Here is a 461,373-nt window from a genome sequence, read left to right on the forward strand (position 1 = left end):
TGCCACCAATGCGCTCTTCGGCATCTATACATACTACTTTTTTACCTAATTTAGCAGCTTCAATGCTTGCTGAGTAACCTCCCGCACCCCCTCCAAGGATTGCTAAGTCGTATTTAGTATGCATAAAAATAAAAAGTTAAAAAGTTATTTATAGTTATTTATATATTGGTGATAAAGCGTCACTTTTTTATCATTCGCATTTTCTTCAAGTATCGAATACTTATACCTGTTCTTAGTGGCAAATTTTATAGCTTTCTCTTTACTGCTAAACTTCAGCTGTACCTGAGAGCGAGGATCTATGCACATAGTCCAGCCTGTAGCTATGTTTGTTTCTAAATAGTCATCCGGCTCTATATCGAAGCGCATAATCCAGCGTGTTGTCACTACTCCCCTCTGTGGTACAGGTTCTACTTTCTTAGTTATTACCACATTCATGTTATTCATCATTTGCACCGTAAAAAGTAGGATCTTTGAAATGAAAATCGGATTTTCTTACACCGCGATTCAGTTTTACATCACTCAATGCTAGGAGAGAGTGAATCTTTCCAAATTTATAAACTACAATACGTCTGATAGAGAGTATTGTACTCTGTTCGGTACTCTGAAATTCAACTTTAATTTCAGTATGTTCATAATCTTCAATTTCTTTCCCCATAATGATGCCACTAAGCCATAGCGATGTGACATTTTTATCGACATTGCATCGTTTCATATGCAATTGCTTGCGTAGATCGACAACATTACCACTTATGATCTTAAGTAAAGCAGTATTACGTATTGGTACATAGCTAGCTTCTTTTAGTTCGAAATCATAGTGCAACATTACGTCTGCATCTTGCGACAATAGCAGTATTTTCTTAGGGCTGTGATATTCCATCTTTACGTTGGCAGGTTTAAGCCAAGTGATAACGCCTTTGCCTGTACTGTTGCCAATGTATTCTACAAAATCAGCCTTGATGCTATTGGTAGCGTTTATAGATTGCATAACAAACTGCATATCAGAAAGAGAACAATCTCTTGCAAAGCATGTGCTGCAGTGCAGTGATGCAAAGCTTAACAATAAAATATAAGAGTAACGAAAAATGTAAGAGAACATACGCAACTTAATAACGATTATACCTATTTTCAGTGGAGAAAACTATATCAAATCTATAGATTGCACTACTATCTTCTAGTTTATTTGATAGTGCTGCGGGTATATCGCTCATACTTAGAGGAGTTGTTAGTAAATGTCTAACGCTTAGTATTCCAAGTTCTCTACTATTGATACTCATATCTATGTATGGAGTTTTATGAATTGTCGCAGGCATTATAGTAAAGAAGATATACGTTCCATTTTCATCTGTAACAGAAGTGCCACTACCAGTAAAAAATCTATCGCATTCTTTAAACATGCGTGTATATTCTGCATTTGGATCTTCTTTAATTAAAGGCGCCTTCACGCTTTCACAATACTGTTGTGATTTACCATGGCAATCCACTTGCCACATTTCCACGATTGCATTTCGTACAGGCTGGCAATGATTATCTAATACGCGCCCTATGATTGCTATTTTATCTCCTGAAGCTTCTACCTCTGTGTTCTGATAGCGTCGCAAATTGTTTGACTTATATATATCTGTAGGCTTTCCATTTAGAACGCTCTTATTATCTACGGTATGTCGGCAATTTTTCACTATATTCAATAGCAATTCAGCTGAATCATTAACGGGTTTCGCTGCGAGACTCACATTTGATTGCAGTAGCATTATGATGGCTATACATAATGTTCTTATTTTCATACTTAGCTTTGCTCATACTAACAATTTCAGATCATATGCTAAAAAAAAAACGTGTTCAAGTGCTTTATGAAAAGCATTTCAATGCGCAAGGCAAGAGTAGTACTGTTTTCATTTAAGAAATCTGCCACACATGCAGTACGACCTCCGATTATTCCGCATGCGTTGATCTTCTCAAGATAGTAGTTACAGTCAGAAATATTGATGGCAATGCCGTGATGCGAGATCTTATTCGAAAATCGCATGCCTATTGATGCAATCTTCGCTTCTTCATTTATACTATTTTTCACCCATACTCCTCTAGCATCATTTTTTTGAAATGCCGTAATGCCTAGATCTCTTAAAGTAAGCACTACGGCATATTCTAACTTATCGATAAAATCTTTTAAGTTAATGTTCTCATATAAGTGAGGAAGAAAAAAAATAGGGTAGAAAATTTTTTGCTGAGGGCCATGATAAGTGATTTTTCCGCCGCGATCTGTAGAGTATAGCGGTAAAATCTCATTTTTTATCTCAATATCATCTATCTTTTTACCTGGAAGTTGCTGACTAGAGACGGTGTAACATGCTTCATGCTGAAGGACTAAGAGTAAGTGAGAGTTATTCTTTTTTACATAATCGCATGATTGTTTCATAAATCGTATTATTTCACCGTAAGGAATGCTGTAGTCCGTGGTAATTATGTCCATTTTTGATGATAGTCTACTCATAGAAACTATAATACTCATGATGACAGTACTACTTAATTGCGAAAAATTATGATTCAAGAGTTTTATCTAAATTTCTCACATATTGTATTAAAAGAATTAGTTATGTATGCTCATCGCGATGTGTATCTTTTAAAGAAAAGCAATGTTGGATTTGAAGCAAATTATCCAAGCGAAAATCAGTCAGCTTATTCATGAAAATTCTGAAGGTATTCACGAGTATGGAATCGTGGTAAAAGCTTTCGATGGAATTGCGATAGTATATGGATTACTAGATGTAGGAATGTCAGAGCATGTGACGTTTCAAGATGGAGGATCTGGTATTGTGTTGTCATTAGAGGATGATGTTGTAGGCATTGCGATGATAGATGTGCTTACAGTGCGTGAAGGTGCGAAAGTTTACAGAACGAAACAAGTGTTACAGATACCTGTAGGTATGGAATTACTTGGTAGAATAGTGGATCCACTTGGTAATGTTTTAGATGGTTTGGAGCCGTTTCCGCATGACATAAAACGTAGTAATATAGAACAAAGTGCGCCCGATATAATGTCAAGAAAGTCTGTTAGCGAGCCGCTACAGACTGGAATACAAGTTATAGATGGTCTAATACCTATAGGAAGAGGGCAGAGAGAGCTTATTATAGGCGATAAACAGACTGGCAAAACTACCATCGCGATTGATGCGATAATAAGACAAGCAAAGATTAACAGCGAGATCAAAAATAAAGCAGATAGAGTGTATTGCGTCTACGTTGCAATAGGACAGAAACGATCATCTATTGCGAAAATAGCACAATTACTAAAGAAACATGATGCGATGGATTATACAGTAATTGTTGCCGCTTCTGCATCAGAAAGTCCTACATTAAAGTTTCTCGCGCCATACTCTGGATCTTCAATAGGAGAGTTCTTCCGTGATAATAAGATGCATGCGCTAGTAGTATATGATGATCTAAGTAAGCATGCAGTGGCGTATAGAGAGTTATCACTACTTCTCAAAAAACCATCCGGTAGAGAAGCATATCCAGGTGATGTGTTTTACATACATTCGAGATTATTAGAAAGAGCTGCAAAACTTTCAGAACAGAAAGGAGGAGGATCTTTGACAGCACTACCTATTATCGAAACTCAAGGTGGAGATGTATCTGCTTACGTACCTACTAATGTGATATCAATTACTGATGGACAGATCTTTCTTGAGAGTGAGCTTTTTTATAATGGTGTTAGACCTGCTGTAAATGTCGGACTATCGGTAAGTAGAGTAGGTTCCGCTGCACAGCTTGATGTGATCAAGAAACTAACTGGTATAGTACGTTTAGAGCTTGCGCAATATAGAGAGATAGAGTCTTTTTCTCAATTTTCTATGGAATTGGATAAAGCTACGACTGCTTTATTAGAAAGAGGGAAGCGTACTGTAGAGATGCTGAAGCAGGATCAGCATCAGTTATATGGTACAGAAGAGCAAGCAATATTGATGTTTAGTATTGTAAGAGGGCATTGTGATGATATTCCGGTGCAGTATATTCAGCTTTTTAAAACGAAATTAGTTGAATATATTAGAGAAAATGGCGATTCTATTTCATCAGAATTTTCCGCAAATTCATATAAGCTTACTGCAGCTTTGGAAGAGTTCACTTCCGCTTTATTAGTAAAATTTAAGAGATCATTCTCTGATGTATTACGTGCTGCAAGAGAAGTTTAATCTTAATATCTTTCCTCATGTTGGATTTTTTTACGCAGCATAAGAGAACGACAGTAGTGTTGTTACTCTTTTCTATTTTTGTAGGATATCTATCGTATCTTAAGATACCTAAAGAGAATAATCCGGATGTGAAGATACCCGTGATATACATGCTTGTGATGCAGCAAGGAATATCTCCGGAAGATTCAGAGCAACTTATAGTCAAGCCTCTAGAAACTGCATTACGCAGTATTTCCGGTATTAAGCATATTACATCTCATGCGTATGAGGGCAGCGCTTCAATTATATTGGAATTTAATAGCAATGTAGATCAAGACAAAGCACTTGAAGATGTACGTAATAAAGTAGATGACACAAAGAATCAGCTTCCGAAAGATGCAGATACTCCAGTGATACAGCAGGTAGATCTTAGCTTATTTCCGGTATTGAATGTGATTTTATCCGGCGATCTCGATCAGAGAACTCTGATTTCTATAGGAAGAGAGATGAAGAATAGAATTAAAATGATTCCTGAAGTATTGGAAGTGGATATCAGTGGAGATAGAGTGCCTCTTGTGGAGATATTGGTTAAGCCGAGTAAATTAGGATTGTATAATCTCAATCCATCGATGGTAGGGGAGTTTATTAGTAAGAACAATATGCTTATCACGGCGGGAAAAATAGACAATGGAGGAGGTGCGTATCAAATTAAGATAAAGAATCTTATTGAGACATATGAAGAGCTTTTGGATTTTCCGATAGCGAATTATAATGGCGCGGTAGTAAAGATAAGAGATATAGGAGAAGTTAAATACTCGTTCAAAGATAGTACTACAATAGCTAGGATAAACGGAAAGCCGGTAATAGCATTAGCAGTTTCGAAGAGAAATGGTGCAAATATCATCAATACGCTAGAGAAGATAAAGAATCTTGTAGAATCTGCAAAACAAAATTTACCGAAGAACTTGCATATTACTTACTCAAATGATGAAGCTAATGAGATAAAAGAAACTCTTTCCGATCTAGAAAACGGAATATTATTAGCTGGTTTATTGGTATTGTTAATAGTGTTTTCCACTATGGGACTCGGCTCTTCTATTCTTGTGGCATTTTCTCTACCAGCTTCATTTTTCGCCACGATACTACTCTTATACATGTGTGGATATACCTTGAACATAATAGTTTTATTCAGTTTGATCTTATCAATAGGAATGGTGGTAGATGATGCAATTGTTGTTAGTGAATATGCAGATAGAAAAATTACTGAAGGTGAACTTCCTTCAAAAGCTTTTCTAAATGCCGCAAAGAGGATGTTATGGCCGATAGTAACTTCAACTTTAGTAAAGATAATAGTGTTTTTACCGCTTCTATTTTGGCCTGGCGTAGTAGGTAATTTCATGAAATACATGCCAATTACTGTCACTATGATACTTACTTGCTCGTTATTATTTGCATTATTCTTTCAACCATCCATTGGCGCAATTCTCATAAAGAAACCGACTAACATAGATAGTAAAAAAGTTAATGAAATATATGCTTCCGAAAATGGTGCATTATCTGATTTACAAGGAATATATAAGGCTTACTATAACGTACTTATAAAGCTTACTTCTAAACCAAAACGATCAATCATCTTATTATTTGCTGGTATAATAGGTATATATGTAGTTTTTGGCTTTTTTAGCAAAGGCTTTGAATTTTTCCCAGATATAGAGCCAAAAAATTCCTTACTTGTGATACGTTCTTCGGGTAATTTGTCAATGAAGCAAAGAGATCTAATAGCGGCAGAAGTAGAGTCTAAAATTGCACATTTTAAAGAGATTAAACATTTTTATACGAAAATAGTTGCAGATGCTCGTTCTCAAAATCTCAAGGATGATACAATTGCTACCATAGATATGGAGTTTGTAGACTGGAAAACGAGAAGAAAGGCACAAGTGATTCAAGAAGATGTCAAAAAAGCTGTGAAGACTGTAAAAGGTATAAAATTTGAAGTACTTTCCGGAGATTCAGGGCCAAAATCCGGAAAACCGATATGGTTCAGTATTAGAGGAGATGATTGGAATAGTATTAAGAAAGCTACAACTCACATAGTGACACTGATGAAGAAAGACGATAAATTTGTAGATGTGGAGACTTCTGAACCTTCTGAAGGGTTAGAATATAGAATAAATGTGAATAGAAGATTGGCGGCAAAATATAATATTACCGCGGCTAATGTTGGACAGATTGTGCAAATGGCCACTGGAGGATTGCTGGTATCTAAGTATATCACCAAGGATTATGACAATGAAATCGATATCGTAGTGAGATTTCCAGAGGAATACAGAAATATAGATTGGATTAAAAATGTCAGAATACCTTATGGAAGTGGTAGTGTGCCTCTAGAATGCTTAGCAGAAACTAAAGCTACTCAGAAGCGTTCTGAGATACTGCATGTGGATTGTGTTAGAGCAATCACAATTCAAAGTGATGTAAAACCTGGAGTAATTCCAGAAAAACAGATTGAGCTGATTCAGCAATGGTTTTCTGAATTAGGAGAACAGCAAATGTCGATAATTGTGCATGGAGATCTTGAAAGTCAAAAAGAAAGTGGCAGCTTTCTTGGAAGTGCTTTTTTATCTGCCATTATTATGATGTTTGTTGTAATGCTTACGCAATTCAATAGTTTCTATAATGCATTGGTAGTCATGAGTTCTGTTGTACTTTCTACAGGAGGAGTGCTTTTAGGACTTATGCTTTCTAATCAAGCTTTTGGCGTTGTAATGTGCGGCATTGGTATTATAGCGCTTTCTGGAATAGTATTGAATAATAATATTATATTAATTGATACTTATCAGCATTTACGTAAATTAGGACATACTATAGAAGATGCAGCAATTAGAGCAGCTGTACAGAGATTTAGGCCTATTACTTTGACTGCTTCTACTGCGATACTTGGTTTGCTGCCTTTAGTACTTGGATTAACGATAAATATTATAGATAGAGAAGTGCTATATGATGCGCCATCAAGTCAATGGTGGAAGCAGTTATCGGCTTCAATTGCTGGAGGATTAACGTTTGCAACCATTCTTACGCTATTTTTCACACCGTGTATGATTCTCTTAGGAAAAAGATTTGAAAAAGAGGATGAGCTACAACCACAAGACGAAGAAGTTCAGAAAGAAGGTATTACTTCATGATGCAATTTAGTTAAGCGCATTTTAGTACGATAAAGTGTATTCTGATAGTTGTTACGAATGGTGTGTTTTTCTCGCGTATTTAGGATGTTTACCTACTTAGATCGAGTAGCGTTTTGCATTTTGTGTGTATGATAAATATTTATATTAGTGCTTCGATATCTTGCCTTATACGATAAGTATGTCGTTTATAGTCGAGAAAAGATAAAAGGTATTGCAATATTTCTTCAAAGCACTCGATGCAGATGTAGGCGTTGTAGCAGAATATATAACGAGCACATAGTCTTCGTTTAAGTATTAAAAGTGCATTTTAGCGATGTTTATAAGGGGATTTTCACCATCTCTCTACATACTACCATCATAAGGTCATATGACTGCAAATACGGCCTTACTTACAAAATTTCCGATACAATCAACTCAACAAAATCCTGTTGCTTGCGTAATTCATTCAATATAATTTCATGAACTTCATGTTCAGCTTTTTTATGCCGTTCATCTCTTTTCTAAAACTTCCTCTTAATTGCTTTTCTTACACGTTAAGTCAACTTCATTACCAAAGCAACATTTCGAACTTTCTGGCACACATTTTACTTGAGATTGCCTTTCTTATTCGTATCACTACCAATAATGATATAGCTTGTAATTTCATTAACAGCCATACGCAACTCATCACTTAAATGAAAGGAGCTGATTAGCTTTGAAGATGTAGCGAGTACATTTTCACCATCATTGTGCGCAGTATATAGAGACATTTTCATCATGTCTTGCAGTATGTGATATACCGAGACGTTATGCGTTATCACAGTGTCGTCATTCTTTGCAATACCACTTCTCAAGCGTAATGAATACGCGAGAAATCTGTTATACTCTGTGATACCTTCATCAATTTTTAAGTCAGCAATTTTTTGACATTTTACAATTGCTTTTACCGGTTCATAATTTCTTAATATTAATCCTAATTTATAGTTTTCATACAGTCCAATGTATGCATCGGTCTTATATTGCATATTTTTCCGCTGTAAATCATCTTCGGATGGATTTTCATACAGCATATCAGTGAAGAGAACAGCGTCAGCTTTGGCGTCACGCGTCTTCTTATAATCATAGAATTGCTTTACACCTATGAAAACAGCAATACATATGAATCCTAATGAAATCACTATACTGGCAAGTTTCATCACTCTCTGCCACCTTTCTGATATTTCTTCTGCGAGAATATCATCGAATACATCCAGATTTTTGTTCACAAGCTTAAAAAATATTAATTCACCTGTTTCTTCACAGGATATAATAGATTTTCTCGATATTCTAGTTGCTTTTTAAAAGACTATATACGTATATTATTCTCAGTATTAGTGTTAGTTAATATAAAAAATGAGAAAATCTCTAGAGAAAAACTTATTGCTTACTGTGATGATAGTATTCACTGTCTTTCAGTATAGCATATTAAGGAGTATAAAAGATTCGTTTGTTGTAGATATAGCACCAGAGTTCTTGAGTGCGATAAAATCCTTTGTGGTGCTTCCAGTAGCAGCATTCGCTATGGTGTTTTACATGCAGATATCGAAAAAACTCAACAGAGTACATACGTATCACCTCTTCAATCTGATCTTTGGCGCCATCGTAATAGTGTATGGTTTCATAATAAATGATACATATACAGATTATTTCTTCGATGGCTTAGCAGAGTATCAAGAAAAATTTCCGTCTCTTTACTATCCAATAGGAGTTGTACGTTATTGGGTTGTGTCATTCTATTATCTCACAGCAGAATTGTACGGTACGTTCATGCTTTCGTTGTTATTTTGGCAAATCGCAAATCAAATTACAGGCACTGATGAAGCGCCTGGACTCTACCCTAAATTAGGTATTGCGGCACAAGTTGGATTGTTCGCTTCAGGACAGTTTTCTTCCATCATATCTGTAGCTTCGGTTGGAGAGAATGGAGAGAAAGTGATGAAAAGCTGGGATGTTGTATTAGCAAATGTAGGAATAGGATGTGTTGCTTCTACCGCTATCTTAGCATTTTGCATAGAAAGACTGAAAGGTGTGGTAGGTAGTAGCACAATTAATTTTACAAAAGGATTTAAAGGAGAAAAAATAAAAATGAGTTTTAAGGAAAGTATTTCCTTTATTATGAAAAGTCCAGAAATAGGGTTTTTGGTTCTTTTTGTTCTCGCATACGGGATAGCTTTTAACACTATAGAAGGAGTGTATAAAAAATACGCAGCTATGGCTTTTGCTGGTAAGACCGCTTACTTTATATTCAGTTCTCAGGTGCAAATGTGGACCGCAGGTTCTGCGATACTTTTCGGTTTATTCGGCTCTTATATCGGTAAGAAACTGAAATGGCGTACTATAGCATTGATGACACCTAGCATCATACTTGGTACTGCAATACTATTCTTTGCTTGTATAAAATTTTCTAGTAGCGTTGAGACGTGGATCGCGACGTATATCGGAATTAAAGCTGTACAGGTAATAGCGGTGTGTGGTGCAATACAAAACGTTGTAGGAAAAGGAGCTAAATACCCTCTCTTTGATTCATCTTTAGAAAGAGTATATACAGTATTAGGAGAAGAGTTGCGGACTAGAGGGAAGGCAGTAGTAAGTGTGCTTGGAGGTAGAACAGGGAAGGGTTTCGGTGGATTATGGCAGCAGTTTCTGCTTTGGTTATATGTAGTGGTGTATAGTCCAGCTACTGCGCCTAGTATAGTTAATATACAAGATGCGTTGCTATGGACGTCAATATTGATATGTATACCTTGGATTATCGCTATTTTCCCTATGTCTGAGAAATTTGAAGAAAGAAGAGCGCAAAAAATTAGCGAAACTGGAGAAGCTTAATTGCTTCAAGCACGAGATGTGTAGCATACAGTGAGTATGCTGCACTTCAGTGTAGTATCTTATTCTTTCCTCTTTCTTTGGAAGTACTGTAAAAGCGCATAGTAAGGTCTTTTCTATGTGATAATTTTCTTCTAAATCTTGCTATATTACTGTTTTCAATTTTTCTCCTTTAAATCCTTTTGTGAATCTAAGCATCTCAAAATAGTAGTCTCTTTGATAAATGTGCTGCACTGCAGTGTAGTATCTTATTCTTTCCTCTTTCTTGAGAAGTACTGTAAAAGCGCATAGTAAGGTCTTTTCTATGTGATAATTCTTCCTCTAAATCTCGCTATATTACCGTTTTTAATTTTCTCCTTTAAATCCTTTTGTGAATCTAAGCATCTCGAAATAGTAGTCTCTTTGATAAATGAAGTATTTTTGATAGTAGATGAAATGCTTTTAATAACGCTTCTGAGGTTAAAAGAAAGAGATAAAGCCTCCTCACATTCTAATAAGATGTTGATATGCGTGTTCCATAATACTCTTTAGCGATTCTCTTTTTTCTCAATTTCCCTAAATGCTGCGCGATCTAAAGTAGAATGTATATTGAGAAGTATTTGAAATGTTGCTTCGGTGATGAAGTTGATTTAACGTGTGATGAAACAATTAAGATGAAGTTTTAGAAAAGAGATGAATAGCATAAAAGAAGCCGATCGCGAAGTTTACGAAATTATATTGAATGAATTACACAGACAACAGGATTCTATTGAATTGATTGCATCGGAAAATTTTGTAAGTAAAGCCGTACTTGCGGCATGTGGTTCTGTGCTGACAAATAAGTATGCAGAAGGATATCCAAGAAAAAGATATTATGATGGATGCGAGTTCGTAGATGAAGTGGAAGCACTTGCAATTCATAGAGCGAAACTACTCTTTAATTGTACTTTTGCGAATGTTCAGCCTCACTCAGGTACTCAAGCAAATCAAGCAATTTTTACGGCTTTATTAAAGCCATACGATAAACTCATGAGTTTATCTTTAGATTGTGGTGGACATCTTACACATGGTAGCGATGTTAGTATGTCAGGAAAGTGGTTTAATGTAGTTCATTATAAGCTGAATGCAGAAACACATATGCTAGACTACGATCGTATATATGATATTGCGCAAAGAGAAAAACCAAAACTTATAATTGCTGGTTATTCGGCTTATCCTCGGATTATAGATTTCAAGAAATTCCGAGAAATAGCAGACTCTGTTGATGCTTATCTTATGGCTGACGTAGCGCATTATGCAGGATTGATAGCGGCGAAGTTATACCCTGATCCGTTTCCTTATGCGCATGTAGCGACGGCTACTACGCACAAAACATTGAGAGGACCGCGAGGCGGTATGATATTATGGAATGATGGTGCATTGAGCAAATCAATAAATAGTGCAGTTTTTCCTGGAATCCAAGGAGGACCTTTGATGCATATCATTGCTGCAAAAGCTATTGCGTTCAAAGAAGCAATGTCGCACGATTTTAAGCAGTATGCTGAAAATGTAGTGAAAAATGCCAAAGCTATGGCTGCACGTTTTGCAGAAGTTGGAGTGGATACAATTACTGGCGGTACTGATTCTCATATGGTGTTGCTAGATCTTAGAAAACATGGAGTACATGGAGTAACTTTATCAAGAGCATTGAGCGGTATAGGTATTACATGTAACAAGAATAGTATACCATTTGATGAATTGAAGCCTGCTTATGCATCCGGCGTGAGAATAGGTACTCCAGCTATTACGACGAGAGGTATGACAGCTGCTATATGTTGCGAAATAGCCTCTTCTATAGCAGATTGTATAAACGCGCTGAAAGATACAAATGATGTAGATGAATTCTTACAAACTTCTTGTGCGAAAGATGTTCATGAACGAGTGAAAGTTATATGCGCAAGATATCCGTTATATAAAGACTTATATGAAAGAGAATGAAGAAAAAATCTACTTTTCGATTTTGTTTATTGACGCTTATTGCTTGTGTATTCTGCATGCGAGTACATGTATCGTTTGCGTTGAAAAGTGTGTGTTTTTCTCCATCTAGTTGTTGCGAAAACAATATCGTTGAGCTTACTGATAAAGCGCGATACTCAATAGATATTGCTGTATATTCGCTAACTAATGTAAAAATATATAAAGCGCTTGTAAAAGCTAAAAAACGCGGTGTAGCAATTAGAGTTATTTCAGATAAATCACAGAGTAGTAGTAGATTTTCTCTTATTTCTGCATTACGCGCTCTCAATTTCAAAGTAAGAGTAAATAAGAAAGTGAAAATTGAGCATAATAAATTTGGTATATTCGATCGAACTATTATGCTGACTGGTAGCTATAACTGGACAGAATCTGCTACAAACGATAATTCAGAAAATTGTATTGTAGATAAAAGAAAAAGAATAATATCTCAGTATATGAGAAGATTCGAAGAACTATGGAAAATGTATGAATAAGATACATAAGCGATACTAATCCTCAGCTGCACTGCATAATTTCTTGTATTTTTGCAACGCTAGAGAGCGTTTCAGAGGAGAAAGACGATCTAAGAACACTGTACCGTTTGTATGATCTATTTCATGTTGCACACATACCGATAATATTGAATGCGATAACTGTAGTGTTTTGGTACGCATTTTCATATCTTCGTACTCGACTATTACTTCTGCTGGTCTTTTGACTTTTACAAATAATCCGGGAAAGGATAAACATCCTTCTTCAAATTCGGTATAGTGATCAGAATTTTGTATCACCCTAGGATTTAGCATAACGATAGGGTGCTTTTCTTCTAGTGCCATTATCTGTTCATACTGTAAGTCATGAGAGGCGCACTCTACGTCGAAATTTTCTTGATGTAAAATGATCAACTTGACTAGATACCCTACTTGAACAGCTGCTAATCCAATGCCGTTTTTTGTACTAATAAGGTATTGGTACATTTCTACAAAAAGCGTTCTTACTTCCTCGGTTACTTCATGTATGTATTTAGACTCTTGATATAATATCTCATTAGGTGCTTTTACAATTTCGAGATTTAGTTTAGGCATGGTTGATAGTAGCATTGCGTACTCCTCATAAAAAATTAACTTCGTATTCGATATTTAAATCATCGCATATTCTATTAATAACTGTAGTGATTAACAATTTCATTCGATCTGCAGTATTAATATCTTTTTTTTCGAAAAACGTATTGCATTTAAATAATGTTCTCTTACTTGTAGCTTCTGATATTGAGATTGGCAATTGTTCTTCAGTAATTATATCGATTGTATCTCTAAGTTCTGCGTTGAACCTTTCATGAAATCTTAAAACGGTATCTATAGAAGCGGTAGAGATATAGATATTGAAAGTAATATTTACTTTTGTGATCTTTGATGCATTTTCTACTGGAGTGGAGATAAAAAGAAGGTTAGGGATGCATATACTCTTGTTATCTATTCCTCTTAAGTGTGTAAATCTCCAATTAATTCTTTCTACTGTGCCTTCCGGCTGTAACAACCTATTATCCAATAGTTTGATTTTATGTCCTATTTTAAATTGTTGATCGGCATAAATACTTAATGTGCCAACCACGCCGCTAAGCCAGTCTCTTGAGGCTACTGCAATAATGATCCCACTTATTCCGCTAAACGCCATCAATCCCTCTATGCTGAGACCAAAGGTCTTCAATATTGCAAATGCGCCGAACAGTACTATTATTGCTGAAATGAACTTAGAAGCTACATCTATCGTTGGTTTATCAAGTACTATGTCGCTATTTGATAGAAATGCTGGAGTATGGTGAATTATGAATTTTTCCGTAATTTTTATTACTCTTATTACGAAATTTACTGTAAGCAAGATGCACGCTATATGTACTGTCTTATTTACAAATTCATACTTTGGCATAAGCATAGTGGCTACTTTCCCTATTGCAATTACCATTATTAATATACGTAGCGGAGTATAGCCGCTTAGAGCAATTCTATACCAATAACTCGATAATGGTGAGTGCTTTCTGCTTTTGTATAGAGGTAAGATCTTTCTCGCTAAGGATAATACATATAAAATAATCGCTGCCCATGAAATTGTAATAGCGATATGAAGTCCATTGGCAATAACCGTTCGATATTCTTCCAATATCGAGGTGTATAAGAAGGAAAAAATATCCAACATAAGCGTCATTAATGAATACGAATTGCTTCTTTGAATATCTCGTATATCAATCCAATGCCTAATAAGCTAACGAAGAATAATCCAATTTTGAATGCAAATGGTGTAATATGTCCAATGCCTATTGCCAAAGGAAAAAGCATGCAGATTTCCACGTCGAATATTATAAACAATGTCGCGACTGAGTAAAATCCTATATGTGTATCACGTCTATTTCTTCCAACAGGAGGTAATCCGCATTCATACTCTGAAATCTTTGCTTTATAGTAGTTCGTTTTCGTAAGTAAAAATGGAAGCGCATTCGCCACTGTGCTAATGAGTACCACTATCAAAAAAAATACCGCTACAGGCTGATAGCTGAGGATTATATCATGAGCAAGCATTGCTAACGTGAGATTAAAAACTTTATAGTGAATAATAGATGACTATGCGATAAATATCTATATTATTGCATAAAAAGCTCCTTGGTGTTCTCATTCGATGTTATTGGAATTCTTTCATAGTTCTGTACTCCTGGTAAAGGTTTTCTTTTATAATTTCATGCTGCTAATTAAAAGCTTAGGGTATGTAGGGATTTTTATTACTTCTGTAGTAGAAGGCACTTTAGTACCAATTCCAAACGAGATTACGATGATTCCTGCAGGATATTTGGCTGCGCAGGGCGTTTTTAGCTTGCCTTTAATTTTAATTTCCGGGATTTCTGGAAATTTTTGCGGTGCATTTATCAGTTATTACGTCTCTTATAAGTACGGTGCGAAATTTATAAAAAAATACGGTTCATACTTTTTTATATCCGAAAGCGCGATGAAAAAAGTAGAGTTTTTTTTCCAAGAATACGGAAGAGTGTCAGTTTTCATAGGGAGAATTATGCCAGGAGTAAAGCATTTTATTTCTATACCTGCAGGATTATCGAGAATGCCGATGAGTATATTTTGCCTGTATAGTAGTATAGGAGGCGGAATATGGGTAACTACTCTTGTGTTTATAGGATACTTAATGGGCGATAATGCTGCGCTAATTGCGAAGTATTTTGGATACTTGAATTACATAGTTGCTTTTATGACGATTGGTGTCACCTTCTATATCTTACGTAAGCCATTGAAGAGTGCTTTATGTGTAATGAAAGGAAGAATAGAGACGATATTTAAAAGAAAGTAATAACCGTATTACTACGTTGAATATTGCTGTATGAGTTGTTATCATCATTGTGTCGAGATGTGAGAGTTTTCAGACTCGTATTTTAAAATAGAAAGTCTGATGAAAAATAATCCGCAAGAATTGCGCAATAATGTGCCAGGTATACTGCTGATGTTATTGAATGCATTCTCTCTTTCTGTGTTGTATACGTGCAGCAAGAAACTGAGAGTTGTATTTGAAGCAGAGCAGTTAACGTTTCTGTACAAGTCTATTGTTTTTGTTTGCAGTATTCCTTGGATATTCTACAAGCATAGAAGTTTGAGTGTACTAAAAACGTCTAGAATAGGACTGCATTTCATGCGCGGCTTGAGTGCATTTTTAGGCTCTTTACTGTTCTATCATTCAATCTTATATGTGAATACGACTGAGGTAGCCGCTTTTACGTATCTTGAGCCGTTGATCGTTACAGTATTAAGCGTTGTTCTATTTAAGGAAAAGTATCATACTGGTACAATAGTTTTTATATTATGCGGTCTTATAGGTAATATTTTAGTTTTTTCAAGTAGTTATAGCAGTAAATACACTCCGCTAATAGGTTATGTATACTTGATATTTGCACTACTCTGCTGGGGTGCGAATAACATCTTTATAAAGATGCTTGGTAATACTGAAAGAACTGCAACTCAGTTATTTTATAATGTTTTTCTTGGTACTGCATTTTCTATTCCGTTAGCGTTTCGTCATGCTTGGAGTATAGATTTAAGCTATATACCATATATTTTATTGATGGGTGCTGCACACGTAGTGCATATTGTCTCATTTTTTAAAGCTTTTAAACTATCTCCAGTTTCTGTGGTATTTCCTTTCGATTACACTAGATTGATATTTACGGCTTTATTAGCATACTTTTTTCTCGGGCAGAATCTTACCGTAATGACAGTTGCTGGATGTATTATGATAATAGCAGGTGGTGTGTTTATGATATACAGTGAAGCAAGAACTAAATATGGACTTAAACAAATAAAGCATAGTATTGAAAGCGAAGTAGTTAATAAGTAATTCTATTGTATAGATAATATATATTGTCTTTATAATATTGAATTATAAAGAGAAAAATTTTATACTCTCTTTACCTACGATAGTGCTCCACTGTAATGCAGAATAGCTTCTATAAGGTAGTTGCATTGATTGCGTTGTGTAGTATGCTTTCGATACTGTATTTTGGCTTTTCTGTTGACTTTATTGTAGTAAGAGAATCGATATATGAATCAATTGAGAAACGAGGATACAAGATTGCGGCGAGTGATCTACAGCTGTTTATTTCATATTTTCCAGAAATAAGATTTTCAAATGCTCTACTATACGACAGTAAAAGTGAAAAAATTGTCACTGCTAAAGAAATACGTATTCAGTACAACATTTTTACTTTTCTTGCCTCTATCTTTAATGAGCAAAAATATAAAATTACCATAACAGATGGCGATTTATATCTTAATTCTATCGTTAAAGAATTGCCTTCTACTGAGAATGTAGAGTTGCATAATGTGAAATTGATATATAGTTCATCTGATAAATTTCCCGATATTACAGTGCTTGATGGATATCAAAATGCTCACGACTTTCAGTATGAAGGAGAGATTCGCATGAAATCCGATCATGGCAAGTATAGTTTTTCTCTGACATTTGCTGATCAGAACATAGATATAACTCTAGCGAGTATGAAAATTAGTTTTAAGAAGCATAATAAAAAGGATTTTGTGGAGATGATAATTTCCGATAAAGGTGAAGAAATAATGAAATATTTACTGAAATTTCAAAATAGTAATGATGAAGCGTATATCAATCTTATGAAGATAAACAGCAAATCGCACGAATATTTATACGAAGAATGGGAAAATTTCCTACATGTTGATTTTAAAGAGAATATGATATTATCAAACTTGTCATTGCCGATAGAATTTCCTAATAATATCGATCTTGAAGAGATCTATAAAAATAGAGAATGGATACAGTTACTGAATGATTTTATATCGAATGCAGTACTGACAATGGCTGTAAAAGCAAGTATGGATTTACAATTTGTAGATGAAAAAGATGGTGCTACTTTAAGTGTTAATGTACTTTCTGACGAGCGTGGTAGCGCTTATAGTGCATCTTTTGATTCTAAAGACATTGCTCTTCATTCCGGTGGTTACGGATTCGAAGATGTTGATGGCATTGGCATAGCATTCGTCAATTCTAATCTTACATATAAGCTTGATAACGCTACATCGAATTGTAATATTTCCATTTTTCCATCATTTTTGTATTTATCCAATATCATTATTGATGATAAGAATGCTAATACCTTTCGCACTCATATTGTAGCGCATCAAGGATGGAGAGGAGATGCAGAGTGGCTTATTGTGCATTCTACAGATAAGTTAATGCTTTCTTTGCAACACGATATTCTATCTGATTTTTTCTCATGCGCATATCTTACGGATTATGATACAACTGGTGAAACTTTCGCGCAGAAATGCCAATATCTGCAACTCTTAAGAGATGTAAAAGATCAGATACATTTTTATTTAATTGCAGATCATGTGACGTTACAGCAATCGGAAGATAACGGCATATTATTGCATGTGATTGCAGAAAAAGATGGCATTTCGGGAGAATTTTCACAATTAAGTGAAGAGCGTGAACTTTTAAGTACTATGAATTTTGCAATTTCTGTTGCTAAATATAGACCTAGTTTTGCTTTAAATGGAGATATTAAATATGTAAATCTCAATTTTATACCTTCTACTCTGTCGAAGTTTCTAGCTGATGCGAGTAGTTATAAAAAGCTTTCTCCGGAAGTAATTGCTTTATCCAAAGATATAGATGCTGATGACGTAATACATTTGATGAATGTCGGATTTTTCGATCATCAAATAGATATAAATTGCGATTCCGTCACTGGATGGTTTTTAGGTGATAACAGAATAAATAACGTAGTAATGCAATCTCAAAATGATGAGGGCATTATAACAATTCGTAATTTACGTGGTAACTTTGATAATGGCGATTTCGATCTACAGGCTAATATTAGTTTAGCGCGAGACTTACCTCGTTATGAAATAGCTTTCGGAATATCGAATATTGATCCGTCGATTATATCACGATTTTTATTAGATGATAATACGGTAGTAGATGGCTTTATCAGCATTAACGGACTTATTAAAACTGAAGGGTTATATAAGCCATCATTTTATCGTGGTTTATCTGGACAAGTAACGATGCAAGGAAAAGCGATATCGATATATAATTTGGATATATTATCTTTTATTAAATACGTTAATAGTATTACTGCTGCAAATTTTGATAAAGACAAAGCGATTCAGTTGCTAAATCGAAATAAGACGTATTTTGAAGACGCTAGTTGTACTATAGAGATTGACAACGGTATAGGTATTGTTACTGATGGCGCTGTGCACGCAAACGGTATTAGCGGCTCTTATGCTGTTACTTGGGCATTATGGGAGAAAATGCTTAAATTACAATGGCAATTCTCTTTTATTAATAACAAAGCAAAACCAGTATACTTACCGTTAGAAATTGAAGGTAAGATACCAGTCTTTAGTATATATTACGACTTTCGCCGTATCTTCATAGATAGCAGTCAATGAAAAGATAGTACAATTATTTAGCTTTTGTTGTGCTGAGATATTGTAAGTATGCTAGTGCACACGATGCTTTTCTAGATACTACATCTCCTTCTGCTCTGCTTGTTATGACGATGGGAATTTTAGCGCCAAGTACAATACCTATACTTTTTGCATCAGATAAGAAACTCATTTGTTTGAATAATATATTGCCGGATTCTATATCAGGTACTACGAATATATCTGCATCTCCCGCTACATCACTTTTTATGCCTTTTATAATTGCCGCTTCTTTAGAGATAGCATTATCAAAAGCTAATGGTCCGTCCACGATAGCATTTTTGATTTGTCCACGTTGCGACATTTTAGAGAGTATTGTCGCGTCTATTGTGGATTGCATTTTCATGTTTACAGTCTCTACTGCTGAGAGTATAGCAACTTTTGGCGTTCGAACGAATAATGTAATATACAGATCTACTGCATTTTGTACGATATCTACTTTTGCATTAAGATCAGGGGCGATGTTTACTACCGCATCTGTGATGAAAATAGGCTTCCGATAATTTGGAGTGCCCATAATAAATACGTGAGATACCTTTCTTGAAGTTCTGAGGTTATTTTCTTTTTCTAAAATTGCATGTAAAACATCATCGGTATGTATATTACCTTTTATGATGCAATTTATGCGCTGTTCTTTTGCTAAAAAAGCTCCTTTTGCAGCTGCTTCCTCATGTGTTTTTGCATCCATTATTTCTATGTCGCTTATATCAAGTTGCTTAGACTGTGCAACATCGAGAATCTTCTCTTTAGGGCCAATTAGTATAGGCTCTATAATACCATCTTTTTTCCCTTCATATGCTAATTCTAAGGATATATAATCCGTTGGAAAGATAATGGCTGAAGGCATTGGCTTTGTCGCTATTTTAGAAAGGCGTTCAAGCATTACTTCATATCCTTTTCCGAGTTTATCTTCTAACAATCTCAATTTAGGGAAATTATGGATATTTTTCTCTATTGGTCGTGGCGGCAACGTCACAACAAGAGTGCCGTTACAGATTGCTATGTTATTGACGTAACCTGCAGTTTCGATCTTTATTTCTCCAGTAGTATTATCAATGTCTTGTATAGTATATTCTACCTTGATTTTATCTCCTATTTTTATGCCGCAGACATTCTGTAGCCATTTAAAAGAAGTAGATTTATAGTTCAAACTTGCGCCAAAAATTTTTGTCTCAATATTTGAAAAAATGTATTGTAAGAATGTCAGATATACATATACAGAGGATATCTGTGAATCGTAGGAAGCTGTTACGGGAGATATAAACGTCCAGTCCTTAGCATCTCCAAAAAGATGTGTGAGTATATTGATATCATTTTCATCTACAAGTTTCTCTTCTATCTTTTGCATGCCAAGTTTGCACTTTTCTATGGATAGCAGTTTACTATCATGTGGCATTTTGAGTGTATATTCATACTTTCTACAAAAGTTATCTTATGTAATAAATTTTTACAAGATGTTATCGATTTACTATCGCATTATAGATCTTAGAACATACTGTTTCGATATTTAGTTTGAAAATTTTATTTAAGATTGCGCTCTGTAAATTTACATTCATAGTGAAAGATACAGTAGTTGTATTTTCATCTCTTTTTTTCAATTTCCAACTTCCATTCATAGTGTGAAATAGCGAATCGTCGGATTGAATTTTCATTTCTATGAAAGATAAATGATGAGAATAACGATCTTCCATCTCTCTTATTCTATGCAAATTACATGCAACTTCCTGTAGTTGGATATTGCACATATTAGCATCAGTATAAAAAAAACATGTTACGCGTGACGTAAAGCTTTTATGGAAGATTTTCCACTTAAAATATACTGTACCGATAAATTCACCATTCTTCGATTTATCAGATCTTTTATAGATTACTCTAGAGCAATACGGTATAAAATTTGAGTAATCCTCTATATTAGCGATTTTTTGAAAAATTGAGAAAATCTTATCTGATACATCTTTTTCCATAAATATAACATGCTTCATATGTGAGCTATAATCAATTTTCTGAATAATATGTCGATGTTTTATTTTTTCACGTACTCTTCATAATGAAGTTGAATTTTATAAGCGGTTACGATGCTTTACAATTCATAGAAGAGAAAATCGCTTCAAAAAAGACATACGTAATAAGCGGCATTGATAACGGCGCAAAGAAGATCGGACTTGCGCGATTCATAAGTGTCACTGGAAATGTGGTACCATATGGCGCATTGTATAACAACAATGAAGTATCGCAAAAAATTACACATTTCATCAAAGAATCTATGCCAATTTGTTGCGTTATTGGAGTATGGTGTCCTAATGATGATAATACCGATAATACTGTTCGCTTGCATTCAAAGATATCGTGGAAACAGCTTCCAGAGATGACAAAAAAGCTTTTATGCGATATGCAAAAATTATCATGCGATGCAGAAGAGTTGAATGCTTTATACAGTTCTACGGAGAATTTATACACAATGAATAAACAACATCATGATAGCATTAACGTGACTTTTTTTGATGAAAGTATGACTACCGTATTAGCTAATCATAAACTTAAAGACGTAGGATTATGTAGAAAAAAAAGAATACTATTGGACGATCAAATTGCTGCTATGGAGTTGTTAGAAAGGTTTGTATCGTTTTTCAAATTACGCTCAAAAGTATAAACTGCAGTGCAAACATATTTTGTAAATGTATTGATTGCTTATATTTTAGAAGTTATCCTAATACGGATATTAATTTTATTGTGGTGTGCATGGATATTATAGCGAGAAAAATTATAATGTTGTCCTTTTGTATTCTTTTAGGTGCAGTTCTTTGTGTTGGATGTAGTCAAGCTGGAGATCTAAGAAGTCCTTGCGCTGTAGGAGATACGATGTTTGGCATAGCTCATCATGTACCATGCATTAAAAGAGATGTAGAGATGAACGTTTACTTTATGTAAATGTAATACGCTTATTTATTGATGAAATTAAAAGCGCTAATAGAAGAAAGAAACTGCTTAGTGCTGTTGCTCGCAGTATGTGGATTCGTAATCGCTAATCTCTGTCATGATTTATACGAGAGAATCGTGAATGATATGCATATAGGACATGCTAGCGGTCATTTCTTGATGCCTGTGTACTTTATGCTAATTGGCATCGAGATGCGGAAAGAGATGGCTGTTGGTGGTATTCTTAGCTCTCGTCTCCGTATGGTATTTCCTCTTGTAATGGCTATCAGTGGCGTATTGCTTCCTGCTGTGATATATGCGACTGCAGCTTTCTTTATAAATATTAACGTGATCAACGGATGGGCAATACCTACTGCTACTGATATAGCATTTGCTACAACGATCTCCTTAGTACTGCAAGGGTTACGGAAAAATTCTAGAAAAATTCTTACAGCTATAGCGATATTTGACGATCTGATAGCTGTGCTTGTAGTTGCGATTTTTTACTCTAGTACGATAGAGGTGGGATATCTGCCATATATTATTATTTTAGCATGCTTTGCAAGTGTATTAAGTAAGTATATGAGTAATTTTACTGTATTATGGTTACTGTTATTCGGAGTACCTTTGTTTTGGCTAACATGGAAAAGTGGTATACACAGTACAGTTTGCGGATTTCTGATAGGTGTTTTAATGCCCTTTGACAAGAAAGCACATAGTATCGAGAGGTTTCTACAACTTTCTGTGACATATGTGATACTCCCGCTTTTTGCGCTATGTAATACTGGTATTACGGTAAGCGTTGGAGAGCATTATGATGTTTTATGTATTACTTTTATTGCATTAATCTTAGGAAAGAATATAGGTATTTCTGCATCCGGACTGTTGATGTTGAAGCGGTACGACATAGGGTATGCAATTAGTCGAAGTGATATTGTAATGATAGGAGCATTTTGCGGTATAGGATTTACCATGGGACTCTTTATTGCCACTCTTTCATTTGATGATATCAGCATACAAGACAGCGCGAAAGCAGGCGTAATACTTGGCTCTATTGCATCGGCTGCTGTATGCACTATAATATCGAAGTTAAAAAAGAAACATTAATCTTTCTATTCACTTTTACCATTATTGCTTGTATCAGCGCTTTCATCTGTCTTTGCGTTATCAATACCGAAGATGTATTTACCGACTAACGATTCGATATTAACAGGAGGTTGAGTCCATTCAAACTTACCATCATCAGCAAGGTACTGATTACTGCTTCCTATGTTTAGATTAACATACTTATTTCCTATCAGTGAATCGCTTATAATTTCAGCTACTGAATCTGACGGTACTCTGATATTGCCTATAATTTCTATTTTCAATAGAGCAAGATAGTCTTCGTTGATGGAGATTTCACTTACTTTGCCTACTTTTACTCCTGCAATCTTCACGTCGCTTCCTACTTTTATTCCATCCACTCTTTCGAATTCAGCACGTAACGTATACTTAGATGTTTCCAGCATGGTAGTGTCATGCTTAAATATCATGATGAGAGCGAATACGGTTAATGCCATTACTATAATTCCTATAGCAACATCAATAGACCTAGTATTATACATTTAAATGGTAAGATTATTATTTTTTTGCAATTCTTTTAATATTTCTACTGTCCTATTGTAATCCAAGTGTTCATAGTAATGATCGTTTATCATTATTACAGGAGCGTTGATGCAACTGCCAAGACATTCGACTTCTACGACGGTAAACAACTCATCTTCCGATGTTTCACCTACTCCTATGCTTATTGTATCACGTATAGCATCGTAGATCACCTGATTTCGACATAATGCACATACTACAGTTCTGCATATTTGTATAAGATACTTGCCAATCTTCTTAGAATGAAACATCGAATAAAATTCGGCAATCTCCTTCACATGAGAGACATTCATATGTAGTATTTCAGCGACTTGATCTAAAACTGCATCAGATATCCAATTATTATTTTGCTGTTGTCCAAGCCATAGCAAAGGCATTACTGCACTTCTTTGTTTTCCTTGAGGATATCTTGCTATTATTTTTCGAACAGCTTCCATATCGCTAAAGGAAAACTTTTCGCACTTGTCCTCCATAATACTGATTAAGATTTTGCTAGTTGTGCTTTTGCTGCAAGTATTTTACTTGCGATGCTTTTATCTATAAGTAGAAAGTTAGATTCAATTCTAAAACCGCCCATCATAGAATCATCTATAAGAAAAGTAGGTATGATTGAATTATTACATACCATTTGAGAAAAGTTTTTTATAAGGTGTGTTTTTACATCATCGCTTATTACTCTTGCTGTAAAGATCGTAGCCTTCCTAAGATTTGCAAGTTTATGGAAGCTATCTATCGTGAGTTGGATAAAATGAGACATAAAAGAAAGCATTTTCCTTGCTACGAGTAAAGCGATAAAATCCTTCATCTCTTTTAGAAACTGACGTTCTGCATCATTCAACTTACTCTCATTACTAGAAAGATGACGTATAACAAGTTCGCCGACATTTTTTTGCACTTCTTTAGGTGCATGAATCGCTAAAAATCCACCACTGAGATAAATGCTGGAATGCGTTACATCTAGGATATTGTGGAGGAAGTGCAGCGCATTCGTGATGTCATTTTTCTGCAAATCAAATGTATTATTGCAAAAAACGTCACTTAATTTCTTCACATATGAAGGAACGGAACAAAGCGAACTCATCGCAGTATTATTTAGCTGTAGAAATGCTAAAGTGAGAGTAAACTAAAATTACCCCTAAAACAATAGCTACATCAGCTAAATTGAAAGCGGGATAATGATACTGATCGACGTATATATCTATGAAGTCTAACACGTACCCTCTTACTACTCTATCGTACGTATTACCGATTGCGCCTCCTACTATTAAACCTATTCCAACGCGCGAAGCAATGTCATGCATCGAGATACTCCATGCGAATAACACGAAAGTTATCAGCAGTTGTAGTATGATAAATGGAGTTTGGTTATGAAAGAGAGAACTAAAGAAGCCGAACATTACTCCATGATTCTGAACGTTTACAATGTTGACGAAACAATCCATACCACGCACCTCAAGTGCGCCATGCGGTACAGCAACTTCGGATGCAGTCTTAGTAGTTGCGTCCAGCAAAAATGTAGAAAATGCTACAAACGCTACGAAACACGGTGCGATGCAATAACGTAACAGTACATTGCTAATCTTCTTGCTCGTCTTCATTTTCCGATGAAAGAAGTGCATCTTCAAACTTTTCATTAAATAAATCGTCTACCATTTCCTGTATCATGGTATCATTACGCTTCTTCGCTATTTCTCTTTTTACATCTACGGGATCTTTCTTCTTCAGAAACCAGCGTGATTCAACTAGCTCTTGTATCATACCTTCTCGTATTTTTTCGATATCCACAAGTCCACTCTGTATTTCTGCTATCGCTATTGCCGTAGTTTTCCGTCCTTCCATTCCTGAGATTGCTGCGGGAGCGCCTCGAGAGAGTTGAGAAGCGCGGTAAGCTGCATACAGCACTACTTCGAACTGAGATAAGCTTTTCTTTGGTGTAATGGAATCACTCATGCTGTATTGAATATCGAAAAATGTATCAGCACATCAGCAGCAACTTTAACATATACGGAGAGTAAATCAATAGATTTTTATCGTATGACATTTGAGGCGATTTCAGAAAATACCGAATGACGTAAGGTAAAGTGATTTTGTGATCAATTTTTGAAAGCTATATGATGATCTTAGTGTAGGAAATTCACGAATATATCATGAAGGAGCTTGAGAATTCTGAGACAGATATTTCATTTAATTGTTTTCTTATCATTATGTAGTGTCATGACGGTATCGAGGATATCATCTGTATCAGCATGTAAATATACGGATGTAGAGGCAATTGAAGAGTGTCCAAGCAATTCTTGTATTTTTCGTATATCTCCTCCGTGCTTTATCAGATGTGTTGCGAAGCTATGTCTTAAGGTGTGAGGAGATGTTGTAGCTTCGATGCCGAGAGATGCTAATATAAGCTTCATTTGCCTTCTAAATACATCAGGGTTCAACATATCGCCTTTCATACCGACAAATATTGGTTGCTGCTGTGCCGCTTGATATGGACATCTCTCGATATATTGCAACAGTGCATCCAGCACATAAGGTAAAAGCGGTACACTTCTATCTTTTTTCCCTTTTCCCTTTACCGTAAGGTTGACATCATTTCTATTGAAGTTTTGTTTAAGATCTTCCGCATTGAAGTCTATGTTTGGAAGATCACGCTTCGTAATCTTTAGTACTTCTCCTATTCTTAAGCCGCTTCCATATAGCAAAGCGATGATGCTTTTATCTCTGTAAAATAGCCATTCTTCCGGATATAAATTACTGTTGGAAAATTTACATAATGCAATACTACTACTTTCAGATATTGCCTTTGGTAGAGTGCTTCCCGTTGTTTTGATTTTTAATTTATCAATACTTATAAGCGTCGCGACCTCATAGCTTAACTCATTTCTCAAATGAAGCAAAAAATACCGTAATCCGCACAGTGCTCTGCTGTTTGTTTTGCTACTGACCTTATGTTCTGCTCTGAAAGCTAGCCATGCTCTCATAGTTTGCACAGTTGCTTCAGTGACATAAAGAAGAGTACATTTTGTGCCGTGATAATGAGATAAAAATACTATGAATGATGATACGTCTTGCGCGTACGCTCTCGACGTATTCTCACTGACGTACACTTCGATGTATGAATAGAACTTCTCTATTACCTTTGCTAAAACGTCGTCGCAGAAGCTTTGTAATGACTGTAACTTCATAAAACGCAAAAAGGTGGTCAGAGCCGGAATCGAACCGGCGACACAAGGATTTTCAGTCCTTTGCTCTACCGACTGAGCTATCTGACCTCAAAAATGGGCATACCATGTATCACTTGAGATGCTTTCTCTCGAATCTGACTCGTTGAGTGCTGAATGATACCCCACATATTAAGAAGTACATACGGTATTGCATGCTGTCAATACGGATCTTCTCATTCATGATTTAAAGTGAAAGATTTTATCGCATAAGTGCCGCTTACCGAAAGGCTGTAGCACTACTTCGTTTATGATTTATGTAAGTGATTGTATCGATTTGATAAACACGCTTGTAGTCCGAAAAATACTTGCACAATTTTCGTAATAGTGCTTATATTGTACGTAATTATTTCAAAATTATTTAATTTACAAGTTGTTTATGATGGACAATATGGATAATGGTACTTCAATGGAAGGAAAGGACCAAGTAAATGGCGTGAAGAGCGCGGAAGAGAAAGCGGCGGAAGCGGCTGAGGAAACGAAGGGGGCGAGCGTGGCGGAGAATCATGGCGTCGCTGAAGAAGAGAGCGGTGCGGATGAGTTGGCTGAGGAAGCGGAGGAAAGTGCGGAAGCAGTTGAGGAAGCGAAGGGGGCGAGCGTGACGGAGAGTCCTGGCGTCGCTGAAGAAGAGAGCGGTGCGGATGAGTTGGCTGAGGAAGCGGAGGGGGCGAGCGTGACGGAGAGTCCTGGCGTCGCTGAAGAAGAGAGCGGTGCGGATGAGTTGGCTGAGGAAGCGGAGGAAAGTGCGGAAGCGGCTGAGGAAGTGGAGGAAAGTGCGGAAGCGCAAGGAGAGGACGTTAAATCTGATTCATTTATAGTAAAAGCGGGGACTGGAATCTTTCAGAATGATGTAGAGCTAGTTATTAAAAGAAATAAGGAAAGCAAGAAAAGTGAGAAAAGCGGAAAAAAACATGGTGATTTAGTAGTGATTACGGGAGTCAATGGCGTGGGGAAAACACAGTTTTTGAAAGGTATTAGTGAGGGAAAAAATGACTTTCTCCTCACATCTCGTAGTGGTAGTAGTAAAGCAAATGCTGAAGAGGGAGTACATAGAGTTAGTACAGTTAGAGGCGCAGTGGAGTGTATGAATTTTTTCTTTGATAAGGATTGGAAAAAGAAAAATAGCGCTTTCTCAAATGGGGTACATACTTTAGAACGTAGTTTATTTAAGCGTACTTCTAGAGAATACAAAGAGAGAGTACATTGCATTTTATCGTATGTAATACCGCCATTGCTCTCGTTGCAAGATAATTTACATGAGACAACTAATGCTGCTCAAGCTGCTGCTTTTAAAGAAGGATATAACTTAATTGCGAAAAAATTCGCTCTCCCTGCTTATGAGGATTTAGAACACTTTTTTAAAGGGAAGAATTTAGATGCATCTGCCGTTAATGTAATTTTAATGCAGTATTTTTGTACTCAATATATGCGAAATAGAGAGAACCTTCCACATCCGCAACGAGATGAATACTGGAAAATTTTCTCCAATCATGCGTACCATATTCATATGACGCACTCTCATTTAGTAGAGATTTTTAAAAAAGAAAAGAAACAAGATGGCGAATTTATAGAATGGGCGCAATTGGAAGAGTATATAGAAGAGCTTGTCATACGAGAAAATCTCAAAGAGAGGTTGTCAAGTATGCAGAGCATTGTCGATGTAATACAGTGTACTATGCGAGCAGGTGCGTTGTGTGAGATCAAGAAAAAGATTGATAATATCAAAGATTCTAAGCTTCAAAATGTCGCTTTTGAATATAAATTGAGAGATGTTTCCGATTTATCTCATCCAGGAATAGAGTTTGACGATAAAAATAAGCAGTTGATAAAGTTTGAAGATCTGTCAAGTGGCGAGCAAGTCATGTTCGAACTGATATGTTATGCAGCTCTTTGTAAGATATTAAGTGTGAAGTATCTGCTATTTGATGAGTTTGATGCGAGTTTGAACCCTACATTAATGGAGTCATATATCAAAAATATAAGAGATATATTATTAGAGAATGGCATCACTGTTGTGCTTACTACTCATAATCCTTCTACTGTGGCAGTAGTATATCCATATGAATTATGGTGGATGGAGAGAAATTACAATACTGAAGATAAGAAATACGAAGTGACGTTGAAGAACGCTGAGAATGAAGAGGGAAGGAGGAAAGCTAAAAAGCAAAATAATAAGAGTCAAGATACATCGAAGAATGCTAATGATGAAATATTCGATAAGCGAGCAATTCTGCAAAAATTAGCGCCGAAATTTATTCCAAGCGGCGATGCTGCGCATCTAATATACAACGCATTGCCTGGAGATAGAAAGATAGTATTTGTAGAAGGAAGAGCGGACGTACAGTACTTATATAACAAGTCTTTAGTGCGCAAGTCTAATGAAAAGTATCATTTTAGCTATTTAAATGGCGCCGGCAACGTTAAAAATATTTGTGCGGTACTAACATCGTTAAACAGCGGAGAACAAGCCATTTTCGAAAGACAGTTCATCTTTATGTTGGATCATGATGAAGCAGGCTTTGATAGTATGAAAGGATTATTGTCTAGTGAAGATATAGAATTTAGCCAAATTATCCCTTCAGATACGAATGAAAATGAGGAAACAGATAGTGAAAAAGCAAAGTGGATAGAGCGTTGTAAGAAGAGAGAAGGAATTTTAATACTTAAGAAATTTTTTTGCGTAACGACGTTAGTGCCGCCTGATAACTACAATTTTAAAGAGCATAGATATAGAGAATTGCACTACAAAAATTGTGGATCGAAAACTACAGAGAAAAATAGTCGTGGATACATCTTAGAAGATCTTATGAGGGAGGATATCAAGAATAAGGAAGAGGGGAGAGAAGGAGAAGCTATAAAAAGGCAATTTGACTGGCTTGATAAAATCGTACAGAAGTACGAAGAAACTCATCCTAAGAGCGAGGACGATAAGGCGAATAATGTAGATGAAGCAACTAAGGATAAGTAAGGTAATCAAGGATAAGTGATGTGACCGAGGGTGATGCTGCCAAAAGCTGATACTTAAGGCTTGCTTCAAGAAATGATGCGTCATCTCACGTCAATCTTTACAAAGCATCGAGAGTCTCTATTTAACGGAGATTCGCGAGTGCTATATCTATGACAAAACATGCAATAAGCGCAAAGACTATCACAACGAAGTAGAAAAGATGATACAGAGAGTGAGGGAGAGATATGGAGCGGGTGATGGGAATCGAACCCACGCGGCTAGCTTGGAAGGCTAGAACTCTACCATTGAGCTACACCCGCAACGTACTTGTAACATATAAAATGAATGCTGAGACGTCAATATGAAAATCCCTAAGATTGTTAATGTTCGTTATTTTTGAAGGATGTATTTACTTTTTCGAAGCATGCGACATGTATTGAAGGTTACGTAAAATTATGCTACATAGTGTCATACAAATTTCTTGATGTGAGTTTTTTTACGCCGATGCAAAAGTATACCTTCTCTATCATAAAGCCAGATGCAGTGGCGAAGAAGAAAATAGGCGCAATAATAGCTGATATTGAGAATGCGGGATTTGCGATAGTTGCGCAAAGGATGATTCGTATGTCAAAAGATGATGCGCGCGAGTTTTATAAGATTCACTCAGCAAGACCATTTTTCGATTCACTGGTAGATTACATGTCTTCCGGTGCTGTAGTGGTGCAAGTTCTAAGCAAAGATGGAGATGATGTTGTCGCTGCTTATAGGAAGTTGATGGGTGCTACAAATCCTGCTGATGCGGAAGTCGGTACGTTGAGGAAGTCGTATGGTGCGAGTATAGAAGAGAATGCTGTACATGGTTCTGACTCGGAGGAAAATGCTAAGATCGAGATAGAGTTCTTCTTCAAGAGTGGTGATTTTTGCAATAAGTAATTAGAAAGTATTTTCGAAACTGGCGCTTTTTCATTAGTTTTGTGCGAAGATGAGTCGTATGTTACATGTAGGGAGTTACGAGGATAAATCTGTCTTAAAATTGCGTAGAAGATTCATTCTGAGATGTTTAAATGAAAGTTCGAGCGTTCTGTAACATATACTGAATCATCTGTATCATGAGTGATTTTCCATCACTATAGCGCCATAGAATGCGTAATCTTTTCAAAGATTTATTTCTTTAAGATGCATCTTCTTTTTGAATAACTCTAATACTTTTATTATTTTTTCCTTGTATCTTTCTGAATAAATTGGAGTGAAAGAATGAAATTGTGAAGCGGCTTTTAGCCACTCTGAAGTATTTTTGTAATTCTTCGCAATAAGATATGAAGCGTAAGCTATATTATTTGCTGGTTCCATCATTTGCTCTATACTGTCGAAATTATGCCCGTGATATCTGTAATTTATTTGAGAACATCCAACATCTATATTTGATATTCCTTCATTAATTTTGCTGTTGAAAAATTTCACCGCTTCGTTTTTAGTAGAAAATCTGTAAGATTCGCCGGCGATCCCTATTGTCCAAGGCCATGCTAGCGCCATTCTTGCTTCTGAGTTGTATACGCCAGATTCTACTACCGTAACAGCTAGTAATAAGTTTTCAGATATATTGTATTTTTTCTCATAAAAAATTGCTGGAATGATGCATTTTCTATGCTCAAGTATATTGAACTTGACGTTAGAAGCACTGTAGCTATTCTTATGAAAACAGAAAGAGAGTATCAGTAGTGTAACGAAAATACTGCGCGCTTTCCATGTTTTCATAGGTGACAAAAAGGAAGCCAATAATTAGATATTCTGACACACGTATTGCAAAAAGCAAGATATCTATGTATGCTTACGCTGAGTTGAACATACTTAATTAAGTGATCATGCACAGCATCTTAAATCTCCTTCATATTGCTCCATCTTTCTTTATTCTTGGCTTACTCTCAGTGCTTTGTGTCCGCTTTTTATGGCGTAGGTACGTCAATAACGGATTGAACTATGAAGTTGAGGCTTTTTCTTTGACGAGTTCTTTAGTGCTTTCAGCTATTGGAATCATAGCGGGTAGCTTTGTGCATCATAGCCATGAGAGTAGCTTAAGTCTTCTAGATCCTTGTTTCGTATATGCTATTGCATCCGTTGTTGTTGCTGTTGCTTATCGCAAGGTATTGGCGAGAAAAAACGCATAATTTTCTTGGTATAAAAAAGGCAGTACTATAGCGCTTTGCGATATATCATTCTTCAAGAGTGTCGCTATAGTCTGTCTTGAGTGCATGCAAATATAGTTCTCCGCTAAGAGATCTTCTACAAGGGTGCTGCATTTACATCTCTGCTTTTTTGCATCTCTGTTTATCGTAGCGCGCAACATCCGTTGCATTCGGTAGTTACTTCCTTGCTCTTCCAAGTGACTGTATTCCCGGTGCGTTCTCTTGGGATATCTCATGGTGTGTTTGCCTGATATGACGTGAGTCTTTAAGGTGACATTAGATCAGTTCTTGAGTTTATTTTGTGCTATTAAGAAATATCAGCGAATTTAATATTTTCTACGACTGATATCCGCTTATAGTGTGATTGCTGATTTCATGATAGAGCGTGTTGCCTGATATGACGCGAGTTTCTAAGGCAACATTAGATCAGTTCTTGATTTTACTTTGTGCTATTAAGAAATATCAGCGAATTTAATATTTTCTACGACTGATATCCGCTTATAGTGTGATTGCTGATTTCATGATAGAGCGTGTTGCCTGATATGACGCGAGTTTCTAAGGCAACATTAGATCAGTTCTTGATTTTACTTTGCGCTATTAGGAAATATCAGCGAATTTAATATTTTCTACGACCGATATCCGCTTATAGTGTGATTGCTGATTTCATGATAGAGCGTGTTGCCTGATATGACGTGAGTTCTTAAGGTAACATTAGATCAGTTCTTCAGTTTATTTTGCGCTATTAGGCAATATCAGCGAATTTAATATTTTCTACGGCTGATATCCGCTTATAGTGTGATTGCTGATTTCATGATAGATTTTAAGAAAGTATCAGTCTTGCGATGATCTTCCTGATTATTTTGAAAAATAGTGCTTTAAAGTATCACGTATAAGGAGAGTAGCGAAGTTACTATTGAAGCTAAAAATAGTTACCATAAAAAGAGACATCAAGTGCGACACATAGTTCTGTGTATAATCTCTATTCTACAGTTTCATATTTTATATTGTCAGTGATTAAGGAATGTTGTTAGTGCACTGATTACAGGTAAAGCATGTACAGCAGCATGTGTGTTACATTAATTGCATAGGATTTTTTATAGCTTGATGAAAATTCGAAGCATATGCTGATTGATATGATTGAAAAGGTAAAAATATGTATTTATTTCTCTTGTCTTTAAGCTATTTCTGAAGTGCGTTTTTACGCGGCAGTGTAATTTGAGAATATTCTTATTCGATAAGTATTTTGCGAGTATTTGCTCTTTGTATAACGAATAGTGAGATATATTATTTTGATATTTTATATCTTTCTGTAGCGATAGATTATAATCATGATCGTAATTTTATATACGAATCGTATATTTATCTGTAATTATCCAGAGCTATAGTGCTTAGCTTATTATGAAGTATTGTAAAGTACGCATAATTTTCTTACCATTATCTTCTTAATGAGAGTACATCTGTAGTCCAAATGCATTAATGAGAGCGAAATCGAAAAGCAATAACACTTTTGTAGTGGATGTAGGCACTTCCAAGATTGCTATGATACTCGCGAAGATAAGCGATATCAAAGATGGAATAGAGATTATAGATTCGTATTGCGCTTCAAGTGTTGGAGTAAAAGAGGGGATCATAGCGGATCCGCATGCATTACGTGATGTAGTAAGGCACTGCTATAGTCATTTTTTTCGTCATATGAATGACAGGAGAGCAGATGTTTATGTAACGCTGCCATCGAGTGTATTAACTTCAATTCCTACTGAAACGAGATTAAATATTGCAGGGCATGCTGTTACGTATAAGGAGATCAATAAGATGGCTATCGAAGCTGAGAATAATAATTGTAAAAAGAGAAATTTAAGCGCGATACATAGCTTTGTATACAACTACTCTATAGATGGTTACGATGGATTGATATCTCCAATAGGGATGCATGGAAACACGTTAGTTTGTGATACTCATTTTGTTGCATGCCAAGATTCTACGATATTAAATATTTCAGGTTTCTTTGAGAATTGTGGAATATCGGTGAATCAGTATATATGCGGACATTATGCTGGTACTTGCGCTACAATAACGGAAGACGAAACAAAATTAGGCGTATGTGTGATAGAATTCGGCGGTGGAGTGACATCTATTTCGATATTTCATGCGGCACACATGGTATATATTGGTTATGTACCGTATGGAGGTATGAATATCACGAATGATATAGCTAAAGTATTCGGCGTGAAGATCAAAGATGCGGAGAAAATAAAGAATTTGCACGCTAATCTGCATGATTATAAGCAGTCGGGGCAGGTGATAATTGAAAATTGCGAAACTCAGTATGATGAAGAAATTACAACATCGTTATTAGATGATATAGTGAGAGCGAGAATTGAAGAAATAACGATGATGCTATTTAAGAAATGTCCAGAAGAATGGATGAGAAAAGTAAGCGCATGCATAGTAATAGGAGGTTCTACGAAGATCGTAGGTATAGATGAGTTGATCAAAAAGATATCAGGCATTAAAACGAGAATTGGAAAACCATTGAAGAAATGTTCGCCGGATGACAGATTAGAGGTAGAATATGCTAATGCAATGGGAGTACTGAAATTCGTTAACGATCAGAAAGTTCGCCATAGAAAGCACGCAATGCTAAAAAGTTCTTCTGCTGAGAGTATTTTTCAGAAAATAAAGAAAATATTTTTAGAGTGATATTATGAGGCTTGAAACGCATAATCCTACCGATGTAACAAAGGAAGTAAAGGTATACTCAGTTACAGAAATATCCAATCATATAAAGGCGCTACTTGGTAAAAGTTATCCTTACGTAAAGATACGTGGAGAAATTTCTTCGATATTTCAAAAAAACGGACATACGTACATCAATCTAAAGGATGCTTCATCCATGATAAAAGTTGTCACTTTTGCTTATCAAAATATTAGACTAAGTGCAGAAATAAAAGATGGAGTAGAAGTAATATGTACAGGTGCACTTACATCTTATGGCGCTTCTTCCTGTTATCAGCTACATGCGAGTGCGATCGAAATTAGTGGTGAGGGCGAATTATTAGCGATACTTGAGAGACGTAAGAAAGAATACGAAATAAAGGGATATTTTTCACAAGATAGAAAAAAAGCATTACCTCTTTTTCCGCGAATAATAGGAATTATCACATCAATTCAGGGAGCAGTAATAAGAGATATAGTAAATACACTTTCTCAGCGTATACCTACGATCCTTTTTATATTTGATGTAAGCGTACAGGGGCAATTCGCCGCACTTGAAGTATGCAATGCTTTGCAGAAATTTCAATCTCTTCCGAAATACGCGGATCTTGAGCTAAATGATTTTATAAGCAAAACATCAGAAGAAGTAGCAGAGATGAATTTTCATGATCTTCCACAGCCTGATATATTGATAATAGCAAGAGGAGGAGGATCAGTTAGTGAATTATGGACGTTTAACGAAGAAGCTATAATAGAAGAGATATATCGTTGCACAATTCCAATTATATCAGGTATTGGTCATGAAACGGATAATACGCTTTCAGATTATGTTGCAGATAGAAGAGAGCATACACCGACTGCAGCGGCAGTTGCTGCAGTTAAGACTATCGATAGTCTGCAGTACGCTAGAACGACACAAGACGTTGTGTATACATTTGAGAAAAAGCTTGAAGAAGCTAGAGGCAAATTACAGGAAGCTAATAGCATTCTTGAGAGAAAATACAAAACTCTTGAACGTAATATAGAAAAGTTTTCCGATGGAGTATATTTCGACTTAAAGAAAGTGGTGGACGATATAAACTATCAACTCAACAGTAGTCGTTTAAAACTTGAGTCAAAATATGAAAGAATCAGATCTCGTATTGATAGTATGTATGCTAGTATGTGTCACATTATCGATTTCCAGTGTAGAAGCGCCGATAGCGCGATACAACAGCATAGAAATGCGATGCTTCAAGGATGTAAGCGTACCGAGGAGAGGTTACGTATGCATGAAACTACAATAACGAATATTTGGCTAAATGCTGTTCAAAATATGAATTTAGCTATGGTGCAAATCAAGCACTTGTTGGATATGCACAATCAAAAACTTTCGAAGTTCAATTATAAGGATACATTAAAGCGAGGCTTCGCTGTAGTAAGAGATAAAGATGGATATGCAGTGCAGGCAAAAGATGCTGTATCAGTCAATTCAATGATTGAAATAGAAGTGTCAGATGGATATATAAGTGCGCTAGTGAAAGATAACTCAAAAAGTAAGTAGAAAGTGATTTCGTAGAAGAGAAATTTTATCCGATCAAGTGCAGCGTAGAATAAAATATTACGAAAATGGCATTTACATATGATATGAAATCGATAATCATGTGCACGTGGAAGGGTGGCCGAGCGGCTGAAGGCGCACGCTTGGAAAGCGTGTTTACTCAAAAGGTAACAAGGGTTCGAATCCCTTTCCTTCCGCCACGTGATGACGCATTTCATATTTCTAGATGATATCAGTAATTCGTTTCGTTATTCATCTAGCTGTGCTTTATCCAAGTATTAAGAGTGTTGCGTTAGATAAAAGATCTACACATTCTTTATCATTCGTAGTATGAGTTGATGCAACTCGTTCAATTTTACTGTTAACTGCGTTCCTTCTTCCATATTCCTCAATATCGCTATCCCGTCCTGATATTCTTTTTTGTCAAATATAACCACAAATTTAAATTTTCTTTTAGATGCGTATTTTAATTGATTAGAAAGATTTTGCAACTCGGTGTACACGAATACATCTAGCGATGAAGCTCTCAACTGATTGGCAAATTTCATATAGACGATCATCATCGAATGATCTTGAGTGGCAATCATGATCGTGTTTTCATATTTTTCCGTATAAGCATCCGTAATTAATTTGAACAACCTGTATAATCCTATTGAAACTCCTACTCCTGCATATTGCTGCTTTGCTCCTAAGTTGCTAATAAGATTAGAATATGTACCGCCTCCACATATGCTGCCTAATTTTGGATCATCATCTGTAATTACTTCGCAAACGAATCCAGTATAATAGCTTAAGCCGCGCGCTAGTCGTGGTACGAGTACTATGTTATCTTGAGATTCGTTCAGATTCTTTACCGTAGTTATCAATTTTCTCATATATTCTAAGCTTTCATAAAATCTCTCCGATGACGTAAATTGTTCTAGTATCTTTGTTTGTACTTCCATTGATTCTTTACAAAAATCGATAGTGACCAATTCGCATATTTTATCAATTTGAGTTCTATTACAGCCATTTTCTTCTAGTAGTAGTGCTAGAGTTTCAATTTTAATTTTGTCCGATTTATCCAATAACCTTGCGATGTCAGTAAATTTTTCCTGAGAAATACCTATACTTTCAAAGATACCGCTTAAGATATCCTTGTGATTGACTAGTATTGTGAATTTCTCCAAACCAAGAATATGTAAGCACTTCGATATCAAACATATTACTTCAATCTCAGACCAAAATAATTCATCTCCCTTGTTTATTATGTCAATATCAAACTGGTAAAATTGTCTGTAGCGTCCATTTTGCGGTCTATCACCACGCCATACGTATCCTGTTTGATATCTTTTATAAGGAAAAGCAATATCATGACTGTATTGTGCAATATATCGTGCAAAAGAGAAAGTTAAGTCGAATCTTAGTCCAAGTTCCGGAGAAAAGTTATTACCTCTATCATTTGCTCTTTGTATTCCATATATCTCATTATCACCACTTTTAGATAGTAGCGTTTCAAGTTTTTCCACTGGCGATGTATCTAAATTCTCAAATCCGTATGAATGAAGTGCTTTTTGCATTTCCTGCATCATACGATGAAATAATTTTTGATACTTTATTACAACTTCAGGATATCCCGATATATGACTGATCATAATAATACGTACTTTTCATGAATTGTATAAAATGCTTCAAATTTTATAAATAGAATGTTGATAAAATCGGAAAATTTGCGATAATCGCTACGCGATATCCATTCTTATAACAGCATGAAAAGAAGAGTAGTTATCACAGGTGTTGGTGCTATTACTCCACTTGGTACTACGATAAACAAAAGTTGGGATTCTTTGATAAAAGGACGATCTGGTATAAGAGTGATACCGGAATCGCTTTTTGATACATCGGATCTTGTATCTAAGGTTGCAGGATATATTTCGGATAATAAGACAAATGACTGTAGTGATGAAGAAATGTGCTTCATACCAGAGAAGTACATAGAGCCTCAGAAAATTTCTTCCATGGATAGATTTATACAACTCGCTATACATGCTGCAGAGGAAGCAATAAGAGATTCAGGTTATTTATGCGATTCGGAGGAAAAAGCGATGAAAGCTGGTGTGATAGTAGGTTCTGGTATTGGCGGACTTCTTGCGATTGAAAAAAACATGAAGATATTAGAATCTGCAGGACCGAGAAGAATTAGCCCTTTCTTTATACCTTCTACTCTTATCAATTTAGCTAATGGCCATCTATCTATAAAATATGGATTCAAAGGGATGTCACATGGTATTGTTAGTGCATGTGCTACTGGCGCGCATGCTATAGGAGAAGCGGCAAGGATTATTTCTACTGGAGAGTTAGATGTTGCTTTATGCGGAGGTTCTGAAGCCGCTATATGCAGATTTGGATTAGCTGGCTTTCAAGCAGCAAGAGCATTATCAAAAAATCCTTCTCCTCAAGATGCTTCAAGACCTTTCGATGTAGGGAGAGATGGTTTTGTAATGGGGGAAGGCGCAGGGATCTTTGTATTAGAAGAGTATGAAAGTGCAAAAAAACGTGATGCAAAAATTTACTGTGAAGTTGCAGGTTATGGTAGTACGAGTGATGCGTACCATATTACGATGCCGGAAGCAGATGGTAAAGGTATCATATCAGCAATGGAGAAAGCGCTGAAAAATGCTGAAATCAATCATTCTGACATAGGGTATATCAATGCGCATGCGACATCTACTCCTGCAGGCGATTTGATTGAAATAGAAAGTATAAAAAAATTCTTAGGAAAAAATTATCAACATACTCCAATATCAGCGACAAAGTCTTATACAGGTCATCTTCTTGGTGCAGCTGGTGCAGTTGAAGCCGCATTCTGTATAATGGCGCTAAAACATAAAGTATTACCTCCTACAATAGGTGTGTCGAATTTGATGGAAGAAGCAAAAGATATGAATATTATATTAAATGAGCCGCTAGAGGCTGATGTATCATACGTTATGTCGAATTCTTTCGGTTTCGGTGGAACAAATTGCGTCCTAATTCTAAAAAGACTATAGTAGAATGTGGGAGATCTGCAGTGATCTGATGTATATGATGTTATATCTTGCCAGCATTCGTGTATGTTGTGGCAGAATTTGCATTCTTTCTAAAAAAATATAGTAATTTCCACATCTCTATCCATGCACAACATAAGAAATTGCATAGCATCGCTTTTCGTTTTTCTATTGCCTCTTGCGTTTTTCGCATACCAGTTCGTTCCTAAACTCTTGCCGATGCTTATTACGGAAAAGATGATGAACGCTGGACTTAGTGCGAATCAGTTTAATTTAATTGTTTCGGCATGGACATATGGTGTGCCTATTCTGCAAATACCGTTCGCAATCCTTGTAAGAAAGTATGAGATCAGAAAGTTATTATCCATATGTATTCTACTTTCTGGTATTTCCATAATACCGTTTTTGCTACCTGTGAATTTTTGGATGATGTTACTTGGTAGATTCGTTTTAGGATTAACTTCTGGTGTTGCATTCTTATCGACTGCTATTGTTACGTCTCAACTGTACTCTAAAAAAGCTTATTCAATAATGCTTTCGCTTGCGTTCAGCATTGGATTTTGCGGTGCTGTATATGCAGGTGAGCCTATTGGACGAATGATAAATGAGTTAGGGTTATATTCAGTCGTAATGTCGATGATTGCATTCTGTGTGATTAACTCAATATTAGTGTTCTTATTTCTACGTACCGATAAGAGTAATGAAGAGAAAAGTGTATTATCATTGCGTGGACTGTGGATGATTCTAAAAAATCCGATATTTCTTTCGCTTGGAATAAGCAATTTGCTGATGTCGGGAAGCTATGAAGCGTTTGCAAATGTATGGGGTGCATTATATTTTAGAAAAATGTATTTTCTTTCTGAAAGTGCAGCAGCAGGTATTATATCGTATGTGTTTATAGGTATGATAGTTGGAGGACCTATAGCTGCATTCTTAGGAATGAAATTTGGATATTATAGAGTAATTGGCTTATCGAGTACCTTTATCAGTTTACTAATACTATATGCGTGTTCTGGTATGCAGTATCATCCGATGATAATCAATACATGTCTTTTTTTCATTGGTGTCTTAAGCTGTTCACAAGTGTTAATATACTCTATAGGCAATCAGACTGCCGGTAAGTATGATTTAGCAGTAGTTGCTGCATTTTTGAACTGCGTAGGTACTATGGCGGGTATGTTTTTTCACACTCTGATAACAGTATCATTCTTTATTTTAGAACCATCTGCAACTACGCATGAAATGTATGATATTACCTCATGCAGAAATGTTCTGATGTGGATTCCTGCTGCAGGAATAATAGTAAGCGTGATAATGAATGCTTTGCAGAAACAAAGTAGCAAATCATCATAATGGTATTCTATCTTTCTTATAGCTTAATGCAGCTTTTGCATACGAATTAAATAGAGGATGTCCATTGCGTGGCGTTGATGTGAATTCTGGATGAAATTGACAAGCAAAAAACCAACGATGATGTGGTAGTTCTATCGTTTCTACGAGTTTTTTAGTACCTGCTGAATAGCCACTTATAACTAGTCCAGCTGCTTCGAGGCGTGGTATATAGTCATTATTGATCTCATAGCGATGCCGATGCCGTTCGTAAATGACATCATTGCCATAAATTGCAGAAGCAAGAGAATTTGGTAAAAGATTACACTGGTAGTTTCCTAGTCGCATTGTGCCGCCAAAACAGGAGCTATTATCACGCACTTCTACATTACCACTATGATTAATCCATTGATTAATTAAGGCAACAACAGGAAATTTAGTACTTAGATCAAATTCTGTCGAATTGGCGTCGCTCATGTTAGCGATATTTCTTGCATATTCGATAAGTGCTATTTGCATGCCAAGGCAAATACCGAGATATGGAATATTATTTTCTCGCGCGAAACGTATAGCTGCGATTTTTCCATCCATACCACGTTTGCCGAAACCACCAGGGATAAGGATTGCATCCATTTCGGCAAGTTGCGCCACTCCGTCGCGCTCAATATCTTCAGAATTTATATGTATAGCGTTTACATGAATTCCTGTATGAATCTCAATATGCTTAAATGCTTCTGATAGTGATTTGTAAGATTCTGTCAATGTTACATATTTACCAATTACAGCAATATCAATGCTGTCAGTTGATGCTTCCATTTTCTGTATTATGTCGTACCACGGAGATAAATCAGCTGTAGGTAAATCGAGATTCAATTTTTCGCAAATGATAGTGTCGATACCTTGATTATGTAGTATAGTCGGTATCTTATAGATGCAGTCGACATCATAGCATCCGATGATAGAGTTTTCTTCTATATTGCAAAAGAGAGAGAGTTTCTGTTTTTCTTCTCTCGGCAAGTCACGCTCCATGCGGCATAGCAAAATATCAGGTTGAATGCCAAGTTTTTGTAATTCTTTTACAGAGTGTTGAGTTGGTTTTGTTTTTATTTCGTGAGATGTAGAAATAAATGGGATATATGATAGATGAATAAATAAGGTGTTCTTACAGCCGTAAGTAAATCGCATTTGGCGAATAGCTTCGAGAAATGGTAAGGATTCAATATCACCTACCGTACCGCCAATTTCCACAATTGTAATATCTGCATTTTTTGCCTCTTCATCAATTCTACGTTTAATTTCATCAGTAATATGTGGAATGACTTGTACTGTATCACCTAAGTATTCGCCATTACGCTCCTTTGCAATTACAGCTTCATAGATCTGTCCAGCGGTGAAATTATTACCTTTTTTCATTTTCACATGAAGAAAACGTTCGTAATGCCCTAAGTCGAGATCTGTTTCAGCACCATCTTCTGTTACGAAGACCTCTCCATGTTGAGAAGGACTCATGGTACCAGAATCAACGTTGATATATGGATCCAATTTCAGAATTTTGATACTCATGCCACGTGATTCTAAGATAGCTGCAATCGAAGCTGCTGCAATTCCTTTTCCGATGGAAGATATCACGCCACCTGTTACAAAGATGTATTTACTCATAAATCTGCTACTAAAAAGTATACGGAATTCTACCATAAAATAGTGTCACTCTCATCCACTTTCAGCATTTTCACTGTTTTGTGGTATCACTACTGAAAGTTGACTTTTGTTTGTAAGCTGCAAAAGTTAATAAAATTCTCGTAGTATCTTTGAAAAGTATTCAATTTTTCTTTAAAGTAGCATATGTTTCTCTGATTACATGAGTAAAGTTTTTTTACGGACTACTTGACTGATTAAAAGCATTAATAATTACCATTTACGTTAATATCTATGAAGAAATTTGCAAAAGTTGTGATGATAGTGCTTTTTGTTTTATATGTGATATTCAAGATGTACGATACTCAGCTTATAAGATACAAAAGTGAAGCATACGCCAACTTTAATATGATGAAGTATCTTATTAAAAACTTATCTGCAAAATCGACACAATGGCCGGATTCCGTGCAAAATAAATTTGATCTTGTACCTGAAAGTAGTGTAAATGGAAAAGAATTAAAAGTATTTTGGGTAGGGCATTCTACGTTTCTGATACAATTGATGGGCGTTAACATACTTACCGATCCAATATGGAGTGATAGAGCTACTCCGTGGAAATGTTGCGGGCCAAAGAGAGTGCATAAGCCTGGTGTGCAATTTAGTAATTTACCGCGTATTGATGTAGTACTGATATCGCATAATCACTACGATCATATGGATTTGGATACTATAGAACTTTTGTGGAATAGAGATCATCCGAGAATTATTTCATTACCAGGAAATGATGCAGTAATTCATAGACGTAACGATAAGATAAAAGTAGAAATTTGTGAATTAGGAGAAGAATTACTTATTAAACGTGATTTAAGTATTGTTGCAGAAGAAGCATTACATTGGTCAAGTAGGTATATAATAGATGCAAATGTCGCTTTATGGGGCGCTTTTGTCATTAAGTCATCTATAGGCAATATTTATTTCGCAGGAGATACAGCATATGGCAGTCATTTTATAAGGATGTCGGAAAAATATACATCGTTTAGGCTTGCGTTACTTCCAATTGGTGCATCTCTCCCTCAAATGACGAATCATCCTGTGCATATGTCTCCATCTGAAGCGGTGCAAGCTTTCTTGGATTTAAGTGCTGAGTATGGATGTAGTATGCATCATATGACATTTAAGATGTCAAATGAGTGTTATTCGTGCGCTAAAGAGATTTTAGATCAAGCTATAGAGTATAATAATATACCGCCAAATAGATTAAGGAATTTAGAAATAGGAGAATCTTGGAGTATACCTTAATTGATATATGCTTTCTTTTTATATTTTTCAGTATACAATCAGCGGTAAGCCTTTCGATTATCAAGATGCATAAGATAGTAGAGCTTGTTTTTCTTGCTTTTGTTGCTTTCCTTATTGTGAGAAAGTTACTAAGCATGCTAGGAGAAGTGGATAAAGATAATGTGATGGAACGTGTGCTACGAAAGAAGCAATATGAAGACTCTCGTGAGATGAAAGCAGCAGTTCAAAAAGTGTCAAATGTGCTGGAAGGAGGAAATATTGCAAAAGCAGAGAGCGACATGTCTGTGGAAGAAGCGCGCGTATCGCCATCTTTGAGAAGTGTTATCAATGATATCAGAAAAGTGGAGCACAATTTTAGCGTAGAGAATTTTCTTCGTAGTGTAGAGAAAATGTACTGCATAGTGCAAAGTAGTATTACTTCCAGCAATATAGATGGATTAGATACTTTGATTGAGCATGACGGTTACGAGAAGTTGAAAAATGCGATGTCGAAAAGTAAGGAAAAAGGTTATAGAGTTGTGAGGAATGTCATTTCTGTTAGAGACATTGATATAGTAGATGCTGTTATTTCTGAAGATAATCGCGCAACTATTGCAGTTGAGATTCAATCAGAGGAAATAGATTATACAATGAATAGTAATGAAGTTATCATAAACGGATATAAAGGCACTACGTCGAAGATTATAACGTGGAAATTTACTAAAGATCTTGGTAATAAAAGTGTTATATGGTTATTAAAAGAACATGAGCTACACTTGTAAGATAATTTGGTACGGCAGTAGTTAAGCGCCTTATTAGATTGATTCAATTAGAAAGTGAGATTTTATTTTATTACGATACGACAATGATGAAAAGCTTTTCCGATACTGGCATTATACATGTTATGAATGAAGCTGCGCAGTATGGCTATTACAATGGAAATATAGAGTGGGCTAATTTAGGTCAAGGTTCTCCGGAGACGGGCGTATTATCGGAGATGAAAAGATTTGCTTTTTTAGAAAGTGACGACTCTACATCAGAATATGCTGCAGTAGCTGGTAGGAGTGATACACGTAGTTCAATTGCGAAGCTATATAATCAGAGATATAGATCTACCATGTCATCGCAATATGATTGTGACAATATTGCATTAGTATCAGGTGGAAGATTAGCTGTAACAAGAATTATCGCATGTCTTCAGCCGACGAATATCGGATACTTCGTACCTGATTATACTCCATATCAGAGTATAATAGGACTTTTCAACGGACATAATGCAATACCTATTGTACTGAATAAAGAGGATGGATATTCGATTTCTATTGAAAAACTGAGAGCTACTGTGAAGCTGCATAAAATAAGTGTTGTCGTGATGAGTAATCCTTCAAATCCTATAGGTAAGTTGACGAGTGAGCAGCAGATGATCGAGCTTATTAAGCTTGCAGAAGAAGAGCAATTTTTATTGTTAATAGATGAGGTGTATTCTCACTATATATATGATCGTCCAGAAGTAGATATTCCATATACCTTTTCTGCAGCAAGGTATGTAAGAGAGATAGATAGTAGTAATGTAATTATCGTAGATGGCTTAACAAAGAACTGGAGATATCCAGGCTTCCGCTTAGCATGGATTATCGCTTCTAAAGCGATAATAAAAATCGCTACGAATTGCGGTGCGTTTATGGATGGAGGAGCGTCGAATGTCGTTCAAAAAAATGCTCTGCATCTCTTGGATGAGAAGATCGTTTCTCTTGAAGTAAGAGAAATGCAAAAGCATTTTAGAGCAAAACGCGATTATGTTATTGGAGAATTAGTTGAGCATGGCATCACTGTAGATGTGATACCGCAAGGCGCTTTTTATGTTTGGGCTAATCTTTCAAATCTTCCTGAATCATTGCAAGATGGCGTAAGATTTGCTAAATCCTGTCTGCGAGAATGCGTCATAGTAGTGCCAGGAATGTATTTTGACGATCAAAGCGATCAAATACTTGCAAATGTAAGATTTAGAAATTATGTGCGTATCAGTTTTGGACAAGGAATGGATACTCTCAAAAGAGGTATGGAAGGGATAAAAAGAGTGATAAGACATGGATAAGATTACGAAAAATGCTTTTTCTGTGAAAGAAATTATTGATACATTTATTCGAGTAAATCATGCCGGAGAGTTAGGAGCAGTACATATGTATAGTGGTCATTTGCGTGTGTATAAAGCGTTTCACATGTGTGAGATAGATGAGATAGAGATGATGCTTGCAAATGAAAAGGAGCATATGGAGTATTTTATTTCCAAAATTTCCTCTCATTCTAGACCGAGTCTCATCAATTCAATATGGATGATGTGTAGTTGGAGTATTGGTGCGTTCAGTACGTTTTTGATGCAACATCAAGGCACAATGTCTTGTACTGATGGAGTAGAAACAGTAGTATCTCAGCATTATAAAGATCAGCTGTCTCGAATTGAAATCGTGATTGCTGATGAAATGGCCTTAATTCAAAGAGAAGAAAAAAGAAGTCTTACTCTTTTAGGCGCTGAGAAGATAGATGCATTGCGTTATATCACTTCTCTACAAGAAAGCTTGATTTTATTAAAAGATCTACAAGAGAAAATATCAAAATTTTTAGAAGATGAAGAAATGCATCGTGATTCCGCGAATATAAAGTGCACAGTAAATAGAGTGACGAAGATTCATAAGGAGTTTATAATGTACTTGACTAAATTAGCGATACATATCTCTGAACGTATATAGTTTTTAAGATGAAAGAATTTTTCCTCCTTGCTTTTTTTTGGAGTAGTTGCGCACTTGTTTTTACTATATTTCCTTCTTTGGATATCTATGTAAGCACTCTCTTCTATTCGTTTAATAGCTTCCATACAAATGATCTATTAAATGGCATAAGTGAATTTCTATTCATATTTCCTATGTTGACGTTTGGCTTACTCTCTTTGTCCTTTCTAATATCAAAAAGCGATCATTATAAAAAAGCGTTAAAATTAGTTCTTTCATGTGCGGCAGTATATGTTTTTTGCTGTTTGTTTGTTTCTCATATAGGGATGAAAGCGGTATTTCATCGTCCAAGACCGGAAAACATTTTGCAATTTGGTGGTAAAATGCATTTTATAAAAGCTTTTCAGATTAAAGGAGAATGCCTTAAAAAGTGCTCATTTGTTTCTACGCATGCAATGACAGGGTATGCTTTTTCGCTTATAAGTGCTTTTTACTACAATATTAGAAAATTAAGAAATAGAGTAATAATAGCTTCTTTTATAATAGGTACTGCTTGTGGTATCACCAGGATAATGCTAGGAAAGCACTTTTTAAGTGATGTGGTGGTAGCGGGTTTGATAGCATATACCGCTACTTTTATGTTTACTACTTTCACTGATAAGAAATTTATTACTCGTCTCTAAAAAAGTAATATGTATCTGAGAATATTTTACCAGTATTCTTGTTAAATATTGCATTTTTCGTACTGATATCTTATAAGTGTGGTGTAGTCTCGTGTGCTGCGAGGCTGGGATCTTAGTTCAGTGGTTAGAACGCACCGCTCATAACGGTGTTGTCGTAGGTTCGATCCCTACAGATCCCACCATTTCTTAAGAGGTGACTGTTTTTTCTTTCGTTAATTCTACGATCTCGCTAAGTATTTTATACTTCTTGTAGTCAATGTTGTGTTTCAACATTCTATTTAGCAGCCCTTGTATACTGAAGTAACCTTCTGCTAAATATGTTTCACCCTCGTAGTGATTATTTGCATTTGATTTAGACATTCCAGTACGATATCCGAGCTGAAAATTTCTCGACTTACTGCTAGAGCAACTTAATAGAAAATCTCCGATACCGCAGTAACTGAGAAGTGTATTTGTATCTTCGTTGCTACATAAAATTTTAAAAATCTCTGTAAATTCTCGAAAGCTATTAGTTAAGAATGCCGCAAGTGAATTTGAATAATCTATCAAGTTATATCGTATTGCATTGTCAGCTTGTGCGATATTTTCCTCACCATATTTGCTTTTGATATACTCAAAGTGCGTAAAGCCTGCACCAATGGCGTATATGTTTTTTAAAACGCTACATAACTGACTGCCAATTGGATCGTTATTTTCCTCTAATATGAATAAGTTGGAAGAAAGAGTTTTTATTACGTTACTTCTAAGATTTGAATCAGTGCTACTTATTGTAGCGCCGGTATGTACTCCACGTAATACATCTATGCTGAAATTTGGCCCTGCAAGTACTCCAAAAGGCATTGTAGAGTATATTTCTTCTGATATAACTTCACTCAAAAACAGTCCAGTACTCATCTCTATTCCTTTAGAACATATTATAATACCAACACTTTTACTGCATTCTTCTTTGTATTTTGAAATGAATTCTCTAGTAACTTGCGCAGGTAGAGCGATAAAACTCAAAGTACCTACAGTTTTGCCATTCAATTCGTTTAAGTGAAATAGTGAAAAGTTAGTATCGCTACAATGCTTATGTATTCTCGTATTCGTATTTTGTATCGAGTGACAAAAAAGTTGTACGTCAACATTATTACGTTGCATACTTGTGGCTAATGCTAGTCCCCACATACCTCCACCTATAACATTTACGCGGCTAATCTTTTTATCTTCCGTCATCTGAAAATCTTACATCACAACTTTACTATAGTAACTTACCAATCTTATAGTCATTTCGCCACTTGCAATTATTTTGTAACGCAACTTCAATCTGCCTTTCTAAATATTTTAAATTCATACCAGAGAACTCACATATATGAGTAAAACTATTATTTTGTATTTTTAACCATTTTAGAGCTTCTCTCTTGATGCGTGCGAAAGTTTTTTTTTAGATTGTGTACAGGCGTCGGTAAGTGCTTGTAGTACTACCGCTTTCCATATACTTTGTAATTTGTACTGTTGCTTGAATATATGATTTGAATTTTGTAGAGAGTTGTTTATTTCGTACATTTTCTTGAGTGATAATTTTATGTATATGGATTTTTATTATCGCAAGTATTTATTCGCAGGAAGTCATGTAAGTTTGTTGAGTTTAAAATTTGCAGGATTATGCTATTAATGTTTCTTGTGATGTTTTAGTGTCTGTGATGAAAATTCTTGTTGCGTTGTTGTGCGGTGGAAGAAGCACGAGAATGCGTTCTAAAAAACCGAAATTCATGCTAGAGCTAGCGGGAGTACCGATATTACATCATATACTACGTACTGTACAAGATGTTCAGATACGACTTATTTCTCATCAAGTGCATATGGATATATCGTTAGTGCTACACCATACTACTATCGATGAATCGGAGATTGATGCAGTGTTAGACGATTTCCCAACATTGCAAATACGTAAAATAGAACAAAAGATGGCGGGTACAGGAGGTGCTACATTAGCAGCGTTGAGCGATGCATCAGAATATGATGACGTTTTGGTATTATATGGCGATATGCCGCTTATAAAGGAAGATACACTTTATGAATTTATACAAAATTACAGAAGAAAACGATCATTAAAGCATAATTTTGCATCGCTTCATATGGCTTTTGCAACGAGTAATCCGATAGGGTATGGTGTTATGAAAACCGAATATGAGAACACTTCTCGTATAGTAGGAATAGTGGAGTTCGGCAGTGACGGAATGGAACGCCTACCAGTGAAAAAGGTACTATGTAATGCTGGTACGATGATGGCGCCTCTTCATATATTGCAAGAAGCTTTAACGTATATACAATCGATAAGGAAGGAATATGAGATTTTGCTAACAGAGGTAGTAAGCGTTTTTTTCGGAATGAATATGATAAGCGAGTGCGAAATATGTGACCAAAATGAATGTATTAATACGAATAACTTGTATGATCTTGCACGTGCTGAGGAAGAAATACAGGATAGAATACGTGAAGAGCTGATGATGAGTGGAGTCCATTTAATAGCGCCTCGTACAAATTTCTTTCACTATTATCACAATATTTGTGATAAGACTGTAATACATCCATATTCAATTATAGGAAAGAATGTTTTGATACATTCGGATGTAGTAATACTACCGTACTGTTATTTGGAAGGAGTTATAATTGAATCAGATGTTGTTGTTGGTCCTTTTTGCAGAATTAGAGGTGAGACAATTTTAAGGCGCGGTACAAAAGCTGGCAATTTTCTTGAACTCAAGAACTCAATTGTTGGTGAAGATACCAAAATTGGTCATTTTGGATATGTTGGAGATGCTATCATAGGTCATAAATGTAATATTGGCGCGGGAGCAGTATTTTGTAATTATGATGGCTATGACAAACATAAGACGACGATAAAAAATAATGCGTTTATAGGAGCGAATGTATCGCTTGTTGCACCTATTACAGTTGGAGATAGAGCTATGATAGGAGCAGGTAGTGTAGTTACACAGAATGTATCGGATAATGAGCTAGCAGTTGAGAGAAATACGCAAAAGAATACTAGAAGAAAAAGATTTATAAAATGAGATTGCACGTTTATGACTGTTATTGAAAGATAACGACAAGGTAGATGCGAATCCAATTAGATATACTTGAGATCGTATTTTTGCTTAGAATGGTGAAAATATGAAGAGTAGTACTGCATTCATTTTCTTCACAAAGACAATATAATTATTCATGAAGTGCGGAAAAATTAACAATGCTGCGCAGCTAATTTTCAAAAAACTTCTCGTCAAAATAATGTAGTCCAATGGCTTTTTTCACTTTATATAAAGTCATCTCCGCTTTCTTATTTGCTTTTTTACAACCGTCATACAGTATATTTTGCATTTCTATATGAGAAATATTACTTCTGCGTTCTCTATATGGTGCTATCAATTCTTGTAATGTATCGTTTAATATATTTTTCAGTGCTATATCACCTAAGCCACCTCTTGTATAATGCTCTTTTAGCGCGATAACTTCGTCTTTATTTTCATGAAATGCGTCAAGATATTCGAAAACAATATTTCCTTCTATGTTACCAGGATCGCTGACTTTTAGATGATTTGGATCTGTAAACATTGCTAGTACTTTTTGTTTAATAGTATCAGCTGAATCAGAGAGATATATTGCATTATTGAGAGATTTACTTGCTTTCGCCTTACCGTCTATACCGCTTAGCCTTTTAGTTGTACCTAGCATTGGTATAGCTTCTTTTAGAGTATCTCCATAGATAGAATTGAATTTTCTTACTATTTCATTAGTTTGCTCTATCATTGGTAGTTGATCTTCTCCTATTGGTATCAATTCTCCATCAAAGGCCGTAATATCAGCTGCTTGACTAACAGGATATATACAAAATCCTGCTAAGAGATTATTTTCATACTTTTTCTGCTGTATCTCTGCCTTAAGTGTAGGATTTCTTTGTAAGCGGGAAATTGTAACTAAGTTTAAGTAATAAATTGTTAATTCTGTTAACGACGGTATCTGAGATTGCAGAAAGATTGTTGTCTTACTCGGATCGATACCGACTGCAATGTAATCACGAAGCACTTCATACACATTCTGAGTAACTAGATTGGAATGATGAAAGTTATCAGTTAGTGCTTGTACATCAGCTATCATTACGTATTGCGTGTATTTTTTCTGTAACTCAATTCTTTGTTTTAAAGAGCCGACGTAATGTCCAAGGTGCAGTTTTCCAGTAGGACGATCTCCTGTGAGCACGATTTTTGCTGTGCCAGTGTGCATATGAATTGCTTTTCTTTCTTACGCACTATAACTAACAAATATATACATTAAAATCACTAATAATTATGAAATAGAATGAGATCGTTACCATCTTTACCAGCAACAATACATATAATTGGAATTGCAGGCATCGGTATGAGTGCGATAGCACAATTGTGCGTACGGCTTGGTTACGATGTACAGGGATCTGATTTAGACATATCGAAGTTTCCTACCGGTAAAATACAGCATGTTAGTATGTGTAACGGTCACGAAGAGGCAAATTTGTATCGTTGGAAAAAAGTACCTACATGTGTGATAGTATCGAGCATTATAAAAGATGATAATCCAGAATTGCTTGAAGCGATCAGAAATAATATACCAGTGATCAAAAGAGCAGAAGCGCTTTCATGGCTTTTGCGTGATACATTCAATATTGCAATTAGTGGTACAAGTGGTAAAACTACCACTACTTCCATAACTGGAGAATTGTTTTTGAAGCACAATATACCTTGTACTGTCATAAGCGGTGGAATAATGAAAGCTTATGGTACTAATTGCATTATTGGTGAATATCCATCAGTACGGTATCCAGTAGTTGTAGAAGCTGACGAATCGGATGGTACATTTACCGCAATCTCAAGAAATATAGCGATGTGCACTACGATTGTACCGGAGCATATGGAATTTTTTAAAAGCATAGAGGCGTTTGAGAAAGCTTATTGCGATTTTCTAAATAATGGAAAAGATGATATATGTGCAGTGGTATGCGGGGATATTGATGAAAATACATGTAGTAATCGTGTCATTAACAACAGCAAGAATATTATATTATATGGCTTAGACGAAAGTAGAAACCATGTCTATGCGAGTAACTTAGTAGTAGGAGAGTATACCGTATTCGATATATATATAAAGAAAACGCTACATCATTCTTTGAAATCAGATATAGAAATAAAAGGCGTAAAACTCTCGCTATTAGGTAAGCATAATGTGAAGAATTTTTTATGTGCTGTTTGTGGATTGATGATGTATCAAATTAAAACTGTTGGTTCAATCGATATCGCATATGATGTAATACGTGATTGTTTTCAAGATTTTCGAGGAGTTGAATCGCGGATGGATGCGCTTGGAAAGCTTTTCGATCGCTATGATAATGAGATCTACGTTTTTAGCGATTATGCGCATCACTATAAAGAAATAGAGTGTACGGCAAACAGTTTTATAGAGTACTGTCGTACATGCAGGCAAGATTGCAGTATAATTATTGTGATTGAGTTGCATAAATATTCGAGACTTACTGCTAATTTTGAACAATACCTTGATGTATTATCAGCTATGAAAGCAGATAAAGTGATATTAATGGAGATATATGAATGTTGGGAGAACGCGAAGGATTATCCAGTTACTTCCAGCAATGCACATGTAGCTAAAGTGGTAAATGAAAGAAGAGGAGAGGATTTTATAATAGTTCTGAAGAAAAACGAGTTGCTAAAAGACGTAATTCTAGAACAGGAGAAAGGTAAGAAGATGGTAATCTGCATGGGCGCAGGGAAGATGAGAAAGTGCGCAGAGGCGCTTATAAAGTAGTCTGCTTTAGAAGAATTGCTACTTCTCTGATTTTCTTTGTAATACTCGTACGAAATTTCCGAGAGGTGCGGACAATACTCGTACAAATTTGGAGTGTGGCGCAAGCATTACGCTAAGTAATTTTGCTCTCATACCGTTGATATCAGGCAATTTCGAGAGTGCAAGAACTTCTTCAGCGGAGTATGTTGTAGTGCCTAAGCATCCACCTACGACAGAGAGTACATTTTCGTTACTAGCAAAATCCACCACGAATTTTACTGCATCAATATTATTCTGATTTGCGAATATACCTATTGTAGTGCCAGAAAGAAAGTTTACGCATTCTGAGTATTTTCCATCTCCTAATGCTATCTTTGCTAAACTGTTTTTGAGAAATATGCAATCTGCGGACACTTTAGTGAGAGATCTGCGAAAATCCTTCATTTTTGGTACGGAAATCCCTTTATTCTTGAGAATTATAAGCATAGAATTTTGTGCTAAAGCAGAGGAAAGAGTCTCAACTCTTTCTATCTTCTTCATTCTTTTTACACTCTTCACGGCGTTCAGCAAACTATATTAACGTATAAAAACTCATTCCATAGCGATTAACCATGCGGAATGCTTACAATTACTTTATACGCTACATTCTTATAGCTTTGTATGTCAAGATGAAATTGACGTTATTTTACGTCTCTTTCCTCAAATTATGCCGTATATTGCCGTAAATTTACAGTAGACTTTTTGTGATAAAGCTACTATTCTACCGAAGGTATCTGCCTTAATAGAGTAATAAGATTCAGCAATGAAAGGCAATGTAGAGAAAACAGAACATAGCAGCGTCAATGTATCCATAGATTTGGAGATGCGGGAAGCGTACTTGAATTACGCAATGAGTGTGATAGTGAGTCGTTCTCTTCCAGATGCAAGGGATGGACTGAAACCTGTTCACAGAAGGATACTGTATTCTATGGGAGAGCAAAATAACAATTGGAATCGCCCGTATAGAAAATCTGCAAGAATAGTAGGTGAGGTATTAGGTAAATATCATCCACATGGTGATACCGCGATATACGATGCTTACGTTAGAATGGCACAGCCTTTTTCTTTGTATAAGACTCTCATAGATGGTCAAGGTAATTTTGGCTCTATAGATGGAGATAGTCCAGCACAGATGAGATATACCGAAGGAAGATTGCAAAAAATTTCCAACTTATATCTGCTAGCTGATATTGATAAAGATACTGTCGCTTTTAAGGATAACTACGATAATTCAGAAAGAGAGCCTACAGTGTTGCCTGCGCGTTTTCCTAATCTTCTTGTGAATGGCGCAAGTGGTATTGCAGTTGGTATGGCTACAAATATACCGCCGCATAACGTGGTAGAAGTGCTTAATGCGTGCCTTGCATATATAGAAAATCCGGATATTACGATACAAGAGGTAGTATCAAAGTATATACCTGCGCCAGATTTTCCTACAGGGTGTAAAATTATAGATTATGACAAATGCTATAATGCAATGCTTACCGGTAGAGGTAGTATTACGATAAGAGGAAAGACTCATATAGAAGAAAACAATAATAGAGCGTCGATAGTTATTACTGAGATTCCGTATCAAACTAATAAAGCGGAGTTTGTGAAATCCATGGAAGCGCTTGCGCGTGATAAAGTTATAGATGGTATCGCAGAGATCAGAGATGAATCAAATAAATTAGGTATAAGAGTAGTAGTAGAGTTGCGCAGAGAAGCTGCAGCAGAGGTAGTTCTTAATCATTTGTATAAGCATACAGTGCTAGAGACTTACTTCGCAATTAATATGCTAGCTCTCTATAATGGCAGACCTACTGTTTTGAATGTTTTGGATGTTGTAAAAATATTCGTAGAATTTAGGCAAGAAGTTATAACTAGAAGAAGTAGATTTCTCTTAAATAAAGCCTCCTCTCAAGCACATGTGATATTTGGATTATTAATGTGCATCGATAACATATCTCGCGTAATAGAGATTATAAGAGGCTCTAGAGATGTAGCTATTGCAAGAGAAAGACTATTGACTGAAAAGTGGTCATTCAATTATCTAGGTGATTTAGCTGCACTTACAAAAGTGTTGAATATACAAAGCTATGAAGACGGAGTTTATACTTTGAGTCAGCAGCAGTGTAAAGCTATCTTAGATATGAGATTACAAAGATTGACAGGGCTAGAAAAACAAAAGGTAGCAGAAGAATTTGAAGCGCTGCTTAGTGAAATTAAATTTCACCTTGAGATACTGAATTCTCGTACTGTTCTGATGGAAGAAATAAAAAATGAAATACTCGTAGTGAGAGATGATTTAAACGATTCGAGAAAAACAGAAGTCACTCAAATGCGTAGCAATATGAGCGAGGATGATTTTTTCTCTAAAGAAGATGTAGTGATACTGCTGACAAAAAGCGGATATATGAAGCGTACTTCACTTCAGCACTATAAAGATCAACGGAGAGGTGGAAAGGGAAAATCTGGAGTGAGTACATATGAAGATGATTCATTAGCAGAAATTTTAGTTACTACTACGCATCATAATTTGTTGTTTTTCTCTAATGCGGGGAACGTATACATGTTAAAGGTGTATAAAGTACCAGCAACGACGCTTCAGAGTACAGGAAGAGCTATAGTCAATTTTATACCATTACGTACTGATGAGAAGATCACTAATGTCATATCAGTAGATAGAGAAGTGTTCTTACATGGTACTCAAGAAATGTACGTATGTTTTTGCACATCACGTGGTAGTATAAAAAGAAATAGTTTATTGGACTTTAAAAATATTCCTAGTGGTGGCAAGATAGCGATTAAATTGGATAAAGATGATTATTTAATAGGTGTTTCGTTATGTACTGCAAATCAGTACGTTATGTTATCTACAAAAATGGGGAAATCTGTTTGTTTTCCTGTAGCGAATTTACGCGTTTTTAAAGGAAGAGCGTCTGAAGGAGTAAAAGGAGTGAGATTGGTGCGAAAGGATGATAGTGTCATTTCTATGTGTATGTTACCTGGAATAGATATTGATTACTCGATAAAGTCTTCATATCTAAAAATACCAAGTGACGTTCGGCTTCGGATGTCAGAAGAATTCGAGAATGGAAAAGATATAACTGAGTTGGCAAAGAGTGCGCTTGAGAAATACTGGAGTTACTCTGAATGTAGTGATGTGGAAGCTGTAAGCGAACTAGACGTAAGTGAACAAGAGAGTGTTGCAGAAGATATTAGTGAGTTGAATGATGATATCGAACATGTACTCGAAAAAAGCGTAATTGCTAGGATAGATGGCGATATTACTGTAGATAAATTAATAGAATTAGTGGTACATGAGAAGTTTTTGTTAAGTATATCGAGTAATGGATATGGCAAACGTACCTCATCATACGAATATAGAGTGACTGGAAGAAATGTTGGAGGAGTAGTAAATATGGATGTTGGTCGTGCTCATGTCATTGGAGTTTTACCGATTAAAGATACTGATAGCGTTATTTTAGCTTGTAATTCTGGTAAAGTGATTAGAGTATCTGCTGATTCTGTGCGTGTTACTGGAAGAAATACGAAAGGAGTACGCGTAGTATCTTTAGAGAAGAATGATCATGTAGTGTCGGCATGCAGTATATCAAGCTCTATCTTGGAAGAATCAGTAGATTGAATTAAAGGATTTTTGAAATAATCAGTTAGAGAAGTATTATGATAGCTTCGATTGAAAGAAATGAAGCGACTTTATTGTAAGACAGTAAGTGAAAAGATAAGCGAATTGACAGTTTCAGAGATGATTGCTTCAAGAGTGTATAAGATTGAATATCAAAAGAAGTGTTTATGTGAAGATACAGCTGTAAAAGCAATTCTTCATACCTTAAGAAAGCGACTTTATGATTTAAAAATTAAATGATAGTAAAAGATGAAAGTATCGATTTTATCCGAAGCTAAGTTATCGATTGAAGCTGAGTTATAATTATATCTCGAAGCTAAGATGTATGAAGAAAGGAGCGATGTGTAACACAAAGACACGCTAAAAGAAAGAAGATGATACGTAATGCAAAGACATACTAGGAGAAAAGGACGGTGATGTGTAATGCAAAGACAAATTAAGATGATGTGAAGAATGAATATTATGGATATATAGCGACGATGTTGACGAATTCATTGTAAGACCTTATATATCGAGGCTGATGATGAAGGTGTCGATTCTATGCGAGACTGAGTTATAAATTAAAGCTGAGTTATAATTATATCTCGAAGCCGATGGTGAAAGTATCGATTTTACTCGAAGCTAAGTTATAAATCGTAGTGGAATTATAATTATATCTCGAAGCCGATGGCGAAGATGTATGAAGAAAGGAGTGATGTTGACGAATTTATTATATAGCAAATAGAGATAAGAACTCATTATCACTCTAAAAGAGCCATAACTTTGAGAAAAAAGAAGATCGGAAGCGGAAAGAAATCCAGAGCAAGCCGACATAGAAGAAGCTAAGTATGATCGAGAACTCCACTAAAACGAACTGAGAACTTCTAGAGTATGATATGCTTTACGATGTTTAGATGCTTCGCGGGAAAATCATCTATAGAGAACTAAGCCTGCTTCGCTTTAAAACGAGGATTCTTCTTATTAATTACGTAAATCACGCCACGACGCTTCACGATTCTACAATCTTTATCGCGTTTCTTAGCACTTTTCAAAGATGAGAAGATTTTCATATCGCAAGAACATTGGTTGCGGGAGTTGGATTTGAACCAACGACCTTCAGGTTATGAGCCTGACGAGCTACCAGACTGCTCTATCCCGCGCCTTTCAAATGTAATTCCACAAAATTACAACACGTATACTGTATATTGAATCATGCACTATGTCAATTAATTTCATTTACCGTAGAGTACTCATTTGTATTTGCTTTAAAAAGAAACTTATTCGTAAGAGAAGTTGCGCCGTATAGCATTGGTACACTTAGCGCAACGAAAAACAGTTTAAAAGAATACGTACTAAGTATAAGAGGTAACAAATGTTCTTTTGGAAATATTTTCAGAAGTGACATTACCGACAGCATTATAGCAGTATCTATAAAGAGTGAAAACGCTGTACTACAGCTACTGCGTAGCCATAATAATTTCCCGTTTGTCAGTTTCTTAAAGTAAAGAAATATTCTCACATCGAGCATTTGAGAAGTATAGCACGCTATAAGAGATGCTATGAATACGGTATTATAGCATCCAAAGACCGTACTAAACGTCTCCGTACTCATTTTCGACCAAGAAGCTGCTGGCATTTGCATGAAGAGTAGCATAATGCATGCGACTCCTCCTCCTATTATGATGCCGAGGCGTAAGCAGAACCTTGCGGCATCTCTGCCATAGAATTCACTGATTATGTCACTAAGTAGAAAGGTGAAGGGATAAAGAATAGAGCCAGTTGGAATGGAGAAGGAAAGCAGCCCGAAGAGCATAAAGGTTACCTGCTTCTGATAGAGGAGGTTACTCAGAACGATTAGAACTGAGAACACCGCACACAATACAGTATATAACTTGTGTGATTGATATTTTTTCATTGCTTTGTGCTTCATAGTAAGAAAGCATTGCACAGTTGTCAAGACAATTTACGAGAATATTTTCTCTAATTTCGGATTAATACCTAGAGATACTGATATTATCACGATAGCAAGTAAAATATAAAATTCTGCTTTAGAAGAATCTCGAAGTTCAGAACTTATTTTTACTTGCGACAATCCAAGAGAAAAAAATATCCTTGAATACATCATCAGCATATAAATTGCTGAAAGAACTATATTTATCGATAGTAGAAAGCCGAATACTTTATCGAAATGATATACTCCGAATATTGTTGTAAATTCTCCTATAAATCCGGATGTAAGAGGTACTCCTATTGCACTTAACGTGAACACTGCAAAGGTACTTGCGAGCATTGGCATACGTTTTCCGAGTGTTTCCGGTATAAGATAAAGATTATATGTATGAACGCGTGTATGGAGAATACCAAGTCCAGCAAATAAGCCGCATGATACTACGCCATGACTAAGCATCTGAAAAATAGCACCTTTAAATCCATAGCTATTCAAGGAGAAGAGTCCAGCTATGACGAAACTCATGTGAGTAATTGAGGAGTATGCTACTATCTTTTTTGCTTCGAATTGCACTAACGTGATCAAAGACGCGTATATACCGCCAGCTATAACAATACTTACTAATATGGATTGCCATTCTTTGATAAAAGTTGGAAAGAAAGGAAGAAAGATCTTAATAAATCCAAAACAGCCTATTTTCAATAAAAGAGCTGCAAGTATCATAGAGCATGATGTTGGCGCTTCTACGTGAGCTTTTGGTAACCATGTATGAAAAGGAGGAATAGGAGTTTTGACTGCAAATGGTATGAAAAATGAGAGTGCGAGGTAATTGATATTTTGCGAAGGTATGGTTACTGATATCAAATTTGCAAGAGTATTAATATCTAAAGTACTATAAGATATCATGATATATGTGATACCCCATAGCATTATGACAGATGAAGCAATGGTGTACATCAAAAATTTAAAAGTCGCGTATACACGTCCTTCATCTCCCCATTTTCCTATGATGATGAAAGTTGGCACTAATACAAGTTCAAACATAGTGTAGAATACTAGCAGATCTTGAGTTGTGAATAAGTTTATCAGCATTCCCTGTATTATTAAGAATAATGAAGATTGCTGAATAGCGGCTGCTTCATCGCGATTTCCACTAAAGAAAGTGAATAGTATTGTGATGGACGATATTGATGTCGTAAGTAATACAAATACTGCAGATATATAATCTAATCTGACTGAATGATTTACAGCGATACTGCCGTTTGTACTAAAAAGATGCAGTCTGCATAAAGTGTGTAATTCTGAAAATAAAAATTTTCCATCCTGAGCATTATAGATACACACAAACATTACTATCGAAGAAAGAAATGTAATGAATGAGCAAGAGATAATTTGATATTTCAGAATATGATAAACTTTTTTTTCTTTCGTGATACTAATGACAAGAAATGAAAATACTGCACATAATATTGAAAGTAGTATCGAGAAGGATATCAGAGGAAACGATGTTATTGAAAGATGCATATTGTTATGTGATTAGTTTGAAAAATTTCATTATTGATTTCCTTTGGTTTATTGTCATCGATGACTAATTGTTCAACGCATAGCACGTTTGTTAAATCATCTATCAGCGATTTTGAAAATGCTATACTGGTATGCAGAATAATTTTTTGCATCATTTTATTCATTGCGATCTTACGTTCTGATCTAAATTTTCTCACAATGCTTATTACGTTTAGCGATTCGGAGATTGCAGTATTATCGTTTACTATTTCTTTCATCTCTGCAATGTGTTTAGGAAAAGCATCGTGAGAATGTACTGATGATAATGATAAATCATGATTTAATGTGTTACTCTTCTCTTTTGCTGTTCTCAGTATTATTTTTTGAAATATTTCTTCTGCGATATATGGTGTGATTGGCGCGATCAATTTCACTATAATAGATATCGCATAGTACATTGTGAGAGCTGCACTATTACCAGCTTTTGCGCTATGATGCAAATAAACGCGATTCTTGACGATTTCGATGTAATAATCACAAAATGTTTTCCAAAAGAAGTTTAATATCTCTCGCATTGCGTGACAGTAATCAAAATTATTATAGTGCTGAAAGACACTCTTTGTTAAAGAGAGTAATTCATTTAAAAGCCATATATCATATGTTTCTTCGATCTCACCAAGATGAAGTGAATTTTCGATAGTTGAAGGAGAAGCTGTCATACGTTCTAAGTGTTGAGCGCAAAATCTACTTGCATTAAAAAGCTTTGTAAGAAAGCGTTTTGCATCTTTGATAATATCATCAGAATACGCTATATCTGTACCGAGTGGCGCTGTAGCTGCCCAATATCGTATCGCATCTGCACCATGCGCTTTGAGTTCAGTCAATGGCTCTATAATATTTCCCTTTGATTTACTCATTTTCTCATGATTTTTACCAAGGCACCAGCCGCTGATCATGATGTTATGCCACGGTATGTTATCTTCATGAAAGAGAGATTGTGCTATCGTACCGAAAGCCCACGTTCTTATTATCTCATGTGCCTGCGTTCTAAGAGAAAATGGAAATATCGAAGAGTCTGTTTCTTTGAGAGATGCTACGTTAATTTGAGGAGATAACGTACTTGTAGCCCACGTATCCATTACGTCAGAATCCGATACTACATCATCTTTGGTATAGTCACGAGGCAGTATTTTAGCTGGATCAAGTGGTAATTGTGTTTCCTCTGCAACTATTACTTTACCTTCTTCACCGACTTTTTTGGAATACCATACAGGAAATGGTATACCAAAATATCTTTGTCTAGATATGCACCAGTCTTGATTAAGATTATCGATCCATTGTTCTACTCTTATTCTCATATAATCAGGATGCCAGTTTATCTTATGTACTTGCGCCATCAATTTATCTTTGTACCGCATTACATTAATATACCACTGTTGCGTTACTATGATTTCTAGTGGTGCGCCCGATCTTTCAGCGCATTTTACGTGTTGTACTACTTCCTTGCTATCTTTTAGTACACCTTCTTGCTCGAGTAATTCTACTATTTTTGTTCTCGCGGCTTTTATCTTCATACCATTTAGCAAGCCAGAATTTTCCATCAATCCATTTTTGGTGATAACATTGGTGCACGTAAATTTATGAATTCGCCACCACTCTACATCTTGCGCGTCTCCGAATGTGCAACACATCACAGCGCCTGTACCTTTTTGCATATCTACGCTTATATCTTCGATAATTGGCACTATATGATGAGAAATCGGAACGATACATGATGCGCCGATCAGTTTTCTATATCTTTGATCTTGTGGATGAATCAGTACTGCTTTGCATGCGTATAACATTTCCGGTCTTGTAGTGGCGATGATGATATCGTCTTGTTTATCACTAATCGAAAAAACGAGTTCATACATCCTCCCTATAAACTCTTTATCTTCTATTTCAGCTTGCGATATTGCAGTTTGATCTACATGATCCCAGAATACTGGCGCTTCTTTCCTATATATGATCCCCCTATGATATAGCTTCGTAAAAGATAATTGTGACAATCGTTGGACTTTTTCGGAAATTGTATTGTATTGAAGAGTCCAGTCATACGTAAAGCCTGCGATGCTTAATAAAGTTCGAAATTGCTCATGGAATTTCACTATTCTTTCCGAGCATTTTTGTATAAAGTCCGCTTTATCAATGCGGTGCGCTACGATATTGTACTCTTTTTCTATCAATCTTTCCGTTGGTAAACCGTTATCGTCGAAGCCTGGTGAGTAGAATACGTTGTATCCGCACATTCGCTTAAATCTTGCGATAAAATCGGTGTGAGAATAGCTAAATAAGTGTCCTATGTGCATATTGCCAGATACAGTAGGAGGTGGCGAATCTATCGAGAATACTTCTCTTTTGCATGCTGTTTGCCATTGATATAACTTGCTTGAATCCCAGAAGAGTCTGATTCTCGATTCAATGTCATCGTGATTATATTTTGTAAATTCGTACATTTTAAAGTGAAGAAAATGCTTGGAAACTTCAAATATTTACACTACCCTCCGTACTAGGTATGTGTGTATACGTGATCTTACTACGATGAAAAGATATTCTTTGCAATTACTTCCTTATCTTTACAATGCATTAGAGCCTAGCATTTCAAAGAGTACTTTGGAGTTTCACTATGATAAGCATCATCGTGGTTATCTTGATAATATAAATAAAATAGCTGAAGAATATAATTTAGAGCATGAAGGAGGGATAGAAAGTCTTTTTGTACATGCTGATTCAAAATTAAAAGGAGGGACTAAGGATCCAGCACTGTGGAATTCAGTATTTAACAATGCAGGACAAGTTTTAAATCATGACTTTTTTTGGAACTCAATATGCGCGCGAGAGGATTCTATTTCAAGCGCTGAAAATATTGATAATAAGCTGGTAACTGCAATTGAAACGGCATTTGGTTCAATCGATCAATTTAAACAGGATTTCGTCAAAGTTGGAGTAAGTCAGTTTGGTAGTGGATGGATATGGTTAGTATGGTTACCGCGTGAAAGAAAATTGCAAATAGTGAAAACAGCAAATGCAAATTCTCCATTGCTTGATGGTATGGTGCCTCTCATGGTATGCGACGTATGGGAGCATGCATATTATTTAGACTATCAAAATAGAAGAGCGGATTTTCTCAAAAAAGTTGTTGAAAATCATTTGAATTGGAAATTTGTATCAAGTCGTTTTAACTCGTTATAGTGATTGTCTGTGGTTTCTATATTGCATCTCTTCCTTCTTTCTTTCTTCGTTCTTACACTTGGTATCCTTTGTATGGTGCTAAAGAGAAGAAATGTGATGCACCTTTTTATAGGCATAGAAATAATGCTACTTGCGCTGAATATAATCTTTGTAAGTGTAGGTGTTTTTTTTAATGATATATTAGGGCAGATCATAGGTATCATCCTTATATGTGTTGGCGCTGCAGAAGTTGCTGTTGGATTGTCAATTTTAGTGGCTTATGTAAATGTGAAAAAGTCCACTCATTTAATGTCAGATGAGCTTGATAAATTACGTGATTAAAGATGAGAGTAGAGTTTATTATTGCTAGAAGATTTGCTTTTAGTAAGCAGAATAGAGCTTTTATGCATGTAATTAATGGCTTCGCTATTGCTGGTATAGCAATCGGTGTTGCTACTTTGATAATAGTAACGTCCGTGATGTATGGCTACAAATCATATATTGTGAAAAAGATGCTTGGAGTGCAAAGTCATCTCCTCATTTATCCATACGATGGTACTATGCTTCGTGATGAATGTGATGTGAAAAAAGTGAAGAGTATAAAGGGCGTAGAACATGTATCATGCGTCGTACAGGGACAAGCTATGGTGACTTATAATAAGAATATTGACGGAGTGTTGATAAAAGGCGTAGATAGTGAAGCGCTGGAGTATTGCTTTAAAGAAGGAAACTTTATTCGTGGCAGCATTGTAGAACGTAAAAATGATAATACTGGCGCCTTTTTTGTTGTTGGTGATGGTATTATGAGAAATGCATTACGTGATGGTACATTAAGAATAAAACTCACAATACCTCAATTTGTAGAAACGTTTTTAGGAATCATACCGAGAAGTAAAAGCTATCAGATAAACGATTATTTTGATTCAGGAATGATGGATTACAATAATAGTATGATCTTCATGAATATAGAGGATTGCAGGAAGCTATTTGGTTATTCAGAAAAAGTAATAACTGGCATTGAAATTATGGTACGAGATCCGCTTGATATATCAAATATTAAAGCTGAGTTAGAAGCGTTTTTTAAAGATAAATACGCTGTTCTCGACTGGAAAAAGAGGAATGGTCATTTGATAGTTGCTTTAGACGCTGAGAGAACAACTATGTATATAATACTGTCTATCATCGTTATTGTTGCGACTTTTAATATATTTTCCGGCCTCATGGTGATGGTGCAAGATAAAAGAAGAGAAATTGCTATATTAAGAACGATCGGAATGTCAAAATTTTCCGTGATGTCCATATTTCTTTTATGTAGCATTTACATAGGAATGAGTGGCACGGTGCTTGGTGTGATCTTCGGTTGCATATTTGCTAAAAATCTGCATTTTATCAGAGCTATTGTAGAAGAGTTATTTGACATGACTTTGTTTGATCCTAAAATTTATGTTTTAACGGAACTTCCAGTAGAGTTATCACTGTCAAGTATTGCGTCTATAGCTCTTTTTTCAATAGTCTGTTCTCTATTCGCATCTCTTTATCCTTCACTCAGTATTGCAAAAATATCTCCCTCTACTGTGCTGAAAGATGGATAAAATGCTTACTATAGTATCGTATAATTGACAAATTACCGCTATAAGTCTACTCTGAGAGTGATTATGACATTGCTGATTTTTTTACAATTTCTGAATGACGAAGAAATATGATGCCTCGTCCATCCAAGTTTTGGAAGGACTGGACGCCGTTAAAAAAAGACCAGGAATGTATATTGGAGATGTAAGCTCTTCATTAGGGCTACACAATATGTTAAATGAAGTTCTGGATAATGCAGTTGATGAGTGTATTGCTGGATACGCAAAAAATATCTCAATCTCTTTGAATAGTGATGGTTCAGCGAGTGTAGAGGATGATGGTAGAGGAATACCCGTAGATGTATACGAAGGAGAGGGAGTTTCTGCAGCTGAGGTTATAATGACAAAATTGCATGCTGGTGGAAAGTTTGACAGCGATGCATACAAAATGTCCGGTGGTCTTCATGGAGTTGGAGTATCTGTGGTAAATGCATTATCAGAGTGGCTTTTATTAACTGTATGGAGAGATAATGAGTATGAGATTCTCTTTGAAGAAGGTAGAACGGTAAGCCCTCTAAAAGTAAATGCTACAAATGTTAAGAAATGCGGTACTAGAGTGACTTTTCTTCCTTCTAGAGGAGTTTTCGCAGTAGTAGAATTTGATTATAATTATATAGAGCAAAGAATAAGAGAGCTTGCTTTCCTTAATCCAAGTGCTTCTTTTATAATAAGAGACTATAGAAAAGATGAGCCATTTGAGAAGACTTTCTGCTTTGCAGGAGGCGTGAAGGAATTTGTCGCTTATTTGGATAGAGCGAAAAATAAGCTACACGATATAATCGACATTCAGGGGCAAAGTGATGATGTAATAGTAAATGTAAGCCTCGCATGGAATGATGGCTATGCAGAAAATGTGATGTGCTTCACAAATAATATAAGGCAAAGAGATGGAGGAACTCATCTTGCAGGCTTTAGAAGTGCTATTACAAGAGCTGTAACTGCATATGTTAATACAGTGAAGCATAAAAAATACGAAAAATTGGAAGTATCACCGGATGATATAAGAGAAGGACTGACAGCTGTATTATCCATAAAAGTTCATGAGCCGATATTTTCATCTCAGACAAAGGAAAAATTAGCAAGCGGTAACGTAAAAAGCGCCGTAGAGCAGGTTGTGTTTTCTAATATTGAAAGATGGTTTGAGCAGAATCCGAATTCTGCAAAAGCTATTGCGAATAAGATATTAGATTCTGCTATAGCAAGAGAAGCAGCGAGAAAAGCACGAGATTTAAGTAGGAAAAAGCCTGGATTTGAAATATCTGTTCTTGCGGGGAGGTTGGCTAGCTGTCAAGAAAAGGATCCTTCGTTATGCGAGTTATTTATAGTTGAGGGAGAATCTGCAGGTGGTTCAGCGAAGCAAGGGCGCGATAGAGCTACACAAGCTGTACTGCCATTGAGAGGAAAAGTTCTTAATGTAGAGAGAGCGAGAATAGATAAAGTATTATCTCATTCGGAAATTGGTACTCTTGTAAGTGCGCTTGGTACCGGAATAGGGAGAGATATTTTAGATGTATCAAAATTAAGATATCATAAGATAATACTGATGACAGATGCTGATGTAGATGGCGCGCACATTAGAACTCTACTCATTACGTTCTTTTTCAGATATATGTACTCTATTATAGAAGAAGGGCATCTATACATCGCAGAGCCTCCGTTGTATAAAGTACGAAAAGGGCAAAGTGAGAAGTACATCAAAGATGAACGTGAGTTAAAAGTATTTTTGATGTCCATAGTATCAGATGATGTATTTGCAATTCTAAAAGGAGAAGTATCACGAGGATATATTTTAGAGAGATTGGAAGCTATTAGCAGTTTTTCAGAGTATATTAATCACAGAGAAAATGTTTTATATAAGAGATTAGCTGAAATTTGCATATTTACAGATGATTTCCTTAATGAAGATCATGAAATGTCTAGTGCGGATTTTAATATCTCAGTAGCGCAAAAAATAGTGAAATTATGGCCTCACGGATGGGGACTCCTTAAAGATACTGGTAAAGTGCAAGTTCAAAAATCCGAAAATACAAGAGAATCTGATGCTGCTGATGAGTCTGGTGAAGAGCACGAAAAAGTGGAAAGTTTTTTCTCAGATAGTGTCAGTGAAGGCACTAAAACAGTAATAAATTGGAGTATTTCTGAAGAATCTAAAAAGATAAAGTTTTCATTAGAAGAGGAGAATAGTACTTCAGTGTGTGAGATTGATTTCGCAGCTCTAAAAAAAGATATAAAAAGTTCCACAATACGGAGTGTTTTAGAATTTTATTCAGCTATAAATTTTAAAATAAGCAATACTCTTACGATAAAAGGCAATACGATTAAATTTATTTTACCATCAGCTTTATTTTCTTACCTCTTAGATACCGCGAGAAAAGGTATGTATATCCAGCGATTTAAAGGATTAGGAGAAATGAATCCAGAACAGTTATGGGAAACAACTCTTGATCCGAAAAATAGAATTTTGAAGCGGATTACTGTAGATGATTTTGTGCAGGCTGATCAAACATTTTCAATGCTTATGGGAGATGTAGTTGGTCCTAGAAGAGAGTTCATAGAGCAGGATGCATTAAATGTTAAAGAGTTGGATGTGTAGAAAATTATGAAATGCGATGAAATATGACTTTTCTACTCTAAATAAGCGCGTATCCGATATTGCTATTCAAGAATCACTACGTAGTGATGCGTCCGTGAGTATCACATATCGGAATTATGAAGGTGGTCGAAATATACTCATAATGCTTATATATCTTAGTCCTAATGTCAGCATTACAGAGCATGAAAAAGAAAGTTTGAAATTAAAATGTACTAATGTGCTGCGTAATTATGACGAATGCAGTGCAGATATGAGGCTTTTATTGCATTCTGTAGAAATAAAGTGCGTTGTGATTCAGCAATTTGAGAAAAATGTAGAATCACCGCGTATATTGCCGAATATGCAGCATAAAAAAGAGAAGAAGCGCATTGAGAATGTGAAAAATATCATAGTAGTAATGTCTGGAAAGGGAGGTGTAGGAAAATCATCTGTTACCGTCGGCATTGCTTTAAGTTTGAGAGCGCAGGGCTTTAAAGTAGGAATAGCGGATTTGGATGTATATGGATCATCGATTCCTAAATTTTTAGAAGTACGGGGATATACAATTATGGAAAATGGCATTTTCATACCTCCTATAGCGGAAGGAATACCGATAATGTCAGCAGATTTTCTCGTACCGGAAGATAGCGGTAAGGTATTTTCTTGGAGAGGGCCGATGATTACGAAGATGATGGATACTATCTTATCATTATCGAGATGGAAAAAAGAAAATGTCTTTACTGATAGCGATCTAGATTATCTTATAATAGATACTCCGCCAGGAACGGGAGATATACATCTTTCGCTTTTAGAGAAATACGATTTACTTGCGCATAACGTACGTATAGTGCTTGTCTCAAATGAAAGTATGATAGGATTATCAAATACTATAAAGTCATATGAATTATCAAAAAAGTTTGGATTAACTCTTTTCGGTATTATCTGTAACATGAAGTTAGAGAAGAAAGATATTGTTCATCAATATATAAAAAATTTTGACGATATTAATTACTTAGGTAGTATATCGTTCTATGTAGATCTTGTAAGTGATGCATGTTTGTTTTACAAAAACGCAATGCTTATCTCGAACAATGAAGAAAATAGTATCCATTTTAGAGGCGAATACGAAGTAATAGTACGTAATCTCTTGGCTTTACGATGCTTTTCATAGATACTACGTCCGGTACTACGTCCGTTGCAGTGATGACGGAGAATAGAGAGATCTTTTCTTATTATGATGGAGAAAAGAATATGCAGGTGGAAAGAATTGCAAAGATTACAATTACTGCTCTGGAAAAAGCGTCACTCTCTCTAAGTAAAGTGAAGTACATTGGATGTAACGTTGGCCCTGGTAGTTTTAATAGCGTAAGAATAGGCGTGTCATACGCTAATGGTATTTTGTGTACGGAAAGTCGTATTCTTCCAATACAGTTGAATAGCTATCAACTGTGCTTGTATTTCATATATAAAAGAGTGGTAAAAGATATCAAGCAGCCTCCTTTTTTTATTGGCATTCAGACAGAGAAAAATAAGGTTATTATGCTGCTAGAGCCGATAATGCCGTCGCAGTTAATAGCAAATTTGCATTATTATCTAAATGCTTTCGGTGCAATTACTGAGATTTCTATGGATGATTTTATTGCAGAAGATGTAATTTCATCATCTAGCGTAGCAGTACTTTCGAATGATGAGCTAGATACCTGTTTATGGAGACCATACTATCTATTTGGAGATAAATGTGCTAATATAACACCATCTTCTGCTACGGGGGTAGCACTAATGGAGCTTATGGTGTCACAGTATGGCAAAGAGCGTAATGGCAGGTTCTTTACACCTTTTTATGGCTCTCTTCCATCTTCGATGAAAATAAAAGACTCTTAGAAATTTTTGGTGTCTTGATATGTATAATATAGAATATGTTAAAAATTCTCCTGTAGAATTTGATAATGCAATGCGAAAGAGGAAGATGCCACCTCTTGCTGCAGAGATAATACGTATGTTCGATGAGTGGAAAAGAAAGAAAAACACTTTGCAAGATCTTAATACACAAAAGAATGAAATAGCCTCTCAGATTGCCATTATTAAGAGAACTAGTGCAGATTATAAGAAAGAGGAAATGCTTACAAAAAGTGCTGAAAGTATTAGAGCTTTGATAGTAGAAGCTTCGGCAGCAGTAACGGAAGAAGAGAGTAAATTTAAGGCGTTTCTTTCAAAGATTCCTAACATATTAGATAGTAGAGTGCCGGAGGGAAACGGAGAGGATGATAATGTTGTGATTAGGGAAGTAGGAGAGAAAAGGCATTTTTCTTTTAAGCCTATTCAGCATTTTGAGATAGGTGAAAATCTACATAGTATGAATTTTGAAAAAGCTGCAGAGATTTCAGGCTCTAGATTTGTTCATCTTTATGGTGATTTAGCTGTTCTTGAGAGAGCATTGGCTAATTTTATGTTAGATCATCATAGAAAAAATAGCTTTTTAGAAATATCAGTACCAGTGCTTGTGAAAGAAGAGGCTATGTTTAATGCGGGCCAGCTGCCGAAATTTGATAATGAGTCTTTTAAATGTGATTCTTCGTATAGGCTGATACCTACAGCTGAAGTACCGTTGGTAAATTTACTATCGAATTGCAATGTAGATATAACATCTTTGCCGAAACGCTTTATGAGTCATACTCAATGCTTTCGTTCAGAAGCAGGCAGTGCAGGAAAAGATACTAGAGGTATGATTAGAGTGCATCAGTTTTCGAAGGTAGAATTAGTTACCGTAACTACTGAAGATACGAGTGAATTTGAACATCAATATATGCTTAATAGCATAGAGACGTTGATGCAATCTTTAGGCTTTCACTATAGAGTAGTTTTGTTATGTAGTGGCGATATAGGCTTCACTTCAGCGCTGACATACGATATAGAAGTATGGCTTCCAGGGCAGCAAAAGTATAGAGAGATATCAAGCTGTTCTAATTGCATGGATTTTCAAGCAAGAAGGATGCTTGGAAGATACTTCGTCAAAGACAATAATCAGAAGAAAGTTTACACATTCTTGCATACTTTAAATGGTTCTGGTGTAGCTGTAGGGAGGGCTTTGGTAGCTGTACTTGAGAATTATCAAAATGAAGATGGCACAGTAGATGTACCGGAAGTGCTTATACCTTATTGCAATGGACTGAAAAAGATTGTTCCAAATAAAATTTTCTAAAAAAATACTCCCGCATTAGAGATATATGGCATAAATTTTGCATATCGATGCGATGTTGCTGCAAAATGCGAGGATATTGTAGTTGTATCTTGCTATTATGCGCGTGATAAATATTGCACTAAATTCATTATGAATTTCTAACTTCTTAGGATGGATAATAGTTGTATAGACTATAGATTACCGACTACATTAGTAACTAAAACGACTAAATGCGTCGAGTATATTAATGCTACACATCAGATGTTAAGAAGTGATATCAATGATACAACGTTTGTACACTCCAGAATGCGATACATCATAACGCCATTTTTAATAAATCGCGAAAGTGTCGAGCAGTTGTTATCTTTCTTCCGAGTATGTAAAGGTAGTTTATATGCATTTCGATTTAAAGATATTTCTGACTATAAAGTAGAGAGAGAAGTAATGACATGCTCTGATGAGAAGAGAAAAGAATACTATGCTAAGAAACGGTATCACGTCAATCGCACTTATTTTGAATTCAGACATATTAAAAAGATTGTACATGGTACGGTAGATGTGTTTATGAATCACGAGAAAGTAGATCCGAAAATGTATGAAGTAAATCACGATAATGGAATGATCTACTTTTATGATTCAGTAATGGATAATGTATCGATTACTTGCTCGTTTGAATTTGATGTCTTAGTAAGATTTGCACAAGATTCTTTGCATATAGAGATGCATAATCCTACGAAATTTCATTGTGATAATATTGAATTAATTGAAGTAAAATGAAATATATTGCCAACTTAAATACGTTATGCTTCAAGATAGTTTTACGTAATGAAGCAGTACTAGGCTTTACAAATTGCGATCAAGATATTGAGATTGACGATATTGTATATCAGAAAAATAGCGTAAGAAATATAAGCAAAATTGTAAAAACTTCAGATTTAGCAGATGAAGAAGTGAGTTTAGATATAAAATTACCACACCATTTACTGGATGTACTAGATGTAATGGATGAGGTATATGATGGAAGTACATGTTCTTTATTTTCCATACAGTTAGAAAGCACTAGTATAAAGTATAAAGTTAATAAAATATTATACTGTGGTACAGTACAGAATATAACGCTAAGTGAAGAATGGAGTACTGTAGAGATAGCAAGTCTCAAAGAATTTCTCAGAAAAGCATCTACAGATGCGTATTCTACAACATGTAGAGCGAGTTTTTGTGATAGTTTATGCGGAAAGGATAAAGATCTTTATACGGTAAAAGATATTCGTGTTGAAGGTATTGAGCGTAATAATAGAATACGTTGCACTAGTATAAGGAGGCGATTCGATGCTCTTTGCGAAGAAAACGCCAAAATTGATAGTATTCAATACCGCATATTATTACATTACGGAAATATTACATTCCGTCGTATGATACTGTCAAAAGAGATGCGCTTCACAGTGCAAATAATAGCTTTTCGAGAACCAACAGAAGGGTTATGTACTATAGAATTAGCACAGAGGATACCATCTTTTATTACACAATCTGATACTTTTGATTTAATGGTCGGTTGTAATAAAATAATACATATGTGCCAAACGATATATCAGAATAGGCTAAATTTTAGAGGAGAACCTCAACTGCCAAATTACTAACTAGTGCAATGCACATCACCATGAGAATGGAGATGTGCATTTTCTTTTCAGAGATGAGATTTACTTGTTGTTTACTACACCTCTTCTATTTTGTGCTCTGCCTTCAGGTGTGCTGTTATCAGCAACAGGTACAGAATTACCATAGCTTACTATAGTCAGTCTTTCGGAAGAAATACCTCCTTTTGAAGTGAGATATTGTTTTATACTATTAGCACGTCTTTCACCGAGACCGATGTTGTACTTCTCTGTGCCAATTGAATCGGTATGACCTTCTATTACTACAGAAGCTTTAGGATACTTCTTCAAGAGGTCAGATACTTGATCAAGTTTTTGTTTATCTGCAGCGTCTAAGCTATATTTGTCGAAATCGAAATATACGATATTCGCATGAGATTTTAACAGTGCTTGAGCGAGTTCTCCATCAGAAGATGTGAGAGCCGCAGCATCTTCTAAAGTTGGAACTTCCGTTTTACATCCTGCACAAGCGGTGAGCGATAAAGCTGCAACGCCGAAAATAAATAGTTTCTTTAACATGATAAGATAAAAGTTATTAAAAAGTTAATTATTCATTAATTATGTCTTGGAGAGCTTTTCCAGGAGCAAATTTTACGCGATGCATTGAAGGAATCTCCATTGCTTCGCCAGTTCTAGGATTGTTCACCATACGACTTTTGGAAAATTTTACGAAGAATGAACCAAATCCAAGCATTTTTACTTCTTCTTTCCGTTTTAAAGCATCCTTCCATATATCCAATAACGAATCCAAGAATGCGCTAGCTTGTACTTTCGTTATGTTGTTAGCAGAGGCTAATTCTGCAATAAGATCAGTCTTATTCACTATACGTATCTTACAAAAATTTTACATAGACAAGAGGTGAAGCAAAGCTTATTCTCGTCATACAACTATATGTTAAAATATATTTAAAGACAAAACAATAGGTAAATAGGGATATTCAGTAGAAAGAGTAAAAGATTTTGACGAATATCAGCATTACAGCTTAAATATATAGTTATAATAAAATGTTTAATGATAACTTATCTTAAATTTCTTCAATAAAGTAAATGCTAACACAATCAGTATTGTCCATATGCTATCTATAGCTTCATATGTAAAGAATCAATCGTTGAGATTCAAGATTTTATTGATGGTAATAGGTGGTGTTTTGACGACGATAGTACTTTCTAGTGTTTTAGGTAGTGCATATTACTATCTCGGAGTAGAGAAATATTTTGAAACTCAAATCAAGAATAGCATACGTAGAACAACGGAAGTATCGCAACTCTATTTGAATGAGCATGTCAAAACAATAAAAGTTGATGCTTTAATGGCTTCTGTAGAGATTGAGAAGTATTTTACGAAGCTGACGATAGATCGAGAATATGGCACTAAAGTGTTGGATTTTATAGCGAATATGCAGAATCTATCGGATATTATGATATTTAATGCGGAGCAGACGATATTACAAACTTCTTGGAGTATTTTTACTATCTTTTTAGATCCAGCATTGTTGCGAGAAGCTTTACCAACGGTGGATAAAGGAGAGATATTTGTATATAAGAGCAAAGTCGAGAATAAAGTTCATGCAATTGTCAAATTACATACTCAATATGATTTTTTACCACTGTACGTCATTATAAGCAGATATATAGATCCAGAGATTGTGAAGCATTTAGACGATACGAAGCTATCTACAGCAGTGTATGAGGAATCTATCGCGCATATGAGAAGTATAAGGATGAGAGTTCTATTTACATTCATCATAGGATCATTGCTGATATTATTTATCACTTTTTTTGTGGCAAGTAAGTTATCCTATCTCATCATAGATCCGCTATCTTCGTTAATAAAAGCGACTAGATCAATAAAGAAAGGAGATTATAATTTTATTCTGCCAAAAGTGAAATATGGTGGAGAATTATATGCTTTATCAAAAGCTTTTAGCAGTATGTCGGAGAAAATAGCGGCACAGCATAAAATACTTATTGATGTGAATAATGCTTTAGAAGCTAGGAAAAAATTTACGGAAACTATAATTGCAGAGATGTTATCTGGTATTATAGTACTCAATGATGAGAACGAGGTGCTAGTATGTAACAATGCTGCGCGTACTATTTTATGTATAGTAGATCTTGCTAAGTCGTGTAGTGATATATTTCCTGAAATATCTGAATTACTTTTAGCTGTACGTACTAGAGAAAAATCAGATAAAGAGCGTATGGACTCTCATTATATCAATATTATAAGAAATGGCGATACTAAAAATTTATTGGTGAAGCTATGCTATATCCGTGAAAATGAAAAATTGGAGAACATTATCATAGCTTTAGAAGATATTACGGAAGTGAATTTAGTGAATAAATTGAAGGCTTGGAGTGAAGTTGCTAAAAGAGTTGCACATGAAATAAAAAATCCTCTTACTCCTATACAACTTGCAATAGAGCATATTGAAGCAACTTTGATTGATAAACTACCTGAAGAAGAGCAGCGTACCCTTAAAAAATATGTCAATATTATATCGTCTAAGATTGAAGATATTAAGAAAATGCTTATGCAATTTCTCAGCGCAAGAGTATCGAAAGCCAAATTAATACCATGTAATATTTACGATATATGTAATGAAGTAATGATCTTAGAGCAGAAAGCGAATGCGGATGTGATATACGAATTACGAACTACTGATACGCAAATAAATGTGGATTGTGATAGAAATCAGATCCATCAAGTGATGATGAATCTCTTGCAAAATGCTGCAAATGCTATGTCTAGTGCGGAGAGTGGTAGAGTGCAAAAGCGTATTCATATTTCGATTACTCATGAGTACGAATATGCTGTAATATCGGTAGAAGATAATGGAAATGGTATTTTATTTGATGAGATTGGTAATCCAGCGGCAAAGAGTAAAAAAGGATTTGGACTTGGATTATCAATAGTTAGATCGATAATAGTAGAACATAATGGAGTATTTAATATTGCAAATAATAGTAATGGTTATGGTACTATAGCAATTTTTAAGCTACTCTGTAGTAAAGCTGATGCACTTGGTGCGTATGATAATCAGTAAATATGAAGCGAGAAATAGTAATATCCATAATACTGCATTGCATATGTATCATGGCGGTGAGTTTCTTTTCTTTACTAAGTATTAATGAAGAAAAGCGAATACAAAGTACTACGATGAAAATGAGCATTGCGCAGGTAATGGCAAAGCAGGAAGAGCCAAATAGTACTCCAATAGAGTTTGATAAAGTATATCAAAGCGTCGAAGAGCGCACCTTCAGTCAAAGTGTTGAAGAGCATACCTTTAGTAAGGTACAGGAACACATAGAAAATACGAAACCTCAAGAACCAGAAGTTATCGATGAAGTGAAGCAATTACCTGAGGAAAAAATAGTCAAGAAACGTGATGTAGATGCGGTAAAAAAGAGTGAGAAATCACAGAAAAAAGCAGAAAGTAAAAAGCCGTTAAAGAAAGAGCAGAAAAATGATCAAAACGTATCTAAGAAAAAGAAAACGGAAGACACAAAGAAAAGTATGAAGAAGGAAAGCATAAAGAAAGGCCAAAAGAAGGAAGATGCTAAGAAAAATATAAAGAAGGAGGATATTAAGAAAAGTGCGGCTAAAGGAAAGAGCGATGACAAGAAAGATGGTAGTAAAAAGGATACAAAAAATATCAAGAAAAATAACAGTAACGGAATAAATAATACGAGTGAGGAGCGTGGTTTTGCCAAAGAAGGAGTATCAGATGAAGAGAAAAAAGCCATTATAGATCAGATTAGTGAGTATTATTACTTAGATTATCATCACGCTACCGATGTAATGTATGTTAAAATCCGCTTCAAAGTCTCTAAAAGTGGCAATATATACGATATTAAAGTAATGGAACGTAAAGGAGTTGAGAATAACGCATATAAGAAATTTGTCACTAATGCTATTTTAACGCTTGAGAATGCATCTCCATTGCTGAAATTGCCTGCAGTTACTAAGTATGATGAGTGGAAGGAAATAGTAATTGAATTCGACTCTTCAGGTAAGATTGGCTAGCTTACACTATCTGACGTAACAAGTTATCATGCTTACCAATATACGGTAATTTTCTTAGCATGCGCATTATACATTAGTTAGCGTACGACGAAGATATTTCATCTTCATTTCTGCGCTTCTATTTCTACTTTATGCGACTGACCAAAACTCTATATAGCAGCTAGATGTAGCCAAAATGAAGCTAAAGAAGCTGTGCTTAACGTACATAATATAGCAGCTACCAGTGCTTTTAATATAAATCCTGTTACTTCATCCTTTCTGTTTGGAAGGTAGTTAGCGTATATAACGACCATCAAACTTGTACTGCCAATATTAGCGAAATTGGAACATGCATAAATGAGTGTGACTATTGTATTATGCGATATTACGTCTCGGTATAGAAGAATGTCATTAAGCGCTAAAAGTTCATTAAGCGCAATTTTTGTACCGATAATGCCAGCAGCTGTAGAGCACTCTGATGCAGGAATGCCAAGAAGAAATGCAATAGGCATGAAGACGAAGCCTAGTATTTTCTGAATAGTAAGACTATACCCTAAAGAGGTTGAAAGTGTATTTATGAGTTCATTTAATAAAGATATTAGCGCTACCATACCTATAATTATTGCAATGATTGCAACACAAGTTTTAGCGCCATCTATTATACCGTCCTGTACTACATTCATGATGTTAGTGCTGTCAGTACTTCTTATATGTTGAGGTTTAAAAGTCAGATCTGCGTGATATGGTATCATCATTCTTCCAATTGTGATTACTGCAGGAGATGATATCACTATAGAAGATAGTATATGCGTGATTGCGCTTTCTACTACAGCTGAAAGCATGCTATCGTATACCGCTATGATAGCTACCGATGAAAAAGCTAAGCCTGCAACGCACATTGTAAAAAGTTCACCTCTAGACAATGAAGCAAGGTACGGCCTGTTCATCATTGCGGAGAAATTTTTATCTGTAAGCAAAGTAGCCGCTACACCCATTGATAATACCGTCGGTATCCTCATAACGCTTTTGTAAAAGATAGATAAAAGCATCATGATCTTTTGCAATATACCTAAGTGAAGAAGAATGGAACAGAGAGTTGAGACGACGATCAAAGAAGGCAAGCCGTGTAAAGCAAGGACGAATCCAAAGTTATTCTTTTGCGGCTCAAGCGCTAATTCTCCAAATACTGTAGCCACACCGACATTAGTAGCTCTTGTAATTACTTCAAAGCTATCACTGAGAAATTTAAAGAACGATATTATAGATGGAACTTTCATCACTAAGAATGACAATCCTATTTGCACTGCCATGCCGAGTACAATGATATTCAATTTGACTGATTTTTTATCGGTACTAGAAAGAAATGCGCCGAGATATATCAGAATAAAGAGTATTAGCGGTAATAAAAGTTGATGCATGACTACGAAATGGAAGAATGTAATGCTGTTGTTTGTACATAGTTACTCTTAGAGAGAGTTAATATGCTTTTTATTTTTTCTTCTATGATATTTACTGCTACCTCATTTTTTCCTCCATGAGGGACTATGATATCCGCATACGTTTTAGATGGTTGTACATACTTCAAGAACATAGGTCTTGTACTTTCTTGGTATTGTTTTATTGTCCCCTCTGCAGTTCGTCCACGTTCCTGAATATCTCTTACTATTCTTCTTGAGAGACATATATCAAGAGGAGTATCTATGTATATGCTAATGTCCAGCATATTTCTTAACTCTTCGTCATACAATAGCAGAATGCCTTCTACTATCAGTACGGAACATGCGCAAATCAACTTAGTAGTCGTGGCACGAGTACTTCGTACGTAATCGTATGTAGGTGCTTCGATGGAAAATCCATCTCTAAGCTGCATTATGTGCTCGACGAGTAAATTATGTTCGAATGCGGCTGGATGATCATAATTTGTTCTCTTTCTTTCTTCCAACGAGAGATGATCTTGAGAACGGTAGTACATATCCTCCGATATTATACTTACGTCAGAGGAATGAAAATTTTTAATGATAGTAGAGGCGAAAAGGCTTTTTCCACTGCCTGATGCACCAGAAATTCCTATTACAACACATTTCTTCATAAGAGAGTAGAAGATTTTGGAGATCCTAACGAGTAGAAGGTTATATGTCAATAGTATTACTTCTATAAAGTATAGTTCATGGCATTTTACTCAAATATCTTTCCGCATCCAGTGCCGCTATACAGCCGCTTCCTGCAGAAGTGATAGCTTGTCTATAAATTTTATCCTGTACGTCGCCCGCTGCGAAAACACCGCTTATACTGGTAATAGAAGTACCTGCTTGTGTCTTAATGTATCCATCGCTATCAAGATCTATTTTTCCGTGAAAAAGATCTGTATTAGGCTTATGTCCAATTGCAATGAATACACCGTGAATTGGAAGAGTAGAGATAGCACCAGTAATGACATTTTTGATATTAAGCGCTGTTACAGATTTAGGATTATCATCTCCTATTACTTCATTTACAACATGATTCCAAATGATGTTTATTTTTGGATGAGTGAGTACTCGCTGCTGCATTGTCATATCGCCTCTAAACGTATCTCTTCTATGTATAATAGTCACTTTCGAAGCATGATTACATAAGTAGAGTGCTTCCTCAAGCGCCGTATTACCGCCTCCTACAACAGCTACTTCTCTACCTCTATAAAAGAAGCCGTCGCATGTCGCGCAACCTGAAACTCCATATCCTTTAAATTTATCTTCACTTGGTAGATGTAGCCATTTAGCAACTGCACCAGTAGCTATGATCAAGGTATCAGCGTGTATCTGTAATTTCTTTTCTGTGACAATTTCAAATGGAGATGTATGCAAATTTACTGACGTTGCCGTATCCTCTACTATTTTCACACCTACATTTTGTGCATGCTTTTCCATTTGTTCCATTAGCCATGTACCTTGTACAGGATTTGGAAAACCGGTGTAGTTCTCTACATCAGTAGTGGTAGTGAGTTGTCCTCCTTTGGCTGAACCAGTGAGTAGTATCGGATCTAAACATGCTCTTGCAGCATATATGCCTGCTGTATATCCTGCAGGGCCAGAACCTAGTATTAGTACTTTGCTTTTCATCATATTTATGAGTGCTTAAGAGTAGATTATACTTTAATATTAGCTGACTCTTGGAGAAAAAAATATGCAAATTACTTTTTACGAGAATTACACTTGCATGGTATACGTGAAAGCTTACAATTCACTATATTAATTCTACATCTTTCTATATCCGATAGCATGACAACGTCTGATAGCACAACAACGAATGACGCGATACTTTCTCTTAGTAAGATAATAGAAGAGAATTATAAAGCGAGAGAAGAAGAGGTGAAGGAACGCTTGTTGAAGTTGATCAAATGTGGCGTCTGTGATGATAAAGGTATTGTGATAATGGCGGTAGATCAGGGATTTGAGCATGGACCTGTAAAGTCTTTTGATGTAAATCCTGCTGCATATGATCCGTTGTACCATCTAGACTTAGCCGTGGAGTGTGGACTGAATGGCATTGCGGCACCGTTAGGATTTATGGAGACAATTTATGGAAGTGATAATTATGAAAAGATTTGTAAAATCTTGAAGTTGAATTCGAATTGTTCTGCTATTCACGAGGGTGAGCATAGTCAAGCGTTATTAAGTACTCCGGAAGATGCTGTGAGATTAGGATGTGATGGTATTGGAATGACGATATATCCTGGTACAGGTAAAAGCAACGTTCGAATGATGGAGCGCGCATCGCGGATGATCGCAGAAGCGAGGGAACGCGGATTGTTCTCAGTTATATGGTCTTATCCGCGTGGAGATGGTGTGAAGGGAGAAGAGCAGAGTGTTGATAATATATCGTATGCGGTGCATATCGCGTGTATGCTTGGCGCTGATATAGTGAAGGTGAAAATGCCTAAAATTCATGATATGGATAGTATAGCACGCGAAATTTCTAAGTATTTTACCGATGGTGAGCGATGGTATGATAATGAATACAGCAAGAAGATGCATGGCTTGGATGACTATAGTTGTATCGCTTTGGCGATTAATTATCTCGAGCAGCTTCGCAAGCATTCTGTTGCGTTGAACAGTACACAAGAGCAAAATAGAATAAAAGTGCTGCAGGATGGGCTATCTAATTATTTTGAGCAGTTGAAAAATAAGAAGATTATAAGCATAGAAAAAGTGATGCAAGCCGCTTTTGATAGTAGAAGGATTGTGATATTTTCAGGTGGTGAAACGAAAGCGATAGGAGAAGTTGAAAGAGATATTATGTATGCGATAGATGGAGGTGGTAATGGCTCTATAATAGGAAGAAATGTATTTCAAAGACCGAGAGAAGAAGCTATAACGCTACTTAATGATATTACAGGACTGTATCGTATGAGAGATGAGTCACTACTTACTTCCTTGCTGCGCCTGGAGAATGCAAAACTGAAAAATACTGCAGCTTAGCAATTTGAGATAGAAAGTGATGTAAGTATTATTGCATTTTGTTCTACGATAGCAGCGCGCGATACTGAGGCGTTACACCTGTCGCAGTGATGTATAGTTCGTTATATATAATGCGATAATAGTCTGATGAAACTGCTTCAAGATAAATGTGAGTAAAGCGGATGAATTTTATAATGATGTAGCTGTTATTTAAGTAGCACGATCAAAGGGCGTTGTGAATAGCGCTATTATTAAGCATTCTACCGATAGAGGATATCGTTATTTTTATGAAGACTAAAAAGCACTCTACAAGCAGGATGTGATGATGAAATCATTAAGCGACATGATAAAAAAGCTTGCACAGTAACAACGCGCCGAAAAAGCTTGCACAGTAATAATGTGCCGAAAAAGTTTGTGAGGTAGCTACGTGATGATGAAGTTGTTAGACGTGAAGTGGTGTAGAACAACGCGGCGAAAAGCAGATGAATTTTATAACATAGTCAATGCAAACAGCAACATGCCGAAAAAGTTTGTACAGTAACAACGCGCCGAAAAGGCTTGCGAAGCAGCGATGTGATGATGAAGTTTATGAAGTAGCTACGTGATGATGAAGTTGTTAGACGTGAAGCTGCGCAAAGCAACGCACTGAAAAATAATTGTGATTTTTAACAGTTCTATATTATTACCGTTTTTCTCATACTCTGATAATTATTAGTAAATAAATATCATATATGTCCAAAGCTTCTATTTAGAGAATTTAGCATTTTTCAAGATGAAAAATTACTCTCCATCTTTGAATATTCTTTGTTTTTTACATAATGCTTCGCTAAAAAAAACGCATAATATCGATTTCTTTCGCTTTGGTAAATTCTATGGTACGGAATGTAGTGCTTCTTCTAGTAACGAGTCATACTTCTTAATCCATTGGCATTTTGAAAGTCTCCTTAAGAAAGGCTTTTACCATCTTCTCGCGTGAACATTTTGAGAATTTTTCTAAGAAAAGCTCTCATCCATCTTCCTGCTAAGTAAGCAATTATTGGTTAGAAGAAGATATATTTAGAGTAAATCAAAAACATTCGTTTTCATTATCAAAAAAAAAGATTTTTTTACCGAGAAAATGCGACGAAGTAGCGAATATCTAAATGCTTAATTTACGAGAGAATTTATAAGATTACACCACTCGTTGAGGAAAAAATGTGGTGGAGAAGCTCTCTCCACCACTCTACAGGATAGTATACTAATACATATCATCTCCATAATGAGGAGCTGCACCTGCATTATTTTGTGCTTTTTTATCTTCTACTTTAGTAATAATGGCATTAGAAGCGAGCAACGTAGAAACTACAGAAACTACGTTTTTCAATACTTCTTCTGCAACACTTGCAGGATCTAATATACCATCTTTCCAAGCATCTACATATTGCTTTGTTAAAACGTTATACACCATATTCTTATCGCTAGATTCTAAGAGTTTATGAATGATAATAGCGGATTCTTCACCGCCATTTTCGATAATAATTCTAGCTGGTCTAGACAATGCGCGACTTAAAGCCTGTTTTCCTGCATTTTCTGCCTCTGTCAAGCCAGTCATCTTATCTAATTCCTTGCTTATCATCAGAAGAAGCTTACCTCCACCTGGTACAACTCCACCTTTAATTGCAGCTTTTACCGCATTTATAGCATCTTCAAATCTATCTTTACGTTCTCCAGCCTCTGCCTCACTTACTCCTCCGACTCTAATAATTGCTACACCGCCCTTAAGTTTAGCCAATCTTTCTCTAAGTTTTTCTTTATCATAGTCAGATTTTGAAAGAGAGATCTCTTCTTGAATGACATTAGCTCTTGCTTCGATTTTAGATTGAAACTTTCCTTTATTCGCTACAATTGTAGTATCATTTGCTGTTACGAGTATCTTTTCTGCAGAACCAAGATGATCTACGGTAGCTTCTTCTAGTTTCATACCTAATTCTTCTGTGATGACTGTAGCGCCAGTGATTACAGCTATATCTTCCATTACTGCCTTTCTTCTATCGCCAAAACCTGGCGCTTTGACAGGTACTACTTTAAGACTACCTCTCATTTTATTTACCAGCAACATCGTGATAACGTCATTATCAAAATCTTCTGCAATTAACATGAGTGGCTTCCCAGATTTAGCAACAACATTCAAAATATTCACGAGATCGGTAGCGTTACTAACTTTTTTATCAACGAGTAAGACAGATACATCAGAGTATTCTACTTCTCTTCCACTTGTGATGAAATAAGGAGAAACGTATCCTCTGTCAAATTGCATACCGTGTTTTACTTCGAGAGTGCTTTCCATACTTTTTGATTGTTCTACAATCACGACACCGTCTTCTCCGACCTCTTGGTACGCATCTCTCACTAATTTACCAGCATCTTGATCGTTATTTGCTGAGATTGTCGCTACATGTACTACTTCATCAGAATTAAATTTGATGTCTTTTTTCATTTTATGTACCACTTTTATAGCTTCTTCTTTAGCCTTTTGCATACCAGAGATGATTTCATTGAATGGTATACCGAAAGCTCTCATTCTGAAGCATTCTTTTAGCAATGCTCCTGCAACTGCTATAGTAGTTGTAGTACCATCTCCTACCTTGTCATTTGTTTGAGAAGCAGCTTCCTGTACTACTTTTACTGCCATGCTTTCTACCTTATCCTCTGGATCTACTTCTTTTGCTACTGTCACTCCATCCTTTGTAACTTTAGGAGCGCCGTATGAACGTTCAATTATTACCACATTACCCTTAGGGCCAAATGTAGTTTCGACTGCACTAACGAGTTTTTCCACTCCGTTTAGCACTTTAGTACCTATATCGAAAGATGTTTTAGTTGCCATCGTATGATAAAATTAGTGAATTAATAAAAAATATAACTGTAAAAGTGCGATTATTTCGAAATTTTAGCCAAAATATCGCTCTCTGATAAGATTACTAGACCTGAATCTTTTTCTATTTCTGTACCTGCCCACTTTGTATATATCACTATATCACCAGCTTTCAGATCTATAGGGGAAGAATGCTCATTTGCACTTTTATGTACAGGTTTTCCAACAGATATCACCTCACCCCTTGTAGGTTTTTCTTTCATGTTATCAGGAATGATGATGCCCTCTGATTTTTCCTCGGTTATTCTCTTAATGAGAATTTTACCGGAATAAGGCGTTATGTTCTCTTTCATATTCATTTAATAGAAAATAAATCAAATTAAATCGCGTAGATATTGAAAACAACAGTTCGCAATTATCCACAAGGATATATAGTGATGATTTTGCACCTTTCAAGAGAAAAGTGAAAAGATGTTAACTACTCATCTTTTTCTCTTTGAATAGCACGTGCTTTCTAAGGACAGGATCATATTTCTTGCAATCAAGGCTATATAGCGACTTTGAATTCTTTTTTCGTACATAGAAGAATCCAGTACTACCTGTGCTAACTAATCTACAAAGCATACTTTTTTTGCTTTTTTTACCTTTTTTTTTCGCTGCCATATTGACTGAAAAATAAATGAAACATGTACCGCAATATTACCAATTTATACTGATATATCTAGACGATTTTACAGTAGTTACAATCTTATTTGACTTTCTCTTACTTTTAGAAAGTGATGAAATGGATTAATGGTGCTACGGAGTAAAGTAGTAAATTATATTATTTACTATTTTTGAACAAGATGAAGGAAAAGTTTTTATTCTGTGGATTTTTCTCAGTATTACTGAGTACTTACTATTTAATTCGAGAAGATTTTGAAAGTAGTGATGTAGAGACCAGCGGATAACGATCTTTTGAAATGAGTAGTATAGAAATTGTCCAACTGTTGAGCGATTAGCTATATTTTACGATTTTATTTATGGATGTCCGAATCTTTTTATTTCTAAAGATGTATAGTAGCTTATTATATTGTATGATTTGGTATTATAGTTAAGCGCTTTACTAGATGGCAAATAATATACGGTACACAAAAGCAATGCTTGCTATCATATGCGTGCAGTTGCATAAAGCGATTAATAGTGCAATTCATGATAACTTTCAGTTCTTAGAAACAGAATCTATAGAAAGAATGAATGAAATCATTTTATTCTTTCAAAAGTTAGAAATTGAAAAAATTGAAAAAATTGAAAATCGTAAAGAAATGACGAACGCTTTTTCAAGTCAATCTCCGGATAACACGGTGATGGATAAAGTAAATGAGAAAATTGAAGAGAGTGCAATTTCTTCAGATAATAAGCGCACTACAAGCAACGAAATTACAGCATTGCTTGAGAAGATTACAACGGTTGAATCGTTAAGGGAAATAGTGATGAAATTTGATGGATGTCAGCTAAAAGCAGGAGCAAAGAATACAGTTTTTGCAGATGGTAGTCCGCAATCTTCAATCATGATTATTGGAGAAGCACCTGGAGAGAATGAAGATAAGCATGGTATACCATTTTGCGGAGAAAGTGGCGCTTTACTGGAGCATATTCTGAAAAGTGTTGCACTCAAGAGACAAGATGTATATATCACGAATGCTGTTTTTTATCGCCCTCCAAGTAATAGAAAGCCTACATTAGAAGAAATTGATACGTGTCGTCCTTTTGTGCAAAAGCATATAGCTTTAGTGAAGCCGCCATTAATACTGTTGATGGGCGCTACTGCCGTTGAATCGATCTTATATTATAAAGGAGCACTTACGCCGATACATGGCAAAGTGATACCATACGGCAAAAAATATAATGAGTATATTACAGATGATGAGGTGAAAATTAATGCGGTACCGTTATTTCATCCATCTTATATGCTTCGACAATCTCTATCAAAAAAAGTCGTTTGGAATGTATTGCGCAAAATAAAGCTTGAGATACTTAAATAATTAATAAAATATTTTTCGATATTGAAAAGATATCGATTTTTTGATGGTATAAATCAATGAAGACGATATTTATACAGTACTTATGATAAAAGAAAAAAATAAGATTTTTAAAAATATCGATCTAAAAGCATCTATTGACATAAAATCCTGCATGCGACGCGGAGATTGGAGCAATATACAGGATATTCTTACAACTTCAGAGCAAGTTATACAAACTGTGAAAGAATCAGAAATACGAGGTAGAGGCGGCGCGGGATTCAGTACTGGTATGAAATGGTCATTTATGCCACGTAATGATGCTACATCATACGTCATAGTAAATGCAGATGAAAGCGAACCAGGCGCATGTAAAGATAGGGCTATTATTCAATATGAGCCGCATAAAATTATAGAAGGCGCTTTAATTGCGGCATTTGCGGTAAAAGCGCGTACCGTATATATATATATTCGTGGAGAATATGTAAAAGAAGCCGTAATATTGGAAAATGCGATAAAAGAAGCAGAGGAGTATGGCTTATTAGGAAGTCACTCAAAGCATAAGTATGATGTAGATATCTTTGTGCATCGTGGCGCAGGTGCGTATATTTGCGGAGAAGAAAGCGCTTTACTGAATAGTATAGAAGGGCGAAAAGGCATGCCGCGTATAAAGCCTCCTGCTTTTCCCGCAGTTTGCGGACTGTATGGCTGTCCAACTATTGTTAATAACGTAGAAACTATTGCTTCTATTTCAACGATTATAAGGAGAGGTGCAAATTGGTATAAAAGTATGGGGCGACCAAATAATTATGGTAGCAAGATATTTTCTATATCTGGACATGTTAATAGTCCATGTAATGTAGAAGAAGAAATGTCAATACCTCTTAAAACGTTGATTAACGAGTACGCTGGAGGAGTAATAGGCGGATGGAATAATTTGCTAGCAGTAATACCAGGGGGCTCTTCTACGCCTCTTTTGCATTATAGTGTATGCGATGATGTATTGATGGATTTTGACAGTTTGAAAAATGCAGGAAGTGCACTTGGTACTGGCAGTATAATAGTGATGAACAAATCTACGGATGTAATAGAAGCAATAGCTAATATTTCGCGCTTTTATATGCATGAATCATGCGGGCAGTGTACTCCATGTAGAGAAGGTACAGGATGGATGTATAGAATTATGCGAAGATTTGTATCTGGAAAAGCGCAGTTGCATGAGATAGATGAATTATATGAGATTACAAAACAGATAGAGGGGCATACAATTTGCGCGCTTGGAGACGCGGCAGCATGGCCGATACAAGGCTTGATAAAGAATTTTAAAGATGTTATAGAGAGTAGGATTAGAGGTACTACTATTGTCGATAAGTAAAGATGCCACAGTTAAAAGCTTTAAAAAATAGACTAAGTGCAGTAATTTCGACACATAAGTTGACGAAAGCAATGCAGATTATTGCCGCTTCTAGATTTCAGAAATTGAAGAGCATGGTGTTTCATTCTGCAGATTATCTCTCTCATTTTCACGAAGTTATAGATAGTGTCATTGCATCAAATGATAGTAAGTACGCAAATCTTACAATTAGTGAATTATATAAAGGAAGTGAGCAAATAACTTCGAATATTGCGGTAATAGTACTCTTTTCAGCAGAGAAGGGATTATGTGGAAAGTTCGATAGTATCGTAATGAAGAAATTAAAATCTGCGTACAGCGATATATTACAGTCGACAGAGGTAGATACTATAAGAGTTGTATGTTTTGCTAAAAGAGTGATCGAGAATGCGAGACGTATAGGAGGGGAGAAGTTTAAGAATGTGAAAATTGAGTATGTTCTGCATCACGTTAATGTTGTGAAAGGCTTTGAAACCTTCAGAGATGATATAAGCAATTCTTGTGCTAAGTTTTGCAGCGATGCCAAATTCTTGTATGTAATGTACCCAGCTTTCATTACAACAGTTCTGCAATTGCCATGTTTGATAAAATTGTTTCCTTTAGTTGATCAGGATAAAGAAAAATTTAAACAGGGTATATTTAACTTTCTTGATGAGAATACAGATCGTAATTTATATGATAGAGTAAGGAAAAATAGTGGTATTGCGAAGAAGGTATTCGCATTAGAACCATCATCTAGTATTGAGATATTAAAGATGTTGATACCATCTTACTTTATAGCTTTATTTTATAATACTGCTTTAGAGGTATATGTAGGAGAGAATGCATCAAGGATGATTATGATGGACGCAGCTAATAGAAATGCTGAAAAAATTCAGAAGAATTTACGTATCCAATATAATAAACATCGCCAAGCTGCGATCACGCAGGAGTTGATAGAATTGGCTTCATCTAGGAGTGTGCTTAATTAAGCGTTTTTTTAGCGAGAGAACTTCTCTTATAAGGCGATGAAAGAAGCGGTAGTGCATCGAAGCCGCGATTACGCAGGAGTTGATAGAATTGGCTTCATCTAGGAGTGCGCTTAATTAAGCGTTTTTTTAGCGAGAAAACTCCTCTTATAAGGCGATGAAAGAAGCGGTAGTGCATCAAGCTGCGATTACGCAGGAGTTGATAGAGCTTGCTTTATCTAGGAATGCGCTTAATTAAGCGTTTTTTTGACGAGAGAACTTCTCTTATAAGGCAGCGAAAGAAGCGGTAGTGCATCGAAGCTGCGATCACGCAGGAGTTGATAGAATTGGCTTCATCTAGGAGTGTGCTTAATTAAGCGTTTTTTTTAGCGAGAAAACTCCTCTTACAAGGCGATGAAAGAAGCGGTAGTGCATCGAAGCTGCGATTACGCAGGAGTTGATAGAGCTTGCTTCATCTAAGAGTGTGCTTAATTAAGCGTTTTTTTGACGAGAAAACTCCTCTTATAAGGCAGCGAAAGAAGCGGTAGTGCATCAAGCTACGATTACGCAGGAGTTGATAGAGCTTGCTTCATCTAAGAGTGTGCTTAATTAAGCGTTTTTTTGACGAGAGAACTTCTCTTATAAGGCGATGAAAGAAGCAACGTAGCTATAAGAAACATAGTTGTGATGCCAAAAGATTCGATAAAGATTTTCACTCGTAGTCTACCTTTCATTTTGAGTAAGCTGTTTCATTCTCTAAGTTTTCAAAATGCATACTTTTTCAAGAAGCATAGCGATATATCACTTCTTTTCATATCGCTACTGGCGCTTTTAGATATCAATGATCTCAATCATTTTATGTGATATCTGCTTCTTGTCTCTCCTCTATCTACTACTGCCTTCTAGTGGCTTTTTTTATTCACAAGCTTAGACATAGATGCATTATACATTTCAGATCATGTATTTACTCGAAGGGTATAGCTTGCATAAGTGCTGCACTATCAGTACAGCAAGTTGTAGCTTACAATCGTGAAAAGTACTGTGAACGAATGCGTTTTTCATACGAACGTTATCCTTTCAGCTTTAATCCTACTGCAACAGCCCATCCTGAATCTCCAGTAATACCATTTTGCAGAGTAGGATTCTTTTGTTTTGACGATAAGCTAAAATGATCACATGATAAATAGCAGCTAACAATTGGTAAGAGCTTTCTGTCATACGCAAAAGAAACAAACTGACTTTTGTTGCCATCTTCAAAGTTTTCCTTCGGCATACCAGTTAATACTTGGTACATTTGCTGTTGTCTTAATCCATTTGCATTACCGTAAAGGTATGTGATGCTTACTCCGTTTTTATTGCCCGTATAAGAAGCACCAGCTGAAATGTAATAACCTGTAGTTGGTGAGATTGAAATCGCATTATTAGATATCACTTTTCCGTTTATTTTAGCAGCGGCAAAATTACCTGTAGAGCCATAATCACCGTATCCTAGCGCTAATGCGTACTTCTTTTTATACGTAAGTAATCCTCCAATTGCTATTGCATTACCTCCATTTCTCTCCAATTCTAAATCTTTGATTATGGTCTCACCTTCCTTTATATCGAATTTTATATCTTCGACTGTAACATTACCTTTCTGTAATTTTCTGACGTTACCTTCCTCATCTTCCTTTGGTTGCATTGTGATAGTATCCTTATCTTTCTTTAATCCTAAATCTTCTCTTATAATTTTCATTTTTTCTACACTGCATATAGTGTTGAATTTGCGACAAAATTCTCCAACTAAAGAGACTTCGAATTCGAGATCTGCATTAATTCGTCCTGCGATTTTGCCACCGTATCCGATAACGTTTTGAAAGCCGTTCAAACTACCATCCGGTATAGATGTTATGCTTGAAAGAGTTCCTTTTACCTGCGTATCAGGAGTGAAAGAAGCGCCTATAGTTGTAGAAATATCTGAAAATTCAAATATTTTTGTCACAGAGATTTTATTCGCCTTTGGTGCTATATTAGCTGGACCAGGAAGAGACGGAGAATCAACGAACGGCTGTAAGGTGAATAATGCTGTTATTGGTTTAGTGCTATCATATATACTACCATTTTTGTATTGTTGATTATACGGTGCTACAGCGGGGTACTGAATATAAAACGGCAGATCTCCACTCAGTCCCATTCCACCTTTTGCTAAGTTATTGGCAGATAATAGCAACTCATTTTGCACACCTACTGTACTTCCAGCTTTTACTTTTATCTTATGTTCTACTGATTCACAGTACACGCATGCTTCTCCTGCAGTCATAACACCACCGCCAGATGTAGGTCTTGATACGTTTGCATATAGCGAGAGATTACCGCCGTACTTTAACCCCTGATGCAAAACGCTTACGTCAACGACTACGTTATTGAAGTTTACCAAACCGCTAAAATCGCCCCATCTTGATGGATTGCCAGGACTCATTAAATTGTAAGGGTATACTTTCTTTTTGAAAAAGTCGCTTTTATCGGTAGTATCATACTCTTCTAGTAATGCATCGGCACTCTTAAAGATACCATCATTCATTACAGCGCCGTACTGCACGTTGAGAACAGGCTTAACAAGGATTTTTACCTCTTCTTTTCCTACTGTAATTTGTTGCGAGAGAGAGCCAGCTTTATCTTGAATAGACGTAGTATTAGATGAGTTATTCAAGTTAAGCATCTCATTGGAGATAAGTGCTTGTCCATTGCCATATTGCGGCTTTTCTGCTTTTGTGATCTCAATAACCTCGGTCGTTGTCTGTGGTTTATTCACTGAAGGATTGCTGTTTGTACCTGCGGCACTACTTAGTGTCGTGTAGAAGGATCCGCAAATAGCCACTGTTGCGAATCTAAAAAAGCCTTTTCTCATTGCAAAAATACATTTATGCGACTATTTATTCGCAATGCGAAATGAATGTCAATACTTTTCTTACAAAGTGTACATTAGATAACATTCAATCTATTTCTGAGATGCAACATAAAGCGATTGCTATAGCATCACTCTGATCCATCACAATTTTCGGAGAAATTTCCTCTATTTTGATGTCGAGATGTAAGCAAATATATTGCATGATCGTTTCTTTATCTGCATTACCATTTCCAGAAATACGTTTCTTAATCGTTTTAGCTTGGTATTCTTTTATGCTGATATCATGCTCGCGACATGCAAGCATTGCGGCAGTTCTAGTTTGTGCCAATCTTATAGAAGTTTTTGCATTCTTGTTTACATACGTATTTTCTATTGCTGCAAAATCTATTGAGAAATATTTTATAACTTCCTTGAGTTGAGCGAATATATGATATAATCTCTCTGCATCATCTTGGTAGTTGGTACTCTGTATGATGCCGGATGCAGCATGGTGGATGTTGCGATTTTGTTTGTCTTTTACGAGGATAGCCCATCCGGTAGTACGTAACCCTGGATCTATCCCAATAACGTGATATGTCATGATGAAGAAAAGAAGTAAGCGTAGTGCATACTGGATATATGGTAAGCATCCGGTAGTTGCTGCAATGCGTAATCCTGAACGTGAGAAGAAAATGCTTGTTATGACTGAATATGCAACGAGATTTTTACACGAAAGCGGTATTACCTTCAATAATATACCGCATACTATAGTAGAGACAGTACAGGAATTTCGTGCTGCTACTGGTATGAGTGGTGATGTAGTGCATCAAGGGATTGCATTACGCTCTGTGCCACTTAAGCAGATGTGTTTGGAGGAATTTTTAGAAATGAAGCTAAAAGAAGGTAGTGCGTTTTCTGTAGTGCTACTGGATAAAGTCACAGATCCTCACAATATTGGTGCTATCATCAGATCATGTGCTGCTTTTGGTATTTGTGCAGTAGTGACTACAAGAATCGATTCTCCTGATGAAATGCCGATAATGTTGAAAGTTTCATGCGGTGGATTTGAGCAAGTATCCTACATTAAAGTGACGAATTTAGTGCAGGCTATTAATACTTTGAAAATGTTTAACTTTATTATCATTGGATTAAGTGCTAACGGAGAAAAAGAAATCAGTGCTGTATACAATGAAATTCCTGGAGTGATAGAGAACGTAGCTTTAGTATTTGGAAATGAAGAAATAGGGATGAGAGTATCTACCGAAAAAAGTTGCAACTTCATAGCTAAAATAGGTATGAATGAAGGCAGTGATATGCCAAGCCTTAATGTGTCAAATGCTGGCGCTGTTGTGCTATACACATTATCACTGCATAGACATACAGCGAAGCACAATGTGATGGAGTGTAAATAGCGTTTCTTTAGCGATAGTGCATTATGTTATTCAAAAGTAACATATCATCTACTTACTCATAGCATTGATATAATCGTGAATAACATTAAGATTTCTAGATCTTTTGCATTTTTCAACGCTTAATATGTTCTTTACGGTATGTAGCGTCGTCTCCATATCATAGTTGAAGATTACATAATCATATTGATCATGATGAGAAATTTCTTCTTGAAACGCTTTGAATCTTGTAGCTATTTCAGTAGCAGTGCCACCTCTCTTAGAGAGTCTATCCAACACTTCTTCTTTACTTGGAGGTAATAAAAATACTCCAAATACGTTGTTTGGAAGAAGTGATTTTAACGCGATATAACCTTGTACATCAACATCAGATATTATATCTCTACCATTCATTATTTGCTCTTCTATCTGTACTTTTGAAGTGCCGTATAGATTACCAAATACTTCAGCGCATTCTAGCAATTCTCCCTTATCTCTCAATTGTTCCATATACTCTCTCGTAACGAAATGATAACTCTCTCCATCAATTTCGTTTACTCTCTTGTTTCTTGTAGTAAATGATATAGAGAATCTCAAGTTATCTACTAACTTAGCTAACATTGTAGATATCGTAGTTTTTCCTGTGCCAGAAGGGCCTGAAACCACCATTACGACTCCAGTTTTTTTATTTTGCTCTTTCATGCTTTTTACTGCTTAGAATATCAACTAATGCGTTTACTATATAACCTATTTTAATCATATCTCTCCCCTCTACCATTATTCTTACTACATTTTCTGTTCCGGAGCTACGTACGATTATCCTATAATCTTTATTTTGTGCTATAGTTTCTTGTACTGCTTGCCATACATCTTGAGTATTGAGAGGATTGACATCTTCATGGTACTCAAAATTAAAAGTAGACTGTGGATAAAGTGGAAATTTGACAAGCATTTCACTTGTAATTGCTTTTTGCTCTTGCATAGCGGAGAGGATGTACATTGATGCCGCCATTGCATCACTGCTTTGAGAAGAATTTTTAATCATTATATGCCCTGAAATCTCTCCTCCTACAAAAGCTTGATTTTCTACCATAGCTCTCATAACAGGAGTATCTCCAACGTCTGAGTATATGATATTAAAATTTCGAGACTTCATATAATCACTGAAAGCGGCGTTACATAATTTAGTGATTACTACATTACGTGGAATAGAAGGAATAGAGTCCTTATATACGTAATCTGCTATGCATGCTATCAGATATTCTCCGGATATAATGTTACCATTTTCATCACATACAGCTAATCGATCTCCATCTCCATCGAATGCAAAGCCTATATCAGCACCTACGTTCTTTACCGTTTCTTGCAATGATGTTGTGTATAATGCGCCACAGCCTTTGTTGATGTTCAATCCGTTTGGCTCAACTCCTATTGCAATTACTTCAGCACCGAGTTCTTTAAATACAGTAGGCGCAACTTTATATGTCGCACCATTTGCGCAATCTACTACAATTTTTCTTCCGTCCAAAGTTAATTGCTTGGAAAAGACGTTTTTTACATGTTCTATGTATCGTCCATGTACATCTTCTATCCTTGAGACTTTTCCTATGTTATGCGAGGTAGCAAGATTGCTAAGCATAACATCTTCATCAATTACAATGCTTTTCAATATTTCTTGTACTTCACGATAAATTTTTGCGCCATTTCTATCGAAGATTTTTACACCATTATCATCGTAATTGTTATGAGATGCCGTTATCATGATCCCTGCATCACATCTCATGGAGCGTACGAGGTATGAGATTGCTGGAGTAGGTATAGGACCAACAAGCTTTACATGTACTCCTACTGAAGCGAAGCCCGCTGTGATAGCACTTTCCAGCATATAGCATGAAAGGCGTGTATCCTTTCCTATGATGACTTTGTGAATGTGCTGACGTGGCACTTTCTCATACTGCTTTAAGTATATTCCTATAGCTTGTCCAAGTCTCAAAGCTACGTCTGAGTTCATTACTTTGCCATTAGCAAATCCTCTAATACCATCAGTGCCAAAACTGAAATTTTGAGAAAAAGGATGCATAAGCGAATGTGATGATAATGATAAAAGATACTATAAATTAGTGAAGAGTAAAAGAATCAGCATGCATTTATAATTCATATTTCTGCATAAACTTATCCAACAATAGAACACCGAATCCTGTTCCGCCACTTGTTGCGAAATGAGATGGATGCTTAGACATGGACACTCCTGCAATGTCTATGTGTGCCCAACTGTAGCTTTTATTTTTAATAAATCTATATAAAAATTGAGCAGCTGTCGTGCTACCTGCGCCTCTACCGCTTCCTACATTCTTTATGTCTGCTATTGTAGAATTAATTTGTGCATCATATTCGCTTGCAATAGGGAGTTGCCATAGCAATTCTCCGCTATCATATCCTGCGGTAATGAGATTTTTAGCTAATGTATCGCTATTGCAGAACAGGCCAGCATATACATCGCCAAGTGCAATTGTTATAGCGCCTGTTAAAGTTGCTAAATCGATAATTTTCGTTACATTATGATATTTTTCTTGGAGATACCATAGCGCGTCAGCCAGTATCAATCTGCCTTCTGCATCTGTATTATCGATTTCGATAGTTTGTTCGGACATCGATGATACTACATCGCCTGGTCTTTGTGCTGTTCCGGAAGGCATATTTTCCACAAGTGGTATGACGGCAACTACGTTAATATTGGCATTTCGTTTTGCGATGGCATACATAGTGCCTGCTACAGTTGCGGCACCTCCCATATCACCTTTCATATCGCCCATATTCTGAGAGGGCTTTATACTAATCCCTCCGCTATCAAAAGTTACACCTTTTCCTACTAGACCAACATGTTCATTACCGCCGCCTTTCCACTCCATTACAAGCAATTGCGGCTCTCTACTGCTGCCTTGTGCGACACCTAGTAGTGCATTCATTTTTAGTGCTTGCATTTCATTTCGTTTTAAAACTTTAATCGTCAATTTATCGATAGAAGAACATTTTTTCTGAATTACGCTGACGAATTCTTCTGGAGAAAGCGTATTTGCTGGCTCATTTACTAGATCGCGTGCCAAGAATACTCCATCTATTAGATAGCTATAGTGCGTATCGAAACGTTTTTGTATTGCGGCATGAAAGTTTGAATGTACTTCGCACTTTGTAAATGAATTGGTATGCTCTTGAAGTTTGCTTATGAAATATTTTGAGAAGGAGTAATTTCTTAACTGCATGCCAAGTACTATAGACGCGATATCATCTTCTTTGATGAAATTAGGTATATAAAGAGCAGCTTTTTCTTCTTTCAGTGCATTGATACAATCTGTAATCGTAGCACCGATCTGAGAATAAAAACAAAATTCTGATGATCTCGCAGCATCTTTTATGTTGTTGTTAATACCTATCAATAGTACTTTCTTACCATCGATAATGGAGAAAAAAGATTGTTTAATATTACCTGAAAAATGCTTTATCGTTTTTGCATTAGTAGAGATTTTTGATAATAAATTACTGTCAATATCGGAATAACTTTGGAGTGATATTGTGCTGTCCACAAGAAACACATTCACATTGTCATCTGATAAAGATGATGTATAAGAAGAGAATTGAATTTTCATTACACGAGAAAACGAAGCTTTGATAAGCGTAGTCTAGAATGTAATCAATACTGTTGCAAGATCAAGCTTTTTAGCTAAGGTATGCGTTAAATAAAAACTTATTTCTTCAGATCAATTTCTAATTCTTTTGCAAGCTCTAGTATTTCGAGCTTCGCTGCAATAGCAGAAGTAGAAAGTCTAGACTTTACCAATGGTACATCAGAGTCCAATACGCATAATCCCATGTTGAAAAGCTCTTTGAAGATGTTTCTATTGCCAAAGCCTGAAATATTCTTAAATCCTAGTTTCTTGGAGAGTTGATACAGTATCATTTCCGTATTCTTACTATTGATCGTATCTGCATTACCAACTCTATTACGCATCACATACCACCGAGAAGGATATCCACATTTTGCAGTTTTGCGTATTTTTTGCTCAAAAAGCATTACTGCATAAGGGCCAGGAGATACAGATTCATATGAATCTCCTATTTTAGACAGAAGCTCTATATCTATTATACTATCGTTAATAGGAGTTACTACTATGTCAGCAAGCGCGTGTGCCGCTCTGCTAAGCGAAACACTACCTCCTGGTGAATCTATTACCACGTAATCATAATCTTCATGTTCTTTCACCATATATTTTTCCAAGCATTCTTCAAGTTCTTCTCCATTTCCATTTTGATGTATTGCTATCTTCATGATGTCTTCACCTTCTGCTATCTCCGCATCTTTTCTGTACTTATCGAAAGACTTATCTATGAAACATATGTGCTTCGGTATCAGAATATTCAGACCAAGCTTATTTTTTTGCATTGTTCTGTTTTCTATGTAACCAGTGAAAGATTGCTGATAGCTATCTAAGTCGACGCTAACTACCTTAAATCCAACGCTGCAGAGTAAGATAGAAAGATGTATGGCTGCCGTCGTTTTTCCTGCACCGCCTTTTTCATTTCCAAATAGTATTATGCGAGGCACTATAGTGATAGATATTTTTCCACGTTAAATGTATCTGAAAAGATATACATCAGATTCATTAAAACGAAAAGTGCAATAATGCAAAAACGAAAATCGATAGTAAAATGCTTATGCCGTTTTGTACTTGAAACGTATATAGAAAGTTCTTTATCAACGGCATCTTCGAGCGATATTGATGATTTTTCTCCTGCTAATATTTTTTTCACTTCGGAAAAGAATAGAGATGAAATTATTCTAAACGGGTAAAATGCCGCCACTATCGTCGACAAAAATACCATGCACGTGGTGATATAGTAAGATTGCTGTATTAGTAATTCGAAAATATTAAGCTTAATAAAGAAGCCTGCAAGTGGCGGAATGCCGGCTACAGATAACATTAGTATACAGAATGGTAATTGATAATAAGGAGAAATGATTTTTACGTTATCAATAGTGAGAAAGCATTTATCATCATCGTTTGATAGCGAATCCAGTTTTGATAATAAGTACATTATCGGTATATGGATGAGTGTGATATAAGTACTGACGTATATTATCGAAGCATTTTCTCCGAAAGGAATTGCCATGGCCACTAGTATAAAGCCGGATTGATGTATTGCACTATATCCAAATACTCTTTTTATGTTTGACTGTTGGAGATTTACTATAGCTGGCCAAAGTGTTGTACATACTCCAAGTAATAGCATTGCTTGACATATATATTCTGAGTCTGGAAAAGCTTTGAGAATTCTAATCATCATCAAGCATATTGGCACCTTCAGAACGCCTAGTATATATAGAGAATGTTCTATCTTTGCACTCTGTAATGTATCAGGTATCCAAAAATGTAAAGGAGGTACTCCAAGCTTGAAACATCCGTATATCAGTAATATTGCAAATCCTGCACTTTCTAAAGTAGAAGTAGGTAAATCAAGAGCAGAAATGATCTTTATATGTTGCAAAGAATGAGAATATATATCGACGTTGCCGTGCGAGATGTATATCAAAGCTATACCAAGTAAAAATAATATCCCTATACAATTATCAAAAATAAAATATTTTATCGCCGCTTCTAATCCGAATTTATCTTTTGATTGAGATAAAAGTATTTGAGTCACTAAGGAAAATACCACAAGACAGAGATATATTATGATTAAATCCTGCGCTATTGCTATAATGAGCGATGCGAAGGCGCCAAAGATCATTAAGAGTGGAGTTTCCCAATGCGCATTTTTACTAAGTGGCGCTTTGAAATATGAATGTAATGATAACGCAATAGCACTAGAAGTAATTACAATACATGCTTTACGTGCCGTTTCAAACATTATAAGATCCTTTGTGATGAGCATTTTTTGCGCTACGAAAGTGTGAAGTTGATGGCAGATATCGAAGATATCGAAACCGCTTAGCGCGAGAAATGTCAATGCGAGTATGTGAGAGCTTATGATGCTAAAATCAGTCCAAAAGTGGCGTACTCTATGCTTGCTTGAATGTATCAAATCTTTGTACATCTTGATTGTATTGTTATGTGTATGTAGAATCCGACATTGAAACTTCAGGGTAATATCTGTTACGTTAAAAATCAAATCACCGACGTAATGTTAGTACTTTCTAAGGCAGAAAATGCCATATAAATAAATTTTGTTGTTATGTTTAATATGAAAATTCATGAGGAGGGCAGGTCGTTTATTGCTATATGTTTGGCATGCGTCCTTGTAAGTTTTTTCATATCACCGTTTGCAGTAATATTCTTCAGCCTTCTTGCTATTGCTGTTGCTACTTTTTTTCGTGATCCTGATAGAGTGCCACCTCTCGCCGATAATGTAATACTCAGTCCAGCAGACGGTTCTGTCTCGAATATAGAAAATGCAATGACTCTTCCGAAAGAAATTGCAGGTAATATAGAGGAATTAAAAGACTCGCAGTTTACTAGAGTGAGTATTTTTTTGAGCGTTTTCGATGTACACGTCAATAGAAACGCTGCAAGTGGCGTCGTTGTAGATACTTACTATAATGCGGGGAAGTTTTTTAATGCCTCGTTGGATAAAGCAAGTGAGTTTAATGAAAGACAACTTATTTTAGTACGTACCGATGAAGGGCAATATGTATGTTTTGTGCAAATTGCAGGGCTAATTGCGAGGAGAATAGTTTGTAATCTTGATAGAAATGCAATTGTGAAAGCAGGCGAAAGATTTGGCATTATAAGATTTGGAAGTAGAATGGATGTTTACGTACCTTCTGAATATGCGTTAAATGTGCGCTTAGGACAAATTATGGTAGGTGGAGAGACAGTGATAGCTACTCGAAAGTAATGGCAGTCTTTTTCATGTAAAAAGCCTTTTCCGTGCGATCGAGTTTTTCTATAGCGTACCTTAGCATTGTCCTTGGCATATAAGCTGCGTAAATGTTAAGAAATTTTAGTAGCGCTTCTTTCTCCTTTTTCCCCGCTTCGCGTAGCATCCAACCAGTTCCTTTATGCAGTAATTCGTGCGTATCTCGTAGTAACAGTTCTGCAATTTGAAAAGTGTATTTCAGATCGTTTTTTCTGATAAAATATAATGTTGATACAATAGCGATTCTGCGTTTCCACCAGTGATGTGAGTCTGCTAACGTAAATAGAATATCACGCTTCTTATCGTATAAGTGATGCCCGACTATGAGTGGAGCAGATAAATCTATGAGATTCCAATTGTTTATGTACTGTAAATTCTCCATATAAAAGCTGTATAACTCATCTTTCTTCGTAGATTTCTGATATCGATTTATCAAAACAAGTAAAGCGAATACTCTCTCTTCATTTATCTTAGATGAGAGAAAATAGTGTATCTCACTAATAGCGATCTGACTAAATGCAGTTGCAATTTTTCTTAGATTTGGCATTGACACTCCAATAAATTGATCGTGTTCTGCATAATCTCCAACTCCAGTCTTAAATGCAAATGCTGCAAATGTAGGACTTCTTGTTATGTGATCGTGAAAAGATTTTCTAATTTCTTGTATTATGTGCATCAGCGAATGAATATTGTTTTTATGCTACTTAATTAAGAAGAATATAGCACTAATAGATATAAAAGTACTATTTGTCAAAGATAGTATCAAAGAAATGAATATCACTCTAATTATTAGTGATTTCTGATATTTTCCGAGAGATAGTTTTACTTATATCGAGTACTTTAAAGTACTTTGGTAAATTTGTGTGAGCAATAGTCGATGTTGTGATAATTTCACATATTGTATGTATCTTATGCGATGCAAAAAGCATATTCTGAGAAAGTACTGCATGACTAATCATAGCTTTTATAGTTTTTGCGCCATACTTTATCAGAGTTTCTGCTGCGTTTATTACTGTCCATCCAGTATCTATAATATCATCTACAATGATGCAATTTTTATTTAATATTGCTTTTATATCAGATTGTTTGAGCGCTGTGCCGATGCTGCGATCTTTCTTCATGATAATATGTTCGCAATGCAATTTTTCCGCAATTTCTTTGCTTCTTTTTGCGCTTCCAAGATCTGGTGAAATTATTAAAGGATTATCGGCATTGCGAATATGTGAGGCGAATAGATCAGTAGTATCGATATTATAAAATCTCATATCAAATGCTTCTCTTGCTTTAGCAGAGTGAATATCTACCGTTAATAAGCATTCAATGGCGCTTGCCTTGATAATTTTTGCAATTGTATTAATTGGAGATGTTACTGCATATTCGCATTGCAATTGTTTATCCTGACGGCAATATGCAATGTAAGGAATAATAGCAATTATTTTAGATGCGCCGGCATTTTGAGCTGCATTCGCCAAAAGCAGTAATTCTATAATATCGTCGTTTACGTTGCGATGTATGGAGTGCACTATAATTGCTTTATTGCCATATAATGAGGTATGTAGTTGAATCGAAAATTCTCCATTGGAAAACCGTTGTACAGCAGCTTGAATGTATTCAGCATTTTGATAAAAGGCTATTTTCTGCGCTATTTTTTGCGAATTTGTACCTACTATAATTTTCAATTTCTGATATAATTTTTCGTGCATTGTATCATTGCGTGAAGAGAGCATCAATACGATTTATGCGCTTGCTTGAGATTGCGGTAACTCAATGTATTGGAGACTTACGTGTGTGTCTCATATTGCGAGATTTTGTATGAAAGACTCATCAAGCATTTCTTTCGCGATAATCTCGAAAGATTCTCTGTCAATTTCTAAAAATCCGTAGCGGAAAACTGCGCCCCACGCGTCCTTATTTTTTATGAATGATAGAGAGTTAATGAGAGGCTTAATATCTGTGTGCTTTCCCTCAAAATACTTCACATTACGTCTATATGGTTGAAATTCTCCACCCATATCGAATTTATACGGCATATCATCGGTAATTATGCCGATAGCGGTAAATTTTTGATAAACTTTACTCTCATGCATTTTTACTTTAGAAGAGTAGTATATTATAAAATCTCCTAACTTTGGTCGTTTCGCTGGCGCTAACTTACCATGGCAAAATTGGCATATGCCAAGTTTTACGCCATTTTCTACGTGTTCTTTTGAAGCGACTCCTATCCAAAACTTTGGCATATATTAGAGTATTAAGAAAACGGCAGTATAGTGAGTGAAAATCGTATTGTAAAATCTTTGCTTAACGCTTTTAGCAAAATATAAATTTTTCTCTTGAAAGATTTTTTAATTTACGAAGTTGTAGTGTGGCATAAGCGTACTTTATTAATTCTCTTGTAACATGGTAATATTTTCGATCCGTCAATTTGCTATACACATTGCAATGTCATTCATTTCGATGTAAATATAATGCAAAACAAAGTACGCAACGCTATGGAAAAGAGATGGGCTTTTGAAGAAGCGGAAGCACTCTTTGCACTTCCGTTTAATCAGCTTATTTATGATGCACAAACAGTGCATAGACAGTATTTTTCTCCAAATGTTATTCAAATTAGTACGCTTTTGAGTATAAAAACTGGTGGCTGCACTGAAGATTGTAAATATTGTCCGCAGTCGATGCATTATAATACTGGAGTAGAGAAGGGGCACTTGTTGAAGGTAAGCGATGTTGTAGAGGAAGCAAAAGAAGCAAAGAAGAAGGGTGCTAGTAGATTTTGTATGGGCGCTGCATGGAGAAGCTTACGAGATAAAGAAATGCCTGCAATCTGTGAGATGATAAGGGAAGTAAAAAAATTGGAGTTAGAAGTTTGTATGACATTAGGCCTGCTTAAGGAAGAGCAAGCGCTGCAATTGAAGGAAGCAGGGTTAGATTTCTATAATCACAATATTGATACATCTGAAGAATTTTACGATAAAATTATCACAACAAGAGATTTTCAGAGTAGATTGAATACAATTGAATGTGTACGTAAGGCTGGTATCAAGATTTGTTGCGGCGGCATTATAGGAATGGGCGAATCAAATGATGATCGCGTGAAGATGTTAGTTGTTTTAGCTAATTTTGATCAGCCACCTGAATCAGTGCCAATAAATAAATTAATCAGAATTCCAGGCACACCTTTGGAGAATCAAAAGGAAGTAGATCCTTTTGATTTCGTAAGAACAATCGCGCTTGCGAGGATTATGATGCCGAAGTCGTATGTTAGGCTATCTGCTGGTCGCGAGCAAATGTCGGATGAAATGCAAGCTTTATGCTTTCTTGCTGGTGCGAATTCTATTTTTTATGGTGAGAAGCTTTTGACTTCTGAGAATCCTACAATGCAGAGAGATGACGCTTTACTGCAGCGTTTAGGCCTTCGAAGCGCCGCAAGTAGTGTAATACATAACTAAGTCTTCTTCCATTTAATTGCAAAAGAAGTATCAGAGTGAATGAAACTCATACAACTGTTTTGTGTTGAGTTTTGTAAAACTATTCTCGAAGAGGCGATATAAATTATCTGAATGAGTTAAGTACCTCACCAATCTTATCATAGGCATTTTCCAATTCTTTTTTCGATATACAGTATGGAGGTAGCAAATAAATTGTATTTGAGAGTGGTCTTAGCAACAATCCTTCGCTGAGAAGTTTTGCGCTTATTGTAGGTACTAAATCTTTCGGTACTTTAACATCGAAAGCGGAAATTGTGCCTATGATTCGAGGTTTTTCTATCAATGCACATTGTTTTTTTAGAAATTTTATACCAGCATGATGTGTATCGTTGATATTTTGAATTGCTGCTTTGCATTCAGCTTTCATTAGTAAGTTGAACGATGCAATTGCTGCGCTACATGCTAGAGGATTAGCGGTATACGAATGACCATGCGCGAACGCTGTACTGAAATCATCTCCAAGAAATGCTTCGTATATGTTATCTCCAGTAATTGTCAAAGCAAGTGGAAGAAAACCTCCAGTAATCCCTTTTGAAAGGCATAGAAAATCCGGAGTGATATCAGAAAGTTTTTCGAATGCGAAATGTGTCCCAGTTCTACCAAAGCCTGTCATCACCTCATCGAAGATGATTAGTATTTCGTTCTCACGTACTAGCTTTATGATATTTTGTAAAAATTCTACTCTACATACTCTCATACCACCTGCGCCTTGAATAAGTGGCTCCAATACAATAGCTGCAATTTTTCCTTTATATTGCTTTAAGTACTTCTGTAGCACTTTGATAGCTTGCGTTTCTTTTGCTTCAATTTCTCGATCATCGTCCCACGTATCGGCGTATGGTATAGCCAAAACTTTGAAAAACAGATCTTTAAATTGATCGTGAAAGCCGGATTTTTTTCCTACTGACATTGCGCCGAATGTATCACCGTGATATCCACCTTCAAAGCTGAGAAATATACTTTTGTCTCTATATCCTAAATTACGCCAGTACTGATAAGCCATCTTAATCGCAACCTCAACGGAAGTAGAGCCGTTATCTGAGAAAAAGAATTTTGCTAGTTTTAAAGGTAGTATTGTACGTAAGGATTTGCATAAATTAATTGCAGTTTCATGAGTGAAGCCTGCAAAAATAACGTGTTCTAAAGTTTTTGCTTGCTTGTATATACTATTTGCTATTTCCGCATTTGCATGACCATGAATGTTAACCCACCAGCTTGAAATGAGATCTAAGTAAGCTTTATCGTTTTGATCATAGATATAAGCACCTAAAGCTTTCTTAGCGCAAATTATATTTTTCGCTGTTCTTTCTTGCGTAAACGGATGCCATATCATTTCTTTATCAAGGTTGGAAAATATCATTGTGTATCTCTCAAAATTTTTACTAATCTTTCCGGAAGTGGAATATCTTTTAAAGTATTATAGCTAATTTTACTCAAGTATGGAAATTGCGCTATCACTTGAGTCTTGCCATAAAATTCTATTGCTTCCATGTTTTCATTTTTATCTTCACCATTCATAATCACTCCAAGAATATCAATCTTTCTCGTTCTTAATGCCTCTATACAAAGTAAAGTATGATTGATAGTACCAAGTTTTGCACTTGTAACTATAATTACTGAGATATTTAGTTTTTTTATCAGATCGATCATGAGATACTCATCGTTGATTGGTACAAGTAATCCTCCTGCGCCTTCAACGATTAAATTCTCCTCTTGTGGTAAAATTATTTTATCAATATCAATGCGCTCATTTTCAAGTTTAGCAGCAAGATGTGGAGATAAAGCTTTTTTATACACAAATTTTTCTTGATGTATTTTACCTTGAGAGAGATTCTTTACAGTCATAGAATCTGTATTACCCTCGCTTATTCCTGTCTGTATAGGCTTGAAGTATGTAGCATCCATATGCAAAGTAAGCCAAGATGAAATTACCGTCTTTCCTATGTCGGTATCTGTGCCGCATATAAATACTTTCATGTTATATTTTTTTTAAAGATTCCGAAAAATATCTTATAAGAGATGATAAGAGGGCGCTTTTGTTCGCGTATTAATGTTCTTAGTATGCGAAACGGTATTTGCCTGTGTGATGCTGAAGCACCTAATGCTTTAAGGTATCTAATAAATGATAGTACAGTATCAAACTTTATAGTTCTATTCATGGTCCAGTATTGGAAACAGCAATGTCCTTTGATTGTATTGCAATATTCTGCAAGCGCTGTTTCTTTAGGGTAATTTTGAAGTACGGTATCGGTGTATATGTTAATAATATTCTGCCATTCTCGAAATGTACCATCTAGTAATGTGGAAAATGCAAATATTTGAGAACTATTCAAATACAATGTTTGGATAGTTTTTTGTAAATCTTCTACCCATTGCAAAGCGAAATTACTTACTATCAGATCGTGCATATCGATATCTAATTCTGCCATATCACCTTGTATAAAGGTGCAATTCGGATTTTTAATGAATTTTAGCCTGCATATATCAAGCATTCTTTCAGCGATGTCATTTAATGTGTAATGGCTTTGAGGATATACTTTCATTAATGATTCAGTCATATAGCCAGTACCAGTACCTAAATCTAAAACTGTTTTAGGAGTAAAATTCTGAATTTTTGATAATTTTTTTATTAGAAAATTTCCCGCTTTTCGCTGAATTATGGCAACTAAATCATATGTTTTATCTGCGCTGTTGAAGCGCTCTTGCACTTTACCAGAGATAGAAGCCATCTAGAAATTTCATAATTTTTTCATAAACAGCTAATGGACTAGCGAGTCCAAGTATGTGTTCACCGTTATCTATCACATCTAATTTTATATTTGTGTTACTGAAATTATCATGTATAACTTGCGGCGGTACCACCATATCATTATCCGATGCTAGAACAAGTGTAGGAACGGATGGTAGCACTATTGTACTGCGTAGTAAGTTTAGTTCAGTGCACATTAGATCGGAATTTAAATCTTCTTTATTAGGGCATTTGATCAATAATGAAGTGCTACATCTGCTATAAAAAAGATCTAATGCAATCATAGGATCAGTTCTAAATTTATTTTCCAACATCTTTAATTCTTTTTCCCTTTCTCTTCGTAATATAGGATGAAATCCTAGAAAATTTCTAAAACCGTTCAAAGCGATTAGGCGTTCAAAGTTTTTATGTAACTCAAGTAGTTTCAATAATCCTAGAGAATGTCCTATACCTATGATTTTTTCATCATGAGGTATGTTGAAATGTGAAGGCCTTCTAAAATATCCTAAATCTATAAAAGTGCATTTTTCTTTACTAAAACATGGTGCAATCTTATCCCAAAAACTTGCATCAAATCCGAAGCCATGACAGAAGACAAAATGGTAACTCATTGTATTATTTCTCTTAAGTAGTTTACTAACCTTTCTATATCTTGCAGTTGATGCTTCGATGTCAGTGCTATTCTTATACGAGAAGAATTATGCGGCACTGTAGGAGGTCTTATACAGGATACTGTAATTTCTCGTTTCATCAATGCATCTTTGATTTGTAAGCAGATTTTTTCTTCTTTGAAAATAATAGGAACAATGTGAGTGGCAGATGTGCCAATATCAAATCCAAATTCTTGAAGTTTTGTACGTAATATAGTGCCGAGAGTTTGCAAATGAGTGCGTTCATTTTGTAAAGACTTCACCATTGTCCAAGCTTTTGAAGCAGAACCAATAATGTGCGGTGAAGGCGCGGTAGAGTATACAAAACCAGTTGCTTTGTTTATGAGAAAATCAATGATCGTTTTATTACTTGCGATGTAGCCTCCGCTACTTCCTATTGCTTTACTCAATGTACCCATTATAACATGAGGAATATTATGTAATTGCACTGTAGTAGAGAGCCCATATCCATTTTTGCCGAATAAGCCAGTTGCATGCGCTTCGTCCAGATATAAGAATGCTTGATGCTTCGTCGCAAGTGCTGCTATTTCTTTTAAAGGCGCTATATCGCCGTCCATGCCGAAAAGCGTTTCTGTTACGATGAACTTCGGTCTTGAATCATTTTTGTAACTTTCCATAAGCGACTTTAAGTGTTCAACGTCGTTATGATGATATCTGCATAACTCTGCTTTACTAAGAAATACTGCTTGATAAAGACTTGAATGATTCAGTTTATCAAAGAAAACTATCGCTTTTCCTCGTAAAACTTTTTCGTCGAGTAAACATGATAATGTGCTTATATTCGCTTGAAAACCTGAACTAAAAAGCAAACAGGATTCTGTATTTTTATCTCTTGCGATGATTTTTTCAAATTCTTCGTATAACGGTAAGTTGCCAGATAATAACCTTGAACCAGTTGCGCCTACGCCGTATTTTCGAGCGCTGATTATAGCCGCTTCTATAACTTCACTGTTCTGACTTAGATTGAGATAGTCGTTTGTCGAGAAGTCCAGGAAATTAGTATGTTTCTCTTGTATATCTCGTGTATTTAAGATTCTGTAACGATTATCATTGCGTAAAGTTAGTAGATATTCTTCGTATGATTTATACATTTTTAAGATGTTCTTAACTGAGCGAGAATAATTTTATGTTGCGGATATTCAAATGAAGGGAACGATATGCGATTCTGAGGTATTTTGAATATAGGAACTACTGTAATGTATTAGAGAAAGAGATTATTACAAGCAATATAACCACATTTGAGAGAAGAAATGATATAAGTAGTGATTATTTTATGATGGATCCTTGAATTTTCTGTAAAGAAAAAAAATCGTACTAAGCTATTAGTATTAATGTACTAGCTTTTACATAAAGCACAAGTTATTTTGAGAGAGTTTTATAAGAGAAATTAGCATGCTGTTATGAGTAAAGAGAAGCAAGAAAAACATAAATTTACTGTGAAGTTACTTAAAGAAAAAAAGATAGCGAGAGATGCGGTAAAAGAAGCAAAATGCGAAGAATTGAAAGGCGAGACAAAAGAAAAATGTGAAAAATCTGAAGGGAGCTTCATATTCTATAAACGTAATTCAGATGAGAGCAACTTTGGTAAAAAACCTTGGTGGATTGACTATTTTGCTCTTGATAAAACGAAGTTTAAACGTAATTTTGTCGAATCTTTATTAGTATTTGTCACGGTAAAAGATAAAGAAAAAGAAAGAATTTTTGCATATACGTTCGGTGTAGCTCGTTATTGGTTAAGGGAAGAATGTATAGAAAGCGATTTTGGATATAAAGTTGCTTTAAATACGATAGATCCTACAAAGATAAAAAGTGTAGATGCTCGTAGCCTAGAAGGTAATGCAAAGGATAAAAGAGTAGTATTTAGCAAAGGTATGGATATAGAAGAGTATGATTGTAACAAATTTCTAGATTTTATTCATAGGATATCAGGAAAAGTTAAAGAGCAGTATAAGCATCTGTTCGATTCTGTGGCTGGATCAGAGAGCTTGATGATAACAGCTACAAAATCGAAAGATGAATTGATTGCACTTTCAAAAGAGCTTTTAGAGAGATTTGAGTCAGATGATTACAAAAATGATGATTCTTTGAAAGAAATAAATATGACTTACTCAGTTGCTGATATAGAAGTGACTGAAAGACTTGATGAAGAATTGGGGAAATTACTCAAAAAAAGAGACTATAGTACAATGTCTTTCTCTGATGTAAAAATTCTTGATCCTGATATTTTTGAGTACTACTTATTTAATGGAAAGAAATATTATGATATGGAGGAGATTTTTGATGCATGGCGTGACATGCACGGATCGGTAGATTTTAGCTCAGCAGACGTGCTCGGTAAAGAGTTGCGAAAAACAATAACAGTATATACGAATGATGATAAAGAGCTTGACTCATGGAAGGTAAAACAATGTCTGAATGCTGATAATATTAAATTTGATGACAATGAGTATATGTTCTTACGAAAGAAGTGGTATAAAGTAGATCGAGATTTTCTGTCGTATGTAGAAAAGGAAGTAAAAGAATATGAAATAAATGATGAGTGGATTAGAAACATTTTTGTAGATTATGACTCAGAAAAATATCAAAAGAAAGGTCAAGGACCTTTTGGAGAGCAGGAGTACAATATCGATTGCTGTAATGCTAATTCAGAGCAGTTAGTATTATTCGACCGCAAGATGGTGCAATCCGAAAATCATGGCAAGATAGAGATCTGTGATGTTTATTGTAAGAGTACTAAAACGTTTTTTCATATTAAGAAAGGAGAAAAAACAGCTCTAATGAGTCATTTATGGATTCAAGGACTTACATCTGCTTTCTGCTTGAATGCGGAAGATAAAAGGTATGTTAGTAAATTTAAGGAATGTACGAAGCTTTCTTCTTTTCCTTCACAATCTGAAATAAAGATATGTTATGCTATTATCAGTCATAAAAAAGCATTAGCTACACTCTCTAATTTTTCACTATATGCAGCAATTGGAAAATTTAAGGAGGCGGGTTTTAAAAAGGAGCAGGTAAAATATTTTTTCATTAATGAGATTAAAGCAAAAAAAAACTAAGCAATTGCCAGTGAATGTTTGAGAGGAAATATGTCAGAATGCTCAGATGCGCAAGAAGTGATGATGTAAATAGGTAGGTATCAGCGACACACCGGTGGATGCTGATGGACGGAGTTGATGAATCTAGAAAACAATTTTGATACTTTGTTGTTATGTTAGTTTTTTGAAATATCAAGATTTTCTCATCAAATATGTCAGGAAACATGTAAGGAAACATGTCAAAATGTCATACTGCACCTTTATAATTTGCCTCTTTTTTATTGAAGCGCACATCCTTTAGCATAGTGACGAAAGCCTGTTTTCTTGAGAAGAGTAAAGTGTTTTTAATTGTCTAGCATAGCCTATTATTTTACATCAATTGTATTAGTATGAAGTGTTTTACAGTAGTAAAAATATAGAAGTCGATTTTTTTACAGAATTGATACAAAAGCAGTTGCGTTTAAACTGTATGCAAGGTATTGTCGAGTAGTGATTTTGGCAACGGATTGAATAAAAGTGGAAATGACTGATGGAGAAATAAAGACATTTGATGAGGCTATAACAATGGCTGGTGACAAAAAACATCTATTGTTAGGAAATGGCTTTAGCATTGAGTATGATGCAGAAATATTTTCATATGATAAAATCTGTGAATGTATTAATAAAAATGAGAAATTATTAGAAATTACTAAGAAATTAAATACTACTAATATCGAGGAGATCATGAGAATCCTTGATAGATGTATTGATGTCATAACGATTATTAAACCTCAAGAAAAGGATAAGAAGGATGATCCAATCTGTGAAGAATTGAAGAAGATAAAAGATGAATTTAAGAGCGCTTTAGTTACTGCTATATTGAAACTTCATCCTCAAAATTATGATAAGAGATCAAGGCAATTGAAGTTAGATTGTGAAAGATTTCTTGCTAATTTCGATAGCATATATACTTTAAATTTTGATTTACTGTCATATTGGGCAATGCCTTTTCAAAAGTTTAAAGATGGTTTTGTTGGTAAAGGGGAGGAACGGCTTTACTTTGCTTATTGGTGCGGGTGCAACATGAGATTTTTACATGGAGCGCTGCATTTGTTTCACGATAAAGTCGGTACATATAAAATAAGACGTTCAAATGACACTCCAGACTATTTACTTATGCAGATTGCGCGGCAGATAGAAGATGGAAATTTTCCGATATGTGTTATAGATGGTTCTGCAGAGGGTAAAAGGAATGCGATTTATAAAAACGATTATCTAAGAACATCATATGAAAATTTAAGGAATCTTTCCGGCTCACTATTCATATACGGATGCTCTTTAAGCCCGAACGATGATCATATTCTAGAGGCAATTGGTCAGAGTAATGTAGATAAAATTTTTATCAGCTTATTCGGTACTGCTACAGCGGAAGGTTATGATGGAGCGATACGTAAAATCAAGGAAGTAAGGAAAGCAAAGCAAGAGCAGATGAAAGAGGAGAATAATCAGCAAAAAGAGCCGGAATTTTACTTCTTCTCTGCGAAAAGTGCTAACGTTTGGGGTAAAAAATAATGTAAATGCGTGATTATGAAGATAGAGATGATACCGGTAAGATCGAGCAATCTAAAAGAGATTGGATATGATCATAAGAATGAGCTTTTGATAATTATCTTTCACAAAGGCGATGCTTATCGTTATACCAATGTACCTTATGATACTTATACGCAATTAATGAAAGGTGATCCTGATAATAACTCCATTGGCAAGTATTTTTGTGCGCATATTAGAACAAATCCTCAGTATCGATATAGCAAATTAAGAGAGAAGAGTTTCAAGGATCATGATGGAAAAAAATTCTATGTAGAGTAAGAAGGCAAAGGTAATATAAAAGTTGAAAGAGTTTTTATTAATTTAAGTCTATACTGAATATTTATTAAATAAAATAGTACATGAAGCTCGATGTTACGCTAAAGCATTGTTATGGCATACAAAATTTGGAGAAAAAATTTGACTTTTCACAGTGCAGAACAGTTGTCATATACGCCTCCAACGCAGTTATGAAGACTTCTTTTGCTAGAACATTTTTGCAATTACAAGAAGAAAAAAGGCCTTCAGAAGAGATATATGGCTTAGAATCCGAATTTAATATTAAATTAAATGACAATGATATTAAAAGTAGCGATATCTTTGTTATTAAAACTTATAGAGAGAAATATGAATCTGAGAATATATCAAAATTACTTGTTGATGAAAAACGACAAAAAGAATACGAGGAAATATGGCAGAGCATTGCAAAAAATCAGACGTCACTAATGGTTGCTCTAAATAAATCTTCAGGCATAGAAAAGAGTAGATTAGAAAAAACGATACTATCTGATTTTAAAGATGATAGCGGTAATTTTCTTAAGTTCTTAGAGGGCATTAAGATTGACGAAATTACTGACAGCGACTGCAACTACGTTGATGTTAAATATTCTCTCATTTTCAATCAAAAAGTTGAGGAATTATTAAAAAATAAAGATGTTACTGATAATATAGAACGTTACACAAAGCAATACAATGAGCTATTAGACAAGTCACCATACTTTGATAGAACAAAGTTTAATCCATCGAAAGCAGATAGTGTACTTAAAACACTTGAAAAACAAAAATTCTTTGCTTCAGGGCATAAAGTAAAATTAAAGGGTAAAAAAATTCTGCTAGATAAAGTAGAGCTGCAGAAAGTGCTCGATGAAGCGAAAAAAGCAATTTTACAGGACTCAGAGTTAAAAAGAATACAAAATCTGATTACAGAAGGACAAGATGTAAAAGACTTCCAAGATTTATTGGAAGAAACGCCTGAGATAATTAATGAATTATCTGATTTATCTTCTTTTAGAGAGAAGCTTTGGAAATCATATTTCAAAAAGGACGAGGAAAAATTCAGAAAATTAGTGGAAGAGTATCAGCAAAATAGAGAGAACTTAACACATATTGAGGATGCTGCTTCAAAGCAACTAACAACATGGAGTAAGGTTGTGGATATTTTTCGAGAAAGATTTAAGGTGCCATTTGAATTAGAGATCAAAAATAAAAAGAGCGCAATCTTAGGAAGAGAGAAGCCGCATATTGCATTTATATTTAAAGATAAAAACGGACTGTCTAAGGAACTTAATAGAGATACACTTGAAGGTGCGAGTACTTTAAGTCAAGGTGAAAAAAGAGCGTTGTATTTATTGCAAATAATTTTTGAAATAGAAAATAGAAAGCAGAGTAATACAAGAACGTTATTCATCATCGATGATATTGCTGATTCTTTTGATTATCAAAATAAGTATGCCATTATAGAATACTTAAAAGAATTACATACAGAAGAGAATAATTTCTATCAAATCATTTTAACGCATAATTTTGATTTTTTTAGAACAGCTCAAGAAAGAATTTTAACAGATGAGAATAAAAGAACGCACTCTTTTATAGCGCAAAAGAATGATGATAGCATTTCACTTTTTGAAGCTGGTCACAGATATATTGTCAGTCCTTTTTCTTACTGGAAAACGCAGTTAAAAGGGGAAATAGGTGAGCGTGAGAGACATAAAATTCTAATAGCAATGATACCATTCATGCGAGAATTGCTGCATTATATCAGCGCAGAGAAAGAACGTAACAGCGCTTCAACCGATAAAAAAGAGGAACGTAACGGCACTTCAACTGGTGAAAAGAAAGATTGTAATAGCGCTTCAATCGATAAAAAAGAGGAACGTAACGACACTTCAACCGATAAAAAAGAAGAATATTGCCGCACTTTAACTGCTCTACTACATGTGAAGTCTGAGACAAAAAATCTTAAATTTTGCGATTTAAATGATATATATAAAGATCTGTTCGATATAGCTTTAACCAAAGAAGATAAAGATATTTGTATATTTGACGCATTGTGTGCTGCTGCTGATGATATTAGCGAGAGAGAAAATGATAGCGCTTTAAATCTTGAAAATAAAATTATACTCTCAATTGCTGCAAGATTGATGGCAGAATATTATATGGAATCTCGTGACATATCACTGAAAGATAAGATAGGACAGACGTTTAATCGTTTTAAGAAAAAGTATGAAAAAGATGAAGCGACTCCATTCCTTGAAAGGGTTGTAATTATGACGCCAGAAAACATACATTTAAACTCTTTTATGTATGAGCCAATTCTTGATATGTCTGAACAACATTTAAAAAAGTTGTATAAGGATGTACGCGAATTGTATAAATCAATTTCGAGTACACCTGCTACAACATTTTGAAAGAAATTGCCTTTTTAAAAAGTATCATCTAGTCTTTTACTGAGAGCTATAATATGCTCCGGTCTCCTATGATGTTCGCACATAAAAATATAAATATCCTTTAATAGATTTTCGCACATTTGAACGAGATCTTTTGTCCAAAGTGCTCGTTCGTATGGTGGTGCGCTCTTTTCCTGATTTTGAATGTGAATTCTATTACGAATTTCAGCAACTTTATAGATGCGCTCGTGTACTTCAGGTATGCTTAACAAGTCATACTTTTTACAGATATCACTGAAATTTTTTAATTTATTTGGAAGACTGATATCGCGTATTTTGCTGAGTGCTTTTGGCTCAAGAGTAATATTCATGAATTCGTGTCGGTGCTTTGCAACCCTACATAAAAAATCATATAAACAACATTCAATAATGCTACTTATAATCAAGAAGATTGGCTTATAATATAAGGGTTTCTTCTCATTTATCATCGAAGTTACTATTTGCAAGTTATGATTGACATTATTTTTTCTATTAAAGTCCCAGAAAAACGTACTTGAATGCTCTTTGAGTTCAGATATTTTCATAAAATCTTACAGTCGTGCTTTTTTATCAAATATGATCATGTATAATGACAATTCGAAAAGTATTCAATAGCGTCTAAGATACTCTTTTTATTAAAAATTCGTACTCTATACTTTAACTTTCTGTTTTTTATACAAATCTATAAAATATTCATCATAGAAAAAATCTATAATATATATCTTCACGTGAAGTATGCGCATCTCCGAAATTAAGGAGAAGACTTTAGACAATGAAATGATACTCTTAAAGATAGGCAGAGTATTAGATTGATGTTACGATAGAGTAAAAATTAGCGTCTCAAAGAACATTCACGACGCAAAAGACGAGAGAGATCGTATGCTGGCGGAGAAAGAGGGATTCGAACCCTCGATACGGTCACCCGTATACTTTCTTAGCAGGAAAGCGCCTTCGACCACTCGGCCATTTCTCCGTCACACCATATAATCGGCGATGAGCGACGAAAAAGCAATAACTTTAATGCTGAAAAGCGTATCGAGAAGAGGCGAGTTACACGTCACCACTTTTTATTACTTTTTCTGTTGAAATTATCATTTTGTCGCACATTGTATTTGCAGTACAAAGCGCTGATGCGTCACAGTGTAATTCTTCGCTTTATGTAAGATGGTGTCATTCTTCGTCGATACAGAGCAGTATAGTGCCGCTTATGCGGAAGATATTTGTGCGGCATTTGTGCGGTATTTATATCTTTTTCTTTCTTATACATCGCGATCTTTCTTCTTTCTTATATATCGAAATACTTACACATCGTAATCTTCTTTCTTACTTATATGCTATAATCTTTCTTTTTCTCGAAGCAAAGAGGTAGATGCAGAAGATCGAAATACTTACACATCGTAATCTTCTTTCTTACTTATATGCCATAATCTTTCTTTTTTCTCGAAGCAAAGAGGTAGATGCAGAAGATCGAAATACTTACACATCGTAATCTTCTTTCTTACTTATATGCTACAATCTTTCTTTTTCTCGAAGCAAAGAGGTAGATGCAGAAGATCGAAATACTTACACATCGTAATCTTCTTTCTTACTTATATGCTATAATCTTTCTTTTTCTCGAAGCAAAGAGGTAGATGCAGCAGAAGGTAGTTTCTTCATTAGAGAAGTATGCAAACGAGATACTAGCACTGATCTTTCTTCTGACTATATTTTTCAAAGCGAATGAAAGGATAGTTTGCAATGAATGCAAATCCTCGTACTTCATAGCCAAGACTACGACGATATTCAGCCGGCAGCAATGTCAAAATCTCACCAAGAAATGCCAAGTTATTGTATATAATACCGTTAAAGTTTCTCTTTTTTTGATTAGCTTCTTACTTTTTACTATCCTCAACAACTTTTCTCAGTATTTCAGCATTTGAGTTAATTGTACTCTCGAAAAGCCTAATCTCTTCAGCTAGAGCCATTTATTGAGCAATTTTTATCCTTCTCAGTATCTTTGTGTGAAACTCATCAACTTCTTTTGCTACTCTATTTTAATACCGTAATTTGCACTATTGACACTATTTCTTCATCTTTCAAGAAAGTACCAAAACCACTATAAGAGCGATTAACTTTTTATGTGTGAGCTATCATACAGCAAAAGACTCGCCACATCCGCATTTAGCCTTTGCATTTGGATTAAGAAACACAAAACCGCTTCTGATTTTTTCATCCTTATAATCGAGAGTTGTGCCTATAATATACAGTATTGCTTTTTTGTCTATTAATAGCTTGATATCTCCGAATTCGACAACTTCATATGTAGTGGATGAGTCAGAATATACATAATCGAAAGTATATGAAAGACCTGTACAGCCTCCTTTTTTTACTCCTATTGCGAGACCTATGGCATCCTGCTTGTTAGATAGTAAGGAGCGCACTCTACCAGCTGCGCTATCTGTGATATTGATGATAGATTTCCTTGTGCTTGATGGTAAATTGTCATTTTTCGCTACTTCAGAATTAGAAGTGACATTTTGAGAGCAGCAAGAAGTTTTCATATTACACTCTAAAAGTACGATGCGGACATGATATCAGATAACAAAACTGAAACAAGTAGTATCTCGTGTGCATAAGATATTTTGAACGCGCGTTTATCAAATATTGTAGAAGAGGGATGTACATAATGGAAGTGCATTTCATCGCTATTTTATTGAGTACTTCAATATGTTGTATAGTTCTTTATACCGTACTTCTGACGTAAATGCGCTAAATACTCATAGTATATGATTGAATCGTACATATGTTTTACTTTGCTATAAAATTCACTTGTTTGAATCAAATTGTATGATTGTATCGAGGGATATCGTATACTCTCTAAGCTTGCAAAGCATATTTCATTTTCTGCACATAAGACCAATTTTGTGACAGGTTCAGGTACGGATAAATGCTGTAAACTTTCAACTATTGTATTATCGATGTTAGTTTGATTATCTAATTTATCTATTATAATTTTCTGCTTTGTAATGCTACTCTTGATATCACTTTGCTGAAGACACTTTGAGTGAATTTCTTGTATTGTAGCACTACTGCTGTTTAGTCGTTTCTGATAGTACAGATTTGAGATATTTCCTTGTATACAAGCATGGAAGGGAGAAATTTTTTCAATGCCGAATGCGAGTCTTTTATATTTTCGTATTATCTTATCTGCAATCTTCTTAATTTCCTCAAATGAAAGGCGTTTTGCGCGCATGATATCGGAGACTCGAATAACATATATTGTTTTATGCGCATCGTCATTAACGATTTCTATAATATCGACAGCTTTATTGTTTTTCAGCTGAAATGCAGCATCTGCAACTTCTTGATCTGTGACTAATTGATATGTTTTTACAGCATTAAAGTTTTGAATTTCTGACAGCAACACCTCTTCTACGATTTTATTTGGTGTTTTTTGCGTTAAAACGTCAAATTTGATTTGCTTATTATATCTTTTAGAAATGGATGTTAGATCTGAAAGCTGCGAATTTTCTAATTCTTCAGATATTTTGTCAATTGCTATCAATTGTTTATTTTTGCGTATTGCCTCAGCTGCTTTTGTAATAACGGCAGGAGAATTAATATCTTCATATTGAGCTTGATATATTTTTTGAATAAGGAAAATATGCCATCCTATAGGCGTGGAGAATGGTCCTATATACTCATTAACGCTAGAAGAAAAAAGCTTTTCATTTAATATTTGATATTGTTCAAATGTCTCTTTATTGACCTTTTCAAGTAGAGGCGCTGCATCAAGTAATAGAGATGCAGTATATTTCTTCTTTAATTCAGCGATAGATATTGCAGGCTTGAGACGTATATCATCATATGCTTTGAGAGCGCTATCGTAATCTTTAAAAACTATCTGCGCGATATCTCTTTTTTCCGCGACGAAAAACATCTCTTTATTCTGATTATAAAACTCCTCTATTTCCGCATGTGTTATTTTATCAGTAGGTATCTCGGACGATTCTATCAAAATATACTCTACTTTTCTCCTTTCTGGTATATTGGTATCAACTTTCATCTCATTGATGAATTTCGCTATCTCTTCTTCTGTTATCTGAATTTCTGGAATCTTATATTTGTATAACTGTATCGTTTTTGTATTTACTAATGCAGGTGTCAACATATCAACAGTTTCCTGTGGCACTATCGTATATTCAAAGAAACGTAAAAGCTGCTTTTTCAATATTTCGTTCTTCATTTTATCAATGAATTTTTCTTCGGGAATATTGTACTGCTTTAAAGTTTCTTTGTATTTTAGTACGTTAAATTTACCCTCTTCGGTGAAATCTTTAATCTTGCTAAGCTCTTTTTTTAGCATTTTATCCGACACTACAAGTCCAATTTGATTTGCTTCTTCGGAAAGCATCGTTTCCTCTATCAGTGTTTTTATAGTCATTACTCTAATAGTTTCCGCAGGATATCCAAGCATTTTATCTGCAAGTTTATGCATTGCAATTTTGATATCTTGCTCAGTAATTACAGCGTTGCCTACTTTTATAGTGGTACTTTTACTACTTTTTAAGTGACTGATTATTAGATCTCCTGCACACATTGAGATTACTCCAAGTAAAAGAAAGATTTGTAATATCGATTTATTGGATATACGCTTAAACATTGTTTTACTGTTACCGTTATGCATGGTATTAGTTTTATATTCTCAATCTGATTTCGTCTAGCTTAGTCTTAAGTGAACTTTGGTATTGTATCTGTATGCAACTTTGGAAAAAATCGATTATCGGTATGCTTGGAGGAATACTATGCGGGGTATTTCTTCGTTACTATCATTGTGAATACGGTGTATTGATATTGAATTGTATGGAGGTACTTTCGACTCTTTACACCAATGCTTTAAAGATGATGATCATACCAGTAGTATTCTTCGCTGTGCTATTTGGTATTGTTAATACATCTGATATACAGCAATTTAAGAAAGTAGGGCTAAAAGCCATAGCAGTATGTGTTGTGAGTGCGATTATATCTTCTGGAATAGGATTGAGTCTCGGTATTGTGATGCAGCCAGGAAGTGGAGTGAGTATTCAGTTGAGTGAAGAAGGCAATACATCGCAAAATGAGTTAGGGCACTTTATAGGAAATATTATACCGTCTAATCCGTTTGAAGCAATGTGTGCAGGAAATACGCTACAGGTTGTAGTTTTTGCATTTATTATTGGAATTGGTATCTTACTTACCCCTCATAGAGATGAAGCGAAAAAATTCGTGATTGTTACATCACAGATTCTTTTTAAAGTGATGGAAATTGTGATGAATTTTGCACCATATGGAGTATTCGCGATCATTTTATGTATGACGGCAAAGCATGGATATGATGTACTGCATGGCCTTGGAAAGCTGTCAGGAGTGATCTTAGTAGGATTATGCGTCCAATATGTTGTCTTTCTATTAGCTGCGCGATTGATTAAGATTAAGCCGTTTCGTCTTCAACGCAAACTGTTTGAAACGCAAATGTTAGCATTTTCTACTTCATCATCTAAAGCTTGTATAGTGAAAGCGATAGACTTGCTACAGCATAAATTAGGAGTTTCGAGTAAGATTGCGAATTTCATATTACCACTAAGTACATCGGTAAATATGTCAGCGATTTCAATTAGTTTGAGTATTAGCGCTTTATTCTTTGCGCAAGCGCTTGGTATGACAATCTCTACGATGGATTATTGTATAATAGTTCTCACCTCTACTCTTGGTGCTATAGGTGGCGCTGGTATACCAAGCGGCACTATTGTAATGATGAGTTTAGTATTATCATCTGTAGGTATTTCAGCAAGTGTAATACCGCTTCTTATAGGATTTGATAGAGTACTTGATATGTGTAGAACTGTAATTAATATCACCGGAGATATCGTACTTACGTTGATAATGGCGAAGATTGAAGGTGAATTGGATCTATTTGAGTGCAATAAGAGTGAAAAAATATGAAAAAATCAACTGAGATTCCACATAGTGTGGAGTTAGAAATGGAAGTATTGGCGAAACTTTTTATTAATAACGATGAAATAGATACCGTATCTGAACTTATATCGGCGCGATATTTCTATATACCGATTCACAGTAGGATATATGAGATTATGATGCAGCTATACAGTAGAGGATTACCTGCGTCACTTTCTACCGTTAAAGGATATATTAGTAGAGAATTTACTGATATCGATGTCTCACAATATGTAAAAGAATTGATAGAATTAGCCTCTCCATTCAGTGGCATAGAGAAGCTATGCTTTGCACTTCGCGAGTTATATCTCAAAAGAGAATTGATAAAACTCAGCGAGAGATCGATCAGTAATTGTTATGATGATGAGTTGAAACTCACTGCTTCTGTCTGTATAGAGAAAATGGAAAGTGAACTTTTTAATGTTGCAATTAATTCCGGAGAACAAAGGACATTACAGCACCTTAGCGAGGTAACGAGAAAGAATATGAAGAACCTTGATGCTGCTATCGATAGCGGAAGGGCGATTAGTGGCACTACTACAGGATTTTACGATATGGATCATCTCACAGGAGGGTTACATCCATCAGATTTGATGATTATAGCGGCGCGTCCATCTATGGGGAAAACTGCTTTCGCATTAAAAATAGCATATAATGTTGCAAAGCATTACTATGATGAGAAAATAAATAAAGCCGTAGCTTTTTTCTCGCTTGAAATGTCTGCAGAGCAACTTGGTGCACGTCTTATATCAATGACTACAGGAATAGATGGACATAGATTACGCAATGGAATGATCGATAAAAGAAAAGAGCTTCCACAGATCAATGAGAAAATTCAAGAGATTAATGCTTTACCGATTCTTATTGATGATACCGCTGCGCTAACAATAGCATCGATCAAAGCGAAAGCGCGAAGAATTAAGAGAACTCATAACGTCGGTTTAATAGTTGTAGATTATCTCCAGCTAGCTAGAGCATCCAATATCAATAGTAATACAAATAGAGTGCAAGAAATCGGCGAAATATCTCAGGGATTAAAAGCTATAGCAAAAGAATTGTCTATTCCAGTAATAGCATTATCACAGCTATCAAGAGCGGTAGAGTCGCGAGATGATAGAAGACCGATGTTACAGGATTTACGTGATAGTGGAAATATAGAACAAGATGCAGATATAGTATGTTTCATATATAGAGAATCATACTATCTAAGCAGAGCTATAGAGCAAAATGACGGACTTAGCCCTGCAGAGAGAGGAGAATTAGTGAATAAACGTAATATGGTAGGCAATATTGCAGAAATACTGATAGCTAAGCAAAGAAATGGACCTATAGGAACGTTTTCCACTATTTTTGAAGGAAGTACAACGAATTTTCTCAATATGGAGAGAAAAGACTGACGTGCTGACGTCGGCAAATTTTTTTAATATGATTTTTCAAATTTGCCTTATAGAGAAAAGTGCAATTTTTTTTATATATGGTGTAATTCAATTCAAATAAATGAATTTTATAAAAAAGCAAAGATCGTGCTATTTAAGCTGAAAATAGAAAAATGCATTAATCGTATCGCTATACATTGGTGTTCTGCTTCTCTAAAAACTCTTCTGCAAGCATCATATATGAGATTGAGCCGGTACACTTAGAATCATATATAATTGCAGGCTTACCGTGAGATGGTGCTTCTGAAAGTTTTACATTTCTAGGTATTAGTGTGCGATATACTGTATCTCCTAATTCGTTTCTTACTTCTTGTACTATCTCATGACAGATGTTGTTTCTCTTATCAAACATTGTCACTACTATACCTTCTATTTTTATTTGTGCGTTAATGGTGTTTTGCACTAATTTTATAGTATTTAAAATGTATGCTAAACCTTCCATTGGAAGAAATTCGCACTGTAGAGGTATAATTACGCTGTTTGCACACGCAAAGGCATTTAATGTCAAAACACCAATTGATGGAGGGCAATCTATAAAAATGAAATCGTATCGTGGCAGCAATTCTTTTATTGCTGTCTTTAGAATAAGTTCAGGCATTGCTACTTTTAACAACTCCTTTTCCGCTATTGCTAATTGAATAGTAGACGTGATAATTTCCATATTATCTATATCAGCACTAACAGGTACTACAGAAGGGCTGACTTTATTCAATAGTACTTCGTATAGAGTATAAACTCTCTTTGCATTTTCTATACCAAAGCTTGTACTTAAGTTACCTTGTGGATCGCTATCTATGAGTAATACTCTATACCCAATTACAGAGAGTGCTGTTGCGAGATTGACAACTGTTGTTGTCTTTCCTACTCCTCCTTTTTGATTTGCAACGGCTATTACTTTAGCCATGATCAATACTGCACAAGTCTATGATGAAACGTCAAAACGATTGTAATGGTGAAATACATAAAAATCCATTCTTGCGAACTTATAGCATGATATTTGCGGTGAAATCGCTAAAAGTGCTGATAAAAATCAAGAGTGAAAGAACTTTTCCACTACTTCATTATTACTGTTATTGCACTCATCGAGTGTACCACTCCATCCAATTGTACGATCTTTTATTATTATTACGTTATCTGCGACTGTTTTTGTATAGTGCATGTCATGCGATACACTTACTACAGTGTACTTCATTTTATGATGTAGTTCGTGGATTAATGCAGAGATTTTTTCTGATGTCTCTCTATCCAAGCCTGAAGTAGGCTCATCTAGCATCAGAAGTGTAGATTGCGTTGCTATTGCGCGTGCGATGCCTATTCTTTTCTGCATTCCGCCAGAGGATTGTTTACTGTTGCTGAAAGCTAGTTCCGGGGAAAGTTCGACCATTTTTAGGAGTGTTTTGGCACTTTCTATTAGCTCTTCATCCGTTTTGACTTCATTTATGAACTCGTTGAACATAATATCCTGCCACACGAGTAATGAGTCAAATGATGCGTTTAATTGGAAAGAAAAGCCTATTTTAGAGATCGGAGCAGGGCGCTCTGATATATGTGAGGCGCCAACTTCATGTCCTCCTACTACTATAGATGTGCCTTTATCAGCTATCAGAAGACCACTCATGCACTTCAGAAGAACAGACTTTCCGCTACCTGATGCACCTAGTATAACGGTGGAAGTACCTGCCTTCAGATTGAAAGATATATCAGATAAAACAGTAGAACTATTGAAGCTTTTCGATAAATTCTTTACATGTATCGAGAGACTCATGCCAGATCTGATTAAGCAGAAAGTACGTGCCGTCCCTTCGCACGTCTGTTTCTTATCACCGCACGTCCTCCGACTGTTGCCATTCTTGCTCTAAATCCATGCCTTCTCTTTCTAACTATAGTACTTGGTTGGTAAGTTCTTTTAGTAGCCATTTTGAGAAAAAAATACTTAACATGCTCATGGTAAATGAAAAAAAAACGGTGCACAAGCAATTAAATTACTGTGATGCAAAAAACTTACTCAGTTATTAAAACGAAGTAGAAACGCAGCAATATAGTTTTATTTGAAGTGCACGGCATTTTGGATAGAAAAATGTACTCAATTCATGGTAAGAAGATTTTTTTAAAGCATCGCATTATCATGCAGAATGAGGAGTATCTTACGTTTGAGATAACTGATCATTTCTTCGCCGATACTGAAACATTCTCTTTCGGATACAGTGCGAGTATATGATATGAGTTCTTTAAGAACATTGCGCCATTTTGGAAAGTAGGAGTTTCATAAAATGAAGAAGGAATGCGCTCTACAGAGAGTAATTTTCCAGTTAGCATATCAAATGTAAGACATGAATTCTTAGTATTTTTAAGAACCACTCTATTTCCCGCGACTATCGGATGAGTATATATTACATCAGTGCTAAAAATAGCTTTTATTTTCGTTATGATAGATTCTTGTACCTCTACTGCGGATTTTAGCTGATACTTCCATTGAATTAAGCCATTACATAATTTTATCGCGAGTAGCGTATTGTTTGCATCGATAAAATACCCTAAATCTCCAGCGCCAGCAATTAATGTTGTAGGATGATAAAATTTTCTCCACAGTATTTTTGATTGTTCAAGGTCGTAATATTCGATAATGCCGTCTTTTTTAGCTATTATATATCCAGTTTTATACTGAAGGATGCTTTGCGTATATTCATTATATCTTGTAGAGATAATTGCAGAATCTTGAGAGAAAAATTCTACAAGTGGTGAGTATATAGTTGATATATTAAATCTTTTTCCTTGTGCTGTATGAACGATATTGATTTTGTATACCTTTATCGCGCCATTTGCGATAGTTTGTATTGCAATTAATGCACTATCTTGAGTTATTGGTGTGATAACGATGTTATTGTTATAAATCTCCTTTATAACTACGCCTTCTACTTTAGGGATAGCTAACAGCATTTTTCCATCATTTTTATCAAATAGTACGAGTTCACTATTAAGAGATGATGTAATTACGAAATCGTCAAAGAATTGAGGCGTAGTGATTAGCGGGTTACTATATGAAGAATACCAGAGAGTAGTACCTTTATTAGCATCTACTTTCATGAAGCTGCCAAATGTATCGGTGCAATATACAGCATTTTCGGATTGATTATACGATATAGATGCACCTATGTATGCACGATATCCAATTCGTAATATTTGCTTATTACTTTTTTGTTTATTGCTTCTCGAAAGAGTATCGTTACTCCATATTACATCTCCATTAGGTGAGTAGCATATTATTGTACCATGTGCGTCTATCACTACGACATTCTGAGAATTGGTAGTGATCGGATTACCGCTATTTGGATATGCAATATTTGAGAAGCATCGAAACTTTTTAGTAGTATAACCTTTGTTCCATCTGAATTTTGCATTTGCATTAATAGCAGATTGATAAGTTAGAACTTCTGTAGGATATTCGGAAGTATCGCAAGTACTGCTTGTATCGATAGTACCATGCGAAGAAAATACGGAAATTTTTTCTCCTACAATCGGTTTCTTAGAGCCCGCCATCAAATCTTCGATAGGGCCGCATCCTACTGTTGAAAGGATTGATAACAATAAAATACTAATTTTTCTCATTATATTGTATACTCAATGTGATGGTGTGCAAAAATAATACCAGCCAATGTTATTCATATAATAGTAGAAATCTAGTTATTGTGAGTATAAGTATCATAAGAAATGCGTTTATGCATCGTATTTACGTCATTTTAAAAAGTAAATTGATATTCGTTTTAGCTTGGAGTGTACCGATTGCCCTTGCCATCGGTGTAGAGCAATTCTTGCATATGGCGCCTTGTGCATTATGCCTAAAAGTGCGTAAGATGTATTATCTTGGCGCATGTATTGGAATTTTTAGCATTATTTTTGAAAATAAAATTAAAAAGTGGAAGGTTGCATATGGATTATTATCTTTTATTCAAGTAGCAGTAGCGGCACTGATTGTAGCAATAAGCTTTGTGCATTTCACAGTGGAGAACAATATACAAGCTTTTCATTTTTTAACGAAATATCAGTTATTTCAATGTTCTTTGGATAGTGGATATGATTTTCAAAATGAAGCTGAATGGATGAAATTTATACAAGGGCGTCATTTTGTCAGTTGTGCAGAAAAAAATATGATACTAGGTATATCATTCGTTACTTTAAGTCTCATATACTCTATATTTCTCGTTCTATATAGTGCTGCAAGAGTACTACTAGAATTGTCTAATAAGTGGAAAGGATGCAAGAAGACATTGGATTTGTAATAAGCACTTCTAACATTGATGAATATTCTGTACTATTAGATATTTTTCTCAGAAAAGGCGGGCGTATAGTTGGCGTATGTAATGCTGCTACTGCAGCTTTTTATAGAGCGTTAAAAGGCTCTCTTATAGAAGTGCAGTTGTACAGCGCTGCATCGAATAACAAATTGAGTAAATTTTATATTCAAAATTCAAAATCTATTCTTGGACGCAGTAAGTATTCTTGCTGTTTTCAGATAGTTCTTGAAATGCTAGATGTAGTGCTAGTGCAAAAGATTGAAGCCGTATCATTATGGATGTGCCTTCAATGGATACATAGATGTATCAATAGCGATAATCTTACTTTTAAGTATATGGTAAAGCTTCATATAATATTTGAAATTGAATTGATGAATTTCTTAGGAGAGACTGACGTCTTTCAGCATATAAGTGAAAAATTAGCGTTGGAATATCACAATGCTTCGTCTTATGACTGTGAATCGTTAAATTCACGTGCTATATATTCTGCCGCTTTATCAAGAGAGGATTATATCGCCGTTACGTCGTTCACTGATGCTGCACTGCAGCGGTATGATAAAAGTGTTAAAAATATCAGAAAAACCCTTATTTTCATGAGAGATTTCAACGAAAAAAATTGATTGATACTTGATGCGTTTTATAATACCATTTCCATGGAAACGCGAGTATGGCTTTTAGTAAATGATATCACAGATTCAGAAATTTTTTAGAGAAGTAAATAATGAACGCTTCAAAGTAAATTGGCCTAGTACACGAGATTCTTTTTTCGCACTTCTTGGAATCTTTGCTTTTGCTTTGATGATGGGGCTTTTCCTATTAACTCTAGATTTTGTATCATATAGTGCAATAAAAGCATTTTTAAATGTTTAATTCAGAGAAGTTATGAATGAAAATAGTATGTGGTATGTGGTATACGTGATACCTGGAAAAGAGCAGTACTTCATAGATGCTTTACAAAAAAAGAAGGAAAAAGTGGCATTTTCTGTGCTGGATATTCTTTCACCTATCGAAAAGGTGTTGGTGTCAAAGAATAACAGAAAAAAAGAGATGGTGAAAAGAGCACTTCCTGGATACGTTTTTCTCAAGATTTCTAAGATATCCGATGAATTGATAAAATTTCTCAGAGATACTAATCATGTTTCAGGCTTCTTAGGAGGTTCGTCGCCATCTCCAATTACAGAAGAGGAAGTACAAACGATGTTGAATTCAGTACAAAGTAAGAGAGAAATGCTTGATGCTATACCGGAGTTTTGTATTGGAGATAATGTTAGTATTGTAGAAGGAGCATTTGAGGGCTTTTTAGGGATAGTGCAATCTGTAGATAAAGAAAAATCTACACTTGGTGTAACACTATCAATATTTGGAAGAGAAAATTTAGTATCCGTAAGCTTTATGCAAGCTAAGAAAGGTAAGTAAGATCTGTGTAGAAATTTTGAGAAAGCAATTATATCTATCTCATTTTTGTTATGTATGTGAGAGTTGAGTAATCTAGATCTTTAGTAGTAGAAAAGAATCATATACAAGTACTGATGTCATTACCGACTACACTATTGTCAATTACTCATCGTTTATGGAAGAATATAAGTGCTTTCATGAAGATAAGATAAGTTTATACCAATCCGTTGTTAAGCATCAAAGTATCAGAAAGCACCTAATCAAATATACGTTAAGTAAAATACGATATTAAAAGAATATTTTCCATTAAACCTTATGTATGACAATTTGTATGTTTATAACATCTACTCTTCCATCAAGAGATGATATATCAATTTCAAATTTGTTACTTGTAACATCACTCATTATCGAAGAAACTTCAGCTTCGGTAGCGAGAGTTGTAGTAAGTATATATGTTTTAAAACGAGCCACTATATCACTGATTTGTTGGACATTCTCTCGCAGTAGTACATTAATTCTTATTTTCTGTGTGATTTCAAGATTTTCCTCTTTTCTAGATTGTTGTATAAAGCGGACTAAATCTCTCGCAATGCCTTCGTCAATTAATTCTTGAGAGAGCGATGTATCTAATATCACTACGCCATCGGATAGCACTTTTGCTACATTTTTATATTTTTCTTTAATTTCTAATGCTTTTTGAAATTCGCCTTCATTCAATGTCACTCCTCCAACAATTAAGCTATTTTTAGTATAGCTAAAGTCTTTCTTTTTGAAAGCGGATAATATTTGTTTCACATGTTGAGGTCTTGTTTTTCCGAGTGTTGGTAAATTTAGCTTAAAAACTAAGTCAGCATATTGAACGATTTCCGTTTTATCAGCGTTAATCCATTCTTTTACGTTAATTTCATCTAGTATAATTTCTCTCATCTCATTGCTAAATTCAAAATCTGATACTCCAATAAAAGTAACGCATTTCAATGGTTGTCTGATCCTAATTTTTTGTTCATTTCTTATAGCCAGTGCGTTATTACACGCTAATCTTACCCTTTCCATATTACTTATTAACGATTCTGATATCTCGAACTGCGATAATTCAGGATACTCTTCTAGATGTACGCTTTTTTGATAATTTCCATCAATTTCTGATAGTCCTAGATAAATTGCTTCCGACAAAGTAGGTGCGAGAGGTGCGAGTATTTTACAAAGAGTAAATAAGACAGTATACAACGTGTTAAATGCCTCTTCTTTCTGTGCATTGTATCCGCTTTGCCAAAATATATGCCTAGATCTTCTAACGTACCAGTTATTCAATACTTCTAAAAAAGATGCTACTTCCTGTATGCATATGGCGGTATCGTAATTTTCCATAGCATTTTTTATTATTATCCATGTTTTTAGCAATTTTTGCAGTATATAGCGATTCAGAAGCGAGTGAGCAGTATCGATATTGCGAGGTGTTACTTGATCAATCTTTAGGTAGAGCATTAGGAAATTGTACGTACTCCATAGTGGCTTTACTACACCTTTGATTATGTTAATTGCACCTGTTACATCAGAATCTATAACGATATCTTCACCTTTTATTGCTTGTGAAGATAACATAAAGAGCCTTACCGCATCGGAACCTAATTTTTCTAGAGTTTTAAGAGGATCAGGGAAATTTTGCAGTCTTTTAGATAATTTCTTTCCGTCTGTACCTAGTACTACGCCGTGCGCTATGCAGTTCTTAAAAGGAACTGTATTAAACAATGCTGTTGCTAAGACAAGCATTGTATAAAACCATCCTCGAGTTTGTGCTGCATACTCGACTACGAATTCTGCGGTAAAGTGAGACGCTGTATCGGTAAAAGGATGGCCGTATTGAGCAAATGGCATTGCGCCACTTTCAAACCAACAGTCAAAGACTTCTTTAACTCTTACAAGTCGTGATTTTCCCGTAGGATCTGATGGATTAATTTTTGTAAGACTGTCAATGAATGGTCTATGTAAGTTCGTTACTTTTATTCCAAAACTTTTTTCAATCTCTTCAATTGAGCCATATACTTCGACATGAGGATATCGAGGATCATCACTTTCCCATACTGGTATAGGGCAGCCCCAGTAACGAGTTCTTGAAATTGACCAATCTCGAGCATTTTCAAGCCATTTACCAAAAAGACCATTTTGTATATGAGAAGGATGCCACTTGATATGCTGATTTAATTTTAGCATTTTCTCTTTAATTTGAGTAACGGCAAGGTACCATGACGGTACAGCGCGGTATATCAATGGAGTATCTGTACGCCAGCAGTGAGGATAGCTGTGAAAATATTGTTCTGTTTTTAACCACGCATTTTTAATCTTTAACGCTTTTATAATATCGATCTCGGTATCAAATACTTGACGTCCTACGTAATCTGTTACTGGAAACGTAAATTTGCAACCATCATCTATCGGACATACAGGATTTACATTATATAATTTCGCAAGATTATGATCGTCTTCGCCGAATCCAGGTGCTATATGAACTATGCCTGTGCCATTCTCAATTGTAACGAAATCGCCATGTACAACTTTGAAAGCATTTTGTTCATTAGTAAAATACTGAAATAGAGGCTTATACTGAATGCCAATCAAATCTTTTCCTAGTACCGTGCATATTATGTCATTTCCTACTTCTTCCGCGTATTTTGGCAATAATACTTCTGATATAATGAAGATCGTGCTTTCATGTTCAACTATTGCGTATACGATATCTTGATTAACAGCTAGAAGAAGATTCGATGTAAGAGTCCATGGAGTAGTTGTCCAAGCGAGTAATGCTATTCTTTTATTTTTCCCTACTAAGGAAAATAAGTAATCAGATTCTACTACTTCAAAAAGTACCGTGACAGCTTTACTTTCTTTTTCCCTATATGAATTATCCAAACGCGTTTCGAAGTCGGAAATAGGAGTTTCGCACTTCCAAGAGTATGGCATTATTCTCGATGCTTTATATATAAGATCATCAGCATAAAGCTTCTTGAAGCACCAAATAACACTTTGCATATAGCTTATATCCATAGTCTTGTACTCTTCATTACTTCTTAGCCATCGTGCAGATTTAGAAAAGTATTGAAGCCATTCATCGGTGTATTTCAAAACGCTTTTACTACAATGATCGTTGAATTTTTGTATACCGAGATCTTCTATTTGAGCTTTTCCTATGATATTTAACTCTTTTTCCGCTTCAAGTTCTGCTGGTAAGCCATGGCAATCCCAACCGAGCTTAAATATGACTTTTTTACCTAGCATTGTATGATATCGTACGAAGCAATCTTTAATATACGATGTTAGTATGTGTCCCCAGTGAGGCATGCCATTCGCAAATGGAGGACCATCATGAAAAGCAATTTCATCACCGTCTTTATTTAGCACAAGAGAACTTATCTGATTTTCTTGCCAGTATTTTTGGATTTGTTTTTCAATTTCGGAAAAATTACTGTGTAACGATAAATCCGAAAATGCCGTAACGGTATCTAAGTGAACGATATCGATATTATTGTTTTTAGAAGTGGATTTTCTCATCTATATTTTAAGACGCATTCTATAGCGAACGACATTGTACTGTATAGACTGAAAATCATCAATAAAAGTGTGTTTTAAGCAGTATCATATGCGTTATATGATTTGCTGAGAAGTTTTAAATAAGCTACGTATCGCTTGCTGTTTCAAACCAGCAAGTGATACATATTGCGCGTGTTCGTAAGAATTATTCTCCGTGACACTGTTTACTGTTAAATTTGCAGTAGTATTGTTGTAATTTCTCCAATTCTTCTTTCCATTTTTTTAAGACATGTTCTGCACTTTCAGAATGTAAACCTGCAATTGTAGTAGCATTTGTATGAGCATTCTGTAGCATTTCTTGCACGATATTCACAAAATGATGATATGGCGCTGTAGCACAGTGTTCTTGAGCGCCGTTTGTTCCGCATTTATTCACGAAATTTTTAATATGTTCGCACATTGCTGACATTGCTTCATGATATTTTTTAGCAGTCTTCAATATGTGATGTGGAGTATCATGTTTTTCCATGGATTGAGCGAAATCGCTGTTTCCTTCGATTTTTTTGTAGAGATCATGAGCCGCATGAGGATGGTTATGCATGAAATGAGCCGCATGAGCCGCCAAGTGAGGATGTTGGTACATGAAATGTGCTGAGGTTCGGGAGAAGATTGAAAGAAGGCCTTGAGGCGCGAGGGTGATCCGAGATGGGGGAAGGAGTCGGGGAGAGGGGTGGTTGGGAGAGGAGGGGTTAATGGTGGGGCTAGGAACGGGGTTTGGTTGTTTGGGAAGAAATGGGAAGTGGAAGAGCGCTATGATTGTTTGAGGCAATGAGCCGCATCAGATGGTTATGGATAAATGAGCGCATGACCGCCAAGTTATGATGTTGGTACATGAATTTCGCTAAATGCGTATGACTGTGGCGAAGTGAGCCGCATGAGGATGGTTATGCATGAAGAGCGCATGAGCCGCCAAGTGAGGATGTTGTACATGAAGTTCGCCAAGTGCGGATGACTGTGGAGGAAATGAGCTAAATGAGGATGGTTATGCATGAAATGAGCTGCATGAGCCGCCAAGTGAGGATGTTGGTACATGAAGTGCGCCAAGTGCGGATGACTGTGGAGGAAATGAGCTAAATGAGGGTGATTATGCATGAAATGAGCTGCATGAGCCGCCAAGTGAGGATGTTGGTACATGAAGTGTGCTAAATGCGGATGACTGTGGAGGAAATGATGATGTGCTTCCATATCGTTATGTAAATATGACATATTAATGATATTGATTTGATTAATAATATACTACTATCTTAATATCATTTTTATATAAGAACAAGGTATAATAGTAAATTATTTATTTTCTTTTATAATTTAAGGGAGAAATTTTATTCTTATAAATGTATTGAATATTGAAGAATAGTGAATTTTCTCATATACGAGAGCAGTACTTCCATCAAAGTGAAAATGCAAAAGAAAAAAAATATACTTTTCTGTGTGATGCTATAGAGCATTAATTATTAAAAAAGCAATTATAAAATGCAGATTCTCTTAAAAAAGATAAAAACGGAAGCTAATGTATATTAGTATACTAAGAGTACGATATATTAAAATATTAAAGCGAAGCGGTAGAGATAGTTGTTTATCAATCATTTCCGATACGTTTTTTTTGATTCTCTTCAGTATTTTTCTTCAAAGTATAATGAATCTCTTTACTTAAACGTGATTCTAAGTCTTTCGGCTATTAGTACGAAGATAAAAATTTCAGCATAGTGGAAGAGTTTAAAGTTTCTCAGAAATATGATGCTTATAACTATTCAAAGAGCAATTTATGTTATAATTCTATTGTCTTTTATTGATGTAGAGTACTTGGCGCCCATCTTATATGCGATAAATATCCATAAAGCGCATGCGATAGAGATGAATATATCATTGCTTAGCAAGACTAAAAATGTACCGACTTTAGTTGCTATGTTCGAGCTGAAGTAGTTGAATATATTTGTAATTGCTTTAGCGCCTTTAATTGCGAATGCATCAAGAACAAACTTTGATTTTAGTTGTATATCGCGCGAAGTAATAATGTATAAACTCTCTCTAATAGGAGTATTTAAGCTATAGCTTAAAGCATGTAGTATGACATAAGCGTATATAATAAAATGTGCGTTGAATATGTAAAATCCTAGTAGTACTGCTGTTATCAGAGGCATTATCAACAAAGCCTTTGCTGTACCTAGCGTTCTCATCACACCATTTGTTAGAAATATGGAAAGTAAAAAGCCTACAAAATGCATGTATAAAATTTGAATATAAGAACCACTCGCTATTTGACTCACTGAATTGATAGAGCCAGTACTTTTAAGTTTTATGCTTGAGCTAACGAGTAATATGATTCTTTGGAAACTTACAAATTCTGTTATTAATTCCAAGCAGAAAATTAATCCAAATATTCCAAGTACATACCTATTGTGTAAGATGAGTCTTACTCCTAAAAAGATGCCTGTTTTAGAAATTTTTTCAGAAAGTATAGAAGTACCGAGATATCCCTCGAAAACATTTCTTTTGAAAAGTTTTGTTGCAATCAATAGAGTGATAAGTGCCGTAAAGAGCATCGTAATAGCATACGTTATGACGAGCTTTATTTTCTGTATATCAGTTGTGCATCCAAGCATTTGATCAAAAAACCCTTTCATGATGCAATGCGCTACGTATACTGATATCATTCCTCCAATTTTAGAGCAAGATACTATAAATCCGTATATTCTTTCCGAGCTTTTAGGATTATTAATAGAGTTTACGAAAGCCCAAAATGTACTCACCAAAAATACCATATATCCTTCAGAGAACATGAAAAATGTCCAAGATGCCGCCTTTTCTCTGAAAGTAAGAAATGGTAATGACTCAGCATTCATCTTATCGAACGGCACTACGAATAAAAGTAGCAGTCCAAGAGCGATCCACATGCATATGTATAACTTCAGAAGTGATATTCGTCTTACTCTATCAGCGAGGTAAGCATCTATAAAAATCCACGGAAATAGTAATCCTAATGTCGTGAGTTTTGCTAATGGTACGTTTTTTACTCCGACCAATGCAGAGAATACGATATTTTGCAATTCATGTACGACGGAGTATGAGCCTATCAGCATTGCAAAGAGAAAACCGCTTAAAAGAAGTTTTTTCCCCTCTATTGCGTTAAGAGAGAAGAATCGTACGAAGAGGTGTTTAAAGTTGAATCCACGCGTAGTTACATACAACTTCTTTGAGATATTTTTCAGAGTACTAGCGGATTCTCCTGCTATAGACGATAGTCGTTTTATTATTGGTACCTTCATGTGTTTTGACCGAAATGTATCATAATTTTACCATGAGTCAAGTATCTATTGTCATCCACAGTGAGTTTTATGATAGCCTTTATGAAATCGTTATATCAATTGAAGTAGAGTATCTTATCGTAAGTACAAGTGAAAACACGTAGCGAAATTACTCGTAAAAGATTGAAGCATTTTAAAATTACGTCAATTTTTCCCTATTACTTCCCTTTTACCAGAGTGACTAGGAGAGGTAACGATACCTTCTTTTTCCATTCTTTCCACTATACTTGCAGCTTTATTGTATCCTATTCTAAAAAATCTCTGAACATAGCTGATACTTACGCGATTTTCTTTGATAACCATTTGTACTGCATCGCGATATAGTTTCTCATCTTCATTTTGAATATGTTCGCCGTGAGAATGAGCATTGTAATTTTGAAAGTAATTACTTTGATTATGCGTGTTTTCTTTTGAATTACTTGTACTATAGCTTTCATTTTCCGTGTAGTAAGCAGGTCTTCCTATGCTACGAAGAAAGTCCGCAACTTTTTCAACATCTTTATCATTCACAAACGGTGCATGTATGCGAGTGGCCTTCTTTCCTGGTATAACGTATAGCATATCTCCTCTTCCTAGTAGTTGTTCAGCACCATTCTCTCCTATAATAGTTCTACTGTCTATTTTAGAAGCGACTTGAAAACTTATTCTAGTTGGAAAATTAGCTTTTATAATTCCCGTTACTACATCTACAGAAGGTCTCTGAGTTGCCATTATGATATGCATGCCAGATGCGCGTGCCATCTGTGCTAAGCGTTGTATACATTCTTCTACTTCCTTACCTGCAACTAGCATTAGATCTGCCATCTCATCTACTATGATGACGATATACGGAATTTTCTCTTTCTTGAATGATACTTTTTCAAAAATTGGATTTTTACTCTCTTCATCGAATCCGACTTGCATGTGTTTGACTATTTCGTCTGAAGTAGTGCGATCTATCATATCGTTATATGCCGTTATATTTCTTACGCCTAGAAGCGACATCATTCTATATCTTCTTTCCATCTCGTTAATTGCCCATCTTAAGGCTTCTACTGCGACTCTCGGATCTGTTACAACAGGCATTGCAAGATGAGGGATGTCTCTATAGACAGAGAGTTCAAGCATCTTAGGGTCTATCATGATAAACTTACACTCTTCCGGAGTATATTTATACAGAATTGAAAGTATCATATTGTTTACTGCTACCGATTTTCCGGAGCCTGTAGTACCTGCCATCAACAGATGCGGCATAGCAGCAAGATCGGCTACATGAGGTGCACCTGAGATTGTTTGACCGAGAATGAGTGGTATTTTCGCTTCCGTATGAGTATAACTGTAGTGCGCTAATAGCATTCTTAATGAGACGAGATCGCGTACTTTATTAGGTAGTTCTATACCTAGTGCATTATTTTCCGATATTATGGAAATTCTTGCAGATTCACATTTCATGGATCTTGCTATATCTTCGGCTAATCCTATAACTCTTGAAGCTTTTGTCCCTGCAGATGGTTCAAGTTCATATAATGTTACGAGAGGGCCTTTTGCTTTAGATACTATTTTTCCTTGAATACCGAAGTCATGAAGGATGTGCATCAAATCATCTGATCGATCTTCATCATCGAGGCTTTTATATGAATTATCCTCTAGAAGAATGAGAGGCGGTATCTTACTGAAATTCGTTTTATCCTTCTGTTTTTGAGAAAATTCGATTTTTCTATTGCTGAATGTTACCTTTTTCAGTTCACCTTTTTCAGGAGTGAAGTTTTCTTTCTTTTTGCCGCATAAGGATAATATGTATTTTAGTATTGCCAGAACTCTTATTCGTATGGAAAATGCTATAAATAGAACTACGATACTAAATAAAAGAAAGATAACACCTACTGCATGAAATGGAAAGGTACTACCTAAAAGATGCAATAAGTAGAATCCGAGATATCCTCCATAATAATACTTTATATTCATCTTATACGACGGCATTGTGTCTTCAATAGCAGGAAATAAAGCAATTTTTTCAAAGATATATGTAGTGCAGGTACAGGCTAGAGGTAATAAAATGAATAATGCTGAGAGATTGTAATCTCTAATCAGCGCATTACCATTCAATAGCCTTTTTATATTATGAAATAAGAAGAACAGTGGTATTGTGAACGATATGATACCAAACGCTTGAAAGGAAAATTCGAGTATTGATGTAGCTGCGAGATTGAGGTAAGTGACGGTAGCATGCGTATGCTGATTTTTTGACGATACATAGAGAAAAGATTCATGATCATGCATCCAGAAATCGATTCCGAATATTGTGATAGATACAGTTAGAAGTAGAAATCCGTATACTATGAGCTTGTCCGTAAAGTTCATGATTATTAACTTTTTGAATGCAGCTATTGCATGTACTGTTTACTTGATTAAATTATAAGTAGCAACAATACAATGGCTAAGATAAATCAAAAACTTATATGAATGACGCAAAGGAATTCGATATCATGATCGAAATTAAACGAGGAAGTAATGTAAAATATGAATTTGATGCTGATTACAGATGCTTGAGATTAGATAGAATACTTCCTACTAGTATGGTATTTCCTGTTTCTTATGGTTTTTTTACGGAAGTAAAAGGAGAGGATGGAGATCCATTGGATGCTTTACTGATGTCTTCTTCCGATATTTCTAACGGTATTGTAATAAAAGGGAGAGTAATAGGAGTAATGCGTATGGAAGATGAGAAAGGAATTGATGACAAGATATTATTAGTGCCATCAAAAAAAATAGATAAAATGATGTCTCATGTAGATTCTTATTTATCTCTCAATGCTGAATTACTGGAACAGATAGAACATTTCTTTACACATTACAAGGATATGGAGAAAAAAGACGGAAAATGGGTGAAGGTTCTAGGATGGAGAGATTCTAACGAAGCGTTTCGAATTATCGAAGATTGCTTACAAAAATACGGCCCTCAAAAATTTATGTAATTATTAATAATTTCGATGTCTTCAGAATTTATAAGCGCAAAAAGATTGCAGGAGTTAATAGCGGAATCGATAGGTGTAATTCAAAGATTTCTTTGAAGTCAATAATATCGCGAAAGAATTAGAAGAGCTTGATGAGAAGATACAATCTCAGGACTTATGGAGTGATACAAAGCTTGCCTCTTCATTATTGCGAAGACGTAGTGTACTTGTTGAATATGTGGATAACTACAAGAGCATAGTAGATGAGTTTGAGGTGATGACAGCGCTTGCTGCTGAATGCCGTGAAGATGAAGTTGATGAGGAAGTTTACAAAGAACTTTGCAGAATACAGAAATTTTCCCGTGACATAGAAGTAGCTACTCTTTTTAGAGATGAGCAGGATTATGGCAATTGTATATTAGAAATTCATTCTGGCGCAGGTGGCACGGAAAGCGATGACTGGGCGGAGATGTTGCTGAGAATGTATTCAAGATGGTCAGAGAGTAAACGTTATTCTTCTTCCATCTCTTATATGCTGCATGGAGAAGAAGCAGGAATAAAATCTGTAACTGTGAAAATAGAAGGGAAAATGGCGTATGGCTTACTTAAGACGGAAAATGGAGTACATAGGTTAGTTAGAATTTCACCTTTTAATAAGGAGAGGAAGAGACATACAAGTTTTGCAAGTGTTACTGTTGTGCCTTTGATTGATGACGATTTTAGTATAGATATTAATGAATCTGAGTTACGTATTGATACTTATAGATCATCAGGAGCAGGGGGGCAGCATGTCAATACTACCGATAGTGCGGTGAGGATTGTGCATCTTCCTAGTGGTATCACTGTGCAGTGTCAAAATAATAGATCTCAACATAAGAATAAAGAAGAATGCATGAGAGTCTTAAGATCTAAGTTATATGCATTAGAATTGAAACGGAGAAGTGAAGCTAAAAACAGTATGGAAGAAGATAAATTACAAATAGGATGGGGGTCTCAAATACGTTCATACGTTTTACATCCATATCAGATGGTGAAGGACTTAAGAACAGGTTATCATGAAGGAGATGCACAGAGTGTGCTTGATGGTAGTATAGACGATTTTATAAAGCATACTCTGCGTCATATGATCTCAAGTGAAGAGTGTGAAAAGAAAAAGTAAGGTTTAATGGAAAATATTCTTTTAATATCGCATTTTACTTAACGTATATTTGATTAGGTGCCTTCTGATACTTTGGTGCTTAACAACAGATTGGTATAAACTTATCTTATCTTCATGAAAGCACTTATATTCTTCCATAAACGATGAGTAATTGACAATAGTGTAGTCGGTAATGACATCAGTACTTGTATATGATTCTTTTCTACTACTAAAGATCTAGATTACTCAACTCTCACATACATAACAAAAATGAGATAGATATAATTGCTTTCTCAAAATTTCTACACAGATCTTACTTACCTTTCTTAGCTTGCATAAAGCTTACGGATACTAAATTTTCTCTTCCAAATATTGATAGTGTTACACCAAGTGTAGATTTTTCTTTATCTACAGATTGCACTATCCCTAAAAAGCCCTCAAATGCTCCTTCTACAATACTAACATTATCTCCAATACAAAACTCCGGTATAGCATCAAGCATTTCTCTCTTACTTTGTACTGAATTCAACATCGTTTGTACTTCCTCTTCTGTAATTGGAGATGGCGACGAACCTCCTAAGAAGCCTGAAACATGATTAGTATCTCTGAGAAATTTTATCAATTCATCGGATATCTTAGAAATCTTGAGAAAAACGTATCCAGGAAGTGCTCTTTTCACCATCTCTTTTTTTCTGATTTATCAGTATACGGTATTCTTAGTACTTCTGATTATTGATATCGACTATTAATTCTCGCATCTCATCTGCATTGTTCACTACTGTATAATGACACGAAGACATTCCTGAACTATCTAATTCGCATAGTCCTATCTCCTCTCCTTGTTCTACTATACCTTTCCAGAAATTTTTATGATTGAGTAAAAGAAGTGGTTTTGAGTGTAAGCCAAGTTTCTTCGCTACAACAATTTCGAAAAATTCGTCCAATGTACCATATCCTCCAGGTAGTGTAAGAAAAGCATCAGAACGTTCTATTATCATATGTTTTCTCGAGAAAAGGCAAGGAGTCAAGATTGTTTCCGAAATACCAGTATGTCTCTCAGATTCTATGAGAGATATTTCCGGAAAGATACCTACTACTCTACCACCTAAACTAAGTGCAGTATCAGCGATAACACCCATCAGACCTCTATTGCCTCCACCATAAACGATAGTAATATCGAGTTCACAAAGATATGTTGCCACTCTAACGGCAAGATCTACAAAATCTCCTGTTCCAGATCTTGCACCACAAAAGATCCCGATACTTTTTATCATATGAACTACAAAAAACTTTTGTAGATTGTATTACACATAACGTGAAAGCGCAATAAAATGTGTGATAGTGATAGATAATTGTAAGAATTTCGCGGAGTCGATTATAAAAAGCCCATTGTTTGTAGTTTCTGAAGTAGTTCATTTTCAGAGTGCACTATAGGAACGTTCATTTCTTTTATTTTTTCTAAGTACTCATTTCTTTTTGCGTGACACCCTCCGACGAATGCGAGTACTGGTACCTTAGCGGCAAGCGCTGCACTAATGCCAGGTACACTATCTTCTATAACAACGCAATATTGTGGCTCTGTATCATGCTGTTTTATAGCGTGTAAGAATAAATCCGGAAATGGTTTCGGTCTCGCTACGTCTTCTGCCGTGAAGATTTTACCTTTGTCAAAGAATTCGCTTTGTCCGGTATTTTCCAGTATTTTCTCGATCGTACTGAAATTATTATTAGAGGCGATGCATTTTAGAATATTACCATTATGCAATGCTTTTATCACGTTTAGTATAAGCGGTTGTGATTCTTCTGTTACGGCTTTACTCATTTCGCTTAGCCATTCTTTTGTGAAATGTTCTGGTAAAGACAATCCATGTTCTTCTAGTAGTGCTGTGATACTTTGAAAATGCTGACCGAAGAGACTTCCAAGTATCTGTTTTGCTTGAGCGTTTTGTATTTCATCAAATGGCAGATTGTCGAGCTTTTTTTGATTAATTTTCGCTACCACTATCTCGCTATTGACTATCACTCCATCAAAGTCAAATATTACAACTTTATTCATTCATCTTTGTAAATCATAATAACCCCTTATTGTGCTTATCAATTTCTATAATATCAAGATATAAAATACATTTACTTGAGATTTAGCGGATAATCAAATTGAGTATATGATTTCTAGTACATGTATGTTACGATCTACTAAAAATTAGTTTTTGCGCGTGAATCCGGTATATGTATTCGATTGCATAGCAGTATTCGTAATAGTAGTATCTGTATTTGCAGGGTGGAGTCGTGGTTTTATAGCCTCCGCATTGAGTTTTGCAGGATGGTTTTTGTCTGTATTCTTGACTTATGTAGGATATCCATTTGTTGAGCCTTTTTTAAGAGAAAGATTTCATTCTGATGTAGTAGTATTTGCTATAGGGTACATTGGTGTATTGTTCGGATTATTGATGATTATAGGGGTATTCAATCTATTTGTGGTTAGTGCGTTAAAGCCTATTTCAGGTAATATTTTGGATAAATCGCTAGGATTAGTGTTTGGTATTGGAAGAGGAGTGGTAATATGTACCGTCGGATTGATCGTAGTATATGCTATATATGCCGCTTATTCAAAGAAAGAGTATCATAAAGCGAAGGACGAGATGTCGGAATTTTTCATTGTAAGTAATGTGTTTTTTGTGATAGATAAATCACATGATGTAGTATTTTTGATGATGCCACATCAAATGGCAGATGATATCTTAAAAATTGGATCTCAAAAAGATGACATATAAACTTAATATATCAAAGAACAGAAAAGCATATCATAATTATACCGTAGATAGTACTTATGAAGCGGGTATAGCGCTGCGTGGTAGTGAAGTTAAGTCACTTCGTAAGAATAAGACATCATTAAGTGAATCATATGGAAGTTTAATAAAAGGAGAATTATTTTTGCTAAATTTGCATATACCTCAATATGAATGTACAACCGCATTTCTATTAGATTCGAGACGGCCGAAAAAATTATTGCTACATAAAAGAGAAATTAATCGAATCATAGGTAAAATGAAAAAAAATCACTTTACTATAATACCGTTGGAAATGTATTTGAACGAAAGAAGTTTGATAAAGGTAGCGATAGGAGTATGCAAAGGAAAAACAAACTATGATAAAAGAGAGTCTATAAAGAAAAGAGAGATTGAGAGAGAAATGAGAAGAGATGTGAGTAATCAAGAATAATCCGAATCTTTTGATGGTTAGTTTATCATATAGATATCTTTTTTGAGGCGGCGTACCTCTTAGATTGTATGTCGCGATCGAATGTCGTATTTGATGATTTTTTGCGATAGTGTTTTCTTTATATCGATGATGACTTCATTCTAGTTAATAGAGTATCTTTTTAAGATATAATCCATGTGGCGGCGCCATCACGTGACATTCTTTCCTTGATTTACTCTCTAAAACTGTGAGCAATTTTGTAATATCCCACTTTCCTGCACCTACACAGAACAATCCTCCTACTAGTAATCTGACTTGATTATGTAAAAAAGATTTTGCGCCAAATTCTATACTAATAGTTTTTTCTAGCGGAAAGTTAGATTCTGAGATGTTGATGTAATCGATAGTCCTTATAGGAGATTTTGCTTGGCATCTTGGAGAGCGAAAAGCGGTAAAGTCGTGAGTGCCTACAAGTATAGTGGCTGCTTCCATCATTGCAGATACATTTAACTCAAGGTTAAAAATATGCCATACTCTTCCGTAAAATAATGCGGTAGGTGCATCGCGATTCAATATATTATAGCAATATATGCGTTGTTTAGCAGAAAGTCTTGCATCAAAAGAAAGATCAACATTCTCTATACTGAGTACTATTATACCTGTGTTTTTTAAAAAATAGTTTAGAGTTGTGCAAATTTTTTTCAGCTTTAAAAGTATATCAGTATCAAAATGCGCCACTTGGTTGATAGCGTGTACTCCGCTATCAGTACGTCCAGCAACAAATAATGATATATTTTTCGAAAGAACAGCTAAAAGAGTATCTTCTAATTTTTGTTGCACACTTATACCATGAGAAGATGGTTGTTTTTGCCATCCTATAAATTTGGTGCCATCATATTCTAACTTCATCTTGTATCTATATAGCATGGTATATTGCGGTATGTTTTTTTTTAATCTGATTTTCGAAATAATCTATGTACTTTAGATTATAACAGATTTTGATCTTTTCTTGATAGTATGAAGCATATTGCTATTTGAAATAAGTTTTTCAGATTATTTTTACAATAAGGGTATAAATTGCAACATTACAATAAGATAGCAGGAGAAATATATGGATCTCGCATGAAGATACCGAAGTAGGTGAGAGTAGTGCTAATTGAAGAATTTTTGTTTTTTTAGAAGTATAATTGAATGGTATAATGAACAGTAAGGAATTAACCAAAATAAGAGAAATTTTCACAGTATTGCGTACAGTGATTTGATACATCTGAATAGCTTCGTTTCTACTTTTCATGAAGAGATTAAAGTAAGAATAGCGAAACTTTAGAGGCATCAGTAAAGCTTTATTTTCTTTGTACTGAAGGTAACGACATATATCTTGTTGTGATGAGAGCGCGTTAAAATCCGCATTACTTGTAGAGATATACTTCTGCTTCAGTGCGCAAAAAGTTAGTGATAACTTTACACTAGAATTCTAAAAATGCTTAACTTTAAAGCGATAGTAACTAGCCTAAGTCCGTAATAAATATCGTACTCTCAGGAAGAAGATCTTGATTGATCTTGAAAATTTTCATCTGTTTCTCGCTGATATATGAAGTATAATCTTTCATCTCCGGCTGTAATGGAGGAAAGTTACCATTCTTATTTTTTAAAATGCTTAAAGCAAGTTGCGCTGTTTTAAGTCCTATATTTCTGTAATTAATGCCAAAGCTAGCTAATGCGTATCCGTCTACTACTGCTTTATTATCAGAATTTATTATCGGTATACCTAACTTTTGACATTCTTGCGCAATTATTGGTATGGCAGGTTGTATCACTCCACTTGTGCCAACGTATAGGAAATCGATCTTATTTTTGAATTTTTGTAATTGCATTTGTATATCCTGTGCTGAATGTACAGGGTAAGACACTAATTCGAAATTGCTATTCATAGACGCACTCTTCATTTCATCCAGGAGATGAGAATCACTCGCTTCTCCGGTGCTATACAACATTCCGACTCTATGCGCATTTGGCATGATTTTTTTCACGAAATCTAACATGAAGCTAAGATTCTGTTTTTCAGAAACGCCAGTGACATTACGTAAAGGATGTTTAGCATCTGTCAATATACCAGCCTTTACCGGATCATTTACTGCTGTAAATATTACTGGTATATCTCTTACCATGCGCTTTGCACTTTGCGCCACCGGAGTAGTGATTGCAATCATCACTTCTGGTCTGAGTGAATGCAGATATGCTACTACTTGAGGAATTAGCAATTGATCAAAATTTGCATATTCTACTTTATATGTGATCTTCCTTTCTCCTTCTCTATTTTCTTTTGCAATTGCTTTAAAGATTTCATCTGTTATCTCATCTAAAGAGCTATGCATGCCATAACTAGCGATACCGATAACTGTACTACTTCTTGTATGGAGTAGAATGTACACTACTGAAATTAGTGTCGCACTGGCAAGAATAAAAAGAAAAGCTTTCTTAGCCACGGATTTGGCAAAACTTTAAAAAGAAGGCAATTATAGCCTTATATAAGATAGTTTCAAGTACTTATTCGATCTACTTTGTTATTTTTATCAATTTTGTTCTTGAAGTTATTCCTTTTATAATAGTTATATCACCTTTTGAAATATTGAAATAAGTCGCTAGTAATCTGATAAGTGCATCATTTGCTTTGCCATTTTGAGGGACTGCATTGACTTTAATTTTTAATGTTTTATTGCCAAAAAGATCTTGCTCAAATCCTACAACTTCATTCTTAGAAGCATTTACTATCACTTTTACCTCTATTATCACTTTACATATTTTTAAAATATGATACAGGCGTACTTTACGAGAATTATACCTCGCTTTCCAGTATGAAGCATGTAAAACCTTGTTTTTTGGAAGATGGAAGAAATTTTTGCAAAACACACTTGTTTTTATAAGTTAGTGCCAATACATCTGTTCTAATCTATTTATCGTATTTGAAATGGAGAGTAGATTTTTTTCTTATATTTTATCAGCTATCTTATACCTTACGCTTCTTTCGAATGTTGCGTACGCTAGATGGGAATCAGTTGAAGATGTGCACGTAAAATGTAAGTTATGGAATGTTGATATACATGTTGCTGCTGACGGTAAAGCAGAAGTGCAAACAACTGAAGAATATGAGATTGTAAATGAAAGGGCGCGGAAAGAATACGGAACATATACTTTGTTATATGGAGAAAATTCTAGCAAGATAGAGATTTTAGAGGCGAAAGTTATAAATGGTAAAGAATCTTATGAAGTGTCCAAAGATTCGATAGAAATTAAGCCATTGGCAAGTAGTACCATAGGATTTGATGATGTTATTCAAGTCATTGTGTCATTTCCTAATGTAAAGGTAGGGAGTAAGTTATTTTTGAAATATAAGAAAAGCATCTTCAAGCCTGTACACTTGAATCATTACATCAATTCGCTGTTTTTAGGTTCTGTTTATACTGAAAAATTCAAAATGAACTTGCATTCAGAAATTCCGTTAAGATTTTCTGTCAATGATCCGGATAATTACTTCGCGATAAAAAGCGATTTAGATGAGAAATCTAAGAGGGCGAAAAATATTACACTTACGCTTAAAAAGCCTGTTATCATACGTGTTACGGAAGAGAATGATTCTTATATTAGCATAGAAAATTATCCAGCAGCATTCTTTTCATCATTTGAAAATTCGCAAGAATTCGGTAATTCATTTACTCCAAGATTTGAAGGCGTTATATCGGAGGAGTTACCTCCATTGCTTCAGGAGATAAAAACACAAGCTATGAAATGCACCGATATTATCACGAAGCTTAACGTAATTACCTCGTTACTAAATGAAAAAGTGAGATATATGGGAGATTGGCGAGAAGTAGAAGGAAAAGTATTTCCTCGTAGCTTGAAAAAAGTTGCTGATACAGGGGTTGCAGATTGTAAAGAATTTTCTTCTTGTGTCGCAGCAATCTTAAGAAAGATGGGGATGGAAGTGAATGTGGCATTAGTGCATCGAGGAAAGATATATCAGAGTGGCAGTAGTAGCGGAGGAGAAGCACTGATGTATGAATGCAATCATGCGATAGTACGAGTAAAGGAGGGCGGTAAAGTATACTGGATAGATCCAACAAACTTTATCAGCATGGCAGATGGTATATTTAGTGATATCAGCGGAAGAGGAGCGATAGTATTGAAGGAAGGAGGTGCAATAGTAGATAATATACCGGAAGTAGATTATACACATGCAGTAACGAAGATAGAATCGAAAGTAGAGTTATTGAATAAGGAGAAGAGAGAGGTACATGAAGAGGGAAAGATAGAGGTGTGTGGAGAGAATGCAATACCATTTACAGGAGCAGAGCTACTATATCCTAGAAACGCTATAGAACGTGCATTGTTTTATATAATAGTAGAGGGTGTAGGTGAAACAACAGACTATTCTTCTCTTAAAAAGAAAGCTATCCATATTCCTTCCCTTACTTCTAGAAATGTGAAAACTATCCCTATTAAGTATAGTTATATCATTCCTAATGCTTACTCTATAACGAATATGGGCTTTGGTGCTTCTATACAGTGGTCAGAGTTCGAGCAATACATAAGTGTTTTTGATGATAGAGTGAGTAGCTTGTTTGTGCATTCACCTTATTCTATTTTTTCAAAAAAGCTGTTTCTCAATATGAGTGCAGAGAATCTGCAAATTTTGAATTTTCAGATCACTTCTCCGTGGTTAATAGCTAAACAATCGGTAAAATCAAATGGAAAAGATTTAGAAATACAGAGAGAGTTACACGTATTAAGAAAAATCATCACTCCGAAAGAAATGCACTCTAAAAGCTTTCGTGATATGCAAGAAGAGTTACGAAAACATGCAGAAGTGGTATTAATATTTAACGCTAAACAATAGAAATTGTTCTAAACGTCCTTTATTTCCTTGGTAAATTGAGAAAAGCTGAACATTATGTAAGGAAATAGTATCATCTTAAGAAGTGCCGTAATAAGTAGAATTCTCAAGAGAAAAATGTTATAAAGTTTGTTGAAATTTACTTACTCTTATATCAGGAAAATGACTACTACTTTCAAAAAGGACTCTAATAATCAAGAAGGGCGCGATATTGCATTGAAAACAGCAATATCTGCTATAAAAAAAGCGCATGGTTCAGGAGCAATAATGGTGCTTGGCGAAGAGAGACAAGAATTTGTAGAAACTTTTCCGAGTGGATCTATAGGATTAGATATAGCACTCGGAAATGGCGGCTTTCCAAAAGGTAGGATAATCGAAATTTACGGATTAGAAAGCTCTGGAAAAACTACCATTGCGCTGCAAGCTGTAGCTGAAGTGCAAAAAAGAAATGGTGTTGCAGCTTTTATAGACGCAGAACATGCTTTCGATAGATCTTACGCCTCAAGAATCGGAGTAGATGTTGAGAATTTAGTCGTTTCTCAGCCCGATTATGGAGAACAGGCATTGGAGATCGTAGATACGTTAACACGTTCTGGCTCTGTTGATATTATAGTAGTTGATAGTGTGGCGGCTTTGGTACCTAAAGCTGAGATAGAAGGTGAGATGGGAGATCAGCATATGGGATTACAAGCACGTTTAATGAGTCAAGCTTTGAGAAAACTTACAGGTGTAATATCAAAGAGTAAGTGCACTCTTATTTTTATCAATCAGATTAGAATGAAAATAGGAATCTCTTTTGGCAATCCTGAGACAACTACTGGTGGTAATGCGCTAAAATTTTATTCTTCGATTAGGTTGGAAGTGAGAAAATCTGAATCGATAAAAGATAAAGAAGAATTTGTCGGTAATAGAGTAAAAGTTAAAGTCGTGAAGAATAAACTTTCTTCTCCGTTTAGGATAGCAGAATTTGACATAATATATGGCGAAGGTATATCTAAAGTAGGTGAGTTAGTAGATATTGGCGCGGATATGAGTATCGTGGAAAAAGCTGGAACTTGGTATTCTTATAACGGAGTGAAGATAGGGCAAGGACGCGAAAATGCAAAAAGATATCTTAAAGAGAACAGCGCAGTAGCGGAAGAGATTACTGCTAAAATAATGGCAGCTACCTCTCAAAATCAAACAGTATCCTTACGTGAAGTAGAGGAGCATGCAGATGAGGCAAACTTAAGCGATCTCGAAGGATAATTTTTCTTTACTGTAGTGAGAGTTGATTATCAGTATTTCTTAGAAGCTACCGTCCGAGCTGCTATTGCTGCAGCTAAGAGTAGAGGAAAAGGCGACAGCAAGGCATCAGATGCCGCTGCTGTGGATGAAATGCGCGCATATCTAAACGGATTGAGTTTTAGATCGAGGGTGATAATAGGAGAGGGGGTAAGAGACAATGCACCAATGCTGTTTCGAGGAGAGGTGTTAGGTATTGATGAAGGAGAATTATGCTGCGATGTTGCTGTTGATCCATTAGAGTGTACTGATTGTTGTGCAGGCAATAAAAATGGCGCTATTTCAGTAGTCGCTGTTTCTGATATAGGCGGTCTTTTGGAAGCAGATGATGTGTATATGTATAAAATCGTGTATGCAGTAAATGATGCTATACCTCATGAAGTAGATGCCGATACCTCTTTAGAGGATATTTTATCTATCGTCGCTACTAGTAAAGGGAAAAAAATTTCCGAATTGTGCGTATGTATTCTGAATAGAAAGCGGCATCATGGTATTATAAAATTACTCAGAGAGATGGATGTTACAGTGTCTTTAATAGACGATGGAGATGTGCTTGCTTCGATTATGGCTGTTATGCCAGATTTTGATATTGATATATATGTTGGTGTAGGAGGTGCACCTGAAGGTGTAATATCTGCTGCTGCTATAAAAGGACTAGGTGGAGTGATGCACGCTAAAATGCTTCACGACATTTCATCTGAGACTGAAATCGATAAAGCGCTGTTAAAACAATATCGAAATATGACACTTAGTGATTTATCAAAAGATGAAAGTGCTGTGTTTATCGCTACTGGAATTACAGATAACGCAATGATGAAAGGTGTGATATTTGAAGGCGAGAACGTTATTACTGAATCAATTGTGATTGAAGTAGCTACCTCTAAAATGATGAAAATACAGATTAAAAAGCGCGCGAAGTAGAAATTCAAGATGCGAAGAGAGTTGAAAGATAATCCTGTTGAAACAGTACTTATCTGCTTCACATATAAGTTATAGAATACAAACTGAATGCACTTGTAATTTTCTGATCTTAGTAAAATAGCAAAAACTTGACTGATTATATTACTGATGAGTGCGATATCATAGAATAGTTCGTTAGTGATGTAATAGATGTCAGCGAATATATAGCCGATACTTATTGCATTATGAATCGCTATCTGAACAAGATTTCGAATTATTTGGCGCTAAAAAAAGAAGCGAAGAAGAAGAGAGGTAAGTACCGAAGTAAGAATTAAGCTTATACCACTTTCATAGATTATGCGTGAAAGAAAGTTATGCAATGGTGACGAAAAAACTAAAGAACGGTATCGAGAAAATTTTAGAAAATTCGCTATGAAATGCACGAGATTTTACTGATAAAGCATATAAAAAGACGTGAAGAGACAGAGTAAAGAAATGGATAGAACGGATTGTGTTGCAATTTCTTGAATACTTAAGCGCTTTCTTATATAAGAGAGTCGGTAAAAAGTTTCTCGTATCTCTATTTCTCGGTACTTCTCTGTAATGAAATATTATAACTGGATTCTGGTGACAGTCGTAGTTGCACTACTTCAACCGATTACTATAGCTTCAGCAAAGGGTAGAATACAATCTAATGTAGGGAGACAAGAGCCGCCACTTTTCAGTACTAAAGAGCTGCTGAAATTGAAAAAACAAATAGATGCTTATGAAACAGTGAATTATTATTTGTACCAACATGGTATAGATAATGTCACTAGGGAGAATGCTAAGGCGCTTATGATACTAGCAAGGAGGTGGGCCCCTTATTTAAAAATGGTAAGAAGAAAGGAGAGTATTCTATTTGCAGGACAAGCTAATTGGATAGGCTGTATTGCAGAGTTCGGTATGAGTAAAATAGAGATGAAGAAGTATTTACATAGAAATGGACTTGCAGAACACGAGGCTTGGGAGATGACTGCCCTTATGGAGATGACTGCCCTTATGGAGATGATTGGCCGTATGAATTTGAGCAGCCGCGAGATGATGGTGTATTTTTGCAATGGATTTACAAAACGCGACGCTTTCTGTATAGCGGCCTACATGAGTTTAGTACATCAGAATTTATTACAATATGTAAAAAAGCGCAAAATGCCTAAAGATCAGATATCGAATACAGAATCGATGGTGCTGATGTACCTTCTCTTCTTATCAAGTCCAGACACGTTAGAGAAAATAATAGATAATGAATTGAAAAATAGAGATGAGTATACCATAGAAGAACTAAAGACTACTCTTCTGCAAAATCCAATATTTACCGACGAAGAAAAAAAAGCATTCTTCGAAAAAAGTGCATTCTTCAAAAATGATGTACTAGAAGATTATGATGGCGATGATGAAGTTTATAAAGAGATATATAGGGAAGTATATAAGAAAGAGCCTAAAATAAAAGAGGAGCCTTCTACTACTGCAGCTAATACGGACAATATCTCTTCCGATTCTATGGAGAATACATAAAAGCCTTCTATTGGCCTTTTATAGCGAGTAAAGAGGTAAAACGTGACAGCTTTTCGGAGAGGATGCAGCCACTCTTTTAAGGAGAAGGCAGCGATTAAAGAAACATCAAGAAGATATTGCTAAAGCAACTTATAATATGCTTCCATATGGAGGGAAGACTGAATCTTTAATCGAATTGGCAGATAGTTATGGTGCGGATCTTGCTATTAAAGCTATATTACAAGCGGAAAAACTTAATGCTATAGATACAGCGTGCGAGTACTTCGGCAAATAAAAAAGCAAGCATTAGAGTTGATACTCTATCGAGAAAAAAAACATCTGAATAGTATCTGATCTGATAACATAGCGTCGTTCATGTAGTCTGAAACGGATACGTTATCATACCAGTATATGAATTACTCAACTAAATAATGCATTGCTTTTAAGATGACTTTACAAGTCGCTTGGTGTAGGTGTAATTTCTTCACTATATTCTGTGATGTTAGCTGTAGTGTTGCTATCATAAAACAGCCAATACCATAGTAATGAACTCTCCATTATAGCTGTCGCAATAGCAGACATAACTAGTACATCTCTCATATTTAAATTATCGAGCACTTGAGCGTTTATATTGACATCATCTAAATCGAAAGGATCAAATGCATCAGCGAACGCTTGAGCGTCTAAAGGGTCGAAATCGAAATCCATAATAAAAGAGTTATTACTATGATTTTTTTTCAAGAAGTAAATTACACGACTCACATTAAGAATATTTTAGCCAGTATGATAATTTAAATTATGGAAAATGAGATACGAAGAATAAAATGCAATACGAATGCGGAAATGCGATGCAATGTCACTTATACAGTTGTCACTTCTCTTTAAGAGTTTTTTAGTGCTATTTATATATTGGAATTTTTAGAATGACCATACGCCGCATATGTTCTAGCTTCGATATATCGTTTAATATTCTTATTATATATTCTTGAGATTATTTCAAGTTATACTCACGACGAGTCTAAGGACACTCTTCTTTGTACTGACAACTATCATAGCAATAGCTAAGAATATTAAGAATCGTGTTTTTGCAGAAGAATTTTTTTACGCACTCAATGATAAACTATACGTTCATTTTGATGGCATAAGTTTAATAGTTCTTATATCACATACGAAAAGGTAAAGTTTTTGTGACTATTTTCTTTACCTCTTCTTTTTCTCACTGACAATTATAAAGAGAACGTCTCTCAACTAAAATACTGCTGAAATCTTACAACCTCACAAATTACACCTACTGCTTATGCGTGGATATTTTGCCATAAGGTGCTGCTGATATCTTAAGAGAAATGTATATACCTCCTCTGTGCGACATTTTATCGTACTGAATTGCGACGACGATGCAGCAGAGGAAGCACTATCGTGTGAATAACGCTGTACTGCATCCGGATCAGCATATATATCGTCAATCATATCTATTGCTTCACCAGCTGTTTGCTTAATAGAAGATATTTCCTCAAGTGCTGCAAAATGTATATCAATTTCACAATTTCTTGCAAATTGCAATAAACCTCGCACAAATTGCAATTTTCGAAATTCTTTATTAAATGAGAGAGCTCTACTATGAAGAAAGTTCTTTATGTTTTTATTTTGAATATTTTTCTCTATTTCTGCTATCATTCTTCTACCTTGAATACTTTTCCTCATCTCTTCCACCATTTTGCTACTAGAAAACAAACGTTTTGCGCGCATTAACTTTCTATTACATATTTACTAATATTTATAATAATAGAAGTTATTTATTATATTAACAAGCATCTCACTCTTATTTTGTAATAAAATAAGAGAAGAAATATTAACAAAAGATGACATAAGTGTATCTGCCGCTTTTAATATAAACTACAATAGTATGATTTTCTTTTTCATATTATAGCTGTTACTCTTCTTATTACATGCAAATCTTTTAATGCTCTTATGATAGCTAAAAACGATACTCAAAATGGTACTCAAAATGATCTTGAGACGCTGATACATAATGAAATAAAAAAACGATGCGAATATATCTCCAAGAGAAGTATCGATATGCTGCTTTATCTTCTAGAAAAAAAAGAAGATGCAGATGCTTTTGAGATAGAAGATAAGTTCAAGCATGAGTTAGAAGATAATGATCTTCAGCATAATCTTTTTGCATTATGGAAAATAATGTACGGACATTCTCAGATAATTCCTGAAAATATTCGGTATTCTCCATTTTATAATAAGATAATTCACGGAATTAGCATGGAGTTATTTGTTATGGAGATGCAATTATTATTAACGACAGCAGCGCCGCTTGAAGTGTCTCGAGAGTGTGATGCAGATGCTCAATCTCAACAGCAGCAATGCAATGGTATAGATGAGAACGATGATGGTGGCTCAGATGCGGATTTTTACTAATATGTTTCTTTTGTTGTGTGTGATGTGCTACTATCTCGAGATGTAGTTCATTCGAAATATGTAGAAAATGTGCGGTATTGTAGGGATTTTTGATAAAAATATAAAAGCTCATTCAATTTCGGAAAGGCTTTGTACGGCTTTGCATTTTATAGAGTACAGAGGATATGATTCGTGTGGTGTTGCGATGTTTTCCTCTTTTGAAGATATTCAGCCACAGTTGATAAAGACAGTTGGAGAAGTTAAGAAATTAGAAATGAAATTAGCCTCCTCCTACTATAGTAGCAATGAGGTTTCGCGGTACAATATCGGTATTGCTCATACAAGATGGGCGACGCATGGTGTTGTTACTGAAAGTAATGCGCATCCAATCAATGTAAACGACATATACATGGTGCATAATGGCGTTTTAGAAAATTACCTCACTCTAAAATCCACACTTGCTTCCGATTATCAATTCAGTAGTGGTACAGATACCGAAGTCATCGCAGCATTACTCGATAAAGAGATGAAAGTAAGTGAAACTCCGGTAGCTGCTGCGATTGCGACTTTGAATTACTTAAAAGGCATAGGTAGTTATATTGCAGTTTCGCATCGCTATTCTGTTATGATCGTAGTGTGTATTGGTACTCCGATGATAATTGGCAAGACCGATGATGATGACTTTTACGTAGTATCTGATATTTTAGCATTTCCTCATACTGTGACTTCTACTTATCATATGAAAACGGATGAAGTTTTTTGCATCAGCAATAGTGAGCGAATTTTATATTCAAAACAACGTAATGGCTTTATATCTATGGATTTACTTCCTTTTAAAGCGGAAAATATTACGCAATCCGAACTTGGTACATATAGTACACATACAGAGAAAGAGATTTATGAGCAGGTAAAGATAGTACAGTCTATACATCTTGATATAAAGCAGAAGCTGCTAACTTTGAACATGGATATTACACAGTATGATGAAATAGTAATGATCGGATGTGGTAGTTCATTCAATGCCTGTAATATCATAAAAGAGCTAATTTTAGAAAGAGGCATTAGTTGTATTGTTAGTGCTGAAATTGCATCAGAATTTTCAATAAGAAAACGTCATCGCAGTAACAATACGCTTTACATTCTTGTGTCTCAATCCGGTGAGACCGCTGATACCATAAAATGCTTAGATATTATAGGAGAATGCGATACTTTAGGAATAGTGAATCGCCTGCATAGCAGATTGGCAAAAAGCACAAAATACTTGATACATGTAGATATAGGTGTGGAAGTAGGTGTTGCTTCTACGAAGAGTTTTACCTCTCATCTGATAATATTATCGATGCTGTTTGGTTTATATAATAACGAAGAAATAAGTAAAGAATGTAGTACAATTGCTAAGAATATAGCTAGTACGCTTGAGTTATGGCCTAGCATCAGAGAAGTTTTGTTGCGATATGCTACCGTAAGTAAAATACTTATCATAGGAAAAGGAGTGTCATACTATGCAGGTGTTGAATGCGCATTAAAAATCAAAGAGCTTACATATATTCCAACGGAAGCAATTCCATCAGGAGAGTTGAAGCACGGACACATCGCACTTGTTGATGAAAAAACCCTCGTGATTGCTTTCTTTGATGAATACAGAGACAAGATCAAAAACAATGTACAAGAGGTCTTAGCAAGAGGAGGTAATGTAGTAGCTTTTGATACTAATCGGCGAATTGATGATAATAGTACTGAATTCATCACTTTTCATACTGCAAATACCTCAAATCTACCCTTCTCTACTCCGCTGCTTAACGCAATTGTAGGGCAAATTCTAGCGGTAGCAATAGCACAAATGCTAGATCTTAATGTGGATAAACCGCGAAATTTAGCTAAATCCGTTACTGTCGAATAAAATTATGTGAGCCGAAATTTTGCCCTTTTATCTCTTGCAATTGTGCTTTCTGTGATATTTTTGGAGTTTCTTGTACTTTTTGTAGTATTTGTTGAGTTTGTTGTTGTGGTATTTTCTGAGTGTTTTCCTGTTTCTGTTGTTCCGCAGCTTTTTTACTGGCTTGCTCTATACTAAATTTCACAATTTCCTCAGAAAGCTTTTTCTCTGGTCTGTTTTCCTGCTTTCTTTCTTCTGCGCGTTTTAGAGCATTTTCTTTCAATTCATCTATTTTCGCCATTAGATCTTTTGGCACATGTTCTAACTTTTTCCAGTGCGCTTTTTCTACATCCATCACTTTCTGAAAGAATTGTATCGATTCCTCACAAGGTTGAGATGCTTTATAGAGGTTCTGTTGTTTCTTCCGTTGTCTAAGTTCACTATAAAGATTCGTAGATATTTCCCCTGTTATAGAATGAGCGAATTGAGATGGTGTACTATCTTTCTCTAGTACATCAGCATAAGCTGGATGAAGCACTCCTTCAGTCAAAATCATAAAGTCTCTCGTTAGCACTCCAAGCGCTGAAGCTTCATCAGCATGAGATATGGCTTGTTGTGCCAAAAACTCCTTAATCATTTTCTCTCGAGTTTTCTGTATCTCTCCGTTATTATGAAGGCAATCAAATTTATGCATAAATTCATGTACTATGGTGCCATAGTCATAGCCTTCTCTTTTATAGCTAAAGCCTTTTTTGTATAACAATGTAATTCTTCTTGCTATCAAATGCCCTTTCTATCGCCGTCAATGCTATAGTACCAAGATGGACAGCGTGAAATTCATCAGGTATTTTTTTCACATAGCTCTTGAAAAAATTTTCGATCTATAAATTCTTTTGTCGCATCTCGAAAGTTCGTTTTATTTCTCTCTAATTCAGCTGCAATATCTTTTGTCTCTGTTATCTTCAGCAGCTCAGTATAAACGAGTTTTGAGTCTACGATGGCATTTAATTGCGTCTCAGAGTAAGGCGCATCGAGTATTGATTTATATGATTCACGATCTAGTGCGAATACAAATTGAGCTTTTATTCCACTAAAAGTTTCATGTTTGGCGTTTAGCTGTTGCGCATCTATATTGTTAAGAATTTCTTCTTTCCTTCTATTATATAAATTCATCTCTGTTTGTTCTGCTGTAATTTGATCTTGCTTATCGTTACTTGGCTTCATATACTTATTTTATATACTTATTTTATTTATTATGTTAAATCAAAATAACGCCAAAAGCAATAAAAGCTTTTTTGATGCTGATGTAGCACGTGAAAATATTCATAAATGTTGTGAACAATTAGCCTCACGTGCACCGCATGTCTTGGAATTCATCTTCCAGAAAAAAGGTGTCGTTTCTCAGCAGGAATTAGTAGAAAATTTTCCCGAAATAACTGATTCATATATGGTGATGGATAACGTCACGATATTATGGCATGCCTTTGATGGTAAGCCTTACTACCTTCCTTACTATGTGCGTTATGATGAATATGTGAATCAAATAATGCAATCCATAACGAGACCTATTTTTATGGAGGAAGCACAGATGATGCTGCAGAATCAAGCAACTCAACAACCTATCACGCCAAATAATCTACAACAACAGCAAATTGCTGCACCAAGTACTGAGCAAAATCAGTGTACAGTACAAGAAAATGAAAATTATGACGTTGATGATGTGCACGATTCTGATTTTTAAAGTATAAAATGAAAAATAGTATTAAGATTTGGAAGAAGCGTCTTCCCGCTTATAGTACGTTGAAAGTAATTCTGCTTCACTATTCTGTATAAACTCTTCTTAATGATATCTTCCGTATTTCCACGATAACGCATGACGAGACTTCTGTTTTTTTTGAGAGGATTGCGCGTTTCTTTAGCACGATAAGATTTAGCTATATCATGCGAAGTGTATTTTTCGAAAGGAAAGTGCCGAATGATTTATTGGAGAATTCTAAAAAAAATGTAAAAAGCGTCTCGATATCGTTTTTATCGAAATTTGCCGTGTATTGATCTTATACTTTACTGCTTTGATTTACTTGCATATAGCTGTTGAGAGCGCACATCTAACGAGAGAAAAAAGTGCACGAAAAAGTCAAAAAGAAAGGAAGAAGGAGCGAAGTGAGATTTTCACATACCTCTGTTACAAATGGAGAGAGTTGATACTCTCTCCAAGAGCATCACAATACTTTGTACGTGATACTACGATGAAAGCTTAGTCAATACTATCAGAATCGGAGTAATGCATCGCACTGTTATCATGAATTTCGCTATGTGGAGCCGCGCACTGACTTTGTTCAGGACTTGGTGCAGCAACTTGCTGTTGTTGTAGATGATTCGATGTAACATGATGTGGAGTTGCTTGATTCTGCAGCATCATCTGCGCTTCCTCCATGAAAATTGGCACCGCTATAGAACGTATTGCATCATGCACATGTCGATTGAATAGCATATAATCAGGCAGATATGGTGCTTCACCAACAAGAGTATGTCGTAACTTCTCAACAACTCTATCTAAGTCGCGAGAAGAAGTGAGGGTAGGAAATTTTTTTATTAACTCCATTCGAGGTACATTTCCATTCTTGTGGAGGAAGAATTTTAATATATCAGGAGCAAGAGGTAAAATTATCTCGCAATATTCGTGAATAACTTCTCGTGTTATATCGCTATTGAAGAAATCTTCATTGCTTTTGAACCTATCTTTATTGCTTTTAGTATTATTTTTATTTAACATTATTAGTATAAATTAATGTATATTTATATAGTATATGCTTCAAGGAAATAATGATCAACTAATATTCCAACCTTCTAATATTACAGAAAAGGAATTTTATGAATCTCTTAGTAATGAACGAAGAGAATTTTATCAATCTCTTAGTAATGAACGAAGAGAATTTTATCAATCTCTTACTGAGGCTCAAAGAGAATTTTATCAACTTATTTATAAGAATGATGCGCAAAGAGAATTCTACCAAAGTCTCGATAATCCTACAAGAAAATTTTATCAACTTATTTATAAGAATGATGCGCAAAGAGAATTCTACCAAAGTCTCGATAATCCTACAAGAAAATTTTATCAACTTATTTATAAGAATGATGCGCAAAGGAACTTTTATCAAACAATTCTCGATCGTGAGCAAAGGAACTTTTATCAAACAGTTCTCAATGATAAACAAAGGAACTTTTATCAAATAGCTCTCGATGATGGACAAAGGAAGCTTTACGACTCTTTCGATGCGCAACAAAGAGTAGATTGTCAATCTTGTCTTTATCATAAAAGAGAAGGATTTTTTGATGATATAAGAAAGAAGTTTTATGAGTCTCTTGATCCTAAGGAGTTTTATGATTCTCTTAAGAATGGTGTGGAAAAGGACTTTTATCAATCTATTTATAAGTATAAGTCTCAAAGGGAATTTTATGAATCTCTTAGTGATGCGGGAAGGAAAGCTTATATATCTTTTGACGATAAGCTAAATTATAGAGATTTCTCTCCTGAGGTACGGAAAACTTATGAATCTCTTAATGATGTGCAAAGGAGAATTTATACATCTCTCTCTTCTCAACAAAGAGAAGAATCTATTGAATCTTTTGATAAGATAAGAGAGAGCTTCCATGAATCTCTTAAGAATGATGGAGAAAAGAAATTTTATGAATCTCTTCAGGATGATGCGAGAAAGGACTTTTATCAATCTATTTATAAGTATGAGTCTCAAAGGAGCTTTTATCAATCTATTTATAAGGATGAGTCTCAAAGGAACTTTTATGAATCTCTTCGAGATGCTGTGCAAAGAGATTTTTATCAATCTATTGATTCCTGGTCAAAGAGATTTTATGCTTCTCTTAAGAATGATGCGGAAAAGGACTTTTATCAATCTGTTTATAAGAATACCGAGGCAAGGAAAACGTATGAATCTTTTACTGGTACGGACAGGGGAGTTTTTGACTCTCTCAAGGATGACGATTACAGAGGATTTTATGGAATAGCGGTACAAATGCAGAAGAGCGAAGCACTTAAGCTTTTTGGTATAGAGCGCGGAAACTTCATATACCGTCCAGAGATAGTATCATATGTAAATGCTTTGAACAAGGGCTATTTTCATGGTGAAGATGGGATGAGGGAAAGATTCAAAGAAGAATACGAAAATTTTCAACGGCTCGAAAAAGAACGATCCACAACACCCTTATTACAAAAGATATTTAATGCGTTACCTCGTAGCGAGGCTGATAAGCCTCATATTATTTATCTTGGATTGGAATCGTACAATAATGCAGGAGGATACTATATTGCGGAAGATGATACAATCACTCTATTTCAAGAATACACGTTCGCGTCTCTTATATTAGGGAGAAGTTTTTATGATATCAATATGCTAGTACATGAATCGCTACATAAACTAGCACATACACATAACAATGGAAAATTGATAGAAGAGAAAAAGAAAATGCTTGATGAGTTTTTAGAGCAGTTTCCGCCTTCGTTACATTCTGCAATACTTGAGGAAACGACGAACGATTTTGCAATCCTTACCAGTGGTGCACTATCTGATGGTTATGTAGAAAGGCTACGAAATGCACCAGAGTCAGAGAAAAAAAGTGCTTTTCTTCATCATATTTTCGGTGAGGTAATTACACGAACATATGATTATAGTCAGAATTGTAAGATAGAAAGGACCTACTCTCGAGGAACTAAGATTTACAACGAATCGGCGAAGTTCTTTATAGAGATACTCGAGTATGAGACTGAAGCATTGAAAAAATGTGGGATATTCGAAGGGCAGTTGTGTGAGGCAGAAAAGGCACTATCAAAGACAATACAAAAATTTAAAGAAAACGCAAATAATAAGAAAAGGCGCTACTCGTTTACGGATATTTCTAGTGAAATTGTTAAGACAATTTCCTATGCAGAAGAAGCACCACTGCTAAGACTGCTAGGAGAAATAGTGCAGTGTGCTAAGAAAAGAGAAGCAGCAGGAAAGAGTACGGAAGTTCTAGAGAAGCTAAAACAAGCTCTTCTTGAACAGATAAAGGGGCATTGTTCGGAAATAGTTCAACAGCACTTGAATGAATGGGAGAAGCAGCAGATAGAGGGCAGTCAAATGCTATCACAACAAGATTCGCAACAAAAGCAGACGCAGCAATTCAATGAAGAGAAGCCATTCGACAAGCAGCAACAGTCACTTCGGTCGCAACAAAAGCAGACGCAGCAACAGCAGGACAATGTAGTATCAAAGGAAGACCTGAAAAAAGCCAGTAAAACACTATCGAAAAGTCAGGAAGTAGCGCAATCCGACAAGCCGCAACAGCTGGAGCAGTCACAACAGCTGCAGGGAGTAGTGCGAAATAACTACAACAAGAGTCCAGGAGGAAGGCCCCAATAGATCGTTTTGAACATGATCTTTTCACTTTCGTATTTACGATGATTGAAAATATCAACATCCCTACCCGTTTTTGTATCGCACTTATGAGATTCGAAGATGAAAGGAAAAAGTCAAAAAGAAAGGAAGAAGGAGCGAAATGAGATTTTCACATACCTCTGTTACAAATGGAGAGAGTTGATACTCTCTCCAAGAGCATCACAATACTTTGTACGTGATACTACGATGAAAGCTTAGTCAATACTATCAGAATCGGAGTAATGCATCGCACTGTTATCATGAATTTCGCTATGTGGAGCCGCGCACTGACTTTGTTCAGGACTTGGTGCAGCAACTTGCTGTTGTTGTAGATGATTCGATGTAACATGATGTGGAGTTGCTTGATTCTGCAGCATCATCTGCGCTTCCTCCATGAAAATTGGCACCGCTATAGAACGTATTGCTGCATTCAGATCTCCATGAGTTCGTAGCGCGTCAGGAAGGTAATATGGCTTACCATCAAGAGTGCATAACAGTTCTTCAACAGCTTCGCCAAGTATACTGAAAGGCCCCCATAGCTTTGGGAATTTTTGTGCTAACTCCTTCCGAGATATATCTCCGCTTTTATGAAGAAGAAGTTCTAATACCTCAGATGAGATAGGTAGAATTGTTTTACAGCATCTGTGAACAATTCCATGTACCGTCTCATATTCAGATGCGTTCTTCTTGTATTTAGTATTATCTTTATCTATCATTATAAATATCAATCTAATATGTTGTTATATAGTATATGCAAGGAAAAAATAATAGTCAATTGATGGAAGTATTGCTCAAGGATGAAGCTGCTTTTCGGCAGTTAGCTGAGCAGAATGATGACAATCTTGCAGGAATAGCAGGAAAATTCGTATACCAGCTAGATTATGAAGCGTATCATTCTTTGTTCTATCGTAGCCTTGTGCACTTTATATCGCATAATGAGACACTTAAGCACTATCGAGATATGGTATTGGAGGCGCAGAAGTATGGACTACCAATCGAGACAGTAGAGAGATTAAAAGCATCACATGAGGAAAAAAAAGGAGAATTCATAAAGCGATATAATGATCAATTAAACTACATCAGAGAAAAAGAAGTAAGTAATGTATTAAAGGAGAATAGAACACTTCTCGAAATAGCGCTAAAAGAAAATAATGAAGATAAAGATTTTTTAAAAGCGCTATTTACAGCATTATCAGCTAATAACCGCCCTCATGTTATTACTCTTGCTCCTCTCAGAATGAATATTCGTGGAGGTTTTTATAACTTACGAAATGATTCGATTACTCTATTTCAGGATGATTCGCGATATAGATCTCATTATACAGTGTCTACCCTTGTGCATGAACTTATGCATAGATTCGCTTACTGTTACAATGGGGCAGAATTGGTAATAAAGAGAGAGAAAATGGTTGAAGACTTTTTAAACCAATTTCCACCTTCGCTTCATTTTGTGATACTTAAGAAAATGGCGGATGACTTTGCAATATTGACTGATAAGATGATATCTCAACATTATGTTGATAAAGTAGAAGAACAGGATAACTTGAAAGATAGAAAAGAGCATTTTATTGGGCACATTATGGGCGAGGTAGCGACGAGAGTATATGACTTAGTTCGAGACAGAGCTCAAGGTATAGATCAGACTGGGTTTCCTGTTACAGTAGAGGTAAGAAAGTTCTTTCAAGAGGTAGTGAAGAGCGAAATATCAGCATTTGAGAAGTATGGTATAACAAAAGATTGGCAGGATCAAATGAAGAGTTTTGCGGCTCGAGGAGCGGCGATGGATGCCTCTATTACTGCTATAATAACTTCTAGTCAATATTGTACAATAAATGAGGCTGCTTTGATGCAAATGTTAGTGGATATCGATCAATACGGCAGCCAGATACACAAAAAAGATCCGAAATTCACAATTATGCTCGAGTTAGAGCACAATGCTGTAAAAGGGATACTCTCTATAAAAAAGAAAGAATTTCAGGAAAATATTAACAATTATGAGCAACTGATAAATTTGTCGCAAGGAATAAGAAAGCTTGAAAAAGCAGTATCTAAAATGATTTGTGCAAAAGAAGTAGGGAATTTTCGGAACTTAAAGGAGAAAATCGACAAAAGTATAATGACTGCTTTCGAAAAATTTTCTGATGAAAAAAATGATTTTGTAGCTCTGATAGATCTTTTAGGAGGAATAAAGAGCTTTGCAACGATCTCTCAAGATGATAGTCTGAAGAAAACACTCAACTCTTATGAGAGAAAAGTAACGACAAAGCTTCAAGGTAATAGTAACATTCCACAATTTCTTGGCGCAGATATAAAAGCGTATATTGAAAAAATAACACAGTCTTTGGAAAAAATGAATGCTAAGGAAGATTTGGAAAAAGCGGCAAAAGATCTGGAAGACAGGTACGTAAAGTGTTCGCACAGACTTGCTACACTTCTTTCGTGCAACAGCGAAATGTTTACTGACATAATAATGGAAGTGCAAGATAAAAGTCGTAATGCGTGCTATAATCTATTAGGCGAGATAGAGCGTAAAAAGAATACGTTTGTAGTACAGCAACAGCAATTCAATGAAGAGCAGCAACAGTCACCTCGGTCGCAACAACAGCAGACGCAGCAACAGCAGCAGATAGAGAGCGTACCAGAGGAAGTGCTATACCGAGTAGCAAATAGCTTCAGCACAATCCAACAAGCAGCAACAGAAGGAGCAATCACAACAGCCGCAGGGAGTCAGAAAGTAGTGCAAAATGACAGCAACAAGAGTCCAGGAGGAAGGCGCCAATAGATCGTTTTGAACATGATGATCTTTTCACTTTCGTATTTACGATGATTGAAAATATCAACATCCCTACCCGTTTTTGTATCGCACTTATGAGATTCGAAGATGAAAGAAAAAAGAAAGGAAGAAGGAGCGAAATGAGATTTTCGCATACCTCTGTTACAAATGGAGAGAGTTGATACTCTCTCCAAGAGCATCACAATACTTTGTACGTGATACTACGATGAAAGCTTAGTCAATACTATCAGAATCGGAGTAATGCATCGCACTGTTATCATGAATTTCGCTATGTGGAGCCGCGCACTGACTTTGTTCAGGACTTGGTGCAGCAACTTGCTGTTGTTGTAGATGATTCGATGTAACATGATGTGGAGTTGCTTGATTCTGCAGCATCATCTGCGCTTCCTCCATGAAAATTGGCACCGCTATAGAACGTATTGCATCATGCACATGTCGATTGAATAGCATATAATCAGGCAGATATGGTGCTTCACCAACAAGAGTATGTCGTAACTTCTCAACAACTCTATCTAAGTCGCGAGAAGAAGTGAGGGTAGGAAATTTTTTTATTAACTCCATTCGAGGTACATTTCCATTCTTGTGGAGGAAGAATTTTAATATATCAGGAGCAAGAGGTAAAATTATCTCGCAATATTCGTGAATAACTTCTCGCGTTATATCGCTATTGAAGAAATCTTCATTGCTTTTGAATTTATCTTCATTGCTTTTAGTATTATTTTTATTTAACATTATTAGTATAAATTAATGTATATTTATATAGTATATGCTTCAAGGAAATAATGATCAATGAGTGTCAAGAAAAAGAGAAAAAGGTATTAGTGCAATACATATAATCCGCTGTTTTGATAACGAATTACTAGATACATGGCAAGAAGTGAGATTTACCGCTGATAATTGTAGAATCAATGATTTAAAGCATTTATGCAGCGAAAACTCTTTCTAATGCGCAAAGCAATAGTCTTAATAATATGATAAAATGTTGATTATATAACCTTTAAGTTATAACATCATAAGCTACGTGTGTTTATAGATTCATGCTTTGTATATGCAAAGGTTCTTGATTACGCAAAAAGGTTATAATGCTTTAAAAGAAGAGCTTCATCGTCTTAAGACAATAGATAGAGTATCTATAGTTGCGGCAATTTCAGAAGCAAGATCTCATGGCGATCTTTCTGAAAATGCGGAATATCACGCCGCTATTGAAAAGCAGAGTATGATAGAAAGTAAGATAGCTGATCTAGAAAGTAAGTTTAGTCGCGCTGAAGTTATAATACCTAACACTGAGACTGACGTTATCAGATTTGGTGCTACAGTGGAGCTTGAAAGCGAAGATACACCTAAGGTAAAGATGAGATATACTATTGCTGGAAATTATGAAGCGGATCCGGAAAAAGGAGTAATATCCGCCTACTCACCTGTAGGTAGATCCATGATAGGTAGAGTAGTTGGAGATGATATTATGATAAATGAGCGCGTATATATTGTGACTAGTGTATTATATATTACGGATTAATTGCGTTGACTTAGTATCTGATTTTTTCAGTATAATTCTGCTAGGTTGTGCCGCTATCTGCTGCTGTCTCACGCGGAATTTATACATGCTTCTTATCTTGTTATAAGTAAGAGTAGCGATTGCGGCGGTAGCAACACCAGCAGCAGCTATTTTAGTAAATGTAGCGACAGCAACTAGTACAGCAGAAGCAGCAGCAGCTTTTACGGCAATTTTTCGTGATGCGCGATCGAAGATCTTTTCAGGATTTTCTTCTCCTTCCAACAATTTATCGTACATTTTAGTCTTTGCAGATTTCTCTGCTACTTCTTTGCTAACTGCTGTGATAGCAAGTAAGCTTCCTGTGAGTTCGGTATTACCTCCTAATGCCTTTTGCGCAAGGGATGATACTGCGCAGTACAATGCGAGTTTTGCTGTATAATGTCCGATATTGTTGGCTACTTCATTAGCTACAGCGGCAACAATAATTGCTTTTTCTTTGTCTCCTATTTCTTTAGAATTGTATCTCGCTTGGTATGCTTTTACCGCAAGTCCTGCAAGTATAGCTGTAGCTTTTCCTAATGTACCGATGCCAATTTTATTAGATGTTTCATGAATTACCCCTACTGTTGCGGCAGCATCTAATGTTTGAGAAGTTTTTTTAGCATAATCATATAATTTCACTAACTTCTTCCTTTTGTCTAAATCCTTATATTCTGAAATAATGCCTTTGTCCTTGATTGCACTCTTGAGTCTTTTGTGCAATTTAAGCGCGAGAGTATCTTGCTTTTTGAGCGATACAGTAGCCTTTTTATCGATAGTAGGAGCTAGAATCCCCATTCCCATATCGGTACTACCGATCTCTATCTTACTATCTATTCTGTTACTTTTATCTATGTTTACAAGTTGCATATTAGAATCTTGTGCTTGAAAAGCGCCAAAGGTACATTTTTGAAATTTTCCACACTGCATCTTAGTATCTTTGATCTGAATACTATCGGCCTTTACAGATATAAATGAAGAACTTGGTACAAGCGAGTCTAAGAATGTTATGTTTTTTGCCTTCACCTTATTGAATTTCATAGGAAGTGCAGAGTTCTTGAACTCAATTTTATTACCAATACAATTTGTAAACCGTAACCGTCCGCCCTCTTCCGGTAATTGACTGAAAAGCTCTTCTGTAAGCGAATCAACCTTTTCTTTTAGAAATGGCTTTTCTTGTGCATCCAAGAAAACATCATCACTTTGTACACTGAGAAATATGTCGCCATCCTTATTTATTGTCGCGTCTTCAATAGATGCGCTATGCTCAATTTTCCTTGTGATATCGTCTTTTATGCATTTCTTTGCTTCATGATCAATTGTATTTCTACAATCGATAAACTTTACAGCGCCGAATTTCTTCGTCACTTCAATATCATTTAAGAATATACAGTTTTCAAATACTGTTTCTTTATTATTTTCTGCATCAGCGCCAAGTATATGCGTATTTAGAAATATGCAATTCTTATAAGTTTTTCCCTGTTCTATTTCATCTTGAATTGAATATTGCGTTTTAGGCGCGATATCTTCTTGTTTCTCTTCTACGTATTGTAATTGCGCTTTCCTTATATCATTTTCAGCAAGCACAAGTTCAGTCTTTGCCGTATTATATGCTTGCATCACGTCTAATAATCGTTCTGATACTTTATTTGATGTATTAATGCTTTTTATAGTGCTTTGCGCATCAAACAATATTTTCATTTCTTCAGCAGACATATCTTTTTCTACGATCTTTTGAAAATGATGAGGATCAGTATTATTCTGTGAATTTGTTATACTCCATAATTCTTCTAGGCATTCTGCGACATTTTTCCTTTTTTCTTCTACAGCTTTATGATGTCTTTTTCGTAGATCTTCATCAAAAATCCATTCTGGTGAAGCTTTTTGTTTGGCATCGAATGTTGTAGCAGAGAATAATTCTTCTTTTGAAATTTTAACCCTTGCTTCTCCTACAATTAGATTTTTCACCCCTTCTCTGAAATTTTTGAACGCTCCTCTAAATCCTTGATTTTGCGCTACTACATTATTTTGATTATTTAATTCAGGCAAGGAGGGGAAAGATGCTTTTTCATGAATATTAAAGAGATGATGTTTATCGCTAGATGGTGAATCTATAATTGCGCCGGAAAAATCAGAATCTGGAAAAGCACAATTGGTAAAGTGAGAATTTCGAAAGCGAGTGCCATCGAATTGACAATTTCTAAATACAGAAGTCGCGCAATGTAGATTTTTTATTACACAACCAGAGAAATCTATGTCGCTCAATATTTCCTCTTTTATCTGTCTTCCACCATTAAATTTTTGAAAATCTATCTCTTTCTTACCACTTTGAAGCGCCTCTTCTATGAAGAGATGTAACTCGCTTTTTTTGATGTTATTCTTTTGCATTAGAGAGTGTTAATATTAACTTTAATTATATTAATTGTATTAAAATGCAATCGAATTGTAAAGTTAGAATTAATTTATACAATTGTATTATATCGTGAAATATGAACTAATGAAATATCTTAATGAATTTATTTATGTATTGTAATTTTTCGATAAAAAGAAGAGATATCAAGGAAATAAGACGAATTTAAGATATCTTTAATGATTTTTTGAAAATAGATGGATTTCATTCTAATCCTTAAGATGACAGTTATGCATTCTGAGTTCTTGTCTTATGAAATGATATAAGTACGACCTCTTATAGCTTTCCTATGGAGTGATTCGAATAGTGAGTGCGGTAAGAAATAAGTCAGATGGAAATTGATCTTTCTAAGAGAAATAAAAATACGTGCTTAGTACGATTAACGGAGAGAGAAATGAAGCATACGTAAGAAAGGAGCTTACCGCATGTTTAATCTACTACGAGCAAATTCTTCTGTTTCCGGTGTGTCATCCAATACCCAACCACTTGTGAGTAACCTCGTAATGTGTTGCTTGTTATATATGAATGATAGAATGAAATTAGGAGCAAAAAAGCCGCTAATAAAGTATAGTAGAACTATACTAAGCTTCTCTCCTCGAATTAGAGGTACCCAGAAAGAGAAGTAAAAGTACGTCCAGCACCAGCCTAATTGAGCAGTTTTTCGAATACCGCTATCCTTATGTCTGACAACGACTGGCCTTTGCTTGAAGACGAAGACACCGAGTACTAAAGGAAGCAATGAAAACAGAATGAGAGTGCCACTAGATTCATGACGAAGAGGGTAAAGAAGCTCTTTGATGAGAGTATTAGGAAGTAGCTGATCGAAAAGAAAAAAAGGAATTAATCCTGGTGAATAAAGAAAGAAGCAGAGCAAGCGGCAGAATTCGAAAAACATAGTATACGCAAAAAAATTAAATCAAATTAAGCGAGACAACATGTGCAATCATGAAAATAGCTATAGCATAGAAGCTGATTTGCGCACTCTATCTGTTTCGCAGCTATTCTTTGTATTGCCACTCTATAAGCAGAATAACCAGAAAAGGAAGAGAAACGGTGCTAAGCTAGGCGCAGCAGCAGCAAGCACGATCAAAAGTAGAATAGACATGTAATGTAAAACTTAATGTGACGTGATATACGCAACCATCAAGAAAAATGGCTATGGCATAAGCTTGTCTCCTCCCTACTCTATAAAAACTATCCTCGAAGTTATTTCGTATCTACTCAGATGCCTTTGTCTCTGCTTCTACTGCTTCAGAGGGCGCGCTATTATTATCATTCTCTTCTTGAGGAAGTCTTCCGTAATCAGTTCTATTTCTGAAGATGTAAGATGCAGATATCCCTCTAGCTGCTGCTATCGCTCTTGGAGATCTACTTTGTAATAATGCTTTCTTAGCTGCCAACAATACAGTGAAAGGATTAGTACTACCTATACATTTTGATACAACGTCTTTTACTCCTAATACTTCGAGAAAAGCGCGCAAAGAAGGCCCTGCTATTACGCCAGCACCGTGCTGTGCTGGTCTCATAAGCACTTTTGTTGCGCCACTTTTGGATTCTATTATATGATGTAATGTTCTGCCATCTCTAAGCTGTACTCTTACCATATTACTACGTGCTGAATGTGCAGCCTTTGCTTTAGCGTCGGACACCTCATTCGCTTTACCTAGACCAATGCCAACGCTACCTTTTCTATCTCCAACGACAACTAATGCGCGGAAGGAGAAGCGTCGTCCTCCCTTTACCACTTTCACCACTCTACTTACTGATACTACCTCTTCCTGTAAAGTATCGTGTCTTTGAGATTTAGCCTGCTTCATTACGTCTGTTTACGATTTAATACATATGCATGAGGTGAAGCATAGAGGAAAATATAATCTTATTCAACAGGTAGATGTAAAGTCATTGTCGCTATTTTACGGAGTAATAAGAAAAATTTCATCTAATGAAAGAAGTGATTGTATTGCATCGAATTGACAATTACCGCTTTCATCTATACTGATTTGTAGTAAAAAAGTTTATTGATATATGTCGTCATCTTATAAGAATGCGATTAGCCCTACTAGAGCTGAGGACTATTCACAGTGGTATCAAGAAGTGGTGAAAATGGCTGATTTAGCGGAAAGTTCACCAATAAGAGGATGTATGATCATAAAGCCATGGGGGTACGCTATCTGGGAAAATATACAAAAAGAACTTGATAAGAAGATAAAAGAAACTGGACATCAAAATTTTTATTTTCCGATGTTTATACCCCTTAGCTACATGGCTAAAGAAGCTGAGCATATAGATGGATTTGCAAAAGAATGTGCTGTTGTTACACATCACAGATTAGAGGTAGATTCTCAGAATAAGTTAGTACCAAGTGGAAAATTAGAAGAGCCTTTAGTAATAAGACCTACATCTGAGGTAGTAATAGGAGAAGCTTTTGCAAGATGGGTGAATTCATATAGAGATTTACCAATACTCGGTAACCAGTGGGCTAATATAGTCAGATGGGAAATGCGTCCTAGGATATTTCTCCGAACAAGTGAATTTTTATGGCAAGAAGGACATACTGTCCATGCTACTGCTGCAGAAGCGATAGAAGAGACGAATAAGATGCTTGACGTCTACAAGACATTTGTTGAGGAGTTTTTAGCAATGTCGGTAATAGTTGGAGAAAAGACGCGAGGAGAAAGATTTCCTGGTGCTGAGAATACGTATTGTATAGAAGCGATGATGCAAGATAAAAAGGCACTACAAGCCGGTACCTCTCATTTTCTCGGGCAGACTTTCTCGAAAGCATTTAAAATAAAATTTCTTTCATCCGCTGGAAAAGAAGAATTCGCCTGGACAACTTCATGGGGAGTATCTACGCGATTGATCGGAGGATTGATAATGTCACATAGTGATGATGATGGCTTGGTATTGCCGCCAAAAATTTCTCCACTCCATGTAGTAATTATTCCGATAATTCATGATGCGCAGCAAAGCAGCAACATTATGCAATATTGTGAATCAATTGCACTAGAATTAAAGGCGAGTAAATTTTGTAATGAGCCTATAAAAGTACTGATCGATACTTCTATGAAAAGTACTGGCAATAAGATTTGGAGTTGGATAAAGAAAGGCGTCCCTATCAGAATTGAGATTGGAGAAAGAGAAATGATGAGTAAAAACGTGTGCGTTGCAAGACGAGATCATATCCCCTCTTCTAAAGCAGTATCAAGCAAAGCTGAGTTTATTCAAAAAGCGGAGAAGATTTTGTCAGAGATTCAAAGCGGCATGTTGCATAAAACTCAAAAATTCATCGACAGCAATATAGTTACAGTAAATTCGAGAAGCGATTTTTTAGATATACTGAATAATGAAAAGCATGATATCGGTTTTCTTAGAGCGTTTTGGAAAGAAGATGAAGAGATAGAGAAAATGCTAAAAGAAAAATATCATATAACTCCGCGTTGTATACCTTTGATAGATAAAGATAAAAGAGGAAGATGTATTTTTAATGGTACAGAAGACGGGATTTTAACAGTGTTCGGCAAGGCATATTAGCTTTATCAAGAAAAAAGAGTTGATTATACTATTTACTTGAAAGCGTGGTAAATATATGCATATACGTGAAATGGCGTAGATTCACTTTTTACAAAATGTCGGTGGCAGGATTCTGTCGAGTTTTACTCATATTGAGCCTCTTTCTTTCAAAAGTGGCGTTCTCTGCAGAAATAGGAGAATCAGGGTTAGTCGGAATAATAAGAACAATAGAAGGTAGCTATATGACAACTCTTCCTAGAGAGAAGATCATCGAAGCCGCAGTCGCTGGTATTTTTAAATCTTTGGATCGAGATTCTAAATTTGTATCACATTCTGAATTAAAAGTATTTCGAGATAAATTACGTTCTGTCGTAGTAGGGCTTGGTATAGTATATTCTTTTAGCAAGGAGGATTTAGGCCGAGTAAGGTATGTGCTACACGATAGTCCTGCATACAAAGCTGGTATACAGAGAAACGATAAGATCTTGCAGATCGATAATTACGATTTAAACACCCTTTCTATATCTGCGATAAAAGAAAAGATGAGTACAGGACATAAAGTAGTCCTTCGTATTTTGAGAGGGAATGATATCAAAGAATTTGTGCCACAAAGTACAAAAATCAAGAGAGAACAATTTCATATAAAAAGAATAAGCGGTAAATTTCAGATTCTATACATAAAGATCCATACATTTGCCGATTCTTTGTCCACGCAATTGAAAGGGGCAATAGAAAAAGCATTTCGAGAAAGCGAAATAAAAGGTGTGATTTTAGACCTAAGATATAATAACGGTGGACTACTCAGCGAAGGAATAAATGTTGCAAATTTATTTTTAAAAGAAAATTTACCAATTATAAAAATATCAGAAGGAGATGGTATGGAAAACACAATATATTCGGATAATCTGATAGATGTTGCAGATGGATGTCCTATGATAGTATTGATGAACAGACTTTCGGCGTCGTCATCAGAAGTAGTGATCGCGGGGTTAAAGTATAATGATAGAGCTGTACTTCTTGGCGCAAGAACCTTCGGTAAGGGATCGATACAAGAGCTTTTTCCAATTCAAGATTTTGGTATTACTCTCACAATTTCTACATTTTCATCGCCATCCGGTAATCCTATAAATGGTGTAGGTATTGCTGCTGATATTGAAATTCCATTTGAAGTTGATACTTCAGATGTCTTATATAATAGAATGAAGAACGATCAATTAAATCGATCTGCTTTATTTCTGCTAGACTTAGATAATGATAAAACGGATGATATAGGCGAGCAAAGCAGTAGTGTGGAATTGGATTGCGCGCTGGATGCGATGTTAGGCGATACCAGTATTGACCCTACTATCATAAAATCTATATCGGTAATGCAAGAAATGATCGATAAAAAAATTAAAGATTAAAAAAATGGCAGGCCACTCCAAATTTAAGAACATAATGCATAGAAAAAATGCACAAGATCGAAAAAAAGCTCGTGTATTTACTAAAATTGTAAAACTTATAAAAGGTGCGCTTACTTTTGGCACAGATCCATCATCGAATCCTAGATTGAAAACTGCCCTTGCGTTAGGAAAGGAAGAAAATATACCTAAGGATGTAATATTAAATGCTATGGAAAGTAAAGAAGAAGCAACGAATAATGAAGAAGAAGTCAGATATGAAGGGTATGGTCCGTACGGTATACCAGTAATTGTCGAAACTGTTACTGATAATAGAAATAGAACAGCGGGAGAAGTGAGAGCAGTTTTTACTAAATTTGGTGGCAATTTAGGAGAACTTGGCAGTGTTTCTCATATGTTTCATAAAGTTGGAGTATTGCTATATGATAAATCGGTGTCATTTGATTCTTTTATCGAAAGCGCACTTGTTTCTCATGTTATAGATTGCACTGAATTAGAATCATTTTATGAGGTCACTACAAAATGGGATGCATTACACGATGTGATAGAAGCGCTGATTTCAGCTTTTGGTACGCCTAAAGAATGGGAAATAGAGTGGCGACCAATTTTTACCGTGACATTAGAGGATGAAAATATAGATATAATAAAGAAAATGCTAGCTACTCTCTATGATTTAGACGATGTAGAAAAGGTATTTCACAATGTAAATATGTGAGATATGTAAGTATTATGAGATTGTTTCGGCTATAGTACTTGAAATTTCCAGCTATTCGTGTAGGTTATCTCTTGCATAGGGCTTATAGCTCAGGTGGTTAGAGCGCACGCCTGATAAGCGTGAGGTCAGAGGTTCAACTCCTCTTAAGCCCACCATACTCTTTATTATTTGTATGGACGGTGTTTATGCAAAAATGTCTTCTTTTTTCATTTCACGGATACGGCGCGAATGGCGCTAACATGAGAAGTGTTGTTACTTCGTTTATGTATGGCCTATCTGATGTAGATACGATTTGTCCGGATGGTATTGCGCCATTTGAAGAAGCGCCTTGGAAGCGTGATGCGCGTATGTGGTTTTCATTACGAAATAGCACTCAGAGTATGATGCAAGAATTAGCATGCAATGCTGCTTCTGATGTGTTAGCATATGTGCTAGAAAAAGCAAAAGAACATAATGTGCGAGAACGCAATATCATTCTTACCGGATTTTCACAAGGTGCAATGCTAGCATGGGAGTTAGCTAAGATCTTACCGGAAGTACCGCGTGCTGTTATAGGAATGTCCGGTCTGATTGTAACTCCAGCTAGAACAATAGATTCAGTTAGAGCGGATAATATAAATAAAAAAACGTCAATTCTTTTTTGTCATGGAAGTTTGGATTCGGTAATACCACTACAACAGATGAAGCAATCCTTGAGCGCGCTAGATGAAAAAAATATAAAATATGAATTATTTATAGATAACGGCGCAGAGCATACTGTAACAGATAGTATGATAGAAAAAATTCATGCTTTCTTAAAAAGAATTATCGTAACATAGGGATGCTTTTACTTGATAAAGAAAGAGTGGTGTTATCGGTATATGGAGTAGATGCGGCTGCTTTTCTTCAAAATATACTTACAAACGATGTATATAAAGCTTCTTGTGATAATGCTGTATACGCTTTCCAGCTGAGTAATACTGGAAAGATATTATATGATAGTTTTGTATATAAAGAAGGAGAAGAGAGTATAAAGATGGATGTATCAAAAGAACAGGTACAAGAGATAAAAGATGTAATAAAAAAATATGTTTTAAGGAGTAAGGTAGAAATAAAGGAAGAAGAAAGCGTTGTAATAATAGGAAAAGAGAAAGTAAAACTGAATGATAAGTACGAGTGTATAGGACAAGATAATAAAGTAAGAAGATGTGTTGTGACGCAGTATTCAGAAGATCCAAGAGGAAAAGGATTAGGATTTAGAGGTATAGGATTGTTAATCGAAGATAAAGAAATTGAAAAGAAAGAAGAAAAATTTGAATTATACTATAAGAATTACTGTAGAATACTGTTTAAAAGTTGTATTCCATCGTTTGGAAATGGATTTCATTCGAATGAGTTTTGTCCTCATGAGATAGGTTTTGCAGATATAGGAGTGTCATATGGTAAAGGATGCTTCATAGGACAAGAAGTCACTACAAGAGTAAAATTCTTAGGTAAATCTAATAAGAAGATCTTATTACTCGATAATTATCCTCTTGAATTTTTCAATAATTTTGAAAGATTACACATATACTATAAAGAACAGCTGGTAGGTGTTGTACTCGAGAAGTGTGACGATACTCTGATGTGCTTGTTCTATCGTGACGATCATTATGTTACGAACGAACTTAAGATATGTAAGTTGTTGTAAAATACCAGCATATGTGAGATGCTAACCTTACGTGATGTTTATGCATTAATATATTTTTTGGCATGTTTCTGAAATTCCTCAAGCGCTTTTTTTCAAAAAATAGCGATAAGAAGTATATACAGAATGCTTATGAAGTGGTTGGACAAATTAATGCTTTAGAGGAAAAATTTCAAAAAATGACCGATGCAGAAATGTTTGCATATGTTCCTACAATAAAGCAGAAAATTAGCAATGGTTGCGTCTTAAATGAAGTGTTACCGGAAACGTTCGCTCTCGTAAGAGAGGCAGGTGTACGTAGTATAGGAAAAAGACACTTTGATGTTCAACTTATAGGAGGAATGGTATTGCACGACGGAGATATAGCAGAAATGCCTACAGGTGAGGGAAAAACACTCGTTGCTACTCTTGCAGCTGTGTTAAATGCTTTACTAGAAAAAGGCGTTCATATTATTACTACAAATCCCTACTTAGCAGGAAGAGATTCAGAATCAATGGGGAAAATTTATAATTTCCTTGGATTATCGGTATCGTGCGTATTGAGTACTATGAGTAATACCGAGAAACGTGCTGCGTATAGAAGCGATATTATTTACGGTACTAATAGCGAATTTGGTTTTGATTACTTACGAGATCATCTGCATTATAAATTGATAGATATGGTGCAAGAACAGCATTATTACGCAATTATAGATGAAGCAGATAGTATATTGATAGATGAAGGACGTACTCCGTTAATCATTTCTGGCGCTAGTGCAACTGATACCGCAATTTATCAGAGAATAAATGATATCACCTCCCTCCTCACTGCTACAAATTATGAAGTAGATCATAAAAATAAATCTGTTCAGCTAACAGATGATGGCGCAGAAAATGTAGAAAGTATCATAATAAAACATAAGCTTATAGCTCAAGATAGTAAGCTTTACGATGCAGAGAATTTGCATATACTTCATCATATTGAACAAGCGCTAAAAGCTCAAAAACTCTTTAAAAGAGATGTAGATTACATTGTGAAGAATGGCACAGCGATGATTATTGATGAATTTACCGGTCGTGTTTTGCAAGGACGACGCTATTCAGATGGCCTGCATCAAGCAATAGAAGCTAAGGAAGGACTAGCAATACAGCCGGAAAATGAAATTATCGCATCAATTACACTGCAAAATTATTTTAGGATGTACGATAAAATCGCAGGAATGACAGGTACTGCGAAAACAGAAGAGCGCGAATTACAGGAAATATATTCTCTTAATGTACGTAAAATTCCACCAAATAAACCACTGATCAGAGTGGATGAAGAAGATGTGATCTTCAGAACAGAGAAGGAGAAGAATAAAGCGATTGTGAGTGAAATTATGAAAGCGCATTCGAAAGGACAGCCTGTGCTAATAGGTACGGTAAGCGTAGAAAAATCAGAACTGATCTCCAATTTACTTGAAAAAGAACATATTCCGCACAAAGTGCTAAATGCAAAACATGATGCGCAGGAAGCAGAGATTATTAGTGATGCAGGAAGAATAAAAGCAGTTACTGTTGCCACCAATATGGCCGGTAGAGGTACTGACATAGAGCTTGGCGGTAAAATGCCGTTAGAAGTTGAGGAATTTGATAAACATAATGAAGATGCGAATAAAGTGAAAGAACTAGGAGGATTACTAGTAATAGGTACTGAAAGACATGAGTCTAGAAGGATAGATCAACAGCTTAGAGGTAGAGCAGGACGGCAAGGCGATCCAGGGCGTAGTATATTCTTCTTATCATTAGAAGATGATTTAATGAAGCTTTTCGGATCTGCTAAATTATCGGTATTTTTGCAAAAATTAGGCATTCGGGAAAATGAAGCTATTACACATCCTTGGATCACGAAAGCTATACAAAGAGCGCAGCAAAAGGTAGAAATGCGCAATTTCGAATTAAGAAAGAACTTGATTCAATACGATGACGTTATTAATAAGCAAAGAAAAATAATATATGCAAAGCGATTAGAGTATCTCACTAGAGGAGATTTTCTAAATGATGATATCAATGCTACTATTGCTGCGTTTTTCCAAAAACTTGTAGAGCACTCGTATGATGAGAGTTGTGATGAATTTGATGTTGATAAAATTCAAACTCTTGTAAGTGAGTTGATAGGCAAGGAATATAAAATGTCGATACAAGATAACCGACATTCTAAAAGCCATTCTAAAAAAATTGCTGAAGGATTAGTGGATTTTACTAGTGATATCATAGTGAAATTGCGCGAAGAGAATGACGAATTTCTCACTACGATACAAAATACCCTACTTAGTATCCTTGATGCATTTTGGAGAGAGCATTTGAAGTTTTTAGAGTACTTGAGAATCGGTATCAATCTGCGATCATATGGCCAAAAGAATCCACTGCATGAATATAATATCGAGGCGTTCAATGCATTTCAGAAAATGAAAAATGACATAAACGACGCTATGGCAGAGAGAATATTTATGATTATTAGATATTATGAGAATAAAGATGCTGCGATGGAGGAGAAGCTAAAAACGAGTAATGTCGTAAATAGTGATAGCGGCATAAGACGTAATGCAGAATGCCCGTGTGGTAGCGGAAAACGATATAAACATTGCCACGGTAAGTATTAAAAAGAGAGATTGTATTACGCAAAATCATTAAACTTCTTAGCGTTTTATCGCGCAATTATTTGATTATAGAGGAGCTGAAGGAACGGGCTAGGTTGGAGTTGCTTCCCTGAGCGATATTGAAAAGAGAGATAGTACCTTCGTGTGTGCAGAGAGCGATATCTAATTTAGTAAGTTCTTGTTGTTGCTATAATGATACTTCAGATGAAAGAAAAAGAAAAAATAGGTACCGCCCTAGTTTTTTTACACACCTGATGGTACTATGAATATTCAAGATAGAAGTCTCAGTATATTTGACCCTGGAGACTTTTATCTTATTTTTAACCTTCATCATTTCTATTATGAAAGAAAAGATAAAGCAAATGCAACTTGCATTCCCCGATTACATAACTGAAAAGGGGATAACAAAAGGCATATACAAAGTATATAGAAGAGAAAGTAGAATAGCAAGCTCATTTCCGTGTAAAGACTCAAAATTACCACTTCGCACTAGAGCTATTGTTGATAGTGAAGTGAAAACTCTTGAGTGCGTTACTTCTCAAGAAGAGAATAACAACTCTCAGCGAGAAATTGGCGCCTTGCCTAACGATATCAATTTAAAAAAGGAATTTGTTGATTACAAGATGGAACTAGAAAAGGAATTTGTTGATCACAAGATGGAGCTAGAAAAGAAGTTTGATGATTATAAGATGAAACTAGAAAAGGAATTTATTGATTATAAGATGAAACTAGAAAAAAAATTTACTGCTAGGGTAGAGGTAAAAAGACCTAGTATTTACGATCTCGACGTTTCTATATTTACTGATCTGCCGTTTAACTATAAGGAACGTCAGATGTATTCTCAAGGCAAGAGATGATGAAGAAAGGAAGTGTAGCGAAAACGTAGTATATGAATTAAGTGGTACGTTTAAGGTATTTTCTACTAATACCATTTGTGACAGTGCGCTGAAAGATAGTGACTATACTGATCAGTGTTCTCATCAAATAAACGTACTACTTACGTTCAGAGCAATGTACTACGCTTGTGAATGCAAAGAACTACTTTGACGCGTGTATAGCAGTAGTGGAGAAGACTTACACATATCTTATCACCGCTGCTATTTTCGCGCGAAAGCATCTACAATCTCATTTAAAGCCATTGTCCTTGCGCCCTTCACAACAAGCACATCATCTTGGCGTAACACGTTATTCAACTCGTTTATTATCTCGTCATTAGTATGGAAAAGCCGAAAATTCTTCTTTTGTTCTATCGTAGACAATGCATCCTTCATGTGTTCTCCTACTAAAAACACCATATCTACACTGCTATCAGCAACGTACGTCAAAGCTCTAACATGTTCTTTGTGAGATAAGTTTCCAAGTTCTGCCATATCTCCAAGCACGGCGATCGTTCTACCATTCATCGCTTTCCCAAACATAATCGCTCTATCAATCATTGCCATAATGGCATTTGGAGGATTATTGTATGATTCATCTAATAATAAGAAGCGTTCCGTTTTTATATTGCAGAAAGTTGCAGCTCCTCGTCCTTGGAGTGCTTTAAATTCCTGAAAGATATCGCTGCATTCAAAAAGTATACTCTCATAATTGCTTATATCTAATACCTTACATACGGAGGAGATTGCACATAACGCCGCGATGCTGTTACTTACAATATGATTTCCTATATCACCTATTGTATACTTCATCGTATTACCACATACAACTGCTTCTACATCCGTAGAAAAAGCTTCTTTAGTGAAGTGAGAAGTGAAATTTCTAAGCCTATACTCTGTCCCTGCTCCACCGTAAAGAATGATCTCTCTTTCACTTTTTTTAAGAAAACTATAAACCTCATCAAAGTAATTAATATCCATATTCACTATACATAGGCATTTTTCATGAAAGACCTCGAGTTTTGCCTTATGAATCTCTTGAATTGTATTAAAAGATCCGACGTGCGCGCTGCTTACTGAGACTAGCATTGATATATCAGGCTTTGCCAATGTTACCATTTCCTTTATTTCGCCCTTTTCACTCATTCCAACTTCTAATATCAAGCATTTCAGATCTTTATCAACGTTACAGATAGTTTGCATTACTCCTATCATAGTATTTCTATTACCTTCATTTTCTGCAACGTGAGTACAAAGAACATCTTCATCGTAATATGCATTCGCTAAAACTTTTCTCAGACCGCTTACTATCATTTCCTTGATAGTAGTTTTTCCGTAACTTCCCGTAAGGCATAAGACTATTCCACTCATAGCATTCCGCTTATATTCAGCTATAACGTGAAATGCTTTTATCGTATTTTGCGTCACTATTACGAATGCCGAGTGCTCTCCTAAGGATTTGTATAGCTTGAGTGATTTTTTACTATTGATCATTACAACTTTAGCGCCTTTTGTAATTGCTTCACATGCAAAATCAGAACCATCATGCTTCCTACCTCGTAGTCCTATAAAGATAGTGTCTTTTCTTATGTCTTTGCTGGAGAATGAGAAGAAAGATAACGGTATATGGTCCGGCCGATACGGTAGCAGGCCGTCCTGCGACACTCTGAATACAGTGTATCTGACTTGCTGCTCATCCAGTATAAGCTGAATTGTTTTCAGAGAAAACATTGACATCTATTTTTTAATTGATGCGATTCTATCGTTGTTATGCGCTTATTGCAATCAAATGATTGGCGTAATTGAAATTTTCATTTAGCTTCGAGATCTATGCTTATCCTTCATACGATTATTTTTCCGTAACATTAAAAATGTCACCCAAAATCCTTCTTTATTCTTATGCATGAGTGCACTTATATACATTTTAGAAATATTACGTTTTATAATTAGATTCGTCCAAAATCCGTGAGGCTTTACAATGCCGACGATCTCCTTTTCATCATATTCGCGATCATCGTATATGATTTTTCCATCTTTCATTTTTTTAAGTGTGACATGTTGTTTTGTTTTACTCGATTCAGCAAAAATGTCTTCCTCATATGCTGCTGTTTGTTTTGCATTATATATAGACTTTCTCAATACGTAGAATAGCGTTGATATTACTACTGCAAAGACAATCACAAGCACCGATATATGTAGCAAATTATACGATGCACACCATTTTATTAAATTATAAAGCGTATTTTCTATAGAAGCAAATTACTCCGTCTATACAATGATAAAAAGTACTCTCGCATGCCAAAACAGGATTTTAGTAGACTTATGGATCTGAGTATATTACACTCCGTGCTGTAAGGTGTTTGTTTATAAGATAAGCAAGTGGATACTCAGAAAAAAAGAGAGATAGTTCAGCAGTACCGTTTAAGCGAGAACGATACTGGTTCTCCTGAGGTACAGTGTGCGCTATTTACTGCTAAGATACAGAGTATCATTGAGCATTTACATACAGCGAAGAAGGACTTTAGTAGCCGTAGAGGACTTGTAATGCTTGTTAATTCACGTAGAAGATTGTTGCAGTACTTAAAGAGAAAGTCCTCTATTCGCTATAGCGAACTGATTAAGAAGTTAGGTATACGTAAGTAATTGTAAATTATATTTTCTAAGTGCTGGAGGCTATGGTATGATCGCACACCGAAAATAAATAGATAAAAGATATTAAATGTTATCGGAACTTTCAAAGATTCCTTTCGTGTTGTGTGATGGAGATGTGCAACTTGAAATCGGAACATTAGCCGCGCAGTCGGATTCTTCTGTAGTAGTGAAGTATGGAAATACGACTGTACTTTGCGTAGTGGTCTATTCTCAGCTAGAAAAAGACATGGGATTCTTACCATTACAAGTAAATTATCAAGAAAAATTTTACGCTTCAGGGAAAATACCTGGTGGTTTTATAAAGCGTGAAACTAAACCGAGTGAAAGAGAGATTTTAATTGCCCGTAGATTAGATAGACAAATACGTCCGTTATTTGATTCAAGTTGCACGAAAACTGAAATTCAGATTTCATGCACTACGCTATCTTACGATCCGAAATTTGATCCTGAAGTCGCTGCATCTCTTGGAGTATCTGCCGCTTTATTACTTTCTGAGCTTCCATTTGGCGGTCCAGTTTGTATGGTAAAAGGTAAAATGTTTCAGAATGCAAGATCGGAAATCATTATAGCGTTCACTGAAACTTCAGTTGTAATGATTGAAGGAAAATTTCCAGAATGCAGTACAGACGATTTTATTTCTGCTTTAGAAAATGTCCGTACTGAATCAAATGTAAGTCAGTTCATTACCTTAATCAAAAATTTTGTACAAGAATACAAGATATATGAGGAAAAAAGCCGAAAACGAGATGTTAGCGTAAACTCTGACATAATTGAGGTGCATTCCGTGCTTATACATTCTCAACGAGTTGGTATGCAGGCAAGACTGGAGAAGCATATTGCGCTTTGCAATGAGTTGATGAAGGTGAATGATATTTCAAAATATCTAGAGCAAATATATAAATTATCGGATAAAAAAGCGCGCAAGAAGAATATGCTAATTTTGAAGAAATGCCTTATTCTTGAAATATGCAACTTATATTCTGGTCAGTTGACTGAAAAGTCTCTTTTTAAAAATGTCAGTAATGCTGTTAAGGCTGAATTCAATGCACTTTGGGAGGAAGGACTTCCTATAGAGGCAATTTCTCATTTCGTTGATAGATATGCTATTGAAGAAAGTTCTAGTATCATGAGAAGAAATTTGAAAAATCTCAGAACGAGATTAGACGGTAGAAAAACTGATGAAATAAGAACGCTTACTGCATTTCACTCGTATATTCCAAGTGCACATGGTTCCGCTTTATTTTCAAGAGGAGAAACTCAAGTACTTGCTGCAGTAACATTAGGAGGTAAGCAAGATGAGCAGCTTTCAGAAACGATAGTAGGAAGTAATAGAGAGAATCTTATGTTGCACTATAATTTTCCTAAATGGTCAGTTGGTGAGATATCTACAAGTCCTTCTCTAAGTAGAAGAGAAATAGGACACGGAAATTTGGCATTATCGGCAATTTCTAACGTTTTATCAAATATTGGAAATTTTGATTATACAATAAGAATAGTTGCTGATGTACTATCTTCCAATGGTTCATCTTCAATGGCTACTGTGTGTGCATCTTCCATTGCTTTAATGGATGCAGGAGTGCCAATCTCTAAGCATATTGCTGGTGTTGCAGTTGGCGTCGTGAAAATGGATGATGAATTGATTGTGCTATCTGATATAAGTGGCGATGAGGATCAATTAGGCGATATGGATTTAAAAATTACTGGCACTAAAGATGGCTTTACAGCAATTCAGATGGATATAAAAATTACCGGAGTACAATTTAGTGAGTTAAAAGTAGTACTTGATAAAGCTAAACTGTCTTTAGATAACATACTAGACTTTATGTATTCAGTAATAAGCGTGCCATCAACTTCTTCTAATAGCCCTCAGACGATTGTAGTGAAAATTCCAAAAGAAAAGATCAGAAATGTTATAGGGCAAGGTGGTTCTATGATAAAACACATATGTGCTACTTCAGGTGCCAAAGTTGATATAAAAGATACAGGTGAAGCAAAGATCCTTGGAAATGCAGATTCAATAGAAAAAGCACGACAAATGATCGTAGATATTACTAAAGATGTAGAAGTTAATCAGATATATGATGGCTTGATAGTAAAAGTTGTAGATTTCGGATGTTTTGTAAAATTACCTACTGGAATAGAAGGACTTTTGCATGTGAGTGAAATCCCTAAGGACGAAGCTGGTCTTTTCGTGGAAGGCTATAAGTTAAAAGTTAAAGTTATGAGAGTCGAAAATAATAGAATCTCTTTAACTGCGCTTATAGATCGCAAGAAAAATCATTCTAAAGATGAAGAACTTGAAACGGATAACAGTAGACAAAAAGCAAAACTTAGATATCGTAAAGAAAACGCATCTCAAGAAGCTGCAGATAATGAGAATGGAGACTCTAGCGGTAAGAAATGGAGATTTACGTAAGATCTTCTTTAACTGATCGGCAAGCTGCACTGAATTGATTTTTTATTGAAGATAGCTGCATTTTTTATGTCTAATAATTCAAAAAGAAGAAGAATTGTTCATAAAAAGCACTTTTTACGTCTTTTGGTGCGTTTGCTGATTAATAGGATTAATAATATCTCTCTATACGGTATTATATGGTACTTTCTATGTTTCTCTATCTCGTTTTTAGTTGCTGTAGTAGCAATAAGCTCGCTGCGATTTATGATCAATTTACCAAATTATGAGATTTTGGTTAATTATGAGCCCTCCTCCGTTACTAGAGTGTACGATGTAGAGGGAAACGTAATTGGAGAGCAAGCTATTGAATATAGAATACCTGTATCTTTTGACGATATACCGAAAGTTGTAATAGATGCTTTCTTAGCAGCAGAAGACAAAAGCTTTTTTGAGCACGATGGCATAGACTTTACTGGTATAATGAGAGCTTTGATACAAACAGTATTTAGAGTAGGTAAAGGCAAAACTCCTGTTGGAGGTTCAACAATTACTCAGCAGATTATAAAATCAATTCTTATCGGAAGTGAGCAAACAATCTCTAGAAAAGTAAAAGAGGCAATATTAGCTTATAAAATAAGCAGTATCATCGATAAAGATACTCTTATGGAGCTTTATTTAAATTACATTTTCCTTGGAAATAATTCATATGGTATAGTAGCAGCTGCACGTTCTTATTTTAATAAAAATCTTACTGAACTCTCATTGCAAGAAGCTGCCCTTCTCGCTGCATTACCGAAAGCACCTACTAAACTTAATCCATTTCATAATCAAGAATATGCGCTTACTAGAAGAAATTGGGTAATTCAACGAATGTATCGCGAAAACTTTATCACAAAAAGTCAAGCAACAGCAGCTATAAATACTCCTATTACACTAGTTTCTCCCTCGAAGAATAAAGCATCTAGTGCGATGTATTACTCGGAATATGGCAATCAAGTTTTAGAGGAAGCTAAAGTTGCGTATGGCACAGATACAATTAATGAATCAGGATTGGTAATATACTCTAATATGGAAGCTGATATACAGCGTGCATGTGTAGATGCGCTGAATAAAGGAATAGAAAAATATAGTGCAGAAAATGGTAAGTGGCTTAATATCATAGATCACATTTCCGATTATGATGAATCATCGCCTAAGCTTGAAAAAATAGCACTATTACGTAATTTACGAGCTAAATTTTTACGTGATGATGAAGTAGTACACGATGATAATGTAATTTCAATAGGGGTAATAGACGGAAAAACTAGTACTAATTTGTCGATATTAGCCTTGGATTCTACTGTTTTTACGATCAATTACAGCAAGGATCATAATGTCAAAGATACTTCATTTCGTATAGGAGACGTATTGCTGATATCGAAAGACCGAAAGAATGAGTATGCGCCATACAAAATACCACAGGTAAATGGCGCAATGGTAGTACTTGAAAGATTTACAGGTAAGGTATTAGCTTTTTCTGGAGGATACAAAAATCCTTTGCTACAACATGATTATTTTAATCGTGCATTTTTCGCCAAAAGACAGCCAGGCTCTTTGATGAAGACTCTCATATATTTGAGTGCGCTGAGAGAAGGATATACCCTTTCCTCTATTCTTTCAGATGAGCCAATTTCTCTTGATGCTGGTGATGGCACAGTGTGGAGTCCGAAAAATTGGGATAATAAATTTATAGGAGATATATCTCTATTAGATGCATTTGCGCTATCGAGAAATACTGTTACTGTGAAGTTACTAATGCAACTTGGATTGCCTAGAGTTGTAGCACTATGTAAGCAATTTGGACTATATGATAATGAGATAGACTATTCTCGTATAGGATATTCTTTTGCGCTTGGTACTTTAGAAACAACTCTACTTAAAATTACAAATGCATATAATATCATTGCAAGTCATGGATATAAGGTGTCTCCTCAGCTAATCAATGCAATATACGATAAAGCAGGAAACGTAATCCAACAGAATGAATATATCTCAACGAATGAATTATATACTCGTAGCATTTCAAATATCGCAGATAGTGATAGCAAAGACTATGAGCCACTTTATGATGCTTCTTTCCAGCAGGTCATAGAAAAAGATACCGCGTTACAAATGCTTACTTTGCTTCAATATGCGACAAAAGAGCGTTTTCAAAATAGTAAATTATCTAATGCAGGAGGTAAAACAGGCACTACCAATGAAAGCAAAGATGTATTCTTTATAGGCTGTGGAGATAGATATACCGTAGGAATATATATCGGATTTGATACGCCGAAAACACTAGGTAAGAATATTTACGGAAGAAATACAGCATTACCAATTTTTGTCGATTTTATGGAAAAAGTTTTGCCAAATGATACGTTATCACTTGGATACGAACCCTTTATTTTGCATTTTACTTCATGAAATTGTATAATGCTTGTACTTTTTATGCTATGAGTATGAGTAAAGATACCTGTAAAAAAGAACGCTTAGCACGGCAATTAAGAGAAAATTTAGTAAGAAGAAAAGAAGTAGTGCGTACGAAAAAAAGCGATGTAAATGGTATTCAAGGCACTAAGATCAAGCAAGGTGATAAAAAAGATGAGAACTGAATCAATTGAAGGAAGTGATAATAGAAAAGTTGTGCAATTGCACTACTCCTCTATATGTCCATTCTCAAGAATGGTGAGAATTGCACTATTAGAGCAAAAATATGAAGTGCATTTAGTAGAGGAGGCTTATGTGCACGATAATCATGAGATACTTGCAATTAATCCACTTGGAACTTTGCCTTTTATGGTATTTCAAGGAAATGTAGTGATAAAAAATTTGTGGAGTATAATAGATTATCTCATTAATACGAATGATGCATCGCGGCACACTGTGATGCCCTCCTTCTTTAAAAATTTCGAAAGAGCGGAAATACTGTTTAACGTTGAATGGTTTTGTACAAAATTTTTTAATGAAGTAACGCTTCCGATCATACAGCAGAAAATTATCAACTTTACCACTAGACGTGCGCCGCCTAATTCAACAAGCATAAGAAATGCTTTAAGAAATATGCACATACATATGGAATATCTTAAGTTATCTCTTGCAGAAAGTAATTACATTGAAAGTAGTATGCCTACGATTGCGGATTACAGTGCTGCAGCACAATTATCTATCTTGGATTATACTGGAGATATTATGTGGAATTCTATTAATAAGAGAATCAAAGGATGGTATTCATTAATAAAGTCTCGTTCTAGTTTTAGAGCGGTATTAAGAGATAGGATACTTTCTCTCTCTCCTCCATCTCATTATGAAGATCCTGATTTCTAATTTATTTTAAAAGAGAAATTGGAAAGATTTCTGTAATCTATGCAATTACAGCGAATTGATGTATGCTAATCACTGATCCATTGCAATTCTCTTATGAGTACCATAGACGTACTAACTGCAAAAGTTAGAATCTCCGATTACATTGGACAATTTGTTAAGCTAAGGGCTAGTAATAGAGCTGAAAAAGTTGGTCTTTGTCCATTTCATAATGAAAAAACTCCATCATTTAACGTCAATGACGAGAAAGCAGTTTTTTACTGCTTTGCTTGTGGCGCTGGAGGAAATATTATTACGTTTGCAAGTAAGTATCATAAAGTATCAGCAGGTGAAGCGGTAAAAATGCTAGCCAAACAGTATAATATACCACTTTCTACTACTCAATCAGCAACAAAATTCAATAACTTGTACGATATTCATGATACTATCACGAATTTCTATCATGAAAACTTACGAAAATCCAAAGTTGCACTAGAATATTTGAAAGAACGCGGCCTTAATGATGAGGTAATTGATAAATATAAGCTTGGCTATTCTTCTGGTGATATCGACGAATTACTAGATAGAGTGAAATCGCAAAATCTATCACAATACATAGATGATACAAAGATAATACATACATATAATGGAAAAAAAGTGGATTTTTTCAGCAAAAGGATAATCTTTCCGATTATGGATACAAGAGGTCGTACTATAGGATGGGGAGGACGCACGATGTCCACTTCTCATCAGCCTAAGTATCTCAATTCACGCGAGACCGAGCTTTTTAAAAAAAGTGATTCAATGTACGGTATGCATCATGCGCTACGTGCACTTGACGTAAAAGCATCTGACTTTTCAAGCAAGATCATTATCGTTGAAGGATATATGGATGTATTGAAGTTGGCAAGTAAGGGTATTTATACTGGTATTGCAGTGTTAGGTACTGCGATAAATGTGGAGCATGTAGTGAAAGTATGCAACATTACTAAAAGTTATCCAATAATATGTATGGATAACGATGAAGCAGGAAAAAAAGCAGCGCTAAGATTAGCTTATTCTCTAGTAAAAGTTATGTCAAAGGATGTGACTGCGGCCTTCTTCTCTGCAGGATTTGGAAAAGATTTAGATGAATTTTTACATACTAAAACTTCTTCAGAATTACTTACAGAGATAAATAGTAATACTGTTTCCGTGTTAGATCTAATTTTTGATGATATATGCAGTACAGTGCATGCACCGTCAAAACCTGAAAGATTTGCCATGATAGATAGTAAAATCGTGGAAGTTACTCAAAATATCTCTCAGCTTAATTTTAGAAAAGACTGTATTTATTATCTGAGGGAAAAGCTATGGCATTTAAAAAGAGAAAAGAAAAATACTGAGGATTTACCGAAAAGTACCATTATAAGTAATAAAATTCAGAAACCTTTCTTTCATGAAGCAATAGTCATGGATTTATTAGCATTTTTATCCCATAATTTGCACTATCTTAATGATGAAAGAGTGTTATCTGTACTAGAAGAATTACAGATAAGCGATGAAAAATTGCAGAAAATTAGTGAAGCAATGATAGCTTATGGAGAGCAGTATCAAAGCGTTTGCAATACTCATGAAATGAAAGAAGTTCATGCGCTTTTGACGGAAAGATTAAAACATCTTCGAGAATTTGATATAGATACTCTTCTTGGTTATTTTGCACCAAATGAATGGAGACAGAAAAAAGAAGAGTATGATAAAATTGACTCATCTCAGCCAATTTCAGATACTGTACTTGATATTGTAGAAGATTTTGTAGAATACAACTATAAACTGACCTTTAGCAATGCAAATAGTTATGCTAAAAATATAGCGATATTAAAGAAAAGAACTGATAAATTTTAACTATTAATACTTACTTAATCATCTATGCCAGGAACAAATAAAAAACTCTCAACGAAAAAAACTGAAAATTCGAAGAGTAGTAAGTCTACGCGTGCGAGAGTGCAAAATGAAAGAGATTTGGATTTCGATGATAAGCTTAAAAGTAAGATGCAGCATGGCATGGAGGAGAGTTATGAAACTGAGGAAAGAGATGAAGATGTACCTATTAGCATTACTAAGATCTATCCAGACGAGAGAGGAAAGAATCAAGATCATGTACGATATTATCTTACTAAAATTGCATCCACTGCTCTTCTTACAAGAGAAGATGAAACAGAGATCGCTAAGAGAATTGAACTTGCTACTGCAGAATATAGAAAGGCTTTATTGCGTCATCCATCATTTCTGAGAGCACTTTTACAGATGATAGAAGATATAAAAGTTGGTAGTGTACAAATCGCTAAAGTAGTCGATATAGAAAGTGTAGTAGCGTATCACTCTATGCAGGACGCGACAAAACCTCTCTCAATTGATGATGACTTAGATAATGAAGATGTTGTTGATTACCATCAAATAGGAGAGCAAGACTCTCAACTGCACAGCACGATATATCCAAAGATACTAGAGCAATTCGAAATGATGTACTCTCTTATTGATCAGGTTATAAATATGCAAAGACCTATATTACAAATGTTTCTTCAAGATAAGAAGATGAAGTTTGTTAAAAATCCGCAGTATGAAGAAGTAATTACGGAATTGTATAATATACTTTCCGAAGTGAAAATTACGGAAAGTACTATCAATAAGATGATGCGGAAAATACAAAGTACTAACGTAAAATTGCAGGAAATTGAGAAATTAATAGCAGATTCTTTTTCTCGCTATGTAGATTCTTTATCTCGTACAGAAGTGATGGAGTTTTACGAGAGCAATATGACAGGGCAAACGCTTTCCGTAATGTATACGAAGTTCAGTAATTTTATCGATTTGTTAGATGTCGATAGTAATACTAAGAATATCCTTAAGAGTGAAATACTGGATGTGGCAATAGAAAAGATTACTATGATCGCAGAAGAGTCTTTTCTCGATATTTGGTCATTTAAAAGAAGTCTCGTAGAGATAGAAAAGCTTTCTTGTACCGTAATAACGACAAAGAAAAGAATGATGGAAGCGAATCTTCGTTTGGTAGTATCAATATCTAAAAAGTATCTAAATAAAGGATTGAGCTTTTTGGATTTAGTACAAGAAGGTAATATAGGCTTAATGAAAGCTGTAGATAAGTACGAGTATCAAAGAGGATATAAGTTCTCTACGTATGCTACATGGTGGATTAGGCAAGCAATTACTAGAGCAATTGCCGATCAAGCACGTACAATAAGGATCCCGGTACATATGGCAGAAAGCATAAATAAAATAACTAGAGCGGCAAAAGAGATCTCTCATCGTAATAATCGTGAAGCAACATCTGAAGAAATAGCAGAGCATACTGGAATTTCAGTCAAAAAAGTAAGAGAAATTGTAAGAATTTCAAGAGACCCTTCAAGTTTGAATGCGCCTACTAATGACGAGCAAAATGAAACAGGTAATAATATAGAAGGAGAAGTTGGAGAAAGCCCTACTACCATTGCAGCAAAAGATTGGCTTGAATACTATACCACTGTTATACTTGTACTCAATCTTACAGCAAGAGAAGAAAGAGTAATCCGAGAGCGCTTTATTATGGAAATGACTTTAGAAGAAATTGGCTTAGTACTTGGTGTAACAAGAGAAAGAGTTCGTCAAATAGAAGGAAAGGCTCTAAGAAAAATGCAAAAAACAGATAATATGAATATATCTCGCCCAATAGGAAGTGAAGTATAGCGATTCTATAGTATAAAGCGTAAGTCAGTTATGAAAAAAATAATAAGTAAACTCTTTCACATTGAACGATTGCAAGCGAGTACGTATTTACCAAGTAAGAGAAGTTCTTATATGTTACAAGAAGAGGTATTTTAAAGATATATATAGAGAGGTGGTAAAAAAGTAGATATAAGCAACGTGAACTTATTCTCGAAATGCTAATTTGCTGAGAACATATGTATAATTATACAATTACGCTGTTTATCTATTTAGAAGAAAGTGCTTGAAAGTCCTTTCAATACTCGATGTTATACGTAAACAGGTTACTGGTGAATAGAAAAATCTTTGAGTAAAAAGAGTCTTATAATGAATTAGTGAATTAGCTAAGTATTCCTTTTTTATTATAAAGTAGCTAAAACTCTCTTCTCTGCAAAAGAAAGGTTATGAAGATATAGTAATTAATCTAGGAAGAATGCGAATTCTTCATACAGTTGAAAATTAGAAGTATCGCTAAAATGTGCACTTCTCTGCGATATCAGAGATTTCATCTTCATTATGGCTAAGATTATAGCAGCTATAGCTTATTGTAAAATTGCCGTTTTACTTCAGCATGGTAGTACAAAATACTCGAATTCACGCACTAAAATATGAACGATCTTCAGTAAAGTATGTGAGGAAGAATAGAAGGCTAAAAGAAGTGCCTCCGTCAATATATAGAGATCTCTCTGGGCACTATTTCATCAATAACAGCCTCAGCAATGAGTATCCAATCTACTCGTAGATATATGAGAGAAAAATTTACATCCTCCATTATATCCTTAACACTTCTCTATAATGCTAATATCTCTACGTACTAAATTTGAGAGGAGTAGTCTCTTAGTTTGATATAAGCAAAAGAGCGCATAAAACCGAGAAAAAATTCGTCGATCTCATGACGCTAGTATGCTTTTTACTTCAAAAAGAATTTATTTTATTTCTACAGTACAACCAGCAGTTTTTAGTGTATTTGCAAATCCTTCTGCTTCCTGCTTAGTTACATCGCTTCTAAGAACTTTCGCGCCTCCTGATGTAAGTTCATCAGCAATCGCCTTAGCTGCAACGAGACCATCAAGCGCACCGACTTCTTTAATTGCTTTCATTGCATCCATCCTCTTATTAGGATCTATTGCAGTAATAATCACATCAAAAGCTGTCTTTTCCTGCGCTTCTGCAGCAGGTGCCGCTGCACTAGCAGCAACCGCAACAGGCGCTGCAGCGGAAACTCCCCAAGCTTCCTCTAAATCTTTTACCAAAGTCGCGATTTCAGCAACAGACAATTCTGAAAGAGTCTTTATCAAATCGTTTTTCATAACGTTACTATGGAAATTACAATTAAAAGTCATGTATTAACGATAGTAACATACAACACGTTATGGCGAAAAGCTATTGAAAATTACACTAATCTCAGAGAAATCGCAGATTGTTATAAACAATTAAACGCTTTTTGAATTTTTAGCTAAATTCAGCATCACAGCATGTTTCACACTCTTTGCACTATGCATGTTTAAGTAATGCACTACAACGCTATCCTGCTCTTTGCCATACATTTGGATCATACCAAACCCTGGTATTGACACAGTTGCGTACGACATTACAGCGCCCATTATATTTCTACAGAAAGAATCCCATATCTTATATGCATCATTCTTAGTGATGTTATGCTCTCTCATAAGCGCTTCTACCACTTTTTGAGAATGCATTACATTTTCTATCTCTACGTTCATACAGAAAAAACTTTACTTATCTACGTTTATACGGACTATATATACACTATTTAGTGCAAAATACCAATATATCCGATAAAAAAAAGTACATCTAATATGTAGGAAATATAAAATTAAACTATCTTATTTGCCTGAAAAAGTAATACCTTTATTTTGTGCGCACAAGATTTTTATTTGCTTCATTAGCTATTATGTTTAATTGCTTATCCTGTTTTGTTATACGTGCCAAATCTTCCACTACTTTTTTGAAATCATTACTTGTTATCGTTGTTTGTGTGTTTGAATCTTTTTTCGTCCCAAAAATCTTTGCTGCTGCTGCATCGCCCATCATCTCAAATGAAGGCATAGGTACTTCATAACCTTTTATCTCCGGAGAAGACTTTGTTGCGTTTGGAAGCGTATTACTTTTACCCAAATAGCGCGATGTTACTTTCTTAATTATGTGTAAAGCAAGAAATCCAGCCCCCATAAGTATTGCAGCGTGTGGTAAAAACTTCATATTTCCTAACAATTTTGTCATCGATAGTGCTTTTAAACCGACATATAAGCCTCCTACCGTTGCTGCAGCACTTACTCCTGTTACGGCATATTTCATTGCCATTGCACCTGTACGTTTAGCTCTACTGTTTTCATATTCTATGATGCATGGTGATACAGGAGATTGATTTGGAGAATACTGCTTAGTGCTACATATTTCTGCAGCAGCAGCAGTTTTTGCCATATTTTCAGGATCATTAATCTGTAATAGCATGGCTACTCGTGGTATATCGACAGGAGCAATATCAGCAGAGTTAAGAGAGATTGTTGTTACTGTTCCATTTCCTGAGACAGTATCTTGTAATTCTTGATATTTCTCACTGAGCGAAAGTGGTTTCTTTAGCGAAGAGAGTGTATTACTACCTCCGGATAATGTGTTTGCATCGGTATAATTAAGAGGACTAGAGTGTACAGATTTCTTACATTTTTCTACATTACTATTAACTGTATTATAAAATTCCTGTAATTTTGGATTTTTAAGCAGTTCATCTTTATTTGGGCTTGTATCGGGAATTGTATAGAGTAATTTATTCAGTAGTACGTGAGAATAATATGCGAGTAAGCCATTACTTATAGCACTTTTTGAATCAGTACCTGGTGCAGGTTGTAACGAGTTATATTCCTTCGTTACATTATCGATCATCTGATTCAAAGTCTCAATCTCTTCATTCTTCTTCTTCTCAGGTACTGAAGAAGAAATTGGCGTAATATTTCGCATCATAGAATCAAATTTTCCTTTTATATCTGATATTGCAGCTTGTGGCGATTGATTTTGTGACGTAACTTGTTGCATGACGACGATTTAGTAAATATTTCTTTTTTCAATTCTATCTTCTCTTTAATAAAATTTCAATAAGAAATTATATCATTTAATTATTTATCAATCGCTTTCAAATGGCTATGCACTCTGTAAACTATTTCGCTTCGTGCTAAAAGAGAGGTAATAAGTTTTATATCTGGCCCATTGCTTTCTCCAAACATAAGACTTCTTCTGATGCACTGTATCAAAGCACCTTTCTGTATTTTGACAGAAGAAGCAAGAATAAATAATGCATCAAGTATTCCTTTTATTTCGTTTAAGGAAACTTGCTCACTATTGTCATTTTGTAGCAATATCAAGAATTGCTGTAATATAATACGGCAAGCGTCTTTATTTTCTTCTACTATGTGAGTGATAGCATCCTTATTAAAGGGCAATATATATTTTTCGACAAATAGTACTAATTCTTCAAGAGTATAAAATCTATCAACCAGTTCTTTGCAATTTATCGTTAGCTGTAACTTATCCATGTATAATTCATTCTGAATAAGAGAAGCTTTCGTACTATGAGTGCGCAACATCTCAATACAAGCGTGAAGTAAATCTTGTGGAGATGCATTTTTAATGTAATGGAGATTGATATTACGCAATTTAGCTATATCAAAACGAGATGGAGATTTAGAAATTTCATCTATGGAAAATTTCGATAAAAGCATGGAAATATCTGCTATTTCTGTGGTACCATCTCCCCCCCATCCAAGTCTTATAAGATAGTTGCGTAAAGCTTCCGGGAGGTACCCCATTTTTTTATACTCTTCTACAGATATAGCGCCTTTTCTTTTAGATAATTTATGTCCATCCATATCGTGGATTAGAGGGATATGAGTGTATTTCGGTATATTCCATTTCATACCGTTATATATGAGAATTTGACGAAATGTATTAGAAATATGATCATCTCCTCTGATCACATGGCTGATATTCATATCGTGATCATCTACTACTACCGCAAGCATATAAGTAGGAGTACCATCAGATCTAAGCAATATCATGTCGTCTAATTCACTGCATGTAACGGTGAGTACTCCTCTTACGGTATCAGTAAAGGATACATACTCTGCATTATGTGCACAGTGTGACACCCTCAATCTTATTACTGGACTACGATCTTTTATTGGCGATGGAGGTACAGCTGCACTCCATGGACTGATAAGCTTCTTTGTAGGGTGTAACTGATGAAAGTCTTCTATCTCCTCTTTTGACATATAGCAATAATACGCCGCCCCTTTCTCCACAAGAGAATGTGCAACTTCTTGATGTCGAGTTTTATTGAGAGATTGAAAAACTGTTTCACCATCCCAGGTTATACCTAACCATAACATGCTATCTAATATTGAGCTGAGCGCATTTTCCTGCAGTCTCTGAGAATCTGTATCTTCTATTCTTAGTAGAAATTTTCCTCCATCCTTACGAGAAGTAAGCCAGTTGAAAAGTGCTGTACGTGCAGAACCTATATGCAGATATCCACTAGGAGAAGGCGCGAAACGAGTTACTGTCATGACCAAAATTCTAATCCTAATTTTTCGTAAATCGTCCTCATAATAGGGAAGACAGAACCAATTACCTCAGCTTTATAAATAAAGAGTAATGTAAAGAGGTTTATAAATAGAAGTAGTAGCAAAAAGCCACAGACGACATTAAATATCATCTTCATTGCTTTTGAGTCGCTTTCCCTTGCAACATACTCAGCATTTTGAGGTATAACTGAGTGTACTGCATCATATTGCTCGGTGAGTTCTGGAATAAGATCTGACGCTTCTGCAAGCCATTCATGTTCGCATACGCCACATCGTACAAATCTTGGATGATCTACTAATAGAGTATTCTCAGATATTCTGAATACTGCACCACAGTTATCGCAGCGTATGTTACTCATCTTTTTATAAATGGATACATCGTTAGTCGATGCAGTAAAGTACATCGTCAATAAGCGAAATTGTATAATGATTACGGTAAAACTTCAACTATCCTGCTAAATGCTGCTTTAGTTGATATATGTAAAGATTTTTCCAATATCACTGTGAAAATAAGTATAAATATTTCAATTCTATTTTGTAGTTGTGATTGACATTAATAACGCTATTTAGTACGTTTGGTGGTGAAGACCCCTTCGTCTAGCGGTTAGGACACCACCCTTTCACGGTGGTAACGCGGGTTCGATTCCCGCAGGGGTCACCATACTTTCGATTGATATCGTAATCTACTTTGCGCTAATATTTCAGAATTGCGCCACCGAAAGTCATTCCTGCGCCTGCTGATAGTAGCATGACAGTGTTTCCTCTTCTAAGCTTTTGACTCTTTACTGCTTCTTCTAATGCCAATGGAATAGAAGCTGCAGAGGTGTTTGCATGCTTTTGTATAGTTGTCATAAATTTATCAGTATCTACTCTCAATATATCAGCAACATTGTGTATAATTCTGATATTCGCTTGATGTGGAATAAACAAATCTATATCCGTTAAAGCTATTGAAGTTTTTTTCGCTAAAGAGTTTGCCATTTGCACCATACCATTTATGGCTTTCTTAAAAACATCTCTTCCATTCATGTGTAGTTTACCACTTCCTAAAGGAGGATCTACGAATAGCGAACTAACTCCTTCTGCTTCAGTGACAATGTCTGTTTTTACAATACCAGCATTTTCACCAATATCTGAGAAATCATCCGCATTATCTGATAATAATACCGCAGAGGCACCGTCGCCAAACAGTATACACGTATTTCTATCACTCCAGTCTACAAGTTTAGACATAGTATCAACACCGACAAGAAGCGCTCTAAAAGGCGCTGAAGAAGACTGTTTATGAAGTGTATGCAGTCCATTTATCACATGTAAGCCATATGTGAAGCCTGAACACGCCGCTTGAAGATCGAAGCTAAAGCACTTACCGTTCTTGATATCAAGCTTATTCTGAAGCATGTTAGCGGTAGACGGAAATGATGAATCTTGAGTTGTAGTCGCAACTACTATGCAGTCAATATCACTAGGAGATATTGTTGTAGTACTTTCAAAAACTCTTTTGCATGCATTATACGACATCAATGTGGTAGTTTCACTCTCTCCATCAGCTATATACCTTTGTGTTATCCCTGTTCTGCTTGTAATCCATTCATCGTTTGAATCTATTGTTGCTACGATATCAGCATTTGTCACGCATTTTGCGGGAATATATGAAGATACATTCAGTATGGATAGAAGCATTGTACTTTCGATATATTATTAATATGCGATAAATTCTATCACAGAGTGCTTATAATAACTATATTAATCAAATTCCGGCTCTGTTTTTACTTTTATCCCTGTAGTTCTTTCCAGCATCGTATTTTCTTCTCTAAGCTTTATTAATTCCAAGCAAGCTACGACCCCTTCTCTACTACAGATAATCACTTCTTCTTCGTTCATTTTAGGATCGATTACGGTTATGCCAATTGGCATATTTTGAATTGTCGCAAAATTTGTAATGCTGTTGATTAAGTTACAGATAACTGAATACTTATCAAATACTGAAGGAAATGGTATTACATCACCTATAACGATTATTACACCTAGCAATTCTCTAGACTCAAACAGTATGTTCATAAAAACGGAAGCTTCAAATATCCTATTTTTTAAGGCATACACTTCGGGTTCTATCTTACTTGATGCCAATATCTCTTGAATGGTACTGATAGAGCGTATGAGAAGCTTACTTTCTTCTCCTAGTACTAACATCAAGACTCTGTTTATATACATTAAAACATTAACATTTATTGCAATGCGATCTACTTTAGCGTTACTATATCCATAGTAAAGATATATCATCTTCTTTACACTGTATATTCGAGAGTCTTGTGTTGTTTTGGAATGAAATTTTCTTCAATTTCATGAAAGATATAGCAGTTTCACAGGTAAATAGTAGTAAAAGTATATAATCATATTTTAGCTTCAAAAGTGTGACTGATGGAAGGAAGTTTCGTTTTATTTCGCATGATATTACCACTGAAATGTGTACGACGGAGCATGCGCTAAGATATTTGTGCGCGGCAGCAAGAGATAAGGAAACGATTTTGTTTATCTATGGAGAGACTTGTAGTGGAAAATCCGATTTCGCAATGAAGCTTGCGAATATGTTTCCAGCATGCATTATTAATGCCGATTCTACTCAAGTATACAAAGAAGTAGATGTACTTACAGATCAACCATCGAATAGTATCAAAAGTAGAAAGTCGCACTACTTATACGGCTTTTATGATGTTTTGAATAAAAAACGCTTTTGTGTTGCAGATTGGTTTTATATGGCATTGGAAGAAATATCATATGCAAGCGAAAATGATGTCACTCCAATAGTGGTAGGAGGCACAGGACTTTACATGTATGTTCTCCTTCATGGTCTACTATCTGCAACAAAGGAAGGAGTGAGGCAACTTATTCATAAAGGATTAAAGGAGCGTTATAAGAAAGTTGTATGCGCATGGCTTCATCCCGATAGAAGATTTTTATATGATAAAATAAATTACAGAACGAGTACTATTTTACATAATGGCGCTATCGAAGAAGTAGAAAATCTCATGAAGAGAGCTTATAACAGCAACTTTCCGCTAGAAGACATACCGCGTATTATAGGATTGCACGACATAATAAAACACCTCCAAAATGAACTATCATATACACAACTCTTAGAAAGAATGCAGCAAAAGACGAGAAATTATGCTAAGAGGCAAGTAACATGGTTTTCACATAAGATGATCCCCGACATCATCGTAAAAGTCTAATTGGTGCAAAAATTGCAATTAAGGAAAAATTCTAGTGCAACTTATATTTTAACTTTCGTCTGCTTTTTTAACTCCAGCAGTACGATGTACAACCCTTCCCTTTCTCAAGTCATACGGACTTATCTCTACTGTTACCCTATCTCCTACCAATATCTTAATTCTGTTCTTTCTCATCTTTCCAGAAGTATAAGCAATAATCTGATGCTGATTATCTAACTCCACTCTAAACATGGCATTAGGTAAAAGTTCAGTAACCTTACCATGCATTTCTATCATATCATCCTTACTCATCTAGATATCGCATACATAAACAATTACAAAGAAAAACGGCACGTCTAAAAGGATTTGAACCTTTGACCTTTACCTCCGGAGGGTAACGCTCTATCCACTGAGCTATAGACGCATGAGACACTTACTATAAAAAACTTCATGAAGATCATCAACTTCAAGATGAGAATTCAGGAATTTGCTGCCCTTCTTTGAGAGTTACAATAGCTTTCTTATAACCGGAAACAACGCCCTTTTTACCGCGAAATACTCTCGTAGAAGGCTTCACATTAATCACATTTACTTTATCAACGCCTGCACTTAAAAACTTCTCTACCGCCTTTTGTATAAGTAATTTTGTGGCATCTTTTGACACAACTAAGACGTACTTTTTCTTATCCTTTTCTCCATCTTTTGAAGTTACCTTCATGTTTTTCAGCAATTCGGTTTTTTCCGAAAACTTCACGCTCTTTATAACGTCATACAGACTATTGATCGGCATATCTAATATGATTTTAGCATATAATATCTCACGTAATGTACACGTAAAATTGCTCTTTCGCAATTAGTATTTACTTATAGGCGTGTCATGTATACCATCGGCAAAAAATTTTACTCGCATATGGATAAGAGATTTTTTACCGTTCTACTACTCTGCGTATCCTTCTTAATAGGATGGCAGATGTTTGTTGTGCCATTCTTCACAAAAGATGCTGAAAAGCAAGAGATCTTAGCAAAGAAGTATGAATCTTTAGATCAATCATCAGATCTTGCTATTGATGCAAGCATTCATTCTCCTCATGATACTACTTCTATCGATATAGAAAATGATTACGTAAGAGTGCAAATTAATCCACTTGGTGCAACTCTGAGTGAAGTAAATTTGAAGAAATTTCTCGATGATAGTGGTAAGGAAATCGAACTTTTATACGATCACTCTCCTAGAGATTACAAAGGTACCGTAGGATTTTCGTATGATGCCGCTGTTGAACAATCAGACTTTTACCCTTCTTCTCAAAGTTTATGGAATATTCATAAAATCGCTGAAAATGCAGCAGTTCTACAATTTCAAAATAAGTACGGAATAAGATTTTATATATCGCTTGAACTCGATGAAAGCTATATTTTATCCGCTAAATATTGGTTTGATGGAGACTCTTCTATGAAGATTTCAGCTTATCCTTTTATGAAATTTCAAAAAAATACCAAAGAGTATCAGTACTCTATAATGTATTCTAAGAATGATAAGTTATACGAAATAGGACAATCAGATGATGAAAGATTAACAGCGAATGATGTTAAATGGCTTGGCATTGGAGAAAAGTACTGGCTATTAGCTACATTCTTTCCTCAAAAAGGCAATATGAAGCTTATGGTTAAATCAGTAGAAGCGGAAGGAGTGAAATTAATAGGATATAGAATTATGCTAAGAGCTGACGAAGCCCTCTTACCTAATAAAAAGTCTGAAATATTACTATTTATAGGCCCTAAGCAACATGCGGTAATACAACAATGTGAAGAAGAATACTCTTTAGCTTTGTTTCATAAAAATATGGATTTCGGAATATTATACTTCATAGTAGTACCGATATATAAGCTCTTGATAGGAATTAATAAATTCACCAACAATTTTGGAATATCTATCATATTTCTTACGATCATAATAAAGACTTTATTAGTACCTATTGCTTACTCTGGTGCAAAAAATACTAAGAAAATTAGCCTTGTTGCGCCGGAAATAGAGAAGATTAAACAGCAATATGGAAATGATAAAATAGGCGCGCATAACGCTACGATGACATTGTATAAACGCTATAAAATAAAACCGTTACGTACATTGTTGATGCTCTTGATACAACTTCCAATCTTTTTCTCGCTGTATAAGATTTTCTCAATCGCGATAGAAATGCGACATGCTTCATTTGCCTTTTGGATTACTGATTTATCGATACCTGATCCAAGTAATATATTTAATCTATTCGGATTATTGGACTTATCTCTTCCGAGTGGACTACGCTTAAATCTGCTTTCCATACTCATGGCTGGCACATTATTCATACAGCAGCAGGTACAAGCATATGGAATACCGCAAAGTCCAGAGCATAATCTAGCATTTAAAATAATGCCTATCATAATGCTTTTCATCTCACTGTCATTTCCTTCCGGGTTAATGATATACTGGATTACTAGTAATGTATTCTCCATTGCACAGCAGTTTTGTATGCGTTATGCATTGAACAGTATAAAGCTGTAGATGAGTAAAACGCTGATAAATAGCAGAGAAATATCTAAGATATTTAAAATACTTCAGCTTTCCATCTCAAAGCCAGAAATAGAGCTTAATTATCATAATCCATTCTCGTTACTTGTAGCTGTTATACTATCAGCACAAAGTACTGATATAATGGTCAACAAGATTACAGATAAGCTATTTAATATAGCAAAAACTCCCGAGGAATTTTTAAAGCTTGGAGAAGAAGGTTTGAAGCAGTATATTAAATCTATTAACTATTTTAACGTAAAAGCTAAACATATTACTCAATGCGCTGCACTGCTTCTGAATAGAGACATGCCAGATACTCTTGAAGAACTTGTGAAACTTCCTGGAATTGGAAGAAAATCCGCTAATGTAATATTAAATGTGATATTTCACAAACATACGGTAGCGGTAGATACTCATGTATTCAGAGTTTCTAACAGAATTGGACTCTGTAGTACACAAAATCCATTTCAAACAGAAATTATATTAGAAAAGATAATACCAAAACGCTTTCTAAAAATTGCGCATCATCTTTTAGTTTTGCATGGAAGATACACATGTAAAGCGAGAAAGCCACTATGTTTAGAATGTAAAATTAATAAATTATGCAAAAAACTTCTTTGAAAAATTTCAAGGTTATTCTCTCTTTCACATTTAAAGCATTTCGATGTTTTAATAGTAATTTATGTGCCATTTATTAAGCGTAAAGCTTGCAGCAAATGAAGATTTACGATAAACAAACGCCAAGACCGTTTATAAAATGGGCAGGAGGAAAAAGAATGATATTAAACGAGCTTCTTACCGCTTTGCCAGTAAAAATAAACGATTATTATGAACCTTTCGTAGGTGGTGGTGCTTTATTTTTTAAAATTTATAAAACAGCTAAGTATTGTTATCTTTCAGATTTAAATTCAGTTCTAATTGGCAGTTATAATGCAATAAAAACCGATACTGTAACGCTTATCAAAAAGCTACAGTATCACGCGTTAAATCATACGACAAAATATTATTACGAAATTAGAGAGCATTTCTCTCAATCAGACGATTTGATAGAACGTTCAGCTAAATTTATATATCTTATGAAAACGTGCTATAATGGACTTTATAGAGTCAATAAGAGCAATAAATTTAATACTCCTGCTGGAAATTATAAAAATCCCGGCATTTGCGATAGTGCTAATTTATACGCTGTTGCCGAGGCACTTCAAATGACTGATGTTAGCTGCCAAGATTTTGAGTATATTACCCCTAAAAAAGGCGATTTTGTCTACTTCGATCCACCGTATCACAGAGTGCAAAACAACTCTTTCGTAAAATACACCGATATTGGATTTTATGAGCAAGAACAAGTAAAACTTAGAGATTTTGCGGTAATGCTTGGTAACCGAGGCGTAAATGTGATGATCTCAAATTCTGATACTGCTTTTATCAGAGAGTTATATTCTAATTTTAAAAGCCGTACAATCCTTGCGCCAAGGATAATAAATTGCAAAACAAGTAGAAGAAGTTCTGTTTTGGAAAGGTTAATCACGAATTATTAAATTTGAATCGGTAATAATTTCTCCGCCTTTTGATACGATCTCATTTACATTTTAGCGCTAATAGTTCCGTTGAGATTGTTAGCGCACTTTTCATTTTTCAAATGAGTTAGAGATAGCTACTTCTTTTCAATTATAAGTGTTCATCATTTTTTCAGAAATATGATAGTTGATTTTTTGATATCTTTTGAATATCTAAACTCGATACCAACTTCTTTCTTAGAGAATTTTTCCTTAAGCTTTCGCAAAAAACTCCCTACGCAGCAAATTAATCACAAACGAATTTCCAGCTATAAAGCCACTTGTACATAGTGATTCGGGATCACTTAAGTATTCTCCAGTAAGTGGAGAGATGAATTTATAATTTGATTGCTTTAATATAGCAAATCCTGCTGCAACGTCCCATATTTTACATGAGTAGTGCATTACCGCAACAGCCTTTCCCGTCAATAAATATATCATATCTGACACTATCGAACCGCTAATACGTAAACAACACTGAAATGCTTTAATTTTTTCGAGAGTAGCATTAAATTGCGCTGCTTTATCACTAGTGTGATCCATATCTTCTTTCGGAAAGGAAAACATAAAAATACTGTGCGCCAAAGCTGTCTTTTCTAACTTACCAGCAATTTTGTTATGCAGCTTTACATTATTACCGTTTTTATCTGATAAAAACGCACCTTCTAATGTGCTAAAATATGCTTCAGATAAAATCGGCAAGTATATAACACCAACAATTACATCACGTATTATCGCTTTGTCATTTTCTACATTGCCTCTAGCTAGAGCTAGCGATATTCCTATAAGCGGATGATGATTTATAAAGTTTGTAGTACCATCCAACGGATCTAGTACCCAAATCAAATTTTGATTCTGCGCTTGCATATTGCATGTATATGCAATGTCAGAATTTTCCTCTGTCAAAAAATGATACTTATACCCTGCACTAAAAAGTTCTTTTACAATATTGTTTTCCGAGTATAGATCTGTCTTCGTAAAAAAACTTGCCACTCCTTTTGATTGAGGCCTATTCTCTCCTTCGTAGAAATCTCTGCTAACATAAGTGCCGGCTTTTCTCACAGCAGCTAACATTGTTTTTAGAGCGTTATCTAGCATGCAACGGCATAAAGAGTATTATATCACTGGTATTTTACTCCACTTCAGATCTTTATAAAGGGAGATATTAATAGAAGTAATATAGTGAAGGATGCTTTCAATATCTATATCAAATGCATTGCTATCATGCAATTTACGTAGCAAGTTGTCTTTATATATAGGATTATGAAGATCGAGTGATATATCTTGTATGTTTACTATGAGTGCTATTCTCTGTAAAGTGCGCCATATACTGGTATTCAGCAGTTCATACTCTTTTAATCGCATTCTACTCATAGCGATAAAAAGCTCAGGGTTATTATGGATATTGTTAAATGAATCGCCTAGTAGTACAGGTTGATGCGTAGGTAATTCCTCATGCGCCATTCCATGAGGTATGAAAGAGATTTTTTTATGACTCCAAAGCATACCATCGTAGAATAATTCTTCCTCACGAGAGGTGAAAGAAACGAGTACTCTGCTGTACTTACTCAGTGCACCATCTATGATATTATATGTCATAGAGTGCTGCTCTACCGCATTCTGCGCAAGAAATAATGTCATCTCCATGGTAGTTACAGCGTATCAAACACATTTACATCATTGTTAATTCTCAGCTTAAAAAAAGCGCCTTCTCTTATTGCTGTAGTAGGAGTATTTTTCTTATGTATATCCACTTCTATTGCATGCTTAAAAGGATTTTCTGAAGATTTTATAATGTAGTCAGTGATAATTTCGTATATGGCATATGCGAGTCTCTCTATTGTATTGAAAGAAGCTTTTTCCGCAAATAAAAGTATTTTATCGCATAATGACTTATAGCATACGCAGGATGATATCCTATCATCTAAACATGCATTTGGTAGTGTGGAAAATTCTAGAGAAACATCTATCCATACTTCTTGTTTAAATTGCCTCTCTTCTTTAGAACATCCAAGATGAACAAGTAATGCGAGTTGTGAAATTCGCAATATTGCTGTAGAAAAATCTGATAGTCCCATATGCTAAATGAAAACTGCATCGTTCGTGTTGAAATCGTTCTACTCCAAGTTAAAAGAGTTCTCAATCTCTAACTCATTAAAGACTCTCTTTTCTAATGAGAATGATGATATCAGAAGTAAAATGCTACTTTCAGAGTTAGAGAGAGTATTGATAGAGGCAGATATCAGCGTGCATTTAGTACCTCGTATTACGCAACAAATAAAAGGTAACACATTTGAATCGGTAAAAGAGGAATTGAAAAGTAGTATTACGCAAATTTTGAATATCGTAGAGCATAGTAGCCCTCTTTCTAAAGCACTATTTGATAAGATTAAATTGAAGGAAAAGCACTACTCTATACTAATTTGCGGAGTAAATGGCAGTGGAAAATCTACAACAATAGCTAAAATCAGTAATCTACTAAAGTTGAATGAGTATAAGATTATAGTTGCGGCTGCAGATACATTTAGAGCTGCGGCAACTGAACAGCTAGAAAGGATGTTGTTAAAAGTCGGAATAGCATCTCAAGATATTTTTGCACCTTCTGGTAACTGCGATCCTTCATCGGTGTGCTATCAAGGCTTTGAAGAAGCAATAAATAAAGATTACGATATTTTTATTGCTGATACTGCCGGTAGATTGCCGACTAACGTTGATTTAGCGCGTCAATTGGAGAAAATGGCAAAAATTATGAATAAGCTGCATGTCAATGCGCCTTCAGAGGTTATTTTAGTAGTAGACGGCACTTCCGGACAGAATGTCTTATCACAAGTGTCTGCCTTCAATGAAATAGTGAAAATTAGCGGACTTATAGTGACAAAATTAGATAATAGAGCTAAAGGAGGCACTATCATTAGTGTCGTTGATAAATATAAAATACCTGTACTGGCTATATGTAGCGGAGAAAACATGAGTGCAATACAAAAATTTGATGTAAAAGAATTTGTTGATAATATGATACAATAGAAGACTTACTTGATGAGTCATTTACTATAATATAGGAAAATATTTCAGAATTTTATATATTATTAATATGAGTAAATATAGAAGATTTGCATTGAATAAACTGATTCGTAGCAAAATTAATGTTAACAGCGAACTCGTAAAACACGGCTGTAAGCTCGAATGCGTAGTACTTGAGGAAGATGAATATGAAAATAGCTTAAAAGCTAAATTAATGGAAGAAGCACAAGAAGTGATAGATTTTAAAGATAAAGAAGAATTAATAGAAGAAATAGGAGACCTACTAGAGGTGATAAATGCAATATCCTCTTTTTATAAGATATCGCGCAGTGAGATAGAAAGAAAAAGAGAAGAAAAGAAAGAGAAAAAGGGAGGCTTTGAAGAGCGTATATTCGCAAAATACCTTGATATACCAAGTGATTGTAGCACGATAGCATCGTACTATGAAGAAAGAGCGGAAAAGTACCCTGAAATAGAATTATTATGATATCTGATGTTATTCCTACTTGACATCAGAATAATGAATTTTCTACCATTCACCTTGTAAATTGAGGTCGTAACCTCTTTTTGTAACTTGCATAGATAGCGTTGGTGCGTACTGAGTGCGTTGTTATTTATGCTAATTTAAAACCAAACGCAAAATGACTACAGAAAATCAGAACGACAGTAAAGCTTTCTATGGACGGCTTTTCACCGTTAAATCCTTGTTAGAAGGAAATGTGCAATACGGACATTCTCCAAGAAGATGGAATCCGAAAATGGAGAAATATATATATGGAATACAAGGCGGAATGCACATCATCAATTTGAAGCTTACCGCGATACATCTCGAAAAAGCACTTCGTATACTAAGAGATTGTGCAAGTAAAGGAGGTAAAATACTGTTCGCTTCTACTAAAAAGCAAGCAGCTGGTATCGTATCGAAATATGCTATTGAATGTAAGCAATTTTACATGGAAGGTAGATGGCCAGGTGGAGTATTAACGAATTGGAAAACTTTCTCTACTTCGATATCAAAGCTGGACAAATATGATAAAATGCTAGAATCAGGTGAAAACAGTGCATTAACGAAAAAAGAGAAGCTGATCTTAAAGAGAGAATATGAGAATTTGCTAAAATTGCTTGCTGGTATAAGACATATGGGTGGCGTGCCAAGCATGCTATTCGTAATAGGTAATATAGAAACTAAGACAGCGATACAAGAAGCTAAGAGAATGAAGATTCCTATCATAAGTATAGTTGACACTAATGCTAATCCAGAAGGTATAGATAACATCATTCCAGGTAATGATGATTCAAGAGTAGCTATAGAACTTTATTGTAAATTGGCTAAAGAAGCTATTTTAGAAGGATTAGCAAATCCTACTAGTGATAGTAGAAGAAGCAGCTATCCTAAGAGAGAAAACTTTAGTAATGACAAGCAAAGAGGAGAAAAAGTGAAAAAGCTTCGAAATTCTGTTGTAGATCCTTCGAAAAATTTAAAACCTATTCTAGAAGTTGCAGAAAATGCAAAAGTTGATACCACAGAGGAAAGTAGTAAAAAAGCTGAGTAAATTGAAAAGGATTTGTAACTCACCTTTGTAAAAAAGCTGACTACAGCTCTTGCCTCATCGTGCGTTGATATTGATGAGGTAAGAGGTGGAAAAGTTTTCGATATGTTTAAAGAAAAACTTTCTTTTCATATTAGATTTTTTCGCAATATGCTAAGGTATTGAGTTGCATTTATCAGTGAATATCTGTATATTACTCTAAGCTTGATGAGGGTCTGCTCGGTATACTTTGCGTACATCGTTATGCCTCTCAACGTTCTAATATTTAAATTCTGATGTCAGAAGATAAAAAAGAGGTCAGTACGAGGAAAATACTTGGCTTAGGAAAGCTAAAGGTGAATGCCTTTGAAATAGCTCGAAAAATCATTGAAGAAGATACATCAGATGCACATGTACAAGAACCAGTAGTGGAGCAGCTTCCGCATGTAGAACATGCTGAAGAAAGCAGTAACATCCCTTACCATGAGAGATTAAAAGCCGCAAATGAAGCAGCTCTATCTTCTACTTCTGAAGTAACTTCTCACAAAGTTAGAAAAATAGGAAAGATTTCTTCAAATACAATTGCTGAAAAAGTTGTAAAATCTGACGAAATTGAAAAAGCTCTCGAAGCTGATCTTGATACAAATACCACACTTGAAAGTAGCGCTACTGACAGTAAAGCACTTGCAAAACAACAAGTGCGGCACCGCCCTCGCCTCGATTATAGTGCACCTTTTACGATTTCTGAAGATTCGATAAAAAAAGTCTCTTTAGCTACTATACTCAAAGGTGAGAAAAAGATTAAAAATCTCAATAAGAAACCTCAGCAAGAAGCTACTCCAGCAGTAGCAGCGCCGCAGCAACAACAGCCTGTAGCGCAAAAATTACATAAAGAATCGCTAAAAAGCAAAGTCAATAAGCATAAGACTTTTAATGAAGCTGAGGAACGTAAACGTAACGTCAAAAGAGTACATGATAATTTTAAAATCCATAAGATAAATACCTCTCAAGCTGCAAAATTACAAATCGATGAAATGACCGATTGGAGTGACATAGTGTCATCCAAGAAATTCAGAAAAGATAGAGTGAAGAAACATAAAACTTCAGCGCCTAAAATAATTAGAGAAATTCAAATCGGTACCTCCATTACAATAAGCGAATTAGCTTCTAGAATGTCAGAAAAAGCAGCAGATTTGATGAAAAAACTCATCTCGCTTGGAGAAAAAAAGACTATAAATGACACTATAGACTACGAACTTGCCGCTTTACTTATTGAAGAATTTGGACATAAACATACTAAAATTAGCACTTCCGCTTCTATACTGAATGATTATCTAGCTAGTCATTCTTCTGGTAATAAAAAAGTACGCCCTCCTATAGTTACGGTAATGGGGCATATAGATCATGGGAAAACAACGCTTTTAGATACTTTACGCTCTAGTGCGGTAGCGAAAAAAGAACATGGAGGTATCACACAGCATGTTGCCGCGTATCAAGTTACTGTCAAAAATGGACAAAAGATAACATTTTTGGACACTCCAGGTCATGAAGCATTTACTATGATGCGTGCACGAGGTGCAAGCCTTACTGATATCGTAGTTATTGTAATAGCAGCGGATGAAGGAGTAAAACAACAGACAGTAGAAGCTATAAGGCATGCTAAAGCATCAAATGTTCACATAATTGTAGCAGCTAATAAGATGGATAGTCCTAATGCGGATGTAACATTGGTGAAAAATGGATTACTTCAAGAAAATGTCATCCCGGAAGAGATGGGAGGAGATGTACCTATTATTCCAATTTCTGCTAAAACAGGGCAAGGACTAGATATCTTGCTTGATACTATATTAGCATATGGCGATATGCTAGACGTTCATGAAATTGATGGTCATGTTACTTCAGGTACAGTACTTGAAGCGAAAGTCACCAAATCTATGGGAACAATAATCAATGCTATAGTACTGAACGGAGTATTAAAAGTTGGAGATTATCTCAATATTGGACAAAAGCATGGCAAAATAAGACTAATGTACAATGACATTGGAGAAAGTATCACAGCAGCTACAGCTTCTACTCCGGTAAGTATAGTAGGACTGAATGATAGCTCCTCTGTAGGGGAGAAGTTCTATGTCGTGCCGGAAAAATTAGCTAAGGAAATTGCTAATCTTGCACAGAAAAGTGTAGTAGATGATACTGTAGTGCATAGAGCTACCTTCGACACGTTAGCAAAAAATAAAGAATATAGGATAATACTAAAAGCTGACGTAAAGGGCTCTCTTGAAGCTATACAGCATGCAATAAGTGGCATTCAAACAGATGAAGTAGATATACGAATTATGCATCTCGGCGTAGGTGCGGCAACAGAATCTGACGTCTCGTTATCTTCTACGTGTAATGCGTGCATCATATGCTTCAATACTACTCAGTGTAGTAGCGAGGTAAAAGGAATGGCAAAAACACTTGGAATTGAAATTAGTACATATAATACCATATACCAAGTACTTGATTTCATAAAAGAACAAGTATCGGGTATGATGAAGCCTCTAGTTACGGAAAAAGACATTGGAGAAGCCGAAATTAGGCAAATGTTTTCGGCAAAATCTATAAATATAGCGGGATGCAGAGTTCTCTCTGGAGTAATTAAATCTTCGTCTAAAGTTCGGATTACAAGAAATGGTAACATTATACATAAAGGCGCTATTAAATCTCTCAGAAAAGGCACAGAACATGCAAAAGAGGTATTAAATGGTGTGGAGTGCGGTATTTGTCTCGAAAATTATAATGATATTGCAGTTGGTGATGTGATACATGCATATGAGGAGATTGTAGAGTATCGTAAGTTATAAAATCTTTTTCATGTTTTCGTACGAGGATGTTTTTTCAAGATATCAAGTTAGCACTTATAGAATTTTGGATGGAATCAGGCTGTATACTATTGGAAGGCTATGACATGAAAGTCGGCGCTGGTACATCACACCCCGCTACAGCTTTAATGTGCCTTACCAAAAATCCATGGAACGTTGTATATGTACAGCCTAGTACCCGCCCTACTGATGGTAGATATGCTATTACACCAAATAGAACGCAATTCTATTATCAATTACAAGTAATAATGAAACCTTCTCCGGATAACATACAAGCACTATGCTTGCAAAGTCTCCGTAATATAGGACTGAAAGTAGAAAGTAATAACATATGCTTTATAGAAGATGATTGGCAAAATCCTACCTTAGGCGCATCAGGATTAGGATGGGAATTGCAATTGAACGGAACGGAAATTTTACAATTTACTTACATGCAACAAATTGGAGGCTTAAAATGCAATCCAGTACCATGCGAGATAACATATGGTCTTGAGAGATTAGCGATGCACGTACAGAATGTTGACAGTTTTTGGGATATAATCTGGTCTCCATCTGGCATCACATACGGTGAACTTTTTAAAAAACAGGAAGAAACGTATTCACATTTTAACTTTGAGTATGCTAATACGGAAATGCTTTTAAATCATTTTCAAGATAACATTGCAGAATGTAAGAGGCTATTGGTGATAGCGCGTGAGAAAAATATCAACCTCGTTATGCAAGCTTATGATTGCTTTCTTAGTGCAGCTCATCTTTTTAACTTACTAGAAGCGAGAAAAATGATTACCATCGTGCAAAGAACTTCTTACATGAAAGTACTTAGAGAAGTAGCGACCATGTGTTGTAAAGAATGGATAGAATTTGAAAGTGAGAATGTGGCGCACAAAGATCTTAACTCTTAATCCTGAAGCTTTTCCGGGACCATTAGCGCATTCAGTAATCGGAAGAGGATTAAGTAAGTGGTGGAATTTAGAGGTAAAAAATATAAGAGACTACTCTAAACTAAAACATAAAAAAGCGGATGACACAATATATGGCGGAGGAAACGGAATGTTAATAAGAGCGGATGTTCTTGGAGATGCAATAGATGATTTTTTTGAAACTGATAATCCAAATAAGCCAATATTATACGCCTCTCCAAGAGGCATAAAGTTTGATCAAAAAATGGCTTTAGACTTTTCGCAAAAGCAAGGCATACAACTAATATCAGGCAAATTTGAAGGAATAGATGAAAGAGTTTTGCAATATTACAATATCAAAGAAGTAAGCATAGGAGATTACATTCTCTCTTCTGGAGATATTCCAATTCTAGTAATTATCAATGCGTGTGTGAGGTTATTAAGCGATACCTTCATCACAAAAGGCGATAATCTTAATCCTCTGAATGAAGAGTCATTTTCACTTTTCGATCAAGAATTAGGCGCTCTTCTAGAATATCCTCAATATACTAAGCCTCGTATTTGGCGTGACTTAGAAGTACCAAAGATTTTCTTATCCGGTCATCATAAAAATATTCAAGATATAAGAAAGATTGAAGCTAAAAGAAAAACTCTTTTAATGAAGAAAAAGTTCAATAATAATAAAGATGTTTAAATATCACTCTTATTTATGAAGAAAACGTACATTTTAATACCAGTATTCATATCTTGTATCGCAATAATAGTAGCTTTTCTTTATTTTTCTCAACAAAAAGATATCAATCAAAATCGCTTTGAAGATCTTCTGAAAGAGAAATTTGCTTCTCATGGCTTTATTCTCGACTGCGCTTCCATTACACAAGAAAGTAGTTCCCTCATTTTAAACAATGTTACAATAGTAGGAGCACTGCCAATTTTTAAAGCTGAAGTACTCTTTGATAAAATAAAAGTAACAAGTAATAGTGTCTCTACGGATGTAGAACTTTTAGGTGAGGTAAAGGCGAACATATATCAGTCTACAGATTATAAAATACCTTTAAAATCTCACATTATCTTACGAGATTACAATCAATTTAAATTATCTATACCTGCGAATAAGAATACTAAGGACGTAGCTGAATACTTTTCATTTCAGTCAATGTTAAGTAATGCAAAACTGTACATAGATAATCAAGAAAAGATCTTTCTAAGGGAGTGTTATGTCAATATAATAGGAAATCCTACGAATGAGCGCTTAATAGACATCAAAATACATTTCGAAAATACAAATGAAAACCACATTAACTCAAACAACGAAATATACTCACTAAATGCTCGTCTCATAAATCATGAAGAAAAAGAAGAGAATGCATATAAGATAGAAAAGTTCCTCCTAAAAAGCGGTACATACTCTATAAAAGCAAGTGGCGATATATCTTTTTATACTTTTAGCGCTTTTCAAGACTCTAATGCTGATACAGATATGTCATACGTGAAGTCACAAAATATTGTTATTCAGCTTCAGAACTATAAAGGCATCAGTACTACAATTACAGACTTAGTACGGCAATTTTATCAAAGTTTCTTTGAGAAGTACAATAAAAGTGCAGCTGAAATATCAGAGTATGAACTACAGATAGCTATCGTGCGTCTCATAGAATTTATATCACAAGACATAAAGGGAGACGAATCCAGCATTCATCTCGTTTATGATAAAAAAAATGGCATGACTTTTTCAGGGAAAACAAATAACGATTTTATGACATTCATGAAAACACTACAGCTTATAAAGAAAGAAGTAGTATCAAAATAAACGGCAATACTTTAGATTTATTAACATCATTTTAGTAACCACCTAAATTTAGCGTCTACAATATACTTTTCTCCTTGTAGTGAACGAAACAGATATGTAGCATACTGCATAAATTAAAAACATTAATGTGCAGTAAGCATACTTTTTATAAATTCAACCTCAAAAGGAGTATGAAAGATGTCTAGTACAAACATTATACTATGCGATCATAAGGATTATTTATCCAATGATGCTTACGTTTCATCTGAGAGGCAGTTTTCGCAATCCTATATCACGGCGCTTAGCTTATTTCAAAATACCATATTGAATTTGCGTTTTTATGATAAATTTACTCAACCGATGCTGATATGCACAAATCTTGCATATAAGAATACAGTAATCTCTCAATTGCATGAAATTGGCGTGCGAAAGGCAATACTGCTATGCGAAGATTCGATATATGGTAGTGCAGTATCACTGATGCTTGCTATACAGTATCTTCTTTCAGTTGCTGCAATGACGGCTAATCATCAAGTAATTTGCACAATGTTATCTCATATCAAAACGATCAATTTCGATCTTTTTCATACGCATGCTATAACAAAATGTATCGCAAAAGCAAAAAGTAATAATATGCACCTTAGTAAGGTATTATGTTTTGCTGCACCGACAAATTATTTTGATGAAAATACCTCATATATAGAGATCAAAGGAGATAAAATAATACCTAATAACACATTACATGATATTAAATCATTTCCGGAAACACCGTATTCTAAAAAAACTATAGCAAAAATCAAAAACTCTATAAAAAGTTACAGTGAATCGCCTACGAGAACAGCGATTAAAGGTGGTAAAAACAATCACACGTATCTTTCAGAAATTGGAGTATACTACTCCTCGCTAAAAGTGCTATGCGATTGCTTTCAACTTCATATGAGTGATTGTTTTCAAGAAACAAAGAAATTATTTACGAACGATGATATTAAGACAGAACGTTCATTCATAATAAAAGAAATTTCTACCGACGCTAGCATTCAAAAAGTACTATCATCATATCCAAAATATAATGACTTCTCACAATCTATTCTAAGATACTCGGATAATGCAATCGTATGTACGCCTGAAGATTACTCAGAATCCGTAAATTGGAATGAAGTATATCATACCTCTAAGATGGACATCGAGAATGCGCAATTGCCTCATCTAAATATCGCGCAAAACAACATTGCTTCTCAAGAAAGAGAACCTGTACACTCTTTTCAAGCGTTTTTACATCAACATCATGCAACTTTTGAATCAAAAAGTGATTCGCAAAACATAACATATGAATGCCAAGATAGCGCTAAAATTATAATAAAAGAACTGAAAGCGAAATATGCAAAGGCGGAAATAGAAAGTCATGAAAAGCCTCAGTCATTGACAGAGAAACGAGTATTTACAATGTATTCGTTTGAAGATTTGTTGCATGATTTCTTAGCGCACAATATTTCCGAGAATATAACGTTATCGGATGGTAATATACTGTTCATTGAAAAGCCAATGCTGCTAATGGCACAAGATAATAGTGTAATTTGGGAATTTGACACAGTAATTATCGTTGCGCATAAAAAGTACATTCACATAGTACGAAACGTGATAAAAGATCTAGGAAATAGCGAAGAAGCATACGAAATACTACAACAACTATTTGAAACTGAAAATAAGACAGATAAAGCACTGTTAAAAATGATATTGGAAGAACACAAAAACAGCTTTATCTTTTAAGCTATTCCTATAATAATCCTCTTCAGATATCACTATTCAGTTCACTTAGAAATGTCTATTAAGTTGTTGATGCCAGCTCTTTCCCCTACAATGAAAGAAGGAAATTTGATAAAGTGGCTAAAAAAAGAAGGCGACGTCATAGCATCCGGAGATGTCATTGCTGAGATAGAAACGGATAAAGCAATAATGGAATTTGAATCAGCAGATTCTGGTGTTTTAGGGAAAATTTTAGTTTCAGAAGGTACTTCTAACGTCAAGGTAAAGGAGTTAATTGCTATTATCTTGGAAGAAGGCGAATCAGAAGCGGATATAGAAGCGATATTAAATGCTACTGCTCTACAAACACATACTACGCCTCCTAAAAGTGAAGAGGATAAGAAAGTAGATAAAAATAAGAGTATCGATATAGCTGCCCCTTCCACTTCTCAAGAAGAAAGAATATTTATATCTCCAATAGCTAGAAAATTGGCAATGGATCATAAAGTGGATATCAAGCATATAAAAGGAAGTGGCCCGTACTCTAGAATAGTAAAAAGAGATGTTGAAGAAGTAATTGCAGTTACTGCAAGCGATAGTAGCACTCCTAATACTACGCTTTCATTCACAAAGATGCGCGCTGCAATAGCGGAACGATTAAGCTTTTCTAAAAAGAATATACCTCATTTCTACATTTCTGTTGAGTGCAATATTGATAATCTGCTATCGATTAGAAAGTCGCTAAATGACAGTATGAAAAAAGCGAATTTGGATAAAAAAATCTCCATCAACGATTTTTTCGTAAAAGCTACCGCTCTATCATTACAAAAACATCATAAATTTCGCTCCTCTTTTGAAGAAGAAAAATGGCTTCAGCATGACTTCGCAGATATTGCAATTGCAATTTCTGTAGAGGATGGATTATTTACTCCAGTTGTCAAAAATTCTGCGCAAAAGTCTTTACTGCATATTTCCACAGAAGTACTTGAATTAGCGCAGAAAGCGCGTTCCCGTTCTTTACGACATAGCGAAATTTCTGGTGGATGCATTACAATTTCAAATCTTGGCATGTATGGCATTAGAAGCTTTTTACCGATTATTAATCCTCCACATGTTTCTATTCTTGCTATAGGAGGTGCAATTCATAAACCTACTGTAAGCAGCGAAGGAAATATCGTAGCATCTCAAACAATCGAGATAACACTCGCTTGTGATCATAGGGTTATAGACGGCGTAGATGCAGCTCTTTTCATCAATGATATAAAATCTTATGTCGAAAATAGCATGTCGCTGATAATGTAGTGACATAATTCACTTCACTTCTCTACAAGAATTTTTCTTATATCATCAAAAATACTGTCAAGTACTTGCGTTCTTTTTCGTTTTCGATAGTATTCTGTTAATTAAATATTGTATTTTAGAATGTCCATAGTAGGTTGTTCATTTAGAGATTTCCCTGATTGTAAGGTAAAGATCGTATCTGGCGATTCGGCGGTTGATTTATCAAAAATCCCTTCATATTTAGGAACGCATAGTAATCCATCAGAAGCAGTACAAAAAGAGGGAAAATTCGCAATATGTGATGCTACTTTACATAGCATCATGACTTGGTGCACAGGATATAAAGTGTTATTTTTCTTCTATCCTTTAAATTTTACCTTTGTATGCCCTTCTGAGATAATAGCACTTAATAAAATGAAAAGTGAATTTGAATCAAGAAAAACTAAGGTCTTCTTAGTAAGTGTTGATTCTCACTATAGTCATATAGCTTATGCCACGACTAGTAAGGAGAACGGTGGCATCGGAGAAATGGGGCATGCTATGATTTCTGATATAAATAAAGAATTATCTGTCGCTCTTGGTGTTTTACATCACTCTGGCGTGTCGCTGCGTGCAGCTATCATCATAGGAGAAGATGGTATTATCAAACATCAAACTGTTAACGAATTAGCGATAGGAAGAAATACTAATGAATTACTAAGAGTGCTCGATGCAATAGAGCATAATAAACAATACGGCGAAGTATGTCCTATAAATTGGAAGAAGGGAGAAGCAGCGATGGTACCAAATGTTGATGGAATGAAGAAGTATATCAACACTTCTAATTCGTAACTAAGAGAAATTGTTAAAAAATCATTTTTCATGTTAGCATGAATCCAGTTTTGCAAATAGAAAGAGGAAAAGTAGTTTCAGCACTCTCTATTGTACAATCAATAGTAGAGCGACGTAACATCAATCCTATATTATCTCATGTCAAAATTATCATTTACTCTTCTGGAGTGATGCGATTTGTATGTACTGACATGGATATTGTTGTATCTTCCACCATCGATGTAGAAGCGTTCGATACTACACAAAAGAAGATCGCTTTTACCACTCCTGTGTCCGTTTTCTATGAAATTCTACGAAAAATGCAAGATCGATATATAGATCTCGATCTTTCAAACGTCGAAAGCGGATTACTCATAGTGAAGACCGATGATTCTCAATTTAAGTTAGGTTGCTCAGAAGAAGATAAATTTCCTCCTCTTGATATCGAAGAGTATCATATTAAGAATTTTGCAACTCCTAGTAGTGTAGAACAAGTCTCATCTCACAATTTCTTGATGCACGTTACAGCAGAAGAGTTGTATCACTTGCTCTCAGGTACAAAATATGCGATCTCATCTAGTGAAATCTCTTATCATCTCAATGGCATCTGCTTCCAAGCGGTAAAAGCTGACACCATTCCAAGCAAATACGAATGCTTTGAATTGCTCCGTGCTTCCTCGGCACAAAGTGCAGAAGATTATAATGTAGATCATACAGAAAATTTCCTGTTAGCAGTTTCTACAGATACTCATAGGCTTGCAACTGCAGCTATTCCAATACAAGAAGGCGCTTTTGAAATAAAAGAAGTAATAGTGCCAAAAAAGACAGTAATGGAATTGCTGAAGCTTACAGAAAACATGGAAAGGAAAGACAAAATCAACATCAGTATGCATGAACGAAAGATAATTTTTTCCACTCCGGACGTAGTAATAGTATCTAAGCTAATTAGTAGTGAATTTCCTTCTTATCGTGAAATATTAAAGGAAAAGTACGATAAAATTGTAACGGTATCAAGGAAGGCTATGATCGCAGCAATAGACATCGTAACCTCTGTTATAGATGATAAAATGAAGCCTTGCCAAGTTTCATTTTCTGAAGATAATGTTGAAATCTCTGTTGAAAGTCAAATACATACTAAAGGCAGCGGAGTAAAAAATATCAAATCTCGTACTAATGGAGAGATAAAGTTTACTATCATACTCAATTCTCGTTATGTGCTTGATACCTTAAACGTGATAGAAGAGGATGAAGTAGAGATACTGATGCGCGATATAGAATCGGCTATTATAGTCAGAGGTGCTGATAATCAGTGTTCGATACATATGATTATGCCTATGCAGCCTTAGTTTTATAGATCAATCTTATATGATTTTTATTATTTCTCTCTAGCTCGCCACTTAACTCTAGTTCAGTTATAGCTAGCATTAGCGCATCTACTTCGAAGTTTGTATGCGCAAGTATCTCCTCTACCGTAGTATATGATGAATACGATAGCACATCAGTGAGAGATTGATGTATTGCTTCTTCTTCATGCTTTGGTATATGCCGTACTCTACCATGATGCATCGGCAATCTTAGTGCAATGGACTGAGAAGGCTGCTTACTGTCTCGCAGCTTCATGTTATCTATTTTTATAAGCTTTGCTAATTCCTTCAGTACATCTTCGGCATCTTCTACTAGCACTGCGCCATCTCTAATTAACTTATTACTCCCCTTAGATCTTGGATCCATAGGAAAGCCAGGCACCGCAAGTACCTCCCTTCCCTCCTCTAAAGCAGTTCTAGCAGTTACTAATGTACCTGAATTATGAGATGCTTCTATCACCACTACACAACTACATAACCCTGCTATTATAGCATTTCTTTCCGGAAAATATGATGCTAACGGCGGAGACGATATTGGATACTGACTCACTACAAGCCCTGTACGATACATCTGACGATACAAATAATCACATGCTTTAGGGTATATGTGAGAAATACCGCTTCCTACTACGCCAATTGTACCGCCTTCCAACGCTCCTTCATGCGCCATTCTATCTATACCATCAGCTAATCCAGATACTACCACAAATCCGCTCTTTGAAATTTCTGCAGATATACGTTTAGCAAAAATACCACCACCAATAGAAGCATTTCTAGCACCTACTATTGCTACTTTATGCTTTCGTAAAAGCGAAACATCTCCCTTTACAGTAAGTACAGGAGGTGGAGAATAAGTCTTTAAGAGTAAATCTGGATACTCATCAGAATATGCAAAAATCATCCTTGCGCCAAGTGCATGGCATTCTCTAATTTCTTTCTGTATTTGATGAACAGATGGTACTAACACGTCATTGCTAAGCTTTCCTTGTTTCTTAAGAGTACCTATATGCTCTATTGCCAATGCTGGAGAAGAGAACAAATTTAACAAAGAAAAAAAAGTTGCAGATCTTATATGAGACGTTCTAGCTAATCTAAGCCATGCAATCTCGAACTCTTTATCTTTTGCAAAAGCTGAAATTTTTTTCACTATATCAAAAGCTGAAAAAAGAGCGTATTCATCATGTTGCATTCTAAAAATATATATTTTACCCTAAAATGTTTTGTGCCCTTTATACACATTATAAAACGTTACTTCAACAGATATTTTTAGAAAAACATGCAACGGAAGCGGAGTGATGATATAATCGTCAAATTATCACATTTATCGCGATTTAATAAGCCGATACCAATTCTTTTATTGCTACTACCGATATGGTGGACCTTAGTAATCACGCGCAAATTTATAACTGATTTTTGGTTTTATTTTTCAATACTCACTCTTGGAGGGATACTAAGTCGTACCGTAGGCTGCATTATTAACGATATTATAGATCGTAAATACGATGCTTTCGTGAAAAGAACTGCAAAAAGACCGCTAGCGAAAAATTCTATAGAGATGAAGTATGTCATCATGTATCTGCTACTATTGAGTGCAATAGGACTTTTTTTGATATTTTTACTACCACTTAAATGTAGATATATTATATGCATTTCTTGCTTACTAATGTGCATATATCCATATATGAAAAGAATAACAAATTATGCGCAGGTAGTACTTGGCATAGCATTTAATACTGGCATACTTGTTACATTTACACTATCAAATTATAACAATCTCATAGTCCAATCATCTTCTTATATAGCTGCAGTACTATGGACGATTGGATATGATGCGATATATGCATTGCAAGATGTACACGATGATAAAGCGCTCGGTCTTCGTTCAATTGCAGTAAAATTTGAGAAAAGTATCTCTGAAGTAGTATGGTATTGCTATAAGATCACTTGCATTTTACTTGGATTCGTTGGCTTAAATCTAGGCTATAATATAGCATTTTTCGTTTTTCTTGGAGGTGGCTTATATAGCTTGTATGAGCAAATTAAGGTAATCGAATCTCATTCTGAATATACGGATAAGATAATATATGAGAAATTATTTCATCAAAATGCAATATTTGGCATCATAGTTCTAATTGCCTTATATTTAGGACAAATAAGTCTTGCTTCTTAGCTTCAATTATCGTATTAAAATATGTGTTTATTGGTGGTATTAGCATTTTAGCTGGAAGCATGTTGTGTTATGAACGTCCTGGATTAATTGGCACGAAACTTGGTATGACTCAAGTTTTTGTTGATGACATTGCTGTACCTGCAACTGTAATACATATCCCGGAAAATCTTCTCATCGGCTTTAGAACAAATGAGAAGAACGGATATCAAGCTGCGGTGCTTGGTATACGATATCGTGACGAAAAGAAGAGTCGCAAAAAATTATATGCGATAATTAAAGAATTTAAGCTAAACTCTCTTGATAACTTTAGTGAAGGTCAATCATATGATGCTTCTCATTTCACTCTAGGACAGAGTGTAGATGTTATTGGTCATGCTATAGGTAAAGGCTTCGCAGGTGGTATGAAGCGGCACGGATTTAGAGGAGGAGATGCTTCTCATGGTGCTTCTATCTCTCATAGAGCACTCGGCTCAACTGGTGGAAGACAAGATCCAGGTAAAGTATTCAAAGGAAAAAAAATGGCAGGACATATGGGAACAAATCGAGTAACTACTAGAAATTTAAGAGTGCTTGATATTGATGCAGAAGTCTCTATTATCGTGGTTAAAGGCTGCGTACCTGGTAGCAAGGGAAAGACTGTGCTGCTAAGAGATTCTACTATGAGATAATAAATTTTACGTTCTTTCTTTTTATGAAACATCAAGTTTTAGACTTTCATTCTAGTTCGGTTAGTGCCGAAATAGAACTTCCGAACATCTTTGATGTCGAAATACGACCAGATATCATACATCGTGTCATATGTTGGCAACTTGCTAAGAGAAGACTCGGTACTCATAAAGTTAAAGGTAGAAGTGAAATAGCTAAATCTACTCGCAAAATACATGCGCAAAAAGGAGGTGGACGCGCCCGTCATGGCGCAGCTAGCGCGCCTCAATTTCGTGGCGGAGGAGTTACATTCGGTCCTGTGGTACGTAGTCACGAGTATAAGTTAAATAAGAAAGTGCGTACTATGGGCTTACATTCTGCCCTTTCAATGAAATTACAGGAAAGCAAGATTTTGGTAGTAAACGATCTTTCTCTTCCATCATCTAAAACAAAGGAGTTATATGGAAGAATTTCTGCTTTGTTAAATGATAAGAAAAGCACATCTAAGATTTCGTGTCTTATGGTGGATAAAGAATGTCATACTTCACTTTGCCTCGCTTCAGCTAATATGCACAATATTGACGTTCTACCAGTAAAGGGATTGAACGTGTACGATCTGATTAAACATGAGTTTACAATATTCTCTAAAAGTGCAATAGTTAGCATGGCGGAAAGCATCATTGCTTAAACTTTGATTTTTTGCTTCAATAAAACTAAATAGTGAAACTTTTTTTAAAGGTAGTAGCTATCTTTAGAGCTGTAGCGCATCCATTTGAATCGTGTATTGTATTCTATTGAGTAGTTATATATTGAAAAAGTTCGCTGCTTAAAATATTTAAACTAACAAGATTGATTGCATGGCTAATATTCCAAAGAATGCTATAGGAGAAAGGCAATACATCATCCAAGAACATGATAGTATATTAGTACAAAGCTTCAAATTTGGCGTATTACCTATAATCGGATTAAGCGCAGCATACTTTCTTATCAATTACTTTTATAAAGAAGGTGATAGCGAAGCTGCAGATACAAAAAACACGAAATATGCTGAAATTAACGTGTGTAATAACGAATGGAGAGAATATTTTGTCATAAATCAAGTATGTGAGAAGCACTTTAAGATTTTAAAAAAAGATAATGAAGAAAGAATAAAAAGGTTACAGACGCAACTCGAGAGAGTAAAAGTAAGAGAGAAAGAATTGCATCACAAAGTAGAAGAAAGTGCACATCACAGAGCAATTTTATCTGAATTAAAAGAAGACAAAAAGAAAATAGAGAATGAATTAAAGAGAATAGAAATATTAAGGCAAAAAAACGAATGCAATATGAAGGATAAGAAAGAAATGAGCGATGATGCAAACAGTAATAACGTCATTAACCGAAATATTAGAAAGGCTTATGATGAAGAACATGCTTTAACACTAAAGGGAAGAAAAGAATATATAGCGGAGTGCTCATTGGTAAAAATTCACGATAATCGAGCGCAATACTTAGAATCGCAAATATCAAAAGCACTTTCACAATATGAAGCGATGTCAAATGAAGCAGAAAAGTTACCAGTACTAAGCTGCAAGAAAAATAGCTTAACAGAAAGCTTTGCAGTATCGCAGCTTTTTAAAAAGGAAGTTGCTATAACTCAGCAATGCAATGAAGAGGCGCTTCATGATAAATACAACAGGATAAAATACGTCTTACTAGAGCTTTCTGAAGATGAGAAAGCAGAAGTTTGCCTGTATTATAATGAAGCAATAGGAGAAGTAATAAAGAATGGTGAAAATCTCAACGACATAACATTCGATTAAAGCAAGTATCTCATATATGAAAAGTTCTCCTTACTCATATCAAAGTGCTGATAAAATGAAAAGGGGAAAATATCGCAATGCAGCCAGGCTCATATCTTCTGTACTCTATAAAATGCAAAATCTAATAGCTATCTCGCGATACACAACTCATAAATAATTATCTATTATAGAAATTTTTCGTGAGTATAATATCTTCTTCTGACAGTTCATATACTTTATCTTCTACTTCATTCGCTAAAATATACATTTGATTCAAATCTAACATCTTGCAAAAAATCTCCTTCTGTTTACTCAGACTTAGTTCTTTAAATTCCTCTCTTTCTACAATCGCATCGCCATTTTGTCCTTCAAAAAAGCGTTTCGCATTGAAGTTGTACTTAAAAAAGTACTTCTCATAAAGCTTATGAAATAGCTTTTTCAACTCTTCTAGACTATTACAGGATAATAATTGCTCTTTTGCTTTTTCATTCCATTTCGCTAATTCAAAATAACAAAAGCTTCCTCCTCCTTCCCATTTTTGATTCTTACTAATGCCTCCTTGCTCTCCTTCAATCACTTTTTCCATTCTCACTTTCGTTATTGTTTCTACGTAATCCATTTGCTCTATCATAATCCACCTTCTTTTCATCTTATGCGCTACCGCTCCTGTTGTGCCACTCCCTCCAAAAAAATCTAGCACTATATCTCCTTCTTCCGTCGATATTTGAATCACCCTTTCTATCAATTCTTCCGGCTTTTGTCCTTGCCCTTTAAAATCTTGCACTAATTCTTTTGCCTGCGTTCTTGTCTGCAAAGAATAAACATCCCACACATCGCCTATTGGTAACCCTTTTAACTCTGATAAATACACCTTCTCACCATTTCTAAATCTATATTTGCCATTACCATCTTCCTTAAAAGAGTTTTGAATATAATTCTCAGTATATTCAGTATATGCTAACTTTTTGTTGAAAAAATATTTACTATTATTCTTACTATAAAACAGAATCGTTTCATGTTGACGTACATATCCTTTTACAGTGCTTTTATATCCTGATACACTACCTAAATTCCAAATGATTTCCCTTTGAAAATTTTCTCTACCAAATATTTCATCTGTTAAGATCTTAGCATAATGAACTTCATTATAATCTAGAGTTATGTAAATACTTCCATCATCTCTAAGTAATTCTTTAGCAACTTCGAGGCGATTCTTCATGAATGTAAGCCATGTCGAATGATTGAAGTTATCATTATACTGAAAGCTATCATTACCCGTATTATACGGAGGGTCTATATAAATCAGCTTTATCTTACCTCTATATATTGGTAGCAGTGAGTACAGTGCTAACAAGTTATTTCCTTTCATCAGTAAATTATCTTTCTCATGATCAATCTCTCCTTCCCTTTCTCCATAGCTCTTCATATTCATAATCGCTTTCGGATTTAACAAGACATCAATATCATCCTTTGCTATGACTTCATTGAAAAACACTTCTTTTCTCTTTGAAGGCTTTTCTTCTAATACTCCATCTTTATTGAATCCAATGCCGTAATCTGCTTCATCTTTCGACTGCCCTCCTTCTAAGATACAGTCTTTAAATGGAAAGTTTAGCACAACATCTCTCGAATGTTTTAAATATCTATTTCTTTCTGCTAGTCCGATTTCATTCTGAAGTTTCGTATACGAATTATATATCTCTCCAGCTTCAAGAAAAAACTTGAAGTCATGTGCTTTATAAATATGCTATATTTCTCTCTTATCGTAAAAAAATGCCTTCTTATTTCTTCATCTTCAAATAATTTATCAACTATTTCATCTGTTAATCCTTGATTTGTGCTTCTGCCGTCAGGACATATAAGGCTTATTACCTTCTCTTCATTTAGTTCTCCATCTATAAATAATTCTTCAAATCTTCTTAATACTTCTTCTATTTTCTTTCTCCATGTCATCATAAAATCTGTTATTTTTCTCCTTAATAATTGCTCTCTTACTCTTTCGCATTTATATCACATACTACTCACTCTCTTCAATAATTCAATGATAGATTCTTCTCTTTTCGAATACTTACCTTATTCACAATCTCCTCTACTTTCAACTTCTCATACCTTTTTCTTCCACGATACAGTATACCATGCGCTGTAAAAGAGTAATATTTACCTTTCTCAATTTTCACGTCATCCCATAATTCCACAGGTATAATCACTTGTATCTCATATTTAATACCTTCATACCTAGGATCATCGAACTTCGCTGTGAATTTTACTTCTTTCTTCTCTATCGCATCTTTTTCTGCATGAGTCATTCTCTTTATACTCTCATGTCGTGACATAAATTGCATCTGCAGCGACTGCACTTTTTCTTCTGATTTTTCCCTTTTTTTGTCCTGTTCATACGAAGCTTGTAGTTCTTTTCGGCGTTGCTTAATATTACTTTTATCATAAATTACTTTACTATTCTCACCTACACGTACGGTGAAATAACGAAGAGTGGCACTGGATACGTGAAGAAACGCAATGATCGCTAGCTTACTAGTTGTTGTACTTGGCTTTATAAACCAATCACATATCATATCAAATGCAATATCATTTGCCTTAGTACGAAGAAACTCCGTCAAAAAAGCCGTTATTTTAGTTATAAGGCTACCTTCTTTTATTCTAAGTTCGCAGTCAGCTAGTCCATTTTCCGATAAAATAACATTCAAACTTTCATAGAAAATAGCTACCTGATTCAATGTCAATTCTCCTTCATATTACAATTTTAGCTCCAATTCTAGCACTATTTCTGATTTCGGAAACAGCCCTCCCTGCTTGCGTGGTGAGTTATTTTGAGACATCGAAAGTTCAGAAAAAAAAGAGAATTACATGTTCCCCATCATCTCCTCTCCTTTTCTCCTCATCTCTTCAGCAAAATAAGAAAGTAAGCAACTAGCGTTTCGAGAACTGTGTACTTTTTCTCGCACCGCGAAGTCCATATTTCTTACGTTCCACCTCTCTACTATCTCTAGTAAGAAGCTTAAATACTTTTAAAGCTTTTCTTATTTCATTAGCTTCATTATCACCACATACAAGAGCTCTACTAATACCATGCATGATCGCCTGTGACTGTCCAGTAGTACCGCCACCTTTTACAGTGCAAAAGACATCATATTTCTCAGCTGCGACACCTAATGCAGCGAATGGCTTCACAATACTAGGCATCACATAATCTGATGCTGAAAAGTAGTCACTCAAAGATCTGCGATTGACCAAGAATCTTCCTGTACCCTCTGCTATCCATACCCTAGCTACTGACGACTTTCTTCTACCTGTGCCATATAAGCGATTTTGAGAAGCGGAAAAAAACTTCTGCTTTTTCTTTTTTACCTTTACGCCAAGACTCATCGTATCAGACGATTTTCCAGCAACTGTAGAAACAGAGGCAGTAGTACCAGTATTTTTCATCTATAAGAAACAAAATATTATGAATTAGTTTTATTAGAATATTCTTTTAATATATTCTCTCTAGACATTACGTCTTTTACTTGTGCTTCATGCTTATGAGAATTGCCGCTATATACCTTAAGTTTCTTCATCTGCGCATCAGCTAGAGGACTTTCTTTAGGCATCATCCTCTTCACAGCTCTATAAAGCAAACGATGCTGAAAATCGCCAGACATTATCTTACTCCATTTGATGCTTTTGATACCACCTGGATGATTTGTATGCCAAAAAAACTCCTCCTGCTCAAGCTTCTTTCCAGTCACCTTAATTTTATCTGCATTAATTACCACGACATTATCTCCGCAATCTATATTAGGAGTATAATAAGGTTTATTTTTACCGCGCAATATCAATGCAATCCTGGAAGCGAGACGTCCAAGCACAGCACCTTCCGCATCTATCAAAATCCAATCTTTCTTCACATAAGAAGGTTTGGCAAAAAAGCTTTTCTCCATATAACACACTTATAAACTTGTTTACACCATAGTACATTTACATACTAAATTGTCAATACGTCTGAATTTTATTACTGAGATTTATACCCTGTAGAACCAAAGCCACCATCCGCTCTATCAGTATCAGAAAGTGATACAGCTGCAACAGGTCTGCACGTAACTACGTTTGCAATTACCATTTGTGCAATTCTCATCCCTCTAGTAACGATAAAATCTTCTGTACTAAAATTCATCAATACGATTCCTATTTCGCCTCTATAATCTGAGTCTATCGTACCTGGAGAATTCAGAACTGTCACGCCATACTTCATTGACAATCCCGATCTGCTTCTAATTTGCGCTTCATAACCAACGGGTAATTCTATCGCTATTCCGGTACTTATCAGTTTTCTCGTCATGGTACCGATCACGACATCATTTTCCACAGCTGCATAAAGATCCATCCCTGCACTACCTATGGTAGCATATTGCGGAAGAGGTAAATCTTGAAAATGAGGCAATTTTAAAAACTTCACCTCTAACTTATCAGACATTTTTTCTAATTATGAAGTATTAATCAGTACTAATCTTTCAGTACGCTGAAAGTACCGAACTTTCTTTGAAATTCTTTTACCTGATCTACAGTCGCATCAACTGAACGTTCAGAAGTCCATGCTTGATGATTTTTAGCGGAAATACTCAATGTCATTTCAGAATGCTTGTATGTAGAACGTATTTGAAATTTCGTACCATCAACATCTTTCACTTCCACTACTTTATAGCTTGGATGAATAGAACTCGCGTACTTCACTTTCTGAGATTCTCCCTTTTTAGCAGTAGGTGCAGGAGCTTTCCCCTGCACTTTCGTGACTTTCTTTTTTGTATCAACCTTCTTTTTCATCACAATATACTATTTGAATGAGCAACGATCCGATGTATGATGACATACGTATCACTCTAATTCAAGGCTAACGTCATGATGCGCTATATTTTTGTATTATCTTTATTTTCTATCTGCGCATTCAGCTTTATCGGATGTTGTTCGGTATTCGTAGGTACAATCGCTGGAGTAGGTATTTATTCAGCAACAGAAAAAAGAACACTCGGCACTCAAGTAGATGATAAAATACTTACAATGGAAGTACGTGGCGTAATCAATAAAACTTGCAATGGTAGGTACTGCGATTTGCGTTATAATGCATTCGGAGGAGAAGTCGTAGTCGCTGGTAGTATCGATACTGAATATGCGAGAGACATACTAATAAGCAAATTGCGTAAGACTACTAGAGCTACAAAAGTATTTGCAGATATATCGATAGATAGCATTCAGCTAAACGAGAAGAATGGCATGCAAGATGCACTTCTGGAAAAAAATATCACACTGAAGCTGATGTTAGAGAAAAATGTCGAATCTGGACGGTATTCTGTAATGGTGCATAACAGAGTTGCTTATATATTAGGAAAAGCTGTTAGCAAAGAGGAGTTAGATCAAGTGATATTAGTTGTAGGAAATGTGAAGGACATTGAAAAAGTGGTGAACTATGCGTATGTATCGAATCGGGCTTAATTGAATTTTAGTGATGGCAAAATGTCAGAATGGGACACATATGAATTAAAATCGGAAATAAGTAAATTAAAATCGGAAATAGATGACTTGGAATCGAAAACATATAAATTAAAATCGAAAATAGATGACTTAGAATCGGAAATAAGCAGCTTAAAATCGAAAACATATAACTTAGAATCGGAAATAAGCAGCTTAAAATCGGAAATAAGCAGCTTAAAATCGGAACTGCAGGTAGCGCAAAGCCAAATAGGAAACGGCGGAGTATGGTTCGTTGTAATCTGTATTATAATTTACTTGTGCTGTAAATGAATTAAGATAAATTAAACTTTAGAAGATTTGACTAATTATACTCTATCTCACACGGCATGCAGGAAACGTGAAAGATATTGAAAAGGCGGCGCACTACGCATATATATCAAATTGTATATAGTAGTATAATAGTAATGGTATGTCTGAGAAAGAAAAAGAACAACACTCCAAGGTGGAGGAAAATGATGATGCTATTTCAAACGAGAAAGAGGAAATTATCAGTGAATTACGCGCCGAACTAGCACTTCTCATCGAAAAACTAGAAGCTACTACAGAAAAAGGTAAAGCTTTAAAGAATCTAAGAAACTTGAGAAAGCAACTCGAAGCGGAAATTGAGGGAGATGAAGTGCAGGATGAATTAAGCGCCTTCAAAACTCAACTTGAAACGGTAACTGAAAAGAATAAATCCCTAGAGGAGCAAATAAGTAGCTTAAAAGAAGGATTTTCTTTATCTTTAGCGGAAACAGAAAATCTAAGAAAGCGACATAAAATTGAGCTAGAAAAGGCAGGAAACGATTTTATATCGAAGTTTATCGGTGATATGAGTGAAGTTTTTGAAAACTTCTACAGAGCTAGGGAACATGCAGATGGCGGAGAGGACACAATACGCCTCGTTGCGGATGGCATTAAGATGAATATTAAGATATTTGAGGATACTCTGAGGAAGCATGGCATAGAACGTATTTTCCCTCAAAAAGGCGATTTATACGATTATCATAAGCATCAAGCAATTAGCACACTTGAGGACGACGCATATGCGCCTAATTCGATCTTAGAAGTAATGAGAGCAGGATACATGTGCAAAGATCTCTTGATTAAGCCTGCTTTAGTGTCCGTTTCTAAAAAAGCGGAAAATGTATGAATCATAAACACGATAGTATACTTGTCGCGGATGACGACTACGATATAAGAGAACTGATAAGCGGTATCTTGGAAAGTGCTGGTTATAAAGTGTTAAAGTGCGCAACAAGTGTTGAAGCTCTTGAGATAGTAGAAAGCGGCACAGTAAAGCTTGCATTGCTAGATATATGGATGGAATCTGATGAAGAAGACGGTATTGTAGCACTGAAACGGATAAAGAAAATGGTGCCTCTTGTGCCAGTAATTATGATAAGTGGACATGCCTCTCCTGAGATCTCTGCATTAGCAATGAAATTTGGCGCATACGATTTTTTAGAAAAACCATTTCGCCGAGAGAAACTATTACTAACTGTACGAAGAGCACTCGAAAGTTCAGAATTGACAAAAGCAAATATACTTCTGAAGAAGAGAGAAGCGGAAAACTCTTTTATAGGTAATAGTAAAGAAATCGTCAAAATAAAAAAACTGATAAATAAGCACGCAAATTCTGACGGAAGATTCATGATTACCGGTGCTATCGGTACGGGAAAGACATTAGTCTCTCAGTTAATACACATACTATCGGATTGCGAATTGCATAAGTTATATCATTTGAAAATATTAAAATCTGAAAGTAATACGGAAAAAGCTCTTTATGAGACGTGGCAAAAAGCCGTTGGTGGCACTTTAATCATAGAAGAGATAGATAAAATGCCGCTAGAATATCAGAAAAAGATACTGAACATTATCAACGCTCAATATGCTAGAGATGCCGCTATTGAAATGCAGGGTGATATTAAATTGATAGGTAACTCTAGAAGTACAGAGGAAGAATGTCGCAATAATATGCTTCCTGATCTATACGCAAGGCTTGCTACGTTTACCATTCACATACCGCCACTTTCGGCAAGAAAAGGAGACATCCCTTCACTCATAGAATATTTTTGGCACTATTTTTCCGATCAGTATAATGCTAATTTTGACTTCTCTCAATACAAAGGACTGCTATTGGAAATGCAAGATCGTAACTGGCGGTGTAATATTAGAGAATTGCGTCATAAAATAGAGGAGATAATAATCGCACTATCCTCAAACAGTACATTAAAAATGCCGGAGGATACATTCTTATCAGTGATTCTAAAGCAAAACTATAAAGAGGCTAAGAAAAATTTCGAAAAGCTCTACTTTCAACATCATCTCAATATACATCCAAATAGCTTATCAAAAGTAGCAGAATGCACAAAGGTAGACAGAGTGACGCTATACAGAAAATTAAAGGAATTTATGTAGCTATCTCTTCTCTTCGAAAGTAGAAACACTTCGAATTACTTATATAATATCGAGTAGCTTACCCTCTAATGAAGAAACATTACCTACAACAGAAAGTGCATATCCAGTACTTATGCTATTCACTAAGGTGCTTATTTCTGCTTTTATCTCATCCACAGAAATATCCTTCACCTTTGCTATTACCTCTTCTATTTCTATAATACCTTGAAACATAGCATACTCCGTTACCATGTGTGCAGCTCTCGCGGAAGAACTTTCTGACGATATGATAATAGAAGATAGTATTCTATTTTTCCCCTTCTCTATTTCTTCTTTCGTTACATCTTCCATCATCTTTTTCATTTCAAACACAGATTGCTCTATAAGCCGCTTTGTATTTTCAGGACTTGTTACACTATTGATCGTGAGATAGCCATATCGTGCGTAAGAATGTATCGATGAGTATACCGCATAAGCTAAGCCTAGCCTTTCTCTAATACTATGAAACAATCTAGAGGACATCCCTCCTCCGAGGATGATATTAGCGATCTTTTGAGTGTAATAGTTATCACACGAATATGATACCGCAGGTAGTGCTAAGCCAACATGCACCTGCTCCACATCTTTCACAATAGACGATGTTCCACCATGAAACTGTGGCGCAACATATAACTCAGGTGATGAAATGGCATTTTTCTTAATAGAGTGCAGCTGCTCCGTACTACATGAAGTGTTATCGCAAAAGAGTTTACTGACATTTTCTATTGCTTTTTTCTCATCGAAGTTACCGGATATACCTATAATCATTTGAGAACTGATGTAATGCTGCTTGTAGAAAGAAAGCATCGCTTCTCTGTCTATACCATCGACAGATTCTATTGTACCTCCGACTTTCATTCCTGCGCTTGTGCCTTTATAGCATATAGCTTCTAACTCTTCAGCTACTATGCTGCTAGGATCATCAGCATACTCTTTTAATTCTTCTTTAATGACATTTCTTTCTCTTTCCATCTCTTCGTTACTAAAAAGAGAATCTCTACACATATCTGCAAATACTTCCATTAGCGTGTAAAAATGCTCTTTTAATACTTTACCGTGATATACCGTCACTTCACGCGATGTATATGCATTGATCGAAGCGCCTATTCTTTCACAAGCTTCTGCTATTTCTTTTGCATTTCTTTTTGTCGTACCTTTAAAAAGCATATGTTCAACAAAGTGCGATATCCCGGAAATTTCTGTAGACTCACTATTTGAACCAACTTTAAACAGTATATAGAAAGCAACGCTATGCACATCAGTATGTACATCGGTCAATAAAGCCGCACCATTTGCAAATTTCGAAATCTTCTTATTTTGTAACATATATAGCTATGTTTTGATCAATATTATCAGTTGTACATTTTACTAGTATCGGAAACAACAACTTTTTTTAGAGTAGTATAAAACTTATAAGTATGACAAAATCTCAAATCTGAACAGGATATTCTCTCACATTAAAGAAAAAACAATTTAAGAGAACTGTAAGGATCATCAAACAATTATTGCTTACCAAGCTCAAGGAAAACTTGTATAACATACAGCAATGTTATACGTTATAGCCTACGGCATCTATATAGGGATGCATATTCAGAAATACGTTATGGAGAGATATCAGTATTTATATCGTGCATGAGTTACTTTATTACTATCGAAGGAGGAGAAGCAGTAGGAAAATCTACGCAATTACAACTACTTTCCGAAAAGTTAAAAGAACGTAATTTCAGCACATACAACACAAAAGAACCGGGAGGAACGAAGATTGGAGAAGCAATCAGAAGAGTCATGTTGAGTGAAATGGTATCAGATCCAATCACTGAAATGTTCTTACTGAGTGCATCAAGAAGAGAGAATGTAAAAGTAATACGAGAGCATCTAAAAAATGAAAAGGTAGTACTATGTGATCGCTATATCGATTCTTCCGTCGCTTATCAGATTACCGTCAAGGATGGAGATTCAGATATTATCTCAAAGATGATAGAGTACTCTACGGAAAATCTGATACCGGATTTGACAATAATATTAGATCTAGAACCTAAAGTTGCTATGGAGAGAATTGCATTAAGTACATCTCATAATAGCGTATACGATATGCAAACTTACGAATTTCACTCAAAGGTCAGAGCTGCATTCTTAAAAATATATGAAGAGAATAAGGGTAAAAGAAATATCGTACTACTGAATAGCGCTGAAGATATTAATATAGTAAGCGATACTATATTGAATGAAGTGTTGAATTTAATAAAACGTAACACAGAAAGTATAGAAAAATTACTCATAAACAAATAAGAAAAATAATACTAAACGCTTTAGTATACTCTCTTATTATTGGAAAAGGATATGTGAAAAAGCAGCAATATTCTTATGTTTCTCACAAAGAACAAAGGAGTACTCACATCTTTTCTTAGAGTATCTGAGTGAGATAACTTCTCGCTTCATACTCTCATATAAAAATCACTCACAAAAGAACGTCAAAAGCTTAATGAAATTGAATTTTTAAGCTTTTTTACATTTCTTCCTCAATATGAAGTAATGCGAGAAAAAATTACAGCAAAGACAAAGTTGCAAAACAATAGCTACTCTTTTCCTTTCTATCACTGGCAGTTTTCACTACTGCCTCATGTCTATTTTCTCTTTCTCTTACTCGCTATAAGTTCTTTTTTTCTAATTCTTATGTTAGCAGGTGTAATTTCTAATAACTCATCATCTTGTATATAAGAAAGATATTCCTCTAAATTCATCCTTCTCGCAGGAGTTAATCTTATATTTTCATCGCTACCTGCTGCGCGTACATTGCTCAGTTGCTTACCTTTTATAGGATTGACATCGAGATCGCCTTCTCTATTACATTCACCTATAATCATCCCCTCATACACCTTATCTTTTGCACCTATGAACAGACTGCCTCTTTCTTCTAAATTGCATAATGCGAATGCGACTGCTTCTCCACTTGCCATTGATATTAATGCACCATTTCTACGTCCTGGCACTTTACCTCTGAATCTCTCATATCCGAAGAAACAATGATTCATGATGCCGGTGCCTCTAGTATCATTTCTAAATTCGCTTTGATAGCCTATTAATCCTCTTGTAGGCACTTTCAATATTAATCTCGTTTTGCCATAACCTGCCGCTTTCATCTCCAACACTTCACCTTTTCTAAGAGAAAGCTTCTCTATTACTACTCCTGTATATTCATCTTCTACATCTATCACAACTTCTTCTACAGGTTCTAATTTGCCATCTTCATCTTGCTGCATAACTACTTCCGGCCTTGATACCGATACCTCAAAACCCTCACGGCGCATATTCTCCAAAATGATACTTAATTGCAACTCTCCGCGACAATACAGTATAAATTTATCACCTCCATCATTTACCAATTTAATCGCTACATTCGTTTCAGCTTCTCTTTCCAATCTTTCCAATATCATGCGAGAAGTTAATTTACTTCCTTCTGTACCTGCAAGAGGCGAGTCATTTACCGATATTGTCACCGACATAGTAGGTGGATCGACAGGTATCGAAGCAATTGGAATCATGTTATTAATGCTACATATTGTATCTGAAATAGTTGTTTTTTGCACACCAGCAATGCATACGATATCTCCTGCAGCTACTGATTCTACAGACACTTTATTTAAACCATGAAATTCAAACAGCTTTTGCAACTTAATATTCTCCACTACTTCTCCACTCAAATTTATGCTTTTTAGCGTAGCACCGACTGAAGCTACTCCAGAATATACTTTTCCTATAATCAATTTACCAAGATACTTATCTGAGGATAGTATAACGGATGACATGGTAAATTCTTTTGTAGATTCATCTACAACAGGATGAGGCACATAATCCCTCATTACATTAAAAAGATCATCAAAATTTTGCGTTTTTATATTCACATCTAAAGTAGCCCAGCCATCTCTTCCTACAGCATATAATATTGGAAAGTTAAGTTGTTCATCAGTGGCATCTAATGCCATGAATAACTCCACTATTTCATCTAATACACCATCTATTCTTCTATCTTGTCTATCAATTTTATTTACGACGACAATAGGTTTGAGGCCTACTTTTAACGCTTTCGACAGTACGAATTTCGTTTGTGGCATTGCCCCTTCGGAAGAATCGACTAATAAGATAACGCCCTCTACTACTGATAACACGCGCTCTACTTCACCGCCAAAATCAGCATGCCCCGGAGTATCTATTAAATTGTACTTTATTCCATTGAAGACAAGAGAGGTACACTTAGAAAGTATCGTAATACCTCTCTCTTTCTCTAGATCATTATGATCAACTACCACACTATCCATACCACTTTGTACAAGCAATCCACTTACTAAAGTAGTTTTACCATGATCTACGTGTGCTATCACGGCTACATTTCGAATATCTTTATAATTCATTTCGTCACAAAAACAGTTTTTAAATCTACAAATGTCAAATTTTAACTAACTAAAAAATCTCATCATTTAACTCTATGGAATACACATTTTTCATGTACTCGCCTACACTACTGTTAGCTTTTATAAGAGTCATAACATAATCTGCTAATTTCTTATCTTTTGCAAACATATAAATTGAATACGAAAGCACCTTTTTATCAAATGGATTATTCACAAGCGTACCTCCGTTTAGTAGCCGATGATCATTAGAATCATTTTCTATTACACTAAGTGCGCAAGTTCTGAAGCTTTTCTGAAGCTCTCTAAACGGCATATTAAGCATAATCAAAGCGACTTCACCATTCTTCTTACATACCTTTTCCAAAGCGCTATAAGCATCTACTTCACTTCCTGTATTATACTGAATGTTTGACAGATCTAAACGCTCAAACACTTCTTCAGAATTATATAAAATGTTAGCATTTTTTAAACTACTAATATCAAACGCTGCGCCATCATCATATTTCACAATGAGTAGCTTCTCCACATATAATAAATTTTTACTTGTATACGTCACTGTACCGCTACTTTCAGTGCCTATAAAAAACGTGCAATCGTCCCGCTTCTTCAGATCTGTACTGGATTTTAAACGCACTACATTATAATCATTAGACGTCTTATCTTTGCCGATAGCATTTTTTTTTGCACTCAGCTTTATGAGATCCGCTAACTTTATACTTGCGTCTGCATTATCTACTACACATATATTAACGGCTGCAGAACATGTTACGCAGGAATACAATGTGAAAAGTATCGCAAATTTCAAAATCTTTCCAGCAAACATCTAACCGTAGACTCTAATTCGACCAGCATCTATACTGTATACTACATATTTAAGCTTTTAATAACAACACATATAACAAATGAAATGATCTTAAGACTCACTAATTCGTATAGCGGTAAATTAGAATCTTTCGTACCTTTCGATCCTGCTAACATTAGTATGTATGTTTGTGGCCCTACGGTATATGATACTCCTCATATAGGAAATCTTAGATCTGCAGTAATATACGATCTGCTTTTGAGAGTGTTGCTTTCTCTATATCCTAACGTCACTTATGTGAGAAATGTCACAGATATAGATGACAAAATCATATTAAAAGCAATTGCGCTCAATACTTCAGCATCTGACTTAGCGTTAGAAATGGAAAAGAAGTATAAGTATGACTTAAAGAGGTTACACTGCTTAGATCCTCATTACGAACCTCATGCTACCGCGCATTTATCTGATATGTTCGATGTAATACACATACTTTTAGATAAGAAATACGCTTACCAAAATGAAGATGGTATTTTCTTCAATGTAAATTCTTATGAGAAATATGGTGCTTTATCTCATAGAAAGATCGACGCAATGGTGCAAGGCATCAGAAATCAATTCACAACACAAAAAAAAGATATTGCAGATTTTGCATTGTGGAAAAGTGAAAAGCACGGAGAGGAAAAGTATTCGTTCGATAGTCCTTGGGGAAGAGGTAGGCCAGGATGGCATACAGAATGCGTAGCAATGAGTAGAAAGTATCTTGGTAATTCATTTGATATACATGGTGGTGGCGCCGATCTGCTATTTCCACATCACGAAAATGAATTAGCACAGGCAAAATGTATCAATTATGATGCGCAATACGCTAGATATTGGCTGCATAACGGATTTATTACGGTAAAAGATGAGAAAATGAGTAAAAGCCTTGGGAATATAGTATCGCTGGATGATGTAGAATTACCGATAATATTCGGCAATGTAATGAGGTTTTTCTATTTATCAGTAAACTATAGAAAGCCGCTAGATTATAATGCTATAGCTATTAAAAATGCATTTAGAAACGTGTACAAAATCTCGATAGTGGTAGATTCGTTACTAAACAATCAAATTATACAAAAATACTTTCAAAATCGCAGTTATAGCCTTGAAGATGTCACTTTTAAGAAATGGCAGGAAGAATATAATATCTCACAAAAATGTACGGAAGTGCTAAAAGCATTATGCGATGATATGAATTCACCACTTGCTATATCTTACATACAACGAGAAAGCACGTTACTACATCAGAAGGCGCGTGCATCATCGTTGCATGCTGAAGAATGTATCACTTTTCTATCATCATTACTTCTATTTGGCTTCAGTATTAAAGAGTTTGTGGAAATCAAAGCATTTGTAGAGAAAATTGAAGATACCGCACATATAAGCCGTGAGAAACTGATACAACTTGCACAAGAAAGGCAAGCTTTCAGAAATGATAAGCTATGGGCGCAAGGAGATCAGATAAAGACTCAAATAGAGGAAAATGGATATTCAATATCAGACCATGAAGATGGAAGTTTTACACTTCACAAAAAACTGTGATACAACCATCCTCTAAAGCGAAAAACGATATCCATCTGTTGCTACTTCGGCACGCCTCCTATTTCTTTTCCTAAAAGAGATGTTATACTGTTTAGCGATAAACTCCCTTCGTAGTGAAGTACATTATCTTTATCAAGCACCATAAGATAAGGCACAGAACCAGAGTATGTCGGAGTAAACTGATAAACAAACTTCGCTATGCTATCCTCATTGTCAAAAATAAAGAATTTCATGTTTTTTCCTTTCTTAACTTTTAAAGATTTAAGGAAATTTTCGGCATACTCGAGATTTTCATCAAGCGATATAAAATAGAACGCTTCCTTAGTTCTACTTACTAAGTCAGCGACTGCTGGTAATCTATCTTTGCAATGTCCACACCATGAAGTGAAAAATACGACAAACTTCTTCTTATCGACTTTAAATTCTTCACGCACATCATCAAACTTCACCACCTGTAGAATACTCTGCTCAGCGAAAGCCATGGCATTACAACATAAAATGCCAATGCACAGCAACATGCATGTAAAAATACGCTTCATTGTCTTATACATTAATCGTTCAGTATACCATCGTACACTATATTATTAATAGTATCTATAACGCATATAATCAATATGTAAACATACATTTGAATATTCATCAACTACTAAGGCTATTTACCTACTTCTTACCATCACCGTCATTCTTTGCCTTTCACTCTATCTACTATTCGATTAACTCCTCTTAACACTATGTCACTACTGCCTCCATACGGGTCTACAATCTTATCAACAATACGTAATAATTGTTGCACGAATTCTGTTCCCATATGCCCTACTGCACATAACGCAATCCCCCCTTCTACAGCAGCAAGAGGCAAGAGAGTAGAAGAACCGACTGGAGAATGAACAGTGAGTAAAGGCACCCATGAAGTTACAGGAATATGAAATACTAGTATTTTCAGTTGATACACAGCATCACATATTGTGAATGATAAAGCGGAAAGTATTATTGTCGTAATTACAACATCTATTAACGTAACTCCTGCAGATAGTACTACGTTGTACAAGGCGAAGCATATAAATTTCTTTCCGTATTGATAAGCCATTGTTCTTGTAGATGAGAACAGCAAACAAATAGCGAAAAGCGGCATAGGCGCTGTAACAGCCGCAAGACCTATTACGAGATAAATGTATGTCAGCATTGTAAAGCATACTAAAATCAAAGAGTACACAAGTCCTGCAACCATTACGCCAGCAAACATTAAGCCTGATAAACCAATGCCAGCTAACGACCATACCTTTAACCAAGTATTCTGCGAAGTCAGTACATACCATGTCTCAAGCGTAACCTCGAATATGCCATTTAAAGAAGGAGTATATTGATACTTTCCATCAACAGATGAAATACTTGGAGTAACATAACTTGCTGCTATCACTCCACTACATATACTTGTTCTCGCTACTAACTCGCTTAACGTAGAATTTTTCGAGCCGGACGTTACAGTATTTTGCAATATGGTATTTGGCTGCACTAGAAGTACTACGATTATTAATCGCGCAATAACTGCCATTACCTCTGAGGTAGTAACTTTTGTAGTGCCTGCTAAAAAACCTATACCCGCGACCATTATAGCAATTATTATAATAATTGGAATATATCGAGAAATTACTGTGTTAGCGCCATTCATTATAATCCAAACTGCACCAATATCAGTATTACTCGCACTTTCTTGCGCAGTAGATTCATTGCTTTGCGCGATAGAGCAAATATTACTACCAAACATTAATGTAAGTAATTTTTTAATGACCTTTTGTGGCCACGATATGTTTTGAGGCGCCGTACCATTGCTTAATGTAGCACTTCCACGATATCCTTGAGATATACCAATATTATACTGCCCTGTTGGAGGGTAAGTAATATATCCATTACTGTTTATTGTTGGCTTATATAGTTTAGGATCTAGTCTGAAATATATATTATAGTTGATATCTGCATCTAGTGTGCCTTCTCCAATATTTTCTCCTCCAATACCAGATTCACCGATAGTAACCATACCATTTGAAATATTAGTTACTACAAAATTAGACTTTGCGCCACCAATAGAGATAGTATTGGACGTCGCGCTAGCAGCCGCACTGAGATCGTTCCACTGTAATGAATCTGTAGATATACTTGGATCTGCTATTGCTATCTGCAATCCTTGACCGTTCACTTGAGGATTACCACACCATTGAATGGTAGCTTGATATCCACCGGCAAAACCTAAATATCCAGTGGAGGAAGAAGAGTTATAACATTGAGCTGCTTTAAAACTATGTGAAGCGGACTGCGGTGGAGCAGAAAAATCGTTTCCCTGCACATAAGTTGATGGCATTTGTATAGAAGGATTTGGCAAAGTAGTATTGATCTTACCGCTAAAGGTATATACTGGCAAACCTGGATCAAGTACATGTTTGCAGTGAAATACATCACCTTTCTCTTCCTTTCTATCTTGCGATTTCGTACCTGTTTGTATCTTATAACCTGTCTGCTGGACAGAACCATTCAATCCAAGTATTGTTTGCTCCGATTTCGTACAAAACTCAAATATTCCGCTACCTTTTGTTCTACAGTACTTATAACTACCACAGCTATCATTTGATTTTGAAGAAAACGACATCATTGTAAGAGGATTAGCTGTACCTTGAGATGATATTGTAAGTGCTGTCAGTTGTTGCAATAAACTTGATATAGATATACTAACAGATGGTGGTAATTTCTTACATGAAGATACCGCTGCATTGTATTGCAGCAGTACATTAGTGGTTGTAGAGGCATCTCCTATCATCACAGCATATACAAGATCTCTCAAATCTGTAATATTATTCTGTAGAGGCTCAGTATTACTCCCTGTTGTATTTAGCGTTCCAAGCGGCATTAATAATCCATTCTCATTATAGAGTATTCCAGTTACAAACACATCACCTCCCCAAGTGACGGAAAAATCATCTCCTGCTTGTAATGGTATAGCTTCTTCACTGATGCTTCTCGCAATTGGTACTGCGGGGCCATTTAATCTCCACTCTGGAAAACACCCTACTATAGGATTTATAAGATTTGCTATATTATCACTGTTAACTTCAGATACTATCGTATTTAATGTGTGACTTGTATTAGCTTGCGGATTATATATATCACTACCATATATGTAGCTTAGATCAACATTATACAAGTAAGTCACTACATTACTCGTACCCATAACACTGCTATTGGCAATAGTTGGCTGAGAGCTTATAAGACCAGCAAAACATGGATGCATCATATTCTGTTGCACAGCACTTGAACTTATAGTATTTGAACTCGCAGTACTTGAAGTTACAGTACTTGAAGATGTGCCGCTACTAGATGACTGTCCTAAACATGATTGAAAACTATCAATATCCGGACACCATTCTCCCATTGCACTTGCATCACTCGAACTAGTGCCAAAATTAGTAACAGCATTAATAGCCTTTGCTGCAAAGCTAAAATTCAGAGCACGATTATATATATTATTATTAATAGCATTTGCAGCAGCATTTCCACCCGTTACCGCTTCCGGCGCTCTTTGAAATAAATTCGACATTATCGGAAGTAATGTAACGTATAAATTGCCATTCGGACAAACGGTACTATTCTTTTCGAAAGTAATTTTCATCTCCATTTCGCTATATTTAGCGCCTTGAGGATAAGAAAACGTACTTGAAGCTTGTTGCGGAGGAGGAGTATAATCCGAAGACAATAAGACTGCATTAGGACATCCAGCAGCAGAAATAGCATTACCATAGTAGTACTGCGACACTGTCTCACTTGTACCAGTACAATCGTATGTACTACTACTAGTACTTTTATTATATTGCGAAGCACATATCGTACTGCTATCTGATACAATAATAGAATCTGCTATTTCCATTACTGGATTTCCTACGTAAGGTAATCCCTGCACACAATACGAATAGCATGCAGAAAAATTTTGCTGATCTATATCTTGATTAAAAATACTGCAATTGCTGTTGCAAGAATCTTGACATCCATGCGGAGTTACGACCATTACCTCCTGAGGTAATGCACGATTGTCGTATCCAAAAATGCATTTTGAATAAATCGATAACTCTTCTCCTATTGAATATCTAGGAAGTACTATACAGCCGATAAAAAACAACGCAAAAAAGCACTTCCACTCAAGCAGGTATTTTATATATGACAAGAGCTTGAAAAATCACCGCTGATGTACTAGATTGTAGCCACACTTTGTGCAATGCGCAATATCACTATCGGTATTGTCTGCACGTTAACAGATTATTGTATAGAGGATGTACGAGAGTTCTTATTATACAGATGAGCAGTATCGCAAGCCCTGCATACTGGTAGGTCAAAAACGCGAAACTACGGGAACTTCTGATGCAAAGAAGCTACGCAATGAAGGCGCAATTCCCGTAGCTGTATATACAAGAGAAGCAAGCGCTTTGTTATTTTCCGTTTCGCAAAAAGAATTGGAATTAGCAGTAAGTAAGAGATTATTGGATTCGAGAATTTTGTACATCAAGGTAGACGGATCTGAGCAAGTTGTAAAATCCGTTATAAAATGTGTCCATAGAAATCCGATTACAGAACGCATCATCTCTTTGGAGATGCAGAAATTCTCTGATGGTGAAAGAATTCGAATGCCGCTAAATGTAAAAGTCATAGATCATTTGCTTTCACCAGGAGTAAAAAAAGGAGGTTTTCCATACTTGCATCATAGAACTGTAGATTGCTATTGCGATTCTGCAAATATTCCTAATTACGTTCAGCTAAGCGTAACAGGTATGGAAGTAGGAGATGTAAAATATTCATCTGATATAGTATTACCAGATGGAATAACGCTTTCTACTTTCAATAATTTGCGCGTTCTCACTGTATACGGTAAAAAAGGATAATGCCATGGCCAAAGAACTCTTAAAAGAGCTTTTCACAAAGGGATGCTTTTTGTTCTTGGATAAAGCACAAGGGTTCTCGTCACATAATGCTTTGTACTCCTTGCGGAGACTTGTAGAAGATCTGTGTCTACCAATAAAATTAAAAGTTGGACACGGCGGTACACTGGATCCTCTCGCCTCTGGCATACTACTTGTTGCAATAGGAAAAGCCACAAAACTTCTAGAATATTGTCCTTCTTTTAGAAAGTCATACGATTGCATTGTGGAGTGGCAAAAAGAAACAGATACAGATGATGCCATGGGAAAAGTAGTAAAATCATGCGAACAAGTTCCAACTGAAGAAGAGATAGTGAGGATTTTACCATCTTTTAAGGGTACTGTCTCTCAAGTCCCTCCTGATTTCTCGGCAATCAAGGTAGATGGAGTAAGGTTATATCAAAAAGCTAGAAATGGTCAAAAAATCACAAAAAAACCGAGACTTGTACAGTGTTACGATATAAAATTGGAGAAAATTATCGCACAGACAAAAGCGAGGTTTAAAATAGAGTGTGGAAGTGGATATTATGTACGGTCTTTTGCAAAAGAAATAGCAAGAAAGCTCAATACTTATGGAAATGTGCATGCTTTACGCAGAACAGATATCGGTACATTTACCATCTCAGATACTTTATCTCAAAAGTTCATTTACACGCTATGGCGAGGGATAAAAGACGCTACTTTAGATAAAGAACTTACAGAATACGGCTTACACCTGCTATGTAAAAGTCTCATACCTGTAAGTACATTATTTAATCACTTCTCTCACTACGTATATGATGGCGATTACGATACTTCCTTTCCACTTGATTACACTAAGTTACGTATAACACATCAGCCTCCATCGACTATATCACCACTTATCGGCGATTATTCAGAAAAAGCCGTTTTATTCTCAAAGCAAAATGAATTGATTGCCGTCTTAAATATAGTTGATGATAATCTTAAGGTAGAAAAGCTACTCTTCTAATTCGAAGATTTTCGTTATTTTATCTTCTCATCACACATCTTTGCAGCTAGACTGCAGAATGCATAATTTAGTGCTAATAGATTATTTCTTTGAATAGAAAAATTAGAATACTCTCACCGCAATCTATTAGTAAGATTGCTGCAGGTGAAGTAATAGAGAATTCGCTATCAGTGATAAAAGAGCTTGTAGAGAATTCTATAGATTCCAAAGCAACTGAGATCGTTGTCACAGTTAAAGATGCAGGAAAGTCTTTTATATCAGTTTCCGATAACGGATGTGGTATTGAAAAAGATGAATTGCATATGGCCTTTATAAGGCATGCCACTTCAAAATTACAAGATGATAGTATTTATGATATACAATATCTTGGATTCAGAGGAGAAGCTTTAGCCTCCATACTTGCAGTATCTGATATTACAATCATAACAAAAACTGAAGAGGAAGATCATGCGTGGGAGTTATCTCTTTCTTCATTATCAGACGAGAAGAATGCACTACTCAACGACAACACGATCACAACAGAAATACAGGAAAAAATATCAAATCTCATTACTCCTAAAAACAGAGCAAAAGGTACTACAATTGAAGTAAAAGGACTGTTCGCTCCTACACCGAATAAATTGCGATTTCTAAAAAATAATAATGCTGAATTGCATAGCATATTGCAGTTTATGCACTCTATTGCTCTCGCATACCAAAATTGCAACTTTAAACTGTTTTCTGAATCAAAATTACTATTCGATACTACAAGAGATCAATTCGATGATGACATTTTGAAGCAAAGGATAATCGATATATTTGGCAACGAATTCACAAATAATATCGCTAAAGTTTCGTATACAGGATTTTCAAGAGAGATAAAAATAAACGGATATGTAACAATTCCTACTTATACTCCTTCAATAAGAAAGCAAAAATCCATTATCTTCGTAAATGGAAGACTCATTCACGATTATAGTATAATCTGCTTTATCAAAGCAGCTTACAGCGGATTAATTGCGAATAACCTCAAGCCACTCGCGATACTTTTCATTGAAATTCCGCTACAAGACGTAGATGTTAATATACATCCTCATAAGACGGAGGTAAAATTCAGCGATATAACTTCCATAAAAAATGCCGTAGTAAATGCGGTACGTGAAGCGTTATCTTCTCCGTACATCGCTCAATCTCTGACAGAAAATCAGCTATATTCAGGTTTTGATACATCTTATAACTTAAGTAATGAATACGAAGCGCGTGATAGCTATAAACATAGCAATCAAGATAAACATGAAAGTACATTGCTACCTCTTTCAGCGCGGTATCCAATTGAAGATTTCACAGCAATGAACAAAGCAATCGAGGAGAGGATTACAGAGTCACAACTAGATGATAAACTATATTACTTTGGCAATCCTATATGTCAGATATCAAACTTGTTTATAATTTCTTATAACTCAAATACCGATGATTTATTTGTAATAGAACAACATGCAGCACATGAAAGAGTAATGCTGGAAAAAATGAAAGATGCACTCCTTCACAAAAAAAAATTGAAGATGCAAAATTTACTCTTACCTATTTCTACTGAGATATCAGGTACAGAAGCTATGATCATACTTGAACAGCACGATACATTGCTAAAATACGGCATCAAAATAAAGATGATGCAAGATAAAATACACATTGTAGGTATACCGATTATATTACAGATTCTACCAAGCGTATCTCCACATGAAAAAGTGATTCAAATTCTAAATCATGTAATACAAAACTCAGCACTAGTAAAAGAAATTAGCGAAACTGCCATTATAGAGATATACAATGAAGTTGCTTGCCATAGCAGCATCTTAAAAGGTAAAAGCTTATCCAAAGAAGAGATGTGTATACTATTACGAGAGATGGAAAGATACAATTTCACCGCACAATGTAATCATGGACGTCCAACATACATAAAGATAACACATGACTTTTTATTAAAGATATTTCAAAGATGATAACTCTATGCTTATTGAACAAAAAAGCATTTCTTAGTATCATTCGGTAGTAGTTTTGGCTTTGCTGCTTTCAATGAACAGAATTTTCACACTATTCGCATTACTGATAGGTGTTCCCTTCTTTATATCTGGTTGTGGCAATCATGATGACGATACAATATCAGTTGCAGTATCATCTCACTTACCTCCTTTTACTTTCATAGAATACGGACAGCTGAGAGGATTCGAAATAGATTTAATTACAGTCGCAGCAAGAAAGATGGGCAAGAGTGTAGCAGTAAAAGACGTTGGCACTTTTGATAATATGTTTTCTTTCGTAAAATCTGGAAAGGCTGATGTCGCAGTCGGTGCAATTACTATTGAAGATGCACAAGCAAATTCTACCTTCCACTCAATCTCTTATATGTCAGGACAACTAGGAGTAGTGTTGAAAAAAGGAGTCTCGCTAGACAATATCAACTCTTTTATCGGAAGAAATATATCTACGCAAGAAGGTGTGATATATGAAAAATGGGCTAAAGAAAATTTCCGCGACTCAATTATTACAAAAAGAGGTAATCTCAGAATCTCTGCTGAAGAATTAGAAGAAGAAAAAATTCAGATGATTGTCACTAACTTACATACCGCTTGCAGAATCTCAAGACGTAGTTATTGGCTATATTGTGAGAGTATACCAAATACTACGCATGAATACGTAATAATCACAAAAAATGATGATAAATTCATAAAAGAATTAAACGCAACTCTTCATAAAATGCAGGAAGATGGAGAAATGGAGACGATAATTAAAAGATGGAGGATGGATGCAGAACACCAGTGCGTAAATAGCAACGTCAATTAATTCACTTACATCGAATAGAGTATCTCACTAAAAATGAGGCGCACTATGGCTTTTTGAATGAAAATTGTGTAAGGTATCCTTCAAGTTTAGATCTTCTTGTTGTGCACTTTTATGTTCCTCTCCTTTTTTGCACGCATTTTGCCTGTATTAAGCATTATTTTGATAGGCTGCTCGAATGAAGGTGCAGTAGACATGTATCAAAACTCTTATGAAGGTGGAGTAGCAATACCAGGTAAAGTGATATCTGTAAGAAAGGTTATGATAGGAAATAAAAAACAAAATAGCACCAACAATACTATCGCAGGAAGTGCAGTAGGAGGCCTTGCTGGCGTAGGACTTGGACATAGTCCGGAAAGCGCATTATTAGGCGCTGTAATGGGAGGCGCTATCGGATATGCAGCTTCAGAAGCAGCAAGTGGTAATTATGATGGAAGCGAATACGTAGTAAAAATTGATACATCAGCTTTAAATCAAGAAGCAGTTACAATGGGAGGAAGCGCATTTCTTAGCACTGTTAATGCTATAAAATCAACAGGCTTAGTAGTGGTAGCGCAAAAAGATCGTCCAATCGCAGTAGGACGAAAGGTGTACGTTCTCATTGCAGGTAGTGGTAGTATGCGTGTGATTCCAGCAGAATAATAGAAAGAACACTTAGCGTGATTAGCTTTAATATACTTTTGCCATAAACTGCCTACTGCAAAAAACGACTTGTGTATCATAATCAGTTTATGATCACTGAGGTCGTGATTTTGCGGTACATGACAAATCAGCAACGCAATGCACTAACGGCACTACTGCAATCTTTTGTTATACTATTAGCATTTACCTTTCTCTTTCATGTCATAAAACATTTCTTTGAAGATAAGGAAAAATATAGTAAAGCAGTTTCCTTATTCAAGAAATGTGAAAACAAGATATCGACACTGACTTTTCTTCTATCTGTACTTTCAAAGGTATATAAGAAGAAACAAGTTGTATGTGCTCATAAATATTCTCTATTAAATAAATATTAATATCAAAATTTAACCTTATAATATCAGCTCTTCTTTCCTTTCATAAAGCTATACTATAAGCAGTCATTTCTCGCTTTCTACTTTGAAATAAAGCGCAAACTAGACTTTATATCGCATTTAGTATAATTGAGTTCTTCCACGCGATATTCCATAGGAAAAGAAGCACAATCCTACCTTGCCGATAATAATTTGATTCGAGAATGTTTTTTTAGTGCAATACCTTCACCATTTCTGCATATCAGAAATTCGTAATAAATACACACTTCACTATTTTTTTTGCATCTCAAGGATTCTACTAATAATAAGCACAATGCCTTTGATCTTTCGATAAATCTCATTAAACTCCATTATCGAATCAGTGCGGCTAGACTGCCATTTATCTCCGCAGTATCAGATCTTATCATAAGAAACGAAGAAAATATTACCCTCTTCACTGTTTTATTGAGCATTAGCAACAATATATGAATACGCAACAAAAAGCACAACATAAAGCAATATTAGCGCAAGATAAAGCTAAACAAAAACAAGAGAAGAGTAAGGTAAAAAGCTTTTTGCATCTTTGTTTTCTGATATTTTTCTGTACGTATCATAACTTGATTTTAGTAGCATTCGCATTTGCGACGTCAGATATGATATACAATCCTCTTGGCCATGTGATGGAGGAGTATAAAGAACAACAAACTAGAAACTTAGCAGTACTAACGCAGGCATTGCAGATGCGGCGTCAAATGGAAGCAGATAGGCAGTATGAGGCGGATAAAGAGCGAGAGCTTGAGCAGTACAAAGCGGAGCATGATGAGATTGTAGCAATGCATGAAGCGGATAAATTGCAAGAAAAGAAGCAGCATGATGAGATTGTGGCAATGCATAAAGCGGATAAAGAACAGCAACAAGACAATTTTAATAGGAAATTTTTATATAAAAGGATATCAGGCGCTAAAGAGGAATCACGAAAACAAGAGGTAGATCGAGTTAAAGCGATTGATGATCTGTTGGGCCTAATTAGCGCTTATGATAAAGCGAAAATTTTAAAAGGGCAGAATTTAGAAACTGGCACACTCTTTACCAATCGAAATAAAGCGTACAGAGATGCAAAAGATGTATCGGTAGATACAAAACTCATGTTTGGCGGATATGATTTTTCTACTCCAGACACTAATCGTCTTGTGCGTAAAGCTGTTATCAAAATAAATAATTGGCTTCGGATTCCTTATTACGATATAGGCCTTACTACAGAGTATGTGATATATATCGAAGCAATAGCTAATCAAATAAAGTACTATAGTCAGTTTTTAAGAGAAGCAAGCCCTGGACATTATATCGATAGAGATGTGGAATTTGCTGCTTCACATTTGTCTGCAATAACTAATAAAATAGAAAATGGCATTACTCTTACGCGAGCTGATTGGAAGCGAATGCAACAAGCAGTCAAGGCATTAGAAAATTATGCTGATAGAGTTGTGCGAAACATTCAAAATGAAGCACGGACAAAATATGGAAAGTCAGAAGATGCGGGTGTGATGCAAATGTATAATAATGTATTTGGCAGCTCAGATCCTGTGCAGTGAGAAGAAAACGAGGCTACATCTTTACTCAAATAATATTAACTTTCTAGAACGCAAGCTAACAGCGCGCCTATAGCAGCGAATAATGGCATCGTGCTATGAATGATGAGGATATATCGCTTCCTTAATAGAAATGTACTACCATCAATTAGTAAGATATCAACAAGCAATTTTACACACTAGCAACAGATGATAGATAGATTAACAAATTAAGAGAAGCGAAATAGCACAAAGATGATCTGATAAAGGAGGTAAATTAAGTAAGAGACTTATTAAATCTTTAATGACATCGGAAGACTTATGCACAAGAATTTTTCAATAAATACACTTCGTAATGACATAACTGCAAATATTAAAAGAAATATGAAAAAACACTTATCGAACTTGAGCCACAGCAATGTGCTATGAATCTTACGATATAGAAGTAGATGAACTACCAAGGAGTAAGTTCGATGCTACAGCAATGCGCTATGAATCTTACGATATAGAAGCAGATAAACCACCAAGGAGTAAGTTCGATACTATAGCAATGCGCTATGAATCTTACGATATAGAAGTAGATAAACCACCAAGGAGTAAGTTCGATACTATAGCAATGCGCTATGAATCTTACGATATAGAAGTAGATAAACCACCAAGGAGTAAGTTCGATACTACAGCAACATGCTATGAATCTTACAATATAGAAGTAGATGAATCACCAAGGAGTAAGTTCAGCGCTATAGATAACAGCAAATTATTATGTAATATAGCAAAGTATAGTTAGAGAGTATTTAGATACCTAACAGAACTATTAGCATCGCCGATAAAGAATTGGCGCAACAGCGAAAAGCTAAGTAATTCAGCTAGATCAGTACGTAATTTTCGATATACGCTTCGTTACTCCCTCTCTCATCGCAGCATCAAATGTTTGACACATCACTAGCCATATCAAGATACACATTGCGCCTAAATAAGACAAACATGAACAAATATGACTGTACTAGAAGAAGTGTACGGCACTTCTACAATAAAATCGCACAGCACGAAAACCCTAATTAGTAACTTTCGCACTTTCTTCGCGTCAATCCTCTCTAAAAAATACCGAAGTACTATCTTGAATATAACTCGATAGTTAGTTGAGGGTCTACAGTCATAGGATACGGCACTTCTGCAAGCAGCGGCTTCCTAATAAACGTTACAGAAGAGTCAGCGCCATTAAATGTGATATAAGAAGGCCTGACTTTCGTTTCGTTAGATAATGCTCCCTGCACTATTTGCATCTCCAAGGCTTTTGGCGTTAATTCAAGAATGTCCGACGGTTGCAAAAACGCACTGCCAACATTTAAATACTTTCCATTCACTTTTACATGCTTATGAGATACTAACTGCCTTGCCGCTCTCATCGTAGGCGCATACTTGCTTCTATATACAATAACGTCGAGACGAGATTCAAGCAAACCTATCAAATTTTCTCCTACATCACCTGACATTTTTGCAGCTTTTTTATAGATTCCTCTAAACTGTTTCTCCGTAATATTACAGTAATACGCCTTCAACATCTGCTTCGCTCTTAACTGCATGCCATATACGGAAGAACGTTTATATCCGTTTCTTCCGTGCATACCAGGAGGATAATTTCTCTTAACATACGCATCATCTGCTTTCTCAGTCAGATTTGCTCCAAACCTCCTAGATGCTTTGCACTTCGTTGTATTAATTTTTGTCACGACACCGCCATGAATATTCACATTCTGAATAGCAAGATAATAACTCATTACTATCAAAAAGCAATACGTTTCCGGCAAAATGCATACTTAAGAATGCTACTTTTAAGCAGATCTAGTCTTTAGATTTTTTCGCAACGTTCGAGAAGGCAGTTTTTTCTTTGTGCTCTCTTTCATTTTATAGATAGCTTACTTCTCAGCTTTTACTATGCCGTAAAACAATAAAATTCTTTCCATCACTAAAGACATAATGATATTGTACCCTACATTTAGTGCTGTAATAATCTCATCCATCAAGATATTCATCACAAGTACGAGGGAGATCATATCGTCATTAAAGTGTAAATACTTCTCTAAGAGTGGTACAGAAGCTAAGCTTATAACACCACCTCCAGGAACAGCAGTCATCCCTACTCTCATTAAAACGTAAAAAAAGTTAAATTCCAACCACACCGCTAATGATGGCAGAGTACCATGAAACTGATAAGATAAAAAAGAGAAAAGAACGGCGTTAAGTATACAATCGCCAATTTGTTGCACGCCAATAGTAATCGGAATGATAGAACGTACTATATTAGGTATTTTTGCGAGTTTTGCTGCACTTTCTGTAACATATGGAAGCGCGATCATACTGCTTGAAGAAGTAAACGATATCATTATTGGATATGATATACTTTTGAGAACTTCTTTAATCTCAGCATATTTCATACGTAGCACTGCTAAAAGTAGTAAAATGAAATATGTCGCAGAACAACTCAAAGCTATTGATAAAAAGCCTAAAAGCTCTCCTATAAAAGATAAAATATCTCTTTGACCGAAGTTAGCAATAAATGCCATAATCATCACTATTACCGCTTTGGAAAAAAATGTACGCATCATCCAAGTCATGCAATGCATCGCACTTTCCAATATCCTTTCTGCATCTCTATACTGATAGATCTTAGCGACACGACCAATAACAATACCAAGTACGATAAATATCTTACTATTCCAAAAATTCGGTATCGGTATTCTAAAATCAAACAGCAAGTTCATAGCTTTAGACGCAGTAGTACAAGTGATGGAAGCACTAAAATACGGTAGTAGAGGTGCGCTAAAAAAATATGAATACATTACAGCGACAAAATTGGAAATACACTCCAGCAATACAACCGCAAGCACAAATAAAGTGGCATTACTTTGCACTTTATACATAGCATTCGCTAGTAAAACAAAGACTAGTACTGGTATAAAGAGCATCACCAAATTTCTGATGTGCAACGCAAGCGTATACACAATATCGCGAACGATATCAGGTATTAGCGAAAAAAAGCATGAATAGCCTACTATCAGCAATATGAGAAAGAGACTCTTAAAAGGCAAGAAACGAATGTAACGAGTCATTAAAACAAGAAGAACACATACATAACTTAGCCATCAAACATAAATAAAAGCAGCCTAAAAGATATACTTCGTGGTGCCAAAGATAGGAATTGAACCTACGACCTACTGATTACGAATCAGTTGCACTACCACTGTGCTACTTTGGCACTAATCTCTCCTTCCGCTTACAAATCTAAGAAGCTGCAGCACATTAATGAAGAGATTGATGAAATCCATATATAACGTCATAGCACCATAAACTGCAACTTTTTCCGTCATCGCAGAATCTTCTCCTCCAAGTACATAGTATGTATCTCTTACTCTTTGAGTGTCGTATGCTATCATGATAGTGAATACTAACACACCGACAGCAGATAAAACATAGTACATCGCAGAGCTTTGTAAAAAGATGTTTATGACAGATGCAATTACCATTCCAATTAATCCCATTACTGCAAACGAACCGATACCGGAAAGATCACTCTTCGTAGTATATCCGTATATACTCATTCCTCCAAACATTCCAGTAGTGATGATAGCTGCGCGCATCGCTAAATCAACGCCGGAGGCAATGCTAATTATTGAGACAGAAACTCCTATAGAAGCTGCTAATAGCCACAACATAGTACGCACCTGAGAATGCGACATTGTCATAAATTTCGCGCTACTATACCAACCTATTGCGAGAGGAGCAAACATAAACACCATATAAAGTGGAGTGCCAAACAGCAACCGCTGCAAAGGCGGAAGCAACATGATGAGAAAAGCAACAAAAGCCGTGATCCCTAAAGAAATAGCCATATCGCGATATACCTTTATCATATATGCGCGCAATCCTACATCATAAGTGACAGAACTTGCATGAGAGCTTCTAGCATTCTCTACATTTGCATAGTAGCGCTTTTCATAACGACTCATTGTTTTGGCAAAAATATTAAATGTTTTTACAAGTTGATGTTAACATATTACATACAGGAAAAAAAGAAGATTAGACAATTTAGATCGATAAATCTCATTCATCATCGAAAATCAACATAACATACATTTGTATTTCATGAGATTAACTTCTGAATGTAGAAAATACTTATACGTTCATATATACATAAAGTGGAGGAATTCAAAAAGCGCTTAATGCACAAGATTATCAAATCCATACCGAACTTTATCACTCTGCTTCGTATACTGTTCATACCAGTTTTAGTAATGTCATTTTACATACCTGGAACAATAGGATGTTACACTGCTACTGCGATATTCATATTCGTCAGTATTACAGACTTAGTAGATGGTTACTTAGCGCGTACGCTAAAATCTCAAAGTAACTTCGGCAGAGTATTCGATCCAGTAGCGGATAAAATGTTGATCGCGGCTGTTTTATTAATGATAGCAGAGCAAAAAATAGTGCCTACACCACTAATAGTGATAATACTATGTCGAGAGATGTTTGTATCAGGTATGAGAGAGTACTTAGCAGTGATGCACGTTGAAATATCTGTCAAACTACTCGGGAAAGTAAAGACTTGTGTACAGATGGTAGCTATAACATTTCTATTGCTTTCTAGGGAACACTTAGTGAGAGAAGAAGTTAGTATCGCAATTGGATTTGATGTATATTTTGCCGGAGAATACTTGATGTGGAGTGCGGCATTTCTGACGTTAATTTCAGGACTCGCATATCTAATGGAAGGGATGAAAAAACTGAATGAATATAATAATATTAAGTAGCAACTTCGCGCCGTCTGATGAGAGTAGTATTCGCCATTGCAAAGGGATATTGATCACTCATGGACAAGGATGTATGAAACTCTTCTGTAAATTTAGTACTGCTACTCCAAAACGGCGCTCCTCTTTCGTTTTGTAAAATCTCCATATCTTTAAATTTCAAGTGAACGCAGATGCCACAACCTAAAGCTTTTGAATATGACTCTTTCGCTGCAAATCTTTTTGCAATATAGCTTGCAATATCTATTATTACATTTCGACCGCTCAGTTCGTCAGAATCTATTGTAAATATGAAACCTTTTCTTACATATTTCTGATATTTATTGAAAAAGCATTCTATCTCTTTCTTCGTGAAAATCCTATTGAGAAACTTCATACCATTCTCAGAAATTATCCTCTCCACTCTGTGTATATTCACTATATCCACCCCTACTCCTATATATGAAGGTAAAAATGACACGTCTGTCATCGCCCTGTGCGAATGAAAGTTCTAATACGGTTTATTATTATGGCTTCTTCATTGACTTTTGCAATAGCGATGTGAGTTTTGCTATTATCAGATGAAATTAAAGTTGAATTCTTTTCATTCGTCGAATCGTCCAATGAAAGTCCAAAAATAGACAATGCATCTATAATTCTTTTTCTTATATAAAATGAATTTTCACCAACGCCTCCGGAAAAAGTTAATACATCTACTCCTCCTAAAACTGTGATAAGTCCAGCAATCTCTTTTACTATTTTATAAAGAAACACCTCTATCGCAAACTTAGCGCTTTCTGCATCGCTACTCAGAAGCTTCCTCATATCATTACTAATACCAGATATAGCTTTTAATCCTGATTCTTTATTCAGAATGTAGTGCATCTCAGTAGCAGAAATTTTGTACATCTCCTGTATAAGTAGCGGTATTGCAGGATCGACTTCTCCACATCTTGTACCCATCATACATCCTTCCACAGGCGTTGTGCCCATCGTTGTGTCAACACTTCTACCATCATTGATTGCACAAGCACTTACTCCACTACCAATATGAACAGCAACTATTCTAGAATGAACCTTATGAGGAAGTATATTAGAGATGCTTTCCATCACGCTTTCATAAGCAATACCATGAAAGCCATATTTTATCATGCCATCTTTAGTATACTGCTGTGGTATACCATATACCCTTCTATGCATAGGGATCGTTCTGTGAAATCCAGTATCAAAGTACGCATATTGCAGTATATTAGAATGCTTTAACTTCTCCATATTTTCTAATACATATGGCTGATGTAAAGGGCCAAATTTTACAAGATTTTTGATTTTTTGCAGCACTTCGGTATCGACAGATAATAAATCGTACATTTCGGTGCCTCCATGCAACACTCTATGACCTATTGCGATAAGCCTTGCATTATAATGTTCTTTTATATATTCAACGCAAAAATTTATTGCTTCTGTACCATTCTTAATCTCTACATCGCGTACAGATTTATCGTCTTTTACTAAACATACAGCACTGTTTAGCAGAAAATCTACATGTATTACTACATCCGTTCCTTTACCTTTATCCAGTGGGCTCGCTGTAACTTTTAAACTGGAAGAACCACCATTAGCGACAAGAATGTAATCTACCATTATCAAAACAAAAATGACGTATAAAACTATTATAGCGAAATTTATTTTTATATGTCACTTTCTTTTAATTTCTTTAATAAAAGTTCATTAATCTTAGTAGGATTTCCTTTTCCTTTAGATTTTTGCATCACTTTTCCAACAAAATATCCAAACAACTTTTCTTCACCGTTTCGATATCTATTTACTTCATTTTTGTTTTCTTCAAGCATAACGTCAATCATCTGCGTAAGCTCTTCCTCATCAGAAACTTGACTAAGATCCATCGCATCAACTACATAAGATGGTTCTTTACGATAGTACTGAGAATTAATATCGCATATTTCATTTACTACATTCTTTGCAGCACTGAATGAAATCATACCCCTCTCTATCATTATACATAACTCCGACAACATTTTCGCAGTTAAGCCTAATTCTTTCGTGGAGATTTTATACTTTTCAATAATTCTAAATAACTCACACGTGACAATATTTGCAATACTTTGTGAAAGATGAATATGCTCCGATATTGCTTCGTCAAAATACTTCGCGATAGATGGCTCAGAAGCTATGATTGCAGCTTCAGCTTCTCTTATTTTCAATTGCGTAACATATCTCACCATCTTTTCCATAGGAAGTTCTGGAATAGTCATTTTTATCTTTTCTATAATCTCTTCCCTTATATATATCGGCATTAAATCCGGATCTTTGATATATCTGTAATCCGCTACATCTTCCTTAGAACGAATTGGTACTGTCACTCCGTTAAACAGCATCGTTTCATTTGATATCACTCCTCCGTTTTGAATAATCTCGATCTGCCTTCCAGCTTCATAATCAATCGCATCAGCTATACTTTTAGTAGAGTTCAAATTTTTTATCTCAACTCTCGTACCATACTTTTCATCTCCTTTCTTTCTCACGGAAATATTCACATCACAACGCATATCTCCGTTTTCCATGTTACCATTACAAACTTCAGTACATATTAGAATTGCTCTGAGATTTTTAAAACATTCTACTGCCTCCTTTTTAGATCTTATATCAGGCTTTGTAACAATCTCTATAAGCGCTGTACCACATCTATTAAAATCTACATATGTAGTAGAATCTCCATGTACGCATTTAGCCGCATCTTGCTCAATGTGAAGCTCATTTACTGCAATGTCTTTCTTCACACCATCTACAACAATGCTAATTTTCCCTCCTGTAACTATTTGAACGGATTGAGTAATTTGATACCCCTGCGGTAAATCAGGATAAAAGTAATGCTTTCTATCCCATGATGAAATAGTACTAACCTTTCCGTTTAGCGCCAGTCCTGCCTTTATAGCTTGCTGAATGCAATCAAAGTTTGGTATCGGTAATACGCCTGGAAGCGCTATATCATGCCAGCTTGTATTACTATTCGGCGCAACATTGGTACTACTCTCTGAAGCAGAAACAGAATCTGAAAAAAGCTTCTGCTTCGATATCAGTTGCGCATGTACTTCAAGCCCTATAACCAATTCCCAGTCACCGTACTGAAATTCTATCATCTTTGCAATAATTCTACATTTTATATATAAGTAGTGAGTAGTGTTAAGTACAAATTCTACAAAATCAATGATTTACGATACAAATTGGATCAAAAGTAAGCTACCACATAGATATCCTTTTCTATTAGTGGATAGAATTTTAGAGATTTCTGAGAACAGTATAAGAGGATTGAAAAATTTTACTGTTAATGAATATTTCTTCTCTGGACACTTTCCTGAAAAAGCGATAGTACCTGGAGTACTTTTGGTAGAGGCAATGGCACAAGTCGCAGGAATACTGATATCTCATAAAAGTAATGATACTGAAAATCTAGGTTTCTTGGTAAATATAGAAAATGCCACATTTAAACAAATGGTTACACCTGGCGATTCAGTTGTATTAGAAGCGACAGTTGATAGATGTAGAGGTAATTTTTGGAAATTTCACTGCTTTGCAAAGATTGAGAAGGATGACGTAGCATCTGCAAAAATCGCTCTCATGATGAGTAAAGCGCAATAATATCAAGATTTAGTACAACTATATATTGCGCATATATTATTCATTACCTCACATTTTACGTCGCATCCACCGCATCTTGCTAAAGTATCTAACATCCATTCTTTTGCTATAAAGTTCGTTATGCTATCAGCAAGATAACGGTAAGCATCATAATTATTCGCAAAGACTTTACCTAATACTGGTATGATATAACGCAAATAATGCTCATAAGTAGCCATCAAGACAGAAGATTTTTCATATCGCGGATTGAGAAATTCCATAAAGAGGATTTTACCTCCACTTTTTACTACTTTGAAGGAATTTGATACAGTATCTGCAAAATTACTACTATTTCTTAAACCAAATGCATTTGAATAGAAGTCAAACTGTTCATCAACATTTAAATCGGTAGAATCTCCTAATTGCCACTTCATACGCTCTAATAAGCGCATCTCATCAGAATCCAACACATCTGCAAGCCCTTTCTTCAGCATATCTTGATTATTATCAATCACCAGCACTCTCTCTCCTCCTTTTCTTAAGAATCTCTTAGCTATATCTCCTGTGCCTCCTGCAACATCGATGAGAGTTTTTCCCCTTACATCGGTAAAGCACGCGATGAATTTTCTACGCCACAATCGATGAATACCAAGTGACATGATATCATTCATCACAGAATATCTATCACTCACATCGCTGAAGACTTTCTTTACAAAGCTTTCCATCGTTTTAACGAATCATTCTTTATTATACCTCATTACAACGGAGTAACGTACGCAATAAGTACCGTTCAGTTCAGCATATTGAGGCATACAGCTTTTGCAAATATATTTTTTTTTGTTACGATGTGATGGTGTTCAGCTCACTGCTTTATATGTCACTAAACTTAGATGCTAAAAACTCTCTCTTGATATCTGCCGTAATGGTAGGCACGTTCATGATATGCGAGTTCATTGCGAGTTCAATATCCGGTTCATTGATGTTGCTTGCTGATGCGACACATATGCTGACAGATTTATGCTCTCTTCTGATATCACTTATTTCTGAAAAAATATCGTTAAGATCAGCAGATCAGTATAGAACGTTCGGATATAGCAGAATTAAGGTAATAGCAGCTTTTGCAAACGGAATAATATTAATATGCTTAGCCGTTGCCATAATAAAGGAAGCAATATATGAAGTCATAACGCAAAAAAACGTCGAATATCTTGACGTTTCACTAATGATTACTACATCAACAATAGGATTATCAGTCAATTGCTTTATATTTTTCATCCTTAAGAGAGCTAGCACTTTTAATTTAAATATAAAGGGCGCACTTTTTCATGTATTAGGAGATTTACTATCGTCGATAGCTGCTATTATAGGAGGATTACTGATATATTATACAAAAAATCCTATTTTTGATGCGGTAATCTCCATTGTGCTATCGATTAATATCACTGTCATGACTATAGGGTTGTTAAAGGAATCGCTTCACATATTACTTGAAGGGAGGCCACAGCATGTACAGAATGAATGCGTAACAAATTCACTAATAAAGCACTTTCACTTAGTTGACGTTCATCATTTGCATATGTGGATGCTAAATGAAAATTATGTAATGTGCACAATGCATATTGTATTACCCTCCTCCGCGCAAGAAACTTTTTTAGAAACAAAGCAAAATATAGTAACGGACGTGAAGGCATTTTTATTAAAACATCACAAAATACAACATGCAACTATTGAATTAGAATTGCAAGGGGAGAAATGTTCAGATACCGATGTTAGCTAATTACCATGAAAATAACATACGATCTTCCAAGTATAAAAGGAGAATATAAGTTTGATTTTGATTGTAGTAAAATATCATGGCTTCGCGTTGGAGGACGTGCTGATGTGCTATTCTCTCCATATGATGAGGAAGATTTACAACATTTTCTTCAACAAATATGCGGCAAAATACCAATTACAATCATAGGCTTAGCTTCAAATATCTTAATAAGGGATAAAGGTATTAGAGGAGTAACAATAAGACTAGGGAAGAGATTTCGAGAAGTAACAATGGATGATAGTACTGTCACTGTTGGATGTGCAGCTTCAGGTCTACAGCTTGCAAATTTCGGATTAGAAAATTCGATAGCAGATTTCGAATTTTTCTCAGGTATACCAGGCACTATCGGAGGCATGCTCGTCATGAATGCTGGCGCATTTGGAAATGATGTCTCAAAAATGCTAAAATCAGCTACATGTCTTAACTTAATGGGACAGAAAAAAGTGATAAACGTAGAAGAATTTGGCTATTCTTACAGAAGCAACTCTTTAAAAGAACAACATATCTTTGTCAAAGCATTATTTCATCGCAAACACGGCGCATATGAAGAGATTGCAAGAAAGATACAAGAAATCGGAAATACAAGAAAAATAACACAACCAAGCGCAAGAACTGCAGGTTCAACGTTTAAAAATCCAACAAATCATAAAGCGTGGGCTTTAATCAAAGCATGCAATACTCAGATGAGAGTTGGTAACGCGTACTTCTCTTCCCTACATTCAAATTTTATCGTCACAGAAGATGGCGCAACTGCGACAGATGTAGAAGCGCTGATATCACTTGCAAAAAATGCGGTAAAAGATAAATTCAACATAATGCTAAAAGAAGAAATAGTTATATTAGGTGAAGAATAATCACTGACTTGTGACGAAAGTACTCTTGCATTATCATTCTTGTAAAAACTCTTGTATCACATGTATATCATCTTTTCTCGAGTATTTCGCGTTCTGCCACATCTTTTAGCATTATTGTTCGGAGTTTTAATAACTTCTTATGTTTATGCATCGATAGATAATGATATCGACGTGTCATTTGAGAAAAAAGATGACTATATAGAGATTTCCTTTGATTCGAGTTTGCAATCCATTGCGCTATTTTCTCATCATAAAAGCGGTATCGGAAAAAATTTCGAGATTACTCTAGATAAAAGTAAAAGCTATAACGTAGATGCGATAGAAGTAACATGGCCTACTCCTCAGCATTCAACAAAACACATAAACGACATCGTCATTCCATACTCATACTACACACTTCCGCTAAAAATCAAAATCAAATGTCATAAACTCAATCATTCAATATATGAATATGATACAGCTCTTGAATTGCGGTACTCGTTTTGCACAAATGACATATGTAAAATAGAAAAACACGCAATCGTTATAGAACATCGAAGAAATGCTGATTTAATTACAGTAATATTCATATGCATTGGTGCTTTTATAAGCGGGCTCTTACTCAATTGCATGCCATGCGTACTACCAGTAATTTCAATCAAGATATCATCTCTCTTTAAGTATTCATCATACAGCAAAAAAGCACTTGCGCTTCATATAACAGCAATATCATGCGGAGTACTAACGGTATTTGCAAGCATCGGTATAATGACAATATTTCTAAAGTATTGCGGACTTTCTTTTGGATGGGGGATGCATTTTCAATCTCCAATATTCGTAATATTTCTCGCTCTGATAATGATGTACTTCGCAAATAAATCTCTTAATCAGAATAGCTATATTATGATACCACCATTCATCAATAGCATAGTTAATAAATTCTCCGCTTTGAAAAATGAGTATTTCTTAAGTTTTTCATTCGGCCTAAGTACCACATTATTGGCAATTCCCTGCGCAGGACCGCTTCTTGCTCCAGCCATAGCATTCTCTATGAGTCAAGGATATATCTTTATAATAGCAATTCACGTAATCGTCGGCTTAGGAGTAGCTTCTCCATACGTTATACTGCTGTGCTTCTCGAGACTCGTGAAGTTCATACCTAGAAGCAGTATTGTATCGGAAGGTATAATTCTGTTTTTGACACTTCCTATTATAATAACTTACTGTTGGTTACTCTACATATTAGCGCGGCAAGTAAGCTATATATCGTACTCGATTATAATGTGCTCGATGTTGCTGCTACAAATATCACTTGCGAGAAAAACAATATATAAAATAGCAAGGATAATAAAAATCAAATACACGCAATATCAGAAACAGGAAAAATATAAGATACTGTACTACGCCATCTGGGTCACGCTACCAGTATCACGAGGTTGGCTTCATGTATCACACTCAATTATGAAGGGGATAATGTTGATATTACCCCTAGCATGCGTGCTTCATTGCGCAATTAGTAATCATATAATAATTGGTCTCAGTAAAAACGATATAGAATTACAAATACAGGAAAAGCAGCAAAACTATCAATCCATACTTGTGAATGTCACAGCAGATTGGTGTATTACCTGTAAAATCAACAAAATAGCAATCGATGAATTTATGAAGAAATACAGTAGTACTATAGGATTGGTAGAACTGGATTATACGAATAAATCAGAAGGAATTTCGCACTACTTAGCAGAACATCATAGTAATGGTATACCATTGACTGTACTATATAGAAAAAACGGAACAAAGCTAATACTACCAACTATCATTACGGATAAAATTTTATTAAAAATTATAAAGGAAAATTGATTTCGGGTGAAAAATCGCTTACAATCCATAAAAGGAATTGCAAGAATGAAAGATGAGAAACAGTATAGGAAATGAAACTTTTCAAGCAGCCTTGGAACAAGCGATAGGCAACAACAAAGGATACATTGAAGCTGATGAGCTCTTAAAGGCAATAGAGCAATATAATAGTAAAAAACAAATAACAGTAAACGTAAATAAGGATTTCCATACTGTTATTGACGCACTCCATGCACAAAATAGTGGAAATTATATAAGAGTAGAAGATGTGACTAATCTACTTGAGGGGCGAAAAATAGAAAAGCCAACAACACTTACTCAGGATGAGCTAACGCAAATGCTGCAATTAAATGAAGGTTTATTGAAAAATCTAGAAGAAATAGAAAAGGAAAATAAAACTCATCTAGAGACTATTACGCAATTAGAGAGTGCAAACAGTGATTTAACTACAAAAATACAATTTCAAGAGCGAAAGGATGATCTCGCTGCTAAAGCGCTAAACGACATAGGAGACTTTGCATCTCGGCTCAATGAAAAGCTTCTAATACAACATAGTAACAAAGCAACGCTTTCCGAGCAATTGCAAACTGCTTTCAACAAGTTAGAAAATTCACATCAACAAGAAAAGAACCTAGCTGAGGCACTTCTTAAGAAGAAAGAAGATGAATTTCAAAACAAAATCAAAGCTCTTGAAGGGAAAATATCAGATCAAGAGACATTATTGAGCTTCACTAAAAGAAATAATGAAACAGCAAAAACGCAAGAGAAGAGTACGCCTCCTACACGGCAATTTCAGAAAAACCTAGAAACAACGCCAAATCAAATACTTATAAAAAAAATCACAGAAAGCAAAGCAGAAATCGAACGATTACAGAAAGAACTTGATGATGCTAAGAATGCAATGCAAAGCTTAAAGAGAAATTCTCATTTACAAATTTCGACTTCAGATAAAGGAGTCAGTACCGAACTTTTTCAACATAACCTTGAACTTAAACAAGAAAAGGATAAAAGAATACTAGAAAATCAAAATCTCAATCGGCAATTGACAACCATTGAACAAATCAATGCTAAACTAAAAGAAGAAAATGCTAAACTCCAACAGGACAAGCAAAACGCTGAACAAAACGCATTGCTTCAATTAGCAAAGGAACAGACAAAAGATCTAGAATCTAAGAAGGCATTTTTAGATGACAAACAAAATATTCGGCAAATAAAGGATAATCTTAATCAACTGCAACATGATATCACCAAATTACAAGATGGCGATGCTAAAACAGAAAAAGAACAACTGCAAAAGCAATTTTCCGCTATTCGCACGCAACTTCTTACTGAACCTAAACAAGCAGAAGTAAGTGACAAAAAACTAGAAGTAAGTGACAAAGGACTGAAAGAGACTTTAGAAAAATCTAAGAAAAAACTCGCTACTGCTATAGAAAACTTCTTCACGGCTTACATTGCATTAGACTCAGATCAAAAACTAAAACTAGAGACGCAAGACGCGACGACTCATACTCAGCTAGACCAAGCTAAAAACCTAGAATTAGTAACGCAAACCATAAAAATGCAGCTAACACAACTCCTCAGCAGTAAACAGAACTTGAGCATTGCCCGACAGAAACTACAAAAAGCACAGCATGAATTCTCCACTGCTAAAGACGCTATAGAACAATCAAATATTACACAACAAAAGCAGAAAATCACAAACTCTGAGATGCTACCTAACGCCACTCAACAGAATACTACACAAGAGAATCAAGTAATAGAAAGTATTACACTGCTAGAACAGAAATGCACACAATCTGAGCAGCATACTACAGCACTCATTCAACTAGCAGAGGCCGTTACTACACTAGAAAAAGATGTTATTTCACTAGAAAAGAAAAAAGCAGCACTACAAGAGACCTTCTCTAAGGCTGAACAAGATTTCTCTGAAGCTAAGGCACGACTAGAAGAAGCTAACAAAGCACATCTACAAATAGATGGGCAAAGAATACGACAGGATCTCGAAAGAAGAAAAGAGAAAATGAAAAATAAATCTATAACATTGGAACAGCAACAAGTAGAAGAAAAGACAAAGAAGGAACTAGCAGAATCTGAAGAGAATGTTAAAAATGCACAAAATGAATTTCTCAAAGCTAAAAAACAACTTGATCTTGCGCAACAAGATACGAAAGAGGTAAAAATACAAGAAAGGAAATACGCAGAATCTCTACAAAAGCTCTCTACTAAAAAAAATCAATTAGAACTCTCCATTGCTAAAAATCAGCTTTCCATCGCTCAAGCACAAGCTAAAGAATCTCTACAAGAGACAATCAAAAATTATGAAGAGAAACTAGAAATCGCTAATAAAGAGACGAAAACACTACAACAGAATGCACAACAACTAAATCAGCAAATCCTAAACTATCAAAACCAACTCCAAGAATCTCAAAATAAAACCTCTGTACTACAAAAGGAAAGTCAAGAATATAAAGACAAACTAGAAATCGCTAATCAGCAACTCACAGAATCTGCTCAGAACCTAGCAAACGCTAATCAGCAAACCTCTGAACTACAAAACCAAATCAACTCCGCTGAACTACAAATCAAAGAATCTGCTCAGAACCTAGCAAACGCTAATCAGCAAACCGATGAACTACAAAAACAACTCAAAGAATCTGATAACAAGAAAAAACAACTAGAACAGCAAACCGATGAACTACAAAAGGAAATCCAAGAATCTCAAAACAAACTCAAAGAATCTGCTCAAAAACTAGAAATTGCTAATCAGCAAACCTCTGTACTACAAAACAAACTCAAAGATTATGAAGACAAACTAGAAATCGCTAATAAAGAGAAACTAAAAGTAGAAGAGAAGGCACAACAACTACAAATCCAAATCCAAGAATCTCAAAACAAACTCACCTCCGCTAATCAGCAAATCAAAGATTATAATGACAAACTAGAAATCGCTAATAAAGAGAAACTACAACTACAAAAGGAAATCCAAGAATCTCAAAACAAACTCAAAGAATCTGATAACAAGACAAAACAACTAGAACTAGATAAACAACAACTAGAACAGCAAACCGATGAACTACAAAAACAACTCAAAGAATCTGATAACAAGAAAAAACAACTAGAACAGCAAACCGATGAACTACAAAAGGAAATCCAAGAATATAAAAAACAAATCCAAAACTATCAAAACAAACTCCAAGAATCTGATAACAAGACAAAACAACTAGAGCGAGATAACCAAAAACTACAACAGAATACGAAACAACTACAAAAGAATCTCATAAAATCTCAAAAACAGCGTAAAGCTTCTCTTGAAAAAATCGACAATTCTTTGCAGAACAGACTACGTCTAATGATAGAGCAGCTACAATCATTGACATCTAGTTTAGAAGAAGCAGAACGGAAAAAAAAGACAGGAAAGAGCGGCTTACCTCTTCGTAAAGTAAACAATATTCTGCAGAGTATGCAGCAAGATCCCTCTAGAATAGCAGCGCAAAGCGGCATTTTACAATCGACTCAGAAGGAGCGGCAGCCTTCTTCTCTACACAAGCAATAAAATCTTTCAAATCTCTCTAAAAAACTTATTACGCATATCATTTCTATCAAACAATGCGAAAAAATTATCTGTAGTAATTTTACCTATTTCTTCTATCGTCACTCCGCGCAAAATAGCAATTTTTTTCGCTATCTCTACAACATTTCGTGGAAAATTCGTTTTACCACGATAAGGTACTGGAGCGAGATACGGAGAATCTGTCTCAATAAGCACTTTATCCATAGGTATTTTAGAAGCGCATTCTCGTATTATGTCGGCACCGTTAAAGGTGATAATTCCTGAAAATGATATATAAAATCCTAAGTCAATATACGATACAGCCATATCATATGTGCCAGTAAAACAATGAATCACTCCTCTTACTCGTCCCTTAAACTTTTGAAGCGTTCTCAACATCTCATCATGAGCATCTCTCTGATGTATGACAACTGGTAAATTGCGCATCGTAGATACTTCTAACTGATACTCGAACGCTTCTATCTGTCTTACTTTATTGACATTCGGCAAATGAAAATCCAATCCTATTTCTCCTATACCTATCATTTTATGATGAGATACATACTCTTCGAAAGAGCATGTCGTTATATCACTATCATCAACATTTAGAGGATGAACTCCTACCGTATAGAATACGCAGTCATTCGCTAGTGCAACGCTATGCAGCTCTTTCCACTCACTTCTTTTAGTAGAAATTGTATTCAAAAGAAACACTCCAGCACGATTAGCCTCTTCTATTATAGATGCGCGATCTGCAAGCGCATTAAGATTTAGATGACAATGAGAATCAACGAACACACGCGGATACATGATTCACCGATTATTAATCCTCTACACGTAATCCCATTGATCTTGCCGTACCTTCGACTACTTTCATTGCAGCTTCTAAATTATCTACGCCTATATCTTCCATCTTTATAGTAGCAACTCTCTGTACTGCTTCTCTCGTAATCTTGATGAATTCATCACGTCCAGGAGATTTTGCACCACTTTCAAGCTTCGCTTCTTCTTTGAGTAAGAAAGACACCGGAGGCTGTTTTATTTCAAATTTGAAGGAGCGATCAGAATAAGCTTGAATCATCACAGGTATAGGAGTTCCCTTTTTCATACCTGAAGTTCTATCATTGAACTCCTTACAAAAGGCAGCTATGTTAAGCCCTTTTTGACCAAGTGCAGGACCTATAGGAGGAGAAGGAGTAGCTGCTGCCGCAGGCACCACCAACTTTATCGTCCCTACTAACACCACATTTTTACTACCTTTCATATCAAGATAAGATAACTATTAACAAAAAGACGTATTACTTACGTAGATAATTATTTTCAGCTCTGATACGTGCTGCTTTTCCTCTCAAATTTCTGAGATAGTACAACTTCGCACGTCTCACACGCCCTACTCTCACTACCTCTATCTTTGTTACTATCGGAGAGTGAAGTAAAAACACTCTCTCAATTCCTTCATCATCTACCACTTTTCTCACTCTAAAAGTTGATGAAAAACCATTATTATGACGTGCTATACAAATGCCTTGAACTATCTGTATACGCTCATTATTACCATCTTTAATTCTAACGTGCACCTTCAATGTGTCACCGCTTTTGAAACTAGGATGTTGTTCTGATGCTGCTTTCTTTTTTTCAACATAACTCTCAAGCAAGTTCATAGCGGTAATATATGATCACAAGATAGCGTGAGTATAATGAAAGCTATTACCAAAGTAAATCTCAATTATTAAACTGATCTATGACTTACATGAATTCATATCTCATAATCAAAAAGTTGAATACGCTCTCTCCACGCAATACTGCGCTTGCATCAGGCATTTGAAACTCGATATGCACTCTTGAATTTTGAACATTCTGAACATTTCCAAGTACATCTTTCTCATAAGATGCAAATTCAATAATACAGCCGGACGGTACATCGTTATACGGCAAAAACATCACTTGTGTAATGTTAATTGTTCTACTCTTTGAATTGCCATAAAGTAATATCGGACTATCTGAATTCTCACTTGGCTCAATAGTACTTCTATAATCATCAGCCACCATCTCTGATGACATGGCAAGTATTTTTTGAATCACGTTCTCTCTCGATTTCTCATTTATTAAAAGTGGAGTATACGTTTCTCTCAGCACTACATAGTACTGTAACATATACTCAGCGATAGAGGCGTTAACGTCGTACTGTACATTTAATGGTCTTACTTTTTTCACAGTAATACCCGCATTTTCATTGTATAGTACAAATGATCGCTTTTTAACCTGCGCTCCATTCAAGTATGTAGAGAAATTTAATATAAGTGTAATAGTAGCGAGAATCAGCACTATTAAGAGGAATACAAAATCTCTATAATGCGATAGATATTTTGTAAAATACCAGCATCGCACATCGTCAAAATATTGTTGTAGATCCATTTTATCTGTACTGTTATTCATGACGATAAGTATACGTACATAATCCAAGATTAATTAGAATTTACGCAAATAGAAATGTCAAAAGTAAAAGAACATGAAATTGAAAACTCAATCAGAAAGATATTAGAATATATAGGAGAAAACCCTGATAGAGAAGGACTATCAGAAACTCCGAAAAGAGTAGTTAAGGCATTTAAAGAGTACTTCAGCGGATATAATCAAAATCACCACGAAATACTTGGAAAAACTTTCACAGAAACTGCTGGATATAGCGATATGATAGCACTCACAAATCTCAGAGTGCAATCTCATTGCGAACATCATATTGCGCCAATAACAGGACAAGCAATTGTTGCATATATTCCAAAAAATGCAGTAGTAGGCATTAGTAAAATTTCTAGACTTGTATCAATGTATTCTCACAGACTTCAATTGCAAGAAAGACTTACAAAACAAATACTTGATGCAATAGATGAAGTACTGACACCATATGGCACAGCGGTATATATATCAGCATCTCACTCATGTCTTTCCAAAAGAGGGATATGCGATGATGAAGCAATGGTTCAAACATTTGCTTTTAGTGGAGATTTCCTAAATTCACAACTCGACTATAAACAAAGATTTATCGCACTAACTCAACGCGTTTAATCGGTATATCATACGTATTAACGTAGTATCTCCATATTTTTTTTGTTTTACATCACGTATTTTTGCACGGCAGTTTGCTAACATCTCTATTATTGCTGATGTTGCGCTTGATGGTATTTCATAAAATATCATCCCCTCTTCTCTCATAAAGCTGAAACTACGCAATAACATAAGCATGCATTCAATAGCATTTATTGAGTGCTCGTATGGAGGATCAAAGTATAATACATCATATGTTTTTCGAAGATTTGGAATGATATTTTGAAAATCTCCTCTTATTACTTCGATAGAATTACCGAACTCTGCATATGCTTTTATGAATCTCTCAACATTTTTCAGTATTTGAGAATAAACTCTTCCATCCATTTCTATCATAGTAACAGCATCAATGCCATTTGATAACGCTTCAAAAGAGCATGCGCCAGTACCTGCGCAAACATCAAGGAAATTGCTATCTTTGAGTACTATGCCACTGTTGTGTAAAATATTAAACACCGCTTCTTTTACAATACTTTTTGTAGGCTTATATCCTGAAATATTTTGAGTAACGGAGGTAGTAAAGGGAAAGTCTTTGCATTTACCGGATAGAATTTTCATTTTTAATACATGAGTAAAAAAGTTGACTATTATATAAATGGCATGTAGACAGTTATATTGTACATATGCTTGACAGCCTTATATGTTCATCACTACTAGAACGCAATACGCAGTAATAGCTTTACTGGAATTACAAAATAATGAAGGAAGATACATCACGTTATCGAGTATTGCAAATAAGCATTCTATCGAGCTTTCGTATCTCGAGGTAATATGTGCAAAATTAAGAAGAAATGGTATTCTTAAAGCTGCTAAAGGGCCAGGTGGTGGATATTCTCTTGTAAAGCCTGCAAATCAAATTTCACTTTTATCAGTACTTACGGCTGCCGGAGAGAAAATAAAGCTTACAAGATGTAAAGGAAAACATGGATGTATGAAAAATAATCAAAAGTGCGAAACGCACGAGTTATGGACTAGTATGGAAAGGCACATCAAGGATTATCTTCATTCTATAAATCTACCTTCCCTTAAGAGTGGTTCAGGATGTAATTTTATGCGCAGAATTATTTCTCAATATAGCAATGATATACCTTGATCATAATGCCACTACACATCTTGACGAAGATGTATTAGCTTTCTTAAGAGAAATAGAAGGAGAACCGCAAAATGCATCCTCTATACACTCTTATGGTGAACGTGCAAAGCGAGCACTAGATTCTGCAAGAGTTAGCGTATTGGACACACTCGGATGTGATAAGAAATTATATAATGTAGCTTTCACTTCTTCCGGCACAGAGGCAAATAATATCGTAATTAATAGCTGGATAAGCAACGACTACAGCATACTTACACCTGCTACTGAACATAAATCCATTTTAGAATCGGTAAAACGTTCACAGAAATACGAAATAATAAATGTTCACTCTAATGGCACGTTGGATTTTTCAAATTTAGAAAAATCGATTATCGAACTGAAGCGGCGTAATAATAAGGTCGCAATATCGGTGATGTACGCTAATAATGAAACGGGCGTTATTCATCCACTTAAGGAAATATATGCACTTAGCCAAAAGCACGAGTGCATACTACATACCGATATATCGCAAGCATTAGGAAAGATGCATCTTTCCTTTCACGAGATAAAATCGGATTACATTACATTTAGCGGACATAAGATAGGCGCAATGACAGGTACAGGATGTTTGCTATTCAAAAATCATGTGCCAATAGAAAAAATGATGTACGGTGGCGAACAAGAATATGGCATAAGGCCAAGTACTCAGAATTCAGTTGGAATTGCCACCATCGAAATAGCACTACGAAACACGTCTCAAAAGATCCAACAAATGGACACTACTATCAGAATTCTAAGAGATAAAATTGAAAAAGAGTTGTTAGAATATAGTATTTCTTCTGACACTAATAAGCTCTTCTTTATAGGAAATGAAGTAGAGAGAATACCAAATACGTCATGTATAGGTATAAAAGGAGTAGATGCAAACACTCAAGCTATAATACTTGATATGATGAAATGTGCAGTAGGAATAGGTGCGGCCTGTTCTTCTGGAATAACTGAAGCTTCTCACGTTTTACTTGCGATGGGGTATTCATCAGAAGAAGCAAGTAACGCTATCAGAATTAGTCTCGGCAGAAAAAATACCGATGACGAAATAGAGGCATTTCTCAATGCATGGAAAAACATGTATTCAAAAGTCACTAAAAAATGAATTTACGATCACTACAATGACAGCAAAAAAAATATATATGGATTATCAAGCAACTACACCTACAGATCCTAGAGTATTGCAAGCGATGCTTCCGTTCTTCTCAGAGAAATTCGGCAATCCTCATTCTCGCAGTCACGCATTTGGCTGGGAATCTGAAAGTGCTGTAGAAGATGCACGCTCAATAATAGCAAACGCTATTAATGCATCTCACGACGAGATTATCTTTACTTCTGGTGCTACTGAATCCAATAACATCGCATTAAAGGGAGTAGCACGATTTTATAGTAAAAACTTCAATAAGAATCACATTATTACACCAGTTACCGAACATAAATGCATTCTGGACTCTTGTAGAACTCTGGAAGATGAAGGCATTGAAGTCACTTACTTACCAGTAGAAAACGATGGAATGCTAAATCTTGATACCTTGAAAAAAGCTATTAAAGCTAACACTGCATTAGTATCGGTGATGATGGTAAATAATGAAATAGGAGTAATACAGCAAATAAAGTCAATAGGTGAGATTTGCAGAGAAAGAGGCGTAATATTTCACACTGATGCGGCACAAGCATTTTGTAAAATACCAATAGACGTGAGAGACATGTGTATCGATATGCTAAGCATCTCTGGGCATAAAATATACGGCCCTAAAGGAGTAGGTGCTCTTTTCGTAGGTAAGCATCCAACACGAGTAAGATTACAGCCTATGATGAGTGGAGGTGGACAAGAAAGAGGAATGCGCTCAGGAACGTTACCTACCCCTCTTATAGTAGGCTTAGGAGAAGCTACTAAATGCAGCATACAAGATATGCAAAAAGACTATGCGCATGTTTCCCTTCTTGGAAAGCAATTTATACAAGAAATGCTAAAAATACCACATGTGATATTAAATGGCAGCCTTGATGCGCGTTACCCTGGCTGCATCAATCTCAGCTTTGCATATGTAGAAGGTGAATCTTTAATACTCGCACTAAAAGACATTGCAGTTTCTTCAGGGTCTGCATGTACATCAAATTCTCTTGAGCCATCTTATGTTGTGCAAGCTTTAGGAGGAGATAAGGATTTAGCACATTCTTCAATAAGATTCGGATTCGGTAGATTTACTACACAAGAAGAAGTTGATATCACAATACGATCCGTGAAAAATGCCGTCTCTAAACTAAGAGAAATGAGTCCATTATGGGATATGGTACAAGACGGTGTAGATCTTTCTTCGATAAATTGGAAGAGTGATCATTGAAAAATACGTACACCTTCATCATTTTATAACAAATATTCTTTAAACAATGGCATATAATAGCAAAATCATCGATCATTACGATAATCCACGTAATGTAGGCTCATTTTCAAAAGACGAAAAGAACGTTGGTACTGGATTAGTAGGTGCACCATCTTGCGGAGATGTAATGAAATTACAGATTAAAGTTGATCCGCAAAGTAATACAATACAAGAAGCAAAATTTAAGACATTTGGCTGTGGTTCTGCAATTGCCGCAAGTTCATATGCTACGGAATTATTGAAAGGTAAGACAATAGATGAAGCTTTAAATATTAAAAACGAAGATATATTAGAAGAACTATCTTTACCACCTGTCAAAATTCATTGTTCCGTACTTGCAGAAGAAGCAATTAAAAGTGCAATCCAAGACTGGAAAGAAAAGCATTCCACTGAATAATTGTATCTTTCATAAAGATGATTAATATCGCATCATAATATGTATTAATTCAAATATTATGTTTGGTAATAACGAGAAGTTAAATATAGAAAATAGAGACGGAAAGCATTTAAAGGTAACGGAAATATTTCATACTATTCAAGGAGAAGGACCTAACGCGGGGAGAGTGGCGATATTTATCAGATTAAGCGGATGTAATTTAGCATGCTCTTTCTGCGATACGCAATTTGATAAATATGTACAACTCGCAATTCAGGATATCTTAGAGAAAGTCCTAGAAGAGAAGACAAAAATGTACTCTGATACAGAGATACAACTCAATACACACAGGATTCTTGCAGTAATTACAGGAGGAGAACCATTTAGGCAGAATATCGGCATTTTATGCCAACTTTTAGAAGAGAATGGTTTTGAAGTTCAAATCGAAACAAATGGTACGTTATACTTTGAAGTGCCGCATAATACCACAATAGTATGCTCTCCAAAAATAGTAAATAACACGTATTTCCCTATAAGACATGATGTACTGCAGAAAACAATTGCCTTAAAGTTTATCATTTCTTCTCATTTAGAAGGATATGGTGATATTCAAGAAGTGGGACAACAAACATTCAACATTCCTGTATATGTGCAGCCAATGGATGAATATGATCAAGAAAAAAACAGTAAAAATATTGATCAAGCTATCAAAGTTGCAATAAAGCATAATGCAATTATTTCGATGCAATTGCATAAGATAATGAATATTCGGTAATCAATTATTTTCTTGAAAATACCCTTTCATAGCATAGATATATTCATAATTAATATATGTACCTAAGCAATGAAACAGGAAAAGTTCACAAATAAAGCTTTAGAGGCATTCAGAGAGGCACAATCTAAAGCTTTAAATTCCAATCATCAAACTCTTACTCCGGAGCACATAACATATGGACTATTACAGCATGATAATAATGTAATATCCGCAATACTTGCTTCATCAAATATCACAAAGGAAGAATTACTTCAAAAAACAGAGGAAAATTTGCACAAATTACCAGTTGTGATAGATACAAATCACAGTCTTAATATGTCAAATGCACTAGCAAAGGTAGTAGCAAAAGCAGAAGGGATTGCGAAAGAACATAATGATGCTTTTATTACAAGTGAGGTATTATTCATAGCACTTGCATGTACTCATGGTACCGTCGTTTCCGATACTCAAATAAATGAAAATAATGCAATCGCAATTCTCAAATCTTATCGAACCTCGAGAAAAGTTACTTCTCAAAATGCAGAAGATATAATGGATGCAATTAAAAAATATACCGTAGATCTTACAGATAAAGCACGTGAAGGTAAATTAGATCCTGTAATAGGTCGAGATGAAGAAATAAGACGTACAATCCAAATCCTTGCACGTAAAAGCAAAAACAACCCTGTCCTTATAGGAGAACCTGGAGTTGGAAAAACAGCTATCGTAGATGGATTAGCGCAGAGAATCATCGCAAAAGACGTGCCAGAAAGTCTACATCACGTTTCAGTAAAAGTACTAGACTTAGGCGCTTTAATAGCAGGCGCAAAATTTAGAGGAGAGTTTGAAGAGAGATTAAAAACCGTACTTACAGAAGTATCAGAAATAGGCAATATCATACTATTCATAGATGAAATGCATACGCTGGTCGGCGCAGGGGCAGCTGAAGGCGCTATGGACGCTTCAAATCTGTTAAAACCAGCACTTGCAAGAGGAGAACTACACTGCATCGGCGCAACAACTCTTGTAGAGTATAGAAAGTATATAGAAAAAGACGCAGCACTTGCTAGAAGATTTCAGCCAATACATTTATCTCCATGCACGGTAGAAGAAACCATATCAATTCTCAGAGGAATAAAGGAAAAATATGAAGCACATCACGGTATTCATATATCTGATAATGCTATAATTAGTGCTGCAAAATTATCCGATAGATACATAAATTCACGCTTCCTTCCAGATAAAGCGATAGATCTTATAGATGAGGCGGCAAGTCATATTAGAATGCAAGTTGAAAGCAAACCAACAGCATTGGAAGACGTCGAAAGAAAAGTAATGCAAATGCAAATTGAAAAAGCAGCTCTGATGAAGGAACAGAACGAACAGGTAGCAGAACGTCTTGAAAAAATAGATAAAACTCTCGAAGAATTGCAACAGCAATGCGCTGCTATCTCATCTACTTGGAATAACGAAAAGAAATATCTAGAAGAAAGAAAATTACTTAAAGAACAGTTAGAAAAAGCAAAAATCTCCATGGAAAAAGCAGAAAGAGATGGAGATTTTACAAAAGCAGGAGAACTTAAATACGATACTATACCATCCATAGAAGCAAAAATAACAGAATTCTCAAATAAGAAAAGTACGATCTTAAAAGAAGCAGTAGATGAATTCGAGATAGCTTCTATTATCTCAAAATGGACCGGTATACCTGTGAATTCTTTAATTGAAACGGAAAAACAAAAACTTTTAGGAATGAAAGAACATATATCAGAATTCGTAATAGGACAAGAAAAAGCAGTAGAAGCGATCAGTAATGCTGTAATACTCTCAAGAACTGGATTATCTGAATCAAATAAGCCTATTGGCGTATTTCTATTTCTAGGTCCTACAGGAGTAGGAAAAACAGAATTAGCAAAAGCTTTAGCTTTATTTTTATTCGATGACGAAAGAGCATTACTACGCATAGACATGTCCGAATATATGGAAAAACATTCTATTTCGAGATTAATAGGAGCGCCTCCAGGGTATGTAGGATATGATGAAGGTGGCCTTTTAACTGAATCAATACGTCGAAGACCGTATCAAGTTATATTATTTGATGAGATCGAAAAAGCGCATCATGATATCTTTAACATATTTCTACAAATCACCGATGATGGAAGAATAACTGATTCACAAGGTAGAACTATTGATTGCAGAAATACTATAATCATCATGACATCGAATATTGGTTCAGAATTTATACTATCTGAATCAATGAACAGTACGGAAATAGAAAATGCCGTATATGAAAACATGAAAAACTTCTTCAAGCCGGAATTCATTAATAGAATAGATAAAACAATAATGTTTCACAGATTAACATTAGATGACGTCGTGAAGATTGCTAAATTACAACTGAAAAATTTCTCTAAAGTACTACATGATAAAGCACTCGGTTTTGAAGTAAGTGAAGAAGCTATCTCGTGGATTGCACACAATGGATACGATAACGTATATGGCGCTCGTCCTTTAAAAAGGCTAATACAAACAGAGATCAAACAAAAAGTAGCAAATTTGATGCTAAACGAAAGCATTTCTGAAGGTAATACAATTTTCGTAGATTGCGTTAACAACTGCATCACAGTAACAGTAAAGGCATGAAGTACGCTTTTACCGCATAATAGACAATTCTTTAAGCATACTCTTCATCTCACGCAACTGCTGTTGTGTGAGAGTTGTAGGTGCACCCATTAACGTATCTTCTCCATTTTGGTTCAGCGGAAACAGTATTATATCTCTCAAATGCTTTTCTCCTGCTAGTAACATAATCATTCTATCAATACCTGGCGCAATACCACCATGTGGAGGCACTCCGTACTTGAGCGCTGTCACAATTGGCTTAAAATTACTACTTACAGTCTCTCTACTATACCCTGCTTTTGCAAAGCATTTATATAACAACTCCAAATCATTATTTCTGATAGCGCCACTCGACAACTCAACACCATTACAAACAATATCATACTGGTACCCCTTGATATTGAGTATATCCTCTACAGACTTCGCATTATCAATTACTTCATGCCCTCCTATAGGCATCGAAAAAGGGTTGTGAGAAAAAACTATCTCATCCGATAATTCATACATCGGAAAATCTACTATCCAGCAAAAGGCAAATTTACTCTCGTCGATCATATTAAGCATTTCAGCAATCTTTACTCTCAATTTTCCTGACAATTTCTCTGCATTCGACTTCACATCGCATACAAAAAAGCATGCATCAAATTTCTCATAAATACCCTCAGAATGGATTTTATTTAACACATCTCCATTAATAAATTTCGCTATAGGTCCTTTAAACGTTCCATCATTATCCCATGTCACGTAAGCTAATCCCTTTGCACCAAGCTCCTTCTCTGCAAATTGAGAAAGAGTATCATAGAATGAGCGTGGCTGCGCTTTACATTTTACAGGAATCACACGTACAACATTTCCACTTTGAATCGCATTTTTGAATATGGAAAAATCAGAATTTTTAAATTCTTTCGTAAAATCGCATATCTTTATATCTATTCTTAAATCAGGTTTATCGGTACCATACATAAGCATTGCATCATTGTACGCAATTCTTGGAAATAAACCTTTTGCTACTTTTTCCTCTCCGCCAAACTTTGCAAAAATATCTCTTATTATAGGTTCTATAGTATTTAATACATCATCTTGCTCTACAAATGCCAATTCTATATCTAGTTGATAAAATTCACCAGGCGCTCTATCAGCTCTACTATCTTCATCCCTAAAGCAAGGTGCTATTTGAAAGTAGCGATCAAAACCTGAATACATTACAAGCTGTTTAAACATTTGCGGCGCTTGAGGAAGAGCATAGAATTTACCAGGATGCAATCTGCTAGGTACTAGAAAATCCCTCGCTCCTTCCGGAGAACTTGCTGTTAAAATTGGCGTTTGAAATTCAATAAAATTATTCTCAAACATTTTATCTCTGATGTAGCGTATAACATTGCTTCTGAGTAGCATTCTTTCTCTCATCCACTCCCTTCTAAGATCTAAGAATCGATATTTAAGACGCAACTGCTCAGATACATCTGATGCGCCTAAATCAAAAGGAAGGACAGCAGCGCGCGATAATACTTCGCAATGCTTTATCAGCACTTCGATCTCGCCTGACTTCAGAGTGTTATTTACGTTATTTTCCTCTCTCTTCACAATAACACCTTTTACCATAATCACACTTTCGCATGAGATTCCTTTTATCAAATCCACTAAGCTACTATTTTCATGCTCATCTGAAATTACGCATTGAACAATACCGTGCGCATCGTGTAAATCGATAAAACATAGCCTACCATGATCACGTTTCGTTCGGATCCAGCCTGATATAGTAATTTCTTGACCGATATTACTAGATGATAATTCAGTAGATATATGAGTTCTATATTTTGATAGCAATTTTTTCATCATCATGACTTATAAACAACATTACCGATAGAAGGCTAGTATACCATATCGGTAAGTGTCAACATCAACGCAACTTATAAACGATCGAATGATTCTTATTGTTAATTTATACCGTAATACACATAGCAACTCCCATACCTCCACCTACACATAAAGTAGCGAGTCCTTTTCCTCCGCCTCTTTTACGTAAAGCATGTATGAGTGTGACTAATATTCTTGCACCTGAGGCGCCAATTGGATGACCTAATGCAATTGCACCTCCATTCACATTCACTATATCTTCGTTCCACAGCATTTCTTTATTTACTGCTATGGCTTGCGCGGCAAAAGCCTCATTTGCTTCAATCAGATTTAAATCCGCAACTTTCCATCCTGCATACTGTAATGCTTTTCGCGATGCCGAGACTGGCCCTATCCCCATAATTGCAGGATCAACGCCGGATTGCGCAAATGATTCTATCGTTGCAAGTATAGTCAAATTTCTACTCTTCGCATAAGCTTCCGATGTAAGGATAACATATGCAGCACCATCATTAATAGGAGAAGAGTTACCTGCCGTAACCGTACCATTCTTCTGAAAAGCTGGACGAAGAGTAAAGATCTTTTCAAGATCTGCTAATTTTACTGATTCATCTAAAGTAAATACTATCTCTCCTTTTTTGTGATCTTGCGTAACAATTGGCGCAATCTCACTAAGAAATGCATCATTTTTTCTTGCAAGATTAGCTTTTTCCTGCGATTTCATCGCAAAAGCATCTTGTTCTTGTCGGCTAATATTATACTTTATCGCGAGATTTTCTGCAGTAATTCCCATATGTATATTATTGAACGGATCTAAAAGACCATCAAATATCATAACATCCTGTAATAATGCATTGCCAAGCTTTGTAGCACTACGTAAATGCGTAGCATGAGGCACTTTAGACATACTTTCTTGCCCTCCTGCTATTACTATACTATTTTCATTATCATGAGAATTGAATATAGAGTTCATGCCAAGATGTATCGCTCTCAAGCCAGAACCACACACTTGATTCACAAGCCAAGCCGGAGTATGCGTCGGTATTTTAGCGCCTAGAGAAAGCTGTCTTGCAGGATTTTGTCCGCATAATGATGTCAATACTTGCCCTACAATGACTTCAGTGATTTCTTGGTGTTTTACTCCTACTTCCGATAGTAGTTTCTCTATCACCTGTATCCCTATTTCATGAGCGTGTAATTTCTTCAAAGCACCGCTAAGCATACCAATTGGACTGCGTTTCGCGCCTACTATAACAATTTTGTTACGCATTCTAATAAATCAAATTATTAGCTCTTTTAAAAAGCACATAATATGATTATATAATACATATAAATTTAATACAAGAAGATATTATATCAATGAAAAGTATGCTTTCTTGGATTTTTCACTATAAAATCGATCACTATATCAGTAAAAGGTAAGATGATAGTTAGCAATTCTCTTTATTGACAGAACTTCTATTATCAATATCTTCATTTGAAAGACGAAAGACCTCTATCTTTGAGAGAAATCGATAGCAAAAATGAATTCTTCTTCTCTCTTAAGGAAATAAAGAACTAACCATGCACTTCATCCAACACTAGGACACCGATAAAACTCTATATCTGCTTTGATAGAACTACTAGAGATATGTCATTATCCAGCTTCGAAGCTTCACTTATCTTGTGAGAACAGAAGAAGCACGTGTTCTCACAAGAAGAGTGAAAATTACAAAGAAAATGCACGTTATAATGTGCGAAAACACTCCACAACAAATATTTTCTAATATTTCAGAATTATTGTCCTTTTTTCGCAGCTACATCAGACATATCCATAACTCTCTTCTCCATATTAATTTGCTCAGCTTCTTTCTTTTCTAAATCCTCGATAATCGAATCTGCATTCTTCACCATTAAGTCATAATGAAATCCAGTACCTGCTTTGATAAGTTTTCCGCATATAATACTTGCTTTTAAGCTTTGTGCATAATCTCTTTTCCCTTTTATCGCAGCTTCAATGAGAACATTGGTAGTTTCCTGGAATGAAGCAGCGGCTAAGAAAGAAGGATTACTCACAGCGATATTACTAATTCCCTGTAATACGACTTTCACCTCTGGAAGCACAGCTTTATTAAGTGGCACTTTGATATTTTTCTTAGCTTTTATCAAGTCCTCTTCATTAATAATCTCTCCTTCTACTAAATTTGTGCTACCTGCGCTAATTACCTCCATTCTTCCCATCATCTGACGTAATAACACTTCTATATGCTTATTATGGATACTTACTCCCTGTAATCGATATACTTGCTTTATTTCAGATATCATATACCTCGCAAGTGCTTCTTTTCCCATTACGCTTAGAATCTCACTAGGAGAAACATCCCCCTCTACTAACAAAGCTCCTCGCTTTACAAATTCTTCAGAATTAACAACTACGTTTCTATATCTAGGCACAAAATACTCGTGCGGTTTTTCATTCTCATTTAAAGGCGTGACTATAAGACGTCTCTTGGATTTATAATCCTTTCCGAAACTTACAACGCCGTCTATTTCGCTTATAATTGAATGCTCTTTCGGCTCTCTAGCTTCAAACAATTCTACAACTCTCGGCAATCCTCCTATGATATCTCGTGCTTTAGATGAGCCTTTAGGTACTCTCGCCATGATATCTCCAATCTCTACATTCTGTCCTTCTACTACACTTAAAACAGCGTCTTTTGGTAAAACATATCTAACTATTGTCTCATCGGCATATTTCACTGGCTGCTCATCTTCTCCTAAGATAACAATGCTAGGTTCTAATTTTATGTCTCTCCTATTACATTCATTTACTACGATCGTAGCACGACCGGTAATATCATCAAAAAGCTCATTAATAGTTACTCCATCTACAAAATCTACAAATTTTATTTTTCCTTTTTTCTCGGTAATTACAGGAATTATCAAAGGTTCCCATTCAGCAATCGGAGTACCAATTACCACTGCATCTCCATCTTTCAGAAGCATTTTTGATCCATAAGGAATTTTATAGATCGCTTTAGGATAATTTACTTCATCTACAACTACAGCTTCACAATTTCTACTCATTACAATAACTTCTCCATTCTCACGAGTAACAAAATTTTGATGCTTGACGCGTAGAATACCGTTATGTGAACTAATTACGAAGGACTCAACATCTGATTGCTGTACTGCACCACCTATGTGAAAAGTTCTTAACGTAAGCTGAGTACCAGGCTCGCCGATAGATTGCGCTGCTATCACACCAACAGGCGTACCTAAATCCACAAGCTTATCACTTTTATATGCTAAATCAGTACCATAGCAAACACTGCATATACCGCTATTAGGCGCTTTACAAAATAAAGACGATCTCACACCTATAGATTCGATGCCATTTTCCTCAAGCAATACGACATCCTTAGCATTAAGAACTTTTCCTTTGGATAAAAGAAGCTGACCATCATTTCTACTAAATACATCATGCGCTAACACTCTTCCGGATGCCATAGCTACAAAAGTAGATACCAATTCTCCACTATCTATCTCCGCAGAACAGCTTAAAAACTCTTCAGTACCACAATCATACATATTAATCACAGAATCCTGTGCAGCATCAATCAATCTTCTCTCTAAGTAACCAGAATCTGCAGTCTTCAAGGCAGTATCTACTAACCCTTTACGCGCACCGTAAGTAGAAAGGAAATATTCTATAGGACTAAGTCCTTCTTTGAAGTTGGACAATATCGGAGTTTCAATGATTGTACCGTCCGCACGCGCAATAAGTCCACGCGCACCTGATATCTGTTTTAGCTGCGCAGGAGAGCCTCTTGCGCCAGAAGCGATCATCATCCACAATCCATTTCCTCTTGCCTTTGCATCATTCTGCAAAGCAAATACAACATCATTACCTATACTTTCATTACATCTTAGCCAAGCATCGACAGCTTTATTATATTTCTCACCTGATGTAATGAAGCCATTTTGATATTGCTGATCGTAAAGCTCAATCTCTCTCGTTGTTACGTCAATATGTCTTTTCTTTGAATCTGGAACTACTAAATCATCTTTACATATAGATACTCCTGCGATTGTGGCGTAGCGAAAGCCAAGCTCCATTATCGCATCAAGAAATTCTGCTACAAAATTTAGCGAAGTAAACTCATGAACATGCTCGACAAGTTCGCTAATTTCTTTTTTCGCAAGTGCTTTATTTGCATATTCTATGCGTATCTCTTGATGATCAGGTAATTTCTCCATGACTAACACTCTTCCAGGTGTAGTCGTAATGATCTTCATGATCACATTTCCATCGATATCGTAAAGCTTTTTTCTAAAATAGATCTTCTTATGTAAAGGAATTTTTTTATGAAATAAAGCCAATTTTAACTCTTGAATAGAGTAAAAAATCGGTATGTCATCAGTTTCATTTTCATCCATACCAAGCGTCAGATAATACAGTCCAAGTATCATATCTTTTGCAGGAGTCATAATGCACTGTCCATTTGCAGGATTCAGAATATTCTTAGCTGAATGCATCAACAATAATGCTTCAATCTGTGCTTCTATTGTAATAGGTAGATGCACAGCCATTTGATCTCCGTCGAAATCCGCATTGAATGCAGCGCACACAAGAGGATGAAGTTTAATTGCAACACCTTCGACTAGCACCACTTCAAAAGCTTGTATACCAAGCCTATGAAGAGTAGGAGCACGATTCAGCAAAACAGGATGATCTCTCACTACTTGAGGTAAGATCTTAATGACCATTGGATCGTGCTTCTGCACCAAGTTTTTTGCTTTTCTAAAAGTCGATACCTTTCCTGATTTCTCGAGTGCCGCTATCAAAAAAGGTTTGAATAATTCTATTGCCATATGGTACGGCAATCCACATTGATGAAGCTTAAGATTAGGTCCTACAACTATTACTGCACGCCCTGAATAATCGACACGTTTTCCTAAAAGATTTTGTCTAAACCTACCTTGCTTTCCTTTTAGCATATCGGTCAATGATTTTAGAGGTCTTTTAACACTTCTCCCCATTACTCTATTACCCTTATTCTCTATGAGAGTATCAACAGCTTCTTGCAACATTCTCTTCTCATTGCATACGACAATATCAGGCGCATTAAGATCTAAAAGCTTCTTCAATCTGTTGTTTCTGTTGATCACTCTACGATAAAGCTCGTTTAAATCAGAAGTAGCGAATCTTCCACCTTCTAAAGGAATGAGAGGTCTAAGATCAGGCGGCATCACTGGAAGTACATCTAATACCATAAAAGATGGCGCATTCTTCGATTCAATAAAATCTTCCACTATCGATAACCGCTTCTTCAATTTTGTTTTCTTCAATTCTGATCCAGTCTGAGATATAGCTTCAAGAATACGATTTCTCTCATATTTTACATCAATATCAGAAAGCAAGCTTTTTATAACTTCCGCTCCTGTGCCAGCTTTAAACGATCCATCTTCACACTGTCTAGAGGCAATTTTAAATTCTGCTTCTGAAATTATATCGCCTTTTTTAAGCTGAGTATTAGATGGCTCAAGTACTATATAACTTTCAAAGTATATTATCTTTTCCAAATCTGATGGAGAGATATCTAGCAACAATCCTATCCTGCAAGGTAGTGATCTAAAATACCACGTATGAACAACAGGCACTGCTAGTGTAATATGCCCCATTCTGCGTCTTCTTTCACTTGCAGATGTTACCTCAACTCCACATTTATCACATACTATCACATTGTATTTCATGCCTTTATACTTTCCGCATAAGCACTCATAGTCTTTGAGAGGGCCAAATATACGCGCACAGAAGAGTCCTCCTAATTCCGGTTTATAACTTCTATAATTTATAGTATCAGGCAAAAGAACTTCTCCATAAGACCAAGCTAAGACATCACTAGGAGAAGCAAGCGTTACATGTACACTATTAAAATCAGTTCTACTGAACATACCTATATTTTGTGATGTATACATGATGAATAAATATTAAATGATAAAAGAAAAAGATTGTAAGTTTATGATTTTACTTCAACATCATCCTTTCTTATTTCTACGTCCTTTATTTTTGTATATGTGCCACGAGATTGAAATCCTTCATCATAAGATAGCTTTACATGTAATCCAAGAGATCTCATCTCGCTTAAAAGGATGTAGCTAGATTCAGGCATAATAGTACAATAACTCATTGCACGTATATGCTCCATAAGCTTACATATATCTCTAAATGCAGCATTACGTCCATCCACAGAATCCGATTTGATCGTTAGCATCTCATATAAATTATATGCAGCACCATATCCTTCTAATGCCCACACCTCCATTTCTCCTAAACGCTGTCCTCCTCCTTTAGCTTTTCCTCCTAGAGGTTGCTGTGTTATACACGCATGAGGTCCTGTAGCTCTGACATGATACTTCTCTTCACTTAAATGGTGTAATTTCAGCATATACAGTACACCAACAGTTATTTCCATCTCAAAATATTCTCCAGTCTTTCCATCTCTTAATCTTACTTGTCCAGAGGTACTAACTCCACAATCTTTGAGAAGAGTATCAACGTCATGCTCTTTTACACCGTCAAATATAGGGGTGGCAATAGGAATGCCATTACACATATCCTTTGTCAATTTCACTAAACTATCAGCAGATAAACTTCTTAATACCTTTACTATAGAAGAAGGTGAATAACATCTCTCATTCTGCTTTATAGCATCAGCAACAGCTTCACATGAGCTTGAGTTTACACTCTCTACATCAGAAATAAGCCCCCAGCTCGTACTTAAGTGCTTTTCCTTTTCTCCTTGTTGCTCTTCTTTTTCAAGATTTCCTAGATAGAAATCTATCACAGTATCCCTCAATTTTTCTACATCTTCAAAATTTAAATGAGAGGCAATTGCTTTTTCTCTTAAAGATTTTATCTTTGCACCGAGAGCAGCTAATCCTCCTCCTAATGTTACCTCCCATATTTGCCCTATATTCATCCTAGAAGGGATACCAAGCGGACTTAAAATAATATCGATTTTTGAGCCATCTTCCATAATAGGCATATCTTCTTCAGGCACTATAATTGATACAACGCCTTTATTTCCATGTCTTCCAGCCATCTTATCACCTACGCGCAATCTACGTTTTATCATCACGTAAATTTTAATCACTTTCAGATCTTCAGAATGTAAAGTATCATCTTCATTGATTTGCGCTATGCGTGTATCAAAATCAGATTTCAACTTCTCTTTTTTTATAGAAAGTACATCTTTTAAATTACTTAATTTAGCAGTTACAACGTCATCTGCTACATCTATATCGAACCATTTTTCTTTATCTAAAGCATTCAAAGTATCCTGCGTTACCACTTTGCCGGAACTTTTATTAATTTCTTGTCCTAAAATTGTGCTTTTCAGTTCATCGTAAACAAATTCCTCAAGTAATCTCACATACTCTTGATATTCTCTTGTAGCATCATTGATCGCTTTACATCTCATAATGGATAATTCATCATCTGAATCTGCGCCCTTTTTCACAAAGATCTCTACGCCTATTACTACACCTCTTACGCCGAAAGATGTTCTCAAAGAAGAATCTCTAACATCTGATGATTTCGCACCAAAAATCGCTCTCAACAATTTTTCTTCTGGAGTGACTGGTGACTCAGGCTGTGGAGTGACTTTTCCAACTAGTATCATATTATCAGTATCAATAACACAACCAGGCATTACAACTCCATACTCATCTAGATGACTAATGAGACTTTCCGGTACATTAGGAAGATCTCGCGTTACGCGTTCAGGGCCTAATCTTGTATCTCTTACAATGCATTCTATTTTCTCTATATGGAAAGAAGTAAAGTAATCATCTCTTACTATTCTTTCAGATACTATGATAGCATCCTCGTAATTCCAACCATACCAACTCATATATGCGACCTTCACATTCATGCCGAGGGCAAGGTGTCCGTATTCAGTACAGCAATCAACTAAGACACTACCTTTTACTACAAAATCACCTAACTTTACTGTAGGTTTCTGATTATAGCATGTAGATTGATTACTACGCAGATACTTATTTAAGTTATAAATATCAAAATCAGTCTGATGCCCTTCTCTTACTCTTCTTATGATAATCTTAACAGAATCAACATAAACTACCACGCCAGATTCTTTAGCTTTTATCATCATATCAGAACTTTGTGCAACTGCCTTTTCCATACCAGTACCTATGAGAGGCGCTTGAGGACGCATCAAAGGTACTGCTTGCCGTAGCATATTAGAAGCAGTCAACGCTCTCACAGCATCGCAATTTTCGATAAAAGGTATGAGAGAAGCTGAAACTGAAACGTGTTGCTTTGAAGCAATTTCCATATATTTTGGAATACCCTTTTCTACATATACCCTAGCACCGTTAAATCTGCATTCTACAGTAGAATTCACAAATTCATTACTATCATTAAGCGGCTCTGTTGCTTGCACTATAAGAGTATCGATATCTTCCAATGCGGATAAATACTCTATCTCATCTGTCGCAACTCCATTCACTACTTTACGATAAGGCGCTTCTAAAAAGCCATGACGACCTACTCTTGCATATAAAGCTAAATTATTGATGAGACCGATGTTCTTACCTTCAGGAGTTTCTATAGAACATATACGCGAATAATACGTTCTATGCGCATCCCTTGCAGAACCAGGAGCATTATCATGAGTAAGCCCTCCAGGTCCTAAGCATGAAACGCGTCTTTTTTCACTGATACTCGATAATATATTAGTTTGCGCCATGTAATTGCATAGCACGGAAAGATTAAAGAACTCAAATAGCATTAGTGAAAGAAATTTATAATTCACTAATTCATAGGGATTGAAAGCTTCAATATTATCAATAGATGACATTTTATCTAAGATACTCTTTCTCATCCTAGCTAAATTTGATGAACACTGCGCTTCAAAAAGATCAGCAACTCTTCTTACACGTCTATTACCTAAGTTATCTTGATCATCTGGAGTACCGCCATTATCCATGAAGTAACACAATTTCTTTACCACAGCGATGATATCTTCAACAGTAAGATGATGAACATTTATCGGAATCTCAGTTTTATTAGTGAGATTCATTTTCATTCTACCAACATCCGATAAATCATATCCGTACTTCTCAGAAAAGAACATGTCATGCAACAGATTAGCACCGGATTCTGGCATCATTTCTCCAGGTTTTAAAATACGATAAGCTTGCACTATAGCTTCTTCTGTATCTTTTGCTGGATCAGAAACTACTGTGTCTCTTATGTAATATCCTCCACCAGGATTAGGTACTGCGATTAAAGTGAAATTTCTTCCTCCTTTCAACTTCTCTATCTCATCTAAAATCTCTACTGTTACTCGACTACCTGCTTCTACAAGTACATCACCATCATCATCAAGTACATCGTACATGAAATACCTTCCTTCGAGACTTTGAGAAGAGAAAATACAGTATAACCTACCTTTTCTTTGCTCGCAATTTTCTATCACTTTAGGCGAGATTCTATCGCCCGCTTTTAAAAAATCTTCTCCACTTACGAGATCGAATACAGCGAAATTTAGCACTCTATTTCTGTATTCTAGATGATTAAAGCTTTTACGCCACATACCTGCAGCGTGATATTCACAACACTCTTTATCATAAAAGATCTCAAATATCTGTGTTGTGCTAAAATTCAAAGCTCTGAATAAGGTAGTAAGATGAAATTTTCTGCCTTTTTCACTCTTACACATTATAATACCACTCGCTTTGAACTCTATTGTAAGCCAAAAACCAGAGCGTGGCACTATTACAACAGAATACAGGTATCTTCCGCTTGGATTACTTTTTCCTTCATCATGAGTATATAATACGCCTGGAGATCGATGTAATTGCAATATTACTACTTTTTCTACTCCATTTATTACAAATGAACCACTTTCAGTAATGAGAGGTATGTCTCCTACATATACTTCTTGCTCGGTAATACTTTTTATTTCTCTTCCAGTTTCTTTTTTCTCCCAAGTAACTAATCGCAATTTTACGATTAAAGCGCCGGAATACGAAGTATTACCGCGTCTCTTACACTCTTGAGGAGAATATTTTGAAGGATTAATCCTATATCCCATATATTCTAGAGTAGCATTACCTTCATTACTCTCTATAGAAAAGATAGCACGTAGCAATTTCTCAAGTCCTATATTTTCTCTTTGCTCTGATGCGAGATTCAACTGCAAAAAGTCACGATAAGAATCTATTTGAGTAGATATCAAATCGTTCTCACCAAAAACATCACTAAAGCATGTACGACCGTAAAATTTACGTAATCTTGCGAATTCAGCAAGTAAAAATGTATCTTTCATCCTGAAAATTCAATTCATTTCATTAAAATCTTGCACCATTACCAAATCACGAAAGTCCATTAAGAAGCGTCAGAATTTTTAAAAATAGAAAAATAAGTCTTCTGCCTAGCTTTAGTGACTACAACATCTAACAACTCTTTTCTTATATCAAACCCTTTAGCATTGCACATCTCGTATAATTCGTCGCTAGAATAAGGTGCAATTCTAGCTAAAGAACTTAATCTAAGACGCGCGAACGCTCTTATCATCATCTGCTTCTCCTTTGCCAACGCATCAGAGGTAACACCTGGAACATCACTCATAGTAGCTTGAGAACTTTTATCTTCCTCAAGATCTGCATAACTCTCTGCGCCAAGCTGAATTGCCAAATTAGCACGAGAAATCAATTCTTCTGCAATTTCAGTATCTTCTCCTACCACCACACTTAAATCAGACACACTTGTTTCTGCAATTTTCTCGACTGTATTCAATTTTTCAGATATCAAGACCTGCGCAAGTATCATATCTATATCTAACCTCTTTTGAAGAATTAAAGAGTCTTTTTTAGTTTTATTATAAGCATCTGAAATTAAATCTTGCTCTGTCATAACTTCAATTCTCATTCCTATAAGCATTGACAAAAGCCTCACATTCTGACCATTTCTTCCTATTACTTCATGCACTACTCCAGAACCTACTACAATTTTCACTACATCTTCATCTTCACTAAAAGAAACTTTTTGTGGCACAACTGGCGCAATCGCATTCAGCACCATTTCTCTCATATCATCTGAATATAATATGAAATCTATCTTTTCTCCTCCTAATTCAGCCATCACAGCTTTTACGCGCGCACCTTTTATACCGATACAAGCCCCTACTGGATTTATAGAAGAAACACTAGAATATAATACAACTTTTGAACGAGAACCCGCTTCTCTAGCAATCTTTACAATGCGTATAGTGCCACTATAAATCTCTGCGACTTCTCTGTGCAACAGCTGCTCTAGAAAAGTATCGGAAGTTCTTGATAGAATTAACTGAGGCTCTTCATCTTGAGATTGCTTCACCTCTACCAACACAGCTTTTACTTTCGCACCATGTACAAAATTATCTTGCCGTAGCTGATGATTATGAGGAATAACTGCTAACACTCCATTAGCTAACTTGATTACTACCGCAGCACGCTCGACTCTTTCTACTACTCCAGAAAACATTTCTCCAATTTTCTCACTATACTCTTCAAGCTCTCTTTCTGCTTCTATTTTCCTTATTTTCGACACAAGAGCGGTACGCGCTTTAGAGATAATTGATGGCTCAATATCAATCATTGGCACCTCTTCTAAAATCTTATCGCCAACCTCCACAGTATGTCCATTTTTCTTAGCTTCAGAAATTGATATCACATCTACAGCACCGTCTTGTAATGCGGCTGCTGCATCTTCATCACTTACCACTTCCGTCACTCGATATAGAGAACTCTGTCCCGTTTTTCTATCAAAATGACATTTAAATTTATGAGTACCGTATTTACTGCACATCACATCCTCTATCGTCTGCTCCAGCATCTCAAAAAGCAGACCTACTGGCATACTCTTTTCTCTTGACACATACTGAATTACCTGCAATATCCCGGATTCCTTCATATTTCTAGAGGAGGCATTTAGAATTACGAATCGTTTTGTCTCACTCGCGAGAAAACAACTATGCTAAAGACCTTACATTAGATCGTGTGATAATTTCAACAAAAATATTCGCATCACAAGCATTTATTACTTTTTATCCTTACTATTGTTAAAGAACACTTCTGATACATACCTAAAACCTTTCTCTCCTCTCTTTACTTGAATTATCACGTCTATAACATTTTTAATATACATTGTAATATCATTTACACTCATTTCTACACCACTTTGCATCACCATCAATGTTAGCTGCGATATAGCCATAGCAGGAGAATCTGCGTGAAGAGTAGCAATAGATCCCGGATGTCCCGTGTTAATTGCTCTTAAGTAGTCAAATGCTTCGCTACCTCTCAATTCTCCTACTATTATCCTATCTGGACGCAATCTCAAACAAGCTTCTATTAGATTCTTTATTGTCACATTTGCTCTACCTTGACCACCTTTTGAAGCTATAAGATGCAATCTATTTTCATGTAATGGCAATGAAATTTCCCTTGCATCTTCGCATGTAATTAATCTTTCATTAGCTGGAATCTCTTGTAAAAGCGCATTTGTGAAAGTAGTTTTTCCCGTTGATGTACCGCCACTGACGATAATATTTTTTTTATAACTTACAGCTTTTCTTAAAAAGAATTTTATCTCTCCATTATCAAGATGTGACTGTAGCTCACTTAAATATGGATCTTTTACTTGCTTTGTTGCTGCTTGCTGAAACATTCCAGCTTTCTCGTACTTCTCAAGAGTAAAATTCATACCTGAGGGCTTTCTTATGGAAATTCCGATAGTACCTATTTCAGCAGCGGGCGGTATTACTATCTGCACACGAAATCCATTAGGAAGAGTAGCAGATAAAATTGGTTGCTCTTCACTTATTTTTTGTTCAGTAAAACTTGCTATCAACGTTGTTAATCCTCTTAAATGAGTTTCGTTAAGCTCAGGAATTAACTCTTTGTATAGTTCTCCTCTTTTCTCAATCCATGCTTCACCATACTTATTAATGGATATCTCGCTTACACCATCTTGTGAGAAAATATTTTCAAGAGGCATGAGATAAGTCTCCAATGCCGTAATTTTAGCAGGCATTTCAATAAAACAGAGTACTTTCTCTTAATTTTAGCGAAAAAAGTTAAAATAACAATCCGTCTCGCGATAGATAAATTAAAACTAAACTTAATATACGATGCAATATACATTACAAATCACATATTTACGCTTTGCATTGTAAGGATTTTGATAGTAAAATTCCGTATAAAAAAACAACAAATTTCGCTTACAATGGAGCCAATAAAATACGGGTCGATATATTCTAACTTGATGAGACTAATTGTGATGGATGTCGTGAAAACTCTAGCTTCCGCACCTACAACTTACCACTTTTGTATAGTGATAGCCTTTGATACAAAGAGTTATGGAGTAGTTCTCTCAGAAAGACTTAGAACACAATATCCTAGAGAAATGGCTGTAATTCTACAGCATCAATTCGAAGACTTGAAGGTGACGTACGAAGCGATCTCCGTAACTCTTTCTTTCAATGGTGTGAAGGAGAACATTTCTATACCATTTTCTTCCCTTATAAGATTTGAAGATAAAGTTGCAAATTTCTCTATAGATTTTGATAAGCTACTAGCTGTGCAAAATATACCGCAAACAGAACTATTTGGAGAGAAGGAAGATGTACACGAAAAGTATAAAAACATCGAGCACAGAATTGAAGAGAATGTCTTAGTACTCGATGGAAGAGATATATTCTCACACGCGAGGTAAAATCAACAGATCTGAAATAAACTTCAATCCATCTCGGAATACTTTTTATCCAACAGTTTATCTATTTGCTCTACATACTCATCTGTCATCTTCTGTACTCTTTTCGAAGAATCTTTTACAGCATTTTCATCAATTACTTTCTCTTTTTCTAGATTCTTCAGAACGTCTAAGGCGTATCTTCTTACATTTCTGATCGCGATCTTTTGACTTTCTGCATATGAAGCGGCTTTTTTCTTAAGCTGCTCTCGCATTTCTACTGATAATTCTGGAATATTTATCTTCAAAGTACTTCCTTCAGTTCTAGGATTGAGTCCTATATTTGCATCGACAATCGCTTTCTCTACTTTACTTACTACGCTGTCATCCCAAACTTTTACTAATAACACTCTCGCTTCTGCAACGGATACATTAGCAAGTTGATTGATTGGCATTTTACCACCATATGCATCAACTTGTATATTCTCCACCATACCAGGAGTAGCGCGTCCTACTCGTAATCCTCCTAGCAATTCTTTATACTTCTCAATCGCCCCTTCCATTTTCCTCGCCATATCGGCAAAAAGAGCACTTATTTCTTCTACACTTAACATTTTAGCATGCTTACGTTGAATTATTAACATAATACAGCTATCTATAGCGGCGTATTTTAGCAACAAGAATTTTCTCTTATTTGTGTCTTTACTTCGTTTCATTCAAAAAAAACTCGCAAAACATATCGCGTCTCTTATTCTTTCTTTACCGGAAAAAATGGCGAAAAATGGTTTTTATTTGCAGTTACAGGTATTTGCTACAAGTGCTATAGCATTCTTGATATTACCGGTATTTTTAAAGATACAAGCGCCGTTTCCAATTCTGCAATTCGTAGCAGGAATGGCAATGCTTTCAATATATTTCTGCGAAAGATATCTCCAATTTATTCCTTCCGTTTACAGAGGTATCTACTACTATATCGTGCTTGCGTTCTCTATTTCTTTCGTGCAGTTCTTCCTGTTCTTCAAATCTCTCTTAGGAATGCATTATCTGCTCAATACAGCACTTGTACTACTACTACTTAGCTTATTTTTCTCATATATAGAATTTGCTCTTCTTACAGTGCCAAGCTTTTTTATAGCTTTATTCATATCGATGCCTATTCCGTTTAGCGATGATGGCTTTTCTCAGCTCACATGGGAATTAGAAAATTATAGAGAACACGGATTTCTACTCGTAGCGGTATCATCCTTCTTACTCGTACTATATCAATACTTAACTACTCTTGCAGAAAAAGTTATCAACAAAAGGGAAATGATAGAATCTAAAGTACTAGGCTTTGCAATAGCACATGAAGTAAAATCACCAATATCAACACTAAAAATGTTACTGAGTACACTTCAGACAACTATAAATAAAGCAAGACGCGGTAATACTTTGGCATTGAAAGGCATTGATGTAGAATTTGTATGCGATAGGGTATTACCACACATGGAGGCATACTTAATAGAAGTATCGAATATCGTTAGCTCTTTATTGCAATGTATAAAAATCTCCAAAACACAAGAGAATCAAATATCTACTAGGCTTTCATTTGTTGATACCGTAATAAAAAGCTTAAGAGTATTGTATCATGACAAGCCTAATATTAAGTTCGAAATTATCGAAGATTTTCAATATAGCTCCCCTACAGGATTGCTGAAATCTATCCTGAACAATATAGTACAAAATGCCCTTGTACACGGTGGAAGGGAAGATATAGAAATTATAATCGAAGTGCAAAAATACAATGTCACTGTCTCGAATAATGGTGTATCTATAAAATCTAGTGCGCTGACTCAGCTATTCTCAGTAATGACCCGTAAAGTCAATTCTCCTACTGCACAGCATGGAATAGGATTGGCATTCTGTAAAAAAATATGCAATATGCTTGGAATCACAATATCATGCACTTCAGATAAAGAGAGAACTAGCTTCTTTTTAAATTTTCCTCATATTGAAGACAAAAGTGAGAGAGAAGCTATTTTCTGATATAGCGCTAAAATTCACATTTTTTACAAGTTCTAGTTAATTTTCAATCCAATATAAAGCCTGCCTTCCTTAGCTATTACAATCTTTACATATTTCTGTCCTTTCTTTTTAGCGTTAGCAATGGCTTTCTCAAAATCACTTACCGAGGTTATCTTACTGCCATCAACCTCTACTATTACGTAACCTACTACAGGCTTTTGAGTATCTCCAAGAATAGAATCTTCTACAATGTCAACAATCACAAGGCCGTACGTAATGGTAGAAGGAATATGGTATAAATCCTTTAATTCTTGCGTAATTGGCTTAACATATGCACCTATTTCAAGTTTTATACTCTTCTTCTTAGCTGATTTGCCGTATGTTTCTTCTCGTACGTCTTCTTCCGTATCAAGCTTTTTCTCTACTCCGACATTTAGCATCATAGAATCGCCATTTCTGATAATCTTTACAGGTAATTTAATTCCTACCTCACTTTCGCGTATAATTTTAGCAAGTTGCGCAGTATTACTTACAACTTGTCCATTTACTTCAAGTATCACATCACCAGCTTTGATACCGTCTCTCTGCGCTATAGAACCTGGCGCTACATCTGTTACCAGCACACCACTCATTTCATCTCGCAATTGTAAAGATTTCGCAACGTCTTCATCTAATGCTTGTAACCATACACCCCAGTATCCTCTTTCTACCTTTCCTGTTTTAATAAGCTGAAGTGCGATCTTTTCAACACTATCGCCTTGTATACCGAAAGATATACCAGAAAAAGCTGGAGAATTTGGGAAAGTAGTAATGAATGCTAGCATTCCTATGACATCACCATACACATTACACATTGCACCTCCTGAACTTCCTCTATTCGCTGACATATCAGTTTGTATATAACCATCACGCCCTATATCAGAAATTACTCCACTCGTGAATGACCATGAAAGCGCCATAGGAGAAGAAAATGCTACTACTGTCTGCCCTACTTTCACCTTGCTAAAATTAGCGAACTTTAAGTATGGCAAATTTGACTCTTTTATCTTTACAACTGCAATATCACTCATTTCATCATACCCTATAACTTTCGCATCAACTCTTCTGACTCTATCATTACTTCTCAGAAGAATACTTACTTTACTCGCATCTTTAATTACATGTGCACACGTAACTATATATCCATCGGCAGATATTATAAATCCAGAACCAAAGCCTAGTACTTTCTTACGAGATGGCATCCCTTCTTTCATGTACTTCTCAAATTCTCGAAATAACTCATCAGCTTCCATTACTGGCTCTTTACCAGTATAATATGCTCTCACTTCTACAGTAGCGGGGAGTATTTTTTCCGCTACATAACTTAAATCATGCTGAGACTGCACAGTAGTACCTCCTTCATTTCCATATGCTTTTACGCATGAAGTAAATAAAACAAAAGATACGATAAAAGACGCGATAAATTTAACGTAATACATAAGTTAATAATTATTAATTTCGTAACCAAAATACCAGAATGTGGGGATTGTATAACCTCATATCATATAATGCAATAACATAGACATCTATCTAAAAATACCAATTTACCCCTCCAATAAAGGAGAAAACAAATTCTTTTGTACCTATCTTTAAGTTGCTAAAATCATATACACTATCATTAAGAGAAGAAAGGGTTGTCACCTGACTAATTTGAGTACATTTAGTAGTATTTCCAGTAATACGACTAATTGCCGATGATGTAGTGGTGCCAGAATTGTAGAAAGAATTTGCTGCAGTACTTCCTGACGCATCTCCGATAGTACTCTGTTTGACAATAGAACCAAAGTAATCACTTCCTAGCACCGACTGCTGCGAATCAAGGAAATTTCCCCATACTCCTAAGTATAAACCAATTCTTTTCCACAGATAACCGACTCCAAGTTCCACACCTGGAGAAAAGAACATATTTCTATATGTTGTACCAAATCCTATCGCTGATTCTATAGAAGTAACACTTGTGCTTTGCACATATGCGGCACTAACTGGAGTCGCACATGCATTATCACTATAAGCAGCACCGTATGCTGATACTAAACTCCAATTATCTGCTATAGATAGATCTAATTTCACTTGGCTACCAAATGCATAAGCTTTTAAGTAGCAATATGCGCCATGCAATGATGGAAAATAGTATTGATATTGCAAAAATCCGCCCATATTCAACCTATTTACTGTGAGAGCGGTAACTGTAACGTCATCCGATGAAGTAGTAGTACTACTACTGCTACTACTTGAAGAGGTATTATTATCGCTTGCTGTAATGCTATAGCCAATCACTAATCCACATGAAACGACATCGCTATCCTGTGCATATACATTATATCCTACCTGCGCAAAAACACTATTACTTCTAACATTTTCTGCTAGCGATACTATATTAATTCCTCCTTGTGCATTACCGTTTAGCGCATGAGGCACTATAGGCACAGCAGAAGTTAGCGCAAAGTTTCTTGAAATTCCTCCAGATATTCCGAAGAATGTTCTTTTAAGAAGCGAAGCATCAAAAGTTACGCTTTCTTTTCGAAACAAAGCTTGATTCGCATCTTGCTGCTTATTCAAAGCATCTGCATAATTCTGAATAAGCTGTATATCATCTGCATTAGCGGTAGAAAGCGCAACACACAACGGTATTATGATGCAAAAAATACCACGCATCAAATATCTTTACACGCATTTATGACAATAGTGACATCCACAAACTCAATATGCAATATTATTTGTCGTTTATCTCGAATTTAGCTACAAAATCTTTCAGCATTAAGGCTATTTGCTGCAATGTAGCATTGCGCACTATAACTACAGATGGAATACAAAAATGAAAACTGTAAGAAATTGCCAAAGCAATACTCCACAAAGCAGCATCTTGATCGAGAGGTGCAGTTTTCATCGAAGTAACTAACAACGGCACTTGCGCACGTAGCATCTCGTTTCGTAATTGACTAATCTGTAACGAAGCATCGCCATCAGCAATAAGTAATACTTCAGAAACATTCCATCTTGCTGGTATAGAAGAATCATGCAGAAGTATTGTCATTCGCTTATTTTGAAAAGAACAAAAATAAGATATCTGCGAATCTGTTTGTGAATCTATAGAAATTCTTTCTAGTTCATTCAAAAGGTGAAATGATTTGGTGCGAAGTTTATATATACCACATGTCTTCTCTATTTCTTTAGTAAGGAAGCGAACTGCGTTTTGATTAAGAATATGCGTCATCTGCAATGATACATTACCGCAGTATATTGTTTCAAATAGCTTTTTGATTTCTAAAAGTACAGCTTCTTTTAAAATAGTTGTTCCAGTCAGCTTTGCTGCAGAATTCCACATTTCATCAGATATTTGCAAATCTGATATAAATTCTCTCAGCGATCTTCCGCACACTTTGGTATAGCTATCAGCAACTCCTAGCTTATGTAAAGCAATTGAATATCCAAACTCTCTATACCTTGCAACGATTACATTGGCCATAATGGATGCATCGCAATACAGCATCATCGTGTCTATTTTCGATAAAGCATATAAATTCGTCCTTATAGAAGATAAGTTTTTGTTATCTAGCATACTTAACGTATAAAATTTCTCTTATGTGCAAAAGTAATCATTTGAAAAGAAAATGTGAAGATTATACAAGCGATAACGGCGAAAATACCGCTTTCACATTTTATTATATGCATATACATAGCCCATACCATACATAATGACGATAAAGCTACATTTCTTATTAACAGAAAAACATTCAACCATACAACTACGCCAAGTAACGCTGAAAGAGGAGAGAGTCCAAGCACTACACCTAAAGCAGTAGCTACTCCTTTACCTCCACGATACACAATAAGTGGTCTTATATGCCCTATGATAGAAAGCGCACCACACATCAACATCATACTGAATTTACTGAATAGCACATTACTTACGTACATGTTTTGAAATAGATAATATATACCGTAAACTGCGACAAGTCCTTTACTACAATCTAAGAAAAGAGTGAAAGCCGCAGGTATATATCCACCTGCTCTGTATACGTTAGTTGCGCCTATATTACCAGAACCTACATTACGCAAATTCTCAAGTCCAAAAAGAGTTTCTATCACCTTGCCAAAACATATAGAACCTATGAGATAGCAAGCAATGCAATATAAAAAATATATCTTCATTTATCGTATAATAAACGTTAAATCTTCGATTTTGGACTAAATAGCATAACAATAGGGGCAGATATAAAAATAGAAGAATACGTCCCGAATGCTATTCCGAATGTTGTAATATAACTAAAACTCTTAAGCTTCTCATCGCCAAAAATCAGTAGCACAATACATACGAGTATAGTACTAGCAACTGTCATTGTAGTACGAGAAAGAGTTTGATTAATACTAGCATTAATAGTCTCAGAGAGAGGTGCACTATCATCTTTTGAGTTCTCTCTTATTCTGTCGTATATCACAACACTATCGTTAATAGAATATCCTATTACCGTTAACAATGCTGCTATTGACGCGCTATCGAACTCATATTGAAAAGTGGCGCAAAATCCAATTGTGACAATAGCATCATGCATAAGACTGATTAACACTCCAATCGCAAATTCCATCTTAAATCTGAACCATGTGTATATCATAATACCGAGAAGCGCCGCGATAATAGCGAAATAACTTCTGTGTAATAGCTCATTTCCAAGCTTTGGTCCGATGTACTGCATACTCTCTATAGCCGGAGTATACTCTACTAAGCCATCAAGCACCATTTTACTTAAATCCTTCACATTGTGTCCATCAGCGCTTCCTACTCGAATGATAAAAAGCTCTCTACCATTGATATAGTGATTTTGAACTTTCTTCACTTCGTTTAAATTCTTTACAAACAACTTCAATTTTTGCTCTAAGACGTCCCTACTTACTTGATCATTTACAGTCAGCTCCATCACGATGCCGCCAGTAAAATCTACGCCATAATTCAGACCTTTATGAAGAAAAACAAAAACTGAATAAGTTGTAAGTATGATACTTAAGAATGCTGTCCAACGAAAATGGCGGACAAAATTAATATTTATCCTATTACTCATATTTATAACAATTACCTTCGGATTCATCTTAGTAATTTGGATACTTGTAACGCAATTGAAAACTGCTTGTTTTTTTTCGCTACCACATACTACAAGCGCTTAAGATAACAAATGCAGCATGTAAAGCACTATCTCAGTACAAAAGAATATCTAAAATTTAGTCATGAAATCTTTCATTTCTTGACTAATACATCATTTTTCTTATTCTCTAGTTATATACACTGCGATAATGAAAATGAAGTTGATAATTGCCAATCTTTTCGTAGCAACTGTCTTTACTATGAGTACAGCACACGCCGAAGTTGAGGATATGCAAAGTCCTCCGGTAGATAACTCGAGTAACGCAACTACAGAACCTACTACGCAATCTGCACAGCCAAGCGTAGTAGCTGCGCCAGTTCAATCCGAAAAGATAAGTGACAGTGCTAATACATCAATCGCGTCAGCAACGCAGTACGAGCAAAATACTCAAGACGTTGATAAGGTACGCATTATAGCGCATCACCAAAACTGGAAATTTATCTCATCAAAGAAAGGACGTTTCATTACTGGTATTGAAGATAATCCTCTCGATGGTACCGCATACATCGCACTGGAAAAACGAAAAAATGGCAAATTTTCCGTATCTATATGCAGTAATCATGAAATTGAAGCTGAGAAAAATGCAAGCATAACAGTAAATAATAAATCATTTGTGCTATTTAACGGTGATAACAATCACTGCGCTACTAGTTATGACAAAGAACAAGATGAAGCAATTATCTCAAATATGTTAGCAAGTAGCGCAACTTTAGAACCGACTGCGACATTAAGCTTTCTTACTGTAGATTCTCAAGCTGTTGAAGTATCAATACCACTTAGAAGTTTTAAACGTGTATACGATATTGCAAAAAGAATTTCGTAATAATTTAATAGAAATCAAGTGAAAATCTTCGAAAATTTGCAGAATTTACAAAATTTCCAAGACTCTTTTAGAAAGAAAATAACAAAAAATAGAGCTGTATTGATCAGAGTGGATTTTAATATGCCAACTGATCAAAATGGAAATATCACAAGCTTTCAAAGATTGGAAAAAGCGCAAGAAACGATCAACTTCGTTCTTAAATGCAGCGGCATTCCTATACTTTTAGCGCATCTTGGAGAAAAAGGCGCAAAATTTTCTGCGTATATTGAGCAAATTAATGCATATCTTCGTAATAGAGGATTTCATACGATTCACTTAGTTAGCGATGAAAGCTGCTTTACTAGTATGATAAAAGCATTGCAAAGACTTCTTTCAGCGACAGAAGAAACAGAAGGAAAGGTATTTCTTATTGAAAATATAAGACTGTATAGCGAAGAAAAAGAGAATTCGCACAAAGCTGCTCAAATGTTAATTTCGGAAATTTCTGAATTCTATATTAACGAAGCGTTTTCATGCTGCCATAGATCGCATATGTCGATGTCTGCATTGCCGATGCATACCATACACAAATTTTGCGGTATTCGTTTCATGCAAGAACTAAAAGCGATACTACCTCTTACAAAGACGAATTTTGACGATACCACAGTTATTCTCGGCGGCGCAAAAATATCTACAAAATTACCGCTAATAAAATTCATGACTGGTAAGGTGAAGAACATTATAGTATCTGGCGGTATCGCAAATACAATTCTAAAATATGGACTAAACTACAATATAAGCTCCTCCCTGATAGAAATAGATGCGAAGTCAGATGTGGATAATTTGATGTATGATAAAAAGTGCAAAATCATTTCCATCGATTCTTATGAGAAAGATTCTCAAATGACGCAAATTCTATTACCATCGGATTTCCGTATCTCAGAAGATGTAAGAAAAGAATCAGAGGCATTACAGCTTAAAATACAAGAATTAAATACTACAAAGCACTCATTCTCCATCTGCGATATAGGAAATGCTACAGTTTTAGCGATGAACAATATATTACAAGAACAAAAAATTGTAATATGGAACGGCCCCTTAGGAGTATACGAAGATAAAAGATTTAAACAAGGCACTGATCGCACCCTTCAGATGTTATCGAAATTTACTAAAAATGGCGTTATCAAAAGTTTCATAGGTGGAGGAGATACGATAGCGTGTATCGAAAATCAGAGTGAAGTCAATATCACGCATATATCAGATGGAGGAGGATCGTTTATTGCACTTCTTAGCGGTGATTCTCTACCAGGATTAAACAGTATGCTAAGTACGAATTCACATCTAAAATAAGCTTATACGTCATCTTTCATTTTCAACGAATCTAAGTCAGACTGACTACATATTCCTAAAAGTACTGGATCTTTCGGCTCCAACTCTTCGTAATTCCAATGAGTTTTAGCTCTGATAGAATCGACTAATTTCTCCGTCGTACCAAGTATTTTTGCTATTTCCTTAGAATTGACCGTCGTAAATCTATTAATTACCCATAATATGGCATTTGCTTTCTCTCTTCTTAATGCTACCGGAGTGTATTTTCTCGTTTTATTCTTTGCAAAAAGCACTCCTTTCATAATTTCAGACATTCTCAAAGTGCTTTTAGCGTCATCCTCGCACCTCTTAATCTCTTCCGCGGTAAGCTGTCCTACGCTAATAGGGCTTATAGGGGTAATTTTATGCCCTAACTCATCATCCGCCATAGCCTGCACCTCTAAGAGATGTAATTTACAGAAAGTGGCAATTTGCGTAAAAGTAAGTTTTGTATTAAGAATCAACCACATAGCAGTAGCTTTTGGCATGACGGGCTTTGCGTTAAAGTCGATAACTTTCTTTTTTACAGCCATTAAATTCTCGTAATTATTCACTGCTTCCTACGCTATTCTATAGCAATTTTCGTGAAGATTAAAGCTTAAATAACAAAATTCAATAAAGGAGCGCATTCAGAGTGAGATATATCCTCAATACTGTTAATTACGAAGATTGCAATCTATCGCATATTATGGTACGCTTTCCACATTCATTAGTTTGATTAAAGTTTTCTAATATGGGACAAAAGGCAAATCCTGTTGGTCTGAGGTTAGGTATTAATAGAAGTACCGATTCGATGTGGTATGCGTCAAAGGCAGATTATCCGCGCATCCTACGTCAAGACATTGCTGTACGTGAGCTTATAGAACAGCGTTTCGGAAATGCTTTAATATCCAAAATTGAGATGCGCCGTTCTTCGTCAAAACTGAATGTAAGAATAGTAGCGACGAAACCTATGGTGATACTAGGTAAAAGTGGTGCAGAAACGGATACTCTAAAAAAGAGTATTGCCGATATCGCAGATCAAGGTCTAGAAATCAATGTAATTGTAGATACTGAAAAAAAACCGTTATTACAATCTAGAGTTGTAGCAAAAATGATTTCTCAACAACTCGAACAGAGAGTCGCGCCGAAACAGGCAATGAAGAAAGCTATTAGAGATGTTATGAAATCAGGCGCATACGGAGTGAGAATCGCTATAAGTGGAAGATTAGGTGGCGCTGAAATAGCAAGAACAGAATGGCAAAAAGATGGTAGCGTACCTCTTCATACATTGAGAATGCCGATCGAAAAAAGTAATGCAGTTGCGCATACTACGTATGGCGTACTTGGAGTAGCTGTAATTATAGCTGCTCATCCAAATAGCGTACATGAGGAAGAGCAACACTCTTAATAAGCTTTTATTTTAGAGAGAAGAACTTCCTATAGCTAGCATATAAGCAGCAATGTACAGAGTTTTAGCTTTTAGCTTTTGCGTTGTAAAATCTGTAAAGTTCGCCATGTGAAGCGCACTGCCTTTCAAGTATGCGATGGTTGTGCGAGAAAGTATCTTTCCTTCTCAAGATGAAATTTATGATTGATGTGCCCTCACTTAGTTTCTTTGTACTCTGCTTTCTAAGCTAAGATGCAATTTGTTCGGAGATATGCATTATTTCATTTATAGTAACGACTGTATCGCTCTTTCTTACCATCTCTTTCTTGATTTCTTTTATCTCTAACTACTGCGCTATCGCAGTGTGAACGGTAGAATTTATAAGCAGCATATTGCCACTCACCTCTCATTACGATAAAGAGAAGTAAATCTTTTTGCTGTATTTCAAAAGTGCTTTTCTTTGCTGTATTTCAAAAGCACATCTCTTTCCTGTATTTGAACGTATATAATTATAAAATTTTTCTACTGCTGTAATTGATCTTACATTAATGCATAAATAATTCGCAGAATTTTAACCCTTTCTTAGAAGGAAAACTCGATTGTTGATTAGTAAGAATTACTATTCCAACTTCTGCAGAAGGCACAAAACCAATAAAAGAATTTACTCCATTGATTGAACCGCCATGGAAAATCATTTTTTTATTCGATGTTTTTCCTACTCTCCATCCAATTGCATAATACTTTTTTATTCCACTACGTTTATCCTTTGAATGACTTTTCACAACAGGAGTATATAAGTAGCGCAACATTTTCCTAGAAATAACATCTTCTCTATATCCAGAACTTAGTTTCAAGATTTCTATCATTCCATTCAACGAAGCAAATACACCAGCGGCAGAAGAAACGGTCTTCGGATAATAAGGTGGAAATGGTAAAGATTTCAATACCCTCTTCCCTTTTCTCTTTATCACAAGATGCGGGTAAGCAATTGCGTGATTTCTTTTTATCGGAAACATATGAATACCATTTACTCCTAAACGATCAGACATTGCGACAACAGCGTTCCGTAAATTTAATTCATTAGCTTTCAAAAATTCTTCAGATAAGCTGAAAATCGCATTACTATAAAAATAGCACTCTCCTACTCTACACTTTGGGCATTGTTTTGATATCTGAGAAAGTAATGCATTTCGAGAAAACCCTCTTTCTATTTGCGGATTTCCGGAGAAGTCATAGCCTGTACTATGGCTTAAAATATCCTTCATACTAATATCTGTGCCGATACATGAAAGCTTTATTTTCTTCTCGAAGGAAAAATCGCTATGTTCAGCGAGAAACGCAATACTCAACGCAGATATTGGTTTTGAAACAGATGCAAGCGGAAATAGCGTATCTGCGGTAATCTTTTGACGATTACCGATTCTTTTACCAAAAGTTGTCTTATAAACTACACGTCCTTTGTATAGAATTGCTATTGCGCCGCCTTGCAATGTATGTTTTTCCCGCTGGCATTCCTCTGCAAATTTCTTAATCTTCAATAAGTTATCATTGCTAGCTGTAGCTATGCTTGCACTACATAGAAAAAATAGTATAAAGAAAATCAAAGAATCTCTTAACATTAACCTTTGCAATCGAAGTAAATTACAATTCTGATAAATAAAAAAGACATCTCACTTCAGGTGTCTACTACCCTCCGATGTCGAATTTATTCTGATAGTTACTTTTTAGCAAGAGAATAACAATAAATAGTGCGGGTATGGATAATAACACCGATACTACGAAATATACTTTCCATCCAAAAAGCGATGCTATAAATCCAGAAAAAGAACTGAATATATTTCTCATAAGCTGCGAAGACGAACTTAATATAGCAAACATTGTAGCTCTATAAGAGTTTTGCGCTCTACAAAACATACTCATGAAACTTATTATAGCAACATTAGCAAAACCCTGGCAAACCTTTTCCAAACACGAAATCGCACCTAATATCATGTTTCCAGCAGATGATGATAGAAATATCAAAAACAACAAATTAGAGAAAGCTGCCATAATTTCAGCAGCAAGTAATATATGTATTGTTTTCTCAAAAAATCTTCGAAGAATGTAGCTTCCAATTACTGTACCTGTTAAGAATCCGATTGTGCCAAAAATCTTATTAAACGTGGCAAGCTGTTCTTTTGAGAAACCATTTTCTAAAAGAAATGGCATTAGCAATACATCCATAAATCCATCGCTTAGTTTGAATGTAGCAACTAAAAGCAATATCAATACGGCTTTATCAGCTGCAAGAAATGTGGTAAAGGCACCACAATACTCTTTAATAAAAGAAGCAATTTCGTACTTTTTCTTTTGAAGCGTGACGATGGCATCATCTATTTTGTAAATTACTATCAGATACAATGAACATAGAAATCCGCAAATAGCATATACACTATTCCAAGAGACAATACTTACAAGATTGAGAGTGATAAAACTGATGCATGAGATTGCGGTTGTCCACCCTAGAATAAAGTATAAATCAACTTTCGGAATTTCATAATTATTTGCAGCTTCTAACCTAAATGCTTCTAGGCTATTATCAAAAGTTGCGCACATGGACGCTTGTAGCAGCGTAAAAGCAAAAAATACACATTCGTTATAAACCATAAAAGGAATAGCGATCATACTCAACGAGATCATAATCTGAAGTAAGAACATCCATCTCTTCCTCATGCACCACTTTTTCGGAAACAACATATCTAGCGGTATAATGTCGGTAAATGGCGCACTTAAAGATTTAAAAGAAAATGGTAACATCCTAGCTGAGAGGATACCTAATGAAATCAAAGAGTACTTTATATCATGTAGAAAGACAGTCGTCACAACAGAAAGCACGCCAAATGAGGTGCCGCTACATGCACCTAAAAGAAATAATCTTAAATGTACTATATGTGGAAATAAATGTCGCCATATTAATTTCATATAGCTTTTATTGGTACACCATAATACATTATTTATATGGTAGCACATCATCTTTTTTAGTGCCATATCAATCCAAAATCATTCATAAATTGAGTACTATCATAACGAAAAGATACAAAATAGAGTGCGCTATAGGAATTGAAGTAGAGTTTTACGCAATACCTAAAAATCGATACAAACACAGTACTATAGTTGAATTGGCAGAAAAACTAAAACAATGCGGAGTATCAGTGGTTAAAGAAGATGATGAAGATCAATACGAAATTAGAATACCTCACACTACAGATCTTAATCGCTTATGCGAAAAAATTGAAATGTGCAATAAAGTACTAGAAAACTGCAATCAACATATAATTATTACGTCAGCAAAGCCATTTTTAAAAAAAAATGCATCGAGTGCACAGTACAACATTAGTTTACATATTGATAGCAAAAACATCTTTTCTCAGTCATCTATTACAAAAAATGACCATCTAACGAGTTACGTCAATAGTATCTTAGAAATGCTGAACGATGCTTTATACTTTCTACTGTCTCAAGATAATGAGGAATACGCTCGCTTCGGTAGTAGTATACACACACCTCTGACAGTAAGCTGGGGGATCAACAATAGAACTGCCGCAATCAGAATACCATCTTCATATCACGAAAACAGAAGGATAGAATTTAGGGTGCCATCACCTAAGTCATCGCACGATAACGTAGTACTATTTTTGCTAATATCACTCTTACACAAGATAGCGGTTTCTCAGAAGAAACACTATTCACCAATATATGGAAATGCGCATGATACAGCGCTGTACGGAGGCGAACCTTTGCACTCCTCTCACAAAGCAGCGGCGGCGAACTTCAGATTGCCAGAACGCATTATACTCATATCAAACGCCTTTGAACGAAGTGATTATGAAATGCAAAACATCCTTTCTGAAATTCACGCCTTACTGCTACAACACAAAATACCTTAGAAAAACTATAACTCTCCGTCGGAAGCTCTATTTTTAACCAAAGCAATTTCTATAATTTTTACGTCTTTCTCTTCAAGTACTGCTCTCGCATTCTGAGAAACTTTATGCACCTCTATCGAACGAAAAGCTTTATCGAGAATAGTATCCGGCTCCTTAGGGCCAAGTAACTTGACATTCTCTCCCTTCTTTTCAATTAATCCGAGTTCAATCATTACATCCATTGTTACGTCAGAATCCGCATTAATCTTCTCATTTCTAATCAGATCATTCAGCGCATCAACACTAATTAAAGTATACTCTATCCTGTTAGTACTTCTAAAACCACGCTTAGGTAGCCTTGTGTACAAAGGCATTTGCCCTCCTTCAAATCCATTTAATGCAACTCCACTCCGTGCAGTCTGTCCTTTTCCACCTCTACCGGATGTCTTTCCAAGCCCTGAACCAACGCCACGACCGAGTACTTTTTTACCTCTTCTAGCGCCGTAATTATCTCTGAAGTCATTCAGCTTCGTGAAGGAGTTGCTACGCTCATCGCCTCGCTGTCCATACTCATCGTTTCTTCTACGAAATGAACTTCCGTCTCCTCTACCGTAAAATCCTGAACGTTCACCATCTCGTTGCGGACGCTCGTCGCTTCTGCTACGAAACGAGTTTCTGCCATCTGTTCTACCGTAAAATCCAGAGCGCTCACCATCACGTTGTCCGCGGTCTGCTCCTCTACCACGAAAAGAACTTCCACGCTCTGTCTCAGTAGAAAAACTAGATGAACGCTCGCTACTACGATATCCTCGTTCACTTCTTTGTCCTGGCTCTCGCCTTTCGTTACCTCTCTCACTATATGAGGAATTTTTATAAGCTTTTCTTCGCATACTTAATATATTGCCGTTGTAATAACGTACGAAATAGTATCATAACATATGCGGATGTACAAACACAAATATAAATTTTTAGTAAAGCGCATCTACATTTGGATACTATATGTTGCACTACGCGCTATTTAATGGTAGCATTACGCTAAATTGGTGAATTTCAGCTTAACATACTATGCCTAGGAGATGTGACGTAAATGGTAAGACAGTTATTTATGGTAATAACGTTTCGCATTCTAATAGAAGAACACGCAGAAGATTCCTGCCTAACATACAAAATGTTAGTGTATTCAGTTCTGCGATGCAGAAATTCTTCAGACTAACTGTCTCTACCGCAGGTCTTCGTACATTGGATAAACATCATGGCATAGATAACTATCTGCTCGCTACCTCGAATGAAAAGTTGACGTCAAAACTTCTTAACATTAAGAAGGCTATCCTTGCGAATTCTAGTTCTTGTGCTGAATAAAATTTAAATGAAGCAATCATGAATAGAGATGATAGGCTTTCTACTATAAAGATCCTCTACGAGATTTCGTGTAAATCTTTTCTTTCAGAACGTGCACACGGAGATATATGGAACACAATGTCTGATCAGTATTCCAGCGATAACTCTGAATATCATGAATTGCACGATTTTTATTCTGAAGAACTCGCAGAAGTAGATTTACGTGCTCCGTTCGTGAATGATGACGTAAGAAGTGCAGTAGCTTATTGCGCAATGAATCACCACAGCATTATCAAAACCATATCTAGCTGTCTTCAGAATGGTACCGATATATCAATGTCATATATGTTAGAAGCTATCCTTAAGTGCGCTTTTTACGAAGTATCTAAAAGAGTAGAATACGACATTGTATGGAAAAGCCGCCTTATATCCGAGTATTTAAGTATAGCGCCGCTTTTCGGACAAACACAACGCTCCGGATTGATTAATCACTTACTCGATGCATGCTGGAAAAAGCTTAGCAACTTACCTAAAGCTTCAGTAGAAGCGGTGGTACAATAATGATCGTTCTAGGTATAGAATCCAGTTGTGATGATGCTTGTGTCTCACTAGTGAAGGATGATGGTACAATTCTTTTTAGCGATTCTTATGCTCACACTGTACTACATGCGCTATATGGAGGAGTTGTGCCGGAAATCGCTTCAAGATCTCACACTCAATCTCTTCCAAAATTATTCATGCGCTGTATCAATGAGTCAAAGATTTCTCTCTCAAATATAGATTTTATAGGAGTGACTGCAGGACCAGGATTAGTCAGTGCTCTCATGGTAGGTATCGCTTTTGCAAAAGGTATCGCAACAGCTCTTAAAAAACCGTGCATTCCAGTAAATCACTTGGAAGCGCACGCTCTTGCTCCTAGGATGTCTAACAAAGATCTTTCTTTTCCGTATTTACTCTTATTAGTATCAGGAGGAAATACGCAACTCGTATTATCGCTAGGTATAGGAAAACATATAATAATAGGAGAGACACTAGATGACGCAATTGGAGAGACTTTTGATAAAGTCGCTCAATTTCTTAAATTAGGATACCCTGGAGGCCCGTTAATAGAAAGAATGGCAAAACACGGAAAACAGGAAGCGTATCGATTTCCAAAACCGTTATATAAAAGTAATACGCTAAATTTCTCCTTCTCAGGTTTAAAAACAGCTATTAAAAAAGCAATTCTTAATAAAAATGAAATAAATCAGAATGATATATGCGATATATGCGCTTCTTTTCAACGTACTATTCTCGATCTGTTAAACGATAAAATAGCTCAAGCTATTATATATGCTAAAAGAGATTATAATATTCAAATTGAAAGAGTAGTAATAGCAGGTGGCGTTTCTGCTAATGCGTTTTTATCTCATAACATAGGAAATTTTCTATGCAGTCTCGGCTGTAAATTATTTTTCTGTGAAGCAGCTCTATGTACCGATAATGCAGCAATGATTGCATGGACAGCGATAGAAAAGGTAAAAAACAGCTACACTTTAAATAAGCCTCTTCAGGAAAAATATAGCAGCACCATGAATTTCACGGTATCGCCAAATATGCGACTATCACTGACTGAAGAAGATTAAAGAACATACTTCATGTACTATATTTTACTTAAGGCAATTTAGAGATATTGCGCATAAGGTATAAAAAATTTATAATTCTGTTATAAATGGAAGTGCTATTAAATATGGAATCCGAATTCTTATCACAGGGTGGATTTGATGGTAATAAAAGATATAATCTACCATTAGAGGATTGGATAACTACTGCTAATCATCCTCCTGCACTATTCTGGGGTGCTGAGATATCTAATATGCTACATAAAATAAGATTAGAGGATGCAGCACTACTCACTAGTAGAATAGGTTCGGGACTCGGTGATGCGAAAATACCAAGTCTGTTTAATAGCAGGAAATAGAACGTACTCTTTAGAAGAGTAATTCGTATAATTCACTCTGCTGCTTTCATAATATATAGTTGTAGCTGATATAGCGTTCAGTATGCTATATTAACCGATATTCATGAGGGAGTGGAAACTCATTTTCTGTAAGCTTCTATGCTTATAAACACTCGTCACTGTGTAAAATTTTCTTCATAACAATGATAGGAGTCTATATGATAATAGGCATTGTGTCGTTTTCCACTATCAACGGGATTATCATATACATGTTTTTTGTTAACCTAAAGAAAGAAGCTGAGATGAGGAAAAAAGCACTAGAAGAAAGACGTATAATACGCTTAAGAATAATGAAAACACTCCGCGCAAAATACTATCGAGATTTTGATGAAGCATGTTAATGACGTTATATCTCTTAGAAAGAATATCATAATCTAGTAAGAAGACTAAAATTTATCGCGCATAGCAATATAGAAAGTGCTCTATCAGCAAATAGTAAATTGCAAAATCTCAAAATTCTGAGAAATATCAGAATAACCACTAATGAAGTAATCTGCTATAAAAAAAGAGAAAATATTAGATAGAAAAATCATATATAAAGTAGTAGCGCGAAGTAGCATCGATAGATTTATGCGAAGTGGCAAAGAGTATCTCTTCCATGCGGATACTCTTCGAGATACTACATTCTGCAATTAGATAGCACCTCAGAAAAAGCATAAAGTGCTATATTAGAGTCTTATAGTTAGTTTATTCATCAAACATCCAGTGATATCTCCAAAGCCTTCCTCTAATTCTTCTTTCCATCCTAACAATCATCTTCTCTTTTTGTATCTCTATTCTTACGTTTGCTTCTTCCTTCAATTTTCTCTTTATAGCAAGAGATAATGCAATACTTGTGATCATGAAGAGAATTATACCACATACTATAAGAGCGAGCATCGCGAGATACAAAAAACTTATTTAAATATGCCATGCAAAGTACGTCACATAAGCTGTGACGTACTGAAGTTATTACAGCAGTTTTTCAAAATCTAAACCATCACTGCATTTCAAATAGCGAGGCAATATATCATAAAATCTTCATCATATATTGCCACGCATTCTTATTAACTGTGTTCTATTCCTCCATCTATTGTAATATCTGCCTTGTGCTCATTATATTCATTCATGATAAAATAATCTGCACCTCCAACTATAGATACAAAGAAGTCATCCTTCGTAATTGCAGTATAACACGTCTCCATACTATATGTAGTATATACAGCTTCACTAAGATCTCGACAGAAATACTTACTATTGAGCAGTTTTATATACAAATCTTCCTTATTCTCTAAGTGTACGATCACTTCTCTCTCTTGCATTATCTTCATTGAATCCTTCACTTTGTTATGATCATTAGCAGCTCTTTGCATAAAATGAGCTTTTATCTGCTCATAATCTATTTTATAGATACTGCTGTTCTGCATCATACCATATAACTCATCCCAACTCTTTATAAGAGACTCTCCACTATCTAATAGTATTCCATACCCCTTTACCTTCGTATTAAGAGAATCGCAGAGTATCTGTAATTTTTCTGCAATCAGCGAATTAGATTCCTTTTGAAATAGCGAGAGAGCACAGTAACTCGGCACTGAGTGTAGCATTTTTCTTGCATCCATATAATAAGCACGACTCGCATCTAAAATTGAAGCGCATTTATCTAATTCACGAACTCCAGCAATAAACTTATCATCCGTCTCATCAGAGTAGTAACATAAGAGCTCATTATCAATAGAACGCTTCAATTCCTGAGAATATAAGCCAATTATTTTATATTCAGCTAAGAAATCACGACTCGACCATTCCTGTATTTCCGCTTTCTGTGCAGAGTATTTCTTCAAGTGATCACCACAAGCAGTAATCTTCTTCCTTACTGCATCGCGTATATCATAAGGCAGCGTGCTTAACTCTCTTCCGACAAACTCATTAATTTCCGTTTCACATTGTTGCATTGCACTAATCGCTTTATCAAAGAAGTTCACTTTTTCATTTTTCAATCTTCGTACTGACGCTTCATAGCTTTTCACTTTATCATTCGCATATTCGATAACTTTTGATATCGCATCCACTTCTGATTTAACAGCATTATACTGCATATCTAAGCCTTTACAACGCTTCGTAATCGCAGACTGATCAGGAAGCTCTGTAAGTACATGCTCTATAATGCCCATACAAGTGCTACTTTCAGTTAACTCACTGCCAAAGCCATACTGCGCTATCGTGTTACTAATCTCTTCTAAATCTTTATGATACAATTCTATGATCATTTGCGGCAGCGCATTCTGAATATCTTTAACGTTCGTATCACTGATCAATTTCGCTAACACAGAAGCACTTGAATATAAGTCAACTTTCTTCAGTGCGCTACTTTTCTTCAGTGCGTTTACAGCTAAAATTTTAGGCATTACATTATCGAATCTCTGATCCCAGTAAGTGAAAGTCTCTGTCATGTAATTCGTCCTAGAATGCACTACTCCAGGCAATGTGTCGTCAGTAATATCTAATATGTCATTTCTAAAATCATTCTTTACATTTTTTAACTTCGAATCGTCTGCTGTGTTATGCGATATCATTCTAGCAATAACAGAGTCAAAATGACTGCTTAGTTTTCTCTTTGTATCGTCATGCCATCCTTGCAACTCAATACAACGTAATCCGGAATAATGTAAGGTAGACTCATATGATTGTTCCATTCCACTAATATCTTTCTCACGCATCTTATACTTAGATGGCATGGTAATCCTCTGTTCTGTAAAGTGACGAACATCACTTAGACAACTTTGAACATTGAATTCCATACTTTTTCTAAATCCATCTCGTACTATGAGCCATATATCATTTTTAACATTCTCATCTTGTCTAAACTCTTTGTTTTGCGCATCAAATATTACATATTTACTAAGTGAAACATATTCTCTTCTCATTACAAAGTTATTATTTATTTGCTCTATCGCTTTCGATTTAGCTACAGCAAATTTCGACTGCAGCTCTAATAAGAGGATTTTATGCAACTCAAGATTATTAGAGTTAGTAACAGCTCTACCATAAGAAATTTCATTAATGCTATTAATACTGCTATCCAATTCATCCTCCGCACTTCGTATATCTTTCTCTTCTAGCATTGTCAATTTTCCAATCCTCTGCGCTACAAGTTCTGTTTCAGTGCTTAATTTTTTTAACGCTTCTGCATACTCACTTCCTACTACCATTGCTACGCTGCGCAAATCTCCAATTATACTTGCACCGAAATTAGACACTCTATTATCTACTTCATCACAATCATCACTATAGCGATTATGGCATAATTCTTTCATCACAGCATATTCAGCGCTGTTCTTTACATCATCTCTAGCAGCAGCAACATAAGATTCGTAAACAGCAATATCAATTGCATTATTTATAATAAGAGGCGTAATTTTCAAAATCTTCTCATTCAAAGCTTTTGTACTTTTCTCTAATAAACGTTCAACATTATCAAGCGCCTCCATATGCTCTCTATGCGCGAGATATGTCTGCATCTCTCTCACTTTATTGCTAAGTAGCGTATGTATAGTTTGCTTTTTGCTTTCAATTTTTCGAGCATTCTCTTGCAAAATAAACTGTAGCACCTTTGAATAATTCATAACGCGCTCATCATTAAAAGGTACTACTTTTTCACAAGAATTACCGCTTGGCAGTGTATTACCTAAGCTTTCAATCTCTCTCGAGAAAGCAATATACTCGTTCTTTTTGCCACTCCATCCTTTATTTTGACCAATTTCTTCTCTAATAGTCTCCTCTTTTTTAGAGAGCTGACTCGCTTTCTGCTCTAAATTCTCCAACTTGCGCAACATACTACCACACTGCGCTATAGCACTATCATATTCTCTTACAGCAGAGTAGTTTACAGTACTCTCATAATTAGATATCGGCTTTAAAAGTCCATCTTGCAATTTTTGCTGATTCTTTGCAATCAGTTCATATTTGTCCTTCACATCATTATACCTCTCAACTTCGACAAGAGACTTTTTATGCCCTTCTAATACCTTCATAATATCAGTAAGGTAAAACTTCTCTAAACGAGATGCTTCAGCAGCAGCACTTTGTTTTAAAACATTCATATAATACGAAGTACGCAAGTCACTATGCTCAGCTTTAAGTTCAAATTTATAAGACGTAACGTACTCAGTTAGACTTTTAGCTACAAGTGCATAAGCCTTCTCCATCTCTTTCCTAAAATAAGATATGTCATCATTGTACATCGATGTAACAAGTTGCCTAATTTTTTGCATACTAATATCTAACTCTCCACTCGCTAAATTTCTACCTGCTATAAATTTATTCATATTAGCGTTGGACTTACTGATCATATCTTCCTTCTGCTTTGCGGTCCAATCTCCACTACTAGTACGATAAGCTCTATAATCAACGTTATAATAAGAATATACCCAAGAAACAGCTTGTATCATTTCTAAAGAATGCATTCCTATCCCATTCTTCTTTGCAAAATTAGAAAGTTGTATATAATTATATCTATCAGTCTTAGCCGTCTCTACATCTTCCTTTAACTTTTCACGAAGTTCGGAATCAACTCCTGTAACGCTATCACTACCTCCTAACGAACTATCAGCATTCAAACTCAAAGGTGCTAACTTTTGTGATAATAGTTCTGTAAACTCTTTCTGCTGAGAAACAACAGTATCTCTCATCTGCTTAGTATGATACGAGTAATAGTACTCTCTTGCATCTTGCATGTGCTGATACTCCGTTCTAAATGATGAAAGAATATCATCTATTTTAGATGAGAACGTCACGTCATTAACTTTATCGATACTCTTCAACTCCTTCTCTAAGTATTCAATCTCTGCCCTTCTCTGTACTATGTGACTTTGTTCGTAATACTTGATAGCTTCCATCTCACTCTTCTCACTAAGTCTATGCTGTAGCAGCTCATTCAACAAACTGCGATACTTATCTATAGTTTCATGATTCGATGGATCTGCTTTTTGCATTTCAAAAAGCTTCATTTCTGAAGATAATCTCCATTTTTCTTGTTCGATAAGAACTTTAAATGCTCGCTCTATTACAGAAACTCTTTGTAAGAGTTCTTGTTCTATACCATCACTAAAGTCTTTCTCATGCGCTCTACATAATTTCATCAAATGATCATTTAAAGCATTTGCTATCGAGATCGCTCTTGCATGCTCATTAAAGGCAAGCAAAGGTGCGCTATCGATATTAGCTATAATGCCATTTACATCCAGCGTTCTGCAAGAAATCGTAGCATACTCGCAATCTCCATTAATTTTACTTATAAGCTGTTGAATGCTAGGGGAATATTTCTCATCCTTTGCAACAAGAGATTGCACGTCTTCATATGATTTAATATTTCCATCTTGCAGCTCTTTCTTTATATAATTTACAAGCTGTCCCGATAAATTTTGAAGATTTTTAATATCTACGCTCAGTTTTGCAGAGCTCTCATCTTCTGTACGTTGCAATCTTTTAAAATACTCGTTATCTGCTCCATGTTGCGCTTTATCATCTCTATCCTTGTCGCGCGGAAATGTCTTTTCACAAACAAGTTTCAAAAAGTCTGGAATCTTATCGATACCACATTCCTTAGCTTTTTCCTCGGACATCTTTGTGTTCATATCAGCTAATAAGTACTCAACATTATAGCTATTACTGCTTTTCTGTAACTCAATACTAAACGGATATTGTCTTTCTGCAATATTTGCAAAGCCATGAGTACCTTCTACTGGACATGATAAGAAAGCACTATATCCAAACGCCATACTATTTTCATTTTTCAAGAATGCAAAAATCGTAGCGTCTGTAGCAGCAAACTCACTCAGTGGAATTGAAGCAGTTTTCAAAGTTCTCAATTCTGCAGCGCCGTCAGATACAATATCCTTAATTTGTTGCAATTTGCTAATAAGTGCACTCTGTAAGCTTTGTAGTGCTTTATCTGTTTTTCCACCTTCATCAGAGATTAATTGAATATTTGATAAATCTAATTTTGCTATAAGCTTCGCTACTGAATCTATGTCATCGAACTTCAGAATATCAACATTAAAGATCTCGTACTTAGACAACGAAGCAATCATCTTACATACCTTCAAAAATGCACTTAGCGCATCTTCCATTTTTTTAATGTAGTTTATAGAATTCTCTTTCTTATTTGTTTTATAAAGTAATACGTTATCTAAAAATTTAATAAAATGAGGATAACTCGCTATCATTTTAGCATCACTAAGTATATTAGCAAAATCCTTGTCAGCTAAAACATCCTTCAAATTTCCATATATTAGCTCTTCAGCTCGTATATTTATGTGAGTAGTATTAAAATTATTGATATTCTGCGTTACAATCTCCTCTGATAACTGCTCATTCAGCACTTTTAATTTTTCTTGTCTCTCTGCAATTTGTTTGTCTAAATCTTCTATGATACTGCTATTCTCAGCAGCTTCTGCAGCGGTAATGATATTGCCGTTATTTTCGCTATACCATTTATCATACACTGCTATCGCTTCATCTATTACTTCTGCGCGCTGCTGAACGGAAAACAGCTCTTCTATCATAGCGTCTCCAATCATCATTTTAGGATTATATGACGGCTCATTATCCTCTATAATCTTATGTATTGCACTTACCAAACGCGAATCAGCGTTAAACAATTTCAAGAAACTAAATACCTGACGCAATACAGTCGTACCTGCTATATCTGAATTTTCTTCTTCTCTTTCTGCAATATACTCAGCAATGCTCTTATCGCGCTGCTCTATATCAAGCTGCAAAAATCTTTGAGGAATAACATCAAATTGCTCCAATAATCTTACAAACATCTCTTTTATATCGAGTGCTTTATTATTAGACTCAATGAACATTCTCTCTGCTGAAGCTGATTGATGCAGGTAGTTCTTCATCTCGGAGTATATAGTGCTCATAAGGCTCACTGGCTCATCGTCTCTTAGATACGACCATATAGTTTTTACTTTGAACGATACTGTTTCTAATTTCTTTAACGAATCTGCAGCATCATGTATTTCTTTAGAAAAGTCAGATGAAATAGCTTCATGTGCTATAAGAGATTTCTCCATTATATCTACTAACGAGAAAAGATCTTGCGCATTGACCATATCATTATCACCATCAAGATGTTTTGCCATCTCAACCACTAATGAAAATAACTTCTCTACCTGAGTCTCTATAAAGCGTGAAATATCGCGCTTCATATTTTTTTCAGATTCTTCGCTCTTATATTGTATATTACTTAATCTCTTTTGTAGTGCCGCTCTATGAATTGCATTCTCTTCTGAAGGATCGATAAAATAGCTACTAAGATAGTTACTAATACGGCCTATTACCCCAATAGTATCACCTATCTTTGAATCAGTAGCTTCATAAGAAGCAACTACAGCACGTATTAGCTTTTCTTTCTCTTTATTATTGAGATTGTCATTCAACCACTCGATAGCATCATTATCTTCTTTTGCAACTATAGACAAAAGATCTGCAAGACGATACTGCGTATCTCCTAGCGACTTGAGGAAAGCTTCATCATCAATGTCTAGGATATTTACGTCTATATTAGGATTTCTAATCACATCATCACCTCGTACTTGCGCTTTTTCTAAAGCATCTTTAATTTTATCGAACTCTTCTGCCGTTAGCACGAAATCTTCAAGAAAATCTTCTCCATTCGCAACAATTTTCTCTGCGAAAGCACGTAAGAAGCTATAAATATCAGGCATAACTTGATTACGAGCACTAATTCCTATTCGATCTGCGATATCACATAACTCATAAGTACTGAGGGATTTGAGAGCACCGATCATCTTCTCCGCAGAAGGAGCTTTGTACGACTGATAACTGTTAAAAATCGCACTGCCAAGAATATTCCATTGTTGTTCTGTGACCTTCTGACGTAAGGACGTTATAGCTGCTTTAAATTCCTCTGGTTCTTTCGCTGTCAACGTACCAAGTGAATAATCCACTTCTTCGGTAACAGATTGCGTTTCTTTATTAAAACGCTTTTGCACTTGCGCTTTGAATGAAGAAGAATCTTTTATAGAAAAATCACCAAGACCAAGCTCTTTAAATAAAGTAGCAATATCCTTATTAGCACGAACTACACCTAGATGTATTACAGTTCTCAGATTTTTTAATATCTCAGCAGTATTTTCATCGAAATGCTTTTTATAGTTATTTAATTCACTTTTCGCTTCTGAATACTCGCTCACAGTAGCATATATTCCTCCAAGCGACTGCTGCACTTTTTCGAAATCCTTCACACTTTTTGATAAAGAATCTCTACGCTTTGTTATTACCTCTACTTCTTTCTCTATTTTCTCTTTTTCTACTTTCGGTATAGCTACTGATTTCTTTAATTTTGCCGCAAATGAGCGAACAAAGTTATTTTCTACTGTACCTAAAGCATATTTCTCAAAATCTAAAACACCGTCGCGGAAAACATACTCTTTTATATCTTGTATAATTTGCGCATTATAAACTCCTCCAATTAACGCATCTACTCCAATATCTTCTCTAATGCGATAAATAGCACTCGAGAAAAGGCTTACTACTTCTGTATAATCATCAGGATTTTTACCTTCATTTCTTAAGAGATTATTACAATAATTACGTACCGCTACTTCATTTTCACTTTTCCAAGATGAACTGATGAATGAAGCTTCTGTATGCGCAAGACATTTAGGGAAAAGTTCAGAGTAATAAAAATATTTTTCAGCAAAATCCTCCATGCTCTTCATATCGTATCTTTCGCTGATCGCTGCAAATGCAATAGTTTGCAACGGTATATACTCAGGAACGATCTCATTCGCACCTTCTAACAAATTAGATTCTTTTGCACTAACTATAAAGCGTGCATATTGCTCTTTCAAAAGCGCGACAAACATTTCTGCAATATCGGCTTGCTTCATATCTAATTTTTGCGTTACGTACTCTTTAAATTCATCGAAAATACCTTGTAAAGCTCCTAATCCAAATACTTGACTTAGCACTTGATCTTTTACTAAGAAAGCATGCATAGAAGATATATCACCAAACTGCTCAGCTGAAATATTACTTAATTTCTCGCTCAGATAATCATGAATACGTTTTACACTAGATTTAGATAATTTCTCTGGTACAAAAATTTCATTCCATTCAACACACTGCATTTCAGCAAGTAACGCTTCAATACGCTGCATTTCGTTACTATTCGCTCTGTCTTGATATTTCATAATATTACCATTTCTCAAAGAGCAAGATACGAAATTGGTCAATACTTGAGCAGCAAGCTGTTGAGAAAGTGAAATTTCTACATCCACTTCCAATAGTGGCGCCATAAACGCCTTATTGATATCACTGACATGTAAAGATACAGCATTTGAGAATAAACGCGCTGACGAATGATGTTGTATCACTGTATCAGTAAAAGCATTCTTAATAGCACTAAGATCGTTTACGATACTAGATAATTTCTCTTCTAAAATTTGAAGTGATAGCTTGCCTCCATGTGCTTCTTGCAGTGCATTGATACTTATACCTTCTCTACCTGTAGCAGCAATAGATAACTGATTAACGACAACAATGAAAAGATCTATCTTCTCTCTTGTCGTAGCATCAGAACGCGAATATGTGGAGAATATAGTATGCGCAAATTCCGAAATTACATCTTTCATTCCGAAGTGAGACGGAATCATCTTTCCTAATCTTTCTCTGAAAGACTCTGTATTAGGAAACTCCTCTGCACCTAGCTTATGCACTACATCTGCAATATTTTGCCAGAAAGCTTCTACGATAGAATTGGAATTTCTTTCGATCGCTTCTTCAAGTTTTACATCACTATCATCGCTAAAATCACTGCTATTCTTCAGAGCATTGAGAACACCATCAAAATCATGATGCCATTTACCATACGTTTTCTTCAACTCATTTCCATATTTCTCATACTCTTTACTGTTCACCATGCTTAAGTATGCCATTTTTACTATCTCACTAAATGACATATACTTTCCTGCTGCGTACGAATCCGATATCGTACGGTATTGCTTCGTAAAAGTATTCCACCAATGTTCTCTATCTAGCGTAGGCTTATTAAACCAATTATTTCGCAAGTAGTTATCTTTGATATTTTTAAGAGTTTTAAAATTCTGCAGCTTATCATTTTCTGACAAAGTGCTATTTTCACTATCATATTTCAACAAGTATCCTACTAAGACTTTCAACTCATTAGCTATTTGATGAGTATTTTCTATTTCTCGTACTACAACTCCTTGGTGGATCAAATCTGTAATTTTCTTTTGTACTTCAGTTCTTATGCTAATTAAAAAGTCATTCTCAGTAATATAATCTTTACCAAAAACCTCTTTTACTATGCTAGATATCTTATCTTTACTTTCATTCGCGAAGGATACGCTACCTCTTGCTGCAGTTTCTACCTCTCTTATGTCCAAATAACGAAATGCATCTGTCATAAATTTTAGAGCTTGGCGCATGATTTCGCTGTAATATTTTCCTGGCAAAGCAAGTTTTTTGAGAGCTGTTGCTAAGTTTATATAATCTACAAATCTATTTTGGAAAACAGTTTTGCTTTCTTTTGACGTAACATTCAAACCAAACATTCCAGCAGTATGAATACTTAAAGCACGAAATTCTGCTGCATCTTCTACTAATAATCTGGCATTTTTCTCAAAATTCGCCAATTCCTTATATATTTCATCTCTTGCGCCAATGAAGAAACGTTTCATTTCTGCCTCACTTAGTGAAGCTCCACCTAATGTTTTCTTCCATTCATCTAAGGTATTATAAGTCGCACTTACTTTCGAAGTTAAGGCATTTCCCGCTAAATCTTCTATAGTGCTATCATAAATTTTACTGATATTATCCATCGCATCGCTGATGAAATTTCGTACTCCAACATTTGTGCTGGTAGTAGATAATAGAACAGCTTCTACGATAGAAGGAGAATCTTTAGCAGGTACCGCAAAGAAGGACGTTAAAGCTTTAGCAAAAAGCTTATCTGCTGGAGTTCTATTTTTATCGTCTTGTAAAAGAGGAAACGATGCACTATGAGATAACTGCGACGTAACGCCAAAGATTGATAAATCTGTATCTGACATCGTAGCTGACGCTCTATAGCCTGTTAAAGCACGAGGAAGCTCTTCTAAGAAAAGCACATCATTAGCTTTATCGTTTATCACTTCCATAAATTCTGCTTTCGTATTCCTTCTTCCTTGCCCCGATTCAAGTGCATTAAAAGCATCATAAGCAGATAATTGCATCAACTCTTTGTTGTATAAAAACTGATATTGCAAGGCTTCGTAAGCATCATAAAACGATAAAGACTTTATCTCTTTAAAAAGCGGATATTTTAAAAGCTCTTCCTGTGATTGGATAAAATTCTTACCATTTACAGCATCTCTGTAAGATATGAGACTTTGAAGCATCTCTCTTTCTTTCACTAAAGCAGGGTTAAGCTCTTGCAATAAAGATTCAATTAGCTCATTAGCGCTATTCGCATATTTGCGATGCTCTTCCGTAATAGGAGATAACTTTTTCATAGTCCCCTTTATATCTTTTAGATATCTTGCTACAAAAACGTTGCCTCGAGAAAGATTCTGAGAAAGATCTTTCCAGAATTTAGTAACTTGCTCTTCGAATTGCTGTAAATCAACATTAAAGATCGTAACAAGCGCTTCTAGCTCTTTTAATAATCTTGACTCACTATACTGCTCACCATCAGCAATAAGTTCTCGTACACCTTTCAACAACTCTGTAGCGCCAGCCTGATTATCTTTCGCGACATATGTACTATCAACAAATTTTCGTAAATCTTCAAGCAATCCTTCACTATTACTTTTCCTACCATTTGCAATAATTTGTTTCAAATTCTGCAGAAACTCTGCAGCTTCATTCCAGTTATTATTAACTGCATTAATATCGATAGACGATTGCAAAGTATTTAATAATATCTTCGCATTTTCTTGTCTATCTTCTAATACACTTATATAGCTATTAAGCAATTTACTTCTCTCTTGAAAGCTGAAGATTTCATTTGATATAGAGTCTAAATATGAATTAATTATACTTTTACCTTCTGCTAATTTTCCTAAATCTACTACACTTTTATCAGTAGTAAGAGCGTCACGTATTGCTTCGAAACGCATATTGAATGACGGATTTGTCTTATCGTTTGATATCTCCTTTAAAACAGTAGAAGTAGAATTAAGAATTGAACCATCATCCGCAACAGCTGCTTTCAAAAATGGTACCGCTTCATTTATAATATCGCTTTTCTTCGCTTGTAGCACTTGTTCAAATTCTTTAATAACCCTCTCTATTGTAGCTCTATTACTTTTATTAACTAAAATCATCAATTCTGATTCTTTATATCTGTCTACTATACCATGGTAAATATCAGAGATAGTAGCAACTCCTCCACTGATATATAAATCTACTTGATTGATAAATGCTTTCACAGAACTGCTATCTTCCGCAGTAGTAAATTGAATAACATGCTTCATAATCTGCAATATCTTTTCCAATTGCTCCTTCTCTTTGATCATTTTCATCACTTTCTCCGGCAAAGTATGAATGAGCTTATCTTCTAAAGCACTAAACTCACTTCTCATATTCGCTACATCTGTGTCAGACAATATCGCTTTACTAGCAGCTAATTTATCAGCAAAATTCAAATCCGTCAAAAGAGCAGCTCTACTTACATTCGATGCTATTGTTGAGAATAATGGATCATTCCATAGAGTATCATCAACCTTTACTGAGTTACCTTTCCATGCCTTATAACTATTTTGTAAACTAGTAACTTTTTCACTAATTTTAACGCACATCCATTTCTCTTCAGGTGAAATAGAATCATACTTATACTGTATCTCTTTCTTCGATGCCTCTTTTTTTGAAGTTGCACTCTGAGACTGTTTTATAGCTTTGAAAGCTTTATCCTTTACCAGCTCTACCACTGCTGAATTACCGCTATAAACTTTCTTCACATATCTCTCAACTAAGTCCATTTCCGCTTGTATTATATACTCACGATATCTGTCTCCACTATCTATAGATGCCCATAATACAAGGAATAATTTATCAAGAGCGACTTGCTTCCGATCGCTACTAAACCAATTTGTAAGCGCTTCTTTTACTACTAAATTTTTGTTTTCCGATAATCCCAATTTTCCAAGGTACTGTATAATTGCATCAGATGTCTCCTCTTTATCTCGAAGCGCTAATAACAGACGCTCACAGATTTCTTGATCAGACTTATACGGCCAAACATGAGAAGATGCAGAATCACCTTCTTTTAGATAAGAATACAGAGATTCTACCTCTTTTCTTAGAATTAAACCATCTTTTGAGTAACTACTATCTTTCCAAGCATTTTCAAGCTTCTGTACACTCTCATCAAAGATCGCTTTCTCTTTCTCATAAGAAGGATGAGATGTAAATAACAGCGAATAATTTTGAATTAGCTTATTAATATCTTCAACGCTTCTACTTAGTCTGTCATATAAAACTCTTTGCGCCATACTCAGCACAAAAGTTATATCAAATACGGAATACCGTTCCGCTGCTTTATCCACAATTCCTATAATTACTTCATATGCTTCACTCTCATTTATCTCTTTTTTCAGTAAAAGATCTTTCAATGCAGCAGGAGTGATAATATCAGCATTACTTTTATCAAATAAATTACTTAACACTGAATCAATATTATCTTTTCTTTGTATAAAAGAATTTACTACCTTTTGCATCTCTTTTGCATAGTGCAAACGATATCCAGTATAATCATAAAGCGCTAGCTCGCTACTATCAAATTTTACATCAGAAACGTCACATACTGCACCATTATCGTACTTCTTAAATTGTGAAAAATTGAATATAGTTTTAGAAATACATTTTTGACGAATATAATCAGCAAATGACTCACGATCATTTCCAGAGCACCTCCTTCCTTCATCTAAGATTTGCTGCCGTAACTCCGCAAATATGAGATTATGTGATAATTGTAAAGGTAGATTTTGTTCCTGTTCCAATAGTTCATTCTTCAACTCCACTGCAATCTGTTCAGAAATCAGTACATCTTCTCTAGCTAATGATATAATAGCGTCATTTACATCAAATTTTTGATATAACGCAGAATCAGGCAGCATATTACCAACGCTTTTCAAATTCTTTTCAAATTGCGCTTGAATATTCTGTACTTTTTCTAAGACCAAGACGTATTCATTATGTATTGTTGTATAAATGTTTTTCTCTCCGCTGCGCACACCATCTAAGATTAGCTTAGCTTTTTTCTTTTGATATTCATTTAATAATACACGCGCTTCATTTTTTAACTGCAGATGAGATAACTTCGTATAAGAATGCTCTAAATTATCGATAAGAGAACCGATAGATAAATCATCAATCTTCGCTTTTAATATATTACTATATGCCGTAATTAATTCTTTAATAGAATCTGACATATCTTCATTATAAGCAACTTCATTAACATATCTTTTATAATTAATTTCCTCTATCTCATCTTTGATTTTTCCTAAAAGAGCTGTGAATCGTTCTTTATTACTATTAAAAGCTGAAGCTATCTTATTTTGTTCTTTATTCACCAACTCTATGATATCACCTCGCTCCATTAATAATACGTCCTGATCATACTTTTCAAGCGAAGCTAAAAGAGCACTTCTTATACTATTTGCTTCAAGTATAAGCGCAGCTTCTACAGCATCGTAATTTCTCTTAATATTACCTATCGCTATCTTCATCTGATTCTCTTGAGTAGAAATAAAACTATTCATCTCCACTTTTAAAGCTTCCATTTCCTTTAGCGCTTCCTTAGTTTCGAAAGCTTCATACTCACTAAATTCCTTCATCTTTGAAACATAATTTTCAAAAGGTTCAAGGGCAAGCTTCACGCTATTAGATTCTGTTAAAGGAGCAAAGTTGAAATTTTGAAATTTCAAGCTTTTGAAAAGCTCTTTCATAGATATATCAGTTATCGCTTTCTGAAATTCAGCATAAATCTTCACAACATTCTCTCTCCATTCACGAATCTCAACTTTTATATAAAGATTTTTGAGTTTTACATCAATTGCGGTAGTAGCCTTATCCAATGCATCTCTGGAAAGTGCAATTTTAGACGACAAATCTTCGATTTTCGCTTCTGATGAGAATTTATGTAATTTTCGCTCTATAGCTTCAACTTTTCTTTTAAATACAGCATCCCATTTGCTTATAGCGCTCTTTTCAGCTTCTAAAACTTTAATATGAACTTTATGATTCCTTACATGCTCAGAAGTGATTCTTAAGTTAGTACTGATAACTTCACGCAAGTTGAAGCCTTTCGTATCTTCTGCTACATCTCTTCCATCGTCAATATAACGTAATAACGCATATAGCTCTTTTCCAATTTCATGAAGTTCAGTGGTAGCAAAACCAAAAATATCTAAATTTTTGTAATACTTCTCAGATAATTCGTATACATCTGCAATTTTAGAATCACATCCTAAGCTTTCATTATTCGAAAAACATGATATTTGACGTAATTCTTGTGCACTTTTAAGTTTATTATCTGCAATAAATTTCTCTCTGACTTGCTTCACTCTACCCTTTGCTTGTTGAAACCACATAGCGATCATAGAGGTAGCGCTAAAATCTTTGATTAATGTTTTCTTAAAAAGATCGAGTTCTTGCGCTAACTTACCACTATCCTGTAACTCTATTATGTATGAAGCATACTGCGCAACCTCTAATTCTCCTCTACTCTTTTCTATTACTACTTCGATAGGTGCGTATAATTTATCTTTCATCCCAGCTTTATAAGATGAAATACTCTTATGCAATTCTTCTAATGATTTTCTGTGCAATATACTTCCTCCTATTGAAGATGGCTTTAGTATCGATGATAAAACACCTCCTTCGTTATCGCTTTGCGATTGCTCAGATGCTCCTAATTGCCCATTCAAGAGTCTGACATGAGCTTCTATTTTCTCCAATAGAGTATCCGCCTGCTCTTGAGAATTAAGACTATCTTCTTGCAAAATATCTCTTAATGTATCATCTCCACTTTGAACTCTCTCTTCAAGAATAGAATACCAGCGCGCTTTTTTATCCATAACAATAGAAAGAGCATCACTGCGTGAAAGAACCTCTTCAAGCGTCTCTTCAAATTCCTTTAATACCGCAATTTTATCTCCTAATTCTCGTTTTTTGCTTTCATAATCTTCTACTTTATGTGCTGTAGCTTTTTGCTCTTCCAAATAATTTTTCAGTCTCTCATCTGTTATCAAAAGCGCATCTTTAGTGATATTTGCAAAAAATACATCATTCATCAAAGAAGATAAACTAGCCTCTGCTTCCTTTAATTTGATATCAAATTGTTCTTGGGTATTTTCTAGCAATTTACTGAGAGCTGCTATCTCTTTTTCTTTTTCATGTAACTCACTCGATGAATACGGAATAACTGCTAAAAGTCTTAACGATTCAACTTTATCTCTCTGAGAAATTAATTCTTTCTGCGTATCTTCGATTGCTTTCTTAAAGTCTTCAACAACTCTATCGCGCACTTCTCCCAGAGCACTCATGCACACATTGAAGTTATTGATAACAGATAACCCTAAATCAGCAGCTGCAACACTGCCATATATCATCTGTGCTCTATGAATTTGCTCAACATTATCGACTCTAAGTTCAATATCACCAAGTACATCCATATTATAAGATTTCCACTTTTTAATACTCTGCAAAAGCTCTTTTTCTCTCTCTACCAAGTTATATTGCGCAATTAAAGATGTTCGTTCATCTGCAAGTGTCTTAGCTATTCTATCTGCGTCATGCTGATCTTCCACTCCTTTTGAAAGAGATTCATCCTGTTTAATCAACTCATAAGCTTCCTTGATTAATAAAGCATTCACCTGTATTGCATCCTTCCGATATTCAAAGATTTCTTCTTCTATAGAAATGAAATCTCCAAACTGCTCTACATGCAATTTTTCATTTAATAATGCATCTTGCACACTTTGCCACATAGTGCCATTTATCGCTGCTTTTTCGAGATTTGACATCTCTATGTTGAATTTCTCAGCTTCTACGGGATAGCGCAATACATGTTGCCACAATTTCTCTCCTATCTCTTTTTTATTACTTATGCCACTAATTATCTTCTTTATTCTATGGAATTTTTCACTTTCTTCATTAGTGAAGAATTCTTGTATAACGTCTATCATCGATCTCGTTATATAGCCGGTAGCACTGAATGACATTACGCCTTCTTCAGTAACAAGATCGCCTAATGCTGCATTTATATCCTCTTTTGAACATCTACTCTGTTCATCTTTACATTCGATAAACAACGCTTCTAATTTCTCCGTAGCTTTAATTCTCTTACTTTTCTCAGCATCTATTGCTTTATCAAAAATAGCTATAGCTTTTGGCTGAAGTGTATATACTAGTTCATCAAATTCATCATGTAATCCTATAATATCGTCAACGTTTGTTTTATGTAAAAGTGCTATCAATTTATTATAGAGTTCCTTACTTTCTTTATTTGCTTTCCACCAATTTCCCTCTAAAAGCGACTTTACTTTATTATCTACATTAGCTAAATAACCATAAAAATGCGTACGAACTACATCAGAGAATGAGTTACCTATAGCAGCCTCTTTCGAATGAGATACTGTATATTTAATGCCATGCCTTTTGTCATGATTTTTGATCTTATTAAAGAACTCTTCTTCAGTAGTAGTAAATTGCTCTTGTAGATCTTCGAAAATCTTCTTAGCTTCTATGTATTGAACCTGTTCATCAATATTCTCTTTCATTTTTACGAATTCGTCACTTTTCTTACTCCAAGTTATAATAATATCCTGAAGCTTCTTTATCATTATCGATAAATATTCCTCTTTTACTTTTACAAAATATCCATCAAACGTAATATCAGAAGTAGCGTCATTCCAAGATATGCACTGTTCATCTTTCACAAATATATTAGAGTTCGCTAAATGATTTATTCTCTGCCCAACTTCTATTATAAATTGACATTTTGCTTTTAATTCACTTTCTCCAGCTTTCAATAAGCTATCTACTTTTTTTCTTAATTGCTCATCTTTCTCATAACTACTATGCGAAAGATCTTGAATCGCTTGAATTCCTTTATAACTAGGAAATTCAGCTTCTTTAAAAAATTCTTCAAGACGTTTAAATTCATAAACTTCCATAGTAAATTTTTCTACTATCTTCAGCACCTCTTGCCTTACAGACGATATTTTTGATGTTGTATAACCAGCAATAGCTTTACAGAAAGTTTCTGCATCTGCAGCCCATTGTAATATCTCGCCAATTAGTGCTTTTCGCGGAAAAGTTGAAGATAACATCTCTTTTTTACCACTTCTCTCTACGATCACAATTCCATTTAATGCTGTTCTCGAGATAGTCTTCAATAACGTTTCTAAGTCAAGTATTTTTTGTTCAGATTGCTCCTCGAGTACGTTCACAAGATCTCTCAAAGCAACACTATTACGTTCATTCTCTATATTTGCACTACCTGTAAAATAACCATTTAGCGCAAACTCAAGATTTACCTTTAGAGAAGTAGATTGTACGAATGATGCATCTTTCCGATTCTTTCCAAAAAGTGCTATCAATTCTTTTAATGATTCTTCAGAAACATCATAGAGATTCACTGCATCAGAAGAAACAAAAGATGAATCTTGCAGTGTTGAAAATTTCTTCTCTAAAGCTATACGCTTATTTAGATATTCATCATATTGTGAGAAGCTGGTAATTTTATCGAATAATTTCGCAAATAATGCAGCATTTTCACGATATACGCTACCCGATAAAGTACCTTTAAAAGAAATTCCTTTGTTTAATGTGCTATAAAATTCACTAAATGAATCTGACACAGTCTGTATCATTGCAAGATTCGCCTTACTCGCTTTTTCTAATTCAGAAGAAGCTAATTTTACTTTATGATACACGTACATCTCTATATCTAGAGCTGCTTTTAAAAATTGTAGTAATTGTGCCAAAAGTACAATTTCAAATTCTGATGCGCCTTCTTTCGCTTTTTCTTTTTTTATTAGATTTCCAAAAGTCACTTCGGCAGAACTTAACGCGTCGAATAAAGAAGCTCTTGCGCTTTTCATTTCAGCGGAAAATTCTTCACTTTCCATAATATATTGCTCCAACTCAGAATTCATTACATCGCTTCCTCTTGATAGCTCTTTTCCTGTAGCGATTTCTATCAATTTACTCTTATAAAGATATCCACTGCCATTATCATTAGGAAATTTCACCTTTCCAAAATATTTCTTCGTATCTTCGATCTCAATATTAGAAGGCACTACTGAAGTATTGTATCGTGTATATAACTGCGTTACGACATCATCATCTACTGAGAACAGTTGTATATTTTTTTGCTCCATTACAAATAAGAGATGTTTCACTCTACCACTGTCTTTCAGATGAGATACAAAAACATCATACTCGGCATCACCTATAACGAGTTTTACTCGCTTATACTGCAACAGTGCAGCACTAATATCTAATGTAGTACTTTCAGTAATAATACTGTCAAGTATTTTATAGAAATCATCATGCTGTACACTAAAATCTCTGCTGCTAAAACGACTATCACCAATAATTACTGTACCTCGCGTAACATTACTCTCAAATAAATTAGACTTAACGTATTCTTCATCGCCTACAACGACAATAGCATCTTCGATATTGAAAAGACCGTCCTTTCTGTAATACGTATTACGCGAAGAAATCTCTAATCCAAGAAATTTTTTCACACCACCTTTTACAATGCCGTTCAAATCGCCTAGCACTGCATAAGCACTGCTTGCTAAAGCCTTATCTGATACTTTTTTCACTTCTCTTCTATTGGCAACATCAGAAAATACTACATAAAAGTCCTCTTCATTATTTTCAAAAACCAAATACACATTTCTTTCGTCTTTTTCATATTCATTAAGCGAAAATTTCAATGCAAGTTGCTTATTAGAAACAGCATAACATACGACGTCTTTGATATTATGCAAAATAAAAGCACCTCCAATACCTTTTAGTATTTCTGCTATTTCTTTACTTAATACGTGAACATTTGGTTTTCTATCCATTAGCCACTCTAAATCCATAGCAGAAAGCTGTCCATCTGCGACTTTAGCAAAGCCCATAATAACATCATCACTAAAGTCGTCTACTTTACCAGATAATGCATTAACTTCATTGGTAAATGCTAAATTTTCAGAATATTGAACTTTAGCTCCTTTCTCTACTTTACCATTATTAATGATATAACAATCTACATCCTGTGACTCTCTGAAAAGCATCACTGCATGCTCAACACTATCAGCATTGATAACAATTACATAAGAATCTTTGTTATCCACAGTATTAGTATATTTGAGCACTTTATAAGCTCCTACAGTAATTCCGAATTTTTTACTGAAAACATCTACTATGAAATGATTCATATCTTCTAAAAATTTTTCCTTTTCTATCTCACTAATCTTATCATCAAGATCGCTTTGCCTAAATTCTGAATATACCATACCGTTAATAAGGCTTATTATTGCATCATTTGTCGCAAAAGAACGCGGTATGTTTAGCACGTGATCTGGTTCTCCGATAAATTGAACCATCTTGCTGGAAATAACATCATCTACATAATGCTGCACTTTTCCAGCGTCATCGATATAATATAAACCTCTACCACCTTCCTCATCTGATATATGCATGATTGATTCATTTTGAGTCATTCCGCTCTCACTTCCAGAATGAGATATTACAATAATACGCACAGTACCGCTTTCGATAATAAGATGCGCAAAGCTTTCTCCCTCAAATTTTCCAAATTTGCCATTCTCCTTACTTCTGTCTACTATTTCTGATAAAATACGCTCATTGTCAGACTTTTGCACAAAAATAAGATCTTCTTGAGTATCTTGAGAAATACCGTTATCCGCAGCATCTTCAAATTCAGAAGGATTTTCATCTCCTCCTACTTCTGATGTAGTATGATTGTAATTAGACTCTTGCTCGAAAGTAGGTTTTTGCTCAGTATCTTGGAAAGTACCGTTATTCGCAGCATCTTCAAATTTAGAAGGATTTTCATCTCCCCCTACTTCTGATGTAATATTGTAATTAGACTCTTGCTCGAAAGTAGGTTTTTGCTCAGTATCTTGGAAAGTATCGTTATTCGCAGCATTTTCAAATTCAGAAGAATTCTTATATCTTCCTACTTCTGATGTAATATTGTAATTAGACTCTTGCTCGAAAGTAGGTTTTTGCTCAGTATCTTGGAAAGTACCGTTATTCGCAGCATCTTCAAATTCAGAAGAATTCTTATATCTTCCTACTTCTGATGTAATATTGTAATTAGACTCTTGCTCGAAAGTAGGTTTTTGCTCAGTATCTTGGAAAGTACCGTTATTCGCAGCATCTTCAAATTCAGAAGAATTCTTATATCTTCCTACTTCTGATGTAATATTGTAATTAGACTCTTCCTCAGAAATAAATTCTTCTTCAGTACCTTGGAACTCTTCCTCAGGAATAAATTTTTCTTCAGCACCTTGAGAAATACCGTTATTCGCAGCATTTTCAAATTCAGAAGAATTCTTATCTCCTCCTACTTCTGATGTAATATTGTAATTAGACTCTTGCTCGAAAGTAGGTTTTTGCTCAGTACCTTGGAACTCTTCCTCAGAAATAAATTCTTCTTCAGTACCTTGGAACTCTTCCTCAGAAATAAATTCTTCTTCAGTACCTTGAAAAATACCGTTATTCGCAGCATCTTCAAATTCAGAAGGATCAATACTACCAATTGATTGCGTCTCCTCTAAATCCAGGTGTCCAATAGCAAAATTTATCACTGCTCTTCTACCATCATCAGTACTCATCATGTCGTACTCTGTAGGAAGATCTTTAGATTCAACACAAAAAGAACGTAGATTGAATGTAAGTTCTACAGCGCCTACTAACTGCACTGCATTATCATCAGCATGATATAACGTATACCCTGACGCATCTTTAGAAATTAAGAATAAATCATCAATTACATATAACTGAGTAGTAGTCTTCGAATGAGAAGCAGTATTCTTAATAAATACACATCGTAATTCTGCATTAAAAACTTCTATACCAGCCTTCTCACATAATTGACGATAGAAATCTCTATAACGCTCTTCATCACCTTCCTTCCTATTACTAACCTCTCTTTCATCTTCAGTAATATAATGAATAAGCTCTTCATCACTTTGCTTTTTACTCTCAACATCCTCTCTCCTACCAACATTCTCTCTTCTTTTATTATCAGCACTTTCATTAGTAATATCTAATTCAAATAAACTTGTAATAAAGCTCTCAGACATTAGCGATATTTCTTCTGTTTTCGCAGTAAAGAAAGGAATTTTTGAATGAGGCGATTTAGAGGAATAACATCCATCACCACAGTGAGTACTAGCGCTCTTAAGCTCTATAACAGGCTGACCATTATTCTCTGTAACATAATACGCAGTATAATGATCATCTTTAGTAAACATGATAATCAACTTGCTATCATTACCTACATTGATATTTAAAGTCCAAGCAATAGCGGTATGATCACTTTGCTCTACCACTTTAACAATATAGTAATCGCTTAATTTTACAGAACTATCCTTTTTAAAATCTTCAAGTGCACTTTTTATAAATTCTCGATATTCAATATCTTGAAAATATAATTCAATTGAAGCACCTTTTCTCTTCAGCCGAGGTAATGACAATAATTGAGAAGGTTTAAAATCATGAGTAGTAAAATCTAATTTTTCATCAACAAAATACACGTCGGACAAAGAGATATTATAGCCAAAGAATTCTTGATCCTTTCCTTTTTTTATCGCCTCCCAAAAAGCAAAATTCCACAAATTTTCTACATCATCCTTGAAACTTCCTAAAGAATCATATTCTCGATCATATGCTGTTATAACTTCATCATCTTTTATTGAAGTTGCTACTATCGTAAACTTCTCTTTATCGTTTCGAGAAAAGATTAAATACAAATCCTTCGAAATTTCTGTGCTAAGTCTAACTGCTATAAAATTAGCTTCAATACTTGAAAATATATAATGCGATACAGATTTGAGCGACTTCTTAATATCTAATTCTTTAGCAATTTCAGTAATAATATCATTTTTTGGCAGTGGCTCTTTCTGCATATTCCCTCCTTCTATCATATTTACATCTAAAGCCTCTGCTTCTACATATTTAAGCGAAACACCTTCAAAAACCATCTTAGGAAGATAAGAAGGGATTCGGCCAATATCGCCTTTTCCTCTTACTTCTAAGAGCTCCTGCTGATTAAATTCTTTTATCAATTCCGCGTATGTAGCGTCAAAATCTTTTGCATATTTTAGCAAGAACGCCTGTTCGATCTTCTCTTCACTCGCATAGTACGGTGCAATATTCTTTTTTCCGATTTCTACTATAAAGTACCCATGCTCATCACGAGCAATCGCGTAGTACGATTCTTTAAATCCGCTACTAGTCTTATTTTCATCTTTAGATTTGCTACTCTCATCTATATATTTCACAAACTTCACATCTTCTTCCGGAAGAGAATCCATCGTAAAATTCACCCCTCTTTCTTCATATCGCTCTTTAAGTTTCTTCAAAAGCGAATCACTAAAAGGTAATTTTCTCAAATGTTCATCACCAAAAGAAGAGTCATTCTTCGTATGCTGTGTCATTGCTTTTTGCAAATGTGTATCAAAAGTATCAAGAGGATAGTACCATAATCACCGATCTAACACATTACATTTTTTCACATTTTTCTTTACTAAAGTGCAGGTAGTGTTAATTTTAGAATAAATCGCAACTATCTAATGCATTATTTCGCTATATAATTCGACTTCATACTTTATTCGAGCCATTAAGAAGTAGTATTTATATCACTCTCTTATCTTTCAAAAATCTCTCTATTTCAAACAAAGCAAGTTAAAAAGCATTCTGATTATGAACATCTTTTCGCATCCATATTCTTAGTATATATCATTAATACGCAGCACTACCATATATGAAGAAGCGTTGCTCTAAGTCTCCAGTTTGCGGATTAATAGGAATTGCATAATCAAAGGAGATTGTACCTAAAAACGGTAACTTTATGCTTAATCCTACACCGATACCACCTCTTACTGCTTCAAAGTTATAATATCCATTATATGGATTTAATCCTTGTACAAAGTAAGGATTCTTTAGACTTTCTATGCACTCAGGAGACAATTGTGCTGCGTTACACGTCTGTGCTTCTTCTGCTGCTTTTTTTAATGCCAATGGCCCTCCTCTACATGGCTGTTCTGCTGCTTTTTCTTTTGCTTTTTTAAATGTCGATAGTTCCTTTCCACATCCTTGCACTTCTTCTCTCATTTGCGCTTCATCTGGCACTTTTCCATTATATGGATAATAGCCCATTTTCTCCCAAGTTTTCTTTGGTATGTCTATATCCCAACAAGTACCAAAATCCACAAATCCTCTCACATCGATATCCAATTCTTTCGCTATTTTCAGAGGATATATCAACTCTACCGAGGTAGTGAAGTACTTTTTAGCACCTAGGGAATCAGAATATAACTTATCTCTAGGACCAATACCATTTGGCTGGAAGCCGCGTACTTTAGGCGCACCAAGCATAAATCCATTCACAACACTTACTTTATTATCTCCAAAGCCTTCAATGAGCCCTCCATTTAGTTTTGTATAAATGAGAAGACTTCTATCAGCAGTTGGTAAGTAGAAATTAGCACTGACATCGTACTTCTGATAGTATCCATTTCCACCTAATCCAGCGAATTCCGGGAAAAGACCTATAGAATAGCCATTTGGCAATTTTCCTCTATAAAAAACCTTGTTATACGTTATAGATGATGTTACGGCTGATATCACATACGGAGACTGTTCTGCTCTGATATACGCTGATACGTCACTTTTTTTATTATTTATATCATCACCTCTTACAGTATATCCTAAGCCTACGTCACAATTTTTCGTCATAGGGAAAATAAATTTTGTGAACAGCCCCTTTCTCACTATATCGTACTGTGCCTGTTTAGTATTAGCATTCTCAGTATAATACGGAGTGGTATTATAAAAAGCTCCAAATTGCCACTTTAAATCACGCTCAAGAAAATACGGATCGGTATATGTAAAGTCAGTAGCAAAAGATGGCGCTACGTTCGCCGTATTATTCATCATACCAGGCGCTGGTCCTGCTGAAAATCTTACATCAACTATCTTTCCAGTACCGAGGAAATTTCTTTCCACAAGTTCAAGTAATCCAGAAAATTTAGATTTACCTGTAGAATCCATGCCACCATAAGCTACTTGCAACTGCACTTTTGCAGTACTTTTTTCTTTCACCGTAAGCTTTAGATCTGCTCTATCATTTTGCTGTGGCACAACACTAACATTGATATCATCGAATATATCAAGTGCTCTGATATTAGAAAGAGATGCATTAACGTATTCCATCTTAAAAGGATCTCCTTCCATTATTTCTAACTCTTTTCTCACGACAAAATCTTTAGTCTTTGAATTGCCATCTATCACGATATTGTCCACGTAAACATAGCTGCTTTCTGTGATATTGAAACGCACATCTACTTCATAGCCATCTTTAGTTATTTCGTACGATACCTTACTAAAGGCATATCCTGCTTCATGCATCTTCTCTTTCAGCGCTTCTTGTAATCCTTTTATCTTTCCGATGGAAACTGGATCTCCTCTTCTGATATTAATCTTTTTTATCACATCTGAAAAATTCACTTTTTTCTCTAGATTGACAGTCATATTTCTTATGATATATCTCGCTCCTTCATCTACTACATATGTCACAAGTGCACCTTTTTTCTCTGGTAGAATTGCAACTTCGCCATTACTTACCTCGCAATCTATATATCCTGCGTCTTCATAAAACTCCTTCAGTCTCTGTATATCTGAAACCATTGTACTGTGCTTCACTATATGACTGCTACCAAGCGCACGATACCAAGTCTTCTCTTTCATCGATAACACATCTTTCAATTTAGCATCTGAAAATGCTTTATTTTCAACAAAATTTATCGCAACTACAGAAGGCGCATTACCTTCGTATATGTAGTATATTACATTCACTCTCACATCATCAAGCATCACAAATTTCGGAGTAATTGTAGCTTCAAAATACCCTTTTTCTCTGAACACTTGCTTTAATACTTGTGAATCCATCCAGCTTTTTTGATAACCATACAGCGTACCAGGCTTCATCTTCACAAAATTCTGCAATGTAGAGTCACTGATATTTTTATTCCCGCGAAAGAACACAGCATTAACTATGGGCACTTCTTTTACCTTGATGGATATTGAGTGCTCTTTTTCATCAAATTCGGCTCTTACTTCTTTGAAGAAGCCAGTACCATACAACTTCTTAATAGAGTTATTTATTAGCTGTTCCGTAATTTCCTTACGCTTTGGTAATGCAAAGTAATGTATAATAGCGCTCGAAGATAGCATCTTATTACCTGCAACAGTCAGCTTTACGTCTTCAGTGAAAATCACAGTACCTCCTGTTGCAGCATCGGCATCATAACAAACGCCAAGAAAAAGAAATAACAGAAGCAAAAGAGTAAATCTTTTAAAGTATCTCATCAAAAATATACCAATACCTAGATTTTCCAGTCATCGGTAGAGGATATACATTTTTACAAAATAATCAAATCCAAGACTCCATTCGATACCTTAATATCGATATGAAAAATAACATTTCGGCAAATTACTTAAAAATTTAATGCTAAAAATCAAAACTTATATGAAACGCATACGCGAAAAGTATCGCAAATATCATGCGATGATATAATAAAATAAAGAGAAAATAACGCTTAGGTATCCTTGCGCGAAAACGATACAGATAAATAAAAGTATACTAAGAAGATAAGAACATGAAGGAGAAGATGTTCATTATTTCAAATTCTTCACATCGCTTACTGATACCGATATAAGGATTGCTATAATAAACACAAAGCCGAGGAAGAATAGAATTTTTTGGACATTTTGCGGGATTCTCTTCTTAAATAGTAAGAGGGTGATAAAATCTAAGAGACATATTACAATATTTCCTCCATCTAAGCCTGGAATAGGAAGTAAATTAAAGACACCTAGATTAATAGAAAGCACCGCCATGAAGAATAGTAGCGCTGGAAAGCCTTTCTGTAAGATAGAATGAACTAAATTCGCAACGCCAATTGGCCCTACAATTTCTGCCTTCTCATCCTTGTTGAATGCAGTTTTTAGTAACATAGGTATACCTGAGAATACTTGCTTGCACATTATAACTGTATCATTAAGACCGCTTTCGATAGAGCTGAGTAAACTTCTTTTCACGGTAATATTTACTCCAAGTTCTGTCAAATGATTGACTGTTGTAGAAAGTACCACATTATTATCTCCTCTCTTTACCAAGATTACGAGATCCTGATTATCTTTGCCGTAGAATGCGCTAATCTCAGACATACTTTTTCCATTCACTGTTAATATCACGTCACCTTTTATAATGCCAACTTTCTCAGCTACAGATTCGTGTTGCACTCCTAAAACAATTCCTTCTTCGTAGTAATTCGATATGTATATCGAAGTAAATACCAAGATTACGCAGGAAAGCAGAAAATTTGCTAACGGCCCACCTATGCATATAAAAGCTCTTATAAGAGGAGATTTGTTTTCGTATGAATGTGGATCACTCAAACCGTCTTGCATTTTCACATACCCTCCTAATGGAAAAAGAGCTATTTGCCATAATACTCCTGCAGAATCTTTGTATCCGAACAATTTACGGCCAAATCCGAAAGATACAACATTTACTTTTACTCCAGATATTTTCGCGGCAACAAAGTGTCCTAATTCGTGCAACATCACAATAGGAAACAGGAAAAGCAGCAATTCTACAAACATCCACAGTGCTTCCATTTTTCTTTTTATCTTTGAATCATAATGATGATGCTATCATACACTAGTAACAAAATAAAGTCATTTCAATGAAAGAGGCTCATAGCTTCTCCCTACATTTCGCGTTTTCTCGTCAATTACCTCTTCATCTTTCATAAAACATTATATCGTATCTTTCCACTCTTATAGCAGCATCTAGCATTCACTATCACACAAGTTATTACGTCGCACTAAGTAGCGTTAAGTACTGTAAATTTAATGGTACTCATATCAATTTTTAGTCCTATATATTGCTATTCGATAATAGTTTGAAATATAGATAAATTACTATCACTATTTATAGAATTATCATTCTGATAAATTACACTACTGACATCACTTTTCTCAAAATTCTTAGGAGTAAAACCTAAGTCAGAAGGAAGATTATGAAAACGTGCGGATACTTCTTCGTAATCTATGCTAAATGAAGTACTATCGTAAATAGTAAACATAATGGACGATATAAAACCATCTACTTTTGCAATAATCGTGCAATTTTCAGTACCATCTAATATCTTAAAACTACGAGATTCTACGCATTCTATAGATAATTTATCTCCACGCTTGCAAACGTCAGGAGAGTTTATATTAGAAAAGGTATATACCGAACATTGCGACTTTATAATATCTGCAGTTGGTACATAGCAAAATTCCTCCGTAATACTTCTCTTCATCACAAGCATATTGGTCTTCTCTACATCAACGTTATATGTTACAGAAAGCAACTTTAGAACCATAGTATTTACTATATTTACACAAATAGCGTTATCAAAATGCTTACACAAATAACCTCCAATACTATTATGGATATCAGTATATTTTTTAAGTCCTTCTGCTGCCATATTATAACCTATATGCGAAATGCCACATCCAACTATTTTCTCTAAAATAGACACTTCTGTAGCATGTACACTTTTCTTAGCAACGCAGGAAACGGCGCCATGAATACTTGGAATTGCTTCTCTGAGAAAATGCCATTTTTGAAAAATTTCAAAATCTATTAAAAAAGACAAATCGATTGCAAATTTCGAAACAGTACTCGCGACATCTACTTTTCCTACATAAGTCACTCCTACCATCCCACCAGACGATGATCCAATGACTGTACTTAGTACACTATAGGTAGCTTTTGCGACAGCGCCTATCAAGAAATGTTTCTTTGCAATTTCCGCAGGTGTATAGATATTCTTGTACGCTAGTACACACTCTGTCATAGTAGTAGCTAATCCGACAGCAGCACCTTCTACAAAAGCAGCTGGTAATGAGATTAGAGAGTGTAAATGCAAGGAAGTTATCATTGGATGCTCAAGATTCCAAGAGTATGCGATAAATCCTACATGTAGAGTTTTAAGAAAATAAGCTGCTGCAGCATTATGCCGTCTATGCATAATAATAAAATGAATTTTTTGTATGACATATATAATACTAACTCTGCATACAAAATAATAACAACAGAATTCTTTCTGATATCTAATCTATAGCATCGCTATCCGATTGCAGTGCTTAGGTTCATTGGAAAAATCTGTTGCAATAAATACGTTGAGTATATTTTTAGCTTCATCAAACGCTAAAAAATCCCCTCCTAATACTAGTATGTTTGCATTGTTATGTGCTCTTGAGATACGCGCATACTCTTCGTTATGACATAGAGCAGCTCTCACTTGCTGATATCTATTTGCTGCAATACTCATTCCTATACCGCTGCCACATATCAGAATTCCAATCACTCCATTAGCAGATACTTGCATTGCAACTTTTTTCGCAATTAATGGATAATCCACAATCTCTTTTTCATCGCATCCAGCATCAAAAATTTCTGAATCAATATAGTGCTGTAGCATAAAGGCAAATAGCTTCTGCTTCATCCAGTATCCTCTATGATCTGCACCTATTACAATACGCATAATAGCTTTGCACTCGATTGTTTACTTATATCATTCATTAGTTAACATAAAATATTGCAATAAGACTAAGTAATCACTAGAATCGATCATAGTCGTATGGAGTCTCGTATCAACTCCATCTAACATTACTTTGTTTTTCAACATGACACAGTACTTAAAATATGCGTTCATTGCATCATTTTTCTCTCTTTCATTGGCTTCATCAATAGCTAATGCAGCTGATCAAACTCAAGATGCAAATAGCGCTACTACAACGGATAGTACTACAACGGACACTGATAGTCAGAAAAAAAATACTAAGCCGTCTACTACCACTCAGGCGCCTGCAGCAAATGCTACAAGTAGCACTAGTAATTCTGCTTCAAGTACTACAACTACAAAATAAATTGATAGAGAGTGTAAATTGGCAATTTAATTTTACACTCTCTACTTTTTTACTTACTTCTTCCAAGCTTTCTCTCCGCTTCCTACTTTGAAGCTTTTCGCGCTGTAACTTAGTATCTTAAAAAAAACGTCAGCGTTTCTAGTATGACTTTGATATCTAATATGTCTTCTTGAGGGATATATTCCGTATTTCTTTTCGGTAGTAAATTTTCTAAAAAATGCTACTTACATCGCATAAAATCATATTCGTAAAGTTCTTCCTAAATGAGAATATGTATTATTTATTAAATCGATAAAGATATAATAGCAATGTTATTGCAATGTCAATTTTAAACATATAGAATAAAACTATATTAAAAAATAAGACGTTTTGAATTATTTTTTATCTCATTGTTTTTTTAACATTTTTTTCTACTGTCATGAAACATATAAAAAAATTATCGAAATACTTATTCTTCATAGTAATGCTAATTTTTCCTGCGATTGCGTTTGCTGATAGTACTACTCCAGATGTAACCCCTCTTGAGCAGGTATTATGCAACATTTTTGAAATAATAAGTGGTCCGATAGTAACTGCCGTCATTACAGTTACCATTATCTCGACTGGTCTTGGCGGACTATTTGGCAAAGTATCATGGACAACAGTTGTAGTAATATTCATAGCAGGAGCTGTTATAGTAGGAGCACCACAAATGGCTGCCGTATTTACGAGTGTCGATAGCAGCACCAGTTCATCACTACAGCCATTCACATGTGGCAGTTCAACATCAAGTTAGAGATGAGAACTTAAAATGCTTTAAGCATGTAATTAAAACGCTTATATAGAATATAAATATCCTAAAATGATAGTACTTTCCGTGCATGATAACGCTTAATAAGGTAAGTACTATCAAATTAGGATATATCATTTCCAGAATCGGATTTAAAAAATTGCTTATTCCTTCAAAATTCATTTGAGAGAATGCAAATGATGTAAAAGTCGTAAAAAATAACACACCGTGAAAACTTTTTGCTATTTTCAATATTGAGGATAAGTATCTGGCGTATATGCTATTTAGAGCCACAGCTGTAGTGAAACAAGATAAAGTCACTATTACTCCAACTACTACCTTACCATAATCTGGTACTATATAATTTACTACAGTAGCTAGTAAGAATTCCGGCGCTACATCTTGAACTACGTTAGAATATTTCGCACCAAGAAAAACGAGACCTATATATACAAATGATAATATCATAGCGCCACATAGCATCGGAAAGATCGCAATTCTGATAATTTCCTTTGCACCTGCTAACGGAGGAATAGTATCTTTTATTTGATTAAAAATTAACGTAGAAAAGAAAAATGCAGCTAATAAATCCATCGTATGGTATCCAATTATAAATCCTTGATTAAAGGCATCAGGATATACATCTGATAATACTATATCTTCTTCTTTCATTAGTCCTATTAGAATCACACTCGCAAGCAGCACAAATAACATAGGACTCATCCATTTACCAAGCATCGAAAGAAGCCATCTTTCCTTAATGCAAAATAAAAACATCAAGATGCAAAATATTGCGCTGAAGGATGATAATTCGATATCAGAAAACGCGTATTTCATTGCGCCATGTGCCACTGCCACACATCTAGGCACTACACCTATTGATCCAAGTAACGATAAGGTAATTAATGGAAGAACTTTCCTTGCTATCTTGCCCCCTTCTCCAAAAAATGACTCATAACTCCCCTTATGCATTTTCACTGCAAACATACCTAGAAACGGCAACAACACTCCTGTAATAAGCAATCCAAAAGCTCCAAATAACCACTCTCCTTTTAATAAAATACCTACCTGAAGCGGAAATATAATATTACCTGATCCGAAGAACATTGCAAAAATTGCAAATCCATAAAATAGTGCCGACTTCATAGCAAATCTCCTTTCAATAAGTCAGGATGCTACATATTATACAAATGGTAGTAAAGTTAAAATGAAGAATTTAGAAAAAGCTCATTACTTTATTTGAAAGATGCCTACCTCCGCCTAAATGGATAATTTCTCCGGTAATGGATCCGCTATTGATAAGAAAATTTAGCGCTGCTAATACCTCGCTAACTTCATTACTATAATTTAGTGGTGCAGCTTCACTAATTTTTTTAAAATGCTCTTCCGATTGATTTTCATTTCTTATGGTAGGGCCTAAAGCAACTCCATTAACTCTTACATGCGGCGCAAAACACAATGCAGCTTCCAAAGTATAACGATACAGCGCATGTTTTGTCACATAGTACTCAGTCAATGTATCTGACGTAAAGCATAATTCCGAATCTAATATGTTAATTACATGAAATGTACGCATATTATTATGCTGGATAGAGTGCTCATATATCGCTTTTGTCAATGCACATGCTGCAACATAATTTACGTTTAACACATCGACGAATTTTTTGTCAATTTTCTTCTTTTCTGCACTATATAATATGCTGACATTGTTAATGAGTAAATTGATGTCGCTTTTATGTATCAGTTCTGATAGCATATTAATATCTTTGTGCTTTCTGAGATCGCCGCGTATTAAGCGTGTGTTAGAGTTCGACAGGTAAGTGTCTAGGTTCTTCGGAGAGCTGTGGTAGTGCATCGTCACATTCCATGCATTCTTTACAAAGAAATCCGCAATACTCGTACCTAATTTACTGGTACTACCAGTAATACATACATGCCGCATATCATTTTTTTTCTTTACTTGAAGTTACCGCTCAAGTATGTATTCATGATAATCGCAAAGCAATCACAGAAAAGCGTAAAATACAATTATAAACAACATGTCAAGCCAAAAAATAAGCTGTCAGTTTTGTGGTCGAAGCGGCAGTGTGCTGAAGAAGGTCATTATAGGAAAAGAAGCAATGATATGCGGCAGCTGCGTAGAACTTTGTAATCTTATTTTGAAGGGAGATAGAGGAAATACTTATAATTCTCCAGAAGCGCTAGAATGCCCTCTTCCAAAGGATATAACAGAAAAATTAGACGTACATATAGTAGGTCAACAGAATGCTAAGCGTATTCTTGCCGTAGCGGTGTATAATCACTTCTGCAGAATCAAAAATCGCGAAAACTCTCCGCATGATGAACAAGAGGAAAATATACGAAAGATACGAGAAGAATTAAAAGATGTTGAAGTCGCTAAAAGTAATATATTATTAATAGGTCCTTCTGGATGCGGTAAAACTCTTATTGCCGAAACTTTAGCAAAAATCTTCTCACTTCCATTTGCAATAGCAGATGCAACTACATTAACAGAAACAGGTTATGTCGGAGAAGACGTAGAAAATGTCATCATGAGATTACTTGTTAACTGCGATTATAACGTAGAAGCAGCACAAAAAGGGATAGTATATATAGATGAGATAGATAAATTAGCAAAGAAGAAGCATGGCGGTTCTACTGCACGTGATATATCTGGAGAAGGAGTGCAGCAAGGACTTTTAAAGTTGATAGAAGGTACTGTTGTTAATGTCAGCAGACATAGAGGAAGCGAGCCGATACAGGTCAATACTAAGAATATATTATTTGTCGTAGGCGGTGCATTTGAAGGTCTTGATAAGATTATCAGCTCTCGCGTAATAGACTCTGGCATAGGATTTTTATCAACTAGCGCCAAAAATAAGCAGAATCACGTTGAATTATCTGCGATTTTAAGAAAAGTAGAGCATGAAGATCTTTTAGATTATGGATTAATCCCGGAATTCATAGGTAGATTACCTGTAATTGTCACTCTTGATGCTTTAACTGAAGACGATCTTGTATCTATACTTGTATCTCCTAGAAATGCATTGATCAAACAGTACAAAAAAGTTCTTCTACAGAACAATATAGAGTTAGAATTTGAGCACGATGCACTTATAGAGATAGCGCGACTTAGTATAAGAAAAAAGACTGGCGCACGTGGATTACGCTCCATTTTAGAGCATTTATTGATAGAATGCATGTTTGAAGCGCCGCATAATCAATCTTACAGAAAGATTATAATTACGAAAAATAACGTATTGGACTTTTTTTCTGAATCTAGAGTAGCTAACTTCGTAGCGTAAAAAATTTTTATTAGAGAGTAGTATGGAACTTTTAATTGTAGAATCTCCCTCTAAAGCAAAGTCTATAAGCGGTTACCTCGGTAAAGGATTTAGTGTGATATCTTCATATGGACATGTACGTTCCATACCATCTAAATCTGGCATGATAGACTACAATAATCAGTTTCGTCCAACTTATTCTTTATCCGAAAAAGCTTCGCAAATCGTGGATCAAATTGCAGAAAAAGCAAAAAAAGCCACTAACATATACTTGGCTACCGATCCTGATAGAGAAGGAGAGGCAATAGCTTGGCACATAGCAGAAATACTGAGAGAGAGAAACGTAGTATCAGAGAAAGCGAATATAAAGAGAATAGTTTTTTATGAAGTAACCAAAAATGCGATACAAAATGCACTTAAGTCTTCTAGTGACATAAGAATGCCACTTGTATATGCGCAGAGAGCAAGAGAAGCACTCGATTACATTATAGGATTTAATTTATCTCCTATACTATGGCGTAAGATACCAAACAGCAAATCTGCAGGTCGTGTACAATCCGTAGCAGTAAAGATGATAGCGGAAAGAGAAAATGAAATATTACTCTTTAATTCAAAAGAATACTGGTCTATTCACATTAATTTCTCACTTACTGAAGAACAATTTTTACAATGTAAATTGCTTCAATTTAACGCGCAAGAGTTAAAAAAGTTCACAATTAGCAATGAAAAGGAAGCAAACAATATCAAAGACGCAATACTACATTTAAATTATGCAGTAAGCGACATCGTACAAAGCGAAAGTGCAACTCAGCCCTCTCCTCCATTTACTACTTCTACCATGATGCAAGAAGCATCGAAGAGATTCGGTTTTTCTGCACAAAAAACTGCACAAATTGCACAAAAGTTATATGAAGGGATCAAAATTGACAATCAGATTACAGGGCTAATCACATATATGAGAACTGATAGTATATCAGTCTCTCCCGAGGTCATTAACATAGTTACCACACTCATACAAAAGAAATATGGTGAAGCATATTCTCTAAAACGTCCTCGCACCTTCATAAATAAAACTAAAAACGCGCAAGAAGCACATGAAGCAATTAGGCCGACAGATCCTCTGCTTATTCCGGAAGTTATAAGACAGCATCTCACTGAAGAGCAGTATAAGCTATATAGGATGATATGGTGTAGATTGATCGCAAGTCAAATGCAGCCATCAAAGCATAAGCACATTACCGTCACAGTAAGTGGTATTAATGATAACGGTAATATCGAAGCAGTAGCTTCAGCTTCAGCATCATGCGTGACTTTTGATGGCTTTACAAAGACATACGATATCGCATCTGCTGACAGTACAGAAGAAGATGCTGAGGCCGTTACTTCTCTTTCTGTTGAGAATGTGGAAAAATATATTAAGAAAGACGCAAAACTGATACTACGCGATGCATTTACAAAGCAACATTTTACAAAACCTCCTTCTAGGTACTCTGAGGCTACTCTAATAAAATCTATGGAAGAATTAGGCATAGGACGTCCTTCCACTTATCCATCGATAATAGGCATAATACAGAAAAGAAACTATGTCACGATACAAAAAAAAAGATTCTACTTAGAAGCGCTTGGAGAAGTGACTCATATGTTCTTAAGAGAGTATTTTGACAAATATATAGCATATGACTTCACAGCAAAACTTGAAGATAACTTAGATCAGATAGCAAATGATAAGATAAATTACATTGAGATATTACAGGATTTTTGGAATGGATTTCATGCAGTAGTACTACATACAGCAAGTATCGAAATGACTACCGTCATTAAAGCGCTAAATGAGAAAATTACACCATATGTTGTACATGCCTTCGGTGCTACTTCAACGAATGAAGCTTCATGTCCTTCTTGTCAAAATGCATTATCGTTAAAATTCGGCAAGAGTGGTGCATTTCTAAGTTGTAGTGAGTACCCTAAGTGCACTTTTACAGCATCGCTAAATGACGTATTCTTAAAATTGCAGAACAGAGGTGCTGCAGAATGGAAGACAAGTTCTGAAAGCAAATATCCAATACTACTTTATAACCAAGAAGAAACTGAAATACCGGTAATGCTGTATAATGGAAGATACGGACTCTATATAGAGATATCTGGAGAAAAAAAAGAACGCTTTTCTGTACCGCAATCTATGATAGAAAAAACACATGAAGGTTTATACGTAGTTTCATCAGAAAATGCGAAAAAACTCGTTTCTTTACCACGTACACTTGGTATACATCCAGGTACAAATTTAGAAGTAAAAGTAGGTATAGGTAAGTATGGCGCATACATATTTCACAATAACAAGTATACTACCGCTAAAAAAGTTGATATCTTCTCATTAACCCTCGATGAGGCACTTGCTATTATAAAGTAAGTATTATCTCGGTATATATAATATTAAAATACTATGAGTGTAATATGCCAATTATAGCTATCAAAAAGAACTTCAATACAAAAGGGGAGTTTTATTCTATCGCTGATGATATTAGAGATATCGATAAAAGCAGCATTTTTGTAGACATTACTTCTCCAAGTGATGAAGAAGTAAGGATAATAAGTAAATTGTTTTCGCTCTATATACCAACAGAGGAAGAGATGGAAATAAGAGAGGTAAAAACTCCGTTCGAGGTAAAATCTTCTTTTGAAGTAAAAGCATCAGCTGACAAAAAGAGTGAAACGTATCATATGACAATTACAGCTTTGCAAGGTACAAGCGAATCCTTTGAAAGCTTTGCACTAACTCTCACTCTTACAAGCGAATGCTTAATACTGATCAAACACGATAATGCACCATTACTTGAAAGCTTCATAAAAAGAATGGTACTGAGAGAATTTCCAGAATCTACACTTTCTCCGGAATTGCTCTTGCTATCAGTAATAGAATTTATCGTCGGTAATGTCGCTACCATTTTAGAAGCAGGAGGTAATGAGATTGATTCAATACTTCAAATGCTATTTGAGGATGTTGCAAAAACGAAGATCAAAGACAGATATAAGGAGGCATTACATAAAATAGGAAGATCAGCGCAATTGATATCAAAAAGCAGAGAAAGTCTGATGAGTATACATCGAATGATAATATACTACTCACAAACTAGATACATATTGCAGAAAAACAAAGAACATCGCTTAAGATTTAATAAAATATCCGGAGAAATTAATTCCTTGAATGAGTATTCTAATTTCCTTTCTCAACGTAATTCTTTCCTTTTTGATGCTGCACTTGGTGTGATCTCAGTAGAACAAAGCGCAATAACAAAGCTCTTTACCATAGCATCAGCGGTATTTATGCCACCAACTTTGATAGCAAGCATATATGGCATGAACTTCGAGTTCTTACCAGCGCTTACGTGGGAATTTGGATATTGGATAGCATTTGTTGCGATGCTTATTTCATCAAGCATACCGTTAATATACTTTAAGAGAAAAGGATGGATATAGATAAAATTGATTTTTGCAAATACGCCATATAACATCCTTCATCTCCAACTCTCAAACAAAGCATGCACAATTCTATACTATCGATAATAACAGGCTCTACATTCGTCGTACAGCTGGTATTTTTAGCACTGTTGCTGATGTCCGTATACTCTTGGTCTATAATATTGCACAAGATATTTTTGTTACGAAGGATAGAAAAAAACATTAACCTTTTCGAAGATGAATTCTTGAGAGAATTACCAATTGGAGAGATCTTAGTGCATTTTTCTCATAAAAGTGAATTTATTCCGCATCATTCTCTCGCTATAAAAATGATAGATGCATGTAAGCATGGCAGCATTATGAGTTCTTTGGAAAATTCAACTTCTTTTAATAAATTAAAAGAAAATATATCTCATATAACAAATTCTGTTATCGAAAAAAAGCTGCTCGCTATGAGTAGCGGCATAGGTATGCTAGGGATAATAGGCTCTCTTGCTCCTTTCGTTGGGCTACTCGGTACTGTATGGGGTATCATGGATAGCTTCCAGTCCATCGCACTGCAGAAAAATATCACAATTGCAACGGTAGCACCTGGTATAGCCGAAGCTTTACTCGCAACAGCTATAGGACTTTTCGTTGCTATACCTAGCGTATTTTATAACAATAAAATGAATCTTATGATATCCGAAATCGAATCAAAGGTTCGTATTTTTTCATCAGAATTATGGGGATTAATCATCTCGAATAGCATAAATGATGAATAAGAAGAATAATAAAATTATAAGATACTTAGTAATAATTTTTCTCAGTATCATAGCATGCAATAGAAAATACGTACTTGCAGTAATAGCAGATGAAGTCACAAAGTACGGAAGAGTTACAAATCTTCCAATTCCGAGATTTACTAGCGTTAAATCTTCCAAAGTACTTATGAGAGTAGGTGCAGGATATGATTATCCTGTATTCAAGTCTTACGCATGTATTAATATGCCGGTACAAGTACTGGATGAATTCAAGCAGTGGAGAAAAGTTTCAGATTATGAAAAAAATATAGGATGGATACATGAGTCTTTATTGAGTTCCAACAAGACCGCTAGAGTAATAGATGTAGGAGTGTCATTAAGATATTTCCCTTCATACCAATTTCCTAAAATTGGTACGTTAAAAAACGGCACTATTGTAAAGGTGCTGAAGCGTAAAAATGCATGGTGCAAAATAAGTATCAATGAAATAAAAGGTTGGGTAGAAGAAAAGCACTTGTGGGGATTTGACAGAAAATAAATCGACCGCATGGAGATATAAGAAGTAGCTTTATAGAATTGTACTTGACATTAGAATGATGAATTTAGCGATAGTTGTCATTTTTCAATAGTAAATAGTGCACTTTTATCAATTAGATAGTGCATCGGTAGTGCTGCTTTTATCCATAAACAAAAAAGAATAATATCAGACTCATAACATAAGAATGAAAGTATACTTTTTTAGCTACTATTCTATAGCTAAACATTGTCTTTCTTATCGCTTTTTCTATATCGATAAGTCACTCATCAAGAGAGTTTGTAAAAAAAAGAAGTAGTAGAATTCAGTAACTCTCTGCAAAATACTCAATGATAAAGAATTAGACAACTTTGTTGTATTAGACGCAGCGCCTTAGTACTAAAGGTGCATCAAATGCAGTTATTATAGCACTTTTTCCTCTATCTATTCTTTTGAAATTTTTCTTTATAAAAAGCTAGATAGTTAAAATTTTACAAAAAGATATTTATTTTGAATAAAATATGATATTATTCGTTAATAAGATGTTAATGAATTTTATGCTTTATCTATCTTCTGTAAAACACTATACGTATGATCCATGTAAATATACGCCGATATTCAAGGAAGTAACGTATGTCAATGATATCAATATCGAATTGTCACGACTATATTGCTCCATCTTTATACCATATGATATCACTACAAAGATTCCGCATCTTCTTACCGTATCGCTGAAAAAATTTGAAAAAACCAACATACTACAAGACATCGTAGAAAATGTATATCGGGTACAGTATTTCATCGATTTCCAAGAAAAAGTAAAACAAGTTCTATATAAAGTTAGAGAGTTAAGCTTTTCTCATCACTCTGAAGTGATAATGATAAATGAAGCGCTAAAGCACCTAGATACCTCTACCCTTACAGAGAAAATTGATATCACTCATACCATTCTCAACGTGTTAGATAGCAGAGTAACGCGCAATACTATTAATACTCGGCAAGTAATTGATAAAGAAATAAAGCTTTCTATACAAGAAACGCATAATTCTTCAGCAGTAATCGTTATGCATAACAATAAGATAGCGCCATTTTTAAAAGCATTAAGTGAAAAATTTATAATTAAGAAAGTGATATTAAATAAGCACAATATCAATCATCAACAAATATTGAATGATCTACATAGCTTATCAGAACATCAAGATGAATTAAGAAACGACATAATACGATTGCTGCATGAACAGAGTCCAACAATGCCAGAATTTTTATATCTCACAATGGATGAGAATTTAGAATATCACTTATAGTTCAGCTCATTATCAACTCAATTTAATAAAAATACTCTCGCATTTTCACAATCGTAAGAAATGTTAAATTGCAACAATATACATTGTGTATTATGATGCGCTACTGATACTTTTAAAAAAGCTTATAATCTACTAAAGCTTTTAATTCTTACGTAAGATGAGATCTTCATTGCTTTTCCTGCTTTTCTCTTACACGAATCTATAAAATGCTGCAACATACTATCTTGAAACTCTGAAATTCTTATATTGATTCTAAATGATGCACTATTCTCGTACACTTCAACATTCACACATTGTCCAAACATGGCAAACGCTAATTTTATTAACTCCAATGCCTCTTCAGCTTCTCCAATGATGCTAATAGATAGCACTACTTTCTTTATGATATCGCTCCATTTCACATTAACCGTTTCTTCATCCTCCATAATTCTCATACAATTTTTCATATGAATCTCCAGTACGTTATCTCTTCTTCTAATGCCTATAATTTCATCTAATGGAAGAGGATTGCAGCAATTAGGAAATGTAATAGTTGCTTTAGCATCAAATATCGCTCTGCTCTCTCGTATTTTCTCAGGCATTTTCCGCGTTGCAGACATATCAGCAAATATCTTCTTGCTTAGAACAACTTTATCCAGCTTTGACACACGAATTTTGCCACACCCTACTAGGTAATACAGCTCAGCTCTCGTCATCACATGAAACGAATCCATCAGAACATTAATGAACTCTACCACGTACTCGATACGATGTTTTTTCAATACGCTTAATAACTGACCTTTTCCTACCTCGATAATAGACATTTTGCCCTGCGCTTTAAGGTATTTTCTGATCTTTCTTACTGCTTTTGTAGTAGTTACAGCATTCAACCAATCCAGTTTTGCGCTGATCTGTTGCCCTGTAAACACATGCACACTATCGCCATTTGCTAGTACATGAGTTATTGGTACTTCTACCGAATTTACAGATGCTTTAATACACTTCAATCCGACATCAGAGTGTATTGCAAATGCAAAGTCTAACACAGTAGCGCCTTCCGGCAAAGAAACTGTTTTACCAGCTGGCGAAAAGCAAGATATTGCGCTTGGAGAGATGCTTCGCTCTACATACTCCATTATCGTTTCCGGAGAATCGGTTCTCCATAATGCATGATCTAACTCTAGAAGCCATTCTTTCGATATATCTGAAACACACCCCATGCCGCTTTTATAACGCCAATGCGCAGCAATGCCATTTTCCGCTACCTTATGCATGTCAAATGTCCTTATCTGAATCTCTATCGGTATTTCTAAAACATTCGCAATAGATGTATGAAGTGATTGATATCCATTGCTTTTCGGCATACTGATATAATCTTTTATTCTGCCAGGTATCGCAGTATATGTCGCATGCACAGCAAATAACGCCAAGTAACACTCTTTTACAGTATTGGTCAGAATTCTAAATCCGAGAATATCATGAAGCTGATTAATACTTTCTACAGGTATACCTTTCTCCTTAATCTTGCATAGAACAGAATAAGGATCTTTTTCTCTGCATACTATCACCGCTTTGATACCGTGCTTTACCATCACTTCATCAAGAATATTAAGAATTCTATCCTTATCCTTTAGATATTTTTGTTTAACAGAATTCAGTCTTTGCACAACTCTTTTATGCAGCGCAGCATCTAATGCACTGGAAGCTAAATTAGCAAGCTCATTCTTACACCACTCTATCCCAAGCTTCTCTGCAAGTGGTACATATATCTTCAATGTCTCCCTCGCAATTCTTTCTATTTTCTTACTCTTTCTGATAAAATGAAGAGTTCTCATATTATGCAATCTGTCCGCAAGCTTTATCAGTAAAATTATTATATCATCTGCTGCAGCTAAAAGAAATTTTTTCATACTTTGCGAATATCTGAATGCTGCATCTAAATAAGCATCCTTCTTTACCTTTGTTAATCCATCCACTAACTCTGCTTCTTTTTCACCAAATAATGTCTTCAGCTCTTGAAACGTTACACTGCTGTCTTCAAGTACATCATGTAATACCGCTGCTACAACTGCTTTTGTGTTAAGATTGAATTGCAGAACTATTATTGCCACTTCAATACAATGCAAAACGTATGGCTCTCCAGAACTCCTTGTCTGTCCACTATGTAAATTCCTCGCAACACTCACAGCTTTTCTAACTGCATCTTCGTCAATATTCTGAAATCTCTCTCTTATCATAGACAATAGCTTATCAACTGCTTCATCGACTAGTACTTCTGTCGAATTGTTGACTTGCGATACTTCACTACCATTGTGTTTCATATGTCAATTTTAAGTTAATAATATCGATTGATGATCAATTTAATTGTCTCTTAAAACAATATTAAAAGATATTAATTGATGACGTAACCCGCTTCTCACTTCGTAATACGTAAAATATAAACAAAGCAAAAAACTCACGAAAATGCCACTATATTGTAAGTATTATATCATTTACATTGATCTTTTCATTTTTACAGACGAAATCTCGCACATTTTACCGAAAGCACTTGTACTATTCTTCTTTAAATAGTATTCATATTTAGTGAGGTGTTCTTAGCCCGTGTGATGGAATGGTAGACATAACGGACTTAAAATCCGTGGAGCGCAATCTCTTGCCGGTTCGAGTCCGGCCACGGGTACGCCTTTTGGAGAGATGGCTGAGTGGTCAAAAGCAGCGGACTGTAAATCCGCCCGCATACGCGTTCGTAGGTTCGAATCCTACTCTCTCCACCATTGCGCTAATTCAATCTTTGGCAGACTTCCCTATTTGAGATAAGAAGATGATAAGGTAGCGTAGCTTATAAGCTCGCAAGCACGTACTAATCCGCTCACTCATAACAACAATAGATTTGAATGATAAGTTACACTAGATGAAGGCTTTAGACTGCTATCTCATTATAAAGGAAGGAGAGTTTTGATCGACTACCTAAAGCTTCCTACTTATATAAGCTGCTTCTTAGATCGCAATTTGAGTATTTCTCGAAGAAAAGAGAAAGACGCTGAAATATTGTTCCTTTCTTACCAACGCGTTCAAAATTGTTTACGCCTTTCTGCCATAGGTCTGTCATCCTTGTGCCAGTACATCGCATTTCTTCTGTTGCAAAAGCTTCTTGCATATAATCTTTCGTTTTTACTGGATCTAGCTTTTCTTCTTCTATGATTTTATTAAGCTCTTTCTCCTGACTCTGTGCGACATACTTTTGCCATCTTTGTTCAATATCTTTATCAATTACAGCATCGGCATTTTTCTTCAACTGCTCTATAAAGCTTTCAATTAGTTCTCTTTTACTGTGTAATTCAGGACTAGCTTCGATCTTTCTGCGTATCTCATTTAACACTTCTTTATCAGAATAGCACTGATACTTTTTCAAAAGCTCAAAAATGTTATCAATATTGTAAGCGATTTGGTTTACAAAGACCATTTCAGCAGTAATATCTAGACTAATATCTTCTTTTTCAAGATTTCTATTCTTTTTATACTCAGCACAAAGGTTACTATACCGACCAAGATAATCTTGATAGATATCGTCTGGTAATCTTTCTTCAGCTTTTTCAAAGTCATCAAAAAAAGAAAGGGTATTATGAGAATGCAGAATACGAGCAAAAATCTCACAAAATTCCCTCTTCACTTCTTCATTTTCAATACTTTGCTGTAATGGAAAACGCTTTTTTAACTGCTGAACTAAGTCAACATATCCTTCATGATGCTTTCCTCCTTCATTCCATCCTGAATAATAATCTTCGTATTTCCTTGCGAGAACAGTATTAGTTGACGCTTCATTACTAAAAAGACAAATAGCATCTTCAGTATTATCCCGCTGACTACGAAAATCAACGATTTGACCATAGCTTTTTACTGCACTAGAAATACGATTAGTCCGTGAGAATGCTTGAATTAAATTATGATATTGTAGCTTTCTATCAAGCCATAAGGTATTTACAGTTCTTGCATCAAATCCTGTTAAAAACATATCTACCACGATGAGTAAATCGATTTGACCATCTTTCATTCTTTTTGATAGATTCTGATAGTAAGCGTCATATGTACTAATGCTATAATCAGTTTTAAAGATTTCATTATACTCTTTGATCGCGACAGCAAGAAAATCATTGCTATTCATTTCGCTGGACTCGTGTGGATTAGCATCGAGATCTTCATCAAGATCTTCATCAGATTTATTGCTTTCCTTTAAGCTATAGATGAGTGCTATATTCAAATCGGTCTTTGCTGCTTTAAACTGCTTATAATATTTTATCGCAGCATAGATTGAACCTACTGCAAAGATAGAATTAAAACCGTTCTTACGTTTCTCTTCTATATCCAAATTCTTATTTCGTTTTGTCTTTTGATCGAAGCGGCTAATGATATACTTCGTTATTAACGCTATACGGTTTGGTGAATAATAAGCACTCTCTTTATCAATACCAGGAATATCTTTCTCTTCTATATCATCTTTAGCTTTTAGGTCAATAGAGCAGTAATCCACCATAAATTGCAGAACACTTCTATCACTTATCGCATTCAGAATCGTATAAGCGTGAAGTTTTTGTCCGAAAATATCTTCGGTAGTACGAAACTCTGAAATACTGCTAGAAGAAGAATTCTTCTGAAAAATTGGCGTACCTGTAAATCCAAAAATGTGATATTTCTTAAAATTTTTCACGATTTCAATATGCGTTTTACCAAAATGCGAGCGATGACATTCATCAAAAATTAAAATTACATGCTTGTTAAAAATATCGTGCTTTTTATTTTTAGAAATGAATATTCTCAATTTTTGAAGAGTGGTGATTATAATTTTTTTCTCATAACTTGTAGATAAGTGCCTTTCTAAACTTTTTGTATTTGAAGTCTGATTTACTGCATCTTTCTCGATATTATTATATTCTTCTGTCGTTTGATAATCTAAGTCTTTTCGATCAACCACAAATAGTACCTTATCTATACCATCTATCTCACTTGCAAGTTTCGCTACTTTAAAACTAGTTATCGTCTTTCCGCTACCTGTTGCATGCCAAATATAGCCATTAGCTTCCCTACAACCAAGCTGATTACTTTCCGTTGATGTACGAATTTTTTCAAGGATACATTCTATCGCTGCAATTTGATATGGACGTAACACACACAACAATTCTTTATTCTTTGAGTAATCTTTTCTAATAAGACAGTAACGAGTTAAAATCGAGAACAACGAATGTCTAGAAAGAAATGTTCTTGCAAAATCGGTAAGCTTCGCAATACGTGTATTTTGAGCATCCGTCCACCAATTTGTTACTTCATGAAATCCAACATTATCTTTGCTATACTTTGTCTTTTCTGGAGTATTATTCGCATAATATTTTGTCTCTGCACCGTTTGAAATTACGAATATCTGCACGTATTCAAATAACCCATCATCACTACCAAAGCTTTCTCGCTGATAACGCTCAATTTGCGCGAATGCATCATAAAATGAAGCTGCATAACTTTTTAATTCAATGTGAACCAGCGGAAGACCATTAACAAGAATAGTAACATCATATCGATTCTTATGCTCTCCTCCAGCTTCGCATTGATCCTTATGCTCTCCTCCAGCTTTATATTGACTGATCACTTGCATGACATTCTCACCGAGATTGCCGTTTTTATCACTTTTATTAAGGATATAGATATTCTTCGTACTGCCATCATCGCGTTTCATACTGTACACGTAGTCCTCTTGCACATTTTTTGTCTTTTCTTTTACTCCACTATTTTTTTTAGTTAGATATTCATTACGGTAATGTTCCCATTCATTATCAGTAAATTTTATCTTATTCAAAGATGAAAGTCGCTCGCGTAGATTATCCAAAAGTGCTCTGTTATTCTTAATAGATGGTAAGTATTCATATCCATTCTCTTCTGTCAAAATTCTTATAAGTTCAGCTTCGATCTCTGCTTCAGAGTCGTACTTTTTACCATCATTAGATGGCGTATACTCTTTAATAACAGTGCTTTTCTGAGTTTCCTTAACTGAATTAGCTCTAATCATCACATTTTCTTAAAAGTTAATAAATTATCACGATAGTACTCATATTGTTTCTTACGTGCTTCGATCTCGAATAGTAAGCCTTCTGAGCGATCATTCAGCATTGAATCAAATTTATCAAGAATTGAAACAATACGCTCTTGTTCCTCCATTGCCGGCACTGGAATTAAAAATTTCCCCATACTTTCTGTATTCACTTCTCTAACTTTAGTACCACATATATAACGTCTTTTTTGCTCTTGAAAGAATCGCGTTTGAAAAAAATACGCAACGTATTTCGGATGTAGAGAATGACGATAAATACACGCGTGATAACTAATTGCAATCTCATCTTTTCCAAGCCACGCAACTGCTTTACATACATCTCTATCATTTTCGCTTGTAGTAGCAATAATTAAATCTCCAGTACATGCCATTCTTCCCTTCTTAGCAAAGACTTTTGATACAAATGACCTAGTACTATCTGTATGCGTACCGTAATAAGTATAGATCTCTCCATAATGAATGCATCCTATACCATGAGTAGCAAAATCCTTTTTCTGCAATCCACTACTACAACGAATAAAACTGCCTATCGAAGCTAATGTCACTAACTGTGCATCATGTTCACTAAATGTAAACAGTGCATCACGGTAGTACTCATATTGTTTCTTACGTGCAGCCAGTTCCGCAGCCAGTTCCGCTTCATACTTAGTAAATGCATCCAATATCGTCACAATCTCCTTTTGAACTTCCATTGCCGGATAAAAAATCTTATAACAAGAATATTTTGAGAGCCATTGACGCGCATGATCTGAAGGAATATATCGTATGCACTTCATAGCGTAGTACACATATCTGAGATTTACCCCTTCTTTCGGAATAAGAATCTTCATCGCAGAGCTTTTTACTTTAAAAGCAAAATCTACCCACTGACAAGATGTAGTAAAATCATCAAATATAATAGAAGGAACTTCTCTACTCGCATGATAAACTCCATTCAGCTCATTTGTATATCCTAAGATGAAGCTCTTACCTGCAGTCAAAACGGGAATAGGAGAGGAACTATCATACTTTGTTGATTGCACAATATACTTATCAGGACGTATATAATCTAAAACTTCACTTAATGCTCTATACGTGTTGTTATCTTTACAACATCTCGCAATTAATTCATCAATTTTATTCATGCGACTTTTTACCTTCCAGTTTTGCTACAATTGCATCAATTTGCGCACGCAACTCAGCTTGACGTTGCGTAATTTCTGCGATTTCCGCATTAAGCTCGATAATATCTACTGCGTCGTTCTCACTTTCTTTCTCTACATAAGCGCTTACGCTAACATTATAACTATTTTCTGCAACTTCATTACATTCCACAAGTCGTGAAAAGTGTTTCTGCTCAGTACGACCATTATAGCACTGCACAATCTTTTCTATATTAGATGTTGTTAATTTGTTCTTAGCTGATACACGTATAAATTCCGCACTTGCATCAATAAACAATATCTTACTATCTTTCGTTCTATTCTTTTTCAAAACTAAGATACATGTACCTATTGATGTGCCAAAAAATAGATCTGAAGGTAACTGAATAACGGCATCGATATGATTGCACTCAATTAGATATTTTCTGATCTTTTGCTCTGCACCGGCACGATATAACACGCCAGGAAAGCAGACAATCGCAGCTGTACCGTTTTCCTTGAGCACTGACAACGAATGCATTACAAACGCAAGATCAGCCTTACTTCTAGGTGCTAGCGCAGTGGATGAAAAACGTGGATCATTAACTAGCTGTTGATCTGCATCTCCATTCCATTTGGTAGAGTATGGAGGATTTGAAACAATTGCATCAAATGTTCTCTTATGCTGATATGGCTCTGTCAGAGTATCGCCATGCTCAATTTCAAAGCGATCATAATCAATACCGTGCAAAAACATGTTCATACGACAGAGATTATATGTTGTGAGATTGATCTCTTGACCATAAAATTCTACGTTTCTCCCCATCTTTGTGAATTTGAGAAGCAATGAACCAGAACCACAAGCAGGATCATAGACACTATATACCTTTTCTCTACCATCGATAGCGAGATTAGCAAGTAACTCTGAAACTTCTTGCGGAGTAAAAAACTCACCACCTGACTTACCTGCGCTAGAAGCGTACATTCCCATCAGGTATTCATAAGCATCACCTGCACCATCGATTGTACTATCAGCATAATTGCCAAAATTTATAGCGCTTACCGCATTTATTAGCTTAAACAGTAACTCATTGCGCTTTCTTACTGTAGCACCAAGCTTACTACTATTAACATCTATATCGTCGAATAATCCTTTTATATCACTTTCACTTTCTTTACCGATAGCAGATCTTTCAATACTCTGAAAAATATTTTGTAAAGTTTCGTTTAAATTTTCATCTTTAGCAGCGCGTTTTTGTACGCTATCAAATAGCTGACTTGGAAGTATAAAATATCCTTTTTCCTCAGTAAAAGCCTCTTGGCACTCTCGCTTTGCTTCCTCATCCGTTAAACTCGCATAATCGAAAGCTTTTGCTGTATTCTGTCCCTTGTTATTCTGCTCGTTGATATAAGATACAAAACGTTCTGAAAGAAAGCGATAAAATATCATTCCAAGCACATATTGCTTAAAATCCCATCCGTCAACACTTCCGCGTAAATCATTAGCCATTTGCCAAATAGCTGAATGTAATGCGGCACGCTCTTGTTCTTTTCTATTATCTATCATTTTTTCATTTGAAAATGCGTATGTTTTAACTACTCGGAAAGATAAAAAAGACTGACAACGTAGTCAAGTAAATAAAAATACCATAAAGCAAAGCATATAATAGTACACTTACCAGGCTATTACTTCGAAATAGTCATGCTACAATACTCACCTGCTTGATGTCTTTGCATAGCGCAAAGTCAAAAATCTTACACCCTCACGCAGATCAATGGACATTCTATCTAAGACTTGTCTTCTTCTATCTGAATAGCGTTATCTACATCAATGCTAGATGCATTCTCATCATCACGTCCCGCAATTTTATACGCTTCTTGTTTAGGTATTGCAGTCTTTGGTAATAATCTTTCGGTAAATAGCTTATTTTTGTAATACATGATTTTCTTCGCTTTTATAGGAGGTTGCGATTCAATCAATATGATTTGTTCATCTCTAGGTAATGAAATCACTTCTTGAGGTAATAACAATGCCCTTTGCGTCTTAGAAACGCTTAAAGATCGCGACGACGGATTTAAATCGAAAAACTCTGGCTCACTCGAAGACACTTGTCTCGCACTTTTATTACCACACAACTGCGATATAAGATTAGCAGTTTCCATATTATTAGCGGCAAATGTGATCCTATACGTACTATTTGAAAGAAAAGAATTCATTCCTGGTTCTTCATATATTCCTTTAAGCTGCTGCGTATCTTGCACTATCAGAAACAGCCTAACGTGATATCCTCTAAAGTAAGCAATTCCGTTCATAAACTGATCCATTCTTCCAAGAGTTGGAAATTCATCCATCAGAAACATCACTCCATATGGCTCATCTGCGCCTGGTAATTTTCTCGTTAAAAACTCAGTAGCTTGCTGATAAAACACTTGCATCAAAGATTGCAAGCGTTTTAAGTTATCAGGCGTTAGACCGACATATACCGTAATTTTCTCTCTTCTCATCACAGAAAAATTGAAATCACTAGTAGCGGTAGCAACGTCAATTAAAGGATTAGCCCATAACTCTAAAGCAGAGCTGAGAGTAGAAGCTACACCAGATCTTTCTTTATCCGCTTTCTGAAGAAATGCAGCGAGATTCATATATCCTACGGGATGTATTATCTCTCCTAACGTATCAAGCCCTACAGCAAGAGTGTACGCCATATCATCACTTCTTAACACTCTCGTAACTTCTCCGAATGATAGTCTATCTCCCTTTGCTATTATATATAATGCTATTCCAAGGAAGAGAGTACGCGCTTCATTCTCCCAGAAATCTTTTTTAGCAAGTAAAAGATTCGCAATTTTTTGTATATCATCAATCATCTGTCCAGGTTTATCACTCACCCAATCCAGCGGATTATAGCAGTGCGTTATACCATCCGGATCAGCAGGATTCCATACAAATACTTTCTGCCCCGCTTTTTCCCTCCATCCGCTTGTTAATTCATAGTTCTCCAACTTAATATCATGCACAATGAGTGACTCTTCCCAAAAAAGAAGATTCGGTATCGCAAATCCTACACCTTTACCAGAGCCTGTAGGAGCAAAAAGTAAAGCATGCTGATAACCATCTGCAACATAAAGTCCATCCTGATCTTCTCCGAGTAACATTCCATTTTTCTTTCTCAATCCCGCTTTCTCTATTTCACCTTTAGTAGCCCAATGAGCGTCTCCATAAATTGACTCTTCCTCTTGAAACGGACGTATCTCATGCAATTTACTTCTATAGCGAAATAGTAGAAAAAACTGCAAAAACATAGGCGCACAAATGGAAATGACATATCGCGGTAAGATATAATTATAACTCCAAAACGTTATAGCGCTGTAGTTGTTTATCATCCAATACATCATATCTAGTAGCATTGTGATATTTGCTTTTATACTTATGATAGCTTCGATACTTGAAAGATTTGAATAATCTTGAGATATCATAAATATATAGCCAGAGACGTACAAACTCATACATATCGTACATGAGAGAAATACTACGAGAACAAAAAAATTTCGTATGGTATTTGTAAAGCTCTTCATAGCCACATTAAAAAGTCACAACAAAAGAATTTGCGCTACTATCTTCAACGAATGCTTTGATGATTGAGGGAAATTTTGATACTACTTCATCTGCTGATACAGCCTCTATAGGAAGTGATGCTATTTTTTTAGCTAAAAGATCAAAGGAATATAGCATATTTAATACGAAGCTCGCTTGAGAAATGAATTGATACTGTAATACTGAGCATTTCGTAAAGAATAGAGACTTTTCTTGCAGTAACTTCACGTCGATTGAGTCAATAGGCTGCCCTAAACTGCCGTAATTCACGATTGTACCGAAATTTAGCAGCGCATTCACCGAATACGGTATAGAAGAAGTCCCCATATTATCATACGTTACATGTACACCAGAATATTCGGTTAAATTTTTAATTTGACTTAGAAATGCGCTATCATCGTCAAGTGTTATAAAGTCATTACATCCAACTCGTACTTCAGAAGAGATATTCGCACCTTTCTTTACGACTCCTATTACTTTTTTTGCTTTTGCGTATTGTGCTATAACTCCAAGAATAATAGATTCAGCGGAAGTAGCATTATGTATCAAGACTACCGTACCATCAAAAACTATATATACTTTCGCAAGTAAAATGTACGCTTGTATCAATTTGAAAAACATAGATACAGCAACGTTTGGCTGCAACCAATTCGGTAGAATAAGGATATTCGAAGCATTTAGGACGACATATTTGCTAAGCGTCTTACCGCTCTTTTTGATATACAGCACTATATCACCTACATTAAATTTCGCTTTCGCTTCCATATCTAAGTCCGTTATACGTCCACATCCTATATGTCCTATACAAAGACCGTTTTCACTCTTTGCGCTTACTACATCCGATATATCAAGCCCTTCAATGGAAACGGCAATATTCTCCAGGAGAATACCCCGCCCCGCGTAAACATTTTCAGTATCGTCCTCTACTTTTCGTAAACCATAACTACCACCGCTATAAAATGCTTCAAAGCGATACCCCACGTCCTTAGCTATACAATCTTTTTTTGAATTCTAGCTATCATTTCTATTAATTTCAATATGATAATATAGATATTAAGATATGAATCTCATTCTTTAATTTTTACAATCCATCCTCCTCCTAACATTCTGTCACCGTCATACATAACACAGGCTTGTCCTGGAGTTACACCATCATAGCTTGAGAATAGAGTCACTATACCAGTACTATAGTCTTTTTCATTAAATCTTATGGAAGCTTCTGTACCTTTATGCGCAGATCGCAACTTTACCGTACAATCTATAGTATGAAATGATGAATCTATATTATATAGATCTTCTGCAAGCCAGTTTATATCTCTAACATGCACTATTTTTGTACTAAGATAACATCTTTCTCCAACAAATACCGTGTTAGTTGCCGCTTCTAACTTAACAACATACAATGGTTCTTTGCTTTGAATTCCGATACCTCTTCTTTGTCCTATTGTATAATTCACAATACCTGCATGTTCTCCTAAAATTGCGCCACTACTGACATGCACTATACTTCCTTTTTTTAAATCACTTCTATATTTTCTTATAACATCTCTGTAATTGCCATTCGGTACAAAGCATATATCTTGACTATCACGCTTCTTTGCCACATCTAGCTTAAAATACTCTGCTAACATTCTTGTTTCCGTTTTTTCCAAGTTACCTAATGGAAATCTCAAGAAAGAAAGCTGCTCCTTTGTTACAGAAAATAAAAAATAGCTTTGATCTTTTAGGTTACTAATACCCTTCAACAAATGACATGCATTATTCTTAGATATTTTCCTCACGTAATGCCCTGTCACCATGCATGAGGCATCAAGCAACGTTGCAGCTTTCAACAAGTCTTCAAATTTTACAGTTTGATTACACAATATACATGGAATAGGAGTTTCTCCATTCTCATAACTATCGATAAATTTCGATACGACGGAGTTAAAAAAATTATCCTTATAATTGAATACGTAATGTTTTATACCTATTTTCTGCGCAACCATTTGCGCATCGTATATATCTATACCTGCACAACATGCGCCTTTTCTGTTCTCTAAAGAATCGCTATCGTATAACTGTAACGTTACTCCAATCACATCATACCCCATATGCTTTAGAACTGCTGCAGCAACAGAACTATCCACACCTCCGGACATCGCAACTACCACTCTCGAACCGAGAGAAAGATTATCTAAATTTTTCTCTATTTTCGACAAAATCTCCTTTACGTTATTCATACTTATTTCAAACAAATATCATCTACTTCTACACGTTATACGTATTGCACGTTGTTCACTTTATTCACTAAATCTGCCCTTGCAACTTCATTTGAAGTGATCAGCTTTATATCCTCAATATTTGACGATAATATATCATATACTCTATCGACGAGAATTCTCTCTTCTTTCAAGAAGCTTTGCAAGACGAAATCACTAGCTGAAGCGAGCTTATCTTTCCCTATACCAATTCTGATTCTCCAATAATCATTACCTAAGCAAGAGTCTATTGATTTAATACCGTTATGTCCTCCACTACTTCCTCCTTTTTTGATTCTGATAGTGCCGCATTTGATATCTAAATCATCATGTATCACTATCACGTTATCAATTGAAATTTTCCAGTAGTGTACTACTTTTTGCGCTGGTTCTCCCGAATTATTCATATACTTACCAGGTTTAAACAAGAATAATTTTTTGATACCTACATCATGTAACGCCGCTTCAATTACTCCAAACTCGCCATCATAAGCTTTTCCGAGTTTTACATTATATCTTTGACTTATAGTATCAATACAATCAAATCCTACATTATGGCGCGTACCGCAATATTTACGCCCTATATTTCCTAAACCTATTATTATCATATATACAAACATCTAAGCACCTTTTATCTTCATTATGGATACTACTCGCAAACTTTGTTTTCAATGCATATCCATCTACATTTAGTATCGGATTCTTCTGGTAATACCGTTAAAGAACTTGGAAGAGCTGTAATAACTCAATTCTCAGATCTGAAGGTTGATGAGTATTTATGGTCATTTGTGAGAAGCGTGGAAAAAGCATCTGATATGCTTAATACGATCGATCACAGTTATGAGAATATAGTAATATACACAATAGCAGATGATGAAGTTAAAAGGTATTTAACAGACGCGCTAAAAAAGAAGAATATATACTCTTTTTCTCCAATTGAAGAACCTTCCTTGAAGATACAATCTATCATAAATAAACCTGCAAGGAAAAATTTCGGTAAGAGTTTACTGGAAGAAAAACATTATGACGTAGCAGAAAGCGTCAGATTTGCAATAGAGCACGATGATGGTACTAAAATTGATGACGTAGAAAACGCTGATATTGTACTGCTTGGAGTATCTAGAAGCTCTAAAACTCCTATTTCATTTTATCTTGCGTGTAAAGGATATAAAGTCGCTAACATTCCGATCGTACTCGAGTACAGAGATTATATTATGAATGAGTTAAGACGTATAAAATACAGCACATTTATTGTAGGTATAGACTTAGATGCGCAAACAATATATCAAAAGCGAAAACACAGATTTCTTATGGAAAATACTGTACAAACAACGGTAAAAACACTTGCATATGGCAATTATACCGATATTAGTATCATTAATACGGAAGTAAAAAGCGCAAGAGACATATTCAGAGAACTAGATATTGACGTTATAAATGCCACTTACAGAGGAATAGAAGAAATATCTGCAGAAATTATCTCAATGTTCACATATTATGCCAATAGTACAAATTTCACAAAAAGCAGTTTTATAACAAAGTAATTATGAATTGGAGACGATATATAATATCAAAAAGACATCTTGTACAGAATAAGCAGTCTATAGATTGACAAGATCTACCGATAAGCTAATATATGGCGTAATTATACTACATTATTCAGATTGTTTTACTTCGATGCGTGTGTCTCCTTTTCTATTACTTCTTGCGCTTGCAATCAATATCTCTGCAGCGGAGGCTTCAGTTGAAAGGTATCAGCCTCAGTTTACTAATACTTTCACTACTCCAAATTTTAATCAAAAAACATGCGAACTCGGATTCTCATTTCTTTATAACAACAATTTAGACATAAAAGCGACAAGTGGTATACAGCAAAATATCGCACCATCTTCATCAGAAAAATTTAATAACATAACAGATATAAGTCAGAAATCGGCTTTGAATGGGATTAGTGCAGATTTGTTATATCTCGTAAGACAAGCTACATACGATAAAGGTAGAATTTTCCTGTATTCTGGCCCTACTCTATCTTACTTTCAGTATTGCCAAAAGAAAGGGAGAGAGCAATCAGAAATATTAAAAGAACTTAACTTTACTACATTAACATTGCAAACAAAATTCGGTGGTACTGTAGATTTTTGTAAACACTTCTCTATTGGCTGTTTTTTAAATGGAAGCGTTGGAGCTGCGTATACTAATCTGCTATTCGATTTTAATTCTCGTAAAAGGATCACTACTACTTCTAATATAGTATATTCTGACGCAAACTGTCTCACTCCCGCAACTATGGTCACTGTCATTAGTGATTCGCAATCTAACCTCTTCGATATCGGCGGCATAAATCTGTACTACTCTTACGGTGCAGGTATACGTACAGAAATAAATAAGATGGTATTAGAATTAGGATTTACTAGATTTGACGATAAGATACAAATCTCTGATGAGAAAACGTATGCGAATGTAAGTAATACAAACTATCAGATTACAGAAAATGCACAACAAGTAGCATCTTGTACCGCGCTAAAAGTCAATGCTATAGCACAAGGCTCTGATCTCATTAAGATCAGTAATCCTGAATTGCAATTTTCTGATCAATATCTTATTACCTTTAGAATTGCGTATAGTTTCTAAAAAGCATCATTCGTCACACTTGGCGCATAGTCGCGCTATAGCGCTTTTCGGTCTTTTACGATCGTTGATGAATTCATGAAGAGAAGTACTTTCATCTATCACAGTTTTTGCGCACAACTCTGTATAGATGAAAAGGTATGACAACTGTTTTGGAAGCCTCTTTCACAACGTTATTGAAAAAGGTTACTGCACATAACTATATTAGCACATGTTTGATCATTCACTTTTATATTTTCAAATTACTATACTTCTGCGATGCACATCTAAGTATTGTCACATCGTAATTTGAACAGATGACCTACCGCTTACAAGGCGGTTGCTCTACCACTGAGCTAATTCGGCGTACGCAGCATGATGCTACGTGATATCATAACGTGAATCAAGACAATCTCCTTCCTAGCATTGCGCCATAAGTGTATTCTCTATAATCTTCTTCCTACGTTTTCCGTATAAATTCGCTCTTTCTGATTTATATTTGTTATCCAATAAATACGTAATACAGTCATCTAACTTATCCATAAATTCATCCATCCTATTGCTAAAGTCATGTACTGCATCCTTCACTATCGAGCACCGTATTTCAAATCGCTGCTGTCCACTTAATCTATGATATAAGTTTACAGTGCTATCATTACAGTTCTCGAACCTCCTTGAAGATTGTTCGCCGTCATTCCAATATCACGAAGTCTACAAGCATCGCATCTTCCGCAATTTGTGACTGATAGCTGTCTTGGCTCTATACTCTCTTTCACCAATGGTCTATAGCAACTCAACGTCATTGAGTAATCTACTCCATTCTTAAGTCCAAGCTTTACTATATCGGCTTTACTATAACGTGCCAAAGGCGCATGAACTCTAAGAGGCTTTTTACCATTTGCATACAAATTGCATCCTTGATTAATTGCATTCTGAAATGCTGTAATAAATCCACTACGGCAATCCGGATATCCTGAATAATCGACAGAATTGACACCGATAAATATATCGTAACTTTTTATAGTTTCTGCATAACATGCAGCATGAGATAGAAAAATCATATTTCGTGCTGGCACATAAGTAGATGGCACATTCTGACGTTCTATATCACTTACTTCTCTATCTAACGGAAGAGGCAGTGCAGAATCTATCAACGAAGAGTAAGAGATATGAGAGATATCAAGCGTAACGAATATATGTTCGAAAACATCTAATTTATGCGCATTGAACTTTGCAAATTCGATTTCAGCTGCATTCATCTGTCCATACAAGAATGTAATAGCACATATATCAAACTGCAGCTCATTCTTAACATAATGTGCTACAGTTACTGAATCTAATCCACCACTCAATAGCACAACTGCTTTACCTCTATTCATAAAAAAATTATCGCTGTTCAATATAACTCTTTATCCACACATCTAACTGTTCCAAGGTAGCTGCACCTACTTGAGATGCAATCTGCTTTCCATCTTTATATAGAACAAGCATTGGAATTCCTCTAACTCCTACGGAAGCAACAATTTCAGTATTTTCATCTACATTCATCTTACAAACTTTCACACGTCCTTCATAAGATTTCGCAAGACTTTCCAACACTGGAGAAAGCGCTTTACATGGTCCGCACCATGGTGCCCAAAAATCCACTAAAACATAACCACCTACTTCTACAACGGAAGCATTAAAATCTTTATCAGTCACGTCAATAACGTAATGAGACATAGCATGTATAGATCAAGTTTACGTACTACTTATTATCTCAAATAAAAGACTCTATGCAACTACAAATCGCTTAAGAGAAATTATTTTCGCATCTCAATCAGAAGAATACATATCTTATGTAAGATAGTAACGTACAACAGATTTCTAATGGTGCCGAATATCTGATTTGAACAGATGACCTACCGCTTACAAGGCGGTTGCTCTACCACTGAGCTAATTCGGCGTACGCAGCATGATGCTACGTGATATCATAACGTGAATCAAGACAATCTCCTTCCTAGCATTGCGCCATAAGTGTATTCTCTATAATCTTCTTCCTGCGTTTTCCGTATAAATTCGCCCTTTCTGATTTATATTTGTTATCCAATAAATACGTAATACAGTCATCTAACTTATCCATAAATTCATCCATCCTGTTGCTAAAGTCATGCACTGCATCCTTCACTATCGAGCACCGTATTTCAAATCGCTGCTGTCCACTTAATCTATGATATAAGTTTACAGTGCTATCATTGATCATTTTTGAATCACCGGAAGGATAGATGATAGTACCAGGTCCAGGACATGGTGATACAAAGTTAGAATCAGATTTACACTCAAGAGGAGAGCATAATACAAAATATCCGATATCAGGTCTTCTCATAAAAATACGCAATGCCAACACTGCACCATAAGAAAATCCAAAGACTACTAATTGCGATGATTGAGGTACAGAGTCTCTCAGCCAATCTACAGCTAATGACACATCTACCAACTCTCCGATATTTTTTTTGAATTCTCCTTCAGAACGCCCTACACCTCTGTGATCATAACGCAGCACTGAAAATCCTCTATTAGCAAATCTTTTGAAAGTAGATTTGATAAGTTCGTTGTTCATACTACATTCATCAGGAGATCCGGACAATATGAGAACTGACGGTGCTGTCAGAAGAAATGCTCTATGAAAATAGCCATCCAACTTTCCGGAATAGCCGCGAATTACCACATTTTCCATAACGTATTATATTAACGCACGTCATACACTCACAGTAGTGTACAGTAAATAATTTTGTATTCAATAACGATATCTTAAAACATATATCGTTTATCAACACTGATATATCTTGTGCAAAGAAACGTTTTGTGTTACGAACTGGTACAGTGAAGTATTTGAACAGACTGGTACGCCATCCTGTTCAAGTGCGCACGGGCAATTAGCTCAGCTGGTAGAGCATCTCGTTTACACCGAGGAGGTCGGCAGTTCGAACCTGTCATTGCCCACCATGCTTTTCGCTAGGGGGCGTAGCTCAGTTGGTTAGAGCGTCGGCCTGTCACGCCGAAGGTCGCGAGTTCAAGTCTCGTCGCTCCCGCCATTTTATTTCGCTTGATATCTTCGCTACCTGTAGGTAAAATTATTGCACTGGTTAGACGTATTTTATATACTCCCCGTATTGATTTTATCTATTACTCTTCAAATGTCTCTAAATAGCATTTTTTGCGACTCTATCACGAGAATTAGAAATGCATGTATGGTGAAACGTGATTTTACTATTTTGCAATATTCCAAATTATTGGTAAATCTTCTTAATCTCCTCAAAACTGAAGGCTATATAGAAGGTTTTGAAATTTTTGAAGAAAGAAAGGGAGTAAGATTTATAAAAGTTACTTTAAAGTACTATCACTCTCAAAGCGTCATCAAGAAAATTGGAGTAGTTTCTAGGCCCGGCTGTAAAGTGTATACTGGCGCAGATAGAATACCTAGGTACATGGACGGTTTAGGCACGGTAATACTCTCTACTCCAAAGGGACTTCTTCCAGATCGTGAGGCACGAGAAATGAAAGTCGGAGGTGAAGTACTTGCCGTCGTTCTATAATAGGTAATAACTTGAATTCAATATTTTGCACCCTATATTAGGTATTTGTGCTTACTCAGTTAAATTTTTGACATGTCCGATAAGGATTATTACAAAGTACTCGGAGTCTCTAGAAGTGCCGATACCGATGAAATAAAAAAAGCTTATAGGAAGCTTGCTATGCAATATCATCCGGATAGAAATAACGGTGATAAAAAAGCAGAACAAAAATTCAAAGAAATAAACGAAGCTTACGAAACATTAAGTGATAGCACAAAAAGAGCGTCATATGATAAGTTCGGTAGTGCAGGTGCAGGACACGGGTTTTCTAGTGCAAACAGTAGTCATGATTTTTCTGACTTTTCTGATTTTTTCAGTGGTATCTTTAACGAATTTTCCGGTGGTAGAAGACAGAAAAAAAGACCTATGGAAAGTCCTGGCGCAGATCTAAAATATGACTTATCAATTACACTAGAGGACGCGTATAATGGAAAGAAACATCCAATAGAATTCCGCTCATATGTGAGATGCGGAGACTGTACTGGCACCGGCGGAAAAAATGGTGATAAAAATTTTATCGAATGCTCTCATTGTAAAGGAAGTGGCACCATGCAATACCAACAAGGATTTTTCGCAGTGCAAAATACATGTAAATACTGCAATGGTTGCGGGTATGATTTAAAGAATCCATGTCCGACTTGTAAAGGCACTGGAAGAGTACAGAAAGATCGTTCGATATCAGTATCGATACCTAAGGGCATTAGAAGTGGAGATAAAATAAAAATTCAGAATGAAGGAGAAGCAGGTATCAGAGGAGGGATGAGTGGCTCTCTATTTGTATTCATTGAAGTAATGGGACATGAATTTTATAAGAGAAATGGAAACGATCTAGAGTGCGAAGTGCCAGTGAAGTTCCATGTTGCAGCGCTTGGAGGAGAAGTAGAATTTTACAATATAGATAAAAATCTTATAAAAATACAAATTCCAGAAGGCACTCAATCAAGTGCAGTATTTAGATTAAAACAGAAAGGCATGCCCGTCGTCAATTACTCCAATTACGGAGATCTATACGTACGCATAAAAGTGGAAGTACCTACAAAGCTCACTGAATCTCAAAAAGACATCTTAAAACACTTTGCTGAATCTACACAAGATAACTCATACCCTAGCGTTACGGGCTTTTTTTCGAGAATTAGAGATATGTTTAAGTAATTTTAGTTATAATGAGCGCTAGTATTTATTATTTAAACTTTAATATATGAGATAGATTTTATATAATATTAATATGTACATCTCGTTAGATTAAATATATGTCAACACAACGCAATCTCATTCGCTGCTCTTTTATCGTTGCTTTCACTTTCTTGTGTTCCATCTTCGCTTCTGTATCGTATGCGGATTCTGCAGCATTGCACATCAAAGAAGCGTTTACAAGAAAGTGTGCTGAAGTGTCGGAAAAAACGTTCAGCATTATGAATAACAAGAACTCCTCGTCACAACAGAAAGAGAAAGCACTGGAGGAGATACTGTATAATACTATGAGTGTAGAGCAAATGGCGCAGTTTGCTGCTTCATCATTCTGGAATAATATGAGTGAAGTTCAAAAAAATTCTTATATAAAAGCATACTCTTCATACATGGTGAAGCAGTATATTCCTAAAATACAAAAATACATTAGCAGCGATATAAAAGTAGGAGATGTAAGAGAATTAAGTAAAGATAATTATAGAATCAAAGCATCTATAATACTTATGACGAACGAACAACGTAAAGAACCTACTAACATTACCTTTGACTGTACATATGATGGAAAAGAATTAAAAATATGGAATATATCAGCTGAAGGATTCAGTCTTTTGCTAAATCAAAAAGAGGAATTTAGATCAATTATCCTACGAGAAGGCGTAGATAACTTTATTACCAAATTAAGTCAAAAATAAGGAAATTCACTATAGCTTAGTCGCTGTCTTTCTATAAAAAACAATGCACTATAGATGTAGTTATGGTATCTTTCACTTATACGTAAAACTTTTTATGCAGCATTGTCATGAAAGAAGTTACTCTTCATTTCTTCGATAAGGATAGTAATAAAATAACTGTACAAGCAACAGTAGGGCTATCAATACTCGAGATAGCAAGAAAATTTCATATACCAATTGAAGGTGCATGCGAAGGTGCTTTAGCATGCTCTACATGTCATATCATTCTCGAGCAAGAGACGTATGCCAAATTGAGTAAACCATCTTCCGAAGAAGATGATATGCTAGACTTAGCTTTTGGACTCACATCTACTTCTAGATTAGGATGTCAAGTAATAGTCACGCCAGAACTCAATAATGCTATCATTAAGTTACCAAGATGCACTAGAAATATGCTGATATAGTACAATGTACTTTACATGTATCTTATATCGATTATCATGATATAAAGGTTGCATAAAGATTATCAATGATAAATCTTTTCAAAAGCTCCATCAGTCCTAAGGCTATATTCGGACTATTAGCAGCAATGGCAAAAGGGCTTGTTATAGGATTTAATGCGTTATTACTGAACTCATACTCTTCGATACTAGATATCAAGGCAAAGTTGCGCTCACCTATTGAAGCGCAATACTCTATAATGCAATACCACTTCTCCAAATGTAATTTTCAAGATGCCGTCTTCAGAGCTTGGATATTGACAAAATTTCTGAAATATCATGATTCTGAGATGGATTACATAGCAGGAGTGTCTTACTTTCACATGAAAAAGTACGACAAAGCAGTACCAATGCTGCAAAAATACTTACTCTACGGTAAACAGCATATATCTGAAGTAGAAACGCTACTTCTTATCTCCAATTCAGTTCTTGCGGAAAAAATCACACTTCCATCTTCAACATTGCAACGTTTGAGAGAACTCTTATTGAAAGCAATTGTAAGTAAGACATCACTTTCCATATTACAATACATTACACATAAATTTTTCAAAGCTGATCAGTATATGATCCATAGAAATATAGCATCTTCAATCAAAACACTTCTTTCCGCAAACACAGATATCATACTAATAGATATCCAATTTTTATACTCTCTTACTGGACTATACTTGAAAGATGAAATAGAAAACTGCTTATTAGTTGGCGTAGATTATGATAAAAAAATGCTGCCACATTATAATACTCTTCCAACTATCATCGAATTAAGATCTCCTACAAAATTTATATCAAGACTCTTAGACGGCAAAACAAGTGTACCGCAAAACATTCAAAACACTTTAGGATACGATAAAATCGTCAGTGCACTGCCTCCTAAGATAGAATCTTGCATAGCCTTATTTTGTGACGTCATGACATATCATGCGAATTGGCTTACGCTACTATCAAATATGTGCAAAAAACTCTCGCAAAATTCACAAATAATCGTCACATTTCGCACTTTAGAAGGTATCACTGGTACACTATATCATCAAGAACATATGATGTTATACGAAGAAGAATTTGTGAAGAATGCACTTTCAAGTATTGGAATAACAACTGAAAATTCATACCATATCGATAATTATGCGATTTTATCAGATAAAAAGTACGAAACTGTGCTATTAATAGCAAAGAAACTTTAGTTATGATGAATTGTACGAAAACTGCATTTTAATAGCATTGTGAAATCACAAATTATACAATTTCTTCAAAATATAGGAAAAGAATATGAACAGCATAATTTATGCTTCGTTTCCGATTATTCCATTGATAGCGCAGAGTTATTTGAATTAATTATCAAGGAAAAATTGCTATGCTGTAATTCAATTACATTCATCAGTTGTTGCGATTTTCTGAGTAATGCTACAACTAAAACATTATGTAGTACGTACGACACAAATTTATTGCAAGTCTCATCGATATTAAATCGTAACAGCACAAAACAACTCATATCAATGCAAGATGCTATTCTCGCTACAGCTTTATATTGCAAATCACGCAACTTAACATATACGTCTAATGATACCTATAATCAATTTGTGCTATATAAAAACGATGATGATTTCAAAACTTTCATCGAAGCTGTATGCGACAGCAGAAATGTATATTCTCCATGGCAAATACTAGAATCGATGGAAGGCTGCATTATGATCGCAGTAGAACCAATTAATAACAGATGCTTACTAAGAAATTTTTCAAAATATCACATAAAATATGAGATAACTGCTGCACAGAAGTATCTCGAGAACTCGATATCTCTCAAAGATCACAGATTAAATAAAAAACACGTATATATCATTTCTGATGATGATAAGTACATAAATTTGGTAATAGCAAAATTATGTGATGCCACTTCAGTACCAAAGCAGTCTGCAGAAATTCTGAGTAAGATGAAGTATATTTTAGCTTCTTTAGAAAGAAGTGAATATCATTATAGCACGCTTATTACAATATTACTTGCAAGTGATATTAGTAAATCTTTCATATTTAAATTATCGCACATATTACGAGGAAAGAACTTTATATACATCGAGCAAATCGCAAATTTTCTAGAAAATGATCCGTCTCTCTCAGAGGAACATGATATACAAAGAGTAATAACGATCGCAAAATTTATACAAACGCTACTAGATAATCTAGAAAATGGAGTAATGACTACTCTAAGTATCATATTCGAATTAGCGAAAGCTCTCAATGATACATCTTCTTCCGAAAGTGATGAGTATATATCAAAAACGTTGGATGATATTTCACAGTTATACAACTTCATTGAACACGATGCACTAGATCTTCGAAAGCTTGTCGATGCACTACAGGTCACAAGTAGTACAACTACGACGCACTGTCAAAATATCTTCTTTCACTCTATTCACGATTTTCTGAAAATAGACGATATTGATACAAACTGTATCATATACTTTCCGTTAAACAAGAATACAGCAACTGCACAGCTAAGTATGGAAAGTTATAAAGTTATACAGCTAGTACTTAATAAACAAAGAGAATGTATCATAGGATACGATAGAGATCGTTCTCTGCAAGCGCTTCAAGCGGAAAAGGTTCACTCATTCTGCTTACGCGTTCCATTTTTTTTATCTTCGCGTAAATTCTTTAGTCTCGTACATTATCCGGAGCAGTACTATATCACAGCACATAGTAATCAAGATATTGGCTTGAAATTATATTCTTTCGGTAAAAAAGAATTGGAGAAAATCTGTGAAAAATCGTTATTTAGCGAAGTTCTTTACGAAGAAGAAAGTGAAGCTATTAATTTCCTACAGTTACATATACCTCAAGTATCTGATAGCATGGAATATTACAATGCAGAAATATCATGTAATGCTCAGAATATAAAGCTACGAGCAAAAATCTACGGACTTTTTGTACAAGATAATAAGATGAAATTTACCTATTTTGCAAAATCTTTACCTCAATACTCCAGTGACAATTCATATGCAAAAGAATGTAAAGAGAATCACGACTACGAATTGCTATTTAAAGCTGTAGTAGGATATTCAAGTCAACTTGAATCGAAACTTGACGATATGATAATAGTAGATTCTTATTCTATCGAAAACTCTATAAATGAATGTTATATAAGAAATGAGATAATACATCTCTCGTATAAAGAAAGCTTGGAAGTATTACAAAACGTGCTAACATTTTACTGTGGAAAAGAGTCTAAAAAATTAAATCTAGATCATGAAAAGCATATCAAGTACCCTCTCTTTTACAGAAAAGCAAGAAAATGGTAATGATATTCTTTTTCAAAGCGGAATCATTACACATTGGAAAGATATAGTAGGTAACGATATAGGTAAACATACAATGCCTGTGAAATTATCCTATACCGCAAACTTAACACTTGGAATGTCAGCACAACAACATGAGATGTTACAGAAAAAAAGAACATGTATACTGATCTTAAAATTGTATAATCCAAGCTTTGTATTAACAATTAAGCTAAATGAGCAACTGATAATAGAGAGAGTAAATACATATATAGGAGAATCTCTTATATCTTCTATTTCTTGCAATATTTAGAACAGTCAGAACAACAACTCTAAACAATATCTAGTCATTAGCACAATCAATCCTGCATAAATACCGGCAATAACATCGTCGAACATTATACCAAATGCGCTATGCATATTTGCGTCTATCTTACGTATTGGAAATGGCTTCGCAATATCAAAGATTCTAAACAATATAAAAGCAGGAATAAACTCAGCAAAATATGCATCTACTATTTCAATAGCAAACTTTGTACGTAAAAAGATTAGATCTTGAGAACAGATTGACAAGCATACCGTTATGCCAAGCACTTCATCTATCACTATAAAACTCGCATCAGCTTTTTCATTATGAATCTTGCCGTAATTTTTCCAAAAAGTAATAGATAGCAATCCTATTATAAAAATGAATACGCTTATTTCAAACAGTACCACTGCAATTCTCCAATAATCACAGTTCATCCTTACAATAGCGTATATCGGAAATCCTATTAAAGTGCCGATTGTACCACTTGCAATAGGGAAATATCCGACGCCAAAACAAGTATTTAGAACAATAGCGGCTTTATAAGCTATTCTTTTACAAGTTAAAAAAATTACTCTTTTCATTATCCGAACGTGTGAAAATTTTACATCCATTTTTTGTTACGCCTATAGTATGCTCAAACTGTGCGGATAATGTACGATCTTTAGTAATTACCGTCCATCCATCCTTCATCAAAGCAGTTTCAGCTTTACCAACGTTAAGCATCGGCTCAATTGTGATGCACATCCCTTCTTCTAATATCACCTGTGCTGCATCTTCGCAGTAGTAATGAGGCACTATAGGAGCATCATGAAATACACGTCCTATACCATGACCACAATACTCATGAACAACTGAGTATCCGTATTTTTTCGCCTCTTCTTGAATAACCGTTCCTATATCAGAAAGCTTTATACCAGATCTTACAACGCTTATTCCTTTCATCATTGCATTATACGTCACTTGTGTAAGTCTTTTTGCGATAACAGGGACAGCATCGCTTACAAAATATGTACGACTTGCGTCAGCATACCAACCATCCAGTATTATTGTGATATCCACATTCAGTATATCTGTAGCTTGTAGTCTCTTATCTCTTGATGGAATACCATGACAAACGACATGATTTACTGAAGTGCACACGGATTTCGGAAAACCGTTATACCCTAAGGAAGCCGATTTTGCGCCCGCAGCTGCAATTCTTTCAACACAAAAATCATCAATATCAGCTGTAGAAATACCACTTTTTATAAAATCACTCAACTCATCCAATATAGATGCTACCAATTTGCCAGCTTTCTCCATATATTCGAAATCTACAAGAGAATATTTATTCATTCTATGATCTATATAATTCAACAAAACAATCTAATAATCGACGAGAAGTAAAACGAGTTTCTATATTACCTATAGTAGCGGTAAATGCATTACCTCCCCCTTTACCTCCTGTAATATCAAGCATCTCATCAGCAATATCTTTAGCGGTAACGCTATTTTCTAGAGAAATCGCAAATACATCTAAGAGTGCAATATTTGAAGCTACGTTATACTGATATATCAAAAATATCTTTGGAAGAACATTACATGCGTTTAATCTCTTCTTTATTTCTCTTGCAGCTTCAGATAGTGCAACTTTAGAAGGCCCTTCTATGCATACAGCATAAATATATGCACTGATTGCGCCAGAAAACACAAACTCTTGTTCGCTAACATCAGCTTTATTTATAATTTCCTTTACTCGAAGAGTATTAACTTCCTTTTCTAGAGATTTATAATCACATTGCAAAGCCTTTACTCTATCCGATAATTCATCAGCTTTACACTTCAGAAGTAGCGCGCTTGTTTTAACAATTTCATCAAATGTACTAAACAAATTAAATGCAGACTCAGCTGTCACGCATTCAATCCTTCTAATACCGGATGCAACTGCAGATTCTCCAACTATTTTAAAGATTCCTATTTCTCCAGTACTATTCACGTGTGTTCCACAGCACAATTCTGCAGAACTACCAATTCGAACAACTCTCACTTCATCACCATATAGCTCTTCTGCTAAACTCAAGACACCATCCTGCATAGCAGTATTATAATCAGTATTTGTGATTATAACCGTGAGATTCTCTCTTATTACAGCATTGACTCTTGTTTCTATCATCAATCTTTGTTCATTGGAAAGCGGCACATCTGATGCAAAATCAAATCTCAATCTTTCGGATGTTACAGATGAACCTTTTTGAACAATGTGCGTACCAAGTATATCACGCATTACTTTTTGCATAATATGAGTGGCAGAATGATTTGCAGCGATCTTTTTTCTTCTTACATAATTTACTGAAAGTACCGCAGTATCAGCATTACTTAGAATGTCATATATCCCTTCTCGAGGCGCTAATACATGTCCTATTACATCAGAAATTACAATCGTGTTTATAATTGCCAATTTCTCTCCATTAATTATGACATAGCCACTATCTCCCGTTTGTCCACCGGACTCCGGATAAAACGGAGTAGCGTCAAAAACTACAATATAAGATTCTTTATCTACTATCTTGTGATAGCCTATAATCTTCGCTGTATATAAGTCTTCATCAGATGTTACTTGATAGCACATCATTTCAGATATGTGACCACTCTCTTTTAACTTCAACATAAAGTGCTCGACATCAGTATTTTGACTATCTCCAAAACTTGAGTTGATTTTAGATCTCTGTTTCTGCTGCAAAAGTAGTAATTCAAATCTCTCTTCCTCTACCTGCATATTGTGCTCTTTCGCAGTATCTTTTATTATGTCGTACGGAAAGCCATATGTATCATGTAGCTGAAACACCACATCTCCACTTAGCACGTTTTGCTCTCCTGCAGGAAGCTTTAAGAGATGCTCTTGCAGTATTCGCATGCCTACGGTAAGAGTCGTACCGAAACGCTCTTCTTCTTTTCTGATATCAACGGAAATTTGCGGATTATACGTAACAGTACACACTTCGCTCATTCTGTTCATCACCACTACAGCGACAATATCAAGTATAGGCTCTTTAATACCATGCATATACAAATATCTCATTGCTCTTCTGATAATTCGCCTCAATACGTAACCACGTCCTTCATTCGATACAGAAACATTATCGTACATCATAAAACACGCCGCTCTCATATGATCTGCAACTATCTTCAGCATACGTTTTGATTCAAGAGGAAGTTGATGCCAATCACTATAGCGCTCAAAGTAACCTATATCTCGTATTGCTGCGAAAATGCCATCGATAATATCCAAGAAAATATCTATATGAAAGTTGTCCGTAACACCCTGCAATGCCGCTGCTAATCTTTCTACACCTATGCCAGTATCAATACATTTCTTCGGCAACTCTATCAACTTTCCATCACATAACTTCTCATATTGCATAAAAACTAAACTCCATATCTCGACGAAACGATCTCCATCGACTCCGTATTCAGAGATTGAGTAATTAAATTCTTCTCCATTATCATAAAAAATATCCATACAAGGACCGCAAGGACCATCATTTCCCATCGACCAAAAATTATCATTACTTTTGATTTTTAATATCTTACTCTCTGAGAAATTCGTAATTTTTCTACATAAATCGAATGCTTCTTCATCATCATGGTATACAGATATCATCAACTTATTTTTATTTATCCCTAGCTCTTCCAAAAACTTCCAAGCATACAGTATAGCTTCTTCCTTGAAATAATTATCGAATGAAAAATTTCCAAGCATCTGAAAAAATGTATGATGTCTTGTAGTGTATCCTACATTTTCCAAATCATTATGCTTCCCCCCTGCTCTAACACATCTCTGACAAGTTGCTACACTTTTATATAATGGCTCTTCCGCTCTCGTAAACCATTTCTTGAATTGCACCATGCCAGAGTTTACAAACATCATGGATGGATCGTTCTGTAACACGAGAGGACTAGAGTCTAGTATCTTATGATCTAAATTTTCAAAAAAAGATAAAAAACGATCTATCAGTTCTTTTGTTTTCATAAGTCTACTTCGATGAGGAAAGAATAAGTAACAACCTTCTTCCTTCCGCCTTAACATCAGAATCGATTTTAGAGTATTCCTTTAGATCCGCTTTCAAGCGATCTAAAAGCTTCATTCCAAGATCTTTATACATAATCTCACGCCCTTTAAATTCAAGTATAATCTTCACCTTTTGAGAATCTTGAAGAAAACGAATAGCATTATTCAGTTTTACATCATAATCTCCTTTTGCAATATTAGGACGAAATTTGATCTCTTTGATTTCGACAAATTTTTGTTTTTTCTTCGTTTCCTGTAGCTTTTTCTGCTGTGCATACTTGTACTTGCCAAAATCTATTATCTTGCATACTGGTGGATCCATATTCGGAGATATCTCAACTAAATCCATTCCTGCATTTTGCGCCATTCTTAGTGCTTTTATTAAGTCAAATCTGCCAAGCAGCACTCCATCGACACCAACTACTGCAACAACAGGAGCAGTAATCTGCTCATTAATTTTATTATTAACACTCATTTAAATCGATCTGCGGAAAATCAATGATAGAAAAAAGAGTACAAAGAATCATACAATATATCATACTCCTCATAAAGCAATAACTGCACTCATGATATACGACATCACTTTTGTTGTACATAATTACCGGGCGCACAACATATTTTCAATTTATCAATTGCACTAATTTCTTCTGCTGTGGTTTTTTCACCATTAAGCTTATTATCATTAAGCCATTGAGTCAAATCCTCCCACCATGAACAATTAAATTTTGTCGCACTTTTACTCCAAAGATCAGGATCGCTATAATATTTATCGCAAACAAAGTATCCATACTTCTTCTTATGAGGAGGATTTACTATGCCAGCTACATGTCCTGATTCTGTCAGTACGAAACGACTCATTGCATTACTAGAACATAGTGAATGAGTCTTATGTACCGCTTTCCAAGGAGCTATATGATCCTCTTTTGCGGCAAGATTATATACAGGAATTGATATCTTATTTATATCTATATCAGTGTTCATACATGAGTAAGTACCTTTTACCAATTCATTATTTTGGTAAAAGCGTCGAAGATAATTTTTATGCATTTTAAACGGTAAACGAGTGCAATCAGCATTCCAGTACAGTATATCAAAAGCTGAAGGCTGCTTACCTAACATGTAATTATTTACGTAATAATACCATAACATATCATTAGCCTTAAGCATACTAAACGTACTAAACATCGCATTACCATCCAAGTATCCCTTTTTATTCATGTGCTTTTCTATCTCATTCAAGATCTGATTGTCTATGAAAACAGATACTTCTCCAGAATCTGAAAAATCAAGTAATGTAGTTAGAAGAGTAAGAGAATTAATTGGATTTTCTTGCTGAAGCTCCATATACGCCGCTACCACTGCAGATATAATACCACCTAAACAATATCCTATAAGATTAATTTTTGCCTGCCCTGTAATTTCTTTTACCTTGCTTATCGCTTCCATTGCGCCATTTTTTATATAATCTTCCAAATCGACATCTCTATATGATGCATCAGGATTGATCCAAGAAATTACAAAAACGGTATAACCTTGCTCCACTAAGTACGAAATAAATGAATTTTTCTGCTGTAAATCGAGTATATAGTATTTATTAATCCATGCAGTACATATGAGAATTGGCACTGTAAAAACTGCTTCAGTTTTCGGATAATATCTAAGTAATTCAAACATTTTATTTTGAAATACTACCACTCCTTTTGTATAAGCAATATTCTCTCCTACTTTAAACGCACCCTCAGGCACTGTACTAATCTGCACCCAAAAATCATCGTGTTTTTCTACATCATGTAAAAGATTCTTAGCGCCGTTTTTTAAATTCTCTCCTAGCGTACTTGCAATACTCTCAAGGATCTCTTGATTGTAAGATGCAAAGTTAGTAGGACGAAAAGTAAGTATCGTCTGCTTATAACAGAATTTCAAAAACTTCAACTCTTGAGTGGTAATCGTATTAGCTGCATTAGAAGATTTTTGTAAATTTTCATAATTTTCTACTGTTTTTACAATACTATTCGATATCTTATCATATGCTTCCAATATATCCCTAGAAGCTTTAGAATTGTTATCTTTGGAAAAGTCGCTAATATCAAACGGAGAATTGTATATATTAAGGTAGTGCTCTAGAAAATACTTGTAAGATTCACTCACATAGCCATGCACATGTGGATGTAACTGCGCGCTGTAAAATGCAACATTTTCCGGCATCATCCAAAATTTTCCATTTATAGCTATAAACTTCTCGTAAAACACACTTCCGATATCCATCATGAGGGAGTTTTTACTTAATTTCGTAAGTAATTTTACAAAAGCATAACTGTATAACAAAGATGATTGATACAGATTATTTTGAAGAGTTGAGATATTACAACAATTTTCGAGAGATTTCAGAGAATTCTGCAAAAAGAACATGTAGTCCGCGCCGCGGCGATCAATACTGCTAAGGATAGTGTATTCTGTGTTAGTAAAATATGCAAGCATATAAAAATCAGCTTGCGCTGCATTAATAACAATTTACAACGTATTAAGCGATTCAAAATACTTTATACCTTCAAAAGTAGCAATCCGACCTCTAGGAGTTTTAGTAATAAAGCCTATTTGTATCAAGTATGGTTCTATATCATCTTCTACAGTGTCTACGGATTCGGAAAGAGCTGTCGCTATACTTTCAATACCTATAGGAGTACCACGACAATACTTTATAAGGTACGTCATATATTTGTAATCCAAGCTATCTAATCCTATATGATCAACTTTCAAAGCTGATAATGCGTCTTTTACCATATCGCAAGATATTGCAACACTGATGCCATTTTTTATCTCGCACAAATCTCTTATCCTCCTTAATAACCTTATTGAGATTCTTGGAGTACCACGCGAAGCATTTGCTATAGCTTTGCATCCATCTTTCTCTATCATCATACCAAGCCGACATGATGTGTTTTTTACAATCAATTCCAATTCTTCTACAGGATAAAAATCCAATTTTAGCGGAATACCAAATCTATCTTTTAAGGGCTTTGTCAGCATTCCCGTGCGAGTCGTTGCACCAATAAATGTGAAACGCGGTATTTGCATCCTATAAGATTTTGCGGTAGGACCATCTCCTATAATGAGATCTATATAAAAAGACTCAAGCGCAGAGTATAAAACTTCCTCCACACTTTTGTTCATTCTGTGTATTTCATCCACGAATAATACTTCATTGGCTTTTAGATTAGTCAATATAGCAGCAAGTTCTCCTACTTTATTTATCAAAGGGCCAGACATTGCTTTGATATTCACATCCAGCTCATTTGCAATAATGTGAGATAATGTAGTTTTCCCTAAACCAGGAGGACCATATATCAGTATATGATCTAAGGGCTCTCCTCTGTTTCTAGCAGCCTGTATGAAGATCTGCAGATTTTCCATATTGCTCGCCTGTCCAACAAAGTCTTTTAAATACTTAGGGCGCGTTGCAAATTCTCCTGTACTATCCTGCGCACTTGAGTTACGCACTGGAAAAGTCACTTCATTAATACCGCTTTTCTTCATAACAAAAACTTACGAAAGAAGACAGTCACTATTTCTACTTTCATAATTCTCATCAAAACAAAGTAGAAACATGCGAGGAGAAAAATAGAAAAACATAATGCTAGCAGATTATCTATAACATAGATACTTTTCAACATCAGTATAGCAATACCAAAAATTACACCACACAGAAACAGTTTTGAACATTCCTTGAAAAAATGCTTACCGATACTGATATAATCCTTCTTCAGTGAATAACAAAATAATATTATTACTTCTACTACTGAAGAGATCGGAGAAGACATTATCGCTGCTTTCTCATTATAAAATGGAGATAGCAAAGTTATCATCACTATCTGTACAGCAATACCTACCAACGCTACTACCACCGGCATCACAGTATTATGCATGGCATAAAATATTGTAATAAGCAGCCTTACCATAATCGCTGGTAGTACTATAAAGGAAAGTACTTTTAACATCAGTCCTGAATGTAATATCGAATTCTCATCAAAGGCACCATAACCTAAAAGATATCTTATTAACTCTGTACTAAAGAAATAAATGCCTATGGCAGATGAAACACCAAGTGCAATGCTCCAAATCATTCCTCTTTCTATAAGCAGAGACATACTTTTACTAGTGCATTGCCTTTTCTCGGAGAGTGCATTCGGTATTAGTGGTAATATAATTGTACCAAGAGTAGTACCAATTAACGCTATAGGAAGCTGTACGATTCTATCGGCAAAATAAAAATACGAGATCGAATTTTGATAACGAGATAAGTAAAACATCGTGATGTAACAACTTACTTGTCGCAACATCGCATATGCTATATTACGAAAAAATTTCGTACGAAAGATACTAAGACACTGATGTAAAGGCATAGAGTAAGATAAGTTTACACCTTTCTTTTTAAGCCAATACCGCATCCAAATGAATTCCAGAAAACCCCCTAATACTACAGTATACGCAAGATATCGTAATGCTGACTTTAGCTCATGATCATATAGCATAATCAAATATAAAACAGCTATAAGTACGAGATTTAATATTATTGGCGTAAAGGGGTAATATTGGTAAAATTTCATAGAATTAAGAATACCACCGTAAAAACAAGCCAGAGACATGAAGAACAGATATATAAAAACTATTCTTGCAGTGCTAACCGTTGCTACGCAGGCATTAGAGTTATTACAAAGTCCAGGAGATAGAATCTTGATTATTGATGGCATCAGTATCTCATGCAGCGACAATACAACAATTGAAATGAATATTAATATAAAATGAAGCTGCCCTAACAATCTCTCTTCTCCATCAATACGTCTTTTTCTGATATCGCTTAAAGTCGGAATTAGTGCATTATTAAACGCACCATCACCTAATATACTTCTCCAAAAAAACGGCAATCTTAGTGCTAATATAAATACATCACTTATAAAACCTATTCCTACTACTGTACCTAAACAATAATCTCTAAAATAACCTATAATACGTGAAAGAAATGTTATACTTCCTAGCTTTAGTGCGCGACCAAACATCCTTTTTTACTTGAAAAACTCTACTTCTCATTATATAAAACTTACTATACTTCGTCAGTGTATTTAAGTCGAGTAAAGAGCACAATAGCGTGAGTAATAGACATCTCAAAAGTGACATACTGTCAACGAAATTACCATCTATGGATTATCTCACGGTAGTAGTGACATTTATATTGTGCGGAATAGGATTATTGCTTCTCAGCACTGCAAGTCCAGCAAGTACACAGAGATTAAGCATCTCTGAACCGTTTCACTTCTTTCATAGACAGCTTGTCTTCACACTCATAGGCTTTGTGGTACTCTTTGCAACTGCATTCGCAAACAGGACATTTTATACAAAAGTAGCTTATGTGTGCTTTATAATAGGAGTAGCGTTATTACTTGCAGTGCTCGTTTTCGGTGAAGTTGTGAACGGCTCTAAAAGATGGCTTAACATCTTAGGCTTTTCCATACAACCGACAGAACTTTTGAAGCCGTTTTACGTTATTGTGATAGCACGTCTTATGTCAAAGGATGACTTTGTAGACAATGCTCATTACGTCTTTCTATTTCATGCAGTAATAGCACTATTGATAGTGGTGCAACCGGATTTTGGTATGGCAATGACGTTTACTGCAGTATTTTTCATGCAGCTGCTATGTTCTAATTTATCTTTTTCCTCCTTAACGAGATATATACTACTTACATCATCCATACTGCCTTTGGCGTACATCACTCTTCCTCATGTAAGAAAAAGAGTAGCATTATTTTTACGTCCTAATACAGATCAGTTATCGCTTGGATATCAATCTACAAAATCGATGCTGTCATATATAAAAGGTAGCTGGTTCGGCTCAGGGCTTGGAGAAGGAAAAATCAAATATCAACTACCGGATTCTCATACTGATTATATATTTGCAGTAGCGGCTGAGGAATTCGGTGCAATCTTATGTTGTGTAGTCGTAATGCTTTACGCAATCGTAGTAACAAGAGGTATGATAAAAGCAATACGCTCTACAGATAAATTTTGCATGCTAGTCATTATAGGATGCATCGGATATATCGCATTTCAATCAATATTTAATATATCTGTTACACTTTCAATATTACCTAGTAAAGGTATGACATTACCTTTGATTAGTTATGGCGGTTCAGCTATGATTGGAACATGCGTTTTACTTGGCACTTATCTTAATTACTCAAAGCAGATAATATCCAAGAAAAGAATAAATGCGCATATTCACATGTAAGGATACTAAGAAATGAATGAGAAAGACACTCTCTTGAAGTTTCAAAATAATCTTCAAGAACTATCCGATCTTACTAAAGAATTGGACAAAGAAGGTACTCCTCTCTCTCGTATCATAGAACTTTATGAGAAAGGAACAAAGTTATGTAATGAATGTTACATTCTTTTCGAAAGCGCAAAAAAAATCGTAGAAACACTCCAAAATGCTCAACAAGTCGATATAACTTCCGAAACGAAGGCGTTCTCTTTCGAAAAAGCATATAAGAAAATAGAGGAAATATCACAAGAAAGTACCGATAAACTTGGAGAAGCTTTCGAGAAAGCACGCATGGTACGTGAATTAAAAGCACACTGTGATAACTTGTTAAGCGCTATGAAGGTAAAAATACTCGAGATAAAATCAGATGATGGCTCAACTACCGTAAAAAAATCTGACCTGCAGGATAAATATCTTCAAAATTATAGCAACGATACAGATAACGAATATCCGCTTTAACATGGCATGCTGTAAAAAAATTAAAAACAGCAGTGCGCTTTTGTTTTTAGCCGCTTTACTGCTTGGAATACTAGCTGGCATTACTCGTATTGATTATGCACTTACGATCTCGGAAGTAGTCGCTGAAATATTCATGCGAATCTTCAAGTGTCTCAGCATACCCGTGATTTGTACTGTACTAATCTCAACTATTACCAACATAGACAGCACAACAGCAAAAAGACTCACAATTCGCGTAGTATCATACTCTGTCATTACGACATTACTCTCCGCACTTGTAGCATTGACACTGTATACCATTATTATGAAGCCGCAACATCATAATGAAATAACTACAGAAAGTATCAATATAGGGAGTAGTACTACATATTCACAGCATATTATAAATAGTTTTCCTTCGCACATATACGCACCATTTATAGAATATAACGTTGTTGGTGCATTAATCATTGCGCTCGCATTTGGTTTCGGCATCAAAATCTTTGAGAGAAGTAACGGAAGCAGCACTATAAAGAACGTCATTAATGATATAAAAGACGTATTCATGATTATTACGAGATGGCTCATAAATATCTTACCTATAGGAGTATTCGCCTTTACAACATTGGCAGTTGTCAAATTTAACGTAAGCGATGTCAATGACGGAATAGCTAGATACATAGGAGTAGTGGTAGGCGCTAACTTAGTACAGGGATTTCTGATATTACCTGCGTTATTAATATTTCATAGAATATCACCACTAACAACGTTAAAAAATTCAACTTTAGCTCTATCTACCGCATTTTTTTCAAAATCCTCTAGCGGCACTTTGCCTATTACGATGCAAGTAGCAGAAGATAAATTAGGTATAAGTAATGCTGTCAGTAAGTTCATATTACCACTATGTACAAGCATTAACATGAACGGATGTGCTGCTTTTATATTTACCACGACAATATTTATCATGGAAAGTAACGGCATTCACATTTCTTTTTCAGAAATGATGCTTTGGGCTATGATAGCTACAGTAGCAGCAATAGGAAATGCAGGTATACCAATGGGATGCTTTTTCCTAAGCTTCAGTTTGTTGTCAAGTATGAATCTCGATATCTCATTACTCAGCGTTATATTACCGCTTTACACGATATTCGATATGATAGAAACTGCACTAAACGTTTGGTCGGACATTTGTATCACAAAAATCATAGATACAAAAGATAGAATAATAAGCGCTTAATAGATCTCATTATTTATATGAAGTTTTGCGTTATTTTTTTCGCATATAAATTTATAAGATAGAATGTATTGCTTTTTCTTGTCATAATGTATAGTTATTTGATACATGCGCTGTGCGTGTTTGTCGTACAGCAAGAGGAGTGTAGCTCAATAGGTAGAGCGTCGGTCTCCAAAACCGAAGGTTGGGGGTTCGAAACCTCTCGCTCCTGCCAATATTCTATTGATTGTTTTTAAAATATGGCAGTTACGTCCTCTACAATATTGAATTCTCAAATAGCGCACGATTTCATGCTTCCAGCAACTAACGGGAAGATATACGGACTCAATGATATAGCTTTGAGAAAAGGCTTCGTGATAGCTTTTATATGCAATCATTGTCCATATGTGAAGTCCATCATAGAAAAACTAGTAGTACTTGATAGAGATTTGGCAGATATAGATATCGGCCTCGCTTGCATCAATTCAAATGATGAAATTGAATATCCTGAAGATTCGTTTGATATGATGAAAAAGTTCGTAGATGAACACAGTATAAGCTTTCCGTATTTACGCGATCAGGATCAAGAAGTTGCGAAAAGGTATGGCGCTGTATGCACTCCGGATTTCTTCGGATACAATGCAGATAGAATGCTTGTTTATAAAGGACGTTTAGATGCTTCTCAAAAAAATAATATACACGATGCAGAGAGAGAGTTGTTTAATGCAATGTGGGAAGTAGCGCAAAGCGGCAATTTTACGGGCGTTCAGAATGCAAGTATAGGCTGTTCAATAAAGTGGAAAAAGAGTACATGAACTATTTAACTTTTAATACTACTCTAAATTTCATCTTTTAAATTCTTGTGTCGTGATAGTACAAAACTACGTATTTCCTTACTTCTTCCAACATTATAGTACGTAGCGCTACAGTTAATCATTTCTGATACAGTTGTTTTATCGGTTTTTTCGCCATAGTACTAATTTCGCTACAATACTACTATAAGAGAACACACTCTGTTCTTCTCAAAATTACAATAACCAAAGTATCAAGGTTATTTGATATTCTTGTAATGAAAAATCTTTCATTAAAGATATTCATATAACATTTTCAAAATTCAACTCTTAGTCACAAGCAGCGCACGCTCTTCTAAAAAGTAATCTTTTACTCATGCATTGCATATCGACGCAATACCTTCGAAAAATAAAGTTAAAAAATTATATATATCTGCTTTCAGCATAACGAAAAAAATATCACCGTGATATCATAGTGATATGATTTTTAGAACATTTTTGCACGATTATTAGTAGCAAATATTACATATATTTTTTTTAATTTGCCTTGAAATAGTCTTCTTTTTATTGTAGAAAGAACTGAACAATTTTGAATCATACACAATTATGCGTTTATAGTAGCATGTTATCACATACAGAGATTATGAAGTACGCTTCTTCGCTGAAGGGTGAAGATTACATGAATGAAATACAGATCGCCTTTTTTAAAAAGGTACTACTGAAATTGAAAGAAGATGCATTATCTCAACGCTCTGATAATTTTTTACAAAATAGAATATCAAATTCATGCACCGTCATTACAGCAAGTAACTCTTTAATCGCAGAAATAAATTTGGCATTAGATAGAATAAATGACAAAAGTTATGGTTATTGTTGTAAAAGTGGCCAAGAGATTGGATTAGAACGTTTACTGGCAAATCCTCTCGCCACTCTCACAATAGAAGAGCAAGAAAAAGCAGAAAAAAGTCCTAAAAATAATGTTAAGCACTATACTGCAGTGCAATTCAGCCACGCATTACATGAAGTAGAAGAAGAATAGTAGCTATATTAATTACAGTATTACTGTTTATCAAAAGAAGTAGCATTATATCTATAGTGCGATTATAAGAAATTCCATCATATTCTATTACAAATAAGTTAACTATCTCTTAACATATTATTACATTTTAGCACTTCTTCTGCATCACTTGTAACTAATTTATTATTTATTTTATACTCGTCACACCCTTGACCAGCTATAACAAGTATATCGTTTTTACCTAATAACTCAAATCCGTACTTTATTGCTTCTTGTCTATCCGCTATGGAAATGCCATTCACACAACTCGTCATTATTTCTCTTCTGATATCATCAGGCTTCTCCGAGCGCGGATTATCGTCTGTAATGATACAAATATCGGCATGTTCGTGACAGACTCGTCCTATAACACTTCTTTTCATTCGATCTCTATCACCTCCGCATCCAAACACTATAATAACTTTAGAGTTTTCATTAAAATTGCTATCGCACATTATAAAATTCTTCACTTCAAGTAATAGAGTTAGCATAGCGTTTGCGGTATGTGCATAATCTACTATTACAACAGAATTAGTGTCATGCTTCGTGCAAATCACTTCATATCTTCCGGACGGCACGATGATGTTTTGAATATTTTTTGCCGCAACATTAATCAATTCTATCAATTCATCATGCTTAAAAAATGCACTTATCAGCATACCGAACGCACACGCTATGTTTCGTATTTGAAATAGCGGTAAAAAGTGATGTGTAAAATGTACTACATGATTATGTGACTTTACGTTCTTTATGTTAAATATGACATCTTTTCCAATATGAAATTCTTCAATGGTAATATCAGATTCTTCATTTTGTCCATAAGTGATATATCTACTCTTATCAGCACGAAGAAACTGAAGTATCTCAGGATAACATTCTATATCTCTGCTAAATACTACACATCTATCAGTATTTTTTACAAAGGTTTTTAAAAAACTTGCTTTAGTAGCAAAGTACTCTTCAACTGTGTGATGGTAATCTAAATGATCTGAAGTGACATTTGTTAGCCCTATTGCTTCAAACACTACCTCATTTACTCGCGACTGTGCAATTGCATGGCTTGAAACTTCTAACGTTGCATATTGAATGCCGCTTGCACTCAAATCATAGAGTATCTTGTGCAAAGTAAAAGCATCTGGTGTTGTGAGAGAGCTTACATCATTCTCATAAAAGTCTTGCATGGTAAATTTTGATATCTCTGGATGAAATTCGAATATCTTTACACCTATAGAACCTATGTATCCTACTTTTAAAAATTTTGTAGCTAAGATCTGCGCTAAAAAGATACAAGTAGATGTTTTTCCGTCGGTACCTGTAACACCAAACATTTTAGGTTGAATGTGATTATGAAGGCATGCAGCAATTTTGGATTTCGTTTCGTATATATTTTTAGAAATATATATAAATATCTCATTAAGGACGTCAATATTCATTAATTTATTAATGAACTTTTCAAACTCAATAATATTTAGAGGATTACTTATAATAACATATTGTGATGCCAAAATACGCTCAAAAGCTTCATTATTTCTGCTTTCTTCTGTACTATACTGAAAGAAATAAATGCTATCATAAGTACTACCGTTATTTTTTATTGTTGCTATAATTTCTTCTTCGTCACATATAATATGCGTGTTCATTTTTAACTTCTAACTAAACAGCGTTCGTTTTTCACTGTTATGCTAGCACTTGAAATGCAAAATGTCATGACTTCCGTGCTTATAGTGTATCAGTATCTACTAGAGGCATAATATAAAGTTTATAAGTGTGTTAAATTTTATAAATTATAGTACAAATATATCAAAGAGTGCACTGTCACATCTCTTCAAAGCACTCATGATAGATCGGGTGCCTGGTACAATATTAATAGAAGTTGAGCATCTTTACAGTCTTAGCATTGGACTTAAGCTATCTATTCTCATCTTATCTGAAATTCTCAAAGGAAAGGAGAAGCATACGCTAGAGCTTATGATATCTCACTTTCTGAATAATTTCGGATTCTTCTTTGACGAGAATGAATTAAACAATCTTTTAAATCATCCTGATTTAATGGTCATTAGTAGTACGTACTCCAATAAACAGTGCACTCCTAAAGCGATCGAAAGTATATCAATGGAAGATGTCAAGCAAGCAGAACACTTTATGTCTCTTACACAGTATGGCAAGAAAAAGGTACTGCTTCTTCACGATATTTCAACGATGAGCATTAGCGCCGCAAATGCGCTTTTAAAAACTCTGGAAGATGTGCCACGCGATGCCATAATATTGATGACTGTATCTAAACGTACAATGGTACAAGAAACGATACTGTCTCGATGCATCATTTTCAAACTCGCTACTGCACCACTAAAGGAGGTAAAAAACTCCGTAGATGCTAGTACATTTGAGAAAATCGAAGTGATATTCAAGCTGTGCGAAAAAGATCTAAATTCTGTGAATGATGTTATGTCTCTTTTACGCAAAGAACATAGTATAGGATATGCAGGCACTATGGCTAAGAATATCATATTCGCTATGGATACATACTCTGAAAATGATAGTGCTACTCTTTTACAAAAAACAAAGACACTACTACATTTACTACAACAATTTACTAGATCTACAAAAGTTGAAAAGAGCGTTGAGGAAGAGAAGATATTGCAGAAATCAATATTATTTTTCACTCATGAAATATTGATACAGTTCTCATGCAAGCTATTTCACAATACAAAAACAGAAGTGGATTACATACAGCAAATGCAGAACTTCAAAATCTCCAAACTACTGAGTAGCTACACTTCTATTTTGAATTTGAACTATAAGCACTTAGATAGACATACGCTACTACACGTTATAGCAAATAAGTGCGTGCAAATACTGAATGAATTGCTGCAAATTGTAAAAGCGTGAAGGAAAGCGATAGTAAACATCTTTTTGATGCTACTACCATCCTCCTTCACAGCTTACATCTCGCTTCTATATGGTTATCCGTTTTAGAATGAATAACCTATTCCGAACACGATCATAGGATGCTCTTCATTTTCAAGAGTGAAGTTTTTAACACCTACTACTGCTCTACTGGTATCGATATTAAAAAGCTGACCTTTTTGTGTAATCTGAAAACTGTTTCCTACAGAGGAGCAAGTACCATCAGGCTGTATTCCATAGTAAGAAAGCGATGGATCGAATTCTACCCGCCCTACAGACTGTTTAAAAGCAATCATTGACTGCTCAACAGGCAATGCATTTTCCAAGTGTAAGGTAAGTACTCCAAGAGAGAGTATCAAACCACTAGAAAATCTTGCTTGCATCCCTACTGCATAACTCCAGTATGGTGAAATTTGCCCTTTAGACGTAGGACTATTGTATGATGGACTAATACTTTTTGCTTGTATTACACTATTTCCCGCATTTGTAACATTTTCACACTCTGCATCAGAGTATAATTTGCCATATATGGTAGTTTCTTCAAATCTTGAAGTCATTGTAGTACCATGAAATTTGAGGTAAGTGCTTGCTATCCCTGCACTAAACTGCGCATACGGTCCAAACGCATATTCACGATTCTTCGTAAGATATAACATGGACAGTCTGCTGTTTAATCCATATTGCGCCTCGTATAACGCAAAACTCAAATAATCAGATTCTGGAGAACTGTATCGCAATGCTCCTTCAGCGCCAAGTCCAAGTACAATCCTAAAATTTTGATTTTTGGCAATGAAGTTATATCGTCCTGCAAGAGTGACATATACTTGCGATGTATTGCTTAATTCTACTCTTTCCTGTTTGAAAGATGGAAAAGAATTATTCGTGTAGTAGTACTGTGGCTCATATTTCGCAGTAGTCATAGTACCTTTGACTGTATCGTTCGTGGAGAATTTTGTACCAAACATGGCTTCTATTTCCGTTTTCCCTAGCAAACTTTCCGCTCCTTCCTTGACTTTCTCTTCTCCACCGTAATACCTTTTGTTTATCGCTGTCTCGATAATGAGTGGATCAGATGCTTGAGAAGTAGCAAAGGATGTACTTTGCATCAACAGAAAGCAGCTAGAACATTGAAAGGATATAAGTGCTAATTTACTTACGTATCTCATACGTATAACATGTTAGTTAAAATTATTCGTAGATAATATTGCTATACGAGGAAAAGTAAATAACGACTTGCAGTCGGTAACTATTATGAATTATCACAATGGAACTTTTTGATTTTTTGAAAACTACTTCGCTTTATGCATTTCAAGTTTGTGGTTTTGAAATACACTTTACATCGCTTGCACTTTCTATGTTTATAAGTGTCTTTTTCATTATCATTGCACTTGGTACTTACGTATTTCCGACAAAGAAAACGACTGTATCGAAGGATGATTTTAAGAGTAGCGCCGCTCTAAAAGAATGGGAAAAGAGAAAAATGAGAAAATTCATACCGAACTATCCTCAAATAATGTGCGAAGCCATGTATGAATTTGTGGAAGAGATAGCAAAAGGCACCGTAGGTGAAGAAGATACGAAAAAGTTCATAAGTATTGGAATCACATTGTTCACATTCATACTTTTTTGCAACGCACTCGGTATATTTCATTCTATCTCTCCCGTTACAAGTAATTTCTTGATTAACTCATATATCAGTGTCTTTCTATTCATCTCAACTACTGCAGTAGGAATGTTTAGAAACGGATTAAAATTCGGTCGTTTGTTCTTACCTAAAAACGTGCCACTACTGCTTGCACCACTGCTTTTTCTAATAGAGTTTTTTACTTATTTTACGCGTCCCATCACTCTCGCTTTAAGACTTGCTGCAAATGTTATCGCAGGTCATATTATCACCGGAGTTGCAGTAAATGTTGTAGCATCTGCAGATACTGCGCTGAAAATACTACCATTTTCAGGAGTAATACTCCTTAACGGATTTGAGATTTTCGTAGCTGTACTACAGGCGTATATATTCACCATGCTGTCTTTTGTGTACTTAGGTACCGTAAAGAATGCAGATCATTAAAGTCATAAAAACTTGTACTTGATATTACTGCGCAAAATGCTATAAAGTATGGCTGTAAATCGTCTATTAATAAAAACGGCTTCGGAATGACATTGCGTAGAATTAGGATAGCATTAAAGTCCTTTGATGAAACGTTAATACAGAGAGCATCAATGCAGATAATTTCTTCTGCACAGTCCAGCGGTGCTTCAGTTAAAGGACCAATACCTCTACCAACAAGAAAGAAGATATTCACAGTTAATAGATCTCCTCATGTAGATAAAAAATCTAGAGAGCAGTTCGAATTAAGTTGTCATAAGAGGATGTGTGATATATACGTTACTTCAGAAGCTATTACAGGATTGATGGATGCTTTTAAAGCTCTTGAACTACCTGCGGGAGTTGAGGTCTTCATTAAGTGATTTTTTTTTGTTTTGCAGAGTGATTAGTATTTTCATAGTAACACAGTGTGCTTTGGTTATCGCAATGCTGTTCATTACTATACTCATTTCCAATTCTGATAATTCCGGAGAGTTAGGTGTGAGTGCTTACGGCGGTAAAGAGCAGGAAATGAGTGGAGTAACTAAAATAATGATGGTTTTAGGATGCACCTTCATGTTGAATACACTGTTAATTGCTAAACTATCTATGGTATCCGCTCCAAGTAATGCTTATGAGAGAGACTTTGATGAGATGTAGTTTATACGCTATCTACAATAGTCTTCTTCTTGTTATGAATAGAGCTGGATTATGATAACGTTTTGTGGCGCATCTGTTACTCTCTCTGAAGGTATTCGCAGTGGATTATCTATTCTTTCAGAGTATCTACCACAGAGAAAGAATGATGTAATAGCTATCTTGATAAACGGCATGCCGTCAGATCTTACCTCTATTGTTCATGATGGTGATATCGTGGACGTGATAGAAAAACACCAACAAGCGGGGCTTGATATTATCAGGCATGACACAGCACATATTCTCGCTGAAGCTGTGAAAATCCTATATGAAGATGCAAAAATCGCTATAGGTCCCGTAATATCTGATGGATTCTATTATGACATAGATCTGCCATTTTCTATATCTATAGATGATCTGCATAAAATAGAACAAGAAATGCATCGCATCATCAAGAAAAATCAGCCATTTATCAGAGAGTGCAGTACCGTGGATCATGCAATTTCAATCTTTCAACATCTAAAAGAGGATTATAAAGTAGAGATAATTAAGAATATTCAGGGAGAGTTGTCGCTTTATAGACATGGTGAATTTGTAGATTTATGTAGAGGCCCTCATGGAAATAACACTTCACATCTTGGACATTTCAAGCTTTTATCGGTATCTGGCGCATATTGGAGGGGAGATAGCAAAAATAAGATGTTACAAAGAATCTATGGTACAGCATGGGATACTGCTGAAAAACTAAATGAGTATCTCACTTTAATAGATGAGCAGAAAAAAAGAGATCATAGAAAAATTGGAAAAGAAATGGAGCTTTTTCATTTATGTGAAGAATCTCCTGGTATGGTGTTTTGGCATCATGACGGCTGGAAGATATTTCAAGTATTACTTCAGTATATGAGAAGTATGAACACTTCTCACGGATATGAAGAAATTAGCACACCGGAATTATTGAGTAGTGTAATATGGCAAAAATCGGGACACTGGGATAAATTTCGTCAAAATATGTTTATTGCAAATGGCGTAGATGACGAACTGTCATATGCCGTCAAGCCAATGAGTTGTCCAGGATGTATAGAGGTCTTCAAACATAAATTCGAAGGAGTGGTAAGCTATAGAGAACTACCAAAAAGAGTAGCAGAATTCGGCAAAGTACATCGATTTGAGAGTCATGGCTCTCTACTTGGCTTAATGCGCACTAGAGCATTTACTCAAGACGATGCGCATATATTTTGTACTAACGATAATATATTAGATGAAGCTATAGCTGTGTGTAAATTTGCGCTTCAAGTTTATCGCGATTGTGGATTTCACACTGATGATTTACAGTTCAAACTCTCAGATCGGCCAAATTTAAGAGTAGGTAGCGATGAAAGTTGGGATGTAGCAGAAAAGTCGCTATCTCAAGCACTCGATAATATGGGTGTAGAGTATTCAATAAATAAAGGAGAAGGAGCATTTTATGGACCTAAGATAGAGTTTGTGCTAAAAGACTGCATGAAGCGAGAATGGCAGCTAGGTACGTTACAAGTAGATTTAAATCTTGGCATGAGACTAGGTGCAGTATATGTCGATAGTAATGGAGAAAGGAAACATCCTATTATATTGCATAGAGCAATTTTCGGTTCTTTTGAGAGATTTATTGGAATACTACTCGAGCATTATGCTGGTAAATTACCTTTGTGGATGGCGCCAGTACACGTTTCTGTAATATGCGTAAGTGAAAAATTTTCTCATACAGCTAAAGAAGTAGCAAATCAATTAATTGATGGAGGGATAAGAATCATACTTGATGTTAGCGATGAAACAGTAGGATATAAGATCAGACGAAGCATGCTACGAAAAGTACCATATGTTGTTGTTATAGGAGAAAAAGAAATGCAAAGTGGTTTAATAGGCTTAGAGAATCCATATACAAAAGAAAAAGAGATGATGCTTGTTGAAGAATGTAAAAAGCGATTATGTGATTTGATAGCGCATAATGTCAAAAAATAATCTTGAGTTTCGAGAACATCACGGTATTTGCACGCATTTCGGAAAAGCGGTACTTCTTTGATTATCTTCATCCTTCTCTATACTCTTTTTGAGGATAGCGCATTTACTCAGAATAAAGATAAAAGTAGTTTTTTATCTTCTCAATTACACCATAATCACTACTATAATTCGCATCTATGGTAGCTTTATAAAATACAATAAAATCTTCAAAACTTACTTTTTGCATTGTCATCTACTAATTTCTATCAATAGCTTAGGTATAAGTTTTTTTATCTTCACAGAATATCAAGTATATCACTGCTTTATTAATAAAAGTGTAATAGCCTAGCTACGATAACTATCAGAGATACCTTTATCTGTCGTCAAAAGTGCAGAAAAACTCTCGGTAGATAGCATTATAATGACCTTTCATTTTTACATATCGCCATCTTATAATTGCGCTGCATGCTCTACAAATCATTGTATAATATCGTAGCTTGCTCATTCATAAGCAAGAAAACGATATTACCATAGCATAATCTTCAGTTTATTAACTTTATTTTACTTCCTTATAAATGGCTTACGATCTACAGGCTCGATTCGCGTAGAAGAAGTATTATACATAATTTCTCCCATATCCTCTAAACCTCTGCGTATCTCTGAAAGCTTTTTTCTTACAATATGCGCTCTATTTTTTCTTATATCATCCAGCACGGTATGAACTTTTTTCACAAAATGTTTTAATTTTTCTTTAATACTATTCAAAGCATTAATTAAGGTATTTTTCCCTAATGCACTTGATTTTGTTTCTTTTCCAATTAGCTCATCCACTGCTGTATTAAGCGATTTTATTACGTCATCTTGGCGTATTTTTGCTTTTTGATCTACTTTCTCGTTCAAAATCTCCCCGTTTTTTCGTATCTTTTCATTGGCATTTTCTTCTAACATATGTAAGAGACCAACTTTTTCACCTAAAGCTTTACCATCATTATACGCAGCAGCACGTATACCACGATTCTTTTGCAATTGTTCTTTCTGCTTTTCGGTTAATTCTTTCTTTACTCTATTTTTGCGCGCTTCTTCTCTAGCGTCCGATGCTAGTGCTAGTTCTTGCTGAGATAGCTTAGGAGAAAGTATTTCATTCATTCTTTTTTTATCATGCAGAATGGAGTTTATTTCATGCAATAAGATAAGATCTTCATCTACATTGCCTAGATCAGTCTTTGCATTCATATATAAATGCTCTTTAAGATCGCCAGTTCTTTCTCGTGTTTTTACCCCTTTACTCCAATCTCTTCTCCTTTCTTCTAGCGAATTCATCGTTTTTGCTATATTTTCATCAGAATTAGCGATATCGTTTTGCTCTTCCTGCATCTCAAAGGCTTGTCTTCTATTTTTCAGTATCGCTCTTTCCATTCCTCTTTGCGATTCTCTAAGTTCTGCTCTTAATTTGTTTCTTTTTTCTATTGCATTTTTCGTTCTTTCACTTAATTTTTCTGCTTTTTGCTCGAATACTTCTTTACTGTTACTTAATTTCTCTACTACTTCATGCGTCAATGTATCATCTTCTAATCCTCGAATAGCATTTTGATATTGAGAGATTAGTTTATCCGTCGATTCAGCTAATTCTATCGCGCTTTGAAATAAATCACTTTTCTGTGTAGATTCGTTCGATAAGGTACTTTTTGTATTATTCATTGTTTTAAAAAAATATGTTTTACTCATTACAAAGATACATAAATTTTATATAAAAAGAATGAAATATGCAATAATTTTATAATAAAGCGTAGTTATATTTTATATAATAAAAACTTTTATCAAAGAACAAGACGATATATTGTATAATATCTTAATATTTCCTTAAGTGAGTTGTATACGGATTTTCATTTACAGAGAGTACTATACTCACAGGATTGCCAGTAAGTTCAAGTTTTGAAGCTACTACATTTCTTATCTCCTGCACCTTATACAACGGAGGTTTTTTATTAACAAAAACTTTGAATGTGATATCTTTCTCATATGCAATACACTTTATTCTTCCAGTTCTGTTACCTTCAATTCTCCAGGTAATACAAGATAAAAATGGCATCAATTTTCGATTAAGGAAACTAGTAGCAAATTTTCTCTTTCTCACATCAGCAACTGCTAATACATAATCAAATAACTCTTTTCTGATCCCTTTAGAATATAAAGCTGAAGTAAATAGTACTACAGGCAAAACCAATACATTCACTTTTTCTCGCATTATGAAATGAACTTCTTCTTGCAGTCTTTTCGCGTCACTTACCAAATCCATTTTATTTACCACTATAATCAAGCCTTTTTTTTCTTTTGCACAAAGCTGTATAATTCTCAGATCTTGAACTTCAAATAACTTCTCTGATTCTATAACTACTACAACAATATCTACTTCTCTTACCGTCGCAATACTTTGAAATACAGAAGCTTTTTCTATGCTTTCCTCAATATTTGCCTTTCTTCTCATCCCTGCAGTATCATTCAATTCCATCAATATGTCGATTCCATTAACCGTCACCGACATCTCATCAGATACGGTATCTCTTGTGGTATGCGATACAGCTGATGTTATGGAGCGCTGTGTTTTCAATATATTATTGAAAAGTGTAGATTTGCCGACATTTGGCCTACCTACGATAGCAATTTTGCATCGACGAGATAAATGAATATCATCAGCATCTTGGACTTGAGCTACATCACTCGATACCACTTCATCACATGATAAACCGCATCGTTGCATTACATCACTCAGCACGCGCGATAACGTCGCAAATCCGTGTCGATGCAAGCTTGAAATCGGAATAACAATATCGAAGTACGGTATATAAGAAAAATCTACATTATGAATACCGCCGATATCAGACTTATTTACAACGACTATGACATGCTTTTTCATACGATATAATAGCGTTGCAATCTCCGCATCAACGACATTAGTACTACTCGTACCATCTATCATAAATAACACAATATCTGCCTCATCTATCGCTTTTAAACATTTAGCAATAATTGTTTTATCCAATTCTCTCCTCTCATTTTCTGCTTCTGATACATAGTATCCTGGCGCATCTAGTAGCACGAACTGCAAAGCATCTAAAACTACCTTATACTTTCTGATGTCACGTGTTACGAATAGCGTATCATGAACAATAGCAAGCTTTCTACGACATAAAGCATTAAAAAGTGTAGATTTGCCGACATTTGATCTGCCTACGATGGCAACTTTAGGTAGTGCAGAGTTCATCTTTTAAATCATACGAAATGCGCAAAACTGCAAAACAATAAGTTGCAGAATTTTTCTCTATTTTAGATTGTAGCTAACTCCGCTAATGACTTCACATCTACAAGCGCAGAAGGGCCATAAGTCACGGAAATATGGCATTTTCTTATATATATACCTTTACTTGCCGCAGGCTTAGCTGCGATTAAAGCATCATATAATGCTTTCATATTCTCGGATAAAGCTTCAACTGAAAAATTTAGCTTTCCTATTGGCGCATGGATCAAAGATCCTTTTTCAACTTTAAACTCAATCATTCCATCTTTCACTTCTCTGACACGTTTTGGTACATCTTGCACAACAGTACCTAATTTCAGATTTGGCATTAAGCCTCTCGAGCCTAATTTTTTCGCAACTTTTGCTATTGTCATCATCATTTTCTCCTCGCCTACGCACACATCGAATGAACCAAGATCGACTTTATCAGCAGTAATATCATCTATAAGAGACTGCCCTCCTGCTATCGTTGCACCGGCTTCCATTGCTTCCGCCTTACGTTCATCGCTTAAGATCGCCATGACTTTCAACTGCTTACCGAGTCCTTTTGGGAGAATCACCGCACCACGCACCATTTGATCAGAATGCTTCGGATCAACTCCGAGTAGTATGCTGCATTCCACGGTTTCATTAATCTTCGCACAGAATTTATCCTTGTATTCACTTAAAAACGCTGATACTGCCTCCTTGAATGAAAATGACTTTCCATCAAATATCTTACTCGCGGCAGTAACTCGCTTTGAAACTTTTCTTGACATATTACACGACTATAAGGAGCTTTTGCTTTCGAGTTCAGAGTACACCGATATAGCGAGATTGTCAATTATCAACGCTTGTAAATGAAACGACTCTTTCTATATTGCATAGATCCATAACAATGTCTTTCACCTTAAAGCCTGCATTTTGAAAAATCGATATCACAGCATTTGCTTTATCATAACCTACTTCTACAACAACTAGCCCTTTATCTTTGAGAAACTGCTTTGCATTAGCAGATATTACTCTATAAGCATCTAAGCCGTCCTGCATATCTGTAAGACTAATGCGCGGTTCAAAATCCTTCACCTCTTTTGATAATACATGCCATTCAGAAAAAGGGATATAAGGAGGATTGGAAATAACAAAATCAAATTTACGATGCAACATTTTCGCGTCAAACCAATTACCGCGTAAAAAAGTAATATCTTGCATAGAAGATAAAATATTTTCCGCATTACGTTTTGCCACTCTTAACGCTACATCACTTATATCAATTCCTACTCCATGTGAAACAACTCTTGCTTTTTGCAACGCGACGGTACGTAACTCATTTAATATCGATATCAATACACAACCGCTACCTACACCAAGTTCTAATATATCGCACCTATCGCAAATAATACCTCTTTCCTGCATTAAGATTGCATTTTTCGCTACATATTCCACTAAAAATTCCGTTTCTGGTCTAGGTATTAGCACATCATAGTTGACATAAAAATCATTTTTCCAAAACGATTTTCTATTGAGGATATAAGCTATCGGCTCTCCAAGTTTTCTCCTATTGATGTAAGATTCAAATTGAGTAACGTAATCATCTGGCAAGTTCATCTTATCAAACTTGCACATAAACATTTCAGTATAATCATACATCCCTATTGCATACGCCAATAAGATCATTGCATCCAATTTTGGATTCTCATTCCATTCCTGCGATAATACTTGAGAAGCATGCTCTATCATTAGCTTCAAATTTTCTACATTGTTGCATGTCATATTATTGTATAAGCGCATTATGAATGATATTGTAAAATCAGCATGTCGTACTCGATATTTCCATGAAAGAGAAAGATGTAGAGGTAATTATGGACATTGTAAACATTATGGATGCTCTCATCTCGAACGAAACACTTGGAAATTACGGTATTCATGAGGACACTGAGATTATACAAGTTATAACGGAAATATTTGAAATAACAGAACATGATCTTGCATCATGTAATACACTGTCAGACTGTATGAAGTTAATTAGTGATTATTTCAGCATGATACTGCTCACGCAAGGTCACGCAAAATTCTCAGAACAGAAATTACATGATATAAAGAAAAAATTAATTAATGCACTCCTCCGTCAGTTTCATCTCAAAGTACAGTTTTCAATTCTAAAGAGGATAAGAGAAGTGATGAAAAGAAATATCAGAAAAGTACAACAAGACACATGTGTTCAACATTTAATAAAAGAACTAATCATCAACGACGGAGGCTTAGATAGATATATAAATCTCAAACTACGAGTACGTATCAAAACACATGATGATGAGGAGGAACATAGCAGTAATAGCATCAACAACGGTAATACGATTGCAAATAGCATAATTCGAAAAGATCAAAGCACAAGGCAAAGGTAAATAGTTCATTTTAAATATCCATCTTCAAAATACACGTGCAATATCATACGTGTAACCGTAGAATATAATGAATTATTGCTTTTATCAGTGAATCTCTTTAGTTACTTTAATGTCTCTGAGATTGTTTTACTTTCTTAATACTAGATGCTCTGCTTTTCAAAGAAGTTCTTCTTTTACTGAACTGCTTTTTGTCTATGTATGACAACAATTTTCTCGCAGTATCTTCTATACATGACATGGACTTCTGCCCCATTGAGTACCAAAAAGAGCGAGATAACATTTTGTGAAAGGACATGGTGATTGACAAAAAATATTAAATAGAACTTTATTATAAGTGATTTCAAATTTAATTATAAAATTATATAATTTAAATATCAATGCATGATCAATAATTTAGATCCGATAGCGTTTCACGTACTAGGTTTTGATATATATTGGTACGGTATTTTTTACGGCTTCAGTTTCTTAATATGCTCCTTGATGATGGGATATTTTCTCAATCTTGAAGTAATTGAAGCAGAACAAACATCGTTCAACAATAAACACTCTATATCAATACTAAACGGTAAATACGGCGATAGATTACTAATATTTCTCGTACTCTCCGTAATACTCGGTAGTAGACTTGGTTATACTGTTTTCTATGCGCCTCACTGGTTTCAAAAAGACATCTTACACATCTTTAACACAAGAAATGGTGGACTATCGCTACATGGAGGATTAATAGGCGGATTTATCGGGATATTACTTTTCTCTCTTTATGTCTTATCAAATTCAAAGTACCGCTACTACAAGGTAATACTAAGACATAGAAATAATAAATTCATCTCAGATATCTGTTGTAGCAAATCACTTTTAGCAAGCTTACTATTAACCTTCAGTATATCAGATGCAATTGCGATATTCTGCCCAATCGGATTGCTGCTAGGACGCATCAGTAACTTCATCAACGGAGAGTTATACGGTACGGTAACAGAATTACCTATAGGTATTATCTTTGCAAAAGTTGACAGTTTCCCTAGACATCCAAGTCAGATATATGAAGCAATTCTAGAAGGCATCGTCCTCTTATTCATCACAACTAATCTCGCAAAAAATACAAAAATTTTGTCATTTCATGGCATGATCTCGGGCATAACATTGGTATTCTACTCGATATTTCGATATCTGTGCGAATTTTTACGCGCTCCTCTAGATGGACATGTAGAGTTTATGAACAGATTTATCACAAAAGGACAATCTTTGAGTGTCTACTCGTTATGCGTTGGAGGAGGTGTAATTTTATTCAGCATGCTTTTGAAGTTTTTAACTAGATATAGTAAAAAATGACAGTTGCATGTTGCGCGTCATAAACATGCATAGATACGAGTACATGTTATTTCATGAATATTGCAACTGAAGAATTTTACTTCCATTTACCGCAAGAACTCATAGCTCGATACCCTGTGACACCAAGGGATAGCTCGAAGCTACTATACATGAATAAAACAGGAGTATTGCAAGATTTATCTTTTAAAGATGTAGTAAAATTACTCAAAAAAAATGATGTATTGGTACTGAATGATACAAAGGTAATTCCTAGCATGCTTAAGTGCAGTACTAAGGATAGCAACACACGAGTAAGAATCGACATACTAAAACATTATCACGATCACGATATATTATATTGCAACGCACTTGTAACACCGAGAAAACATTGTCGACCAAATACAATACTGCAATGCATAAGTAATAAAAATACTACTCTTGAACTCTCCGTAGAAGATATTCAACAAAATATAGTCACTCTCAAAGTACATAGTAGTAAAAGCTTCCATGACATCATGAGAGAATACGGCAACGTTCCTCTGCCGCCATACATACTCAAAGCTCGTTCCGCACATAATATAATCGAAAAACAAGAAACAGATAAAGATAACTACCAAACAGTATATGCAAAATACGACGGCTCCATCGCTGCGCCTACCGCAGGCTTACACTTCACTGACACACTACTTGCAGAAATATCCAAAATAGGAGTAAAAATATGCTATATCACATTACACGTAGGATTAGGCACTTTCTTACCGATTAATACATCGCTACTAAACGAGCATAAAATGCACGAAGAAACATTCGAAGTCACTCAAGAGACAATCGATATACTACGAAATGCAAAGGAAAATCACTCAAGAATCGTAGCAGTTGGAACAACAAGTATAAGAGTTCTAGAGCACATCGCATTGCGCAATATATCAACTGCAAGTATCGGTACAACAGATATTTTCATTTCCCCTGGATATAAGTTCAAAACAGTAAACTCCATCATAACCAATTTTCATATGAGTAAGAGTACTCCTCTTGTGCTGGTGTGCGCTGCAGCAGGAAAAGAACAAATCTTCAACATGTATAAACATGCTATTGATGGTAAATACAGAATGCTGAGTTATGGAGACGCATGCATGATAGATGTTGTGACGAATGAATAACACATTTTTCTTCCATTGAATAAACAAAGCGCAATCTCAGCAAGCATCGTACGTACAACACCAATAAACGCATTGCAAAATCTGCTTTTATAGGACATAGTAATCATAAATCATGTTACTTTTAGATGCAGATGCAGCAGTCATCACAAAATCAGGACTTGATAAGCAAGTACCACAAGGAAATAAAATTCTGCCAACAACAAGCAATTTTTCAGCAAAAACAGGTAGAATTTTGTCAACAGCAGATACAATTTTATCAGGAGCAGATTAGCCTTCAACAGCGAGTAGTAAAAGATTATAAGCTACAAATAGATAGTGCAGAGCAACAAATGCAAGATCTTCATTCGCACATGCAGATGCTGCAAGAGCAAACATTACAACAGCAGCTTACTACATATTCTGATGTTTACCTTAGAGTAGTGCAGTTCTATATGTTCTTTATACGCGATGCAGAGTATCAGAATGCATATGCTATCAACTCGTACTTTGAAAGTGCCTGTAATGTGATATCTCCTGCTCTTTATCAACCTTATATGTTACAGGAATTACCTGATTATGTAGACCGTATTCGTGCCTCTTACGATCTAGACGATAACGAAGAGTTAGTTCTTTTTAATGAATACACTGTTCTATTACATCAGATACAAGATACCGTATCTTCTTATGAAGATGAATCTGCAGTACGTCAGTATGCCGTTGCAATGTATGTCTTCTTTAGAGCTGCATGCGATTTCACTGATGAAGAACAACGACTTCCAGAAGAGATGTTGGAGACGATACGTGGATTTCGCAGTGAGCAAAATATGACTCAGATACTACAACAGCAAATACAGCAAAATGATGTACAATTACTTCCTATAGAACCTCAGCAGCAGTTGATAATGCTTCAACAGTTAGAGCCTTCTTATCAGCAGGAAGTTTCTAGCAAACAGCAAAAGTTATCTGAGGATCAGCAGCAGCTATCTGAATATCAGCAGCGGTTATCCGAATATCAACAAGAATTGTCCGAACGTCGGGAGAGAGTATCTCAATTTCAACAACGACTATCCGAATATCAGCAAGAACAGGAGATAATACTTCAGCAACAAGCGCTTCAACAACAGGAAGGTGACGCTAATCAAGACGAAATTCCGGTACAATGTGGATTCGCAGCAGATATCGAGAATATATCCGATCACAACAGCATCCATGATGAGATCTAGTAATTGATATACAAGCACCTTTTCTACAGCTTACGTTCGAAGTCGCATATTGCAAGAGGTGTTTTCGTGAGATATTGTTATAGTATATCAACTATATATCGCATAAATGAAGGAATCGTCGCAGAACACTCAACAACATGAAATGACTGAGCTAAAAGTAGCAGAGCCATGGCGAAAGACTCTTCAATCTCAAGAAATTGTCTCACAGTTAGCATCTTTTTCTGAGGACGATATAGCTTTTTCTCAAAGCCGAGTACACTATTATCAAGAGCAAGTAGTTTTTTTGCAACAGCAAATAAGTTACTACCAACAGCAAGTAGAATTTACTGAAAAGCAAATAAGTCACCACCAACAGCAAGTAGAATTCACTGAAAGACAAATAAGTTACTACCAGCAACAAGTAAGCAACTTACAGCAGCAGGCGCAAGACTTTCACTCACACATGCAGATGCTACAAGAGCAAACATTGCAACAGACACTTGCTATATATTCCGATGTTTACCTTAGAATAGTGAAGCCCTATATGTCCTTTATGTGTCATAGAACAGAATTTCATCATCCACACGTTATCAGTGCGCACTTTAAAAGTGCTTGTAACATGATATCTCCTACTCTCTATCAACCTTATATGTTACAGGAATTACCTAATTACATAGACCATATTCGTGCTTCTTACGATCTAGATGATAGCGAAGAGTTAGCTTTTTTTAATGAATACACTGCTCTATTACATCAGATACAAGATACTGTATCTTCTCATGAGGATGAATCTGCAGTACGTCAGTATGCTGTTGCAATGTACGTCTTCTTTAGAGCTATATGCAATTTCACTGATGAAGAACAACGACCTTCAGAAGAGATGTTAGAGGCGATACATGAGTTTCGTAGCAAGCAAAGTATGACTCAGATGCTGCAACAGCAAGTGCACCAAAGTGATACACAATTGCTTCCTGTAGAACCTCAGCAGCAGTTGACAATGCTTCAACAGTTAGAGCCTTCTTATCAGCGGGAGATTTCTGAAAATCAGCAAACATTATCTGGATATCAGCAAGAGCTACTTTCACATCTGCAAGATGTATCTGAATATCAACGTGAATCATTCGAATGTCAACAGATGGTATCTCAATATCAACAACAACTGCCCGAATGTCAGCAAGAGTTATTTAGATATCAACAAACATTAGCTGAGTGTCAACGAGAATTGTCATATCGGCAAGAACAAGTGCCTCAGCAACGAGTGCTTCAGCAGGAAGGTGACGCTAATCAAGATGAAATCCCGGTACAATGTGGATTCGCAGCAGATATCGAGAATATATCCGATCACAACAGCATCCACGATGAGATCTAGTAATTGATACGCTAATCGATACTCTATATTCATTACTAAAAATTTCATAATCTTCACTGTTTCTTGTGATCATTTTATTACTGACAAATTAACAGTGTAACCTTGCTCTTCCATATCTTGTATACTTCTCAAGAATATGAAGGTAAGCGTGTATTTGCATCTCATAGCAATACACTGCTACTCATCATACGACTCAGACATCTAAATATTTTAGCTGAAATCTCTATATCGCCATACTTTCACAAAAAGATGAATATATCTATTTTGTAGAATTAATTCTTTTTAAAGAAATATTGACATAGTTTTGCTTCATCATCATACCTAATATATACTATCTCTTCATTTTTTAACTCTTCTAAGTTCTCATTATTCAGATCATACTTTGACTTCGATTTCCATACTATGATGACGTTATTTTCGTTATCATGCGTAGCAATTCTTACATATGCGCCATCGTGTTTTCGGTTACTATCTAAAAAAGATGATAACCTTTTCATGCTTTGAAAATCAGTGATAGGAAAAATATAGTCCTTCACTTTATCATAAGCATCTATTCTTTCTACAGATTCTACTGTAATCCTTACTCCAAAATTATCTTTTCTTATTTCCACATTACAAACAATAATCTGCCCTTCGGCTAACAGATCTTTCTGCGCTATTAAAATTGCTTCATTAAAAATCGATACATCAAGAAAGCCAGTTTCGTCACATAACTGCATAAATGCGAACTTCCCTCCTTTGCCACTGCTAGACGAACGTACTTTCAACGATGTAATGATACCTGCGACTTTTTTTGTGATATCTTTTTGCTCTTCATTTTCTATCTTAAATACTAGTTCTTCTATTTCCGATATCTGACTTACAAAAGATCGTTGCAAATCCAATCTCCATATCTGAAGCGGATTGTGTAGTAAATAAAATCCAAGCGCTTGATATTCGAACATTGCACGTTCATTATCGTTAAGAGAAGATGTTTTGATAAAATTTTCTAGCTCATCAATTGAATTTTTCTTTGGTAAGCTTTTTTTAAATAGACTATTCTGCTTCAAGTTAGCAATTGCCATTTCTGAGTGATACTCACTCTCCTTTATGAGATTTTCCACATTCTCCAATAGTTCTTTAATATTCGGATATAATTCAGCAAATGCGCATGCTTTGATCATTTGCTCCATATTTCTCTTATTCAGTTCTTTATTTTTGATTCTATATATAAAATCTAATATCGATTTAAAGGTGCCATTTTTTTCCCTCTCTGCACATATTTCTTTTACCAACTGACTGCTAACACCTTTTATCGCTTCTAATCCATACCTTATTTCATTACCTTCTATCATAAATTCCGAATAAGAAAAATTAATGGAAGGAGGTTTGATTTGAATTTGCAACAATCTTGCTTCATTACAATAAATAGCTAACTTATTGGTTTGCATGATATCGAGATTCATCAGTATACACAGAAACTCGATTGGATAATGCGCTTTAAGATAAGCAGTTTGATAAGAGATGATAGAATACGCAGCAGCATGAGATTTATTAAAGCCGTAACTCGCGAACTTATTGACAGTATCGAAAATTTCTATTGCACTTTTTTCTTCGATACCATTTTTAACAGCATTTTCTATAAAAGTACTTTGATGTTTCGCCATTTCATTTTTATCCTTTTTTCCCATCGCTCTTCTCAGCAAATCTGCTTCTCCTAGAGAATAGTTTGCGATCACTCGTGCTATTTCTATTACCTGCTCCTGATATATTATGATACCGTACGTATCCTTCAACACGTCAGCAATCCTAGGATGTATATACTCCACTGCTTCTAATCCATGCTTTCTTCTATTATACGATGGAATATTTGACATCGGCCCTGGTCTATATAATGAACTCAAAGCAATCAAATCATCTATACTATCTGGCTTCAGTCCCTTTATCGCTTCTTTCATACCAACGCCTTCAAACTGAAACACACCTACTGTCAGACCTTTTGTCAGCATTTCAAATGTCTTTACATCTGTAAGAGGTAAATTACTGATATCTATTTGAATACCTCTGTGCTGCTTTATGATATTGCATGTTTGCGCAATCACTGTTAGCGTTTTCAAGCCTAAAAAGTCGAACTTTACCAAACCAGCTAATTCTGTATATTTCATACTATATTGCACTAGTATCAAATCAGAATCCTGCGTTTTACATAACGGTACATCACCGAGTAGAGTAGTATCAGATATCACAACGCCTGCACTATGCATCGATATATGTCTATGCAATCCCTCAAGTTTTAATCCAATCTCTATTAATCTTCTTACGTCATCATCAGTTTTACTCATCTCTTGTAGACTTTTATCTATTGCTACAGCAGTAGCGAGATCTATAGGGTGCGCAGGATTGTTAGGTATCATTTTACATATTCTGTCCACAACACGATAAGGTATCTGCAAAACACGCCCTACATCTCGCAGTACAGCTCTTGGCTGTAACTTACCAAACGTGATAATATGCGCAACTCTATCAGAGCCGTACTTTTTTTTTACGTATTCTATTACTCGATCACGTCCTAATTGACAAAAATCTACATCAATATCCGGCATACTTATACGAGCTGGATTAAGAAATCTTTCAAAAAGAAGATTAAATTTTATAGGATCTAATGCTGTAATATTCAAAACCCAAGCGACGATTGAGCCTACCGCTGAACCACGTCCAGGACCTACCGCAATATCATTATCTCTACTCCAACGAATAAAGTCTGATACCACAAGAAAATACCCCGAAAATCCCATACTGCATATTACATCCAATTCACGCTGCAACCTTTCAAAGTATAACATCTTTGTCTCTTCCGTCATTTTTTCGACTTTTTCCTCTAAGCCTTTTAAAGTTCTCTGACGCAGTATCAGATCTTCTTGCGCACGCGAAGCAAAAGTAGGCAATCTTGGAGAAGATGACTGCGGCATAAACGAGCACTTTCGCGCAAGTGCTATTGTATTTTCTACTGCTTTCGGTAAGTCTGCAAAAAGACTCTGAAATTCATCATATGTTCTGAGAAATTCACCTTTTTGCACTGCTTTTCTATCTTTTGTAGCAATATAAGTACCATTACTTATGCACATCATCACATCACATGCCTCCGCATCAGATACACTCATATGAGTTGCAATACAACTTGCAACTATCGGTATGTGATTCAGAGAACAAAACGCAATAAAAGCGCTTTCCGCTGTATAAAATATGTTATCTTCAACTCTTGAAATCTCTATATAAAGTTCTGCACTACTTAATGAAGCTTTTAATTGAGTAATGATATTACCGATTGTTGCTTGCAACTCTTCATTTGTGCTGTTTAAACGGCATAAAAAATCTTTATCAGCTGTCCCCCAAAGTACTATTAAACCCTCACAGTATTCACTAATTTGACGTAAACATAAATTACATGGCACTTTATCTTCTATCGCCATTAAAGCAAATTCAGTTTCATCATTCGCCTTTTCTACTCTCATATATAAGAGACTTGATAGAATCGTGAGATTTTTTACTCCTCTTTCATTAGTAGCGATGAGAACAATTTCTATTTCTGCGGCATCAGATACCACTTCATCAAGACGCACTTTCAATGTTAGTCCAGGAATATACTGAATACCATTTTTCTTCGCTAACAATGAGCATTCAAGCATTCCAAATAAATCATTTCTATCTGTAATACAGAACGCCGGTATCTTATGTGTTTTACAAAATTTCACTACATCTTCTATTCTTATATTGCTTTCACCAATTGAGTAAGATGAGAATATTCGAAGAGGGATATAAAAATCTTTAAACATATATTGATCACACGTATTCAAAGTGGTATTGATATTTCAGTTATGAAATGTTCAACAATATACATTGTGTACAATAGTTATGAAAAAATTTCTTTCAAATAAAATTTCCCTGTTGTTTTTAGTTTCAGCTCTTGTGCCGTTTGCACTGATTGGATGCTCTGAAAATAAGAAAGAAGAAAAAACAGCGCAATCCGAATCCTCTACCGAGTCCTCTACCGAACAATCTCACAGCACAGAAGGACACGACTCTACAGAACATCAGTCTTCTGCATCAGAAACTGCACCTTCTGATAGCGAACAAGCATCTTCTACTACTAATGAGAGCAACACTGCTGCACCTGCTACCTCTGCACAGTCTTCTGACTAATTTGCAGATCAGTACTAGTTTAAAAAGTTAGTACGGTTGATCGAAGTAGAATTTGCTTTATGGCGTTCTACTTCGGTGCTTTTTTCAAGTCATTTATATCTTAGTGTCAAACTTCTTCTAAGGTCCTGTTTCTGTCTGCCTCAGATATTCTTCTCCGTTCTTGATATTTCTGAACATCTTTTGCTGCACTCGCTTCTCTCATTTCCACATTCTCTTAGCACTCTAAAGCACGGTTAGTGGTTTGTCTTTGTTCGTAGAAACAATTGCTTGAGTGCAATTCGTTTTTGTTATGTCAGTACTAAAGACTTTGATGATATAAGTATAATCCCTTTCTCCTCGCAAAGGTTTTTTGAAAATTTTACAATTTCCAAATATCACGTTGCACTACCTACTGTCCGCATATAGATATCTTCACCTGCGCACTAAGCGCACTTCACAACAGAATACTCTTTTGATAGGCCAAATACAATTTCACTTAATATCTTAGGTTTGTGAATATTACATACTAATAGAGGTAATCCTCCATCTCTAGCCATAGTCATAGCAGTAGAATCTGCAATACCTAATTTTTCTTCAATAGCTTGATCATAATTTAACTCTTTATACAACACTGCATTAGGATTTTTCCGAGGATCAGAACAGTATATTCCATCTACACCTGTACCCTTTATCATCACATCACATTTCATTTCCAAAGCTCTTAACACTGCACCTGTGTCCGTAGTAAAGAATGGATTTCCTGTACCTCCTGAAAAAATTAATACTCTCTTTTTTTCAAGATGTCGTAATCCTCTTTTAATTACATACTGCTCCGCACACTGCGAAATTGATAATGCAGATTGCAATCTACTCTCAACATTTAACGAATCAAAAACAGACTGTATCGCTATCGAATTCATCACAGTAGCAAGCATTCCCATCTGATCACTTCTTACCCTCTCTATACCTATTTTAGAAAGAGTTGTTCCTCTACATATATTACCACCTCCTACAACGATACAAATACCAATACCTTCGGCATATATTCTCTGCAAATCTTGGCAAATTCTCAAAATAGATGCAAAATCCCAAATAGTACTTGCATCTTCTTGTCCTCTCAGTGCTTCTCCGGATAGCTTTAACATGATCCTTTTATACTGCACGATACTATTTTAATAGAGAAGAAAAATACCGTCATAAGATGGCACATTTTACTAGTAGTGTAAATACTTACGTTAAAGCAGTACTTTATTATGAAATATCATATTACAGTTCTACCCCATACCAATTCAGCAAATTATAGCTATAAATCATATGTATGTGAGTTCTTGCGAAATGTTCGCTATAGTATTTCACGTCTTTTCTCCTTATAAACAGAGAAAACATTTTACTTTATGCAATGAAGGAAAAATATAACACCATACCTGTGAAAATTACTGACCTTTCTAAAATATTCAACGGCATAAAAGTACTCACAGATATCAATCTAGAGGTACACGCTGATGAAATTTTAGGATTATCTGGACCATCTGGCAGTGGAAAATCAACTCTATTACGATGCATTCAAGGATTAGAGAAATGGGATAGCGGCACAATTGATAAAAATGGCACAAGCGGATTTGTTTTTCAGGATTTTCAGCTGTTTCCTCATAAAACAGTACTGGAGAATCTTACATATGCGCCAATAGTAAACGGAAAAACTGAAGAAAGCTGTATTACAAAAGCTAATACATTACTAAAAGCGCTTGGTATCGCGGAAAAAGCAGATAGCTTGCCACAGACTCTCTCAGGAGGACAAAAACAGAGAGTCGCGCTTGCACGTAGTTTAATGCTTGATCCTAATATTTTGCTGTGCGACGAACCTACCTCAGGATTGGATATGGATAGCACTGCTGACGTTGTAACCGTACTAAAACAAGTACGAGATACCATAGGTATATGTATGATACTTGCTTCTCACGATCAGCATTTTTTATCGCAAATTACAACTAGAATGATAGTACTAAAGCATGGCATAATACAATAAAACTTTACATACGGTATCTAGAAGAACATGCACTGTTATACGCATACGCCAGTACTACTTGAAGAAGTGCTAACTTATATGATACGTACCAACGGTAGCATTAGTAATACGGAAGAAGAGTGTGTACTCTGCGACGCAACCTTTGGCGCAGGAGGACATACAGCAGCTTTGATCAAAGAATTGTCACATCATAACAAAAAAGCATTATTTTTATGCTCTGACAGAGATGAGAATTCAATCGAATACTTCGAAAAATTACATGAAGACGTTAAACATGAAATGAAATTTTCTAATGTAAGATTTAGCGATTTAAATAAAATACTTAACGATACCAATCTTTGTATTAATGGCATGATGGTAGATCTAGGATTTTCATCTATGCAAATCGATAACTATAAACGCGGATTTTCGATTCAAAATAATGGACCATTACTTATGACAATGGGATTAAATGATGAAAACGCTAGCACTGCATTAAACACTCTATCAATAGATGAACTAGAAAAAATACTACGCATTTATGGCGAAGAACCACGAGCAAAGGCACTTGCACAAGCTATATTTCGGTACAGAAGAAAACTCTCTACAACACATGATTTAAAAAATATTGTACACGAAGTTTACGGTTATAAAGGAAAGTACTGCAAAATCGATCCAGCAACTTTAACTTTTCAAGCACTCCGAATACATATCAATCAAGAGTTGTATCAGTTGATGCATGTAATACTTGCAGCAGCTTCACATATTGCTGTCAATGGACGCTTCATAGTAATTACTTTTCATGGACTGGAGGATATAGTGGTAAAAGCAATCTTTAGAAGCATCGTTCGAGATCAAAATCTTTCTCTAGAAGAAAGAATAATCAGTAATCTGAATCAAAATATTTTTTTACTAAATGCAATTGGCAGTCAAAAAGAAGTAGAAGATGAAATAATGCATTCTGTACAACAATACCGTGATAGTATCACTCATAAATCTTTTGCTGTATTAAATCGCGGCAGTGTAATTAAAGCTACTTACAAAGAAATTAAGATAAACAGGAGAGCAAGATCCGCTAAAATGCGCATTTTGGAGAGATTATCATAACATTTGGCGTAAAAAAATAACGCTCTTTCTAATTTACTTTACTATTTTTTTATGATATTTGGTTAGAACATTGGGGTGTAGCCAAGTGGCAAGGCACCGGTTTTTGATACCGGCACTCGGTGGTTCGAATCCATCCACCCCAGCGAAGTTTTTGTGGCACACCGCTATCTTCCTCTATCTACGGAGTTGATGAAGTCCTTCCATGCGACAATATTATCAGTGTTGTACCGTAACGTACTAAAATTCTTTTCCTTCATCGCAATAAGCTTTCCTGGACTTTTGAGATATTCAACTTGTAGAGTAAGTATCTCTACTATCTCTTTTTCATCCTGCACTAACTGCATAAGCTCGTGCACTTCATCTTTTCCTTCTTTTATCATATGCTTGAACAGCACGGTAAATATCATACATATAATAGTCAAAAGTATTAGAATTATATGATATTTTATATTTTCGTACTGCACTCGCTTCAGACTTGATTATAATGCACGAAAGTAGTACAAATTCTTATAGAACGCAAGGCGAAGTAGCTCAGTTGGTAGAGCAGCGGGATCATAATCCGCGTGTCGGGGGTTCGAATCCCTCCTCCGCCACCGTATCATTGCCACATCAATAAGTAAATCGACATAAATGTGTGATGTTGAGTAAAGTGAAACTTCACAACTTCCGCAATCACAAATTACGCGAAATTATCGGTAATTCACCATGTAATATCATACTTGGTAGAAACGGTTCTGGCAAAACATCTATCTTAGAATCAATATCCTTACTGTGCGCAGGACGCAATCTACGCGGCGCTACATACAGCGAAATGCTACTTAATCCTATGATAAATTTCGGTCATTCACAAATCGAAGATGAGATAAAAGCAGACACCTGGCAAGTAAAGTATTTCTTCGAATCTCAGAACAAGAACACGCTTTCTAATGAGATAGAGATGGAATATACAAAAGAACAAATAAATAAAATTATCACACTAAATGGTAAGAGGATTAAAAACATATCCGAATTAAAAGGACTATGCTCTTTTATTTACTTAACTCCTAAAAACGAAATGATATTTGCTTGCGCGACTTCCGAACGCAGATCATTTTTCGATCGGATGATACATGGTATTTTCCCTTCGCATGCATCGCTGTTATCGCAATATAACCACCATATAAAATCAAGATTACAGACTCTAAAAACATCACATGATCCACTATGGCTTGACGCAATAGAAAATTCATTAGCGAGATTAGCAGCAGAAATAACCCTAAATAGAGGGCGTTTTATCAGACTAATGCAATACTCGTATAACATGATATTGAGTGGCAGCACCGAGGTCGATTATATTAAGAAGCTCTTCTCTGAAATTCCATTTATTCATCTCGAATTAAAAAGCCAAATATTCAATGAATGTGAAAGCTTTTCAGAATATTATCGCGATCTAAAACACATGCATGATGCTACTTTTTCGATCTCTGATGATATAATGAAATTTCTTGATGATACACTCATATCCCGCATACAGGAAAAATATAAATCTGCAAGAAAAGAAGATGTATTATTGAAAAAAAGCACTTTCGGTTCTCATAAAGAGGACTTTATAGTATTCTTAAGCGATGAGAGATTCGACATTAAGTATTGCTCTGTCGGAGAGCAAAAATTATGCACAATGGTTGTACTACTAACGTATGCAAATTTAATCCATAACTTAAATATGGAAGATTCTCAATTTTTCAGTAATGTGATACTGTTACTAGACGATGTAATATCGAGGTTAGATCAAAGATATCAGACAATCCTTTTGGATGCCTTATACAGATTAGGCGTGCAAAGCTGGATTACCGCGCCGCAGTTGGAAATCCTTAATCACGCTAGTACAATCACTTCGCTACTGAATATCATTACGTTATAGAGTATGAGATATTTGCTAATAATCGCTTTACTGGCCATATTTCGCCAAGGTAGTGCATTAGAAGAACAGCAGTACGATGACATTACTCCTAAGCTTGTAGAAAATACTGAAGCAGTAAACTCCGATACAGTAAGTGAAATCGTAAATAAAATACCAAAAGTACAAAGTGTGCAAGAAAAAAAGACTATCACGCACAATACCGCACAATTCACAATACTTGATGTAAATTATGGCTCTCATGTCACCAAATCACTACATATTGATGAAGTAATCACAGTAGATAAGCTACGCTTTACCTTACTCAATCCGTGCTTGCAAGTGTGCAATAACTGCGCAACAAATATACCAAGTATTTTTAATACTTATTTCGTATTACTGAAGGTTGAAGATGAAACAGAAACACAGTACACGGAATATCTTGATTCAATGCATTTAAAAATACTATTCATCCCTAAGTATGGAATTTCCATTATGCTTGATAAATGTCTCTCGTAAAGTATTTACTTCACTTGCAAGCTATTAGAATGCGCTATCATAGCTAAAGAGTTATTTGATATTTGATCTCCTGCATAAAAATTGCTTACTGGATACGTGAGATCTCTTTTTTTTAAGCTGGCAACACGAGGAATAGTAACATCTTTCCTCTCTAACACACGATGCATATTCTCTTGCTTCAAGAAATCGCTTTTCATAGCTATTTTAGCTCGCACATCTTCCAATGAGTGGAAATTTAACTCAATTTTTAATCTTTCAGCAATTTCAGTTACTATCATCCATTCTTGTTTAGACACTCCAAGCGGAGGTACAGCTTGGTAAGTAGATTGCAAACGTCCCTCAAGATTGACATACATCGCTTTTTTTTCCGAATATGCAGGAGAAGGTAGTACTAAATCTGCTCTACGAATAGCTTTATCTGCATGATGTCCGATATATACTACAAATACGTCGTCTGCAATTGCTTCAATATTCACATCATCAGCGCCAAACAGCAACAGTACATTAGATTTTCGTAACATTACGTCTACAGTACTTTCTATTTCACCAATATCTGAAAAGCTTTCTCCGAAATTTGTCGTAAAGTCTAAATCTAACGCTCCAACTCTCGAAGGCTTCGTATTCAATACATTAAAGCCATTCCAATCGTCTTTTATAAGACCGTATTTTTGAGCAATTTTATAAGAGTAGTATAAGACTGCATGGCCATCATATTGATGCTTTAATATGTTTGTACCAAGTACTAGCATAGGATTTTTAGCGTGCAACAATCGCCTTGCATACTCATGCTTACCTTCGTATATCGCCTTCAACAAGGCACTTTCACATCCTAAATATGTATACGGATAATTTGCTGCAAATCTGTTACCTAAAACTGATATTTTAAGTTTTCCATGAATTACTGCTTTTCTAAGTCTTGCATTTAAAATCGCTGCCTCAAGTCTTGGATTTGTACCAATTAATAAACACTCATCGCTGCTTTCTATACTTTGAATCGTCGTATTAAAGACGTAACTTCCGCGTCCAAATGATGATTCAATGATACTTCCTTCCTCTCTACAATCAAAAAACCAATTTTTTTTATGACTACATAACTCCTTTATAGCAAAAATACTCTCTATATCAGAATAATGACCTACTAAAGCTGAAACTACAGCTGCATGACTCAGTACTGTACATAATTTATCATATGCTTCATCCCATGAAATAGATTCATGACGCTTCATAACTTTATTAAACCATACTGGCTCTACCAATCTTTGATATTTCAAACCATCATAATTAAATCTTGCTTTATCTGAGATCCACTCTTCGTTAATATACTCGCACTCGCGCGGTAATACTCGCATTACTTGATGTCCTCTGACATGAAGCATGGTGTTTGAACATACCGCATCAGACAGATCAATAGAAGGTATCTTAGTAAGTTCCCATGCTCTTGCAGTATATGCATAAAGTGCAGAATTTAAAGCGCCTACAGGACATAAGTCTATAATATTACCAGAAAGCTCTGACGTAATACCTTTACATACGGCATCAGAAATTTTGTATGTATCAATATGCATGTCTTCTCCCTTACCAAGTGCTACAAGCTCACTCGTACCAGCTACTTCATCTAAAAATCTCACACATCTCATACAATGTATACATCTTGTCATGTGAGTCTCTATAAAAGAGCCGAAATCTTTATGCTGTATCGTTCTTTTTTCCTCTTTATACCTTGAATGACATTTACCATACTTAAATGCCTGATCTTGCAAATCACATTCTCCACCCTTGTCGCATATTGGACAATCTAACGGATGGTTAATCAAGAGAAATTCTAAAATACCTGATCTTGCCTGATTCACAAGTGCTGTATTAGTGTATATATGCATACCATCGCTTATAACTTGCACGCAACTTGCTACAAGCTTTGGATTTTCTCCGATTTGAACAAGGCACATTCTGCAATTTCCAGCAATACTAAGTCGTTTATGGTAGCAAAATCTAGGTATTGTCATACCAATCATCTCGCATGCCTGCATAATAGTAACGCATTCCTCGAATTCATATAATTGGTCATTTATATACACTTTTATTGACACCGGAGTATGAAATTTACGTTATATATAAGAGCATACAAAACCTATTTTTTTGTATCAATAATACTACTTACAAGCTTTACCAATCTTTCTTGTATCGGCAGTGCTGTATCGTTCTTCGCATTTTCGCGATACATTTCTTCAAGCAATACAAATCCTGTAGGAGAAGTGACATTAATCTCCGTAATATAATCTCCTATCAGATCAATCCCCGCGATAAAAATGCCATCTTCTTTTAACTTCCGCGCGATCTTATCACACATCGCAATTTCGCTATCAGTCAGCTTCACGGCAGCAATACTTGCACCTTGATATATATTCGCAAGAAAATTACCACTAGAAGGTATTCTGCTAAATGCGCCAACTATTTCTCCATCTATTACGAACACGCGTTTGTCTCCGCTTAAAATAGCACTGATAAACGCTTGAACTACAACATGCTCTGCAAATCCATCAATATATTTACGTATGCCATTTGCTGCCTCTTCGTCATCTTTATATACTACTTGATTTGTAGTATGTGATTCGCTTTTTCCATATGACATTCGTATCGCACCATGCCCTGAATATTCATATAATGGTTTTAGCACTACATCTAAGTGCTTTTTCAGAAAACTCAATATCTCTCCTACTTCTCGTGTAATAATGGTATTTGGTAAATACCCCACTGCTATACTGAATGGAAAGATCTTCTCTGAATTATTCCTCACACCTCTTGGAGAATTTATTATCGGCACATCAACATGTTCCAATAAAAATGTAGAGGTAATGTATAACATATTAAAAGGAGGATCTTGCCTTAACAATATGCACTTTACTTCATCAAGATGAAGTTCTTGTAAATCACTCACTCTACTCCACTGAGTTCCGCTGTATAAAACATATTCTAACTTTATAAAATACCCTCTTGCGCACAAACTTTTTTTGCCATTCAAACTTGATAGACGCATAGTATCTACTGTGTACCAAAAGATCTCATACCCGTTCTTGTATAGACCATCTGCTAAGAATAGACTTGTATCTGTTCTAATCTTCAATGTTTCTAAAGGATCTCCTTGGATAGCTATAATTTTTCTCATCTTCTTCTATGTCGAAATTCATGAGGTAATAATGAAAGCATTTTAATATCCGGAAATCCACCTCTTATAAGTCGATAGCCGCGCATCACTCCTTCTTCTTGAAAACCAACATCATGCAATAGATTCAATGACGGTTGATTATCATGTAGCGTCTTTGCTGATATTCTATATAAATCCATTACATTAAAACCAAAATTCAGCACTTCTATAATGGCGCGTTTCATAATACCACGCCTCCAATAATTTGGATCAAGATCATAGCAAATTTCAGCTTTTCTACTATAAACATTGTAATCAAAAAAGCCTATCGTGCCTATTAAAAAATCCGTCTCCTTTATAGTAATCCCCCAAAAAACAGAAAGCGATCTATGAAATAGATCTCGCCAATATATCACACTAAGCATTGCATCTCTCTCACTTTTGGGCATATCTTCATCAGAAAGTTTCATCGCTACTCTCGGATCTGTATATATTTCGTAGTAGCGTTTATAATCGGATGTGGACAATTCACGTAATACAATCTCTCCTATTTCTATAGTAGGAAATTCTGCAAAGATATTTTGTTTCTTCACTAACAGTGTGATAGAAATACTGATAATATCGATGATATACGATTATGTCTTTTGAGTACAATAGCAAATTCTACGTAACCACTCCTATATATTATGCCAATGGTGAGCCACACCTCGGACATTTGTATACTACGGTAATAGCTGACGTAATCGCGAAATATAATAGATTACAGAAACGAGATGTGTGCTTTGCAACTGGTATGGATGAGCACGGACAAAAAGTAGAATTAACGGCAAGAAAACTCAAAGTACATCCGCAAAGTAGAGTAGATGAGATAGCAGATAAATTTTCCGCTTTATATAAAGCTGCTGACATTACTTACGATGCTTTTATCAGAACAACAGAAATGAGACATAAGGATTTCGTAGTATCCGTATGGAATATCTTATATGAAAGAGGATGGATATACAAAGGAGAGTACTCAGGCTGGTATGCAGAACGAGATGAGGCTTTTTACTCTGAAGAAGAGATAGTAAATGGTAAAGCGCCAACTGGTGCAGATGTAGTATTTTGCTCTGAAGAATGCTATTTCTTCAAGCTATCAGCATTACAAGAAGAACTATTAAAAATCTATCGCGATGAGAGAATCGTCATACAGCCAAAACTAAAGCTTAATGAAGTCGTAAGCTTCATCGAAAGAGGATTGAAAGATTTGTGTATATCTCGAAATAATACTAAGTGGGGAATACCTGTACCAAATGCTACAGAACAAACTATATATGTATGGATTGATGCTCTTATGAACTATGCTTCCACTCTTTCACAGAATTTTGAGTCTAAATACTGGCCATGTGATGTACAGGTTATTGGTAAAGATATACTTATATTTCATACTGTATATTGGCCGGCACTACTCATAGCGCTGAATATTCAAGACTTACCTCTCAAAATATTAGTACATGGATGGTGGCTCAACGATGGACAGAAAATGTCAAAATCCTTAAACAACGTAATAGCGCCACAGAACTTAATAGATAAATATACATCGGACTACGTTAGATACTTCCTCATAAGAGAAACTAGAATCGGACATGACGCAAGTTATAGTGATGCTAACTTACAAAAACTGGTTAATGCTGAATTAGTCAATAACATTGGTAACTTAGCACAAAGAAGCGTGATGTTTGTACAAAAGTATATGGATAATACTTGTCAGAGACCTTCAGATTACGACGACAATATGCTGCAACAAACGTATGGTTTAGTCTCATCATATGTAAAATACATGGAAGCACTCAAATTTCACGAGGCAATTGATATCATCATGAAAATATCAGAAATAGCCAATAAATATTTTAATGAAAAACAGCCATGGCATAAAAAAGACAAACAAGCAGAACTACATTTCATTTTATTTCACACTCTAGAACTAGTAAGAGTGATTGGCATTCTACTGCAGCCGTTTATACCGCACGGCGCGGCAAGACTGCTATCTATTTTTTACCTTCAAAAGATATCAAATATAACGTTTGATATGGCATCTGCCGCATTTATGTTTGATCAACTACGTATTGATAAACAGTTTTATCAAGTTTTTCCAAGAATAGTTAATGAGTAAGCATCTCATAATCGTGGATTGTTATGCAATCTTCTTTAAATCGCTCTTCGCTCATCATAAAGATCCAGCTATAAACGGTATACATATAGGAGGAGTTATAGGCTTCATTAACACCATGTTCAGGTTATTAGAATGTAATGGTGAACTTCTTGCAATGCATAAAAACAGCGAAATATACGTATGTATTGCACTGGATTATCAAACAAAAGGTGAGACATTCAGACACCACATATATCAAGAATATAAAGCAAATAGAAAACCATTACCGCAAGAATTCATTTCACAATTTCCGATACTTGAGGAAGTACTAGAATGCATGCAAATTCCAGTCATAAAGCATCCAAAAGTCGAAGCAGATGATATCATTGCCTCCGTAGTAACGAAATTTTATGACAAAGATAGCAGTACTCCAATTAACATCTCAATCATCTCTCAAGATAAGGATTTAATGCAACTCATAGCAGTACAAAATAATAGAAATACTATCATGTGGGATCCTTATAAACGGCAAATAATCGATGAACAAGAAGTAATTGCAAAACTAGGAGTAAAACCTCATCAAGTGCCGTGCTTCTTAGCACTGCTTGGAGATAGTGCAGATAACATTCGAGGAGTACCAGGTATTGGAAAGAAACACGCTACTACACTATTAAGTAAGTTCGATTCGGTAAACGATATATGTCAAAATACTCATATGCTTTCTAACAGCAAAATCGCTTCGCAGATCAATGGCAATAAAGAGCAGATTGCGTTATTCAAAAAACTTACGACATTAAGCAGCGATATAGAAATCGTTATGCCATATGAAGAAATGAAATGGAACGGATGGACGGATAGAAATGATAAGATGAATGAGTTGCTACTAAAGTATCAAATACAAAATGCTATCGGTACTAGGAAAAACTACACTCATAATGCATTTAACATGTAAAAACAAAAAAAAATGCATCGTTACGGAGGGTATATTGCAACTTAACATATATCACTTTAGAGAACATTTGACGTAATTGCATATTTAAAAAAAATACTATAACGATAGATATTGTAATCATTTTTAATGATTCAAATTTTTCAATAAAAAATATATATGTTAAATAAAACAGCAATTTCTAATAGTGTAATAGACAAGCATTACGCGCATCATACATGTAACAGCATAGAATCTGCAATAGCAAGACCATTGATAAATTCTATGATGAATTGTGCACCATCATTCGAATATTTGCGTAATGTTCTAAGAGATAATGCAATCCACGTATCACCAACAACATATCGTTATATTATGCCTACGCGCGTGGGCGATTATTCTGATATTATATATTTGCACGGCCTAGATGGGCCAAATAATATCGCCCAATCACTGTATCAATTAGCTCTAGACGTAATAACACTTCCTGTGACCGTTGGAGGTGCGAACACAGCTGAACAAATTGCAATAAATCGTTCTTATATCTGCTGTGCTTATGTCTTCTTCCGAACATTCGCTGAGGACTTAGACAAGAAAAATACAAACATGGAGGAAAGGTTAATATGGGATGTACAGCCATTTCGAAGGGCTCTGTACGATGGAGAGAGAGATTGTCCATTTGAATATCAGGGCCGTTGGCTTTATGCATTGGATGAGCAACATCACACATCATCAAACGCAGTAGTACAACATCAGACACAGCAGCAAATACAACATCAGACACAGCAGCAAATACAACATCAGACATCATCAGATGAGGAATTTGACGATATTAATATTAATACACCCTATAACTTCAACGCGCATCAAGATGACAGTCAGGTAGTACAGCAATACGAGGATGGTGTGGATATTAATAAAATCTGCTACTTCAATACATATCAAAATGACAGTCAGGTAGTACAGCAATACGAGGATAGTGTGGATATTAATAAAATCTGCTACTTCAATACATATCAAAATGACAGTCAGATAGTACAGCAATACGAAGATGATAGCTTATAAAAATAAGCAAAGAATATTACAGAATCAGTCACAGTAAACGGCTGACTCGTATATAGATTAAACGCATGTACTTTGAAGCACTGCACTATATATAATCTGCAATAATAGCATGCGGTACCTACTACATTATTTCTCTTAAAAGTGCTTTACCACATGGTAAAAAGTCACTCATCACATTTCAGTAGTGAGATAGTTGTTAATATAACAGTAGGTACAGCTAATCGGTACTAGCTATCCGGACACTTTAAGCAATCGAAAAAAGTCAGTTACTCGAACAGTATTTCGTATAATGGAAGACACTTAGCTTCAAATCTTACAATATATATCATTTCCTCAGCGCAGGATTTCCACAAAAGAACAATCGCAAGTACTCAAAGTAGTGGGGCGAATAACGGAACTCGAATCCGCGACCTTCGGTACCACAAACCGACGCTCTAACCAACTGAGCTATATCCGCCAACTTATAAAGGCGCAAGCATGCACCATACTTTGAAGCTTACAAAGCTTATAAAATAAAGTCTAATTCAATTTTCTGTTTTTCGAGTATATAGCATTCTTTCTATACAAAGACATTATATTGCGCCACTATATAATAATTCTTTTTAAGAAATAGTAATGCCAATATTTAATAATATTTAATATAATAAATATATTCTCATGCTAAGATGATCGTATTGTTAATATTAGATAAAGTTGCTATATTTAATAATGATTGAATATTTATTTTCTGATATGCAACAAAAAACAAGAAAAACGTGGGGACTTGAAGTAGAAGCAGCTGCTATGTCTTTTAAAGAAGATGTGACGCCACAGTATCACAAGGTGCGCTGCTTAGCTAAAATGAGCAGAATGATGGATAGCCTCATGGCTACAATTCAAGTACCAAAACTGACCGAAGAGCAGAAGACGATACAATTCAATAAAATTAGAGTAAATTGCAATATTCCAAAAGTAGACGACTGCCTTGCTACGGTAGAAATTATTTCCTCAGCACAGGATTTTATCAAAGAGGACAATCACAAATACTCATTGCGAGCCTGACAACGACCTACTCTCACACGTCTTAAGACGCAATACAATCGGCGAAAAGGCTTTTCACTTCTGAGTTCGGAATGGGATCAGGTGTTTCATCCTCTCTATAATCATCAGGCTTGCAATAAGTACCTTAGTCTACAGCATAAGCTTTATTGATATCAAATAACAACAAAAGCTTATACATCAAAGAGATAGCAATATAAAAAAGCAAAATTAATAAGAAGTAATTTTACCACTGCATACGCCATAATAGCAACAGCAACAAAATCAATTACACATTAGTACTGATTAGCTAAATAGATTACTCTACTTACACATTCAGCCTATCAACGTAGTAGTCTTCTACGGTGCTATAGGGAAAATTATTTTTGAGACGGGTTTCCCACTTAGATGCTTTCAGCGGTTATCCCTTCCGTATATAGCTACCCAGCGCTGCTCTTGGCAAAACAACTGGTACACAAGAGATACGTCCAACTCGGTCCTCTCGTACTAAAGTCAGATTCTCTCAATTTTCCTTACACCCATGGCAGATAGGGACCGAACTGTCTCACGACGTTCTGAACCCAACTCACGTACCACTTTAATCGGCGAACAGCCGAACCCTTGGGACATTCTACCGCCCCAGGATGTGATGAGTCGACATCGAGGTGCCAAACGAACTCGGCGATATGGACTCTTAGAGTTCATCAGCCTGTTATCCCCGGAGTACCTTTTATCCGTTGAGTGATGACCCTTCCATGCGGGATCACCAGATCACTATGACCGACTTTCGTCTCTGCTCGATTTGTCAATCTCGCAGTCAGGCAAGCTTATGCCATTACACTCTTACAGTTGATTTCCGACCAACTTGAGCTTACCTTCGTACGCCTCCGTTACTCTTTAGGAGGCGACCATCCCAGTCAAACTGCCTATCATGCACTGTCTTGGCTTTTGATTCAAAAAGCACAGTTAGACACCAAAAGCTTGCAGGGTGGTATCTCAAGGACGACTCCCTCAAAGCTTACACTCTGAGATCACAGTCTCCCACCTATCCTGAACAACAAACTCCTGGAATCAATACAAAACTACAGTAAAGGTTCACGGGGTCTTTCCGTCTAACCACGGGCACTCCGCATCTTCACGGAGAATTCAATTTCGCTGAGTTAATGTTGGAGACAGTGGGGAAGTCGTTACGCCATTCATGCAGGTCGGAACTTACCCGACAAGGAATTTCGCTACCTTAGGACCGTCATAGTTACGGCCGCCGTTTACTAGGGCTTCGGATCAGAGCTTGCACCCCTCACCTTAACCTTCTAGCACCGGGCAGGCGTCAGACCCTATACTTCCTCTTCCGAGTTTGCAGAGTCCTGTGTTTTTGATAAACAGTCGCCACCCCCTAGTTTGTGCCACCACACTTGCGCATGGTCATCTTTTTCCCGAAGTTACAGATGCAATTTGCCTAGTTCCTTCAACATTATTCTCTCTACGCCTTGGTATTCTCTACCAGTCCACCAGTGTCGGTTTGGGGTACGGTCTATATGCTAGGCTATTTCCTGAAACCTTTCCACTACAATCAGAATCCATTAACCAATTGTAATGTTACAGATTTGTCACTTCTAGCAGGCTCTTGAATATTAACAAGATTGCCATCGATTACGCTTTTCAGCCTCATCTTAGGAACCGGCTAACTCTACGCAGATTAACTTTACGTAGAAAACCTTGGACTTTCGGCGGAGGTGTTTTCCACACCTCTTTACGCTACTCATGTCAGCATTCTCACTTGTGATACCTCCAACACACCTTACGATGCATCTTCACAGGCTTACACAACGCTCCGCTACCGCTCATTCAAACGAATGAGCCCGTGTCTTCGGTGTATGGTTTTAGCCCCGTTACATTTTCGGCGCAAAATCGCTATTAGACTAGTGAGCTATTACGCTTTCTTTAAGGGATGGCTGCTTCTAAGCCAACCTCCTAGTTGTTTTGGCGTTTTTACTTCCTTTAACACTTAACCATATCTTAGGGACCTTAGACGACGATCTGGGCTGTTTCCCTTTTGGCCATGGATCTTAGCACCCACAGCCTGTCTGCTGCTCTCATCATTATCAGTATTCGGAGTTTAGTTAGGTTCGGTAGGCTTTTGGCCCCCTAGCCGATCCAGTGCTCTACCCCTGATAAGAAACTAAGCAACGCTCTACCTAAATAGATTTCGCGGAGAACCAGCTATTTCCGAGTTTGATTGGCCTTTCACCCCTAATCACAAGTCATCTCACAATTTTGCAACATTGACGAGTTCGGCCCTCCATCAAATCTTACCTTGACTTCAGCCTGCTCATGACTAGATCACCCGGTTTCGGGTCTAATACGTCTAACTTCTCGCCCTATTCAGACTCGCTTTCGCTACGGCTACACTTAACAGCTTAACCTTGCTAGACACACTAACTCGCTGACCCATTATACAAGAGGTACGCCATCACACATATGTGCTCTGACTGCTCATAAGCAATTAGTTTCAGTTCTATTTCACTCCTCTCTCGAGGTTCTTTTCACCTTTCCTTCACAGTACTAGTTCGCTATCGGTTGATAAGTAGTATTTAGGCTTGGAGGATGGTCCCCCCATATTCAAACAGGATTTCACGTGTCCCGCTTTACTCTTAAAAAAATGAATTTAATTTACTTATACAGGGCTGTCACCTTATATTGCTGTGCTTTCCAACACATTCTAATTTTTAAATTCAAAAGCCTGATTCGCGTTCGCTCGTCGCTACTGACGAAATATCAATTGATTTCTTTTCCTTCAGTTACTTAGATATTTCAGTTCACTGAGTTCACCTCTCTTTCGAGATTTTGCACTTGTAGTGCAAAGGGTTTCCCCATTCGGAAATCTGCGTATTAACGGATGTTAGCACCTCCACGCAGCTTATCGCAGCTTACTACGTCCTTCATCGTCTCTTATCACCAAGGCATCCACTAAAAGCTCTTTTCATATTTTTTTGCTGGTATTATGCGTACACAGTAATAAAATTACTCAACGATAATTTTGCTTGGTTATATTGCTAAACTACTTTGAAACGCACTCAGTGCAGTGGTAACTCTATAGAAACAACCATATGAATGTCAAACATGATTTTACATTTTTTATTTCTACACTGGTAACTTGTAGAATATCAGTAAATTCTTTAGTATCTGCAATGCTAAATAATGGTTGAAATGGAATGAAGATACGTTTCTTTGACAGTGGATTAGGAGGATTGTCAGTACTCTCCTCATTCATAAAACAAGTGTATGAGTGCTATATAATGAGATATTGCGATATCTCGTACATTGCAGATCTTGAATTTTTTCCGTACGGCACAAAGCACTGCACTGCTATAGCTGATCGTGTAAATGATATCATATATTCTGCTGAGCGACAATTTACGCAATTATTCGTAATAGCATGCTATACGGCTTCCTTCTCTAAAATGACAGATAATACTATCACGAAAATGCAGATAGTAGATACATTATCAACTACAAAAAGAATCTTAAAAAAGTATCAAGAACATAAAAAGCTCTTTATATGCACACAATTATCACATTCTATTAATCAGAATTTTTTAGAAGAGTTCGACAAAATATGCTCAATACCGATTACAAAGGAAGTAGTAGAATATATACATCAAAACGAATTGAAAAAAGCTGCACAAGAGATTTTTCAGCACTTACGTCAAGAATGTACTAAATCAGAAAAAAATATTATTTTTCTAGGATGCACGCATTATGCAATCCTCATCAAGCAGCTGTACGAAATTTTCTCTAACAATGGCTATAATATCGCAATAATCGATCCTTCTAGCGCAATAGCTGAAGACGTGGCAAGTTATGTGACTCCGTTTCACAATACTTCCATAACACGACATCCAATAAAAATCTCTTTCATCACTCATGAAACATCTAAAGAGTATCAAGATGAGATAGTAGCAACATGTAGAAATATACTGCAAAATCATATACCGTTTTATGATGATATTTGTTCTACTTTCAAATTCACTTTTAATCCTAAGTTATGAGCGATAAAGAGACCGTCATTAATTTCGGCCCTCAACATCCTGGTGCACATGGTGTGTTGAATCTCGTAATCAAATTAAGCGGTGAAACAGTAAAAGAAATAGAGCCGCAAATAGGCTTTCTTCATCGCGGTACAGAAAAGCTACTAGAGAACAAAACATATATGCAGGGCTTACCGTATATGGATAGATTGGACTACGTCTCACCTCTTGCACAAGAACATTGTTTTTCAATGGCTATTGAAAAAATGCTTCAAATCTCAATACCGGAAAGAGCGAAATATATAAGAGTGCTATTACTGGAATTACAACGCATTGGCAATCATCTTCTCAGCATCACATCATTAGCACTAGATACTGGCGCTACGACTCCACTACTATGGGCTTTCGAAGCAAGAGAAGAGTTAATGGAAATCTACGAAAAAATCTCAGGCAGTAGAATGCATTGTGCGTATATCAGAACAGGTGGAGTAAATGGTGATTTAAGCAATGAGATGATGGATAAAATATCGTCATTTCTGCAAAGAATTCCTAAAGTACTCTCCGATATAGAATCACTACTGAATGATAATAGAATCTTTAAGCAGAGATTAGTGAATATAGGTACTATATCGAAAAGTGATGCTTTGAATTTTGCTATCACCGGCCCTATGTTACGTGCTTCAGGCATACCCTGGGATCTGAGAAAATCACAACCATATGAAGTATATGATAAACTCGAATTCAGCATTCCTGTCGGAGAAAATGGCGACTGCTACGATAGATATATTGTAAGAGTATTGGAAATTAGAGAATCCATAAAAATAGCAACTCAGTGCGTGGAAAAAATGCCAAATGGTGCATACATCATCAATGATCATAAAATAACACCTCCTCCGAAAGCAGAACTTACTACATCAATGGAAGCTATCATTCATCATTTCAAACTTTTCAGCGAAGGATATACAGTACCTAAAGGAGAGACTTACACTGCTGTAGAAACACCAAAAGGAGAATTCGGACTATACATAGTATCAGACGGTTCAAATAAACCTTATAGGATACACATTAGAGCACCGGGATTTGCACATTTGCAGATATTGAATAAAATGTCCGTCGGGCACATGCTTTCCGATGTGTCAAGTAATCTTGGCACGATAGATGCTGTATTTGGAGAGATAGATAGATAAAATGACTTCTCATCATTCAGAATTCGCCGCTACGCAATCTGCACATAAACAAAATTCGCTTATTCTGCATGAAGAGCAAATTACAGTCTCTACTACTACGGAAAGACACGTAATGGTGTTAGCGGGGCCAGGAACAGGAAAAACATCTGTAATAATAGCGCGTATACAATTTTTGGTACAATCGTACAATCCTCATGAGATCATGGTCTTGACGTTTAGCACGAGAGCAATGAGTGAACTAAAGCACAGATTGTATACCGCTGAACGCAAGCTTATGGAAAAAGTATGGATTGGTACTTTTCATGCAATAGGCGTAAGAATACTCAAGAAACACGCTTCTACAATTGGATTATCTCATGAATTTAGAGTTATATCAGAAAAAGAAAGCATACATTACATAGAAGAACTCTTAAGAAGAACTAAAAATAATGTAGGTATGGCATATAAAATATATGAGGATATACAACGTATAAAAGACAAATTATACAGCACCGAAGAGTTAGAATCTCAAGATACAAATGCAGAATTTCTTTTTATATATCAAGAATATCAGAACGTTCTGAAACTGAAAAATCTTGTAGATTTCGGAGATATCTTACTCTACGTGAAGCAGTTATTCATAGAAAATAAAGAGATCTTACAATTGCTACAAAAGCAATTTTCTCATGTCATAGTAGATGAGTATCAAGATATCAACTTCGCACAGTACTATTTCATAATGACCTTGTTGCAAAAAGGTACGAATTCATTATTTTGCGTAGGAGATGACGATCAAACGATATATACTTGGAGAGGCGCAAACACTGAACGTATCACAACATTCAAAGATAACTTTCCGCTATCTCAGACGTTATATCTATCGAATAATTATCGCTCCAACAACGATATAATTTATCATGCCTTCAAACTGATATCTCATAATTCTGACAGATGCTGGAAAGAGATGCAGAAATCATCTATTGATGAAAGTGATGTCAAATTCTCTACCGGTACTACAATAAAATGCTATGAATCTGATATCATAGAAGTATCGCATATTACTACTCAGATTACAGAATTATTACCATATGGTGGTAGCATTGCAATTCTTGTAAGAAATAACGAGCACATCATACCTTTTGAATATTCGATGAGGTATAATGATATTCAGTACGTTATTGGAAATACGAGATCTTTTATAGAGAGAGAAGAAGTGCAACTCGCATTAAATATACTAAAATTGAGTATTGATCCTCACGCTGATCATAATTTAAAAGAGTTGCTATTATTAACTCATACTCTAAATATTACGCAGATAAACGCGCTTCTTAAAATTGCAGCGCAATCTAGTTGCTCACTGTATGAATTAGCATGTAACAAGTTACACTCAAGGACATCTTCTAAATTACAAGCAGTAAAGGAGATAATAGACAACATCTCCAAGAATGCATCTCTTATAGAAGATGGAAAGATAAGTGATGCAATAAGCGATTCCATCAACAATATCGGATACGTAAAGACTATTACAAAGGGAAAATTTGAAAAATTGGAAGATCTTTACTCAGACTCTTTTACAGTGCTATCAGAACACGAAAATGAGAAAGCGCGAAATCTCATAAGTATTATAGAAATTGCAGCACAATATAAAAAAGCAACACCACTTATAGAAAGATTTTCACGAAATAACCACACCGACGCACAGAAGTCGCATGAAAAACACACTGTCTACCTTAGTACGATACATAGTTCCAAAGGCATGGAGTTTGACATAGTATTTATTCCGTTTGTAGAAGAAGGTAACTTACCATACTGTAAAAATTACCAATCTGAAAATATAGAAGATGAGAGAAGGCTCTTATATGTAGGCATGACGCGAGCACGACATAAGTTATGTATGTCGCACTCGAAATGCAAGTTACGCAGTGGAAAACAAATTCACAACACTCCGTCAAGATTTATAGCAGAAGCCGAGTTAACAACTGAATGAGTTACTGAATCGTCGGTAAATACCGTAACGAAGCCTTATGTCCAAGATACTATAAAATACGAAAAATTCAGCCGAATGTATCTTCAGTAACTCGCAAGACATTTCATTCAATTACTCAGGTAGATATCTAATAACTACTCTCTGCATTCTCTCCTCCACCATGCACCGTTTTCACCATTTTATATCCGTATCCTCTAATGGTTTTGATATCAATACTACTAGCATGCTTGAGTATAGATGAACGTAATCTCGTCATATGAACGTTCAATATCTTATCTTTATCATGCTGCATCTCCATAGTAGTACTATTCCAAAGCAGTGCTATAATTTTATCTCTCGAGACAAGCTTCTCAGAATTCATCAACAGCAATTGACACAACTTAAACTCTATTGGCCCTAAAGTTATCTCGTGCACGGTACCATTTCCTTCCATCGTACACGCATGTCTTCTAAGATCTAATGTCAATTCCATAAACTTCAGCACATCAGAATCCTCTATTGCACTTCTTTTTAATAGATTCTTCACTCTTAATACAAGCTCTTCTATAATAAAAGGCTTCTCAAGATAATCGTCTGCACCCTTTTTCAAGCCTGTAATTTTATGCTGCCCTTTACTATGACTAGAGATCATTATAATTCTTAGATCCTTCAGATCTGGAATACCGCGCAACTCCTCGCATATTTCTATACCGGATTTTTCTGGCAGCACCCAATCTAAGATGATCAAATCCGGCCTTTTTTCTTCAACAATCTTCGTACAATTTTCGCCTGTTGAAACTGATATAACGAGATATCCTTCCGAGATCAAGCTATACTCCATAAGAGATAACATAGCAGAATCATCCTCTACTATCATAATCTTCTTTTGAATTGTTTTTTCCTTTTTCATTATGAGTAAAAAATTTTTAACGTGTTTTATCTAAAACAATATGCAATTGCATTTCTCTGTGATAAAAGCATAACGAATAGCTTCTACAACTTTTATAATACTTTTTCAATCAATATATTAAGTAAAATCACAATATGTACCTAATACGGGCATTCAAAGTAATATTGATCATCTATAAGAAATCTATTCAAAATCTCCTGGAAAAAAATGCGTACGAATATTCAGGGTATCTCGTTTTTTTGATATTGCTCGGTCTCTTTCCTTCTCTGATTTTTTTTACTGCGGTCAGTACCTTAGTTGCAACGCAGTATCGAGATCTTTTTCATGTCACATTAGATATTGACGAATTCATTACAAATTCATTGCTAAGCAGTAAAGCGCATGCATTCGTAGATAGCGTTAGCAACAGAATTCTTGAAATACTACGCACACCACCGGAAAGCATGCTGACATTCGCAATGTTAAGCGCTATATGGAGTGCTTCTGGATTATTTGACGGGATCTTACTATACGTGTACATGATATACGGTACAACGGAAGACTGTCATTATATAAGAAGAAGAATTATCAGCATACTGCAATTCATGGCTTTTTCACTACTTCTAATATTCTTTATTTTATGTTTTAAGCTAATTCCACTTGTATTAATACAGTGTGCGCAATTTATAAAATTGGAAAGCACGTTATATGATATATTGAACTTTGTTATCAAAATTGAACATTACGTCCCTACGGTATATATCGCACTATTTGGAATGCTATCATACATACATTACACCTTTCCAAGGCAACATGTGAAAATACGACAAATTATGCCAGGAGTAGTGAATACTATACTTTTTTGGGAAATTTTTTCTGAAATCTTCGGATATTATATACAAAGCGCAGGACAGCTTAACATCATATATGGAAGCATGGTAGGCATCTCCATATCGATCTTATACATATATTTTGCTTCTATTATTTTTCTATTTGGATTGGAAATAAATGGAGTAATATATAAAATGAGAAATATGCAATCTGATGTTGTGTAAAGACAGATCTCACACATAATTTGTCAAAAGTACGAATAAGAGCTGCGCATTCGCGTATATGCTTTCCTTTATTTAAAATACTGCATCATCAAGAAAATACGTATTAAATATATCGAGAAAATTAATATCTCGCATATATTTATAGATAATAATATATATAATTTATATAATAATATTGATATATAAATTGTAATGTCATCATTATGCAGAACTCAGATCACACAAGTACTTTCAAGAAAAAGATAGAGAAACAGCAGAAAAAAACGCAGCTTTTGGAACAACAAATTCAACAACTAGAAGACGAAATACAAAAGAAAGATGAAATGATAAAAAAGACGAGTGATTCAATAATGAAAAAAATGAAGGATTTTATCTTAAGAAGACCTAAGAATTTAGACTTAGAAGCAAAGAGAAAAAAAATAAAGACAGAAAAAGCATTACTTCAAAAAGATGTTAAGATAGCGCAAGCAGAAGAGAAAAAATATCGCTATAACAAAGTAAAAAAGCTTAAGAAGCAACAAAAAATAGCAGATGAAATAAAATCCGAAAATTTTACATTAGAAGATTTAAAAAATTCTAAGACCTTGGAAAAAATACAAACAGAAATGAATGACATAACGAAGAAAGTGCAAGATGCAGGAGGGCAGTCGAAGATCTCAAAAGATTACAAGAACAAAGCAAAGGAAATACAGAACTTAGACAGTAAGCGTGCTGAGCTGGAAAAATTAGATACTGAGCTGAAAAAACTACTCGGACCAGTAAAGAGACAAGCTCCACTCGGTGCATCGCAATTCTCACAACTCGATATGAATAATGCACAAAACTCGCAACTTAATGCGGGTAAAGCGCAAGAAGAACAATTTGATAATCAATCTAAAATAAGTAGCTTGCAAATTTCACAATTCGATATGAGTAAAGCGCAATCATTCCAACTTAGTGCAGATAATTTGCAAAAGTCACAAAGATCAGCGGTACAAAAACAAAACAGCGCTCCAAGTGCTATAGCACAGGGACAAGAAATGGAGATACAAAATCTTTCGCAAGAAGCTATTCAAAAAGAGGCTATTCAGCAAAAATTCGATACTCTTGATAAGGAAATTCAAGAACTAGCAAAGATAAAGGAACTTTATGAATTATCTCAGAGAGAAAAACAATTAAAAACAGTTCAAACGGCTATTGAAAAGTATATTAAACTTGAAGAGGAAAAAGCCACTTTAAAAGCACGATATAAACAATCGAAACCACAGCAGCAAGAGCAGCAAATACAAGAAGAATCACAAATACAGCAAGAGCAACAATCACGTAGAACATCAGAATTATCACAGAAGTCACGAGTATCACAAAATAGAAAATCGACGTTGGTAGAAATATCAGATGAAGAAGCCGAACAGCTGCTGAAAAAGCGAAACCCGAAATCACAGCAAAAAAAGCAATTACAGCGGGCAAAATCGGAAATTCAGCCACAATCGAAAATCCAGCAGCTACAGAAAGAAGACCAATCGCAAGTGCTACCACAGCGGTCACTATCACAATCGGCAACGCAACAGCAAAAAGAGCAATTACAGCAGGAGCAGCAACAGCAAGAAAAGCAATTACAGCAGTCGCTATCACAGCCACTATCAGAAATACAGCAAGAAAAGCAATTACGGGAGTCAAAATCAGAAATACAGCAAGAAAAGCAAGAAGAGCAATTACAGCAGGAGCAGCCACAACTTAAAAGAGGCACAACGATGGATGATTACGCAAGAAAAGTCATTGAAACGATAGGCCCTTCACGTTATTCACCGTCTTTTGAGAAATTCTGTACTAGAGAAAATATGGATTACATAATCAAAGTTTTAAAGAAAGACGGGAAATTCAACTCTCTATCAGATGCAGAAAAAAATGAATCGATAATAAACGTAGGTGTTACACTCGCAGCACAAGCAGCTATAAACTCGAATGGATTAAAAGGAAATGCAGCAGATCTCTCTCGAGACGATCAAATTGCACTATTAGAGTACATGAGAGGTAAAGGGATATGTACCCAAATATTAAGTTCTCCGGAACAATTAGAAAGAGCAGTAAAATACGATCCGTATGAGGTTTTAGACAAAAAAGATAGAGATAGGCCAAATTTTCTTAGCAAAGCTATATTAAAAACAGACGCCAAGGAAAGAATTAATGAAGACACATCCGGAAAAAAATTCGCTGCATATATTGCGGGATACATTGCACTCGGACCTTTAGGATTATTAATTGCAATAATTTTTGCAAAATATTATTTATCTAAAGCAAAACGCCGTGAAGGAAAGGATATACGCGCGCTTCTCGATGCAAAACAGAATTATCGTCCAGCACCGGAAGGAAATTCAACGCAAAAAAATAGTCAAGCACTACAGCAAGATGTAAACAATATAAAATCGGAAAACACAGTACTAGGGCAAAAAACAAAAGACCAGGTACAGAATGAATTGCACGAATTACTACAAAATAAACAATTTACGTCCTCTGAATTACTGAAACAAGCTATGCAAGCAATCAAAATAGCGGAAAAAATTCAAAAATATGATACAGAAAACCCCAACTCTTTTGAGGCACGCAAATTGGCAAAACCGTTAGAAGAGCTTATCGCAGAACTTGTACAGAAAGGGCGAGAAAGATTAAAACGCGGTACAGATGATGACGGAGCGCTACGGTTGACAGAAAGTGAAATAGCACAGGATAAAATTTCACAAAAGAAGCTCGATGAAATAGAAGCGCAAGTCAATAATCTAGTGCAGAAGAAGGAAATTCCATCACAAATTCGCAATGAAGAGAGTGACTTTCTTAATAAAAGCTCGAATAGTATCATTGTAAATCAAAGCAGATTGTCAGAACGCTTTTCTCTTGACCTGAATGAAATCTCAGCTATTCAAAAAGGGGAAGGCGAAATACTTGCAAAAGATACCAACTCGCGAAACAATAGCATAATAAAGATACTTGAAGGAATGAATCTGCCTAATGCAGTAAACCGCTCGCAATCAGTTGACATAAGCAAAACATCATCACACGGCAGCAATGATAAATTCAGACATCACTCCTAGAAATAAGCGAGCCGACACCATAGGAGTGGTAGATCAATCTTCCTATGCGCAATCTCATGCAGAACAAACTTACTGCTGCAATAATTTTTGCAGAGTTACTTTATCATTCTCTTGAATTGCGTCTATAAACTCATTTTCCGTTATCGTTCTGATAGCTTTTTCTTGAAATAGAAGTAAGATAATCAGTTCTGATATCTTAGATGAGGGAGTGCTACGTAGCGCTTTGATCAGATCGCTTTTTTGCTTATTCGATAGAAATATATGCAATTCAAGCATTGCGTTCATCACTTCTGCATCTGAGGAAAATTGTAAGCATATTTGATGTAAAGTGGAAAGTTTCACATAATATGATTGCAACCAACGCAACGCTGCAATATCAAGAGTTGTTTCAAGATTGACGCGATAATAGAAATGACGTTCACGAAAAAGAAGATAATGTGCTATATCCAACAATGCGATATCATTTTCAAAAGGAAAAAATACTTTTATTTCTTCTTCTGAAACGCTTATTCTGCACACATTAATATGCTTTTTATCCGACAAATCAAACACATCACATTCGTGTTGTGCGCTAATACACATTTTTTCAATAGCATTCACTATCTCCATTCTACTCGTGCAAAGAATAATATGAGTACTCAGTAGTGAATCAGGACAGCCAAGTAGGATTGTAAGCTGTAGCCTATTCTTGGATAGCAAATACAGCCAAAAACTCTGCTTTTCCTGCTCTGAAGGAGAATAAGAATGAAATAAGGCAATATGTCGCGCAACCGATGGTGATTCAAAAAAGCGTCTTGTTTTCATATTTTTCTTCAAACCGCTTCCTATAACAGCAATAAACGTATTACGCGATGGAGTGGAGATATGCTTACTCAGACGCTGAGACAACTCAGCAGAGATATCATTTGAAACAGAATCTATCACTATTAATTTATTCTCTTTTTTCTGACCAAATAAGCTATAAGATCTCGTAACTTCATTTAGCAATTCTGGCTCCGCGTTCAATTGCTTGAAATTGATCTCATGTATCGAGAGAGTACCTCCATTTGCTGCAGCTTGAGACTTCAATTTACTTTTAAGTACCGACAATATAAAACACACTCCTCCATACTCTTCTCCAAAAGCAAACCATAAATTTTTTAGATTTTCTGCATTAATCTCGCGTTCTAAACTATGATGTAGGTATTTCATATTATCTCTTAAACATATTCTGCATAATCTTCATTTGATCTCCTAATCTCATATTTTTCATTTGTTTTAACACTCCTGCGATCATATTATACTCTTTTAACAAAGCATTGACGTCTTGCACTTTAGTACCTGAGCCATTTGCAATTCGAAGCTTTCTTTTTCCATCTAAGATATCCGGCTTTTCTTTTTCTTTTGCCGTCATAGACGATACAATCGCAATCTGATTTCTCACTTTTCGCGCTAACTCTTGTTGCTGCTTTTGATCTATCTTTGGCAAACCAGGAAGAAGCCCGATCATAACGCTAAGTCCTCCCATTTTGCCAATTTTCTTCATATACTGCACATAATCCGTAAGTGTAAATTTTCCACTTTGCACTTTCTTCATAAGCTGTTCTTCACTCATCTCATCTACAACATCAGAAGCTTTCTCTATCAGCAAAGCGATATCCCCTAAGCCCATAATCCTTGAAGCAATTCTAAGCGGATGAAATATCTCTATTGCGTCTAACTTCTCCCCCGAAGTGATAAATTTGATTGGCGCGCCTACCGCACGCTTCATACTTAGCATGCTTCCTCCCTTGGCATCTCCATCAAGTCTCGTAAGTATAATGCCAGTAATTGGCACCGCTTCCGCAAATGCTTTACCGATGATAGGCGCTTGTTGCCCTAGCATAGCATCACATACAAAGATTGTTTCAGAAGGCTTTATCGTATTGTGAATCTCTGCAATCTCTGCCATTAACGCAGCATTAACATCTGTTCTTCCAGCAGTATCCAAAATTATTACATTCGATTCTCTTGTATGCGCAAGTTTCACACACATACTCGCCTTTTCAACAATATTGGAGAAACCTTCACAATCCAAAAATTCTACAGCACTACCTTCAACTAAAGTCTTCAGCTGTTCTTTTGCCGCGGCTCTAGTTTCATCAAGCGATGCAACTACAACTTTCTTACTCAACTTTTGCGCCAATAAAGTAGCAAGTTTCGCTACAGTAGTAGTTTTTCCTACACCTTGTAATCCAAGAAATAGTATAACATTAAGGCCATCCTTGATATTCAGCGTTTTCTTAAGAAGTGTAAGATTATTTTCAGAATGCACTTCTTCTTGAATGCTATCAGATAAAAAATCCACTATTTGATTCTGCATGGCATCGCATATTGCTTTACCATAGTTTATGACACCCTTCTCATTAATTACTTCAATCTTCACTCGTAACTCGTGCACGAAGATATCCGCTAGCTCAAGACTGAGATCAGAATCTAAAAGTGCAACTCTTATTTGCTTAAGTAAAACATCAATTTCATCATTGTTAAGATGAGATTTAGTACTTAATTTCTTTGCTAGAGTAGAAAATTTTTCTTTTAAAAATGTCAGCATAATGATGAAGTCTTGGCATACTCAGTACGCTCACATTACTACATATTTTATTCATAAATCAATATAGCATCAATTTGAAATCTCGTATGTATTCGCATGACAGCTATAATCGCACTCGCAATTTCTTCTTATCTGCAATTTCTTCTCGTTTAATCTTCAAGGAAATATATTTCATGTAATATTCATATTGACTCTCGTAGAGAAAAATTCCACTCACTTGAGTATTGTAACGATCATGAGTCTGTAATATAATTCTCATGTTCGTTATTCAGTTTTGAAATGGCCATGTCAAAGAAAATCACTGCTTCCAAGAACAATATCGCAATGCGCGGTAAAAAAGCTGCTCTTAGGAAAATCGGGGACAAGACTGTGAGTCCTGTACTATATCATGGTATAAAGCTGGGACATGGTACTTATATGGCTGCGCAATTTGAAGACGGTCAGTTAGCACTTGACACTTCTGGTAGACCGATTCCATATAATGCTGCTGCACAGCAGTAATGACAGTAAGTGAGGTAGCAACGCTACTTCACTGTCCAAGAAGAGATATCTGGAGGTATTTACAAGTTGTATTTATCACTTCTACGCTATTTGTCTTAGTTCTCTAAGTAGGATTATCGCAGATCAGAGTATTGTTTATACAGTTGCAAAGTTCGAAGAGAAAACAAAGTACGATGAAATTTCCGTTATACATTTTCTAGATAGAGAATGGACACAGCGGATAATCGCTTTCTCCGCATGAGTTCCTTCGCGATTTGTATTCCGCTTTCGGCTAGTTTGACGATGAAAAATCGTTCAGTTGCGCGATATATCAGTTCTATTGTTCTCTTGTTATTTCGAGAGTAGTATTTTTTAGTCTTTGCGGTATATTTCCGTACCCTCTTTCCAACTTGTCTGCATCGTCTAATATAGTATCGCCTTTTGCAAGAACTGCTGCAATAAGATAAGCTAATCCAGCTCTGATATCAGGTACAACTATAGGCTCTTTCAATGCGTGCAGTTCCGTTTTACCTTTTACTATCGCACTATGCGGATGATAGTATCCTCTATAACGACAATTTGAGCTACCAAGACATGAGTGAAATATAGAAATATCAGCACCTAATTGATTCAACATATCAGTATAACCTAGTCTATTTTCATATACCGTCTCATGCACTACTGAAGTGCCACGCGCTTGAGTTAGCATTACAGTAAACGGTTGCTGCCAATCAGTAGAAAAGCCTGGATATACGTCTGTTTCAAGCACAAGTGGCGATATTACGCTATTATATTCGCTATAAAATCGTATTGAATTTTCTGAAAGAATTTCGAATCTACCTCCTGCCATATTCAAATACGACAGAAAGATACCAAGAAGCTCAGGATTAATCCCTTGCAACGTAATATCACTACCTCTTACAGTGCATGCAAGTAACGCCCACGATACCGCTTCTATTCTATCTCCTATAACATGAAAATTCACGCCTTTTAACTGCTTTACTCCATGCACAATCAACTCTCGATTCGGATTGATGAAGATCACAGCGCCCATGCATCTTAACATGGAAATTAAATGCATTATTTCCGGTTCCATCGCTATGTTTTTTATGACACTCATACCATCAGCTAATACAGCTAGAAATAAGCATGTCTCAGTAGCGCCAACTGAAGGATATGGAAGAGTAAAATGAGTACCAGACAATTTATGATTTTTACGCGCACGAAAGCAATTATTACCGACCTCTACCTCTCCGTTAAACATTCTTATAGCTTCAACGTGAAAATCGACTTTTCTTTTACCAATCTCATCACCCGTAATAGTAGGCACTTCTACTTCATCGAACAATTGTAATAATACGCTAAGAAGCAATATCGGAATTCTATTTGTAGCAGAATCCGGCAATACAACTATTGCTTTAGATATAGAACGAGGATCGATCGTCACTTTACCAAAGTGAGAGTTATCATCTCTATCAAACTTCACATCAGCACCTGTCATCTCTATCATTTTTCTTGTAATCTCTACGTCTCCGATATATGGCATATTCCACAAAGTACTCTCAGTACTACCAAGCATCGATGCAAGCATCACTTTTGTTGCAAGATTTTTAGCACCTAAGCATTGTATATTACCTATAATTGGAGTACCGCCGCGTATTTTATACCTTATTTTCGTTGTCATCGTTTCTTCTTTTCATATTTACGATTTTTGACAGGATAAGAAGTAAAGACGTATAATCCGATATCATCATCCCGTGCAGTAGCTTTTAGCACAACATTCGCACGTTTTAAATTCATTTTCTCACCATCATTCTGAATACCGAAGCCTATTTCCTTAGATGCGTCCGTAGTGACAAGCAATGAGGCTTTCTTTCTTTTATCGCCATTTTCCTTTACTTTTCCGATATTTTCTAACCATTCACATATTTTATCCTTATTCTCTTTTAATGCTTTTCGGATAGTTTCATTTGCAGATTCTTCGCTAAAGTACGTCGATACAAAGCTTACACTTCTACAATGCATTTTACTTTTCAGCCATTTTTCACTTTTTCCAATGTGCTCTGAATATGTATGAGAAAAAAACATACGATCATTTTCACTGACGTCAAATTTTGCAGCATACTGCAGCAATTTTCCTTCACATACCGTCTTCTTCTCTTCTGCTAGACTAACGGTAGCGGTGCATACCGATAATGCTAGTAATGCATATATTAATCTTTTCATATTACTTGCGATATTTCCTTTCTCTTTTACATTAGCTTGCTTCTCCTTTCTATAATTACTTGAGAGTACTCATACATTTTTCAAGTATTTGTCGTAAATTTTCTCTCATCATAAAACAACGGAGTGCATTTCAACTTCTCAAGATTATTGTGCTACATGTAAACAATATCGTTGTATATAAGCATTTAAACTAGTAAATGTGCGCACGTAGTATATAAGCCGAGTTCTGTAGTGCTAATAGCACCGAGAGTCATTTCTCTAGCCTTGCCGTCTCCAGCAAGTTCCAGCGATCTACCCTAGAACAATTACTCTCAGAAGAGGAGAGGCAAGAAATAAATCTTGCATGTTCTGCTACTTGATCTTGCTTCAAATGGGGTTTGCAATGCAAATCTCGTCACCGAGATCACGGTAAGCTCTTACCTCACCTTTTCACCCTTACCATAAAGGCGGTATATTTTCTGTTGCACTTTCCCTTAGGCATTAATACCTAGCTAGGCATTACCTAGCATTTTTCTTCAGCGAAGCTCGGACTTTCCTCTATACTTTAAAAGTATAGCGACTCTCCAACTACGTACCTACTTATTGTACATGAACTGCTTTCTGATGCAATCATTGCACATCTACTTGCTTTGTATATTTTCGCATAAGTGCACTGAATGCCCGTAAATAGTCGCGATACAAAGTATCGATATCGGATACTGCTGCTTCTTTACGCAAGATGAGTACAATATAGATCGTTTTATCAGCTAACTTATGCAATTTCGCATGCTTTCTCGCTACCTCTCGAACTAACCTCTTCACATGGTTGCGAAGTACAGCGTTGCCGACACGTTTACTTGTGACGGTACCAAAGTAATATCCACAACGAGTTGCAGTATTTTTCACATCCATGAACATTACAAAGCTTGATACTATAAATCTCTTAGCATCATGTAATATGGATTTTATCGAATATTCAGACTCTTTAATCAATGCAAAATGAGACGATCGCTGCAGTGAAGAACTTGCAGGCATTCTCGCGACTCTAAATTTCATCAAAATATCTATATCGCGTATACATCGTTACAGAGGACATCCTCACTTGGAAGCTGTGAGTCTTCAGCAAACTTTGCAGCTGCATACACTATTGATTTTACTTTCTCATTAATAGCATTGAGATCCTTTTCGCGTTCTTTGGATATGGAGAGAATTTTATCTTTAAGTACAGTTATAGGATCGACATTCTTATACTCTTCCACTTCTTCTTTTGTTCTATATTTTGCAGGATCTGACATTGAATGCCCTCTATATCTATACGTTTTACACTCTACTATTATAGGACCATTATTAGACGCGACATAATCTCGTGCTTCAATTAACTTACAATGCGCTTCTTCTACATCCATACCATTAATTACAAAACCTGGAATACCGAAAGAAACACCTCGTGCATACATCGTATTCGGAGTACATGATGCTCTATTCACAGACGTACCCATACCATATTCGTTATTCTCTATTATGTACACCACAGGTATATTCCATAACTTTGCCATATTGAATGCTTCGTACACTTGCCCTTGATTTACAGCACCATCTCCCATTACTACGAAACATACTGCATCTTTTTTCTGATACTTCATAGACATTGCTATTCCAGTACCAACTGACACCTGTGCACCTACTATACCATGTCCTCCATAGAATCCTCTTTTTATATCAAACATATGCATTGAACCGCCTTTCCCTGCAGAACATCCAGTAGCTTTACCTAAGAGTTCAGCCATGATAGCGTTTGGATCTCCTCCAATTGCAAGCATCATACCATGATCTCTATAACTTGTGATTATAGCGTCCTCCGCCTTCATACACTCAGACAAACCAACGGCCACCGCTTCCTGTCCTATGTACAAATGACAGAAACCACCTATCATGCCCATACCATATAATTGCCCTGCTTTTTCTTCGAATCTTCTCAATAAAAGAGCTTTTTCATAGAAGCGCAACAATTCTTCTACATTGTACGACTTTGCTACTGCATCACTCTTTGTATCAATATGCGAAAACGCAGCAGCAAGCTGTGCTACACCCTCATTTACGCTTTTTGGAAAGAAGTGCTGCGTCGTACCAAAGTTTTTCGAAGATTGCTTGTGCATGCACAGTTAATTAAGGTTAAAAAAATCCTACCTTTTTATAATATTTTTCTCCGTACACAAGGACATCAGTTTAGCGACTCTTTTCGAGACCTGTGCACCTTGTGAAATCAGAAACTCTGCTTTCTCAAGATCTATCTTAAATTTATCTGATGGTTCGCAATTTAACACAGGATTATAATATCCGAGATTATATTTAAATTTACCATCTCTCGGCGCTCTGACATCAGCGGCAACAATACGGAAAGGCTTTCCTCTGGTACGCGCTAACCTAATCTTTAAAGACATACTAATTACGTGAATTATTATTTTGTCACGTACCTCTGACTGGACTCGAACCAGCACATCCGCAAAGACAGCAGATTTTGAGTCTGCCGCGTCTACCATTCCGCCACAGAGGCATATATTGGATACTATACCAAAACTGTAAGGACTGCAATAAACACATTCACTAAGCTGCAACAATCAGATATTATCATATAAACTTGCTTTTGAATCATATGCAAAGTTAATGAAACAGAATATTCTAAACTACTCTAAACAGGAGGTGGCAAATCATTTTGTAGAAAACAATATCGAGAAAGGATTTAGAGCGGCGCAAATATTCTCATGGTTATACGACAGAGGCATTACCTCTTTTGATATGATGCATAATGTACCGATCATACTAAGAAAGTATCTCATTGAAAATTTCGATATCACAATACCAATATGTAGAAAAGAATCCATTTCAACAGATGGTACAATAAAGTGGCAATTAAGCACTGAAGAAAATGATCCAAAACTTGATATTGAGACCGTATATATACCGGAAATGGAGAGAAATACGTTATGTATATCTTCACAAGTAGGATGTCCTATAAGATGCACATTCTGTCATACTGGCACACAAAAATTTGCTAAAAATCTCACAGCAGGAGAAATAATCGGGCAATTACTATTTGCTTATAAGAGACTTCAAGTACTCAGAACGGAAGCAGGTAATATATCTAATGTTGTTTTTATGGGCATGGGAGAGCCATTGCTGAACTACAATAATGTAGTGAAAGCAATCAAGACTATTACAACGGCGAAAATCTTCAACATCACATCAAAGAAAATTACTGTATCAACATCTGGCGTAGTACCTCAAATCAAAGCTCTTGGAAATGACACAAAAGTGAAGTTAGCAATCTCTTTGCACGCAGTAAAAGATGAAATAAGAAATCACTTAGTACCATTAAATAAGAAATATCCAATACCGGTACTACTGGAGGCATGTGAAGAATATCATCAAATTACGAAGGAAAAAATAACCTTTGAATACGTTATGCTGAAAGATATCAATGATTCAGATGACGATGCGTATACAATGATCAAAGCAGTACAAAACGTAAACTGTAAAATTAACCTCATCCCCTTTAATAGATGGGAAGGTAGTCGCTATTGTTCTTCAACAAATGAACAAATTCTACGTTTTCAGCAAATTCTTAAAAATGCGGGATATGCTACAACTGTGAGAAAAAACAGAGGACAAGACATTATGGCAGCGTGTGGACAGTTAAAGTCAAATTGTAATACGATATAAGTTGCTAATACTGCCATTTCGTTATAGAATCGTGGCATGCAATACATTTAGAAATGAGATGCGTAATATGAGTCACCTAGGGAAAGGGTTATCAGCCTTAATCTCGGAGGCAAGTACTTCATTTACACAAACAGAATCTCTTCGAGGATCATCGCTTCTACCTCTCAACATTATTACCTTTAATCCAGCACAACCGCGAAAAACGATTGATACAGATGAGTTGAACGAATTAGCTTCCTCTATAAAACAATTTGGTGTGCTACAGCCAATTATCGTAAGAAAGATGGATGATAAATTATATCAAATAATAGCAGGTGAGAGACGGTATCATGCTTCTAAAATAGCAGGATTAGAAGAGATTCCTGTAATAATAAGAAATTCTGATGAGCTTGAATCTATGGAAATCGCCTTAGTGGAAAACACACAGAGAGCCGATCTGAATACTATAGAGGAAGCTGAAGCATATAAGAAATTTTCTACAGACTTTGGGTATACTCATGAGATGCTTGCTGAGAAATTCGGCAAAAGCAGAAGTTATATTGCAAATACAATAAGACTACTTAAGTTGCCGGAAAAAGTAAGGAAAATGATAATTAATGGACAGATTAGTGCCGGACATGCAAGAGCAATGGTGTGTACTGATAATCCTGAAGAAATAGCGAACAAAATCGTAGAGAAGAATCTTACTGTGAGAGATGTAGAAAAGCTTGCTAAATCGGAAGAAGAGGAAGGAAATAGCAAGAAAAGTACAGCTATGCCCGATAATGCATTACTGGAAATGGAAAAATTATTAAGCAGTGCACTGAATGCGAAGGTAAAGATATCGGCAGGAAATAAAAACTATAAACTCACTATTACATGTAAAGAGTTAAACGAATTGGATAACCTTGCATTTAAAATCACATTAGGTAATGCTAAGTAGCTTTATGTAAGTTTAATACCTCCAAACTGCTCGTTCAACACTCTCTTATCAAGCCCCTCTCTGCCGCTGAACAGTAGCACTGTTCGTAATGCATTATTCATGCTTACCGATACAGTAGACACATCTCTACACTCCCAAAAATCAGCAGTGGCATTTACAGGTCTTTTCTCCGCTTCTAATATAGAAAATTCTACTCTACTAGAATCTTCAATAACTGCCCCGTTCCATCCACGTGGACGAAATATACATATAGGTGTCATTGCAATACATCTTGAATTTAATGGTAATATAGGACCACGTGCTGCAGAGTTATATGCAGTACTTCCGGCAGGAGTTGCTACTAATATACCATCTCCAACAATATTTCCCATATTCGTAGAATTCAGATATATTTCTATTTTTGCGCTTTGCTTCGTCTGCCTAATCAAAGATACTTCATTTACTGCGTGATATACACTCATCGAACCGTCACTATGCCTTACTTCCATAGCTAACGTTGGCAGCATTACTATTCTAGCAGTAAGTATATCGTTCATCAGTACGCCTACAACATACTTGTTCAGCAAAAACCCTACAGTACCTGCATTAATTCCGTAAATCTGAATACGATATTCGAGTAACGCATGAATTGCCTTCAACATGAATCCATCTCCTCCTATAACTACAACAACATCGCATTTAATATCGCTGAATCTCAATCCACTATCATACTCACAAGAACAAACACGTAAATCTGAAACAGTGAGTAGGTAGTAATCTGATATCCCTTCTCGCTCTTTGACAATATGCCAAACTGCTAAAGCCTTCTGAGAATCCTGATCTACAGCAAAGCATACAATCATCTTTTCTACGCTACAACTTTACTACTTGCTTCGATAAATGGCTTCATATCACTTATCGGCACATTGATAAAAATATCTTTTACAAGCGCGATTTCCAATACTTCTTTCATAGATTTTACACCTATAATCTTCATATCGTTATGTACATAATTTTGGATATCTTGTAAATCTTTGACATTATCATGAGGAATAATAACAGTCTTGATACCTATTCTTCTTGCAGCAAGTAATTTTTCTTTCAATCCTCCAATAGGTAAAACTCTGCCTGTTAAAGTCACTTCGCCAGTCATTGCTACATCATTGCGTACTGGCACCTTCAGCATGATTGATGCTATTGCTGTGCATATTGCGATACCTGCTGATGGACCATCCTTCGGCGTTGCACCATCAGGTACGTGAAGATGTATATCCTTTTCAGAATGTACATTAGGCTCCACTAATACAGTCTCTGCTATACTTCTCATATATCCAATTGCGGTTAGAGCTGACTCTTTCATAACATCACCTAATTTCCCCGTAATTTGCACATTGCCTTTTCCTGGCATCAACACAGCTTCCAATTCGAGTACCTCTCCACCGTATTCTGTATATGCCAATCCTACCACTATACCGATTCTTGCACCGTCATTTATAGGATTATCCTGGTATTTTCTCGCTCCTAAGAGGGTATTTAAATTATCTTCAGAGATTACAATACTCTTCTGAGTTGAGTTCGCTAATGTTCTTACAACTTTTCTACATACTTTTGCTAATTCACGCTCTAAATGCCGTACACCAGACTCTCTTGTGTAACCGCTAATAATTTCCTTCACCGCATTTTCCGATATCTTCACTTCATCTTCGGTAATTTTATGCACCTCTCTCTGCTTTGGTAATAAATGCTGCATAAAAATGTGATACTTTTCTTCTTCTGAGTATCCAGAAATCTTTATTACTTCGAAACGATCCAAAAGCGGCGCTGGTATATCAAAAGAGTTAGCAGTAGCAACAAAGAATACATTAGAAATATCATATGATAACTCTAGGTAATTATCGGAAAACCTCTTATTTTCAACTGGATCTAATACATCTAAAAGCGTCGAAGCAGGATCGCTTCTATAATCCCTGCCCATCTTATCTATCTCATCCAATAATATCACAGGATTAGAAACACCTACCTTTCTCATGGCGTGTATAATTCTACCTGGTATTGCACCAACATACGTACGTCTATGTCCTTTTATCTCTGCATCATCACGTACTCCTCCGAGAGAAATCTTGGCTAGCGGACGCCCTAATGCCTGCGCTATAGAAGATGCTACTGATGTTTTACCAACTCCAGGAGGACCAACAAAAAGTAAGATCGAACCATAACTATTATTCGTTCTTTTATACACCGCGAGATACTCCAATACTCTCTCTATTACTTTTTCCATACCATAGTGATGCGCACGTAGCACACTTTCAGCTTTTTCTAAATCTACTTCAGTTTCCAAATTCTCATTCCACGGTAAATCAAGTATACATTCTATGTAAAATTTGATAATAGCGGCCTCAGATGATATCGCATTTAAGTGGCGCAATTTCTTAAATTCAGAAAGTACCTTTTCTCTCGCTTCCGCAGAAAGTTTTTTTTGCGCAATCCTTTTTTCTAACTCTTCATATTCTTTATTCGGATCCTCTTCTCCTAATTCTTGATGAATTGCCTTTAACTGTTGAGTGAGATAGTAATTTTTATGATTTTCCCTAATCTGACTTTGAACTCTTTCCTTGATCGTATACTCAGTCTTCATTACTTCTACTTCTTCTTCTATATGAAAGAGCAATTTCTCAAGCTTTTTCTCAATATCAATCAACTCTAGAAGTTCTTGCTTTTTGGACACAGAAAGAGTGAGATGCACCGTTACTGCATCAGCAAGCAGAGTTTCATTACCGATTTTTAAGATATTATCCAAAACATCAGGCGGAATTTTTTTGTAATCCTTTGCGTACTCCGAAAATGCATTCACTAAAGTATCTCGCAGCAGCGCAACTCTTCTGCCATGAGTAGAAAGCACTTTTTTGTACTTGAGTTTTACTACACGTGCAGCAATATAGTCACCATTTTTTACGAATTTTACCACTTTGACTCTCTCTATACCTTCTGCAAACAGCTTTGCACTGCCATCATTTCCATTAAAGACCTGCAAAGTCTTCGAGAGTGCTCCTATTTTATATAAGTTACTTACCTCTGGTTCTTCATCTTTCGGATCTTTTTGCGTGACTAAAATAAGAGGTAATTTCTCTTTAGTTGCGACTTCTAATGCTCTGAGAGACGACTTACGTCCTATGAGAAGCGGCACTATCATTCTCGGAAACATCACTACATCTCGAAGAGGTAAAACAGGATATAGTATGGTATTTTCTGCGCTATTACGACGAGTTTTCTTCGTAGAGTCCTTTGCTTTATCAGAAAGCTCGCGCTCACGCCGCAGATTCTTGGATGCTGTCATAAAAGTCTCCTAAAATTTATTGTTGAATCGAATATATGTCGAGGATAGCAGTTTTTCAAACTTTTAAAGAGAGTATATGTAAATAAAAGACTGTTAGCACTCAAAGTACTATTCTTTCATAAGTACTATAATCTCTTTTTCATCAGAAAACCCCATCACTCTCCTTAGAGTTTCTTCAACATAATCTCTCGATAAACTCTCCTTCAATAACTTTAATTCGTGCTCTAATGCAGCTTTTTCCCCTCTAAGTTCTTTTAATTCATCCGAGATTGCGTCATAATGAGAGTCTAGAACAAAATATGCACCGATACTATTTTCTCCTTGAAATAGATGATACATTGGATAAAGCAGAAGAACACCATATATGAGAAGCATTCTGTACCATTTCATCGTTTTGCACTTCTATCGTTAAATGAATTTTCACTTACCAATTGAAAGGTAAATGTAAATTGTGCTACCATGTGTGATTATGAACCAACCTGTATTAGATTACAATGCAGAATAAGATCGCAGTAGCAAAAAGCGCACCTATTAAAACAAGCGCTTTCAAAGCAAGTTTAGTTCTTTCTCTCGTAAGAGGACTTGATGTTCACGCTGCACTTTTGCAGTTGCAGTTTTCTAGAAAGAAGATTGCATACGATGTGCATAAGCTTGTACGTTCCGCGATTGCAAATGCTGAACATAATTGCAATATGGATGTAGATAGATTGTACATCAGTAAAATACTTGTAAATCATGCATTCTATCTAAAAAGATTCATGCCACGTGCTAAGGGGAGAGCGAATAGAATTATGAAGCCGTTCTCTAGAATATGTCTAGAACTTTCTGAAAGACAGATATAGTACCTTGCGCGTTGTAAGAGCAGTTTTGTTTCAAGTGTGTAGTTTGTTGATTGTATTTTATGAACAGGGATGGTATGGACGTTGGACAGTCAGTTGATAATTTTACTTGGCTTTTCAAAACTCAAGAAGAAGACGTTTTGCGTAACGTTAGAAGGCGTCATAATATATCTGAGATCGTAGCGAAAATACTTATAAATAGAGGCTATTCTAAGCAGGAAGAGATAGACACTCTACTACATGTAAAATTATCTAAAATACTGCCTAACCCTTTCTTATTCAAAAGAATGAAGGAAGTAACGGCACTACTTCTCGATTCTATAGAAAGAAACGAAAGAATATATATTTTTACTGACTACGATACTGATGGTACAAGCGCAGCTGCTACTCTCATTACATTTTTCAACTCTATAAAATATAGCAACTTTGCAGTCTACATACCTAATAGAGCAACTGAAGGATATGGTCCTAATAACACTGCGATCTTAAAAATGAAAGAAGACGGTGCAAAAATCATCGTCTATATGGATTGCGGTACTAATTCAGTATCTCAGATGGCGTTTGCAAATTCACTTGAAATGAAGTGTATAGTGCTAGATCACCACAATGTAGAAGTAACAGATGAAGTGAATAACGAAACTATTATCATTAACCCTAACACTCACGGAGAAACTTTTCCATACAAGCAAATTTGCGCCACCACGGTAGTACTCATCGTTGTAATAGCACTTAGAGCTGTGATGAGAGAGAAAAAATATTTTCAAAAGATTAACATCTTAGAGCCGGATATCACACCACTTACGGCTTTTGCGGCATTAGGCACAGTATGTGACGTAATTCCTCTCAATCCATTAAATAGAGCGCTGATAATAGTTGGCATCAAAACAATGCGTAATCGCAAAATATTAGGACTATCCGTAATACTAGATTATCTCAAGCTTGGCGATAAACTCAGCGTCTTTCACATAGGATACATGATAGGGCCTAGACTAAACGCAGGAGGAAGGATGGATACAGCAAACATAGCGCTTTCTCTGCTTATTGCGGACACCGTTGAAAACGCTAAAAAAGCGGCATTAACGTTAGAAGCACTAAATCAAGAAAGAAAAGTCGTTGAAGGCGATATCATGCATGAAATACTAGCAGAGATAGTACAAAATGATAATGATGGTAAAAGAGCAATCATTATCGTCAAAAATAATCTACCTGCTGGCATAATGGGAATATTAGCAAATAGAGTCAAAGAGTATTCCAAAAAAACAGCTATCATAATTTCGATAGATACGGCACAAGAGAAAATTAAGGGCTCAATTCGTTCAATAGATGGTATCAATATTGTATCAATGCTGATGCATACAAAGCAAAACGGATTATTGTACGACGCAGGAGGGCATCCAATGGCCGGAGGATTTAATGCATCACTTCACAATTTACCAAAGATTGTAGAAGAATTTGAATCTTTCATGAATAAGGCGGAAGATTACGATATATATTCGCACAAAATGAAGACTTTAGAGATAGATGCGATATTATCAGTCACAGCAATGGATGAAAGATTAATTAAAGAAATTAGAATACTTGAACCTTTTGGCGCTGGATATCCATATCCAAGATTTTTGCTGCAAAATGCTAAAATCATTAGAGCGGTAGTAATTCAAAATATTCATGTCAGCGTCACAATAGCGCCACCTTTTCCACGTAAACAAAAAAATATTACATGTTTTCTCTTCAGAGGCGCAGAAAGTAAAATAGGAAAATTCTTAATGAATAATATAGGAAATATAGTAGATGTAGTAGGCGTATTTAAAATAGAAGGTAATCTAGGTGCGAAATTCAGTATCGCTATAGAAGATGCATCCTCTATTGTAAGGCAAAAACGCGCGAATACAAAACGTTATCAAGAGACAAGGTATAAAAAAAATAGAGGAGAACGTATAGTATCGCGGTAATTTAACATTGATATAAATAATTCTACAAATTGCATTTGCTTTTAAAAGAATCCAACATATATCTACGGATATAAGTGTCTAATTATTAAATTGTTTTATGAGTAAAGTAATCGGTATCGATCTGGGCACAACAAATTCTTGTGTCGCAATTATGGAGGGAAAAAATCCGAAGGTGATAGAAAACGCTGAAGGTACAAGAACTACTCCATCTTTCGTCGCATATGTAGAAGGTAATACTACTGTAGTAGGTGCGCCCGCAAAAAGGCAAGCAATCACCAATCCATCTAAGACGATATTTGAAGTCAAAAGATTAATAGGAACGAAGTTTGACGATAAGTTTGTACAAGATTCTGTAGAACATCTACCGTATAGAGTCGTTGCAGGGCCACATCAAGATTCTTGGGTAGAAGTAGATGGAAAAAAGCTCTCTCCAAGTCAAGTAAGTGCGGAAATTTTGAAAAAAATGAAAGCCACTGCTGAAGCTTTCTTAGGTTATAAAGTAACGGAAGCTGTTATTACTGTACCAGCATACTTCAATGATTCTCAAAGACAAGCTACAAAGGATGCGGGGAAAATAGCAGGATTAGAAGTACTGAGAATAATAAATGAGCCAACTGCTGCAGCGCTGGCATACGGTCTTGATAAAGGAAATAAAAGTCAAACAGTTGCAGTATATGACTTAGGTGGAGGTACGTTTGATGTATCGATACTGGAAGTGAGTGATGGAGTATTTGAAGTAAAATCTACAAGCGGTGATACTACTCTCGGAGGAGGTGATTTCGATAATAGAATCATCCAATTCTTATGCGATGAGTTCAAAGCGCAAAATAGTGTAGATTTAACAAATGATAAATTTGCATTACAGAGACTTAAAGAAGCAGCTGAAAAAGCAAAAATAGAGCTTTCCAGCACAATGGAAACTGATATTAACCTTCCGTATATTACGGCAGATGCATCAGGGCCTAAACATCTGACAGTGAAGATGACTCGCGCAAAACTTGAAAGTATTACAAAAGATCTGATAGAAAAGACAGTCGCGCCATGCCAAAATGCTCTAAAAGATGCAGGAGTTAGCATAGGACAAATAGACGAAGTAATCCTTGTAGGAGGAATGACAAGGATGCCAGCTGTTGTTGAGAAAGTTAAAGAAATATTTGGCAAAGAACCGCACAAAGGAGTAAATCCTGATGAAGTTGTTGCAATAGGTGCCGCAATACAAGGCGGTATCATCAAAGGTGATATAAAAGACATCCTTTTACTTGATGTAATTCCTTTAACACTCGGTATAGAAACTATGGGAGGAGTAGCAACACCTTTGATCCCTAAAAATACCACAATTCCATCGAAGAAATCACAGATATTTTCCACTGCAGCTGATAATCAAACTGCCGTTACAATACGTATAGTGCAAGGAGAGCGCAAATTTGCAAAGGACAATAGAGAGTTAGGTATATTCACGTTAGAAGGTATCCCCCCTTCTCCTAGAGGAATACCACAAATTGAAGTTGAATTTAACGTAGATGCAAATGGTATATTGCATGTATCTGCGCGCGATAAGTCCAGTGGTAAAGAACAGAGAATTACTATACAGTCTTCTAGCGGATTATCCGATGATGACATACAGAGAATGATAAAAGAAGCAGAACAAGCAGCAGAAGAAGATGCTAAAAAGCATACTCTAGTAGAGTTAAGAAATAGTGCTGATTCAGCAATTCATTCAGCCGAAAAATCCATGTCAGAACATGGAGATAAGATCTCGCAAGAAATTAAAGATTCTGTAAATAATGCAATCTCTACTCTTAAATCCGTGATGGATTCAGATGATCCAGAAGTATTAAAAGAAAAGATACAAGCATTGAATAATGCTTTGATCGCTATAGGGCAGCATATGCATCAAGGTAGTGAAACAAGCAGTAATGGAGAAAATGCTCAGACAGATCAAAGCGGCGAAAAGAAAGAAGATGAGTATGTTGATGCTGATTACGAAGAGGTAAAAGAAGACGAGAAGAAATAGTACCACGATGAACGTGTTCGAGTGCCATGCATTCGATTCACGTTTATCATCGCTAATATGCGTATGTGTAAGCTACTTGCAAAACATCAGTAGAGAGTATAAGCAGCATGAATAATGCAATCTGCGTAGTTAGAAGCATCGTTCATCAAATGCCGCTACAGTACTAATCATATAGTGCTAAAACACGATAAAGAATAATCTCAACAATTTACAATCAACGATTTCTATCATTCTGAAGTCTTCATGATTATCAAAAATTAGCTGAAAAAAGCTACTGATAGCAATAACGCTACAATTAAAACTATCACATAGAAAAGCTCTCATTACGAAGTCATCACACTACTACTACCTCTTAATCGTTCCGCAATTTCCGCGACAAAGGTATTGAAAATAGCCCTGTAATTACTTAGCATGCAGGTACTTCAATTTTTACACATAGATATGCCTTTTTCCGCCTTATGCTTTGTGATATACACATCGCTAATGACTTTGATATTTCCTCAAAGCAATGCAATTGCGGAAACTGAAATCTCATATAATACCGAAGTAAGTACCATTACTAAGATGGTACTGAGTGCTGAAATCGCTGATGAAATTCAGCGCAAAAAAGTTGGATATCATTATAGAAAAGGACATTCTTGCACTAGCAAAAAAGGTCGTACTTATTATAGAAGAGGACATTACTATCATAGAAGAAAATAGTAAGTCAAAGAATAGTAGTAGCGGGAGTTTTTCACCTTCTGCAAATCTAAAATAGCGTCGCAGTGCTATAACTTTTCAAGTGTTGCAAGTTGTGTTGTGATTATCTAGCATACGCATGTTTTAATTCTCATGTGTAGATATGCCTCTGCTGATCTTGTGCTTTGCAGTGTGTGCATCGCTAATAACTCCCCTTCTTCAAAGCGATGCAGCGATAAAGCCAAATAAATTTCGCACTTATTCTAACAATAATCATGGTAATGATGAGCTTTATAATGCAATAGTGCAAGCGGCTATCGCTAGAGAGTTCAGCCAGCCATTACCACCTACTCAGCATGAACAGGAACTGCTAGATTTGGCGCAAGCTAAGCATGATGCTGAAGTTGAAAATCTGAAAGAAGATAATAAAAGGAAAGAAGCGGCGAGAAAAGAAGCAGCTGAAATAGCAAAATGGGAAAGGTTAAAGGCGGCAGCAGACGCTGAGAAAGCAAAATCAGAAAAATTGAAGGCAGATTCAGATGCGAGGAAAGCAATAGAAGAGAAGATAAAAAATATAGCAAAAGATGCACAATATATATCAGTTATAGATGACATTGAGGCGAATAAAGTGAAAATGATGAGAATACTAAAGAGAAATCCAGAAATGCTGGAGAAAATGCAGAATGATTCTGCGTTAGAAGAGTATATAAATAAAATAATGAGTGACGCCTATAATACTGAAACTAAAAGATATGAATTTAATATAGGGAGTCTTGCGACATTTTATACTAAGTATGGCCTTGAAAGGGAAGATGCTAGAGAGCTAGCGTGGTTATGTAGAAGAATTTTAAAAGAAACTGGCTTTTTGATGGCTGTTACAAGAGCGAAAGGCGATATCATTAGTGAGCGATATAATACACTAGATCTTGAAACATTGATGATGGAGATTAGAGAGAATAAAAGTGATATGATAGATACTTATTTGCAAAGAGTAAGGACGGCAACACTGACGCAGATGACAGGTGAATTATTATCATTAAAAGAAAGGGGCGTTATATCGCAGAAAAGATATGACGGCATAATTGAAGATATATTTCCAGAAAACAGTATACTATCTCCTTATTCACAAGAGATGTATGAAGAACTTACTAATAAAAAACATGCTTCATATGGAACAAAGGAAGCGCGGGAGGAATATGATATTAATTACGAGGAAGGAAAAGAGAACGATGAACGGCAAGAGGATAATGTATCAGCTGTAGTAGCTAATATGAATAATAATGATGGTAACGATGTTACTGATGATACTATTACTGGAGGAGACGGAGATAATGGCGGTGATAATATCGTTAACAATCCTCCGGCTAACAATAACGATGGCGGTAGTATCAAGAATAATAAAATTAATAGCGCGCATCCTATAGGAATGGACAATGATACGGCCAATGCTATGGCGGATGCTAAGAGTATTATTAATGCGAAGAACTTTCGAGATTTACCAGGTGGACAAATAGCAAGCGCAATAGCAAAATCAGCGACAAAAGCCGCTATTGAATTACCAACAGCACCTGATCAGATTATTCGTTTTGTTGGAGATTTAATACAACGAGGAGTAAAAGGGAAGAAAAATTTTAAGCCAATGAGGCCAGTATTAGATTACGCATTAGATGCTTCGGATAAAGCATTACCAGGTATAAGTAAGACATTAAGGCCTCTTGCAGATGTGTTCTCTTTAGAAGGGCAGGCTAGATTGGCGAAAGAGGTAGGACTAGAGGATAATTTAGGACTGACTCGAGAGGAGAAAGATAATCCTATAGCGAATACAGCTGCACATATAGCGGATTTCGCTGTAGGGTATGGTAAATTAAATACTCCATTAAAAGCGATGAAAGCTATAAATCCGACTGTAGCATTAAACGTATTTCGAAAAGATATCCCGAACGCACTAAAGGAAGGCGGTAAGATAGCCAAAGATGTTGGATCATGGATCGGAAGTAAAGGAGAGAATTTACCTAAAGTATGGCAAGGAATTAAAAAAGCAAAAGAAGGGATGACATCGGCACTAAGAGAGACGGTTAAATCAAAGGGTACAAATATAGCAGAGATGGTAGCGCGAAGTAAAATAATACCACATTCTCTACTTAATGCTGCGAAAGGCGCGGGTAAAATACTAGTATATGAAGTAGCACGTGGCAATCTCAAAGGAGATGATATCTATGTACTATAGCACGCCATTCTGAGGGATATAAGTGGTGGGAAAACAGTTATCTCATACGATAATGGTACTCTGACAATTCGCAGTCATTTCCATCACTACCCTCTTCTACAAACTCAGACTGATACGGTATTTTATGATTATCTGAGTATTGCAAGTTGTGTTGTGATTATCTAGCATACGCATGCTTTAATTCTCATGTGTAGACATGCCTCTACTGATCTTGTGCTTTGCAGTGTGTGCATCGCTGATAACTCCCCTTCTTCAAAGCCACGCAATCACGAAAACTGAGATTTCATATAGTGCTTCTGAAGATGCTGCTTCTGAAGAGAAGTTGATTAAGCTGTACGATGAAGCGATCTCGCTATTAAATCAGCTCATAGAAAGTACCAGGGAACACACTTCACTCCTAGAACAAGATATTGAACTAGAGAAAGTGTTAACGCTTTGTAAGAAGCGGACAGGACGAGATAACTGGCAGTACTGGTCTAATAATGCCATATATTCTCTTTGCCAAGAAAAACGTGATTCACAAATAGCACTACGGAAGAAAAAGATTCAGCTGTTGGAGTACTATAAACAAATGTGCCATAAAGAGAAGGAAGTAAGAGAACAAATTCATAACATCTATAGTGCTATGGCTAGCAACGAAAGAGAAATAGTACGAGAGAAGCGAGCAAAGGCAATCTTTTTGGCAAAGCAGTGGGATAATGAAATCTCGCAACACGATCGGCAAGTTGACTTATTAAAGAAAAATATAAAAGAATATGAAACAGAACTACTAAAATATGGTTACGTCTTTGAGTAGCTCGTAAACTTGTACTATAGCACGCCATTTCGAGGGATATAAGTGGTGGAAAAACAGTTATCTCATACGATAATGGTACTCTGACAACTCGCAGTCATTTCCATCACTACCCTCTTCTATAAACTCAGACTGATACGGTATTTTATGATTATCTGAGTATTGCAAGTTGCGTTGTGATTATCTAGCATACGCATGTTTTAATTCTCATGTGTAGACATGCCTCTACTGATCTTGTGCTTTGCAGTGTGTGCATCGCTAATAACTCCCCTTCTTCAAAGCCACGCAATCACGAAAACTGAGATTTCATATAGCGCCATTGAAAAAAGTGCTTTCGAAGATAAAGTACAAAGCTGGGAGAGAAGAATCAGATACTTAAAAAGAGAAGTAGAAGATTTGCGCACCAAAATCTCATATAACACTGCGGGAAAAAAGAAGATTGAAGGTTTATTATGGGAGATTAGGAGTTTAATGCTTGAGATCGAAGATCTAAGAGCTACCACCTCATATCCTTCTGTTATCTCAGATGAATGCACGCGTTTAGAAGTAGAGATCAAATGGCTAAAATTCGACTTAGAATGGGAAGTACGATACTTAAAGTAAACTGGTAAAGAGGGTAAAGTAGCAGATTTATGTATTTTCAAATTATTTAAAGACTGCTATCATCTACTTGGTAAATGAGTGATACGGTATTTTATGAACATATTTCATAATACTTTTACAAGGCTCTTCGCTTCTTTTGTTTCGCAAGATAAATACGGTAATAAGTACTATACATCAAGGAAATTCTCGAAATACTTCTTAGCTTCATCATCTTCCAGGAGATGGGTGGTGTACTCTAATTTTTGGGGAGATTATTTTCGCAATGAATCTACTTCTATCGATAACAGCAATTTCAACTGGCTATACCATAGACAATCATCATCCGCACATAAGGATGAGACATTACATCACAAATACGATAAAGTATTTCTGAATGATTCAGGCCGCACACCAGCGACTGATGACAACGTAGAAACTTACATTGCGCATTGCAATTCCAAAGAGTTACCTAATACACCGAATCTTACTGGCACCGTAGCGCGCATGATGCATACTAGCTATGGTTGCAAGAATCGGCTTGTTGATGTAGAGTATTTTCCTTGGAATTACTAACACTTATTCCTTTTATCTATGAAAAAACGCATGACTGAAGCATTGCTGCAAAGATTTCCGGACGCAGTCCTTTCGATACAGGAAATTGCATGCGATGAGATGCATTATCATATATCAATTCAGACTGCTGAGTTCGTCGGAAAAACACTTCTCGAGCAACATAAGATGGTATATTGCACGATAGGAGAGTATGTCGGTAACGAAGTGCATGCGGTAAAAATAAAAACTGCATCGCCATCGTATTAAATATATTTTTATGATTATGTTATGAAAGAGTATGATATAGTAATCATCGGTAGTGGTCCGGGCGGATATGTTGCCGCAATAAGAGCTGCGCAACTCAAGATGCGAGTGCTGATTGTGGAAAAAGAAGCACTAGGAGGTATATGTCTAAACTGGGGATGCATCCCTACAAAAGCACTCTTAAAATCATCTGAAACTCTTTACCATCTCAAAAAGGCACATTTTTCTGGTATAATAGCGAAAGATATTTCATTCGATTTACAGAAAATCGTTCAGCAATCAAGAGATGCATCCACTCAATTAAACAGAGGAGTCGGTACTTTACTGAAAAAGAACAATGTAGAGGTAATTTTTGGACATGCTACTATTAAAACAAAGCATGAATTGCATATATTAGGAAATGATAATAAGGAGTATAACGTTAAAGCAAAGAATATCATAATCGCCACTGGTGCATCGGTACGTCAGCTTCCAAATGTACCTATAGACGGTAAAATAGTATGGTCGTACAAAGAAGCAATGACACCTAAAACATTACCACAATCATTACTCGTTATAGGGAGTGGCGCTATAGGCATGGAATTTGCAAATTTCTACAGCGTTTTAGGGACGAAAGTCACGATTGCTGAGAAAATGCCACGAATAATGCAAACAGAAGATCACGACATTTCCGCGCTCATGCATAAAGCAATGGAAGAACTTGGAATATGTATCAAGACTTCTGCTACTATCGATAAATTTGAAGTAAAAAACGAAAAAGCATGCGTTACAATCACTACTAATAAAAAGTCAGAAGAAGCTTTCTTTGATAATGTTATTTCTGCAGCTGGAGTTGTACCAAATACTAAAGGTATAGGATTAGAGAATTTAGGTATTCTCTTATCTGACAACGGTAAAATCATCGTGAACAATAAAATGTGCACAAATGTAGATAATGTTTATGCAATAGGCGATATAAACGATAAACCGTACATGCTTGCTCACAAAGCAAGCCATGAAGGAATTATTTGCGTAGAAGCAATATGTAATATAAATTCACATGACTTAGATTATAATGCTATTCCAGCATGCATATACACCACTCCACAAGTCGCAAGTATCGGATATACAGAAGAAGCAGCTAAACAATTGAATTGCAAAATTGCTGTAAGTAAGTTTCCTTTTATTGGAAATGGAAAAGCTGTAGCAACTCATACTACAAATGGCTTAGTAAAAATTATTACAAATGTCGATACTGGAGAAGTGCTCGGCGCGCATATGATAGGAGAAAATGTAAGCGAAATGATATGCTGCTTCGGCGTACTAAAAGCGTCAGAAGGGACAGTTAATGAAATACTTTCAACAATATTTCCGCATCCTACAATATCAGAAACTATACATGAAGCTGCACTCGGTGTATATAATCGTACAATTCATTTATGATACCGTATCTTTCTGTAATCTACGACTCATGAATGTCTAGTTTATGAATACTACGTCAGAAATTAGAAAAGAAAAAAGACTCTCCTTCTATACAGCATTGGTGTAGTAGTGATAATATAGTCGTTATTTATCATTTCGTTTTATCTCTCTTACAAGAAGGAAAGGCATGCACAAATGATAGAAACAATACGTGAAAAAGCTATGGCATTGAATAGAAATAGAGAAAATATCGGAAGAGGCAATGATGGCATCAATGCGAACATGCTGTCATTTATAGGTAATCTCTTTATAGGAGTAATTGGTACAAGTATAGTATCATTAATAGGAAATAGCATGCGTAGTCTCGGCAAAGCAGAAGTAGGATGCGTGAATGAAGTGGAAGAGTACTTTAAGAGAGTATGCGAGGAGGATGAGCTGCAGAATTTAGAGAATAAGAGGGAGAAAGGAGATGATAAAGTGGCAAAGGTAGTGCAAGAAGTGGCGAAGGAAGAAGAGAAGGTAGTGCAAGAAGTGGCGAAGGAAGAAGAGAAGGTAGTGCAAGAAGTGGCGAAGGAAGAAGAGAAGGTAGTGCAAGAAGTGGTGAAGGAAGAAGAGAAGGTAGTGCAAGAAGGTAAGAAGGAAGAAGAGAAGGTAGTACAAGTAGGTAAGGAGAGAATAGTAGAGGAAGAGAAGAGGAGAGAAAGATGGGAAGGATTAAGTGAGGAGCAGAAGAAGAAAATGGAGAAGCTGCAGATCTCAGAAGAAAGCAAGAAAAAAACTATTATTAGAAGGCAGGAGGAGATCAAAGCATATCCAGAGGTAAAAGATTACGACGATAAGATGATGTTCATTCGAAAAAAGCTAAGCGAGAAATCGCTTCAATATGAATTACTAGTGAATCAGATAAAACAGAAGAAATTACTAGGAGAGTTAGATTCTATTCTGGAAATGGAAAAACAAAAGAATGAGAGAGAGTATGAGCAATGGGTAATAAGAGAAGAGAGAAACCGTGATCAGCTGAAACATGTACAAGAGCAGGAATTGCCAAAGTTTATAATCACTGAAAACGATAGAAGAGCAATTGTGTGGAAAGAAGCATCGGAAAAGCTTCTTCAAGCAAGTGTAATAGCAGCTCAAGCGTGGCAAATGGAATTAAAAGGAGATGTAGGAGGAGCTGCTGCACTTCGAAAACAGTATCATTCTCCTCTCATGGAGGATGCTTATAAGATCAGCATGAAATTACACGATCTATACAGTATTGCACCGTTTGCTCCTGCTAGATTAGAAGATAAAGATGTTGTGATGAAAGGAGGTACGAGAACAGATTACAGGACTTATACCTCTCCTAATAATCCAAATGTGTTATTCACTCACAGTTCAAAGAAGTTTTATAATGCATTTAAGGACGTTATACATAAGATACACTTCTGTAAACCTATGAAAGTAGGAGACTTCAATCCTTCTATATTCGAAGGTGATAGAAAAAAGGAAATAATGGTCGCTCCTATGTGTACTTCTCCTCATTGTTGTCCAGGAACATCAGAGTTAACTCCTAGAGAGTTTTTTGTCACAGATGATCATTACAACAATGCCGATGTATTTACCCTCTCTACCAATGATATGTTATACACTACATACGACGGTGTAGTTCATCACAATGGCGGCATCGATTCCTCCATACTTCATACAGATAGCGTTATATCTTAGTTCGTCCTCGCTTCCAAGTACAGCAGCACGTATTTGGAAGCTTTCCATCTTACTTCTTCTTAGCTCCTGTTTTCCCTCTCATACTCCATTTATAGAACAATGTTCTTTTCTCTTCTACCTCTTATACTCTTCTTACTATTATTTCTCTCTTCTGGCTTATACTTCTCTATAAATGCCGTTCAGAATCCTTTCTACCAACTCTCTCCTTTACTCATAATCCTTCCTTGCATCGCTTTAAGCTGGATTCTCCATAATGGTACTTCGAAAACTAAACAATCCTCTTTCTTAAATGGCATCGCTAATCATGACATCCTCACGACGTGTATACCAGCTTAAGACTCGTCATTATTTCTAATTTTCTCACCTTTTACTATCATCTTCACTTCTTCTACAGTAAGAGTTTCGTACTTCAGTAGTGCATTTGCTATCAATTCAAGTTCATCTTTATGTTCTCTAAGAATTCTTTGTGCCACCATTCTCGCACCTTCTATAATAGCTTTTACCTCTTCATCTGCAATTTTTGATATCTCTTCCGAACAATTACGATAGTATGATTCTTGTTCCTGTACTTTTACATGCCCTATTCTTTCACTCATACCAAAATCTATTACCATTCTTTTAGCAATCTTCGTTACCATAACAATATCTCCACTTGCGCCTGTCGTAATCTGCTCTTCTCCAAAGATCAATCTC

Annotated in this window: 385 protein-coding genes, 20 tRNA genes, 2 rRNA genes, 1 other RNA gene and 1 pseudogene (2 of these 409 cut by a window edge); 212 read left to right on the plus strand and 197 right to left on the minus strand. The window is 35.5% G+C overall.

Going from position 1 to position 461,373, the window contains the following annotated elements; all coding sequences use genetic code 11:
• From lpdA (Fsol_RS01070) to lipB, 5 genes are all read right to left on the minus strand, one after another.
• Positions 1-124: the 5' end (the start) of a dihydrolipoyl dehydrogenase gene (gene lpdA, locus Fsol_RS01070; RefSeq protein ID WP_108673062.1), read on the minus strand. Its footprint begins 1,304 nt before the window's first position; only the first 124 of its 1,428 coding nucleotides appear in the window; its start codon is at positions 122-124; its stop codon lies beyond the left edge, outside the window.
• A 20-nt stretch (positions 125-144) separates the two neighbouring features.
• Positions 145-447, minus strand: a complete 303-nt coding sequence (locus Fsol_RS01075; protein WP_108673063.1) for an NADH dehydrogenase ubiquinone Fe-S protein 4 — start codon at positions 445-447, stop codon at positions 145-147.
• Complete coding sequence (locus tag Fsol_RS01080) at positions 437-985, minus strand: LolA family protein (RefSeq protein ID WP_158521596.1); 549 nt, start codon at positions 983-985, stop codon at positions 437-439. Before Fsol_RS01080 ends, Fsol_RS01075 begins: the two co-directional genes overlap by 11 nt.
• A gap of 118 nt (positions 986-1,103) precedes the next feature.
• Positions 1,104-1,781, minus strand: a complete 678-nt coding sequence (locus tag Fsol_RS01085; protein ID WP_108673065.1) for a dioxygenase family protein — start codon at positions 1,779-1,781, stop codon at positions 1,104-1,106.
• A gap of 38 nt (positions 1,782-1,819) precedes the next feature.
• Positions 1,820-2,545, minus strand: coding sequence for a lipoyl(octanoyl) transferase LipB (gene lipB / locus Fsol_RS01090; protein ID WP_158521597.1), 726 nt, complete (start codon positions 2,543-2,545; stop codon positions 1,820-1,822).
• Between the two features lie 85 nt (positions 2,546-2,630).
• Between lipB and atpA the strand changes: the two genes are divergently transcribed.
• Together atpA and Fsol_RS01100 are read left to right on the plus strand one after the other, a co-directional pair.
• Positions 2,631-4,187, plus strand: coding sequence for a F0F1 ATP synthase subunit alpha (gene atpA / locus Fsol_RS01095; protein ID WP_108673067.1), 1,557 nt, complete (start codon positions 2,631-2,633; stop codon positions 4,185-4,187).
• 17 nt (positions 4,188-4,204) lie between these two features.
• Entirely contained in the window at positions 4,205-7,348 is a 3,144-nt protein-coding gene (locus Fsol_RS01100) for an efflux RND transporter permease subunit (protein WP_108673068.1), read from the plus strand.
• 584 nt (positions 7,349-7,932) lie between these two features.
• On the opposite strand, the gene Fsol_RS01105 is transcribed toward Fsol_RS01100, so the two are convergent.
• Positions 7,933-8,592, minus strand: coding sequence for a hypothetical protein (locus tag Fsol_RS01105; protein ID WP_108673069.1), 660 nt, complete (start codon positions 8,590-8,592; stop codon positions 7,933-7,935).
• Between the two features lie 127 nt (positions 8,593-8,719).
• Between Fsol_RS01105 and Fsol_RS01110 the strand changes: the two genes are divergently transcribed.
• The 3 genes from Fsol_RS01110 (at position 8,720) to Fsol_RS01125 (ending at position 12,657) form a co-directional block, all read left to right on the plus strand.
• A complete protein-coding gene (locus Fsol_RS01110) occupies positions 8,720-10,192 on the plus strand; it encodes an Npt1/Npt2 family nucleotide transporter (RefSeq protein WP_108673070.1) in 1,473 nt (490 codons plus the stop codon).
• A gap of 669 nt (positions 10,193-10,861) precedes the next feature.
• Positions 10,862-12,145 carry a serine hydroxymethyltransferase gene (gene glyA, locus Fsol_RS01120; protein WP_108673072.1) on the plus strand — a complete coding sequence of 428 codons (1,284 nt, stop codon included), beginning with the start codon at positions 10,862-10,864 and terminating at the stop codon, positions 12,143-12,145.
• 56 nt (positions 12,146-12,201) lie between these two features.
• Positions 12,202-12,657: a phospholipase D-like domain-containing protein gene (locus Fsol_RS01125; protein ID WP_158521598.1), complete on the plus strand. Its 456-nt coding sequence runs from the start codon at positions 12,202-12,204 to the stop codon at positions 12,655-12,657.
• 15 nt (positions 12,658-12,672) lie between these two features.
• On the opposite strand, the gene Fsol_RS01130 is transcribed toward Fsol_RS01125, so the two are convergent.
• From Fsol_RS01130 to Fsol_RS01140, 3 genes are read right to left on the minus strand one after another with little or no spacing between them, the layout of a single operon-like run.
• Positions 12,673-13,248 (minus strand): peptide deformylase, encoded by a 576-nt coding sequence (locus Fsol_RS01130; protein WP_158521599.1) that lies wholly within the window; start codon positions 13,246-13,248, stop codon positions 12,673-12,675.
• Positions 13,249-13,273: 25 nt separating this feature from the next.
• A complete protein-coding gene (locus tag Fsol_RS01135) occupies positions 13,274-14,356 on the minus strand; it encodes a mechanosensitive ion channel family protein (RefSeq protein WP_158521600.1) in 1,083 nt (360 codons plus the stop codon).
• A gap of 8 nt (positions 14,357-14,364) precedes the next feature.
• Positions 14,365-14,736: an NADH-quinone oxidoreductase subunit A gene (locus Fsol_RS01140; RefSeq protein ID WP_108673076.1), complete on the minus strand. Its 372-nt coding sequence runs from the start codon at positions 14,734-14,736 to the stop codon at positions 14,365-14,367.
• A gap of 157 nt (positions 14,737-14,893) precedes the next feature.
• Between Fsol_RS01140 and Fsol_RS01145 the strand changes: the two genes are divergently transcribed.
• The 3 genes from Fsol_RS01145 to Fsol_RS01155 all read left to right on the plus strand — a co-directional run bounded on the left by Fsol_RS01145 (position 14,894) and on the right by Fsol_RS01155 (position 19,143).
• Positions 14,894-15,511: a DedA family protein gene (locus Fsol_RS01145; RefSeq protein ID WP_108673549.1), complete on the plus strand. Its 618-nt coding sequence runs from the start codon at positions 14,894-14,896 to the stop codon at positions 15,509-15,511.
• 99 nt (positions 15,512-15,610) lie between these two features.
• Positions 15,611-16,549, plus strand: a complete 939-nt coding sequence (locus tag Fsol_RS01150; protein ID WP_108673077.1) for a DMT family transporter — start codon at positions 15,611-15,613, stop codon at positions 16,547-16,549.
• A 95-nt stretch (positions 16,550-16,644) separates the two neighbouring features.
• Positions 16,645-19,143 (plus strand): AsmA family protein, encoded by a 2,499-nt coding sequence (locus tag Fsol_RS01155; RefSeq protein WP_108673078.1) that lies wholly within the window; start codon positions 16,645-16,647, stop codon positions 19,141-19,143.
• 13 nt (positions 19,144-19,156) lie between these two features.
• Here the strand turns inward: Fsol_RS01155 and Fsol_RS01160 are convergent, their stop codons facing one another.
• Complete coding sequence (locus Fsol_RS01160; RefSeq protein ID WP_108673079.1) at positions 19,157-20,575, minus strand: bifunctional enoyl-CoA hydratase/phosphate acetyltransferase; 1,419 nt, start codon at positions 20,573-20,575, stop codon at positions 19,157-19,159.
• 61 nt (positions 20,576-20,636) lie between these two features.
• A complete protein-coding gene (locus tag Fsol_RS01165; protein ID WP_108673080.1) occupies positions 20,637-21,161 on the minus strand; it encodes an SRPBCC family protein in 525 nt (174 codons plus the stop codon).
• Between the two features lie 65 nt (positions 21,162-21,226).
• Between Fsol_RS01165 and Fsol_RS01170 the strand changes: the two genes are divergently transcribed.
• The 3 genes from Fsol_RS01170 (at position 21,227) to Fsol_RS01180 (ending at position 23,202) form a co-directional block, all read left to right on the plus strand.
• Positions 21,227-21,829 carry a RuvX/YqgF family protein gene (locus tag Fsol_RS01170; protein ID WP_108673081.1) on the plus strand — a complete coding sequence of 201 codons (603 nt, stop codon included), beginning with the start codon at positions 21,227-21,229 and terminating at the stop codon, positions 21,827-21,829.
• Between the two features lie 89 nt (positions 21,830-21,918).
• Positions 21,919-22,107, plus strand: coding sequence for a hypothetical protein (locus tag Fsol_RS03760; protein WP_108673082.1), 189 nt, complete (start codon positions 21,919-21,921; stop codon positions 22,105-22,107).
• 21 nt (positions 22,108-22,128) lie between these two features.
• Entirely contained in the window at positions 22,129-23,202 is a 1,074-nt protein-coding gene (locus tag Fsol_RS01180) for a Na+/H+ antiporter NhaA (protein ID WP_108673083.1), read from the plus strand.
• 5 nt (positions 23,203-23,207) lie between these two features.
• On the opposite strand, the gene Fsol_RS01185 is transcribed toward Fsol_RS01180, so the two are convergent.
• The 7 genes from Fsol_RS01185 to Fsol_RS01215 all read right to left on the minus strand — a co-directional run bounded on the left by Fsol_RS01185 (position 23,208) and on the right by Fsol_RS01215 (position 27,011).
• Complete coding sequence (locus Fsol_RS01185) at positions 23,208-23,702, minus strand: MlaD family protein (RefSeq protein WP_108673084.1); 495 nt, start codon at positions 23,700-23,702, stop codon at positions 23,208-23,210.
• Positions 23,703-24,215 (minus strand): NADH-quinone oxidoreductase subunit NuoE family protein, encoded by a 513-nt coding sequence (locus tag Fsol_RS01190; protein ID WP_108673085.1) that lies wholly within the window; start codon positions 24,213-24,215, stop codon positions 23,703-23,705.
• Positions 24,216-24,223: 8 nt separating this feature from the next.
• Entirely contained in the window at positions 24,224-24,823 is a 600-nt protein-coding gene (locus tag Fsol_RS01195; RefSeq protein WP_108673086.1) for a F0F1 ATP synthase subunit delta, read from the minus strand.
• A 7-nt stretch (positions 24,824-24,830) separates the two neighbouring features.
• Positions 24,831-25,340, minus strand: a complete 510-nt coding sequence (gene lspA / locus Fsol_RS01200; RefSeq protein WP_108673087.1) for a signal peptidase II — start codon at positions 25,338-25,340, stop codon at positions 24,831-24,833.
• A complete protein-coding gene (rpoZ, locus tag Fsol_RS01205; RefSeq protein ID WP_108673088.1) occupies positions 25,318-25,692 on the minus strand; it encodes a DNA-directed RNA polymerase subunit omega in 375 nt (124 codons plus the stop codon). The genes lspA and rpoZ overlap by 23 nt, the downstream gene beginning before the upstream one ends.
• Before the next feature lie 230 nt (positions 25,693-25,922).
• Entirely contained in the window at positions 25,923-26,924 is a 1,002-nt protein-coding gene (locus tag Fsol_RS01210; protein ID WP_108673089.1) for a tyrosine-type recombinase/integrase, read from the minus strand.
• 14 nt (positions 26,925-26,938) lie between these two features.
• A tRNA-Phe gene (locus Fsol_RS01215) sits at positions 26,939-27,011 on the minus strand.
• A 328-nt stretch (positions 27,012-27,339) separates the two neighbouring features.
• On the opposite strand from Fsol_RS01215, the gene Fsol_RS01220 reads away from it, so the two are divergent.
• The gene (locus Fsol_RS01220) at positions 27,340-29,928 is read left to right on the plus strand and encodes an AAA family ATPase (RefSeq protein WP_108673090.1); all 2,589 of its coding nucleotides are present in this window, start codon (positions 27,340-27,342) and stop codon (positions 29,926-29,928) included.
• 225 nt (positions 29,929-30,153) lie between these two features.
• Here Fsol_RS01220 and Fsol_RS01225 read toward each other — a convergent pair.
• Positions 30,154-30,227, minus strand: a tRNA-Gly gene (locus tag Fsol_RS01225).
• 184 nt (positions 30,228-30,411) lie between these two features.
• On the opposite strand from Fsol_RS01225, the gene ndk reads away from it, so the two are divergent.
• On the plus strand, positions 30,412-30,840 hold the full coding sequence (ndk, locus tag Fsol_RS01230) for a nucleoside-diphosphate kinase (RefSeq protein WP_108673550.1): 429 nt from the start codon (positions 30,412-30,414) through the stop codon (positions 30,838-30,840).
• 222 nt (positions 30,841-31,062) lie between these two features.
• Here ndk and Fsol_RS01235 read toward each other — a convergent pair whose 3' ends face one another.
• The gene (locus Fsol_RS01235) at positions 31,063-31,662 is read right to left on the minus strand and encodes a transglycosylase SLT domain-containing protein (RefSeq protein WP_108673091.1); all 600 of its coding nucleotides are present in this window, start codon (positions 31,660-31,662) and stop codon (positions 31,063-31,065) included.
• Between the two features lie 107 nt (positions 31,663-31,769).
• Between Fsol_RS01235 and Fsol_RS03730 the strand changes: the two genes are divergently transcribed.
• From Fsol_RS03730 to Fsol_RS01255, 4 genes are all read left to right on the plus strand, one after another.
• Positions 31,770-32,072 (plus strand): hypothetical protein, encoded by a 303-nt coding sequence (locus Fsol_RS03730; RefSeq protein WP_145958101.1) that lies wholly within the window; start codon positions 31,770-31,772, stop codon positions 32,070-32,072.
• Positions 32,073-33,566: 1,494 nt separating this feature from the next.
• The gene (ftsA, locus tag Fsol_RS01245) at positions 33,567-34,790 is read left to right on the plus strand and encodes a cell division protein FtsA (protein ID WP_108673093.1); all 1,224 of its coding nucleotides are present in this window, start codon (positions 33,567-33,569) and stop codon (positions 34,788-34,790) included.
• A gap of 4 nt (positions 34,791-34,794) precedes the next feature.
• Positions 34,795-36,348 carry an exodeoxyribonuclease VII large subunit gene (locus Fsol_RS01250; protein WP_108673094.1) on the plus strand — a complete coding sequence of 518 codons (1,554 nt, stop codon included), beginning with the start codon at positions 34,795-34,797 and terminating at the stop codon, positions 36,346-36,348.
• Positions 36,349-36,456: 108 nt separating this feature from the next.
• Positions 36,457-36,545: transfer RNA gene (locus tag Fsol_RS01255), tRNA-Ser, on the plus strand.
• 105 nt (positions 36,546-36,650) lie between these two features.
• Here Fsol_RS01255 and hisS read toward each other — a convergent pair.
• Positions 36,651-37,979, minus strand: a complete 1,329-nt coding sequence (hisS, locus tag Fsol_RS01260; protein ID WP_108673095.1) for a histidine--tRNA ligase — start codon at positions 37,977-37,979, stop codon at positions 36,651-36,653.
• 114 nt (positions 37,980-38,093) lie between these two features.
• Between hisS and fabF the strand changes: the two genes are divergently transcribed.
• On the plus strand, positions 38,094-39,374 hold the full coding sequence (gene fabF, locus Fsol_RS01265; RefSeq protein ID WP_108673096.1) for a beta-ketoacyl-ACP synthase II: 1,281 nt from the start codon (positions 38,094-38,096) through the stop codon (positions 39,372-39,374).
• A gap of 123 nt (positions 39,375-39,497) precedes the next feature.
• Entirely contained in the window at positions 39,498-40,724 is a 1,227-nt protein-coding gene (locus Fsol_RS01270) for an MFS transporter (protein ID WP_108673097.1), read from the plus strand.
• On the opposite strand, the gene Fsol_RS01275 is transcribed toward Fsol_RS01270, so the two are convergent.
• A complete protein-coding gene (locus Fsol_RS01275; protein ID WP_108673551.1) occupies positions 40,719-42,359 on the minus strand; it encodes a CTP synthase in 1,641 nt (546 codons plus the stop codon). The two genes, Fsol_RS01270 and Fsol_RS01275, sit on opposite strands and share 6 nt — an antisense overlap.
• A gap of 270 nt (positions 42,360-42,629) precedes the next feature.
• On the opposite strand from Fsol_RS01275, the gene Fsol_RS01280 reads away from it, so the two are divergent.
• The 6 genes from Fsol_RS01280 (at position 42,630) to Fsol_RS01305 (ending at position 47,204) form a co-directional block, all read left to right on the plus strand.
• Entirely contained in the window at positions 42,630-43,634 is a 1,005-nt protein-coding gene (locus Fsol_RS01280) for an MBL fold metallo-hydrolase (protein WP_108673098.1), read from the plus strand.
• Positions 43,635-43,699: 65 nt separating this feature from the next.
• Positions 43,700-44,395, plus strand: a complete 696-nt coding sequence (locus Fsol_RS01285) for a Tim44 domain-containing protein (RefSeq protein WP_108673099.1) — start codon at positions 43,700-43,702, stop codon at positions 44,393-44,395.
• Between the two features lie 83 nt (positions 44,396-44,478).
• Positions 44,479-45,708 carry a pyridoxal phosphate-dependent aminotransferase gene (locus Fsol_RS01290; RefSeq protein ID WP_145958102.1) on the plus strand — a complete coding sequence of 410 codons (1,230 nt, stop codon included), beginning with the start codon at positions 44,479-44,481 and terminating at the stop codon, positions 45,706-45,708.
• Positions 45,701-46,360 carry a demethoxyubiquinone hydroxylase family protein gene (locus Fsol_RS01295; RefSeq protein WP_108673101.1) on the plus strand — a complete coding sequence of 220 codons (660 nt, stop codon included), beginning with the start codon at positions 45,701-45,703 and terminating at the stop codon, positions 46,358-46,360. Before Fsol_RS01290 ends, Fsol_RS01295 begins: the two co-directional genes overlap by 8 nt.
• A gap of 8 nt (positions 46,361-46,368) precedes the next feature.
• Entirely contained in the window at positions 46,369-47,022 is a 654-nt protein-coding gene (locus Fsol_RS01300; protein ID WP_108673102.1) for a phosphatase PAP2 family protein, read from the plus strand.
• 106 nt (positions 47,023-47,128) lie between these two features.
• Positions 47,129-47,204, plus strand: a tRNA-Met gene (locus Fsol_RS01305).
• Between the two features lie 4 nt (positions 47,205-47,208).
• Here Fsol_RS01305 and Fsol_RS01310 read toward each other — a convergent pair.
• Entirely contained in the window at positions 47,209-48,237 is a 1,029-nt protein-coding gene (locus tag Fsol_RS01310; RefSeq protein WP_108673103.1) for an NAD(P)H-dependent glycerol-3-phosphate dehydrogenase, read from the minus strand.
• A gap of 467 nt (positions 48,238-48,704) precedes the next feature.
• Here Fsol_RS01310 and Fsol_RS01315 point away from each other — a divergent pair, with 467 nt between their 5' ends.
• On the plus strand, positions 48,705-50,078 hold the full coding sequence (locus Fsol_RS01315) for an NTP transferase domain-containing protein (protein ID WP_145958103.1): 1,374 nt from the start codon (positions 48,705-48,707) through the stop codon (positions 50,076-50,078).
• 184 nt (positions 50,079-50,262) lie between these two features.
• On the opposite strand, the gene trpS is transcribed toward Fsol_RS01315, so the two are convergent.
• On the minus strand, positions 50,263-51,285 hold the full coding sequence (gene trpS / locus Fsol_RS01320; RefSeq protein WP_108673105.1) for a tryptophan--tRNA ligase: 1,023 nt from the start codon (positions 51,283-51,285) through the stop codon (positions 50,263-50,265).
• Between the two features lie 75 nt (positions 51,286-51,360).
• Between trpS and Fsol_RS01325 the strand changes: the two genes are divergently transcribed.
• Positions 51,361-52,854, plus strand: a complete 1,494-nt coding sequence (locus Fsol_RS01325; RefSeq protein WP_108673106.1) for a Mur ligase family protein — start codon at positions 51,361-51,363, stop codon at positions 52,852-52,854.
• Positions 52,855-52,872: 18 nt separating this feature from the next.
• Here the strand turns inward: Fsol_RS01325 and rplJ are convergent, their stop codons facing one another.
• A complete protein-coding gene (rplJ, locus tag Fsol_RS01330; protein ID WP_145958104.1) occupies positions 52,873-53,373 on the minus strand; it encodes a 50S ribosomal protein L10 in 501 nt (166 codons plus the stop codon).
• A gap of 262 nt (positions 53,374-53,635) precedes the next feature.
• Between rplJ and gyrA the strand changes: the two genes are divergently transcribed.
• Positions 53,636-56,500, plus strand: a complete 2,865-nt coding sequence (gene gyrA / locus Fsol_RS01335; protein WP_108673108.1) for a DNA gyrase subunit A — start codon at positions 53,636-53,638, stop codon at positions 56,498-56,500.
• 923 nt (positions 56,501-57,423) lie between these two features.
• On the opposite strand, the gene ykgO is transcribed toward gyrA, so the two are convergent.
• The 5 genes from ykgO to Fsol_RS01365 form a co-directional block, all read right to left on the minus strand.
• Positions 57,424-57,549, minus strand: coding sequence for a type B 50S ribosomal protein L36 (gene ykgO, locus Fsol_RS01345; protein ID WP_108673110.1), 126 nt, complete (start codon positions 57,547-57,549; stop codon positions 57,424-57,426).
• A 13-nt stretch (positions 57,550-57,562) separates the two neighbouring features.
• Positions 57,563-57,639, minus strand: a tRNA-Met gene (locus tag Fsol_RS01350).
• Positions 57,640-57,701: 62 nt separating this feature from the next.
• Entirely contained in the window at positions 57,702-58,409 is a 708-nt protein-coding gene (locus Fsol_RS01355; protein WP_108673111.1) for a queuosine precursor transporter, read from the minus strand.
• Between the two features lie 33 nt (positions 58,410-58,442).
• The gene (locus Fsol_RS01360; protein WP_108673112.1) at positions 58,443-59,951 is read right to left on the minus strand and encodes a complex I subunit 4 family protein; all 1,509 of its coding nucleotides are present in this window, start codon (positions 59,949-59,951) and stop codon (positions 58,443-58,445) included.
• On the minus strand, positions 59,936-62,425 hold the full coding sequence (locus tag Fsol_RS01365; RefSeq protein ID WP_108673113.1) for a valine--tRNA ligase: 2,490 nt from the start codon (positions 62,423-62,425) through the stop codon (positions 59,936-59,938). Before Fsol_RS01365 ends, Fsol_RS01360 begins: the two co-directional genes overlap by 16 nt.
• An 85-nt stretch (positions 62,426-62,510) precedes the next feature.
• Here Fsol_RS01365 and Fsol_RS01370 point away from each other — a divergent pair, with 85 nt between their 5' ends.
• The 9 genes from Fsol_RS01370 to Fsol_RS01410 all read left to right on the plus strand — a co-directional run bounded on the left by Fsol_RS01370 (position 62,511) and on the right by Fsol_RS01410 (position 72,155).
• Positions 62,511-63,161 (plus strand): superoxide dismutase, encoded by a 651-nt coding sequence (locus tag Fsol_RS01370; protein WP_108673114.1) that lies wholly within the window; start codon positions 62,511-62,513, stop codon positions 63,159-63,161.
• A gap of 9 nt (positions 63,162-63,170) precedes the next feature.
• On the plus strand, positions 63,171-63,482 hold the full coding sequence (nuoK, locus tag Fsol_RS01375) for an NADH-quinone oxidoreductase subunit NuoK (RefSeq protein ID WP_158521602.1): 312 nt from the start codon (positions 63,171-63,173) through the stop codon (positions 63,480-63,482).
• A 2-nt stretch (positions 63,483-63,484) separates the two neighbouring features.
• A complete protein-coding gene (locus Fsol_RS01380; protein ID WP_108673116.1) occupies positions 63,485-64,732 on the plus strand; it encodes an FtsX-like permease family protein in 1,248 nt (415 codons plus the stop codon).
• 94 nt (positions 64,733-64,826) lie between these two features.
• Entirely contained in the window at positions 64,827-67,361 is a 2,535-nt protein-coding gene (gene gyrB, locus Fsol_RS01385; protein ID WP_108673117.1) for a DNA topoisomerase (ATP-hydrolyzing) subunit B, read from the plus strand.
• 16 nt (positions 67,362-67,377) lie between these two features.
• On the plus strand, positions 67,378-68,511 hold the full coding sequence (locus Fsol_RS01390; protein ID WP_108673118.1) for a P-loop NTPase: 1,134 nt from the start codon (positions 67,378-67,380) through the stop codon (positions 68,509-68,511).
• On the plus strand, positions 68,499-69,221 hold the full coding sequence (locus Fsol_RS01395) for a hypothetical protein (protein ID WP_108673119.1): 723 nt from the start codon (positions 68,499-68,501) through the stop codon (positions 69,219-69,221). Before Fsol_RS01390 ends, Fsol_RS01395 begins: the two co-directional genes overlap by 13 nt.
• Before the next feature lie 19 nt (positions 69,222-69,240).
• Positions 69,241-70,539, plus strand: coding sequence for a serine--tRNA ligase (serS, locus tag Fsol_RS01400; protein WP_108673120.1), 1,299 nt, complete (start codon positions 69,241-69,243; stop codon positions 70,537-70,539).
• Positions 70,540-70,689: 150 nt separating this feature from the next.
• Positions 70,690-71,295, plus strand: a complete 606-nt coding sequence (locus tag Fsol_RS01405) for a DUF2460 domain-containing protein (RefSeq protein WP_108673121.1) — start codon at positions 70,690-70,692, stop codon at positions 71,293-71,295.
• Positions 71,292-72,155 (plus strand): baseplate hub domain-containing protein, encoded by an 864-nt coding sequence (locus Fsol_RS01410; protein WP_108673122.1) that lies wholly within the window; start codon positions 71,292-71,294, stop codon positions 72,153-72,155. The genes Fsol_RS01405 and Fsol_RS01410 overlap by 4 nt, the downstream gene beginning before the upstream one ends.
• Before the next feature lie 60 nt (positions 72,156-72,215).
• On the opposite strand, the gene Fsol_RS01415 is transcribed toward Fsol_RS01410, so the two are convergent.
• Both Fsol_RS01415 and Fsol_RS01420 read right to left on the minus strand, forming a co-directional pair.
• Positions 72,216-72,689 carry an OmpA family protein gene (locus Fsol_RS01415; protein ID WP_108673123.1) on the minus strand — a complete coding sequence of 158 codons (474 nt, stop codon included), beginning with the start codon at positions 72,687-72,689 and terminating at the stop codon, positions 72,216-72,218.
• A 28-nt stretch (positions 72,690-72,717) separates the two neighbouring features.
• Positions 72,718-72,993: an HU family DNA-binding protein gene (locus Fsol_RS01420; RefSeq protein WP_158521603.1), complete on the minus strand. Its 276-nt coding sequence runs from the start codon at positions 72,991-72,993 to the stop codon at positions 72,718-72,720.
• A 250-nt stretch (positions 72,994-73,243) separates the two neighbouring features.
• Between Fsol_RS01420 and Fsol_RS01425 the strand changes: the two genes are divergently transcribed.
• Together Fsol_RS01425 and Fsol_RS01430 are read left to right on the plus strand one after the other, a co-directional pair.
• Positions 73,244-75,217, plus strand: a complete 1,974-nt coding sequence (locus tag Fsol_RS01425; RefSeq protein WP_108673125.1) for a sensor histidine kinase — start codon at positions 73,244-73,246, stop codon at positions 75,215-75,217.
• Between the two features lie 50 nt (positions 75,218-75,267).
• Positions 75,268-76,197, plus strand: coding sequence for a hypothetical protein (locus tag Fsol_RS01430; RefSeq protein ID WP_145958105.1), 930 nt, complete (start codon positions 75,268-75,270; stop codon positions 76,195-76,197).
• A gap of 149 nt (positions 76,198-76,346) precedes the next feature.
• Here the strand turns inward: Fsol_RS01430 and Fsol_RS01435 are convergent, their stop codons facing one another.
• The 3 genes from Fsol_RS01435 to trxB all read right to left on the minus strand — a co-directional run bounded on the left by Fsol_RS01435 (position 76,347) and on the right by trxB (position 79,274).
• Complete coding sequence (locus tag Fsol_RS01435) at positions 76,347-77,594, minus strand: nucleoside transporter C-terminal domain-containing protein (protein WP_108673127.1); 1,248 nt, start codon at positions 77,592-77,594, stop codon at positions 76,347-76,349.
• A 2-nt stretch (positions 77,595-77,596) separates the two neighbouring features.
• Entirely contained in the window at positions 77,597-78,265 is a 669-nt protein-coding gene (gene udk / locus Fsol_RS01440) for a uridine kinase (RefSeq protein ID WP_108673128.1), read from the minus strand.
• 76 nt (positions 78,266-78,341) lie between these two features.
• On the minus strand, positions 78,342-79,274 hold the full coding sequence (trxB, locus tag Fsol_RS01445; RefSeq protein WP_108673552.1) for a thioredoxin-disulfide reductase: 933 nt from the start codon (positions 79,272-79,274) through the stop codon (positions 78,342-78,344).
• A gap of 159 nt (positions 79,275-79,433) precedes the next feature.
• Here trxB and Fsol_RS01450 point away from each other — a divergent pair, with 159 nt between their 5' ends.
• On the plus strand, positions 79,434-80,633 hold the full coding sequence (locus Fsol_RS01450) for a beta/alpha barrel domain-containing protein (RefSeq protein WP_108673129.1): 1,200 nt from the start codon (positions 79,434-79,436) through the stop codon (positions 80,631-80,633).
• Positions 80,634-81,849: 1,216 nt separating this feature from the next.
• Here the strand turns inward: Fsol_RS01450 and Fsol_RS01460 are convergent.
• The 3 genes from Fsol_RS01460 to rpmG form a co-directional block, all read right to left on the minus strand.
• A complete protein-coding gene (locus tag Fsol_RS01460) occupies positions 81,850-83,478 on the minus strand; it encodes an Hsp60 family chaperonin (RefSeq protein WP_108673131.1) in 1,629 nt (542 codons plus the stop codon).
• A gap of 50 nt (positions 83,479-83,528) precedes the next feature.
• The gene (locus Fsol_RS01465) at positions 83,529-83,819 is read right to left on the minus strand and encodes a co-chaperone GroES (protein WP_108673553.1); all 291 of its coding nucleotides are present in this window, start codon (positions 83,817-83,819) and stop codon (positions 83,529-83,531) included.
• Between the two features lie 121 nt (positions 83,820-83,940).
• Positions 83,941-84,129 carry a 50S ribosomal protein L33 gene (gene rpmG / locus Fsol_RS01470; protein ID WP_108673132.1) on the minus strand — a complete coding sequence of 63 codons (189 nt, stop codon included), beginning with the start codon at positions 84,127-84,129 and terminating at the stop codon, positions 83,941-83,943.
• A 446-nt stretch (positions 84,130-84,575) separates the two neighbouring features.
• Between rpmG and Fsol_RS01475 the strand changes: the two genes are divergently transcribed.
• The 3 genes from Fsol_RS01475 (at position 84,576) to Fsol_RS01485 (ending at position 87,830) form a co-directional block, all read left to right on the plus strand.
• Positions 84,576-85,490 (plus strand): uracil-DNA glycosylase, encoded by a 915-nt coding sequence (locus Fsol_RS01475; protein WP_108673133.1) that lies wholly within the window; start codon positions 84,576-84,578, stop codon positions 85,488-85,490.
• Positions 85,491-85,572: 82 nt separating this feature from the next.
• On the plus strand, positions 85,573-86,841 hold the full coding sequence (nuoF, locus tag Fsol_RS01480) for an NADH-quinone oxidoreductase subunit NuoF (protein ID WP_108673134.1): 1,269 nt from the start codon (positions 85,573-85,575) through the stop codon (positions 86,839-86,841).
• A gap of 2 nt (positions 86,842-86,843) precedes the next feature.
• Complete coding sequence (locus Fsol_RS01485; RefSeq protein ID WP_108673135.1) at positions 86,844-87,830, plus strand: F0F1 ATP synthase subunit gamma; 987 nt, start codon at positions 86,844-86,846, stop codon at positions 87,828-87,830.
• A gap of 1,045 nt (positions 87,831-88,875) precedes the next feature.
• Here the strand turns inward: Fsol_RS01485 and Fsol_RS01490 are convergent.
• The gene (locus Fsol_RS01490; RefSeq protein ID WP_108673136.1) at positions 88,876-90,693 is read right to left on the minus strand and encodes a hypothetical protein; all 1,818 of its coding nucleotides are present in this window, start codon (positions 90,691-90,693) and stop codon (positions 88,876-88,878) included.
• A gap of 85 nt (positions 90,694-90,778) precedes the next feature.
• Complete coding sequence (gene ruvC / locus Fsol_RS01495; RefSeq protein ID WP_108673137.1) at positions 90,779-91,273, minus strand: crossover junction endodeoxyribonuclease RuvC; 495 nt, start codon at positions 91,271-91,273, stop codon at positions 90,779-90,781.
• Here ruvC and Fsol_RS01500 point away from each other — a divergent pair.
• The gene (locus Fsol_RS01500; RefSeq protein WP_108673138.1) at positions 91,272-92,084 is read left to right on the plus strand and encodes a TrmH family RNA methyltransferase; all 813 of its coding nucleotides are present in this window, start codon (positions 91,272-91,274) and stop codon (positions 92,082-92,084) included. The two genes, ruvC and Fsol_RS01500, sit on opposite strands and share 2 nt — an antisense overlap.
• Positions 92,085-92,132: 48 nt before the next feature.
• On the opposite strand, the gene gmk is transcribed toward Fsol_RS01500, so the two are convergent.
• From gmk to Fsol_RS01525, 5 genes are all read right to left on the minus strand, one after another.
• Positions 92,133-92,762 (minus strand): guanylate kinase, encoded by a 630-nt coding sequence (gene gmk, locus Fsol_RS01505; protein WP_108673139.1) that lies wholly within the window; start codon positions 92,760-92,762, stop codon positions 92,133-92,135.
• Positions 92,746-94,140, minus strand: coding sequence for a phosphoglucosamine mutase (glmM, locus tag Fsol_RS01510; RefSeq protein ID WP_108673140.1), 1,395 nt, complete (start codon positions 94,138-94,140; stop codon positions 92,746-92,748). Before glmM ends, gmk begins: the two co-directional genes overlap by 17 nt.
• 67 nt (positions 94,141-94,207) lie before the next feature.
• The gene (locus Fsol_RS01515) at positions 94,208-95,704 is read right to left on the minus strand and encodes a leucyl aminopeptidase (RefSeq protein WP_108673141.1); all 1,497 of its coding nucleotides are present in this window, start codon (positions 95,702-95,704) and stop codon (positions 94,208-94,210) included.
• A gap of 98 nt (positions 95,705-95,802) precedes the next feature.
• A complete protein-coding gene (locus Fsol_RS01520; protein WP_158521604.1) occupies positions 95,803-96,660 on the minus strand; it encodes a division plane positioning ATPase MipZ in 858 nt (285 codons plus the stop codon).
• The gene (locus tag Fsol_RS01525; protein ID WP_158521605.1) at positions 96,660-97,964 is read right to left on the minus strand and encodes a proton-conducting transporter transmembrane domain-containing protein; all 1,305 of its coding nucleotides are present in this window, start codon (positions 97,962-97,964) and stop codon (positions 96,660-96,662) included. Before Fsol_RS01525 ends, Fsol_RS01520 begins: the two co-directional genes overlap by 1 nt.
• 324 nt (positions 97,965-98,288) lie before the next feature.
• Between Fsol_RS01525 and Fsol_RS01530 the strand changes: the two genes are divergently transcribed.
• Positions 98,289-98,951 (plus strand): phosphatidylserine decarboxylase, encoded by a 663-nt coding sequence (locus tag Fsol_RS01530; protein ID WP_108673144.1) that lies wholly within the window; start codon positions 98,289-98,291, stop codon positions 98,949-98,951.
• Here Fsol_RS01530 and Fsol_RS01535 read toward each other — a convergent pair.
• The 3 genes from Fsol_RS01535 to Fsol_RS01545 form a co-directional block, all read right to left on the minus strand.
• Entirely contained in the window at positions 98,938-99,648 is a 711-nt protein-coding gene (locus tag Fsol_RS01535; RefSeq protein WP_108673145.1) for a DNA alkylation repair protein, read from the minus strand. The genes Fsol_RS01530 and Fsol_RS01535 overlap by 14 nt on opposite strands.
• Positions 99,649-99,754: 106 nt before the next feature.
• Entirely contained in the window at positions 99,755-100,699 is a 945-nt protein-coding gene (locus Fsol_RS01540; protein WP_108673146.1) for a ribose-phosphate diphosphokinase, read from the minus strand.
• Between the two features lie 66 nt (positions 100,700-100,765).
• Positions 100,766-101,209 carry an EVE domain-containing protein gene (locus Fsol_RS01545; RefSeq protein WP_108673147.1) on the minus strand — a complete coding sequence of 148 codons (444 nt, stop codon included), beginning with the start codon at positions 101,207-101,209 and terminating at the stop codon, positions 100,766-100,768.
• A 252-nt stretch (positions 101,210-101,461) separates the two neighbouring features.
• On the opposite strand from Fsol_RS01545, the gene bioB reads away from it, so the two are divergent.
• Positions 101,462-102,418 (plus strand): biotin synthase BioB, encoded by a 957-nt coding sequence (gene bioB, locus Fsol_RS01550; protein WP_108673554.1) that lies wholly within the window; start codon positions 101,462-101,464, stop codon positions 102,416-102,418.
• Positions 102,419-102,521: 103 nt separating this feature from the next.
• On the opposite strand, the gene bioA is transcribed toward bioB, so the two are convergent.
• Genes bioA through Fsol_RS01575 form a run of 5 tightly spaced genes read right to left on the minus strand, consistent with a single transcriptional unit; the run spans position 102,522 to position 106,968 of the window.
• Positions 102,522-103,817, minus strand: a complete 1,296-nt coding sequence (gene bioA / locus Fsol_RS01555) for an adenosylmethionine--8-amino-7-oxononanoate transaminase (protein ID WP_108673148.1) — start codon at positions 103,815-103,817, stop codon at positions 102,522-102,524.
• Positions 103,814-104,434, minus strand: coding sequence for a dethiobiotin synthase (gene bioD / locus Fsol_RS01560; RefSeq protein ID WP_108673149.1), 621 nt, complete (start codon positions 104,432-104,434; stop codon positions 103,814-103,816). The genes bioA and bioD overlap by 4 nt, the downstream gene beginning before the upstream one ends.
• Entirely contained in the window at positions 104,431-105,186 is a 756-nt protein-coding gene (locus Fsol_RS01565; protein ID WP_108673150.1) for a methyltransferase domain-containing protein, read from the minus strand. Before Fsol_RS01565 ends, bioD begins: the two co-directional genes overlap by 4 nt.
• Positions 105,167-105,817, minus strand: a complete 651-nt coding sequence (locus Fsol_RS01570) for an alpha/beta fold hydrolase (protein WP_108673151.1) — start codon at positions 105,815-105,817, stop codon at positions 105,167-105,169. The genes Fsol_RS01565 and Fsol_RS01570 overlap by 20 nt, the downstream gene beginning before the upstream one ends.
• Positions 105,814-106,968 carry an aminotransferase class I/II-fold pyridoxal phosphate-dependent enzyme gene (locus tag Fsol_RS01575; protein WP_108673152.1) on the minus strand — a complete coding sequence of 385 codons (1,155 nt, stop codon included), beginning with the start codon at positions 106,966-106,968 and terminating at the stop codon, positions 105,814-105,816. Before Fsol_RS01575 ends, Fsol_RS01570 begins: the two co-directional genes overlap by 4 nt.
• Before the next feature lie 309 nt (positions 106,969-107,277).
• Between Fsol_RS01575 and Fsol_RS01580 the strand changes: the two genes are divergently transcribed.
• From Fsol_RS01580 to Fsol_RS01595, 4 genes are all read left to right on the plus strand, one after another.
• Positions 107,278-108,933 carry a DUF6119 family protein gene (locus tag Fsol_RS01580; RefSeq protein ID WP_108673153.1) on the plus strand — a complete coding sequence of 552 codons (1,656 nt, stop codon included), beginning with the start codon at positions 107,278-107,280 and terminating at the stop codon, positions 108,931-108,933.
• Positions 108,934-109,434: 501 nt separating this feature from the next.
• A complete protein-coding gene (locus Fsol_RS01585; RefSeq protein ID WP_108673154.1) occupies positions 109,435-110,463 on the plus strand; it encodes a DUF4917 family protein in 1,029 nt (342 codons plus the stop codon).
• A gap of 15 nt (positions 110,464-110,478) precedes the next feature.
• Positions 110,479-110,760, plus strand: coding sequence for a KTSC domain-containing protein (locus Fsol_RS01590; RefSeq protein WP_199405097.1), 282 nt, complete (start codon positions 110,479-110,481; stop codon positions 110,758-110,760).
• Positions 110,761-110,840: 80 nt separating this feature from the next.
• The gene (locus tag Fsol_RS01595) at positions 110,841-113,165 is read left to right on the plus strand and encodes an AAA family ATPase (RefSeq protein WP_108673155.1); all 2,325 of its coding nucleotides are present in this window, start codon (positions 110,841-110,843) and stop codon (positions 113,163-113,165) included.
• Between the two features lie 14 nt (positions 113,166-113,179).
• Here the strand turns inward: Fsol_RS01595 and Fsol_RS03735 are convergent, their stop codons facing one another.
• The 4 genes from Fsol_RS03735 to Fsol_RS01620 form a co-directional block, all read right to left on the minus strand.
• Positions 113,180-113,515: a hypothetical protein gene (locus Fsol_RS03735; protein ID WP_145958106.1), complete on the minus strand. Its 336-nt coding sequence runs from the start codon at positions 113,513-113,515 to the stop codon at positions 113,180-113,182.
• 551 nt (positions 113,516-114,066) lie between these two features.
• Positions 114,067-114,156, minus strand: a tRNA-Ser gene (locus tag Fsol_RS01605).
• 1,156 nt (positions 114,157-115,312) lie between these two features.
• Entirely contained in the window at positions 115,313-115,723 is a 411-nt protein-coding gene (locus Fsol_RS01615; protein WP_108673158.1) for a HesB/IscA family protein, read from the minus strand.
• Between the two features lie 161 nt (positions 115,724-115,884).
• Positions 115,885-117,825 carry a SurA N-terminal domain-containing protein gene (locus Fsol_RS01620; protein WP_158521607.1) on the minus strand — a complete coding sequence of 647 codons (1,941 nt, stop codon included), beginning with the start codon at positions 117,823-117,825 and terminating at the stop codon, positions 115,885-115,887.
• A gap of 95 nt (positions 117,826-117,920) precedes the next feature.
• Here Fsol_RS01620 and Fsol_RS01625 point away from each other — a divergent pair, with 95 nt between their 5' ends.
• On the plus strand, positions 117,921-119,144 hold the full coding sequence (locus tag Fsol_RS01625; RefSeq protein WP_108673160.1) for a dicarboxylate/amino acid:cation symporter: 1,224 nt from the start codon (positions 117,921-117,923) through the stop codon (positions 119,142-119,144).
• Positions 119,141-120,553, plus strand: coding sequence for a replicative DNA helicase (dnaB, locus tag Fsol_RS01630; protein WP_108673161.1), 1,413 nt, complete (start codon positions 119,141-119,143; stop codon positions 120,551-120,553). The genes Fsol_RS01625 and dnaB overlap by 4 nt, the downstream gene beginning before the upstream one ends.
• Positions 120,554-120,722: 169 nt before the next feature.
• Here the strand turns inward: dnaB and Fsol_RS01635 are convergent, their stop codons facing one another.
• The 4 genes from Fsol_RS01635 to Fsol_RS01650 all read right to left on the minus strand — a co-directional run bounded on the left by Fsol_RS01635 (position 120,723) and on the right by Fsol_RS01650 (position 124,198).
• Entirely contained in the window at positions 120,723-121,496 is a 774-nt protein-coding gene (locus Fsol_RS01635) for a ParA family protein (protein ID WP_108673162.1), read from the minus strand.
• Positions 121,497-121,622: 126 nt separating this feature from the next.
• Complete coding sequence (locus Fsol_RS01640; protein ID WP_108673163.1) at positions 121,623-122,357, minus strand: ABC transporter ATP-binding protein; 735 nt, start codon at positions 122,355-122,357, stop codon at positions 121,623-121,625.
• Between the two features lie 11 nt (positions 122,358-122,368).
• On the minus strand, positions 122,369-122,509 hold the full coding sequence (gene rpmH, locus Fsol_RS01645) for a 50S ribosomal protein L34 (protein ID WP_108673164.1): 141 nt from the start codon (positions 122,507-122,509) through the stop codon (positions 122,369-122,371).
• A 246-nt stretch (positions 122,510-122,755) separates the two neighbouring features.
• A complete protein-coding gene (locus Fsol_RS01650; protein ID WP_108673165.1) occupies positions 122,756-124,198 on the minus strand; it encodes an outer membrane protein assembly factor BamB family protein in 1,443 nt (480 codons plus the stop codon).
• Between the two features lie 110 nt (positions 124,199-124,308).
• On the opposite strand from Fsol_RS01650, the gene Fsol_RS01655 reads away from it, so the two are divergent.
• From Fsol_RS01655 to nusG (Fsol_RS01670), 4 genes are all read left to right on the plus strand, one after another.
• A complete protein-coding gene (locus Fsol_RS01655; RefSeq protein WP_158521608.1) occupies positions 124,309-124,869 on the plus strand; it encodes a disulfide bond formation protein B in 561 nt (186 codons plus the stop codon).
• The gene (locus Fsol_RS01660; protein ID WP_108673167.1) at positions 124,845-125,504 is read left to right on the plus strand and encodes a hypothetical protein; all 660 of its coding nucleotides are present in this window, start codon (positions 124,845-124,847) and stop codon (positions 125,502-125,504) included. The genes Fsol_RS01655 and Fsol_RS01660 overlap by 25 nt, the downstream gene beginning before the upstream one ends.
• A 61-nt stretch (positions 125,505-125,565) precedes the next feature.
• Positions 125,566-125,754 carry a preprotein translocase subunit SecE gene (gene secE / locus Fsol_RS03820; protein ID WP_108673168.1) on the plus strand — a complete coding sequence of 63 codons (189 nt, stop codon included), beginning with the start codon at positions 125,566-125,568 and terminating at the stop codon, positions 125,752-125,754.
• Between the two features lie 12 nt (positions 125,755-125,766).
• Complete coding sequence (nusG, locus tag Fsol_RS01670; protein ID WP_108673169.1) at positions 125,767-126,300, plus strand: transcription termination/antitermination protein NusG; 534 nt, start codon at positions 125,767-125,769, stop codon at positions 126,298-126,300.
• A gap of 285 nt (positions 126,301-126,585) precedes the next feature.
• Here nusG (Fsol_RS01670) and ileS read toward each other — a convergent pair whose 3' ends face one another.
• From ileS to Fsol_RS01690, 4 genes are all read right to left on the minus strand, one after another.
• Positions 126,586-129,825: an isoleucine--tRNA ligase gene (gene ileS / locus Fsol_RS01675; RefSeq protein WP_108673170.1), complete on the minus strand. Its 3,240-nt coding sequence runs from the start codon at positions 129,823-129,825 to the stop codon at positions 126,586-126,588.
• Positions 129,826-130,009: 184 nt separating this feature from the next.
• A complete protein-coding gene (locus tag Fsol_RS01680) occupies positions 130,010-130,333 on the minus strand; it encodes a hypothetical protein (RefSeq protein WP_233485221.1) in 324 nt (107 codons plus the stop codon).
• A gap of 1,291 nt (positions 130,334-131,624) precedes the next feature.
• Positions 131,625-133,127, minus strand: a complete 1,503-nt coding sequence (locus Fsol_RS01685; protein WP_108673172.1) for an NTP/NDP exchange transporter — start codon at positions 133,125-133,127, stop codon at positions 131,625-131,627.
• A 183-nt stretch (positions 133,128-133,310) separates the two neighbouring features.
• Positions 133,311-135,506 carry a DNA translocase FtsK gene (locus Fsol_RS01690; protein ID WP_233485222.1) on the minus strand — a complete coding sequence of 732 codons (2,196 nt, stop codon included), beginning with the start codon at positions 135,504-135,506 and terminating at the stop codon, positions 133,311-133,313.
• Positions 135,507-135,604: 98 nt separating this feature from the next.
• On the opposite strand from Fsol_RS01690, the gene Fsol_RS01695 reads away from it, so the two are divergent.
• The gene (locus Fsol_RS01695; protein WP_108673173.1) at positions 135,605-136,120 is read left to right on the plus strand and encodes an inorganic diphosphatase; all 516 of its coding nucleotides are present in this window, start codon (positions 135,605-135,607) and stop codon (positions 136,118-136,120) included.
• Between the two features lie 15 nt (positions 136,121-136,135).
• A protein-coding gene (gene prfB / locus Fsol_RS01700; protein ID WP_199405098.1) for a peptide chain release factor 2 occupies positions 136,136-137,258 on the plus strand; the annotation gives its coding sequence in 2 pieces (ribosomal slippage) (positions 136,136-136,213 and positions 136,215-137,258; 1,122 coding nt in all).
• A gap of 292 nt (positions 137,259-137,550) precedes the next feature.
• Here prfB and nusG (Fsol_RS01705) read toward each other — a convergent pair.
• From nusG (Fsol_RS01705) to Fsol_RS01715, 3 genes are all read right to left on the minus strand, one after another.
• Positions 137,551-137,919: a transcription termination/antitermination protein NusG gene (gene nusG / locus Fsol_RS01705; protein WP_108673175.1), complete on the minus strand. Its 369-nt coding sequence runs from the start codon at positions 137,917-137,919 to the stop codon at positions 137,551-137,553.
• Between the two features lie 34 nt (positions 137,920-137,953).
• Entirely contained in the window at positions 137,954-138,511 is a 558-nt protein-coding gene (locus tag Fsol_RS01710) for an LOG family protein (RefSeq protein ID WP_108673176.1), read from the minus strand.
• Positions 138,512-138,612: 101 nt separating this feature from the next.
• Positions 138,613-139,293, minus strand: coding sequence for an HAD family hydrolase (locus Fsol_RS01715; protein WP_108673177.1), 681 nt, complete (start codon positions 139,291-139,293; stop codon positions 138,613-138,615).
• A gap of 157 nt (positions 139,294-139,450) precedes the next feature.
• On the opposite strand from Fsol_RS01715, the gene Fsol_RS01720 reads away from it, so the two are divergent.
• Both Fsol_RS01720 and smpB read left to right on the plus strand, forming a co-directional pair.
• The gene (locus Fsol_RS01720) at positions 139,451-140,008 is read left to right on the plus strand and encodes a CvpA family protein (RefSeq protein WP_158521609.1); all 558 of its coding nucleotides are present in this window, start codon (positions 139,451-139,453) and stop codon (positions 140,006-140,008) included.
• A complete protein-coding gene (gene smpB / locus Fsol_RS01725) occupies positions 139,998-140,456 on the plus strand; it encodes an SsrA-binding protein SmpB (protein WP_108673179.1) in 459 nt (152 codons plus the stop codon). Before Fsol_RS01720 ends, smpB begins: the two co-directional genes overlap by 11 nt.
• A 144-nt stretch (positions 140,457-140,600) precedes the next feature.
• Here smpB and truA read toward each other — a convergent pair whose 3' ends face one another.
• From truA to Fsol_RS01745, 3 genes are all read right to left on the minus strand, one after another.
• Positions 140,601-141,362 carry a tRNA pseudouridine(38-40) synthase TruA gene (gene truA / locus Fsol_RS01730; protein ID WP_108673180.1) on the minus strand — a complete coding sequence of 254 codons (762 nt, stop codon included), beginning with the start codon at positions 141,360-141,362 and terminating at the stop codon, positions 140,601-140,603.
• Positions 141,363-141,940: 578 nt separating this feature from the next.
• A complete protein-coding gene (locus Fsol_RS01740) occupies positions 141,941-142,921 on the minus strand; it encodes an ABC transporter substrate-binding protein (protein ID WP_108673182.1) in 981 nt (326 codons plus the stop codon).
• Positions 142,922-142,991: 70 nt separating this feature from the next.
• Positions 142,992-143,345 (minus strand): DUF167 domain-containing protein, encoded by a 354-nt coding sequence (locus Fsol_RS01745; protein ID WP_199405099.1) that lies wholly within the window; start codon positions 143,343-143,345, stop codon positions 142,992-142,994.
• Positions 143,346-143,403: 58 nt separating this feature from the next.
• Here Fsol_RS01745 and Fsol_RS01750 point away from each other — a divergent pair, with 58 nt between their 5' ends.
• The 5 genes from Fsol_RS01750 to Fsol_RS03765 all read left to right on the plus strand — a co-directional run bounded on the left by Fsol_RS01750 (position 143,404) and on the right by Fsol_RS03765 (position 149,338).
• Positions 143,404-145,329, plus strand: a complete 1,926-nt coding sequence (locus Fsol_RS01750; RefSeq protein ID WP_108673183.1) for a DUF3857 domain-containing protein — start codon at positions 143,404-143,406, stop codon at positions 145,327-145,329.
• Positions 145,330-145,488: 159 nt separating this feature from the next.
• Positions 145,489-146,574 carry a recombinase RecA gene (recA, locus tag Fsol_RS01755; protein WP_108673184.1) on the plus strand — a complete coding sequence of 362 codons (1,086 nt, stop codon included), beginning with the start codon at positions 145,489-145,491 and terminating at the stop codon, positions 146,572-146,574.
• A gap of 15 nt (positions 146,575-146,589) precedes the next feature.
• Positions 146,590-147,531 carry a fructose-bisphosphatase class II family protein gene (locus tag Fsol_RS01760; protein ID WP_108673185.1) on the plus strand — a complete coding sequence of 314 codons (942 nt, stop codon included), beginning with the start codon at positions 146,590-146,592 and terminating at the stop codon, positions 147,529-147,531.
• A gap of 582 nt (positions 147,532-148,113) precedes the next feature.
• Positions 148,114-149,064 carry a hypothetical protein gene (locus tag Fsol_RS01765; RefSeq protein ID WP_108673186.1) on the plus strand — a complete coding sequence of 317 codons (951 nt, stop codon included), beginning with the start codon at positions 148,114-148,116 and terminating at the stop codon, positions 149,062-149,064.
• 136 nt (positions 149,065-149,200) lie between these two features.
• The gene (locus tag Fsol_RS03765; protein WP_158521610.1) at positions 149,201-149,338 is read left to right on the plus strand and encodes a hypothetical protein; all 138 of its coding nucleotides are present in this window, start codon (positions 149,201-149,203) and stop codon (positions 149,336-149,338) included.
• A 158-nt stretch (positions 149,339-149,496) separates the two neighbouring features.
• On the opposite strand, the gene Fsol_RS01770 is transcribed toward Fsol_RS03765, so the two are convergent.
• Together Fsol_RS01770 and Fsol_RS01775 are read right to left on the minus strand one after the other, a co-directional pair.
• Complete coding sequence (locus tag Fsol_RS01770) at positions 149,497-149,805, minus strand: hypothetical protein (RefSeq protein ID WP_145958109.1); 309 nt, start codon at positions 149,803-149,805, stop codon at positions 149,497-149,499.
• Positions 149,806-150,318: 513 nt separating this feature from the next.
• Complete coding sequence (locus tag Fsol_RS01775) at positions 150,319-150,789, minus strand: hypothetical protein (RefSeq protein ID WP_145958110.1); 471 nt, start codon at positions 150,787-150,789, stop codon at positions 150,319-150,321.
• Positions 150,790-151,011: 222 nt separating this feature from the next.
• Between Fsol_RS01775 and Fsol_RS01780 the strand changes: the two genes are divergently transcribed.
• Complete coding sequence (locus Fsol_RS01780) at positions 151,012-151,473, plus strand: hypothetical protein (RefSeq protein WP_108673189.1); 462 nt, start codon at positions 151,012-151,014, stop codon at positions 151,471-151,473.
• Positions 151,474-151,540: 67 nt separating this feature from the next.
• Positions 151,541-153,352 (plus strand): glutamine--fructose-6-phosphate transaminase (isomerizing), encoded by a 1,812-nt coding sequence (gene glmS / locus Fsol_RS01785; protein ID WP_108673190.1) that lies wholly within the window; start codon positions 151,541-151,543, stop codon positions 153,350-153,352.
• Here the strand turns inward: glmS and Fsol_RS01790 are convergent.
• Together Fsol_RS01790 and Fsol_RS01795 are read right to left on the minus strand one after the other, a co-directional pair.
• Positions 153,339-154,091 (minus strand): hypothetical protein, encoded by a 753-nt coding sequence (locus tag Fsol_RS01790; RefSeq protein WP_145958111.1) that lies wholly within the window; start codon positions 154,089-154,091, stop codon positions 153,339-153,341. The two genes, glmS and Fsol_RS01790, sit on opposite strands and share 14 nt — an antisense overlap.
• A gap of 77 nt (positions 154,092-154,168) precedes the next feature.
• Positions 154,169-154,552, minus strand: coding sequence for a hypothetical protein (locus Fsol_RS01795; protein WP_108673192.1), 384 nt, complete (start codon positions 154,550-154,552; stop codon positions 154,169-154,171).
• Between the two features lie 31 nt (positions 154,553-154,583).
• Between Fsol_RS01795 and Fsol_RS01800 the strand changes: the two genes are divergently transcribed.
• Positions 154,584-155,069, plus strand: coding sequence for a hypothetical protein (locus Fsol_RS01800; protein ID WP_108673193.1), 486 nt, complete (start codon positions 154,584-154,586; stop codon positions 155,067-155,069).
• A 513-nt stretch (positions 155,070-155,582) separates the two neighbouring features.
• Here the strand turns inward: Fsol_RS01800 and Fsol_RS01810 are convergent.
• Positions 155,583-156,101 carry a hypothetical protein gene (locus tag Fsol_RS01810; protein ID WP_108673195.1) on the minus strand — a complete coding sequence of 173 codons (519 nt, stop codon included), beginning with the start codon at positions 156,099-156,101 and terminating at the stop codon, positions 155,583-155,585.
• Positions 156,102-156,135: 34 nt separating this feature from the next.
• Between Fsol_RS01810 and Fsol_RS01815 the strand changes: the two genes are divergently transcribed.
• Positions 156,136-158,745: a hypothetical protein gene (locus Fsol_RS01815; protein WP_108673196.1), complete on the plus strand. Its 2,610-nt coding sequence runs from the start codon at positions 156,136-156,138 to the stop codon at positions 158,743-158,745.
• Positions 158,746-158,975: 230 nt separating this feature from the next.
• On the opposite strand, the gene Fsol_RS01820 is transcribed toward Fsol_RS01815, so the two are convergent.
• Positions 158,976-159,476 carry a hypothetical protein gene (locus Fsol_RS01820; protein ID WP_108673197.1) on the minus strand — a complete coding sequence of 167 codons (501 nt, stop codon included), beginning with the start codon at positions 159,474-159,476 and terminating at the stop codon, positions 158,976-158,978.
• Between the two features lie 35 nt (positions 159,477-159,511).
• Between Fsol_RS01820 and Fsol_RS01825 the strand changes: the two genes are divergently transcribed.
• Positions 159,512-161,542 carry a hypothetical protein gene (locus Fsol_RS01825; protein WP_108673198.1) on the plus strand — a complete coding sequence of 677 codons (2,031 nt, stop codon included), beginning with the start codon at positions 159,512-159,514 and terminating at the stop codon, positions 161,540-161,542.
• Between the two features lie 225 nt (positions 161,543-161,767).
• Here Fsol_RS01825 and Fsol_RS01830 read toward each other — a convergent pair whose 3' ends face one another.
• Entirely contained in the window at positions 161,768-162,286 is a 519-nt protein-coding gene (locus tag Fsol_RS01830; RefSeq protein ID WP_108673199.1) for a hypothetical protein, read from the minus strand.
• A gap of 316 nt (positions 162,287-162,602) precedes the next feature.
• Between Fsol_RS01830 and greA the strand changes: the two genes are divergently transcribed.
• Complete coding sequence (gene greA, locus Fsol_RS01835; protein WP_108673200.1) at positions 162,603-163,070, plus strand: transcription elongation factor GreA; 468 nt, start codon at positions 162,603-162,605, stop codon at positions 163,068-163,070.
• Here the strand turns inward: greA and Fsol_RS01840 are convergent.
• The 3 genes and pseudogenes from Fsol_RS01840 to rpsE all read right to left on the minus strand — a co-directional run.
• Complete coding sequence (locus Fsol_RS01840) at positions 163,053-165,476, minus strand: pentapeptide repeat-containing protein (protein WP_108673201.1); 2,424 nt, start codon at positions 165,474-165,476, stop codon at positions 163,053-163,055. The two genes, greA and Fsol_RS01840, sit on opposite strands and share 18 nt — an antisense overlap.
• A 440-nt stretch (positions 165,477-165,916) precedes the next feature.
• Entirely contained in the window at positions 165,917-166,372 is a 456-nt protein-coding gene (locus tag Fsol_RS01845; RefSeq protein WP_145958112.1) for a hypothetical protein, read from the minus strand.
• 433 nt (positions 166,373-166,805) lie between these two features.
• Positions 166,806-167,315, minus strand: a pseudogene (gene rpsE / locus Fsol_RS01850) (30S ribosomal protein S5); the annotation flags it as partial.
• A gap of 25 nt (positions 167,316-167,340) precedes the next feature.
• Here rpsE and Fsol_RS03800 point away from each other — a divergent pair.
• From Fsol_RS03800 to Fsol_RS01890, 9 genes are all read left to right on the plus strand, one after another.
• Positions 167,341-167,472 (plus strand): hypothetical protein, encoded by a 132-nt coding sequence (locus Fsol_RS03800; protein WP_267895685.1) that lies wholly within the window; start codon positions 167,341-167,343, stop codon positions 167,470-167,472.
• A 51-nt stretch (positions 167,473-167,523) separates the two neighbouring features.
• Positions 167,524-169,032: a proline--tRNA ligase gene (gene proS, locus Fsol_RS01855; RefSeq protein ID WP_108673204.1), complete on the plus strand. Its 1,509-nt coding sequence runs from the start codon at positions 167,524-167,526 to the stop codon at positions 169,030-169,032.
• A 152-nt stretch (positions 169,033-169,184) separates the two neighbouring features.
• The gene (locus Fsol_RS01860) at positions 169,185-170,414 is read left to right on the plus strand and encodes a S41 family peptidase (RefSeq protein WP_233485223.1); all 1,230 of its coding nucleotides are present in this window, start codon (positions 169,185-169,187) and stop codon (positions 170,412-170,414) included.
• Positions 170,415-170,418: 4 nt separating this feature from the next.
• On the plus strand, positions 170,419-171,126 hold the full coding sequence (locus Fsol_RS01865; RefSeq protein WP_108673206.1) for a YebC/PmpR family DNA-binding transcriptional regulator: 708 nt from the start codon (positions 170,419-170,421) through the stop codon (positions 171,124-171,126).
• A gap of 78 nt (positions 171,127-171,204) precedes the next feature.
• Positions 171,205-171,281 (plus strand) — tRNA-Ile (locus Fsol_RS01870).
• Between the two features lie 30 nt (positions 171,282-171,311).
• Positions 171,312-171,944: an alpha/beta hydrolase gene (locus Fsol_RS01875; protein WP_108673207.1), complete on the plus strand. Its 633-nt coding sequence runs from the start codon at positions 171,312-171,314 to the stop codon at positions 171,942-171,944.
• Between the two features lie 2 nt (positions 171,945-171,946).
• Positions 171,947-172,795, plus strand: coding sequence for a YgfZ family protein (locus tag Fsol_RS01880; RefSeq protein WP_108673208.1), 849 nt, complete (start codon positions 171,947-171,949; stop codon positions 172,793-172,795).
• Positions 172,796-172,857: 62 nt separating this feature from the next.
• Positions 172,858-175,413 carry a preprotein translocase subunit SecA gene (secA, locus tag Fsol_RS01885; RefSeq protein ID WP_108673209.1) on the plus strand — a complete coding sequence of 852 codons (2,556 nt, stop codon included), beginning with the start codon at positions 172,858-172,860 and terminating at the stop codon, positions 175,411-175,413.
• Between the two features lie 338 nt (positions 175,414-175,751).
• The gene (locus Fsol_RS01890) at positions 175,752-176,267 is read left to right on the plus strand and encodes a hypothetical protein (protein ID WP_108673210.1); all 516 of its coding nucleotides are present in this window, start codon (positions 175,752-175,754) and stop codon (positions 176,265-176,267) included.
• Between the two features lie 240 nt (positions 176,268-176,507).
• Here the strand turns inward: Fsol_RS01890 and Fsol_RS01895 are convergent, their stop codons facing one another.
• Both Fsol_RS01895 and Fsol_RS01900 read right to left on the minus strand, forming a co-directional pair.
• A complete protein-coding gene (locus Fsol_RS01895; protein ID WP_108673211.1) occupies positions 176,508-178,022 on the minus strand; it encodes a UDP-N-acetylmuramoyl-tripeptide--D-alanyl-D-alanine ligase in 1,515 nt (504 codons plus the stop codon).
• A gap of 78 nt (positions 178,023-178,100) precedes the next feature.
• Positions 178,101-178,472 (minus strand): hypothetical protein, encoded by a 372-nt coding sequence (locus tag Fsol_RS01900; RefSeq protein WP_145958113.1) that lies wholly within the window; start codon positions 178,470-178,472, stop codon positions 178,101-178,103.
• Positions 178,473-178,664: 192 nt separating this feature from the next.
• Between Fsol_RS01900 and rpsO the strand changes: the two genes are divergently transcribed.
• The 7 genes from rpsO to Fsol_RS01935 all read left to right on the plus strand — a co-directional run bounded on the left by rpsO (position 178,665) and on the right by Fsol_RS01935 (position 188,376).
• Positions 178,665-178,928 (plus strand): 30S ribosomal protein S15, encoded by a 264-nt coding sequence (gene rpsO, locus Fsol_RS01905; protein WP_108673213.1) that lies wholly within the window; start codon positions 178,665-178,667, stop codon positions 178,926-178,928.
• 76 nt (positions 178,929-179,004) lie between these two features.
• Positions 179,005-181,353, plus strand: a complete 2,349-nt coding sequence (locus Fsol_RS01910; RefSeq protein ID WP_108673214.1) for a polyribonucleotide nucleotidyltransferase — start codon at positions 179,005-179,007, stop codon at positions 181,351-181,353.
• 66 nt (positions 181,354-181,419) lie between these two features.
• Positions 181,420-183,777, plus strand: a complete 2,358-nt coding sequence (locus tag Fsol_RS01915) for a penicillin-binding protein 1A (protein WP_108673215.1) — start codon at positions 181,420-181,422, stop codon at positions 183,775-183,777.
• A gap of 35 nt (positions 183,778-183,812) precedes the next feature.
• A complete protein-coding gene (locus Fsol_RS03780; protein WP_158521614.1) occupies positions 183,813-183,965 on the plus strand; it encodes a hypothetical protein in 153 nt (50 codons plus the stop codon).
• On the plus strand, positions 183,955-184,677 hold the full coding sequence (locus Fsol_RS01925; RefSeq protein WP_158521615.1) for a glutathione S-transferase family protein: 723 nt from the start codon (positions 183,955-183,957) through the stop codon (positions 184,675-184,677). Before Fsol_RS03780 ends, Fsol_RS01925 begins: the two co-directional genes overlap by 11 nt.
• Positions 184,678-184,770: 93 nt before the next feature.
• Complete coding sequence (gene dnaG, locus Fsol_RS01930; RefSeq protein ID WP_108673218.1) at positions 184,771-186,537, plus strand: DNA primase; 1,767 nt, start codon at positions 184,771-184,773, stop codon at positions 186,535-186,537.
• A gap of 24 nt (positions 186,538-186,561) precedes the next feature.
• Positions 186,562-188,376: a sigma-70 family RNA polymerase sigma factor gene (locus Fsol_RS01935; protein ID WP_108673219.1), complete on the plus strand. Its 1,815-nt coding sequence runs from the start codon at positions 186,562-186,564 to the stop codon at positions 188,374-188,376.
• A gap of 944 nt (positions 188,377-189,320) precedes the next feature.
• Here the strand turns inward: Fsol_RS01935 and rplL are convergent.
• From rplL to Fsol_RS01960, 5 genes are all read right to left on the minus strand, one after another.
• Positions 189,321-189,704 (minus strand): 50S ribosomal protein L7/L12, encoded by a 384-nt coding sequence (gene rplL / locus Fsol_RS01940; RefSeq protein ID WP_108673558.1) that lies wholly within the window; start codon positions 189,702-189,704, stop codon positions 189,321-189,323.
• 123 nt (positions 189,705-189,827) lie between these two features.
• Entirely contained in the window at positions 189,828-190,118 is a 291-nt protein-coding gene (locus Fsol_RS01945) for an HU family DNA-binding protein (protein WP_108673220.1), read from the minus strand.
• A gap of 148 nt (positions 190,119-190,266) precedes the next feature.
• The gene (locus tag Fsol_RS01950; protein WP_108673221.1) at positions 190,267-191,448 is read right to left on the minus strand and encodes a hypothetical protein; all 1,182 of its coding nucleotides are present in this window, start codon (positions 191,446-191,448) and stop codon (positions 190,267-190,269) included.
• Positions 191,449-191,528: 80 nt separating this feature from the next.
• Complete coding sequence (gltX, locus tag Fsol_RS01955; protein ID WP_108673222.1) at positions 191,529-192,974, minus strand: glutamate--tRNA ligase; 1,446 nt, start codon at positions 192,972-192,974, stop codon at positions 191,529-191,531.
• On the minus strand, positions 192,971-193,351 hold the full coding sequence (locus Fsol_RS01960) for an MJ0042-type zinc finger domain-containing protein (protein ID WP_158521616.1): 381 nt from the start codon (positions 193,349-193,351) through the stop codon (positions 192,971-192,973). Before Fsol_RS01960 ends, gltX begins: the two co-directional genes overlap by 4 nt.
• 227 nt (positions 193,352-193,578) lie before the next feature.
• Here Fsol_RS01960 and Fsol_RS01965 point away from each other — a divergent pair.
• Positions 193,579-193,653 (plus strand) — tRNA-Glu (locus Fsol_RS01965).
• A gap of 32 nt (positions 193,654-193,685) precedes the next feature.
• Here Fsol_RS01965 and Fsol_RS01970 read toward each other — a convergent pair.
• Both Fsol_RS01970 and Fsol_RS01975 read right to left on the minus strand, forming a co-directional pair.
• Positions 193,686-194,675 carry a beta-ketoacyl-ACP synthase 3 gene (locus Fsol_RS01970; protein ID WP_108673224.1) on the minus strand — a complete coding sequence of 330 codons (990 nt, stop codon included), beginning with the start codon at positions 194,673-194,675 and terminating at the stop codon, positions 193,686-193,688.
• 63 nt (positions 194,676-194,738) lie between these two features.
• Positions 194,739-195,275: a hypothetical protein gene (locus tag Fsol_RS01975; protein ID WP_108673225.1), complete on the minus strand. Its 537-nt coding sequence runs from the start codon at positions 195,273-195,275 to the stop codon at positions 194,739-194,741.
• Positions 195,276-195,406: 131 nt separating this feature from the next.
• Between Fsol_RS01975 and Fsol_RS01980 the strand changes: the two genes are divergently transcribed.
• A complete protein-coding gene (locus tag Fsol_RS01980; RefSeq protein WP_108673226.1) occupies positions 195,407-196,225 on the plus strand; it encodes a tRNA (adenosine(37)-N6)-dimethylallyltransferase in 819 nt (272 codons plus the stop codon).
• Between the two features lie 48 nt (positions 196,226-196,273).
• On the opposite strand, the gene infA is transcribed toward Fsol_RS01980, so the two are convergent.
• The 3 genes from infA to rplW all read right to left on the minus strand — a co-directional run bounded on the left by infA (position 196,274) and on the right by rplW (position 196,994).
• A complete protein-coding gene (gene infA, locus Fsol_RS01985) occupies positions 196,274-196,516 on the minus strand; it encodes a translation initiation factor IF-1 (RefSeq protein WP_108673227.1) in 243 nt (80 codons plus the stop codon).
• Positions 196,517-196,555: 39 nt separating this feature from the next.
• Positions 196,556-196,628, minus strand: a tRNA-Arg gene (locus Fsol_RS01990).
• 42 nt (positions 196,629-196,670) lie between these two features.
• Entirely contained in the window at positions 196,671-196,994 is a 324-nt protein-coding gene (rplW, locus tag Fsol_RS01995; RefSeq protein ID WP_108673228.1) for a 50S ribosomal protein L23, read from the minus strand.
• Between the two features lie 120 nt (positions 196,995-197,114).
• Between rplW and yidC the strand changes: the two genes are divergently transcribed.
• From yidC to Fsol_RS02010, 3 genes are all read left to right on the plus strand, one after another.
• The gene (gene yidC / locus Fsol_RS02000; RefSeq protein WP_158521617.1) at positions 197,115-198,746 is read left to right on the plus strand and encodes a membrane protein insertase YidC; all 1,632 of its coding nucleotides are present in this window, start codon (positions 197,115-197,117) and stop codon (positions 198,744-198,746) included.
• A complete protein-coding gene (gene nth / locus Fsol_RS02005; protein WP_199405091.1) occupies positions 198,747-199,376 on the plus strand; it encodes an endonuclease III in 630 nt (209 codons plus the stop codon).
• Positions 199,377-199,471: 95 nt separating this feature from the next.
• Positions 199,472-200,293 carry a DNA adenine methylase gene (locus tag Fsol_RS02010; RefSeq protein WP_108673230.1) on the plus strand — a complete coding sequence of 274 codons (822 nt, stop codon included), beginning with the start codon at positions 199,472-199,474 and terminating at the stop codon, positions 200,291-200,293.
• A gap of 231 nt (positions 200,294-200,524) precedes the next feature.
• On the opposite strand, the gene Fsol_RS02015 is transcribed toward Fsol_RS02010, so the two are convergent.
• The 3 genes from Fsol_RS02015 to Fsol_RS02025 are packed head-to-tail and all read right to left on the minus strand — an operon-like array spanning position 200,525 to position 202,389.
• Positions 200,525-201,409, minus strand: a complete 885-nt coding sequence (locus Fsol_RS02015; RefSeq protein WP_108673231.1) for an inositol monophosphatase family protein — start codon at positions 201,407-201,409, stop codon at positions 200,525-200,527.
• An 18-nt stretch (positions 201,410-201,427) separates the two neighbouring features.
• Positions 201,428-201,958 (minus strand): DNA polymerase III subunit chi, encoded by a 531-nt coding sequence (locus Fsol_RS02020; RefSeq protein WP_108673232.1) that lies wholly within the window; start codon positions 201,956-201,958, stop codon positions 201,428-201,430.
• 5 nt (positions 201,959-201,963) lie between these two features.
• Positions 201,964-202,389 (minus strand): dihydroneopterin aldolase, encoded by a 426-nt coding sequence (locus Fsol_RS02025; RefSeq protein WP_108673233.1) that lies wholly within the window; start codon positions 202,387-202,389, stop codon positions 201,964-201,966.
• Between the two features lie 25 nt (positions 202,390-202,414).
• Here Fsol_RS02025 and Fsol_RS02030 point away from each other — a divergent pair, with 25 nt between their 5' ends.
• The 11 genes from Fsol_RS02030 to Fsol_RS02080 all read left to right on the plus strand — a co-directional run bounded on the left by Fsol_RS02030 (position 202,415) and on the right by Fsol_RS02080 (position 215,593).
• Entirely contained in the window at positions 202,415-203,335 is a 921-nt protein-coding gene (locus Fsol_RS02030; RefSeq protein WP_158521618.1) for a signal recognition particle receptor subunit alpha, read from the plus strand.
• A 67-nt stretch (positions 203,336-203,402) separates the two neighbouring features.
• Positions 203,403-203,819, plus strand: coding sequence for a nucleoside triphosphate pyrophosphohydrolase family protein (locus Fsol_RS02035; protein WP_108673235.1), 417 nt, complete (start codon positions 203,403-203,405; stop codon positions 203,817-203,819).
• Between the two features lie 154 nt (positions 203,820-203,973).
• Complete coding sequence (gene rpsB / locus Fsol_RS02040) at positions 203,974-204,885, plus strand: 30S ribosomal protein S2 (RefSeq protein WP_108673236.1); 912 nt, start codon at positions 203,974-203,976, stop codon at positions 204,883-204,885.
• A 272-nt stretch (positions 204,886-205,157) separates the two neighbouring features.
• Complete coding sequence (infB, locus tag Fsol_RS02045; RefSeq protein ID WP_108673237.1) at positions 205,158-207,707, plus strand: translation initiation factor IF-2; 2,550 nt, start codon at positions 205,158-205,160, stop codon at positions 207,705-207,707.
• Positions 207,708-207,733: 26 nt separating this feature from the next.
• Positions 207,734-208,627, plus strand: a complete 894-nt coding sequence (locus tag Fsol_RS02050; protein ID WP_108673238.1) for a glycine--tRNA ligase subunit alpha — start codon at positions 207,734-207,736, stop codon at positions 208,625-208,627.
• On the plus strand, positions 208,599-209,318 hold the full coding sequence (gene trmD, locus Fsol_RS02055) for a tRNA (guanine(37)-N(1))-methyltransferase (protein ID WP_108673239.1): 720 nt from the start codon (positions 208,599-208,601) through the stop codon (positions 209,316-209,318). The genes Fsol_RS02050 and trmD overlap by 29 nt, the downstream gene beginning before the upstream one ends.
• Positions 209,319-209,333: 15 nt before the next feature.
• Positions 209,334-210,434 (plus strand): hypothetical protein, encoded by a 1,101-nt coding sequence (locus Fsol_RS02060; RefSeq protein ID WP_108673240.1) that lies wholly within the window; start codon positions 209,334-209,336, stop codon positions 210,432-210,434.
• Positions 210,435-210,611: 177 nt separating this feature from the next.
• Positions 210,612-212,180, plus strand: a complete 1,569-nt coding sequence (locus Fsol_RS02065) for a glycosyltransferase family protein (RefSeq protein ID WP_108673241.1) — start codon at positions 210,612-210,614, stop codon at positions 212,178-212,180.
• Between the two features lie 69 nt (positions 212,181-212,249).
• On the plus strand, positions 212,250-213,458 hold the full coding sequence (locus Fsol_RS02070; RefSeq protein WP_267895675.1) for a dihydrolipoamide acetyltransferase family protein: 1,209 nt from the start codon (positions 212,250-212,252) through the stop codon (positions 213,456-213,458).
• A 120-nt stretch (positions 213,459-213,578) separates the two neighbouring features.
• Positions 213,579-214,268, plus strand: coding sequence for a peroxiredoxin (locus Fsol_RS02075; RefSeq protein WP_108673243.1), 690 nt, complete (start codon positions 213,579-213,581; stop codon positions 214,266-214,268).
• A gap of 38 nt (positions 214,269-214,306) precedes the next feature.
• Positions 214,307-215,593 carry a DNA polymerase III subunit beta gene (locus Fsol_RS02080; RefSeq protein ID WP_108673244.1) on the plus strand — a complete coding sequence of 429 codons (1,287 nt, stop codon included), beginning with the start codon at positions 214,307-214,309 and terminating at the stop codon, positions 215,591-215,593.
• Here the strand turns inward: Fsol_RS02080 and dprA are convergent.
• Positions 215,580-216,800, minus strand: coding sequence for a DNA-processing protein DprA (gene dprA / locus Fsol_RS02085; RefSeq protein ID WP_108673245.1), 1,221 nt, complete (start codon positions 216,798-216,800; stop codon positions 215,580-215,582). The genes Fsol_RS02080 and dprA overlap by 14 nt on opposite strands.
• An 87-nt stretch (positions 216,801-216,887) precedes the next feature.
• On the opposite strand from dprA, the gene Fsol_RS02090 reads away from it, so the two are divergent.
• The 4 genes from Fsol_RS02090 (at position 216,888) to Fsol_RS02105 (ending at position 220,228) form a co-directional block, all read left to right on the plus strand.
• Positions 216,888-217,781: a 4-hydroxybenzoate octaprenyltransferase gene (locus Fsol_RS02090; RefSeq protein WP_108673246.1), complete on the plus strand. Its 894-nt coding sequence runs from the start codon at positions 216,888-216,890 to the stop codon at positions 217,779-217,781.
• Positions 217,782-217,804: 23 nt separating this feature from the next.
• A complete protein-coding gene (rplC, locus tag Fsol_RS02095; RefSeq protein ID WP_410519419.1) occupies positions 217,805-218,449 on the plus strand; it encodes a 50S ribosomal protein L3 in 645 nt (214 codons plus the stop codon).
• A 23-nt stretch (positions 218,450-218,472) separates the two neighbouring features.
• On the plus strand, positions 218,473-219,114 hold the full coding sequence (gene rplD / locus Fsol_RS02100; protein WP_108673247.1) for a 50S ribosomal protein L4: 642 nt from the start codon (positions 218,473-218,475) through the stop codon (positions 219,112-219,114).
• A 169-nt stretch (positions 219,115-219,283) separates the two neighbouring features.
• Positions 219,284-220,228 (plus strand): hypothetical protein, encoded by a 945-nt coding sequence (locus tag Fsol_RS02105; protein ID WP_108673248.1) that lies wholly within the window; start codon positions 219,284-219,286, stop codon positions 220,226-220,228.
• A 157-nt stretch (positions 220,229-220,385) separates the two neighbouring features.
• Here Fsol_RS02105 and Fsol_RS02110 read toward each other — a convergent pair whose 3' ends face one another.
• From Fsol_RS02110 to rpmE, 7 genes are all read right to left on the minus strand, one after another.
• Positions 220,386-221,825 carry a site-specific DNA-methyltransferase gene (locus Fsol_RS02110; RefSeq protein WP_108673249.1) on the minus strand — a complete coding sequence of 480 codons (1,440 nt, stop codon included), beginning with the start codon at positions 221,823-221,825 and terminating at the stop codon, positions 220,386-220,388.
• Positions 221,826-221,863: 38 nt separating this feature from the next.
• Positions 221,864-222,163, minus strand: coding sequence for a hypothetical protein (locus Fsol_RS02115; protein ID WP_145958115.1), 300 nt, complete (start codon positions 222,161-222,163; stop codon positions 221,864-221,866).
• A gap of 74 nt (positions 222,164-222,237) precedes the next feature.
• A complete protein-coding gene (locus tag Fsol_RS02120; protein ID WP_108673251.1) occupies positions 222,238-222,942 on the minus strand; it encodes a hypothetical protein in 705 nt (234 codons plus the stop codon).
• A 193-nt stretch (positions 222,943-223,135) separates the two neighbouring features.
• Positions 223,136-223,651, minus strand: a complete 516-nt coding sequence (gene rpsI, locus Fsol_RS02125) for a 30S ribosomal protein S9 (RefSeq protein WP_267895676.1) — start codon at positions 223,649-223,651, stop codon at positions 223,136-223,138.
• Between the two features lie 17 nt (positions 223,652-223,668).
• Positions 223,669-224,145, minus strand: a complete 477-nt coding sequence (gene rplM / locus Fsol_RS02130; RefSeq protein ID WP_108673252.1) for a 50S ribosomal protein L13 — start codon at positions 224,143-224,145, stop codon at positions 223,669-223,671.
• Between the two features lie 71 nt (positions 224,146-224,216).
• Entirely contained in the window at positions 224,217-224,678 is a 462-nt protein-coding gene (dut, locus tag Fsol_RS02135; protein ID WP_108673253.1) for a dUTP diphosphatase, read from the minus strand.
• Positions 224,679-224,707: 29 nt separating this feature from the next.
• The gene (gene rpmE, locus Fsol_RS02140) at positions 224,708-225,025 is read right to left on the minus strand and encodes a 50S ribosomal protein L31 (protein ID WP_108673254.1); all 318 of its coding nucleotides are present in this window, start codon (positions 225,023-225,025) and stop codon (positions 224,708-224,710) included.
• Between the two features lie 75 nt (positions 225,026-225,100).
• On the opposite strand from rpmE, the gene Fsol_RS02145 reads away from it, so the two are divergent.
• The 4 genes from Fsol_RS02145 to Fsol_RS02160 all read left to right on the plus strand — a co-directional run bounded on the left by Fsol_RS02145 (position 225,101) and on the right by Fsol_RS02160 (position 228,130).
• A complete protein-coding gene (locus tag Fsol_RS02145) occupies positions 225,101-225,691 on the plus strand; it encodes a BON domain-containing protein (protein WP_108673255.1) in 591 nt (196 codons plus the stop codon).
• 21 nt (positions 225,692-225,712) lie between these two features.
• A complete protein-coding gene (locus Fsol_RS02150) occupies positions 225,713-226,000 on the plus strand; it encodes a coiled-coil domain-containing protein (protein WP_145958116.1) in 288 nt (95 codons plus the stop codon).
• A gap of 139 nt (positions 226,001-226,139) precedes the next feature.
• Positions 226,140-226,862, plus strand: a complete 723-nt coding sequence (locus Fsol_RS02155; RefSeq protein WP_108673257.1) for a nucleotide exchange factor GrpE — start codon at positions 226,140-226,142, stop codon at positions 226,860-226,862.
• Positions 226,859-228,130: a sigma-54-dependent transcriptional regulator gene (locus Fsol_RS02160; RefSeq protein WP_108673258.1), complete on the plus strand. Its 1,272-nt coding sequence runs from the start codon at positions 226,859-226,861 to the stop codon at positions 228,128-228,130. Before Fsol_RS02155 ends, Fsol_RS02160 begins: the two co-directional genes overlap by 4 nt.
• A gap of 39 nt (positions 228,131-228,169) precedes the next feature.
• On the opposite strand, the gene Fsol_RS02165 is transcribed toward Fsol_RS02160, so the two are convergent.
• Complete coding sequence (locus Fsol_RS02165; protein WP_108673259.1) at positions 228,170-229,474, minus strand: M16 family metallopeptidase; 1,305 nt, start codon at positions 229,472-229,474, stop codon at positions 228,170-228,172.
• Positions 229,475-229,780: 306 nt separating this feature from the next.
• Here Fsol_RS02165 and tmk point away from each other — a divergent pair, with 306 nt between their 5' ends.
• Positions 229,781-230,437 (plus strand): dTMP kinase, encoded by a 657-nt coding sequence (tmk, locus tag Fsol_RS02170; RefSeq protein WP_108673260.1) that lies wholly within the window; start codon positions 229,781-229,783, stop codon positions 230,435-230,437.
• A 335-nt stretch (positions 230,438-230,772) separates the two neighbouring features.
• Here tmk and typA read toward each other — a convergent pair whose 3' ends face one another.
• Positions 230,773-232,557: a translational GTPase TypA gene (gene typA, locus Fsol_RS02175; RefSeq protein ID WP_108673261.1), complete on the minus strand. Its 1,785-nt coding sequence runs from the start codon at positions 232,555-232,557 to the stop codon at positions 230,773-230,775.
• Positions 232,558-232,606: 49 nt separating this feature from the next.
• Complete coding sequence (locus Fsol_RS02180; RefSeq protein ID WP_108673262.1) at positions 232,607-233,380, minus strand: hypothetical protein; 774 nt, start codon at positions 233,378-233,380, stop codon at positions 232,607-232,609.
• Between the two features lie 84 nt (positions 233,381-233,464).
• Between Fsol_RS02180 and cysS the strand changes: the two genes are divergently transcribed.
• The gene (cysS, locus tag Fsol_RS02185; RefSeq protein WP_108673263.1) at positions 233,465-234,940 is read left to right on the plus strand and encodes a cysteine--tRNA ligase; all 1,476 of its coding nucleotides are present in this window, start codon (positions 233,465-233,467) and stop codon (positions 234,938-234,940) included.
• 41 nt (positions 234,941-234,981) lie between these two features.
• On the opposite strand, the gene Fsol_RS02190 is transcribed toward cysS, so the two are convergent.
• The gene (locus Fsol_RS02190) at positions 234,982-235,479 is read right to left on the minus strand and encodes a TlpA family protein disulfide reductase (RefSeq protein WP_158521619.1); all 498 of its coding nucleotides are present in this window, start codon (positions 235,477-235,479) and stop codon (positions 234,982-234,984) included.
• A gap of 140 nt (positions 235,480-235,619) precedes the next feature.
• The gene (locus Fsol_RS02195; RefSeq protein ID WP_108673265.1) at positions 235,620-239,147 is read right to left on the minus strand and encodes a hypothetical protein; all 3,528 of its coding nucleotides are present in this window, start codon (positions 239,145-239,147) and stop codon (positions 235,620-235,622) included.
• A gap of 106 nt (positions 239,148-239,253) precedes the next feature.
• Between Fsol_RS02195 and Fsol_RS02200 the strand changes: the two genes are divergently transcribed.
• The 7 genes from Fsol_RS02200 (at position 239,254) to Fsol_RS02235 (ending at position 247,029) form a co-directional block, all read left to right on the plus strand.
• Entirely contained in the window at positions 239,254-239,859 is a 606-nt protein-coding gene (locus tag Fsol_RS02200; protein WP_108673266.1) for a 50S ribosomal protein L25, read from the plus strand.
• Between the two features lie 4 nt (positions 239,860-239,863).
• Entirely contained in the window at positions 239,864-240,865 is a 1,002-nt protein-coding gene (truB, locus tag Fsol_RS02205; RefSeq protein WP_108673267.1) for a tRNA pseudouridine(55) synthase TruB, read from the plus strand.
• Positions 240,866-240,954: 89 nt separating this feature from the next.
• Positions 240,955-242,844: a DNA mismatch repair endonuclease MutL gene (gene mutL, locus Fsol_RS02210; protein WP_108673268.1), complete on the plus strand. Its 1,890-nt coding sequence runs from the start codon at positions 240,955-240,957 to the stop codon at positions 242,842-242,844.
• Between the two features lie 73 nt (positions 242,845-242,917).
• Positions 242,918-243,685 carry an ABC transporter substrate-binding protein gene (locus Fsol_RS02215; RefSeq protein ID WP_108673269.1) on the plus strand — a complete coding sequence of 256 codons (768 nt, stop codon included), beginning with the start codon at positions 242,918-242,920 and terminating at the stop codon, positions 243,683-243,685.
• 111 nt (positions 243,686-243,796) lie between these two features.
• Entirely contained in the window at positions 243,797-244,324 is a 528-nt protein-coding gene (locus Fsol_RS02220) for a hypothetical protein (RefSeq protein WP_108673270.1), read from the plus strand.
• Positions 244,325-245,159: 835 nt separating this feature from the next.
• Positions 245,160-246,266 carry a hypothetical protein gene (locus Fsol_RS02230; protein WP_108673272.1) on the plus strand — a complete coding sequence of 369 codons (1,107 nt, stop codon included), beginning with the start codon at positions 245,160-245,162 and terminating at the stop codon, positions 246,264-246,266.
• A gap of 394 nt (positions 246,267-246,660) precedes the next feature.
• The gene (locus Fsol_RS02235) at positions 246,661-247,029 is read left to right on the plus strand and encodes a hypothetical protein (RefSeq protein WP_108673273.1); all 369 of its coding nucleotides are present in this window, start codon (positions 246,661-246,663) and stop codon (positions 247,027-247,029) included.
• A gap of 325 nt (positions 247,030-247,354) precedes the next feature.
• Here the strand turns inward: Fsol_RS02235 and rpsD are convergent, their stop codons facing one another.
• The 4 genes from rpsD to Fsol_RS02255 form a co-directional block, all read right to left on the minus strand.
• On the minus strand, positions 247,355-248,050 hold the full coding sequence (rpsD, locus tag Fsol_RS02240) for a 30S ribosomal protein S4 (protein WP_158521620.1): 696 nt from the start codon (positions 248,048-248,050) through the stop codon (positions 247,355-247,357).
• A gap of 108 nt (positions 248,051-248,158) precedes the next feature.
• Positions 248,159-249,352: a cation:dicarboxylate symporter family transporter gene (locus Fsol_RS02245; protein ID WP_108673275.1), complete on the minus strand. Its 1,194-nt coding sequence runs from the start codon at positions 249,350-249,352 to the stop codon at positions 248,159-248,161.
• A 71-nt stretch (positions 249,353-249,423) separates the two neighbouring features.
• Positions 249,424-249,498: transfer RNA gene (locus Fsol_RS02250), tRNA-Thr, on the minus strand.
• A 1-nt stretch (position 249,499) separates the two neighbouring features.
• Positions 249,500-250,249 carry a Bax inhibitor-1/YccA family protein gene (locus Fsol_RS02255; RefSeq protein WP_108673276.1) on the minus strand — a complete coding sequence of 250 codons (750 nt, stop codon included), beginning with the start codon at positions 250,247-250,249 and terminating at the stop codon, positions 249,500-249,502.
• 213 nt (positions 250,250-250,462) lie between these two features.
• Between Fsol_RS02255 and pgsA the strand changes: the two genes are divergently transcribed.
• Positions 250,463-251,056 carry a CDP-diacylglycerol--glycerol-3-phosphate 3-phosphatidyltransferase gene (gene pgsA, locus Fsol_RS02260; protein WP_108673277.1) on the plus strand — a complete coding sequence of 198 codons (594 nt, stop codon included), beginning with the start codon at positions 250,463-250,465 and terminating at the stop codon, positions 251,054-251,056.
• On the opposite strand, the gene Fsol_RS02265 is transcribed toward pgsA, so the two are convergent.
• Genes Fsol_RS02265 through gatB form a run of 3 tightly spaced genes read right to left on the minus strand, consistent with a single transcriptional unit; the run spans position 251,049 to position 254,190 of the window.
• Positions 251,049-251,522, minus strand: a complete 474-nt coding sequence (locus Fsol_RS02265; protein WP_108673278.1) for a holo-ACP synthase — start codon at positions 251,520-251,522, stop codon at positions 251,049-251,051. The two genes, pgsA and Fsol_RS02265, sit on opposite strands and share 8 nt — an antisense overlap.
• Positions 251,519-252,673: an acetate/propionate family kinase gene (locus Fsol_RS02270; RefSeq protein ID WP_108673279.1), complete on the minus strand. Its 1,155-nt coding sequence runs from the start codon at positions 252,671-252,673 to the stop codon at positions 251,519-251,521. The genes Fsol_RS02265 and Fsol_RS02270 overlap by 4 nt, the downstream gene beginning before the upstream one ends.
• A 47-nt stretch (positions 252,674-252,720) precedes the next feature.
• A complete protein-coding gene (gene gatB / locus Fsol_RS02275) occupies positions 252,721-254,190 on the minus strand; it encodes an Asp-tRNA(Asn)/Glu-tRNA(Gln) amidotransferase subunit GatB (protein WP_108673280.1) in 1,470 nt (489 codons plus the stop codon).
• A gap of 67 nt (positions 254,191-254,257) precedes the next feature.
• On the opposite strand from gatB, the gene fabZ reads away from it, so the two are divergent.
• Positions 254,258-254,689 (plus strand): 3-hydroxyacyl-ACP dehydratase FabZ, encoded by a 432-nt coding sequence (fabZ, locus tag Fsol_RS02280; protein WP_108673562.1) that lies wholly within the window; start codon positions 254,258-254,260, stop codon positions 254,687-254,689.
• Between the two features lie 2 nt (positions 254,690-254,691).
• Here the strand turns inward: fabZ and Fsol_RS02285 are convergent, their stop codons facing one another.
• Entirely contained in the window at positions 254,692-255,393 is a 702-nt protein-coding gene (locus tag Fsol_RS02285) for a ubiquinone/menaquinone biosynthesis methyltransferase (protein WP_108673281.1), read from the minus strand.
• A gap of 149 nt (positions 255,394-255,542) precedes the next feature.
• Here Fsol_RS02285 and Fsol_RS02290 point away from each other — a divergent pair, with 149 nt between their 5' ends.
• From Fsol_RS02290 to Fsol_RS02305, 4 genes are all read left to right on the plus strand, one after another.
• On the plus strand, positions 255,543-256,445 hold the full coding sequence (locus Fsol_RS02290; protein ID WP_158521621.1) for a cation diffusion facilitator family transporter: 903 nt from the start codon (positions 255,543-255,545) through the stop codon (positions 256,443-256,445).
• A gap of 5 nt (positions 256,446-256,450) precedes the next feature.
• Positions 256,451-257,338: a UDP-N-acetylmuramate dehydrogenase gene (gene murB, locus Fsol_RS02295; RefSeq protein ID WP_108673283.1), complete on the plus strand. Its 888-nt coding sequence runs from the start codon at positions 256,451-256,453 to the stop codon at positions 257,336-257,338.
• 171 nt (positions 257,339-257,509) lie between these two features.
• Complete coding sequence (locus Fsol_RS02300) at positions 257,510-259,177, plus strand: protein-disulfide reductase DsbD family protein (protein WP_158521622.1); 1,668 nt, start codon at positions 257,510-257,512, stop codon at positions 259,175-259,177.
• Positions 259,178-259,229: 52 nt separating this feature from the next.
• A complete protein-coding gene (locus tag Fsol_RS02305; protein ID WP_108673285.1) occupies positions 259,230-262,730 on the plus strand; it encodes a hypothetical protein in 3,501 nt (1,166 codons plus the stop codon).
• Between the two features lie 6 nt (positions 262,731-262,736).
• Here Fsol_RS02305 and Fsol_RS02310 read toward each other — a convergent pair whose 3' ends face one another.
• The 4 genes from Fsol_RS02310 to Fsol_RS02325 all read right to left on the minus strand — a co-directional run bounded on the left by Fsol_RS02310 (position 262,737) and on the right by Fsol_RS02325 (position 265,163).
• On the minus strand, positions 262,737-263,537 hold the full coding sequence (locus Fsol_RS02310; RefSeq protein ID WP_108673286.1) for a TatD family hydrolase: 801 nt from the start codon (positions 263,535-263,537) through the stop codon (positions 262,737-262,739).
• A gap of 13 nt (positions 263,538-263,550) precedes the next feature.
• Complete coding sequence (gene rplK / locus Fsol_RS02315) at positions 263,551-263,991, minus strand: 50S ribosomal protein L11 (protein ID WP_108673287.1); 441 nt, start codon at positions 263,989-263,991, stop codon at positions 263,551-263,553.
• Positions 263,992-264,025: 34 nt separating this feature from the next.
• Positions 264,026-264,388, minus strand: a complete 363-nt coding sequence (gene rplS / locus Fsol_RS02320; RefSeq protein WP_108673288.1) for a 50S ribosomal protein L19 — start codon at positions 264,386-264,388, stop codon at positions 264,026-264,028.
• A gap of 85 nt (positions 264,389-264,473) precedes the next feature.
• On the minus strand, positions 264,474-265,163 hold the full coding sequence (locus Fsol_RS02325) for a VirB8/TrbF family protein (protein WP_108673289.1): 690 nt from the start codon (positions 265,161-265,163) through the stop codon (positions 264,474-264,476).
• A gap of 54 nt (positions 265,164-265,217) precedes the next feature.
• Between Fsol_RS02325 and folE the strand changes: the two genes are divergently transcribed.
• Entirely contained in the window at positions 265,218-265,793 is a 576-nt protein-coding gene (gene folE / locus Fsol_RS02330; protein WP_108673290.1) for a GTP cyclohydrolase I FolE, read from the plus strand.
• Here folE and Fsol_RS02335 read toward each other — a convergent pair.
• Complete coding sequence (locus Fsol_RS02335; protein WP_108673291.1) at positions 265,776-266,390, minus strand: RsmD family RNA methyltransferase; 615 nt, start codon at positions 266,388-266,390, stop codon at positions 265,776-265,778. The two genes, folE and Fsol_RS02335, sit on opposite strands and share 18 nt — an antisense overlap.
• A gap of 82 nt (positions 266,391-266,472) precedes the next feature.
• Here Fsol_RS02335 and Fsol_RS02340 point away from each other — a divergent pair, with 82 nt between their 5' ends.
• From Fsol_RS02340 to Fsol_RS02365, 6 genes are all read left to right on the plus strand, one after another.
• A complete protein-coding gene (locus Fsol_RS02340; RefSeq protein ID WP_108673292.1) occupies positions 266,473-266,925 on the plus strand; it encodes an Rrf2 family transcriptional regulator in 453 nt (150 codons plus the stop codon).
• Positions 266,912-268,057 (plus strand): cysteine desulfurase family protein, encoded by a 1,146-nt coding sequence (locus Fsol_RS02345; protein WP_108673293.1) that lies wholly within the window; start codon positions 266,912-266,914, stop codon positions 268,055-268,057. Before Fsol_RS02340 ends, Fsol_RS02345 begins: the two co-directional genes overlap by 14 nt.
• Positions 268,058-268,073: 16 nt before the next feature.
• Positions 268,074-269,297 carry an IscS subfamily cysteine desulfurase gene (locus Fsol_RS02350; RefSeq protein WP_233485208.1) on the plus strand — a complete coding sequence of 408 codons (1,224 nt, stop codon included), beginning with the start codon at positions 268,074-268,076 and terminating at the stop codon, positions 269,295-269,297.
• Between the two features lie 46 nt (positions 269,298-269,343).
• Positions 269,344-269,733 carry a Fe-S cluster assembly scaffold IscU gene (gene iscU / locus Fsol_RS02355; protein WP_108673294.1) on the plus strand — a complete coding sequence of 130 codons (390 nt, stop codon included), beginning with the start codon at positions 269,344-269,346 and terminating at the stop codon, positions 269,731-269,733.
• 58 nt (positions 269,734-269,791) lie between these two features.
• Positions 269,792-270,487 carry a 7-carboxy-7-deazaguanine synthase QueE gene (locus tag Fsol_RS02360; protein WP_108673295.1) on the plus strand — a complete coding sequence of 232 codons (696 nt, stop codon included), beginning with the start codon at positions 269,792-269,794 and terminating at the stop codon, positions 270,485-270,487.
• 69 nt (positions 270,488-270,556) lie between these two features.
• Positions 270,557-273,109 (plus strand): ATP-dependent Clp protease ATP-binding subunit, encoded by a 2,553-nt coding sequence (locus tag Fsol_RS02365; protein ID WP_108673296.1) that lies wholly within the window; start codon positions 270,557-270,559, stop codon positions 273,107-273,109.
• A 9-nt stretch (positions 273,110-273,118) separates the two neighbouring features.
• Here the strand turns inward: Fsol_RS02365 and aspS are convergent, their stop codons facing one another.
• From aspS to virB11, 6 genes are all read right to left on the minus strand, one after another.
• The gene (gene aspS, locus Fsol_RS02370; protein WP_108673564.1) at positions 273,119-274,927 is read right to left on the minus strand and encodes an aspartate--tRNA ligase; all 1,809 of its coding nucleotides are present in this window, start codon (positions 274,925-274,927) and stop codon (positions 273,119-273,121) included.
• Positions 274,928-275,030: 103 nt separating this feature from the next.
• A complete protein-coding gene (locus tag Fsol_RS02375) occupies positions 275,031-276,215 on the minus strand; it encodes an acetyl-CoA C-acetyltransferase (protein WP_108673297.1) in 1,185 nt (394 codons plus the stop codon).
• Between the two features lie 506 nt (positions 276,216-276,721).
• Positions 276,722-280,906: a DNA-directed RNA polymerase subunit beta' gene (gene rpoC, locus Fsol_RS02380; protein WP_108673298.1), complete on the minus strand. Its 4,185-nt coding sequence runs from the start codon at positions 280,904-280,906 to the stop codon at positions 276,722-276,724.
• A gap of 41 nt (positions 280,907-280,947) precedes the next feature.
• Positions 280,948-285,285 carry a DNA-directed RNA polymerase subunit beta gene (gene rpoB, locus Fsol_RS02385; protein ID WP_108673299.1) on the minus strand — a complete coding sequence of 1,446 codons (4,338 nt, stop codon included), beginning with the start codon at positions 285,283-285,285 and terminating at the stop codon, positions 280,948-280,950.
• Positions 285,286-285,344: 59 nt separating this feature from the next.
• Positions 285,345-286,910 carry a transcription termination factor NusA gene (gene nusA, locus Fsol_RS02390; protein ID WP_108673300.1) on the minus strand — a complete coding sequence of 522 codons (1,566 nt, stop codon included), beginning with the start codon at positions 286,908-286,910 and terminating at the stop codon, positions 285,345-285,347.
• A gap of 126 nt (positions 286,911-287,036) precedes the next feature.
• Complete coding sequence (gene virB11, locus Fsol_RS02395) at positions 287,037-288,032, minus strand: P-type DNA transfer ATPase VirB11 (RefSeq protein ID WP_108673301.1); 996 nt, start codon at positions 288,030-288,032, stop codon at positions 287,037-287,039.
• A 192-nt stretch (positions 288,033-288,224) separates the two neighbouring features.
• Between virB11 and Fsol_RS02400 the strand changes: the two genes are divergently transcribed.
• Positions 288,225-288,713, plus strand: coding sequence for a ClpXP protease specificity-enhancing factor SspB (locus Fsol_RS02400; RefSeq protein WP_108673302.1), 489 nt, complete (start codon positions 288,225-288,227; stop codon positions 288,711-288,713).
• Between the two features lie 23 nt (positions 288,714-288,736).
• Here the strand turns inward: Fsol_RS02400 and frr are convergent, their stop codons facing one another.
• Entirely contained in the window at positions 288,737-289,405 is a 669-nt protein-coding gene (frr, locus tag Fsol_RS02405; protein WP_199405092.1) for a ribosome recycling factor, read from the minus strand.
• Between frr and Fsol_RS02410 the strand changes: the two genes are divergently transcribed.
• The gene (locus tag Fsol_RS02410) at positions 289,386-290,714 is read left to right on the plus strand and encodes a sensor histidine kinase (protein WP_145958119.1); all 1,329 of its coding nucleotides are present in this window, start codon (positions 289,386-289,388) and stop codon (positions 290,712-290,714) included. The genes frr and Fsol_RS02410 overlap by 20 nt on opposite strands.
• Positions 290,715-290,746: 32 nt before the next feature.
• Here the strand turns inward: Fsol_RS02410 and Fsol_RS02415 are convergent, their stop codons facing one another.
• The 5 genes from Fsol_RS02415 to secF form a co-directional block, all read right to left on the minus strand.
• Positions 290,747-292,171, minus strand: a complete 1,425-nt coding sequence (locus tag Fsol_RS02415) for a trypsin-like peptidase domain-containing protein (RefSeq protein WP_108673304.1) — start codon at positions 292,169-292,171, stop codon at positions 290,747-290,749.
• Positions 292,172-292,262: 91 nt separating this feature from the next.
• Positions 292,263-293,387 carry a hypothetical protein gene (locus Fsol_RS02420; RefSeq protein WP_108673305.1) on the minus strand — a complete coding sequence of 375 codons (1,125 nt, stop codon included), beginning with the start codon at positions 293,385-293,387 and terminating at the stop codon, positions 292,263-292,265.
• Between the two features lie 58 nt (positions 293,388-293,445).
• Positions 293,446-294,291 carry a hypothetical protein gene (locus tag Fsol_RS02425; RefSeq protein WP_108673306.1) on the minus strand — a complete coding sequence of 282 codons (846 nt, stop codon included), beginning with the start codon at positions 294,289-294,291 and terminating at the stop codon, positions 293,446-293,448.
• Positions 294,292-294,293: 2 nt separating this feature from the next.
• Positions 294,294-294,884, minus strand: a complete 591-nt coding sequence (locus Fsol_RS02430; RefSeq protein WP_108673307.1) for a glycerol-3-phosphate acyltransferase — start codon at positions 294,882-294,884, stop codon at positions 294,294-294,296.
• 17 nt (positions 294,885-294,901) lie between these two features.
• Positions 294,902-295,789, minus strand: coding sequence for a protein translocase subunit SecF (gene secF, locus Fsol_RS02435; protein WP_158521623.1), 888 nt, complete (start codon positions 295,787-295,789; stop codon positions 294,902-294,904).
• A 235-nt stretch (positions 295,790-296,024) separates the two neighbouring features.
• On the opposite strand from secF, the gene Fsol_RS02440 reads away from it, so the two are divergent.
• Both Fsol_RS02440 and Fsol_RS02445 read left to right on the plus strand, forming a co-directional pair.
• Positions 296,025-296,693: a hypothetical protein gene (locus Fsol_RS02440; protein WP_145958120.1), complete on the plus strand. Its 669-nt coding sequence runs from the start codon at positions 296,025-296,027 to the stop codon at positions 296,691-296,693.
• A gap of 18 nt (positions 296,694-296,711) precedes the next feature.
• Positions 296,712-298,022 (plus strand): phosphoglycerate kinase, encoded by a 1,311-nt coding sequence (locus Fsol_RS02445; RefSeq protein ID WP_108673310.1) that lies wholly within the window; start codon positions 296,712-296,714, stop codon positions 298,020-298,022.
• 2 nt (positions 298,023-298,024) lie between these two features.
• Here Fsol_RS02445 and Fsol_RS02450 read toward each other — a convergent pair whose 3' ends face one another.
• Complete coding sequence (locus Fsol_RS02450; RefSeq protein ID WP_108673311.1) at positions 298,025-298,573, minus strand: cell cycle transcriptional regulator TrcR; 549 nt, start codon at positions 298,571-298,573, stop codon at positions 298,025-298,027.
• Positions 298,574-298,773: 200 nt separating this feature from the next.
• Here Fsol_RS02450 and rpsC point away from each other — a divergent pair, with 200 nt between their 5' ends.
• Positions 298,774-299,430 carry a 30S ribosomal protein S3 gene (rpsC, locus tag Fsol_RS02455; RefSeq protein ID WP_108673312.1) on the plus strand — a complete coding sequence of 219 codons (657 nt, stop codon included), beginning with the start codon at positions 298,774-298,776 and terminating at the stop codon, positions 299,428-299,430.
• A gap of 524 nt (positions 299,431-299,954) precedes the next feature.
• Here the strand turns inward: rpsC and Fsol_RS02460 are convergent.
• Entirely contained in the window at positions 299,955-301,028 is a 1,074-nt protein-coding gene (locus tag Fsol_RS02460) for a serine hydrolase domain-containing protein (RefSeq protein ID WP_108673313.1), read from the minus strand.
• A 67-nt stretch (positions 301,029-301,095) separates the two neighbouring features.
• Positions 301,096-302,436: an MFS transporter gene (locus tag Fsol_RS02465; RefSeq protein ID WP_158521624.1), complete on the minus strand. Its 1,341-nt coding sequence runs from the start codon at positions 302,434-302,436 to the stop codon at positions 301,096-301,098.
• Between Fsol_RS02465 and Fsol_RS02470 the strand changes: the two genes are divergently transcribed.
• The gene (locus Fsol_RS02470; RefSeq protein ID WP_158521625.1) at positions 302,430-303,335 is read left to right on the plus strand and encodes a type I glutamate--ammonia ligase; all 906 of its coding nucleotides are present in this window, start codon (positions 302,430-302,432) and stop codon (positions 303,333-303,335) included. The genes Fsol_RS02465 and Fsol_RS02470 overlap by 7 nt on opposite strands.
• A 5-nt stretch (positions 303,336-303,340) precedes the next feature.
• On the opposite strand, the gene rplO is transcribed toward Fsol_RS02470, so the two are convergent.
• Complete coding sequence (rplO, locus tag Fsol_RS03825; protein ID WP_410519421.1) at positions 303,341-303,841, minus strand: 50S ribosomal protein L15; 501 nt, start codon at positions 303,839-303,841, stop codon at positions 303,341-303,343.
• A 538-nt stretch (positions 303,842-304,379) separates the two neighbouring features.
• On the opposite strand from rplO, the gene rpmB reads away from it, so the two are divergent.
• The 5 genes from rpmB (at position 304,380) to Fsol_RS02500 (ending at position 306,992) form a co-directional block, all read left to right on the plus strand.
• Positions 304,380-304,673 carry a 50S ribosomal protein L28 gene (gene rpmB / locus Fsol_RS02480; protein WP_108673317.1) on the plus strand — a complete coding sequence of 98 codons (294 nt, stop codon included), beginning with the start codon at positions 304,380-304,382 and terminating at the stop codon, positions 304,671-304,673.
• Positions 304,674-304,790: 117 nt separating this feature from the next.
• Complete coding sequence (locus tag Fsol_RS02485; protein WP_158521626.1) at positions 304,791-305,213, plus strand: transcription antitermination factor NusB; 423 nt, start codon at positions 304,791-304,793, stop codon at positions 305,211-305,213.
• Entirely contained in the window at positions 305,213-306,277 is a 1,065-nt protein-coding gene (gene tsaD / locus Fsol_RS02490; RefSeq protein ID WP_108673319.1) for a tRNA (adenosine(37)-N6)-threonylcarbamoyltransferase complex transferase subunit TsaD, read from the plus strand. The genes Fsol_RS02485 and tsaD overlap by 1 nt, the downstream gene beginning before the upstream one ends.
• 104 nt (positions 306,278-306,381) lie before the next feature.
• Positions 306,382-306,612, plus strand: a complete 231-nt coding sequence (locus tag Fsol_RS02495) for a hypothetical protein (protein ID WP_145958121.1) — start codon at positions 306,382-306,384, stop codon at positions 306,610-306,612.
• Between the two features lie 182 nt (positions 306,613-306,794).
• Positions 306,795-306,992, plus strand: a complete 198-nt coding sequence (locus tag Fsol_RS02500; protein ID WP_108673321.1) for a hypothetical protein — start codon at positions 306,795-306,797, stop codon at positions 306,990-306,992.
• A gap of 346 nt (positions 306,993-307,338) precedes the next feature.
• Here the strand turns inward: Fsol_RS02500 and Fsol_RS02510 are convergent, their stop codons facing one another.
• The 6 genes from Fsol_RS02510 to Fsol_RS02535 form a co-directional block, all read right to left on the minus strand.
• Complete coding sequence (locus Fsol_RS02510; RefSeq protein WP_108673323.1) at positions 307,339-307,530, minus strand: hypothetical protein; 192 nt, start codon at positions 307,528-307,530, stop codon at positions 307,339-307,341.
• 167 nt (positions 307,531-307,697) lie between these two features.
• Positions 307,698-330,365, minus strand: coding sequence for a coiled-coil domain-containing protein (locus Fsol_RS02515; RefSeq protein ID WP_108673324.1), 22,668 nt, complete (start codon positions 330,363-330,365; stop codon positions 307,698-307,700).
• A gap of 304 nt (positions 330,366-330,669) precedes the next feature.
• Positions 330,670-333,297 carry an outer membrane protein assembly factor BamA gene (gene bamA, locus Fsol_RS02520; RefSeq protein ID WP_108673325.1) on the minus strand — a complete coding sequence of 876 codons (2,628 nt, stop codon included), beginning with the start codon at positions 333,295-333,297 and terminating at the stop codon, positions 330,670-330,672.
• Between the two features lie 309 nt (positions 333,298-333,606).
• A complete protein-coding gene (locus tag Fsol_RS02525; protein ID WP_108673326.1) occupies positions 333,607-334,611 on the minus strand; it encodes a M50 family metallopeptidase in 1,005 nt (334 codons plus the stop codon).
• A gap of 272 nt (positions 334,612-334,883) precedes the next feature.
• Entirely contained in the window at positions 334,884-336,017 is a 1,134-nt protein-coding gene (locus tag Fsol_RS02530; RefSeq protein WP_108673327.1) for a hypothetical protein, read from the minus strand.
• A gap of 87 nt (positions 336,018-336,104) precedes the next feature.
• Complete coding sequence (locus Fsol_RS02535; protein WP_108673328.1) at positions 336,105-336,533, minus strand: RpiB/LacA/LacB family sugar-phosphate isomerase; 429 nt, start codon at positions 336,531-336,533, stop codon at positions 336,105-336,107.
• Between the two features lie 142 nt (positions 336,534-336,675).
• On the opposite strand from Fsol_RS02535, the gene Fsol_RS02540 reads away from it, so the two are divergent.
• Complete coding sequence (locus Fsol_RS02540) at positions 336,676-336,918, plus strand: hypothetical protein (protein ID WP_108673329.1); 243 nt, start codon at positions 336,676-336,678, stop codon at positions 336,916-336,918.
• A gap of 418 nt (positions 336,919-337,336) precedes the next feature.
• The gene (locus Fsol_RS02545) at positions 337,337-337,693 is read left to right on the plus strand and encodes a TrbC/VirB2 family protein (RefSeq protein ID WP_108673330.1); all 357 of its coding nucleotides are present in this window, start codon (positions 337,337-337,339) and stop codon (positions 337,691-337,693) included.
• Here Fsol_RS02545 and Fsol_RS02550 read toward each other — a convergent pair.
• Both Fsol_RS02550 and Fsol_RS02555 read right to left on the minus strand, forming a co-directional pair.
• Positions 337,685-338,833, minus strand: a complete 1,149-nt coding sequence (locus Fsol_RS02550) for a branched-chain amino acid transport system II carrier protein (protein WP_108673331.1) — start codon at positions 338,831-338,833, stop codon at positions 337,685-337,687. The genes Fsol_RS02545 and Fsol_RS02550 overlap by 9 nt on opposite strands.
• Positions 338,834-338,903: 70 nt before the next feature.
• Positions 338,904-339,629 carry an SDR family NAD(P)-dependent oxidoreductase gene (locus Fsol_RS02555; RefSeq protein ID WP_108673332.1) on the minus strand — a complete coding sequence of 242 codons (726 nt, stop codon included), beginning with the start codon at positions 339,627-339,629 and terminating at the stop codon, positions 338,904-338,906.
• Positions 339,630-339,717: 88 nt separating this feature from the next.
• Here Fsol_RS02555 and clpX point away from each other — a divergent pair, with 88 nt between their 5' ends.
• The 6 genes from clpX to Fsol_RS02585 all read left to right on the plus strand — a co-directional run bounded on the left by clpX (position 339,718) and on the right by Fsol_RS02585 (position 346,988).
• Positions 339,718-340,992, plus strand: a complete 1,275-nt coding sequence (clpX, locus tag Fsol_RS02560; protein ID WP_410519422.1) for an ATP-dependent Clp protease ATP-binding subunit ClpX — start codon at positions 339,718-339,720, stop codon at positions 340,990-340,992.
• Between the two features lie 22 nt (positions 340,993-341,014).
• On the plus strand, positions 341,015-343,378 hold the full coding sequence (gene topA / locus Fsol_RS02565; RefSeq protein ID WP_108673334.1) for a type I DNA topoisomerase: 2,364 nt from the start codon (positions 341,015-341,017) through the stop codon (positions 343,376-343,378).
• 44 nt (positions 343,379-343,422) lie between these two features.
• On the plus strand, positions 343,423-344,445 hold the full coding sequence (locus tag Fsol_RS02570; protein WP_108673335.1) for a CorA family divalent cation transporter: 1,023 nt from the start codon (positions 343,423-343,425) through the stop codon (positions 344,443-344,445).
• 62 nt (positions 344,446-344,507) lie between these two features.
• Positions 344,508-345,191, plus strand: coding sequence for a MotA/TolQ/ExbB proton channel family protein (locus Fsol_RS02575; RefSeq protein WP_108673336.1), 684 nt, complete (start codon positions 344,508-344,510; stop codon positions 345,189-345,191).
• Positions 345,184-345,708: an SH3 domain-containing protein gene (locus tag Fsol_RS02580; RefSeq protein ID WP_158521627.1), complete on the plus strand. Its 525-nt coding sequence runs from the start codon at positions 345,184-345,186 to the stop codon at positions 345,706-345,708. The genes Fsol_RS02575 and Fsol_RS02580 overlap by 8 nt, the downstream gene beginning before the upstream one ends.
• Positions 345,709-346,226: 518 nt before the next feature.
• A complete protein-coding gene (locus Fsol_RS02585; protein ID WP_108673338.1) occupies positions 346,227-346,988 on the plus strand; it encodes a hypothetical protein in 762 nt (253 codons plus the stop codon).
• A gap of 122 nt (positions 346,989-347,110) precedes the next feature.
• On the opposite strand, the gene Fsol_RS02590 is transcribed toward Fsol_RS02585, so the two are convergent.
• Positions 347,111-349,288, minus strand: a complete 2,178-nt coding sequence (locus tag Fsol_RS02590) for a RelA/SpoT family protein (protein WP_108673339.1) — start codon at positions 349,286-349,288, stop codon at positions 347,111-347,113.
• Positions 349,289-349,564: 276 nt separating this feature from the next.
• Here Fsol_RS02590 and Fsol_RS02595 point away from each other — a divergent pair.
• Together Fsol_RS02595 and Fsol_RS02600 are read left to right on the plus strand one after the other, a co-directional pair.
• Positions 349,565-349,647 (plus strand) — tRNA-Leu (locus Fsol_RS02595).
• An 8-nt stretch (positions 349,648-349,655) separates the two neighbouring features.
• Positions 349,656-349,741 (plus strand) — tRNA-Tyr (locus Fsol_RS02600).
• A 203-nt stretch (positions 349,742-349,944) separates the two neighbouring features.
• On the opposite strand, the gene Fsol_RS02605 is transcribed toward Fsol_RS02600, so the two are convergent.
• The 7 genes from Fsol_RS02605 to pth form a co-directional block, all read right to left on the minus strand.
• Positions 349,945-353,019 (minus strand): type I restriction endonuclease subunit R, encoded by a 3,075-nt coding sequence (locus Fsol_RS02605; RefSeq protein ID WP_108673340.1) that lies wholly within the window; start codon positions 353,017-353,019, stop codon positions 349,945-349,947.
• Positions 353,019-354,185 carry a restriction endonuclease subunit S gene (locus Fsol_RS02610; protein WP_108673341.1) on the minus strand — a complete coding sequence of 389 codons (1,167 nt, stop codon included), beginning with the start codon at positions 354,183-354,185 and terminating at the stop codon, positions 353,019-353,021. The genes Fsol_RS02605 and Fsol_RS02610 overlap by 1 nt, the downstream gene beginning before the upstream one ends.
• Positions 354,178-355,749, minus strand: a complete 1,572-nt coding sequence (locus Fsol_RS02615) for a type I restriction-modification system subunit M (RefSeq protein WP_108673342.1) — start codon at positions 355,747-355,749, stop codon at positions 354,178-354,180. Before Fsol_RS02615 ends, Fsol_RS02610 begins: the two co-directional genes overlap by 8 nt.
• Positions 355,750-355,970: 221 nt before the next feature.
• Entirely contained in the window at positions 355,971-357,758 is a 1,788-nt protein-coding gene (locus tag Fsol_RS02620; RefSeq protein WP_108673566.1) for a type IV secretory system conjugative DNA transfer family protein, read from the minus strand.
• Positions 357,759-357,765: 7 nt separating this feature from the next.
• Complete coding sequence (locus Fsol_RS02625) at positions 357,766-358,758, minus strand: MDR/zinc-dependent alcohol dehydrogenase-like family protein (RefSeq protein WP_108673343.1); 993 nt, start codon at positions 358,756-358,758, stop codon at positions 357,766-357,768.
• 86 nt (positions 358,759-358,844) lie between these two features.
• Positions 358,845-359,999 carry a tRNA 2-thiouridine(34) synthase MnmA gene (gene mnmA / locus Fsol_RS02630; protein ID WP_267895677.1) on the minus strand — a complete coding sequence of 385 codons (1,155 nt, stop codon included), beginning with the start codon at positions 359,997-359,999 and terminating at the stop codon, positions 358,845-358,847.
• Positions 360,000-360,034: 35 nt separating this feature from the next.
• Positions 360,035-360,625 carry an aminoacyl-tRNA hydrolase gene (gene pth, locus Fsol_RS02635; protein WP_158521628.1) on the minus strand — a complete coding sequence of 197 codons (591 nt, stop codon included), beginning with the start codon at positions 360,623-360,625 and terminating at the stop codon, positions 360,035-360,037.
• 63 nt (positions 360,626-360,688) lie between these two features.
• Between pth and Fsol_RS02640 the strand changes: the two genes are divergently transcribed.
• Both Fsol_RS02640 and Fsol_RS02645 read left to right on the plus strand, forming a co-directional pair.
• A complete protein-coding gene (locus Fsol_RS02640) occupies positions 360,689-361,561 on the plus strand; it encodes a kinase/pyrophosphorylase (protein ID WP_108673345.1) in 873 nt (290 codons plus the stop codon).
• A 133-nt stretch (positions 361,562-361,694) separates the two neighbouring features.
• Positions 361,695-362,648, plus strand: a complete 954-nt coding sequence (locus tag Fsol_RS02645) for a hypothetical protein (protein ID WP_145958123.1) — start codon at positions 361,695-361,697, stop codon at positions 362,646-362,648.
• Positions 362,649-363,044: 396 nt separating this feature from the next.
• Here the strand turns inward: Fsol_RS02645 and Fsol_RS03785 are convergent, their stop codons facing one another.
• The 5 genes from Fsol_RS03785 to Fsol_RS02665 all read right to left on the minus strand — a co-directional run bounded on the left by Fsol_RS03785 (position 363,045) and on the right by Fsol_RS02665 (position 365,340).
• The gene (locus tag Fsol_RS03785) at positions 363,045-363,212 is read right to left on the minus strand and encodes a hypothetical protein (RefSeq protein ID WP_158521629.1); all 168 of its coding nucleotides are present in this window, start codon (positions 363,210-363,212) and stop codon (positions 363,045-363,047) included.
• 53 nt (positions 363,213-363,265) lie between these two features.
• Positions 363,266-364,003 carry a 7-cyano-7-deazaguanine synthase QueC gene (queC, locus tag Fsol_RS02650; protein ID WP_108673347.1) on the minus strand — a complete coding sequence of 246 codons (738 nt, stop codon included), beginning with the start codon at positions 364,001-364,003 and terminating at the stop codon, positions 363,266-363,268.
• Positions 364,004-364,010: 7 nt separating this feature from the next.
• Positions 364,011-364,346, minus strand: a complete 336-nt coding sequence (gene trxA / locus Fsol_RS02655) for a thioredoxin (RefSeq protein WP_108673348.1) — start codon at positions 364,344-364,346, stop codon at positions 364,011-364,013.
• A 148-nt stretch (positions 364,347-364,494) separates the two neighbouring features.
• Positions 364,495-364,569 (minus strand) — tRNA-Thr (locus Fsol_RS02660).
• Positions 364,570-364,623: 54 nt separating this feature from the next.
• Entirely contained in the window at positions 364,624-365,340 is a 717-nt protein-coding gene (locus Fsol_RS02665) for an alpha/beta hydrolase (RefSeq protein WP_108673349.1), read from the minus strand.
• A gap of 193 nt (positions 365,341-365,533) precedes the next feature.
• On the opposite strand from Fsol_RS02665, the gene Fsol_RS02670 reads away from it, so the two are divergent.
• The 9 genes from Fsol_RS02670 (at position 365,534) to Fsol_RS02710 (ending at position 372,179) form a co-directional block, all read left to right on the plus strand.
• Positions 365,534-365,609 (plus strand) — tRNA-Val (locus tag Fsol_RS02670).
• Positions 365,610-365,621: 12 nt separating this feature from the next.
• A tRNA-Asp gene (locus Fsol_RS02675) sits at positions 365,622-365,698 on the plus strand.
• Positions 365,699-365,800: 102 nt separating this feature from the next.
• Positions 365,801-366,199, plus strand: a complete 399-nt coding sequence (gene rpsH, locus Fsol_RS02680) for a 30S ribosomal protein S8 (protein ID WP_108673350.1) — start codon at positions 365,801-365,803, stop codon at positions 366,197-366,199.
• A gap of 72 nt (positions 366,200-366,271) precedes the next feature.
• The gene (dnaJ, locus tag Fsol_RS02685) at positions 366,272-367,390 is read left to right on the plus strand and encodes a molecular chaperone DnaJ (RefSeq protein WP_108673351.1); all 1,119 of its coding nucleotides are present in this window, start codon (positions 366,272-366,274) and stop codon (positions 367,388-367,390) included.
• 98 nt (positions 367,391-367,488) lie between these two features.
• Entirely contained in the window at positions 367,489-368,118 is a 630-nt protein-coding gene (locus Fsol_RS02690) for an MlaC/ttg2D family ABC transporter substrate-binding protein (RefSeq protein WP_108673352.1), read from the plus strand.
• 107 nt (positions 368,119-368,225) lie between these two features.
• A complete protein-coding gene (locus Fsol_RS02695) occupies positions 368,226-368,561 on the plus strand; it encodes a ferredoxin family 2Fe-2S iron-sulfur cluster binding protein (protein ID WP_108673353.1) in 336 nt (111 codons plus the stop codon).
• A 65-nt stretch (positions 368,562-368,626) separates the two neighbouring features.
• Positions 368,627-369,778 (plus strand): hypothetical protein, encoded by a 1,152-nt coding sequence (locus tag Fsol_RS02700; protein WP_108673354.1) that lies wholly within the window; start codon positions 368,627-368,629, stop codon positions 369,776-369,778.
• A gap of 39 nt (positions 369,779-369,817) precedes the next feature.
• A complete protein-coding gene (locus Fsol_RS02705; protein WP_108673355.1) occupies positions 369,818-371,890 on the plus strand; it encodes a hypothetical protein in 2,073 nt (690 codons plus the stop codon).
• Positions 371,838-372,179, plus strand: coding sequence for a DciA family protein (locus tag Fsol_RS02710; RefSeq protein ID WP_108673356.1), 342 nt, complete (start codon positions 371,838-371,840; stop codon positions 372,177-372,179). The genes Fsol_RS02705 and Fsol_RS02710 overlap by 53 nt, the downstream gene beginning before the upstream one ends.
• 5 nt (positions 372,180-372,184) lie before the next feature.
• On the opposite strand, the gene Fsol_RS02715 is transcribed toward Fsol_RS02710, so the two are convergent.
• The 7 genes from Fsol_RS02715 to murJ all read right to left on the minus strand — a co-directional run bounded on the left by Fsol_RS02715 (position 372,185) and on the right by murJ (position 381,278).
• Complete coding sequence (locus tag Fsol_RS02715) at positions 372,185-372,757, minus strand: phosphatidylglycerophosphatase A family protein (protein ID WP_158521630.1); 573 nt, start codon at positions 372,755-372,757, stop codon at positions 372,185-372,187.
• Positions 372,729-373,511 carry a type I methionyl aminopeptidase gene (gene map / locus Fsol_RS02720; protein ID WP_233485209.1) on the minus strand — a complete coding sequence of 261 codons (783 nt, stop codon included), beginning with the start codon at positions 373,509-373,511 and terminating at the stop codon, positions 372,729-372,731. Before map ends, Fsol_RS02715 begins: the two co-directional genes overlap by 29 nt.
• Position 373,512: 1 nt before the next feature.
• Entirely contained in the window at positions 373,513-376,185 is a 2,673-nt protein-coding gene (alaS, locus tag Fsol_RS02725) for an alanine--tRNA ligase (protein ID WP_158521631.1), read from the minus strand.
• A gap of 4 nt (positions 376,186-376,189) precedes the next feature.
• On the minus strand, positions 376,190-376,699 hold the full coding sequence (infC, locus tag Fsol_RS02730) for a translation initiation factor IF-3 (protein ID WP_108673359.1): 510 nt from the start codon (positions 376,697-376,699) through the stop codon (positions 376,190-376,192).
• 104 nt (positions 376,700-376,803) lie between these two features.
• Positions 376,804-378,702 carry a PHA/PHB synthase family protein gene (locus Fsol_RS02735; RefSeq protein WP_108673360.1) on the minus strand — a complete coding sequence of 633 codons (1,899 nt, stop codon included), beginning with the start codon at positions 378,700-378,702 and terminating at the stop codon, positions 376,804-376,806.
• Positions 378,703-378,735: 33 nt separating this feature from the next.
• Complete coding sequence (gene ruvB / locus Fsol_RS02740) at positions 378,736-379,743, minus strand: Holliday junction branch migration DNA helicase RuvB (RefSeq protein WP_410519423.1); 1,008 nt, start codon at positions 379,741-379,743, stop codon at positions 378,736-378,738.
• 11 nt (positions 379,744-379,754) lie between these two features.
• Positions 379,755-381,278 carry a murein biosynthesis integral membrane protein MurJ gene (gene murJ / locus Fsol_RS02745; protein ID WP_108673362.1) on the minus strand — a complete coding sequence of 508 codons (1,524 nt, stop codon included), beginning with the start codon at positions 381,276-381,278 and terminating at the stop codon, positions 379,755-379,757.
• A gap of 89 nt (positions 381,279-381,367) precedes the next feature.
• Here murJ and Fsol_RS02750 point away from each other — a divergent pair, with 89 nt between their 5' ends.
• The 6 genes from Fsol_RS02750 to Fsol_RS02775 all read left to right on the plus strand — a co-directional run bounded on the left by Fsol_RS02750 (position 381,368) and on the right by Fsol_RS02775 (position 386,024).
• Positions 381,368-382,507 (plus strand): FtsW/RodA/SpoVE family cell cycle protein, encoded by a 1,140-nt coding sequence (locus Fsol_RS02750; protein ID WP_145958124.1) that lies wholly within the window; start codon positions 381,368-381,370, stop codon positions 382,505-382,507.
• Between the two features lie 12 nt (positions 382,508-382,519).
• A complete protein-coding gene (gene xseB / locus Fsol_RS02755; protein WP_108673364.1) occupies positions 382,520-383,002 on the plus strand; it encodes an exodeoxyribonuclease VII small subunit in 483 nt (160 codons plus the stop codon).
• 1 nt (position 383,003) lies between these two features.
• The gene (locus Fsol_RS02760; RefSeq protein WP_108673365.1) at positions 383,004-384,218 is read left to right on the plus strand and encodes a dicarboxylate/amino acid:cation symporter; all 1,215 of its coding nucleotides are present in this window, start codon (positions 383,004-383,006) and stop codon (positions 384,216-384,218) included.
• A gap of 135 nt (positions 384,219-384,353) precedes the next feature.
• Positions 384,354-384,429, plus strand: a tRNA-Trp gene (locus tag Fsol_RS02765).
• Positions 384,430-384,454: 25 nt separating this feature from the next.
• Positions 384,455-385,009 carry a thioredoxin family protein gene (locus tag Fsol_RS02770; protein WP_108673366.1) on the plus strand — a complete coding sequence of 185 codons (555 nt, stop codon included), beginning with the start codon at positions 384,455-384,457 and terminating at the stop codon, positions 385,007-385,009.
• 598 nt (positions 385,010-385,607) lie between these two features.
• Complete coding sequence (locus tag Fsol_RS02775) at positions 385,608-386,024, plus strand: TraR/DksA family transcriptional regulator (RefSeq protein WP_108673367.1); 417 nt, start codon at positions 385,608-385,610, stop codon at positions 386,022-386,024.
• A 98-nt stretch (positions 386,025-386,122) separates the two neighbouring features.
• Here Fsol_RS02775 and Fsol_RS02780 read toward each other — a convergent pair whose 3' ends face one another.
• Entirely contained in the window at positions 386,123-387,682 is a 1,560-nt protein-coding gene (locus tag Fsol_RS02780) for a Mur ligase family protein (protein WP_108673368.1), read from the minus strand.
• A 196-nt stretch (positions 387,683-387,878) separates the two neighbouring features.
• Here Fsol_RS02780 and Fsol_RS02785 point away from each other — a divergent pair, with 196 nt between their 5' ends.
• Positions 387,879-388,931: a hypothetical protein gene (locus Fsol_RS02785; RefSeq protein WP_108673369.1), complete on the plus strand. Its 1,053-nt coding sequence runs from the start codon at positions 387,879-387,881 to the stop codon at positions 388,929-388,931.
• A gap of 83 nt (positions 388,932-389,014) precedes the next feature.
• On the opposite strand, the gene Fsol_RS02790 is transcribed toward Fsol_RS02785, so the two are convergent.
• Entirely contained in the window at positions 389,015-390,055 is a 1,041-nt protein-coding gene (locus tag Fsol_RS02790) for a hypothetical protein (RefSeq protein ID WP_108673370.1), read from the minus strand.
• 158 nt (positions 390,056-390,213) lie between these two features.
• Between Fsol_RS02790 and atpB the strand changes: the two genes are divergently transcribed.
• The 4 genes from atpB to thrS all read left to right on the plus strand — a co-directional run bounded on the left by atpB (position 390,214) and on the right by thrS (position 393,669).
• Positions 390,214-391,017, plus strand: a complete 804-nt coding sequence (gene atpB / locus Fsol_RS02795; RefSeq protein WP_108673371.1) for a F0F1 ATP synthase subunit A — start codon at positions 390,214-390,216, stop codon at positions 391,015-391,017.
• An 86-nt stretch (positions 391,018-391,103) separates the two neighbouring features.
• A complete protein-coding gene (gene rpsJ, locus Fsol_RS02800) occupies positions 391,104-391,418 on the plus strand; it encodes a 30S ribosomal protein S10 (protein ID WP_108673372.1) in 315 nt (104 codons plus the stop codon).
• A 64-nt stretch (positions 391,419-391,482) separates the two neighbouring features.
• Positions 391,483-391,695, plus strand: a complete 213-nt coding sequence (locus tag Fsol_RS02805; RefSeq protein WP_145958125.1) for a hypothetical protein — start codon at positions 391,483-391,485, stop codon at positions 391,693-391,695.
• A 51-nt stretch (positions 391,696-391,746) separates the two neighbouring features.
• On the plus strand, positions 391,747-393,669 hold the full coding sequence (thrS, locus tag Fsol_RS02810) for a threonine--tRNA ligase (protein ID WP_108673374.1): 1,923 nt from the start codon (positions 391,747-391,749) through the stop codon (positions 393,667-393,669).
• Between the two features lie 103 nt (positions 393,670-393,772).
• Here the strand turns inward: thrS and Fsol_RS03805 are convergent, their stop codons facing one another.
• The 5 genes from Fsol_RS03805 to prmC all read right to left on the minus strand — a co-directional run bounded on the left by Fsol_RS03805 (position 393,773) and on the right by prmC (position 398,695).
• Complete coding sequence (locus Fsol_RS03805) at positions 393,773-393,895, minus strand: hypothetical protein (RefSeq protein ID WP_267895678.1); 123 nt, start codon at positions 393,893-393,895, stop codon at positions 393,773-393,775.
• A 314-nt stretch (positions 393,896-394,209) separates the two neighbouring features.
• Positions 394,210-395,346 (minus strand): coiled-coil domain-containing protein, encoded by a 1,137-nt coding sequence (locus Fsol_RS02815; RefSeq protein ID WP_145958126.1) that lies wholly within the window; start codon positions 395,344-395,346, stop codon positions 394,210-394,212.
• A gap of 151 nt (positions 395,347-395,497) precedes the next feature.
• Positions 395,498-396,910 carry a ribosome biogenesis GTPase Der gene (gene der, locus Fsol_RS02820; protein ID WP_108673376.1) on the minus strand — a complete coding sequence of 471 codons (1,413 nt, stop codon included), beginning with the start codon at positions 396,908-396,910 and terminating at the stop codon, positions 395,498-395,500.
• A 62-nt stretch (positions 396,911-396,972) separates the two neighbouring features.
• Positions 396,973-397,701 carry a 50S ribosomal protein L1 gene (rplA, locus tag Fsol_RS02825; protein WP_108673377.1) on the minus strand — a complete coding sequence of 243 codons (729 nt, stop codon included), beginning with the start codon at positions 397,699-397,701 and terminating at the stop codon, positions 396,973-396,975.
• Between the two features lie 61 nt (positions 397,702-397,762).
• Positions 397,763-398,695, minus strand: coding sequence for a peptide chain release factor N(5)-glutamine methyltransferase (prmC, locus tag Fsol_RS02830; RefSeq protein ID WP_158521632.1), 933 nt, complete (start codon positions 398,693-398,695; stop codon positions 397,763-397,765).
• A gap of 62 nt (positions 398,696-398,757) precedes the next feature.
• Here prmC and Fsol_RS02835 point away from each other — a divergent pair, with 62 nt between their 5' ends.
• Complete coding sequence (locus Fsol_RS02835) at positions 398,758-399,327, plus strand: hypothetical protein (RefSeq protein WP_108673379.1); 570 nt, start codon at positions 398,758-398,760, stop codon at positions 399,325-399,327.
• Positions 399,328-399,433: 106 nt separating this feature from the next.
• On the opposite strand, the gene Fsol_RS03790 is transcribed toward Fsol_RS02835, so the two are convergent.
• Complete coding sequence (locus Fsol_RS03790; RefSeq protein WP_158521633.1) at positions 399,434-399,622, minus strand: hypothetical protein; 189 nt, start codon at positions 399,620-399,622, stop codon at positions 399,434-399,436.
• 86 nt (positions 399,623-399,708) lie between these two features.
• On the opposite strand from Fsol_RS03790, the gene lgt reads away from it, so the two are divergent.
• The 4 genes from lgt (at position 399,709) to Fsol_RS02860 (ending at position 404,345) form a co-directional block, all read left to right on the plus strand.
• The gene (gene lgt, locus Fsol_RS02840) at positions 399,709-400,656 is read left to right on the plus strand and encodes a prolipoprotein diacylglyceryl transferase (protein WP_108673380.1); all 948 of its coding nucleotides are present in this window, start codon (positions 399,709-399,711) and stop codon (positions 400,654-400,656) included.
• Between the two features lie 53 nt (positions 400,657-400,709).
• Entirely contained in the window at positions 400,710-401,795 is a 1,086-nt protein-coding gene (gene queA / locus Fsol_RS02845) for a tRNA preQ1(34) S-adenosylmethionine ribosyltransferase-isomerase QueA (protein ID WP_108673381.1), read from the plus strand.
• Positions 401,796-401,926: 131 nt separating this feature from the next.
• Positions 401,927-402,997 (plus strand): hypothetical protein, encoded by a 1,071-nt coding sequence (locus Fsol_RS02850; RefSeq protein WP_145958127.1) that lies wholly within the window; start codon positions 401,927-401,929, stop codon positions 402,995-402,997.
• Between the two features lie 106 nt (positions 402,998-403,103).
• On the plus strand, positions 403,104-404,345 hold the full coding sequence (locus tag Fsol_RS02860; RefSeq protein WP_158521634.1) for a hypothetical protein: 1,242 nt from the start codon (positions 403,104-403,106) through the stop codon (positions 404,343-404,345).
• A gap of 272 nt (positions 404,346-404,617) precedes the next feature.
• On the opposite strand, the gene dnaE is transcribed toward Fsol_RS02860, so the two are convergent.
• Positions 404,618-408,157, minus strand: coding sequence for a DNA polymerase III subunit alpha (dnaE, locus tag Fsol_RS02865; RefSeq protein ID WP_108673385.1), 3,540 nt, complete (start codon positions 408,155-408,157; stop codon positions 404,618-404,620).
• A gap of 79 nt (positions 408,158-408,236) precedes the next feature.
• On the opposite strand from dnaE, the gene Fsol_RS02870 reads away from it, so the two are divergent.
• A complete protein-coding gene (locus Fsol_RS02870; RefSeq protein ID WP_108673386.1) occupies positions 408,237-408,524 on the plus strand; it encodes a hypothetical protein in 288 nt (95 codons plus the stop codon).
• 422 nt (positions 408,525-408,946) lie between these two features.
• Here the strand turns inward: Fsol_RS02870 and pyrH are convergent, their stop codons facing one another.
• On the minus strand, positions 408,947-409,648 hold the full coding sequence (gene pyrH / locus Fsol_RS02875) for a UMP kinase (RefSeq protein WP_108673387.1): 702 nt from the start codon (positions 409,646-409,648) through the stop codon (positions 408,947-408,949).
• Between the two features lie 254 nt (positions 409,649-409,902).
• Between pyrH and Fsol_RS02880 the strand changes: the two genes are divergently transcribed.
• The 3 genes from Fsol_RS02880 (at position 409,903) to Fsol_RS02890 (ending at position 411,758) form a co-directional block, all read left to right on the plus strand.
• Positions 409,903-410,529 carry an amino acid ABC transporter ATP-binding protein gene (locus Fsol_RS02880; RefSeq protein WP_108673388.1) on the plus strand — a complete coding sequence of 209 codons (627 nt, stop codon included), beginning with the start codon at positions 409,903-409,905 and terminating at the stop codon, positions 410,527-410,529.
• 27 nt (positions 410,530-410,556) lie between these two features.
• On the plus strand, positions 410,557-411,615 hold the full coding sequence (gene rsmH, locus Fsol_RS02885; RefSeq protein ID WP_108673389.1) for a 16S rRNA (cytosine(1402)-N(4))-methyltransferase RsmH: 1,059 nt from the start codon (positions 410,557-410,559) through the stop codon (positions 411,613-411,615).
• Positions 411,616-411,686: 71 nt separating this feature from the next.
• Positions 411,687-411,758, plus strand: a tRNA-Gln gene (locus Fsol_RS02890).
• 21 nt (positions 411,759-411,779) lie between these two features.
• Here the strand turns inward: Fsol_RS02890 and Fsol_RS02895 are convergent.
• Positions 411,780-411,995 (minus strand): hypothetical protein, encoded by a 216-nt coding sequence (locus tag Fsol_RS02895; protein WP_145958129.1) that lies wholly within the window; start codon positions 411,993-411,995, stop codon positions 411,780-411,782.
• Positions 411,996-412,135: 140 nt separating this feature from the next.
• On the opposite strand from Fsol_RS02895, the gene Fsol_RS02900 reads away from it, so the two are divergent.
• The 3 genes from Fsol_RS02900 (at position 412,136) to Fsol_RS02910 (ending at position 414,010) form a co-directional block, all read left to right on the plus strand.
• Positions 412,136-412,208, plus strand: a tRNA-Met gene (locus Fsol_RS02900).
• A 56-nt stretch (positions 412,209-412,264) separates the two neighbouring features.
• Positions 412,265-413,515: a DNA replication/repair protein RecF gene (recF, locus tag Fsol_RS02905; protein WP_158521635.1), complete on the plus strand. Its 1,251-nt coding sequence runs from the start codon at positions 412,265-412,267 to the stop codon at positions 413,513-413,515.
• A 3-nt stretch (positions 413,516-413,518) separates the two neighbouring features.
• Complete coding sequence (locus Fsol_RS02910) at positions 413,519-414,010, plus strand: hypothetical protein (RefSeq protein ID WP_108673392.1); 492 nt, start codon at positions 413,519-413,521, stop codon at positions 414,008-414,010.
• Positions 414,011-414,015: 5 nt separating this feature from the next.
• Here Fsol_RS02910 and nuoG read toward each other — a convergent pair whose 3' ends face one another.
• The 3 genes from nuoG to Fsol_RS02925 are packed head-to-tail and all read right to left on the minus strand — an operon-like array spanning position 414,016 to position 417,745.
• Complete coding sequence (gene nuoG / locus Fsol_RS02915) at positions 414,016-416,097, minus strand: NADH-quinone oxidoreductase subunit NuoG (protein WP_108673393.1); 2,082 nt, start codon at positions 416,095-416,097, stop codon at positions 414,016-414,018.
• A 41-nt stretch (positions 416,098-416,138) separates the two neighbouring features.
• Entirely contained in the window at positions 416,139-417,173 is a 1,035-nt protein-coding gene (locus tag Fsol_RS02920; protein ID WP_108673394.1) for an ATP-grasp domain-containing protein, read from the minus strand.
• Positions 417,170-417,745 carry a GNAT family N-acetyltransferase gene (locus Fsol_RS02925; protein ID WP_158521637.1) on the minus strand — a complete coding sequence of 192 codons (576 nt, stop codon included), beginning with the start codon at positions 417,743-417,745 and terminating at the stop codon, positions 417,170-417,172. The genes Fsol_RS02920 and Fsol_RS02925 overlap by 4 nt, the downstream gene beginning before the upstream one ends.
• A gap of 44 nt (positions 417,746-417,789) precedes the next feature.
• Here Fsol_RS02925 and Fsol_RS02930 point away from each other — a divergent pair, with 44 nt between their 5' ends.
• From Fsol_RS02930 to Fsol_RS02940, 3 genes are all read left to right on the plus strand, one after another.
• Positions 417,790-419,304: a methionine--tRNA ligase gene (locus Fsol_RS02930; RefSeq protein ID WP_108673396.1), complete on the plus strand. Its 1,515-nt coding sequence runs from the start codon at positions 417,790-417,792 to the stop codon at positions 419,302-419,304.
• Positions 419,297-420,235 carry a 5'-3' exonuclease gene (locus Fsol_RS02935; protein WP_108673397.1) on the plus strand — a complete coding sequence of 313 codons (939 nt, stop codon included), beginning with the start codon at positions 419,297-419,299 and terminating at the stop codon, positions 420,233-420,235. Before Fsol_RS02930 ends, Fsol_RS02935 begins: the two co-directional genes overlap by 8 nt.
• A 156-nt stretch (positions 420,236-420,391) precedes the next feature.
• On the plus strand, positions 420,392-421,276 hold the full coding sequence (locus tag Fsol_RS02940) for a hypothetical protein (RefSeq protein ID WP_108673398.1): 885 nt from the start codon (positions 420,392-420,394) through the stop codon (positions 421,274-421,276).
• 380 nt (positions 421,277-421,656) lie between these two features.
• Here the strand turns inward: Fsol_RS02940 and Fsol_RS02945 are convergent.
• Positions 421,657-421,733 (minus strand) — tRNA-His (locus Fsol_RS02945).
• A gap of 251 nt (positions 421,734-421,984) precedes the next feature.
• On the opposite strand from Fsol_RS02945, the gene Fsol_RS02950 reads away from it, so the two are divergent.
• Entirely contained in the window at positions 421,985-422,317 is a 333-nt protein-coding gene (locus tag Fsol_RS02950) for a hypothetical protein (protein WP_108673399.1), read from the plus strand.
• Here the strand turns inward: Fsol_RS02950 and rrf are convergent.
• Both rrf and Fsol_RS02960 read right to left on the minus strand, forming a co-directional pair.
• Positions 422,312-422,426: ribosomal RNA gene (rrf, locus tag Fsol_RS02955) — 5S ribosomal RNA — on the minus strand. The two genes, Fsol_RS02950 and rrf, sit on opposite strands and share 6 nt — an antisense overlap.
• Before the next feature lie 143 nt (positions 422,427-422,569).
• A 23S ribosomal RNA gene (locus Fsol_RS02960) occupies positions 422,570-425,285 on the minus strand.
• Between the two features lie 220 nt (positions 425,286-425,505).
• On the opposite strand from Fsol_RS02960, the gene Fsol_RS02965 reads away from it, so the two are divergent.
• The 3 genes from Fsol_RS02965 to Fsol_RS02975 are packed head-to-tail and all read left to right on the plus strand — an operon-like array spanning position 425,506 to position 429,474.
• Positions 425,506-426,342, plus strand: a complete 837-nt coding sequence (locus tag Fsol_RS02965) for a glutamate racemase (RefSeq protein WP_108673400.1) — start codon at positions 425,506-425,508, stop codon at positions 426,340-426,342.
• The gene (locus Fsol_RS02970; RefSeq protein WP_108673401.1) at positions 426,339-427,508 is read left to right on the plus strand and encodes an NADH-quinone oxidoreductase subunit D; all 1,170 of its coding nucleotides are present in this window, start codon (positions 426,339-426,341) and stop codon (positions 427,506-427,508) included. Before Fsol_RS02965 ends, Fsol_RS02970 begins: the two co-directional genes overlap by 4 nt.
• Position 427,509: 1 nt before the next feature.
• Positions 427,510-429,474, plus strand: a complete 1,965-nt coding sequence (locus Fsol_RS02975) for an ATP-dependent helicase (RefSeq protein ID WP_108673402.1) — start codon at positions 427,510-427,512, stop codon at positions 429,472-429,474.
• 127 nt (positions 429,475-429,601) lie between these two features.
• Here Fsol_RS02975 and Fsol_RS02980 read toward each other — a convergent pair whose 3' ends face one another.
• On the minus strand, positions 429,602-430,363 hold the full coding sequence (locus Fsol_RS02980; RefSeq protein ID WP_108673403.1) for a response regulator transcription factor: 762 nt from the start codon (positions 430,361-430,363) through the stop codon (positions 429,602-429,604).
• 134 nt (positions 430,364-430,497) lie between these two features.
• Here Fsol_RS02980 and Fsol_RS02985 point away from each other — a divergent pair, with 134 nt between their 5' ends.
• Together Fsol_RS02985 and Fsol_RS02990 are read left to right on the plus strand one after the other, a co-directional pair.
• Positions 430,498-431,397 (plus strand): YihY/virulence factor BrkB family protein, encoded by a 900-nt coding sequence (locus Fsol_RS02985; protein ID WP_108673404.1) that lies wholly within the window; start codon positions 430,498-430,500, stop codon positions 431,395-431,397.
• Positions 431,398-431,600: 203 nt separating this feature from the next.
• Positions 431,601-434,462 (plus strand): hypothetical protein, encoded by a 2,862-nt coding sequence (locus Fsol_RS02990; RefSeq protein WP_108673405.1) that lies wholly within the window; start codon positions 431,601-431,603, stop codon positions 434,460-434,462.
• A gap of 69 nt (positions 434,463-434,531) precedes the next feature.
• On the opposite strand, the gene Fsol_RS02995 is transcribed toward Fsol_RS02990, so the two are convergent.
• The gene (locus tag Fsol_RS02995) at positions 434,532-435,653 is read right to left on the minus strand and encodes a DNA polymerase III subunit delta (RefSeq protein ID WP_108673406.1); all 1,122 of its coding nucleotides are present in this window, start codon (positions 435,651-435,653) and stop codon (positions 434,532-434,534) included.
• Position 435,654: 1 nt separating this feature from the next.
• A complete protein-coding gene (locus tag Fsol_RS03000) occupies positions 435,655-437,034 on the minus strand; it encodes a nucleotide-binding protein (protein ID WP_108673407.1) in 1,380 nt (459 codons plus the stop codon).
• 285 nt (positions 437,035-437,319) lie between these two features.
• Here Fsol_RS03000 and Fsol_RS03005 point away from each other — a divergent pair, with 285 nt between their 5' ends.
• Positions 437,320-437,535 (plus strand): hypothetical protein, encoded by a 216-nt coding sequence (locus Fsol_RS03005; protein ID WP_108673569.1) that lies wholly within the window; start codon positions 437,320-437,322, stop codon positions 437,533-437,535.
• A 316-nt stretch (positions 437,536-437,851) separates the two neighbouring features.
• On the opposite strand, the gene Fsol_RS03010 is transcribed toward Fsol_RS03005, so the two are convergent.
• From Fsol_RS03010 to Fsol_RS03040, 7 genes are all read right to left on the minus strand, one after another.
• Positions 437,852-439,198 (minus strand): UDP-N-acetylglucosamine 1-carboxyvinyltransferase, encoded by a 1,347-nt coding sequence (locus tag Fsol_RS03010; RefSeq protein ID WP_108673408.1) that lies wholly within the window; start codon positions 439,196-439,198, stop codon positions 437,852-437,854.
• On the minus strand, positions 439,195-439,740 hold the full coding sequence (locus Fsol_RS03015) for an RNase A-like domain-containing protein (protein WP_108673409.1): 546 nt from the start codon (positions 439,738-439,740) through the stop codon (positions 439,195-439,197). Before Fsol_RS03015 ends, Fsol_RS03010 begins: the two co-directional genes overlap by 4 nt.
• A 199-nt stretch (positions 439,741-439,939) precedes the next feature.
• Positions 439,940-440,315: RNase P RNA component class A (gene rnpB / locus Fsol_RS03020), an RNA gene on the minus strand.
• A 34-nt stretch (positions 440,316-440,349) separates the two neighbouring features.
• Complete coding sequence (rnpA, locus tag Fsol_RS03025; protein WP_108673410.1) at positions 440,350-440,775, minus strand: ribonuclease P protein component; 426 nt, start codon at positions 440,773-440,775, stop codon at positions 440,350-440,352.
• Between the two features lie 8 nt (positions 440,776-440,783).
• Complete coding sequence (gene pdhA, locus Fsol_RS03030; protein ID WP_108673411.1) at positions 440,784-441,875, minus strand: pyruvate dehydrogenase (acetyl-transferring) E1 component subunit alpha; 1,092 nt, start codon at positions 441,873-441,875, stop codon at positions 440,784-440,786.
• Positions 441,876-441,902: 27 nt separating this feature from the next.
• Positions 441,903-442,160, minus strand: coding sequence for a 30S ribosomal protein S16 (rpsP, locus tag Fsol_RS03035; protein WP_108673412.1), 258 nt, complete (start codon positions 442,158-442,160; stop codon positions 441,903-441,905).
• Positions 442,161-442,190: 30 nt separating this feature from the next.
• Positions 442,191-442,273 (minus strand) — tRNA-Leu (locus tag Fsol_RS03040).
• Between the two features lie 110 nt (positions 442,274-442,383).
• Here Fsol_RS03040 and rlmN point away from each other — a divergent pair.
• Together rlmN and Fsol_RS03050 are read left to right on the plus strand one after the other, a co-directional pair.
• The gene (rlmN, locus tag Fsol_RS03045; protein ID WP_108673413.1) at positions 442,384-443,439 is read left to right on the plus strand and encodes a 23S rRNA (adenine(2503)-C(2))-methyltransferase RlmN; all 1,056 of its coding nucleotides are present in this window, start codon (positions 442,384-442,386) and stop codon (positions 443,437-443,439) included.
• A gap of 31 nt (positions 443,440-443,470) precedes the next feature.
• Positions 443,471-444,361 (plus strand): ParB/RepB/Spo0J family partition protein, encoded by an 891-nt coding sequence (locus Fsol_RS03050; RefSeq protein ID WP_108673414.1) that lies wholly within the window; start codon positions 443,471-443,473, stop codon positions 444,359-444,361.
• Between the two features lie 2 nt (positions 444,362-444,363).
• On the opposite strand, the gene Fsol_RS03055 is transcribed toward Fsol_RS03050, so the two are convergent.
• The 3 genes from Fsol_RS03055 to Fsol_RS03065 all read right to left on the minus strand — a co-directional run bounded on the left by Fsol_RS03055 (position 444,364) and on the right by Fsol_RS03065 (position 448,064).
• Positions 444,364-445,203 carry an NAD kinase gene (locus Fsol_RS03055; RefSeq protein WP_108673415.1) on the minus strand — a complete coding sequence of 280 codons (840 nt, stop codon included), beginning with the start codon at positions 445,201-445,203 and terminating at the stop codon, positions 444,364-444,366.
• A 5-nt stretch (positions 445,204-445,208) separates the two neighbouring features.
• Positions 445,209-447,674, minus strand: coding sequence for an endopeptidase La (gene lon / locus Fsol_RS03060; protein ID WP_108673416.1), 2,466 nt, complete (start codon positions 447,672-447,674; stop codon positions 445,209-445,211).
• A gap of 108 nt (positions 447,675-447,782) precedes the next feature.
• On the minus strand, positions 447,783-448,064 hold the full coding sequence (locus Fsol_RS03065) for an FtsB family cell division protein (RefSeq protein WP_108673417.1): 282 nt from the start codon (positions 448,062-448,064) through the stop codon (positions 447,783-447,785).
• 104 nt (positions 448,065-448,168) lie between these two features.
• On the opposite strand from Fsol_RS03065, the gene rplV reads away from it, so the two are divergent.
• The 12 genes from rplV (at position 448,169) to Fsol_RS03740 (ending at position 461,016) form a co-directional block, all read left to right on the plus strand.
• Entirely contained in the window at positions 448,169-448,516 is a 348-nt protein-coding gene (rplV, locus tag Fsol_RS03070) for a 50S ribosomal protein L22 (protein WP_108673418.1), read from the plus strand.
• 59 nt (positions 448,517-448,575) lie between these two features.
• Positions 448,576-450,462: a single-stranded-DNA-specific exonuclease RecJ gene (recJ, locus tag Fsol_RS03075; RefSeq protein WP_108673419.1), complete on the plus strand. Its 1,887-nt coding sequence runs from the start codon at positions 448,576-448,578 to the stop codon at positions 450,460-450,462.
• Positions 450,463-450,559: 97 nt separating this feature from the next.
• Entirely contained in the window at positions 450,560-452,476 is a 1,917-nt protein-coding gene (gene dnaK / locus Fsol_RS03080) for a molecular chaperone DnaK (protein ID WP_108673420.1), read from the plus strand.
• A 441-nt stretch (positions 452,477-452,917) separates the two neighbouring features.
• On the plus strand, positions 452,918-453,178 hold the full coding sequence (locus tag Fsol_RS03085) for a hypothetical protein (RefSeq protein WP_145958131.1): 261 nt from the start codon (positions 452,918-452,920) through the stop codon (positions 453,176-453,178).
• Between the two features lie 139 nt (positions 453,179-453,317).
• Complete coding sequence (locus Fsol_RS03090) at positions 453,318-455,381, plus strand: hypothetical protein (protein WP_108673422.1); 2,064 nt, start codon at positions 453,318-453,320, stop codon at positions 455,379-455,381.
• 196 nt (positions 455,382-455,577) lie between these two features.
• Entirely contained in the window at positions 455,578-456,177 is a 600-nt protein-coding gene (locus Fsol_RS03095) for a hypothetical protein (protein ID WP_108673423.1), read from the plus strand.
• Positions 456,178-456,393: 216 nt separating this feature from the next.
• Complete coding sequence (locus tag Fsol_RS03100; protein ID WP_108673424.1) at positions 456,394-456,777, plus strand: hypothetical protein; 384 nt, start codon at positions 456,394-456,396, stop codon at positions 456,775-456,777.
• A 93-nt stretch (positions 456,778-456,870) separates the two neighbouring features.
• Complete coding sequence (locus Fsol_RS03105) at positions 456,871-457,329, plus strand: NADH-ubiquinone oxidoreductase subunit NDUFA12 family protein (protein ID WP_108673425.1); 459 nt, start codon at positions 456,871-456,873, stop codon at positions 457,327-457,329.
• Positions 457,330-457,347: 18 nt separating this feature from the next.
• Complete coding sequence (locus tag Fsol_RS03110; RefSeq protein WP_108673426.1) at positions 457,348-457,575, plus strand: BolA/IbaG family iron-sulfur metabolism protein; 228 nt, start codon at positions 457,348-457,350, stop codon at positions 457,573-457,575.
• Positions 457,576-457,596: 21 nt separating this feature from the next.
• Positions 457,597-458,994 carry a dihydrolipoyl dehydrogenase gene (lpdA, locus tag Fsol_RS03115; protein WP_108673427.1) on the plus strand — a complete coding sequence of 466 codons (1,398 nt, stop codon included), beginning with the start codon at positions 457,597-457,599 and terminating at the stop codon, positions 458,992-458,994.
• Between the two features lie 174 nt (positions 458,995-459,168).
• On the plus strand, positions 459,169-460,680 hold the full coding sequence (locus Fsol_RS03120) for a hypothetical protein (protein WP_108673428.1): 1,512 nt from the start codon (positions 459,169-459,171) through the stop codon (positions 460,678-460,680).
• A 99-nt stretch (positions 460,681-460,779) separates the two neighbouring features.
• Entirely contained in the window at positions 460,780-461,016 is a 237-nt protein-coding gene (locus Fsol_RS03740; protein WP_145958133.1) for a hypothetical protein, read from the plus strand.
• On the opposite strand, the gene ftsH is transcribed toward Fsol_RS03740, so the two are convergent.
• On the minus strand, positions 461,013-461,373 hold the 3' portion of the coding sequence (gene ftsH, locus Fsol_RS03125) for an ATP-dependent zinc metalloprotease FtsH (protein ID WP_158521638.1). It continues 1,451 nt past the right edge of the window; only the last 361 of its 1,812 coding nucleotides appear in the window; its start codon lies beyond the right edge, outside the window; it ends in the stop codon at positions 461,013-461,015. The two genes, Fsol_RS03740 and ftsH, sit on opposite strands and share 4 nt — an antisense overlap.

This window comes from Candidatus Fokinia solitaria (assembly GCF_003072485.1).
GTDB classification, from domain to species: Bacteria; Pseudomonadota; Alphaproteobacteria; order Rickettsiales; family Midichloriaceae; genus Fokinia; species Fokinia solitaria.

Bases quoted from the DNA above. Each gene is read 5' to 3' on its own strand.
- Fsol_RS01395 (WP_108673119.1), top strand. From the start codon at position 68,499: ATGCTTTTCATAGATACTACGTCCGGTACTACGTCCGTTGCAGTGATG.
- nusG (WP_108673169.1), top strand. From the start codon at position 125,767: ATGAATGAAAATAGTATGTGGTATGTGGTATACGTGATACCTGGAAAA.
- Fsol_RS02525 (WP_108673326.1), bottom strand. From the start codon at position 334,611: ATGGAAGCACTGTGGATGTTTGTAGAATTGCTGCTTTTCCTGTTTCCT.
- virB11 (WP_108673301.1), bottom strand. From the start codon at position 288,032: ATGCCTGCTAAAATTACGGCATTGGAGACTTATCTCATGCCTCTTGAA.
- frr (WP_199405092.1), bottom strand. From the start codon at position 289,405: ATGAAACGAAGTAAAGACACAAATAAGAGAAAATTCTTGTTGCTAAAA.
- Fsol_RS02460 (WP_108673313.1), bottom strand. From the start codon at position 301,028: ATGTTAAGAGATTCTTTGATTTTCTTTATACTATTTTTTCTATGTAGT.
- ftsA (WP_108673093.1), top strand. From the start codon at position 33,567: ATGAGAGCGAAATCGAAAAGCAATAACACTTTTGTAGTGGATGTAGGC.
- Fsol_RS02550 (WP_108673331.1), bottom strand. From the start codon at position 338,833: ATGAAGTCGGCACTATTTTATGGATTTGCAATTTTTGCAATGTTCTTC.
- Fsol_RS01515 (WP_108673141.1), bottom strand. From the start codon at position 95,704: ATGAAAATTCAATTCTCTTCTTATACATCATCTTTATCAGATGACAAT.
- Fsol_RS02975 (WP_108673402.1), top strand. From the start codon at position 427,510: ATGACTTCTCATCATTCAGAATTCGCCGCTACGCAATCTGCACATAAA.
- Fsol_RS01270 (WP_108673097.1), top strand. From the start codon at position 39,498: ATGCACAACATAAGAAATTGCATAGCATCGCTTTTCGTTTTTCTATTG.
- queC (WP_108673347.1), bottom strand. From the start codon at position 364,003: ATGAATAGAGGTAAAGCAGTTGTGCTATTGAGTGGTGGATTAGATTCA.
- truA (WP_108673180.1), bottom strand. From the start codon at position 141,362: ATGCTATATAGATACAAGATGAAGTTAGAATATGATGGCACCAAATTT.
- Fsol_RS03735 (WP_145958106.1), bottom strand. From the start codon at position 113,515: ATGAATATTACTCTTGAGCCAAAAGCACTCAGCAAAATACGCGATATC.
- Fsol_RS02510 (WP_108673323.1), bottom strand. From the start codon at position 307,530: ATGCTCGCTCTTATAGTATGTGGTATAATTCTCTTCATGATCACAAGT.
- ruvC (WP_108673137.1), bottom strand. From the start codon at position 91,273: ATGACATATCACGTTATTGGGATAGATCCAGGGTTACGTACTACCGGA.
- Fsol_RS02910 (WP_108673392.1), top strand. From the start codon at position 413,519: ATGAGATATTTGCTAATAATCGCTTTACTGGCCATATTTCGCCAAGGT.
- rplJ (WP_145958104.1), bottom strand. From the start codon at position 53,373: ATGAAGAAGATAGAAAGAGTTGAGACTCTTTCCTCTGCTTTAGCACAA.
- nusG (WP_108673175.1), bottom strand. From the start codon at position 137,919: ATGGTGAAAAGAGCACTTCCTGGATACGTTTTTCTCAAGATTTCTAAG.
- Fsol_RS02815 (WP_145958126.1), bottom strand. From the start codon at position 395,346: ATGAATAATACAAAAAGTACCTTATCGAACGAATCTACACAGAAAAGT.
- Fsol_RS01250 (WP_108673094.1), top strand. From the start codon at position 34,795: ATGAGGCTTGAAACGCATAATCCTACCGATGTAACAAAGGAAGTAAAG.
- Fsol_RS01415 (WP_108673123.1), bottom strand. From the start codon at position 72,689: ATGTTAAAGAAACTATTTATTTTCGGCGTTGCAGCTTTATCGCTCACC.
- Fsol_RS01370 (WP_108673114.1), top strand. From the start codon at position 62,511: ATGAAAAGATATTCTTTGCAATTACTTCCTTATCTTTACAATGCATTA.
- rpsC (WP_108673312.1), top strand. From the start codon at position 298,774: ATGGGACAAAAGGCAAATCCTGTTGGTCTGAGGTTAGGTATTAATAGA.
- Fsol_RS02190 (WP_158521619.1), bottom strand. From the start codon at position 235,479: ATGAAGCGTATTTTTACATGCATGTTGCTGTGCATTGGCATTTTATGT.
- Fsol_RS02880 (WP_108673388.1), top strand. From the start codon at position 409,903: ATGAAGGAAAAATATAACACCATACCTGTGAAAATTACTGACCTTTCT.
- Fsol_RS02050 (WP_108673238.1), top strand. From the start codon at position 207,734: ATGTTTTTTCAAGATATCAAGTTAGCACTTATAGAATTTTGGATGGAA.
- Fsol_RS02090 (WP_108673246.1), top strand. From the start codon at position 216,888: ATGCAACGGAAGCGGAGTGATGATATAATCGTCAAATTATCACATTTA.
- Fsol_RS02270 (WP_108673279.1), bottom strand. From the start codon at position 252,673: ATGGTAGATTACATTCTTGTCGCTAATGGTGGTTCTTCCAGTTTAAAA.
- tsaD (WP_108673319.1), top strand. From the start codon at position 305,213: ATGATCGTTCTAGGTATAGAATCCAGTTGTGATGATGCTTGTGTCTCA.
- Fsol_RS01775 (WP_145958110.1), bottom strand. From the start codon at position 150,789: ATGCGCGCAAAACGTTTGTTTTCTAGTAGCAAAATGGTGGAAGAGATG.
- Fsol_RS01300 (WP_108673102.1), top strand. From the start codon at position 46,369: ATGAAAGAATTTTTCCTCCTTGCTTTTTTTTGGAGTAGTTGCGCACTT.
- Fsol_RS02155 (WP_108673257.1), top strand. From the start codon at position 226,140: ATGTCTGAGAAAGAAAAAGAACAACACTCCAAGGTGGAGGAAAATGAT.
- Fsol_RS02645 (WP_145958123.1), top strand. From the start codon at position 361,695: ATGCGTGTGTCTCCTTTTCTATTACTTCTTGCGCTTGCAATCAATATC.
- Fsol_RS01460 (WP_108673131.1), bottom strand. From the start codon at position 83,478: ATGGCAACTAAAACATCTTTCGATATAGGTACTAAAGTGCTAAACGGA.
- rpsB (WP_108673236.1), top strand. From the start codon at position 203,974: ATGACTACAGAAAATCAGAACGACAGTAAAGCTTTCTATGGACGGCTT.
- Fsol_RS01625 (WP_108673160.1), top strand. From the start codon at position 117,921: ATGCAACTTTGGAAAAAATCGATTATCGGTATGCTTGGAGGAATACTA.
- Fsol_RS01715 (WP_108673177.1), bottom strand. From the start codon at position 139,293: ATGAATAAAGTTGTAATATTTGACTTTGATGGAGTGATAGTCAATAGC.
- lspA (WP_108673087.1), bottom strand. From the start codon at position 25,340: ATGAAGACGAGCAAGAAGATTAGCAATGTACTGTTACGTTATTGCATC.
- Fsol_RS01315 (WP_145958103.1), top strand. From the start codon at position 48,705: ATGAAAATTCTTGTTGCGTTGTTGTGCGGTGGAAGAAGCACGAGAATG.
- Fsol_RS02235 (WP_108673273.1), top strand. From the start codon at position 246,661: ATGTGCTATGAATCTTACGATATAGAAGTAGATGAACTACCAAGGAGT.
- Fsol_RS03110 (WP_108673426.1), top strand. From the start codon at position 457,348: ATGAAAAAACGCATGACTGAAGCATTGCTGCAAAGATTTCCGGACGCA.
- Fsol_RS02735 (WP_108673360.1), bottom strand. From the start codon at position 378,702: ATGCTTGCATATTTTACTAACACAGAATACACTATCCTTAGCAGTATT.
- dnaJ (WP_108673351.1), top strand. From the start codon at position 366,272: ATGTCCGATAAGGATTATTACAAAGTACTCGGAGTCTCTAGAAGTGCC.
- Fsol_RS01950 (WP_108673221.1), bottom strand. From the start codon at position 191,448: ATGCAACAAGTTACGTCACAAAATCAATCGCCACAAGCTGCAATATCA.
- bamA (WP_108673325.1), bottom strand. From the start codon at position 333,297: ATGAGATACTTTAAAAGATTTACTCTTTTGCTTCTGTTATTTCTTTTT.
- trpS (WP_108673105.1), bottom strand. From the start codon at position 51,285: ATGCACACTGGCACAGCAAAAATCGTGCTCACAGGAGATCGTCCTACT.
- Fsol_RS02515 (WP_108673324.1), bottom strand. From the start codon at position 330,365: ATGACACAGCATACGAAGAATGACTCTTCTTTTGGTGATGAACATTTG.
- Fsol_RS02715 (WP_158521630.1), bottom strand. From the start codon at position 372,757: ATGAAAAGAGTAATTTTTTTAACTTGTAAAAGAATAGCTTATAAAGCC.
- rpsJ (WP_108673372.1), top strand. From the start codon at position 391,104: ATGACATTGCGTAGAATTAGGATAGCATTAAAGTCCTTTGATGAAACG.
- Fsol_RS02290 (WP_158521621.1), top strand. From the start codon at position 255,543: ATGTCACTAAACTTAGATGCTAAAAACTCTCTCTTGATATCTGCCGTA.
- Fsol_RS02940 (WP_108673398.1), top strand. From the start codon at position 420,392: ATGTTAAATAAAACAGCAATTTCTAATAGTGTAATAGACAAGCATTAC.
- rplS (WP_108673288.1), bottom strand. From the start codon at position 264,388: ATGAACTTGCTTGAGAGTTATGTTGAAAAAAAGAAAGCAGCATCAGAA.
- smpB (WP_108673179.1), top strand. From the start codon at position 139,998: ATGACATATAAACTTAATATATCAAAGAACAGAAAAGCATATCATAAT.
- Fsol_RS02990 (WP_108673405.1), top strand. From the start codon at position 431,601: ATGCAGAACTCAGATCACACAAGTACTTTCAAGAAAAAGATAGAGAAA.
- gyrB (WP_108673117.1), top strand. From the start codon at position 64,827: ATGACGAAGAAATATGATGCCTCGTCCATCCAAGTTTTGGAAGGACTG.
- Fsol_RS02465 (WP_158521624.1), bottom strand. From the start codon at position 302,436: ATGGCACTAAAAAAGATGATGTGCTACCATATAAATAATGTATTATGG.
- Fsol_RS02145 (WP_108673255.1), top strand. From the start codon at position 225,101: ATGATGCGCTATATTTTTGTATTATCTTTATTTTCTATCTGCGCATTC.
- Fsol_RS01435 (WP_108673127.1), bottom strand. From the start codon at position 77,594: ATGCATCAACTTTTATTACCGCTAATACTCTTTATTCTGATATATCTC.
- Fsol_RS01235 (WP_108673091.1), bottom strand. From the start codon at position 31,662: ATGAAAACATGGAAAGCGCGCAGTATTTTCGTTACACTACTGATACTC.
- rpoB (WP_108673299.1), bottom strand. From the start codon at position 285,285: ATGAAAGATACATTTTTACTTGCTGAATTCGCAAGATTACGTAAATTT.
- Fsol_RS02025 (WP_108673233.1), bottom strand. From the start codon at position 202,389: ATGGGACTATCAGATTTTTCTACAGCAATATTGCGAATTTCACAACTC.
- murB (WP_108673283.1), top strand. From the start codon at position 256,451: ATGAAAATAACATACGATCTTCCAAGTATAAAAGGAGAATATAAGTTT.
- Fsol_RS03120 (WP_108673428.1), top strand. From the start codon at position 459,169: ATGATAGAAACAATACGTGAAAAAGCTATGGCATTGAATAGAAATAGA.
- Fsol_RS03740 (WP_145958133.1), top strand. From the start codon at position 460,780: ATGTTCTTTTCTCTTCTACCTCTTATACTCTTCTTACTATTATTTCTC.
- Fsol_RS02105 (WP_108673248.1), top strand. From the start codon at position 219,284: ATGGCTAATATTCCAAAGAATGCTATAGGAGAAAGGCAATACATCATC.
- Fsol_RS02060 (WP_108673240.1), top strand. From the start codon at position 209,334: ATGAAGAAAACGTACATTTTAATACCAGTATTCATATCTTGTATCGCA.
- Fsol_RS01465 (WP_108673553.1), bottom strand. From the start codon at position 83,819: ATGAAAGAGAACATAACGCCTTATTCCGGTAAAATTCTCATTAAGAGA.
- Fsol_RS03015 (WP_108673409.1), bottom strand. From the start codon at position 439,740: ATGAAAAGATTAATATATGCATTACTAGCATTATCGGTATGCACCGCT.
- Fsol_RS02695 (WP_108673353.1), top strand. From the start codon at position 368,226: ATGAAAGAAGTTACTCTTCATTTCTTCGATAAGGATAGTAATAAAATA.
- Fsol_RS01615 (WP_108673158.1), bottom strand. From the start codon at position 115,723: ATGAAAACTTCTTGCTGCTCTCAAAATGTCACTTCTAATTCTGAAGTA.
- pth (WP_158521628.1), bottom strand. From the start codon at position 360,625: ATGATAATAATAGGTTTAGGAAATATAGGGCGTAAATATTGCGGTACG.
- Fsol_RS02580 (WP_158521627.1), top strand. From the start codon at position 345,184: ATGAATAAGAAGAATAATAAAATTATAAGATACTTAGTAATAATTTTT.
- Fsol_RS03730 (WP_145958101.1), top strand. From the start codon at position 31,770: ATGCACAGCATCTTAAATCTCCTTCATATTGCTCCATCTTTCTTTATT.
- ykgO (WP_108673110.1), bottom strand. From the start codon at position 57,549: ATGAAAATCTTCTCATCTTTGAAAAGTGCTAAGAAACGCGATAAAGAT.
- Fsol_RS02035 (WP_108673235.1), top strand. From the start codon at position 203,403: ATGAGTAAATATAGAAGATTTGCATTGAATAAACTGATTCGTAGCAAA.
- Fsol_RS02545 (WP_108673330.1), top strand. From the start codon at position 337,337: ATGAAACATATAAAAAAATTATCGAAATACTTATTCTTCATAGTAATG.
- Fsol_RS03100 (WP_108673424.1), top strand. From the start codon at position 456,394: ATGCCTCTACTGATCTTGTGCTTTGCAGTGTGTGCATCGCTAATAACT.
- Fsol_RS01450 (WP_108673129.1), top strand. From the start codon at position 79,434: ATGACAACGTCTGATAGCACAACAACGAATGACGCGATACTTTCTCTT.
- Fsol_RS02335 (WP_108673291.1), bottom strand. From the start codon at position 266,390: ATGAAAATTCTATCCGGTAAATGCAAAGACTTTCCCTTTACTACCTCC.
- Fsol_RS01210 (WP_108673089.1), bottom strand. From the start codon at position 26,924: ATGAAGTTACAGTCATTACAAAGCTTCTGCGACGACGTTTTAGCAAAG.
- rplV (WP_108673418.1), top strand. From the start codon at position 448,169: ATGCAGAATAAGATCGCAGTAGCAAAAAGCGCACCTATTAAAACAAGC.
- recA (WP_108673184.1), top strand. From the start codon at position 145,489: ATGACTACTACTTTCAAAAAGGACTCTAATAATCAAGAAGGGCGCGAT.
- thrS (WP_108673374.1), top strand. From the start codon at position 391,747: ATGATAACGTTTTGTGGCGCATCTGTTACTCTCTCTGAAGGTATTCGC.
- Fsol_RS02495 (WP_145958121.1), top strand. From the start codon at position 306,382: ATGGAATCCGAATTCTTATCACAGGGTGGATTTGATGGTAATAAAAGA.
- glyA (WP_108673072.1), top strand. From the start codon at position 10,862: ATGAATAGCATAAAAGAAGCCGATCGCGAAGTTTACGAAATTATATTG.
- rplK (WP_108673287.1), bottom strand. From the start codon at position 263,991: ATGAAAGGTAGTAAAAATGTGGTGTTAGTAGGGACGATAAAGTTGGTG.
- Fsol_RS02775 (WP_108673367.1), top strand. From the start codon at position 385,608: ATGTTATCACATACAGAGATTATGAAGTACGCTTCTTCGCTGAAGGGT.
- topA (WP_108673334.1), top strand. From the start codon at position 341,015: ATGGAACTTTTAATTGTAGAATCTCCCTCTAAAGCAAAGTCTATAAGC.
- rsmH (WP_108673389.1), top strand. From the start codon at position 410,557: ATGCACTGTTATACGCATACGCCAGTACTACTTGAAGAAGTGCTAACT.
- Fsol_RS01825 (WP_108673198.1), top strand. From the start codon at position 159,512: ATGCAAGGAAAAAATAATAGTCAATTGATGGAAGTATTGCTCAAGGAT.
- fabF (WP_108673096.1), top strand. From the start codon at position 38,094: ATGAAAAGAAGAGTAGTTATCACAGGTGTTGGTGCTATTACTCCACTT.
- Fsol_RS02935 (WP_108673397.1), top strand. From the start codon at position 419,297: ATGAGTAAGCATCTCATAATCGTGGATTGTTATGCAATCTTCTTTAAA.
- folE (WP_108673290.1), top strand. From the start codon at position 265,218: ATGTCAAAAGTAAAAGAACATGAAATTGAAAACTCAATCAGAAAGATA.
- Fsol_RS02015 (WP_108673231.1), bottom strand. From the start codon at position 201,409: ATGCTAGATAACGCTCTAAAAACAATGTTAGCTGCTGTGAGAAAAGCC.
- Fsol_RS01075 (WP_108673063.1), bottom strand. From the start codon at position 447: ATGATGAATAACATGAATGTGGTAATAACTAAGAAAGTAGAACCTGTA.
- dprA (WP_108673245.1), bottom strand. From the start codon at position 216,800: ATGCAACATGATGAATACGCTCTTTTTTCAGCTTTTGATATAGTGAAA.
- Fsol_RS02070 (WP_267895675.1), top strand. From the start codon at position 212,250: ATGCCAGCTCTTTCCCCTACAATGAAAGAAGGAAATTTGATAAAGTGG.
- Fsol_RS01590 (WP_199405097.1), top strand. From the start codon at position 110,479: ATGAAGATAGAGATGATACCGGTAAGATCGAGCAATCTAAAAGAGATT.
- rpsH (WP_108673350.1), top strand. From the start codon at position 365,801: ATGTCTCTAAATAGCATTTTTTGCGACTCTATCACGAGAATTAGAAAT.
- Fsol_RS02350 (WP_233485208.1), top strand. From the start codon at position 268,074: ATGACAGCAAAAAAAATATATATGGATTATCAAGCAACTACACCTACA.
- Fsol_RS01840 (WP_108673201.1), bottom strand. From the start codon at position 165,476: ATGCAAAAGAATAACATCAAAAAAAGCGAGTTACATCTCTTCATAGAA.
- Fsol_RS02360 (WP_108673295.1), top strand. From the start codon at position 269,792: ATGTTTGGTAATAACGAGAAGTTAAATATAGAAAATAGAGACGGAAAG.
- rplM (WP_108673252.1), bottom strand. From the start codon at position 224,145: ATGGAGAAAAGCTTTTTTGCCAAACCTTCTTATGTGAAGAAAGATTGG.
- Fsol_RS01280 (WP_108673098.1), top strand. From the start codon at position 42,630: ATGAAGAAATTTGCAAAAGTTGTGATGATAGTGCTTTTTGTTTTATAT.
- secE (WP_108673168.1), top strand. From the start codon at position 125,566: ATGATATCACAGATTCAGAAATTTTTTAGAGAAGTAAATAATGAACGC.
- Fsol_RS01310 (WP_108673103.1), bottom strand. From the start codon at position 48,237: ATGACGGAAGATAAAAAGATTAGCCGCGTAAATGTTATAGGTGGAGGT.
- Fsol_RS02310 (WP_108673286.1), bottom strand. From the start codon at position 263,537: ATGTATCCGCGTGTGTTCGTTGATTCTCATTGTCATCTAAATCTTAAT.
- Fsol_RS01195 (WP_108673086.1), bottom strand. From the start codon at position 24,823: ATGAGTTCGCTTTGTTCCGTTCCTTCATATGTGAAGAAATTAAGTGAC.
- Fsol_RS02150 (WP_145958116.1), top strand. From the start codon at position 225,713: ATGTCAGAATGGGACACATATGAATTAAAATCGGAAATAAGTAAATTA.
- fabZ (WP_108673562.1), top strand. From the start codon at position 254,258: ATGATTTACGATACAAATTGGATCAAAAGTAAGCTACCACATAGATAT.
- Fsol_RS03805 (WP_267895678.1), bottom strand. From the start codon at position 393,895: ATGCAAAAAGTAAGTTTTGAAGATTTTATTGTATTTTATAAAGCTACC.
- Fsol_RS01880 (WP_108673208.1), top strand. From the start codon at position 171,947: ATGCTTTTACTTGATAAAGAAAGAGTGGTGTTATCGGTATATGGAGTA.
- Fsol_RS01365 (WP_108673113.1), bottom strand. From the start codon at position 62,425: ATGTACGAATTTACAAAATATAATCACGATGACATTGAATCGAGAATC.
- Fsol_RS02080 (WP_108673244.1), top strand. From the start codon at position 214,307: ATGAATCCAGTTTTGCAAATAGAAAGAGGAAAAGTAGTTTCAGCACTC.
- tmk (WP_108673260.1), top strand. From the start codon at position 229,781: ATGAGTTACTTTATTACTATCGAAGGAGGAGAAGCAGTAGGAAAATCT.
- Fsol_RS02615 (WP_108673342.1), bottom strand. From the start codon at position 355,749: ATGATAGATAATAGAAAAGAACAAGAGCGTGCCGCATTACATTCAGCT.
- Fsol_RS02850 (WP_145958127.1), top strand. From the start codon at position 401,927: ATGCAGCAGTCATCACAAAATCAGGACTTGATAAGCAAGTACCACAAG.
- Fsol_RS01190 (WP_108673085.1), bottom strand. From the start codon at position 24,215: ATGGAGGACAAGTGCGAAAAGTTTTCCTTTAGCGATATGGAAGCTGTT.
- Fsol_RS02570 (WP_108673335.1), top strand. From the start codon at position 343,423: ATGCCAATTATAGCTATCAAAAAGAACTTCAATACAAAAGGGGAGTTT.
- Fsol_RS02585 (WP_108673338.1), top strand. From the start codon at position 346,227: ATGTTAATGAATTTTATGCTTTATCTATCTTCTGTAAAACACTATACG.
- Fsol_RS02430 (WP_108673307.1), bottom strand. From the start codon at position 294,884: ATGAAGATATATTTTTTATATTGCATTGCTTGCTATCTCATAGGTTCT.
- Fsol_RS01525 (WP_158521605.1), bottom strand. From the start codon at position 97,964: ATGTTTGAAACGGCACGTAAAGCATGTATTGTAATTACTTCTAGTGCT.
- Fsol_RS01795 (WP_108673192.1), bottom strand. From the start codon at position 154,552: ATGAAGCCAAGTAACGATAAGCAAGATCAAATTACAGCAGAACAAACA.
- gatB (WP_108673280.1), bottom strand. From the start codon at position 254,190: ATGATAGAATTTCAGTACGGTGACTGGGAATTGGTTATAGGGCTTGAA.
- Fsol_RS01680 (WP_233485221.1), bottom strand. From the start codon at position 130,333: ATGGAAAAACATGATACTCCACATCACATATTGAAGACTGCTAAAAAA.
- Fsol_RS02285 (WP_108673281.1), bottom strand. From the start codon at position 255,393: ATGGAAAGCTTTGTAAAGAAAGTCTTCAGCGATGTGAGTGATAGATAT.
- Fsol_RS02530 (WP_108673327.1), bottom strand. From the start codon at position 336,017: ATGCATAGACGGCATAATGCTGCAGCAGCTTATTTTCTTAAAACTCTA.
- Fsol_RS01585 (WP_108673154.1), top strand. From the start codon at position 109,435: ATGACTGATGGAGAAATAAAGACATTTGATGAGGCTATAACAATGGCT.
- Fsol_RS03005 (WP_108673569.1), top strand. From the start codon at position 437,320: ATGTCAAAGAAAATCACTGCTTCCAAGAACAATATCGCAATGCGCGGT.
- Fsol_RS01865 (WP_108673206.1), top strand. From the start codon at position 170,419: ATGGCAGGCCACTCCAAATTTAAGAACATAATGCATAGAAAAAATGCA.
- Fsol_RS03095 (WP_108673423.1), top strand. From the start codon at position 455,578: ATGCCTCTACTGATCTTGTGCTTTGCAGTGTGTGCATCGCTGATAACT.
- Fsol_RS02245 (WP_108673275.1), bottom strand. From the start codon at position 249,352: ATGACTCGTTACATTCGTTTCTTGCCTTTTAAGAGTCTCTTTCTCATA.
- Fsol_RS01650 (WP_108673165.1), bottom strand. From the start codon at position 124,198: ATGAGAAAAATTAGTATTTTATTGTTATCAATCCTTTCAACAGTAGGA.
- lpdA (WP_108673427.1), top strand. From the start codon at position 457,597: ATGAAAGAGTATGATATAGTAATCATCGGTAGTGGTCCGGGCGGATAT.
- Fsol_RS02895 (WP_145958129.1), bottom strand. From the start codon at position 411,995: ATGATAAAAGAAGGAAAAGATGAAGTGCACGAGCTTATGCAGTTAGTG.
- Fsol_RS02255 (WP_108673276.1), bottom strand. From the start codon at position 250,249: ATGAGTCGTTATGAAAAGCGCTACTATGCAAATGTAGAGAATGCTAGA.
- Fsol_RS01945 (WP_108673220.1), bottom strand. From the start codon at position 190,118: ATGAACGTAGAGATAGAAAATGTAATGCATTCTCAAAAAGTGGTAGAA.
- Fsol_RS02075 (WP_108673243.1), top strand. From the start codon at position 213,579: ATGTCCATAGTAGGTTGTTCATTTAGAGATTTCCCTGATTGTAAGGTA.
- Fsol_RS03055 (WP_108673415.1), bottom strand. From the start codon at position 445,203: ATGATTGTATGCTTTGCTGTAGATCAGGATTCTCAGAAGGCTTTAGCA.
- Fsol_RS01150 (WP_108673077.1), top strand. From the start codon at position 15,611: ATGAAAAATAATCCGCAAGAATTGCGCAATAATGTGCCAGGTATACTG.
- Fsol_RS02805 (WP_145958125.1), top strand. From the start codon at position 391,483: ATGCTGTTCATTACTATACTCATTTCCAATTCTGATAATTCCGGAGAG.
- Fsol_RS03800 (WP_267895685.1), top strand. From the start codon at position 167,341: ATGCATGAGGTGAAGCATAGAGGAAAATATAATCTTATTCAACAGGTA.
- Fsol_RS01895 (WP_108673211.1), bottom strand. From the start codon at position 178,022: ATGTCAATGTTTTCTCTGAAAACAATTCAGCTTATACTGGATGAGCAG.
- rplW (WP_108673228.1), bottom strand. From the start codon at position 196,994: ATGCCGATCAATAGTCTGTATGACGTTATAAAGAGCGTGAAGTTTTCG.
- yidC (WP_158521617.1), top strand. From the start codon at position 197,115: ATGGATAAGAGATTTTTTACCGTTCTACTACTCTGCGTATCCTTCTTA.
- Fsol_RS01285 (WP_108673099.1), top strand. From the start codon at position 43,700: ATGCATAAGATAGTAGAGCTTGTTTTTCTTGCTTTTGTTGCTTTCCTT.
- infA (WP_108673227.1), bottom strand. From the start codon at position 196,516: ATGAGTAAGGATGATATGATAGAAATGCATGGTAAGGTTACTGAACTT.
- secF (WP_158521623.1), bottom strand. From the start codon at position 295,789: ATGAGTAATAGGATAAATATTAATTTTGTCCGCCATTTTCGTTGGACA.
- iscU (WP_108673294.1), top strand. From the start codon at position 269,344: ATGGCATATAATAGCAAAATCATCGATCATTACGATAATCCACGTAAT.
- Fsol_RS01690 (WP_233485222.1), bottom strand. From the start codon at position 135,506: ATGAACTTTACGGACAAGCTCATAGTATACGGATTTCTACTTCTAACT.
- glmM (WP_108673140.1), bottom strand. From the start codon at position 94,140: ATGCATCCTTTTTCTCAAAATTTCAGTTTTGGCACTGATGGTATTAGA.
- lon (WP_108673416.1), bottom strand. From the start codon at position 447,674: ATGACAGCATCCAAGAATCTGCGGCGTGAGCGCGAGCTTTCTGATAAA.
- Fsol_RS01765 (WP_108673186.1), top strand. From the start codon at position 148,114: ATGAAATATTATAACTGGATTCTGGTGACAGTCGTAGTTGCACTACTT.
- Fsol_RS01355 (WP_108673111.1), bottom strand. From the start codon at position 58,409: ATGAAGCACAAAGCAATGAAAAAATATCAATCACACAAGTTATATACT.
- Fsol_RS01640 (WP_108673163.1), bottom strand. From the start codon at position 122,357: ATGAGTCTCTCGATACATGTAAAGAATTTATCGAAAAGCTTCAATAGT.
- Fsol_RS02785 (WP_108673369.1), top strand. From the start codon at position 387,879: ATGATAGATCGGGTGCCTGGTACAATATTAATAGAAGTTGAGCATCTT.
- Fsol_RS02610 (WP_108673341.1), bottom strand. From the start codon at position 354,185: ATGAATAAAATTGATGAATTAATTGCGAGATGTTGTAAAGATAACAAC.
- Fsol_RS01935 (WP_108673219.1), top strand. From the start codon at position 186,562: ATGCCAGGAACAAATAAAAAACTCTCAACGAAAAAAACTGAAAATTCG.
- Fsol_RS01425 (WP_108673125.1), top strand. From the start codon at position 73,244: ATGCTATCTATAGCTTCATATGTAAAGAATCAATCGTTGAGATTCAAG.
- Fsol_RS02965 (WP_108673400.1), top strand. From the start codon at position 425,506: ATGAAGATACGTTTCTTTGACAGTGGATTAGGAGGATTGTCAGTACTC.
- dut (WP_108673253.1), bottom strand. From the start codon at position 224,678: ATGTCTGATAAGTTAGAGGTGAAGTTTTTAAAATTGCCTCATTTTCAA.
- Fsol_RS02770 (WP_108673366.1), top strand. From the start codon at position 384,455: ATGGCAGTTACGTCCTCTACAATATTGAATTCTCAAATAGCGCACGAT.
- Fsol_RS02215 (WP_108673269.1), top strand. From the start codon at position 242,918: ATGAACAGAATTTTCACACTATTCGCATTACTGATAGGTGTTCCCTTC.
- atpA (WP_108673067.1), top strand. From the start codon at position 2,631: ATGTTGGATTTGAAGCAAATTATCCAAGCGAAAATCAGTCAGCTTATT.
- aspS (WP_108673564.1), bottom strand. From the start codon at position 274,927: ATGATGAAAAAATTGCTATCAAAATATAGAACTCATATATCTACTGAA.
- Fsol_RS01180 (WP_108673083.1), top strand. From the start codon at position 22,129: ATGAAATTAAAAGCGCTAATAGAAGAAAGAAACTGCTTAGTGCTGTTG.
- Fsol_RS01405 (WP_108673121.1), top strand. From the start codon at position 70,690: ATGGATAATAGTTGTATAGACTATAGATTACCGACTACATTAGTAACT.
- Fsol_RS02440 (WP_145958120.1), top strand. From the start codon at position 296,025: ATGAAGTTGATAATTGCCAATCTTTTCGTAGCAACTGTCTTTACTATG.
- rpmH (WP_108673164.1), bottom strand. From the start codon at position 122,509: ATGGCTACTAAAAGAACTTACCAACCAAGTACTATAGTTAGAAAGAGA.
- Fsol_RS01490 (WP_108673136.1), bottom strand. From the start codon at position 90,693: ATGAGAAAAGGCTTTTTTAGATTCGCAACAGTGGCTATTTGCGGATCC.
- Fsol_RS02200 (WP_108673266.1), top strand. From the start codon at position 239,254: ATGTACGAGAGTTCTTATTATACAGATGAGCAGTATCGCAAGCCCTGC.
- ndk (WP_108673550.1), top strand. From the start codon at position 30,412: ATGCAAAAGTATACCTTCTCTATCATAAAGCCAGATGCAGTGGCGAAG.
- Fsol_RS02400 (WP_108673302.1), top strand. From the start codon at position 288,225: ATGGAGCCAATAAAATACGGGTCGATATATTCTAACTTGATGAGACTA.
- Fsol_RS01500 (WP_108673138.1), top strand. From the start codon at position 91,272: ATGATGAAGAAAAGAAGTAAGCGTAGTGCATACTGGATATATGGTAAG.
- Fsol_RS01925 (WP_158521615.1), top strand. From the start codon at position 183,955: ATGAGAACTGAATCAATTGAAGGAAGTGATAATAGAAAAGTTGTGCAA.
- serS (WP_108673120.1), top strand. From the start codon at position 69,241: ATGTATAATATAGAATATGTTAAAAATTCTCCTGTAGAATTTGATAAT.
- rplL (WP_108673558.1), bottom strand. From the start codon at position 189,704: ATGAAAAACGATTTGATAAAGACTCTTTCAGAATTGTCTGTTGCTGAA.
- Fsol_RS02950 (WP_108673399.1), top strand. From the start codon at position 421,985: ATGATTGAATATTTATTTTCTGATATGCAACAAAAAACAAGAAAAACG.
- Fsol_RS01660 (WP_108673167.1), top strand. From the start codon at position 124,845: ATGCAAGAAGACATTGGATTTGTAATAAGCACTTCTAACATTGATGAA.
- Fsol_RS03760 (WP_108673082.1), top strand. From the start codon at position 21,919: ATGGATATTATAGCGAGAAAAATTATAATGTTGTCCTTTTGTATTCTT.
- Fsol_RS02985 (WP_108673404.1), top strand. From the start codon at position 430,498: ATGTACCTAATACGGGCATTCAAAGTAATATTGATCATCTATAAGAAA.
- cysS (WP_108673263.1), top strand. From the start codon at position 233,465: ATGATCTTAAGACTCACTAATTCGTATAGCGGTAAATTAGAATCTTTC.
- Fsol_RS01970 (WP_108673224.1), bottom strand. From the start codon at position 194,675: ATGCTTCTATCCATACTGAATGTATCTTCATATATTCCCGCAAAATGC.
- Fsol_RS01710 (WP_108673176.1), bottom strand. From the start codon at position 138,511: ATGATAAAAAGTATCGGGATCTTTTGTGGTGCAAGATCTGGAACAGGA.
- queA (WP_108673381.1), top strand. From the start codon at position 400,710: ATGAATATTGCAACTGAAGAATTTTACTTCCATTTACCGCAAGAACTC.
- Fsol_RS01080 (WP_158521596.1), bottom strand. From the start codon at position 985: ATGCAATCTATAAACGCTACCAATAGCATCAAGGCTGATTTTGTAGAA.
- trxB (WP_108673552.1), bottom strand. From the start codon at position 79,274: ATGAAAAGCAAAGTACTAATACTAGGTTCTGGCCCTGCAGGATATACA.
- bioD (WP_108673149.1), bottom strand. From the start codon at position 104,434: ATGAAAGTATTTATATGCGGCACAGATACCGACATAGGAAAGACGGTA.
- typA (WP_108673261.1), bottom strand. From the start codon at position 232,557: ATGAATTATAAAGATATTCGAAATGTAGCCGTGATAGCACACGTAGAT.
- rpoZ (WP_108673088.1), bottom strand. From the start codon at position 25,692: ATGAGTGATTCCATTACACCAAAGAAAAGCTTATCTCAGTTCGAAGTA.
- Fsol_RS01975 (WP_108673225.1), bottom strand. From the start codon at position 195,275: ATGATATATCTTTACTATGGATATAGTAACGCTAAAGTAGATCGCATT.
- Fsol_RS03085 (WP_145958131.1), top strand. From the start codon at position 452,918: ATGCCTTTTTCCGCCTTATGCTTTGTGATATACACATCGCTAATGACT.
- Fsol_RS02305 (WP_108673285.1), top strand. From the start codon at position 259,230: ATGAGAAACAGTATAGGAAATGAAACTTTTCAAGCAGCCTTGGAACAA.
- Fsol_RS01475 (WP_108673133.1), top strand. From the start codon at position 84,576: ATGGCAAATAATATACGGTACACAAAAGCAATGCTTGCTATCATATGC.
- Fsol_RS01185 (WP_108673084.1), bottom strand. From the start codon at position 23,702: ATGTATAATACTAGGTCTATTGATGTTGCTATAGGAATTATAGTAATG.
- Fsol_RS01360 (WP_108673112.1), bottom strand. From the start codon at position 59,951: ATGCATCTTTCAATAACATCGTTTCCTCTGATATCCTTCTCGATACTA.
- Fsol_RS01655 (WP_158521608.1), top strand. From the start codon at position 124,309: ATGCATCGTATTTACGTCATTTTAAAAAGTAAATTGATATTCGTTTTA.
- Fsol_RS02065 (WP_108673241.1), top strand. From the start codon at position 210,612: ATGTCTAGTACAAACATTATACTATGCGATCATAAGGATTATTTATCC.
- Fsol_RS02920 (WP_108673394.1), bottom strand. From the start codon at position 417,173: ATGAGAAAAATTATAGCTATCCAAGGAGATCCTTTAGAAACATTGAAG.
- Fsol_RS02340 (WP_108673292.1), top strand. From the start codon at position 266,473: ATGTTCATCACTACTAGAACGCAATACGCAGTAATAGCTTTACTGGAA.
- Fsol_RS03010 (WP_108673408.1), bottom strand. From the start codon at position 439,198: ATGACAACGAAAATAAGGTATAAAATACGCGGCGGTACTCCAATTATA.
- ileS (WP_108673170.1), bottom strand. From the start codon at position 129,825: ATGAGAAAATCCACTTCTAAAAACAATAATATCGATATCGTTCACTTA.
- Fsol_RS02540 (WP_108673329.1), top strand. From the start codon at position 336,676: ATGACACAGTACTTAAAATATGCGTTCATTGCATCATTTTTCTCTCTT.
- Fsol_RS01815 (WP_108673196.1), top strand. From the start codon at position 156,136: ATGCTTCAAGGAAATAATGATCAACTAATATTCCAACCTTCTAATATT.
- recJ (WP_108673419.1), top strand. From the start codon at position 448,576: ATGAACAGGGATGGTATGGACGTTGGACAGTCAGTTGATAATTTTACT.
- Fsol_RS02790 (WP_108673370.1), bottom strand. From the start codon at position 390,055: ATGCAAAGTACATCCTTTGCTACTTCTCAAGCATCTGATCCACTCATT.
- Fsol_RS02325 (WP_108673289.1), bottom strand. From the start codon at position 265,163: ATGAATAACAGTACAGATAAAATGGATCTACAACAATATTTTGACGAT.
- Fsol_RS01780 (WP_108673189.1), top strand. From the start codon at position 151,012: ATGATAGCTAAAAACGATACTCAAAATGGTACTCAAAATGATCTTGAG.
- dnaE (WP_108673385.1), bottom strand. From the start codon at position 408,157: ATGTTTAAAGATTTTTATATCCCTCTTCGAATATTCTCATCTTACTCA.
- Fsol_RS03790 (WP_158521633.1), bottom strand. From the start codon at position 399,622: ATGTCCTTTCACAAAATGTTATCTCGCTCTTTTTGGTACTCAATGGGG.
- Fsol_RS01540 (WP_108673146.1), bottom strand. From the start codon at position 100,699: ATGCTCTCTTCACGCAATGATACAATGCACGAAAAATTATATCAGAAA.
- atpB (WP_108673371.1), top strand. From the start codon at position 390,214: ATGGAACTTTTTGATTTTTTGAAAACTACTTCGCTTTATGCATTTCAA.
- xseB (WP_108673364.1), top strand. From the start codon at position 382,520: ATGAATGAGAAAGACACTCTCTTGAAGTTTCAAAATAATCTTCAAGAA.
- glmS (WP_108673190.1), top strand. From the start codon at position 151,541: ATGTGCGGTATTGTAGGGATTTTTGATAAAAATATAAAAGCTCATTCA.
- rpmB (WP_108673317.1), top strand. From the start codon at position 304,380: ATGCCTAGGAGATGTGACGTAAATGGTAAGACAGTTATTTATGGTAAT.
- Fsol_RS01155 (WP_108673078.1), top strand. From the start codon at position 16,645: ATGCAGAATAGCTTCTATAAGGTAGTTGCATTGATTGCGTTGTGTAGT.
- Fsol_RS01910 (WP_108673214.1), top strand. From the start codon at position 179,005: ATGTTATCGGAACTTTCAAAGATTCCTTTCGTGTTGTGTGATGGAGAT.
- Fsol_RS02930 (WP_108673396.1), top strand. From the start codon at position 417,790: ATGTCTTTTGAGTACAATAGCAAATTCTACGTAACCACTCCTATATAT.
- Fsol_RS02760 (WP_108673365.1), top strand. From the start codon at position 383,004: ATGGCATGCTGTAAAAAAATTAAAAACAGCAGTGCGCTTTTGTTTTTA.
- murJ (WP_108673362.1), bottom strand. From the start codon at position 381,278: ATGTTTGGTCGCGCACTAAAGCTAGGAAGTATAACATTTCTTTCACGT.
- Fsol_RS01915 (WP_108673215.1), top strand. From the start codon at position 181,420: ATGTCTAATAATTCAAAAAGAAGAAGAATTGTTCATAAAAAGCACTTT.
- Fsol_RS01140 (WP_108673076.1), bottom strand. From the start codon at position 14,736: ATGCTTGCTCATGATATAATCCTCAGCTATCAGCCTGTAGCGGTATTT.
- Fsol_RS02425 (WP_108673306.1), bottom strand. From the start codon at position 294,291: ATGCTAGATAACAAAAACTTATCTTCTATAAGGACGAATTTATATGCT.
- Fsol_RS02365 (WP_108673296.1), top strand. From the start codon at position 270,557: ATGAAACAGGAAAAGTTCACAAATAAAGCTTTAGAGGCATTCAGAGAG.
- Fsol_RS01165 (WP_108673080.1), bottom strand. From the start codon at position 21,161: ATGAAGCATGTTATATTTATGGAAAAAGATGTATCAGATAAGATTTTC.
- Fsol_RS02500 (WP_108673321.1), top strand. From the start codon at position 306,795: ATGATAGGAGTCTATATGATAATAGGCATTGTGTCGTTTTCCACTATC.
- Fsol_RS02010 (WP_108673230.1), top strand. From the start codon at position 199,472: ATGAAGATTTACGATAAACAAACGCCAAGACCGTTTATAAAATGGGCA.
- Fsol_RS02420 (WP_108673305.1), bottom strand. From the start codon at position 293,387: ATGCGTGGTATTTTTTGCATCATAATACCGTTGTGTGTTGCGCTTTCT.
- Fsol_RS02780 (WP_108673368.1), bottom strand. From the start codon at position 387,682: ATGAACACGCATATTATATGTGACGAAGAAGAAATTATAGCAACAATA.
- Fsol_RS01220 (WP_108673090.1), top strand. From the start codon at position 27,340: ATGATGGACAATATGGATAATGGTACTTCAATGGAAGGAAAGGACCAA.
- Fsol_RS02230 (WP_108673272.1), top strand. From the start codon at position 245,160: ATGAATACGCAACAAAAAGCACAACATAAAGCAATATTAGCGCAAGAT.
- infC (WP_108673359.1), bottom strand. From the start codon at position 376,699: ATGAGTGTTAATAATAAAATTAATGAGCAGATTACTGCTCCTGTTGTT.
- prmC (WP_158521632.1), bottom strand. From the start codon at position 398,695: ATGACATGCAACAATGTAGAAAATTTGAAGCTAATGATAGAGCATGCT.
- Fsol_RS02180 (WP_108673262.1), bottom strand. From the start codon at position 233,380: ATGTTTGCTGGAAAGATTTTGAAATTTGCGATACTTTTCACATTGTAT.
- Fsol_RS01595 (WP_108673155.1), top strand. From the start codon at position 110,841: ATGAAGCTCGATGTTACGCTAAAGCATTGTTATGGCATACAAAATTTG.
- Fsol_RS03105 (WP_108673425.1), top strand. From the start codon at position 456,871: ATGAACATATTTCATAATACTTTTACAAGGCTCTTCGCTTCTTTTGTT.
- Fsol_RS02020 (WP_108673232.1), bottom strand. From the start codon at position 201,958: ATGGAGATGACATTATTTCTTGCGCAGAATGCGGTAGAGCAGCACTCT.
- rpoC (WP_108673298.1), bottom strand. From the start codon at position 280,906: ATGTATACATCACAAAATATAGGTATGTTCAGTAGAACTGATTTTAAT.
- trmD (WP_108673239.1), top strand. From the start codon at position 208,599: ATGTGGCGCACAAAGATCTTAACTCTTAATCCTGAAGCTTTTCCGGGA.
- Fsol_RS02620 (WP_108673566.1), bottom strand. From the start codon at position 357,758: ATGAAGAGCTTTACAAATACCATACGAAATTTTTTTGTTCTCGTAGTA.
- Fsol_RS01695 (WP_108673173.1), top strand. From the start codon at position 135,605: ATGAATGACGCAAAGGAATTCGATATCATGATCGAAATTAAACGAGGA.
- secA (WP_108673209.1), top strand. From the start codon at position 172,858: ATGTTTCTGAAATTCCTCAAGCGCTTTTTTTCAAAAAATAGCGATAAG.
- dnaB (WP_108673161.1), top strand. From the start codon at position 119,141: ATGAAAAAATCAACTGAGATTCCACATAGTGTGGAGTTAGAAATGGAA.
- Fsol_RS01485 (WP_108673135.1), top strand. From the start codon at position 86,844: ATGCCACAGTTAAAAGCTTTAAAAAATAGACTAAGTGCAGTAATTTCG.
- mnmA (WP_267895677.1), bottom strand. From the start codon at position 359,999: ATGAATAACGTAAAGGAGATTTTGTCGAAAATAGAGAAAAATTTAGAT.
- Fsol_RS02970 (WP_108673401.1), top strand. From the start codon at position 426,339: ATGAGCGATAAAGAGACCGTCATTAATTTCGGCCCTCAACATCCTGGT.
- Fsol_RS01810 (WP_108673195.1), bottom strand. From the start codon at position 156,101: ATGTTAAATAAAAATAATACTAAAAGCAATAAAGATAGGTTCAAAAGC.
- Fsol_RS01875 (WP_108673207.1), top strand. From the start codon at position 171,312: ATGCAAAAATGTCTTCTTTTTTCATTTCACGGATACGGCGCGAATGGC.
- Fsol_RS02710 (WP_108673356.1), top strand. From the start codon at position 371,838: ATGAAAAGCATATCAAGTACCCTCTCTTTTACAGAAAAGCAAGAAAAT.
- hisS (WP_108673095.1), bottom strand. From the start codon at position 37,979: ATGATCAGTCATATATCGGGATATCCTGAAGTTGTAATAAAGTATCAA.
- lgt (WP_108673380.1), top strand. From the start codon at position 399,709: ATGATCAATAATTTAGATCCGATAGCGTTTCACGTACTAGGTTTTGAT.
- udk (WP_108673128.1), bottom strand. From the start codon at position 78,265: ATGAAGAAATGTGTTGTAATAGGAATTTCTGGTGCATCAGGCAGTGGA.
- Fsol_RS03765 (WP_158521610.1), top strand. From the start codon at position 149,201: ATGCTTCCATATGGAGGGAAGACTGAATCTTTAATCGAATTGGCAGAT.
- rpmG (WP_108673132.1), bottom strand. From the start codon at position 84,129: ATGGCAGCGAAAAAAAAAGGTAAAAAAAGCAAAAAAAGTATGCTTTGT.
- Fsol_RS01085 (WP_108673065.1), bottom strand. From the start codon at position 1,781: ATGAAAATAAGAACATTATGTATAGCCATCATAATGCTACTGCAATCA.
- rpsI (WP_267895676.1), bottom strand. From the start codon at position 223,651: ATGAAAAATACTGGTACTACTGCCTCTGTTTCTACAGTTGCTGGAAAA.
- greA (WP_108673200.1), top strand. From the start codon at position 162,603: ATGCAAAGGTTCTTGATTACGCAAAAAGGTTATAATGCTTTAAAAGAA.
- Fsol_RS02980 (WP_108673403.1), bottom strand. From the start codon at position 430,363: ATGAAAAAGGAAAAAACAATTCAAAAGAAGATTATGATAGTAGAGGAT.
- Fsol_RS02485 (WP_158521626.1), top strand. From the start codon at position 304,791: ATGTCTGATCAGTATTCCAGCGATAACTCTGAATATCATGAATTGCAC.
- Fsol_RS02665 (WP_108673349.1), bottom strand. From the start codon at position 365,340: ATGGAAAATGTGGTAATTCGCGGCTATTCCGGAAAGTTGGATGGCTAT.
- Fsol_RS02450 (WP_108673311.1), bottom strand. From the start codon at position 298,573: ATGGCTGTAAAAAAGAAAGTTATCGACTTTAACGCAAAGCCCGTCATG.
- Fsol_RS01325 (WP_108673106.1), top strand. From the start codon at position 51,361: ATGAGATCGTTACCATCTTTACCAGCAACAATACATATAATTGGAATT.
- infB (WP_108673237.1), top strand. From the start codon at position 205,158: ATGTCAGAAGATAAAAAAGAGGTCAGTACGAGGAAAATACTTGGCTTA.
- Fsol_RS02165 (WP_108673259.1), bottom strand. From the start codon at position 229,474: ATGTTACAAAATAAGAAGATTTCGAAATTTGCAAATGGTGCGGCTTTA.
- Fsol_RS02220 (WP_108673270.1), top strand. From the start codon at position 243,797: ATGTTCCTCTCCTTTTTTGCACGCATTTTGCCTGTATTAAGCATTATT.
- der (WP_108673376.1), bottom strand. From the start codon at position 396,910: ATGAACTCTGCACTACCTAAAGTTGCCATCGTAGGCAGATCAAATGTC.
- Fsol_RS01635 (WP_108673162.1), bottom strand. From the start codon at position 121,496: ATGGCTAAAGTAATAGCCGTTGCAAATCAAAAAGGAGGAGTAGGAAAG.
- gmk (WP_108673139.1), bottom strand. From the start codon at position 92,762: ATGAAAGAGCAAAATAAAAAAACTGGAGTCGTAATGGTGGTTTCAGGC.
- Fsol_RS02265 (WP_108673278.1), bottom strand. From the start codon at position 251,522: ATGACAGACGTGTCATTTTTACCTTCATATATAGGAGTAGGGGTGGAT.
- Fsol_RS02590 (WP_108673339.1), bottom strand. From the start codon at position 349,288: ATGAAACACAATGGTAGTGAAGTATCGCAAGTCAACAATTCGACAGAA.
- Fsol_RS01110 (WP_108673070.1), top strand. From the start codon at position 8,720: ATGAGAAAATCTCTAGAGAAAAACTTATTGCTTACTGTGATGATAGTA.
- Fsol_RS02995 (WP_108673406.1), bottom strand. From the start codon at position 435,653: ATGAAATACCTACATCATAGTTTAGAACGCGAGATTAATGCAGAAAAT.
- Fsol_RS01170 (WP_108673081.1), top strand. From the start codon at position 21,227: ATGAAGTTGAATTTTATAAGCGGTTACGATGCTTTACAATTCATAGAA.
- truB (WP_108673267.1), top strand. From the start codon at position 239,864: ATGGCCAAAGAACTCTTAAAAGAGCTTTTCACAAAGGGATGCTTTTTG.
- rplA (WP_108673377.1), bottom strand. From the start codon at position 397,701: ATGTCAAGAAAAGTTTCAAAGCGAGTTACTGCCGCGAGTAAGATATTT.
- Fsol_RS01275 (WP_108673551.1), bottom strand. From the start codon at position 42,359: ATGAGTAAATACATCTTTGTAACAGGTGGCGTGATATCTTCCATCGGA.
- nth (WP_199405091.1), top strand. From the start codon at position 198,747: ATGAGTAAAACGCTGATAAATAGCAGAGAAATATCTAAGATATTTAAA.
- pgsA (WP_108673277.1), top strand. From the start codon at position 250,463: ATGCACAAGATTATCAAATCCATACCGAACTTTATCACTCTGCTTCGT.
- Fsol_RS01820 (WP_108673197.1), bottom strand. From the start codon at position 159,476: ATGATAGATAAAGATAATACTAAATACAAGAAGAACGCATCTGAATAT.
- dnaG (WP_108673218.1), top strand. From the start codon at position 184,771: ATGAGTACCATAGACGTACTAACTGCAAAAGTTAGAATCTCCGATTAC.
- Fsol_RS01960 (WP_158521616.1), bottom strand. From the start codon at position 193,351: ATGAGTAACATACGCTGCGATAACTGTGGTGCAGTATTCAGAATATCT.
- nusA (WP_108673300.1), bottom strand. From the start codon at position 286,910: ATGAAGGAATCCGGGATATTGCAGGTAATTCAGTATGTGTCAAGAGAA.
- Fsol_RS03780 (WP_158521614.1), top strand. From the start codon at position 183,813: ATGAGTAAAGATACCTGTAAAAAAGAACGCTTAGCACGGCAATTAAGA.
- Fsol_RS01100 (WP_108673068.1), top strand. From the start codon at position 4,205: ATGTTGGATTTTTTTACGCAGCATAAGAGAACGACAGTAGTGTTGTTA.
- Fsol_RS02690 (WP_108673352.1), top strand. From the start codon at position 367,489: ATGTCAACACAACGCAATCTCATTCGCTGCTCTTTTATCGTTGCTTTC.
- Fsol_RS03000 (WP_108673407.1), bottom strand. From the start codon at position 437,034: ATGCTGACATTTTTAAAAGAAAAATTTTCTACTCTAGCAAAGAAATTA.
- Fsol_RS02700 (WP_108673354.1), top strand. From the start codon at position 368,627: ATGATAAATCTTTTCAAAAGCTCCATCAGTCCTAAGGCTATATTCGGA.
- rplD (WP_108673247.1), top strand. From the start codon at position 218,473: ATGAAACATCAAGTTTTAGACTTTCATTCTAGTTCGGTTAGTGCCGAA.
- Fsol_RS01530 (WP_108673144.1), top strand. From the start codon at position 98,289: ATGTTTAATATGAAAATTCATGAGGAGGGCAGGTCGTTTATTGCTATA.
- Fsol_RS01545 (WP_108673147.1), bottom strand. From the start codon at position 101,209: ATGCCAAAGTTTTGGATAGGAGTCGCTTCAAAAGAACACGTAGAAAAT.
- trxA (WP_108673348.1), bottom strand. From the start codon at position 364,346: ATGTCTCATTACGTTATTGACGTGACTGATAAAGATTTTAATGCTTCC.
- alaS (WP_158521631.1), bottom strand. From the start codon at position 376,185: ATGAAAACAAAAGAACTGATAGATCGTTTTTTATCTTTTTTTGAAAAT.
- Fsol_RS01535 (WP_108673145.1), bottom strand. From the start codon at position 99,648: ATGCACATAATACAAGAAATTAGAAAATCTTTTCACGATCACATAACA.
- Fsol_RS01295 (WP_108673101.1), top strand. From the start codon at position 45,701: ATGGATAAGATTACGAAAAATGCTTTTTCTGTGAAAGAAATTATTGAT.
- map (WP_233485209.1), bottom strand. From the start codon at position 373,511: ATGAATAAATATTCTCTTGTAGATTTCGAATATATGGAGAAAGCTGGC.
- Fsol_RS01125 (WP_158521598.1), top strand. From the start codon at position 12,202: ATGCGAGTACATGTATCGTTTGCGTTGAAAAGTGTGTGTTTTTCTCCA.
- Fsol_RS02375 (WP_108673297.1), bottom strand. From the start codon at position 276,215: ATGCGTAACAAAATTGTTATAGTAGGCGCGAAACGCAGTCCAATTGGT.
- Fsol_RS02415 (WP_108673304.1), bottom strand. From the start codon at position 292,171: ATGTATTACGTTAAATTTATCGCGTCTTTTATCGTATCTTTTGTTTTA.
- Fsol_RS01145 (WP_108673549.1), top strand. From the start codon at position 14,894: ATGCTGCTAATTAAAAGCTTAGGGTATGTAGGGATTTTTATTACTTCT.
- Fsol_RS01430 (WP_145958105.1), top strand. From the start codon at position 75,268: ATGGCGGTGAGTTTCTTTTCTTTACTAAGTATTAATGAAGAAAAGCGA.
- Fsol_RS03090 (WP_108673422.1), top strand. From the start codon at position 453,318: ATGCCTCTGCTGATCTTGTGCTTTGCAGTGTGTGCATCGCTAATAACT.
- Fsol_RS01830 (WP_108673199.1), bottom strand. From the start codon at position 162,286: ATGTTAAATAAAAATAATACTAAAAGCAATGAAGATAAATTCAAAAGC.
- Fsol_RS01290 (WP_145958102.1), top strand. From the start codon at position 44,479: ATGATGAAAAGCTTTTCCGATACTGGCATTATACATGTTATGAATGAA.
- Fsol_RS02860 (WP_158521634.1), top strand. From the start codon at position 403,104: ATGAAGGAATCGTCGCAGAACACTCAACAACATGAAATGACTGAGCTA.
- Fsol_RS02115 (WP_145958115.1), bottom strand. From the start codon at position 222,163: ATGATGACATGGAGAAAGAAAATAGAAGAAGTATTAAGAAGATTTGAA.
- rpmE (WP_108673254.1), bottom strand. From the start codon at position 225,025: ATGAAAAAGAAGGTTGATACAAAAAAGAAAGTCACGAAAGTGCAGGGG.
- pdhA (WP_108673411.1), bottom strand. From the start codon at position 441,875: ATGCACAAGCAATCTTCGAAAAACTTTGGTACGACGCAGCACTTCTTT.
- Fsol_RS01565 (WP_108673150.1), bottom strand. From the start codon at position 105,186: ATGGCTTCTATCTCTGGTAAAGTGCAAGAGCGCTTCAACAGCGCAGAT.
- Fsol_RS01620 (WP_158521607.1), bottom strand. From the start codon at position 117,825: ATGTTTAAGCGTATATCCAATAAATCGATATTACAAATCTTTCTTTTA.
- Fsol_RS02160 (WP_108673258.1), top strand. From the start codon at position 226,859: ATGAATCATAAACACGATAGTATACTTGTCGCGGATGACGACTACGAT.
- Fsol_RS01410 (WP_108673122.1), top strand. From the start codon at position 71,292: ATGAAATATATTGCCAACTTAAATACGTTATGCTTCAAGATAGTTTTA.
- Fsol_RS01135 (WP_158521600.1), bottom strand. From the start codon at position 14,356: ATGTTGGATATTTTTTCCTTCTTATACACCTCGATATTGGAAGAATAT.
- Fsol_RS02605 (WP_108673340.1), bottom strand. From the start codon at position 353,019: ATGATTAGAGCTAATTCAGTTAAGGAAACTCAGAAAAGCACTGTTATT.
- Fsol_RS01800 (WP_108673193.1), top strand. From the start codon at position 154,584: ATGTTAAATCAAAATAACGCCAAAAGCAATAAAAGCTTTTTTGATGCT.
- bioA (WP_108673148.1), bottom strand. From the start codon at position 103,817: ATGATATTTTCCAACCTTGATAAAGAAATGATATGGCATCCGTTTACG.
- rpsP (WP_108673412.1), bottom strand. From the start codon at position 442,160: ATGTCTTTAAAGATTAGGTTAGCGCGTACCAGAGGAAAGCCTTTCCGT.
- Fsol_RS01575 (WP_108673152.1), bottom strand. From the start codon at position 106,968: ATGTATAAATCATACGAAGAATATCTACTAACTTTACGCAATGATAAT.
- Fsol_RS02835 (WP_108673379.1), top strand. From the start codon at position 398,758: ATGAAAGAGAAAGATGTAGAGGTAATTATGGACATTGTAAACATTATG.
- Fsol_RS02575 (WP_108673336.1), top strand. From the start codon at position 344,508: ATGCACAATTCTATACTATCGATAATAACAGGCTCTACATTCGTCGTA.
- Fsol_RS01750 (WP_108673183.1), top strand. From the start codon at position 143,404: ATGGAGAGTAGATTTTTTTCTTATATTTTATCAGCTATCTTATACCTT.
- Fsol_RS01685 (WP_108673172.1), bottom strand. From the start codon at position 133,127: ATGAAGGTACCAATAATAAAACGACTATCGTCTATAGCAGGAGAATCC.
- dnaK (WP_108673420.1), top strand. From the start codon at position 450,560: ATGAGTAAAGTAATCGGTATCGATCTGGGCACAACAAATTCTTGTGTC.
- Fsol_RS01130 (WP_158521599.1), bottom strand. From the start codon at position 13,248: ATGCCTAAACTAAATCTCGAAATTGTAAAAGCACCTAATGAGATATTA.
- bioB (WP_108673554.1), top strand. From the start codon at position 101,462: ATGGAAAAGAGATGGGCTTTTGAAGAAGCGGAAGCACTCTTTGCACTT.
- pyrH (WP_108673387.1), bottom strand. From the start codon at position 409,648: ATGTTAAAGCTATCCGGAGAAGCACTGAGAGGACAAGAAGATGCAAGT.
- gltX (WP_108673222.1), bottom strand. From the start codon at position 192,974: ATGACAGTAACTCGTTTCGCGCCTTCTCCTAGTGGATATCTGCATATA.
- rnpA (WP_108673410.1), bottom strand. From the start codon at position 440,775: ATGAAATTTAGAGTCGCGAGAATGCCTGCAAGTTCTTCACTGCAGCGA.
- Fsol_RS02870 (WP_108673386.1), top strand. From the start codon at position 408,237: ATGAAAAAATTTCTTTCAAATAAAATTTCCCTGTTGTTTTTAGTTTCA.
- Fsol_RS01160 (WP_108673079.1), bottom strand. From the start codon at position 20,575: ATGCCACATGATAGTAAACTGCTATCCATAGAAAAGTGCAAACTTGGC.
- Fsol_RS03065 (WP_108673417.1), bottom strand. From the start codon at position 448,064: ATGAAATGGTACAGAATGCTTCTCATATATGGTGTTCTTCTGCTTTAT.
- Fsol_RS01890 (WP_108673210.1), top strand. From the start codon at position 175,752: ATGAAAGAAAAGATAAAGCAAATGCAACTTGCATTCCCCGATTACATA.
- rlmN (WP_108673413.1), top strand. From the start codon at position 442,384: ATGAAACAGAATATTCTAAACTACTCTAAACAGGAGGTGGCAAATCAT.
- proS (WP_108673204.1), top strand. From the start codon at position 167,524: ATGTCGTCATCTTATAAGAATGCGATTAGCCCTACTAGAGCTGAGGAC.
- Fsol_RS02555 (WP_108673332.1), bottom strand. From the start codon at position 339,629: ATGCGGCATGTATGTATTACTGGTAGTACCAGTAAATTAGGTACGAGT.
- gyrA (WP_108673108.1), top strand. From the start codon at position 53,636: ATGAAAGGCAATGTAGAGAAAACAGAACATAGCAGCGTCAATGTATCC.
- Fsol_RS01380 (WP_108673116.1), top strand. From the start codon at position 63,485: ATGAGAGTAGAGTTTATTATTGCTAGAAGATTTGCTTTTAGTAAGCAG.
- Fsol_RS02640 (WP_108673345.1), top strand. From the start codon at position 360,689: ATGCATATCCATCTACATTTAGTATCGGATTCTTCTGGTAATACCGTT.
- Fsol_RS01390 (WP_108673118.1), top strand. From the start codon at position 67,378: ATGAAATATGACTTTTCTACTCTAAATAAGCGCGTATCCGATATTGCT.
- Fsol_RS01570 (WP_108673151.1), bottom strand. From the start codon at position 105,817: ATGAGTTACCATTTTGTCTTCTGTCATGGCTTCGGATTTGATGCAAGT.
- Fsol_RS02535 (WP_108673328.1), bottom strand. From the start codon at position 336,533: ATGCGTATTGTAATAGGTGCAGATCATAGAGGATACTGGATGAAGCAG.
- Fsol_RS01580 (WP_108673153.1), top strand. From the start codon at position 107,278: ATGAGTAAAGAGAAGCAAGAAAAACATAAATTTACTGTGAAGTTACTT.
- nuoF (WP_108673134.1), top strand. From the start codon at position 85,573: ATGATAAAAGAAAAAAATAAGATTTTTAAAAATATCGATCTAAAAGCA.
- Fsol_RS02345 (WP_108673293.1), top strand. From the start codon at position 266,912: ATGATATACCTTGATCATAATGCCACTACACATCTTGACGAAGATGTA.